Genomic DNA, 391,393 nt, shown 5'->3' on the forward strand with positions numbered 1-391,393 from the left:
CCGGCGAGGTCGTGGCCCGCGATCTCGCGCTCCACCTCGGCCGCCCGGTCGAGGCGATCGCGACGACGGAGATCGTCGCCGATCCGCGTGCCGTGGTCGTGGACGACCGGCCGATCCTCCTGGTGTCCTTCGCGCGCAGCGGCAACAGCCCCGAGTCCGTCGCGGCGGCGGACCTGCTGCAGCGGCTCTCGCCCGGGCTGCGGCACCTGGTGATCACCTGCGACGCCCGGGGAGAGCTGGCGCGGCGGTGGTCCGGCGTGGAAAACGCGGTCGTGGTGGCCCTGCCGGACGAGGTCAACGACCGGGGGTTCGCGATGACGTCCTCGTTCACCGGGATGGCGCTGGCGGCCTTGCTCGCCTTCGGCCTGGACGTCGACGTCGAAGCGCTGGCGCGCGCCGGGGCGGCCGTGCTCGACGCCGCCGCGGAACACGCGCTGTCGATTTCCGGCGCCAAGCCGGGCCGGCTGGTGTTCCTGGGCTCCGGGCCGCTGCACGGGCTGGCCCGGGAGGCCGCGCTCAAGTGCCTCGAGCTGACCCGGGGCGAGGTGGTCGGCATCGCCGATTCGTCGCTGGGCTTCCGGCACGGGCCGAAGTCGGTGCTCGACGAGCGCACCATCGCCGTGGTCTTCCTGTCCACCGACCCGTACGCGCGGCGGTACGACGTGGACATCGCGCGCGAGCTGGTGCAGGCACTCGGCGAGGACCGGGTGGTCGTGGTCGGCGACGGCACCGGCACCGGGGGCGCCCGGGTTTGGCCCGTGCCCTCGCCGCCCGGGCTGCCCGTGGCCGGCTACGCGCTGCTCGCCGTCATCGCGGCGCAGACCACGGCGCTCGCGTGCTCGCTCGCGCTGGGCATCGCCCCGGACAACCCGTTCCCCGGCGGGGAGGTGAACCGCGTCGTGCAGGGCGTGGTCATCCACGATTTCGCGGCTTCGGAGGTGGGCTGAGTGTTCCTCGGTGTCGACGGCGGCGGGACGAAGACGGCGTTCTGCCTGGTGGGTCCGGACGGCCGGGTGGTCGCGGAGGCCAGGACCGCGAGCGTGTACTACCTGAGCGAAGGCCTGCAGATCGTGGAACCGCTGCTGCGTGAAGGGATCGGCGAAGTGTGCCGGGCCGCCGGTGTTGCGGTCTCGGACATCGCGTACGGCTTCTTCGGCCTGCCCGCCTACGGGGAGATCAGCGCCGACGTCCCGGAGCTCGACGCGGTGCCCGCCCGGATCCTCGGTACCCGCAACTACCGCTGCGGCAACGACATGATCTGCGGCTGGGCCGGTTCGCTCGGCGCGGTCGACGGCATCAACGTCGTCGCCGGCACCGGCTCGATCGCCTACGGCGAGCACGACGGCAGGCAGTGGCGCGGCGGTGGCTGGAGCGAGCTGTTCGGTGACGAAGGCTCCGGCTACTGGGTCGCGATCCAGGGCCTGAACGCGTTCAGCCGCATGGTCGACGGGCGGCTGCCCGCCGGGCCGCTCGTCGGGCGGATGCGGGCGGAGCTCGGCCTCGCCGCCGACTTCGACGCGATCGACGTCGTCGTGAACCGGTGGCGGGGCGACCGGGGCCGGATCGCGAACCTGAGCAAGGTCGTGGCGCGGGCCGCGGACGACGGCGACGCGGTCGCGACCGGGGTGCTCCGGGAGGCCGGGCGCGAGCTCGCGCTGCTCGTGGACGTCGGCCGCGTGGCGCTCGAATTCGAAGCGGCGCACCGGGTTCCGGTGTCGTACTCCGGGGGGATGTTCGGTTCGGCGCACGTGCTGGCGTCGTTCCGCGACGCGCTCTCCCTCGAGTACGACCTCCGTGCGCCGCTGCTGGAACCGCACATCGGTGCCGCGCTCTACGCGGCACGCCTGCACGGGCACCCGTTGCGGGCCGACCAAGTCCACGTGTCCGCACCCGTGCCTCGCTGAGGAGCCGAGATGACCGGATCAGGTGTGCCCACCCGCGGCTGGATCCCGTACGCGGGACTGCTGGTGGTGTTCTGGGGCGTCTGGGGAGCCATCTCCAGCCTGCCCACCAAGCTCTACGCCTACCCCGACCCGATGGTGTACGTGGTCTGGGCGCTGACCATGCTCGTGCCCGCGTGGTTCTCGCTGCGGGGCAAGAAGTTCGACCGCGGCCGGGCCGCCGCCGGGTACGGGCTGCTGATCGGGCTCACCGGGGCGGGCGGCCAGCTCGTGTTGTTCAAGGCCCTCACCATCGGGCCGGCCTACGTGATCTTCCCGATCGTCGCGCTTTCGCCCGCGGTCACGGTGCTGCTGGCGTTCGTCGCGCTGCGGGAACGCCTCGGCGGGTGGTCGTGGGCCGGCGTGGTGCTCGCGCTCGTCGCCGTCGTCCTGTTCTCGGTGTCCACAGGGGACGGTGGCGACGGCGGCTGGCTGTACCTGGTGCTGGCCGTCGGCGTCTGCGTGGCGTGGGGCGTCCAGGCGTTCTTCATGCGCAAGGCCGCGCTCGCCGGCGTGGACGACGCTTCGACGTTCGGCTGGATGACGATCAGCGGGCTGCTGCTGGTGCCGGTGGCCGTGCTGATGATGGGCGGGCTGCCGCTGGGGTTCCCGTGGCAGGCACCCGCGCTCACCGCGGGGACCCAGCTGCTCAACGCGGTCGGCGCGCTGTTCCTCGTGATGGCGATGAGCCGGGGGAAGGCGTCGATCGTGGCGCCGGTGACCAACGCGCTCGCCCCCGTGCTGACCATCGTCCTGTCGCTGCTGTTCTTCGGCGCCGCACCCACCGGGTTCCAGCTCGCGGGCATCGTGCTGGCCCTCGCCGGCTCGACGCTGATGGTGTACCGCGCGGAGAAGAGCGGGGAACCGGTGCCGGTCACCGCGGCGGACGCGGCACCGTGAAGCGGATCCTCACGGTCACGCTCAACCCCGCCATCGACGTGACCTACCGGGTCGGCGCGCTGCACCTGGGCGGGACCACCCGGGTGTCGGACGTCCGCTCCCGTGCCGGCGGCAAGGGCGTCAACGTCGCGGCGGTGGTCCGTGAGCTCGGTGGTGAGAGCCTGGTGCTGGCGCTGACCACGACCCGGACGCCCGACGAGTTCCGGATCGGGCTGGACGAGCTGGGCCTCGCGCACCGGCTCGTCCCCGCGCTGCCCGCGGTGCGGCGGACGGTGGCGGTGGTGACGCCCGCCGACGGGACGACGATGGTGCAGGAGGCGGGCCTGCCGGCCGGCGGGACGGCGGAGGCCGGCATCCTCGACGCCCTGCGCGCCGAGCTGCCGGCCGGCGCCGTCGTGATCTCCGGGAGCGTGCCCGAGGGGCTGGGCGCCGACGTCCCCGCGAAACTGGTCCGGCTGTGCGCCCGGAACGGTGTGCCGGTCATCGCCGACGTCTCCGGTGCCGCCCTGCGCGAGGCCGCGGCGGGCGGGGCGGTGCTCATGCCGAACGAGGACGAACTGGCGGAACTGGCCGGCCCCGGCCTCGAAGCCTGCGAAAGCCTGGTCGCCGCGGGAGCGGCGGCGGTGGTGGCCACCTTCGGCCCCGAAGGCGCGATCGCCGTGACACCCCGGGGTGCCTGGCGCGCCCGGCCCGCCGAGGTCGTGACCGGCAACCCGGCCGGCGCCGGGGACGCGGGTGCCGCCGCGCTCGCCGGGCACCTGAGCGAGGAGTCCGAAGTGGACTGGCCGGTGGCGCTCGCGGACGTCGTCGCCACGTCGGCCGCGGCGGTGCTGCGGCCGGTCGCCGGCGAGATCGACGTCACGGCCAGGAACCGCTGGATCCAGGATGTGAAAGTGGAGAGGATTCGATGAACTGGGCCGCTTTGCTGGACGACCTGCGGGCGCAGCGGCGCGCGATCGGGGCGTTCAACGCGATCCTGATCGAGCACGCCGAAGCCGTCGTGGCCGGCGCGGAGCTGTGCGGGCTCCCGGTGGTCCTGCAGATCTCGCAGAACGCCGTCCGCTACCACGGTGCGCTGGCGCCGTTCGCGCTCGCTTGCCTGCGGCTGGCGGAGAACGCGACGGTGCCCGTCCTGGTCCACCTCGACCACGTCGAGGACGAGGAGCTGATCCGCGAGGGCCTCGACCTGGGCATCACGTCGGTGATGTTCGACGCGGCCGCGCTGCCCTACGCCGAGAACGTGGCCAGGACGAGGGCGGTCGTCGAACGCTGCCACGCCGCGAACTGCCGCGTCGAGGCCGAGCTGGGCGAGATCGGCGGCAAGGACGGCGCCCACGCCCCGGGCGTCCGCACGGACCCGGACGAGGCCCGCGAGTTCGTCACGGCGACCGGCGTGGACTCACTGGCGGTGGCCGTCGGCTCGTCCCACGCCATGGCCGACCGCAGCGCGGTGCTCGACGAATCCCTGATCGCCGAGCTGGCCGCCCGCGTCCCGGTGCCCCTGGTGCTGCACGGTTCGTCCGGCGTCCCCGACGACGGCCTGCGCGGGGCGGTGGCGAGCGGGATCGTCAAGGTCAACATCGGAACCCGGTTGAACCAGGTGCTCACGGCGTCGGTGCGCTCGGCGCTCGGGGAGCAGGAGACGCTCACCGACCCGCGCCGCTACCTGGCCCCCGGGCGGGCCGCGGTCCGGGACGAAGTGGCCCGGCTGCTCACGTTGCTGGCGAAATGAGGGCGGTCGAGGCGCGCACCCGCCGCCGACGAAGGGCATGAGACCGGCTTTGCCCGGCAGTTCGTTGGGAAGGTTACGGAGTCCATCGACAAGCCGCTGGAGTACGACGTCCCGGTCGATTCCACTTCGGACGGTTCGGCGCCGATCGACGGGCTCGTGGAACAAGCGCAAGGGCGGCAACGGCTGCGGCACCTCACGTTCCAGTGGTCGGCGTCGGGCAACGTGGTGATCGGCAACGACATCGACCCCGCCTCCGGAACCTCGGCTGACCGGACGTCCCGACGAGCCGCACCGGGCGCGGGCGTTTGCGCCGCACCCGGTGCGGCCCGATGCTGGAGACACACTTCGAGGAGGCAGGATGCCCGCGATCCACCACGTTTCCGTCGTCGTCGACGACCTGGAGCGGTCGGCAGGCTTCTACGAACGAGTGCTGGGGTTCCGGCGCCGCACCGACCGCCCCGGCGACCTCGGGCCGGGTGCCTGGCTCGACGTCGGCGGCCAGCAGCTCCACCTGATCCAGGGCACCCCGCCGACGGCGCGGGGGCAGCACTTCGCGGTGCTCGTCGACGACCTCGACGCCGAGGTCGGGCGGCTGCGCGCGGAGGGGATCGACGTCAGCGACCCGGTACCGATCGGCTCGGCGCGGCAGTCCTTCCTCACCGACCCGTCGGGGAACGCGATCGAACTGCACGGCGAATAACCGCCGGCCGGCAGCCACGGGCCGGGAAGGTCCGGGGTGCGTGCCCGCGCAGGCCGACGGCGGCCAGGTCCATGGGGAAGCCGGCTGATCTCCCGGCTCAGCCGTTGTCCGGCCGGGTCATGGCGGCGCCCACCGGCGCGGTGAGGCGGGTCGTGGTGCGGCGGCCGGCCGCGGCGACCGTCTCGCCCGCCGCCCCGACGGCGGGTTCGATCACCGCGGCGGGCCGCCGCCCACCCGGGACGGGGCCGCATCCGAAACCCCGTCGCCGGGTGGACTGCCCACCCGGGCGCGTTCTCAACCGTCGGGCCGGATGCCGGTCAGGCGGGCCAGTGCGGCGAAGCCGTCTTCGGTGCCGGGCCAGTGGGCGCGGACGGCGTCGATCCCGGCGCGGCGGACGACCCCGCGCAGGACGGCGGTCACGATGATCGCGTCGTCGGCGTAGCCGAGGACGGGGATGAAGTCCGGCACGAGGTCGATCGGAAGGGCGAGGTAGGCCAGCAGCAGCCCGAGCCGGACCCGGACGCCACGGGGGAGCGTCCTGTCGGCGGCCAGGCGCCGGATGAGCCGCAGGACGTCGGGCAGCAGCCGCAGGGCCTCCCGCAGGAGCCCGCCGCGGGGCCGGGCGACGAGCAGCGCGACGACGAGGGCCAGCCAGGCCAGCAGCAGCGCGGCGGCGACGCCGATCAGCAGGTCCCACCAGAACGCGCCGGTCACCGCTCCGGCACCGCTCGCAGCCGGGGTGCGGGCGCTTCGGTGTCGGGCAGCGGGCCCGGTCCGGGAGTCACCCCCGCGATGCTACGGCCGCGCTCCCGGGCTCCCGCATACCTTGGCCGACCGATGTCCCGATCCGCCGACTCCCCGCACCGGAAGCCGGTGCTGCAGAGATCCTGCACGACGAAGAAAGGAGCTTTGCCGACCTAACCCCCCCCGCAGGAGCCCGCCGGGCGGGTGGGCTACGCCGGGGTGCCGCCGCGCTCCCACGGCCGCTCGCCGTCCAGGAAGCCGGCGATCCAGCGGTGCGCGGTCGCGCAGACCTCGGCCTCGGTGCCCCGGCGGTGCTCGACGACCTCGCCGTCGGCCCACAGCATGAGGGCGACCGCGCCGGGGCGGATCGGGGTCAGGCCGACCAGCCGTCGGTGCCCGTTGCGCTCGACGACCCGCTCGGCGGTGAGCCACTGGCCGGTCGTGCCGGTGCGGGTGACCGTCCACGCCGGATCGGCGGCGAGGTCGGCCACGGACCGGGGCACGAGTTCTTCGGATCGCACGCCGGCCAGCTTCGCACGGCAACCGGCCTCCGGTGAGCCACGGGTGAATATCGGATGAACAACAGCCGGCCGGAGATCGACGACCGGCGCGCCGACCTGGCTGTTCCGCGCTCGTCGGCCGGTCGGCCCGGTTTCCGCGGGCCGGCGGCGGTGCCGCTACCGGCAGGTGATCCACTACGGTGGGCCGCAGCTGGGGGCCACGACCGCAGGGAGCCGTCATGCCGACCCTCACCACGGTGGCCGACTGGACGATCACCGCGTCCGGCGACACGGCGACCTTCACCCACGCCACCGACGGTGGCCACTGGGCGCCGCGGGTGTGGAGCGGCCGGGGCCTCGCGATCGCCGAGGGTGACCTCGCGGCCTTCGACAAGGCGCTGGGGGAGGTGCTGAAGCTGCCCGTCTACTGGCTGGCCCGTTCCCGGCGCGGCGACAGCGCGGCGGGGGAGGCGGCCGTCTGGTCGCCGCCGCGGTACGACCCGGCCGACGAGTTCGTCTACCTCACCGGTCCCTGCCGGACGGCCGCGCCCGCTTCCGGCTACCGGCCCGCTCCGGCGTTCGACATCGACCTGGTCCACCTGCGGGGCCTGCGGATCAGGGTCGCCGCGTACCGGGCGGGCTGAGCGCCGGTCAGCCGGGCAGCAGCACCGCCCGGCCCCGCACGTGCCCCTCCCGCAGGCGCCGGAACGCTTCGGCCGCCGCCGTCAGGGGGAACTCCTCGGTTTCCACGCGCAGGTGGCCCGCCCTCGCCAGGGCGATCACCTCCCGCAGCTCCCGGACGCTGCCCCAAAACGGGAGCGACACCGACGCGCCCTGCGGGAGCCGGCCCGGCTTGGCGATCGTCAGCTGTCCGCCGCCGCTGCCGACGAGCACCAGGTCGCCGCCGGGGTGCAGAACGGCGGCGCCGATGGCCAGCGTCGCGTCGCTGCCCACGAAGTCGAGCACCGCGTCGGCGCCGCCGCTCTCGCGCCGGAGGACGGCCGTGGTGTCCGCCCTGGCGAGCAGTGCCCGGTGGGCGCCGGACCGGTGGGCGAGCTCCAGCGCCTCTTCGCGGACGTCGACCGCGAACACCCGGGCCGCGGTGCGGGCCCGCAGGAGCTGGATCGCCACGTGCCCCAGCCCGCCGACGCCGATGACCACGACCGTGGCGTCTTCGGGCAGCGTCAACCGGGCCACCGCGTGGTACGGCGTGAGCCCGGCGTCAGTGAGCGGGGCCGCCTGCGTGGCGGCGAGGTCGCCGATCGTGACCAGGTGCCGCGGGTGCGGGACGAGCACGTGGCCCGCCATGCCGCCGTCACGGCCGAGCCCCGCGCCGGAGAAGGCCAGCTCGGCCCGCCGGTGGCAGTAGTTGTCCTCGTCCGCCGCGCACCGGCGGCACGTGCCGCAGCCCCACGGGCCGTGCACGGCCACGCGGTCACCGGCGGCGACCCCGGTGGCCTCGGGTCCCCAGGCCACGACGTGCCCGGCGATCTCGTGGCCGAGGGTGAACGGCAGCCGGTAGGGGAACGCGCCCGGTGCCGCGTCGAGGACGTGCAGGTCGGAATGGCAGATCCCGGCGGCCTCGACGCGCACGAGCACCTCGGTGCCGCCGGGATCGGGCGCGTCGACGTCGGCGAGGGACGGCGGCTCGCGCCACGCGGCGAACCGGAGGGCGGGGGTCTTGCGCGGCGCACTCACACCACCGACCATACAAAAATGAACTCAGTTCAGGAAGCGGGACGGGCCTGCGAAGTGGCCCTCGTGACGGGCGCGGGATCGGGCATCGGTGCCGCGGTCGCGCGGAAACTGGCCGGTGCGCGGCACCTCGTGCTCGCCGACCTCGACGCCGCGGCCGTCGAGCGTGTCGCCGCGCCGCTGGCGAACGCGCGGGCGGCCGAGGTGGACGTCGCGGACCCGGACCGGGTCGGCTGGCTCGTCGGGGGGATCGAGCGCGACCACGGCCGGCTCGACGTCGTCGTGCACGCGGCCGGCGTCGACGATCCGCAGGCCAAGCAGTGGATCGCGGACGCGTGGGAGGCCGGGCGGCCGCCGGAGGTCACGGCCGGTCTGGACGTCCGGTCGTGGCGGCGCGTCATGAGCGTGAACCTCGACGGGACCTTCCACGTCCTGCGGGCCGCGATCCGGGTGATGGTGCCGCGGCGCACCGGCTCGGTGGTCGTCGTCGGCTCGTCGTCCGCCTTCGACGCGCCGGCCGGCTACCCGCACTACTCCGCGTCGAAGGCCGGGGTGCACGCACTGGCGCAGGCGGTGGCGAAGGAGGTGGTCCCGTTCGGCGTCCGGGTCAACGTGGTGGCGCCGGGGCCGACCGAGACCGGCATGGCCGCGCGGACCCCGGACGCCCTGCGCCGGGCGTTCACCGGGTCCGGCGGCGGTGCGTACGCGACGCCCGAGCAGATCGCCGACGTGGCGGTGTTCCTGGCCGGCGAAGGGGCGGCCAACCTGGCCGGCTCGGTCGTGCTGGCGAACGGCGGCCGCTTCACCGCCTGACGGGGTTGCCAGGCCACGGCCGGGCGGCTACCGTCACCTGAACTGAGTTCACTTCGTCCTCAAGGGAGAGGGTAGACGTGGATCAATTCCTGCTCGTGCTCGTCAGCGGGATCGCCAGTGGCGCGATCTACGGCCTGATGGGCCTCGGCCTGGTGATCGTCTACCGGGCGACGGACGTCGTGAACTTCGCGCTGGCCAGCCTCGCCACGCTGGGTCTCTACGCCGCGATCACGTTCCACGACAACGGCGCCGCGGTGCTCGTCGGCGTGCTCGGCGCCGTCGTGGTGACCGTCGTCGCCGGCCTGCTCGTCCGCGAGGTGGTGATCCGGCCGCTCGGCCAGGGCCGGCTGTTCGCCGCGCTGGTGGTGACGATGGGTGTCGCGCTCATCGCCGAGAGCGTGATCGGCTCGCTCTGGGGTACCCAGCCCAAGTCGTTCCCCAGCATCGTCGACGGCACGGTCCGCGCGGGCGGCCTCGCCGTCCCCGCCCAGAGCCTGCTGACCATCGCGGTGGCCGGGGTGGCGATGGGCCTGGTCGCCTTCCTGTTCGGCCGGACCACCACCGGCTCGGCGATGCGGGCGGTGGCCGAATCCGCCGACACCGCGCAGGTCGTCGGGATCGGCGCGCAGCGGATCGCCCGGCTGGCCTGGGCGCTGGGCCTGGGGCTCGGCGCGCTCGCCGCGTGCCTGTACGCGCCGAAGGCCGGCCTGGCGCCCACCGTGCTGTCCGCGCCGCTGTTCCGCGCGTTCGCCGGGATCTTCCTCGGCGGCCTGAACAGCATGTACGGCGCGGTCGTCGGCGGTCTGGTCGTCGGGGTGCTGGAGAACTTCGGCGCGAGCTACGTCTCGGCGAGCTTCCGCGACACCTTCGTCTTCACCTTCACCGTCCTCGTGCTGCTGATCCGGCCGCAGGGCCTGTTCGGCACGCGCACCTTCCAACGGGTTTGAGGTACGCCATGACCTTCCTCGGCTCCCGGGTGGCGCGAGCCCTCCTCGGGCCCCTCGCCGCGGTCGCGCTGATCGCGGTGCTGAACTCCGGCGTGGTGCCGCCGTACCAGGCGTATTCGGTGGCACTGGCCGCCGTCTACACGATCGTCGTGCTCTCGGTCGGCCTGCTGGCCGGGTGGTCCGGCGTCTGGTCGGTCGGGCACCCGGCTTTCTTCGCGCTCGGCGCGTACTTCGCAGCCTACGGCAGCAGCCACGGCTGGTCCCTGGAAACCGTCGTCGCCGGCACGGTCGCGGCGAGCGCGCTGCTCGGCGGCTTCCTCGGCTACGCCGGCGCCCGGTTCTCGACGCTCTACATCGCCCTGCTCACGTTGGCGTTCAGCCTGGTTTCCCTGGAGGTGATCAACCGCTGGACCGACGTCACCGGCGGCGACCAGGGCGTCCCGGTGTCGCAACTGGACACCCTGGCCGGGGTCCTGCCGAGCGGGGGATCAGAGGCGCAGGCCGTCGCCGTCGCCGCGGCCGGGGTGTGCCTCGCGGCCGCCGTGCTGGCCAAGGGCTCCGCGCTGCGGATGCGGCTGGTGGCCGCGAAGTCGCACCCGCTGGTCGCCCAGTCGATCGGGATCGCGCCGGAGGCCCAGTCGGCCCTCGCCTTCGCCGTGAGCGCGGCGTTCACCGGGTTCGCCGGGGTGCTGCTGGGGCTGCTCAGCGGGTTCGTCAGCCCCGATCCCTTCTCGCTCAACCTGGGCATTTCGCTCATCGCGTCCTGCGTGCTCGGCGGGGTCGGGAGCGTGCTCGGCGCCGTGGTCGGCGGCGGCTACCTCGCCTGGTCGCCCACGCTCGCCTCGTCCGTCGGCCTGCCCCAGCCGGTGGTCCAGGGCCTGGTCCTGATCGCCGCGCTGATCTTCCTGCCGAGCGGGGTGGTGCCGTCGCTCGGCAGGCTCGCCCGGAAGCTGGTCCGGCCGCCGCGCCCTCGTCCGGTGACCGCGCCGGAGGCCGGCGTCGTGCGCCGGATCCCCGAGCAGGCGCCGTTGCTGACCCTGCAGGACGTGTCGGTGCGCTTCGGCGGGCTGAAGGCCTTGGAAGGTGCGTCGCTCTCGGTCCGCCGCGGCGAGGTCCTCGCGGTGATCGGCCCGAACGGCGCCGGCAAGACCACGCTGATGAACGTCCTCTCCGGACTGATCGGCGGCGGCAAGGTCACCGGCACCGCGGAGTACGCCGGTGAACAGCTGCTGAGCAGCCGGGCCACCGCCCGGCGGCGGCTCGGCATCGGCCGCACCTTCCAGCACGCCGAGACGTTCGACGAGCTCACCGTCGCCGAAAACGTGCTCTGCACGCACCGCCGGATCACGGCCCGGCACCGGCGGGTCGCCGGCGAGCTGCTCGCCCGGGTCGGCCTGGCCGACGTCGCCGACCGGTACCCGGCCGAGCTGCCGTTCGGCCTGCAGAAACGCCTCGACCTCGCCCGGGCGATGGCCGAGGAGCCCGCGCTGCTCGTCCTGGACGAGCCGTTCGGCGGCCTCGACGCCGACGAGCGCGCGACCGCGGCGCGGCAGATCGAACGCCTCCGGGACGGCGGCGCCGCGGTGCTGGTCATCGACCACGTGCTGGACGACCTGTTCGCCGTGGCCGACCGGGTCGTCGCCTTCGACTTCGGCAAGCCGATCGGCGAAGGCGCGCCGGACGAGGTGCTCCGCGACAGCGCCGTGCAGGCGTCCTACCTCGGCACCACGACCGCCCGCGCGGCCCTTCCCGCCCGCGTCGAGGACAGCCCGGTCGTGCTCCGGCTGACCGGCGTCGAGCACCACTACGGCGGGGTCGCCGCGCTGCGCGGTATCGACCTGGACGTCCACGAGGGCGCCGTCCTCGGCATCGTCGGTGCGAACGGCGCGGGCAAGAGCACCCTCGGGCGCGTCCTGCACGGCTCGCTGCGGCCGTCCGGCGGGACGCGCGAGGCGAGCGACACCGGCGTCCGGACGATCCGCACCAGCCTGGTCCCGGAGGGCCGGGCCCTGTTCAAAACGCTGTCCCTGCGCGAAAACCTCGAAGTAGCCGCCTACTCCGCGGGGCTCAAGGGGGCGGCTCTGCGGGCGAAGCTGGACGAAACGGCCGAGTGGCTGCCGCCGCGGCTGCGCGATCGCCTGTCGGTGCCCGCCGCCGGGCTCAGCGGCGGCGAGCAGCAGATGCTCGCCATCGCCCGCGCGCTGATGGCCGGACCGGACGTCCTCGTCGTCGACGAACCGGCGCTCGGGCTCGCCCCGGCGCTGGTCGACGAGGTGTACGCCCGGCTCGGCGAGCTGGCCGAGGGCGGCCTGACCGTCGTCCTGCTGGAACAGCTGCTGAGCCGGGCCATGGCGACCTGCCACGACGTGGTCGTGCTGCACGAAGGCGTGGTGGCCGCGCACGGCCCGGCGGCCGACCCCGCCTTCGCCACCCGGGCCGAGTCCGCCTACTTCGGCGGCGAGCACGCCGTCGCGCTGGGCGTGCGTGACGTGACGACGTTGGAGGCGTGATGCCGATCGATCCGGCGTGGGTGACCGAAACCCCGGAACAACGCGAACTCCGGAGCGTGACCAGGGACTTCTTCGCCGCGCACGGCGGAGACCGGAAGCGGATGGCCGCCGAGCTGGGTGTCCAGGGCCTGGCGATCCCCGAGGAGCACGGCGGCGCCGGGTACTCCTTCGCCGAACTGGCGGTGGTGCTGGAGGAGGCGGGCCGCGCGTTGTGCGCGGGCACGCTGCTCCCGACCGTCGTCCTGGCCGCGCACACCCTGCTGCTCAGTGGCGACCAGCGCTACCTGCCCGGCATCGCCGACGGCTCCCTGACCGCGACTGTCGCCTTCGACGGCGACGTCCAGGCCCGCGACGGAACGCTGTCGGGCACGGCGGGCTTCGTCCTCGACGGCGCGGACGCGGACCTGGTCCTCGTGCGGGCGGGGGACCGGCTGTACGCCTGTGAGCCCGTGTCGAGAACCCCGTTGCGGGTGCTCGACGAAACCCGGCCGCAGGCCCGGCTGGAGTTCCGCGACAGCCCGGCCACGCCGATCGGGACCGCGGACATCGTGCCGCGCGTGCTCGACGTCGGCCGGGCGGCGCTCGCCGCCGAGCAGCTCGGCGGCATCGGGCACGCCCTCGACGCGACAGTGTCCTACGTGGAGCAGCGACGGCAGTTCGGCAGGCCGATCGGGTCGTTCCAGGCGGTCAAGCACCGGCTCGCGGCGCTGCTGGTGGAGTACGAAGCCGCGCGCTCGGCCGCGGCGTACGCGATCGCCTGCGTGGCGACCGGTTCTCCGGAACTCCCGGTGGCGGCCGCGGCGGCGGCCACCGTGTGCACCGGCGCCTACCGGCTGGCGGTCGCCGAATACGTCCAGCTGCACGGGGGAACCGGCTTCACCTGGGAGCACCCGGCCCACCGGTACGTGCGGCGCGCCCGCGCGGACGAGGTCCTCTTCGGCACCCCGCAGGACCACCGCGCCCGGATCGCCGTCGCACTGGGACTTTAGCCACCCGGACGCGGGTTGACAGCGGGCCGGCCCGACCTATTCAATCAAACTGAAGTCAGTTCAGTTAGGAGACAACGAGATGGCCGTGGAAGACGAGATCCAGTTCGAGCGCGACGGGAACGTGGCGCGGGTCTGGCTGAACCGCCCGTGGAAGAAGAACTGCGTCACCGTGCCGATCCTGGAGCGGCTCGACGAGATCATCACCGAGGTCGACAAGGACCCGGACCTGCGCGTGCTGGTCCTGCGCGGCCGCGGTGGCACGTTCTGCTCCGGCTTCGACCTCGACAGCCTGCAGGCCGAGTACATCGGCAGCTCGACGGCGATGGAGGTCGCGGTCATCTCCGCGAAGATCTGCGACCGGCTGTACTCGATGAACACGCCGTCGGTCGCGGTGCTCGAGGGGTACGTCACCGCCGGCGGCTTCGAGCTGATGATCTCCTGCGACTTCGCGATCGCCGCGGACGACGCCAAGATCGGCGACTTCCACATGCGCCGCGGGCTCTTCGGCGGCGCGGGCCCGATCTACCGGGTGCCGCGGATGATCGGCATCCGCAAGACCAAGGAGCTGATGCTCACCGGCAAGCTGCTCTCCGGCGTGGAGGCGGCGGACTTCGACCTGATCAACAAGTCCGCGCCGGCCGACAAGCTGGACGAGACGGTCGAAGAGTTCATCGGTCACCTCACCGACAAGAGCCCGTTCCAGATGCGCATCACCAAGATGACCATCGACCGCAGCCTCGACGCCGACACGCAGTCGCTGATGGTCATGGAGCACCTCGCGGTGGGCGTGACGCTGAACTCGGACGACGCGGCCGAAGGTGTCGCGGCGTTCCTGGAGAAGCGCGAACCCAAGTGGACGGGGCGCTGAGCGATGACTCCGACGGGGGTGACCCTGCCCGCCGAGGGCACGTTGTGGACGTGGACGGTTCAGCGGTTCGCACCGAAGTCGCCCCCGTACGTCCCGCCCGCGGACGGCTTCCGGCCGTTCGCGCTCGGGTACGTCGAGCTGGACGGCGGCCAGCGGGTCGCGGCCGTGCTCGACGTGCCCGATCCCGCGAGTGTCCAAATAGGAATGCGCTTCCGCGTCGAGGAGACGACCGGAGTGCCGCACGCGAAACCGGTCGAGGAGGATTCGTGACCGACGTCCTGATCTGCGGCGCTGCCCGCACGGTGTTCGGCCGTTCGGAGCGGTCCGGGCGCGACCACGCCGTCGAAGCGGCGACGGCGGCGCTGGCCGACGCCGGGATCCCGTGGTCCCGGGTCGGTGCCGCGTTCGGCGGCAGCGACGCCGCCGGGCTCGCCGACACCCTGGTTGCCGACCTCGGGCTGACCGGCCTGCCGTTCGTCAACGTCAAGAACGGCTGCGCCACCGGCGGCAGCGCCCTCGTCTCCGCGGTCAACGCGATCCGCGGCGGGATGGCCGACGTCATCCTCGTTGTCGGCTTCGACAAGCACCCGCGCGGCGCGTTCGACCCGCGTCCCGCGGACTGGGGCCTCGACGACGCCTACGGCCGTGACGGTCTGATGGTGACCACGCAGTTCTTCGGCATGAAGATCCAGCGGTACGCCCACGACTTCGGCATCACGCCCCGGACGCTGGCCTCGGTTGCCGAGAAGGCGTACCGCAACGGCAGCCTGACGCCCGAAGCGTGGCGCCGCAAAGAGATCAGCGCCGACGAGATCCTCGCTTCGGGGATGGTCAACGACCCGCTGACCCGGTTCATGTTCTGTTCTCCGGGGGAGGGCGCGGCGGCACTGGTCCTGTGCTCTCCTTCGGTCCCCACCCGCGACGCCGTCACGCTGCGCTCGGCGGTCGTGCGGACGCGCCGCCACGGCTCGTTCGAGGTGTTCAGCCCGGTGCTGGCGGTGGGCGAGCCGACCAGCGTCAGCCGGGACGCGGCCGCGGCGGCGTTCGAGGGGGCCGGCCTCGGACCGTCCGATGTGGACGTCGTTCAGCTGCAGGACACCGAAAGCGGCGCCGAAGTGATGCACCTGGCCGAATGCGGCTTCTGCGCGGACGGCGAGCAGGAGAAGCTGGTCGCGTCCGGGGCCACCGAGATCGGCGGGACGCTGCCGGTCAACACCGACGGCGGCTGCATCGCCAACGGCGAGCCGATCGGCGCGTCCGGGCTGCGTCAGGTCTACGAGGTCGTCCAGCAGCTGCGCGGCCGGGCCGGCGCGCGGCAGGTGCCGGGAGAGCCGCGGATCGGGTTCACCCACGTCTACGGCGCGCCCGGGGTCAGCGCGTGCACGGTGCTGGCCCGATGACCGGCCCGGCGGAGTTCCGCGCGCAGGCCCGGGAATGGCTGTCCACCGTGGCGCGACCGCGCGCCGAGGCCACCTGGGGAACAGGTGACGACTCGGTGGCCGTGTTCGACAACTGGACCGAGGAAGAAGAACGCGAGCACACCGCGCGCGGCCAGGAGTGGGAACGCACCCGCTTCGACGCCGGCTGGGGTGCGCTCGGCCGCGCGCCCGAGTTCGGCGGCCGCGGGCTGCCCGCGTTCTACGAGCAGCTCTACCGCACCGAGGAAGCCGCGTTCGACGTCCCGCGCCGCAGTGAGATCTTCCCGGTCACCCAGCACCTGGTCGCCCCGGCGATCGAGATCTGGGGCACCGGCGAGCAGAAACGGCGCTGGCTGCGGCCGATGCTGCGGACCGACGAACTGGCCTGCCAGCTGTTTTCCGAGACCGAGGCGGGATCCGACCTGGCGGCGGTCCGCACGAAGGCGGTCCGCGACGGCGACCGGTGGATCATCGACGGCCACAAGGTGTGGACGTCCGGGGCCCGGGTCGCCACCTGGGGCGTCGCGGTCTGCCGCACCGACCCGGAGGCGGCCAAGCACGCCGGGATCACGGTGTTCCTGGTGCGGATGGACGCCCCGGGCGTCACCGTGCGCCCGATCCGGCAGATGACCGGTGGGGCGAGCTTCAACGAGGTCTACCTCGACGGCGTCGTCGTGCCCGACACCGACCGGCTCGGCCCGGTCGGCCGGGGCTGGAAGGTCACTTTGAGCGTGCTGGCCGCCGAACGCCTCGACTCGGGCTCGCTCGGCCTGGACAACGCCGACCGTGCGATCGAGCTGGCCCGGCACCGGGGCGACCTGTCCGACGTCGAGCGGCAGCAGGCGGCCGACCTGTACGTGCGGACGCTCGTCCAGCGGCTCATCGGCCTGCGCGTCACCGCGGCCCTCGCGGCGGGGCGGGAACCCGGTGCGGAGGCCTCGGTGGGCAAGCTCTACGCCACCGAGACGATGCGGCGGACCAGCGACCTGGTGGTCCAGCTGCTCGGGCCGCGGCTGGTGGCCGACACGGGGGAGTGGGGCACGTTCGCCTGGACCGAGCACCTGCTCGGCGCCCCCGGCTACCGCATCGCCGGCGGCTCCGACGAGATCCAGCGGACCATCCTCGCCGAGCGCGTCCTCGGCCTGCCGAAGGAGCCGTCCCGATGAGCCTCGCCGACCAGGTCCGCGAACGCCTCGGCGGCGAGCCGGAAGTCCTGCCGGGCGGGCACTCCGGGCTCACGTACGCGGTCGAGGGCAAGTACGTCGTCAAGGCCGTGCCACCGGGGCAGAAACCGGTGGGCCGCAACGACGTCCTGCGGCAGGCGCGGGTGCTGCGGGCGCTCGAAGGCTCCGCCGTGCCGGTGCCGCGCGTGGTCGTGATGGACGAGACGTGGTTCGCCATGGAGTTCGCCGCGGGGGAGGCCGTCGAGCCCGTCCTCGACGAGCACACCCGGTCGCCGGACCTGTGCCGCACGCGAATGCTCGAAGCCGCTCGCCTGCTGCGGCTGCTGCACGACGCCGGGCCGGTGCCCGGCGAGCCACCCACGTCGGCCGCCTCCGAGCTGGAGCGGTGGAGCCGCACGATGCACGCGGTCCCGGCCGAGCTGCGACCCGGCGCCGAGGAGCTCCTCGGCCTGCTCGCCGCCGACGTGCCCGCCGACCTGCCGCCGGTGCTCGTGCACGGGGACTTCCGGCTCGGGAACATCCTCTTCGACGGCACCCGCGCCACCGCCGTCGTCGACTGGGAGATCTGGAGCACCGGTGATCCCCGCACCGACCTCGGCTGGTTCCTGCTCTTCGCCGACCACCGCAACTTCCCCTCCCTCGGCACCGCCGTCGCCGGCCTGCCGAGCGAGGCGGAGCTGCTGGACGGCTACGGCGAACCCCTGCCGGACATGGCGTGGTTCCGGGCTCTCGGCCGGATGAAGATGGCCGCGATCATGGGCCACAACCTCCGCCGGCACCGCGAAGGCAAGCACCACGACCCGGACCAGGAGCGGTTGCCCCCGACCATCGCCGCGATGATCTCCTCCGCCGCGGACATTCTGAGGAGCTAGGCATGGATTTCGCGTTTTCCGCCCGCGCCACCGAACTCCGGGAGCGCGTTCGATCCTTTGTGGACGCCCAGGTGATCCCGGCCGAGCCGGTGTACGACCGCCAGCTCGCCGAGGCCGCCGACCCGCACGCGTTGCCGCCGATCATGGTGGAGCTCAAGGAGAAGGCCCGCGCCGAAGGGCTGTGGAACCTGTTCCTGGCCCACGGCGGCCGGGGCGCCGGGCTGACCAACCTCGAGTACGCCCCGCTGGCCGAGCTGATGGGCCGGTCGATCATCGGCAACGAGGTCTTCAACTGCTCCGCCCCGGACACCGGCAACATGGAACTGCTGGCCCTGTTCGGCACCGCCGAACAGCAGGACCGGTGGCTGGAACCGCTGCTGGACGCGCGGATCCGGTCGTGCTTCGCGATGACCGAGCCGGACGTCGCCAGCTCCGACGCCCGCAACATCCGCACCCGGATCCGCCGCGACGGCGACCACTACGTCGTCGACGGCCGCAAGTGGTACACCTCCGGCATCCTCGACCCGGACTGCGAGCTCATCATCCTGATGGGCGTCAGCGACCCCGCCGCCCCCACCTACCGGCAGCAGAGCATGGTGCTGATCCCGCGGGACACCCCGGGGGTCACCGTGCTGCGCGACCTGCCGATGTTCGGTTACACCGACCGGCTCGGCCACGGCGAAGTCCTGTTCGAGAACGTCCGCGTGCCCGCGTCGAACCTGCTCGGCGGCGAGGGTGCGGGCTTCGCGCTCGCCCAAGGGCGGCTCGGCCCCGGCCGGATGCACTACGCGATGCGCGCGGTCGGGTTCGCCGAACGGGCGCTGCAGCTGATGTGCGAGCGCACGCTCTCGCGGGTGGCGTTCGGCGGGCCGCTCGCCGACCAGGGCGTCGTCCGCGAATGGATCGCGCGCAGCCGGATCGAGATCGAGCAGCTGCGGCTGCTGGTGTTCAAGTCGGCGTGGCTGATGGACACCGTCGGCAACGCGGCCGCCCGGCTGGAGGTCGCCGCGATCAAGGTCGCCGCCCTCGACGTCGCCCACCGCGTCGTCGACCGCGCGGTGCAGGCGCACGGGGCGGCCGGGGTCAGCGACGACACCGTGCTGGCCCGCCTGTTCTCGATCACCCGGGCGCTGAAGATCGCCGACGGCCCCGACGAGGTCCACCTGCGCACGGTCGCCCGCCAGGAACTGGCCCGGTACAAGGAGAAAACGTCATGAAGGTGCTCGACGGACAGGTCGCCGTGATCACCGGCGGCTCGCGCGGCATCGGCCTCGGCATCGCCCGCGCCTTCCGCGCCGCCGGCGCGCACGTCGTCATCGCCGCGCGCAAGGCGGACGGGCTGAAGGACGCCCGCGCGGAGCTGCTGCGCGGCGAAGGCACCGGGGACGTCCTGGACGTCGTCGCCAACGCCGGCGAGCCCGAGCAGGCCCAACGCTGCATCACCGACACGATGGTCCACTTCGGCCGGACCGACATCCTGGTGAACAACGCGGCCACCAACCCGTACCTGGGTGACCTGCTGGAGCTGGACCTGCCGCGCGCGGAGAAGACCGTGCGGGTGAACCAGTACGGCATGATCGCCTGGAGCCGGGCGGCCTGGCACGCCTGGATGAGCGAGCACGGCGGCGTCATCGTCAACATCGCCTCGGTCGGCGGGCTGATCGTCGACCCGCAGATCGGCTACTACAACGCCACCAAGGCCGCCATGCTGCTGATGACCCGCCAGCTCGCCTACGAGCTCGGCCCGAAGGTCCGGGTCAACGCGATCGCCCCGGGCGTGATCAAGACCGAGCTGGCGCGGGTGGTGTGGGAGGCGCGCGAGCCCGTCCTCACCGCCAAGCTGCCGCTGCGCCGGCTCGGCACCACCGAGGACGTCGCCAACGCGGCGCTGTTCCTCGCGAGCGAGGCGTCGTCGTGGATGACCGGCCAGGCCCTCGTGCTGGACGGCGGCGCGACCGCCCTCCCGATCGCCGTGGACGCCTGATGTTCTCCCTGGCCGGGAAGACGGCCGTGGTGACCGGGGCGTCCTCGGGCCTGGGGGCGCGGTTCGCGAAGGTGCTGGCCTCGGCGGGGGCCACCGTGTTCGCCGCGGCGCGCCGGGCCGACCGGCTGGCCGCCCTCGGCCCGGAGATCCACCCGGTGACCTGCGACGTTTCGGTCGCGGGCGATCGGGAACGGCTGGTCGAGGCGGCGGGCCGGGTCGACGTCCTGGTCAACAACGCGGGCGTGCCGGGGGAGCGGCAGGCGGCCAAGGAGAGCGCCCAGGACTTCGCGGACGTCCTGGCGGTGAACCTGGTGGCGCCGTTCCACCTGTCCCGGCTGGTGGCCGAGAGCGGATCCCGCGGCAGCATCGTCAACGTCGCGTCGATCCTGGGGATCGTGTCGGCGGCGCCCCTCGGCGGGGCGAGCTACGCGGCCTCGAAGGCCGGGCTGATCGGGCTGACCCGGGAGCTGGCCGGCCAGTGGGGTGACGCCGGGATCCGGGTCAACGCGCTGGCGCCGGGGTGGTTCCGCTCGGAGATGACCGGCGACCTGTTCGCCGACGAGCGGTCCCGCCGCTGGGTGGAGCGCAACACGATGCTGAACCGCGCCGGCGACCCCGGGGAGCTCGACGGGGCGCTGCTGTTCCTGGCTTCCGACGCGTCCTCGTACTACACGGGCCAGGTCATGGTGGTCGACGGCGGCTGGACCGCGCGATGAGCGTGTCGGTGGCCGTCGAGAACGGTGTTGCCCACGTGCGGCTGGCCCGCGGCCGGGGCAATCCGATCGACCTCGGGACCGCGGAGGCCCTGCGCCAAGCGGCTCGCCGGTGTGAAGGCGCCGGTGCGGTACTGCTCACCGCTGCCGGGCCGGCCTTCTGCGTGGGCGGTGATCTGCGGGAGTTCGCGGCCGCCGGTGACCTGCGGGCCCACCTGGACCGGGTCACCGGAGCCCTGCACGAGGCACTGCGGATCCTCGCCGGGCTCGACGCCCCGGTGGTCGCCGCCGTGCGGGGGGCCGTCGCCGGGGCCGGGCTCGGGCTGCTCGGCGTCGCCGACCTCGTGGTCGCCGCGGAGGACGCCACCTTCACGGCGGCCTACACCGCGATCGGCTACACGCCGGACGCGGGCGTCTCGTGGACGCTGCCCCGGCTGGTCGGCCCGCGGCTGGCCCTCGAGCTCTTGCTGACCAACCGCCGCCTCACCGCCGTGGAGGCCCACGCCGCCGGGCTGGTCACCAGCGTCGCCGAGGATCCGGAACAGGCGGCCGGCGCGCTGGCCGGACGGCTGGCCGCCGCCCGGTTCGGGGTCACCAAACGCCTGGTCCGCGCGGGCGGGGCCGAGTCGTTCGGCCGCCACCTCGACGCCGAGGCCCGTGCCATCGGCGAGGCCGCGGTCTCGCCCGCCGGCCGGGACGGGGTCGCGGCCTTCCTCGAGCGGCGGTTATGACATGAATTCAGGTGAAGACTACGCTCGGGGCTCGCACGGTGACGTGAACGGAAGGACAGGCGATGGCGGGGGCGAGGCTCGTGGAACCGGACGAAGGGCCCCGGTCGAAGCGCGGCGCGATCCTGGCCGCGGCGATCGAGTACTTCGGCGAAGCGGGCTACGAAGCCACCAAGTGGTCGGCGGTGGCCGGTCGCGTCGGGATCGGGCAGACCGCGCTCTACCACTACTTCGAGTCCAAGGCGCACTGCCTGCTCACCATCATGCGGCTGGAGCTGCAGCGCTCCCGCGACCAGTTCGTGGCGGCGACCGAGGGCGAGACCGACCCGGTGGCGGCGCTGCGGGCGGCGGTGCGCGCGGCGTTCGCGGTGTCCGAAGCCGAGATCCTCCAGATGCGCATCCTGCAGAACAACATGGTGCTGCTGGCCGGCCCCCGCGCGTCCAAACGCGAGGAAACCGAGCGCCGCGCGGCCCGCGAACTGGTGCAGAGCATCGAACGCGACTGGACCCGGCTGCTCACCCAGGGCATGTCGCAGGGCGCGTTCCCGGTGCGGGACGCGCACACGCTGGCGCTGGCCCTGCTGGGCATGATCATCAGCGTCTGGCGGTGGTATCGGCCGACCGGTTCGACGCCGCTGGCCGAGGTGCGGGAGCTCATCGAGGGCTGCTGCATCCGCATGGTCACCGAATAGCCGCCGGGCAACGCTTTTCCCGCGACCCTCCTGTTTGGATAGTTCCCGGCGTCCCTTGTCCGCCCCGGGACCGGCGGCTACAGTCAAACTGAACTGAACTCAGGTTGCTAGGAGCAGTCATGCGCCTCCGCTCGACGCCCGTCAAAGTTGCCGCCGTCGCCGCCACCCTGGTTCTCGCCGCCACCGCCTGCGCGAGCGCGAACTCGGCCGGAGCCAACGACAAGGAAATCACGATCGGGGCGTGGTATCCGCTTTCCGGCGCGGTGAGCGCCTCCGGCGTCCCGCAGCGCGCCGGCGCGGACGCCTACTTCAAGATGATCAACGACCGCGGCGGCATCAAGGGCCGCAAGGTCAACTGGATCGTCAAGGACAACGCGTTCGACCCGCAGCAGACCGTCCAGATCGCCCGCGAGCTGATCGGCCAGGACAAGGTCTCCGCCATCGTCGCGGCGAACGGCACTTCGCAGGCCGAAGCCGCGTTCCCGTTCGTGCTCCAGCAGTCGAAGGTACCGATCCTCAACGAGCTCGGCGGCCTCGACTCCTGGTACAACCCCCCGCGCCCGAACCTCTTCGGCACCCAGACCCTCTACGAAGACCAGGCCGCCGCGCTCGGCGACTGGGTGGCCAAGGACGGCCGCAAGAACGTCGTCGTCGTGCACAGCGACCCGGCCGCCTTCGTCAAGGTCGCCCAGGCCGCCCAGAGCGTGGCCAAGAAGTCCGACCCGGCGATGAACGTCGGCCTGCAGCCGGTGAAGTTCCAGTCCACCGACTACAGCCCGGTCGTCAGCCAGGTGAAGGGCAAGGCGCCGGACGCGATCATCCTGATCCTCGCCTCGCCGGAGGCGGCCGCGTTCATGAAGGAAGCCAAGCTGCAGGGCCTGGCCGCGCCGACCTACAGCTACGCCCCGGTCGCCGCGCAGTCCACCCTCACCCTGGCCGGCCCGGCCGCCGAAGGCGCCCGCGCCGTGCAGCTGGTCAAGTCGCCCAACGACGACACCGACCCGGCGGTCAAGGAGTTCCGGGACGCCATGGCGAAGTACGAGCCCGGCCAGCCCGCGGACTTCATCGCGCTCTGGGGCTGGGCCGGCGCCAAGGTCTTCGGCCAGATCGCGCAGACCGTCGACGGGCCGGTGACCTCCGAGTCACTGGCGAAAGCCTACGAACAGGCGAAGAACATCGATCCCGGCGTCGCTCCGGTGATGAGCTTCGGCCCGGACCGGCACATGGGCACGCGCGACGTGCAGCGGGTCGTCGTCAAGAACGGCAAGTGGACCGCCGAAGGGGACTTCTACACCCCGCCCGCCCGCTGAACCACCACTCAAGGGAGAGTGTCCGTGGCGTTGCGAGAATACCTGTCCTGTATGGACGAGGACCCGGCGAAGGCCCTCGAGCTCATGGAACCGGACCTGCGGTTCCTGATCGCGTTGCCCTCCGGCGAGGTCGCCGGAACGTCCAAAGCGGACTTCGCGGCCTACATCGCCGGCCGCAACCCGGTCGACCGGGTGCACGAGATCCTCCGCTACTGCGCCGACGGCGACACCGAGATGGTCTACGGCGTCGTCACCGAAGCGGGTGAACCCGTCGGCGCCTTCCATTCGGCCGCGGTCGTCTCGCCGAACGGCCTCCTGTCCCGCTACCAGTCGTTCTTCAGCACGACCTTCGCGCTCATCGATCGGCCCAGCCGATGACGGACGACTTCGACGCGATCGCTTGGCTGTCTTCGTTCGCGCCGCCGCTCACCGGCGTCGAGCGAGCACAGGCCGGGCGCGGGCACAAGTTCGACATGCGGGTGCTGCCGGCTCACCTGACCCGGGGCCCTGCCCGCGGCCGGCGGCCACCTGCCGGCGCCGACCTGTCCGATGTGTATAACGAGGGTTACGGCGGCGGTCTGTGCCTCGTCGTGGTGTCCGGCCGCCGGGCCGGGCGGCCGGCGGCCCTCCGAACCCGCAAGGAGGCCCAGCGTGGCTGAGGCACCGTTTCTGACCAAGTGGTTCGAGATCATGGACAGCGACACGCCGTCGCGGATCCTGGACCTCATCGACGACGGCTTCACCTTCTCCATCCTGTTCTCCACCGACGGCCGGGCGACCGACTTCGCGGGCGGCCGCGAGGCGATGGAGGGTTACCTGGCCCAGCGCGAAAAGGGCACGCTCACCCACCACCCCCTCGCGGTGAGCTCGACCGGGCGCACCGAGTTCTACCTCGGCGAGGTCCGGCGCGGCGGGGAGGTCGTCGCCAACTACGTGGCCGCCGGGCAGGTCGGCGCGTCCGGCCTGCTGGAACGCCTGATCATCGGCCGCTCGCCCGGCGTCCGGTTCGAAGGAGGTGCGGATGTTTAACCTGGTGCTGCTGGCCGCCAAGCCGCCGGAGTGGACCCACGAGCGGTTCATCACCTGGTGGCGGACCGACCACGCCGAGCTCACCTGCCGGCTGCCGGGCCTGCGCTCGTGGCGGCACACCGAGGTCGAGGCGGCGCTCGAACCGCGCTCGGAGGGCTGGGACGGCGTCTCGATCCTCGGCTTCGACACCGAGGACGACCTGCGCAAGGCACTGGCCAGCCCGGAATGGGCGGCCGCCGTCGCCCAGGTCGGCGACATGCGCGGCCGCCGGATCGCCGTCCTCGGCACCGAACGGGAGATGTTCGCCGGATGAAGGACGCCGTCCAGGATTTCCGCAACCGCGCCGAGGAGGCGGACTTCGTCGCCGTCGTCGACGACGACGGCGAGCACACCGCCCGCGAGCTGCTGGCCGGTGCCGAGGTGCTCGCCGACGTCCTCGGCCCGCGGGCGACCGCGCTGGTCCAGGCCGACAACACCTGGCGCACGGTGGTCGCCGCGCTGGCCACCGGCCTGACCGGTGGGGTGCTCGCCGTGGTCAACCGGCACACGACCCGGGCCGAGTTCGCGGCCGCGTGCGACGACATCCGGCCGGACGTCGTCGTCGCCGAACCGTCCGCGCTGGACGAATGGGCGGTCGCGACCGTGCGGCCCGGCGGCACCCGGCCCGTGCTCGACTGCTGGTCCGCGGTGTCGGCGGCGGGCCGTGAGGATCCGGCGCGGTGGAACGGCGGGGTGTTCATCGGCCTCACCTCCGGGTCGACCGGCCGCGCGAAGGGGGTCGTGCAGTCCGAAGCGGCCCTGCGCTACGCCTGCACCTGCACGATCGAGATCAACGGGCTGCGGCCCGGCGACGCCGTGGCGGCCATCGTGCCGCTGTCGTCCACCGCGGCGTTCTGCTTCGGCGTCTACTGTTCGTTGCTGCTCGGCGGTCCGCTGGTGCTGACGGCCAAGTGGGATCCGCCGGCCGTGGTCGCCCGGCTCGCCGAAACCGACGCCCGCTGGACGATGTGCGTCCCGACGATGGCCCTCCAGCTGGCGGCCGCGGGCGCGCTGCCCGGCCTCCGGTCGATCACGGTCGGTGGCGGGCCGATGGACCGCGTCGCGCTGATGCGGGCAGAAACCGCGCTGGGCACGAAGATCCTGCGCGTGTTCGGGATGTCGGAGTGCCTCGGCCACACCTCGCCCCTGCCGGAGGAGCCCGCGGAGATCCGGCTGGGGTACGACGGACGGCCGTTCCCCGGCACCGAGGTGCGGGCGGTGTCGCCGGAGGGCGCCGTGCTCGGGCCCGGTGAGACCGGCCGGGCGCAGGTCCTCGGGCCGTCGCTGTTCCTCGGGTACGCCCGCGCCGGCCGCGTCGAGCCGCCGTCGCTGACCGAGGACGGGTTCTTCCCGACCGGCGACCTGGTCGTGTCCGGGGCGGACGGGCTGATCACGATCATGGGCCGGGAGAAGGACGTCATCATCCGGGGTGGCCGCAACATCGACGTCACCGAGATCGAGCGGGCCGTCGCCGGCTACGACCGGCTGGAACAGGCCTGCGTGGTGCCGGTCCGCGACGACGTCCTGGGGGAGCGGGTGGCGCTGCTCGCCGTCCCGCGGGACGGCGAGCCGGTCGAGCTCGGCGACGTCACCGGCTACCTGCACGAGGCCGGGCTGTCCAAGACCAAGTGGCCGGAGTTCGTGTACCTGGTGGACGCGCTGCCGCAGACGAAGGTCGGCAAGCTCGACCGCGCGGGCGCGCGCGAGCTCGCCGAGAGCCGGCACACGGGGGTTTCATGAGCCTCGACCGCGGGAAGTGGGCCACCGGCGGGCCGGAGACGGTCGCGCCGGGCGTGCACCGGATCCCGCTGCCACTGCCGAACGACGGCCTGCGGGCGATCAACGTCTACCTGCTGGAGGAACCGGACGGGCTGGTCCTCGTCGACGCGGGCTGGTCGATCCCCGAGTCCCTGTCGGTGCTTTCGGCAGCCCTGGGCGGGCTGGGGCACCGGCTCGAGGAGCTCACCGACGTCTACGTCACCCACAGCCACCGTGACCACTACACGCAGGCCGTCGAGCTCCGGCGCCGGTTCGGGACGCGGGTGCACCTCGGCGCGGGCGAACGGCCCGGGCTGGACCTGTTGCTCGCGCTGCGCACCGACGTCCCGGTGACGTCGCTGGACGTCCTCCGCCGCGGCGGCGCGCCCGAACTGGCCGCGCGGATGGCGGAGGGGTACGGCGAGTTCGACCCGGCCGGCTGGGAGCCGCCGGACCACTGGCTCCACGCGGGCACGGTGGCCCTGCGGCACCCCCTGCGGGTGCTGCCGACGCCGGGCCACACGCGCGGGCACGTCGTGTTCCTCGACGAACACCGCGGGCTGTTGTTCTCCGGCGACCACGTGCTGCCGCACATCACCCCGTCGATCGGCTTCGAGCTGGGGGAGCCGGGCCTGCCGCTGGGCGACTACCTGGACTCGCTCGACCTGATGGCGGCGTTCCCGGACACGCGGCTGCTCCCCGCGCACGGCCCGGTCGCCGCCAGCACGCACACGCGCGTCGAAGAACTCCTGGCGCACCACGACAAGCGGCTGGCCGAGACCGAGGACGCCCTCGGTTCGGGCGCACGGACCGGCTACGCCGTGGCCGGGTGCCTGACGTGGACGCGGCGGGCGGTCCCGTTCGACGACCTGACCGACTTCAACCGGATGCTGGCGGTGAACGAGACCGTCGCGCACCTGGACGTGCTGGTGGCGCGAGGCCGGGCCCGGGTGTCCGAAGTGGAGGGTGTGGCGCGGTACGCGCTCAGCGGATGACGGTCCAGTAGAAGACGTCGGGAACGATGATCAGCAGCGCCACCGCGAGCCAGTAGGGGGCGGCTCTGAGCTGGGGTGCCCGGAACGCGAACAAGGCGTTCAGGCCGAACACCACCAGGGCGGCGAACACGAACAGGACCAGGCCGATCACGATCTTGACGTCCGCTTCGCCGTAGACCGCGACTTCGGCCAAGCCGAGCTCACCCGCGATGATCTGCAGAGCGAACATCCCCAGCAAGACCGGATAGGCGCAGGGGACGGCCAGCAGGAGGTTGAGCGGAACGCCGATCAGCCAGACCTGGTCGGGGCGGAGTTCTCGGCGGGACATCCGATCATCATGCCGGAGAAGTCAGCGGGCGGTCCACCCGCCGTCGACGTACAGCTCGGAACCCGTCACGAAGCTCGCGTCCTCCGAGGCCAGGAAGGCGACCGCGCCGGCAACCTCGTCGGTGCGGCCGAGCCTGCCCAGCGGGGTGCCGTCGACCATCGCCGTGTGGCGGGGCGTGCCTTCCCACAGCTTCCGGGACAGTGGCGTCTCGATGAAGCCGGGGTGGACCGAGTTCACCCGCACGCCGCGCTTGCCCCAGTGCAGGGCCGCGTTCTTGGTCATCAGCCGGACCGCGCCCTTCGCGGCGTGGTAGGAGAAGTGCGTCCCGAAGCCGCCGACCGTGCCGAAGATCGACGCGATGTTGACGATCGAGCCACCGCCGGCGCGTTCGATCGCCGCGCCCGCGTGCTTCATGCCGAGCCAGACGCCGCGCTGGCTGACCGCGATGACCTTCTCCCAGCCGTCGAGGGTTTCCGTCTCGACCGTGGCGGGCTCGCCGATGCCGGCGTTGTTCACCAGGATCGTCAGCCGGTCCAGCCGGGCGACCGCCGACTGCCAGGCCTCCTCCGACGTGACGTCGAGGGCCAGCGGGAGGGCATCGGGCAGCTCGGCGGCCAGGGTCTCGCACCGCGAAGCGTCGACGTCGGTGACGACGACCCGCGCGCCTTCTTCGGCGAGCCGGCGCGTGATGGCCTCGCCGATGCCGCCCGTCGCGCCGGTGACGAGCGCGAGCTTTCCGGACAACCGCATGGAACCTCCTAGGTGAGTGCGTCGAGACCCGCCGCGATCAGGTCGGGCACGGCGGTGCCGACGTCGTCGAAGCCGGTGCCGACCGACTGCCCGGCCCGGTGGCGGGCGTGGATGCCTTCGGCGATGACGGCGAGCTTGAACCAGCCGAGTGCCTGGTAGAACGCCAGTTCCGTGAGGTCGCGGCCGCTGCGCCGGGCGTACCGCTCGGCGAGGTCCGCCGCGGCCGGGAAGCCGGCGACGGTCGGGACGTGCCGGACGCCGAGGACGGGTGCCACCCGCGGGTCCCGGTACACGAGCAGGAGCCCGAGATCGGTGAGCGGATCGCCGAGCGCGGCCATCTCCCAGTCGACGATCGCCGCGATCTCCGCACCCGGGCCGAGGATCGTGTTGTCCCAGCGGTAATCGCCGTGCACGAGCGCGGCCCCGCTCTCCGGCGGCACCGCCTCGACGAGCCGTTCGTGGAGGGTGTCGACCGTGGGCAGGTCACGGGTGGCGACCCGGTCCCACTGGCCGCGCCAGCGCCGGAGCTGGCGGCCGAGGAAGCCTTCGGGGCGTCCGAACGCGCCGAGGCCGACTTCCGCGGGGACGACGGCGTGCAGCTTCACCAGTTCGTCGACGAGCACGTCCGAGTACCGGCGGAAGTCGAGGTCCGGCAGGGCGGCGCCGTCGCGCAGCACCGGTCCGTCCACATGCGACACGACGGTGAAGGGTGCCCCGAGCACCGCCGGGTCTTCGCACGAGACGACCGTGCGGGGGACCGGGACGGCCGTCGGGCCGAGCGCCGCCATCACGCGGAACTCCCGGCCGACGTCGTGCGCGGTCGGCGTGAGGTGCCCGAGCGGTGGCCGGCGCAGCACCCAGCGGTGCGTCCCGTCGGTCACGGCGTAGGTCAGGTTCGACCGGCCGCCGTGGATCAGCTCGACCGCCGGCTCACCGCCGAACCCGGGGACCTCGCGCTCGAAGTAGCGCCGCAAGGCGTCGACGTTCACCGCAGCGCCGCCCGGGCCTTGGAAGCCCGCCGGGCGATCGCCCACCGGTGCGTCTCCGACGGGCCGTCGTAGATGCGGAACGGCCGGACCTCGCGGTAGAGCCGGGACAGCGGCGCGTCCGCGGAGATCCCGAGCGCGCCGCAGATCTGGACCGCGCGGTCGACCACCCGGTGCACCGCCTCGGACACGAACGTCTTGGCGATCGACGTGTGCCGGGCACCGGGGCGCCCCTGGTCGAGTTCCCAGCAGGCCCGCCACAGCAGCGCCCGTGCCGCCTCGATGTCGATTTCCGAGTCGGCGATCAGCTGCTGCACCATCCCGAGCTCCTCGAGCGGGCGGCCGAACGCCGAGCGGCTCGCGGCGCGGTCGAGCGCGACGTCCTGCGCCCGGCGCGCGATCCCGAGCCAGCGCATGCAGTGGGTGAGCCGCGCCGGCCCGAGCCGGACCTGCGCGTATTCGAAGCCGCGGTCGACCTCGCCGAGCACGGCGTCGTCGCCGACCTCGCAGCCGTCGAAGAGCACTTCGCTGTGCCCGCCGAAGAGCCCCTCGTCGAGGGTCGCGATGTTCCGGACGATCTTCATCCCCGGGTGGCCCGCGTCGACCAGGAACATCGTCGCGCCGCCGGGCTCGCCGGGCGCGCCGCCGGTGCGGGCCATGCAGATCGCGAACGCGGCCCCGGCGGCGCCGCTGATGAACCACTTCCGGCCGTCGATCCGCCAGCCGCCGGGCACCCTGGTCGCCGTCGTGGCGAGCGCCCGCGGATCCGAGCCCGCCCCCGGCGCCGGCTCGGTCATGGCGAAGCAGGACCGCACCTCCCCGGCGGCGAGCGGGGCGAGGTAGCGGCGCTGCTGCCGGTCGTCGGCCACCTTCGCCAGCAGGTGCATGTTCCCCTCGTCGGGCGCGGCGATGTTCAGCGCGAGCGGTCCGAGCAGCGAGTACCCGGCCGCCTCGAACACGACGGCCTGGCCGCGCAGGTCCAGGCCGGCGCCGCCCCACTCCGGCGCCACGTGCGGGGCGAAGATCCCCGCCTCGCGCGCGGCCCGCTGCAACCGCCGCCGGAGCTGCTCCGGTCCGTCGTGCAGCACGCCGTCACAGGCCTGCTCCTCGGGGAGGACGACCTCCCGGACGAACTCCCGCACCCGCGCGGCGGCGTCCTCGTCCACGCTGAACTCGATCGGCATCGTCGCCTCCCGTAGCTAACAACTGTTAGCCAGGAGAACGCATGACTTCGGCCGAAGTCAAGACAATGTGGCTAATTAGCGTTAGCCTGTGCGCATGAAGGTGGAACGCCCCCATCGGCCCGGTGACGTCGCGGCCGGGCTCCCGGCCGACCGGGCCGCGGCCATCCGCCTGGCGGCGTTGCGGCTGTTCGCCGCGCAGGGCTACCGGGCGACGACGATGGCCGACATCGGCGCCGCGGTCGGCATCCGCGGGCCCAGCCTGTACAAGCACGTGTCCGGCAAGCAGGTGCTGCTGGCGGAGATCATGCTCGGCACGATGGACACGCTGCTGGCGATGCACGCCGAGGCGGTCGACGGCGTCACCGACGTGACCGAACGCCTCCGCCGCGCGGTCGAGGCGCACGTCCGCTACCACGCCCGGCACCGCCTGGAAGCGTTCGTCGGGAACCGCGAGATCGGCAGCCTCGAGCAGCCCGGCCGGGTGCTGCGGCTGCGCAGCGCCTACGAGCGCGGGTTCCGGGAGCTCATCGAGCGCGGCGTGGCCGACGGCGTCTTCGCGGTCCACTCGGCCCGGCTGGCGTCGTACTCGATCCTCGACATGGGCATGGGCGTGGCGAACTGGTTCCACGACAGCGGCGAGTTTTCCGTCGACCAGCTCGCCTACCAGTACGGCGATCTGGCGCTGCGGATCGTCGGGCGCTGACCGGTTACTCGAACACCCCGTAGCCCGCGACGGCGTGGGCCCGGACCCCGTCCATGTCGAGCTCCACGCCGATCCCGGGAGCGTCCGGAAGCGTGATGTAGCCGTCCTTGACGATCGAGCCGCTCCCGTCGGGGGCGTGGACGTAGCTGTCCCACGCCGCGCGTTCCTCGAGGGCGTGCCATTCCTGGACGAAGAAGTTGGGGATCGCGGCGCACTGGTGCGACGTGGCCATCGTGCCCAGCGGCGTCGACACCAGGTGGGGCGCGAACGGGACGTAGTGCAGCTCCGCGAGGTTGGCGATCTTCTTCGCCTCGGCGAGGCCACCGCACTTGGGCACGTCGGGCTCGATGACGTCCACCGCGCCCCGCTCGAGGAGCTCGCGGAAACCCCAGCGCAGGTAAAGGTTTTCTCCCGCGCAGATCGGGGTGCGGGTCTGCGCGCGCACCCGCACCAGCGCGTCGACGTTCTCCGCCGGCAGCGGCTCCTCGAGCCACATCAGGCGGAACGGCTCGAGCTCCCACGAGATCCGGCACGCGCTCGGCACGTCGTAGCGGGCGTGCAGGTCGATGGCCAGGTCGACGTCCGGCCCGATCGCCTCCCGGACGGCGGCCACGCGCTCGGTCATCGAGCGCAGCTCCGCCGCGTTCACGGTGTGGTTGAAGGCGTCGAACTTGGCCGGGTGGCGCAGGTTGTCGATGTCGAACTTGAGGGCGGTGAAGCCTTCGGCGACCATCCGCTGGGCCCGGTCGACGCACCCGGCGACCGAACCCGCGGGGTCGTCGCCGTCGCCGCAGTCGGCGTAGAGGCGGATCCGGTCGCGGAACTTCCCGCCGAGCAGCCGGTGCACCGGCTGCCCGGCGGCCTTGCCCGCGAGGTCCCACAGCGCGATCTCGATCCCGGACAGGGCGATCACGAACACCCCGCCCTGCGCGCCCGCGAAAACGTTGCTGCGGCGGAGTTTTTCCCAGCACCGCTCGACGTTGCGCGGGTCCTCGCCGAGCAGGAGGGGGGTCAGTGCCTCGATCATCCCCACGACGGCGGCCGCGCCGGCGTCGGGGTTGGCCTCGCCGAACCCGCTGAGGCCTTCGTCGGTGTCGATCCGCACCAGGGTGGCCTGGCCGTGGTAGGCGACCACCGCCGTCGTGACGTTCACGATCCGCATTGCTCTCCTGCCGCTGGGTAGTGCCGAAGAACGGTCTGTCGCGAGGTCCAACTTGTCCTATAAGCTGATGACATGCCAAGGAGACAAGAGTCTCCGGACGCTGTCAAGGTCCGGACTCTCCCGGTGCAGGTGGCGGCCCACCTGACCCGGCGGATCGTCCGCGGCGAAATCGAGGGCGGCCGGGCACCGTCGGAGCTCGAGATTTCCCAGGAGTTCGGCGTTTCCCGCGTGGTGGCGCGAGAAACGCTCAAGATCCTCGCCTCGCTCGACATCGTCGACGTCGCCCAGGGCCGCCGCGTCGTCGTGCGCCCCCGCGCGGAGTGGGACTACCTGAGCCCGTTGCTGATCGAGTGGCTGCCCACGGAGATCGTCGACGAGCTGCTGCAGGAACTGCACCAGATGCGCGCCCTGCTCGAGCCCGAACTCGCCGCGATGGCCGCGGCCAGCATCACCGACGAGACGCTGGCGCGGCTGCGGGACGAGCTCGGCCGCATGGCGGCGCTCGAAGCGGATCCCGACGCCTACCTCGAAGTCGACCACGAATTCCACATGGAGATCTGCCGGGCGGCCGACAACCGCATCCTCGACCGGATCATGTACTCCGCCCGCTGGCTCGGCACGGCCAGCCGTCGCCTCACCAACGAGGCACCGGCCGGGCTGCACCGCGCCACCGCCCAGCACACCGAGATCTACGAGGCGCTCGTGGCACGCGATCCGGCAGCGGCCCGCGCGGCGATGCGCAACCACCTCAGCAACAACTATTCCACGCTCCTCGCGGAGAAGGAGCAGCGAAGCAAGCGGGCCGCCCGGCGGCGTTAGCCAGCCGACCCGGACGGCGCTCGACCGAGGCATCAGCAGTTCGGCGTCCTTCGCCGCATGAACGACCCGCAGCGTGGCACTCGCCTCGCTGTCCCGCCGGTTGCAACGTCGCCCCGTCGGTACGCGTCCGCCCGATCGGACGCGAGAGGAGTTGTCATGGATCAGAAATCCGGCCTGTCGAGACGGACCTTCCTCGGGGCGAGCGCGCTGGGCGTGCTCGGGCTGGCCGGGTGCGGCAGCAGTCCCGCCCCCGCGCCGCAGGTCGACGTCCAAGTGCCCAAGGCGCTGCTCGATCAAGCCGCCAAGCTGCGCGGCGGGTCGGTGGGAATGCTTTCGCAGAAGCTGTACGCGGAGGCGGCCAACAAGGCGCTGGACAAGTCGCTGCAGGTGTTCGCACAGGCCACCGGCACCACGATCCGCAACGACCTGGTGTCCGGCGACGCCGGCGACATGGTCGCCAAGATGGACGCCGAAGTGAAGGCGGGCACCAGCCGGGATCTGGCGTTCGTGAGCGACCGCCGGTTCGTCGGCCAGCTCCACAACCTCGGTGCCCTCACCGACGTCACCGACGTGGTGACGGAGATGAAGGCGCTGTACGGGGAACCGGCGACCGAGGCCGGCAACTACTGCGTGTTCGACGGCCGCTGGTTCGCGATCCCGTACCACTTCATCGCGACCGGGATGTACCTGCGCAAGGACTGGTACCAAGAGAAAGGACTTCCGCTCAAGCCCTACTACACGTGGGAAGAGCTGCGCGACAACGCGTTGGCGGTCTCCGACCCGGCGAAGCGGCGCTTCGGCTGGGGGCTCACGGTGAACCGGTCCGGTGACGCCAACGGCTTCATCGCCAACGTCATCAACTGCTACGGCGGGGCGATCGCCGACAACACCGGCACGAAGGTCGTGTTCAACTCGCCGGAAACCGTCGAAGCCGTCGCGTTCATCGGCGACATCTACACCAACCCGAAGTACGCGCCGATGCTGCCACCGGGGATCGGCAGCTGGACCGACTCGAGCAACAACGAGAACTGGCTGGCGCAGATCCTGGGGCTGACGCTCAACCAGTTCAGCGTCTACGCCGACTCGAAGACCAAGAAGAACCCGGTCTACGGCAACACGCACGTGTTCAACGGCGCCACCGGGCCGGCGCTCGACCGGCCGCTCGCGTTCGGCGAGTCCAACTCGTTCGTCGTGTTCAAGGGCGCGAAGAACCCCGACCTCGCCAAGCTGGTCGCGAAGTTCATGGCGGGCGGGAGCGCCCTGCTCGGCGTCGCCAAGGAAGCACCGTGCCTGGTCAATCCTTCGTGGACGAAGGTGTGGGACTCCGACCCGTACTACACCACCGGTGATCCCGCCTTCGCCGCGCTGCGGGAGCAGACGCGCGCGCCGCTGCCGGTGAAGACCAGGACCGGGTACGCCTTCCCGCAGGCCCCGAGCCCCGGCGAGCAGGCCGCCACCGCCGCCTACCTGCTGACCGACATGATGCAGTCGGTCATCCAGGGCACCCGGCCTGCCGAGGCCGTCGCCGCGACCCACGGCAAGATCGTCCAGATCTTCGAGCAGCAGGGCTACAAGCAATGACGGTCCTGCGTACGCCGGCGACACGGCCGGCGCCCGCCACCCGGGCGCCGGGCGGGTCGTCCTCGCTCACTGGTGCGCAGCGGCTGTTCGGCCGCGACTGGCGGCTGGCCGCGGTGTTCATCGGGCCGACGCTGCTGCTGGTCGCCGGCCTGATCCTGTTCCCGATCGTCAGCTCGGTCTTCACCAGCGCCACCGAGCGCCACGGTAGCGAGACGGTCTTCGTCGGCTTGGACAACTACGCCGCCCTCGCCGACGACGCCGTGTTCCACCACGGTGTGCTCAACTCGTTCGTCTTCACCGCCTACGCCGAGATCTTCAAGGTGACCTTCGGGCTCGTCGCGGCCTTGATCCTGCACCACCTGCGCCGCGGCCGGGCGGTCATCGCCGGGGTGATCCTGCTGCCGTGGGTGATCCCGACGGTCGTCACGGGCTTCACCTGGCGGTCGCTGCTCGACCCGATCTTCGGCAGCGTCAACGTCCTGCTCACCGAATCCGGGGTCGGGCCCGGCCTCGCCGCCATCGGGCTGGTCGACAAGTGGCCCGCGGAGTGGCTGTCCGATCCCGCGCTCGCGATGCCGTCGGTCATCCTGGTCAACGTCTGGAAGGGCATCCCGTTCTTCACCGTGACGTTCCTGGCCGGGCTCAAGGCCATCGACGGCAACCTCCACGAGGCGGCGATGGTGGACGGCGCCTCGCCGTGGCAGCGCTTCGTGCACATCACGCTGCCGGGGCTGCGTCCGGTGATGATCGTGACGGTGCTGCTGTCGTCGATCTGGACGTTCAACAACTTCGACCTGATCTGGCTGATGACCCAGGGCGGGCCGGGGGACGCCACCGCGCCGTACGTGATGGTGGCCTACTCGAAGGCCATCCAGCAGTTGCAGCCGGGCGCGGGCGCGGCGGTCACGCTGGTGATGCTGCCGGTCATCGCCGTCCTGGTGGTGATCCTCGTGCGGCTGATGCGCCGGAGCGACCTGCCGGGCGCGGCCGACCTCGGGCGACGGCGGCTGAGCCCGGCCCAGCGCCGGGCGCTGCCGTGGGTGATCGTCGCGGCCTCGGCGCTCATCCTGGTCTGGGCGTCGCCGCACATCGTCTGGAAGGCCGCACTGGTGCTGGGGGCCTTCGTGGTGCTGGCGGCCATCGTCGGCCGGGTCGTCTCCGGGTTCGCCACCCGGGGCAACCGGCTGGGCGCCCGCCTGGCCGGCGGCACCGGCTTGGGCGTGGCGCTGGTGGCGCTGCTGGCCTTCGTGCTGGCCCCGCTCTACTGGATGACCGTCACGGCCTTCAAGTCCGACGACCAGATCGTCGCGCGCACCGACGACCTCTGGCCGACGCCGTGGACCACCGAGCAGTTCACCAACCTGTTCACCGGGCGGGCGTTCGGCACCTGGTACGTCAACACGATCCTGGTGTCGGTCGCGTCCACGGTGATCGCCCTGGTCTGCGCGGCGCTGGCGGGGTATGCGCTGGCCCGGCTGAAGTTCCGGGGTTCGGAGAGCTTCACGGTGACGATCCTGCTCACCTACGTGATGCCGGGCGCGCTGCTGTTCATCCCGCTGTACCAGCTGATGAGCGGGATCGGGCTCAACGACTCGCTGTGGTCGCTGGTGCTCGCCTACCCGACGTTCACCCTGCCGTTCGCGACCTGGCTGCTGGTCGGCTACTTCAAGTCGATCCCGGCCGACCTCGAGGAAGCCGCGCTGGTCGACGGCTGCACGCGGTTCGGCGCGTTCCGCCGGATCGTGCTGCCGCTGGCCAAGCCGGGTCTGCTCGCGGTCGCGCTGTTCACCCTCACCAACGCGTGGAACGAGTTCCTGTTCGCCTTCGTGTTCATCACCAAGGACGAGAACAAGACCCTGCCCGTCGGCATGCAGTCGATGATCTTCGGCGACGTCGTGCCGCAGGGGCAGCTGGCCGCGGCCTCGCTCCTGGTCAGCGTCCCGGTCGTGCTCATGTACGCGTTCGGGCAGCGGTTCCTGACCGAGGGGTTGACCGCGGGGGCCGTGAAGGGATGATCACGGAGGAGCACGTCCCGACGGCCTCCCGGCCGAGCGACCTGCGGATCACCGACCTGCGGGTGGCCAACCTGGCCGGGGTGCCGTTCCGCTCGTCGATCATCCGGATCGACACCAACCAGGGGCTGGCCGGCTACGGCGAGGTGCGCGACCAGGCCAGTGCCACCTACGCGCTCGTGCTCAAGAGCAGGCTGATCGGGGAGAACCCCTGCAACGTCGACAAGATCTTCCGCAAGATCAAGCAGTTCGGCCACCACGGCCGCCAGGGCGGCGGGGTGTCCGGCGTCGAGATGGCGCTGATGGACCTGGCGGGGAAGGCGTACGGCGTGCCCGCGTACGCGCTGATCGGGGGCCGGTTCCGGGACGAGGTCCGCTGCTACGCGGACACACCGTCGCTGCCGGACCCGCACGCCCTGGGTGCCCGGTTGCTGGAGCGCAAGCAGCGCGGGTTCACGATGCTGAAGATGGACGTGGGCGTCGATCTGCTGTGGGACGTGCCGGGGGCGCTCATCGCGCCCCCGGGCGCCCGCGCGGACGTCACGACGATGCACCCGTTCACCGGCATCCAGGTCACCGCGAAGGGCATCGACCACCTGGTGTCCTATGTGGACATCGTGCGCTCGGTGGTCGGCTACGACGTCGCGCTGGCCGCCGACCACTTCGGTCACATCGCCCTCGACTCCGGCATCCGGATCGGCCGCGCGCTCGAGCCGTTCACCCTGGCGTGGATCGAGGACCTGATCCCGTGGCAGCTGACCGACCAGTGGCGACGGCTCACCGCGGCGGTCGCCGTCCCGACGTGCACGGGCGAGGACATCTACCTGCTCGACGGCTTCCGGCCGCTGCTGGACGCCGGCGCCATCCGCGTCGTGCACCCCGACCCGGCCACGGCGGGCGGGATCGCGGAGACCAAGCGGATCGGCGACCACGCGCAGGAGCGCGGCATCGCGATGGCGCTGCACCTGGCGGCGTCACCGATCGCGACGATGGCGTGCGTGCACCTGGCGGCGGCCACGGAGAACTTCCTCGCCCTCGAACACCACGCGGCGGACGTCGAGTTCTGGAGCGACCTCGTCACCGGCCCCCTGATCGAGGACGGCCACATCACCGTGCCGGACACGCCGGGTCTGGGCTTCGGCGACCTCAACGAGGAACTGCTGCGCCGCCACCTCGACCCCCGCGACCCGGTGTTCTTCGCCGAGACGACGCACTGGGACACCGAGTCGAGCCACGACCGGCTGTGGAGCTAGTACTCGAGCCACGGCCGGAGACGCTTCGAGCAGGGGTAAAACGTTGCGCGGTCGCTTGACGCCGTCCAGCCGCGGCTGACAGGTTCGGCCTGGCGAGAGCGTCTTCGCGGCGCTCTCGGTAACTGGGGTCGGCACCGGGACGGATTTCCTTCGGCGTAGCACAGCTCGCCCGGATTTCCCTGTGCCAGCATGAGAACGGAGTCATACGATGCGTAACAAGATCGCGGCCGTGGCCGCGACGGCCGCGTTGGTCGCCGGCGGGACACTCCTGACCGCGACGTCGGCGTCGGCGCAGGTGGACCCGCCCGGCGGCAGCTGGGACCACACGTGGACCACCACGGACGCCGCCAAGGGTGGCACCATCTACATCGAAGAGAACGGCGACGTCGTCTCCCTCTGCGACACGGCGGCCGACGGGCTCGCGCCGCGGGCCACGATCTCCGTCGAGGAGAGTTCCGTTCCGGGCGCCTACGACATGCGTTACACGCTCACCGCCTCCGGCGGACTGGGATCCTGTGACACGGCCAGGGCGTCCGATGGCGGCACGCACAACCTCCCGGAGAACTGGAACATCGGCGTCGGGATCTACCTGGGCCCGAACTACCAGCACTCGAGCCAGCACTACTACTTCAACGACCACTAGGGGTCTCGCGGTGGGCTTCGCGCGCCGAGCCGAAGCCCACCGCGGTGCCGGACAGGGCCGGGCCCTAGCCCCGGCCCTGTTCGGCACGCCACCGTTCGTACTCGGGCCGGGCCTCGTCGGAGAGCGGGTAGTACCGCCGCAGGTCGCCGCCTTCGGACAGGCGGATCCGGGAGAACTCCTCCCATTCCGCGTGCTCTTGGGCGTGCTCCACCAGAGCGGGCGCGAGCTTGACCGGCACCACGACGGCTCCGTCGTCGTCGGCGACGATGATGTCGCCCGGCTCGACGAGCGTGCCGCCGCAGGCCACCGGTACGTTGACGGCGGCCGGGACGATGCCGGTCTGGGCGTGGAAGTTCGGGGTGGCGCCGCGGATCCACAGCCCCAGGCCGAGTTTCTTGGCTTCACCGGTGTCCCGCAGGCACCCGTCGACGACGACGCCGGCGCCGCCGCGGCCCTTGAAGTAGGTCAGCATCATCTCGCCGAACACGCCGCTGCTCATGTCCCCCCGCGCGTCGACGACGATCATGTCGCCCGGCTGCGTGTGGTACATGACGTGGCGGTGCAGCTGTTTCTCGGGTTCCTCGTACTCGTCGACCGGGTAGAGGTCCTCCCGTTTGGGCAGGAACTGCAGCGTCAGCGCGGGGCCGGCGACGCGCACGCCGGGCGTCACCGACACCGGGCCGCTGATGAATGCGCTGCGGATGCCCATGCGGCTGAGTTCACCGCTGGCGGTCGCGCTGCCGATGGCCGCGAGGGCGGCGCTGAGCTCGGCGGGCGGGCGAACTATGTCGGGCGTCTCGTCCACTTCGGTAGCTCCCTGGGGCCGCTTTGACCGTAACTGCCGGAGAACTCCGAGCCTAGCCCGGCGAACCCGCTTTCGCGATGTTCGGCTCAGCCCGTGAACCCGTTCTCCGGCAACGGCAACGCGAGCCGGAAGCAGGCGCCTGCCCCGGGCGCGGTCTCCAGTTCGACGTCGCCGCCGTGGGCGCGGGCCAGTGAGCGGGCGATGGCGAGGCCCAGGCCGGCGTCGGCGCCGGGGGTGCGCGTCCGTGAGCGGTCGGCCCGGTAGAAGCGGTTGAAGACGCGGCTCGCCTGCCCGGCCGTCATGCCCGGGCCCTCGTCGGCCACCTCGAGCACCGCTCGCCCGGCCACCGTGCCGACGCCGATGCGCACACGCGTGCCCGGGGGCGTGTGGGCGGCGGCGTTGCCCACCAGGTTGGTGACGACCTGCCGCAGCCGGGCCTCGTCGGCGTCGACCGGCGCCGGGCCGGGCGGGCCGTCGCCCCCTGGCCCCGTCAGGGAAACGGGGCGGGTGGGGTCGAGCGCGCGCAGGTCGTGGCGGGCGTCGCCGGCCAGGGTGCGCAGGTCCATCGGGGCCCGGTCGAGCTGCTCGTCGGGTGCCTCGTCGAGCTGGGCGAGCAGCAGCAGGTCTTCGGTCAGCGCGGTGAGCCGGGTGGCTTCCCGGTCGATGCGACGCATCGTTGCGTCCACATCGGACGGTCCGGTCAGCCCTCCCATCCGGTAGAGCTCGGTGGACCCCTTGATGCCGAACAGCGGGGTGCGCAGTTCGTGGCTGACGTCGGAGACGAACGTGCGCATCCGCGCCTCGGACGCGGCCCGGTCGGCGAAGGCCCGTTCGAGCTGGCCGAGCATGGTGTTGAGCGACGCCGCCAGGTGCCCGAGCTCCGTGCCGGGCGACGCGAGGTCCGGGACGCGCCGGGTGAGGTCGCCGCCGGCGATCGCGGCGGCCGTGTGCTCGATCCGGCGCAGTGGCCGCAGGCCCCGGCCGAGGGCGAACCAGCCCGCCGCGGTCAGCGCGACGAGCAGCGCGGCGCCGGTGGCCAGGCTGCTGGTCCGCAGCTGGGCGATCGTGGCGTCGGCTTCGGCGAGCGGGGCGGCCGAAACGACCGTCCCGCCCCAGTGGGCGGCCGGCCGGGCGACGGCTCGCCAGCGCTGCGAGGAGTCGGCGGCGGCCAGGTCCACGGCCGTCCCGTCGGCCGGGACCGTGCGCAGGGCGTCGATCGGCGGCAGGATCGCGCCGTCCACCCGGGACGAGTGCAGGCCGCCGGCCACCGCGCCGCTCGCGTCGAGGTAGACGACGTACGGCGTGCCGAACAGCTCCAGCGCCGGGTCGACGAGGTCGGGCCGCACGGTGGGGCTCACCGCGGGCGGGGGCCCGGCCGCCCGGGAGATGAGCTCGGTCATCGAACGCAGCTGCCCGTCGAGGCGGTCGAGCTGGAACCGCTCGAGCTGCCCGGAAACCAGCGTGCCGATGAGGGTCAGGCCGGCGAGCAGCAGACCCGCGGTGAGCAGCAGCAGCCGGGACCGCAGCGAAAGCCGCTTCACCGGCGGGGCTCCCGCAGCACGTAGCCGACGCCGTGCACGGTGTGGATCAGCTTGGGTTCGCCGGTGTCGACCTTGCGCCGCAGGTAGGAGATGTAGGTGTCGACGATGCCGGCGTCGCCGCCGAAGTCCTCCCGCCACACCCGGTCGAGGACCTGCGCCTTCGACACCACGCGCCCGGCGTTCTCCATCAGGTAGTGCAGCAGCCGGAACTCGGTGGCCGACAAGCGGATCGGCTGCCCCGCGCGCGTCACCTGGTGCCCCTCGGCGTCGAGCGCGAGCGCGCCCACCGTGAGCACGCTCGCCGGGTGGCCCGCGGTCCGGCGGAGGATCGCGCGGATCCGCGCGATCAGCTCCGCCAGGTCGAACGGCTTCGTCACGTAGTCGTCGGCGCCGAGGGACAGGCCGCGGACCTTGTCGGACTGGCGGTCCCGCGCGGTCAGGAACAGCACGGGCACCGGCGCGCCGTGGCCCGGGTGCCGTTCGCGCAGCCGCCGGACCACCTCGAAGCCGTCGGTGTCCGGCAGCATGACGTCCAGCAGCACCAGGTCGGGCGGCTCCGCGGCGGCCGCGGCGACGGCTTCCCCCGCCGTCGCCGCCGACGTCACCTGGAAGCCCGCGAACCGCAGCGCGGCGGAGAGCAGCTCGCGGACGGTCGCCTCGTCGTCCACCACCAGCAGCCGGGACGTCATCGCTTCCATACCCGCGAGGATACGGAGATCCCGTCGGCCAGCAGGGCGCCCGCGAAGCCCGCCACCGCACCGCCCGCGAGCCCGGCCACCGACGCCAGCAGCGGGTTCGCCGCCACCCGCACGGCGGCGACGGGCAGCGAGAAGCCGAACGCGCCGACGGTGACGTCGACGGAAATCCGCGACAGCAGCGTCACGACGGCGAGCACGGCACCGGTCGCCGGAGCGAACCACAGCGCGAAGCCCGCGGCCCGGCGCAGCGGTCCGCCGGGCCGGCGGCTCCGGGCCGCGAACAGGACGCCGCAGCCCAGCAGCAGCACGGCCGACAGCCCGAGCAGCGGGCCGCCCGGCGAAACGGGCACAGCGGGTACCGCGCACGAGAACCCGCCCGAGGAGCTGATCGTCCACGGCACGCCGAGCCCCAGCAGCACGGCCGCGCACACCAGCTGGGGGAGCGCGAGCAGGACACCCCCGGCCGCCGCGGCCCCGCCGAAGGTCCAGGCCGCGGCCAGGCACAGCCCGGCCAGCCCGGCGGCCGGCCACCGGGCGGCACGCAGACTCGTGGCCACCGCCGGCAACCGGGTCGCGAGCCGGCAGAGGCCGACGACCGCGAGCGATCCGGCCACCGCACCGAGCACCGTCGGCCCCACGGGCACGGAGAAACCGGCGGCGAACCCGCCGGAAAGGGGCAGCCGCGGGGCTCGTCCGCAGCCTCCGGCACCGCCCACCGTGCCGCCGCCCGGGATCGTCAAAGCTCCTCGGGCGAACAGCGCGATCACGGCGAGTGCCGCCGCCAGCGCCACCACCGCCGCGGCTCCGCGGACGAGCCACCCGTCCGCACGCCGCCGCAGCAGCAGCGCCCCCAGCACGACCGCACCGACCACGGAGACGCCCAGCGGCACCACGTCGAGGCCGCCCCGCACCGCGACCGGGAGCCCACCGGCCGGGACGGCGCCGACCTCGGCCGAGCCGCCCGCGGCCGCCGCGACGGCCGCGGCCGTCAGCGCGCCGAGGTCCCCGGCGCGGCCGGCACCCAGCAGGACCAGGCCGGCCGCGGCGACCACCGTCATGGCGAGCACCGCGGCGGCCGCCGCCACCAGGCCCCGGCCCACCTCCCGCATCAGACGTCCCGGCGCCGGAAGAGCACGAACGCCACGGCCAGCACGGCGGCGACCCCGGCGCACATCCCGGCCAGGTTCAGCCACGGGTGCGGGAAGTCCGGATCGGGCACCGTCTTGAAGACCGCGGCCGCGCCGAGCGTCGGCCAGTAGAAGAGGAGGCCGTGCAGCCACGCCGGCAGCAGGCCCGCGAAGCCGGGGACCAGGAAGACGATCCCGACCAGGGTGGCGAGCGCGCCCGCGGTCGCGCGCACGATCGTGCCCAGCCCGACCGCGAGCAGCGCGATGGCCGCGAGGTACAGCCCGCCACCGGCCACGGCGGAGAGCACACCGGGATCACCCAGCCGCGCGTGCGGGACGCCGTGGGCGGCGAGGACGGCCTGGCCGAGGAAGAAGGCGGCGAACATCAGCAGCTGGCCCGCGGCCACGGCGACCGCGACCGCCACGACCACCTTGGCCGCCAGCAGCCGGTGCCGCCGGGGCGTCGCGGTCAGCGACGTCCGGATCAGGCCGGTCGCGTGCTCGGAGGTGACCACGAGGATGCCGAGCACCCCGATGACCAGCTGCGCGACGACGTACGACAGCAGGCTGCGGCCGGTCGGGTCCCACGGCTCGTCACCGGGGTACTGCTTCGCCGCGGTGTTCACGGCCAGGGCGGTGATGCCGAGCCCGGCCGCGAACAGGCACGCGAGGGTGTACCAGGTGGAGCGCAGGCTGCGGAACTTGATCCACTCCGCGCGGACGGAGCGGGTGAAGGGCACGCTCATGCGCACACCTCGCTGACGCTCGGTGCGCCCTGAGCGGGAAGCGCTGTGTCGAGTGATTCGCTCGCAAGCTCGCTCATGCGGTGGCTCCCTGGTATTCGACGCTGTCCTTGGTCAGCTCCATGAAGGCGTCCTCCAGCGAGACGCGCTGCGGGGTGAGCTCGGCGAGCGCGACGCCGTGGTAGGCCGCGAGCTTCCCGATCTCGGCGCTCGTCAGGCCGGACACGACGAGCGAGGCCTCGGCCCCGGCCCGCACCGCGGCCCCGGCGGTGGCCAGCAGCCGCCCGAAGCCGGGCTCGGGCGTGCGGACCAGCACGGTGCCCTCGCCGCGCACGAGCTCGCTCACGGCGGTGTCGGCGACGAGCTTCCCCCGGCCGATGACGACCAGGTGGTCGGCGGTCTGCGCCATCTCGCTCATCAGGTGGCTGGACACCAGCACCGCCCGGCCCTCGGCCGCCAGAGCGCGCATGAAGCCCCGGATCCAGCGGATCCCCTCGGGATCGAGCCCGTTCACCGGCTCGTCGAAGATCAGCACCCGCGGGTCGCCGAGCAGCGCCGCCGCGATGCCGAGGCGCTGCCGCATGCCCAGCGAGAACCCGCCCGCCCGCCTGCCCGCCACGCCGGTCAGCCCGGTCCGGGCGAGCACTTCGCCGACCCGGCGCCGGGGGAGACCGTTGCTCGCCGCGAGGACCAGCAGGTGGTCGTGCGCCGTGCGGCCGCCGTGGACGGCCCCGGCGTCGAGCAACGCGCCCACCTCGGTGAGCGGCACGGGCAGGTCCCGGTAGCAGCGGCCGCCGATGGTGACCGAGCCGAGCGTCGGCGCGGCCAGGCCCACGATCATCTTCATGGTCGTGGACTTCCCGGCGCCGTTGGGGCCGAGGAACCCGGTCACCTGTCCGGGTGCGACGGTGAACGACAGGTCGTCCACCACGGTGTCGGGCCCGTACCGTTTGGTCAGGCCCCGGATTTCGATGGTCATGCCGCGAGCGTGGCGCACCCGTCTGGCCGGTTCCTGGGAAGTCCTGGGAGAACCCGGTGAATCCGGCGGCCCCGGGGCGGTGCGGGCCGGGATCCACCCGGGAAATCGCAACCGCGCCGCGCCGGCTGGATTTTCTCCGCGGCGCGTGTCGAGAATGGACGGCCGGCTCCGACTTCAGGGGCAACGGCGGCCGGTGGGGCCGCCACCACGAACGGAGCGTGAAAGATGACCAAGGTGACCGCCCAGATGTCGGTGTCACTCGACGGCTGCTACACCGGCCCGCGGGCCGGCCGGGACACCGACTGGATGCGGAGCCCGGAAGCACCCGGGTTCTTCCGGGTCACCCGGTGGGCCGTCGACGCCGCGGCTTGGCGCGAGCGGCAGGGCTTCGACGGCGGCGAGCCGTCGATCGACTCGGAGATCGTCGCGGAGACGTTCGCCGCGGCCGGCGCCTACGTGATGGGCCGGCGCATGTTCGACGCCGGCGAGGTGCCCTGGGGCGACGAGCCGCCGTTCCGGGCGCCGGTGTTCGTCGTCACCCACCGCCCGCGGGAGGTGCTCGAACGCGCGGGCGGCACCTCCTTCACCTTCGTCACCGAGGGACCCGAGCGGGCCGTCGAGCTGGCCCGGGCCGCCGCCGGTGCCAAGGACGTGGCGATCGCCGGCGGCGGGGAGGTCCTGCGCCAGGTGCTGGCCGCCGGGCTGCTCGACCAGCTCGAGCTGCACGTCGTCCCGGTGCTGCTCGGCGACGGCCAGCACCTGTTCGGTCCCGGCCTCGGCCTCGGCGCCGAGGACGGCATCGAGCTGGTCCCCACCCGGGTGGTCGACACGCCCGGCGTCACCCACCTGCGCTACACGGTCACCGGGCAGGCGAAGCTGGTGCTGGACGACCGGGGCGCGAGCGGCGAACTGGTCGGGCCGGCGCAGGCGCAGCGGTGAGAGAGGACCGACCCGTGAAGTACATGCTGCTGATCTACGGCAACGAGGAAGCGTTCACCTCGGTCGGCGCGGAGACGCTGGCGGAGATCATCCGCGAGACCGACGCGCTCAACCAGGAGCTGTTCGAGTCGGGCGAGCTGATCGGCGCCTGGGGCGTCGCCGACGAGCTGAACACGAAGATGGTCCGGGTCACCGAAGGCGGGACGCCGGTGGTGACCGACGGTCCGTACGCCGAGGCCAAGGAGTTCCTCGGCAGCTTCATGATCATCGACTGCGACGGCATGGACCGGGCGCTGGAGATCGCGGCCCGCACCCCGTCGGCGCGCTACTGGGGGATCGAGGTCCGGCCGCTGATGCACGAGGCGACCGTCCAGCCGTGACCGGCTGGCAGGCCGTCCGGCCGCTGGTCCCGGAGGTGCTCGGCGTGCTGGTGCGCCGCTACGGCCAGTTCGACGCCTGCGAGGACGCCGTCCAGGAGGCGCTGGCGGCGGCCGCGGCCCAGTGGCCGGTGCAGGGGTGGCCGGAGAACCCCCGTGCGTGGCTGGTGACGGTGGCGTCGCGCCGCTTCGCCGACCAGCTGCGCGGCGATGCCGCCCGCCGGCGGCGGGAGGCGGCCGACGCCCTCCGCACCCCGCCCGCCGGTGGCGAGGTCGAAGCCGGTGACGACACGCTGACGCTGCTGTTCCTGTGCTGTCACCCGGCCCTGACGCCCTCGTCGCAGATCGCGCTGACGCTGCGGGCCGTCGGCGGCCTGTCGACCGCCGAGATCGCCCGGGCCTTCCTCGTGCCCGAGGCGACCATGGCCCAGCGCATCAGCCGTGCCAAGCACCGCATCAAGGTGGCCGGGGCCGGCTTCGCGCTCCCGCCACCTGCCGAGCAGGCCGCCCGGCTCGGCGTCGTGCTCCAGGTGGTCTACCTCGTTTTCAACGAGGGTTACACGGCCACGTCGGGGACCCGGCTGGTGCGGGCCGAGCTGACGGCCGAGGCGATCCGCCTGGCCCGCGAGCTCCACCGGCTGGTCCCCGGCGACGGCGAGGTGGCCGGGCTGCTGGCCCTGCTGCTGCTGACCGACGCCCGCCGCCCGGCCCGTACCGCACCGGACGGGTCGCTGGTGCCGCTGAGCGAGCAGGACCGGACGCGCTGGGACGCCGAAGCCATCGCCGAGGGCGTGGCGCTGGTGACCGGCGCCCTGGCGAGGGGCCCGGTCGGCCCGTACCAGCTCCAGGCCGCCATCGCCGCCGTCCACGACGAGGCGTCCACGGCCGGCGCCACGGACTGGCCGCAGATCCTGGCCCTCTACACGGTCCTCGAGCGCGTCGCCCCCAACCCGGCGGTGACGCTCAACCGGGCGGTGGCGCTGGCCGAGGTCCGCGGGCCCGCGGCCGGGCTGGCCCTGCTGGACACCCTCTCGGCCGACGAGCGCATTTCCGCCTCCCACCACCTGGTGTCGGTCCGGGCGCACCTGCTGGAGCTCGCGGGCGACCTCGACGCGGCTCGCGCCGGTTATCGCGAGGCGGCCCGGCGGACGCTCGGTGAGCCGGAGCGGCGGCACCTGCTGATGCGGGCCGCGCGGCTGGGGTGAGCCGGTGGCCTGCCGGAGGCTCGAGGCGAGCCCCCGGCGCTGCCCACCTCAGCAGTTCGGGCCGTCGTAGGGGTTGTAGAACGTCCGGGCACCGCCCAGGTCGGAACCCGCCGCGTAGACGTGGACGGTCACCGCCCAGACGCCGCACCCGCGGGTGTCCTCGCCGGAGAACGCGGCCCACGTCGTCTCCGAGTGGCAACCGCCGCTGTTCGCGCGGTCCTTGCCCCACCAGTTGTACTTGTCGATGTAGGTGGAGATGTGGATGCGCCACGAGACGGATTTCCCGTCGCAGCTGTTGTCGACGAGCTTCGACGACGTGATGGTGAACTTCTGGTAGCTGTCCCACTCCAGGCTGCCGGAGAGGATCGCCGCGGTCTTGGAGATGCCGATGTTCTCGGCGGCCAGTGCCGAGCCCGCCGAGAAGCACATCAGCACCGCGACGAGCGGGACCACGATCAGGGCGTGCAGCTTTCTCATCTGTCTCCTTTGGACAAGGTCGATCACCCGTCATCGCGGCGGCCCCGGCCGGCGTTATCGCGTTCGGGGAACAGCCCGGATGATCAAGGAACGGGGGCGGGAAATCGTTGCCCCGGCGATGATCGGCAGGCGGCTCGCCGCAGGTTCCCGGCCCGTCGCTCGCAACCCGCACGCGGGATGCTCACCGGGCGGCCAGCACGGCCGTGAGCCCTTCCCGCAGGTCCTCGACGAAGTACCCGGGCACCTCCAGCGACGGGAAGTGGCCCCCGCGCTCCGGCGCCCGCCACCGGACGATCCGCCGGTACCGCTCCTGCGCCCACGGACGCGGGCACTTCTCGATGTCGCGGGGGTACATGGTGATCGCCGACGGGACGTCGATCCGGAGTTCCGGGTCGAGCGAGTCGTGGCTCTCGTAGTAGATGCGGGCCGCCGACGCGCCGGTCCGGGTCAGCCAGTACAGCGTGACGTCGTCGAGGACGCGGTCGAGGGAGATCGTCTCGAACGGGCTGTCTTCGGTGTCCGACCACTCGGCGAACTTGTCGAGGATCCAGGCGAGCAGCCCGACCGGTGAGTCGACGAGCGAGTAGCCGATGGTCTGCGGCCGGGTCGCCTGCTGCTTCGCGTACGCCGCACGGCGCTGCCAGAAGTCGCGGGTTTCCTCGGCCCACCGGCGCTCGAGCGGCGTCAGCCCGTCCGTGGTCAGCCCGGGCGGGCCGGACGCGAACGTCGTGTGGATGCCGAGGACGTGCCCGGGGAACCGGCCGCCGAGGACCGTGGTGATGTTGCCGCCCCAGTCGCCGCCGTGGGCGGTGAACTCCGGGTAGCCGAGCCGGCCCATCAGCTCCACCCAGGCGGCCGCGATCTTTTCGGTGCCCCACCCGGTGGTTCCGGGCTTGTCGCTGTAGCCGAAGCCCGGCAGCGAGGGGACCACGACGTGGAACGCCGGCGCGCCCGCGTCCGCCGGATCGGCCAGCTGGTCCACCACGTCGACGAACTCCGCGATGCTGCCGGGCCAGCCGTGCGTCAGGAGCAGGGGAGTGGCGTCCGCACGGGCGGACCGGCGGTGCAGGAAGTGGATGCCCAGCCCGTCGACGGTGGCGCGGAACTGGCCGATCCGGTCGAGGCGGTCTTCGAACGACCGCCAGTCGTACCCGGTGCGCCAGTAGTCCACGACGCCGGCCAGGTCGGCGAGCGGGACACCCTGGTCCCACCGGCGGCGGCCGGGTGCGGCGCCTCGCACGGTCTCGGCCTCCGGCAGCCTCGCCGCGGCCAGCCTCGCGCGCAGCTCGTCGAGGTCGGCGTCCGTGGCGCGGGCTTCGAACGGGTGCACTTCGCTGATGGAACGGGACATGAGACCTCCTCGGCCATCGTTGAACCGGCTAAGACGGTTCTAACACGGCGCCAAGACGACGGCAACCGGCTAAGGTGGTTCCATGCGTGCCGGCTTCCCCGACTTCCGCCTCGGTTCCGAGCTGGCGACCAGCTTCACCGCGACGCTGACCGAACGCCGCGGCGACCCGGTGGAGCGCATTCCGACACCGCAACGGCTGGTCGACTGGCTGGCCGTGAGCGGCCTCGCCGTGGACTCCTGCACGGCCGCCCAGTTCGACCTGGCCAGGGAGCTGCGGGAAGCGATCCACGCGGCCGCGACGGCGGCCGCGATCGGCGACCCGCTGCCCACGGCCGCCGTCCGGGTCATCAACGATCGCAGCGGCCGGGGCCGGGCCGCGGCGGTGCTGACCCCCGAAGGCCGGCGCCGATGGCGGCTCACCGCGTCTTCGGGCGTGGAGGACGCTCTCGGCGTGATCGCCGCCGACGCGATCGCCATCATCGCGGGCGAACGGGACGGGAGGCTGGCGCTGTGCGCATCACCGACCTGTCGGGCCGCGTTCTTCGACACCAGCCAGAGCCGCACCCGCCGGTGGTGCGACATGAACACGTGCGGGAACCGGCAGAAGAAAGCGCGGTTCAACGCCAAGAAACCCGCAGCGGCGGAGTGATCGCCGCCAGCCGGTGGCGCACCTTTTGATGTGATGTATATCACATGTCGTCACAGTAAGATTGTGCGCCGATTCCGCGATAAACCTGCAGATTTGCCAGAAAACGCTCAGCGGCGGGGAGTGTTCGCTGTGTCTGGCCCCAACTGTGTGGCAAAAAAATCGGTGGGGGAGACGGCCGAGGTGGTGGCAATATCCGAGCGTGCGGTGCGAAGACCGGCGGGGCGGGGTCGGGTCCGGCGCGACCGGGTTCGACACTGGTACCTGGTGGGTCTCGCCGTGGCCATCGTGCTGCTCGCGTTCGCCGTGCGTTGGTCGCTGGTCCGGTACGACACTGCCGATTACCGCGACTTCCTTCGCCCGTGGTACGAATTCATCATTCAGCACGGCGGTTTCCGCGCTTTGCGAGAGGATTTCACCGATTACAACGTCCCGTACCGCTATCTCCTGGTGTTGCTGACCTACCTGCCGTTTCCGCCGCAGGGCGGGATCAAGGCGCTGTCGGTGTTGTTCGATCTGGTGGCCGCGTATTTCACCTACCGGATCGTCGCTCTGAAGTACCGCTCGCGCTGGACGCCCGCGGTCGCCGCGTTGCTGGTTTTCATGCTGCCGACCGTGGTGCTCAACGGCGCCATGTGGGCGCAATGCGATTCGATCTACGCCTCGTTCACGCTCGGCGGCGTCTACCACCTCCTCCGGCGGCGGCCGTGGTGGGCGTGCGCGTTCATCGGGCTCGCGGTGTCCTTCAAGCTGCAGGCGATCTTCATTCTGCCGCTGCTGCTGGCGGTGGTCCTGCTCGGCCGGGTGCCCTGGCGCGCCCTGCTGGTCATCCCCGCCGTCTACCTGGCCCTCGACCTCCCGGCGATCGTGCTCGGGGCCGATCCGATCCGGTTGCTGACCATCTACCCGCGTCAGTCCGGCCTCTACTCGGAGATGACGCTCAACGCACCGTCGGTCTGGCAGTTCTTCCGCGGCGTCCGGGACACCGGTGTCATGCACACCGCCGGGCTCCTGGTCACCGTCCTGCTCGTCCTGACCGTCTGCCTGCTGCTCCTGCTCGCCAGGGCCGAACCGACGGGCCCGCGGATCGTGCTCATCGGCACCGTGTTCGTCATCCTGGTGCCGTACGTGCTGCCTTCGATGCACGAGCGGTACTTCTACCTCGCCGACCTCCTCACCGTCGTCCTGGCCTTCTACTTCCCCCGGCGCCTGTGGTACGTGCCCATCGGAGTGCAGTTCGTTTCGCTCCTGAGCTCCATCCCGGGGATCTTCGAATCCCCGGGCGGCGAGCGCGCCGTCGGTCCGGTCGACTTCCGCGTTCTCGCGGCCATCGAGCTCGCCATGCTGATCGCCGTCGGCTACCACGCCATCCGGGAGTTCCGCCGTTCGGACGAGGTCCCCGACGAGGACGGTGATCCCGTCCGGCAGCGCGAGCCGGCGGACCCCCGGCCCGGGTGAGGGTGCCGGAAGTTTCCTCCCGTCGCGACGGCGAACTCCGTACCGACTGGATGGTATGTTGGCGCGCGTGATCGAAGCGGCGCGCCGGACCTGGCGACTCATCGAGCCCTACCACGGCATGATCTACTTCGCCCCGGAAGCCGCGGCCGCCTACCGGGAACTCGGTCTCTCCGGCCGGGCCGGCTACTTCGCGTCGAGGTCGGCGGCGCTCGGCGCGGTTCCGGCCCCGGTCGTGATTGCGACCTTCTACAACTTCAACCCGGAGCTCGTCCGGGAGTCGATCTCCGCGGCCTGGGCCGCCACCGACCCGGAGGCCGTGCTGGCCGCGCGGTACGCGGGGGCCGACCAGGCGTTGCGCGGCGTCCTCGGCGACGCGATCGGCTCGCCGGAGATGCGCCGGGCCGCCGCGCTCCTGCGGGACGCCGCCGAAGCCGTCGCCGACGACGTCACCGGCCGCCCGCTGTTCGCCGGCCACGCGGCCCTGCCGTGGCCCACCGAGCCGCACCTGGTGCTGTGGCACGCACAGACCCTGCTGCGGGAGTACCGCGGCGACGCCCACATCGCCGCCCTGCTGACCGCGGGCCTGAACGGCATCGAAGCCCTCGTCACCCACGCCGCCTCCGGTGCCGTCCCGGCCGAGACCCTGCGCACCTCCCGGTCGTGGTCCGAAGAGGACTGGAACGGGGCCGTCGCGAGCCTCCGCGAGCGGGACTGGCTCACCGGTGACGCCGAGCCGACGTTCACGTCCGAGGGCGCGGCTCGCCGGGCGGAAATCGAGCGGGCGACCGACGAGAACAGCGTGACCCCGTACGCGCACATCGGCGAGCCCGCCTGCGACGAACTGCAGGCACTCGTCCGCCCGTTCAGCCGGGCGCTCGCCGAAAAGCTCATGCCCTGGGTGCTCGCCAGGAAGTAGCCGGTGACGCCGGTGTCCGTGTCTCGCCGGCGAGACACGGACACCGGCGTTTTCCAAAGCGGGCAAGCATTTCCTTGAAGCGGTGCGCGACGCCGGGATATAAAGAACCAGTCTCCGAGATGGGACCTTTCCGACGGGCATATCCGTGAGAGGAAATCCATGCGGGTTCTTTTTGTCACCTATGCGGCGAGGTCGCATTTCTTCCCGATGGTTCCGCTGGCGTGGGCGCTGCGTTCGGCCGGGCACGAGGTGCGCGTCGCCAGCCAGCCCGAGCTGGGCGCGGTCATCGCCGGCGCGGGGTTGACCGCCGTCCCCGTCGGGCGGGACCACCGGTTGTGGCGCAGCGTGAACCGGTTCCTCGGCAAGCGGTTCGCCGAGGTCGACCCGGAAACCCACGAAGCCGTCCGGGGTACCCGGATCCTGCCGTTCGACCTGGCCGAGCACGCGCCGGAACAGCTGGACCGGGAACGCCTCGAAACGATGTACGGCAACCTCGTGCGCACCTGGTACAAGCTCGTCAACAACACCATGGTCGACGACCTGGTGGCGTTCGCCCGCTGGTGGCGGCCGGACCTGGTCGTCTGGGAGCCCAACAGCTACGCGGGTGCCGTCGCGGCGAAGCTGTCCGGTGCCGCGCACGGGCGGCTGCTGTCCGGAATGGACATCTTCGGCGTCACCCGCGAGCGCTACCGGGAACTGCTGGAGACCGCGCCACCCGGCGAGCGCGCCGACCCGCTCGCCGAATGGCTCGACGAGAGGATCGGACGGCACGGCGGCCGGTTCGGCGAAGACCTCGCCGTCGGGCAGTTCACCATCGACCAGCTGCCCGACACCCTGCGGATGACCGCGGGCCTGCACTACCTGCGCATGCGTTTCCTGCCCTACAACGGCCCGGCGGTCGTGCCGGACTGGCTGCGGCGCGAACCGGAACGGCCGCGGGTGGCGCTCACCCTCGGGGTGACCGCGGGCGAGCACTTCGGGGGACACGCGCTCGGCGTGCCGGAGGTCGTCGACGCGCTCGCCGGCCTCGACATCGAGCTGGTCGCGACGGTCGGCGAAGAGGGGCAGCGGAACCTCCGGGTGCCGCCGAACACCAGGGTGGTGCCCTCGGTGCCGCTGCACGCCCTGCTGCCAAGCTGCGCTGCGGCCGTCCACCACGCCGGGTTCGGCACGCTGTGCACCACGCTGTACCACGGCGTTCCGCCGCTGTCGGTTCCCGAGCGGTTCGACGAACCGCCGTTCGCCCGCCGGATCGCCGACCGGGGCGCCGGGCTCGCGCTGCCGATGGCCGAGGCCACCGGCGAGCGGGTGCGTGAGCTGGTGACGAGGCTGCTGGCCGAGCCGTCCTTCCGGCGCGGCGCCCAGCAGGTCCGCGCCGAGATGACCGCGCTGCCCACGCCCGCCGAACTGGTGCCGGACCTGGAAAAGGCCGTCGCCGGGACCTCCTACCGAATGGACTGCCGATGAAGGGCATCGTGCTGGCAGGCGGCAGTGGAACCCGCCTGCACCCGCTCACCCTCGCCACGTCGAAGCAGCTTCTCCCGGTTTACGACAAGCCGATGGCGTACTACCCGCTTTCGGTGCTGATGCTGGCCGGGATCCAGGACATCCTGATCATCTCGACACCGGCGAGCCTGCCGTCGTTGACCGCCCTGTTCGGCGACGGCACGCAGCTCGGGCTCAACGTGAGCTACGCCGAGCAGCCGGAGCCGCGCGGCATCGCCGACGCGTTCCTCGTCGGCGCGGGGCACGTGGACGGCGACGATTGCGCGCTCGTGCTGGGCGACAACATCTTCCACGGCGCGGGGTTCGGGAGCCTGCTGCGGGACACGCGCAAGAACCTCGACGGGTGCACGCTCTTCGGCTATCCGGTTTCCGACCCCGAGCGCTACGGGATCGCCGAAGTCGACGAGCGCGGGAACCTCGTTTCGATCGAGGAGAAACCCCGGCGGCCGCGGTCGAACAACGCGGTCACCGGCCTGTACTTCTACGATTCCGACGTCGTCGAAATCGCGCGGGCGATCCGGCCATCGGCCCGCGGTGAACTGGAGATCACCGACGTCAACCGGGTCTACCTGGAGGCCGGGCGGGCGCGGATGGCCACCCTCGGCCGCGGCTTCACCTGGCTCGACGCGGGCACGCACCAGTCGCTGCTCGAAGCCGGGCAGTACGTGCAGGTGCTGGAAAACCGCCAGGGTGTCCGCGTGGCCTGCATCGAGGAAATCGCGCTGCGCATGGGTTTCATCACCGCCGACGAGTGTCACGAGCTGGGGCGCGGGATGCGGAAGTCCCAGTACGGTCAGTACGTGATGGACGTCGCGCGGTCGTCCGGCGCCCGCGCCTAGCACGCCGTCCCGCCGACGAGACGCCGATTCGCGTTTCCCGGATCATCCCCTCCGCACGAGGAGTGCCACCATGTGGACCGAACTGGCCCCTGCCGAGCTGCTTTCGGCGGACCTGGCCGCGCCGCGGATCGCGGACCGCGCGTGGGTCGTCCGCTGGGACTCCTCCGGCTGCGACGCCGAAGAGCTCGCGCGGCGCGTGTTCCCGGACCCGGTGGACCTGCGCACCTCCGGCACCACCGGTCCCGGCCGCGTCTGGCGGCGCACGTTCGACCAGCTGTGGGCCGAGGCGGGGCTGCTGGCCGACCTGCTGCGGCCGCGGAAGCCGGACGCGGTGCTGTCCTTCGCCCCGCCCCGCCACATCTTCGGCCTGCTGGCGACCGTGCTCGTGCCGGCCCGGCTGGGCGTTCCCGGCTGGTACCGGCCGGACCTGTTCGGGCCGATGCCGGACGAGGGCGCCGCGCGGTGGGCGGTGGTGGCGATCCCGTGGGTGTTTTCCCTGCTGCGCCGGAACCTCTCGTGGGTGCGTTCGAGGGACCACGTGGCCGTCCTGCACAGCACGGCGACGCTGCCCGCCTCCGCCGCCGGCCTGCTCGCCGCGGCGGGCCCGGGCCGGGTCAGCGTCACCGAAGTGTTCGGCTCCACCGAGACGGGTGGCGTCGCGAAACGGGAGTGGACGGGCGGGAACCCGCCGTGGGAACTGTTCGGCGACGTCCGCCTGCTGTCCGAAAAGGACACCGGCGCGGAGGTGCCGCTCCGGATCGCCGGCCCCCGGCTGGCCGCCGTCCCCGGCGAGCCACCGCCGGCGGAGCTGACCATGGACGACTTCGTGCGCCCGGTCGGCGCCCGCGGGTTCACCTTCGTGGGCCGGCGCGGCAGCCTGGTCAAGGTCAACGGCCGCCGGCTGAACCTCGACGAGCTGGAACGGTCCCTGCGCGCCGTCCTGCCGTGCGCGGACCTCGCGCTCGTCCCGGTGGCGGACGACCTGACCGGGGAGCACGTCGACGTGCTCGTCGTGCCGGAAGCCGGGCACGACGTCGACGTCGACGTCCAGGTGGTGCGACGGCACCTCGGGGTGCTGCCGAGGAAGGTGCTCGTGCGCGACCGGATCGACCGCACGGACACCGGCAAGACCCGGCGCGTGTCCCGCGTCCGCACCGACGGCCCGGGTACCGGAAGGTGAGCGCGCTGCGGCTGGCCGAGCTGGTCCGCGGCGTGGCGCTCGAAGCGTGCGACCAGGCCGACGTCGACCGGATGCGGACGAGTTCGGACACCGTCGACGAGGCGCTCGCGGCCGGTCGCCCGATCTACGGCCTCACCCGGGGGTTCGGGCCGCTGGTGTGGTTCGACGCGGAGTCCGAAGCGGAGCAGGGCAGCAGCCTGCTCGCCCACCTCGGCACCAGCCAGGGACGGCCGCTGGCGCCGGAGGCCTGCCGCCTGATCGTCCGGTTGCGGCTGGAAAGCATGCGCAAGGGCTACTCCGCGGTGTCACCGGACTTCTGGCAGCGGCTCGCGGATCTGTGGAACCGGGGATTCGTCCCGGCCATCCCGCGGGAGGGGACCGTGAGCGCGAGTGGTGACCTGCAGCCGCTCGCCTACGCCGCGCAGACCTTCGCGGGCGCCGGCGAGGCCTGGGTACGGGACGGCGACGAGCGGTGGTCGACGAAGCCGGCCGCGCTGGTGCTCGCGGAGCTGGGTGCCGAGCCGGTCGAGTGGCCGGTCCGCGAGGCGCTCGCCTTCGTCAACGGCACCGGGGCCAGTCTCGCCCTCGCGATCCTCAACCAGGACACGACCGTGCGGCTCGTGCGGGCCGTGGCCCTGCTGACCGGCCGCCTGGCGGAGCTGCTCGGGGTGAACCCCGAGCCGTACCACCCCGGTGTCGGGGCGGCCCGCGGCCAGCGAGGTCAGGCGGAGGTGGCCGGCTGGGTGCGTCGCGAGCTCTCCGCCGGCGCGGAGCGGTCCCCGCACCGGCCGCTCCAGGAGCCCTACAGCCTGCGTTGCGTCCCGCAGGTGCTCGGTGCCGCGCTGGACCAGCTCCGGTTCGCCGGGGAGGTGCTGCTGCGCGAAGCCGACGGCTGCACCGACAACCCGCTCACCTTCGAGGGAGAAGTCCTGCACGGCGGCAACTTCCACGCGATGCCGGTCGGCTTCTGCTCCGACCAGACCGGGCTGGTGCTGCACCAGGTGGCCTACCTCGCGGAGCGGCAGCTCGCGATGATCTGCGACCCGGCGACCAACGGCGGGCTGCCGCCGATGCTCACCCCGCGCCCCGGCCGGGGCTGCGGCCTCGCCGGGGTGCAGCTGAGCGCGACTTCGTTCGTCGCCCGGATCCGGCAGCACGTCTACCCGGCCTCGCTGACGAGCCTGCCCACCAACGGCTGGAACCAGGACCACGTGCCGATGGCGCTCAACGGCGCCAACGCCGTCGCGGAAGCGGCCGAGCTGGCCTGGCTGACCGTCGGCTCGCTCGCGGTCGGGGCGGCCCAGCTGACCGCGTCGCTGGGCCGGGAGGCGGCAGCCGCCCCCTGGGCGGCACTGGCGGAGATCTCCCCGCCGCTGGCGGCCGACCGGCCGCTGGCGGCCGAGGTGCGCGCCGCGGCCCGGCTGCTCTCCGAGGCCGCGGCGGACCGGCAAGCGAACCGCGCTACGTCCGCAACACCCAGGCCAGGAGGTGCCAGGTGACAACGAGCAAGACGGCGGAAGGCGAACCGCCGGCGTGGCGGGAGCTGCTCTCCTACATCCGGCCCTACCGCAGGCTGGTGGTGGCGGGCGGGGTGCTCAGCACGATCGGCAGCCTGATCGGGCTGGTCCAGCCGGTGGTGACCAAGGAGCTCATCGACTCGCTCTCCGACGGCAAGGCGGTGACCGGCCCGATCATCCTGCTGACCGGGGCCGTGCTGCTCGGCGCGCTGATCACCACGGTCGGTTCGTACCTGCTCGGGCGCAGTGCCGAGTCGGTGGTGCGCGACTCCCGGCGCCGCCTGGTCGGCCGGATCCTGTGGCTGCGCATCCCGCAGACGGCGAAGTTCCAGCCCGGTGACCTGATGTCCAGGGTCACCGCGGACACGACGCTGCTGCGGGAGGTCGCGAGCCAGGCCCTGGTGGACTCGGGCCGGGGCCTGCTGATGTTCGTCGCCATCCTGACGATGATGTTCCTGATGGACCCGGTGCTGGTGCTGGTGACGCTGGGCGTGCTGGTCTTCGCCGGCATCCTCATCGGACTGGTCGTGCCGTTCTTCTCGCGGTACAACGAGCGCGTCCAGACCGCCGTCGGCGAGATCAGCAGCACCCTGGAACGGTCGCTCGGCGCCTTCCGGATGATCAAGGCGGCCGGGCTGGAGCCACGGGAGGAGGCCAAGGCCGTCGACGCGACGACCACGGCGTGGAAGTACGGCGTGCGGCTCGCCTGGCTGCACGGGCTGGTCGGCGCCTGCGCCACGCTGGCGATCCACGTGTCGTTCCTGGCCGTGCTGGGCATCGGCGGTGCCCGGGTCGCCACCGGGGAGATCCAGATCGGCACGCTCGTGGCGTTCCTGCTGTACCTGTTCTACCTCCTGGAACCGGTCGGGTCCCTGCTCGAAGCGGCGTCGAACCTCAGCGCGGGGCTGGCTTCCACGCGGCGCATCCGTGAGGTGCAGCAACTGGAGGTCGAGCCGAAACCGGAGGCGGAGCTGGCGCGGATCGCCAACGGGAACGGCTTCGCGGGTGGCGGGCCGTCGGACAAGGCCCCGGCGTCGATCAGCTTCCAGGAGGTCGCCTTCCGGTACCCGGGGACCGAGCCGCTGGTGCACCACGAGGTGACCTTCGACGTCCCGGCCGGCGGGATCACCGCGCTGGTGGGGCCGTCGGGGGCGGGCAAGTCCACGGTGTTCGCGCTGCTGGAACGGTTCTACGAGCCGGACGGCGGCCGGATCCTGCTGGACGGCCACGACGTCCGGGACTGGCCCCTGTACCTGCTGCGGGCGTCCATCGGCTACGTCGAGCAGGACGCCCCGGTGCTGGCCGGCACCCTGCGCGAGAACCTGCTGATCGGTGTCCCGCACGCGGAGGAGGCGGACATCGAGCGGGTGCTGCGCCGCACCCGCCTCGACCGGCTGGTCGCCAAGCTCCCGGACGGCGTCGACACGGCGGTCGGCCACCGGGGCAACACCCTGTCCGGCGGCGAGCGGCAGCGGGTCGCGGTGGCCCGGGCGTTGCTGCGGCGCCCGCGCCTGCTCCTGCTCGACGAAGTGACGTCCCAGCTGGACGCGGTCAACGAGCTGGCGCTGCGGGAGACCGTCGCCGAGGCGGCGCGCGAGCTCACCGTCGTGGTGGTGGCCCACCGGCTGTCCACTGTGGTGCAGGCGGACCGGATCGTGGTGCTGGACGCGGGAAAGGTGCGGGCGGTCGGCACCCACCACGAGCTGATCAAGACGGATCCGCTGTACAACGAGCTGGCGACCACCCAGCTGCTGGTGTCCGACGACGCGGAGCAGAGCGCGGTGGGGTGAGCGCCCCGGAACGCACCGAAGCCCACCGGGGCGGAACCCCGGTGGGCTTTCGGTGTGCGGCGGGACTATTCGACGAAGACCGGGGTCAGCGACAGCGGCAGGCGAACGCGGCCCGCGCGGACCTCGACGCCGACCGGCTCGCCCAATGCGTCCGTCGCCGTCGCGGCCGGTGCCGCCCAGGCGCACTCGAACGGGACCGGTGGCTCGTCCTCGCCCGCGAAGTCGTCCCGGCGCAGCCAGGCCACCAGCAGCGGGCCGCGGCCTGCCCGGTCCACCTCGAACAGGAACACCTCCTCCCGGCCCGGCACCTCGGTCCTGACCACCCGCCGGGTGCCGTCGAGGCGCTCGGTCAGCAGGGCGAAGGTCTCGCCGGCCGGGTACCGGGGGCCGAGCGTGTCACCCTCGTAGCCCACCAGGTCGAACTTGCCGAACAGCAGCTCCATCACCTGGTACGGGTTCCGCGGACCGGGCCGGTCCGGGCCCAGCTGCCAGCACACCGTCCGGCGGACGCCGGCGGACAGCGCCAGCAGGTTGCGCACCACCAGGTCGCGGCAGTTCCAGCGGTGGCGCTTCTCTTCCAGCTCCGGGGCGCAGCCGGCCATGAACATCTGCAGCAACGGCGGCATCACCGCCATCCGCCGGTAGAGCGCGACCATCGCCGGCTCGCCTTCGTGGCCGGCAGCGCCGTCCGCCGCCCCGACGCCCGACCAGAGCCCCACCAGGCGGGGCCGCAGCTCGGGGAGCGCGAACGGGAAGGGGCCGTTGTACTCGCCGAGCACGACCGGCTTGGCCAGGCCGTGCTCCGCCAGCACCCGGTGCGCGGCCGCCACGACCGCCGGGACGAGGTAGGGATCGCCGTAGGGATGGACGTCGAACACGTCGAAACAGGCGCCGCCGCCGGAGACGATCGTCTTGAAGCAGGCGACCGCCTCGTCGTCGACCTCCTCGCCCGCCACGTCGAGCGCGTCCGGCGGGACACCGCCGAGGACCACCAGCGCCCGCGGATCGACCTCGCGCACGACCTGGGCGAAGACCTCGAGGTGGCCGAGGTAGTCCTCGGGGGAGCCGTTCCACAGGAACTCCACGCACGGCTCGTTGTCGCACTGCCAGAACCGGACGCGGCCGCGGCACCGGGTGACCAGCGCGCGCAGGAACCGCCGGTACCGGGCCGGGTCGAGGGCGGGCGAGGCGGGCAGGGTGGGGTTCGGGTGCCGCGTCGCCCAGGTCGACGTCGTGTACACGGTGACCCAGAGCTCGTCGGAGTCGGTCAGCTGGGCCAGCATCGCGTCGACGGCATCCCAGGCGAAGCGGCCCGGCTCCGGCTCGAGCTGCGACCAGTACAGGTACATCCGGATGGTGCGGGCCCCCAGCGCCCGCACGACCGGCATGAAGACGTCCGGCTCGGTGTGGATCCCGTAGGTGAGCCCGCGGGACACGCCGAGCCGGACGTCCGGCAGCGCTGCGGTCATCGCGTTCCCACCGCCGTCCGGGTCCGGGCGCGGTGCTCGGACACCAGGCCCTCCAGTTCGCCGACGAAGTCGCTCGGGGCGGGCATGGCCAGCATTTCGTCGCGCAGCCGGGCGCTGCCCTCGCGGAAGGCGGGTTCGGCCAGCAGCCGGACCAGGTGGTCGCGGACCCGGTCGCCGGTCGCTTCGTCCGAATGGATCGTCAGCCCGGCACCCTGCCGGGCGAGCGAGGCCGCCAGTCGCGGCTCGTCGAAGTGGACCGGCAGGGCCAGCTGGGGGACCGCGTTGAGCGCGGTGGTGCACAGCGTGCCGAAGCCGGCGTGGTTGATCACGGCCGAGCAGGTCGGCAGCAGCGCGGGCAGCGGCACGAACGAGACCGTCCGGACGTTGCCCGGCAGGGTGCCCAGCTCGTTCCGCACCCGGTCGGCGATCGTGGCGACGACCTCGATGTCCAGTCCGGACAGGGCGCCGAGGATCTCCTTCAGGTCGACGGTGTAGCCGCTGAACCGCTCGACCGCGCTCAACCCGAGGGTGAGCAGCACGCGCGGCCGCTCCGGCGGCCGCCGGAGCCAGTCCGGCACCGTCGCCGGCCCGCCGTACGGGACGTACCGCAGGTCGACGTAGCGGAGCCCGGGCGCGGGCATCCGCAGGGACGGCGGGATCTGCTCGATGGTGAACTGGCCGGTGACCATGTCTTCGGAGAACTCCGCGCCGAACCGCCCGGCCTGGCCGCCGAGCCAGTTCGCCAGCGGGTCGTCGCGGTGCTCCGCCGGCTGCCGGTGCAGCACCTCGAGGAAGTGGTGCCTGGCCACGCCGAAGACGTCGAGGCCCCAGCTGATCCGGCCGTGCGCGGCGCCGGCGGCCTTGGCCGCGATCGCCCCCGCGAAGCTGGTCGGCTCCCACAGCACCAGGTCCGGCTGCCAGGCCTGGGCGAACTTCACCAGCGGGTTGACCATCGGCACGTTCTCCATCTTGTGCCACCAGGTGACCGCGAAATCGAACCCCTTGTTCAGGTAGGTCCAGGTGCGTTTCCGGGGCACGTCGACCACGTCGTAGGGCCGGGGGAACCCGGCGCGGGCGGCGGCGAGCTTTTCGGGCTGGACGCCGAGGACGCGGTAGAGGCCGTGGTCGCGGCCGACCGGGACCGCCGTCAGCCCGGCCGTGGTGACGACGTCGGTCAGCCCGGGCTGGCTGGCCACCCGCACCTCGTGCCCCGCCGCGCGCAGGGCCCAGGCCAGCGGCACCATGCCCAGGAACATGATCTTCTCCGGATAGGTCACGAAGAGCACGCGCACTGGTTGTGTCCTTTGTGGTCGGGACCGCGGTCAGCCGCGGTACTTCTCGGTGAGCTCGGCGAGGTCGCCGACGATCTCGGCCGGGGTGGGGGTGGCGAGCATCTCCGCGCGCAGCCGTCCGATGCCCTCGCGGTAGGACCGTTCGGTCAGCAGGGCGGCCACGGCGTCGCGCACCGCGGGCCCGGTGGCGTCGCGGGGCTCGATCACCACGCCGCCGCCCAGCTCGGCGAGCCGGCGCGCGGTGTACCACCCGTCCTGCTGGTCCGGCAGGATCAGCTGCGGCACGCCGGAGGCGGTCGCGGTGGCCATGGTGCCCGCGCCGGCGTGGTGCACGATCACCGAGCAGGTGGGGGCGAGCGCGTGCAGCGGCGCGTAGGGAACCACCCGCGCGTTGTCCGGGACACGGGACAGCTTGTGCTGCTCGTTCTCGGCGACGGTGGCCACCACCTCGACGTCGAGGCCGGCCAGTGAGTCCAAAATGGACTGGACGTCGACCATGTAGCCGCCGAAGCTCTCCGACGAGGTCAGGCCGAGCGTGATGGCGACCCGCGGCCGGGTCGGCGGCTCCCACAGCCAGGACGGGACGACGGCGGGACCGCCGTAGGGCAGGTAGCGGACGGAAACCGAGTGCAGGCCGGTCTCCACCCGCTGCGACGGCGGGAGCTGCTCGACGGTGAACTGTCCCGTGGTCATGTCCTCGGAGAACCCGGCGCCGGCCTTCCCGGCTTCCGCGCCGAGCCAGCCGGCCAGCGCGTCGCGGCCCGGCTCGCCCGGGCGCCCGGCCCGTTCCCGCAGGTACCGGGTCCGCCAGCGGCCGTAGAAGTCCAGTCCCCACAGGAACCGGCCGTGGGCGGCCCCGCACGCCTTCGCCGCGATCGCGCCGGCGAAGCTGGCCTGCTCCCACAGGATCAGGTCCGGTTTCCAGTACCGGGCGAAGTCCACCAGGTCGTCGATCATCGAACTGTTGGTGTTCTTGGCCGCCTTGACGATGTCGCGGTCGGCGCTCGCCAGGTACTCCCAGGTGACCTCGGCCGGGTCGTCCGGCATGTCGAAGGGCGGGAAGACGCCGCGGCGGATGCGTTCGTGGACCTCCGGGTTCAGCTCGGCGAACCGCTTGGTCAGGAACCTGCTCGCCGACGACCAGAGGTTGTGGTCGGTGCCGACCGGCACCGCGGTGAGGCCGGCCTGGGTGATCACGTCGGTCAGCTTGGGCTGGCTGGCGACCCGGACCTCGTGGCCCGCCGCGCGCAGCGCCCACGCCGGCGGCACCATGCCGAGGAAGTGGGTCTTCTCCGCGTAGCAGGTGAACAGAACGCGCATGGCTTCCCTCTCTGGACGACCCGGGCGGGCCGGGCTCGGAACCGCCGGTGCGCACCGCTCAGCGCGGTGGCGCGACGGGATCGCGGCTGAGTGCGGCGGCCAGGCCCGCCAACGCCGCGCGCAGCGGGACGCGGGCGGACCAGCCGGTGATCTCGTGGAACGGACCGGGATCGGCGACGAAGTCCACCGCGTCGGTCGGAACCGCGCCGCCGGGATCGCCGACCGGCACGACCTCCACCGGCGGTTTTCCGGTCTGCTCGGCGGTCACCCGCGCGATGAGCGCGAACAGCTCGGCGATGCTGGTCCCGGTGCCGCTGCCGAGGAGCCAGTGCCGCCCGGCGAGCCGGTCCGCGTGCTCCAGCGCCGCCACGAACGCGCGCGCGGCGTCGTCGACGCAGACGAGGTCGCGCCGGGCCGTTCCGCCGAACCAGAGCGTCAGCGGTTCGCCGGCCAGCGCGCGCCGCACCATGGCGGCCGCCACCCCGCGGTCGAGGGCGGGGTCGTCGGTGCCCCGGCTCACCAGCGTGGGCAGCCGGAGGGTGGTGGCGCGCACGACGCCCGCGGCGGTCGCGGCCTCGAGCGCGAGCTCGGCGGCGACCTTGTGGTGGTCGTAGGTGGTCTGCGGTGCGTCCCGCTCGGTGCCGTCCAGCAGGCCGGACCCGCCGGTGCCGACCTGCGAGGTCGAGCCGGCGAAGACCACCACCGGCGGCGGTGCGGGGCGGTGCCGCCGGAACACACCGAGGAGGTCGCGCACGAGGCCCGCGTTCACCCGCTCCGCGGCCTCGTCCTCGTCGGCCGCCCGCCAGGTCCGGGCGCCGGTGATGAAGGCGACCAGGTGCACCACCGCGTCCGCGCCGTCGACGGCCCGGGCCAGCTCGCCGGGGGCGGTGAGGTCGGCGGTCCGCACCTCGACCTCGGCCACCGGGCCGGGCGGCACCGTGGCCGGCCGCCTCGAGACGAGCCGCAGCCGCACCGGCCGTGCGGCCAGTTCCCGGGTCACCGCCGTCCCGAGCAGGCCGGAGGCGCCGAGCACGACCACCAGCGGCCTCGAGTCACCGTCCGTCACGGCCCGCTCCTTCGGCTTTCCGCCGCGGTCGCGCCGGTGTTCTGTTTCGCCGCGATGGTGACGATGATTTCGGCGAATTCCTCGAAATCGCCGTTGCGGTAGCCTTCGCCGGACCGGTACGGCTGCAGGTCCTCGAACAGCTTGACGTTGTAGATGTTCTCCAGTTCCAGCACGATCTGGACCAGGTTGAAAGAGTCGAGATCCCGGATCGAGGCCGGGGCCTTTCCGTCGTCGGCCTGCTCTTCGTAAATCATCCTGGCCGTCTCGATGAGCGTCCTCGTCACATCGTCCTTCTGCAACAACACAGCTCGCCACCCCTTTCTGGTTGCCGATCCGGCTGCGGGTGCGTCCCGCCGGCGGGACAGTGCGCCGCCGGCAACGCAGGTGATTTACGGCGAAGGTAGCACCGTCGCCGAGTCGCGGACAATCGACGAAGACCGGCACCGCGAATGGAAATTGCGGCTTGTTGAAACCGGGGTGAACTTCGTGGAGTATTGCCGAAGAATCGGTGGTCTTCCGCACAGTCCGGGTTCGAGGGCAAGGAGAACGAAATGCCGGCCACGTCCCAGTGCCGTATCTGCGACGGCACCGTCCACGAGTTTTTCGACTTCGGGCGCCAGCCGCTGTCCGACGCGTTCGTCGATCCCGCCCGGCCCGGCGAGGAGTTCTTCTTCCGGCTCGCGACCGGGATCTGCGAGTCGTGCTCGATGGTGCAGCTCATGGCGGAGGTGCCGCGGGACAAGATGTTCCACGAGGATTACCCGTACCTGTCCTCCGGTTCGACGTTCATGCGCGAGCACTTCGGCAAGCTGGCCGAGCGCTTCCGCACCACCGAGCTCACCGGAGCGGACCCGTTCGTGGTCGAGCTCGGCTGCAACGACGGCGTCATGCTGAAGGCGCTGGCCGACGCCGGGATCCGCCACCTCGGCGTCGAGCCGTCCGGCGGCGTGGCCAAGCTGGCCGCGGCGAAGGGGATCAACGTCCGCAACGCCTTCTTCGAGGAGTCGACGGCCGAGGACATCGTCGCCACCGAGGGCCGCGCGGACGTGATCTACGCGGCGAACACCCTGTGCCACATCCCGTACATGGCGTCGATCCTGCGCGGGGTCGCCACGCTGCTCGCGCCGCACGGGGTGTTCGTGTTCGAGGACCCGTACTTCGCCGACATCGTCGAGCGCACCTCGTTCGACCAGATCTACGACGAGCATTTCTTCTTCTTCACCGTGCGGTCGGTGCAGGCGATGGCCGAGCACCACGGGCTGGAGCTGGTCGACGCCGAACGCCTGCCGGTGCACGGCGGCGAAGTGCGCTACACCCTCGCGCTGCCCGGCGCGCGGACCCCGGCTCCCGCCGTGGCCCGGCTGCGGGCCGAGGAAGAGGCGCGGGAACTGGCGGACTTCGAGACGCTCCGGCGGTTCGGCGACCGCGTCCGGCAGAACTGCGCCGACCTGGTCGGGCTGCTGGAAAAGCTGCGCGACGAGGGCAAGCGCGTCGTCGGCTACGGCGCCACGGCGAAGAGCGCCACGGTGCTGAACCACTGCGGGATCGGCCCCGACCTGCTCGCCTTCGTCAGCGACACCAGCCCGACCAAGCAGGGCAGGCTGACGCCGGGCTCGCACATCCCCGTCCGGCCGCCGTCGGAGTTCGCCGACCCGTACCCGGACTACGCGCTCCTGCTCGCGTGGAACCACGCCGAGGAAATCACGGCGAAGGAGCAGCAGTTCCGCGAAGCCGGCGGGAAGTGGATCCACTACGTGCCCGAGGTGCACATTGCCTGACCGGAACCGCACCCGGACGACCGAAAACCCGAAGACGACGCACCGTGGAGGTGGGGCGCGACCATGACGCAATACGTGTGGGGATATGTCCGGGAGTACGAAGACGAGCGCGACGACCTCCTCGACGCGGTCGACTCGGTCTTCCGGTCGGGCCGGCTCGTGCTCGGCCCGAGCGTCGAGGCGTTCGAGCGCGAGTTCGCCGGCTACCACGGCGTGGCGCACGGGGTGGGGGTCGACAACGGCACCAACGCGCTCGTCCTCGCCCTGCGCGCCCTCGGCGTGGGCGCGGGCGACGAGGTGATCACGGTGTCGAACACCGCCGCGCCGACCGTGGTCGCGATCGACGCGGTGGGGGCGACCCCGGTGTTCGTCGACGTCCGCGAAGAGGACTACCTGATGGACGTCTCCCGGGTGGAGGCGGCCGTCACCGAGCGCACGAAGTGCCTGCTGCCGGTGCACCTGTACGGCCAGTGCGTCGAGATGGCCCCGCTGGAGGCGATCGCGGCCCGGCACGGGCTGCCGATCCTCGAAGACTGCGCACAGGCCCACGGCGCCCGGCACCACGGGCGGCTCGCCGGCGCGATGGGCAAGGCGGCCGCGTTCTCGTTCTACCCGACGAAGGTGCTCGGTGCCTACGGGGACGGCGGGGCCGTCGTCACCGCCGACCCGCAGGTCGACGCCGACCTGCGGAGACTGCGGTACTACGGCATGGAAGACGTCTACCACGTCGTGCGGACGCCCGCGTACAACAGCAGGCTCGACGAGGTGCAGGCGGAGATCCTGCGTCGGAAGCTGAAGCGGCTGGACGGCTACCTCGCCCGGCGGCGGGAGATCGCGGCCCGGTACGCCGAGGCGCTCGCGGGCAGCGGCCTGGTGCTGCCCGCGGTCGCCGAGGGCAACGAGCACGTGTACTACGTCTACGTCGTGCGGCACCCGAAGCGCGACGCCGTGCTGGCCACGCTGAAGGAGCACGACGTGGCCCTCAACGTCAGCTACCCCTGGCCGGTGCACACCCAGCGGGGCTTCGCCCACCTCGGCTACGCGAAGGGCTCTTTGCCGGTGACGGAGAAACTGGCCGGCGAGATCTTCTCGCTGCCGATGTACCCGTCCTTCACGCCCGAGGACCAGGACAAGTTCGTCGCCGTGCTGCTCGACGTCCTGGCGCAGCTGTGACGACCGAGGTGTCCCGGCGAACCCCGGTGACGGACGGCGTCCTGTCCACAATCGACGATTTCGACCGGTGGTGGACGGAGCGGCACGAGGCCGGCCGGTTCGAGGTGGACCGGATCCCGCTCACCGAGCTGGACGCGTGGCGGTTCGACCCGGCGACCGGCAACCTCGGGCACGAGAGCGGCCGGTTCTTCACCGTCGAGGGGCTGCAGGTCCGGCACGGCGGGGTCGTCGAGCGGTCGCAGCCGGTCATCCACCAGCCCGAGATCGGCGTGCTCGGCATCCTGGTCAAGGAGATCGACGGCGTCCTGCACTGCTTGATGCAGGCGAAGATGGAGCCGGGGAACGTGAACGTGCTCCAGCTGTCGCCCACCGTGCAGGCGACCCGGAGCAACTACACCCAGGTGCACCGCGGCGCGCAGACCCGGTACCTGGAGTACTTCAACGGCCTCGCCCGCGGCGAGGTCCTGGTCGACGTGCTGCAGTCCGAGCAGGGCGCCTGGTTCTGGCGCAAGCGCAACCGCAACCTGGTCGTCAAGGTCGACGGCGACGTGCCGCCCGCGCCGGACTTCCGGTGGCTGCCGCTGCCGCTGGTGCACCGGCTGCTGCGGGTCGACAACCTGGTCAACATGGACGCCCGCACGGTGCTGGCCTGCCTGCCCCCGGACGGCCCCGACGCCGAGCCGGGGACGGCCCGGCACGCAGTCGCGGACGTCCTCAGCTGGTTCACCGAGGCGAAGACCCGGTGCGACTGGCACGCCCGGCTGATCCCGCTGGCGGAGGTCGGCGGCTGGGGCGTCGACGGCGGCGAGATCGTCGACGACCGGCGGCGGCAGTTCCGGATCACCGGCGTGCGGGTGACCGCGGGGAACCGGGAGGTGACCCGGTGGACGCAGCCGCTGCTGGAGCCGCGCGGGCAGGGGCTCGCCGTGTTCGTCACGAAGCTGATCGGCGGGGTGCGGCACCTGCTCGTGCAGGCGCGGCCGGAGCTCGGCCTGCTCGACCTGGTGGAGATCGGGCCCACCATCCAGCTGTCGCCGGGTGAAGACGTCTCCGGGATCGCGGACCCCCGCATCCGGGACGTGGCCCGCGGGCGGCTGGGCCGGACCCGTTTTTCCACGGTCCTGTCCGAGGAAGGCGGCCGGTTCCTCCACGCCCTCACGCGGTACCGCGTCGTCGAGGTCGACGAGGACTTCGTCACCGAACCCCCGGTGGACCACTGCTGGGTGGCCGGCTGGCAGCTCACCGAACTGCTGCGGCACGGCCACTACGTCAACATCGAGGCGCGCAGCCTGCTCGCTTGCCTGCGCAGCCTGCCGCACTGAGGCTCGCCAGGGAGGAATGCCATGTGGTCGCGTGAACTGGCCGTGGACGGCGCAATCGAGTTCACCGCGCGGAAGTACCCCGACGACCGGGGCTTCTTCGTCTCGCCCTACCAGCGGCCGGCCTTCGTCGAAGCGGTCGGCAAGCCGCTCGCCGCGGTCGCCCAGACCAGCTACAGCTGCTCGCGGCGAGGGGTGATCCGGGGTGTCCACTTCACCAGGACCCCGCCCGGCTGCGCGAAGTACGTGTACTGCCCGAAAGGCGCCATCGTCGACTTCGTGGTCGACCTGAGGGTCGGTTCGCCGACGTTCCGCCGCTGGGACTCGGTCGTGCTGGGGCCGGCGGATTGCCGGTCGGTCTACCTGCCGGTCGGGGTGGGGCACGCGTTCTTCGCGCTGGAAGACGACAGCCTGATGACCTACCTGCTCTCGGAAAGCTACGCCCCGGAACAGGAGCTGGGGCTGGCGGTGCTCGACGCGGAGCTCGGCCTGCCGATCCCGGCCGGGCCGCTGGTCATGTCCGAACGCGACCGGACCGCGCCCACCCTGGCGGAGGCGATGAACGCCGGGATCCTGCCGGACTACCAGGCGTGCCTGGCCCTGGAAAAGCAGCCGGCGGGCGTCCTGGACTCCTGACCGCGACCACCGGCATTCGTGAGGAGAACATGTCCACCATCCTGGTCACCGGCGCCGCCGGGTTCATCGGATCGAACTTCGTGCGCCACTGGCGCGCCGGCCATCCCGGCGACACCGTCGTCGCCTTCGACGCCCTGACCTACGCCGGCACCCGGGAGAGCCTCGCCGACGTGGCGGACGTCCCGTTCGTGCACGGCGACATCCGGAACGGGCAGCTCGTCGAGCACGTGCTGCGCGCGCACGGGGTCGACGTCGTGGTCAACTTCGCCGCCGAGTCGCACAACAGCCTGGCGATCCTGCGGCCGAGCGAGTTCTTCGCCACCAACGTGATCGGCACTCAGCAGCTGCTGGAAGCGTGCCGCAGGACCGGGGTCGCCCGGTTCCACCACGTCTCCACCTGCGAGGTGTACGGGGACATGGCACTCGACGAAACGGCCGCGTTCACCGAGGAATCGCCGTACCGGCCGCGGACGCCGTACAACGCCTCGAAAGCGGGCGCGGACCACGCGGTGCGCGCGTACCACCTGGCCTACGGGCTCCCGGTGACGATCACGAACTGCGCCAACAACTACGGGCCGTACCAGTTCCCCGAGAAGGTCATCCCGCTGTTCGTCACGCGTGCCCTGCGCGGCCGGGAACTGCCGCTGTACGCCTCGACGAAGAACCGGCGCGAATGGCTGCACGTGACCGACCACTGCCGGGCGATCGAGGCGGTGCTCGACCGGGGCCGGGTGGGGGAGACCTACCACGTGGGCAGCGGGTTCGAGGCCGACATCGAGGTGGTCGCCGACCTGATCATCGCCGAGCTCGGGCTGGACGCCTCGATCAAGACGATCGTGCCGGACCGGCCGGCCCACGACCGGCGCTACCTCCTGGACTCGACGAAGCTGCGGACCGAGCTCGGGTGGGCGCCGACGGTCGGCTTCGGACCGGGCCTGCGCGACACGATCTCCTGGTACCGCGAGCACGAACCGTGGTGGGCCCCGCTGCTGGACCGGTCCCCGGTCGACGAAGCCGCCTGGGCCCGCTGACGAACCCGGAACCCGCGTGATCCGGCCCGGATCTCGCGTGATCGAAGCCGTATTCCACGTGATTGGGGCCGGAACTCACGAGTTCCGGCCCCAATCACGCCAGTTCCGGCCCCGATCACGTGGGTTCCGGGCCCAATCACGCCGGTTCCGGGCCCAATCACGCGGGATCCGGGCCCGGTTGCGTGGGTTCCGGGCCCGGTTGCGTGGGGTTGGGTCAGCCGGGCGAGCCGGTGGGGACCGCGGACTCCGCCGCGCCGTCCAGCACCGCGACCACCCAGGCCACGAAATCGGTTTCGGAGGTCGATTCCGCCGCCCGCATCCAGCGTTGTTTCTGGCTCAGCGGCACGGTCATCTGGATCCGCAGCGGGGGATCGGCGGTCTCGGGTGCGCCGGAGCCGAGCCGGCGGCTGGCCCGGACGCGGTTGCGCAGCTCGTTGCGCGACCAGCCGAACCGTTCGGCCCGTTCGAGCCACTGGTCCTGTTCCGCGGGCGCGAGCGCGGCGAGTTCGGCGTGGTGCTGGAAGCTCACCGTCGCCCGTCTCCGGTGCACCGCGAACTGCCGGGCGACCCAGGCGTAGTTGCGCAGCGTCTGGTAATCGAGCGACGTTTCTTCGATGGCTTTCTTGTAGAGGTTGGGATACTTGTCCTGGCCGTAGATCAACCAGTCGCCGAGCCACCACGACGACGACTCGGACAGTGCGTTGATCTGGTGGCCGATCCGGCTCCACTCCTGGATCGGCGTGTCCGGTGGCAGGCTGAAACTGGTCCGCCTGGTCATCGCGGTCGGTGGCAGTGGTGACCGTGGTGGTTGTGCGACGCCGGGTTCCCCGCGCCGGACGCTGCTTTCGGTGAGCTGCTGCCCGCTTGCTGTCCCCATCTGGACTCCCCAGTAGCGAATCGCCCGTGGTTCACGTGAGTTCATGTTCGCTGACTGCAGCATAAACTCAGGCGCGAAGGGGCGTCAACTGAGATGGAGCAATGCCGCGTCCTCGTCGCCACGTCAGCTGGTGGATCAGTTAGACTTGGCGCGGGCAAGAGGAGGAATGGATGCCGCAGTCTTCTCCGGGTGGCGAACGAACCCTTGCCGCGAAGATCGACCACCTGTTCCGCACGGTGCGGCCGCGCAGCGGCAAGGAGTACAGCTTCGAGGAAGTCGCCGAGGCCATCCGCGGCAGTGACGGCGCGACCATCTCGGCCACCTACCTCTGGCAGCTGCGCAAGGGCGTGCGCGACAACCCGACCCGGCGGCACCTGGAAGCCCTCGCGCGCTTTTTCGGCGTTCCCCCCGCCTATTTCTTCGACGAGTCGACAGCCACCCAGGTCGACGCCGAACTGGCGTTGCTCGCGGCCTTGCGCGACGCCTCGGTGCGGCAGATCGCGTTGCGGGCTTCGGGGCTCTCGCCCAAGACGTTGAACGCGATAACCCAGTTGGTCGAGAGCGCGCGGGAAATCGAAGGACTGCCCGACGACGACTGACGAACACGGGTGCCGCCGGGTCACACAGGGCGCCGTGATTCGGGCACTATGGGGGCCAGGACCATTTCGTCCTGGGGGAGGTGTGACGGTGTGGACCCTCCGGCGGCTGCGCCGCAGGTGCGAAGCCATCGCGGCGGAACTGCCGCTGACGAATCCCTTCGACGTCCACGACCTGTGCCGTCAGGTCGCCCAGCGCCGGGGACGGCCGATCCACCTCGTGCCGATCACCGGCATGGGCGAGGCGCACGGCCTGCTGATGGCCACCGATTCGGCGGACCTGATCTTCCACGAAGTCGCGACCTCGTGGCCCCACCAGGAACACATCATCCTGCACGAGCTGAGTCACCTGCTGTGCGGCCACTACTGCGAAGACCTGACCGCGGCCGGCCAGATCCGCGAGCTGATCCCGCACCTCGACGCCAAGATCATCCGCAGCATGCTGGCCCGCACGTCCTACCAGGCCCCGGAGGAGCTCGAGGCCGAGCTGCTCGCTTCGGTCGTGCGGCAGCGGGCGGCACTCGTCGGCCCGGACACGATGAACAGCCGGATCAGAGCCGCGTTCGACTGAGCCGATGGCCCCCTTCACCGATTGGCTCCGCAGCTACGGGCCGGCGCTGCTGGCCTGCCTCGCCGTCGTCGTCCGGATCGCCCGGAGCAGGCACCGGCGCCGGGCCGGCGAGGTGGCGATCTGGGTCGTCTCGCTGTGCATCGCGTCGTCACTGGTGCTGCAGGCACCCTCGGTGTACCGCGCGGTGGGGGAGTTCACCGGCGTCCCCAACATCGCCAGGCTGGCCAACCACGGCTTCATCCTCGTCGCCGCGGTGGCCGGGCAGGACTTTCTGCTGCGGATCAACCGGCCGGAGCTGGCCAAGCGGCGGCTGCTGCCGCACACGATCTGGGCGGTGACCGCCTTCGCCGCGATGTGCCTGTTCTTCCTGATGAGCCGCACGGGGGTGAACGACATCCGGTTCGCGGCCCGGTACGGGCGCACGCCGGGGGTGCTGGAGTACTGGCTCGTGTACGTCGCCGGGCTGGTGCCGGCGCTGCTGGACGTGGCCCGGCTCGCGGCCTGGTACGCGGCGAGGTCGACCGAGACCGTGATCCGGCTGGGCCTGCAGCTGATCGCCGTCGCAATGCTGTCCTTGGTGCTGTACCACGTGCACAAAGCGGCGTTCTTCGCGGCGCGGCGCTTCGGTCTGGACTACCCCCGGTCCCTCGCCGGCCCGCTGGACCGCTACCTGCCGGCCCTGTCCGCCCTGCTCGTGATCGTCGGCATCGTGCTGCCGGCCTGGCGCACCCCGGTCGCGGTCAGCAGCTACCTGACCCACCTGCGGCTGCGCCCGCTCTGGCTCGCGTTCTACACGGTCGTCCCGCGGATCGCCTTCGTGCCACCGAGGTCCCTGCTGCGGGAACTGCTCGACTTCCGCGACACCGGCCTGCGGCTCTACCGCCGGGTGGTGGAGATCCGCGACGGCCGGCTCGCCGTGCTCGCCCACCTGGACCCCGGAATCGCCGCGGCGGCAAGGGAGTCCGCGCTCGGCGCGGGGTTGTCGGGGCAGAAGCTTGACGCGCACGTGGAAGCGGTCACGCTGGCCGCGGCGCTGCGCGCGGTGGCGGACGGCGCGGAGCCGCCGGGCCAGGCCGCCGCGCTGGCCGTGCCCGGCGGCAGTGACCTGGACAGCGACATCGCTTTCCTCAAGGCGGTGGCCACCGCGTACCGCAGGCTCGGTTCCGGCCGCGTAACGGAACCGGACCGGCACCCGATGGACGAACCGGGGACCCGGGGGAACGTGCGCGTCGAGCCGCCGTTGCCGGACCTCGGCCGCGCCCGATCGCAGCGCTTCGACGGGGAGGACGGACCGGGATGAGCAGCCTGCTGGCGGAACTGCGGAAACGGGCCGACGCCAACGCACGGGCGGAGCTCGAAGCCTACGAGCGCGAGCTGCCGGACTACCGGGTCCGCGCCGAGGACCCGCGGTCCCGCGCGGAAACGCTGGACTACGCGGTGTGGTTCCGCCGACACACGGTCGAACTGGTTTCGGAAAGCCGTGGGCTGTCCGACGATGACCTGTCCTTCATCGGCGACATCGGCCGGAAGCGGGCCGAGGACGGGTTTTCCACCGGCGCCGCGCAACGCGTCCTCGCCCTGCACGCCACCTTGATGCTGCGCGAGATCAACGACGTGGCGGACGGCGACGACCTGGCGGAGCTGCTGCACCTCACGGCCTGGTTCGGCGAGCAGGGCGCCCGGGGCAGCGGCCGCTACCTCGAGGGATACCTGACGGCGCAACGGCTCCGGCTTTCGGTCCGCAAGCGCCTGCACGACCTCGTCGACCTGCTGCTGGCCGGGGACCCCTCGGCTCCCGGCCTCGCGCGCGAGCTCGGCGTCTGCCTCCACGACCACTACCTCGCCGTGGTGCTGCGGTTTCCCGGGCGCCCGCCCGGTCGCGACGACGACACCGACGACCTCGTCGAGTCGGTGTTCAAGCTGCACGCGGTGCCGATCGCCTGGCCGCAGCCGGACGAGCTCGTGGCGCTGCTGCCCGCGTGTCCCGCCGGGGAGACGCCCGCGGACGAGGCGCTGCCCGTGGTGCGCGACCTCGCCGGGGCGGTGGCGGCGGCCTGCCGGGTCGGTGTCGCGGCCGGTCCGGCGGAGCGGCTGGCCGAGACGGTGTCCACGGCGCGCCAGGTGGCCGAGGTCGCGCCGGTGCAGCGGATTCCCCGGGCGCTGCCGGGGATCGGGGACGTCTTCGTCGAGCTCGGGGTGGTGCGGGTACCCGAGGTGGACCGGTGGCTGCGCGATGTCGCCCGGCAGCTCGCGAACGGCCCGGACCTGGTGCGGACGCTCGACGTCTACTACCGCAACGACATGAACCGGCTGCCCGCCGCCGTCGCGCTGCACATCCACCCCCGGACCCTCGACTACCGCCTCCGCCGGGTGCGGGAGGTGACCGGGGTCGATCCCGCTTCGACGAAGGGGATCCGCATCCTCACCGCCGCCGTCGCCCGCCTGCTGGCCGGCGCGTGGAGCTGATTGCGCTCCGTGCCAACGCGGTGCGCGGCACGGGGCGCGGTTTTGCGCGCGGTGACAACGATTTTCCCCCGGGGCGGTGGCTACGCTCGCCTGCGTTTGCCGCCCACGGAGAGGGAGTAACCGCAGATGTCGAGATTTCGATCCCGTGCCGCCGCGCTCGCGGGCATCGGCGCAGCCTTTTTCCTGACGCTCACGGGTGTCGCCGCCGCCCAGCCCGCCGCTGCGGCCGCGTTGCCCGCCGCCGCGCTCGCCTCCTGCCCGGCCGGCTCGGTCTGCCTCTACGAACACAAGGACTTCGGGGGGACCATCCTGGTCATCCCGGCCGGCGACGCCTACCCGGACCTCCGCGCCTTCGCCTGCGCGGGGTGCCGCAGCTCCAAGCACAACAACAACAACGGAACCTGGTCCGATCAGCTCAGCTCGTGGGTCAACAACACCGGCCAGGTGTACTGCTGGTACTGGCACGAGGGTTACGTCGGCCGTGACGCCACGCTCATGAACGCCGGCACGGCGCTCGGTTACGTCGGCAAGGACCCGAACGACCAGGCTTCCTCCATCGGTCCCTGCTGAGCCCCTGCCCCGGGGTCACGCCCTGGTGCCGTGCAGGCGTGCCCCCGGGTCCGGCAGGGCGTAGGCGATGTCCGTCCCGGCGCGTTCCCAGACGACGTCGGCGCAGTCCGTGCCCTCGCCGGAAAGCTGCCGCTTGAGGACCTTGAACGTCGAGGTCCGCGGGAGTTCCCCGGCCAGGCGCACGTACCGGGGCACCTGCTTGGGCCCGAGATCCGGCTGGGCGGCGAGGAACCGGCCGAAGCCGGCGGGGTCCAGGGGCGTGCCGCCGGTGACGATCGCGGCCATCACCTGGTCCCCGGTCACCGGGTCGGGCACCGCGTAGACGGCGGCCTCGGTGATCGCGGGATGCCGCAGCAGGATGCGCTCGATCGGGGCGGTGCCGAGGTTCTCGCCGTCGACGCGGAGCCAGTCGCCGAGCCGTCCGGCGAAGTAGCAGAAGCCGTCGGCGTCGGCGTAGGCGAGATCGCCGGTGTGGAACCTGCCGTCGCGCAGCCGTTCCGCGTCGGCCTGCGGGTCCCGGTAGTAGCCGGCGAACCAGCCGGCGCCCGCGGTGTTGACCAGTTCGCCGACGGCCTCGGCGGCGTTGACCAGCCGGCCGGCGGCGTCGAACTCGGCCGGGGGACACGGGCGGCCGGTGTCCGGGTGCAGGATCGCGACGTCACCGGCCGGCCGGCCCAGCGAGCCGGGCGGGGTGTCGTCGGTGCGGGCGAACCCGACGCCGCCTTCGGTGGAGCCGAACGCGTCGACGACCTTGCAGCCGAAGCGGTTCTCGAACGCGGTCAGGTCGGCGCTCGCGCCTTCGTTCCCGTAGACGAGGCGCAGGGGGTTGTCCGCGTCGTCCGGGCGCGGCGGCGTGGCGACCACATAGGACAGTGGCTTGCCGACGTAGCCGGCGTAGGTCGCCCCGAACTTCCGCACGTCGGGCAGGAAGCCGGAAGCGGAGAACCGGCGGCGCAGGGCGATGCCCGCACCCGCCGCGAGCCCGACGGCCCAGCCGGCCATGATCGCGTTGGAGTGGAACATCGGCATCGTGACGTAGACGGTGTCCGAAGCGGACAGCCCGAAGCGCTCGGCGAGCATGGCGCCGGGGAAGGCGATCTTGCCGTGGGTGCAGCGCACGGCCTTCGGGTCGCCGCTGGTGCCGGAGGTGAAGATCAGCATCAGCAGGTCGTCCGGGGCCGCGGGGACCGGCTCGATCGGGTCGTCCGGTGGCGCCCAGGATTCGAGGTCGCGCACGGCGATCCCGCCGAGGTCCAGCCCCGCCAGCAGGGGCCGGTACTTCCGTTCGGCGAGCACGAACTGGCAGTCGGCGAGCCGGGCGTCCCGGGCGAGGGCGGCCCCGCGCCGGGTGGGGTTCAGCCCGACCAGCACCGCCCCGGCGAACGCGCAGGCACCCAGGAGGAAGGAGAACGCCGGCACGTTGTCGGCCAGGACGCCGACGTGGGGCGGATCGTCCGGGCGCAGCGCCGCGCGCAGGCCGCCTGCCCAGCGCGCGGACGTCCGGACGTGCTCGGCCCACGACCACGTTTCGTCCTCGAACCGCAGGCCCGGACGTTCGTCGGCGGCGCGGGCCAGCAGCAGCTCGGTCACCGTCGGGACGCTCATCCGCGCACCTCCAGGCCATGGCGGGCAGAACTGAAACAGGTTCTACTTCTACCACGGTGACGGCCGCGGGGTCCACCGCGCCGATCGGCGGAACACCCGGGCGCCTCCGGGAGTTGACCACGGGCATGAGCCAACTCGTGGACCGCACGATCACCGCCCTCCGCTCCGAGCACGACACCCTCGCCGCCCTCGTCCGCGGCTTCACCGACGAGCAGCTGGCCGCGCCCAGCGGGGCCGCCGAGTGGACCGTTGCCCAGGTCCTTTCCCACCTCGGCAGCGGCGCCGAGATCGGCCGCGCGCCGATCGCCACAGCCACCGGCGAGACCGTCGCCGCCGAAGACAACCGGACGATCTGGGCCCGCTGGGACGGGTCCGCGCCGCGTGCGCAGGCCGAAGGTTTCCTGGAGCACAACGGCCGCTGGCTCGAAACCGTCGAGGCGCTCACGCCCGAGCAGCGTTCGTCGCTGACCGTCGACCTCGGCTTCCTGCCGGAGCCGGTGCCGCTGGTGACCGCGCTCGGCATGCGGCTGAGCGAGGTGGCCAACCACTCATGGGACGTGCGCGTTGCCTTCGACTCCGGTGCCGGCGTCGACGCCGGCTCGGCCGAAGTGCTGGTCGACCTCCTGACCGGGCCGGTCGGGTTCATGCTGAACTTCCTCGCGAAGCCGGCCGAGCTCGCGCACCCGGTGTCGGTCGCCGTGCCCGGGGCCGGGCTGGTGATCGACGACACCGCCACCGTCGTGGACCACCTCGAGGCGCCGTCCGCGACCTTCACCGGGCCGGCGGAGGCGTTCGTCCGGCTCCTCAGCGGCCGCCTCAAGGCGCCGTACGACAAGGACGTCACCGTCGAGGGCGAGGTCACGCTCGACGACCTGCGCCGGGTGTTCCCCGGCTTCTGAGCCGCCGGTGGCTCTCCAGGAGCCCGCCCGGCCGCCGCCGTGGATCACCGCGCAAGTACTCATCGGACTGTCGTGGTCAGGGATTCCGGCGGCGCAGGGCGGGCCCGAGCGCCCGCTGGGCGGTGAACAGCGCGATCCCGCCGAGCGCGCAGGACACGCCGAGGGCGGTCGGGCCGGCCAGTTCGAGCACCGCGGTTCCGGCCAGCGGGCCGAGCACCGCGCCGACGCTCCACGTGGTCGAAGCCAGGCCCAGGTACCCGCCGCGCAGTCCGGCCGGGGCGAGGCCGGCGAAGGTGTCGCCGAACCGGACGGCGATCCCGATCTGGCCGAGCGTCCAGAGCAGGACCGAGCCGGCCACACCCGCGGTGCCGTGGCTCACCGCGCCGAGCCCGGCGCCGAGCCCGGCCAAGAGCATCGAGACGGCGGACACCGTGGGGGCGCCGCGGTCGGCGAGCAGCCGGACCGCCACCGGCTGGAGGGCCACGACGGCGATCCCGTTCAGCGCCAGCACCCCACCGTAGGCCGCCGGGCCGAGGCCGCGCGCCGCCATCAGCAGCGGCAACGTCGTGAACGTCTGCAGGAACAGCGTGAAGTAGCCGACGTGCAGCGCCAGCAGCGCGAGCATCAGCCGGTCGCGCAGGACGACCGGCAGCAGCGCCCGCCGCGTCCGCGCCGGCCCCGCCGGACGGGTTTCCGGCACCTGGAACCAGACGATCAGCGCCGCGGCCAGCGACGCCGTCACGTTGACCCAGAACAGGAGGCCGTAGCCGTCCTTGGCGAGGATCCCCGCGGCGATCGTGGCGACCGAAAACCCGAGGTTGGCCGCCCAGTAGAGCATCCCGAACGCGCGGATCCGCTGTTCCGCGGGCAGATCGGCCACCGCGGCCGACCCGGCCGGGCGGAACAGCTCGAGCGTCAGCCCGGCGCCGGCGGCGGCCGCCCAGATGCCGGGCAGCGTGTCCGCCGAGCCGAGCGCGGTGAGTGCCGCGGCGGCCCCGAGAAACCCGGCCAGCATGGTGTTGCGCCGGCCGATCCGGTCGCCGAGCCAGCCGCCGAGCAGCTGGGAACCGATGTCGCCCAGGCCGACCGCCGCCACCACCGAGCCCGCGGTCGCGGGGGAGAGGTGCTGCGCCTGGGTCAGGTACAGGACCAGGAACGACCGCACGACGCCGCCGGCGCGGCCGACGAAGTGCGTGGCCGCGAGGGCCCAGACGAGTTTGGGGAGCGCCTGCCGGGTGGCGGTGGTGGTGGTCATGGGAATGACGCTAGGTCCGGAAAGACATCACGAAAAGCGATGATTTCCGATGAAGTCGATCGCTATCGGCTATGTTTTCGCCATGGGTGACTTCGAGCTGCGCCACCTGCGGACCATGGCCGCCATCGCCGAGGAGGGCACGTTCGGGCAGGCGGCCGCGCGGCTCGGCTACACGCAGTCCTCGGTGAGCCAGCAGATCGCCGCACTGGAGAAGGCCGTCGGCGGTGCGGTGTTCGACCGGCCCGGCGGCCCGAGGCCGGTCCGGATCACGCGGCTCGGCGAGGTGGTCCTGACCCACGGCCGTGAGCTGCTGGCGAAGGCGGAGACGCTGACCGACGCCGTCGACCGGTTCCGGGCTGGGCACGGCCGCATCGACATCGGCACCTTCCAGAGCGTGTCGAACCTGGTCCTGCCGTCCGTCATCCGCAGGCTGCTGGACGAGCACCCCGGCTGCGACATCAGGCTGTCCGACGTGCCGCCGGAGGACCCGCGCCTCGGGGAGCTCGACCTGCTGTTCCACGACGGCCCGGTCGACGGTGACGTCGAGCACGTGAAGCTGTTCGACGAGCCGTACCTGCTGGTGACGGGGGCGGGCGCGCTGCCGTCGGGGCCGGTGCGGGCCAAGCGGCTCGACGACGTGCCGATGGTCGGCTGGCCGCCCACCCACCACCAGCGGTGGCTGGAGCGCACGCTCGCCCGGGCGGGCGCACAGCCGCGGTTCGTCTTCCGCACGACGGGCCACGAAACGATCCTGTCGATGGTGCGGGCGGGCATCGGCTGGGCGGTGCTGCCGTGGCTGGCGTTGCACGGCCAGGACGCCTGGTCCGACGCCGAGCTGGACATCCACCGGCTGACGCCGTCGCCGGAGCGGGAGCTGTCCCTGTACCGGCCGGCCGGGCGCACCGAATCGCCCCTGGCGATCCGGGTGCGCGAGATCGCCGTCGAGGTGGCGCGGGAGCTGGCCGGACGGATCTGACCGTCAGCCGGTGCGGGCCATGGCTCCGGTGATCAGCAGGGCCAGTCCGTGCTGCAGGGCCGGCGCCAGGTCCAGGCGCAGCGCGGCCAGTGCGGGGTCCGCTTCGTACGCCGCGAGGGCGCTGGGTGACGGGCGGCAGTGCGTCCACAGCCCGCCCGCCAGGATCATCGCCAGCAAACACACCGGCGCCGCTTCGCCGCCGACCTCGGGCACGGCGCCGCGGAGCAGCTCGGCCATCGTGTCCAGTCCGCCGAGGGCGGAGCGCTTGAACCGCACCACCACGTCGGTGGACACGTTGTGCTCCAGCACGCCCGCCTGTGCGCCGATGAGGTCGCACAGCACCGTGCGGCGGGCCAGTGACCGGGACACCACCGCCGCGAACGCCTCGGCCCGCTCGGGTGCGGGGCGGTTCGGGTCGACCCCGTCGGCCACTTCGCCTGCCACTTCGGCCAGCCACTCGCGCAGCGCGCGGTCCAGCAGTTCGAGCAGCACGGCCTCGCGGGATTCGAAGTAGCGCAGGACGTTCGACTTGGCCAGGCCGACCCGGCGGCTGAGCTCGTTCAGGCTGACCTCGGCCACCGGCATCTCGTCGAGCATCTTCAGCGCCGTGTCGAGGATCGTGCGGCGCCGCTCCTCCCGCTGCTCCGCGCTGCGCGCCCGCTGGAACGTCATGAGACCAGCGTAACGCCACTGCGCCGAGATTGGAGACCGGCAGTCTCTTGACAGCAGACCGGCGGTTCCTTAGCGTCGATGACATAACAGACCGACGGTCCGCAAGGGCTGTGATGCAGAAGAGACGCAGGAGGACTGCCATGAGCGACAACTGGACCGAGCGCGAGGTCCCGAGCCAGCGCGGCCGCGTGGCCGTGATCACCGGCGCCAACACCGGCCTCGGGTTCGACACGGCGAAGGTGCTGGCCGAGCGCGGCGCGACGGTGGTGCTCGCCGTCCGCGACGTCGAAAAGGGCAAGCAGGCGGCCGCCCGGCTCGGCGCGGACGCCGATGTCACCGTGCAACAGCTGGACCTGGCGTCCCTGGAGTCCGTCCGGGCCGCCGCGGCCGACCTGCACGCCACGCTGCCGAAGATCGACCTGCTGATCAACAACGCCGGCGTCATGTACCCGCCGCGCCAGACCACCCGGGACGGCTTCGAGCTGCAGTTCGGCACGAACCACCTCGGGCACTTCGCGCTGACCGGCCTGCTGCTGGACCTGCTGCTGCCGGTCGAGGGGTCCCGGGTGGTGACGGTCGCCAGCATTGCCCACCGCGTCCGCGCGAAGATCCGCTTCGACGATCTCCAGTGGGAGAACTCCTACGACCGCGTGGCGGCCTACGGGCAGGCGAAGCTCGCGAACCTGATGTTCGCCTACGAGCTGCAGCGCCGCCTGGCCCCGCACGGCACGACGACGTCGATCGCGGCGCACCCGGGCGTGGCCCGCACGGAGCTGATGCGGAATTCGCCGGCCGTGCTGCGGGCGGTTTTCCCGGTGGTGGCGCCGTTGTTCACCCAGAGCTCGGAGCGCGGGGCGCTGCCGGTCCTGCGCGCGGCAACGGACCCCGCCGCCCTCGGTGGCCAGTACTACGGCCCGGCGGGCCTGGGCGGTTACCGCGGGCGCCCCGAGGTGGTGGCCTCGAGCCCGCAGTCCTACGACGCGTCGGTCCAGCGGCGGCTGTGGGCGGTTTCGGAGGAGCTGACCGAGGTCAAGTTCCCGGTCGGGTGAGCGGGGCTACCGGTTCAGCCGGTGAGGGTGCCCTCGGGACGCGTGATTCCGGAGCCGGCACGTGTGATGGCAACGTCGACACGCGTGATCAGGGCGACGACACGGCGGCCCACCCCGTGTCGACCCTTCAATCACGTGTGCCGACCCTGGAATCACGTGTGCCGGCCTTTCGATCACGCGAGTTCCGCTGCCGGGCGGTGGCCGTTGCCGGAGGCCGGGAGCAGGTGGTAGCCCGCGCGGTCCGGCCGGATGTGGGATCCGCCGGAGGCCGGGTCGGGCAGGCGGTGCGCCGCCGCCGCGATGGCCGCCTCGTCGAGCTGGATGCCCAGGCCGGGGCGGTCGCTGAGGATGAACGCGCCGTCGCCGATCTCGTGGGCCAGGGTGACGCCGACCGGGGGGTGGAGGTCCTGCAGCTCGCTGACCAGGTGGTTGGGCACCGCGGTCGCCGCGTGCACCAGGCCGACCGGGGTCGTGCCGATCGGGCTCACCGGCAGGTCGTGGGCGTGGGCGAGGGCGGCGACCCGCAGGAAGTGGGTGACGCCCCAGCCCGCGGCCGTCTGGACGACGTCGACCGCCCCGGCCGCGATCAGCGGCCGGTGCTGTTCCAGCCCGGTGAGGTTCTCCCCGGTCGCGACCGAGGCGCGGACACCCCGGCCGACCGCCGCGTGGCCGTCCACGTCCCAGCGCCGCACCGGTTCCTCGATCCAGGTCAGGTCGAGGGTCCGTTCGAGCTCGGCGATGTGCCGGACGGCCTGCTTGCGCGTCCAGTTCTCGTTGACGTCCAGCATCAGCCCCGGCCGGCCGCCGCCCGCTTCGGACAGGACGTCGCGGACCAGGGCGAGCCGCCGGTGGTCGCGGTCGATGTCCAGCCCGCCCTTGAGCTTCGCCGCGCGCAGCCCGTGGCCGGCGTAGGTCCGGTACAGCGCCGCCAGCTCGTCGTCGTCCAGTGCGATGTCGAGACCCGAGGCGTAGGCGGGCACGCGGCGGTCCCGCCCGCCGAGCAGCCGCCACAGCGGTTCGCCCGCCAGCTGCGCCTTGATGTCCCACAACGCCGTGTCGAAGCCGCCGATGGTGCCGAACACCGCGCCGGCGTGCCCCGCCTTGAACGTCCGCCGCAGCATCCGGTCGTAGAGCGCGGTCACGCCCCGCGGGTCTTCGCCTTCGATCGCGGCGAAGACGGTCTCCGCCTCCACGTGGGCACCGAGCCCGACGCCGGTGACGCCTTCGTCGGTTTCGACGACGACGAGCGGCATCCGGACGACACCGCCGGCGTGGACGCCGTTGGCGTCACCGATCGGGCGGCCCCAGTCCTGGACGGTCGTGAGGGCCCGGAAGCCAGTGATCCGCATGTCATCCCTTCGTGGACCCGGCGGTGACCCCGTCGGCGATCTGGCGTTGCAGGAACAGGTAGACGAGCAGCACCGGCACCGCGGCGATCAGCACCCCGGCCGCGAAGGTGGGGATGTCGGCGGAGTACTGCCCGCGCAGCGCCGTCACCCCGACCATCAGCGTGCGGTGCTCCGCGGACGGCATCAGCAGCAGCGAGATCAGGACGTCGTTCCAGCAGAAGAGCGCGTTGAGCACGCCGACCGACAGCAGTGCCGGGGCACCCAGCGGCAGCATGATCCGCCAGTAGACGCCGTAGACGGTGGTGCCGTCGACGCGGGCGGCGTCGACGATCTCCGACGGCACCGCCGAGTAGAAGCTGGTCATCAGGAACACCGTGAACGGCAGGAACTGCGCCACGTAGGCGAGCACCAGCCCGGGGTAGGTGTCGATGAGCCCGGTGCCCGCCATGATCCGCGCCAGCGGCACCATGATCACCTGGAACGGCACGAACAGCGCGGCGAGGATGCCCAGGAACACCACCGACGACCCGCGGAAGCGCAGCCGCCCGAGCGCGAAGCCCGCCATCGACCCGAGCAGCAGCAGGATCGCGACCGAGCACACCACGACGACGACCGAGTTGAAGAAGTACCGCGACATCCCCACGCTCGTCCACGCCCGGGCGATGTTGTCCCAGCGCAGCGAGCCGGCCGGGGCGAACCGGTCGAGGGTGTATTCGCGGCGGTCCTTCATGGCGACGTTCGCGGTGAACACCAGCGGGTAGATCGTCGCCAGGGCCAGCGCGGCCATCGGGACGGCGGCGAGCCACTTCGTGAGCCGGGAAGCCGACATCAGTCCTCCCTCCCCGCGCGGCGCAGGATGCCGATCTGGGCCAGGCCGACCACGAGCATGATCAGGAACAGCACGGTGGACGCCGCGGAGGCGAGCGCGGGCTGGTTCAGGTTCCCCTGCTGGAACCAGACGTAGTACTCGGGCAGGTAGGTCGACCCCGCCGGGCCGCCCGCGGTCATCACGTACAGCAGGCCGAACATCGAGGTCAGCATCCCGATCATGGTGGTGACGAAGACGAACTGGATGGTCCGGGACAGGCCGGGGACGATCACGTGCCGGATGGTCTGCAGCAGCGACGCACCGTCCACTTTGGCCGCGTCCAGCAGCGAGGAGTCCAAAGTGGAAAACCCGGCCAGGAAGACGACCAGCGCCATGCCGAACGTCGCCCAGACGTGCACCCCGACGACGGCGAAGATCGCCACCCCCGGGTTCCCGAGCCAGTCCACCGGGCCGAGACCGACCAGGCCGAGCAGGGCGTTGACCGGCCCGTCGAAGGCCAGCAGCAGGTTGAAGATCGCCCCGACGATCACCGGGGAGAGCACGGCCGGGAAGAAGTAGACGCCGCGGTAGACCCGGTGGCCCGGCACCTTCAGGTGGATGAAGGTGGCGAGCAGGCCGGGAACGGCGACGGCGACCGGGAGCAGCAGCACGAGCAGCCCGACGTTGCGCAGGGCCGTGCGGAACAGCGGATCGTGGAACAGCGTCACGTAGTTGTCGAAGCCGACGGCCGTGCCGTTGCGGTCGCCGTCCCCGGTGAAGGAGAAGTTGACGCCGAGCAGCAGCGGCCACAGCCGCAGCAGCAGGACGACCAGCACGGCCGGGGCGACGAGGACGAGCGGGGCGAAGCGCTCGAGCCGCGTTCCGCGGGCGCGGCGGGCCCGCGCGGGCCGGGCGGTGGGCCGGGCCGGAGCCCGGTCCACCGCGGCGGGGGAGTAACCGGTCACGCTCCTCAGCCCTTGTCCGACGCGGCCAGCTGCTGCAGCACCTCGTCGACCCCGATCGACCCGCTCAGCAGCTGCTGCGAGAGCCGGCCCATGAGGTCGAGCGTCTTCGAGGAGAGGGCGACGTGCAGGGCGGGCTTGCCGGTCTTGACCTGCGAGACGATCGTCGCCACGGCCGGGCCGCCCGCCGAGACGTCGATCGAGGTGTCCGCGGCGATCGCGCCGCTGTCGGCGAAGAAGGACTTCAAGGCGTCGGTCGAGCTCAGCGAGCGGACCAGGTCCGCGGCCAGTTTGGGATCCTTCGTCCCCTTCGCGACCGCGTAGCCGATGCCGCCGTCGTAGGGCAGGGTCGGCGTGGCGGCCGGGTTGACCTGCGGTGCGGTCATCACGCCGACCTTGTCCGCGCCGAGGAACTCGGCGAAGTCCTTCCAGTGCCCGACGTCGGACATCAGGCCGATGACGTTGGCGGCCTTGCCGGACTGGAAGAGCGCGAACGCGTCGTTGAACATCGCGGTGGAGTTGGGGCCGTCGGTGTTCAGCCCGGTGTCGCCGGCCTGCTTCCAGAGCTCGAAGATCCGCTTGACGTCCGGCGAGGTCCAGTCGCGCTTGCCGGCGATCCAGTCGGTGTACTCCTGCGGCGTCAGGGTCGCCGTACCCAGTGCCGACAGCCAGAACTGGATCCCGGCGCCCTCCTTGTTGCCCAGCGCGAGGCACTTCGCGCCGGTCTTGGCGGCGATGGTGCCGCAGTCGCGGACGAACTCCTCCCAGGTCCGCGGCGGGGCGGCGGGGTCGAGCCCGGCCTTCTCGTAGAGCCCCTTGTCGTAGTAGACCGGGTGGCCCTGCAGGGTGACCGGCTCGGCGTAGACCTTCCCGTCCTTGGCGAAGGCGTCCCAGCCGGCCAGCCGCGACCGGTCGTCGGCGACGTAGGAGTCCAGCGGCTCGAGGTCGGCGACGCGGTCGCGGATCTGGCCGCCGCCGTTGAAGAGCATGACGTCCGGCCCCCGCTTGGCCTGGATCGCCGCGCCCAGGAGGGTGTAGTACTGGTCGTAGGGCTGGGCCACGAACTCCACGGTGACGCCGGGGTGCTGCTCGGCGAACGCGGCCTTGGCCTTCGCCACGTAGCTCGCGGCCTTCGCGTCGCCGGATTTCCAGTCCCAGACCACGAGCTTGCCGCTCGCGCCGCCGGTCGGGTTGGCCGGGCCGGCGGCGCTTCCGCAGCCCGCGGTCAACGCCAGCGCCGCCACCAGGGCGGCCGAGAACAGTGTGCGCTGCTTCATCGCTGCTCACTTCTCCAGACGGTGGCCGGACGGGGAGTGGCCCGGCACGGTGCGGCAAAACGTAACTCGTATGACGTATGACGTCAACGTTGCCGCTGTGTAAGCTTCTCGCGTGCGTCCGGCGGAGGTCGGGCGCAGTGCGACCGGAGGAACGATGACGGCTTCAGACCGGCAGCCCGCTGCCCCCGAGTGGGCGCGCCGCCCGGCGAACCTGGCGAGCGCGGTCACCGCCGAACTGGTGGAGCGCGTCGTGCGCGGGGTCCACCCGTCCGGGACGTCGCTGCCTGCCGAACCGGTGCTGTGCGAGAGCTTCTCGGTCAGCCGGACCGTGGTCCGCGAGGCGGTGAAACTGCTGCAGGCGAAAGGCCTGGTCCAGGTCCGCCAGGGCGCGGGCACGGTGGTGAACCCGGCGTCGATGTGGAACATGCTCGACGAGCTCGTGCTGGCCGCGGTGATCGCCGAGGACGAGACCTCGGCCGTCCTGGACGACCTGGTGGTGACGCGCCGGCTGCTCGAATCGGACATGGCGCTGGTCGCCGCCCGGACCGCCGGCCCGGAGGTCGTCGAGCGGCTGGGCGAGCTGGTGGACCTGATGGACGAGCTCGTCGACGACCCCGACGCCTACCGCGAGCAGGACCTCGCCTTCCACGACACGATCATGCAGGTCTCGGGCAACCGCCTCGCCCGTGGCGTGGTGCGCGCGCTGGAGAGCCAGGTCGTCAACACCGCCCGGTACGTGGGACCGGGCGAGCGCGCCCTGTGCGTGGCGTCGAACAAGGGGCACCGCCGCGTCTACGAACGGATCGCGGCGGGGGACGGGGAGGGCGCCGCGAAGGCGATGTTCGACCACATCACCGAAGCGTGGCTCGCGCGCCGCCCCGGCTCCGGCGACCCCGGCCGCCTGGACCGCTGACCGCTTTCCCCGTCCCCGAAGGAGTTCCATGGCCCAGCGTTACGGCATGCTGATCCGCTTGCGCCCGGAGAAGCGCGAGGAGTACCTGCGGCTGCACGCCGCGGTCTGGCCCGGCGTCGAGCGGATGCTGCGGGAGGCCAACATCCGCAACTTCAGCATCTTCCTGCACGACGACCTGCTCTTCGGGTACTACGAATACGTTGGCGAAGACCACGACGCCGATCAGGCGCGCATCGCCGCGGACCCCGAAACGCAGCGCTGGTGGGCGTTGACCGACCCCTGTCAGGAGTCGCTCAGCGAGCGCGAAGGGGGTGCCTGGTGGACGCCGATGCCGGAGGTCTGGCACCTCTCGCCGGAGCCCGCCGAGCGCTCCACCGTGGACGATCCGGCCTAGGCGACCCCGGTCCCGAGCGCCCCGATGTGGCCTTGGTTGCGTCAGACGCGCCGAAGGCCACATCGGGTGCGTTGAAGTCGGCTCTGCTCAGCGCAGCTCGTCGAGCAGCAGGCGCGCGGCCGTCTTCGCGCCGTCGGTGCGGATCGCGTCGCCCAGCGCCGCCGCCCGGGCGCGGGTTTCCGGTGCCAGCGCCGTTTCGAAGGCCGCGGTCAGGGAGGCGAACGTGGCGGCCGGGCCGTCGAGGGCGGCGCCGACCCGGTGCGCGGCCACCTGACCGGCCCAGTACGGGTTGTCCGCCAACCGGATCGGGACCACCACCTGCGGCACGCCCGCCCGCGCGGCCGTCTGCGTGGTGCCCGCGCCGCCGTGGTGGACCACTGCGGCGAGCCGGCCGAACAGGCGCTGGTGGTTGACGTCGCCGACGGCGAAGCAGTCGTCCACGGCCAGGTCGGCCCAGCCGCGGGAGACGAGCACCCGGTAACCGCGGGCGCGGGCCGCCGCCACCGACCAGCCGGCGATGTCCGGTGCCGGGGTGATGCTGCCGAAGCCCACGTAGACCGGCGGCGGGCCGTCGTCCAGGAACGCCGTCAGCTCGGCGGGCAGCGGGCGCTCGTCCACCCGGGTCCACTGTCCGGTTTGGACCACGTCGAGCCCCTCGGCTTCCGGCCACGGCCCCAGCACCGGGTCCGCCGCCAGCCACGGCCGAGCGGAGTAGACGTGGTCGCGGACGTTGTCCACCGGTGGCAGGCCGAGCGCGGCCCGGTGGGTGTTGAGCGGTTCCCGGAACTGCGTGTTCACCCGCTCGGCGTCCAGCTCCCACCGCGTCGGGTGGTCCGCTCCCGGCTGCTCCGGCCAGCCCGGCCGCGGCGGTGGCGCGTGGTGCGGCGACGGCAGGTTGACCGCCGCGTAGGTCGCGTAGACGTAGCGGATGCCCGCGGCTTCGGCCACCGACCGGGCGGCGACCTGCGCCAGGCCGGCGGCCACCAGTGCGTCGCACCCGTCGGCCGCCGCGGGGAGGACGGCGAACTGCGCCTCGAGCAGCTCGTCCCGGTACCGGGTCAGTTCCGCCGGCGTCGGGGGTGCGGTCGTGCGCATCAACGCCCGGACCGGCGGCCCGACGGGCACCGAGCCGATGCCGAGCCCGGCCAGCCGGTCCGTGAACTCCTCGTCCGGCGGGGTGCACATCCGCACGTCCGCGCCGAGCGCCCGGAGCTCGGTCGCGAGGGCCACCAGCGGTTCGACGTCCCCGCGCGTCCCGTACGTGGACAGCAGTACCCGCGTCACCGCGGTGCCCCGGCGTAGAAGCCGACCGGCATCGTGACGTCGGCGCTTGACGCCCCGCACTCCAGCATCCACAGCGCCGCGGCCGGGCCCAGCTCCCGGCCCAGCGCCCCGAGCGCGGCCGGATCGGGCGCCACCGCGCGCGCCTGCGCCACCCCGCGGGCGAAGGCCGCCGGGTCCCAGCCCTCCGCGTCGGCGTCGCCCAGGGAGCGCGCGCCGCCGGCCAGCGTCATGGCCGGCAGCGGGCCGGGCACGCCCAGCAGGCCGTGCGTGCGCTCGCCCAGCAGGACACCCATCCAGTGCGAGCTTTCCGGCGTGGGCCGGGGCCCGGTCCACCGGGGCCGCCCGTCCATGTCCGGGAGCTTCGCCGGCGAACCGGACACCGCCCAGCGGCCCGCCCACTCCACGGCCAGCCCCGGTGCGCTGCGCGTCGCGGGGTTGTGGAACCGGGCCATGTCCCACCGGTTGCCCACCGCGACCGCGGCCAGGTCGCGGTGCGGCCAGACCCGCGCTTCCCACCAGAAGCCCCACGGGAACGCCGCGGTGTGCCCCCACCACCAGTCCTCGCCGAGCTCGGGATCGGCGAGTTCGAGGGTCAGGCCGGAGAACGAGCGGACGCCGTGCGGGCTCGGGCGCTCGACCCGCGGGGCCGCCATGGCCGCGAGCGACTCCGGCCGAACCAGCCCGCGGTCGCCACGGGCGGTGCGCAGCAGGGACTGCAGCAGCCGCGCGAAATCCGCCGCGCTGGTGTACATCCCGACGCCCGGGTAGGCCTCGGTCCGCAGGGGCGGGCTCGGCACGCACCAGTCGCCGAACGCGGCGTACCCGGTGGCGCCACCGGGATTCCCGGTGCCGTCGTCGATGCTCGTGCCCGCCATTCCGGCAGGCGCGAACACCTCCCGGTGGACGCGGGCCGCGTACGGCTCGCCCGCCAGGTGCTCGACCACCCCGCCGAGCACGCCGACCCCGAAGCTGGAGTACACATAGGACCCCGGCGCCGTCGTCAGCGGCCGCGCGCCGCCGTACTCGACGGCGCGGCCGGTCTCGTGCCGCCGCCGGACGTAGTCGAGGATCGGCTCGGCCGGCGCCGTCGGCGCGACCGCGGTGACGATGTCGCCGGAGTAGCCGCCCTGGTGGGCGGCCAGCATCGCGGTGGTGACGGGCGCCGCTTCCGGGCCGCGCAGGCCCGCGGGCAGCACCTGGTCGACCGGCGTGTCCAGCCCGGCCAGCCCGGCCTCGACGAGCTGCAGGAACGCCAGGCCGGTGACGGGCTTGGTGAGCGAGCCGGCCGGGGCGACGGTCCCGGCGGTCATCGGCGTGCGCGTGGCCAGGTCCGCGAACCCGGTCGCGGCCGTGCGCAGGTCGTCGCTCGTCGCCACCGCGACGGCGACGCCGGGCGTGCCGGTGACCGCGGCCAGCCGGGGCAGCACGGTGTCCAGCGCCGCCATCACGTCGTCGAGCATGCTCATCCCTCGGTGGTGTTGTAGTTGACGATCCGCGCCACCATCAGGGCACGGGCCCCGGCCAGCGGGCTGGCGGCGTCGCGGCGCGCCACGTCCGGCAGCCGGTGGGCCTGCTCCGCGGTGACGGCCACCATGCCCCAGAGCGCGTTGAAGCCCGCGGGGTCGGCCGGCTTCTCCGCGGCGGCCTGGACAGTCGCGACGCCGTTTTCGCCGGTCACCGCCAGCGCGCCCATCTGCCGCAGCACGCCGGGATCCCGCTCTTCGGCGGCCACCACGCTCCAGCCCGCCACGTCCGTCTGCCGCACCGCCGCGAGCAGGCCGGCCACGTCGCTGACGACGATGTCGGGCAGGACCAGCGCCACCGGGCCCCGCGTCAGCGGCAGGGCGCACCGGATCGCCCCGTCGAGCCCCGGTTCGGCCACGTCGTCCTGGTAGACGAAGACCAGCTGGAAGGTCCCGGCGTAGCGGGCCAGGTACTTCACCGTGTCCAGCTTGTGCGGGCCGATCACGACGACCACGCGCACGCTGAGCCCGCTCTTCACCAGCTCCACCACGGCCTCCAGGCTGCGGTCCAGCACGGTGATCCCGGGCGCGAGGCAGTGCAGCTCCTTCGCGTACGGCGCGCCGAAGCGTGTCCCGAACCCGGCGCAGGGCAGGATGACCGAAACATCGGGGGCGTTCACCGCAGCCGCACCTGGAGGGCGACCCGGTGCCGGGCCCGCGGCAGCGGCACCCACGCCGCCTCGGCCACCGGCGTCACGGCCGGGAACCGCTCGAACAAGCTCCGCAGCGCGACCTCGGCCTCGAGCTTCGCCAGCGCGACCCCGAGGCAGAAGTGCGGCCCCCACCCGAATCCGACACTGCCCTCCCGGCCGCCGTGCTCGGCCTGCCAGCGCACGTCCGCGGTGTGCGGGTGCGCGAACTGCGCCGGGTCGCGGTTGGCCGCGCCGAGGACCGCCTGCACCGGGTCGCCCGCCCGGATGCGCACCCCGCCGACCTCCAGGTCCGTGGCCGCGTACCGCAAGCGGGCCAGCTGGACTGGGCCGTCCGTGCGGACCAGCTCGCGCACCGCGGCCGGCCACAGCTGCGGCTCCGCACGCAGCAGCTCCCGCTGGGCCGGGTCGCGCATCAGCGCCAGCGCCGCGTTGGCCAGCATGTTCGCCATCGTTTCGTGCCCCGCGAGCACCAGGAACACCACGAGCGCCACCGCGTCGACGTCGGTCAGGTCGTCCTGGGCGACGACCTCGCTGAGCAGGTCCTCCCGCGGTTCGGCGCGGCGGCGGTCCACCAGCGCGTGGCAGTAGGCGAACATCTCGCCCAGCGTCGGCGTGATCCGCGCCGGGTCGCCGTCCACGAGTACCTTGCCCCAGCGCCACCAGTCCGCCCAGTCCGCTTCGGGCACGCCGACCAGCTCGCACACCACCGCCATGGCCACCGGGTAGGCGTAGTCGTCGAGCAGGTTCGATGTCTCACCCAGGCCGTCGAGCAGCTCGTCGACGATCTCCTGCACCCGCGGGCGCAGCGTGGCGACCCGCGTCGCGCCGAACGCGTGGCTGATGCTCCGGCGCAGCCGCGCGTGCTCGGCGCCGTCGAGGCTGAGCAGGCTCGCCCGCAGGTAGGGCAGGTGCTCCGGGGGCGTGCCCAGCGCGAGGAACGCCTCTTCCTGCGTCTGCGCGCCCCGGCCGGGCAGGCCGGCGGGGTCGTTGCGCACGGCCGGGTCCGCCAGCACGGCGCGGACTTCGGCGCTGCCGGTGACCAGCCAGCCCTCCTCGCCGCCGGCCAGCCGGGCCCGGCAGACCGGCGCCGTGGCCTGGATGCGGTCGTAGCCGCGCATCGGATCGTCGAGGACGGCCGGATCGCGGACGTCCACCACGGGTTCGGACGACATGGAACTCCTCGGGGAAAGAGGGGTCAGCCCTTGAGCGGGCCGCCGTTGATGGCGACGCGGTGACCGAAGCGGGTGTGCGGGTAGTAGTCGTAGGTCGCGTGGTGCTGGACGCAGCGGTTGTCCCAGAACACCAGCGTGTTCGGCTCCCAGCGCACGCGGCAGGCGAGCATCGGCCGGTTCGGCACGAGCGAGAACAGCAGGTCGAGCACGGCCTGGCTTTCGTCGGCCGACAGCTGCGGGATGCGCGAGGTGTAGGCCGGGTTGACGTACAGCAGCGGCCGGTCGGTTTCCGGGTGCCGCACCACCACCGGGTGCTCGCTGACCGGCGGCTCGTACCCCTCCGGGATCTTGTGGCCGCGGAACGCGTGCGCGCCGTCGTGGATCGCGGTCAGCCCGGCCAGCAGTTCCTTCAGCTTCGGCGACAGCATGTCGTAGGCGAGGTGCATGTTCGCGAAGAGCGTGTCGCCGCCGCTGCCCGGCTCGGGCATCCGCGTGATGTGCAGCATCGAGCCCAGCGACGGCTCGGCGTCGGCGGTGCCGTCGGCGTGCCAGCCGTTGCCGAACACGGTGGCCGACTCCGGCGCGGTCGCGACCTCGAGGATGTACGGGTCGCCGTGCTCGGGCGGCGGGTTCACCGGACGCAGCTCGCCGAAGGCCGCGGCGAGCCGCTTGTGGTCCTCGACCGTGATGTCCTGGTCGCGGAACACCAGCACGTGGTGGTCGAGGAAGGCCGTCTTCAGCTCGGTGAGCTGTTCTTCGGTCAGTTCCCGGGTCAGGTCGAGGCCGGTGACCTCGGCGCCGATCACCGGGGTCAGGCCCCGCACCGCCAGTGTCCGGTAGGCGCGCGCCGGCCGCGTCGTGATCCGCTTGACGGCGTCGAGTTCGTACTGCTCCATGGTTTCCTTTCCTCCGGTGGGTCTCACCGTCCGATGGCGGCGGCCAGTTCGGTGACGTGCGGGGTGCGCACGATGCTGTAGTGGGTGGCGGGCAGTTCGTGCCGGCGGCTCGGCTCGGGCAGCAGCTCCCGCCAGCCGTCGCGGTCGGCCACCGGCAGGCCGGGTTCGGGTTCGGTGGCGAGCCAGAGGTGGCTGGGTGTCGCGGTCAGCCGGGGCAGCGCGTGCCCGGCCATGCTGCGGAGGTTGGCCCGGCACGCGCGGGCCAGCCTCCGCGCGTGCTCGCCCGCCGCGCCGCCCGAAGCACCCAGCTCGCGTTCGAAGACCGTCTCCAGCTGGGCCTCGCTGTAGCCGGCGGCGCTCGCGCCCGGCGGTGGCGGGTCGATGAGGTGCAGCGCCCGCACCGGCTGCCCGGCCGCCTCGGCCTCGGCGGCCATCCCGGCCGCGACCCAGGCGCCGAACGACCACCCGGCCAGCTGCCAGGTCCGGCCCGGGACCTGCTTCCGCAGCGCCGCGTAGTAGCGGCCGGCCCGGTCCTCGACGGACCACCCCGGCGGTTCGGGCCTGCTCAGCGCCGGGTCGGCGATCACGCAGACGCCGAGTTCCGGCGGCAGGGCCTCGACGAGCGGCCGGTAGGCGTGGACGTCCCCGCCGACGGGGTGCACGAGGCAGACGGCCTGGCCGCCGGTGCCTTCGCGCCAGACCTGCACGACCACCTCGTCGGCGTCGGCGGCTTCGCCGAGCTTCGCCAGCAGCGCCGCCATCGTGACCTCGGGGCCCAGCCAGGCCAGGTCCAGATCGACGCGGTACAGGCGTTTCACCGAATCGACGACGTCCAGCAGGGTGAGGGAATCGGCGCCGAGGTCGTAAAGCGGGACGTCCGGGTCGAGTTCGGCGACGCCGAGCAGGGCGCGCACCTCCTCGGTGAGGTCCGCTTCGGCCGGTTTCGCCGCCGGCGTGGTGTCGCGTTCGTGGAACCCGCGGGCGGCGTCGAGGCCGGTGGTCGCGACCAGCAGCTGCGGCAGCCCGGTGCCCAGCGCGCGGGCGAAGGTGCGCCGGCCTTCGTCGTCGGTCAGGCCGACGGCCAGGTGGGCCTGGTGCCGGGCGTCGGTTTCCAGGGCCGTGACGGCCATGCCGCTGTCGCGCCAGACGTCCCAGGCGATCGAGAGGCGGGCCGTCGGGCCGTCGCGGTGGGCGAGCGCGTCGAGGAACCCGTTGGCGGCGGCGTAGTCGAGCTGCCCGGTGCCGCCGAACTGCGCGGACAGCGACGAGCAGTGGACGGCGAACGCCGGCCGGTCGCGGGCGATGAGGTCTTCCACGAGGAGGGCGCCGGCGAGTTTGACGCCCTGGGTGCCTGCCCCGCGGGTGGCGATCAGGCCACCGGCCGGGGTGCCCGCCGCGTGGACGATCCCGGTGAGCGGGCCGGGGATGTCCGCCGCGGACGTCCGCGTGAGGTCGGCGGTGAGCAGCTCGACGCGATCGGCCCACGGTTCGAGGGACTCGGGCAGGTACGGGTGGCGCGCGAGCAGGAGCACGCGGCCGGTGGTGCGGGTGAGCAGTTCTTCGGCGACCGCGGTCCCGATGCCGCCGGTGCCGCCGAGGACGAGGTAGGTCCCGTCGGCCGGGGTCCCGGGTTCCGCGGCGGCGACGGGGGCGCTGTCCTGGGCCCACCAGAACCCGGCCCGCCGGGCGACCCGGGCGGGCGGCGTCGGGCCGGTGAGCAGGTCGGCGACGGCGTCGAGAGCGCTGTCTTCGAGGTCGACCCAGTGGCCGGGGACGCCGCTTTCCTGCGGGCCGACGGCGGTGATGCCGGCCAGCAGCCCGGCCTCCGGGCGGGTGACGGCGGTGTTCGCGGGCGCGGCGCCGGCGGAGACCCACCAGGTCCGGACCGGACGGCCGGTGGCGGCCCGCAGGAGGGCGGCGGGGGTGTCGACACAGGCCCGTTTCGCGCGGTTCAGCGATTCTTCGCCGACGGGTCCGGTGATGCCGAGCGGCAGGGTGTGGAGCCAGTCGATTTCGGCGCCCGGCAGGGAATCCAGTACCTGACGCAGCTGCGCGGTGTCGGCGGGGTCGGCTTCGAAGGCGCCGGGGCCCCGGCGGGCGAAGCGGTCTGCGGCGTGCACGCGGACGACGCGCGAGTAGGCGGCGTCGAGTGCGGGCGCGGTCAACGGGCCTTCACCGGAGATGACGAGGGTGCGCCCGGTCGTGGCGGCGCTCGCCGCCCGGCGGAGGCGGACCCAGGTGGGCTGGTGCAGCCAGCCGGCTTCGGGCAGGCGAGTGGTGGCGGCCCGCCGCGGGAAGTCGAAGTCCCGGGCGTCGAAGGCCGGCGGCGGGAAGTCCCACGGCGCGGGAGCCGGGGCCTGACCCCAGTCGACCGAAGCGCCGTCCGACCAGGCGGCCGCCCGCTCCGCGGCATTTTCGCCGGCCGGCGCCGAGCCCGGGGCCGATGCCTCCCGGGGTTCGGCGGTGCGCAGGTACTCGACCGCGGAGGCCGCGTCTTCGCAGGCCGCCGCGATGCGCCAGCGACCATCCGGCCGGCCGGACTGCAGGTGCCGTAGAACGTCCACATAGGACTCCGGGTGGGCCGACAGGTACGTCGCCACCCGGGCCGCGTCGAGCCGCAGGGCCGCGGCGCTGCGGGCCGAAAGCACCAGACACCGCACCGGTTCCGGGCGCGACGGCGCACCCGGGCGGACCGACTCGAGCACCACGTGCGCGTTCGTCCCGCCGATGCCGAAGCTGCTCACCCCCGCCACCCGCGGGCCCGCGGGCCACGGTTCGGCGGCCGTCGGCACCCGGAACGGGCCCAGGTCCAGCGCCGGGTTGGCCGCCCGGAAGTCCACCGTCGGCGGCACCACCCCGTGGTGCACCGCCAACGTCGCCCGGATCAGGCCCACCACCCCGGCCGCCGCGCCGAGGTGGCCGAGCTGGCTCTTCACCGATGAAAGCGCGCACGTCGAGACGTCGGGCATCGCCTCGCGCAGGGCCGCCACCTCGATCGGGTCGCCGAGGCGGGTGCCCGTTCCGTGCGTCTCCACGTACCCCACGTCGGCGCCCGAGCGCCCGGCCCGCCGCAGCGCGGCCCGGATCGCCGCGCGCTGGCCCGCGGGCGAAGGTGCGCTGTAGCCCTGCTTCACCGCGCCGTCGTTGGTCAGTGCCGAGCCCGTGATCACCGAATACACCGTGTCGCCGTCCCGGCGGGCCGCCGAAAGCGGCTTCAGCACCACCACGCCGACGCCGCTCGCGCCCACCGTGCCGTCCGCGTCGTCGCTGAACGGGCGGCAGTGCCCGTCCGGCGAAAAGATGTGCTGAGGCCGGTACCGGTACCCCTCGGCCAGGGTGACGTCGACGAGCACGCCGCCGGCCAGCATCACCTCCGCCTCGCCACCGCGCAGCATCGCCGCCGCCTGGTGGACCGCGACCAGCGAGCTCGAGCACGCCGTCTGGGTGGTCAGCGCCGGACCGGTCAGGTCGAGGTGGTAGGCGACCTTCGTGGCGAGGAAGTCCTTCTCGTGGTGCAGGGCCAGCTGGAAGCCGTCCGGCAGCGCGGCCGGGTCGGCCTCGCGCAGCAGCTGCTGGAAGTAGGTGTCCTCACCGCAACCCGCGATCAGCCCGACGCCGGCCCCCGAAGTGATCCCGGCGTGCGCCAGCGCCTCCACGCACGCCATCAGCAGCTGCCGCTGCTGCGGGTCCATCAGCGCCGCATCGCGCCGGCTGATCCCGAAGTGCTCCGGGTCGAACGCCAGCGGATCGGCCAGCAGGCTGCGCGCGCCGACCAGGCCGTCCGCCGCCGGAAACTCTTCGATGCCGCGACGGCCCGAGACGACCAGGTCCCAGAACGCCGCCAGGTCCCGCGCACCGGGCAGCCGCACCGCCATGCCGACGACGGCCACCGGCTCGTCGGCCGCGGCACGGGCGGACGAAGCGGCGGCGGCCGGGCCGCTTTCGAGGTGCCGCGTCAGGTCCCGGAGCGTGACGTGCTCGAAGAGGTCCGCCACGGTGAACCGGTACCCGGCTTCGGCGCAGCGCAGGTGGAACTTCATCAGCGACAGCGAACTCGCGCCGGCGGCGAAGAACGTCTCGTCGGGACCGATCGGCGCCCCGGTCACCTCTTCGAACAGCACCGCCAGCTCGCTCGACGGCACCTCCGCCGCCCGGCGGAGGTCCGTCCCCGGTGCCAGGGGAGCGGCGTCCCGGTCCAGCTTCCCGCTGGGCGTGCGCGGCAGGGTGCCGACGACCCGGAAGCGGTCCACCCGCGCGTGCGGCGGCAGCAGCGGCACCAGGAAATCCGCCAGCTCGGCCGCGGACGGCGTCCGGCGGCACTCCAGGAACGCGGCGAGCCGGTCGCCCTGCGGTGCGACGACGGCGTTGACGACGTCCGGGTGCCGCAGCAGCGCCGCCTCGACCTGCCCGAGTTCGAGGCGGTGGCCGCTGAGCTTGACCTGCCGGTCGGCCCGGCCGTCGAAGTGCAGCAGCCCGGCGCGGTCGAAGTGCGCGAGGTCGCCGCTGCGGTAGTACAGCTCCGGCAGCTCGGCGAACTTCTCGGGAGCCGCTTCGCCGAGGTAGCAGCGGTTCGCCGGGAGGCCCCCGATGAGCAGCTCGCCGATCTGCCCCGCCGGCAGGGGCGCACCGGACGCGTCGGCGACCCGCAGGACCACGCCCGCCACCGGACGGCCGATGGCGGGCCGCTCGGGCCACGAAGCCGGATCGCCGTCGAGGGTCAGCGCGCTGACGACGTGCGTTTCGGTCGGCCCGTAGTGGTTGTGCAGCCGCGCGCCGGGCAGCCCGGCGAACCAGCGGCGGATCGCCGGCGTGCACACCAGCTGCTCGCCGGCGGTGATCACGTCTCGCAGGCGCGCCGGGTACCGCCCGAGCCGGACGCCGTGCTCGGCCAGCAGCTGCAACGCGACGTACGGCAGGAAGATCCGCTCGATGCCGGCGGTGTCCAGCTGCGCCAGCAGCGCCGGGACGTCGTGGCGCCAGTCCGGCCGGATCAGGTGCAGCCGTCCGCCGCCGCAGAGGGTCGTGAAGATCTCCTGGAACGACACGTCGAACGACAGCATCGAGAACTGCTGCGTCACCGCGGGCGGCGCGTCCTGCCACTGCAGCAGGTTGGCCAGCGTGCGGTCCGGGACGCGCACGCCCTTCGGCACCCCGGTCGAGCCCGAGGTGAACAGCGTGTAGAGCGGACGTCCGGCGTGCCGGGCCGGGACGTCCGGCACCGGCCCGCCGCCGAGCGTGACGTACCGCTGTTCGACGTCGGTCTCGAACGTTTCGCCCGGGGCGAGCAGGACACAGCGCGGCCGGACGCGCGCGAGCATGGCGTGCAGCAGTTCCGGCGGGTACGCGGGATCCAGCGGCACGGCGGTGATGTTCCGCCGGGCCAGCGCGAGGAGCGCCACGACGTGCTCGGCCGACGGCCGGAAGTACAGCGCGATGTCCGTGGCGTCCTCGGGCAGGGTGGCCGCGAGCCGGGCCGCGTGCGCGTCCAGTTCGGCGTAGGTCAGTGTCGTGTCGCCGCTCAGCGCCGGCGCGCCGGGCGTGCGGGCGACCTGCCGCGCGAAGCCCTCGGCCACGGTTTCCCACGTCAGGACGGCCTCGGCACCACGGCCGTTGTCACGGCGCTCCGGAGTCCGGGCGTCGCCGTGCAGGGCACGGTCGAAGACTTCGCCGAGGGCCGTCGCTTCGGCTTCGGTGAAGTGGCCTTCGCCGTATTCCCAGAGGCAGTCGAAGCCGTCCGGCCGTTCCACCACCGACAGGGTGAGCGCGCACTTCGCCTCGGCCGCTTCGATCCACTGTGGACTGACCAGGCAGCCGGGCAGGCTCAGCGCGCCGAAGTCGGTGTTCTCCAGGACGAACAGGTAGTCGAAGGCCGCGTAGCCGGGGTCGAGGTCGGCGAAGGCGACGTCCTGGCCGTCCAGCGCCGCACCCGAAGCTTCGCCCAGCCGGCGGAGCTGGGCGGCCAGGTCCTCGCCCGGGTCCACGGTGAGCGGCAGCCGGACGGTGTTGGCGAACATCCCGACACTGTCTTCGAACGCCCGCACCGGCCGGTTCGCGACCGGCGCCGCGATCCGGGGCCGCGTCCGCCCGGTCACCGCGTAGAGGCTCCACGCGAACACGCCGAGCAGGAGCTGGAACCGCGTCAGGCCCAGTTCGGCGGCCCACTCGTCGACGCGCGCACGGTCGATGCGGGTCGTGTGCAGGCGCCCGGCCAGTGACGCTTCGCCGAGGGGCTCGGCGTCGTCGACCCGGTCGGTCAGCCGGTCGCGGTAGCCGGGGGAGGCGAACCAGCGGGACTGCCACGCGGCGAAGTCGAACGGCGTGTACGCGTCCGGCCGCGGCTCGGCGCCGGACAGCTCGCGGAACAGGACGTTCAGCGACCAGCCGTCGACCGCGATGTGGTGCAGGCACAGCAAAAGGGTGCCGTCGGGTCGCCAGGCGGCCCGCAGCAGCCGGCCCGAGGCCAGGTCGAAGGGCGCGGTGAAGAAGTCGCCGGAGGGTTCGGTCCACGGGTCGTAGGGCGCCTTTGCCACCTGCCGCAGACCGTCGGCGGTCGCTTCGAACGCGGTGCGCAGCGCGAGGTGCCGCTCCACCAGCGCGCGGACGTCCCGGCGCAGGGTGTCGACGTCCGGGGTGCCGGTGACCTCGAAGGCGAGCGGCACGTGGTAGGCCGTGGAAGCCGGATTCCGTTGCTGCAGCAGCCAAAGCCGCTGCTGTTCGCTGGTGGCCGGGGCCGTCGGCGCGGTCGTCGGCGGCGCCGGGTCCGGGTAGGCCGCCCGCCCGGCGGCCGCCACGGCCGCGGCGAGGTCGGCGAAGGTCCCGCGTTGGACGACCGAAGGCGGCAGGTCCGTGCCCCAGCGCTCCCGGATCGCGAACCGCAGCCGCAGCGCCTTGAGCGAGTCGCCCCCGGACCGCAGCCACGTGTCGCCGGGACGGAGGTCCGGGACGTCGAGAATCTCCGTGACCACGGCCAGGACTTCGCGCTCCCACTCGGTCGCCTCGCCGCCGGTGTCCGGCCGCCACGGCGAAAACGCGCCCGCCAGCAACGCGGCTTCGTCGACCTTCCCGTTCGCGTTCCGGGGCAGCTCGCCGACGCGGAAGACGTGGTGGGGCCGCATGTAGGACGGCACGGTTTCGTCCAGGTGCGCTTCGAACGCGTCGAAGGACAGCTCGCCGGCCACGACGAAGGCGAGCAGCTCGGCCGTGGCCGCGCGGCGCACGGCCACGTGGGCCTGCCGGATCTCCGGGTGCGAAAGCAGCCGCTGCTCCAGCTCGCCGGGCTCGATCCGGAACCCGCGGACCTTCACCTGCCGGTCGGTGCGCCCGACGTAGGCGTACCGCCCGCCCGGCAGCACCCGGACCAGGTCACCGGTGCGGTAGAACCGCGCGCGGCCCTCGTCCAGCCACGGCAGCCGGACGAACCGCTGCCCGGTTTCCGCGGGCAGGCCGCGGTAGCCGAGCGCGACCCCGGCGCCGGAGAGGTACAGCTCGGCGACCTCGCCTTCGGTGGCGACGCGCTCGTCCGGGGTGACGGCGACCGCGCCGGTGCCCGGCAGCGGGCGGCCGATCGGCACGACGTCGCCGTCGAAGCCGCGGGGGATGGTGTAGCTGAGCGCGAAGGTCGTCGTTTCGGTGGGGCCGTAGCCGTTCTGCAGCCGCGTCGGCGACTCCGGGTTGGCCCGGTACCAGCGGCGGATCAGCGGGGCGTTGAGCTGCTCGCCGCCGATGACGACCCGGCGCACGGTCGAGAAGCTGCCCGGCACGGTCTCGGCGACCGCGTTGAACAGCGTCGCGGTGACGAACATCGTGTCGATGCGTTCGCGGACGAGCGCGTCGGCGAACGCCTGCGGGTCGCGGACGGTCTCGTCGTCGAGGACCACGCACGTGCCGCCGGTCAGCAGCGGTACCCAGACCTCGAAGCTGAGCGCGTCGAAGGCGGGGTTGGCCAGGCACGCGAACCGGGTGCCGATGTCGAGCCAGCCGGGCTCGGCCAGGCGCAGGATCCCGGCGTCGCGCACCTCGACGCCCTTCGGCCGGCCCGTGGTGCCCGAGGTGGCGAAGAGGAACGACGCCGGCGCGGGCTCCTCGGGGATCCCGGCCTCGACCGGGATCAGGTCGGGCAGCTCGTCCTCGAGCACCGCGACCGCGCCCGCGTCGGCGAGGATGGCGTCCCGGCGCGCGGGCGGGCTCAGCCGGTCGAGCGGGACGACCTGGCCGCCGAGGCGCAGCACGCCCAGCATGACCTGGACCAGTTCCGCCGAGCGCGGCAGGGCGACGGCGACCGCGTCGCCGGGGCGGACTCCCCGGCGGGCCAGCGAGTCCGCGACGGCGGCGGCGCCCGCGTTGAGCTCGGCGTAGGTGAGGCGGCGGGTGCCGTCGGACACGGCGAGGGCGTCCGGGTGCCGCTGGGCCCGGTCGTGGACGCGGCGGGCGATCGAGGTCATCGGGCCGCCAGCTCGGCCGAGATCAGCTTGGCGACCAGCGGCAGCGCGTCGCTTTCCAGCATGTCCCAGTGCCCGCAGTCCGCGGGGACCACCTCGAACCCGCCGCGGGCCCGGCGGCGCCAGAACTCGGCGGCGCCGGGGACGGTGTCCTCGCCGACGGCCTGCACGAACACCACTCGCGCGGCCGTTTCGCCGGGATCGTGCTCGCGCGCGGTCCGCCGGTTGTGGTTGTACGTGCGGTGGTAGCGCTCGATCTGCGCGTCCTCGATGCCGGGGTACATCCCGTTGAAGCGGACCAGCTTCTCGCGGAACTCGGCCGCGGGCACCGGCTCGATCGCCGCCTTCGCGGCCGGGTCGTCGGTGGCGGTCGTGTCGAGCAGGACGACGCTCACGCGCGGGTGGTGCTCCGCGAGCCGCCGCCCCATCTCGTAGGCGACCAGGCCGCCGTAGGAAAGTCCACAGAGGACCAAGGTCTCCCCGGGGCGCGGGCCGACGAGCCGCAGGTACTCCTCGGCCATCGCCTCGACGCTCGGGAGCGGTTCTTCGCCCGGGTTGAGGCCGGGGGACTGGATGCCGAGCACCCCGGCGTCCTCGGGCAGGGCGGCGCTGAGCGGCAGGTAGCAGAACGCGGTGCCGCCCGCCGGGTGCACGCACACGACCCGGGCGTCGCCGTCGCCGCGGCGGAACTCGATCAGGCTGCCGCTCTCCGGCGGGCGGTCCGCGCGCAGCAGCGCGGCCTGCGCCTCGATGGTGGGGTGCAGGATGACGTCCCGGATCGGCAGCTCGCGGCCGAATTCCGCGCCGATCGCGTGGGCCAGCTTGATCGCCGAGATCGACGTGCCGCCGACGTCGAAGAAGCCGTCCGAGACCCCGATCGCGGGGTGCAGCAGCAGGTCCCGCCAGATCTTCAGCAGCGCCAGCTCGACGTGGTCGCGCGGGGCGGTGGTGTTGACCGCGGCGGGCGCGCTCGAGCGGGCGCGGGCCAGCACGGCGTCGCGGTCGAGCTTGCCGCTGCGGTTCAGGGGCAGCCGGTCGAACCCGGCGAACACCGATGGGATCATGTAGTCCGGCAGCCGCCCGGCCAGCGCGGCCCGCCACTCGTGCGGGGTCCGGCTTTCCCCGGCGACGCCGGCGACGAGCCGGGGCTCGCCTTCGCGGTCCACCAGCACGGCGGCTTCCCGCACGCCGGGGACGGCCAGCAGCGCGGCGGTCACCTCGCCGGGTTCGATGCGGAAGCCGCGCAGCTTGATCTGGTCGTCGCGGCGGCCGGCGTACTCTGCTTCGCCGTCGGGCAGCCACCGGGCCAGGTCGCCGGTGCGGTACATCCGCTCGCCGGGGACGAACGGGTCCGCCACGAACCGCTCGGCCGTGAGCCCCGGCCGGTGCAGGTAGCCGCGGGCCAGGCAGTCGCCGGCCAGGAAGACCTCGCCCGCCACGCCCGGCGGCACCGGGCGCAGCCGGTCGTCCAGCAGGTACAGCCGCGAGCCGGGCAGCGGGCGTCCGATCGGGGCCGGGCGGTCGCGTGGCTGCGGGTCGAAGTGCGCGGTGGCGTAGAGCGTGGCTTCGGTCGGCCCGTAGCCGAAACAGATCCGCAGGCCGGGCAGCGCCGCGGCGAACCGGGCGAGGGCGGCCTCCGGCAATGGTTCGACGCCGGTGAGCAGCTGCCGCAGGGCCAGCCCGTGCAGGCGCGCGGGATCTTCGTCGGCCCACCGGACGTACGCGGGCGGCAGGAACGCCTGCACCACCCGGTGTTCCCGTAGCCACGCCATCAGCGCCGCCGGATCGGGCCGGACGTCCTCGGGCACGACGTGCAGCACGGCGCCGGTGGTCAGGGGCAGCAGTAGTTCGTGCACCGAGGCGTCGAAGCCGATGCTCGACCAGGCCGACGTCGCTTCACCGGGGGTGGCCCCGAAGCGGTCGAGCCATTGGTCGAACAGGGCGAGGACACTGTGGTGGGTGACCTCGACCCCTTTCGGCCGCCCGGTCGAGCCCGACGTGTAGATCACGTAGGCGGTGTCGCCGGGCTCGGTTCCGGCCGGTCTCCGGGTTTCGTCGCCTTCGGCCTCGAGAGCGTCGAGGTTGGTGACGTCGGCGCCGAGGACCAGCACCGGGCACGCGTCCTCGACCATCGCCGCCCGCCGCGCGGCCGGCTGGGCCGGGTCGAGCGGGAGGTAGGCGGCCCCGGTCTTCAGCACGGCCAGCACGGCGGTGACCAGCTCCCTCGACCGTCCACTGAGGACGCCGACGACCCGGCCCCGGCCGGCCCCGCGGGCGCGCAGCGCGTTCGCCAGCTTCGTGCTGCGGCGGTCCAGCTCGCCGTAGGTGTGCGTGCGGCCGTCGCAGACGAGCGCGGGGGCGTCCGGGGTCGTGTCGGCGTGGGCGGTGAACCGGTCGACCAGCCCACCCGGACGCCGGTTCGGCCGCGGCCCGGTGCTCCAGGAGGTGAGGATCTCGCGGCGTTCGGCGTCGTCGAGGAGCTCGTGCTCCGCGATGGGGGCGTCCGGCCGGGCGGCCAGCTGGTCCAGCAGCCGGACGAGGTACCGGGCGTACCGCTCGGCGGTGGCGTGGTCGAAGAGGGCGACGGCGTAGTCGAGGTGCCCGAGAACGTCGCCGTCTTCGTCGGCGAGGCCGAGAGCGAGGTCGAACTTCGCGGGGGCGTGCTCGACGTCGAGGGGTTCGACGGTCACGCCGGGCAGTTCCAGCAGGTCGCGCTGGGTCGGCACCCAGGCGAACATCGTCTGGAACAGCGGCGTGTGCGCCGGGCTGCGTGGCGGGTTCACGAGCTCGACGACCCGTTCGAACGGCAGCTCGACGTGGCCGATGGCGCCCCGCAGGGCCGCGCGGACCTCCTTGAGCAGGGTGGCCCCGGTGCGGGCACCCGAGAGCTCGGCCCGCACGGCGAGGGTGTTGACGAAGAACCCGAGCGTGTCGGGGTGCTCGCCGGCGGCGCCGCGGTTGGCGGCCGGGACGCCGACAACGATGTCAGTTTGCGCGGAAAGTCGGGATAGCAGGATGTACCAGCAGGTCAGGATGGTGGAGTAGAGCGTGACACCATGCTCGCGCGCCACCGTCTTGAGCCGCGCGGTGAGATCGGGCCCGAGGCGCACCGGCACCCGCGCGCCGCGGAAGTCCTGCCGGGGCGGCCGCGGCCGGTCGGCGGGCAGCTCCAGCACCGGTGGGACGCCGTCGAGCCGTTCCCGCCAGTAGGCCTGGTGCGGCGCCGGCCCGTCGCCGGCCAGCCAGTCCTGCTGCGCCCGCGCGTGTTCGCGGTAGGGCCGCGCGGGCGGCAGGCCGGCGTCCGCGCCGCTCGACTCGGCGGCGTAGAGGAGGCCGAGTTCGCGCAGCAGCAGGGTCCGGGACCAGCCGTCGAAGACGACGTGGTGGACGGTGATCAGCAGGACGTGTTCCTCGTCGCCGTCCCGGAACTGTCGGTGCTCCCCGGTAGCGTGGAGACCGGGGGGCGGCGCCCCGACCAGCACCCGCGCCCGCGCCAGCGGCGCCCGCGTCAGGTCGAACGGCTCGAGCGCCTCCCGGCGCCGCAGCTCGGCCGCTTCGGCCGGCCGCCCGGTGACGTCGGTGACGACGCACGGAAACCCGTGGCCGGCGGGTTCGACCACCTGCACCGGGCTCCCGTCCTCGACGACGATCCGGGTGCGCAGGGCTTCGTGGCGGTCGGCGAGGGCGGCGAAGGCCCGTTGCAGCGCTTCGCGGTCAAGCGGCCCCCGCAGGGCGAAGGCCATCGTCTCGTTGTAGGCCGGCCCGGCACCGTCCAACTGGGAAACTGTCCAAAGGCGCTGCTGACCGGACGACAGCGGGGCGGACACACGCATCGGGGACGGCCTTTCCAGGCGGGGCGGGCGAACCGGTACTGCTTTGTGCCGTCGCGGCCGAGTCGGGGAAACGCTCTCTGTCTGTGGCGCAAGTTAACACCACACCATCGGGTGAAGACGAGGGCTGACAAAAGTTTGCCCGGAAGTCCCTGTGTGCTGCCCCGCCCCGGGCTCAGCGGGTCAGGAACCCGCCGTCGACGAACAGGTCGTGGCCGTTGATCCCGCCGTTGCCCAGCAGGAAGTCGGTCGCGTCGGCGATCTCGGCCATGGTGACCAGCCGCCCGATGGGCGTCCGCGAAGCCTGCGCCCCGAGGTCGGCGTCACGCCAGCGGGGGCTGTCGCCCACCAGACCCGGGTGCAGGGCGTTGACCCGGTGCGGCGCGAGCTCGACGGCGAGGGTCTTCACCAGCCCGGTGACGGCGCTGTTGAAGGTGGTGATGACGGTGGAACCGGGGTAGGGCCGCTCCTTGGCCAGGCCGCCGAAGAGGACGACGGAAGCCTCCGGCGTGAAGTGCTCTCGGAGCACTCTGACGGCTTCGGCGTAACCGACCAGCTTCGTCGTCACCGCGGTGATCGCCTCGGCGATGTCGAAGTTCCGCAACGTGTTCGGACGCTGGTGGCTGGCCGTGATGACCAGGTGGTCGAGGGACGGCACGCCGGCGGCCGAGGCGGCGACGGTCTCCGGTCGCGAGAGGTCCAGCCCGAAACCGGTCGCGGTGGGCGAAATCTCCTTGGCGACGGCTTCGGCGCGGCCGGCGTCGCGCCCGGCGAGCACCACGGTGCCGCCCCGGTCCGCGTGCCGCTGGGCGATGAAGCGGCCGAGGCCGTCGGTGCCGCCGATGATCATCGTGGTGCTCATGAGCTCTCCTCCGGGTCTTGTTGACCACTTGGTCATTAAGCAGCATAAGCCGCTTGTTGACCACTTGGTAAATTGGGGCGGTGACCCGACGACCCCATCGCCGCGACCCGGAAGGCCACCGCCAGGCCATCCTGGAAGCGGCCCGCACCTGCTTCGGCGAACGCGGCTTCGCCCGCGCGACGGTGCGGGACATCGCCGCCCGCGCCGGCGTCACCCACGGCCTGGTCCTGCGCCAGTTCGGCTCGAAGGAGCAGCTGTTCCTCGCCGCGGTGCCGGGCCACCGCGAGCTCGACGCGGTGATCGCCGGCGACCCGGAAACGCTGCCCGAGCGGGTCGCGCAGGCCTACGTGACGCGGATGGAGGCCGACGCCGCGGTCGACCCGCTCGTGGTCCTGCTGCGCAGCATCGCCTCCGACCAGCAGGCGGCGGCGAAGCTGTACGGCGCGATGGAAGCGAGCAGCATCCGGGCCTACCGCGAGGTCATCGACGGCGAAGACGTCGCCGCCCGCGTCGCGATGCTCGGCGCGCAGCTCATCGGCGTGACCGTCAACCGGTACATCGCCCGCACCGGGCCGCTGGCCGAGCTGCCGGTGCCGGCGCTGACCGGGCACCTGGCCCGCGTCCTGCGGCACATCCTCTTCGGCCCCTGACACCGGCGCTGAGAACGGCACTGAGAACGGCACTGACACCGGCACTGTCGACGGACTGTCGAAGAGTTGTCGACGGCGGGCCCGATGATGCGCCGGTGAAAGCCGGGGGCAGGGGAGGCTCGCGATGGTGGCTGGTCAGCACCTTCATCCGGTGGCGTCCGGGCGCGGTGCGCCGCTGGGACCGCCGCTGCTGGAGCGCGAGGCCCAGCTGGGGTCGCTGCGCCGGGCGCTGGCGGGCCGCGGGCACGTCGTCCTGGTGCGGGGCGAGGCCGGCGCCGGGAAGTCGGCCCTGGTCCGGCACTTCCTCGGTGAATGCGGCGGCCGGACCGGCACCTGGGTCGGGCTGTGCGATCCGCTGCGGCGGCCGCCGGCCCCGCTGCGCCGCGACACCTCGTCGCCCGCCGGCGGCGAGGTCGCGGACCTGCTCGCCGCCCCGCACGGCGACCCGGCCTGGCCCACGGCGTTGCTCGACGCGGTGTCGCGCGGGCCGGACCGGACGGTCCTGGTCTTCGAGGACCTGCACTGGGGCGACGACGACGCGCTGGACCTCGCGGTGTTCCTCGGCCGGCGGATCGCCGGGCTGCCGCTGGTCCTGGTGCTGACCTACCGGGACGACGAGCTCGGCCCGCTGCACCCGCTGCACCACGCCCTCGCCCAGCTCCCGTCGGAGCACGTCACGACCGTGACGCTGCCGCCGTTGTCCCTCGGCGCCGTCACCGAGCTCGCCCGGCCGTCCGGGCTCGAGGCGGGCCCGGTGTTCGAGCTGTCCGGCGGCAACCCGCTGTGCGCCGCGGAACTGCTCGCGGCAGGCACGCTGGAGGTCCCGCCGCGCATCCGCGCGTTGACGTTCGCGCGGCTGGCCGGGCTGTCCGAGGACGGGCGGGCGGTGGCCCGGCTGGCCGCCGCGCACCCGGACGGCGTCGAACCGTGGCGGCTGGACGAAGCCGCCGGGACGCCGGGGAATGCGCTCGAAGACTGCCTCTCTTCGGGACTGCTCGTGCTGCGGGACGGGCGCTTGGCCTTCCGGCAGGAACTGTCCCGCCGGGTCGTCCGGGAAGCCTGCGGCCCGGTCCACCAGGCCGGTCCGGCTGCGGACGTGGCCTGCTCGGCGATGCGGTACACCGTCTCCCGGGACCGGGCGCGGGCCGGCGCCGCGATCGCCCGCGCGCTGGATTCCGCCGCCGATCCCGGCACCCGCCGCCGCCTTCGTGCCGTGCGGTCGCTGCTGCACCTGCACCACGGGGCGTGGGCGGACGCGGAGGCCGACGCCGTCGCCGTGGCCGGCACCGGTGACCAGGCCGGGGCGCTGGCCGGTTCCGTGCTGCGGCGGATCCGGGCCCGGCGTGGCCTGCCGCCGGAGGGACCGGTCGGGCCGGGCCACGGCGGCGAGCCGGCCGCCGAAGCCGCCGTGGCCGCGGCCGAGCAGAGCTGGTGGCGGGACTTCGCCATCCCCGACCCGGCGCCCCTGCGCCGGGCCTTGGAAACCGCATGGGACCAACGGCATCCTTGGCGCGCCGGAGAGCTCGCGTGGTGGTTGCACCGCGCGGGGGCGGCGCCGCCGGTGGCGGACTGGTACGCCGAGCCGTACCTGCTGATGCTGCACGGGAACTGGCGGCAGGCCGCCGCGGCGTGGGCCGCGCTCGGCTGCCCGTTCGAGGAGGCGGAGGCGCTGGGCGCGGCCGGCGACGGGCGCGCCCTCCGGCTGTTCGACGAGCTGGGCGCGACGGCGGCCGCCGCCCGGCTGCGGCTCGCGAACCCGTCCCGCGCCGGGACTTCCGGCCCGTGCGTGCTCACCGGCCGGCAGCGGGAAGTGCTGAGCCACCTGGCCGACGGCGCGAGCAATGCGGACATCGCCGCCGCGCTCGGCATTTCGGTGCGGACCGTCGACCACCACGTGGCCGCGGTGCTGATGAGGCTTTCGGTCGGGTCGCGGCGGGAGGCCGTCGCCGCGGCCGCGCGGCTGGGCATCGGCCTAGGCAATTCCCCTGTGGACGGTCCGGGAAGTTGGGCAGTCACTACCGATTCCCGGCGCCGCGGCCGCTGGCAGGGTGAACCGCGATCCGGGTCGCACTCCTGACCGGCCCGGTGCCGGAACCCGAGCTGGTGAAGGGAGATGAAATGGAAATCATGGCCAACCTCGAGCTCTCGGACCTCGATCTGGACGAGCTCGACGTGACTTCGCTGCGCGACACCGTGGCGTTGCCGGAGACCGGCGCCTCGTCCAGTGGCGCCTGCCCGCAGAGCGGCTCCTGCCGCCACTGCAACGTGACGTGACGATCGGAACCGGTGGCACCTCCGCACGCGGGGGTGCCACCCCTCGACCGCGGGGGAGGCGGGAATGGCACGAACACTGAGCGAACGGGAACCGGTCCTCGCCGGGAGCGACGTCGTGGTCGCATCCCACGCGCTGGTAAGGGTTTCCGCGCTGCCGTACTGGCCGGCCACCGAAGCGATGCAGACCTTCCGCGACCTCCTCGACGCGCTGACGGCGTGCGAACTCCGCCTGGCGCGGCTGGTTCCCGAGCTCGAACAACAGCTGTACCGGTCCCGGCCGGGGCATTCCGAGCGGTTCCACCGCCAGGTCGTCCTGCCGCTCCGGCGGAACATCCACAATGGACGGACGGTGTCGCGGGCGCTCCAGGACGCCGCCGCCGTGCTGCACCCCCGGGTGCCCGCCCTGCCCGCCTGGCTGGCGGCCGTCGAGGACCGGGACCGGCTGCGGCGGGAGCTGGCCGGCCACGCCGGCCCGGCGCTGGCGGACGAGCGGGCCGCGATGGCCGCGGTGTGCGCCTCCGAACCGCTCCGCCGCGCGGCCGCGTCCTCCGGCGCCGACCTGCTGTACGGGCTGGAGCGAGCGGCGGCCGCCGGGGCGGCGCCGGGAGCCCGGGTGCGCAAGGCCGAACCCAAGATCCTGCGCCAGGCGTTGCGCGCCACCACGAAGACCAGCCCGCGGTCCTGGTACACCGCCGTCGGCTGGGGCGTGTGGGACCACGGCGACCGCACCCTCGGCCGGCTCGACCGGCGGGCGGTCACCCGGCCCGACCAGGGGCTGCTCAGCTGGGTGCTCTGGGCCCTGCTCGCCCGCCCCGACGTCCGCTGGCAGGTACCGCACCGGAGCGCGCCGGGGCTGACCCTCGAACCGGGGCACGTGACGTTCCGGCGGGACCGCCCCGCGGTGTCCGCCCGGTACATCGGCAGCATCGAGCAGCGGGTGCGGCTGCCGCGGACCGCCACCCTCGACGTCGTCGTGGCCCGCCTCCGCGCCGCGGGGACCGGCGGCGTCCGGCTGGGCTCGTTGCTGACCGAGGTCACCGGCCGCCTGCCGGGTGGCGAGGACGCCGCCGCCGCGGTCACCGGCTACCTCGACCGGCTGGCCGACGAGCAGCTGCTGGTGCCGTCGGCCCCGGTGGACCCGCAGGCGCTCGACCCGCTGCCCGCACTGGCGGACTGGGCCGATCGGGCCGGCTGCCCCGAGGAGGCCGCGATCCTGCGGAGCGTCGGCCGGGAAAGCCGGGCGTACGCCGGGGTGGCGGCGCGGGACCGGCACGCGGCCGACGAACGGCTCGAGCGGCTCTGGGCCCGGCTCAGCTCCCTGGTGGGGGCGCCGCCGCTGGGGCGCCCGGTGTCGCCGGTGAAGGAGGACGTCGTGCTCCGGGGCCGGTTCGCGCTCGGCCGGGCGTTCGGCTCGGACGTCCGGCACGACCTGGCCAGGCTGGCGCCGTTGACCGAGCTGTTCGACGGGGCGGTCGTCCTCCGCGCATTGCTGCGCCGGCGGCTGCTCGACGCCGGCGGCCGCTGCCGGCTGATCGACGTGGTCCCGGAGGCCGCGCAGCTGTGGGCGGCCGCGGGCCGGGTCGGTGCCGACGGCACCGTCTCGCCGGGGGAGCAGCCGTTGCCGCCCGAGCTCACCGACCTCGCCGCGCTGCGCGCGGAGGTCACTGCGGCCGTCCGGGCGGGCGCCGTGCGGGACGGCGAGGTCGAAATTCCGGACCCCGTGCTCGCCGAGGTGGCCGCCGCGCTGCCGGCCTGGCTGCGGTGCCGTTCGGCGTCGCACGCCTACTTCGTCCAGCCGGCCGGGCGCGCGCTCCCGGACCCCCGGAAAGCGGTCCAGTGGTGCGTCAACCAGGTCGGCGACGGCTGGGGCCGCTACAGCAGCCGCTTCCTGCACTGGCTCGACCCCGAGCTGGCCGAGCGGATCACCCGCAGCACCCGCGCGGCCCTCGGCGACCGGCGGATCGTGCAGTACCGGCCGGTCGTCGAGTCGAACGTGAACGTGCACCCGCTGCTGTTCGCCGACGAGGTCGGCGAGGACCCGGCCTGGGCCGGGCTGCGGCCCGACGACCTGGACCTGGTGCACGATCCCCGTACCGGTGCCGTGCACCTGCGGGTGCGCGGCACCGGCGAGGCGATCAACGTGCTGTACCTCGGTTTCGTCCTCGCCCCGGTGCTGCCCGACCGGGCGATCCCGCTGTACCTCGACCTCGGCACCAGCCTCGCGACCTTCGGCCACCTCGCGCCCGTGGAGCCGCTCCGGTTCGCCGGGCGGCCGGTGCGGCGGCGGCCCCGGCTGCGCTACCGCGGCCTGGTGCTGGCCCGGCGCTCCTGGACGCTCGAGACCGAAACGGTCGCGGAGTGGGAAACCGAGCTCCGGGCCGAGGGCGACGTCCCGGTGCACGCCGTCGCGCGCTGGTCGGCCGGGCTGGGGCTGCCGGGCACCGCGTTCCTGCGCAGTGCCGACCGGCCGCCGTTCGGCACCGATCCCGAAGTCCTCCGGAAGTACCTCACGGCCACGAAACCGCACTTCGCCGATCTGCGGAGCGCGCTGCACCTGCGGTGCCTGCGCGCGTGGCTGAGCCGGCACGAAGGTCCGGCACGCATCGAAGAAGCCCTCCCGGAGCCGGGCAGCGGACCGGGTGACGGCCGCGCCGTCGAGCTCATCGTCGAAACCTACCGAAGGAGCGGATGACCCGTGTCCGGCTCGCTCGATGTCGTGGTCTACCACTACGACGACGTCAAGGCGCCGCTGCTGCGCGACGCCGTGCTGCCCGCGCTGGCGGACCTGCCGGACGGCGTCACCGCCCACCTGCAGCGCGGCTGGCTGCACGGGCCGCACGTGCGCGTCCGGCTCGACGGACCGCGGGCTTCGGTGGAGTCCGCCGCCGAAGCCCTCACCGGACGGCTGGCCCGCCACGTCTCGGCGTTCCCGTCGACCGCGAAGCTGGACCGGCGGCAGCTGCTCGACCGGTCGGTCGCGGCCGGCCGCGCGGAGCTCGTCCCGCCGCCCTACGAGCCCTTCGTCGCCGACAACACGGTCCGCACGGAAGTCCCGGATCCGGCCGTGCTGGCGCGCGCCCCCGGCTGGCCGGCGACCGCCGTCACCAAGGCGGCGTTGTTGCGCGCGGGCCTGCCGGCCCTGGCGGCGACGCTCGCGGAGGTCGGCGCCGGAGGCGACTCGGCAGGCGCCCGCGTCCGGGCCACGGTGGTCGCGCTGGCGGCGAACGCCGAGGCGTGGCCGCTCGGCATCGCCGACGGTCAGCTGTCGTTCCGCTCGCACCTCGAGCACTACCTGCACCACCACGACCCGGGCGGGGCGAGGCGCGCCAAGCACGCCGAGGTGTGGGCGCGGCACGGGGACCGGATCTGCGACCTGGTCTCGGCGGTCCGCGGCAGCAGGCCGGCCGGTTCGCCTGCCGACGCGTGGTACCGGTGGAGCGTGGCCGCGCGCCGGATGGCGGCGCTGGCCTCGGCGGAGAGCGAAGACGCCGTGCGCAACACCTCACGCGCGGACCTGCTTCGCTTGGCGGCGGCGTTCGCCGACCCGTCGGTGCGGGGGCAGTACGGCGACGACGTCAGCGAGTTCCACCGATCGCTGCGGCACCGCAGGCCGGCCGCCGGCGAGCGGCGGTGGTTCGAGATCGACCGCTTCTGCACCAACATGCTGTACCAGCTGCTGGCGGTCGCGGACGTGACGCCCGCCGAGCGGTACCTGGCCGCCGCCCTGGTCTGCGCGGCCGTGGAAAAGCTGACCGGCGTCACGGCAGAGGAGCTGCTCGGGGCGGAGCCGGTCCGATGAGGACATCCACGGCGTTCCTGCGGCTCCGGCCGCTGGTGCGGGCGACGCCCACGGAAACGGGCATCCACGTCCGCGGCTGGACGACGGCGGTCACGGTCGACGGAGGCCGCGACCTGTGGCGGCTGTGGCAACGTCTCGGCCCGGCCCTGCGAACCGGGATCCCGGCGGAGGCCGTCGCCGGCCTGGCGGCCCGCCCGGGACCGTGGCGAGCGGCGGCCCGGCTGGTGGAAGCGTTGTCGGAACACGGTTTGCTGGCGGAAGGACCGCAGCCGCCGGCGCCCGGCTGGCTCGACGAGGCGGCGGCGCACCCGGAGCAGGCCCGCCACCGCCTCACGGAGGCGGAAGTGACGGTGCTGGGCGAGGGCCCGGTGGCCGCGGCGGCCCACGAGGCATTCGCGATGGCCGGCGTCTCGGCACGGCCGGGCCCGGCGGCGGGAGACCCGCGCTTGGTGACGGTTTGTGCGGCGGGCGCGGAGGGGGCACCGACGGTGGTGGCGGCCGCCGGGCGCGAGCACGGTTTCGTGACCCACCCGGCGATGCACGGGAGCCTGGGCGGTGGGTTCGGGGTCGCGGCGCTGGGGCGGGCGGCTGCTGGGCAGGAGCCTGGATCGGCGGCGGGCGTGAGTGGTGTTGCGGGGCTGGGGTCGGTGGTGGCTGCGGGTCCGGTGGGCAGTGGGAGTGGTGCCGCGGGTGGTGCGGCGGCGGCAGCGGTGCTTGCTGCTGGGCAGGAGCTTGGGTCGGCGGCGGGCGGGAGTGGTGTTGCGGGGCTGCGGCCGGTGGCGGCTGCTGGGCCGGTGGGCAGTGGGAGTGGTGCGGCGGCGGCAGCGGTGCTTGCTGCTGGGCAGGAGCCTGGATCGGCGGCGGGCGGGAGTGTTGCCGCGGGGCTCCGGCCGGTGGCGGCTGCTGGGCCGGTGGGCAGTGGGAGTGGTGCGGCGGCGGCAGCGGTGCTTGCTGCTGGGCAGGAGCTTGGGTCGGCGGCGGGCGGGAGTGGTGTTGCGGGGCTCCGGCCGGTGGCGGCTGCTGGGCCGGTGGGCAGTGGGAGTGGTGCGGCGGCGGCAGCGGTGCTTGCTGCTGGGCAGGAGCTTGGATCGGCGGCGGGTGGGAGTGGTGCCGCGGGGCTGGGGTCGGTGGTGGCTGCGGGGCCGGTGGGCGGTGAGGTCGGCGCTGCGGATGCTGCGGCGCCGGGGCCGCTGGTGGCTGCGGGGGCAGTGGCGGGCGGGAGTGGTGCCGCGGCGCCGGAGTCGGTGGTGGCCGCCGGGTCGGAATGCGGGGCGGTGTCTGTCGGGTTCGATGCCGTGCCTTCGATTCCGGTGGCGGTTGGCGGGCCCGAGCCGATGGGCGCCGCCGGAGCGGACCCTGGCTCGGTGGCCGCTCGGCTTGCCGATCGGCTCCGCATTTCCGGTGGGGCGCCCTCGGCTCTGGTCGCGGCTGCCGTCGGGGCGGCCGCGGCCCAGCGGGTCGTCCATGCCGTTGGCGGGCTTTCGCTCGGCCCGCGCGGTTTCTCCGGGGCCACCTGGCCGACCGTGCTGATCGCGACCGCCGAGCCCGTGTCCGTGCGTCACCACCCGTGGGTGCTCGGCGGGCCGGTGCCCGCCAAAGCCGGTGGGCTGCGGCTCGAGCTGCTCGAGGCACTCTGCGACCGGTACCTCGGCCTGCTGCCCGCCCCGGAAACCCGTGCCCTGCCCCAGATTCCCGCCGGGCTGGCGATCTGCCGCACCTCGCTCGGCGTCGGGCTCTCGCCCGCCGCCGCGCGGCTGGATGCGGCCGTGCGGGCTGCCGAACTGATGCTCGGCGGACGGCCGGCCGTCGGTATCAGCGGACCGCACGCCGACGGTGTGCTCCTGCGCCGCGCGGTCTTCGACACCGTCGGACGGCAGGCCGTCGCCGGGCGCGAGGACGAGCGGGGCTGGCTGGCCGATCCGCGGGCGCGGCGGTGGTGGACGGCCCTCACCGTGCGCTTCGGGGTGCCCGCCCGCTGCGCCGTGATGCGGCTGGCGGACGGCGTGCAGGTGGCCCGGGTCGACGCCGACGGCCACGAACTCGGCTGGGCGGTCGAGGCCGACGTGGGCACCGCGGCGATGGCGGCGCTGTTCCTGGCGACCGCGCGCCACCAAGCGCGCCGCGCGGGGGCACCCGCCGACGACCGGCCGGGCACCGTCTGCGGCGCCACCCCGTGGTTCGAACCCCAGCCGGCCACCGAACTCCGGCAAGCCACCGAAATGCGGCTGCAGCAGGCAATGCGCCGCCTGGTGCCCGCCGGACGGCATCCCGGACCCGCCCGCCTGACCGGCTCCCGCGAGCTGGCCGCCGGGCTGGTGGGCTGCGGGTTCGTGATCCGCGGAGAAGGAGCCGACCATGGTTGAGCACGCAGGACGCTGGCTGTCGCCGGACGAAGAACTGACCGGCGGCACCTTGCTCGTGGTCGCCTTCTCGACGTGGTGCGTGGCCGACCTGCGCCGGCTCGCCCGCCGCGCCGAGGACGCCGGAGCGGTGACGCTGCCGGTGCGCCACGACGGCGCCACCACCGTGCTCGGCCCGCTGGTGGGCCCCGGAGCCGCCGGGTGCGTCGAGTGCGTCGAGACCGCCCGCCTGCACACGCACGCGCTGCCCGGATTCGTGGAGCCGCCGGCCTTCACCGGGGCGTTCACCCCGATGAGCCGGGTGGTGGCCGAAGCGCTGGTGGCGGAGATCGGCCGCGATCCGGTCGCCGCGGCCGGGACGGTCTGGCTGATCGACGGCAGTGACGCGACGGTCTCGGCGCACCGCGTGCCGCCGTGGCCCGGCTGCCCGGCGTGCGCCGAACGCGCCGGAAAAGCCGACGGCGAACCGGCGCCGTTCGTACCGGTGCCCCGGCCGCTTCCCGTGCCGGGCCTGCTGCGCGGCCCCAACGAGCTCGCGACCCTGCCCCGGCTGCGGGCGCACCTGGTCGAGCCGCGGTTCGGCCCGGTCGTCGCGGTGCGGTCGTTCCCCGAGCCGCTGCCGGCGGTGACGGCGTCGGCCGCGATGGCCTTCCACGGCGACTTCGAGTGGGGCTACGGCCGCTCCGACACCGTGGAGGGCGCCGAGCGGATCGCCTTGTTCGAGGCGGTCGAACGCCGGCTCGCGCTGCAGCCGTTCACCCGCAACGGCGAGCTGTCGGCGTCCTTCGCCGAACTCGGCCCCGGCCGCGCGGTCGACCCGGCGAGCCTGGGCCTGCCGGACCCGCGCTACGACCACCACCCGGCGTCCCGGGTGACGCCGTACCGGCCCGACCTGCGGACCCGCTGGGTGCGGGGCTGGTCGATGACCTGGGAATCCGCGGTCGCCGTGCCGGCGAACATCGCGTACTACGGCCTGCCGTCGGCGCCGGACGCACCCCGGTTCGTCGACGAGACCTCCAACGGCTGCGGCCTGGGCAACAGCCTGGAAGAAGCCGTGCTGTACGGCCTGTTCGAAGTGGCGGAACGCGATGCCTTCCTGATGGCCTGGTACGCGCGGACCCCGCTGGAGCGGGTCGAGCTCCCGGAGGACGAGCGGGTCTTCCACCTGACCGACCGGCTCGACGAGGCCGGCTACGACCTTCTCCTGTTCGACGCCACCAACGACCTCGGGGTGCCCACGGTCGTCTCGCTGGCGCTGAGCCGCACCGACGATCCGGCCAAGCCGCACGCCTACTTCGCGGCCGGCGCCCACCACGACCCGCGAACCGCGCTGGCGGCGGCGGCCCAGGAGGCGGCCGTCGGCGTCCTCACGCACGCCGTCGTGGCGCGGCGGAGCCGGAGCCGCGAGCGGCTCCTCGAGATGCTCGCCGAGCCGACCGAGGTCCGGACCCTGGACGACCACGTCGCCCTCCACTCGCTGCCCGAAGCCCGCCCGCGCTACGACTTCCTGCTGCACGACGGCGATCCCGCGCCGTGGCAGGAAGTCTGGCCCGCGCCGCGCAACCGGACGGCGGACCTGACGACCGTGCTGACCGGCACGGTGACCCGGTGGGCCGGCCTCGGCCTGGAGACCGTCGTGGTGGACCAGACCGATCCCTGGACGCGGGAGCACCTGGGACTGCACGCGGCGAAGGTGGTGGTCCCGGGTGCCCTGCCGATGGCCTTCGGCTTCGTCCACCAGCGGACGGTGGGCCTGCCGAGGCTGCTGCGGGTGCCCTTCGAGCTGGGCCGGGCGCCCGCGGTCCGCGAGCACGACGAGCTGACGTTGTACCCCCACCCGTTCGGATGAGATGGACCGACAGCGATGACCGGAACGAAGACCGACGAGCGAGTCGTCCGGCCGCTCCTGCGGCGTGACGCGGTGGTGCACCGCCGGGAGGGCGGGGCGTACCTGGACGCCGGCGACGCGAACGCGTGGTTCGCCGGAGCCGCCGCCTACGACGTGGTCGAACGGCTGCTGCCGTACCTGACCGGACGGTACTCGGTGGCCCAGATCTGCCGCGGCCTGCCGCCCCGGCGGCGGGAGGTGGTGCACGAGGTCGTCGCCGCGCTGCTCGAGCGGGGCGTCCTGCTCGACGCCGCGGCGGGGGAGCGGCCCGACCTGCTGGACCGCCGGGTCGCCCGGCTGTTCCGGCCCCAGCTGCGGTACCTGCTGCACCTGGCGGACCGCCCCGAGGAGCGGTTCCACCGCTTCCGGACGGCCCGGGTCCTGGCCACCGGCCAGGGTGCGGCCCTGTACTCGGCGGTGTCGGTCCTGCTGCGCAACGGAGCGGCCGACATCGCCGTCCACCCCGACGACGGCGGCTGGCCCTACGCCGCCGCTCTCGAGGCCGAGGTGGCCCGGCTGCGCGGCCGGGCTATCGGCTGCGACCTGCGGATCGGGGGCGCCGCACCGGAACCGGGCTACGACGTCGTCCTGCGCTGCGTCGAAGCCGGCGGCCCGGCGGCGCTGACCCGGCCGGCGCGTCCGGCCCGGCCGGGCGACCCGCCGCTGCTCGCCGCCGGCGTCGTCGGGGACTGGGCCGTGCTCGGCCCGGCGTGGCGGCCGGGCGAACCGGGCTGCCCGGGTTGCGCGGCCGCCCGGCTGGGGTACGAGGCGGACGACCCGTCGACCGGGCCGGTGCCGCTGACGCCGCTGGTGGCGCGGATGCTGGGCGGCTCGCTCGGCTACGCCGCCTTCGGCCTGCTCACCGGGATCGGCACCGGGGACGCACCCGGCGTGGCGGTCGCGCAGGAGCTGCGCACCCTGCGGACGGTGCGGCTGCCGGTCTCCGCCGGCTGCCCGGTGTGCACCGGCCGGACGGAGCCGGTCGAGCCGGTGCCGGTCCCGCCGCTGGTGACGATCCGCCGCGAGGTGGTCCCCGACCGGCCGGCCGCGACCGTCCGGGCGTTCGCCGACGCCGCGCGCAACCGCGTCCGGACGCCGATGCCGCCGGCCGCCTACGTTCCCGACTGGGCGGATCGCCCGCTCATCCACTCGACCTACCCGGGAGCGCCGCTCGAACCGCTGCCGTACCCGGCCGCCCCGCCGGAACAGCCGTTCGGGGCCGGCGCGGTGACGCCGACGTCAGGGTTCACCCCGGAGGCGCTCGGCTGGCTGCTCCACCACGCGTACGGGCCCCTGCGGCGGCGGTTCCGCTTCGACTCCAACCGGCTCGCCGGGTCGTACGGCAGTTACGCGGCGGCCGACTGGGCACGCGGGACGGCCAGCGGCGGCGGGCTGTACCCGCTCGAGATCTACTGGCTGTCCGCCGGCGGGATCCGGCACTACGCGGCGTCGCACCACGCCTTCGAGCGCATCGCCGACGACGACGTGACCGGTTTGGTCGCGCGGGCCGTCCCGCACCCCGACGCGCGATCCGCGGCGCACCACCTGGTGATCACCGCGCGCTTCTGGCGCACCCTGTTCAAGTACGCCAACTTCGGCTACCACGTCGGCTCGATGGACCTCGGCGCGCTGCTGGCCAGCATCGCGCACCTGGGCCGGGGGATCGGCTTCCCGCTGCGCAGCCTGCTCTGGTTCGACGACGACGCCCTCAACGGGCTGCTCGGCCTCGACGCCCACGACGAAAGCGTGCTGGCCGTGATCCCGTTGCCGGGCAACGGTGGCGGGCCGGTCCCGGCCGGCTCGCGGCTCGGCGAGCTGCCGTCGGCGGTCGAGGCCTCGCGCACGGTCCGGCACTTCGCGTGGGCCGAACACGTCCACCGGGCGACCATGCTCACCGCGCCGGCCGCGGCCGGCCTCCGCAACCCGGTGCCGGCCGGGGCGGATCCGCCGTCCGGGCCGGTCGTGGCGCTGCCGCCGCTCCCGCCGGAAGGACGGCGGGAGCCGGTGAGCGCGTTGCTCGCGCGCCGCCGGTCGAGCGCCGGCGGGCTCACGGCCACGCCACCGGTGGCACTGGCCGAGCTGGGGCGGGTCCTGAGCGCGGCCGGCGACGCCGGCCCGCGGCGGACCGACGTCCTGCCGGACGACTCGCCGGAGGGCTGGACCCGGCTCTGGGTGCTGGCCACCCACGTCGCCGGGCTGGCCCCCGGCGGGTACCGCTACGACCGGGACCGCCACGCGCTGCGGCCGCACGGTGCGGGAAAGGCGGGCTCGTGGACCGACGCGCTGACGCGGATCGGCTCGAAGCTGCCGAACTACGCCATCCACCAGGTCGCCGCCACGGTCGTCGTCACCGGCAGGCTCGGCGGCGTGCTCGCCCGCTACGGCCGGCGGGGTTACCGGATCCTGACCGCCGAAGCGGGCAGCGTGCTGCAGACCGCTTCCCTGGCCGCGACGGCGGCCGGCCTCGGTTCCGGCGCGGTGCTGGGGCTCGACCACGACGAAATCATCGAGCTGCTCGGTCTTCCGGGTGACGACGAACGCCCCATGGTGTGCCTGCTGATCGGGAGTGAGAACAGTGTCGAAGCCGACTTCGACCAGCCGACCGGCTGACGCCGATCCGCTGGTGTCCGACTGGGTCGGCCTGCACGTCTTCTACCACGGCGACGCCGATCCACTGCTGACCGGCTGGCTGCGGCCCACCGTCGAACGCCTGCGCGCGAGCGGCGCCGCGGCGGGCTACTTCTTCATCCGGTACTGGCTCGAAGGCGACCACGTCCGCGTCCGGGTGCGGCCGGGACCGGGAGTGCGGCGGGACACCGTGGCCGGCCTCCTGGAAGAGGGGATCGCCCGCTACCTCGGCCGGCACCCGTCGGCCGGCCGGGCGCCGGAGCTGCCGGCGGCGGTGCAGCGCGCGTTCTTCCTCGCCGAATACGACCAGTCCACTTGGGACGCCCGGTACGGCTCCGAGGGGACGATTCCGGTGCGCGCCAACAACACCTGGCGCCGGGTCCCGTACGAGCCGGAGTACCGGCGCTACGGCGGGCCGCTCGGCGTCGAGCTGGCCGAATGGCACTTCGAAGTGTCGAGCGACGTCGTGCTGGGCCTGCTGGGTTCGCCGCGGTCGCGCCGGCTGGGCGTGTCGGCCCGGCTGGCCCTCGTCCTCTGCGCGACCTTCCTGGACGACGACGCGGCCATCGCCGGCTTCCTTGCGGGCTACCGGGATTTCTGGCACCGCGGGTACGGCCTCGGCGACGACCCGGACGCGGCCTACGGCGGGGCCTACCGGCGGATGGCGGGCCGGCTCCGGCCCGACGCCGCCGCGATCCTCGCCGCGGCCCGCGGGGGAGGGCCGGACCCGGGGCCGGTCCTCGGCGGCTGGGTGCGGCACTGCCGGCTGCTCCGGGAGCGCGTCACCGAGCTGGCGCGCAGCGGGGGCTACGAGTCGCACGAACGGGACGCGGTGGTCCGCGACGCGAGCGTCGCGCTGCGGGAACTGCTGCCGTCCTTCGTGCACATGACCAACAACCGCCTCGGCATCACCATCGCCGAGGAGGCGTACCTGGCCCACCTGACCCGGTCGGCGGTTTCGAGCCCGCGGCCGGACGCCCGGACGAGCGACGAGGAGACCCCATGATTCACGCCAGCGGACTGGCCAGGACGTTCACCAGCCGCGCCGGCTCGGTCGACGCCGTGCGGGGCGTCGACATCGACGTCGGTGCCGGCGAGCTCGTCGGCTTCCTCGGCCCGAACGGCGCGGGCAAGAGCACGACGCTGCGGATGCTGACGACGCTGCTGCGCCCGACCCGGGGCACCGCGGCGGTGGCCGGGCTCGACCTGCTGGCCGACCCGGCCGGCGTGCGCCGCCGCATCGGCTACGTGGCCCAGGGCGGCGCGACCGCGTCCAACGTCCCGATCGGGGACGAGCTCGTGACGCACGGACGGTTCTACCGCATGCCCAAGGCCGACGCGGTGGCCCGCGCGCAGGCGCTCTACCGGCAGCTCGACCTCGCCGGGCTGGATCGGCGCCCGGCACGGACGCTGTCCGGCGGCCAGCGCCGCCGCGTCGACATCGCGATGGCGCTGATCCACCGGCCCCGGCTGATCTTCCTGGACGAGCCGACGGCCGGGCTCGACCCGCAGAGCCGGAGCAACCTGTGGGAGCACATCCGCGGCCTGCGCGCCGAGCACGGCGTGACGGTGTTCCTCACGACCCACTACCTCGAGGAGGCGGACCAGCTGTGCGACCGCGTGCTGGTGATCGACGCCGGAGCCATCGTCGCCGAAGGGACGCCCGCCGAGCTCAAGCGCAAGGTGTCCGGGGACGCGGTCACGCTCACGATCGCCGACCCCGCCCGGATCGGCGCGGCGACCGGGGTCGTCGCCCGCACCCCGGGTGCCCAGGAGGTGGTGACCGACGGGCCGACCGTGCGCTTCCGCGTCCCCGAGGGCGATGCCGCGCTGCCCGGCCTGCTGCACCACCTCGCCGCCGAGTCGGTTTCGCTGGCCTCGATCGGCGTGCAGCGGCCCACGCTCGACGACGTGTTCTTCGCCCTCACCGGCCGGGCCCTCCGTGAACCGGAGAGCGCCGGAGCCGCCGTTCCCGCCGGAGGTGCCTGATGCTGCTCGACACGTGGCTGGTGTTCGGCCGCGCGGTCCGGCAACTGCGCAGTGTGTTCTGGATCGTCTTCGGCCTCGCGCAACCGGTGCTGTACCTGGGGTTGTTCGCGCCGCTGCTGACGCCGATCGTCAACACCACCCCGGGCCTGCCCGCGGGCAGCGCGTGGCAGATCTTCGTCCCGGCCCTGTTGGTGCAGATGGCCATGGTCGGCGGCCTGTTCGTCGGGTTCGGGCTGCTGGCCGAGTACCGCGAGGGCGTGATCGAGCGGATGCGCGTCACGCCGGTCAGCCGCACCGCCCTGCTGCTGGGCCGGGTGCTGTGCGACAGCGCGGTGACCCTGCTCCAGGGCGGGCTGATGGTGGGCATCGCGGCGGTGTTCGGCCTCCGCGTCCCGCTCGGCGGCGCGGTGGCGGGCCTGCTGCTGATGACGCTGCTGAGCGCGGCGCTGTCCTCGGCGTCCTACGCGGTCGCGATGGCGGTCAAGCGCGAGAACAGGTTCATGCCGCTGCTGAACTCGGCCCTGCTCCCGCTCGTGCTGCTTTCGGGCATCCTGCTGCCGATGCAGCTCGCCCCGGGCTGGCTCCGCTTCCTGTCCCGCGTCAACCCGCTCAGCTACGTCGTGGACGCCGAGCGTGCGGTGTTCCTGGGCGACCTCACCTCGGGCACGGCGGTGCTGGGGAGCGTGATCGCGGTGGTGCTCGCCGTGGTGGCGATCGTGCTGGGGGCGTTGACCTTCCGGCGCCGGAACGAGTGACGGCGCGGCTGTCCGGCCGCGTCGGGGCCGCGCTGTGTTAGCGTTCCCACCGCCCGGCGCGCCCCCAGGCGCCGTCCGATGTGGCCGCTCAGCGGTTCGGGAGGTGCGGTGCCCAGACGCGCGGTGGTGCTTTCGGTCGTGGCCCTGCTCGTGGTGGCCGTGCCGGTCGTCGTCCTGGTGACGACCCGGGCGGACGGCTCGGCGCCGGCCGCCGCGGCGGGCAGATCGGACGCCGCAGCGGCGATCGGGACGACCGTCACCACCCCGCCGTTCACCACGCAGCCGACCCCGGCGAGCACGACGGCCACGTCTTCCGGCGCACCGCCTCCGGCGTCCACGACCGCGTCCGGTGACGCGCCGCTCGCCGGGCGCATCAAGCCGGGCGCGCCCCACTCCGGGGTCGCCACGTTCTACGACACCGACGGCACCGGCGCGTGCGGGTACGACGCGAGCCCGGATCCGTTGAACGCGGCCATGAACGTCGCCGACTTCGAGGGTGCCCAGGCGTGCGGGGCCTACGTCCGGGTCCAGGCGGCCGGCGGCGCGAGCGTGACGGTGCGGATCACCAACCTGTGCCCGGCGCCGTGCCGGGTGGGGCAGCTGGACCTCAACCCCGAGGCGTTCGACCGGCTCGGGGCGCGCGTCCGCGGGGAAATCCCGGTCACCTGGCAGCTGGTGAGCCCGCCGTCGCTGCCGGGCATCTCGCTGCGCTACAAGGAGGGATCGTCCCGGTACTGGTGCGGGATCCAGGTGATCGACCACCGCAACCCGGTGGCAAGACTGGAAGTCCGGGCCGGCGGCAGCTGGAAACGCCTGCAGCGCACCGATTACAACTACTTCCTGTCGGAGAACGGCGCCGGGTGCGGCGGGGCGGTCGCGGTCACCGACGTCTACGGCGAGCGGCTCGTCGTCGACCCGCTGCCGGTCGAGCCGGGTGTCAGCCAGCCGGTGAAGCTGCAGTTCACCCGGCACTGACCGGCGTCAGTCCTCCTCTTCGCCGCTCTTCGACAGGAAGGCCGCGAGGTCGTCGGTGAAGCGCAGGAGCAGGTCGTAGAAGGTCCGGCGGTCCTGCGGGTCCCAGCCGGACAGCGCGTCGCCGAACCAGCCGAGCAGGGTGGTGACGTACCGGTCGGCGATCTCGGCGCCGTCGGCGGTCAGCTCGACCAGCCGGGCGCGCCGGTCGTCGGGGTCGGCCAGGCCGTGGACGAGCCGCCGTCGTTCGAGCACGTGCAGGTGCCGGGTGACGTGCGGCCCGGCGACCCGCATCCGCTCCGCGATCTCGCCGACGCGCATCGCCTTCCCGGTCATGTGCAGGGCGAGGATGATCGACAGGCCGGGGCGGTCGAGGTCGGCTCCGATCCGCTTCATCGCCCGCTCGCCGAAGCCACTGCGGTTCATCAGGTTGCCCAGCTGCAGGAGCCGGGGCAGCACGGCACGCAGGTCGGACACGTCGCCGGCGTCTGTGTCGGCCATCACACCTCTTAGATAGCTAACTTAGGTATATAGTCGGTCGGGTCGGGGGTTGATCCAGCGCATTGTCGCACCTCGAACTTGGATACCTAACTTAGCTATAGGAGCCGTCATGAAGCGAGTTCTGATTTCGGGCGCCAGCATCGCCGGACCGGCCCTGGCCTTCTGGTTGCGGCAGGCCGGGTTCGCGGTGACCGTCGTCGAAAAGGCCGCCGCGCTCCGGGTCGGCGGCTATCCCATCGACATCCGCGGCACGGCGCTGGACGCCGTCGACCGGATGGGGATCCTGCCGCGCCTGCAGGACCTGCACATCTCGACGCGGCGGCTGACGTTCCTCGACGCCGACGGCGGCGAAATCGCGTCGCTGGTCCCGGACGCGGTCATCGGGGGCATCGAAGGGGAAGACCTCGAGATCCGCCGCGGCGACCTGATCCGGACGCTGTACGACCTGGTGCGCGACGACGTCGAGGTCCGCTTCGGCGACACCGTGGAAACCCTCACCGACCACGGCGAAGGGGTCGACGTCACCTTCCGCGGCGGCCGCGCGGAGCGCTACGACCTGGTGATCGGCGCCGACGGCCTGCATTCCCGGACGCGGGAGCTCGCCTTCGGCGACGAAGCACCGTTCCACCACTACCTCGGCTACTGCTTCGCCGGCTTCACCATGCCCAACGACTTCGGGCTGGTCCGCGAGGGGCTCACCTGGAGCACGCCGGGCAAGGGCGCGGCGCTGTACGCCGTGCTCGACAGCGAAGAGGTCCACGGCTTCCTGGTCTCCGCCCGCCCGGAGCCGCCGATGGAGGCGTTCCGGAACCCCGGAGCCCAGCGGGACCTCATCGCCCACACCTTCGAGGGCGAGGGCTGGGAAATCCCGCGCATGGTCGCGGCGATGCGCGAAGCCGACGACCTGTTCTTCGACGTGATCAGCCAGATCCGCATGCCACGCTGGTCGTCCGGCCGGGTCGCGCTCGTCGGCGACGCCGCGCACGCGCCGTCGTTCCTGACCGGCCAGGGCACGAGCCTCGCCCTGGTGGGCGCGTACGTCCTCGGCCACGCGCTGGCGACCATCCCCGACCACACGGCGGCTTTCGCGGCGTACGAGCACCGGGTGCGTGGTTTCGTCGAGGCCAACCAGGCGCTGGTGACCGAAGGCCAGGTGACGCTGTTCCCGGCGACGGCGGAAGCCCTCGAGCGGCGCAACGCCGCGCTGCGGCAGTTCACCGAGGTGCCGCGCGCGCCGAAGCCCGAGCACTCGGCCCTCACCCTGCCGGACTTCCCGGTGCGGGTGCGGTGAGGCGGGCCGGTCCGGTTCGAGGGCAGGCCCCGCCGTCCGCCGGTGGCCTCAGGCGCCCGGGATGATCAGGATCGGGTAGGTCCGGGGGACGACGCACAACGCGGTCGTCGCGAACATCGCGAGCGAGCTGCCGATGCACCTCTCCGCCGGGACGCTTTCCGCCTGGGCCGAGGCGGTGGTCGTCGTGCCGAGCAGGACGCCGGTCGTCAATGCCAGCGCCCCGAGCGCGGCCGTAATCCGTCGCATGGTGGTCCTCCTGTCGTGGAGCCGGTTTCCGATGGCCGGAGGCTGCCCCGGAACCGGGGCGGCCGAACGGCTCCGCGGCCGATCGCACCGGTCCGGGTGACCCCCACAGGGAGCCCGCCACCGCCGGGACGGCCGGGAAAGCACCAGTACGCTGAGGCGAATGAGCACGGTATCCACCCCGGAGCAGTCGATGGTCGAAACCCGGCACCAGACCCGGCTGCTGACCCTGCTGCGGGACGACGGCCCGATGTCGCGGGTCGAGCTGGGGGAGCGGCTGGAGCTGCCGCGCGCCCGGGTGGGTGCCGAGGTGGCGCGGCTCGCGGAGGTCGGGCTCGTCGAGGCCGCCGGGCCCTCGGCCAGCCGGGGCGGCCGCCGGTCGACGCTGGTCCGGCTCGCGGGCGAGCTGCGGGTGCTCGCGGTGGACGTCGGGGCGACGTCGGTCGGCGTGGCGGTCACCGACGCTTCGTGCGAGGTGCTCGCGCACGCGGTCGAGGACTGCGACGTCCGGCAGGGGCCGCACCCGGTGCTGCGGCGGGTCGCCGAGCTCGCGGCGAAGGTCCGCGAAGAGGCGCCCGGCCGGCTGATCGCGGCCGGCATCGGGCTGCCGGGGCCGGTCAGCTTCGCCGAGGGGATGGCCGTCGCGCCGCCGATCATGCCCGGCTGGGACCGGTTCAACGTGCGCGACCACCTGGGCGGGCTGTGGGGCTGCCCGGTCGCGGTGGACAACGACGTCAACACGATGGCGCTCGGGGAGCGGCACGCCGGGGTCGCGCGCTCGACCGACGACCTGATGTTCGTCAAGATCGGCACCGGGATCGGCTGCGGGATCGTGCTCGGCGGCAAGGTCTACCGCGGGGTAGCCGGCACGGCGGGCGACATCGGGCACATCCGGCTCGACGACTTCGGCCCGACCTGCGCGTGCGGCGAGGTCGGCTGCCTGGAGGCCTACTTCGGCGGGGCCGCGCTGGCCCGCGACGGGCTGGCGCTGGCCCGCAGCGGCCGCTCGGCGTTCCTGGCCGAGGCGGCCGCCGAACGCGGCGCGGTCACCGCCCGTGACGTCGGCCGGGCCGCCGCGGCGGGCGACTCCGGCGCGGTCAACCTCATCCGCGACGGCGGACGGCGGCTCGGCCAGGTCATCGCCTCGCTGGTCTGCTTCATCAACCCCGGGATGGTGGTGATCGGCGGCGGGGTGGCCCAGCTCGGGCACCAGCTGCTCGCCGAGGTGCGCAGCGCGGTGTACCGGCGCTCGCTGCCACTGGCCACCGGGAACCTCCCGATCGTGCTGTCCGAGCTGGGCGAGACGGCGGGCGTGATCGGCGCGGCTTGGTCGGCCACCGATCGGGCGTTCACCCTCAGCAGCTGAAGCCGTTCACTGACAGAGCGTTGCTGAACGTGTCCACAGTGTAACGTCAAGATCGGACAGACTTTCGCGTGTTGTGAGCGAAAGTCTGTCTGGTTTCGCACGTCTATCCGGGTGAAAACCCGACTTAACGTCCTGATATCACCTTGACGAGTGATGCCAGTCACCCTACTTTCGCTGCCTGAGCGACAAAGTACGTTCAGGAACAGCGCAAGATGGGGGCATCGTGGCCGTCACCGGAACGAGGCAAGCCGGCTCGGCGAGCCCGCGTACGGCGAACCTGGCCGCGGTCCTGCGGGCGCTGCGCACCGGCCCGCTCTCGCGCACCCAGCTGGCGGCCCGGTGCGGGATCGCGAAGTCCGCGGTGCCCGGCCTGCTCGCCGAGCTCACCGGGCGCGGCCTGGTCCGGCCCGCCGGGGTCCGCTCCGGCGCCGGGCGGCCGAGCCGGCTGGTCGAGCTGCACGGCGAAGACGCGTACGCACTGGCTCTGGGCATCGAGGCCGACCGGCTGTCGGCGCTGGTCACCGATCTGTCCGGCCGGGTGCTGGCCGAGCGGACCGAGGCCGTCGACGTCGCCGCGCTCGGGCTCCCCGCCGGGCTGGACGAACTCGCCCGCCTGGCGCGCCGGGTGCTGCCCGGTCCACCGGTCGGGGTCGCCGTGTCGGTGCCCGGGCTGGTCGACTCGGCCGCCGCCGTGCTGCGGCTCGCCCCGGCGCTGCGCTGGCGGGACGCGGAAATCGCCGGTCTGCTGGCGGCGCGGCTGTCGGTGCCGGCCGATGCCGTCGCCGTGGACAACGACGCCAACCTCGGTGCGCTCGCCGAATCGGCCGCGGGCACCGGGACCGACGTCTTCTACCTCGGCGGCGCGACCGCGGTCGGTGGCGGGTTCGTCTCCCGCGGCACGATCCTCCGTGGTGCGCGCGGCTTCGCGGGCGAGGTCGGGCACCTCGCCGTCGACCCGTCCGGCGAGCGGTGTCCCTGCGGCCGGACGGGCTGCCTGGAAACCAAGGCGAACCCGGCCGCGCTCCTGCGGGCGGCCGCGGCCCCGGGCGACCCGCTGCACGATCCGGCGCCCGGCCTGGACGCCCGGATCGCCCGGCTCACCGACCGCGTCCGGCGCGGCGACCAGCGCGCGCTGACGGCGGTGCACGAACTCGGTGTCGCGCTCGGCGTCGCCCTGTCCACTGTGGTCGACGTGCTCGATCCGGACGTCGTCGTGCTCGGCGGGTACTTCGCCGGGCTGGGGGAGTGGCTGGTCGAGCCGGTCCGCGTCGAGCTCGCGGCCCGGCCGCTCGGCCAGGCCCGGGTGGTGGCCTCCGGTCTCGGCCTGCGGGCCCCGCTGCGGGGCGCCGCGCACCTGGCGGCCGAGCGGCTGTTCGCGAACCCGACGCTCGCCGAGGAGGTCACGGTATGAGAGAGCTTGCGAGCGAACCACTCGACACCGCGCTTCCGGCGCAGGCGGCACCGAGCGCCGGCGAGGTGTGCGCATGAGCCTGCTGTCCGTCCGCGGGATCGTGAAGACGTTCCCCGGGGTCCGCGCCCTCGACGGCGTCGACTTCGACGTCGAACCCGGCGAAGTGCACTGCCTGCTCGGCCAGAACGGCGCCGGGAAGTCGACGCTGATCAAGGTGCTCTCCGGCGCGCACCAGCCCGACACCGGGGAGATCACCTGGCAGGGCGAGCCCGTCACGCTCGGATCGCCGGTCGACGCCCTGCGCCTCGGCATCGCCACCATGTACCAGGAACTCGACCTCGTGCCCGGGCTTTCGGTGGCGGACAACATCTTCCTCGGCCACGAACGCGCCCGGTTCGGCTTCACGCGGATTTCCCAGGCCCGGGCCGAAGCCGCCCGCCTGATGGCCCGGCTCGGCCACCCGGACATCCGGCCGTCGACCGAGGTCGGCAAGCTGCCGGCCGCCGGGCAGCAGCTGGTCTCGATGGCCCGCGCCCTGGCCCACGACGCCCGGCTGCTCGTGATGGACGAACCCACCGCCGCGCTGGCCGGCGAGGAGGTCGACAACCTCTTCCGGATCGTCGGCGAACTGACCGCCGACGGCGTCGCGGTCGTCTACATCTCGCACCGCCTGGAGGAACTGCGCCGGATCGGGCACCGGGTGACCGTGCTCAAGGACGGCCGGACCGTCGGCACCGGCCTCGACGCCCGCACCACGCCGACCGCCGACCTGGTCGCGCTGATGGCCGGACGCCGGGTGGAGACGGTCTTCGGGCCGCGCCACGACGGCCACGGCCGGCCGGAGACGGCGCTCGAAGTCGCGAACCTCACCCGGCACGGCGAGTTCGAGGACGTCAGCTTCACCGTCCACGCCGGCGAGGTCGTCGGCATCGCCGGACTGGTCGGCTCCGGGCGCAGCGAGCTGCTGGAGACGATCTTCGGCGCCCGCAAGGCCGACCGCGGGACCGTGGCGGTGCAGGGAAAGCCGCTCGGCCCCGGGGTCCGGGCGGCGGTCCGGGCGGGCATCGGCCTTGCGCCCGAGGAGCGCAAGAGCCAGGGCCTGCTGCTGGACCTGCCCGTGGTGCACAACGTCACGCTGGCCAGCCTCGGCCGGTACGCGAAGCTCGGCTTCACCGAACGCGCCAAGGAACTGGACGACGCCGGCGCGAGCCTGCGCCGCCTCGACCTGCGGCCCGCCGACCCCCGGCGGATCGTCCGCACGCTCTCCGGCGGCAACCAGCAGAAGGCCGTGCTCGCGCGGTGGCTGGTCCGCGGGTGCCGGGTGCTGCTGCTCGACGAGCCGACGCGCGGCGTCGACGTCGGCGCCCGCGCCGAGCTGTACCGGCTGATCGACGAGCTGGCCGCCACCGGCGTCGCGATCGTGCTGGTGTCCAGCGAAATCCCCGAGGTGCTCGGGTTGTCCGATCGGGTGCTGGTGCTGCGCGAGGGCCGCGTCCTCGCCGACCGGCGCTCCGGCGGGCTGACCGAAGCCGAGGTGCTCGACGTGATTCTCGAGGGGAGCGCGGCATGACCGAAACGCAAGCACCGCCCCAGGAAGCGCTTCCCGCCGAACGGAAGCGGTTCGCCTTCTCCGCCGACCCGCGGCTGCTCGGCCTGGCGGGCGTGCTGGTCGTCCTGTGCCTGGTCGGCCAGTTCACCCGGCCCGAGCTGTTCTTCACCGAAAGCAACATCTCGACGATCCTGCGGCTGGCCGCGGCGATCGGCGTGGTCAGCGTCGGGATGACGTTCGTGATCATCAGCGGCGGCATCGACCTGTCCGTCGGCTCGATGGTCGGCCTGGCCGGCGTCTGGCTGACGACCCTGGCGACCCAGTCGTACGGCCCGTGGGTGATGGTCCTGTGTGGACTGGCCGTCGGGCTCGGCTGCGGGCTGGTCAACGGCGTGCTGGTCGCCTACGGCAAGGTCGTGCCGTTCATCGCGACGCTGGCGATGTACGTCTCGGCGCGCGGGCTGGCCGAGCGGATCAGCGGCCGGCGCACCCAGGTCGTCGCCGACCGGGACTTCCTCGCCTTCTTCCGCGGCGGCTTCCTCGGGATCCCGACGCTGATCTGGCTGTTCGCGCTGGTCTTCGCGGTCGGCTGGGTGGTGCTCAACCGCACCACGTTCGGGCGCCGGACGTACGCGGTCGGCGGCAACGCCGAGGCGTCGCGGCTGGCGGGGATCAACGTCAAGCGCCACCTCGCGCTCGTCTACGGGGTGGCCGGGCTGTGCTGCGGGATCGCGGCGCTCATGGTCGTCGCGCGGACGACCGCGGGCGCGTCGACCAACGGCATGTTCTACGAGCTCGACGCGATCGCGGCGGTGGTCATCGGCGGCACGCTGCTGACCGGCGGCCGCGGCTCGCTCATCGGCACGCTGGTCGGCGTGCTGATCTTCACGGTGCTGTCGAACATCTTCACGCTGAACAACCTGGACACCGACATCCAGAACATCGCCAAGGGCGTGATCATCGTGCTCGCCGTGCTCTTGCAGTTCCGGGCCAGGAAAGCCAGGACCGGTAGTCAGTAACACCGATGGAGGTCAACATGGCCGAACACCCCTTCCTCGGCCGCCGGGGATTCCTGCTGGGCGGGGCCGCGGTCGGCGCCGGTGCGCTGCTGGCCGGCTGCACGTCGAACACGCCGGCGAACTCGGAGTCCAACGCACCGGTCGCCAACGCGGGCAACAACGCCCAGCCGGGCAAGCCGATCACCATCGGCTTCTCCGCGCCGGCCGCCGACCACGGCTGGATCGCGGCGATCACCAAGAACGCCAAGGCCCAGGCGCAGAAGTTCAGCGAGGTGAAGTTCACCGCGACCGAAGGCACCAACGACGTCAACCAGCAGATCTCCCAGGTGGAGACGCTGATCAACGCCAAAGTCGACGTCCTGGTGATCCTGCCCTTCGACGGCAAGGCACTCACCGCGGTCGGCCAGCAGGCGATGGACGCCGGCATCCCGGTGATCAACCTCGACCGCATCTTCGACACCCCGCTGGCCTATAGAACCTGGATCGGCGGCGACAACTACCGGATGGGCGTCAACGCGGGCAACTACATCGCCGCGGAGCTCAAGAAGAAGAACGTCGCCAACCCGATCATCGGCGAGGTCGCCGGGATCGACTCGCTGCCGCTGACCCAGGAACGCAGCAAGGGCTTCAAGGACGCGCTCGGCCGCGCCGGGTTCAAGGTCGGGCCGCGCGTCTCGGCGCAGTTCACGTCGGAGTCGGGCGAGCAGCAGACGGCGAACCTGCTCCAGGGCGCACCGAAGCTGGACGCGCTGTGGAACCACGACGACGACCAGGGCATCGGCGTCAACGCGGCGATCGACACCGCGGGCCGCAAGGAGTTCATCATGGTCGGCGGCGCGGGGTCGAAGAACATGATGAACCTGATCAAGGCCGACTCGTCACCGATCAAGGCGACCGTGCTCTACAGCCCGTCGATGGCCTCGACGGCGATCGCGCTGGCCCGGCTGCTCGGGCAGGGCAAGGGGATCGGCGACCTGGCCGAGCACGACATCCCGGCCGAGATCACCACCTACTCGGCGGTCGTGACCAAGGAGAACGTCGACCAGTACCTCGACGTCGGCTTCGATTCCTGACTTCGCAAGGCACACGACAAAGGAGGGGCATGAGCCGGGAAACCATCGGGATCGGCATGGTGGGCCACGCGTTCATGGGTGCGGTGCACTCGCACGCCTGGCGCAGCGTCCACCGGTTCTTCGACCCACCGCTGGTGCCGCGGCTCGCCGTCCTCGGCGGCCGCGACGAGGACCGGGCCCGCGCGGCGGCGGAGAAGTTCGGCTGGGAAGACGTCGAGACCGACTGGCGGAAGCTCGTCACCCGGGACGACGTCGGCCTGGTCGACGTCTGCACCCCGGGGGACAGCCACGCCGAGATCGCGATCGCCGCGCTGGCCGCCGGGAAGCACGTGCTGTGCGAGAAACCCCTGGCCAACTCGGTTGCCGAGGCCGAAGCGATGGCCGAGGCGGCGCGGCGGGCCCGGGACCGCGGGGTCCGGGCCATGGTCGCGTTCAACTACCGCCGGGTGCCCGCGCTCGCCCACGCCAGGAAGCTGGTGGCGGGCGGGGCGCTCGGCGAGGTCCGGCACGTCCGGGCGGTCTACCTGCAGGACTGGCTGTCCGACCCGCAGGCGCCGATGACCTGGCGGCTGCGGCGCGAAAGTGCCGGGTCGGGCGCGCTCGGCGACCTCGGGGCGCACATCGTCGACGCCGCCCAGTTCGTCACCGGCGAGGTGGTCACCGGCGTTTCGGCGCTGACGAACACCTTCGTCAAGCAACGGCCGGCCGAGAACGGCGGCACCGACGAGGTGACCGTCGACGACACCGCGTTGTTCCTGGCGCGGCTGTCCGGGGGAGCGGTGGCGACCTTCGAAGCGACCCGGTTCGCGCTGGGCCGCAAGAACGCCATGCGGCTGGAGATCAACGGCTCGAAAGCGAGCCTGGCCTTCGACTTCGAGGCCATGAACGAGCTCCAGTGGTACGAGGGCAGCGGCACCGAAGCGGGCTTCCGCCGGATCCTCGTCACCGAGCCGCAGCACCCGTACGTCGGCGCGTGGTGGCCGCCGGGGCACCTGCTCGGCTACGAGCACACGTTCACCCACGAGGTCGCCGACCTCCTGGACGCCATCGGCGCGGGCACCGACCCCGCGCCGGGCTTCGACGACGGCCTGCGTGTCCAGCGGGTGCTGGCCGCCGTCGAGAAAAGCGCCGCCGCACAAGCGCAATGGACACCGGTGGAGGAGAAATGAGCCGTCCCGTCACGTTGTTCACCGGCCAGTGGGCCGACCTGCCGTTCACCGAGGTCTGCAAGCTCGCCTCGGAATGGGGTTACGACGGGCTGGAAATCGCCTGCTCGGGCGACCACTTCGAGGTCGACCGGGCCCTGTCCGAAGAGGACTACGTGCCGGGGCGGCTGCGGCTGCTCGCCGAGCACGGCCTCAAGGTGTGGGCGATCTCGAACCACCTCGTCGGGCAGGCCGTCTGCGACGACCCGATCGACCACCGGCACCAGGCGATCCTGCCGTCCCGCATCTGGGGCGACGGCGAACCCGAGGGCGTCCGGCAGCGCGCGGCGGCCGAGATGGCCGACACCGCGCGGGCGGCGGCGAAGCTCGGCGTCGACACCGTCATCGGCTTCACCGGCTCCAAGACCTGGAAGTACGTGGCGATGTTCCCGCCGGTCTCGAGCGATGACATCGACGACGGCTATGCGGACTTCGCCCGCCGGTGGAACCCGGTCCTGGACGTCTTCGACGAGGTCGGTGTCCGGTTCGCGCACGAGGTCCACCCGTCGGAGATCGCCTACGACTACTGGACGACCAAGCGCGCGCTGGCGGCCGTGGACCACCGGCCCGCGTTCGGGCTGAACTGGGACCCGTCGCACTTCGTCTGGCAGGACCTCGACCCGGTCGGGTTCATCCTCGACTTCGCCGACCGGATCTACCACGTCGACTGCAAGGACACCCGCAAGCGCTTCGACGGCCGCAACGGACGGCTCGGCTCGCACCTGGCCTGGGCGGACCCGCGGCGGGGCTGGGACTTCGTGTCCGTCGGCCACGGCGACGTCCCGTGGGAGGACTGCTTCCGGGCGCTGAACTCGATCGGCTACGCCGGCCCGATCTCGGTGGAGTGGGAGGACGCCGGGATGGACCGGCTCCGGGGCGCGGCGGAGGCGGTGAAGTACGTCCGCGAGCACCTGTTCGACAAGCCGTCGGCGGCTTTCGACGCGGCTTTCAGCAACCAGAGGTGAGGGGAGTTCCCTGTTCCTCGGCTCGCGCGGGCATCGGCGGCGGTTTGGCACCGGCGGGCGGGGGTAAGCGGAAGGCTTCAGCTCGCGCCTAGGGAAAAGAGTGACGGATGCCCGCGTTGACCCGCGTCCTCGGAGCGGTGACCGCCGCCTACAGCGCCACGATCATCGCCGCGCCGCGCGTTTTGGCCAAACCATGCGGCCTGACGACCCCGGCCGGCGGTGTCACCGCGGGTATCCGCACGTTGATCGCGGGCATCGGCGCCCGCGACGCGGCGATCGGCCTGGCGATGGTGTTCGCGCCCGAGGGCAAGCCGCTGAAGGTGGCTCTCGCGGCGCGGGTCGCTTCCGACGCGGCGGACGCGGTGGTGTTCGGCTCGACCTTGCCGGACCGCTCGGCGCGCGTGAAGGTGGCGGCGTTCGCGACCACCTGGGCGGCGTTGTGCGCGGTGTCGGCGGTGGTCCGCTGACGGACCGCCGCGGCCGTCACACCTCCGAAGCCGACGAGTTCTCCGCCGCGAAGCGGGCCAGTTCGGCGCGGTCGCGGACCGAGGTCTTCATCAGCAACGCCGCCACGTGCTTCTCCACCGTGCGGGGGGAAATGTGCAACCGGGCCGCCAGTGCCTTGTTGCTGAGGCGGAACGCCAGCAGCTCGAAGACCTCGTACTCGCGCAACGTGACGCCGATCGCGCGCAGGCTTTCGGGTACCCGCTCGGTGCCCGTGCGGCGTTGCTGGACCGAGGCCCCGGCCCGGCGCAGCAACGCGCGGCAGGCGCTGGCCACCGGGATCACGTCCGCGGCGTGGAAGTGGCTTTCGGCTTCGCGCAGCCATTCCGCGGGCTCGCCCCAGCCGTCGTCGACCGCGGGCTCCGCGGTCAGGCGCAGGCCCAGCGGCCGGGCCACGCCGAACGGTGCCGCCGCCTGCGCCGCGCGCTTCATCGCCGCCGCGGCGGGCTCGTGCGCGTGGTCGCGGCCGTGCAGCACCGCCTCGGCCAGCAGCACGAACTGGCGGTTCCAGCGCATCCCGCCGGTGGCCCCGGCGGCGACCCGCCGGTGGTCGTCCCAGGTCGCGTCGCCGGCGATGACGTCGAGCAGGAGCTTCAGGCCGTGGGTGCCGGCGAGGTGGAACGCGCTCTGCTGCCGGGCCTGGTCGGCGGCCAGGGTCTCCAGCTCGGCGCGCGCGGTCTCGCGGTCCTCCTCCAGCAGCGAGCAGAAGACCTGGGCCAGGCCGCGCGCGAGCGGCGCTTCCGGGCCGGCGTCGCCTCCGCCGCGGCGGAAGTCGCCGAGCGCGGTCTCCATCGCCCGCCGGTCGCCGCGGTGCCCCGCGAGCACCGCCTGCGCCATCTGGACGTACCGGCTGACGGCGTACAGCTTGATCCGCGACGCCTCGGCGTAGCACGCGTCGAGCCGATGCCCGGCCTCGGCGAACCGGCCGCACAGCACGGAATGCAGGCCCAGCACGGCGTCCGCGTTGTAGGCCAGGCTGATCCCGCCGGTGCGCAGCGCTTCGGCGCGCGCGGTCTCCAGCCCGGAGGGGTCCGCGTCGGCCAGCCAGGCGTTGCCGCCGAGGCCGACCAGCGCGTAGTTGCGCCAGTTCGTCAGCCGGTGTTCCGCGGCGCTGTCGAGCATCCGGCGGAAGCACTCGTCGGATTCGGCCATGTCCCGCTCGCGCACCACGAACCCGACCGCGTAGAGCGCCTGGCACGCGGTCGACGCCGAGCCGATCCGCTCGGCGCCGGCGACCGCGCGGCGGCCCAGCTCTTCGCTGCGGCGCACCCGGTCCGGGGCCGGGCCGGACATCGAAAGGTAGGCGTCCACGGCGTCCACCGCCACGGCCTCCTCGTCGAGGCCGGTTTCCGGCAGCAGGGCACGGGCCGCGGCGACCTGCTCGAAGCCCTCCGCCCAGCGGCCGGCGACCTGGGCCGCCCACGCGAGCCGGACGTGCACGCGGATCTGGCGCGCGGGATCGCGGCCGTCGGTGGGCCGCAGCGAGCGCGCGACCTTCACCGCGCGGTCGAACTGCCCGGCCTCCGCCAGCGCGAAGAGCAGCAGCTCCAGCAGGTCCCGGTGCCGGCCGGACCGGTCGTCACCGGCGTCGTCGCCGAGCAGGTTCACGGCGTGTTCGAGCACGGCGATCGCCGACCCCGGGGCACCTTCGCCGAGCGCGCGCTGGGCGGCCTCGCGGTAGAGGTCGGCGGCGGCCCAGCGGTCCCCGGCGCCCAGCCGCAGGGACGCGGCCAGGCTGCAGAGCTCACCCGGCAGGTCGGGGTGCAGCTCGACCACCGCGTCGGCCGCTTTCGCCGAAAGCGCCACGCGTTCGGCCGGGTTGAGCAGGGTGAGCAGCGCTTCGGCGGTCAGCGGGTGGCGGAAGGCGTACCAGTCTTCGCCGCGCTCGTCGGCGGTGAGCAGCTGGGCGGCGACCGCGGACTGGAGGTGGCCGAACAGGCTGTGGTCGTCCAGCTCGCTCACCCGTTGCACGACCGACAGCGGGAACCGGCGGCCGAGCACCGCGGCGATGGCGAGCAGCTGCTTGCCGCGTTCGCCGAGGCGGTCGGCGCGGCGGGTGATGATCGTGACGAGCGTCGAAGGGACGGCGCTGCGGCCGTGACCGGTGAACCGCCAGCCCGCCGCGCCGTTCACCAGCTCGCCCGCGGCCACCATGCTGTGCAGCAGTTCTTCGACGACCAGGGGGTTGCCCGCGCTGTCGGCGAACAGGCGTTCGGCCACGTCGGCGGACACCTGGGCCGGCTCGGCGCCGAGCGAGGAGGCCACCACGTCCCGCACCTCGGCGGGCCCGAGGCTGTCGAGCGGCATGAGGAAACCCTCGCCGCGCCGGGTGGCGGCATGGGCCGCCTCCAGCGCGGGCGAGGGTTCGGCGCGCAGGGTGGCCAGCACGACCACCGGCTGCGTGCGGATGTTGGCGGCCAGGTACTCCACCACGGCGAGGGTTTCCACGTCGGCGTCCTGGAGGTCGTCGACGACGAAGAGGCAGCCCCGGCCCGCGCCGGCCAGGCCGGTGAGCCGCAGCGTGGCTTCGGCGAGCACCACCAGCGACGAATCGCCCGCGGTGTCGGCCCCGGTGGCCCAGTCCGGGATCAGCCTGCCCAGCACCGACCGGTACGGCCCGAGCTGCTCGACCAGCTCGCGGCCGCCGGTGCGGGCCAGCGACAGGAGTGCTTCGGTGAGGGCCCGGAACGGCACGGCGGGGCCGGTGGTGCTGCCGCGGCCCCGCAGCACCACCAAGCCCGCGTCCAGGGCGTGGCCGACCGCCTCGGCGGCGAGCCGGGTCTTGCCGATACCGGGTTCCCCCGTGACGAACACGGCCGATCCGGAAGAGCGGCGAGCGTCGTGCAACACCCGCCCGATCTCTTCGATCTCCGTTCCTCGGCCGACGAGAGCGGGGGCACGGGTGCGCATGCGCCAACCTTAGAGACCGGACTCACGAATTCGGTGGTCTTCCGGTGGAGATTCCACTGTTCGGACGGCAGGATTGGCGTTGTTGTCACGCTTTGTGCCGTGACGAGCACGTCACGCGTGCGTGTGGTTGCTCACGACGGTACTGATGTCCATCGTGACGACCGCGGCGCTGGCCACGCCGAGGGTCAGCCCGGCGAGAATGCCCGCCCGGACACCGATCTTCGTTCTGGCACCAGGCGTGGCGTCGCCGAGCGGGCTGTCCGTCTCCGGAGCGGCGGGGGTCGCGTCGAATTCGCCGGCGTTGGTGTCGTTGCGCATCTGCACTCCCGTGATGTGGTGTGTTTCGCGGTTATTTCCGGTGTCCCGACGGTTCGAGCAGCAGAACCGACGGAACCTGTTCGGCAAAACCGGCCCGCAACAACCCGAAACCGATACCCCCGGTTCCGGTCAGCAGGCCCGGGCTCGCTACGCCGTGCGGAGTACCGCACTGGAGCCCGTGTCCTTCGATGGCGCCCACGAGGCGCGAGGTCGCCCTCCGCAACGCGGAGACCGCCGGTTCGTGGCCCTGCCCGGCGAGCACCACGAGTGCTTCGAGGGTGCCGAGTTCGCCGTGGCAGAGCGATTGGTCGGCCGACGGCGGCCGGGCGGCCACCGCGGCCGAGAACGTGTCCGCCGCCCGTGCGGCGAACCCCGGGCCGGTGGCCGCGGCGAGGACCCGGCCGGCCAGGCCCGAGCACCAGCCCAGATCTCCGTCCAGCCGGTCCGCCGTGGTCCGGCCGCCCCGGCCGAGCGCCCAGTCGACCCCCGCGGCACCCCAGAGGAAGCCGGGGGCGGCGGGACGCGGGGCGCCGGCGAGCCGCCGGGCGAGCGTGGCGGCCAGCGCGGCCGCTTCGGGCAGCCCGCTTTCCGCGTGCACGGCGTGCATCGCCGCGAGGGCACCCGCGGTGCCTTCGCCGACGCCCACCGGCGCGGCCGCGTCGGCGGCGGCGGTCGCGGCGATCGCGGCGGGCAGGCAGGCGGCGAGGGTGCTGTCGCCGAGGAGCGAGGCCAGCCGGGCCAGTGCGTAGCAGATCCCGCCGAGGCCGAAGAACCCGCCGGAGCCGACTTCGCGCGCCAGTTCGGGGTGCTCGGCGAGGACCTCGACGAGCACGGGCAGCGTGCGCACGGCCTTCGCGGCGAGCTCGGAGTAGCGGGCGGTACCGGTCAGCCGGCCCAGCTGGGCCAGGAACAGCGCGGTGCCGCAGTAGCCCTCGGCGAGCCCGGCACCCATCGGCAGCACCAGCCAGTGGCGGCCGTCCAGCAGCTCCAGGCCGACCCAGTTGGCCCGCACGTCGTCGTGGGCGGCGCGGGCGACGAGGTCGTCGCCGATCGCCGACGCCAGCGCGAGCAGGTGCTGGCTGTCGGGCACGACCGCGGCGACGGCGCCGGGCAGTGGCGCACCCGCGCCGTGGCGGACCTCCGGGCGGCGGGTGGCGAGGGTGGCCTCCACGAACCACTCCTGCTCGCGCAGGTCCTCCGCGCACAGCTGGGCGATCTTCGCGCGGGCCTGGTCGAGGCCGCTGGCGGCCAGCAGCCCGGGCAGGACGACACCGGTCCCGGTGGTGACGTCGACCGAGCCCGCGGCGGCGGTGAACACCGGCACGTCGCCCTCGCACAGCTCGGTGACCTCGTGGGCCACCAGCGCGGGCAGGTGGGCCTTCCCCTGGTCCTCGGCGAGCGAGGCGAACGCCGCCGGCCGGTCGGCACCCGCCGTCAGGTGCGCGGGGTGCGTCGAGTCGGTCAGCAGCGTGGCGTAGACCTGCGTCGGCCGCATGACCAGGCGGATCTCCTCGCCCGCGAACCCGTCCAGCGCCCCGCCGAGCAGCTCGGCGCGGCGGTCGACCAGCGATTCGTAGGCGGCGCGGAAGCCGCTCAGCAGGCTCTGCCGGTACATCCCGGCGTCGACCTCGGCCCCGGCGAGCACCGGGCGGTTCGCGCCGCCGGCGTAGGGGCGGGGGCCGCGGGCCAGCCGCATGTCGTCGGTCCCGGCGCCGGTCCAGTGCGGCACCTCGCCGGGGCTCTGCTCGCCGTTGCCGCCGCCGAAGGCCGACACGTCGAGCGCGCCGTGCTCGCCGAGCATCAGCGTGGGCAGCAGGGCGGTGCGCGCCACCGAGCGGTGCAGCGCGGCGGTGGCCGGGTCGGGCCCGTTGCGGGTCAGCGTGGTGAAGGCGGGGTGGAACAGCGTCTCGACGTCCACCAGCATCGGCTGGTCACCGCAGGCGATGAGGTTCTCGCAGTGCATGTCGGTGGCGTCGAGCGCGTAGAGGAGGGCCAGCAGCGCACCCTGGCGGCGGTAGAACAGCTCGACCCCGGCCTGGTCGGCGCACGGCCGCGCGGGCACGTACTCGGCCCAGCCGTAGCCGTCGCGGGCCAGCACGCCCACCGGGCGCGGCGCGAGCCCGGGCCGTTCCTCGGCGAACCACCGCAGCAGCTCGCCCCACCGGGCGAGCAGCCCGAGCGGCCGCGGCTTGTAGACGAGCCGGCGTCCGTCGGCGAAGCCGAGCACGGCCACCGCCCGGCCGCCGGAGTGCACGTCGCCGGCACCGAGGGTCAGCTCGGTCAGCTCGGCCACGCTCCCGGTGAGCAGCCCGTCCCGCAGGGCGGCCCGGTCGGCGGCGAACCGCGCGAGCAGCTCGGCGACGGCGTCGGCGGTGCGCAGGCAGGTCTGGGCGAGCAGCCGGGCCAGCACCGGCCGGCGGCCCAGCACCTCGGTGAGGTGGCCGCGGCTGCCGAGCAGGCGCAGGAAGTCGACGAACCGGTCGCGGCCGGTGGTGCCGCGCAGCAGGCCTGCCTTCTTCGCGGAGTGCAGTTCCAGCACGAAGGTGCGGGCCGCGAGTGCGGTGAGCTGCCCGCAGAGCCAGCTTTCGACACCGGGCCACACCCGTGCGGCGGCGGGTTCGCGCTCGAGGAGCAGCTCGCGGGTGGCGGCGGCGAAGGGCAGCACGGCGTGGCGGAAGACGTGGTCGCCGTCGGCGTCGACGGGAGCGGGCCAGTCGCCCTCGGCGGGCAGGGACGCGAGCACCTCGTCGGCGAGCAGCGCCCAGGCGGGCCGGTCGCCGCCCTCGCCGGGAAGGCGAGCGGCGGTCCACCAGGCCGGTGCCTCGTGGGGGGCCTGCTCGGGGCGCTCTACTGTCTGGCTCACGCCGAAGAGATTCGCACTCCGGGAGATGCGGGTACATGGGTACTCGCTACCCAGATTGGGTATCAGGGGTTGGGGTCTTCCTCCGATGGCGTGGGTACGCGGCTGTGCCGCGAGGCCGGGTGCGGCGAGTTCGGCCAGGTCACGGCACCCTCGCAGCCACCGGCTGGGCAAGCTCCGCCACCGTGCGCCGGCGCACCGCCTCCACCGGCACCGTCGTCGCCAGCGCGGCCACGTGGCCGCCCGGAACCGTCAGCGAACCCAGGTGCACCGGTTCGCGGGGCCAGCCCGGTACGTCCGAACGGGCGAGCGGCCCCCGCACGTCCACTCGGCCCGGAGCCGCCGCCAAGCCCAGCCCGGCCAGCTTCATCGCCGCCTCCTTGCGCGTCCACGCCGTCAGCAACCGGCCCGCCCGCTCCACCGGCGGCGCCGCCGAGAACTCCCGGTGCTCCGCGGCCGACAACACCACCCCGGCCAGCCCCGCCGGGTCGGCGGCCGCGGCCGGGTCCTCGATGTCGGCGCCGATCAGGCCCTCCTCCGCCACCGCCAGCAGCAGCCACCGGTCCGTGTGGGACACCGAAAACCGCGGGGCGCCGGCCAGCCGCGGCCGGCCGTGGCCCGGGTCGCCGCAGTGCTCGCAGGAGCGGTCGATCACCACCTCCCGCGGCGGGATCCCCAGCGCGGCACCGCCCCAAAGGCGTTGCAGCGCACGGGAGGCCACGAACACGTCCCCCGCCGGGCCGGCGGCCAGCCTGGCCAGCCGCGCGCGCTCGGCGTCGTCCAGCAGCCCGAGCCACTCCGGCCGGGGGCGGACCGGCACCAGCCAGACGTCGACCCGGCCGGTCATGGCGCCTGCGGCAGCAGCAGGGCCGCCCGCGGCACGGGCAGCTCGTCCGACGGCGAGCCCAGCTCGGCCAGCAGGTGCGCGACGGCCGCGGCGAGCTGGTCGTCCTCGCCCGGCAGGAGCCGGTCGGGGGCGGGCACCACCGCCAGGTCGGGCTCGACGCCGTGGTTCTCCAGCGAAGCACCCGCGTCGCCGAACCGGTAGCGGAACTCCGGCTGGGTGGTGACGGTCCCGTCCACCAGGCGGTGCCGCGGCCAGGTGGCGATCACCCCGCCCCAGCTGCGCCTGCCGATCAGCGGGCCCAGCCCGAGCGCCCGGAAGACGTGGGCGAAGATCTCGCCGTCGGACCCGGTGTGCTCGTTGAGCAAGGTCGCCATCGGGCCGCGCGGCGACTCCGTGGGGTACGGCGCCATCCCGCTCCAGCGGCCGTGCTCGGTGCCGGTGCGGCGGCGGGCCAGCCGGTCGAGCAGCAGCGGCGACACGTGCCCGCCGGTGTTGAACCGGACGTCCACGATCAGGCCGTCGCGGTCGAGCTCGGTCAGGAACCCGCGGACGAAGTCGGCGTAGCCGCTGCGCGTCATGTCGGGCACGTGCAGGTAGCCCAGCCGGTCGCCCGACACCGCCCGCACGTAGGCCCGGTTGCCCTCGGCCCAGTCCAGGTACCGCGTCCGGGCCTCGCTCGCGCACGCCCGGACGACCACGCGGTGTTCGGCGCCGGCCCGCCGCACGGTCAGCTCGACCTCGCGGTCGGCCTGCCCGACCAGGAGCTCGCCGGGCCCCGGCGGGCCGACCCGGCGGCCGTTGACCGCCACCACGGCGTCACCCGCGCGGATGTCCGCGCCGAGCCGGGCGCACGGCGAACCGGCCTTCGGGTTCCACGGGTCGCCGCGCAGGATCCGCGCGATCCGCCACCGCGAGCCGTCGGGCGCGGTGTCCCAGTCGACACCGAGGAAGCCCTGGGCCTCGTCCGGCCCGGCGCGGTACTCGCCGCCGCGTTCGAACGCGTGCGACGTGCCGAGCTCGCCGTGCAGCTCCCAGATCAGGTCCGACAGCTCCGCGCGGCACGACACCAGCTCCGCGAGCGGCGCGTACCGGTCGTACACCGCGTCCCAGTCGAGCCCGGACATCCGCGCGTCCCAGTAGCCTTCGCGCTGCAGCCGCCACGCCTCGCGGAACATCTGCCGCCACTCCGCCGACGGGTCGAACGGGACCTTCACGCGCCCGAGGTCGACCCAGCCGGTGGCCGGGCCCGGCTCTTCGCCGTCGGGCGGGTCGCCGGCGGCGTCGGCGCGCAGCACCCGCAGCCGGCTGTCGGTGCGGTGCAGCACGACGTCACCCCGGACGTCCAGCTCGTCGACCGCGCCGAGGCAGCCCGCGGTGACCCGGCCCGTGCCGAGGTCCACCAGCGACACCGTGCCTTCGCCACCGGCGTCCGGGTGCGCCGGGTCGGGCGCGGCCAGCGGCACCGACAGCAGCAGCACCCGGCCGGGCAGCGCGCCGATGTCGCTGTAGCGGCCCTCGGGCACCGGGAACGCCGCCACCCGCCGGGAAATCCCGTCGAGGTCGATCTCCACCCGGCCGTCGCCGCGCGGGGCCGGCCGCGCCTGCCCGGGCACGGCGGTCCGGGTCTCGAACGGCGAGGGGTCGCCGGCCCGCAGCGTGATCAGGTACGGCCGCGAGCCGAACGGGAACCCGATGTCGAACTGCACCTGGTCCAGCTCGGGGGTGAGGTCGCGCTGGCCGAGGAAGTACAGGTACCGCCCGGACGGGTCGAACGCCGGGCGCGCGTCGCGCACCACCGGCTCGGTGACCCGGTGGGTGCGCCCGGACGCGGTGTCGGCGAGCTTGATCGACGACGTCCGCGGCGACTCCGGGAACGTGTAGGCCAGCCACCGGCCGTCCGGCGACCACGCGAGGTCCTCGATGCGCTCGTGCCGGCTCGCGTCCAGCAGCCGGGGCCGGGGGAGCACGTCGGCGGTGTCCACGATCCACACGCGCTGGCGGCTGGTCGCGAAGGCGACGAGCCCGGACGCGGGGGAGGCGGTCAGCTCGGTGATGTGCCCGACGCCGCCCGCGACCAGCACCGGGGCGTCTTCGCCGCCCTCGGCGTCCAGCAGCACGATCCGCTCGTCCGGGCTCTCGTCGGCGGCCACGGCGACCAGCTGCCGCCCGCCGGCCAGCCACCGCAGCAGCCGGTAGCGCACGCCGTCGGCGCTGCCGTGGCCGCGGACCGGCCCGGACCAGTGCTCGAAGGTGAACGCCTTGCCGCGGGCGGTCACCGCGAGCCGGGTGCCGTCGGGGGACAGGCGCGCGCCGTCGAGGTACTCGCCCGCGTGGGCGAACCGGCGCCCGCGCTGGGGTGCCGCGCCGCCGAGGTCCACCTCGACCGGCCGGGCGCCGCGGTCGTCGAGCAGGTGCAGCCGGGCGCCCGCGGTGTAGACCAGCCGGGTGCCGTCGGTGGTCAGGCCGCGCGCGTAGTGGTCGTGGTGGTCGGTGTGGCAGCGCAGGTCGGTGCCGTCGGGCAGGCACGAGTAGACGTTGCCGATGCCCTCGTGGTCGCTGATGAAGTGGACGCGGCCGCCGGCCCAGCACGGGTCGGCGACGTTCCCGGGCAGCGCGACGAGCCGGGTGAACGGCCCGGATTCCCGCTCGGCGTACCACAGTTCGCCGGTCCCGCCGCCCCGGTAGCGCTTCCACCGCGCGGGATCCGCGGTGTTGCGGCCGACGACGACCCCGCCGACCTCACCGTCACCGAAAGCGATCGTGTCGGCGGGCCCGAGCCGCAGCGGCCGCGCGGGACCGCCGGCGGGCGGCACCGAGAACAGGCGCGCGCCGAAGCCGGACGGCTGCTCCGCGTCGGTCGCGTAGAGCACCTCGCCGGTGTGCGGGTGCCAGCCGACGGTGACGCAGCGGCCGGCCTGGTAGGTCAGCCGCCGCGGCCGGCCGCCGTCGGCCGGCATGACGTACACCTCGGCCGGGCCGTCGTAGGTGCCGACGAAGGCGATTTCGGTGCCGTCCGGGGAGATCCGCGGGCGCCGGGCTTCGCCGGGGCCCGCGGTGAGGCGGTGGGCCCGGCCGCCGCCGGCGGGCACGGACCAGAGGTCGTCCTCGCACGCGAAGTACAGGGTGCCGCCGGAGATCGCCGGGGTGCGCAGGTACCCGGCCCGCCCGGTCACGACCGGGCCTCGATGCGCTCGCGGATCCGCTCGGCCAGCTCGCGGCGGCGGTTCTCGGCGGACTCCCGGTGCGCCCGGATGTCCTCGTCGGACAGTGTCCAGTAGCACGCCGTCCGCCATTCGCCGACGGTGTAGGAATCCCGTTCGCAGCGGACCTGGTGCTGGGCTTCCAGTGCCTCGGCGGAGAGGAACATGGTGTTGTGCGTGTAGACCTGGTTGACGATCACCCGCATGTTGAGCTCGTCGCGCAGGTGCTTGTGCACGGCGTAGACGGCGAACGCGCCGAGCCCGCGGTCGCGCGGCAGCACGCCGAAGGACAGCTCGCAGCATTGTGCGCGCCAGTCGATCGAGGTGATCCAGGCGAAGCCGAGCACGCGGTCGTGCGGGCCGCAGACGGTGAAGATCCGCTTGGTGCGCTGCTCCTCGGTGATGGTGCGCAGCTGCCGGGCCTGCAGGCCGTCGTCTCCCGCGCCGACGGCGAAGTCGGTGAGGTTGGCCGTGAACCGCGCCTCGCGCAGCAGTTCGGTACGCAGCGGGACGTCCTCTTCGGTGAAGTGCCGGACGGTCACGATCGGCATGACTCCTCCTTCACCAGGACCAGCACGTCGTGGAACGCGTGGCCGGCGTAGTGGTGGCCGGGCAGCACGCCGCCGCGGGTGAACCCGGCCCCGAGGAAGGCGGCGGCGCCCTGTTCCGGGACCAGCGCGACGAACGACGTCCGGCGCTGGTAGGCGGTGAGGTGGCCGAGCAGCGCGCGCACCGGCTCGGGGCCGGCGGACGTGCTCGAGACGTACGCCTGGCGCGGCTGCGCCCGGTTCGGCACGCAGCCGACCAGCGCGCCGCCCGCGGCGTACACCTGGGCCTCGCGGCGGATGAGCTCGCGCACGAGCAGGGCGTCGTTCTGGGTCACCGGATCGGTGCCGAGGAACCCGCGCGCGGCGTCGCCCGCGCGGCGCAGTCCCCGCGCGGCCTCGGCGGGCGAAAGCGGCCTCAGGTCAGTCATGGCGGATCGTCCCCCAGATCTCGCGGGTGGCGGGTGCGCCGTCGAACCAGCCGCCGGCCGGGACGACGGCTTCGCGCCGGAAGCCGGCCGCGGTCAGCACGCCGGTGCCGGGCCGGGCGGCCGGGGTGACCCAGCCGTGCAGGCGCCGCAGGTTCAGCCCGGTGAACCCGTGCGCGACGGCGGCTTCGAGCAGTCCGTCCAGATCGGACAGTCCGGGGTGGACGCCGATCTCGACGCGGGCCCGCCGGTGCACCCAGTCGATGCCGGTGTAGCGGACGAAGGCGCCGTCGGTCACGCACAGTTCCTCGTCGTCGCCGTCGGGCGGCGGGACCTCCGTCGGATCGGCCAGTGCGGGCCAGCCCGCCACCGGCAGCCCGAGCAGCTCGCCGGCGAGCCACGGCCCGCTCAGCAGCCCGCGGTCGGTGCCGCGGTATCCGCGCAGTTTCATGACTCCGCCCAAACCTGCGAAAAGAAGACCGTGCCGCGGCGACGGCCTTCGTGGGTGGTCACGCCGGCGAGCGTGCCCTCTTCGGTGAGCCCCGCCGAGCGGGCGAAGGCGAGGCCCGCGGGGTCGAACTCGGGGAACCGGACCGACAGCCGCACCAGCTCGTGGCGCCACCGCAGGGCCCGCACGATCTCGCGGTAGGCAGCACGCCACCAGTGCGTGGGCACGCCTGAGCGCAGGCGCAGGTGCAGGACGTAGTGGCAGCCGTGCTCGCTGCCTTCGTGCTCCAGCGCGTAGAGGCCGACGGGCTCGCCGTCGGCGCGGAGCACGCGCGTGTCGTCGCCGAGGAGCCGGACGATCTCCCACTCGGGCCGCGTGTCGGGCCGGTCGGTGCGGAAGAAGAAACCGGGGTCGGCGAACAGCGCGAGCACGTCCGCCCGGTCGGCGTCCGCGCAGGCGCGGGCCGACCAGCGCGGCAGTGCGCGCTCCACCGGTGGCGCGACGGGCGCGATCGAGGTCATGGCCCCTCCCGGGCTGATGGGCTGGCGAAAATCGGGGTGGCCCGCAGCTCCCCCCGGGAAAGCACGGACCGGGTGGTGGCGGGGAGCCGCGGGAACGGCACCGCCCGGCGGGTGCCGGGGGCGGTGCCGCGCCCGCGGGGGCCACGAGACCGGAGCTTTCGGGCGAAAGCCCCGGTTCGGCGGGACGGCGGTACGCGGAGCGCCGCCGTCCCGCCGGGTCGTCACGCCTCCTTGGACGCGACCTTCGAGGCCTCCTTGGACGCCTCCTTGGAGGCCTCCTTGCTGGCGACCTTCGACGCGACCTTGCTGGCGACCTTCGAGGCTTCCTTCGACATGAGTGCTCCTCATTCCGTGGTTGGGATTTCCCCCGCAGATCCGGTCGGCAATTCCTGCGTTCCGGCGGGGCCAACCCAGATTCACCGACGAACCGTTGCGGGTCAAGGAAAACTCCGGCCCGCCCGGTGTCAGCTTCGTGCCACGGAGAACGTGCCACCGCCAGGGGCTAACCATTTCCGCCGCCACCGCCCACCATCGGCGTACCACGACGATTCACGGTTGGAGGCCTCGGATGCCTGAGGCGAAAAGCGCGAACCTCTGCTGGGGACAGCACCACCACCTGCTGCGGTACCTGCGGGTGCCGGCGCCGTCCCGGCACGAGGCGCACATCGGCACCAGCTACCCGCTGCCCGCGGGCTGCACGGTCGCGGCCGTCCGCGCCACCCTGACGCACCTGGTGCGCCGGCACGAGATCCTGCGCACCGTCTACGACCTGACCGGCACCGCCGCCGACGGCCGCGCCTGGCCGCGCCAGGTCGTGCAGCCCCCGGCGCCGCAGCCGGTCGTCGAGGCGACCGCGGAGAACGCCGCGGACGTCATCGCGCGGCTCACCCGCACCCCGTTCGACCTGGCCCGCGAGTGGCCCCTGCGGGCCTGCGTGGTCACCGCCGGTGGCCGGCTGGTGCGCCTGCACCTGGTCTTCAACCACCTGGCCTTCGACGACGTCGCCCTCGACCGCCTGGCCGCCGAGCTCGACGAGCTCCTGGCCGCGCGCACCGAGGGCCGCCCCGCGGTGCTGGACCCGGTCGAACACCAGCCGGTCGACCTCGCCCGCTTCGAAGAGAGCCGCACCGACGCCGACATCGAACCCGCGCTGGACCACTGGCGCGAGGTCGTCAAGAAGCTCCCCGCGGACGTCTTCTCGAAGCGCCGCAAGGTTTCCGAAGCCGCCCACAGCGGCTCGCTCACCGTCCCGTCACTGTTGTCGGCCGCCCGGACGATCGCCGCGCGCGAGCACGTGTGGCCCTCGGCCGTGCACCTGGCCGCCTATGCCGTCACGCTCGCCGCCTACACCGGCGAAACGCTGGTCGCGCACCGGATGTACACCAGCCAGCGGGACGCCAGCGGCTTCGGCGGCGCCGTCACCTGCCTGTCCTACCCGACGCCGGTGCTCGCCGACCTCGGCGGCGATCCGCGGTTCTCGGCCGTGGTCAAGGCGTCCGCGACCAGCGTGAGCCAGGCGATGACGCACGCGCACGTGCCCTACGACCGCGTGTACGAGCTGATCGCCGAGGAGGGCGTGCGCGTGGTCGCCGAGCTGAACTTCCTCGACAACGCCCCGCGCTCGTGCCGCACCAAACGTGACCGGTACGCGGTCAACGCCGCACCCGCCGACTGGGCACTCGCCGGTTCGGACAGCTACCTGCGCGTCTACGAGTGGGCCGACGGGATCACCCTCGCCCTGCAGGCCCTGGACGCGGTGATGGACGCCGACGCCGTCGAACAGTTCCTGCGCGGCTACGCCCGGCTCGTCGAGGCCCACCGCGACCCCGGCACCGACCTGCGCGTCAGCGAGGCCGCCGCGCTCATCGGCTTCACCCCGGCCCCGCCGCGGAAAGAGGTCCCCGCCGCACCCGAGCGAACCGGAACCGCGCCCGCCGAACCCGTCCTCACCGAGGTCGTCGCGCAGGTCAACGGCCTGGCCGACGTCGACCCGGCCCGCAGCTACCTCGGCGCGGGCGGGCGCGTGCTGCGCCTGCCCCGCGTGGTGGAAGCCCTGCACGAACGCGGGTGGTCGGCCGGGCTCGTCCCGTTCACCACCGCCCGCCCCCTGTCCGCGCTCGCGCACGAACTCGTGCCGGCCCGCGGCTGAGCCGGACGAAGAGGAGGAAACCATGTCCCTGCTCGAAGCACCCCGCCTGGAACGGGTGGCGTCGTTCGTGCCGGAGACGAGCCTGCCGGTCGCCGACCTGGCCGGCCCGCTCGGCCTCGACGCGACGCAGCTGCGCTTCTTCACCCGCTTCCTCGGCCTCGACCGCGTGGCCGTCGCGGACGGGCTCGACCTGGCCGACATGCTGGCGGGCGCGGGGGAGCGCGTGCTGACCGGCACGGACCGCGACTCGGTCCGGTTCCTGGTCCACGCGCACACCATGCAGCACGTCGCCGTCGCCACGCCCGGGATCCTGGAGGACGTGCGGACGCGGCTGCGGCTGCACCGCGCGACCGCGTTCAGCCTGTCGCACCTCAACTGCGTGATCGGTATCCAGGCCCTGCACATCGCCCGGTCGCTGCTGGCGACCGCGGCCCCCGGCGACCGGGTGCTCGTGCTCACCGGCGACAAGGTGCTGATGCACGAGGCCCGGCTGATCCGCGACACCACGATCCAGGGCGACGGCGCCGCCGCGGTGCTGCTCGGCCCGGACCCGCGCGGCGACCGCGTCCTCGGGCGCGCGCTGACCGTGCTGGGCGAGTTCTACCGCGGCATCGACTGCGACGAGGCCCTGCAGCTGCAGTACAAGCACGTCTACCCGGACGCGCTCGCCCAGGTCATGCAGGACGCCCTCGACGACGCCCGTGCCGAGGCCGCGGACATCGCCGCCATCCTGCCGCACAACGTCAACAAGCTGTCCTGGAAACGCATCTCCGGCGCGCTCGGCGTGCCGCGGGACCGCGTGTTCCTCGACAACGTCGGGAAGTACGCCCACTGCTACAGCTCCGACCCGTTCATCAACCTGGCGGCGGCGCGCGCGGACGGGCGGGTCGATCCGGGGGACCTCGTGCTGCTGGCTTCGGCCGGCCTCGGGGCGACCTTCGCGGCGGCCGTCGTCGAGATCGGAGAAGGGAACCAGGGATGAATTTCGTGGCACGGCTGAAGAAGGACCTCACCGGCGACGCCGGTGCGCGGTTCGTCTTCGTCAACAACTTCGAGGTGGAGCGCAGCTGGGCGGTGGGCGAGCCGAAGCTGCCCGGCGCCGGCATCTCGTTCGCGGGGGCCACGGTCAACCGCATGGAGGAGATGGGCGCGCTGCTCGCCGGCGAGGGCGACCTGGTGGTGCTGAAGGCACCCATGGACGCCGCGTTCGCCGGGTACCTCGCCCGGATCGGCGCGGCCGACGGCTCGACGCTGATCGCCGAGCACAACGACCCGGACGCGATGGTGACCGAGGACGCGCTCGACTCGCCGGAGCTGCTGTCCCGGCTGCGCGAGCTGGCCGACGGCAACACCTACCTGATGCCGCTGGGCATCTCGGCGTCGGAGGAGGCACTGGCCAAGGAAAGTGGCTTGCCGCTGGCCGGGTCGACCGCGCAGATCTGCAAGGCGGTCAACGGCAAGGTGTTCAGCCGCGGCCTGGTCGACTCCCTCGGCCTGCGCCAGGTGCCCGGCCGGGTGGTGCACACCGTCGGCGAACTGCGCGAGGCGCTCACCTCCCAGCTGGCGCTGGGCGGCCGGGTCGTGGTGAAGGAGTCGCTCGGCGTCTCCGGCCGCGGCATGGTCGTGGTCGAGGACGAGCGCGGCGCGAACCGCCTGCTGCGCCTGATCGAGCGCCGCGGTGCCGACGCGCCCGCGAACCTGGTCGTCGAGTCCTGGATCGAGCACGCCCAGGACCTCAACTACCAGTTCGTCGTCTCCCGCACCGGCGGCGTCCGGTTCGAGACGGTCAAGGCGGCCGTGCTGAAGAACGGCGTGCACCAGGGCCACCGCTTCCCGGTGGAGCTGCCGCCGGTCGCGGCCCGCGAGCTCGCCGAGGCCGTCGAGAAGATCGGGCGCGCCCTGCACGACGAGGGCTTCTTCGGGATGGTCGGCGTCGACGCAATGCTCGCCGCCGACGGCACGCTCTACCCGTGCCTGGAGATCAACGCCCGGTTCAACATGTCCACCTACCAGAGCCGGATCGCCGAGAAGTTCATCCCGGAGGGCCGGCACGCGATCGCCGCGACCTTCTCGCTGAAGCTGCAGCGCGAACACACCTTCGCCGAGGTCGAGACCGCGCTCGGCGACCTGTTCTTCACCGGCGCCGGCGACACCGGCGTGCTGGTCAACAACTTCGCGACGCTCAACGCCGCGTTCACCGGCGAGGGGTCCTTCCACGGCCGTCTCTACGCGATCTGCGTCGGGGACTCGCCGGAGGAGGCCCTCGCCGTCCGGACCGAAGCCGAGCGCCGCCTCAGTGCCATGGCAGGGGAAACCGCATGACCGACATCGACTACCAGGACCTGGCCGCGCGCTTCGGCACGCCGCTGTACGTCTACGACGGCGACGTCCTGCACGCCACCATCACCGGCCTGCGCGCGGTGCTGCACCCGGCGATCGAGGTGTTCTACTCGCTGAAGGCGAACCCGAATATCAGCGTCTTCGCCGCCCTGCACCACGGCGGCGCGCGGGCCGAGGTCTCGTCCATCGTGGAACTGCAGACCGTGCTCAAGGCCGGGGCCCGGCCGGACGACATCATCTTCCTCGGCCCGGGCAAGAGCCAGGAGGAACTGCGGGCGTGCCTGGACACCGGCGTCTACGCGATCGTCTGCGAGTCCTTCGACGAGCTGGACGACATCGAGCGGCTCGGCGCCGAGCTCGGGAAGCAGCAGCGGGTGCTGCTGCGGATCAACCCGACCTGCGCGATCAGCGGCTCCCGGCTCACCATGGGCGGCAAGCCGCGGCAGTTCGGCATCGACGAGGCCCAGGTCCTCGCGGCCGGGCCGCGGCTGGCGGAGTACCGCCACGCCGACGTCGCCGGCATCCAGGTCTACATGGGCACGCGCATCCTCGACGCCGAGGTGATCGGCAAGAACACGCGCTACGCCCTCGACCTGGCCGAGCGGGTCGCCGCCGAGACCGGGATCCGCCTGGAGGCCGTCGACATCGGCGGCGGCCTGGGCGTGGCCTACTTCGAGGGCGAGGACGACCTCGACGCCGCCGACGTGGCCGCCGAGATCAACCCGATGCTGGAGGCGTTCCACCGGGCGCACCCGGCGACCCGGCTGATCATGGAGTCCGGCCGGTTCCTGGCCGGCCGCGCCGGGGTCTACGTGCTCGGCGTCCGGTACGTCAAGGAGTCCATGGGGGAGCGGTTCGCGATCGCGGACGGCGGCACCCACCACCACATGGCGGCCGTCGGCATCGGCTCGTTCGTCAAGCGCAACTTCCCGGCCGTGCTGCTCACCCCGCGCGCGGCGGGCGAGGACACCGACGACACCGTGGAGCCCGGCCCGTGGACCGTCACCGGGCCGCTGTGCACGCCCAACGACACCCTGCTCAAGCAGGTGAAACTGCCCGACCTGCGCGCCGGCGACCTGGTCGGCGTCCTGAACTCCGGCGCCTACGGGCCGTCGGCCTCGCCCGGGCTGTTCCTCAGCCACGGGTTCCCCGCCGAGGTGCTCGTGCGCGGGGGAGCGGCCTTCCTGGTCCGCGACCGCGACGAGCCCGCGGACCTGCTGCGCAAGCAGCACCTGCACCAGCCCCTTACCGACAGCATGGGAAGTGAGCCGAGATGAACCGCACCGAGATCGTCGCCCACCTGGAGATCGCCCTGTCCGCCGTGCTCAACAAGGAGATCGGCGGCGTCACCCCGGAGCTGCGCCTGTTCGAGGACCTGGCGCTCGACTCCACCAGCGTCATCGAGCTGCTGATGAGCCTCGAGGACACCATCGGTCTCGAGATCGACCCGGACGAGCTGGGCCCGGAGGTCTTCCGCACGGTCGGCAGCCTGACCGACTACATCGAGTCGGCCTTCGCCAGGGCCGCCGCGGCGGTCTGAGCCATGTCCCTGCAAACTCTTGCGCCCCCGGGCCGGGCCGCGGTACCTCCGCGACCGGCCGGGGTGCACCTGAGCGGTGTCACGCACCGGGTGTTCACCGAGCGCGCCAAGCCGGTGTTCGGGATGCGCCCGGAGCTGGCCCGCCTGATGGTCGAGACCTTCGGCGCCGCCGCGGACCAAGAGGACTTCCTGGCCCGCACCGGCAACGGGTTCATCGAGATGACCGAGGCGCTCCTGGAAGACGTGGGCGCGCCGCTGCCGCCGCTGGACGCCGTGGTGCTCGCCTACCACTCGCCGGACCTCTACCACTCCGAAGTCGCCGGCTGCTACCTGGCCGGACGCCTGCCCGGCAACCCGGAACCGTGCTCGGTCGCGGCCCCGGGCCCGGGGGCGGCGTTCACGGCGCTGCGCCTGCTGGACGGGCTGTGCCGGATCGGCGCGGCGACCCAGGCGGCGCTGCTGGTGTACGACCAGAACGCCGTGCTCTGGGACAGCGGCCACCCGGCCACCCACCGGCCGGACGCGGCGGTGCTGCTGCAGGCCGGCGCGACCGGCGACGTCGCGGTGACGGAGCTGGAGGAGGTGCGGCTCGGCGGGACCGGGCCGCACACGGCGACCCTGGCCCTGGCCGACGTGCTCTACCGGCACCCGGGCGTCCGCGTCCTGGCCGGCGCGGGCCTGGCCAAGCGGCTCGCGGGCACGCCGTACGCGAGCCGCGTCGAAGCGGTGCCGGATCTGTGGTGCACGGGCGTGTGGGCGGGGCTGGCGCGCCTGTGGCCGTTGCCGGAACCGGTGCTGCTGGCCGACTTCGAGCCCGCGAGCGGCACGTTCTGCAGCTGCCTGCTCGTGCCGGGGAGGGAGCACTGATGGGCGCGCGGTCGGCGGCCTTCGCCCGTGCGCGAAGGGTCGACACGCGTGATCCGAGGGTCGACACGCGTGATCAGGAGGTCGACACGCGTCGCCGGGGGAGGGAGCACTGATGGACACGGGGCTGTCCCGGGTCGCCGTGCGGCTGCCCGGCCGGGTCGAGGCCGTCGACGACGTGCTCGTGCGGTCGGGCGCCAAACCCTTGGAGCGGCGCATGTTCGGCCGCATCTACGGCCTGCGCGACAGCCCGGTGCTCGCGCCGGGCGAACGGATGGCGGACCACCTGGCCGAGGCCGGGCGGGCCGCGCTCGGCGGCCGGACGGCGAGCCTGGTCCTCTACGGCCACACCCTGCTCATCGCCGAGCTCGACCTGTGCGGGCAGTTCCCGGACCGGCTGCGCGACGCGCTCGGCCTGCCGGGTGTCCCGTTCTTCGGGGTGTCGCACGTGAACTGCACGTCGGTGCTGCGCTCGGTCGAGCTCGCCCGGCGCTACCTGGGCCGGCCCGGCGCGGCGCCGGACGACCGCGTGCTCGTGCTCGGCGGCGACCAGGGCAGCGCCAGCGACCGCGGCCGCTACATCCCGGGCACGACCGTCGCGGGTGACACCGCGGCCGCGCTCGTGGTGTCCCGCGGCCCGGCCCGCTACCGCTACCTCGGCGGCGCGAGCACCCGCGACACGCGGTTCCACCGCAGCCTGCGGATGACCAAGGAGGAGTTCACCCTCTTCGGCAAGGTCTGCTGCGAGCAGGCGGTGGCCGTCGTGGGCGCCGCGGCCCGCGACGCCGGGCTCGCCCTGTCCGATGTGGACTGGGTGCTGCCGGACCTGTCCAACCGGATGTTCTGGCGCACCTTCAGCGGGCTGTCCGGCTTCCCGTTCGAGAAGATCCCCCTGGACCTGGTCGCCGAGCGCGGGCACAACTTCGGGGTCGACTCGCTGCTCGCCCTGCAGCACGCCGACGCGGCCGGACGGCTGCGTCCCGGGCAGCGCTGCGCCCTCGTCTCGGTGGGTCAGGGCGCCTACTTCCAGTCGGTGATCGTCGAGGTCGTGGAGGAGAAGTGAGCACCAGCCTGCTCGAATGCGAGCGCACCGCACGCAGCGACGGCCTCGCCGCCGGTCTGGCGCGGGCCCTGCCCGCCGGCCCGGCCGACCGGCTGGCCCCCGGCCGGTACGCGGCCGTGCCCGCCGCGGCCGTCCCCGAAGGCGCCGAAGTGCGCACGCACAGCCTGGCCGACCGCGAGGACATCGTCTTCCTCGCCTGCCCGGGCCGTCCCCGCGAGGAGCGGGACGCGCTCGAGCTGGCCGACTTCGGCCGGCACCTGGCCGCGGTCCGCCTCGGCGTGCTGCGCTCGGTGCTCGACCACGTCGTCGAGCACTTGGCCAACCGCACCTCCGGGGACGAACCGCTGATCCGCAAGCAGCTGGTCGCCGGCGCGATCGGCGACGTGATGGCCGCGGTGGAACGGCTGCGCGCCCAGGTGCGCTCGCAGCGGCACCCGGCCGCCGTCGCCGACGTCCACCGCGAACTCGACGAGCTGGGCTGGCGGGTGGCCCAGCACCTCGGCGCCTCGGGCTTCCTGGCCACCTCACCCGCGCGGTCGCTCTACGTCTCGGCCCTGGTGGCCGGCACCTGGGTGGACCGGGAACCGGAAGGAGAACCGGCATGATCGAGCTGAGCGAACGCGTCCGCGCGGTCCGCGACCTGAGCCGGGAGGCGGCGACGGACCTGCGGTCGCGGGCCCTGGCCATCGACGTCGACCCGGACGCGATGGAAGAGCACTACAACTCGCCGGTGTTCGAGATGGTGCGGCAGGCCGACACGCCGCCGCAGTACCGCGAGTCACTGCCGTCGACGCCGCTGCTGCGGGCGATGGAACGCGGCTCGTGCCTGGAGAACGTGGCGGGGCTGATCGAACTGGCCCGCGGCGACGTCGGCGCGATCCTCGCCTGCCCGTCGCCCGGCCTGGCCGGGGTGTTCGTCGAGCTGCTCGGCACGCCCGAGCAGCAGGAGTGGTTCTTCACCCGGATGCACGGCGGCCGCCGCTGGTCGTTCTTCGCGATGACCGAAGAGGGCCGCGGCAACGACGCGACGGCGATGGAGACCCGCTTCGACCGCGACGGCGACGGCTGGCGCCTCAACGGCGGCAAGTGCTACGTCGGCAACGCCGCCCGCGGCAGCGTGGGCGTGGTGTTCGGCCGCACCGGCCGCGGCGCGCTGTCGATCCGCGCGGCGCTGGTCGAGGTCCCGGCGGCCGGCTGGCAGGGCGAGAAGCTCGACATGATCGGCCTGCGCGGCGCGTACATCAGCCGGCTGTCCTTCTCGGACGTCGAGATCCCGGCCGGACGGCTGCTCGGCGACCACCTCCCGGCGACCCGGCGCGGGATCTTCGCCGCGATCACGACGTTCAACCACATGCGGGTGCGGATCGCCGCCTCCGCCGTGGGCACCGCGTTGGCGATGGTCGAGTACGTCCTGGAGCACCGCAAGAACGCCCCCGGCGGCCAGCTCGCCCTCGCCCGCGCCGAAGCGGGCCGCGAGCTGGTGTACGAGGCGGCGGCGCGGATCGACGGCGACCCCGAGCGCGGCTACCTCTCCAGCGCGGCGAAGCTCGGCGCGGTCGGCCTGGCGGTGGGGACGGCGCACTGGGCGTCGGCCGCACTCGGCCCGGCCGGCCTGATCGAGCACCCGCTGCTGGAGAAGTGGACGCGGGACGTGCACGCCTTCGAGTTCATGGAGGGCACCAGCAACATCCACCGCCTGCACGTGGCGCGCGGGTACCAGGCGGGAGACGCCGATGCCTGAGCTGGGGATCGACACGATCGCGTTCGCCGCGGCCCGGCGCGAGGAGTACGTGCCGCTCTCGACGTTGCCCGGCGCGGCCGACCTGGTGCCGCCGGAGCGGCTGGCCGCCGCCGGGATCCCGCTGTCCCGCCTGATGGTCCGGATCCCGGAGGACGACGACGTCGACGTCGCGGCGGAGGTACTGGCCGCGCTGGGCCCGCCGGCCGTGCCGCAGCCGCTGTTCTTCGTGCGGTCGGGCCCGCTGCGCGACCCGAACGTGGCCGCGCTGGCCGGGCTGGTGCACCGCAGCGGCTGGGCGGGCGAGGACGTCGGCCTGTCGCACCTCGACGAGCTCGGCGGCACGGCGGTGTTCGGGCTGCTGGAGTGGGCGGTCGAGAGCGAGGCGACGGCGGTCGTCTGCGACGAGCCGCTGTTCGCCGACTCGGCAGGCGGCCACCCGCGGTTCGCCGCGGTGGGCGTCCGGCTGCGCCGCGGGGTTTCCCCGCTGGCCGTTTCCGGCTGCGGGGAGGGACGGCCGGCGTTGCCGGGCGACCACCGGTTCACCGGCCGCGGCCCGTGCGACGCGTGGCTCGCGTTCTGCGCGGCACTGGCCGAAGGGGTGGTCGCCGACGGCGACCGGGTGCTGCTGCACACGCGCGGGCCACTGCGCGAGGGCTGGCTTTCACTGCTCGCGGTGGACGTCGCCGCCCTGCGGCTGGTGCCCGCGGCCACGGCGAGCCTGCTCGGGGGGCGGAGTGGATGAGAATCGGCGTGGACCTGATGTCGATCCCGCGGTTCGCGGAGGTCGCGGCGCACCAGCGGTACCGGACGCTGGTCTTCACCCCGGTGGAGCTGGAGCAGGCCGCCCGGATGGGTGCCGAACGGTCGCTGGAACGGCTGGCCGGGCGGTTTTCCGTCAAGGAGGCCACGTGCAAGATGCTGGGCCGTGGCTTCGGCCAGGGCCTGCGCTGGCGTGACATCGAGGTCACCAACGACGACTGGGGAGCGCCGTTGGTGACCCTGGGCGGGGGCGCGGCGGAGATCGCGGAAGAGGCGGGCCTGGAGGAGATCGCGGTGACGTTGAGCCACCAGGTGGACTTGGTGGTCGCGGTCGCGGCGGCGGGGTGCGCCCGGCCGCCCCGCCCGTTCCGCCGCGCGGCCGCGCCCGCTCTCGCCGAGCCGGTCCCGGCCCGCTTCGAGGAACTGGCGGCCCTGGCCGCCGACCTGTTCTCGGTACCCGCCACCGAGGTGGCCACCGCGGCGTCGTTCGCGGGCGATCTGGGGGTCACGTCGGTGGTGGTGATCGAGCTGCTCGCCCGGATCGAGCACCGGTACGGCGTCCGGATCCCGGAGGCCGGCCTTTACCGGATGACCGATCTGCGGCGCACCTACGGCGTCGTGGCCGAGGCGGCCGGGTGGTAGGGCGGGCAGAGAAGAGGGGCCTTCCGTGAGCGGAAGGCCCCTCTTCGTGTGGCGCTCGAGCCGGTGGTGCCGGAGCTGGTGTGGTGGGGGAGCAGGCATTGGGTCAATTCGCTGCGGGCCGCCGGCTTCAGCCGGACCGGACTGGGCCGCGGGGCGCCCCCCGTTTTCCATTCTACCGGCGGGCACCGACAATTTCGGCACTGCCGGACTGAGCCGGGCTTCCGGACCGAGCCGGAGCTGGGCCGTCGGGCCGAACCGGGCTGGAGCCGGGCCGCGGCCTCAGGCGAGCGTGAACCGCGAAGCGGCCTGCACTCCCGCCTGGAACCGCGACACCGCGTCCAGGTTCTGCAGCATCGCCGCGATGTGCCGACGGCAGGTCCGCACCGACATGCCCAGCCGCCGCGCCACCACCTCGTCCGTCAGCCCCTGGGCCATCAGCCGCGCGATCGTCTGCTGCAGGTCGTGCGCGATCTCGCCGCTGTAGCCCTGGTCGTCGGCCGAGAACGGCGTCGCGCCGTCCCACAGCTGGTCGAACAGGCCGAGCAGGAAGCGCACCATGCCCTGGTCGCGGACCCGGCGGGCCGACAGGTCGGCGACGTCCAGCGTCACCGCCAGCGACCGGTCGAAGACCACCGCCGCCTCCGGGACGCGGCTGAGCGTGCGGATCTGCGCGCCGCGGCCGGCGAGCTGCGTCAACCGGGCGCGGGCCGCGTAGCCCGCGCGGCTGCGGTGCGGGCACACGACCCGCACGCCGACGCCGTCGCCCAGTACCGAGTAGCACGCGTCGAGCAGCTCGTCGACCAGGTCGTCGGCCGCCTCTCCCGGGTGGAGGACCACCAGCTCGTCGCGGCAGACCTCGGCCGCCAGCTTGACCAGGCCGCGGATCTCGGCGACGCCCTCCAGGCGGTCGAGCGCGCCCGCCGCGCCGGCCGGGGCCCGCGTGATGCCGTCGATGCGCTCGCGCAGGCGGTCGGCCAGTTCGCGCCGCTCGTACATCGCGCGCTCCAGCGGCGTCACGACCAGTTCCGCGGCCGCGGAGGGCTCGCGGGGGACCAGGCCACCGTCGACCGGGCGCAGCAGGTGCAGCTCGACGAGCCGCGCGGCGGCCGCCTGGACCGTGTCGGCGGGCAGGCCGAGGTGCGCCGCGGCGGTGGCCACGGACGCGATCCGGCCGCAGCGCGCCGCGTAGCGGTACAGCTCGGCTTCGGGGTCGGGCTCGGGCACGGAGAACGCCCCGAGCGGCGGGAGAGTGGCCGTCGACATCGTGCCTCCAAAGGTCTGGCTTCTACCCTTTCCACCGTCGCAGCCGGTCTTCTCGGGGCGCTCTCACACCGCTCTCGCCCGGGGAGTGGCGGGATGAGAGCGCGGTGATGGCCCGGTGATTCCGGCCGGTGGTGTCCTCGGGAGGACACGGTTGACCGCGAACGCGAAACAGGGTGACGCAATGCCTGACACACTCCCCATCCCGCCAGGGTTCCTCGAGATCCTGATCGCGCACCTGCCGTACGCGCTCGGGGACCGGATCGCCGAGGACGACGACCTCGCCGCGCTCGGGCTCGACTCGATGGGCGTCGTGCAGCTCGTCACCGACCTGGAGGAGACCTTCGGTTTCGAGCTGCCCGACGAGCTGCTCACCGAGGACACCTTCGCCACCGCGGGCAGCCTGTGGGCCGCCGTCGCGGAGTTCGTCGCCCCGGAGCCCGCCGATGTCTGAGGCCGCCGCCCCGGTGCGGCTCGACCAGCTGCTCACCCGCGGCGCGCCCGGTGACCCGGCCCTGACGTACAAGGACCGGACGCTGACCTACGCCGAGCTCGCCGACCAGGTCACCCGCGTCGCCCACGGCCTGCGCCGGCTCGGCGTGCGCCGCGGCGACCGGGTGGCGGTGTACGCCGAGAAACGGCTCGAGACCGTCGTCGCGCTGTTCGCCGCCGCGGCCGCCGGCGCGGTCCTGGTGCCGCTGAACCCGCTGTTCAAGGCCCGGCACATCGCCCACGTCGCCGCCGACTGCGCCCCGGAGGTGGTGCTCACGACCGCCGAGCGCCGGGCGACGGTCCGCGAGGCCGTGCCCGAGAGCACCCCGGTCGTGGTGTTCGGGCAGCCCGAATGGGACGCGCTGACCGCGGCCGAGCCGGAAGCCGTGCCGGGCGCGGTGATCGACCAGGACCCGGCCGCCATCATGTACACCTCCGGCAGCACCGGCGGTCCCAAGGGCGTCGTGCTGTCCCACCGCAACCTGCTCGCCGGTGCCGCCAGCGTCGCGGAATACCTCGGCCACACGCGGGAAGACGTCGTGCTCGCCGCGTTGCCGCTGAGCTTCGACGCCGGGTTCAGCCAGCTCACCACCGCGTTCGCCGCCGGCGCGCACGTCGTGCTCGTGAACTACCTGCTGCCCAAGGAGATCGTCCGGCTCTGCGCCCGCCACGGCGTCACCGCGCTCACCTGCGTGCCGCCGCTGTGGCTGCAGCTGGTGACCCAGGAGTGGCCCGCCGAGGCGACCGCGCGGCTGCGCTACTTCGCCAACACCGGCGGCCGCATGCCCCGCGCCACGCTGACCCGGCTGCGCGAGATCTTCCCGGCCGCGCAACCGTTCCTGATGTACGGGCTCACCGAGGCGTTCCGCTCCACCTACCTCGACCCGGCCGAAGCGGACCGCCGTCCCGGCTCGATCGGCAAGGCCATCCCCAACGCCGAAGTCCTCGTGCTGCGCGCCGACGGCTCGCCGTGCCTGCCCGGCGAGCACGGCGAACTCGTGCACCGCGGGGCACTCGTGGCGCTCGGCTACTGGAACGACCCCGGGCGCACGGCGGAGCGCTTCCGCCCGGTGCCGGGCCCGGACGGCCTGGTGCGCCCGGAGATCGCCGTGTGGTCGGGCGACACCGTCTACCGCGACGAGGACGGGTTCCTGTACTTCGTCGGCCGGACCGACGAGATGATCAAGACGTCGGGCTACCGCGTCAGCCCCGCCGAGGTCGAAGAAGCCGCCTACGCCACCGGCCTGGTGGGGGAGGCGGCCGCGTTCGGCGTGCCGGATCCCGTGCTGGGGCAGCGGATCGTGCTGGCGGTCGCGCCGGAGGCGGACGCCGAGGCGGTTTCCCGGGCATTGGCCAAGGAACTGCCCGCGTACATGCTGCCGCGGCGGATCGAGGTGCTGCCGAAGCTGCCCCGGTCGGTCAACGGCAAGTTCGACCGCGTCGCGCTGCGCGAGGCGCTCAGTGCGGTGCCCGCCGGCACCGAATGACGGCAGTTTCCTGCCACCGCGGGGGAACGCCGTCCCGGCCGTCCCCGTGCGACATTGCAAGAGCCGTGAACCGCAAGGAGCGATCCCCTATGTTGCAAGCAACCGACCTCCGGAAACGCTACGACGAAGTGCAGGCCCTCGACGGCTTCAGCCTCGAGGTCGCCGCGGGCGAGATCGTCGGGCTCGTCGGCCACAACGGCGCCGGCAAGACCACGTTCGTCGAGATGGTGTCCGGGCTGCTGCGCCCGGACAGCGGCACGGTCCTCGTCGACGGCGAATCGCCGACGCGCGCCCGTGACCGCATCGGCATCTCCCCGCAGCACATCGCGCTCTACCGCCCGCTGACCGTGCGCGAGCACCTGGAGCTGTACGGCCGCCTGGCCGGCCTGCGCCGGGCCGCGCTGCGCTCGGCCATCGACGACCTCACGGCCGCGCTGCGGCTGGAGGGCTTCCTGAACCGCACCTGCGGCCTGCTCTCCGGCGGCCAGCAGCGGCGGGCGCAGGCCGCGACGGCACTGGTGCACCGGCCGGCGCTGCTGCTGCTCGACGAACCGACCGCCGGTGCCGACCCCGAGACCCGTCAGGCGCTGCTCGACGTGGTCAAGCAACGAGCAGGCGAGGGAGCCGCAGTGGTCTACACCACCCACTACCTGACCGAACTGACCGACCTGCAGGCCACCATCGCGGTGGCCGCCGAAGGCCGGGTGATCGCGCGCGGCGGCGCGGACGAGCTGCTTTCGGGCCTGCCCGGCGAGGTCCGCGTGCGCACTGCCGACGACGAGCTGACCGTCCCCACCACCGACCCGACCGGCACGCTGCTGGAGCTGCTGCCCACGGTGACCCGGCCGGTCGAGTCCGTCGAGCTGCGCCACCCCAGCCTGGACGACCTCTACCACTCCCTGGCGGTGACGACCGATGTCGACGCGCACTGACTCCCTCTCGCGGGCCGGCGCCCTCGTCCGCTACAACGCGATCCTGCGCCTGCGCGACCCCTCGCAGCTGATCAGCTACCTGATCACGCCGATGATCTTCATGGTGCTGTTCCAGCCGCTGTACGTGAAGGCGCTGGGCACCGGCGCCGTCGAGGCCGTGACCGGCCAGCTGGTGATGTTCTCCGTGTTCGCCATGGCGATCGTGGGCAACGCGATCTTCGTCGAACGCGAGTGGCGCACCTGGGACCGGCTGCGCGCCAGCCGGGCCGCCCGCGCGGAACTGCTGATCGGCAAGGCGATCCCGGTGTTCGTGGTGCTGCTGATCCAGCAGGGCGTGCTCATCGTCTACGGCTGGCTCGTGGTCGGCATGCCGTTCCCGGTGTCGCCGGGCCTGGTGTTCGGCGCGATGTGCCTGTGGGGCTTCATGCTGCTGGCCATGGGGGCCGCACTGTCCACCGTGGTCCGCAGCCGCGGTGACCTGATCGTGGCCGTCGACCTCGGCGCGATCACCATCAGCTCACTCGGCGGCTCGCTGCTGCCGGTGTCGCTGATGCCGTCGTGGGCGCAGGCGATCGCACCGTTTTCGCCCGGTTACTGGGGGCTGTCGCTGATCCGCTCGGCCATGGCGGGCAACGCCGAGGCCATGCTGCGCCCGGCGCTGATCGTGCTCGGCATCGGGCTCGCGACCGGCGCGTTCGCCACCTACCGGCTCGCCCACGGCTGGGGCCGCAGCCACCTGCTCTGAACCCCTCCCGGAGAAAGGACCTGCCGTGACCGAACCGGCACCCGAACCGGCCGTGGCGCTCGTCGGGATGGCGGGGCGGTTCCCCGGCGCCGCCGACGTCGAGCAGCTGCGCCGCAACCTCGCGGCCGGCATCCCCGGCCTGCGCGAGCTGACCGATTCCGAACTCGCCGCCGCGGGGGTGGACCCGGCCACGCCGGGTCACGTCCGCGTCGGCGGACCGGTGGCGGGCGGCGTCGAGACCTTCGACGCCGCCGCCTTCGGGCTGAGCGCGCGGGAGGCGGAGACCCTGGAGCCGCACCACCGGCTGCTGCTGGAATGCTCGTGGGAAGCGCTGGAGCGGGCGGGCTACCGGCCGACGGACCCCGGCGTGCCCGTCGGGCTCTTCGCCGGCTGCGCGTTCCCCGACTACCTGACCCGCAACCTCGCCGGCCTCGCCGCGGAACCGGGCGGCAGGTCCCTGCTGTCCGCGGGCGTCGAGCGTGACTCGCTGACCTCGCTCGTGTCGTACAAGCTGGGCCTGCGCGGCCCGGCGATCACCGTGCAGACGTACTGCTCGACCTCGCTGGTCGCGGTGCACCTGGCGTGCCAGAGCCTGCTGACCTACGAATGCGACCTGGCCCTGGCCGGTGGCGCGGCGCTGCCGCTGCCGCAGACCGGCGGCCACGTCGCCGAAGAGGGCAGCATCCTCTCGCCCGACGGCCGGGTGCGGGCCCTCGACGCCGGCGCGAACGGGACCGTGATGGGGTCCGGCGCCGCCGTCGTCGCCCTGAAGCGCCTGGAGGACGCCCTCGCCGACGGCGACGTCGTGCACGCGGTCATCCTCGGCTCGGCGGTCAACAACGACGGCCGCGACCGGGCCGGGTACCCCGCGCCCGGGGTGGCCGGGCAGGCGGCGGTGGTGGAAACCGCGCTGGCCGTGGCCGGGGTCAAACCGGAGACGGTGGGGTACGTCGAGTGCCACGCGGTGGGCACGCCCCTGGGCGACTCGATCGAGCTGGCCGCGCTGAACCGCGTCTTCGGGCCCGGGCGCGCGGCACCGTGCGTGCTCAGCTCGGTCAAGCCGAGCATCGGGCACCTCGACCGCGCGTCCGGCGTCACCTCGCTGATCCGGGCGGCGCTGAACCTGCGTGACGGCGTCCTGCCGGGCACCGCGGGGTTCCGCACGCCCAATCCGGCGATGGACGACCGGTTCACCGTGCTGCCCGCGGACGTGCCCTGGCCCGAGGACGGCTCGCCGCGCCGGGCCGGTGTCAGCTCGTTCGGCGTCGGCGGGACGAACGCGCACGTGGTGCTGGAACAGCCGCCGGTGCGGGAGCCCCGGCGGTCCCGTGGGCCGTTCCTGCTGACCTTTTCCGCCGGAGAGCCGGCCGCCCTCGACGAGGTGACCGCGCGGCTGCGGGCCCACCTGGCGGCGCACCCGGACCTGGACCTCGGCGACGTCGCTTTCACACTGCAGGTGTCACGCGGCCACTTCGCGCTGCGGCGGGCCGTCGTGGTCCGGGACCTTCCCGACGCCTTGGCCGCGTTGGCCGATCCGGGCCGGTGGATCGACGGCGAGACTCGCCGGCGTGACCCGCGGTTCCGGTTGGTCGCGGGCGGCGGCCCGGAGTGGGCTGTGACGGCTTCGGCCGCCCACCGCCTGCTGGCCGGGGCCGAGGTGCCCGCGCCGGCCGCCACGCGCGACGGGGCGTTCTCGGCGTTGACCGCCGGTCTGACCCGGCTGGGTGTCCGGCTGGACGAGAGCGCGTCCGACACGCTTCCCGTCGACGGTGGTGCGGGCGAAGAGTGGGTGCTGGCCACCTTGGGACGGCTGTGGATCGCGGGCTGCGCGGTCGACTGGCCCGCCCTGCACCGCGGCGAGGGCCGCCGGGTGGAGCTGCCGACGTATCCGTTCCGGCGCAAGCGGTTCTGGGTCGATTCCGACGTTGCCTCATCCCCGGCTGCGTACGTGCCTTCGTGGCGGCTCGACCCACAGCCCCTGGCCGGCCTGGAGCGCCGGCTGCGGGCGGCGGGGCCGTGGCTGGTGTTCGCCGCCGACGACGTCGGGGAGGCGCTGGCCGCCCGCATCACCCTGGCGGGTGGCGAAGTGACCACGGTGCGGCCGGGCAGCGGGTTCGGGTTCCTGGACACCGGCGACTTCGCCGTCGGCCCGGGCGACCTGCCGCGGCTGCTGCGTTCGCTGGTGGTGGTCCCGCGGACGGTCGTCCACGGCTTCGCCCTGGGTGGCTCGCCGGGGGAGATCGAGGCGGCGGCCGAGCTGTGGCCCGGCATGGTGACCTTGACCGCCGGCGCGGTCGGGGTGCTCGGGCCCGACCTGACCACCCCGTCGCAGGCGGGGCTGACCGCGCTGACCGCACGGCACGTCGACGTGGGTCCCGACGCATCGATCGACCAGGTCCTGGCGGCGGTGCTGCACCGGGAGACCCCGCTCGCGGTGCGCGGCGACCAGTCGTGGCGGCCGCACCACGAGCCGTACGAGCCGACCGGACACGCCGAAGCCGAGGTCCACCGCGACGTGCCGGACTTGGGCGGCCGTCGGGGAATCCTGCTCGTCCCGCCGGATCCCGCCGGCCGCACGCTGGCCGCACGGGCGCGGCTCGCCCGGCTCGCCGGCCGCGGGCACTGGACGACGGTGGTGTCCACTTCGGACCCCGCACCGGAGGTCCTCGCCGCGGTGGCCGCCGCCGATCACCTCACCGAGGTCGTGCTCTCCGGGGTGCCGCTCGCCCGGCCGGTCCAGGCCCACGAGCAGGTCACGTCGACGGCAGCAGTCCGGCCGCGGCCGGCGCTGGGCACGCCGTTCGTGGAGCCGGAGCCGGGTCTCGAACGGGAAGTGGCCGCCCGCTGGGCGGAAGCGCTGGGTTACGAGGAGATCGGCGCGGACGACAACTTCTTCGAGCTGGGCGGCCGATCGGCGGGAGCGGTCCGCATCGCGGCCCAGTGGGACCTCCCGGCGACGGCGGTGGTGGAGCTGCCCACGGTCCGGCTGCTCGCCGCCCGCATCGCCGAACGGCAATGCTGAACACATCCCGGAAGGGGGCTGTCACGTCCGCGCGCTCTCCCGGAAACACGGGGAAAGCGAAAGCCACCACCTCGCCGAGGCACGAATCCGCACCGGGAGGTCCGGTGTGGCCGAGACCTGGTTCAACGCGCTGTCCGCACCCGCCATGCCCATCGCGTAGACCAGGCGATCCAGGACCGAGACCTCCGGCTCTCCCGTCGTCGCGTGGTGGTTCAGGCGAGTGGCGGACAGGGCGTCGGCCCAGAACGCGTCGGGACTCGTCCCGCCGACGTGGCCCAGTGCCGACGCGGCGGTGTCCCGGATCGCGACCGGGAGCGTCCGGTCCACCAGGAGCTGCTCGATGTCGCGACGCTCGGCCGGACCGCCGATGACCCGTAGCGCCTCCACGAGCGGAACGGCCCAGTTCCGGTCGTGCCGCCGACGGCGCAGAGCCGCGCCCAGTTCGCGCGCCACCGGGGCTCGGTAAGGCGTGCTGTAGATCATGAACTGGGCGTACAGGCGCTGGTCGAAGACGTCGGCGAGGACCGATTCACGGATCAGCTGCCGCATGACGGCGTCATCCCATGCCTCGGTGGTGGCAGCCGCCACCGAGGCCGCGATCTCGTCGACCACCGACCACGCCGGCGGTCCGGGCAGCTCGGCCGAGACCAGGTTCCAGATCCGGGCCGGGACGCGCTGCCGCAAGCCCATCGGCAGCTGCCGCAGGATGGCCCCGGCCAACGCCGCGGTGCTCGTCGTGACCGGTTCACCCAGCAGGTCGATGAGGAGATCGGCGACGACGACCAGCTGCCCGCTGTGGAAATGGCCCCGGCCGACTTTGCGGAAGCAGGCCAGCAGCGCGCCGGCGAACGTCCGGTCGGTCAGCGGGGAACGCAGGTGACCGACCACGAGGCCGGCGGCCGCGGGGGCCGCGGTCGAATCGAAGATCGAAACCGTGCCGACCATGCTCTGGACGCCGCGGTCGGCGGACGCGGAGGCCGCGGCCGCGATGGCCGCGGCACCACCGACCGGATGCGCCATCAGCCGCTGAAAGGCTTCGGCGCGGTGCATCCACTTCACGCCGTCGGAAATCGCCATCTCGGTCAGCAGCCGCTCCGACAACGTCTCCCAGGTGCGCTGCGGACTGAGGATCGCGTACGGAGTCCGGCAAAGCAGCGCGGTCAGCTCGTTCCACTCGGGGCCGCTGACGTTCCCGCCCGTCACGGCCAGGTCGATCAGGGTGTCGAGCCGTTGTGCCGCAGCGTCGTCGGCGATTTCGCGCCGGGCGAGACGTGGTGCCGCGGCGGTCGTGCCGCGGTGGTACCGGGCCACCGTGTCGATGATCGCGACCAGCGCTTCATCCCGGAGACCGAGGATGGTCTCATAGCCGCGGACGGCGGCGTGGGGGATGAGCGAGGTGCTGTTTTCCCATCGCGACAAAGTGCTGATCGACGGGGGTACGCCGGGGAAGGTGTCGGCCCACCTCTCCGCGAAACGTCGCAATCGCCGCATTTCCGGTTCGGGCGCGTGAATGCGGTTGGCGCGCAGCAGCCAGCCGATCCGCTGGCCAAGGCGGAGCGTGTCGGCCGACCTTCGCGACGTGGTCACGTTGCTCTGAATACCCTCGTCCGTTCGGTGGCGAAAGCCGCCATTGGAGTCGCGGCTTTTCAGGACGCATTGTGGGTGTGCATCGGAATTCTTCCTCCCTGGACGGGTCACGCCGGACGAAGTCGGACCGGCTGATCCGAATCTAGGAGGTGAAACCGGCGCCGAATCGCGCTGTTCCGCAGGGCTTTTCGAGTGGAACACGCCGCCGCGCACGGGTGATGGGCCCGTCGCCAGGGGTATTGGCGACGGACCCACCACGTTCGGGGGCCTGGTCCCGAGTGCCCCGATGATGGGGCGCTCAGGACCAGGGGCGCAGGGCGGCGGCCAAGTGGGCCAAGGTGACGTCTTCCTGCTCCAGCACCGCGAAGTGCCCGCCCTCCAGGACGTGCCCGCGGAACGGCCGGACCGTCTGCTCCCGCCACGCCAGCACCGACTCCACGCTGGCGCGCACGTCGGCGGTGCTCGCCAGTGCCGTCACCGGGAGCGGCAGCGGGGGCCCGGCGACGTAGCCGTAGGTGTTCTTCACCGTCAGGTCCGCCCGGATCGGCGGCAGGATGAGCCGCAGCACGCGGGGGTCGTTCAGGAACACCTCCGGCGTTCCGCCCAGCGTGCGCAGCAGCGCCACGATCTCCGCGTCACCCATGCCCGCCACGATCGGGTCGTCCGGGGTCGGCCACTGCGGGGCCGGGCAGCCCGACACCACCAGGTGCACCGGCAGCTCGGCGCCGCGGCGGGCGATCTCCCGCACCAGCTCGAACCCGACCAGCGCACCCAGGCTGTGGCCGTAGACCGCGTACGGCCCGTCGGCCGAGAGCACGAAGTCCGCGAGATCGGCCACGTACGCGGACATCGACGTGTGCGGCGTGTCCCGTTGGCGCGTCTCGCGGCCGGGCGGCTGGACCGGGCACACCGTCACCCCGGGCAGCCGGCCGATCCACGAGCGGAACGCCGACGCCGAGCCGCCCGCGTGCGGCAGGCAGTACAGCCGCACGTTCCCCGCGGTCGCGGGGAACGGCAGCCAGCGGCTCGCGACGGCCGTCGTCACGACTCCACCTCGAGCGTCACGTACGCCGGCGGCTCCTGGATCTCGGACAGGTCCGCCGCCAGCACCACGTGCGAGCCCTCGCGCGAGACCTCGCGGAACCCGCTGAACGCGTAGGTGATCTGCATCATCCGGTTGCGCCCGGTCTCGACGAAGTCCGCGCGCAGGCCCGCGCCCGCCGCCCGGGCCAGGCCCAGCACGTGCCCGAGCAGCACCGTGCCGACGCCGCGGGACATCACCCGGCACGACATCAGCATCATGTTGAGCCGCCAGTCCGGCGTGCCCTTCTCCAGCAGCGCCAGGCCGATCTTGCCGTAGGAGCCGAACTTGTCGGTCAGCGACGCGACGAGCAGCACGTGGTCGTCCGACGAGCGCAGGGCGTCCAGCTCGTCGTAGGAGTACGTCCGCCCGGTCGAGTTGAGCTGGTTCGTCCGGACCGTCAGCTCCTCCGCCCGCTGCAGGTCCTCCCGCTTGGCCGGCGCGATGGTGAACCGCAGGTCCAGGCTGGCCAGGAAGTCCTCGCCGGTGCCGGCGAAGTCCGCCTCGACGTCGTCACGGGCGAGCTGGCTGAAGTACATCCCGCGCCGCTGCGCCGACTCGTCGGTGACGAACCGCGGCGCGAACTCCGGGCGCCGCAGCACCTCGTCGGCTTCGAGGATGTCCACTGTAGTCACCTGGGGCAGCGCGAACGCCACCTCGGCCCGCTCGAACTCCTGGTCGTCGACGAACGCGAACGCGTCCAGCCCGAGGTTGAGCTTCTGCGCGATCTGGCCGATCGACGCCGACTTCGCGTTCCACGAAATGCGCGGGAACAGGAAGTACTCGTCCAGCCCGAACTCGCGCAGCTTCGCCATCGCCGCGTCGTGGTCGTTCTTGCTGGCGACCGAGTGCAGCACGCCCATCGCGTCGAGCCGCTTGACGTGCTCGACCACCCACGGCCGCAGCCGGACGTCGCCGTCCTCCAGCAGGACCCCGTCCCAGACGGTGTTGTCGAGGTCCCACACCACGCACTTGATCTTGCCCTGCACCGGCTTCGCCACGGTGGCCGGTTCGATGAGACTGGTCACGGTACCTGCTTCCGGTAGGCCTCGGCGGCGATGGTCATCCGCTGGATCTCGGTGCTGCCCTCGATGATCTCCATGACCTTCGAGTCCCGGTAGAACCGGGCCACGGGGTAGTCCCCGCTGCAGCCGTTGGCGCCGTGCACCTGCACGGCCTCCGACGCGTGCCTGGCGGCCGCGACCGAGGCGAAGTACTTCGCCACCCAGGTGGCCATGATCGTCGCCGAGTCGCCGCGGTCCTTGAGCCGGCCGGCCTCGGCCAGCAGCAGCCGGGCCGCGCGGACGTCGGTGACCATGTCCGACAGCTTCGCCTGGATCAGCGGCAGGTCCTTCAGCGGCTGACCGCCGACGGTCCGCTTGCTCGTGTAGTCCGCGCACGCGTCGGCGCACGCCTGGATGATGCCCACCGACCCGGCCGCGACGCTGTAGCGGCCGAGGTCGAGCGTGCCGGTGAGGACCATGCCGGAGGCGAACCCGCTCGGCCCGAGCAGCGCGTCGGCACCCAGCCGGACGCCGTCGAAACCGATGGACGCCAGCATCGACGAGCGCGTCCCGAGGATGTCGTCGATCGGGGTGACCGTGACGCCCGGTGTGTCGCGCGGCACGAGCAGCGCGATCGTGCTGGCCGGGCCCTTCGCGAAGACCAGGAACAGGTCCGCGCGCTGCCCGTTGGTGGTCCACTTCTTGAGGCCGTCGAGCCGCCAGCCGTCGCCGTCGGGGACCGCGGTCGTGGTGATCGCGGCCGTGTCGCTGCCGGCGCCGGGCTCGGACAGGCAGAACGCGCCGAGGACGCGTCCGCTCGCCAGCTCCGGCCCCCACCGGTGCTGCTGCGCCTCGGTGCCGAAGCGCAGCAACGCCCAGGAGAGCATGGTGTGCACGGTCAGCAGGCTGCGGACCGACGAGCAGCCGCGGCCGACCTCCTCGTGGATCTCGCCGAGGGTGACCATGTCGGTGCCGGAGCCGCCGAGCCCGGGCGGCAGGAACGGCGCCCACAGCCCCGCCTCGGCGATCTTGTCCAGCAGGTCCTCGGGGATCCGCCCGGCCTTGTCCCACGCGTCGGCGAAGGGGACGACGTGCTCGTCCACGAAGGCCCGCGCGGCCTCGCGGCCGGGCGCGCGGACCGCGGTGAGTACCTCCGGCACGGCTCAGCCCACCGTCGCGGCCGGGCGCAGGCGGCCGACCAGCTCGGTCATCGCCGCCGCGGTGCGGAAGTTGTCGATCCGCAGCTCGTCGTTGGGGATGGTGACGGCGAAGGTCTTCTCGAGGTGCATCACCAGCTCCATGGCGAACAGGGAATTGATGTAGCCGAGCGAGAAGATGTCCTCGGTGGCGGTGATCTCGGCCTGCGGGAAGCGGCCGGTGATGAAGGCGAGGATGTCGCCGGTGGTCTCGGACATGGTGGTTCTCCTTCTGGGTAGGGGATCAGCTGTAGGTGTAGAAGCCGCGGCCGGACTTGCGGCCGTGCAGGCCGGCGTCGGTCATCTGCTTGAGCAGCGGGCAGGGGCGGTACTTGGAGTCGGCGTAGTGCTCGTAGAGCACCTCGACGCTGTAGAGGATCGTGTCGACGCCGATCAGGTCGGCGGTCTCCAGCGGGCCCATCGGGTGGCCGAAGCAACCGCGGAACACCTCGTCGACCGACTCGGCGGTGGCGACACCCTCGTGCACCAGGTAGGCGGCCTCGTTGACGGTCAGCATGAGCACGCGGTTGGACACGAAGCCCGAGGCGTCCTTCACGTCGACCCAGCGCTTGCCGATGCTGGTGAGCAGCTCGCGGGTGCGCAGGATGGTTTCCGGCGTGGTGTGGAAGCCGGGGATCAGCTCGACGACCGGCTTCTGCGGCACCGGATTCATGAAGTGGACGCCGATGACGCGGCCCGGGTTCTTGCCGACCGAGGCGATCCGGGTGATCGGCACGGCCGAGGTGTTGGCGATGATCACCGTGTCCGGGCCGCAGACCTCGTCGAGCTCGGCGTGCACCGCGGCCTTGATGTCCCAGTCCTCGGTGACGTTCTCGACGAGGATCTCGGTCTTGTCCAGCGCGGCCAGGCCGACCGCGGTGGTGATCCGGGCGAGGATCTCGTCCGCGTCGAGCGCGGGGCCGCCCATCAGCCGGCTGAGCCGGCAGTTGCGCGTGATCGCGGCGCGGGCCTCATCGAGGATCCGCTCGTCCTTGTCGACCAGCACGACCTCGTGGCCGGCGGCGGCGAAGTCCTGGGCGACGCCGATGCCCATGACGCCGGCGCCCACCACTCCCGTGACTGCCATGACTGTTCCCTTTCTGCTGTGCGGACTGGGTGATTTCAGGCCCGGCGCCGTCGGGCGGCCGCAGCCTTGATGCCGGAGCGGCGCAGCTGTCCCTGCGCGGCGCTGTCGGGTGCGGGCTCGGGGGTCCCGGGGTCACCGGCGGCGATCTTCGCGAGCGCGGCGACGGTCGGGGCCTCGTGGATGATGTGCGGCGGCAGTTCCGCGTCCGGGAAGCTGTTTCGCAGCGTCGCCAGCAGCGAGATGCCGAGCAGGGACGTGCCGCCGAGCTCGAAGAAGTTGTCGGCCGCGCCGACCCGGTCCAGGCGCAGCGCCTCGCACCACGCTTCGGCCACCGCGCGCTCGGCGTCGCCCTCGGGCTCCTGGAACGGTGTGACCAGCTCCGGCCGCGGGTGCCGGTCGGCCGTCGAGCCGCCGTTCGCCGCCGAGGTGACCGCGTCGACGCTGAACCGGGCCGCCACCGCCGTCACCGCGTCCAAGTCCTGGGTGGAGATCACGACGTGGGGTTCGCCCGAGGCCAGTGCCCGCAGCAGCGTGCGCCAGCCCTGCTCGAAGTCGATGCCGAATTTGGCGCGGTGCTCGCGGAAGTAGGTCTGGATGTCCTCCTCGTACCCGGAAAGCCCGTCGTCCCAGGCGTTCCAGGTCCACTCGCCCCACGAGATCGACACCGTGCGGCCGCCGTGGGAGGCGGCGTAGGCGTCGAGCCACGCGTTGCCGGCGCAGTAGTCAACCTGGCCCGGGCCACCGCCGGTGACCGACGTGATCGAGGAGAACAGCGCGACGAAGTCGAGGTCCAGGCCGTCGGTGGCGGCGCTGAGCGCCCGGGAGCCCGGCAGCTTCGGTGCGAGGACCTGGTCGGCGTCACCGGGCTGCTTGAACTGCATCAGCCCGGTGCCCGGCACGCCCGCGGTGTGCAGGATGCCGTGCAGCGCCCCGAACTCCCCGACCGCGACGGCGACCGCGCGCCGGACGTCGGCCTCCTCGGCGACGTCCCCTTCGACGACGACGACTTCACCGCCGAGCGCCTCGATCTCCTGCACCCGGGCGACGCGGTCGCGGATCGTGCCGGGCACCTCGTCGGTCCCGTCGGCGATCCCGGCCCAGCGCTCGCGCGGCGGCAGGCCGCGGCGGCCGAACAGCACCAGCTTCGCGTGGCTGTCGCGGGCCAGCCGCTCGGCCATGGCCAGCCCGATCCCGCCGAGCCCACCCGTGATCAGGTAGACGCCCTGGTCGCGCAGGACGCCCTTCGCCTGGTCGATCGGCTGCGGCGCCAGGACTTCGTAGCCGGGCAGCCAGCGCCGCGACCCGCGCAGCGCGACCGTGCGGCCGGGGGCCGGGCGGTGCAGCTCGGCGACCACCGCGGCGGCACCGGCGGCCGCGTCGACGTCGATCAGTCTCGTTTGGACACCCGGGTACTCCATCGGGATGACCAGGTTGGGTCCGGTGAGCGTGGCCGCGTCGGGCCGCAGCTCGCCGTCGTGCAGGACGCGCTGGGTGCCGGTGGCGGCCAGGTCCAGGGTCCAGCCGCCCAGACCCAGCTCGCCGGCCGCGCGGGCCAGTGCGACGAGCGTGTGCAGGCCGAGCAGCAGGGAGTCGTCGTCCAGGTTCCACAGGTGGACGACCCGGTCGAGGCGGGTGCCGCCGCGCTTGAGGTCGCGCAGCAGCTGCAGCAGGTCGTCGACGTCGCCGGGGCGGACGGTGGCGTCCGGGCCCGGCCGGTACCCCGCGCCCGGCCGGACCACGGTCACCGGGTCGCCGGTGCGGCGGATCCCGTCGAGGACGTCCTCGGCCAGGCCGGGGCGGGCGAACACGAGCCAGGACGCGGGCTGCGGCGCGACGGGCGCGGCCGAGGTCTGGCGCCAGGTGGGCAGGCTGATCCACTGCTCTTCGGGCAGCAGCGGGATCCGGTCGAACTCCTCCAGAGGCCCGTCCGCGGGCGTCTCGACCCGGGCCGTCCCGGTGGCCGGCTTCGCCTCGATCCAGTAGCGCTGCCGCTGGAAGGGGTAGGTCGGCAGCGGCACCCGGCCCGGGGCGGTGCCGCGGTAGACCGGCGTCGCCGTGCCGCGGCCGTGGTAGGCCGACCAGTCGAAGGCCGCGCCGAGCAGCCACAGCCGGGCCAGGCCGTCGGTGAGCACCTCGTCGGCAGGCCGCGGGTCGTCGGCAGCGGGCAGGGTGGCGGTGATCATCGGCCAGCGGCTCGCCGGGCTGAGCCCCCGCAGCAGCGCGCCGAGCGACGGCCCGGGGCCGATCTCGACGACGGCCAGGTGCTCGTCGGCCAGCAGCGCGGTGGCCGCGTCGGCGAACCGGACGGTCTCGCACATGTGCCGCGCCCAGTACCCCGGGTCGGTGACGAGGTCCGCGGTCGCCGGGGCGCCGGTGACGTTGGACAGGTAGGGCAGCTCGGGGGCGTTCAGCGTGACGTTCGCGGCGATCCACGCGGTCAGCCCGGCCGCGGCCGGCGCCAGCATCCGCGAGTGGAACGCGTGGCTGGTGCGCAGCGGACGGCACGGGACGTCCGCGGCCCGCAGGTCCTGCGCGAGCCGCTCGACCGCCGTGGTCTCCCCGGCCACCACGACCAGCTCCGGGCCGTTCACCGCGGCGATGTCGAGGCCCGCCAGGTCGAACCGCGTCTCGAGCTCGGTGACCGACAGCGGCACCGCGGCCATCGCCCCGCCGGGCAGGGCGGCGATCAGCTCCGCGCGCTTGGCGACCAGCGCCAGGGCGTCCGGCAGCGAAAGCACCCCCGCCAGGCAGGCGGCGACGTACTCGCCGAGGCTGTAGCCGAGCATCGCGGCCGGCCGCAGTCCCCAGTCCATCAGCGTCCGGGCCAGCGCGTAGTCGACGGCGAACAGCAGCGGCTGCGCGAGTTCGGTCCGCTGCAGCCGGGCGGCCCGCGGGTCCTCGTCGCCGCCGCGGCCCAGCAGGGCGGCCAGGCTCGGCCCGCCGCCGCGCTCGCCGGTGACGAGGTCGCCGTCGGCGTCGAGGTGCGCCAGGCACTCGTCGAGGTGCGCGCGGAACACCGGCTCGCGCCGGTACAGCTCGCCCACCAGGCCCGGGTACTGCTCGCCGACGCCGGCGAAGAGGAACGCCACCGGCCGGTCCTGCACCGGCTCCACGCGGGTCGCGGGGGCACCGGTCAGCGCGGCGACCGCACCGTCCACATCGGACGCCACGGCGACCCGCCGGTGTTCGAACGTCTTGCGGCCCTCCTGCAGCGTGAACGCGACATCGGCCAGGCGTGCGTCCGGGGTGCCGGCGAGGTGCTCGCCGAGGCGCCGGGCCGCGGCGTCGGCCGCGTCCGCGGTGCGGGCCGAGACCGGCAGCACCTGGTAGCGGCGTTCGGTGTCCGGGTCACCCGGGGGCAGCGCGGGCCGGTCCGGCGGCTGTTCGACGACGACGTGCACGTTGGTGCCTCCCATGCCCAGCGAGTTGAGCCCGGCGATCCGCGGGCGGCCGTCGCCGGTGTTCCACGGCGCGAGCTCGGCGGCCACCCGGAACGGGCTGTGCTCGAAGTCGATCTCCGGGTTCGGCGCGGTGTAGTGCAGCGTCGGCGGGATCAGGCCCTCGCGGACCACCAGCGACGCCTTGATCAGCCCGGCCGTGCCCGCGGCGCGGTCGAGGTGCCCGACGTTCGGCTTCACCGAGCCCAGCGCGCAGTACTGCTTCTCGGCCGTGTCGCCGAACGCCCGGGTGAGCGCGGCGACCTCGATCGGGTCGCCCAGCTCGGTCGCGGTGCCGTGGGCCTCGACGTACCCGACGTCCTCGGCCGCGACGCGGGCGTCGGCCATGGCGTCGGCGATCACCCGCGACTGCCCGCCGACGCTCGGCGCGGTGTAGCCGACCTTGAGGGCGCCGTCGTTGTTCATCGCCGAACCGCGGATCACCGACCAGATGTGGTCGCCGTCGCGCAGGGCCGCGCCGAGCTTCTTGAGGACGACGACGGTGGCGCCGTCGCCGAACATGCTGCCGTGGGCCTGGGCGTCGAAGGTGCGCACGTGCCCGTCCGGCGACTCCTGGCCGCCGGGGGAGTGCAGGTGCCCGATCCGGTCCGGCACCCGCACCGAGACCCCGCCGGCCAGCGCCATCTCGCAGTCACCGGCCCGCAGGCTGCGCATCGCGGTGTGCACCGCGACCAGCGACGTCGAGCAGAACGTCTGCACCGCCATGCTCGGGCCGCGCAGGTCGAACAGGTAGGACACGGTGGTGGTGAGCGCGTCCTTGTCGTTGCCCATCACCAGCTCGTAGATGCTGGCGTCGGCGTCGGAGGTGAACTGCCCGGCGATGCCGAGCAGGTACGTCGAGAGGTTGCAGCCGCCGAACACGCCGACCCGGCCGCGTTCGCCGGGCTTCGCGTACCCGGCCCCCTCCAGTGCTTCCCAGCAGACCTCGAGGAACAGCCGCTGCTGCGGGTCGGTCAGCGCGGCCATGCGGGGGCTGAGGCCGAAGAACGCGGCGTCGAAGCCGGTGACGTCGTCGAGCACCGGCCGCGCCGGAACGTAGGCCGGGTCGCGGACCTGCGCCGGGTCGACGCCGGCGGCGATGAGCTCGTCGGGGCTGAAGAAGGTGATCGACTCGACGCCGTCGCAGAGGTTGCGCCAGAACTCGTCGATCGTGCCCGCGCCGGGGAACCGGCCGGCCATGCCGACGACGGCGATGTGCCGGTCGAGCTCGTCGTCGTCGGCGGCGACGGTGGCGGTGGCGACCGGCGCGGTGGTCGTCACGGCCGGTGCCTGGTCGTCGAGGGTGGCGGCGAGGGCCTGCACGGTGGGCAGCTCGAACAGCGTGACGGTCGGGATGGCGACCCCGAAGCGCTCCTTGACCAGCGCGAGCATCTGCAGCGCGAGCAGCGAGTTGCCGTTGAGGTCGAAGAAGTTGTCCCGGGTACCGACCGGCTCGACGCCGAGCACCGACGACCAGACCTCGGCCAGGCCGCGTTCGGTCGCGGTCATCGGCGGGACGTACGGCTGCGGCAGGTCGGGCCGGGGGAACCGGTCGGCGGCGGGGGTGGCGATCTGCACCGCGCCGGGGAGCCGCTCGTCGAGCCCGCCGGCGGCGACGATCACGGCCGGCCCGGTGAGGCGGTCGAACGCGGCCAGCGCCTGGGCGCGGGTCATCGCGTGCTTGGCCATCGACGCACCGAGCGGTCCAGCCAGGCGTTCGAGGGTGCCGGGCCAGGTGTCCCACGCGGCGGCGAGCCACCCGGGACGGCCGTGGGCCTCGGCCAGCAGGGCCGCGTTGGCGGCGGCGTAGCTGCCGAAGGTGACCCCGCCGAGCAGCGCCGAGGTGGACGAGAAGAGCAGGGTCCACTCGGGACGTTCGGGGAGCTCGTCCAGGACCGCGGCCAGCACGCGGGCGCCGCCGACCTTGGCGCCGAAGTGCCGGGCGATGGCCGGTTCGTCCAGTTCGGACAGGGGCCGGAACCCGGCGGGGTCGGAGTCGGCGGCGGCGTGCACGACGCCGTCGAACCGGTGCTCGGCGAACAGCGCGCGGACGGCGGCGGGGTCGGTGATGTCGACGCGGGGGGTGTGGACCTCGGCGCCCAGCGCCCGCAGCCGGGCGACGGCGGCATCGGTGCCCCCGCGGCGCCCGGCCAGGACGAGCTTGCGCGCGCCGCGGGTGGCGAGGTGTTCGGCGACGGTGAGGCCGACGCCGCCGAGACCGCCGGTGATGAGGTAGCTGCCACCCTCGCGGATCGACGGCGATCCGGCAGGCTCGGCGGGACGGTAGCCGGGAACGAGCCGCCGGTCACCGCGGTAGGCGACGAGCGGGGTGCCGGTCGAGCGCAGCTCGGCCGCCAGCACGGCGGCGGCTTCGGCGGGGGTGTGGGTGGCGTCGAGGTCGACGGTGCCGGCATCGAGGTTGAGGTACTCCTGGTTCGCGACGACCGGCAGCACGGCAACGGCCGCCTGCGCCGGCCGGGGCGCGCCTGCTTCGACGCCATCGGCGGCAGCCGAGCCGTTCCCGGTCGCTTGCCCCGCGCGGGTGGCCACCAGCACCCGGATCGCCCGCGATCCGTCCCCGGCCGCCGTGGCCAGGGTGCGCGAGACCGCGTGCACCGCCGCCACGTCGTCGTCCAGGTCGAGCACCGACAGGTCCACCACCGTGTCCGCCTCGGCCACGTCGACCACCTCGCCGAGCAGCACGGTCAGCGCCGCCGCCACCCCGCCGGTGTCCGGCAGGATCGCGACCCGGCCCGTCGTGCCGGCCGCCGGCGCCGGCGCCGGCCGCCACGACTGCGTCAGCAGCCGCACGTGCTCGTCCGGCTCGGCGGCCAGGCGCGGGACCTCCGGCGTGACCGTCCCCGGCGCGTCGATCCAGTACCGCGAGCGCTGGAACGGGTACCCCGGCAGCCCGACCCGCCGGGCCCCGCGGCCGCCGCGGACACCCGGCCAGTCGAGGTCCACCCCGGCCAGCCACAGCCGGCCGGCCGCCTCGGCCAGGGCGGCCGAAGCCGAGGCCGGGTCGTCCGCGCCGGGCAGGGTCGGGATCACCGACGCCCAGCGCGATGGTGCGCACGCCCGGTGCCCGCGCACCATCGCGCCCAGCGAGCGGCCCGGGCCGAGCTCCAGCAGGACCGTGTCCTCGTCGGCCAGCAAGGTGGCCAGGGCGTCGTCGAACCGGACCGGCGCGCACATGTGCTCGGCCCAGTACCCGGGGTCGGGCGCCTCGGTGACCAGCTCGCCCGTCACGTTGGAGACGTAGGGAATCGTGGGCGCGGAAAGCGTGACGTGAGCGGAGACCCACGCGGTCAGCTCGTCGCGCAGCGAAGCGAGCTGCCGCGAGTGGAAGGCGTGCGTGGTCGCCAGCGGCCGGCACGGGATGTCACCCAGCGACTCGCGGAAGGCCGAGACGGCCTCCGGGGTGCCGGACACGACGGTCAGCTGCGGGCCGTTCAGCGCCGCGACGTCGAGATCGGTCCCCGCGATCCGGGCCCGCACCTCCTCGACGGGCAGCGGCACGGCCGCCATCGCCCCGCCCGGCAGCGCGGCGATCAGCTCGGCCCGGTGCGACACCAGCGCGAGCGCGTGCTCGAGCGAGAGCACCCCGGCCAGGCACGCGGCCACGTACTCGCCGAGGCTGTACCCGACCAGGACACCCGGTGAGACGCCCCACGAGCGCACGAGCTGCGCCAGTGCGTACTCGACGGCGAACAGCGCCGGGTGCAGCACCTCGGTGCGGTCGCCCGCCCGCGAGCCGCCGTCCGCGCGGCCCAGCAGCGCGGCCAGGCCGCCCGAGCCCGAGCGCGAGCCGAGCATCTCGTCCAGAACGGACGGCCCCAGCAACGCGCGGCAGCGGTCCAGCTCGGCCCGGAACACCGGCGCCGTCTCGTACAGCTCCGCGGCCAGGCCGGGGTACTGCTCGCCGGTGCCCGCGATGAGGAACCCGACGCGGCGGCCGGTGCCCGCGTCGCTCGAGGACGACACCGCCCCCGACGCCAGCAGCCGGGCCGCTTCGTCCGCCGAACCGGCGACCAGCATCCGCCGGTGCCCGAACGTCGTGCGTCCGCTTTGGAGCGTGTGGGCGACGTCGGCGAGCGCGTCGCCGGAGTGCGCCAGGTGGGCGGCGAGGTTGGCGGTGGCGGCGTCCGCGGCGGCGGCCGAGCGGGCCGACCACACGAGCAGCTCGGGGCCGGCCGAAGCGGTCGGCACCGGCAGCGGCGCCTCCTCCAGTACGACGTGGGCGTTCGTGCCGCCGATGCCGAACGCGCTGACACCGGCGCGGCGCGGGGTGTCCGTGCGCGGCCACGGCGTGCGTTCGGTGACCACGGTCAGCTCGGCGTCACCGGCGGTGAGCTGCGGGTTCGGGGTGCCGAGGTTGCGCGTCGGCGGGATCTCCTCGTGGTGCAGCGCGAGGGCGGCCTTGATCAGGTTCGTCACGCCGGCGGCGCGGTCGAGGTGCCCGACGTTCGTCTTCACCGAGCCGATCCGCAGCGACCGGCCCGCGAAGACCTGCTGCAGCGCGGCGATCTCGGCGGCGTCGCCGAGCGCGGTGCCGGTGCCGTGGGCCTCGACGTACCCGATGTCCTCGGGCTCCAGCCCGGCCGCGGCCAGCGCCTCGGCGATCACCGTGGCCTGGCCTTCGACGCCGGGTGCGGTGAAGCCGACCTTGCGGCCGGCGTCGTTGTTGACCGCCCAGCCGCGCAGCACCGCATACACCCGGTCGCCGTCGGCGAGCGCGTCCTCCAGCCGGCGCAACGCGACCACGCCGACGCCGCCGCCGAGCGGGGCGCCCAGGCCCGCGGCGTCGAACGCGCGGCACTCGCCGTCCGGCGGCGCGATGCCGCCCTGCTGGTAGAGGTAGCCGACGCGGTGCGGCACGCCGATCGACACACCACCGGCCAGCGCGACGTCGCATTCGAAGTTCGCCAGGCTGCTCGCCGCCACGCACACCGCGACCAGCGACGTCGAGCACGCGCTCTGGATGCTGAACGCGGGCCCGGACAGGCCGAGGGTGTGCGAAACCCGGGTCGCCAGGGTGTCCTTGTCGTTGCCCAGTGCGATCGCGATCTCGCCCATCTCGCCGGCCGCGTTCGCCGGGGTGAGGTTGTGGGTCAGGTAGGTGCTCCACGCGCAGCCCGCGAACACGCCGATCGCGCCGTCGAACCGCGCCGGGTCGCAGGCCGCGTCCTCCAGGGCGTGCTGGCTGTGCTCCAGGAAGAGCCGGTGCTGCGGGTCGAGGATCTGGGCTTCCTTCGGGTTGATCCCGAAGAAGCCCGCGTCGAAGTCCTCGACGCCGCGCACGACCGCGCCGGCCTTGACGTAGGCGGGGTCGCCGAGCCGGTCGGCGGGCACCCCCGCGGCGAGGAGCTCGTCGTCGGTGAAGCGGGTGATGCCGGAGCGGCCGGCGCGGACGGTCTCCCAGAGGGCGCCGACGTCGTCGGCGCCCGGGAAGCGGCCGGCCATGCCGACCACGGCGATGTCCGCAGGGGAGAGGCTGGTGTCGGTCACGGTGTCCCTCATTTCCGGGTGCCGGCCAGGCGGCGGCGACGGCCCCGCGCGGATCCGGTGGTCGCCGCCCGCGGGGCGGAAGAGTCGGTGTCGGTCAGTGCGGCGGCGAACGCGGCCACGGTGGGGTGGCCGAAAAGCACAGCCGGCGCGATCGGGCGGCCGAGCCGCTTCTCCAGCGCCGCCACCATGGCCATGCCGACCAGCGAGTTGCCGCCGAGGTCGAAGAAGGGGTCGTGCACGCCCACGGCGTCGATGCCCAGGAACTCGCCCCAGACCCCGGCGATGTCGGTCTCGAGCTCGCCGCGCGGGGCGGCGTACTCGGTGCGCAACGGCGGCCGCGGGTACCGCGACTTCGGCGTCGGCGCCGCTTCGAGGAGGCCGCCGAGGTCGTTGAGCTCGGCCAGCTCGCGGCGGGCCGACGGCAGGTCCTGGCGCAACGCGACGACCGTGCCGCGGAAGCCGTTGCCGGCCAGTTTGTCGAGGACCGCGCAGCCGGCTTCGGCGCCGAAGCCGTAGCGGCGGCGGTAGGCGAGCCGGGCTTCGCCGGTGGCCTCGTCGGCCCAGGAGTCGTGCTGCCAGTGCCCCCAGGCGACGGTGACGACCTGGGTGTCCGCTGTGGACAGTGCGGCGCCGTGGGCGTCGAGGACGCTGTTGGCCGCGCAGTAGTCGGCTTCGCCGATGCCGCCGACGACCGTGACGATCGAGGAGAACAGGACCAGCCGCCGGGGCCGGGCGGCCAGGAGCGGGCGGACCGCCCGGACCTTCGGGTCGAGCGTGCGGCGCATGTCCTCGGCGGTGCGGCGCTGCGCGAGCCCGCCGCCCGGCAGCCCGGCGGCGTGCACGATCGAGTCGAGCTCGCCGAACCGCAGTTTCGCCTCGACCAGCGCTTCGGTGAGCTGCTCCGGGACGCCTGCGTCGGCCTTGAGCACCAGCACCTCGGCGGGCGCCAACGCGGCGAGGTCGGTCCGGTCCGCGTCGCCGGTGCGGCCGATCAGGGCGAGCCGGCGGGCGCCGTGGCGGACGAGGTGCTTGGCCACGATCATGCCGAGCCCGCGGGTGCCGCCGGTGATCACGTGCGTGCCGCCCCAGTCCGGGGTGCCGTCGTCGAGGGTGATCTCGGTGTACTCCTGGAGGCGACGCCGGCCGCCGCGAAGGCCGGCGAGCACCGGCTCGTTCGCGGCGTCGTCGGGCCACGGCCGGGCCAGCTCCTCCAGGAGGTGCCGGGCCGGGGTGCCCGGTTCGACGTCGACGCCCCGCCACCGCAGGCCCGGGTACTCGGCGCGGACGCCGCGGCCGAGCCCGTGCACTCCGGCGGCGTCCGGGTCGGTCAGGTCGCCGCCGGTGATCTCGGCCGCGCCGGTGGTGACGGTGAGCAGCCGGACGTCGTGGCCGTCGAGGGCCTGGACGGTCCGCAGGAGGTCGTCGAACCCGCCCTCGTGGACGACGTGCAGGGGCTGGGGGAGCGTGGCCGGGTCGGTGCCGACGGTCATCCCCGCCCGCGTCGCCAGCGCGGCGAGTTCGTCGTTGGTGGTGATCAGCGAGCCGTGCGGGGTGGCGGTGGGCCGGGTGGGGTCGAGGCGCCAGACCGGGGCGTAGAGCCGGCCTTCCTCCTCCGCGGGTTCGGTTCGCGTGCGGGTCGCCGGTGGCCAGAACTTCGCGCGCTGGAAGGGGTAGCCGGGCAGGCTCACGGTGCGGCCGCCACTGCGCACCGCGGCGAAGTCCGTGTCCACGCCGAGCTCCCACAGGCGGGCGAGCGTCTCCAGCAGCGCGGTGCCTTCGGCCGGGCGGTGCTCGACGGGCCAGGGCGCGGGGAGGGTGCCGAACACGGCGGGCCGGGCTTCGGTGAGGTTCTGGCGGACCAGGCCGCCGAGGGTCTGGCCCGGGCCGAGCTCGACGTAGGCGTCGACGTCCTGGCCGGCGCAGTACCGGACGCCGTCGGCGAACCGGACCGGGTGGCACAGGTGGCCGGCCCAGTACCGCGGGTCGATCGCCTCGGCGTCGGTGAGGACGGTGCCGGTCGCGTTGGACACGATCGGGATCCGCGGCGCCTGCCGGGGCACCGACGCGACCAGCTCGGCCAGCTCGGCGCGGGCGGGTGCCAGCAGGGAGGAGTGGAACGGGTGGGCCGAGCGCAGTGCCCGCGCGGCGAGTCCGGCGGCTTTCAGCTGCTCCGCCGCGCTTTCGACGTCTTCGGGTGCTCCACTGAGGACGGTCATCTGCGGGCCGTTGAGCGCGGCGACGTCGACCTTCGTTTCGCGGACGGCTTCGGCGACCTGGTCCGCGGATGCGGCGACGGCGAGCATCCGCCCGGCCGGGGCGCGCCCGATCAGCCGGGCCCGCCCGGTGACGACGTACAGGGCGTCGGCGAGGGTGAAGACCCCGGCGAGGCAGGCGGCGACGTACTCGCCGAGGCTGTACCCGACGAGCAGGTCGGGCCGGACGCCCCGGTCGGCGAGCAGCCGGGCGAGGGCGTACTCGACGGTGAAGAGGAGCGGGTGGGCGACCTCGGCGCGGTCGAGGAGCTCGTCCTCCGGGCCGGTTCCGAAGAACGACGGCGCGGAAGCGGCGATCGGTTCCGCGAAGATGGCGGCTTTGAGGTCGACCCCGCAGCGGTCGGCGGCGATGGTGCAGCACTCGTCGACGGCGGCGGCGAAGACGGGCTCGTCCCGGTAGAGCTGCGTGGCCAGGCCGCGGTACTGGTCGCCGACGCCGGGGAGCAGGAAGGCGACCTTCGGGGCGCCGGGCTTGCGGTGGACGCCGGGGCCCTGCGCGGCGGCGGTCAGCTGCCGCGCGGCGTCTTCGAGGCTGGTGGCGACGACGGCCCGGCGGTGGTCGAGGTGCGCGCGGCCCTCGCGGAGGGTGTGGGCGAGGTCGGCCAGGGTCACGGCCGTGCGTGCCGGGGCATCACTCGTGATCAGCGGGGCATCATTCGTGACTGGAGGGGCATCACCCGCGGTCCGGGCGAGCCGGGCGAGCTGCGCGCGCAGCGCGCCTTCCGACGCTGCCGAAACCGGGATCAGTTCGGCGCCGGGTGGTCGTGAGTGGAAAGGCGGGTTAGAACGCTCTTTTCCGCTCACGACCGGGGGTGCGGCCTCCAGGACCAAGTGGGCGTTCGTGCCCGACCAGCCGAACGAACTGACCCCCGCCACCGCCGGTCGGCCGTGGTCCGGCAGCGGCGCCAAGCCGGCCGAAGGGCGCACGGCCGCGTTCGCCAGCACCTGCTCCGCCGGATCGTGCATGTGCAGGTTCGGCGGCACTTCGCCGTTCTCCAGCACCAGCACCGTCTTGATCAGCCCGGCGATGCCCGCCGCCGTGTGGGTGTGGCCGATGTTCGTCTTCACCGCCCCGACCGTCAGCGGCCGGGAAACCGGACGGTCCCCGAACACCTCGCCCAGCGCACCCAGCTCGATCTCGTCACCGAGTGGCGTCCCCGAACCGTGTGCCTCCAGGAAGTCGACGTCGGCGGGCGAAGCACCCGCGTCGGCCAGCGCCCGGCGGATCACCTCGACCTGGGCGCCGCGGTTGGGCGCGGTCAGGCCGTTGCTGCGGCCGTCCTGGTTGACCGCCGAGCCGCGGATCACCGCGCGGATCCGGTGACCGTCGCGCACCGCGTCCGACAGCCGGGCCAGCACGACCATCCCGCCGCCCTCGCCCATCATGTAGCCGTCCGCGCTCGTGTCGAACGTGTGGCAGCGGTCGGTCGGCGACAACAGCGCGTTGCGGCTGCTGTAGACGTACAGGAACGGGTGCAGCGCCAGGAACCCGCCACCGGCCAGGGCGTAGTCGCACTCGCCCGCCCGCAGCGCGCGGGCCGCGAGGTGCACCGCGACCAGCGTCGACGAGCACGCCGTGTCCAGTGAGAACGCCGGGCCGCGCAGGTCGAAGTGGTACGCCAGCCGTCCGGCGACGACGCTGGCGAGGCTGCCCTGACCCATGTACGGGTCCGCATACACGCCGGTGCCTTCGCGCTCGGCCTCCACCTGGCCGTACTGGAAGCTGTCGGAGAACCCGAGGAGCACGCCGGTGCGGCTGCCGGCGAGCCGGGGCGCCGGGGTGCCCGCGTCGTCCATCGCCTCCCACGCCAGCTCCATCAGCAGGCGCTGCTGCGGGTCCATCCGCAGCGCTTCCTGCGGGGCGTAGCCGAAGAAGCCGGCGTCCCAGCCGTCCACTTCGGACAGGAAGGCACCGCGGCGGCCGGTGCTGCCGGGCACGTGGTCGAACCGGCCGTCCGGCACGTCGCCGACCTCGGCGGCCCGGCCTTCGCGAAGCAGGTGCCAATACGATCCGACGTCCGGAGCACCGGGGAACCGGCAGGACATGCCGATCACGGCGATCGGCTCGCTCTCGCGGGCCTCGTACTCGGCCAGCCGGCGACGCGCGCCCGCGAGCTCGACCGTCGCCCGCTTCAGGTAGTCGCGAAGCTTTTCTTCGCCGGTCATAACCGAACCCCTATCCGTTCGCAAAAGTTCACAGCTTGTCGATGAAGGCGAAGAGCTCGTCGTCCGAGGCGAGGTCGAAGCCGGGCTCGGCACCGAGCCCGTCGAGTGCCTCCCGCAGCACGTCCGCCAGCCGGGCGCGTTCCTCGGCGCCGGCACCCGGCAGGACTTCGCCGAGTGCTTCGCGCAGCCGCTGCGCGGGGTCCGGCGGCGGCGGGAGCAGCTCGCCGAGCAGGTGCGCGGCCAGCAGCTCGACGGTCGGGTGGTTGAACAGCAGCGACGCGGGCAGCCGCAGCCCGGTGCCGGCCCCGATGCGGTTGCGCAGCTCCACCGAAGTCAGCGAGTCGATGCCCAGTTCGCTGAACGGCTTCGCCACCTCGACCGAAGCCGGCGACCGGTGGCCGAGCGCCGTGGCGACCTCCGTGCGGACGAAGCCGGTCACCGTCGCGGCGGCGGTTTCCCGGTCCAGCCCGGCGAGCTGCCCGGCCAGCCCGGCCGCGACCGGAGCGGCCGCGGCAGCACGGCGCACCGGCACGAGACTCCGCAGCACGGCGGGGATTTCGTCGGCCGCCCGCAGCGCGGCGGTGTCCCAGGCGGACACCACGACCGGGCCGGACAGCCCGAGCGCGGCGTCGAACGCGGCGAGCCCCTGTGCCTCGCTGATCGGCCGGACGCCGGTCAGCCGCCCGCGGTCCGCGTCGGTCATCGCGGCGGTCATGCCGGTCGCCGTGTCCCACAGGCCCCAGGCGATCGACACGCCCGGCAGCCCGCGCGCCGCCCGGTGCTCGGCCAGCGCGTCGAGGGACGCGTTCGCGGCGGCGTAGTTCGCCTGGCCGCGGTTGCCCAGCACCCCGGCGATCGAGGAGAACAGCACGAACGCGGCGAGGGGCCGGCCTTCGGTGAGCTCGTGCAGCAGCCAGGCGGCGTCGCGCTTGGGCCGCAGCACGTTTTCCAGCTGCGCCTTGGTGAGCCCGGTGATGGTCGAGTCGTCGAGGACACCGGCGGCGTGCACCACCCCGGTGAGCGTCTCGCCGTCCAGCAGCGCGGAGAGCGCGGCGCGGTCGCCGACGTCGGCCGCCGCCACCCGGACCCGGGCGTCCAGGCCGGCCAGCCGCGCCGGGACGTCGCCGCCGCGGCGCGAGACCAGCAGGAGGTCGCGGACGCCGTGCGTGGTCACCAGCCGCTCGGCGACCAGGACCCCGAGCCCGCCCGTGCCACCGGTCACGAGGACGGTGCCGGTGCCGAAGTCCACAGTGGAGGGTCCGGCGGCGTACCGCGCCAGCCGGGGCACGAGCACTTCGCCGTCACGGACGGCGAACTGCGGCTCGTCGGCGTCCAGCGCCGCGGCGAGCGGGGCACCGGGGCGGGCTCCGGCCAGGGCGAAGCGGCCGGGGTGCTCGGCGATCGCCGAGCGCACCAGACCCCACACCGCCGCGCCTTCGGGCGAGCCCGGGTCCTGCAGGAACACCAGCTTCGAGCCGTCACAGCGCTCGTCGAGCAGCCAGCGCTGCACCAGGTCCAGCACGGCGGGCAGCTCGCTCGCGGTGGTGAGCACGACGGGCGGGACGACCTCGGGCAGCTCCGTGCCGATCACCGTCCACCGGCGGTCGCCACCGCCGGGCAGCGACGCCGGTGTCCACTCCACGCGGTAGAGCTCCGCGCTCGTCTTCGGCTCGGTGGCGGGCCGCAGCAGCAGCGATTCCACGCCGCCGAGCGGGGTGCCGGCGGTGTCGTAGAGGGTGACTTCGACGCCGGTGGCCGCCGAGCCGGACAGCCGGGCTCGCACCGAGCCCGGCAGGGGCGAGGTGATCCGCAGGCCGCCGAAGGAGAACGGCAGCAGCAGCTCGGTGCCGTCGAGCACGAGGGCGTGCAGCACCGCGTCGAGCACCGCGGGGTGGGCGGTGAACTCGCCTTCGGTGGGCAGCTCCACCTCGGCGTACCGGTCGTCGCCGTCGCGCCACAGCGCGGTCAGGCCCCGGAACGCCGTCCCGTATTCGTACCCGCGCTCGGCGAGCCGCGCGTAGGCACCGTCGAGGTCGACCGGCTCGGCCCCGGCGGGCGGCCAGCCGGGCAGGGGCGGCACGGGGGCCTGCTCGGGGCCGACCGCGCCGGTCGCGTGCCGGGTCCACGGCCCGTCGCCGAGTCGCGAGTGGACGGTCAGCGGGCGGCGGCCGTGCTCGTCCGCACCGCCGAGGCCGACCTGGACCTCGACGGCACCGGACGCGGGCAGCGCCAGCGGCGCTTCGAGCGTGAGGTCTTCGACGCTCCCGCCGTCCGCCGCTTCGAGGGCGAGTTCGGCGAACCCGGTGCCCGGGAACAGGACCGTGCCGCGGACCGCGTGCCCGGCCAGCCAGGGCAGCGAGGTGAGCGAGAGCCGCCCGGTGGCCACGGAACCGTCGCCGTCGGCGACCGGGGTGGGGGTGCCGAGCAGGCCGGCGGAGCCGTCGGTGAGCCAGTAGCGCTGCCGGTCGAACGCCGAGGTCGGCACGTCCGGGTGGCGGGTGACCGGGCCCAGCAGCCGCGGCCAGTCGACGACGGCGCCTCGGACGTGGGCCGCGGCGATGGCGAGCAGGAACCGCCGCCGGCCGCCTTCCCCGCGGCGCAGCGTGCCCACGGCGGTGCCGTCGATGCCGGCGTCGGCCAGGATCTCCTGCACCGCGCCCGCCAGGATGGGGTGCGGGCTGACCTCGACGAACAGCGGCCGCCGGTAGCCGGCGAAGGCGCGGACGGCGGCGTCGAACCGGACCGGCTCGGCGAGGTTGCGGTACCAGTAGCCGGCGGTCAGCTCCGAGCCCGGCAGGAAACCACCGGTGCATGAAGAGCAGATCGTGGTCGCGGTGTCGGCGGGGGCCGGTTCGCCGATCTCGGCGAGCAGGGCGTCGCGGACCGCCTCGACGTGCGGGGTGTGCGCCGCGTACGCCACCGGCGTGCGCCGGACCTGGACGTCGGCGCAGGCCGCCGCGAACTCCTCGATCGCGGCCAGGTCGCCGCCGACCACGGTGCCGGCCGGGCCGTTGTCGACGGCCGTCCACAGGCGGCCCTCCCACGGCGCGAGCCGCTCCCGCACCTGCGCCACGGGCAGGCCGACGGCGAGGATCCCGCCGGTCCCGTCCAGTTCGGCGGTGAGGAGCCTGCTCCGGACGGCGATGATCCGGGCGGCGTCGGCGAGCGGCAGCGCCCCGGCGACGACGGCCGCGGCCAGCTCGCCCTGGGAGTGGCCGACCACCGCGGCCGGGTCGACCCCGGCGGCCCGCCACAGTCCGGCGAGGGCGACCATGACGGCGAACAGCACGGGCTGCACGACGTCGGTTCCCTCCAGGCCCGGCGCACCGCCGGCGCCGGTGAGCACGTCGAGCACGGACCAGCCGGTGTGCGGCTCGAGTGCGTCGGCGGCATCGGTGAGCAGCCGCGCGAAGTCCGCGTCGGCGGCGAGCAGCTCGGCGGCCATGCCCGCCCATTGGGCGCCCTGGCCGGGGAAGACGAACACGGGCCGGACGTCCCCGGCCGCGGTGCCGGCGACGAGCGCGGGGTGCGGAGCGCCCTCGGCGAGTGCGGTCAGTGCCTCCACCAGCTCGGCCCGGTCCGCGGCGACGACGACCGCGCGGCAGGTGCCGGGCCGGCGCCGGGCGAGCAGCGCGGCGGTGGCGGTGACGTCGTGGTCGGCGGCGGTTTCGGCGTAGGTGCGCAGCCGGGCGGCCTGTGCGCGGAGGGCGGTGTCGGTGTGGGCGTGGAGGAGCCAGACCAGTGGCTGAGCCGGAGCGGCGGTGGGCGTCGCCTCGGGCCGGGCGCGGAGAGCGGTGCCGTGGCGGGCGTGCAGCGGCTCCGCGCCCCGCGCGGCTTCGGTCCCGGCGACCGCCGGCGCGGCTTCTTCGGCGGGCACCGACTCCAGCACCACGTGCGCGTTGGTCCCGCTGATCCCGAAGCTCGACACCGCGGCCCGCCGCGGGCGGCCGTGGTCGGGCCACGCCCGGGCCGCCGAGAGCAGCTCGACCCGCCCGCTTTCCCAGTCCACCTGCGGGCTCGGCACCTCGGCGTGCAGGGTGCGCGGGATCGTCTCGTGCCGGAGCGCCTCGACCATCTTGATCACCCCGGCGACCCCCGCCGCGGCCTGGGTGTGGCCGATGTTGGACTTCAGCGACCCCAGCCACAGCGGCGTTTCCCGGTCCTGGCCGTACGTGGCCAGCAGCGCGTGCGCCTCGATCGGGTCGCCCAAGGCCGTTCCGGTGCCGTGTGCCTCGACGACGTCCACATCCTTTGTGGACAGTCCGGCGGCGCGCAACGCCCGCCGGATCACCTGCTGCTGTGCCTGGCCGTTCGGGGCGGTGAGGCCGTTGCTGGCCCCGTCGGAACCGGTTGCGCCGCCGCGCAGCAGCGCCAGCACCGGGTGGCCGTGGCGGCGGGCGTCCGACAGGCGCTCCAGCACGAGCATCCCCGCGCCCTCGGCGAAGGCGGTGCCGTCGGCGTCGGCCGAGAACGCCTTGGCGCGCCCGTCCGCCGAAAGACCGTTCTGGCGGGTGAAATCCACCAGGTTGCCCGGCGCGGCCATCACCGTGACGCCGCCGGCGAGGGCCAGCGAGCAGTCGCCCCGGTGCAGCGCGTCGGCGGCCAGCTGGATCGCCACCAGCGACGACGAGCACGCCGTGTCGACCGTGAGCGCGGGACCGCGCAGCCCGTAGGTGTAGGCGATCCGGCCCGACGCCACGCTCGGCGACGTGCCGGTGAGGCGGTGCCCGTCGACCGACCCGGTCGGCTCGTGCAGGCGGGGGCCGTAGTCCATGGCCATCGCGCCGACGAACACGCCGGTGTCGCTCCCGGACAGGGCGTCCGGCTCGAGCCCGGCGCGCTCGATCGCTTCATGGCTGATCTCCAGGAGCACCCGCTGCTGCGGGTCCATCGCGAGGGCCTCGCGCGGGCTGAGGCCGAAGAAGGCGGGGTCGAACCGGTCGGCGTCGTGCAGGAAGCCACCGAAGCGGGTGGCGCACGAGCCGGGGCCGGTGTCGCCGAGGAGCGTGTCGAGGTCCCAGCCGCGGTTCGCGGGCAGCTCGGTGACGGCCTCGCCGCCCGCGGCGACGAGGTCCCACAGCTCGGCCGGGGAGGTGATACCGCCGGGGAAGCGGCAGCCCATGGCGACGATCGCGATCGGATCACCCTGCTGCGGCGCGATCTCCTCCGAGGGAGCGGCATCGCCCGGCCGTGCCCGGAGGTGCGAGATGAGGTGCGCGGGAGTCGGGAAGTCGAACAGCAGCGTGGTCGGCAGCTTCCGCCCGGTGGCCGCCTGCAGCCGGGTGCGCAGCTCCACCACGCTCACCGAGTCGAAGCCGAGGTCCTTGAACGTGCGCGCGGGGTCGATGCCGCTCGCGCCGGCGTGGCCGAGGACGGCCGCGGCCGTGGCGAGCACCAGGTCCGCCACCCGCGTGGGGTCGACGGCGACCGGCGCGGCGGCCACCTCCTCGCCGAGCCAGTACCGGGTCCGCTGGAACGCGTACGTCGGCAGGTCCACCAGCCGCGAGCCGGGGACCTCCCACCGCACCGCCGCGCCGGCGACGAACGCCTCGGCGAAGCTGCGCCGGAGCCGCTCGCCGCCGCCGTCGTCCCGCCGCAGCGTGCCGACGACGGCGATCGTGCGGTCGCGGGCTTCGGCGGTCTCCTCGATGCTCCCCAGCAGCACCGGGTGCGGGCTGCACTCGACGAACCGCGCGCCGCCGGCCGCGAGGGCCCCGGCCGTCGCCTCGGCGAAGCGGACCGGGCGGCGCAGGCTTTCGAACCAGTACCCGGCGTCGAGGCCCGCGGTGTCGAACGGCTCGCCGGTGAGCGCGGAGACGAACGTGACCGAAGTGGACACCGGGCGCACCGGTGCCAGCAGCCGCAGGATCTCTTCCCGCAGCGGGTCCACGGCCGCCGAGTGCGACGCGTAGTCGACCGGCAGGACCTTCGCGCGGTACCCGTCGCCGGTGAGCGTGGCGTGCAGCGCCGCCAGTGCCTCGGCCGGCCCGGACAGCACCACGGACCGGGTGCCGTTCACCGCCGCCACCGACACCCCGGCGGGCAGCAGCGGCCGGACGACGTCTTCGGGCGCGCCGGCCGACATCATCCCGCCGCCGCGCGGCATCCCGGCGAGCACGCGGCTGCGCAGGGCGACCACGCGGGCGCCGTCGGACAACGACAACGCGCCGATGGCCGTGGCCGCCGCGATTTCGCCCTGGGAGTGCCCGACCACGATCGACGGCGTGAGCCCGGCGTCGCGCCAGACCGCCGCCAGCGACACCATGACCGCCCAGAGCGCAGGCTGCACGACGTCGACGCGGCCGAGGTCGGCGGTGCCGTCACGCAGGCCGTCCAGCAGGTCGTAGTCGACGAACTCGGCGAGCGCGGCCGAGCACTCGGCCAGCCGGCGGGCGAACACGGGCGAGTCGCGCAGCAGCCCGCGGGCCATGTCCGGCCACTGCGAACCCTGCCCGGGGAACACGAGGACGTCGGCGCCGTCGACGGTCCGCCCGGTCACGACGTTCTCCGACGGCGTGCCGTCGGCCAGCGACGCGAGGTCGCCGAACACGACCGCACGGTGCTCGAAGAGGTCACGGGTGCGCAGCAGCGACCGGGCGACGTCGCCGTGGGCGAGGTCCGGGTGCTCGGCCAGGTGGCCGGCGAGCGCACGGGCCTGGGCGGCCAGTGCGGCGGCCGACCGGGCCGAGAGCACCAGCGGCACGTCGTCGGCCGCGACGTCCGCCGGCGGGGTGGCCGGCGGCGCTTCGGCGAGGACGAGGTGGCAGTTGGTGCCGCCGACGCCGAACGAGCTGACCCCGGCGACGAGCCGGTCCTGCGGCCGCGGCCAGTCCCGGGCCTCGGCGACGACTTCGAGGTTCAGCGCCCCGAACGGGATGGCCGGGTTCGGCGTGCCGAAGTTCAGGCTCGGGCTCAGCCGGCGCTCCGCCAGGCACACCAGGACCTTCAGCAGCCCGGCGATGCCCGCGGCGCCTTCGAGGTGGCCCACCACGGTCTTCACCGAACCCACCTGCAGGGGCGCCGGGCGGTCCCCGGCGAACGCGGCCCCGAGCGCCTCGGCCTCGATCGGGTCGCCGACCGGCGTGCCGGTGCCGTGCAGCTCGACGTACTGGACGTCGGACGGCGTGACTCCGGCGTCGGCGCAGGCCAGCCGGATCACCTCGGTCTGCGCCGACGCCCGCGGCACGGTGAGGCCCGCGCCGCCGCCGTCGTTGTTCACCGCGCCGCCCAGCAGGACCGCGTGGACGCGGTCGCCGTCGGCGACCGCCGCGCTCAGCGGCTTGAGGACGACCAGGCCACCGCCCTCGCCGCGGACGTACCCGTCGGCGCGGCTGTCGAAGGTGTGGCAGCGGCCCTGCGGGGACAGCGCGCCGAAGCGGTCCACCGTCTCGGTCCCCGCCGCCAGGAGGTTGAGGTTCACACCGCCGGCGAGCGCGACGGCCGCGGTGCCGCGGCGCAGCTGCTCGGCGGCCAGGTGCACGGCCACCAGCGAGGAGGACTGCCCCGAGTCGACGGTCAGGCTCGGGCCGCGCAGCCCGAGCGCGTAGGAGACGCGGTTCGCGATGAGGCTGCGGTGGGTGCCGGTGAGCGTGTGCGGGCCGGCGCCGAGGCGGTCGTGCAGCAGCGCGTAGTCGCCGTTGATCGCGCCGACCACGACGGCGGCGCCGCTGTCCCGCAGCGTGCCGGGCGCGATCCGGGCGTCTTCGCAGGCCTCCCACGCGAGTTCCAGCACCAGCCGCTGCTGCGGGTCCATCGCCGCGGCCTCACGCGGGGAGACCCCGAAGAAGGGCGCGTCGAAACCGTCCACATCGGACACGAAACCGCCGCGCCCGGCGCCGTCGCCGTCCGTCCACCGGCCCGGCGGAACCGCGCCGACGGCCTCGCGGCCCTCGGCCAGCAGCCGGCGCAGCCGCGCCGGAGAAGGGGCACCGGGCAGCCGGCAGGACATGCCGACCACCGCGATCGGCTCACCGGGAGCAGGCAGGGAAGACATAGTTCACCCATCGTCGGAAGGGATCGCGGAAATCGGGGAATGCGTGCTGAGTCCGAATTGCGCCGGTCACCGGGAATTCTCGGTGGCGCCGGCGGATTCCGATCGTGCGGGCTGTGCCCCCCGTTCGTCAAGGGGTGTTCCCGGCGGCGGCGGTGGCAGGCAGGCGACGGCAGGAAGCTGCCACCGCGGCGGGCCACCCGGCTGGAGCAGCGGGGGTGGGTGACTGCGCCGAACGGTGTGGTCAATCGCGCTGGCCTGCGGAAACGACTGTCCGGTCCGGTGTGGATGATGTCACCGGCGTGACCGGGTGGACACAGCAGGTACACCTGGGTACCGCCGTCCCCGCCCCGCCGCCGAATCTGGGTGAGGACTACCCATGCCCGGGTGGGTGGGTAGTTGCTTCAGTGGTCCCCGTGCCGCCGGAGAAGTGCCGGTGGTGCTTTTCCGGTTGCTATTTCCCCGTGCTCGAAGAAAAGGAAAGCGATGGCGAACACGACGGAAGCCGCGGCGGCGCCGCACCGCCGCGCCGGCGGTGTGCTCACCGTGGGCGGCGTGCCCGTGGACCGGCTCGCGGCGCGGGTCGGCACCACCCCCTTCTTCGCTTACGACCGCTCGCTCGTCACCACCCGAGTCGAGCGGGTGCGGGCCGCGCTGCCCGACGACGTCGAGCTGAGCTACGCGGTCAAGGCCAACCCGATGCCCGCGCTGCTGCACCACCTCAGCGGCCTGGTCGACGGGCTCGACGTCGCCTCCGCCGGAGAACTGCGGCAGGCGCTCGACACGACCGTCCCGCCCGAGCGGATCAGCTTCGCCGGACCCGGCAAGACCGCGGCCGAACTGGCCCGCGCGGTCGCCGCCGGCGTCACGGTCGAGCTGGAGTCCACCACCGAGCTGGCCCGCGTGCGGGAGGCCGGCGACCGCCTCGGCCTCACCCCGCGCGTGGCGCTGCGGGTGAACCCGGACTTCGCCGTGCGCGGGTCCGGCATGCGCCTGGGCGGCGGCCCGCAGCAGTTCGGCATCGACGCCGAGCGCGTGCCCGCCGTGCTGGCCGAAGTCGGCGCCGCCGGACTCGATTTCCAGGGCTTCCACGTCTTCGCCGGCTCCCAGAACCTGCGCGCGGAAAGCCTGTGCGAGGCCCAGCGCGCGACCGTCGACCTGGTGCTGCAGCTCGCCGAGGCGGCGCCGGGCCCGGTGCGGTCGGTGAACCTCGGCGGCGGCTTCGGCATCCCCTACACCGCCCGCGACACGGCACTGGACCTCGACGAGGTCGGCGAGAACCTGGCGAAGCTCCTGGACGTCTCGCTGCGCCCCGCACTGCCCGACGCGCGCGTGGTGATCGAGCTCGGCCGCTACCTCGTCGGCGAGGCCGGCGTCTACCTCACCCGCGTGGTCGACCGGAAGGTCTCCCGCGGCACGACGTTCCTCGTCGTCGACGGCGGCCTGCACCACCAGCTGGCCGCCTCCGGCAACTTCGGCCAGGCCATCCGCCGCAACTACCCGCTCGCCCTGGCGTCCGCGCCCGGCGGTCCGGAAGAGACGGTGACCGTGGTCGGCTGCCTGTGCACCCCGCTCGACCTCCTCGGCGACAAGGTTTCGCTGCCCGGTGCGGCCATCGGCGACCTGATCGCGATCTTCCAGGCCGGCGCCTACGGCCTGACCGCCAGCCCCACCGCCTTCCTCGGGCACCCGGCGCCGCCCGAAGTCCTCGTCTGACCCCGGAGGGAACACCGTGCAGACCACCGTGCCGACACCCGCGGCCCCCGCGCTCCGCCCCCTGCCCGATCCCGGGCCCGAACCCGGCTTCCGCGTCCTCGGCCTGCTGCAGGTCCGCGGCCGCGAACCGGTCGTCGTGACCGCCCGCCGCCAGCAGGTGGTGCTCGCGCTGCTGCTGCTCAACGGCAACCGCGTGGTGCCGCTGGAAGTCCTGCTCGACGCGCTGTGGGGGCCCGAGCCGCCCGCGACGGCGCGGGCGCAGGTCCAGACCTGCGTGTCGGCGCTGCGCCGGGCGCTGGCGAAAGCCGGCCTGGGGGAACGGATCCGGGCCCGGGGGAGCGGCTACTGCCTCGACCTCGCCCCCGGCGAACTCGACCTGCACGAGTTCGAGGCGCTGGTGGCCCGCGGACGGGCCGCGCGACGGCCGGAGGAGGCGCGCACGGCGTTCCGCGAAGCACTGGCGCTGTGGCGCGGGGAACCGCTCACCGGGATCGACAGCGGCGTCGTGCGGGCCCACCAGGTCCGCATCGCGCAGCGGCGGGTGGAGGTGCTCGAGGACTGCCTCGACGCCGAGCTCGAGCTGGGCCTGCACCGCGAGGTCGTCGGCGAGATCTCGGTGCTGACCGAGGAGTACCCGCTGCGCGAGCGGTTCGTGCTGCAGCTGATGACCGCGCTGCACCGGTGCGGCCGCCGGGTCGAGGCGCTCGCCGCCTACCGGGCCGTGCGCCGCCGCTTCGTCGACGAACTCGGCCTGGAACCTGGCGTCGCGCTGCGCGAACTGCACCAGGACATCCTGGCGGGGTCGAGCGAGGCGCCGGCGAGCGGCCGCGCGGTCCCGCGGATGCTGCCCGCTCGCCTGCCGTACTTCACCGGCCACGAGCGGCTGCTGGCCGGGCTGCGGCGCGGCCTCACCGACGACGGGCCCGGCGCCGCGGTGGTCACCGTCCTCACCGGACGCGGCGGGGCGGGCAAGTCCGCCGTCGCGGCCGAAGCCGCGCACCGCGCCGCCCCGGCGTTCCCCGACGGGGTGCTCTACGCCCGGCTCGCCGACGAGGACGCCGCCGACGTGCTCGCGCGCTTCCTGCACGCGCTCGGCGTGCCCGCCGCGGAAATCCCCGACGACCTCGACGGCGGGGCCGCGCTGTACCGCAGCGTGCTCGCCGGGCGCCGGGTACTGACCGTGCTGGAGGACGCCGCGAGCCTGGCGCGCGTCACGCCGTTCGTCGCCGACGCCCGGGGGTGCCGGCTGCTCGTCACGACCGGTGCCCGCGTGCCGTCGCTGCCCGGCGTGGCGGTGGCCGAACTCGACGTGTTGGACGGCGCGGAGGGGGTCGAGCTGCTGTCCGCGCTGGTCGGCGAGGACCGCGTGACCGCGGAGCTGTCCGACGCGGTGGAGCTGGTCGAGCTGTGCGGCGGCCTGCCGCTGGCCGTGACGGCGGCGGCCACGCACGTCGCGGCCCGGCCGGGGCGCACGCTGGCCCAGGCGGTGGCCCGGCTGCGGGCCGAGGGCGACCGGATCGCCCGGCTCGGCGCGGGCGTCCGCGCGGCCGTCGGGCGCGGGCTGAGGGACCTGCCCGACCCGGTGCGGGACCTGTTCGCCCGGCTGGCGCTGCTGCCCGCGGGCAGCTGGGCGGGCTGGGCCGCGACGGCCCTGGCGGACCTCGGCCCGGCCGATGCGGCCGACGCGCTGGAGACGCTGGTCGACGCGCGCCTGGTCGACGTCGCCGGAGCCCGCTACCGGCTGCCGTCGCTGACCCGGCTGCTCGCACTCGAACTGCTGGCGGCGCAACCACTTCCGGTGCGCGCGACGGCGTCCCGGCGGCTCTTCGGCGCCTGGCTGTCGGTGACGGACGAGGTCCGCGGTACCGCGGACGGCGGCGTGCCGCGGACCCCGGTTTCGGCCGATCTCGGCGACCTGGGCACCTGGTACGACCGCGAGTCCGCCGGCCTGCTGGCCGCGGTGCGCCAAGCCGCGGATCTCGGCGAGCCGGGCTACTGCGCGGAACTGGCGCTGGCGGTGGCCGACCTGGCGGGTTCACGGGGCCGGTACGCGGACTGGCGGGAGAGCGGCGAGACGGCGTTGCGTGCGGTGCTGCGTTCGGGCGACCGGCACGCCGAGGCGGCTCTCGAGCGGTCGCTCGGCGAGCTGGCGGTCCGCGAAAGCCGCTTCGCCGACGCGGCGGGCCGGATCACCCGCGCGCTCACCGCCGGTGCCCAGGCGGGCGGGGTGAGCTGGGACGAGCTGGTCCGGCAGGTCCTGGCCGGCGTCGACCACGCACGCTCCGCGGTGGTGGCGGAGCCGGTCCCGTTCGCGCCGCCGTCCGGCGAGCCGGGGGCGGGCAACCGCACGGCGTCGCCGCGGATCGCGCTGGGGCGCAACCAGTTCGACCTGGCGGCCGACCGCGCCCAGGGGGACGGCGCCGCCCGGTCGTCCGGTCGCGCGGGTCATCGGCGCCTGCCGCGTCCCCGGCCGATTTCGTGGCGGCGGGAGTCCGAGTACCCCGAGGAAGCCTGACCCGATCCGAGAGGAACACCCATGACCATCGGTGCCGCCCTGCCCGCCGGTGACCTGTCCGGGGTCGCCAACAGCGTGGAGACGCTGCTCGCCCAGACCCGCGAGGCCGCGGCCGCCGGCCTGCGCTCGGTCTGGTTCTCCCAGCTCTTCGACCACGACGCCCTCACCCTCGCCGCCCTCGCCGGGCGCGAGGTGCCCGGAATCGTGGTCGGGACCGCCGTCGTCCCGCTCTACCCGCGGCACCCGCTCCACCTCGCCGCCCAGGCGCAGACCGTCCAGGCGGCGACCGGCGGCCGGTTCACGCTCGGTTTGGGGCTTGGTGTGCAGGGTTTGCTGGAGCCGGCCTTCGGCTTCGAGTACCCGCCCCCCATCACGTCGTTGCGCGAATCCCTGCTGGTGCTGCGGGAGGTCTTCGAGGGCCGCCGACCCGCGTTCGACGGCGAAACCTTGACCGCTTGCCCGCCGCTGCCGACGGCGGTGCCGGGCGGCGGAGACATCCCGATCGTGGTGGCCGCGATGGGCCGTCAGGCGCTGCGCGTGGCGGGCGAGCTGGCCGACGGCACCCTGCCGTTCCTGGCCGGTCCCCGGGCGCTGGCCGAGCACATCGTGCCGACGTTGACGAAGGCCGCGGCCGATGCGGGGCGGCCGGCACCGCGGGTGATCGCGGCCGTCCCGGCGGTGGTGACCGACGACGCCGACCCGGTCCGCCAGATCGCCGCGGTCCACCTGGGCTACTACGGCGACATCCCGTCCTACCGCCGGATCCTCGACGCCGAGGGTGCCGCGCACGCGGCCGACCTCGCGTTGATCGGCGACGAGCGCACGGTTGAGACGGGTCTGCGCCGGTACTTCGACGCGGGTGCGACGGAGGTCGTGTTGATCCAGTCCGGAATGCGGTCGCCGCGGGAACGGCTGCGCACCTGGGAACTCGCCGGCTCGCTCAGCTGACCTCGTTCAGCTTGCCCGTCGCCACGTCGAAGACGAACCCCAGGATCGAGTCCTTCTTCGGCACGAACGGGCTGTTCCGGATCCGCGCGATCGACTGGCGGACGTCCTCGTCGAGGTCCGCGAACGCCTCCGCGGCCCACGGCGGCTTGATGCCGACCTCGTCCTGGATGGACCGCTTGAAGCCGTCGTCGGTGAAGGTCAGCATGCCGCAGTCGGTGTGGTGGATGAGGATGATCTCCTCCGTCCCCAGCAGCCGCTGGCTGATCGCGAGCGAACGGATCTCGTCCTCGGTCACCACCCCGCCCGCGTTCCGGATGACGTGGGCCTCGCCCTCCTCGAGACCCAGGACGCCGTAGACGTTGAGCCGCGCGTCCATGCAGGCGAGCACGGCGACGTGCTTGGCGGGCGGCAGCGGCAGCGGTCCGGAAAACCGGGCGGCGTAGGCGGCGTTGTTGGCCAGGAGCTCGTCGGTGACGGACATGACGGTCCTTCCGGTGGGCGAACGGGCTGCGGTCCGAGTGGACCCGCCCGGACACCGCCGCGCAAGCGTGCCCACAGGACGGGAAACGCTTGGCTGTCAAGGGTGTCTCGCCGCGGTGCCAGGGGCTGGGACGGTGGTTCGCAGAGTGGGACGAGTGTCGGCGCATGGCTAGCGTCGCGTTCCGAAAGCTCAACCGCTCCCCGCTGGAGGCCGTCCGGTGTCCCTCCGTTCCTCCGTCCGCAACGCCGCGGCCCTGCTCGCCCTGCCCGTTCTGCTGACCGCCTGCTCCGCCGCCGGCGGGACCCCCGCGGCCGACGCGGGACCGCCCAAGCCCGGCGGGACGCTGCGGCTCGGCATCTCGTCGGCCCCCGACTGCATCGATCCGCAGCAGATCGCCACGAACGCGTCGATCAACGTTGGCCGCCAGCTCGTCGACTCGCTCACCGACCAGGACCCGAAGACCGGCGAGAGCAAGCCGTGGCTGGCCGAGAAGTGGGACGTCAACGCCGATTCGACGGCGTTCACCTTCCACCTGCGATCCGGTGCCACCTTCTCCGACGGCAGCCCGGTCGACGCGGCCGCCGTGAAGACCAGCTTCGACGGCATCAAGGCCCTCGGCACCAAGGCCCAGCTCGGCTACGGCTACCTCGCCGCCTACCGGGGCTCGGTGGTCGTCGACCCGCGGACCGTCCGGATCGAGTTTTCCGCGCCCAGCGCCCAGTTACTGCAGGCCAGCTCGACCGTCTCGCTCGGCGTCCTCGCCCCCGCGGCGTTCAAGCAGACCCCGGAACAGCGCTGCCAGGGCACCGGCCTGATCGGCTCCGGGCCGTTCGTCTTCGAAAGCCTGAAGCAGAACCAGGAAATCGTGCTGGCCAAGCGGAAGGGGTACGCCTGGGGCTCACCGCTGTTCAAGCACCAGGGCGAGGCCTACCTCGACAAGGTCGACTACAAGATCGTGCCCGAACCCGGCGTCCGCACCGGCAGCCTCGCCTCCGGCCAGCTCGACGCGGCCACCGACATCCAGCCGGTCGACGAGCCGCAGTTCAAGGGCAACGGCTTCACCGAGAACATCCGGCCCAACCCCGGCGTCGTGTTCAACCTGCACGCCAACACCACCCGCGGCGTGCTCACCGACGAGAAGGTGCGCCAGGCCGTGCTCAAGGGCGTCGACCGCGCCGAGGTCGTGAACACCGTCCTGACCCCGAGCTACAAAGCCGCCACGAGCATCCTCGGGTCGGCGACCCCGCTGGTGAGCGACCTCTCGCAGCAGCTCGCGTTCGACCGGAAAGGCGCGGCCGCGCTGCTGGACGGCGACGGCTGGGTGCCCGGCCCCGACGGGATCCGCGTCAAGAACGGGCAGAAGCTGAGCGCGTCCGTGGTCTTCTCGCCGGTGTTCAACCAGAACCGCAGCGTGCTGGAGCTGATCCAGCAGCAGCTCCGCAAGATCGGCTTCGACCTGCGGATCGAGCAGCACACCACGGCCGAGACCACGCAGATCCAGCTGAGCGGCGACTACGACTTCCTCTGGTACAACGTCACCCGCGCCGACCCCGACATCCTGCGCGGCCAGTTCTCCACCAAGGCGGGCAACCGCAGCAAGCTCGCGCCGGGCAATCCCCTGGACGCCGCCCTCGACGCCCAGTCGTCCACTGTGGACATCGCGAACCGCAAGCCCGCGGCCGACGAGGCGCAGAAGCTGATCGTCGAGCACGCCTACGCGATCCCGGTGTTCGAGCTGACCCAGGTCGTCGCGCTGAGCTCGAAGGCGCACGCCGTCGACTTCGAGGCGTCGTCACGGCTGCAGCTGTTCGACGCGTGGCTGTCGTGAGGCGCTACCTGCTGCGCCGCGCCGGGCAGGCGGTGTTCGTGCTCTGGGCGGCGTTCACGCTGTCGTTCCTGATCCTCTACCTGCTGCCGGGTGACGCCGTTTCGGCGAAGCTCGCCACCGGCGAGGCGGGCTCGTCGGCGACGCCGGAGCAGCTGGCCGCCGCCCGCGCGGAGTACGGCCTCGACTCGCCGTTGCCCGTCCAGTACCTGAAACGCCTGGTCTCGGCGCTGCACGGCGACTTCGGCCGCAGCATCGCCACCGGCGACGGCGCGACGCACATGGTCGTCACGGCGCTGCCGCCGACCCTGGCGGTGACCGGCCTGGCGCTGGTGTTCGCGATCGTGTTCGGCGGCGGCTCGGCGTTCCTCGGCACCTTCACCCGGTTCCGCTGGCTGCGGCAGGCGCTGCTTTCCCTGCCGTCGCTGGCGATCTCGCTGCCGCCGTTCTGGGGCGGGCTGCTGCTGATCCAGTTCTTCTCGTTCCGGCTGCGGCTGCTGCCGGCGCTGGGCACCCAGGGCTTCGAGACGATCATCCTGCCCGCGATCACCTTGGCCCTGCCGACCGGCGCGATCATCGGGCAGGTGCTGGCGCGCAGCCTCGCCACGCAGCAGGAGGAGCCGTACGCGGAGATCGCGGCGGCCAAGGGCGCGAGCCGCTGGCGCGTCCACTTCGGACACCTGCTGCGCAACGCCGCCGGGCCGGCGCTGACCGTCGCCGGCGTGGTGGCGGGCAACCTGGTCGCCGGTTCGGTGATCACCGAGACGGTGTTCTCGCGCGACGGCGTCGGCCGGATCACCGCGGCCGCCGTCACCGCGCAGGACGTCCCGGTGGTGCAGGCGGTGATCGTGCTCGCTGCGCTCGTGTTCGTGGTGCTCAACCTGGTGGTCGACCTGCTCTACCCGCTGCTCGACCCGCGCATCGCCCGGACACCGGAGGTGGCTCGTGGTTGACCTCGCGCTCCCGAAGCGCCACCTGTCCGCAAAAGTGGCGGCGGGGCTGGTGCTGGCGGTGGCCGTGCTGGCGTTCGTGCTGCTCGCGGCGTTCGTGCCGGGACTGCTGACCGGGTACGACCCGCTCACCGGCGTCCCGGCCGAGCGGCTGCAGGAGCCGTCCCTGCACCACCTGTTCGGCACCGACGAGACCGGCCGGGACGTCTACGCGCGCGTGATCCACGGCGCGTCGCTCTCGCTGCGGGCGACCGCGATCGCTGTGCTCGTGGCGCTGGTGGCCGGCTCGGCTCTCGGCCTGGTCGCCGGCTTCCGCGGCGGCCTGCTCGACACGGTGATCATGCGGTTCGTCGACGTCTTCCTGGCCGTCCCGCCGATCCTGCTGTCGCTCGCCCTGGTCACCGCGCTGGGGTTCGGCACGACGAACGTCGCGATCGCCGTCGGCATCGCGAACCTGGCCTCCTTCGCGCGGGTCATGCGTGCGGAGGTGCTTCGCGTGCGCAACGGCGTTTACGTCGAGGCGGCGCGGGCGTCCGGGGTGCGCTGGTCGGGCGTGCTGCTGCGGCACGTCCTGCCGAACGCGGCCGGCCCGGTGCTCGCGCTGGCGACGCTCACCCTCGGCACGGCCGTGCTCGAGGTCTCCGCGCTGAGCTTCCTCGGCTTCGGCGCGACCCCGCCCACCCCGGAGTGGGGCGCGCTCGTCGCGGGTGGGCGCAGCTTCCTGGCCACGGCCTGGTGGATGACGACGTTCCCGGGCCTGACGGTCGCGGCGGTGGTGCTCGCCGCGAACCGGCTGTCGCGGGCGCTGGACGGAGGAGACCGATGACCCTGCTGCGGATTTCGGACCTGGCCGTGTCGTACCGGAACGTTCCGGCCGTCCGGGACGTCGGGTTCGACGTCGGCGCGGGCGAAGTGGTCGCCGTCGTCGGCGAATCGGGCTCGGGCAAGTCGACGACCGCGCACGCGGCGATCGGGCTGCTGCCGCGCGGCGGCCGCGTCGACGGCGGCTCGATCACCTTCGACGGCCGCGACCTGCTGACCCTGTCGGACAAGCAGTGGCGCCGGGTGCGCGGCCGCGAGATCGCCCTCGTGCCGCAGGACCCGGCGGTGTCGCTGAACCCGGTGCACCGGATCGGCGACCAGGTCGCGGAGGTGCTGAAGATCCACGGCCTCGCGGACCGGCGTTCGGCGTCGGTGCAGGCGATCGAGCTGCTCGAACGCGCGGGCGTGCCGGAGCCGGAACTGCGGGCGCGGCAGTACCCGCACCAGCTCTCGGGCGGCCTGCGGCAGCGCGTGCTGATCGCGGCGGCGTTGGCCGGACGGCCGAAGCTGATCATCGCCGACGAACCGACGTCGGCGCTGGACGTCACGGTCCAGCGGCGGATCCTCGACCACCTGACGGCGCTGGCCGCCGAGTCGGGCACGGCGATCCTGCTGATCACCCACGACCTCGGCGTCGCGGCCGACCGGGCGGCGCGGATCGTGGTGCTCTCGGAGGGTGCGGTCGTCGAGGAGGGTTCGTCGATCGTCACCGCGCCGACGCACCCGTACACGCGGCAGCTGATCGCGGCGGCGCCGAGCCTGTCGAGCACCTTGCGGCCACCCGCGCCTGCCGCCGAGCCGCTCGTGTCGGTGCGGGACCTCGCGAAGACGTTCGACGGCGGGATCCGCGCGGTCGACGGCGTTTCCTTCGACATCCCGCGCGGGCAGACCCTGGCGCTGGTCGGCGAATCCGGCTCGGGCAAGTCGACGACCGCGCGGATGGTGCTGCGGCTGGAAACGCCGTCGGCGGGCACGGTGTCGTTCGACGGCCGGGACATCACGGCTCTCGGTGGTGACGAACTGCGCCGGCTGCGGCGGCGGATGCAGATCGTGTACCAGAACCCGTACGCGTCGCTGAACCCGAAGTTCTCGATCGAGGACGTGGTGGCCGAGCCGCTGCGGGCGTTCCGGCTGCCGCGCACGCGCGTGCCGGAGCTGCTCGACCAGGTGGCGCTGCCGGCGTCGGTGGCCCGCCGGAAGCCCGCGGAGCTGTCCGGCGGGCAACGTCAGCGGGTGGCGATCGCGCGCGCACTGGCGCTGCGACCGGACCTGGTGGTGTGCGACGAGCCGGTGTCGGCGCTGGACGTCTCGGTGCAGGCGCAGATCCTCCGGCTGCTGGCGGACCTGCAGGAGTCGCTGGGGCTGTCGTACCTGTTCATCTCGCACGACCTGGCCGTGGTCCGGCAGCTCGCGGACCACGTCGGCGTCCTGCGCGCGGGACGGCTGGTGGAGCTGGGCCCGGCGGCCCGTGTCTTCGAAGCACCGGAGTCGGAGTACACGAAGGAGCTACTGGCGGCGATTCCCGGGCGGCGGAAATCTTCCCAGCCCGTGGATGCTTTTGCCGAGAGCTGACGCATGCCGCATTCTCCGGTCATGACCCAGCTCCACGAACCACTGAAATTCGCCTATTGGGTGCCGAACGTCAGCGGCGGACTCGTCACCAGCGATATCGAACAGCGCACGGATTGGGGGTACGAATACAACCGGGACCTCGCGGTCATCGCCGAGAACAGCGGGTTCGAATACGCCCTCACGCAGGTCCGGTACACCGCCAGCTACGGTGCCGCCTACCAACACGAATCGACCGGGTTCAGCCTCGCGCTGCTCCTGGCCACGCAGCGGCTGAAGGTGATCGCGGCCGTGCACCCGGGCCTGTGGCAGCCCGGCGTGCTGGCGAAGTTCATCGCCAGTGCGGACGTGCTGTCCGGTGGCCGGGCCGCGGTGAACGTGGTCAGCGGCTGGTTCAAGGACGAGTTCACCGGGCTCGGCGAACCCTGGCTGGAGCACGACGAGCGCTACCGCCGGTCCGAAGAGTTCATCCGGGTGCTCAAGGAACTGTGGACGAACGACCACGCCGAGTTCGCCGGTGACTTCTACCGGATCCACGACTTCGACATCAAGCCCAAACCCCTTTCGGGTGAGGGCCGTCCGCATCCCGAGATCTTCCAGGGCGGGAATTCCACGGCCGCCCGCAAGCTGGCGGGCCGCGTTTCGGACTGGTATTTCAGCAACGGCAAGGACTACGACGGGTTCAGCGAACAGGTGGCCGAGGTCCGCGGGTACGCCGCCGAAACCGGGCACGCCGTCAAATTCGGACTGAACGGTTTCGTGATCGCCCGCGAAACCGAAGCCGAAGCGCGGGACGTGCTGCGGGAGATCGTCGCCAAGGCCAACGTCGAAGCGGTCGAGGGCTTCCGGTCGGCGGTGCAGCAGGCCGGCAACTCGACGGCGGACAAGAAGGGCATGTGGGCGGATTCGGAGTTCGCCGACCTCGTCCAGTACAACGACGGCTTCCGCACCCGGCTGATCGGCACCCCGGAACAGATCGCCGAACGCGCCATCGAGTACAAGCGCCGCGGCGCGAGCCTGCTGCTGCTCGGTTTCCTGCACTTCCAGGAGGAGGTCGAGCACTTCGGCAGGCACGTGCTGCCGATCATCCGGGAACTGGAGAAGGACCTCGAACGCAGCGCCGCGACGCCTGAACCCGTGGGGAGCCGAGCATGACCGACTGGATCGAACGCGCCCGTGAAGCGGCCGCGAAACTCGCCGTCGACGCCGTCGAGCGCGACCGCCGGGGCGAGACCCCGTACCAGGAAGTGCAGCTGCTCAAGGACGCCGGCCTGGTCACCCTGCTCGGCCCGGCCGAGCACGGCGGCGGCGGGCAGACCTGGGAGACCGCGTACCGGGTGATCCGCGAGATAGCCAAGGCCGACGGCTCGATCGGGCAGCTGCTGGGCTACCACTACCTGTGGGCCTGGGCGGCTCGCCTGGTGGCCACGGACGCGCAGGTGGCCGCGGTCGAAGAGCTGTACACGAAGGAGAACCTGTTCTTCGGCGGCGCGGTCAACCCGCGCGACTCCGACCTGACGATCACCGAAGACGGCGACGAACTCGTCTACCACGGGCACAAGTCGTTCTCCACCGGGAGCAAGGTCTCGGACCTGACGGTGCTGGAAGGCGTTCTGGAGGGCACCGAGGACCACATCTTCGCGATCGTCCCGTCGCGGCAGGAGGGCATCGCCTTCCACGACGACTGGGACAACATCGGCCAGCGGCTCACCGAATCCGGCAGCGTCACGATCAGCGGCGTGCGGGTGCCGTGGGAGTCGGCCGCCGGGTACGTCGACCGCCGGTTCCAGCCGCTGGTGTACAACACCCTGAACGTCCCGGCGATCCAGCTCGTGTTCACCAACTTCTACCTCGGCATCGCCCAGGGCGCGGTGGAGACCGCGCTCGCCTACACACGGGAGCGCACCCGGGCGTGGCCCTACGGCGGCGACGACAAGCAGGCCGCGTCCGAAGAGTGGTACATCCTCGACGGCTACGGCGACCTGCAGGCGAAGCTGTGGGCGGCGGAGGCACTGGTGGACAAGGCGGGCGCCGCGATCTCCCGCGTGCTCCACGCCCCGCGCGAAGAGCTGACGCCCGAGGCGCGGGGCGAAGTGGCGGTGCTGATCGCCGCGGCCAAGCAGCGCGCGGTGGATACCGGCCTGGAGATCGGGACGAAGATCTTCGAGCTGACCGGGGCCAGGGCGAGCGCGTCGAAGTACGGCCTGGACCGGTTCTGGCGCAACCTGCGGACGCACTCCCTGCACGACCCGCTGCCGTACAAGCGCCGGGAAGTGGGGGAGTACGCCCTGCTCGGCGCGTACCCGACGCCGACCTGGTACACCTGAGCTCACGCCGGGACGAGCGCCAGCCGTCCGAACACCTCGCCGGTGTCGAGCTGCCGGTGGGCGAGCGTGGCGTGCGCCAGCGGCAGCACGTCGTGGACAACGGCGTCCACCTCGCCCCGTCCCGCCGCGGCCAGCAGCTCGGCGGCCGCGGCTCGGCGGTCCTCTGTGGACACCGTGTCCGCGCTGAACGTCGCGAACGACAGCGACTTCCGGAACGCCGCGAACATTCCCGCGGCCAGCCGTGCCGGTGGCGGCCCCGCGACCGCGCCCACCGCCACCAGCCGGCCGTTCGGGTTGAGCTTGCCCAGGAACGAGGGCAGCTCCTCCCCGGCGACGATGTCGATGACGACGTCGTAGCCGCCGGCGCCCGTGCCGGAGCGGTCCAGCACCTCGGTGGCGCCCAGCGCGCGCAGGCGGGCACCGCGCTCGGCCGACGACGTGGTGACCGCGACCGTGCCGGTGCGGGCCGCCAGCTGGACCGCCAGCACCCCGATCCCGCCCGCCGCGCCGCGGACCAGCACCGACTCGCCGGGCGCGAAGCGGGCGTGCCGGAGCCCGAAATGGGCCACCACCCCGGAACCGGCGACGGTCACCGCGTCGACCGGCGAGACGCCCGCCGGCACGGGCACGAGCGCCGCCACCGAAGCGACCGCCTGTTCGGCGTACCCGCCGCCCAGGCCGGTGGGGGCCCAGACGCGCGTGCCGGTCCACGATGCGTCGACGCCTTCGCCGACCGCGGTGACCACCCCGGCGACCTCTCCGCCGGGAACGTGCCCGGCCTCGAAGCCGTAAGCGGCCAGGGCACCGCGGCGGATGAGGGCGTCGACGCCGCCGACGCCGATCGCCTCGGTGGTGATCACCACCTCCCCGGCGCCCGGCCGCGGGTCGGGGTGCTCGACGACGGCCAGGCCACCGGGATCGCCGAAGGTCTGCACGGCCACTGCTTTCACGATCATCTCCCGGGGTCTCGGTGCGGCCGCGAACGTACCGGACGCCCCCGTCCGCTACGGCTAAAGTGAGACGATGCCAAGCCCTGTGCCTCGGATCCGGCGCTCGGACGCCCGCGACAACCGCGAACGCCTCCTCGAAGCGGCCCGGGCCGTGTTCGCGGCCGAGGGGCCGGCCGCGCCGATGCGCGAAATCGCCCGGCGGGCGGACGTGGGCCCGGCGACGCTGTACCGCCACTTCCCGACCAAGGAGCAGCTGTTCACCGAGGCGTTCGCGGAGCAGCTGCACGCGTGCTACGCGGTCGTCGACGACGCGCTCGCCGACCCGGACCCGTGGCGTGGCCTGCAGACGGTGCTGGTGCGGCTGGGGGAGCTCTACGCCCGCGACCGGGCCGTCACCGCGGCGCTGCTGTCGGCGTTCCCGATGGACTTCACCGCCGAACGGGAGCGGGCGCTGAAGTCGCTCGCGGAGCTGGTGCGCCGCGCGCGGGACGCGGGTGCGGTGCGTCCCGAGACGACGCTCGACGACGTCGTCCTGGTGCTGGCGGCGGCCGGCGGCCTCCCGGCGGCTTCGCCGTCGGCGCGGGTGGCGGCGGCCCGGCGGTTCACCACGATCGCGATCAACGGCCTCCGAGCCGTCCCGGCCCCTCGTGGCTAAGTGGGACAGTGTCCCGGTAAGCTAACCGGGACACTGTCCCACTTGATGAATCGAGTCACCCATGACGATGACGTACGTGCTGGTCCACGGCGCCTGGCACACCGGGCAGTGCTGGGCGCGGGTGGTGCCGCGGCTGGCGGCGAGCGGGCGGCCGGTGTACACCCCGACGCTGACCGGCTACGGCGAGACGCGGCACCTGCTGAGCCCGGACGTCGGGCTTCGCACGCACACCGCCGACGTCGTGCGGCTGCTGACCGAGGCGAACCTGCACGACGTCGTCCTGGTCGGGCACAGCTACGCGGGCATGGTCATCTCCGCGGTGGCCAACGAGGTGCCGGAGCGGATCGCGCGGCTGGTGTACCTCGACGCGATGGTGCCCGCCGACGGGGAGACCGCGATCGACGTCATGCCGATCACCCGCAGCATGCTCGGCACCGGGTGGCGGGTCCCGCCGCTGCCCGAGCAGCCCGCCCCGTTCGGCCTGTTCGGGGTCACCGATCCCGGTGACATCGCCTGGTTGCAGACCATGATGTCGGACCAGTCGCTCCGGTGCCTCGAAGAGCCGGTCGCCCAGGACAACCCGGCGCTGCGCGCGATCCCGCGCACGCACATCCACTGCACGGTGAAGCCGGAGGGGTTCGACCACCGCCCGGTGCCCGCCGTGCAGCCGAACGGCGAGCCCGCGGACGTGCGCGAGCTGGCCGCCGGCCACGACTGCATGATCACCGTGCCGGCGGAGCTGGCCGAGCTGCTGCTGGACGTCGGCGAGCCGGTGGGGGCCGGTAGCATGCGGTCGTGAGCGGGTCCCGGACGGCAGCAGGAAAACCGCCGCAGCGCGCCGACGCGCGGCGCAACGCCGGGAACGTCCTCGAGGCCGCGGCCGCGGTGTTCGTGACCTCCGGCGTCGAAGCGCCGATCCGGGAGATCGCCGCCCGGGCCGGGGTGGGCACGGCGACCATCTACCGCCACTACCCGACCCGGGCCGACCTGATCCTCGCGGTGTACCGGCTGCAGGTCGAAGCCCTGGCCGAAGCCGGTCCCGCCCTGCTCGCCGAGAAGGCGGGACCGCATCAGGCCCTCGTCGAATGGATCGACCGGTTCGTCGACTTCGTCATCACCAAGCAGGGCCTGGCGTCGGTGCTGCAGTCCGACGAACCCTGCTACGACCCGCTGCACGCCTACTTCCTCGAGCGCCTCGGCCCGGTCTGCACGCAGCTGCTGGACGCGGCCGCGGCGGCCGGGGAGATCGTCCCCGGGCAGGACGCCTACGAGCTGATGCGCGGCGTCGGCAGCCTCTGCGCCGGCGCCGGGACGGCGACCTGCTACGACGCGCGGCACCTGGTGAAACTGCTGGTCAACGGCCTGCGCCGAGCCTGAGGCCGGTCACACCCGCTGGAGCTGGAACCGCTGGTTGGCGCCGCTGCCCGCCGCGTACTGGGAAATCCGCGCCCCGTCGGCGGTCGAGGCGCCCCACACGTCCATCGCGAGGCCGCTGGCCCGGTTGACCAGGCTCACCACCCCGCCGCCCTGGTCGGTCACCCGCCACTGCTGTGCCGTCGCGCCGGTGTCGGGTTGCTGGGTGATGTCCGCACCGGAGGCCGAACTCGCGACCTGCAGGACGAGCCCGCTGTGGCGGGCCCGGATGCGGTGGTAGCCGCCGTCCGAGGGGAGGAAGTCGAACTGCTGGTTCAGCCCGCTGCCGGCCGTCCACTGGATCAGCGCGGCCCCCGCGGCGGTCGAGCCGCCGCTGATGTCGGCCGCCTTGCCGCTGTGCTGGGCGACCAGCCGGTAGTTCACCCCGGGTTCGACGACCGGCGGCGGTCCGCCGAGGGAAGTGATCCGGTAGGTGTGCCCCGCCTGGCCGGTGAAGCTCACCAGGTCGGTCTCGACGGAGACCGGCTGGACCTTGGTGCCGCTCGTGGTGTCGAGCACCTCGTACGTCGTGGTGAACAGGCGGCTGCGGACCTTGACGTCCCCGTCCCGGTCCGGCGTGATGGTCAGCTGCGTTGCTGCGCCGCCGCTCCAGGCCGCGCCGACGGTGTAGCCGCCGCGGCCGCGCAGGCCCGTCACGCTGCCGGCGGGCCAGGCGGGCGGCAGCGCGGGGAGCAGGTGCAGCTCGCCGTTGTGGCTGTGCAGCAGCAGCTCCGCGATGCCGGACGTCGCCCCGAAGTTGCCGTCGATCTGGAACGGCGGGTGCAGGTCGAACATGTTGGGCGCCAGCCGGTCGGTCCGCACGAGCAGCCGCAGCAGGTCGTGCGCCTTGGCGCCCTCCTCCATCCGCGCCCAGTAGTTGATCTTCCAGGCCAGTGACCACCCGGTGCCGTCGTCCCCGCGCAGCTGGAGCGTCTTGCGGGCGGCCGTGAACAGCGTCGGCGTGCCGCGCTTCGTGATCTGGTTGCTCGGGTAGAGGCCGTACAGGTGGGAGATGTGCCGGTGGGTCTGCTCGGTCTCCACCCAGTCGTAGAGCCATTCCTGGATGTTGCCGCGCGAGCCGACCTTCATCGGCGCCAGCCGCTGCCGGGCCGCCTTCACCTGGTCGGCGAAGGCGGCGTCCACGCCGAGCACCTGGCACGCGCCCGCGCAGCCGTCGAACAGGTCGCGCAGGATCTGCATGTCCATCGTCGGTCCCGCGCAGACGGACGCGTTCGCGTGGTGGTTCAGCTCGGGGGAGTTCGCCGGGTTGGTGACCAGGTAGCCCAGCGACGGCTCGGTCACCAGGCTGTCGAGGAAGAACTGGGCCGCCCCCTTCATCAGCGGGTAGCGGGCGCGCAGGAAGTCGACGTCGCCGGTGAACCGGTAGTGGTCCCAGATCATGGTGGCGAGCCACGCCCCGCCGGTCTGCCACATGCCGGCCTGCGCGAAGTCCACAATGGAGGATCCACGCCACCCGTCGGTGTTGTGGTGGGTGACCCAGCCGCGGGCACCGTACTCGACCTGGGCGGTGCGGGCCCCGGTGACCGAGAGATCGGCGATCATGGCGAACACCGGCTCGTGGCACTCGGCGAGGTTGGTGACGTCGGCAGGCCAGTAGTTCATCGGCAGGTTGGCGTTGAGCGTGTACTTCGACTCCCACGACGGGCTCATCTGGTCGTTCCAGATGCCCTGCAGGTTGGCCGGCTGGGTGCCCGGCCGCGACGAGGAGATCAGCAGGTACCGGCCGAACTGGAAGAGCAGGGCGGCGAACTGCGGGTCGTTGACGCTGTTGTGCTGGGCGATCCGGACGTCGGTCGGCTGATCGGCCGCCGACGTGCGGCCGAGGTCGAGGGTGGTGCGCGAGAACAGCTTCTGGTAGTCGGCCACGTGCCGGCTGCGCAGAGTGTCGTACGGAATCGCCTGGGCGGCGGCCAGCCTCGACCGGGCGATGCCCTGGTAGTCCCCGTTCACCGTGCGGTAGTCGACGTAACTGGTGCCGACCGAGATCAGCAGCGTCACGGCGTTGGCGCCGGACACCCGCAGCGTGCCGCCCGAGCTGCTGGTGCTCCCGCCCTCGGCGGCGGCGCTGACGAGCGCGAGGAAGCGCACCGAACCGGCGATGCCCCGGCTGTCGCCGGAGACGCCGTCCAGCGCGATCGTGGTTCCGTTCGGGCTGGACGACGTCGCCCGCTGCGGGGTGCCCAGCGACGCCGAGAACGAGATCGAGCCCGGTGTCTCGGCCGTCAACCGCACGGCGATCACCTGGTCCGCGGCGCTGGCGAACACCTCGCGCCGGTACCGCACGTTGTTCACGACGTAGGTGACGACCGTCGTGGCGGTGGTCAGGTCGAGCCAGCGCTGGTACGAGGACGCGGTCCCACCGGGCAGCGCGAGGCTCAGCGTGCCGACGGGCTGGTACGGCTGCTGGGCGGCCGGGGAGCCCAGCATCTTCTGGTCGATCAGCGACTGGGCCTGCGTCCACTGGTTCGAGAAGACCAGCTGCCGGATCTGGGACAGCGCCCCCGCGCCCTGGGTGTTGCTGTAGTCGTGGGGGCCGCCCGCCCAGACGGTGTCTTCGTTGAGCTGCAGGCGTTCGGTGTCGGTGTTGCCGAACACCATGGCACCCAGCCTGCCGTTGCCGATCGGCAGCGCGCGCAGCCACTCGGTGCCGGCCTGCTTGTCGTACCACAGCGCCAGGTCGTTCACCGCGCGGACGTCCGCCGGCGCGGCCGACCCGGCCCGGGCGGTCGCCGTCCACGCGAGGGGCACCAGTGCGGCGCCCAGCCGGATCGCCTGCCTCCGGGTCAGGTCGGGCATCGTCGTCCTCCGCTTTCTCAGGCGCGCTGGAGCTGGAACCGCTGGTTGGCGCCACCGGAGGTGGCGTACTGCGAAATCCGGGCCCCGTCGGCGGTCGAGGCACCCCAGACGTCCATCGCGAGGCCGCTGGCCCGGTTGACCAGGGTGACCGCGCCGCCGCCGGAGTCGGTGACCTGCCACTGCTGGGTCGCCGCGTCGGTGTCGGGCTGCTGGGTGATGTCCGCGCCGGAGGCGGAACTCGCGACCTGCAGCACCAGGCCGCTGTGCCGGGCGCGGATGCGGTAGTACCCGTCGGCGGAGGCGAGGAAGTCGAACTGCTGGTTGGCCGCGGTGTGCGAGGTCCACTGGATGAGGGCGGCGCCCGCCGCGGTGGACGCGCCGCTGATGTCCGCGGACTTGCCGCTGTGCGCGGCGACCAGGGAGTAGTTCACGCCGACCTGCACCGGCGAGGTGGGCGGGTTCGGGTCGGTGCCGCCGCCGAACTGGCTGAAGAACTTCCAGATCTCGGCCTTGTCCCAGCTGCGCGCGCCGCTCTCGCAGCCGGTGCAGCCGTCCACCGGGCCCTGCTGGTGGCCGCCGTCGAAGGGCGCCCAGACCACCGGGTAGCCGGTCCGGCAGCCCGAGTAGACGGTCAGGTAGTGGGTCTTGCTGCCCGCGGCGGGCTCGGGGGCGTTCTGCGGGGTGCAGCCGTTGTTCCGCACGAAGGTGTCCCGCAGCCCCCGCCCGGCGCCGATGTTGTCCGACACGCCGTGGATGCCCATGTACGCGATCGGCTGCGTGCCGCCGCTGCACCCGCTGATCGCGCCGGGCGCGGCGATGGCCACGACCGCGCGGAAGACGTTCGCCCGGGCGCACGCCAGTGCGTAGCTCATCGCGCCGCCGTAGCTGAAGCCGATGGAGAACAGCTGCGTCGTGTCGACGCAGAGGTCGTTCTCGATCAGGCGGACCATGTCGTCGGTGAAGGTCACGTCCTCGCCGCCGGAATTGCCCCAGCCGTTGTTGAGGCCCTGCGGTGCCACGAAGATCGTGCTGTTGCCCGACTGCGACTGCATGCCGTAGTAGGCCCAGGCGTAACCGTCGCTGCCGCCCGAGGCGACCTGCTCGGCGGTGCCGCCCAGCCAGTGGTACCCGAACGCCAGCCGGTGCGGCTGGCTGTTGTCGTAGGTATCCGGGATCTTCAGGATGAAGCTGCGGCTCTTGCCGTTGCTCTGGATCGTGCGTTTTCCGCTGGTGAGCGTGGGGTTCTTGCCGCAGCCGGCACTCGGCGCGGCGGCCAGTGGCGCGGTGGACGCGGCGGCGGCCGGGGGAGAGGCGGCCGCGGACAGCACGAGCAACGCGGCGGCCGCGAAGATCCGGAACGGTGATCCGAGCCTGGGCATGCGGAACCCTTTCGGGCGACGGGAAATTCTCGGGCCCTCGGCGCTGGTCGCCTGCTCAAGGGTATTCGGGTTGTAGCACGGAATTCGAATGGGTGTCCAGCAGGAAATGAAAGTTTCACTTTTGTCGAAAGCGTCGAAAAGGAAATGGTGTAATTTCCGGTGTGGTGGACAAGCTTCCCGCCATGACGTACTCATACGTATGTTGCCCGACCGCGCTCGCCGCCGTCCAGCCGAAGCCCGCAAAGGGGTGCGCTCGTGATCCGCCGTCTGCTCTGCACTCTGCTCGCGGTCGTGGCCGCACTGGCCGGCACCGCGCCGCCGGCCGGGGCCGCCCCGGTGACCGTCACCAACGCCACCCAGTTCCCCGACACCTCCGGCGCGGGCGTGCAGGCCCACGGCGGTGGTGTCCTCGCGGTGGGTGGCTACTACTACTGGTTCGGCGAAGACCGCAACCCCGACAACAGCTTCCGCTACGTCTCGGTCTACCGGTCGGCCGACCTGCGGACGTGGGAGTTCCGGGCCCACGTCCTCGACCAGCGGTCCGCGCCGGAACTGGCGTCGGCCAACATCGAACGGCCGAAGGTGCTCTACAACGCCGCCACGAAGAAGTTCGTGATGTGGATGCACAAGGAAACGGCCGCCGACTACGCGCAGGCCCGCAGCGCGGTCGCGGTGTCGGACACCGTCGACGGCGCCTACTCCTACCTCGGGAGCTTCCGCCCGCTCGGCCTGACCTCCCGGGACATGACGCTGTTCCAGGACACCGACGGCCGCGGGTACCTCGTGTCCTCGACCAACGAGAACGCCGACCTGAGCATCTTCGCGCTCAGCTCGGACTACACGCAGATCGCGAGCCGGGTGGCGAACCCGTGGCCGGGTGCCTACCGGGAGGCGCCCGCGTTGTTCAAGCGCGACGGCGTGTACTTCATGCTCACGTCGGGGACCAGCGGCTGGGCGCCGAACCAGCAGCGCTACGCGACCGCCACGAGCATCACCGGTCCGTGGAGCGCCTACCGGGACGCCGGTGACGCGACGACCTACGGTTCCCAGACCGCCTTCGTGCTGCCCGTGACGGGCACGTCCGGGACGTCGTACCTCTACCTGGGCGACCGCTGGGGGAACTCGTTCGGCAAGACCGTCAACGACTCGCTCTACGTCTGGGCCCCGCTTTCCTTCCCCACGGCCACGACGCTGGTCCTGCCCTACTACCCGCGGCTGACCATCGACACGGGGGCGGGAACTGTGGCCGGGACCGGCGGCGGTCCCTACTCCGGGCTGGTGGCCCGCCACAGCGGCAAGTGCGTCGCCGTCCAGAACAGCCTGTCGGACAACGGAACGCCCGTCGTGCAGTCGACGTGCGGCGGCGGGCTCGACCAGGTCTACACCGCGCGCGACACCGGGAACGGCTACCAGGCACTGCTCTCGCAGGTCAGCGGGAAGTGCCTCGACGTCTCCGGTGCATCCACAGTGGACGGAACGGCGGTGGTCGTGTGGCCCTGCGCCGGCGGTGCGAACCAGCAGTGGCGCCCCGACGACCTGGGCGGCGGGTTCGTGCGCCTGGTCAACCGGAACAGCGGCAAGTGCCTCGACGTCAGTGACGTCTCCACCGCCGACGGCGCCCGGCTGATCCAGTGGACCTGCGGCGGCGGCTCCAACCAGCAGTTCTCGCGGCCCGCTCGGTAAGTTTCACCCGCCCCGGGGCGCCCGGCCCTGCGTGACCTCGTGGTCCGGCTGGCGGGAGAAGAACCTTGCGCCCGACCCGTGACAGGTGGCTTTGTTAGCGCTAACATCCACCCCGGCGTCCTTCCGTTCACTGACGATCGGAGTACCTGGTGACCTCATCCTTCAGCCGGCGGCGACTGCTGCAAGCCGCCGGAGCCACCGCCATCGCGTCCGCGGCCGGGTCCGCCGTCGGCTGGGCGCCCGCCGCCTCGGCGGCCACCGCCGCGGCCGTCGGGCCGGTCCGCCCGGACGCCGGGGTGTCCGCGTTCCCGTTCGAGCTCGGCCAGGTCCGGCTGACCGCGAGCCGGTGGCTGGACAACCAGAACCGCACGCAGAACTACCTGCGCTTCGTCGACGTCAACCGGCTGCTCTACGTCTTCCGCGCCAACCACCGCCTCTCCACGAACGGCGCGGCGGCCAACGGCGGCTGGGACGCGCCGACCTTCCCGTTCCGCAGCCACGTCCAGGGCCACTTCCTGTCCGCGTGGGCCCAGCTGTGGGCGGTCGCCGACGACACCTCGTGCCGGGACAAGGCCACGACCATGGTGGCCGAGCTCGCCAAGTGCCAGGCCAACAACGGCGCCGCCGGGTTCTCCGCCGGCTACCTGTCGGGCTTCCCCGAGTCGGATTTCGACAACCTCGAAGCCGGGCGGCTGACCAACGGCAACGTGCCGTACTACTGCGTCCACAAGACCATGGCCGGCCTGCTCGACGTCTGGCGGTACGTCGGCAGCACCCAGGCCCGCGACGTGCTGCTGAACCTGGCGGGCTGGGTCGACCGGCGAACGGCCCGGCTTTCCGCGAGCCAGCTGCAGTCGGTGCTGAACACCGAGTTCGGCGGGATGAACGCGGTGCTCACCGACCTCTACCAGTACACCGGCGACGCGCGGTGGCTGACCGCCGCGCAGCGGTTCGACCACGCCGCCGTGTTCGACCCGCTGGCCGCCAACCGCGACCAGCTCAACGGCCTGCACGCCAACACCCAGATCCCCAAGTGGATCGGCGCCGCGCGGGAGTACAAGGCCACCGGCACCACCCGCTACCGCGACATCGCCACGAACGCCTGGAACATCACCGTCGGGGCGCACACCTACGCCATCGGCGGCAACAGCCAGGCCGAGCACTTCCGCGCGCCCAACGCCATCGCCGGCTACCTCAACCAGGACACCTGCGAGAGCTGCAACACCTACAACATGCTCAAGCTGACCCGGGAACTGATCGCGCTCTACCCGGACCGCGCCGACCTGGCCGACTACTACGAGCGGGCCCTGCTCAACCAGATGATCGGCCAGCAGAACCCGGCCGACAGCCACGGGCACATCACGTACTTCAGCTCGCTCAACCCGGGTGGCCGCCGCGGCCTCGGCCCGGCGTGGGGCGGCGGCACGTGGAGCACCGACTACAACTCGTTCTGGTGCTGCCAGGGCAGCGGGCTGGAAACCCAGACGAAACTGGCGGACTCCGTCTACTTCTACGCCGACACGACGCTGATCGTGAACCAGTTCCTGCCCTCGGTGCTCACCTGGACCCAGCGCGGCATCACGGTCACGCAGACCACGTCGTTCCCGGCGAGTGACACCAGCACGCTGACGGTGACCGGCAGCGTGAGCGGCACCTGGGCGATGCGCATCCGCATCCCGGGCTGGACGAGCGGGGCGACCATCAGCGTCAACGGCGTCGCGCAGGACGTGACCGCCACCCCCGGCAGCTACGCCACCGTGTCGCGCTCCTGGGCTTCCGGCGACACGGTCACCGTCCGGCTGCCCATGAAGGTCGCCCTGAAGGCGGCCAACGACAACGCGAACGTCTCGGCCGTCACCTACGGCCCGGTCGTCCTGGCGGGCAACTACGGCAGCAGCACGCTCAGCGCGCTGCCGTCCCTCAACCCGAGTTCGGTCACCCGCACCAGCAGCGCCGCGCTGACCTTCACCGCCACCGCGAACGGCGCCGCGGTCAACCTGGTGCCCTTCCACGACGCGCAGGGCTTCAACTACACCGTCTACTGGAACACCGGTGGCGCCGGCGCGACGACCTACCGGCTGGTCAACGCGGGCAGCGGGCTGCTGCTGGGCGTGGAGAACATGTCCACCGCCGACGGCGGCCGCGCGCTGCAGTGGTCGGACAACGGCACCGCCGACCACAACTGGGAGATGATCACCGACGGCAGCGCCGTCCGGTTCCGCAACGCCAACAGCGGCAAGGTGCTCGGCGTCCAGGACATGTCGACGGCGGACGGCGCCCGCGTCCTGCAGTGGTCGGACAACGGCACCGCCGACCACCGCTGGACGCTCGTCGACCAGGGCGACGGGACGTCGAAGATCCGCAACGTCAACAGCGGCAAGCTCCTGACGATCGAGAACGGCTCCACCGCGGCCGGGGCGTACGCGCTGCAGGGCCCCGACAACGGTGCCGCGGCCAACCGGTGGCGGCTCGTGCGCAACGGCTGAGCTCTCCCGTCAGGACCGTTCTTGTCGGTGGTCGCCGATACGCTGGAACCGGGGGGCGCCCCCGCGGGCCGGCTCCCGGTTCGGCCGGCGTTGCGCTGCGGCGCCGGCCCACGGCGGCCATCGTGCCGGCGGCCATGGCGAGGAAGACGGCGGTCACCGGCACCGCGGCGGCGCTGTTGTCGAGCACGTACGGCGCCTGGGACCAGAACACCGGCAGCGTCGAGATGCAGCCGATGCCGCGAGGGTGAAGCCGGTCAGCGCGAGTACCGGGCGCCGTGGGCCAGCGCTGCTTCGCGGCCGATGCCGCCCGCTCCGGTCAAGGCCACCCTCGTTCCGGCCCAGCGGAACAGGGTTGCGTAGTCAGTCATGCGTCTCGCTCATTCCGGCCGGATGACGGCCATGCGCGTGACGGTCAGTTCCTCGATCGCGAAGCGAGGGCCTTCACGGCCGATACCGGAGTCCTTGACCCCGCCGTACGGCATGATGTCCGACCGGAAGCCCGGCGCCTCGTTCACGATCACCCCGCCGACCTCCAGTTCTTCCAGCGCCGCGAACGCGGTGGCCAGGGAGCGCGTGTAGACGCTGGCGTGGAGGCCGTAGTGCGAACGGTTGACCAGCTCGAACGCCGCCGGCACGTCGGGTACCGACCGGATGGCCACCACCGGGGCGAAGATCTCTTCGCACCACGCCTCCGCGTCTTCGGGCACGTCGAGCAGGATCGTCGGCTCGATGGTGCGGCCGGCCAGGCGGCCACCGGCCACGAGCTTTGCGCCCGCCCGCTCCGCCCGCTCGATCCAGCTCAGCGCCCTCCGGGTGGCGGCTTCGTCGATCAAGGGCGCCACCCGGGTGGCCGGGTCGCGGGGGTCCCCGGTGGTGAGCTCGCCGATGCGGGCCGTCAGCCTGCCGACGAACTCCTCGCGCACCGGCTCGCAGACGATCACGCGCTGCACCGCGATGCACGCCTGGCCGTTGAAGTAGAACCCGCCGCGCAGGACGGCGTCGGCCGCCTTGTCCAGGTCGGCGTCGGGCGCCACCACCAGTGCCGCGTTGGACCCCAGCTCCAGGAGGACCTTGCGGGGCGCCGCGTCCTTGGCGATCCGGTGGCCGACCGCGGCCGACCCGGTGAACGACACCGCCGCCACCCGGGGGTCGGTGACCAGCGTGCGCCCGACCTCGGCGTCTCCGGTGACCACCTGGACGAGCTCCGGCGGCGCGCCGTGCCGCTGCGCTGCCTCGCGCACGAGCTCGGCCAGCCACAACGCCGACAGCGGCGTCGCCGGGGCCGGCTTGCAGATCACCGGGCAGCCCGCCGCGATCGACGGGGCGATCTTGTGGCCGGCCAGCAGCAGGGGCGCGTTGAACCCCGCGATGCCCACGACCAGGCCGATCGGCCGCCGCGTCCAGAAACCGACCAGTCCGGCGCCGGACTCCTGGATGTCCAACGGCACGGTTTCGCCGTGGATGTGGGCGACCTCCTCCGCGGTCGCCGACCAGGTGAACAGCGTCCGCGACAGCTCGAGCGCGCAGTCGGCGCGTGTCTTCCCGGTCTCGGCGACCAGCAGCTCGGTGAACCCGGCCGAGCGCGCCCGGACGGCGGCTTCGACGTCCAGCAGGATCGAGCGGCGCGCCGCCGAGGGCAGTGCGCCGACCCGCTTGACGACTGCCGCTCCCGCTTCGAGGGCGGTCACCGCGTCGCCCACCGAACCGACCGGCGCGTGCGCGACCACGGACCCGTCGTAGGGGAACACCACCGGCGCCGATCGGGCCGGGGTGACCCACCCCGGCCCGATCGGCAGCCCGGACCGCAACGCCGGGACGGCGAAGCCCGTCATCGGCAACCCTCCTCGAACAACGCTGTTCAGGTAGTACCGGACGACTCCTGATCAGCTGGGGCCTTCTGTGTCGTTGCCGCCGCACCCCCGAAGCGGGATCGTGTTCCGGCGGCGGATCGGGGGTGCGGGGGCCCGGGCGACGGCGCGGAGGTCAGCCGGGGTTGGTGTCGGCGTACTTCACCGTGATGTTCTTGAAGCCCAGTGACTGCAGCAAGCCCGTCAGCATCGTTCGGGTGTTGCGCTCCGCGTCCGCCACCAGTGAGCTCTTCGCCGCCGCGGCCTGGATCTGCTTCTGGGCCAGCTCGTACAGGGCCTGCTGGGAGTTCGGGTTGCCGCTGAGGAACTCGTTGATGCGGGTGAACAGGCCCTGCTGCTGTGCGTACACGTGGGACTCGTGCACGTCCAGTGTCGCCGGCTCCAGCTGGGCGTGGCCCAACGTGATCGTGGCGGACTGGCGGTCGTCGGAGACCTGGACCGCGTTGCCCTTCAAGCGGGAGAAGTCCACGTACGCGTTGTCCGTGCCCACGCCGATGAACAGGGTGTCGCTGCCCACGAGGAAACTGGGCAGGATGGAACTGGTGGTGATGTCGACGACCACCTGGAACGAACCGCTCGCCGCCTCGTAGCGGGAGAGTTCGACGATCGACTGCAGCAGCACCGGGCCCGAGTGCTCCTCGGTCTTCTCCGCGAACGGGTTGCGCAACTGGGGTAACAGGTGCACCGCCGATGCGACGAGTACCGCTGCGATCAACACCACCACTGCCACGGCCAACGCGACGAGCCGTCTGCCCCAAGCATTCATGCCGCCAGAAATACCCAACGGGCCGAAGGACGAATCGGGCGGTACCGTGTGATCGGCTCCGGCGAGAGGGGAACGCGTGCGCAAGTCCGTGTGGCTGTGGATCCTGCTGGCCATCCTCGTCATCCTGGTGCTCGGGATGATCTTCGGTGGCTACCGGAAGGGTACCAAGATCGGCGCGCCCGCCGGCCCGGTCGCGGTCCGGACCGTGGACCGGGCGGCCTGAGTCACCGCCGCCGCTTGGTCCCGGCCGCCACCGGTGTGTCGCGGTAGTGCAGGATTCCTTCCACGCCACGGAGGAACGTGGCGCAGATCGGGGCCGGGTCGGTGAGGCAGCCCGCGGCCATGGCGCCGTCGCGGAGCATGACGAAGTGCTGGGCCGCCGGCTCGGCGGCCGTCTCGCCCGTGGCCGCGAGCAGCTCGGTGACGGTGTCGAGGAACCACTGCCGGTGGGTGAGAACGGCCTGGTGGACCGGGTGCGCCGGGTCGGGGTATTCGGCCGCGGCGTTGAGGAACGCGCAGCCGCGGAACCCGGGTGAGGCGATGCCGTCGGCGATCGTCGTCGCCACCGCCAGCACGACGTCCGCGGGGGAGCCGCTGTCCGACGCCGTCCGCGCGGCCGCCACCTGGGCCCGGATCGCGTTGTCCGCCGCGGTCAGGTAGGCGACCAGCAGGTCGTCCTTGCTGGGGAAGTGGCGGTAGAGCGTGGCGCGGGTGACGCCCGCGTCGGCGATTACCCGGTCGATGCCGACCGAATGCAGGCCCTCGGTGTAGAACAGCCTGCTCGCCGAACTCAGCAGCCGTGCGCGCGCTTCGGACACTTTCACCTCCCGGTTCGCTGAGCCCAGCTTAGCAGATAGAACGGTCGGTGTCGGCGGTGTCGAGCCTCGGCCCGGTCGGCGGAGGCGGGCAGGCCGGTCACGGCGCTCTGCGTGAACGTCGCGATCAGCCTGCCCGCCGCCGGGCTCAGGAGCAGGAGGTCCCGTTGAGCGCCGGCTGCAGGAACGGCGGCGCGCTGCCGGTGTAGTTGGCGTTGTAGCCGAGCGTGACCGTCGCGTTCGTGCCCAGGTTGCCGTTCCACGACGCGTTGGCGACCGTGACGACGTCGCCGCCGTCGGTCCAGGTCCCGTTCCAGCCGTTGGTGACGGTCACGCCGGGCGCGGAGAACTTCAGCGTCCAGCTGCTGAGGGCGGCACCGCGGTTTTCGACGACGATCTCGCCGGTGTACCCGCCGGGCCAGCTGCTGACCACCCGGTGGGTGACCTTGCAGCCGCCGGTCGGCTGCGGGGTCGTGGTGGTGGGCGTGGTCGGGGTGGTCGGCGTGGTGGGAGTCGTCGGGGTCGTCGGGGTGGTGGTCTCGATCGGCCCGGCGGCGATGGCGAGGTCGTAGGCCCGCTGGGGCACGAACTGGCCGGCCGTGGCGATGCAGCCGTCCGCCTCACCCGGCGGCTTGACCCACAGGAACGCGTCGATCTGGCCGTCGCCGGTCTGGTTGGTGCTCGGCGTGCCGATCGCCCGCCCGCCGGGGTCGCACCACTCGCTGCCCTGCGGGCCGTTGCCGTTGCGGCTCGTGTCGACCACGGCCTTCAGGCGCGAGTCGCCGAGCTGGTTGAGGATCGCCTTGTCGTAGGCGACCTCGTCGGACGTCGAGCGGTAGTTGGACACGTTGGTCGAGATGCCGTCGGCGCTGTTCGAGATGTCGGCGGCCCGCAGCCGCGAGGCGGCCTCGCCGGCGGAGAGCCAGGCGGAATGGCCGATGTCGAAGTACACCTTCGCCTGGGACGAGCCCGCCTTCAGCTTCTTGCCCGCGTACGCCATCGACGCGGAGGTCTGGCGCTGCTGGTCGCTGTTCTGGCAGCTCGTCATCTGCGGGAGCACGTCGGGCTCGAGCACGATGGCCGCGGGGCGGCCGGCCAGCCCGGCCGCCACCTGGTCGATCCAGGCCCGGTAGGCGTCGTGGGACGGCGCGCCGCCGCTGCTGGCGCCGCCGCAGTCGCGGTTCGGGATGTCGTAGACGACCATGATCGGGATCTTCCCCGCGGCGGCCGCGGCGCTGGTGTAGGCGTCCACCTCGCCGCGCACGGTGGACGTGTTCGTGGTGGTGAACCACCGCGCCTGCGGTACCGCCGCGATGCGGTCGCGGATGACCGCGGCGCGGGAGTCGCCGGGGTTCGCCGCGACCCACTTGGCCGCGTTGGTGCCCGGATCGACGTAGTACGCCGAGGCGGCGGCCTGCGCGCCGGCCCACGTGGTCGTGGCGACGACACCGGTCACGGCCACCGCGGCGAGCCCACCGGCGGCCACTGTCCTGCTGCGCATGCACGTTCTCCTTCGAACGACGGGGTGGCTCCGGAAACTGTGCCTGGGAGCGCTCCCAGCAATCGGAGACTGTAGCCGGGGAAGGCGGCCCGGGAAAGGGTTACCCGAGTCGCGCTCGCTCGCCGGCCCGAAAATTACATTTGCGCGATGCGTTGTTTCGTAGCAGCGAAAAGCCGCTGAGCTGCGGTGATGCCTTTCCGGAGTGGGTGGCGATGCGTTGTTTCGCAAAGAGCCGCCGGTGCCGGGGTTCAGTGGTTGTTCAGTGGGCAACGTGGCTGTTAGCGTTAACGCCCGGCGTGTCGCCGCCGGCTGATTGTTTCGCCGGCAGGCTCGAAAGTTTCGCCGCCCCTTCGTCGGAAGTGAGGACAACGATGTTCCGGAGCGTGGGAGCCGTGGCCGCGGCGGTGTTCTTGGCCGTGGCCGGCGGGGTCGTCGCCACGGCGCCGGCCGCCCAGGCCGCCACCTCGATCACGATCAACGGGAGTTCGGGTGGCCGCACCTTCGACGGCGTCGGCGCGGTCAGCGGCGGTGGTGGCAACAGCCGCCTGCTGATCGACTACCCCGAGCCGCAGCGCGGGCAGATCCTCGACTACCTGTTCAAGCCCGGCTACGGGGCCGCCCTGCAGATCCTGAAGGTCGAAATGGGCGGCGACACCAACTCCACCAGCGGCGCGGAGCCCAGTCATTCCCACTTCCGCGGCGATCTCGACTGCAACCGCGGGTACGAGTGGTGGATCATGGAGCAGGCGAAGGCGCGCAACCCCGGCATCAAGCTCGTGGGCCTGCCCTGGGGCGCGCCGGGCTGGATCGGCAACGGGACGTTCTTCTCCAACGACCTGACGGACTACTACCTGTCGTGGCTGGGCTGTGCCAAGCAGCACGGGCTGACCATCGACTACCTCACGAGCGTCCAGAACGAGAAGCAGTGGAGCGCGGACTGGACGGTCACCCTGCGGAACGCGCTCAACGCCAACGGGTACAACGCCGTCAAGATCATCTCCGGTGACTCGTGGCCGGGGGACTGGGGACCGGCGAGCGCGATCTCGACGAACACCGCCTACCGCAACGCGACCGACGTGCTCAGTGCCCACTACACCTGTGGCTACCTCAGCGCGCAGACGTCCTGCAGTGTCCCGGCCAACGTGACGAACACCGGAAAGACGTTGTGGTCCAGCGAAAACGGCTCCCAGGACTACAACGACGGCGCCAAGCCGCTGGCCCGCGGGATCAACCGCGTCTACCTCGACGGCAAGATGACCGCGTACCTCAACTGGGACCTGATCGCCGCCGTCACCCCGAACATCCCGTGGCCGACCGTGGGCCTGATCCTCGCCAACCAGCCCTGGTCCGGCTACTACTCGGTCGGCAAGGACTCGTGGGCGCTGGCGCACACGACGCAGTTCACCGCGCCCGGCTGGAAGTACCTCGACTCCTCCAGCGGCTACCTCGGCGGCAACCGGGCAGGCGGTAGCTACGTTTCGCTGAAGTCGCCGAACAACACCGACTACAGCACGATCATCGAGACGATGGACGCCACCTCGGCCCAGACGCTGAACCTGAACGTCACCGGCGGGCTGTCCACCGGCCAGGTGCACGTGTGGGCGACCAACCTCAACTCGAACAACGGGAACGACCACTTCGTCCACAGCACCGACATCACGCCGTCCGGCGGCGCCTTCACCCTGACCGCCCAGCCCGGCTACCTGTACTCCATCACGACCACCACCGGGCAGGGCAAGGGCACCGCGACCAGCCCGCCGCAGGGGTCGCTCAACCTGCCCTACAGCGACGACTTCGACTCCTACGCCAAGGGCAAGGAAGCCAAGTACCTGATGGACATGGAGGGCGCGTTCGAGACCTCCGCGTGCGGCGCCGGCCGGGCGGGCACCTGCGTGCGCCAGGCCGCGACGCAGAAGACGATCCCGTGGAAGAAGTTCGTCGACCCCTACGCGTTGCTGGGCAACATCGCCTGGAGCAACTACACGCTCAGCACCGACGTGCTGCTCGAGAAGTCCGGGTACGTCGAGCTCCTCGGCCGGGCCGGTTCGCAGGACACCGGCAACCAGGGCGCGCTGAACGCGTACTACTTCCGCGTGAGCGACAACGGATCCTGGTCGATCCGGCGCAACAACACCAGCCAGCAGAACACCACGCTGCGCACCGGCACCACGACCGCGCTCGGCACCGGCAGCTGGCACCAGCTGTCGCTGGGCTTCTCCGGCAGCACCATCACCGCCTCCGTCGACGGGAACGTGGTCGGCACGGTCACCGACGGCACCTTCCCGGCCGGCCAGGTCGGCATCGGCACGGCCGTGGGGGAGACCGCCCAGTTCGACAACCTCTCGGTGGCCGGTTCGGGCGGCGGGTCGACGTCGGTGCTGCGCAACACCGCGGCCGGGCGCTGCCTCGACGTCCCGAACGTGTCGCAGACCAACGGCACGCAGGTGACGCTGTGGGACTGCAACGGCGGCAGCAACCAGCAGTGGACGCTGACGTCGGGCAAGCAGCTCCTGGTGTACGGCAACAAGTGCCTGGACGCCGAAGGCGCGGGCACGACCGCGGGCACCCGGGCGATCATCTGGGACTGCTCGACCGGCGCCAACCAGCAGTGGACGGTGGCCACCGACGGCACGATCACCGGTGTCCAATCAGGACTGTGCCTCACCCCGAGCGGGAACGGCACCGGGAACAGCACACCGGTCACGCTGCAGGCCTGCACCGGGGGCAACGCGCAGAAGTGGACGCGGAGCTAGCGGAACCGCCGTCCGGACAGAGGAGTTCGCGATGAAGAAGCGCTGGACGAGGATGTGGCCCGCCGTGGTGATCGCCGCGGGCGCGGTGACCGGCACGGCGACGACGTCGCAGGCCGCCACCGAGGGGCCGTGTGACATCTACGCGGCGGGCGGCACGCCCTGTGTGGCCGCGCATTCGACCACCCGGGCGCTGTACGGCGCGTACAGCGGCTCGCTGTACCAGGTCCGGCGGGCCTCGGACAACACCACGCGGGACATCGGCGTCCAGGCCGCCGGCGGGGTGGCCGACGCGGCCGCGCAGGACGCGTTCTGCGCGGGGACCACCTGCCTGATCACGGTCATCTACGACCAGTCCGGCCGGAACAACCGGCTCACCCAGGCCCCACCGGGTGGGTTCCAGGGCCCGGCCGCGGGCGGGTACGACAACCTGGCCAACGCGGCGGCGGCCCCGATCACCATCGGCGGCCAGAAGGCGTACGGCGTGTTCGTGGCACCGGGGACGGGCTACCGCAACAACAACGCCACCGGAACCGCGACCGGCGACCAGCCCGAAGGCATGTACGCGATCTTCGACGGCACGCACTACAACGGCGGCTGCTGCTTCGACTACGGCAACGCCGAACGCAACAGCCGCGACAACGGCAACGGCACGATGGAGGCCATCTACTTCGGCAACATCAAGGTCTGGGGCTACGGCTCCGGCAACGGGCCGTGGATCATGGCCGACCTCGAGAACGGCCTGTTCTCCGGCGTGAACCAGCGGTACAACGCCAACGATCCCAGCATCAGCCACCGGTACCTCACCGCGATCATCAAGGGCGGCCCGAACCGCTGGGCGATCCGCGGCGGCAACGCCCAGTCCGGTGGCGTGTCGACCTTCTACGACGGGGTGCGCCCGAACGTGTCCGGCTACAACCCGATGCGCAAGGAAGGCGCCATCATCCTCGGCACCGGCGGCGACAACAGCATCGGTTCGGCCGGCACGTTCTACGAAGGCGTGATGACGTCCGGGTATCCGTCGGACGCCACGGAGAACGCGGTGCAGGCCAACATCGTCGCGGCGGGGTACGGCACCGGCGGCAGCAACACCGGCACCGGCCCGGTGCACGCGGTCGGCGCGGGGAAGTGCCTGTCCGGCGCCGCCCAGGGCACGCAGCTGCAGATCGCCGGGTGCAACGGCCAGGCGAACCAGGCCTGGACGCGCACCTCGGACGGCAGGCTGACGGCCACGATCGGCGGGGCGACGCTGTGCCTGGACGCGTCCGGCCAGGGCACCAGCGCGGGCACGAAGGTGGTGACCTGGCCGTGCAACGGGCAGGGCAACCAGCAGTGGACCGTGAACTCGAACGGCACGGTGACGGGTGCCCAGTCCGGACTGTGCCTCGACGTCACCGGCGCTTCGACGGCCGACGGCGCGCCGGTCGAGCTGTGGACCTGCAACGGCGGCAGCAACCAGCAGTGGACGCTGGGCTGAGACGGATCGAGGGCGTTCGATGACCACCAGTGCACTCCCACGGCGGCCGCGGACCGCCGCCCTCGCGGCGGCCGTCCTGTCGGCGACCGCCCTGGTGCTCTCGCCCGGCGTCGCCGGCGCGGCGGGCACCCTCGGGGCCGCGGCGGCGCAGTCCGGCCGGTACTTCGGCGCCGCGATCTCGACCAGCCACCTGGGCGAGTCCGCGTACGTGAACACGTGGACGGCGGAGTTCACCGGCGTCACGCCGGAGAACGAGATGAAGTGGGACACCGTCGAGCCCAGCCGCAACCAGTTCAACTTCGCGCCCGCGGACCGGATCGTGAGCCAGGCGAAGAGCCAGGGGATGAAGATCCGCGGGCACACGCTGGTGTGGTACCAGCAGCTGGCGAACTGGGTCGGCGGGCTGGACGCGGCCAACCTGCGCTCGGCGATGCTCAACCACATCAGCCAGGTGGCCGGGCACTGGAAGGGCCAGGTCATCGCGTGGGACGTGGTGAACGAGGCGTTCGAGGAGAACGGCACCCGCCGCCAGGCGACCTTCCAGCAGAAGCTCGGTGACGGCTACATCGAGGACGCCTTCCGCGCGGCCCGCACGGCCGACCCGGCCGCCAAGCTCTGCTACAACGACTACAACACCGACGGGATCAACGCGAAGAGCACCGGCATCTACAACATGGTGCGGGACTTCAAGAGCCGGGGCGTGCCGATCGACTGCGTGGGCTTCCAAAGCCACCTGAGCTCGAACTCGAACCTCGGCAGCTACCAGGCGAACCTGCAGCGCTTCGCCGACCTCGGCGTCGACGTGCAGATCACCGAGCTGGACATCGGCGGCTCGGGATCCGGGCAGGCGAACGTCTACCGGCAGGTCACCCAGGCGTGCCTGGCGGTGTCCCGGTGCACCGGCATCACCGTCTGGGGCGTCACGGACAAGTATTCGTGGCGCTCGGGCGACACGCCGCTGCTGTTCGACGGCAACTACGGCAAGAAGCAGGCGTACACGGCGGTCCTCGACACGCTCAACGGCGGCAACCCCGGTGGCGGCGGCACCGGCCCGGTGCGCGCCGCCGCGGCGAACCGCTGCCTGGACGTGCCCGCCTCGTCGACGACCGCGGGCACCCAGGTCCAGATCTGGGACTGCAACAGCGGGGCGAATCAGCAGTGGACCCGCGGCACCGCGGGCGAGCTGAGCGTGTACTCCGGCGGGACCAAGCGCTGCCTGGACACCGCGGGCGGCGGGACCGCGGCGGGCACGGCGGCGGTGATCGCGAACTGCACCGGCGGAACCGGTCAGAAGTGGACGTTCGCCGGGAACGGGACGGTCACGAACGGCCAGTCGGGGCTGTGCCTGGACGTCAGCGGCGCGGCGACCGCCAACGGCACCAAGGTGATCATCTGGACCTGCAACGGCGGCGGCAACCAGCGCTGGACGACGAGCTGACCCTTACGCTGGACCGGTGGACGAGCTTCCAGTGGTGACCGAGCGCCTGGTCGTGCGCCGGTTCGAGGCCGCGGACGTGCCGGTGTTCGAGGCCTACCGCTCGGATCCGGAGGTGGCACGCCACCAGTCCTGGGACGTGCCGGTGACCGACGCCGCGGACCTCGTGGCGGAGTTCGCGGCGGCGCAGGAGGGGGCGCCCGGCTGGTTCCAGTACGCCGTGGCGCTCCGCGACGGCGGCGGCCTGATCGGGGACGTCGGGGTGTGCGTCCACGACAACCGGATGCAGGCCGAGCTGGGGTTCACCCTCGCCCGCGCCCACCAGGGGCGGGGGTATGCGACCGAGGCCGTGCGGGCGGTGCTGGACCGCGTGCTCGCGAGCGGGATCCGCCGCGTCTCGGCGGAGTGCGACGCCCGGAACACGCCGTCGGCGCGGCTGCTGGGGCGGCTCGGGTTCGTCCACGAAGGGTTCCGCCGCCGGCACACCTGGCTCAAGGGCGAGTGGACCGACGACCTGCTGTTCGGGCTGCTCGCCGAAGACCGGGGACCGGACCTCTTCGCCTGCCGGCCCAACCTGCTGGTGCGCGACCTGGCGGCGAGCGTCGCGTTCTACGCGGACGTGCTGGGGTTCCGGGTGGGCTGGCGCTGGTCCGACCGACAGGGCCGGTTCCTCGCGGCGGAGGAGCCGACCGAGCCGGGAACCGCGCTCGTCGGACGTGACCACGTGCAGCTGATGCTCACCGAGCAGGCGGGCCCGCACTCGACCCGGCTGCACCTGGACGTCCCGGCGGCCGCGGGCGTGGACCGGCTGTTCCGGGAGTGGCGCGAGCGCGGGGCGGAGATCGCGGAGCCACCGGTGGTGCGGCCGTGGGGGATGTACGAGATGCGGGTCCACGACCCGGACGGCAACGTGCTCAGGGTGAGCGCACCACCGGCCCGCTGACGGCGCTTCACGAGTCGAGGCCGGCCAGGTCGAGGACGAAGCGGTAGCGGACGTCGCCCCTGGACAGGCGGTCCAGCACTTCGTCGACCCGTGCCGACGGAACCTCGACGTCCGCGGTGACACCGTTCCGGGCGCAGAAGTCGAGCATCGCCGCGGTGGCCGGGTGGCCGCCGCTGCCTGCCGAGGTCGGTTTCTTGCGGCCCACCAGGAGGTCCATGGCATCGACCATCAGCGCACCAAGGTGGACGACGCCGACCGGCTGGACGATCCGACGCTGCGGGCCATCGCCGACGCGCAGGCCGCGGGGCTGGTCCGGGCGGGGGATCCGTTCGACCTGATGGCGATGGCGATGGTGATTGCGATGTCGGTGGCGTGGTCACCGGTCAGCACCGTCTACGCCGCCACGGCCGCGGAACCCGCCGAGGCCCACGACCGGTGGCGCGAGCTGCCGCGGGAGTCCGTGCGGAGCGTCATCGCGCCCGGCGGCTGAGCAGCGGTCGCATTCCGTCGGCCGGCTTTTGTCCCGAACGGAAATCCGCGGTGCCGTATGTTTCCGGGAAGACTTGGTGGATTCCGATCGAGCCGGGCGGAGGAGGACTGAGTGGGCGGCTTCTCGTTCCGATCATGGCGTCTCCTGAAAGTTCGATTCCGTGCCGCGCGTGGGTGGGGACTGCTGAGCGGTGCCGCGGTGCTGGGTGCGCTCATCGGCTGTGTCGTCGCGTTGTGGGTCCCGGGCGTCGCGGCGGTTTCGGTCGGCTCTGCCGTTGCTGTCGCCGTGTTCACGGTGGCGAGTGCCCGGGGCAAGGACGTCCTCGAACGGCAGGCCGAACGGCGTGACGCCCGTCCGCTCCGGATGCTCGCCGCCGGGATCGGCGGGCGGCCGCTGCGGGTACGGGACCTCGATGATCCGATCGTGCTGAGAGTGCACCCGGCGGAGGCGGTCGTCCGGGACGTCGCCGGAGAGCGGACGCTCGACCGGACACCGCCGTACGTTCGCCGGGACCTGCACGACGAGCTGGGCGGTCTGATCCGCCGGGGCGGGTTCGTCCTCGTCGTCGGCGAGTCGACCGCTGGCAAGACGCGCGCGGTCTACGAGGCCGTACGGGCGGTGTGCCCGGATCACGTACTGCTGGTGCCGGCGAGCCGCGAGGCGTTGACCGACGTGATCGGGACCGCCACCGACACGCCTCGATGCGTGCTGTGGCTGGATGACCTCGAGCGGTTCCTCGGGGCAGGGGGACTGACGCCAGTTCTGCTGAACCGGCTCCTCGGCCGCCGGTGGGGCCATTTCGTCGTCGCCGCGACGATGCGCAGTCCCGAGTTCGACCGCTACGGCGCCCGGGAGGAAACCGGGGTGGCCGGCGCGGATCTGGACGCCTGGCGCGATGCGCGCGACATCCTGCGGCTGGCGAGCGTGGTCGGCCTTGCCCGGCGCTGGACGAACGCAGAAATCGAGCGTGCCCGGGGCTGCGACGACGACCCGCGCATCCGGGCGGCGCTGGCGAGCATCGAGAAATTTGGCCTGGCGGAAGTGCTCGCCGCGGGGCCGGAACTGGTCCGCAACTGGCGCAATGCCTGGTCACCATCCGCGCACCCGCAGGGCGCCGCTCTGGTGGCGGCCGGGGTGGACTGCCGCCGGGCGGGGATCGACGACCCGGTGCCGCTGGACCTCCTGGTGGACCTTTCGCGCTACTACCTGCGCGAACACGGCGGCGAGGTGCTGCGCCCGGAGTCACTGGCGGAAGCTCTCGCCTGGGCGACGAAGACCAGCCACGGTGCCAGTAGTCTGTTGCTGCCGTCAGAGAGTCCTGACCACTACATCGCCTTCGACTACCTCGTGGATCTTCCCGGGCTGGATTTGGTCCCGTCGCCGACGTGGCAGACGCTCATCGGCCGTGCCGAACCCTGGCAGGTCTTCCGCATCGGGGAGACGGCGGCGCGGGTCATGCAGCACGACGTCGCCGCTCACGCTTTTCGTGAAGCGGCCGGGCATGGTGTTCCCGGTGCGGACACCGCCGCCGAATTCTATGCCGCCTACGGTGACCAGCTTCGTGTGACAAGCGCTTTCGACGGGTTGCTCGAGGACCGAAGGGCAAGGTTCGGCGACAAACACCCCGAGACGCTGCACGTGAGGCTTTTGTACGCGGAGAGCATCGCCGATTCGCCGCACGCCGCCAAGGCGCTGGAAGTGTTCCCGGAGCTTATCCGGGATCTTGGCGAGATGCTGGGCCGTCACCACCGTGACACGTTGGACGCGCGGCGCTGGTACGCGTACTCGATCGGCATGTGCGGCGACCTCCCGACCGCGATCGGCTTGCTCAACGAGATGCTTCCGGCGCACGAAGAGGTGTTCGGGAGTGAGCACCTGTCCACTCTCCTGGCGAGGCACTACCTGGCTTCCTTCGTCGCGGAAGACGAACCGCAGAGGGCGCTCGGCATGCTGGACGACATACGGGCGAGGTACATCCAGGCCTATGGTCCGGACAGTCCCCGGGTTCTGCAGGTAAGAGACCTCATCGGAGGCACGATGTGGCGTTCGGGGGTGGCGTTCGACGAAGTGCTTCGTCACCGGCAGAGCCTGCTCCGCGACCGGGTCAGGATTCTGGGTGCCGATCACGCACACACGGTGGTCACGAAGTTTAGGGTTGCTTCTCTGCTGTTCGAGACGGGCCAGCTCGAGCAGGCTGACTTGCTGCTTACCGAACTGATCCGGGAATCGGTCGGTGACAGTGTGAGCGAGGAAGACCTCCAGAAGATCGCGCTCCGCCTCACCGAACTGCGCTTGGCCGACGACGGGCGGCAACTGCGGTCGGTTCGCGACAAGGCAACGACGGTGCTGCGGGTCTTCGTGGGGCTGCGCGGTGCGGACGACCCGATCACCCGCAAGATAGCCGAAGTCATGTCGGCGGCCGGTGTCGCACCGCCGGCCCGCTGACGGTTGTCGCGGCACCTTCCGGCACGCCCGGCTGGCAAACTGCCGCTCACCCGCGCCGGGCGTCGTCCAGGCGGCGGGCTTCCGCCGCCTGCTCGAACGGCGTGTCGCCCGCCGGGTGGCGGTCGCCCAGTGCCGCGAACAGCGCCGCCACCTTGGCCGAGTCGTGGTGGGCCGCCAGCTCCGCCAGTGCCGGGTCCGTGTCCGCCAGCACCTGGCGGAAGCGTAACTCCGCGAGCGGGCCGAGGCGGTCGTAGATCTGCAGGAACACCTTCTGGGCCCGGTCGCGCGCCCAGTCCGACGGCAGCAGCTCGGCCGGCAGGTCCGGGTCGGTCTCCGGGAACCGGCGCCAGTCCACGCGCAGCTCGGTGCGGGTGCGCAAAGCCTGCGCCGGGCTGATCAGGCCCGCGTCCAGGCCGGTCAGCACCTCTTCGTAGCGCTCGACGAACTGCTCGTACTCCCGGGCCAGCGGCCCGAGGTCGAAGGCCGTCACCGCCGCGGCCGGGCCCGGGACTTCGGTGGCACGGAACACCGTCGCCGTGCGCAGTTCCAGCTCCCGCAGCGCCGCGAGGGCCGGCTCGGCGAGGTCGTGCGGGCTGATCCAGACCCCGTCGTACAGCGCCGCGAAGCGCAGGACCCGCAGCCGTGACCGCAGCGCCGTGCGCAGGCCGCGGTCCTGCTCCGGCACGGAGAACGTGACCACCGTCCACCGCCCGTCCCACTCCGGCGCGGTCGTGCCGAAGGTCAGCATCCGGTGCGTGCGCTCGACGATCACCTCGGACGTCCGCGCCGGGATGCCGTACGCGGTCGTGCGGCCGCTGCGGGAGACCGTCAGCAGGCCGCGGGCGGCGAGCCGGCGGATCGCCGCCCGGGCGCTGGCCGGGCTGATGTCGAACTCGCCGAGCAGCTGGACCAGCGCGGCCGACGGGATGTGCTCGTCGCGCCAGTACCAGAAGTCGCCCAGCAGCGAGGTGAGCAGGAGCTGCGGCTCGGCTCCCTGTTGTGAGCGGGGCAGTGGCCCCGAGGGCGGCACTGTCATCGCGCTCCTGCCTCTCCTGGCGGCCGGTCCGCCGCGCCGGTCCATGGTGGCAGTTCCGGCGGGACGGCCGAAGCGAGGGGTTGAATCACGCGACACATCATGCGACGATCGGCGCCCAGATAGCAACCAATCGTTCTCCCAGGTTTCCGCGCCGCCCCTTCCGGACGGCCCCCGCAGGAAGAAAACGACATGGGTTCCTCACTTCGTCAATGGCGTCGAAGCGCGCTCGCGGTGGCCGCCGCCGGTCTCGCGGTGGCCGGCTGCACCGTCGACGACGGCGCGGCGGCCGCCCCCTCCGCCGCGGCCCTCACCGCGGTCCCGGCGCTGCACGACCAGCTGCCCCAGGCGGTCAAGGACGCCGGTGTCCTCCGGTTCGCCGGGGACTCGCACCCGCCCTACCGCACCGTCGGCCCGGACGGGAAGACGGTCACCGGCATCGACCACGACTTCCAGCAGGCGCTCGGCCAGATCCTGGGCGTGCGCACGGAAGCCACCATCGTCAGCGGGCTCCCGGCCGCGCTGCAGGGCATGCTCAGCGGCCGGTACGACGCCTTCAACGGGCCGGTGAAGGCCACCGCGGAGCGGGAGAAGCAGTTCGACACGGTCACGTGGATGACCACCCGCACCGCCTACGTCGTCCCCACCGGCTCCACCGCGGGCATCAAGCAGGCCGCCGACCTGTGCGGCAAGCGTGTCGCGGTGGTCACCGCCAGCGTCGTCGAGGACCAGCTCGCCAAGCTGTCCGCGTTCTGTGAGCGCGCACAGAAGCCGGCCGCGCAGGTGGTCGGGCTCGACGACACGAACGCCACCCTGCTGGCCGCCAAGTCCGGCCGCGCCGAGGCCGCCGGGATGACCCAGGCCGCGGCGATCGACGTGACCACCCAGCAGAAGGGGCAGTACGAGTACGTGACGCAGACCGAGGAGCAGGGCGCCACGAAGGACAACCTGGCGCTCTACACGCCGAAGCCGGCGAAGCTCGGCCCGGTGCTGCAGAAGGCGTTCGAAGAGCTGTTCCGCAACGGCACCTACACCCGGATCATGCACCAGTGGGGCCTCGACGACGTCACGGTTCCGCAGCCGATCTTCGACGCGGCGACCGCGAAATGACCACCGTGTCCACAGTGGACAAGCCGACGGCGGCCGACGACGACGTCGCCGGGGCCCGCGGCCGGTTCCGCCCGCTGCGCTGGCTGTTCGTGCTCGTGCTCGTCGTGATGGCCGCGCAGCTGGCCGTCTTCCTGGCCGGCAACGACCGGTTCCAGTGGGACGTCGTGGCGAAGTACCTCTTCGAGAAGAGCGTCCTGGCCGGTCTGGGCACCACGGTGCTGCTCGCCCTCGCCGCGATGGTGCTCGGCTCGCTGGCCGGCGGCGTGGTCGCGGCGATGCAGCTGAGCGGGTTCGCGCCCGCCCGGTGGGTGGCGACGCTGTGGGTCGGCCTGTTCCGCGGGATCCCGCCGCTGGTGCAGCTGATCTTCTGGTTCAACCTCGCCTACCTGCTGCCCAGGCTGTCGATCGGCGTCCCGTTCGGCCCGGTCTTCGGCACCTGGGACGCCAACACCGTCATCACGCCGCTGACCGCCGCGGTGATCGGACTGTCGCTGGTCGAATCGGCGTACCTGGCGGAGATCTTCCGCGCCGGAGTCCTGTCGGTGGACCCCGGCCAGCGCGATGCGGCCCGGGCGATGGGCTACCCGCCGGGCCAGACCCTGCTGCGGATCGTGCTGCCCCAGGCGATGCGGGTGATCATCCCGCCCGCCGGCAGCCAGTTCATCAACGTGCTCAAGGGCACCGCGCTCGTTTCGGTCATCGCGATGTCGGACCTGCTGCACTCGGTGCAGGTGATCTACAACCGCACCTACGAGATCGTGCCGATGCTGCTGGTCGCCTGCTTCTGGTACCTCGTCGTGGTCACCGCGCTGACGGCCGGGCAGCGCCGGCTGGAACGGCACTTCTCCCGCGGCCACCGGAGTGCCCGGTGAGCGCGCCGGTGCTGCGGATCAGCGACGTCCGCAAGGAGTTCGGTGCGGTGACGGCCCTGGCGGGGGTCAGCCTCGACGTGAGCGAAGGCGAGACCGTCGTGGTGATCGGGCCCTCGGGGTCCGGCAAGTCGACCCTCGTCCGCTGCGCCCACCAGCTGGAGCCGATCGACGGCGGCGCGCTGTACCTCGACGGCGAGCTGCTGGGGTACCGGCGTACGCCGGGCGGGCTGCGGGCGCTCACCGAGCGGCGGATCGCCGCCCAGCGGCGGCGGATGAGCATGGTCTTCCAGCAGTTCAACCTGTTCCCGCAGTTCACCGTGCTGCGCAACGTCACCGACGCGGCGATCCGGGTGCACGGCCGCGACCGGTCCACTGTGGAACGGGAAGCGCGGGAGCTGCTGGCGCGCATCAGCCTGGCCGGGCGCGAGGACCACTACCCGCGGCAGCTCTCGGGCGGCCAGCAGCAGCGCGTGGCCATCGCCCGCGCGGTGCTGGTCCGGCCGCGGATCATGCTGTTCGACGAACCCACCAGCGCGCTCGACCCGGAGCTGGTCGACGAGGTGCTGGCCGTGCTGCGGGACCTCGCCGCGGCCGGGACCACGATGGTCGTCGTCACCCATGAGATGGCCTTCGCCCGCGAGGCGGCCGACCGGTGCGTGTTCATGGAGGCGGGCCGGATCGTCGAAGAGGGCCCGCCGGACGAGCTGTTCGCCCGGCCGCGGACCGACCGGCTGCGCGCCTTCCTGTCCCGTCATCTGTCCGAAAAGGAGGGTGTCTCGTGATCACCGTCGGCGCCGTCGGCGACCTCATCCTGGACGAGCCCGACCCCGAGTTCTTCCTCGCCCCGGCCGCGCCGGTGCTGCAGGCGATGGACCTGGCGATCGGGCACGTCGAGGTGCCGCACTCGACCACGGCCGTCCAGCAGAGCACCGACGTCCCGGCGCCGCCCGCGGACCCCGAGGCGCTGAAAGCGGTGGCCGGGGCCGGGTTCGCGGTGGTCACCCTGGCGGGCAACCACGTCCTCGACGCGGGGGCCGGCGGGCTGGCCGACACGATCGCGTACTCCCGCGCGGCGGGGATGGTGACGACGGGTGCCGGGACGAACCTCGCCGAAGCCCGGCGCCCGGCGATCGTCGAACGCGGGGGCCTGCGCATCGGCGTGCTGTCCTACAACTGCGTCGGCCCGCGCGAGTCCTGGGCCGGCTCGCGCAAGCCCGGCTGCGCGTACGTCCACGTGCTCACGCACTACGAGCTGGACCACGCCAGCCCGGGCGGGCCACCGAAGATCTACACCTTCGCCGACCCGGACAGCCTGGACGCGATGGCCGACGACGTGCGCCGCCTGCGTGCCGAGGCCGACGTCGTGCTCGTCGCGCTGCACAAGGGCGTCGGCCACACCCCGGTCGAGGTCGCGATGTACGAGCGCCCGGTCGCCCGCGCGGCGGTCGACGCCGGTGCCGACGCGGTGTTCTCCCACCACCCGCACATCATGCGCGGCATCGAAGTCCACGGAGGACGACCGATCTTCCACGGCCTCGGCAACTTCGTCACGGTCACCCACGCGCTGACCCCAGGCGCGGGCGTCGGCGCGGACGAGCTGCGCGCGTGGGCCGAGCGGCGGACCAAGCTGTACGGCTTCGCCCCGGACCCGGACATGCCGTTCTTCCCGTTCCACCCCGAAAGCCGCAACACCGTCATCGCCTTCTGCCGCTTCGACGGGACCGGGCTGCGGGAAGCCGGGTTCGTCCCGTGCTGGATCGACGACCGGGGCCGCCCGGTCCCGGTCGGCGGCACGCCGGAGGGCGAGGCCGTGACGAAGTACGTCGAGGACATCACCCGCGGCGCCCGGCTGGGCGGCCGGTTCACCACCCGCGGCACCGAAGTGCTCGTCGATCTCACCGAGGGGGTTCCTTCATGACCGACCAGCCACTGGCCGGCCGCACCGTCGTCGACCTGACCACCGCGCTCGCCGGGCCGTACGCGACCCTGCTGCTCGCCGGGCTCGGCGCCACCGTGATCAAGGTCGAAAACCCCGCCACGGGCGGGGATTCCTCACGCAACAACGCGCCCTACGTCGGGCGCGACGGGCTGAACCTCGCCCGGCGGCACGACGACGACCTCTCGGTGTCGATGCTGCTGCGCGGCCGCAACAAGCTCAGCGTCACCCTCGACCTGAAGAACCCGCGGTCGCACGCGGTGTTCACCGACCTCGTCCGCGACGCCGACGTGCTGGTGGAGAACTACAGCCCCGGTGTCACCGACCGGCTCGGCATCTCCTACGACCACGTGCGCGAGATCAACCCGCGGCTGGTCTACACCTCGATCAGCGGGTTCGGCGCCCAGGGCGGCCCGGGATCGGGCAAGGCGATGGACTCGATCATCCAGGCGCTCAGCGGCGTGATGATGACCGCCGGCGAGCCGGACGAAGGCCCGGTGCGGTTCGGCCTGCCGATCGGCGACCTCCTCGCCCCGCTGTTCGCCGTGGTCGGCACGGTGTCGGCGCTGCTGCAGGCCGAACACACCGGCGAGGGCCAGCGCGTGGACGTGTCGATGCTCGGCGCGCTGACCTCGCTGGTCGCCTGCGAGCCGTTCGACGCCTTCGACGCGGTCGGCCTGCCCCAGCGCACCGGGTCGATGGTGCCCCGGCTGGCGCCGTTCGGGATCCTGCCCGCCGCCGACGGCTACCTCGCGCTCTGCGCCCCGACCGACGCGTTCGCGCACGGCGTGCTGCGCGCGATCGGCCGTCCGGAGCTGGCCGAGGACGACCGCTACTGCACGCGCGACCAGCGCGTCCGCGCGGCCGACGAACTGCACGAACTCATCCGCGAGTGGTGCCGGGTGCGGCCACTGGAAGACATCCTCGCCGCGTTCACCGCCGAGGGCGTGCCCGCGGCCGAGGTCCGTGAGCCGCGTGAGGCCGTCCGCGATCCCCTGGTGCTGGCGCGCGAGGAGGTCGTGCCGCTGCGGCACCCGCGCCACGGCGACGTGGCCGACCTGGCCGGCACCGGCGTGCCGATCCGGTTCTCCGCCGCCCGCGTCGCCCTCGACCGGCCCGCGCCCGGGCTGGGGGAGCACAACGAGCACGTCTACCGCGAGCTGCTCGGCTACACCGAAGAGCAGCTCGCAGACCTGGTCGCGGAGGCGGTCATTTGAGCACCGTGGGGTACGTCGGCGCCGACGTCCCGGTCGAGCTGATCACCGCGGCCGGGCTGCGGCCGCTGCGGCTGACCGGCAAGCCCGGCGGCGACAGCTCGCTCGGGGACCGCTACCTCGGCCGCGGCGTCGACCCGGTGGCCCGGTCGATCCTGACCCGGATCCTCACCGGGGACTACGGTCCGCTCGAAGCCATCGTCGTCTCGCGCGACTGCGAAGCGTCGTTGCGCCTGTTCTACGCCCTGCGGGAGCTGCACCGGATCGAGCCGGCGCTCGGGCTGCCGCCGCTGCGGCTGGTGGACGTGCTGCACCTGCCGCACCACACGACCACCCGGTACGTCCACGCGAAGATCGCGCAGCTGCGCGAGTGGCTGGGCCGCTGGCGGCCGATCGGCGACGACGACCTCGCCGCGGCCATCACCGCCCACGACACCCTGCGGCGCTCGCTCGGCCGGCTCGCCGCCCTGCGCCGGGCGAACCGGCTGAGCGGTACGCGGTTCCTCGAAACCGTCGCCGCGACCACCGCGGTGCCGGTCACCGACGCCATCACCCTCGTCGATCGCGCGCTGACCGGCCGGCGCGCGATCGACGGAGTGCGGCTGTTCCTCACCGGGAGTTCCCACGACTCTCCCGAGGTGTACGCCACGTTGGAGCGCAACGGGTTCTTCGTCGTGGGGGAGGACCACGACTGGGGTGAGCTGCTGTTCGCCCGCACCTGCGCGGCGCCGACGGAACTGGCGCTGGCCGAGCGTTACCAGTACAACGGCCCGGCCGCTCCGCGCGCGTCGATCCGGCAGCGGGCCGCGCACACCGCCGCGGCCGCCCGCGCCTGCGGTGCCGAGGTCCTGTTCTCCTACGCCCGCGTCCACGACGACGCCCCGCCGTGGGACTTCCCCGAGCAGCGGGCGGCCACCGGGCTGCCCGCGGTCCTGGCCGAGCGCCAGCCCTACGGCGGGCTGACGGCGGAAGCGCTGGCCGCCCTGGTACCGGCCGGAGCCGCGGCGTGACCGCCCGGCTGGCGTCGGCGACCACCGCGACGACCTACCAGCGCGAGTGGTTCGCCCGGGTGCGTGCCGAGAGCGGCCCCTTGGCGCTGGTCAACGCGGACGCGCCCCAGGAGGTCTTCCGCGCGATGGACATCCCGTACGTGGTCAACCAGTGGTGGGCCTCGATCGTCGCGGCGAAACGCCAGACCCAGCGCTACCTGGGCCTGCTGCGCGAGCGCGGCTACCCGGACTACATCGAGCAGTACAGCGCGACGTCGCTGGCCTCGGCGTTCGAAGACGACCCGGACCAGGCGCCGTGGGGCGGGCTGCCGACGCCGTCGATCGTGCTCGGCGAGACGACCGGCGACGCGGCCCGGAAGATCTTCGACGTCTGGGGCGCGCAACCCGGCGTCACGTACTACCCGCTGGAGAGCGCGGCGGAGGACGAGGTGCCGCCGCGGTGGTGGGAGCTGATGCCGCACCGCTGGGAGGAGGCCATCGGCAGCGACCGCCTCGACCTGCTGACCGGCGAGCTGACCGGGCTGATCCGGTTCCTCGAGCAGACCACCGGCCGGGTGTTCTCCGAGACCCGGTTCCGCGAGGTGCTGGACCTGGTCAACGAGCAGCAGGAGTGGAACCGCCGCACCCGGGACCTGGTCGCGGCCGCCCGGCCGTGCCCGATCGCGGTCACCGACGGCATCCCGAGCGTCATGGTGCCCCAGTGGCACCGCGGCACCGAATGGGCGCGCGACGCCGCGCGCGCGTTCCACGACGAGGTGCGCGACCGGATCGACGCGGGCGTTGCGGTGTGCGCGGACGAGCGGCTGCGGCTGATGTGGATCGGCCGCGGCCTGTGGTTCGACCTGGACTTCTACCGGCGGTTCCAGGAGTCACACGGCGCGGTCTTCGTGTGGTCGATGTACCTGGCCATCGCCGCGGACGGCTACCTGCGCTACGGCGACGACCCGCTGCGCGCGCTGGCCGCCCGCTTCGCCGCGTTCGGCGACCAGCTCTACACGCCGCCGTGGTCGGCCGAGTGGTACGTCAAGGAAGCGCGCCACCACGGCGTCGACGGCGTCGTGCACCTCGTCTCCGACGACGCGCGCGGCAGCTACTTCACCACCCGCGCCCTGCGCGCGGCGGGCATCCCGGTCCTGGAACTGCCCGCGGACAACGTCGACGCGCGCACCGGCGACGACCTGACCGCGCGGATGACCGCCTGGCTCGACGAACTGACCTGACCGTCCGGAAAGGAGTCCCGTGCGATCTTCACTTCGCCGACGTAGCCGGAGTGCGATCCTCGCCGCCCTCGCCCTGACCACCACCACCGGCTGCTCGGTGGGCGCCGGCTCGCCGTCGCTGGCCACCGGCACGAACCTCCCGGTGGTGGCGTCCCTGCACGACGCGCTGCCGCAGGCGATCAAGGAGGCCGGGGTGATCCGGTTCGCCGGCGACTCCCACCCGCCTTACCGCACGGTCGCGGCGGACGGGACGGTCACCGGGATCGACGCCGACTTCCAGGCCGCGATCGGCCAGGTGCTCGGCGTCCGGACCCAGACCATCGTCGTCGCCGGGCTGCCCGCCGCGCTCGACGGGATGCTGAGCCACCGGTACGACGCGTTCAACGGCCCGGTCAAGGCCACCGCCGAGCGCGAGAAGCAGTTCGACACGATCACCTGGATGACCACCCGCACGGCGTACGTGTTCCCCGCTGGCTCCACGGCCGGGATCGCCCGGCCCGAGGACCTCTGCGGCAAGCGGATCGCGGTGGTGACCGCGAGCGTCGTCGCGGCGCAGCTGGAGGCGTTGTCCCGGTCCTGCACGGCGGCCAGGCACCCGGCGGCGCAGGCCGTCGGCCTCGCCGACACCGACGGCACGCTGCAGGCCGTCGGCTCGGGCCAGGCCGACGCCGCGGGGATGACCGAAGCCGCGGCGATCGACGTGACGCAGCGGCAGGGCGCGTACCGGTACGTCACCCAGACCGATGCGCAGGGGGCGACGAAGGACGACCTGGCCCTGTACGTCCCCAAGTCCTCGAAGCTCGGGCCGGTGCTGCAGCGGGTGTTCGAAGAACTGTTCGACAACGGCACGTACGTCGGGATCATGTCGCGCTGGGGGCTGAACCAGGTTTCGGTGCCGAAGCCGGTCTTCAACGCGGCCACGCCGGGATGACGAAAGGACTTCCGATGGGCAAGGCATTCCTCAAGCCGGCGCTCGCCGCCGCGGTGACGGCGCTCGTCGCGGTGGCCGCGGTGCGCGTGCCGGGTCCATCCGATATGGACACTGCGAACACCGTGGACACTGTGGCACCGCCCGCCTCCGCGGTGTTCCACCCGGTCGTGCGCGAAGGCGCGGCGAAAACCGGGGACTACGCGGCCGAGTACACCGTCTACCGGCCCGCCGACCTCGACCGGGTGCGCGGCAGGCTGCCGGTCGTGGTGTTCGGCAACGGCGCCTGCCGGCACACCAGCAACGACGAGCTGCTCACCCTGGAGACGCTGCTGGCCGCGCACGGGTTCGTCGTCCTGGCGGTCGGCGGGTTCGACGAGCCCGCCCTCACCGAGAACGGCTCCCCGGTCCCGGCGGTGATCACCGACGCGATCACCTGGGCCGAGCGGGAGACCGGCCGCCCGGGCAGCGAACTGCGGAACAAGCTCGACCCGCGGCGGATCGGCGTCGCCGGGCACTCGTGCGGCGGCCTCGAAGCCCTCGTCGCCGCGGCGGACCCCCGGGTGAAGTCGGTGCTGTCGCTCGACAGCGGGTTCTTCGCCGACGGCACCCTCGGCTACGGCCGGGAAAACCTGCGGAAGCTGCACACGCCGGTGCTGTTCGCCGACGGCGGCCCGAGCGACGTCGCCTACGCCAACAGCGGCGAGAACTACGACCTGGTCACCGTCCCGGCGGTGCGGGCGACCAACGCGGCCGCGGGCCACACCGGCTTCGTCTACGGCCAGCGCGACGGCAGCCCCGACCCGAGCGTCCGCGAGGAGGCCGTGCGGGTCCTGGTCGCCTGGTTCGACTTCACCCTCACCGGCAACCGCACCGCGCGCGGCTACTTCCTCGGCGCGGGCTGTGGCCTGTGCGCCACCCCGGGCTGGACCGTCACGAGCAAGAACTTCTGAGGAGCTGGGCATGAGCAGGAGATTCTGGGGCGGCCTGGCCGTGGCCACCTTGGTGGCGACGGTCCCGGCGACCGCCCACGCGGCTTCGCCGTGCCCGGCGGCCGCGCAGTGCGCCGAAGGGCAGCTGGCCGACGGGACGCCGTACGCGTTCGCCAAGCCGGCCCGGTGGAACGGCGCGGTGCTGGTGGACCTCGACTTCGCCGCGGGCGGCCTGACCAGCCCGCTCACCGCGAGCCTGGTGAACCGCGGCTACGCCGTCGGCGGCACCACGCGCACGGTCAGCAGCTGGAACATCGCGCGGGCCATCGACAACCAGGCGGAGGCGCTCGGGGCGTTCGAAGCCGCGTTCGGGCGGGCGCGGTACGCGATCGCCGAGGGCCGGTCGATGGGCGGGATGGTCGCCGCCGGGGTGGCGCAGGTGTACCCCGGCCGGTTCGCCGCGGCGATCCCGATGTGCGGCGGCCTCGGCGGCGCGGTGGGGCAGTGGAACCAGAAGCTCGACACGGTGTTCACGCTCAAGACCCTGCTGTTCCCCGAGCTTCCGGCGACCGGTCTCCCCGCCGACGTCCCGGGCACGCAGCAGCGGTGGATCTCCGCGGTGACGTCGGCGCAGGCGACCCCGGCGGGCAAGGCGCGCATCGCCCTCGCGGCGGCGATCGGCCAGCTGCCCGGCTGGGGCGTGGCCCCGGACGGCTCGCCGACCCCGGTGCCGGACGCCCGCGACGCCGACGGCGTCGAGCAGGGGATGTACCTCGCGCTGGCGGGCGGGCCGCTGCCGTACCTCGGGCAGGCGGTCAGCAGCCGCCGGACGATCGAGCAGCTGGCGGGCGGCAACCCGTCGTGGAACACGGGGGTGGACTACGCGCGCCAGTTCGCGCTGGCGGCCCCGGAGCAGCGCACCGCCGTGCGGCGGCTGTACGCCCGCGCGGGCCTCGACCTGCGGGCCGACTTCGCCCGGCTCGCCGCGGCCCCGCGCGTTTCGGCCGACCCGGCGGCGGTCGCGTACCTGCGGCGGGGCATCGTGTTCACCGGCGAGCTGCGGATCCCGGTGCTGACGGTCAACGGCACCGGCGACCAGATCTCGACGGTGGCGCAGCAGTCGTCGTACGAGTCGCTGGCCCACCGGGCGGGCGCCGAGTCCCTGCTGCGCCAGACGTACGTCCGGACGGCGGGCCACTGCACGTACACCACGGGCGAACAGCAGGCGGCGATCGACCGCGTGCTGACCCGCCTGCGCACCGGCCACTGGCCGGACACGTCTCCCCGCACGATGAACACCCTGTCCACCGCCGTGGACGGCGTCCCGGGCCGCTACCTGAGCTACGTCCCGCCCCGCTTCAACCGCCCCTACCCGTGAGCCGGTGCGGGCGGACGTGGAGGTGATCACCACCGCGGCAGCCCGACGAGTGGGCGATTCCGCCCTCTTCCCCGGCCGTGACCCGCTCTTAAAGTCACGGGAAAGATCCCCGACCGGAAGAGGCGCCATGGACGGGCTGATGCAGCCACGGCCGCTCACCATCGCCCATCTCCTGGAGCGTGCCGAGCGGCTCTACGCGCACAAGGAAGTCGTCACGGCCGGAGGTGAACGGCTGACGTACGCCGAGGTCGCCACCGGGACCCGGCGCCTGGCCACCGCGCTGGACGCCCTCGGCGTCCCGGCCGGTGCCCGGGTCGCGACCTTCGCGAGCAACCACCGCCGCCACCTCGAGCTCTACCTGGCGGTTCCGGTCACCAAGCGGGTGCTGCACCCGATCAACATCCGGCTGCCGGCGGACCACCTCGAGTACATCGTCGAGCACGCCGAGGACGACGTCGTGTTCGTCGACCGCGCGCTGCTGCCGCGGATCTGGCCGAGCGCCGTCCGGCTGCCGGGGGTGCGGCACTGGGTGGTGCTGCCGGACGACAGCGACGAGCCGATCCCGGACGACCCCCGCGTCCTGCACTACGACGACCTGGTGTCCGCGGCCGCGCCCGCCACGGGCTCGTTCGAGGAGACGTTCGCGCTCGCGGACGAACACCTGGCGTCCGGGCTCTGCTACACCTCCGGCACGACCGGCCCGCCCAAGGGCGTGCTCTACAGCCACCGGTCGACGGTCCTGCACGGCCTGGGGACGCTCGCCGCGGGCTTCATCGGCCTCACGGAAAGCGACGTCGTGCTGCCGATCGTGCCCATGTTCCACGCCAACGCCTGGGGCCTGCCCTACGGCGCGATGATGACGGGCGCGTCACTGGTCCTGCCCGGCCCGTCCGCGGCGCCGGACCACCTGCTGCGGCTGATGGCGGCCGAGCGGGTCACGGTCGCCGGCGCCGTCCCCACGGTGTGGACGAGCATGGCGCCCGGGCTGCGGGAGCACGACCTGAGCGCGACGCGGTTCCTGCTCGGCGGCGGATCGGCCGTCCCGCCGGCGCTGTCGGAGGCCTTCCACGCCGCGATCGGGGTGCCCATCACGCATTCCTGGGGGATGACCGAGATCAGCCCGGTCGGGGCGATCGGCGGCACGCGCACCCAGCACCGGGACGCGCCCGAGGCGGACCGGGTGGCGGTGCGAGCCGCCCAGGGCCAGCCGCTGCCGCTGGTGAACCTGCGGATCGCCGACGTCGAGACCGGCCGGGAACTGCCGCGCGACGGGGACGCCGTCGGCGAGCTGCAGGTCGCCGGCCCCTGGGTGGCGGGCGGCTACTACCGGGCGGCCGCCGACGCCAGCTTCACCGCCGACGGCTGGCTGCGCACCGGCGACCTGGCCACCATCGACGCCGACGGCTACCTGCGGCTGGTGGACCGGATCAAGGACCTGATCAAGTCCGGCGGCGAGTGGATCTCCTCGGTCGAGCTCGAGAGCGCCATCACCGCCCACCCCGACGTCGTCGAAGCGGCGGTGATCGCCCGCCCGGACCCGCGGTGGATGGAACGCCCGGTGGCGTACGTGGTGCTGCGCGAAGGCAGCCGGACCGACGCCGAAGAGCTCTTGGCGCACCTCACGCCGATGGTCGCGAAGTGGTGGCTGCCCGACGAATTCGTCTTCGTGCCCGCCTTGCCCAAGACGGGCACCGGCAAGATCTCGAAGACCGCCCTGCGCGATTCGGCGAAGGTCGGCTGAGCGGTCTCAGGTCCCGGCTGCCCGCAGCTGGTGCAGCCGGAGCCCGAGCTGCAGCTCCAGGTCGTTCTCGTGGCGCCAGCCGGAGCCGAGCACCGTGGCCGCCCGGTCCAGGCGCTTGAGCAGCGTGTTGACGTGCAGGTGCAGCGCGCGGGCGGTGGCCGCGACGTTGGCGCGGTGCTCGTAGTAGGCCCCGAGGGTGCCGACCAGGTCGGTGCCCCGCCGCCGGTCGTACTCGAGCAGCGCGCCGATCGAACCGGCCAGGAAGCGGTCGAGCTCGCCGGCCCGGTCGGGGTCGAACGCCATGGCGTAGAGGGCATACCGGCGGGTGGTGGCGCCGCCGTCGGTGTGCCCGAGCGCGCGCATGACGGCGCCGCAGCGACCGGCCAGCGAAAACGCCCGGGCCCAGTCGTGGCCGCCGGCCCGTTCGCCGACGACGATGACGGGCGCGCCCAGCGTCCGCCGGAGTCTCGTGTGGACTTCCGCGACGGTCGCCTCGTCGTCGGCGCCGGGCAGGATCATCGTGGCCCGGCCAAGGTGCTCGCCGGCCAGCCCGGCGCGGTCACGGGCGATGTCGTGCAGGTGCCGCGCGAGGTCCCCCGGCGGCACCGCCGGGGAGTCCGCGACCAGCACCAGATCCAGGCGGTCGACGTCGATGGCGCGCGCACGGGCGCGGGCGCGCTGGGCCGGGCCGATGCCGGGACTGCCGACCATCAGCTCGGTCAGCAGCTCGCCGCTGAGCCGCTCACCGGCCTCCGCGACGGCCCGCTCCTTGAGGATGAGCAACCCGAGGATGTGCGTGGCGCGCTCGAGGGTGCGCAGGTCCGTGTCGTCGCCGGTACCCGACGGCCGGCTCCACACGAGCGCGCCGAGGTAGCTGTCGCCCGCCTGGACGGCCGCCACGCTGCGGTCCGTCCCGCCGGGGCCGGACGACGTCGTGCAGCGGCCGGACCGGCGGGCGTCCTCGACGGCTTCGGCCAGCTCCGTCCCCAGTGGACTGCCGGCCCGGTCGAGGAGCGTGACGCTGCCGCCGAGCTGGTCGGCCAGGTGCTGCGCGACGTCGCCGGGGGTGCCGCCGTCGAGCACGACACCGGTCAGGGCTTCGTGGATCGCCTGCGCCCGCTCGATCTTCCCGTACGCGACCCGCAGTTCCCGCAACGCGGTCCGGCTCTCCTCGTAGAGCCGGGCGTTGTCGAGCGCGACCGCGGCGTGGTCGGCGAACGCGTTCAGCAGGGCGATCTCCTCGGCCTGGAACGACCGTGCGGAGCGGTCGGCGGCGAACAGCGCGCCGACGGCCTCGCCGCGGATCACCAGCGGGACGCCGAGCAGCGCCACCAGGTCCTCGGTGACGACCAGGCGGTCGAAGTTCGGGTCGTGCTGGATGAGCGTCGAGGTGGCGTAGTCGCGCACCCAGTGCGGGCTCTTGGAGGCCAGCACCTTGCCGCCGAGGCCCACCGTGGCCGGGATGGTCGCCGCGAGGAACTCCGCGGAGATCGTGCCCTCCGACGCGCGGGCCGACAGCCTGCCGTCCGCGCCGACCAGCGACAGGTAGGTGAAGTCGGTGCCGATCAGGTCGTGGGCGTGGTGGACGATCGACTGCAGCACCTCGTCGAGCTCGCCCAGTGCGGTGAGCGACTTGACGGTGGCGTACAACGACGCCAGTTCGCGCTGCCGACGCGGTTCCGCCGCACTGGTCACCGGGGCTGTCCTCCTTCGGCACCGGGTGGGCGAAGGACCCACCGCCGAGACGGGAGGAGTGGGTGGTCCACACCTCAGCCCGCAGGGTAACCCCGTCTTAACATCACCGCCATCACCTGCCCGGCGCTCCTCGACGAAGGCGGCACCCATGGCCATTCCGCTCACCCAACCCGAAGGGCAGTCCGGCACCGGACTGTCCGCGACCCCGCGCCGGGCCTTCCGCAAACTGCTGGCGGCCGGGCTCATCGGCAGTTCGATCGAGTGGTACGACTTCTTCCTCTACGGTACCGCCGCCGCTTTGGTCTTCCCCAAGGTGTTCTTCCCGCACGCGTCGGCCCTGACCGGGACCCTGCTGGCCTTCAGCACGTTCTGGGCCGGGTTCGTGGCCCGGCCGGTCGGGGGCGTGCTCGCCGGGCACCTCGGGGACAAGTACGGGCGCAAGCCGGTGGTCGTCGGCTGCCTGGCGCTGATGGGGGCCGCGACGTTCCTGATCGGCTGCCTGCCCAGCGCGGCGAGCGTCGGCGCGCTGGCCCCGACGCTGCTCGTGATCCTGCGGTTCGTCCAGGGCATCGCGGCCGGCGGGCAGTGGGGCGGGATCGTGCTGCTGCTGACCGAATCCGCCAGTCCCAAGCGGCGCGGCTTCGCCGGGACCTTCGGGCAGACCAGCGTGCCGGTGGCCGTGGTCCTGTCCAACCTGATCTTCGTCGCGGCCAGCGGCCTGATGCCGGACGCGGCGTTCCTCTCCTGGGGCTGGCGCATCCCGTTCCTGCTCAGCGTCGTGATGTTCGCGGTGGTGCTCTACATCCAGGCCAAAGTGGAGGACACCCCCGAGTTCCGGCAGCTGCAGGAAGCCGTGGCGGACAAGGAAGGCCCGGTGGTCCGGGCGCCGCTCGTGCAGGTGCTGCGCACCAAGTGGCGGACCATCCTGCTCGGCTGCGGGCTGATGTCGGCCACCAACAGCCTGTTCTACGTGAGCATTTCCGGGCTGCTGAGCTACGGCACCGGCACGCTCAAGCTCCAGCGCGACTCGCTGCTCGCGGTGGTGCTGCTCAGTTCCGCGGCGATGCTCGCGACGATCCCGACGTCCGGGTACTTCTCCGACCGGATCGGCCGCCGCCCGCTGATCCTGATCGGCGGGCTGGGCGTGGCCGTCTGGGCGTTCCCGTACTTCGGGCTCGTCGGCACCGCGTCGCTGCCGCTGATCTTCGTCGCGGTGGCGGTGGGGTTCGTGTTCCAGTGCCTCACCTACGGCCCGATCGCGACCTTCCTCGGCGAGCTCTTCGCGCCCAACGTCCGCTACTCGGGTGCGTCGCTGTCCTACCAGCTCTCCGCGATCATCGTCAGCGGCGGGACGCCGTTCCTGATGACCGCGCTGATCGCGGCGGCCGGGAGCACGTGGCCGGTCGCCCTCTACATCACGCTGATGGGGCTGATCACCTTCGCCAGCGCGTGGTTCCTGCCCGAGACGAACCCCGCCGAGGTCCGGGCCGACCCGGACGCCGTCCCGGGGGCGCACCTGCACCAGGTGGCCGGGCGATGAGGAAGACACTCGCGGTCTCGGCCGCTTTGGTGCTGGCGGCGAGCTTCCCCGCACCCGCGCTCGCTTCGCCCGCGGCGCCGGACTGCGCCGGGCTGGCCGGGCTGCGGATTCCCGCGTCGGCGATGAGCCTGCCGACGTCGGGCGGGCTGGTCACGGCGGCGGCCGCCGTCGTGCCCGGCGGCTACTGCCGGGTGGACGCCGAGCTCTACCCGGTCGACCCGGCCGCGCCGTCGATCAAGCTGCGCGTGGCGCTGCCCCAAGCGTGGAACCACCGGGCGCTGATGTTCGGCGGCGGCGGGTTCAACGGCACCATCCCCGACGTGACCGCGAACGTGCCGTTCGGTCCCGCCGATCGGCCGGCGCCGCTGGCGCGGGGCTACGCGACCTTCGCGAGCGACTCCGGCCACCGGCAGAACCCGGCCTCGCCGCCGTCACTGGACGGGTCGTTCGGCGTGAACGACGAAGCCTTGACCAACTTCGCCGCCGGAGACGCGCTCAAGAAGACGCGCGACGCGAGCCTGTTCGTCATCCGCCACGCCTACGCGGCGAAGCCGTCCGAAGTCTTCTTCGCCGGCGGGTCGACCGGCGGCCGCGAGGCGCTCGTCGTCGCCCAGCGGTGGCCGTCCGCGTTCGACGGCGTGATCTCCGCCTACCCGGCGTGGAACAACCTCGCCGAGATCCTGGACCTGGGCTACCTGACGCAGGTGCTGTCGCGTCCGGGCGCTTTCCCGGCGCCGGTCAAGCAGGCGCTCCTCTACGACAGCGTCATCAAGGCCTGCGACGGCCGGGACGGGGTGACCGACGGGGTGGTCTCGAACCCGGGCTGCCGGTTCGACCCGCGCGTGCTGCGCTGCCCGGGCGGGACGGACACCGGCCCGGAGTGCCTCTCGGACGCCCAGCTCGGGGCCGTGACGGCGATGTCCTCGCCGTTCCGGTGGCCGTACCGGATCGCCAGCGGGGAAACGGAGTACCCCGGCTTCCCGTTCCTCTCGGGCGCGGACATGCGGACGCCGTTCCTCGGCTTCGGCACCACCCCGCCGGCCAACCCGATGCCGGTGACCAGCGGCTACGGGATGCAGTACTGGGACCAGTGGGTCAAGTACTTCCTGACCCGGGACCCGGGCCGGAACGCGCTGGACATCGATCCCCGGCACCCCGGCGAGTGGCTCGGCCGGATCAGCGCCCTGTCGCTGATCGAGGACCGCAACAACGCGGACCTGCGCCCGTTCGCCCGTGCCGGCGGCAAGCTGATCCTGCTGCACGGCGCCGCGGACGAACTCGTCTCCCCGTACTCGACGAGCGACTACTACGAGCGGGTGCGCGCGGTGGCGGGCCCGCACGCGACCGACGGGTTCCTGCGCTACTACGTCGTCCCGGGAGCGAACCACGCGAACTTCGGGACCCCGGCGTTCGCGGCGAGCTGGGACTCGCTCACCGCACTCGAGCGGTGGGTCGGAACCGGCCGTGCACCGGTGAACCAGGTCGTCACCGACCTGGCCCACCAGCGCACGCGGCCGCTGTGCGACTACCCGGGCTGGTCCCGGTACCGCTCGGGTGATCCGGACAGCGCCGCGAGCTTCGTCTGCACCCGCTGAAGGGGCGTCCCGCCGGCCGGAGCACCGGCGGGACGCGTCCCCTCGGTCAGCCGATCGCCATCGCGAAGACGTGCATCGCGGCCGTGCCCATGTTCGCTCCGTCGCTCACGTCCGGCAGGGTCACGTACTGCACGGTCTTGCCGGGCTGCAGCGGGATCGGCGCGTAGTACAGGCTCACCCTCTGATCGAGCCGCCCGTTGCTGTTGTTGAGGTACGGCAGGGTGGTGAGGATGTCGCCGCCGGTGGCCGCGTTGGACCACCAGTCCGCGAAGCTCACCGAGTGGGACTCGGTCGTCCCGTCGGTGTAGGTCACCGTGGCCGTGCCGCTCGGGCTGCCGTAGTCGCCCGCCCCGATCAGGCCCAGCGTGGTGCCGGAGCCCGAGATCGCGATCGTCTGCCCGCCGGCCGAGCTGCCCGCGACCACGTTGTCCGGGCTGCCCGTGGGGACGTCCGGCCAGGTGAACGTCAGCCCGTCGTGGGTGAACGTGGCGCCCGGCGTCAGGCTGGGCGTCGCCGCGGCGAGTGCCTGCTTGGAGAAGCTCGCGTTGCCGCCGTCGAAGTTGCCCGCACCCGGCGTGGCGTCGTCGCTGGTACCCACGTTGTTGTACGCCGCCGCGAACGACGGGTACGGCGGGTGGGGCAGCAGCACGGTGGTCGCGTCCACTGCGGTGCCCCGCCCGTTGGCCGACGTGAACGTGGCCTGGGCCGAGACGTCGAACTTGCCGGGCTGCGCCGAGGCCGGCACGCCGATCTCCCACGTGGTGCTCACCGTCTGCCCGGCGGCCACGGTGGCGAACGTCGACGGTGTCGTCGCCTTCGCGGTCCAGCCGGCGGGCACGGCGAGCGTCAACGCCACGTCACGCAGCGGCCGGGCGCCCGCCGGGTTGGGCAGCGTGGTGGTGGCGGTGTACGTCGTCCCCGCCTTCACCTGGGACGGTGCGGTGAGCGTGAACGGCTGCTCGACCACCACCGGCGTGGTGCCGGTGACGCCGTCGACCGTGACGCTGATGGTCGCGACGCCGGGTGCCACCGTGGTCACCTGGCCGGTCCGGCTCACCTGGACCACCCGCGGATCGCTGCTGCGGTAGCCGATCCGGGCCCGCGAGAGGTCGACGAACGACTGGTCGTCGTGCACGGCCTCGACGATGTGGTCGGCGGCCACGTGCTGCGCGGCCTGGGCGGTGTCGTCGGCGATCCACGGGTTCTTCGCGGTCAGGTCGAGGTGCTCGCCCGGCGCGAAGACGACCCGGCCGGGCTGCACGGTCACGTACCGCGTCTTCGGCACCGACGCCCCGGTGACGGCCACCGCGGCGGTGCCGGCGAGGTGCGCGGAGTCGGCACCCACCCCGAACCGGTACTGACCGGGGTACACCACTTCGCGGCGCTTCCCCTCGTCCCAGAAGGACAGGTCGGCGACCCGGACCGGGATGGCCAGGTGCTGGGTCTGGCCCGGGGCGAGCACCTTCGTCTTCTCGAAGCCGGCCAGCCGCCGGCGCGGCAGCTCCACACCGGGGACGGTGAACGCCGTGGCCGCGTACAGCTGGGCGACGGTGGCACCGGGCGTGCTCCCGGTGTTGGTGACGTCGACGTGCACCGTCACCTGCCCGTTCGCGTCGACGGAGGGGGTGTCCGCGTGGATGCGGGAGTAGGCGAACTTCGCGTACGAGAGGCCGTAGCCGAACGGGTACGCCGGCGTGCCGGTGAAGTACTGGTACGTGCGGCCGAGCCCGCCGGTCTGCGACGGCGTCAGCCCGTAGTTCTTCATGTCCGGCAGCTGGGCGTCGTCGGCGTACCAGGTGAAGTTCAGGTGTCCGCTGGGGTTCTGCTTGCCGAACAGCACGTCGGCCAGCGCGGTGCCCTGGCTTTCGCCGTTGTACGAGCTGAACACGATCCCCGGGATGCCCGCGGCGTGGCCGAGGGACACGGCGCCGCCCGCCTGGACGGCCAGCGCGGTCCGCGGGTTGCCGGCCGCCTTGACCTGGTCGATCAGCGAGTCGTAGTTGCCCGGCATGGCGATCGTCGTGCGGTCGCGGCCCTCGGTGGCCACGTTGCCGTCGGTCCCGGCGAACACCACGACCAGGTCCGCCGTCTTGATCGCGGCCGTCGTCTCCGCCGAGCAGCTCGCCGCCGCGGTGGTGCCGGTGGAGGTGCCGCACGCGTCGAACGTGACCGTGGCGCCCGGGTTGGCCGCCTTGACCGCGGACGTGATGCCCTGCACGGCGTTGACCTGCAGCGCGGGGTCACCCGAGTAGCCGCCGAGGGTGACCTTGTTCGCGAGGTCGCCGACGATCACCACGGTGCCGAGCTTCGCCGGATCGGCGGGCAGCAACGGGGCCTGGGTGCCGGCGACCGGGTCGTTCTTCAGCAGCACCAGCGAGTTCGCGGCGACCTTCGCGGCCAGCGCCTGGTGCTCGGCGCTCTGGAGCACGTCCTTGGTGATCTTCGTGTAGGCCACCCGGTCCGGCGGGTCGAACTCGCCGGTCTGCATGCGGATGGTGAACACGTGCACCAGCGCGGTGTCGAGCACGCCTTCGGACAGCACGCCGGCCTTGATGGCCTCCTGGATGTTGGCCACGGTGGCTTCGGTGCCGGTGCAGTTGAGCTGGGTGCCCGCGCGCAGCGCGTACGCCTGGCCGCCCGCGGCACCGGAAACCTGCTGACCGGTGGCGGTGTTCGTCCACTGCGTCCCACCGTTGGAAGTGGCCGTCGTCCAGCCCGGCGGCGCCCAGTTGTGGCTGCCGGGCGCGTAGACGTCGCCGACCGCGCCGCAGTCGGAGGTGATGTAGCCGTCGAAACCGTAGGTGCGCTGGGCGATGGCGTTGGCCGTGTACGTGTCGGCCGGCGACGGCGTGCCGTTGATCGCGTTGTACGACGTCATCAGGCCGGAGACGTGCGCGTCCTGGATCAGGTGCCGGAACTGCCGGGTGTAGTAGTCGCGGATGTTGGTCTCGGTGGTGTCCGAGGAGTCCGCGTGCCGGTCGTTCTCCACGTCGTTGAGCGCGTAGTGCTTGGCGGTGGCCGCGACCTTGAGGTACGGCGTCGTCGGCCGCCCGGACGCGGTCTGGCCCTGGTAGCCGTTGACGAACGCGCCGGCCATCTTCGCGACCAGGTACGGGTCCTCGCCGAAGCCTTCGTCGGTGCGGCCCCAGCGCGGGTCGCGGTCGAGGTTCACCGTCGGCGCCCAGTAGGTCAGTGAGCCGTAGTTGTTCTTGTCCGGGCCGATGTTGTTCTGCGCGACGCCCCACAGCGACTTGTCCAGCATGCCGCGGGCTTCGTCGGAGATCGCGGTGGTCTCCTGCTGGATCAGGTCGGGGTCCCAGGACATCGTGCTCGCGAGGTTCGTCGGGAAGCTGGTGGCGTGCACGCCACCGGTGACGGTGCCCGCGTTGGTGTTCGCGCCGAGGGTGTTGAGTCCGTGCTGGCCCTCGCTCCAGTAGGTGTACTGCTGCACGCCGAGCCGCGGGATGGCCGGCGCGCTGTTGGTGCGCAGCTGCAGCACCTTCTCCGGCAGCGTCATGCGGGCGACGAGGTCGGCCGCCCGCTCGGCGAAGCTGTAGTGCGTGTCGCGGTAGACCGGCAGCGTGGCCGGGGGAGCGGGCGCCGCCGACGCGGCCGGGACGAGCGTGGCCGCGGTGATCGTGACGGCGAGCAGGGGAGCGGCGGTCAGCCGTACCCGTCGCCGGCCGGGGAAGCGCAAGGACATCGGATCTCCGTCGCAGAAGGTCGATGGGCTGGGGGCTCCGGCCGAGCCAGGAGGACTGGCGCGCCGCCGGCCGAGGGGGCCGCCGGTGCACAGGCCGGCCCGTCGCCATCGTTCGCAACGGGGCCCGGTCCTGGCAAGCGGTTCACCGCAGGCCCGGCGTCGCCGCTGGCCGGAGCCCGGCGGCGGCTGAAAGTTTCACGGGTCAGGCGAGCCCCAGCGCGCTGGTCGGCGGGATCGGGGTGGTCGACGTCGCCGCCCGCTCGACTGCCCATCGTGAACCGGTGGGCGTCACGGCCGCCGGAGGATCGTGATGGAATGGCCGACTTCGTCGATCGGGGTGCCGGTGCGGATCAGCGCCGCCAGGCGGGCGTCCGCCTTGGCCATCGCGGAATCCGACACGACGAGCAGGCCGCGCACCGCCTCCGGGGGCTCGGCGAGCGGGTCCGCGGCGTCGATGCCGTAGCACGCGGGCACCCCGCTGCCCTTGTAGACCAGCCACACCCGCTCACCCGGGTAGCGCTGCTTCAGGACCTCGGCCAGCCGGCCGAGGTCCTGGCCCCAGTCGACGTTCGAGTCGTGCAGCTGCCGGTGGGTCTGCGCCGGCCCGCCGAACGCCTCGTTGGAGTACGGCAGGTAGTAGGGGAACGTGCGCAGTGAGCTGACCGCGGTGAAGGCGAGCAGGGCCACCGCGGCGACGCGCGCCCACCGGCGGCGGACGGCGACCACCCCGGCCGCCGCGACGGCCAGGAACATCGGCACGAACACCGCGTACCGGACGCCGAGGTCCCGGCTGCCGGTCATCGCCGAGGCCAGCAACACGGCCGCGGGGACGAGCACGTAGGGCACCGCCGGACGCAGCCGGGGCACCGCCACCATCGCGACGACGCCGGCCGCCCAGAGCGCCAGCGTGCCCAGCGGCGTCTTCACCAGCAACGCGGCCGGGAGGTAGTACCACACCGCACCGACGTGGAGCTCGCCGAACAGGAACGTGGTCCACACCTGGTCTTCGAAGCCGAACTGGACGCGCATGCCGTCGAGGTACGGCTGCGGCAGCGGCAGCAGACCGGCGAGCGATCGCAGGCCTTCGACGGGCGGCAGCCCCGGCGGTGGCACCCAGCGCAGCCGCGGATCGACGACCAGGTAGGCGGCCCACACCACGGCGACCGCGAGCAGCGCGACGCCGAGTGCCGCCGCGGCACCGGTTCCGAGGCGCCGCAGCGTCCTCTGTGGACCATGCCAGACCGCCGGCACGACCAGCAGCAGCACCACCGGAACCGCGGCCAGCGCACTCATCTTCGTGGCCACCGCCGCGCCCAAAGCCAGCCCCGCCAAGGGGAGGTGAAGCGCGGGACGCCGCCGGGCGCGCCAGAGCAGCCACGCCGACGTCACCAGGAAGCCGGCCATCGGCACGTCGAGGGTGGCCAGCGAGCCGTGCGCGATCAGGTCGGGGGAAAACGCGTACAGCGCCAGCGCCACCACCCCGCCGGCCGGGCCGGCCAGCTCGCGGGCGAAGGCGAAGACGACCAGCCCGAACAGCAGCGTCAGCACGATCACCGGCAGCCGGGCCGCCGGCATCAGCCGGCCCGGGTCGTGGCCCGACTCGTAGAGCACGTACCGGCCGAGCTGCGTCTGGTCACCGGCGAAACCGGCGTCGACGTGCACGTCCGTGAAGGCGAGCCCGGTCGCGATGAGCAGCTTGCCCAGCGGCGGGTGCTCGGGGTTGAACCGCAGGGTGTGGTGTTCCAGGGAATAGACCGCCGCACCCACGTAGACCGGCTCATCGATGGTCGGGGACTGCTCGACGGCCGTCGTGATCATCGCGATCGCCATCTGCGCGAGCAGCGCGAACACGGCGAAGGCGTACAGCCACCGCCGCCACCGGCCGGGAGGACGCGCGCCGGCCTGCGGCGGCACGTCCTCCCGGATCGCTTCGATGATCACCTGATCGAAGACGTCCCGCGACGGGAATGGTTGAGCGTGGGCCCCCTACACCTTCCCGGCCAGCAGGAATGCGTCGATGATCGTCTGCTCCACCTTGCTGCCCGCCTGGCCGGTCGCGGTCGCCTTCAGGGATACCGACGCGGCTCCGGCGGGGTGCACGAGCAGCGCGCCCTTGTCCGTGAAGGGCACCGCACGCCAGGTCGCGCCCCGGTCGTAGGAAACGCTGAGCGCGGTCAGCTTGCCGGTGCCGCCGGCGTTGTCGTCCACGGTGATCGGGACGTACGTCGGGACCCGGGCCGGGACCCGGTTCCAGGCGTCGACCGCCGGTGCGTACCGGACGGCCGGCAGGGGCAGGGGCACCGGTGTCGTGCCCGGCGCCGTTTCGGAGGTGAACGTCCAGTCCGCCACCACTTTCGACGACAAGGCGTTGTCCCGCGTCGCGTCGGCGTGCAGGACGTACACCCCGGAACCCGGTGGCACCACGAAGGTGCCCTGCCCGGGGGTGTCCGAAGCGCCGATCTCCCTGCCGTCACGGGACAACGTCGTGTGCGCGGCGGAGAAGGCGGCGCCGTCGGAGATCCGGGTCGCGTGCTGGTCGGTGAACATCGGCACGGCTACCCCGATCGTGTCCCCCTGCCGGATCGCCCGGCTGCGCGGACCGGCGGGGAACGCGGGCCCGAACACCGCCGCGTTCCACCGCTCCAGCACCGGCCGGCCGAGCTGGTAGCTCCGCGGCGCGGTGTCCAGCAGCAGGTTGACCCCTTCTTCGGCGAAGAGCGGGTACCACTGCTCACCCGGGGAGTAGAACTCGTCCAGGCCGAACGGAAGGGGACGGGTGACGATGCTTTCCCGGGTGCCGATCGAGCCGGGTTTCGTGATCGCGGCCTCCGTCCGCACCCGGGCCAGGTCCCGGTCCCGGACGGTGAAGCCCGGGTCGGCGGGGATCGAGCCGCGGAGGTGGTTGCGCACGTTGTACAGGTAGCCGCTGGTGCTGAAGCCGCCCGCGCCGTCGGGCTCGGCCGCCTGCGCCTCGACGGCGAGGTCGAAGCTGCTCGCCGACGTCGTCGAGGGGCGGACGCGGAAGTCGGTGAAGTCCGGGATGTACATCCACGAACTGATGCGTCCCCAGCTCGCGTCCCGCTCGAACCCGTAGGCGGCCCGCCCGATCCGCGCCGACGGCCGGTCGGCGAACCGCACGTCGGCGGACTTCGCCGTGCGTGCGTCGACGGTGAGCTCGGCCGGGCCGGTCACGACGAACTCCGGCTCGACGGCGAACACGTACTTCCGGTCGTCGGTCCACGTCGTGGCCTGGAAGTAGAACCGCCCCTTGGGCACGCGAGCGGTGGTGGAATCGCTGCCGAAGCTGCGTGAGACGTCGAGATCGGTGAAGTCGTAGGAGAAGTTCTCCGTCGGGTTCCCCTGGTCGTCGAGGAAGGACAGCTTGACGTCGTAGCTTTCCGCTTCGCGGGTGACCGCGATCGGCGTGCGCACGTCACCGGCGAGCACCACGCCCTGGTAGCCGCCGTCCGGGCCGGCCACCCGGGTGTCCGCCGTGACCGTCGCCTGCGCGGCCCCGCCCGCGGGGATCGTCAGCGAGGCTGGCGTGACGGTGAACATGCCGGCGGGAGCGGCCACGCCGTCCGGGCCCCGCACGTCGGTGCCGAGGTCCACCGTCACCGGCGCGGTGCCCGCGTTGCGGTAGGTCATCGTGGTCACCAGCGGCCGGTCGTCGTCGTGCGGCCACTGGGCGGTGCCCAGGCTGATACTGGCCGGGCTCGCGACCACCGGCTGGGTGACGGCTTTCGCGACGTCCACCCGGCCCGCACCCTGCTCGAAGACCGACGTCCCCGGCCAGGCCTTGGCGCTCCCCATAAGGGCGGCCTTCAGCTCGGGTGCCTTCCAGTCCGGGTGCTGCTGGGCGAGGATCGCCGCCGCGCCCGCCACGTGCGGGGCCGCCATCGACGTGCCGGACATCCGCACGTGGTACTCGTCGACCGACGGCTCGCTGGTCCCCAGCACGCTGTCGTGCGCCTTCGCGGCCGCGATGCCGACGCCGGGTGCGGTGAGGTCCGGCTTGATCGCCCCGTCGCCGGCGCGGGGGCCGCGGTTGGAGAACGGGGCGAGCTCGTCGCCGGAGTCCACGGCGCCGACCGTCAGCGCGGCGGTCGCCGCGCCGGGGCTGGACACCTGCCGTCCGTCGTTGCCGGCGGCGGCGACGAACAACGTGCCGGTCTGCTCGGTGAGCCGGTCGACGGCCTGCGACAGCGCGTCCGTGCCGTCGCTCGGGAACCGGGTCCCCAGGCTCAGGTTCACCACCTTCGCGCCGTCGCTCGCGGCCCACTCCATCCCGGCGATGATGGCCGACTGCAGGCCGGAGCCGTCGTCGCCGAGCACTTTCCCGTTGAGCAGCCGGACGCCCGGGGCGACCCCGCGGTACTTCGCGTCGCGGCCGGTGACGATGGACGCGACGTGCGTGCCGTGCCCGAAGCGGTCGGCGGTGCCGGTGGCGCTGCCGGAGAAGTCCTTCGCGTCGGCGACCACGCCGGTCAGGTCCGGGTTCGTGGTGTCGACGCCGCTGTCGAGCACGGCGACGGTGACGCCGTCGCCGGTCAGCCCGGCCTGCCACGCCGCGGGCGCGCCGATCTGCGGCACGCTGCGGTCCAGGGTGCCCCGGACCGGGCTGTCCAGCCAGATCCGCGGCGCGGCGGCCTTCGGCGTGCGCGCCAGCAGGTTGGTCCCCTTGGCCGCGCGCACCGCGGTCGCGCCGAGGCTCTTCAGCTCCCGCACCGCCTGCAGGCCGCTCGCGCGGGCCGCGGTCGCGCCGCTGCCGACGATCAGCGGGAGGTCGCCGCGGGCCTGGTCGTCGTAGCCGTACGCGACCAGCCGGGTGACGTCGAACAGCTGCGGGTCGAGCTGCCCGGAGCGGACGCGGGGCAGCGCGTCGTACGACGTGACGTGCACGTCCCCGGTCACGTCCGTGCGTTGCTCGAACGCCACCTCCGCCCGGCCCGCGCCGGGCTGGACGGAGACCACACGGGACCCGGCGAGCACCACCCGGTCGCCGGTCACGAGCGTGACCGTCCGGGCGGGGGCGGCATCCGGTTCCGCGGCCTGCGCCGTGGTCCCGGTGCCGACGCCGCTCGTCGCCAGCGCCGCGGCCAGGACCGCGGCAACAGGATGTCTCCAGCTCAAAGCAAACCTCCCAGTCGGATTCCTACGCCGTACACAGTGCCGAGATCGACATCGGCGTGGCACGAAACTTTCGACGTTTCGGCCAGGACGGGTGGTGTCGGTCCGAAAGTCGATCGAAACTTTTTGCGTGGTGCTCCGGCGGCGTGTTGTCCTGCTGACACGGGGGAACTTTCACGAAGGAGACCACGGAATGGCGGAAAGTTCGTCGGACCTGCGCCGCAGGCGCTGGTGGCGCTCGACCACCACTCGAGTGCTGGCGGGAGTGGCGACCGTGGCCGCGACCGCGACCGTGCTGGTGGTGGCACCGGGCGCGGACGCCGCGGCGAGCACGCTGGGTGCCGCGGCCGCGCAGTCCGGCCGGTACTTCGGCACGGCGATCGCCGCCGGCCGGCTGGGCCAGTCGGCCTACACCACGATCGCGGCGCGCGAGTTCAACATGGTGACGCCCGAGAACGAGATGAAGCCGGACGCGACCGAGCCCAACCAGAACCAGTTCAACTTCTCGTCGGGCGACCAGATCTACAACTGGGCGGTCAGCCACGGCTCGAAGGTCCGTGGCCACACCCTCGCCTGGCACGCGCAGCAACCGGGCTGGATGCAGAACATGGGCGGCAGCAACCTGCGCAACGCCATGATCAACCACATCCAGAAGGTGATGGCCCACTACCAGGGCAAGCTCGCCTACTGGGACGTCGTCAACGAGGCGTTCAACGAAGACGGCAGCCGCCGGTCGTCGAACCTGCAGAGCACCGGCAACGACTGGATCGAGGTCGCCTTCAAGACCGCCCGCGCGGCCGACCCCTCGACCAAGCTCTGCTACAACGACTACAACATCGACAACTGGAGCTACGGCAAGACCCAGGGCGTCTACCGGATGGTCCAGGACTTCAAGTCCCGCGGCGTGCCGATCGACTGCGTCGGCCTGCAGGCCCACTTCACCGGCGGCAGCTCGGTGCCGGGCAACTTCCAGCAGACGATCTCCAGCTTCGCGGCGCTCGGCGTCGACGTGGCGCTCACCGAGGTCGACGTCACGAACGCGAACACCGGGCAGTACTCGGCGCTGACCCAGGCGTGCATGAACGTCGCGCGCTGCGTCGGCATCACCGTGTGGGGCGTGCGGGACAGCGATTCCTGGCGGTCCAGCGAAAGCCCGCTGCTGTTCGACGGCAACGGCAACAAGAAGGCCGCCTACACCTCGGTGCTGAACGCGCTCAACGCGGCCGGCCCCGGCCCGACCACGACCCCGACGACCCCCACGACGGACACCACGACCCCGACGACGACGCCGACCACCACGACCACGACACCGGGCGGGGGCAGTTGCACCGCAACGCTTTCGGCCGGGCAGTCCTGGGGTGACCGGTACAACCTCAACGTCTCGGTCAGCGGCTCGTCCTCGTGGACGGTCACGATGAACGTGCCCAGCCCCGAGCGGATCAGTGCCACCTGGAACATCAACGCCACCTGGCCGAGCAGCCAGGTGCTGATCGCGACACCCAACGGCAGCGGCAACAACTGGGGTGTCACCATCATGACCAACGGGAACCGGACCTGGCCCAGCGTCAGCTGCAGCGCCTCCTGAACCGGCGTGGGTGACTCGTCCGCGGGCTTCCCGCGGGCGAGTCATTCGCGGTTCAGGTGGTCGTGGGCCATCAGGGCCAGGCGGCAGCACAGCTGGTGGCGGTCGTCTTCCAGGGACGCTCCGGTGAGCTGTTCCAGCTTCCGCAGCCGGTTGAGCACGGTGTTCCGGTGGCAGTACAGCAGTTCGCCCGCGCGGCTGGGGGAGCGGTCCGCGCGGAACCAGGCCCGCAGGGTGTCCAGGAGCACCCGGCGCTCCTCGTCGTCGAGGTCGAGGACGCGGCCCAGTGCCCGGGCGGCCAGCCGGTGGGCCAGCCGCGGGCTGGCGACCACCAGCGCCTCGGGCAGCCTGTCGTCCAGCAGAGCGGGCCCCGGCGCGTCCGGGGCCTGCGTGTGCAGCGCGAGTTCCGCCAGCTGGTGGGCGATGCCGATCTCGGCCAGGCCGTCGACCTCGCCGGAGAGGCCCGCGCGGTGCCGCAGGTGCGGCGCCAGCAGGGCGGCCAGCCGCCCGGCGGTGATCCCGCCCAGCTCGACCAGCCAGACCACCCGGTCCCGGTAGGGCGCCACCACCACGCGCACCCCGAGCGCCGCCAGTTCCGGTGCGGGCACCATGTCCTCGGCCGTCAGATCGCAGGCGACGAGGACCACGACGTACCGGCCGTGCCCGGGCAGCCCCAGGTCCGCCTCGGCTTCCGCGGCCACGGCCGGGTCGGCGCCCCGGCCCTCGACGAGCACCCGGACCAGCCGCTCCCGGCGCCGGTTCGCCCGCGCCTGCAGCTGGATCTCCCGCGACCGGTACCCCTCGACCATCGCCGTCGAGACGCGGTCGGTCGCCTGCCACAGCACCATGACGCCGTCGACGAACTCGGTCAGCTCCTCCGGTGACCGGCGGCGGGCCACGGCCAGCAGCATCTCCCACAGCAGCTCGGTGCCCAGCCGGAACAGGTGCAGCACCGCTTCCAGGGGAACGCCCTGTTCGGCGCGGCGGCGGCCGGTGGCCAGCGGCGCCGCGCTCCAGCCGGTCCGCGTGTCGAACCCCTCGGTCATCAGGACCAGCGCGCTGCGGGCGTTGTCCATGAACGACTGCCGCATGTCCGGGGGCGCCACCCAGTCGCCGCGCGCGTAGAACGTCTTCTCCTCGACGGCACCCCGCTCGGTCAGCCGGTCGGCGAACGACGGCAGCTCGGTGAGGACGACGGCGGCCACCTCGCGGATGACCCGCCTGGACGTGTGCGGCTGGCCCGGCATCCGCCGACCATAGCCCCGCGGGCTGGGCGGGTGCCGCGAATCGGCTGTGCACGGCGCACAGCCGGGCCGGATCCGGGTCAACCCGTCAGCTGTCGGTCAGCGCCCGTTGCCAGCCTCCTGCTCGTAGCCCCGAATCCACCGTGAGAGGTAACCCGTGAGCCCTTCCGACGACATCGAGCGCACCCTGGCCCAGCTGATCGCGAAGGTGTCCGGCACCGACCCGGTGGCGATGTCCGCCGAACGCCCGCTGACCGGCCTGTCGCTGCGCGACGAACTCGACATCGACTCCCTCGCCATGGTCGAGCTGACCGACGAGATCGAACTCAGCTACGGCCTGACGATCCCCGAGGACAACCTCCAGCTGTTGCAGACCTTCGGCGACGTCGCCGACTACCTGCGTGCGGCGGCGTGACCGGCCCGGAAGCCGAGGTGGTCGTCACCGGCGTCGGCGCGACCACCCCGCTGGGCGGTGACGCGCCCGCCACCTGGCGGGGGCTGCTCGACGGCCGCGCCGGAGCGTCCACCTTGGACACCGAGTGGACGCGGGAGCACGGGTTCCCGGTGCGCATCGCCGCGCGGCTGGCCGTCGAACCCGGCCGGGAACTGGACCCCGTCGAGCTCAAGCGCATGGACCGGGCCGAGCAGCTGGCCGTGATCGCCGCCCGGCAGGCGTGCCGGGACGCGGGCCTGGGCGGGGACACGGTGGACCCGGTGCGCTGCGGCGTGGTGATCGGCACCGGCATCGGCGGCGCGACGACCCTGGTCGCCCAGCACGACGCCCTGCGGGACCGGGGCCTGCGCGCGGTGTCGCCGCAGCTGATCCCGATGGTCATGCCCAACGGGCCGGCCGCGCTGGTCGGCCTCGCGCTGAAGGCCAGGGCCGGGGTGCACGCCCCGATGTCGGCCTGCGCGTCCGGGGCGGAGGCGATCGCCTGGGCGTGGCGGATGATCGTGGCGGGGGAGGCCGACGTCGTGGTCGCGGGCGGAACGGACGCCTGCATCACGCCCGCCATCATGGCCGGGTTCACCCGGGCGCGTTCGATGAGCACCCGCAACGCCAGTCCCGAGACCGCTTCCCGCCCGTTCGACGCGGGCCGGGACGGCTTCGTGCTGGGGGAGGGCGCCGGCATCCTGGTGCTGGAGCGGGCGGACTTCGCCGCGGCACGCGGCGCGAAGGCGTACGGCCGGCTCGCCGGTGTGGGCATGAGCAACGACGCCCACCACATCACCGCCCCGGACCCGGACGGCGCCGGGCAGTGCGCCGCGATGGGCACTGCGCTGCGGCGGGCGGGGCTGGCGGCCGGGGACATCGGCCACGTGAACGCGCACGCGACCTCGACCCCGCTGGGCGACCTGACCGAGAGCGTCACGATCCGGCGCGTCCTCGGCGACGGCCCGGTGGTCACGGCGCCGAAGGGGGCGCTGGGCCACCTGCTCGGCGGCTCGGGCGCGGTCGAAGCGATCGCGACGGTGCTGTCGGTCCGCGAAAACCTGGTCCCGCCCACGGCCAATCTCGACACGCTCGACACCCGGATCGGCCTCGACGTCGTGTCCGGCGAGCCCCGCCGCGTCACGCTCACCGCGGCGATCAGCAATTCGTTCGGCTTCGGCGGGCACAACGTGACGCTGGTGTTCGCCGGTGTCTAGAAAGGACGGTCCCATGCACGTGGCGATCGGCGGTGTCGCCGTCCACCTGCCACCCACCCTGGTCGCCGACCGCGAGCTCGAGGCCCGCGTCGACCGGGAGAGCCCGGGCTTCACGCCCCGGCCGGGGGCGATCGGCAAGCTCAGCGGGATCCGGACCCGGCACCGGGCCGCGCCGGGTGAGCTCGCCTCCGACCTCGCGGTGGCCGCGGCCGCGAAACTGCTGTCCGGCGCCGGGCTGGACGCGCGCGACCTCGACCTGGTCGTGTTCGCGTCCGCCTCCCAGGACCTGATCGAACCGGCCACCGCGCACGTCGTGGCGGCGAAGCTCGGCGCGTCCTGCCCGGTGTTCGACGTCAAGAACGCCTGCAACAGCTTCCTCAACGGGATGCAGGTCGCCGAGGCGCTCATCCGCTCCGGGCAGTACCGCCGCATCCTGGTGTGCACCGGCGAGACCGGGTCCCGGGTGGTCCGGTGGTCGGTCGCGGACCGCGAGCAGTTCGTGGATTCCCTCGCCGGGTACACCCTGTCCGACGCCGGGGCGGCGATGCTGCTGGAGGCCTCGGCGGTGCCCGGCATCTTCCACCGCGACTTCTCGGCGGATTCGTCGTGCTGGGATGTCGCTTCCGTCCCCGGGCACGGCGGCGCGAACTCCCGCAACCCGGTCACCGACGGCTACCTGCGGGGCGACGGCCGCACACTGATGGAGTCGGTCGTGCGCGGCATCCGGCCGCAGCTGGACGCCGCGCTGACCCGGACCGGACTGACCCGGGACGACTTCGCGCTGTTCTGCGTCCACCAGGTCGGTGTGCCGCACCTGCGGGTGTTCCTCGAATGCAGCGGGGTGCCCGAGGACAAGCTCGTCGTGACGATCACCGACCACGGCAACGTCGCTTCGTGCAGCCTGCCGCTGCAGCTGAACCTGGCGCTGGAGTCGGGCCGGTGCGGCCCGGGCGACAAGGTCGCCTTCATCGGGCTGGCCGGCGGCGTCAGCGTTGGCACAGTATTCGCGGAGCTGACGTCATGACCCGCCGGCTTTGGGTGATCATCCCCGCGTACAACGAGGAAAAGTGGATCGAGGGGCCGCTGTGGTCGCTCGCCGCCCAGCGCTTCCGCGAGTTCACCGTGCTGGTGGTCGACAACGCGAGCACGGACGCCACCGCCGACGTCGTCCGCGCCTTCGCCGCCGCGCACCCCGAGATGGACGTGCGGGTGACCGGCGAACCGCAGAAGGGCACCGGTGCCGCCTGCGACACCGGCATGCGCCAGGCCATCGCGAACGGCGCGACCCACCTCGCCCGGACCGACGCGGACTGCCTCGTCGATCCACAATGGACGGAAGCGGTCATGCGGGGCTTCGCCTCCGGGCTGGAACTCGTCGGCGGCCGGTTCAAGGCCCGCACGGACGACTTCGCCGTGCCCCGGACCGAGCGGGCCGTGCTGGCGTTCCTGGTGGCGTTCGGCGGCTACTGCGCACGGTTCCGCCGCGCGAACCGGGGGCCGGGCTACCTCGGGCCGTACCTGCTCTGCGCGGGCGGGAACACCGCCATCACCGCGAGCCTGTACCAGCGCTGCGGCGGTTACCCCCGGTCGTGCATCGAGGAGGACCACGAGGACCGCACGCTGGTGAACCGCGTCCGGTGCGTCACCCGGGCCTACGGGCGGCGCCGGGACATGGTCGTGTACTGGTCGCAGCGGCGGACCAAGGCGTGGGGCATCCGCAACACCTTCGCCTGGTACACCAGCCACGGCTACCGCGGCGAAACGGTGGACGTCCGGTGAAGGCGGGCGCGCACGAGCTGCGGCTGCAACTGGCGGCGCACCCGCTCGCGTACCCGGTGCTCCGCGTCCTCGGCCGGCTCGGCCCCGTGGTGCGGGTGCCCGGCCTCGGGATCGTGGTGAACGAGGCTTCGGTGGCCAGGGAGGTGCTGACCGACACCGGGACCTTCCGCAGCGGCGGCGGGACCGAAGCGGATCTGTGGACACCGGTTTTCGGCCCTTCGATGCTGGTCAACATGGACGGCCCGGAGCACCGGGCGATGCGGCGGAAGCTGGCCGAGTTCTTCACGCCCGCCTACGTCCGCCGGCTGGTCGAAGCGGCGTGCACCGAGCCGCTCGAGCGGACGGCGGAGGCGCTGCGCGGCGGCCGTCCGGTGGACGTCGTGCGGACGACGAAGATCGTCGCCGGTGCGGTGACCAGCGCGCTGACGGGGTTCGCGGTGACCGGGTCCACGGCGGAGCGGGAGGCGGCGTACCTGCGGATGACCGGCCAGGCCACCGCGCTCATCGGCCTGGTCAAGCTGGGCAAGCTCAGCCTGAGCGCCCAGCAGGTCGCGAAGGCCCGCGCGATCGTCGCGGAGATCGGCCAGGCCACGGCGCTGGCCTGGGAAAAGGGCGACGAGACCACCGCGGTCGGCCGGATGCGCCGGTTCGGGCTCACCGAAGCCGAAGCCCGGGGGCTCGCGTCGGCGTTCCTGATCGCCGGCACCGAGACGATCGCCAGCCTGCTGCCGCGGATGGTCGCGGTGCTCCACGACCACGGCGAGCTGGCCGGTGTCGCCGCCGCGTACCGCCGTGGTGACACGCGGCCGGGGGAGGCCGCGATCCACGAGACGGCCCGCGTGGTCACGCCCGCGCCGATCATCCTGCGCAACGCCGTCCGGTCCGGGCGCGTCGGCGGGGTCGCGGTGCGGGCCGGGGACCGGGTCGTTTTGTCGACGCTCAACTGCGCCCGGGCGCACGGCCGGTTCGACCTCGCCCGCGCGCACCCACCGGAGCTGCGCCGGCTGTGGTTCGGGGCGGGGCCGCACTTCTGCCTCGGCTACCCGCTGGCCATCGCCGAGATCCACGCCGTGCTCGGCACCCTGTCCGGCCCCGGCGCCCTGCGGATCACCGCCCGCCGGGCCGCGCCCGGGGTGCTCTTCCCCGCCTACCGGCGCCTGGAGGTCAGCCGCGCATGAACGATCTCGTGACCCGATTCCTGAGCACCGCCGGCGAGCGGCCGGAAGAGGTCGCCGTCATCGACCCGGACGGCCGCACCACGACCTTCGGCGACCTGCGCCGCCTCGTGCTCGGGGTGAGCGCCGGGCTGCGGGCGGAAGGGCTCGAGCCCGGTGACGGCGTGCTGTTCGCCGTCCGGAACTCGGCCACCGCGATCGGTCTGTTCCTCGGGGCGCTGCAGGCCGGTGCGGTGCTCATTTCGGCGGACACGGCCGTCGGCCCGGCGCTGGTGTCGGCGCGGCTGCGGGCCTGCCGCCCGCGGTGGCTGATCGCGGAGTCGCTGTTCTACACCACCAGCGTCGTCGGACCGGCCCGCACCTTCTGCCGCCGCCGCGGCCGGCCGGTTCCCGATCTGAGGCAGGCGATCGGCGACGACGGCATCCGGCACGTCCACGTCGGCCGCCGCCTGCCCGGCGTGCCGCGCTCGGCACTGGCGCCGGCCGACCTCTTGCGCCGCGCGCCGGGTCTGGCGCCGGTGGCGGCCCGGAACCCCGACGCTCCCGCGCTGGTCGTGTTCACCTCGGGCACCACGGACCGGCCGAAGGGCGTCGTGCACACGCTGCGGTCGCTCACCGCGGCGGTGACGATGCTCGGCGAGCACCTCCCGTTCGCGCCCGGGGACGTGATGCACGCCGACGGCATCGTGGCCGGCCTGCCCGCGTTGCTGGGCGGCGCCCGGCTTTCGCTGCCGAAGCCGTCCGCGCCGCCCGAGCGCTTCGCGCGGGACCTCGCGCGGCGGCGGGTGACCCACGCCTACGGGGTGCCGGTGCACCTGGCCGAGGTGTTCGGCGTCCTCCCGCGGTGGCCGGGGCACGTCCGCCACCTGGTCATGGGGTCGGCGCCCGCGGCACCCGCGGTGCTGCGGCAGGCGATGGCCGCGGTCCCCGGCGGGCAGGTCCTCTCGATCTACGCGATGACCGAAGCGATCCCGCTCGCCGTCGCCCGCGCGGAGGACAAGCTGGCGCACCTCGAGCGGGGGCTCCCGGGTGACCTGCTCGGGACGCCGTCGCCCGGGGTGAGCACCCGGATCGCCGCCGACGGCGAACTGCTGGTGTCCGCGCCCAACGCCTGCCTCGGCTACCTCGGGGCGCCCCCGCTGACCGAGCTGGCCACCGGCGACCTGGCCCGGCTGGACGACGACGGCCGGATCGTCCTGACCGGCCGCAAGAAGGACATGCTCATCCGCGGTTCGTACAACATCTATCCGGGGCTGTACGAGCCGTCGATCGCGCTGCTGGCCGGGGTCCGCGAGGCGGCGATGGTCGGGACGCCCGACCCGGTGACCCAGGACGAGAGCGTGGTGCTCGCGGTGGTGGCCGACGGCGACGACGTGGACCCGGCCCGCCTGGTCCGGCGGCTCCGCCGGCAGCTGCCGGAGCTGATCGACGCCGAAGCCGTGCCGGACCGGATCGTCGTCCTGCCGGAGCTGCCGCGCTCGGGGCGGTCCCGCAAGCTGGACCGGGGCCGCCTGCGCGAGCTGATGACGGCGAGCCGGCCGTGAGACTCGCGGTGACCGGCGCGACCGGGTTCGTCGGCGGCGCGGTCTGCCGGGCCGCGGCGGCGGCGGGCTGGCAGGTGCACGCCTTCGGCAGGCGCGCCGCCGCGGACCCCCGGCACATCGGCGGGGCCGCCTACCGGTCGTGGGACATCGGGGCGGCCAAGCTCTCCGGCCCGCCCGAGGTCGACGCGGTGGTGCACTGCGCGGCGTCCGCGACCGACACCGGCGTGGCCCGCGAGGTGTGGCGGAGCACCCTGCTCGGCACCCACCACGTGCTGGCGTCGTTCCCGGACTGCCGGTTCGTGCACGTCAGCAGCGGCAGCGTGTACGACCCGTTCCGCCCGACCGTGCGCGCGAAGGAGCACGAGGCCCCGGTGGACCGGTACCTCAACGCCTACGCCGCGGCCAAGGCCGCGGCCGAGCAGCTCGTGCTGGCCATCGCCCGCGACCCGATCGTCCTGCGGCCTCACGCGGTTTACGGCGCGGGGGACACGACCCTGCTGCCGAGGCTGCTGGAGAACGTCCGGTGGGGCCGGTTGCTGGTGCCCGGCACCGGAAAGGTGCTGGTCAGCATGACCAATGTGGACAGTCTGGCCCGCGCCTGCCTGCTCGCCGCGACGACCGGACCGGCGTGGCCGGGCGTGTTCAACATCGCCGACCGCACCCCGGTGACGATCGACTGGGCGCTGCGCGGCCTGCTGGCCTCGGCCGGCGTGCCGGTGCGGCCGGCGTACGTGCCGGCCTGCTTGCTGGCCCCCGCGGCCCGGGTGTTCCCGGGCGGGCGGCTCAACCGGTACGTGATCAGCCAGTTCGCGGTGGAACGCACCCTGGACATCACCGCGGCGATCGACCGGCTCGGCTACGAGCCGGTCCCGACGGTGTTCCCCGGGGGGTGAGGGTGGTGGGTGCGGCGCTGGGGTAGTCCGCCGCACCCACCACGGGACCGCGATCGGCGGACGTGGCTGCCGTCGGTGGTCCGGCTGGTGTTCCCCCTCGGCTCAGACGAAGTGGGCCGAGATCGGGCCGCTGAAGTACCCGCTGCCCGCGTAGGCCCACGAAGTGGCCGGGGCGCTGACGACCGGACCGCCGATCGTGCTGCAGCCGCGCTCGTTGCACGCGGTGCCGACCACGTAGTAGCGGCCGGAGTTGCACGACACCCCGACCCATTTGGCGTCGGCGCTGCGGTAGGTGGAGCATTCCACGGCCACCGTGTCCGTGGCCGCGTCGGCGCTCGCCGGTGTCACGCTCCAGCAGATCCCGCTCGCCGCCCCGGCGAGCACGAGCGCGCCGGGCACGACGGTCTTCCATCGGTTCCCCATGTGTTCCCCCCCTCGACGCGGGGCCACCGCCGGTGCGCCGGCCCCGCGTCAACGACCGTAATCCCGGCGACCCGGCCGGAACCGGCACGCGGCCGACGTCCGACCGGAACCGGCTGACCAGGTGGTTCCGGCGGTGGTGAACCACGGTGAGGCAGGTGTCACCGGCACTTTTGCCGGTGCTCACCGCACCGGCGCCACGACCGCCGGGCGGACCGCCACGTCCAGGTACACCCCTTCGAACGCGTCCAAGGTGGCGTCGAGGTCGTGGGCGGCGATCAGCTCGAGACTGGCCCGGCCCATCGCCGTCCGGGCCGGCTCGTCGGCCAGCACGGCGGTCAGCCGCCCGGCCAGTTCCGCGACGTCGCCGGGCGGGTAGAGCCAGCCGTTGCGCCCGGGCCGCACCAGGTGGGGCAGCGCCATCGCGTCCGCGGCGACGACCGGCTTGCCCGCGGCCATCGCCTCCATCGTCACCAGGCTCTGCAGCTCGGCGGTGCCCGGCATGCAGAACACCGTGCACCGCCGGTAGGCCCGGACCAGGTCCGCGTCCGGGACGAACCCGTGGAAGCGCACCCGATCCGCGACGCCCAGCCGGGCGGCGAGCGCTTCCAGCCGGGCGCGTTCGCTGCCGTCCCCGACGAGCTCGACGTGCACGTCGGAAGGCAGCAGGACGGCGGCCTCCAGCAGCTCGTGGACGTTCTTCTCCGCGTCCAGCCGTCCGACGAACAACACGCTCGGCGCGCCGGTGGCTTCGGCCGTCGACCCGGCGTAGTGCGCGCGGTCGACCCCGCAGGAGATGGCCAGCACCGGCCGGTGCAACCCGTTGCGTTCGAGCAGCCCGGCCGCTCTCGGCGTCGGGGTGGTGCACACCGTCGCCCGGCCGAAGACCCGGACGAGGTCGCGCCAGGCGAGCCGGGCCAGCGGGCGGTGGGTCCAGCGCGGCAGCGGGCCGTAGCCCAGCAGGTTCTCCGGCATGAAGTGGTTGGTGGCGACCACCGGGACGCCGGCCGCGGTGGCGGCGCGGACCGCGCCGCGGCCGACGAGGAAGTGCGCCTGGGTGTGCAGGACGTCGGGCTCGATCCCGGCGAGCAGCGCCGGCACGGCCGCGGCCGTCCGCCACGGCGGGCAGATCCGGAACGTCGGGTGGAACGGCGTGCGCACCGAACCGAGCCGGTGGACCGTCACCCCGGCCACCGTCTCGGTGAACGACTCGCCGCGGGGTGACGGGCAGAGGACGTGGACGTCGTGCCCGCGCGCGGCCAGCCCGGACGCCAGCCGGTGGGCGAAGTTCGCCGCGCCGTTGACGTCCGGCGGGTAGGTGTCGGCGGCGATCGCGATCCGCAGCGGGCCCTCGCGGCGCGTCCGGCGGACGGGCGCGGCAGGCACCGGCAGCGCGCGGGCGAGCAGCACGAGCCCGGCCACCGCGACGAACCCGGGCACGGCCAGGCCGGCCAGCTGCCCGGGAGTCAGTTCCCCGTAGGCGAAAACGCCGATGAGGACCGCGCTGAGCGGGTCGGCGACGGTGGTCGCGCCGGCCACGATCGGGGCGGGGCCGCTCGCGTAGGCCTGGTGCAGCAGCCACGCGCCGGCGAGGGTCGCCGCCACGGCCTCGGCGACCACGGCGACGGCCGCGCCGCCGGCGAGCGGCGCGACGGCCGCCGCCCGGATCAGCGCCGAGGTGAACCCGAAGAGGACCGCCGTGCCGAGCGCCGACAGCAAGGCGCGGGCCCGGCCGCGGGCGTACCGGGCGGCCACCGCGAGCGTGGCCGCGACAGGCAGTGCCCACTGCGCGGTCCCGAGAGCGGGGGCAGGCAGGGCGGCGTTCGTGGCGACGGCGGCCAGTGCGACGAACCCGGCCAGCCCCGCGACGCTCAACACGAGCGCGGCGAGGACGCTCCGGGTGAGCGGGGTTCGCGCGAACAGGACTGTGAGCACCAGGGTGAGCACGCCGATCGGCTGCACCACGGCGAGCGGGGCCATGGTGAGCGCGAGGACGTGCAGCGCGGCGCCCAGCCCGGCGAGCCCGATCCCGGCGTACCAGCCGGGCGTCCGCAGGATGGCGCGGATGCCGGACAGCCGCAGCGCCGGACCCGTGTCCGCGCCGCGGACGGCCCGGTGTTGCAAGTGGACGGTGCCGGCGAAGCAGCAGGCACCGGCGGCGGCGAGGCCGATGGCGAGGGTCAGCATGGTTTTCTCCCGGAACGCAGGACGGCGAGGGCAGCCTCGCCGAGCAGGACGAGGTAGACGACGAACACCAGCCGCTCGGTGAGCCCCTGGAACAGCGGCCCGTCGACGCCGCGCGACGGCGCGAGGAGCACGGGCAGCTGGCTCAGCAGGAAGACCGTGAGGGCGGCCCACGCCCAGTCGGTGGACCGCCGCAGCCGAGCGGCGAGCCCGCGGTGCGCCGGGTGGTTCGCGGCCCCCCGGGCGAGGAGCCCGGCCGCGGCGGGCAGGCTGACGAACAGCACCAGGCCCGCGTAGCGGTGGACCTCGGCGGAGAGCGTCATCGGCGCGCCGGTGGGGATGGTGGGGAAGAACGCGCAGAGCGTGAGGCCGGCACCCCAGCAGGCCGTCAGCGCGACGACGGGCCGCGTCACCGGCAGCCCGGCCCGGCTCAGCCCGGTCAGCAGAAAACCGGTGCCCGCGGCCATCATCAGCACGCAGACGGCGAACCCGGCGCCGTCGGACAGGGCGTAATCGCTGATCACCTGACGCACCGGATCGACCTCGGCGGCCAGGGTGACGTGCAACAGCAGGGCGGTGACCACGGACAGGCCGAAGCACGCGACCGCGGCGGCGGCCCACGGGCCACCGCCGCGGCCTTGCCGCGGTTGCGCGGCAGCGGGACGGATCGTTTCGACGGAGGACACGACTCGAACTTCGTGTCACCGGATGAAGAAACCTTAAGAACCGCCGCGGAGGTGATTAAGAAACGCGCTCAGACGCCGGCCGCGCGCGGGTTGGTGCTGCCGCTCGGGGTGAGGGGAGTGGGTGCTCACGGCGGCCGCGCGTGTGGGTTGGTGCTGCCGGCCGGCGCGGTGGCCGGTGGGCGCTTATGGCGGCCGCGCGTGTGGGTTGGTGCTGCCGGCCGGCGCGGTGGCCGGTGGGCGCTTATGGCGGCCGCGCGTGCGGGTCGGTGCCGCCCGAGGCGGTCAGGGCGCCGGCCGCGGCCGGAGGTTGGTGTCGCTGCTTGCGACGGCCGGGAAGCGGGCTTCGATGGCGGCCGCGCGCGGGTCGGTGCCGCCGCCCGGGGCGGTCAGGAACTGCGTTCCAGCGGCAGCCGCACCTGCAGTTCCGCGCCGCCGCCCGGGGCCGCGGCGGCCACCACGGTGCCCGCGTGCGTCCCGACGATCTGCGCCACGATGGCCAGCCCGAGGCCGGAGCCGGGCATCGACCGCGCCGCCGTGGCCCGGTAGAAGCGCTCGAAGACCTTCGGGCGGTCCTGTTCGTCGATGCCCGGTCCTTCGTCGGTGACCCTCAGCTCGGCGTAGCCGTCCCAGGTGGACAGCCGAACGCGCACCGTGCCGCCCGGCGGGCTCCACTTCGCCGCGTTGTCGAGCAGGTTCAGCACGACCCGGGACAGCCCGCCCGCCTGGCCGGTCAGGCTCGCCCGCGTGGCCGAGACCTCGAAGACCACCTGCGGCCAGCGCGCGCGGGCGCGGATGACCGCACCGTGGACCACGTCGGCCAGGTCGAGCGGGCCGGACGGCTCGGGGTCGGTGTTCTCCGCGGCCAGTTCGACCAGTTCGGTGGTGAGGGTGGTCAGCTCTTCGGCCTGGATCCCGAGGTCCCGCAGCAGCCGGGCCCGGTCGTCCGGGGCGAGCGACCGGCCGGAGGCGACCTGCTGCTCGGCGTAGGTGAGCAGTTCGACGTTGGCGCGCAGGCTGGTCAGCGGCGTCCGGAGCTCGTGCCCGGCGTCCTGGACGAGCTGCCGCTGGGCGGCCTTCGACGCGGCGAGCGCGGTCAGCAGGTGGTTGACCGCGGTGGCGAGCCGGGCGATCTCGTCGTGCCCGGCCACCGGGATCGAGCCGTCCAGGTCCTGCGTCTCGGCCACCTCTTCGACGGCCCCGGTGAGCCGGTGGACCGGCCGCAGGCCCGCGCGCGCGACACCCCAGCCCACCAGACCGGCGAGAGCGGCGCCGGCGAGGCCGATCCAGGTGAGCAGGGTCCGGAGGTCGTCGAGGGTTCCTTCGATGCCGACGACGCGGCTGGCCACCTGGACCGCGCCACCGCCGGGCCGAGGCGCGGTGCGCACCCGGTAGACCGTGTGGTCACCCGGGCCGGCGTCGCCGACGTCCTGGCCGCTCCCGCTCTCCGCGATGCGGACGGCGGCGGGAGCGGGTTCCGGCCCCAGCCAACCGGCCCCCGCCGTGGCGGCCACCGGGTGCCCGTGGCCGTCGAGGAACCGGACGACGAAGGGCGGCGGCGCGCCGGCGACCACGATCAGCCGCCGGATCTCGGGCGGCTGGTCGTCGTCCGCCCAGCTGTCCGGCAGCTCGTCGTCCGCCGCCCAGTTGCCCGGCAGCTCGTCGGCGCTGTGCAAGGTGCGAAGCGCTTCCCCGGGCGTCGCCGCCTTGGCGGCTTCGGCGGTGTCGGCGCGCATCCGGAGGTCCAGGTTCTCGTACATCCGGGCGTGCATCAGCCACCAGCCCGCCAGCGACACGACGACGACGGCGAGCGCGACGCCGAGCGTCGAGAGGACCGCGACCCGCGCACGCAGCGTGAGCCTGCGCCGGCCGAGGCCGCGCAGCAGCCTCACAGGGGGTCCTCGCGCAGGACGTAGCCGACGCCGCGGACGGTGTGCAGCAGCCGCCCGTCGCCGCCCGCTTCCAGTTTCCTGCGCAGGTAGCCGAGGTAGACGTCGAGGCTGTTGGAACTGCTGCCGAAGTCGAACCCCCAGACGTGTTCGAACAGGACGGACCGGGTCAGCACCTGCCGCGGGTGGCGCAGGAAGAGTTCGAGGATGGCGAACTCGGTGCGGGTCAGCCGCACCGGACGGCCCGCGCGCTCGACTTCCCGCGTGGCCGGGTTGAGCGCGAGGTCGGCGAAGCGCAGGTCGGCCGGCGCCTCGGGCACGGCTTCGTACCGCGCGCGCCGCAGCAGCGCCCGCACCCGCGCGAGCAGCTCCTGGAGGGAGAAGGGCTTGGCGAGGTAGTCGTCGGCACCGGCGTCCAGCCCCGCCACCCGCGCGGTGACGTCGCCGCGCGCGGTGAGCATCAGCACGGGCACGAGGTTCCCGCCCGCCCGCAGCCGTCGGCAGGTTTCCAGGCCGTCGAGCACCGGCATGGTGACGTCGAGGATGACCCCGTCGGGCTCCCGTTCGCGGATGACGTCGAGGGCGGCTTGGCCGTCTTTGGCGATCTCGACGGCGTAGCCCTCGAACCGCAGCGTGCGCGAGAGGGAGTCGCACACGGCGTCCTCGTCGTCGGCGATCACGATCAGCACCCTGCCGATTGTCCGAGACGGGCGGAGCGGCGGCCAGGCGCGGTCTTAAGAAACGGCTAAGAAGCCCGGCGGCGGGCGCGTCCCCCGACGACGCACCCGCCACCGGTGAGCGCGGGATGCGCCGGGGAGTCCCGGCGGAGGGCGCGACCCCCAACGACGCGCCCGCCACCGGGGCGGCCCCGGCATTCCCCCTCTTTCACCGTGGCCCTAGGGTTTCCGACGCCGTCCTCGTTTCGTCCTCGCGCCGGCATCCGCCGCTTCACCTGCGCGTTCGGCGAGCCGGGCGGCCTTGACGACCAGGGGGGATGCGATGAGGTTCCGGATTCTCGGGACGCTGGAAGTGCAGGCGTACGGGAGCCGGGTGGCCCTGGCGAGCCCGCGGCAGCAGCGCGCGCTCGCCGTCCTGCTGCTCAACGCGGGCGCCGTCGTCCCGGTGGAGCGCATGATCGACGCGCTCTGGGAGGACGATCCGCCGGCGACCGCCGCGAAGCAGGTGCGCAACTGCGTTTCCGCCCTGCGGGGCCGGCTCGGCGAGGCCGGCGCGGTGATCGTCACCGACGGGCCCGGGTACCGCCTGCAGGCCGACGCCGACGACCTCGACTCGCTCCGCTTCCGGCGGCACGTCACCGCCGCCCGCGCCCTTGCCGGGCAAGCCAAACTCGTCGACGCCGTCGACGAAATCCGCGCCGCGCTCGCCCTGTGGCGCGGCCCGGCGCTGGACGGGCTGCGGATCACCACGCTCGCCGGCCGGGCGGCGCTGCTCGACGAACAACGCGCCGACGCCGTCGAACTCTGTGCCGAATGGCGGCTGCGGCTCGGCGAAACGGCGGAAGTCGTCCGCGAGCTGACCGAGTTCTGCGGCGAGCACCCGACGCGCGAGCTGTCCCACCTGCTCCTGATGCGGGCGCTGGCCAAGGAAGGCCGGTACGCCGAGGCTTCGGCGTTGTTCCACGGCCTGCGCCGCCGGCTGGCCGACGAACTCGGCGTCGATCCGAACCCCGACCTGCGGCGGCTGCACGAACAGATCCTCGCCGAAGCCGCGCCCAGCGCCGAGGACGCCGAGGACGTCAAGGACGCCGAGCCGGAAAGCCTGCCGCACCACCGGTTCGACCGGGCGGTCACCGAACTGGCCGAAGCCGTCACGTGGCAGTGGCGCGCCGAGGCCGAACTGCGGTCGCTGCACCGGCCCCAGCCGATCATGCTGCGCTGGTCGGCGGCCGCGCGCGCCGGAAAGCCCGCGCGGCGCGGCGATCTCGACGACATCGCGGAGACGTTCACCGCGTTGCCCGTACGGCAGCTGGTGGTGCTCGGCGAGCCCGGCTCGGGCAAGTCCGTGCTCGCCCTGATGCTGACGCTCGAGCTGCTGCGCACCCGCGCCCCGGACGCCCCGGTGCCGGTCCTGCTGTCGCTGGCTTCGTGGGACCCGCGGCGGGACCACCTCGACCGGTGGCTGGCGGCCCGGCTCGCCGACAACCACCCGGCCCTGCTCAACGCCCGCGAGTACGGGGCGGGCGCCCCGACCCGGCTCGTCCTCGGCGGCCACGTCGTCCCGGTGCTCGACGGCCTCGACGAGATGCCGGCCGACCTGCGCGTCGCCGCGCTCGACGCGCTGGACCAGACCATGGGTGCCGGGCGCTCACTGGTGCTCACCTGCCGCTCGGCGGAGTACGAGCAGGTGCGGAGGGAATCCGGCACGGTGCTGGCCGCCGCCACCGTCGTGCGGCTCGAACCGGTCGCCCGGCAGGAGGCGATCACCTACCTGTCCGCACGCCACGGCGAAGACCGCTGGCGGCCGGTCGCCGAGAGGCTGCGGCGCGATCCGGACACGGCGCTGGCCCGGGTGCTGCGGACGCCGTTGATGGTCGACCTGGCGCGGATCGGCTACGGCCGTCCGCCGGCCGATCCGGCGGAACTGCTCGCCGCCGAGGACGCCGGAACCCTCGAAGGGCGGCTGCTGGACTCGTTCGTCCCCAACGCCTACGCGCAGGTGCCGCAGCCGCTGGGGCGGAACCCGAAGACGAGCCCGTCCGGGCAGTACACCGCGGAGCAGGCGACCCGCTGGCTCGGGTTCCTGGCCCGGCACCTCGAACGGGCGCGCAGCCGCGACCTGGCCTGGTGGCAGCTGTACCGCGCGGTGCCGGCCGGCACCCGGTCGGGCTTGGTCGGCGCGCTGGTCGCGGTGTTCTTCGTCATCACCGGCTGGGTCGACGACGGCCCGGTGCTGGCGGCGATCTACGGCCTGTCGTTCGGGGGCGCCGCATACCTGACCCACCGGTTCGGCAGGCCACCGGAGCCGCTGCGCACGGAGCTGCGCTTCGCCGGCGCGGCCGGGAAGTTCGCCGGCCGCTTCGCGATCGGTGCGGCGGTGGGGGTCCTGCTCGGCCTGGGCTGGTCGCTGGCGGCGGCCCTGGTCGTGCTCCTGGCGCTGGTGTTCGGCCTGGTGTTCGCGGTGCACGTGTGGCTGGCGAAGCCGGTCGACGCCAGCCGCGTGTCGAGCCCGCGGACGATCCTGCGCAACGAACGGACCGGCGCGATCGCGTTGTCCGTGTCGTTCATGGTGTCACTGGGCCTGTTCGACGGGATGGCGTTCGCCTTCACGGCCCAGACCCGGTTCCTCCCGGTGCTGGGCGGCCGCTACGACGTGGCGCTGGCGATCGCCGGCGGAGTCGCCGGGGCGTCGTTCGGGTTCTTCATGGCCCGCGGAACGGCGGCGCTGTGCTACGGCGTGGCGGGCGCGCTGGCGGGCGGCCAGGTGTTCCCGGCGGCGACGAACCCGGTGGCCCCGATCGTGGCGGGCGTGTGCTTCGGGGCGGGGATCGGCTTGGCGGTGCTGGTGACGCGGGCGTGGGGCAACTACTTCGTCCACCACGTGTGGCTGGCGGCGACGGGCCGCCTCCCGTGGCGCCTGATGCACTTCCTCGACGACGCCCACCGGCGCGGGGTGCTGCGGCAGACCGGGGGCGTGTACCAGTTCCGCCACGCGCGAGTGCAGGAAAGGCTGGCCGCCGTCGCCGGCTAGGCCGGACTCCGCAACGCGCTGCGTTCGGCTTCGGCCACCGCGCTTGCGGTCACCTTCGTCGCGCCGAAGGCGGTGGACATGGCGAGCAGGCTCATCACGGCGAACACCGTGGGCAGACCGGAGAACTGCGCGAGCAGGCCGCCCGCGAGCGCGCCGAGGGGCTTCGTGCCGTAGGCGACGAGCCGGTGCGAACTGTTGGTGCGTCCGAGCAGCCGGTCCGGGGTGATCCGCTGGCGCAGGGAGACCGTCGTGACGTTGGAGACGATGAGCCCGACTCCGCCGGCGAAGAAAGCGGCCCCGATGAGCACCGGGTCGGTCGTCACCGCCGGGGCCCCGAGCGACGCGCCGCCGAGGAAGTACGCGACGCCGATCGCGCGGGCCGCGCCCAGCGCACGTTCGACGCGTTCGGCGAAGAACGAACCGGCCAGGCAGCCGGCCGCGAGCAGGCTGAGCAGCCAGCCGTAGGCCGCCTCCGACAGGCCCAGCGCCGAACCCGGCCCGACCGCATACAGCACGAGAACGGCCTGGATCGCGCTGCTCGCGAAGTTGAAGACGCCCGTCATCAGCGTGAACGTGCGCAGGATGCCCGTGCGCCACACGAAGCGCAGCCCCTCGGCGATCTCGGCGCGCAGGACGGGCCGCCGGTCGGTGGCCGCCACCTTGAACGAGCCGCGGACGGACAGCAGGACGGCGACCGCCACCGCCCACAGGACGATCGGTGTGCCCAGCGACAGGGTCGCCGCGGTGGCGACGAGCAGACCGGCCGCCGGGGGACCGGCGAGCTCCAGCGCCGTCGTCTCGGCCGCGTACAGCCGGCTGTTCGCTCTCGGCAGCTCGTCGCGCCCGACCAGCTGCGGCACGATCGCCTGGGAAGCCGTGTCGTAGCAGGTCTCCGCGATGCCCGTGCCGAGCGCGGCGACGTACAGGAGCCAGATGGAGCCGGCGTCGAGCAGCACGGCCCCGAGCAGCCCGGCGAGCAGGGTGGCGCGGGCGGCGTTCGCCAGCAGCATCAGCGAGCGCCGGTCCCGGCGGTCGGCGATCGCGCCGGCCGGCAGGGCGAAGACCAGCCACGGCAGCGTGAAAGCCAGCGTCAGCCCCGCGATCAGGGGCGGCGACCGGGTGTAGCCGATCGCCAGCAGCGGGAGCGCGAACTTGAGGATCCCGTCGGCGAGGTTGGACAGGGCGGCCGACGTCCACAGCCGCCAGTACTTCCCTCCGAGCGTTGTCCCCATTGATAGAGAATTTCACATCGATGGAGAAAAGTCCATCAGTGTGCACTAGGCTTCGCCCATGGCTGATCCCGGAGGTGCTTCCGCGTCGATGCCGCGGCGCGAGGCGACGGTGAGCGAGGCGAAGGCCCTGGCCCACCCGCTGCGGCTGCGCATCCTGCGGCTCTGCTGGCAGGGCGAGCTGACGAACAAGCAGCTGGCCGACCGGCTCGGGCGCGACCCCGGGACGATCCTGTACCACGTGCGGCAGCTGCTGGAGGCGCGCCTGCTCGAACCGGCGCCCGTCCGCACCGGGGAAAGCGGCGCGCTGGAGAAGCCCTACCGCGCCAAGGCGCGGTCGTGGTGGCTCGACGACCCGCCGAACACCGAAGCCGACGCGGCCTTCGCGCCCATCGAAGCGGTGCAGGAGGAGCTGCGCGCGGCCGGCCCCGACTCGGTGCGCACCTTCCTCCGCTTCGCCGTCCACCTGTCCGCCGAGGACGCGGCGGAGCTGGAGCGCGGGATCGTCGCGCTCGTCGAGCAGTACGTGTCCACGGACACCGAGCGGTCGGCCGAGCCCGCGTACGGCGGGATGATCGTGCTGCACCGCCTGGCCGAGTAGGCCTCAGGCGACGGTGAGGTCCTCCGGCGGTGCCCACAGCGGCGCCCCGTCCGCCCGCTCGGGGTGCCGCCAGTGCCGCCGCGCGGCGGTCTCCTCCGCCACGGCCAAGAACGCCAGGACGCTCTCCGCCCGTTCGCCCTCCCGCCAGGCCAGCGACCACGGGTACACCGGCTGCAGCTCCCGCGGCCGGTACGCCGGGATGCCGAGCTCGCCGTACCGCCGGGCGTAGCTGTCGAACTCCAGCAGGTAAGCGCTGTCCGGCGCGCGCGTGAGGGCCGCGTGGCAGGTGTCGAACGTGCCCGGGTTGCCCAGCCAGCGCAGGGCCAGCCCGGTGTGCTGCTCCAGCGAACTCAGGTACCGGCCGTGGACGTTGTACAGCGCCGTGCCGGGTGCGTCCGCGAAGACCTCGAGGGGACGCTCGTGCACCGACACCGACGGCCGGCGTGGGTCGCCCGGGCGGCCGACCAGGCGGAACGGCTCCAGCCGCAGCAGCTTGTGCTGCCAGCCCGCCGGGTTCGCCGCCTGCATCGCCTGGGTGACGCGGATGATCGCGACGTCGAGCTGGTCCTCGAGCAGCGCCGCGAGCTGGCGGGCACTGTCCATCTGGCTCTGGACGAGCCGGACGCCGGGGTGGGCCGTGTGGAAGGCGTCCGCGACCACCCGGCTGGTGTCCAGCTCGAAGATGTGGGCGATCCGCACGTGGTGCGGGGCGGGCTCGCGCAGCATCAGGTCCGCCGTCGCCAGCAGCTGCCGGGCCAGCTGCAGGAACCGTTCGCCGCGCGGGGTGAGGGCCACGTGGCGGCTGTCGCGGACCAGCAGGGCGCCGCCGACGTCGGCTTCGAGCTTGCGGATCTGCTTGGACAGCGTCGGCTGGCTGATGAAGAGCTTGGCCGCGGCCCGGCCGAAGTGCAGTTCGTCGGCGAGGGTGACGAAGTACCGCACCAGCCGGAGGTCGAGGTCCACGCCGACGATGCCACCACGGCTATCGATCCGGGCGCAACAGGTCTTGGACGCCGGCCCGCCGATCGGGTTGGCTACGGGGACCGCGGTTTCGAAGGGAACCGGGCGAACTGGAGGATCCGATGGCCGAGCCGGGCACCCCCGTCGTGTTCATCCACGGGCTGTGGCTGCACGCCACCTCGTGGGAACCCTGGATCGAGCACTTCCGGGCGGCCGGGTACGCGCCCGTCGCGCCGGGCTGGCCGCACGAGCCGGAAACCGTCGAGCTGGCCCGGGCGAACCCGGACGCCGTCGCCGACATCACCATCGACGAGGCGACCGAGCACTACGCGTCGGTCATCGCCGGCCTCGAGCGGCCGCCGGTGCTTATCGGGCACTCCTTCGGCGGGCTGATCACCGAGAAGCTGCTGGGGCAGGGGATCGGCCGCGCCGGCGTCGCCATCGATCCCGCGCAGATCAAGGGCGTCCTGCCGCTGCCGCTGGCCCAGTTGCGCGCGGGCCTGCCGGCACTGGGCAACCCCGCGAACCTCCACCGCGCGGTGTCGCTGACCGAAAAGGAGTTCCGGTTCGGCTTCGGCAACGCGCTGAGCGACGACGAATCGGCGGAGCTGTACCGGCGCTGGACGATCCCGTCGCCGGCCCGGCCGCTGTTCCAGGCCGCCGCCGCGAACTTCGTGCTGCACTCCCAGGCCGCGGTCGACACCGGCCGCGCGGACCGCGGCCCGCTCCTGCTGATCTCCGGCACCGCCGACCACACCGTCCCCGACGTCGTCACCCGCTCGACCTTCAAGCAGTACCGGGACTCCGCGGCGGTCACCGAGCTGAAGCAGTTCGAGGGCCGCGGCCACTCGCTGACCATCGACAGCGGCTGGCGCGAGGTCGCCGACGCCGTGCTCGGCTGGCTGCGCGAGCAGGGGGTCTAGCCGGTGGACCTGGGACTGGACGGCGCGGTCGCGGTCGTCACCGGAGCCAGCCGCGGCATCGGCCTGGCCGTCACCGAAACCCTGGTCGCGGAAGGCGCCCACGTCGTGGCCGGTGCGCGCGTCCCGGGGCCGGACCTGGAAGCCCTCGTCCAGGCGGGCAAGGCGCACGCGCTCGCCGTCGACCTCGGCACCGCCGACGGCCCGGGCCGGCTCGCCGAGCTGGCGCTGGCCGAGTTCGGGCGGATCGACGTCCTGGTCAACAACGTCGGCGCCGTCACCCCGCGGCCGAACGGCTTCCTGCTGGTCACCGACGACGAGTGGACGCGGTCGGTGACGCTGAACCTGCTGAGCGCGGTCCGCGCCACCCGCGCGGTGCTGCCGACGATGGTGACCGCGGGCCGGGGGAGCGTCGTCACGGTCGCCTCGGTCAACGCGGTGCTGCCCGACCCCGGCGTCATCGACTACAGCGCGGCGAAAGCGGCGCTGGTCAACTTCACGAAGTCGCTGTCGAAGGAGTTCGGGCCACGCGGCATCCGCGCCAACGCGATCAATCCGGGCCCGGTCGCGACGGACCTGTGGCTCGGTGCCGGCGGGGTGGCCGAAACGCTCGCGACGGCGACGGGGGCGAACCCGGACGCGGTGGCCGAGGAGGCCGCCGGGCACGCCGCCACCGGCCGGTTCACCCGGCCCGCGGAGGTGGCGAACCTGGTGGCGTTCCTGGCCAGTGACCGGGTGGCGGGCAACATCACCGGCGCGACACTGGCCATCGACGGCGGCTACGCCACGGAAATCCACTGACCGTCCGCCGGAACCGGCCGGTGCGCGGCGCCCGGCACTGTCCTCAATGGACAGCCAGGAGCCGTCCGGCCGGTTTCCGGCGGCGGGTGGGGCCCGATTGCGGGACTTTCCCGCAATTGTGCCGGCCCGCGAGCGCCCCTATGCTCGCCGGCATGCCCGCTTCCTCGCCCGACCGGCCGCGCGCGTTGCTGCGCTCGCCCACCTACGTGATGGGCCAGCTGCACCGCCGCGGCGTCGGCCGGATCGACCCGGTGCTGGCCGGGCACGGGATGGCTCTGCGCGACTACTACGTGCTGGTCTGCATCGGCGAGTCGGGCCCGCTGTCCCAGCAGCGCGTCGCCGACCGGCTCGGCCTCGACCGCAGCGACCTGGTGAAGGTGCTCGACCGGCTGGAGGCCGCCGGCCGGGTGTCGCGGGAGCGGGACACCGAGGACCGCCGCCGGCACGTCCTCACGCTCACCGAGCGCGGCCAGGCCACCGTGGGTGAGGTCGAGGAGGTCTCGAGCGCGGTGACCGGTGAACTGCTCGCCCCGCTGAGCCCGGGGGAGCGGGAGACGTTGCACCGGCTGCTGCTGAAGGCCTTCGGGCAGCCGTCCGTCTGAGCTCGATCGCTCCACAATGGATGGTCCCGCTGGCGCTCCGGCGCGTGGGACGCCGGCCGCCCGCACTCGGCCGATCGGGTGGGCTGCCTGCCCTTGGTCGTACCCGCGGTGACCGGTCCCCGGCACGAGCGCCGCGGCGCTGGCAGAATCGGGTGAGTGGACACGGGCAGGGGAGGCCATCCGCACACCGAGCGCGCCGCCGCGGCCGGGGAGCCGTTCTCGGCGCTGCTCCGGCGGCGCCGGGGTGAACTGGGCATCACGCAGGCCGAACTCGCGCGGCGCGCCGGCGTCAGCGTGCGGGCCGTGCGCTACCTCGAACAAGGCCGGACGCGGAACCCGCGGAAGGCGTCGATCCGCCAGCTGGTCGCCGCGCTCGAACCGCGGCCCGGTGCGCCGGCCGGGGCCACCACCCGGGTCGGGGTGCTCGGGCCGCTGCTCCTCGAGGCCCACGGCCGGCAGCAGCACCTCGGCAACACGCGGTGGGCGCGGCTGCTCGGCCTGCTGGCCCTGCAGCCGAACCGGCCGGTCGCCGTGGACGACATCGTCGAGGTCCTCTGGGGCGGCCGGCCGCCCCGGTCCCACCTCGACCTGATCGGCAGCGCGGTGCGCCGGTTGCGGGCCCTGCTGCACCCGCAGCTGCGGCTGGAGGCCACCGGCCACGGCGGCTACCGGCTCGAAGGGGCGCCCGAGCAGCTCGACGTCCTGCGGTTCGACGCCCGGCTCGACGAGGCCAAGGCCGCGCGGGCCGTCGGCGACGTCGAGGGGGCCTTCCGCGCCCTCGACGAGGCGATGGGCTGCTGGCGCGGCCCGGTGCTCGCCGGGCACGACGCCCTGCAGCAGCACACCACCGTGGCCGCCCTTTCCCGGCGGCGGTTGTCCGCCGCTCTCGCCCACGCCGACGCGGGGATCGCGCTCGGGCGGCACGACGAGGTCGTCGCCCAGCTGGAGACCGTGCGCGACGACGAACCGCTGCACGAGGGCCTGCACGCGCGGCTGATGGTCGCGCTCGCCGGCAGCGGGCAGCAGGCGGCCGCCCTCGCGCTGTTCGACGCCCTGCACGCACGGCTGGCGAGCGAACTCGGCATCGAGCCGGGGCCGGAGGTCCGGGCGGCCCAGCTGCACGTCCTGCGCCAGGAGGTGCCCGCCGCGGCCCGGCCGTTCGGCAGCAGCAACTACCTCCCGCGCGACGTCGACCACTTCGTCGGCCGCGCGGCCGAGACCGTCCGGCTGGCCGGCGCCGCCGGCCGGGCCGCGGTGTACGGCCTCTGCGGGATGGCGGGCGTCGGCAAGACCGCGCTGGCCGTCCACCTCGGCCACCGGTTCGCCGACCGCTTCCCGGACGGCCAGCTGTTCGCCGACCTGCACGCCCACGGCTCGGACGGCCCCCTCGCGCCCGAGGCCGCGCTCGATTCGCTGCTGCGCCAGCTCGGCGTGGACGGCGCCCGGATCCCCGAACGGCTGGACCAGCGCGCCGCGCTCTGGCGGTCGCTGCTGGTGGGCCGCAACGCGCTGGTGGTGCTCGACGACGCGGCCGACGCCGCCCAGGTGCGCCCGCTGCTGCCCGGCGGCCCGGGCTCGCTCGTGCTGATCACCAGCCGGGCCCGGCTGACCAGCATCGACGCCGTCACCACGCTGTCGCTGGACGTCCTCGCCCCGGCCGAAGCCGCGCAGCTGATCACCCGGGTCGCCGGCGAGGACCGCACGGGGAACGACCCGGCGGTCGGCGAGATCGCCCGGCTCTGCGGCTACCTGCCGCTCGCGCTGCGCATCGCCGCCGCCCGGCTCCGCGACCGTCCGCTGTGGACGGTGACGTACCTGGCCTGCCTGCTGCGCGACGAGCACCGGCGGCTGGCCGAGCTCAGCACCGGCGACCGCGGCGTCGGGGCGGCGTTCACCCTCTCCTACCGCCAGCTCACCGAGCCGCAGCAGCGGTTGTTCCGGCTGCTCGGCGAATTCCCCGGAACCGACGTCGACGCCTTCGCCGCCGCGGCGATCACCGGCCGCGAACCGCGCGAAACCGAACGGCTCCTCGAAGAACTGGTCGACGTCCACCTGCTGGCCCAGCCCGCGCTCGGGCGCTACCGGTTCCACGACCTGATCCGCGACCACGCCCGCGCCACCGCACTGGCCGGCCCCGCCGCCGCCCGGGAGGCGGCGGCGAGCCGGATGTTCGACTACTACCTGCACGTCGCCGGGCGCGCGGCCGACGTGCTGGAGCCGACCAGGAAACGGTTCCCGCCGGCCGGCTCCCCGCCGGCGTGCGCGCCGGAGTTCGGCTCCGCCGCGGCGGCGCTCGCCTGGCTGGAGGCCGAGCGGGCCACCCTCGCCGCGGTCGCCGCGGCGGCGGCCGGCCGGGACCGGCCGCACCACTGCTGGCAGCTCGTCCAGACGCTGTGGCGGTTCTACTTCGTCCGCGGGCACGTGCACGACTGGATCCGGACGCACCGGCTCGCCTTGACGGTGGTCCGTGACCTGGGCGACCGGGCGGCGGAAGCGGAGCTGCGCAAGAACCTGGGCCTCGGCCACTGGCGCAGCGGCGACTTCGCGGAGGCGGTCGGCCAGCACCACCTCGCACTGGCGCTCGACCGGGCGAACGAAGACGAGTGGGGCCAGGCCAAGACCCACAACCACCTGGGCTTCATCCACGCCCGCGGCGGCAGCCACGACGAAGCGCTCGCCCACCACCGCCGCGCGGTGGAGCTGTACGCCGCGACCGGCGACCGCTGTGGCGAAGCACGAGCCCTGGTGGGCCTCGGCGACCTGCACTACCACGCGGGCCGCCGGGCGGAGAGCGCGGCGGACTTCCAGCGCGGCCTGGACCTCGCCCACGAGGTGGGCGACCGCTGGGGCGCCGCACTGGCGGCCATCGGCCTGGGCTTCACGGCGTCCCCCCGGCACGCCCGCCGCCACCTCGAACGCGGCCTGGAGGACGCCCGTGCGGCGGGGGACCGGTGGGGCGAAAGCATGGCGCTGACGGGATTGGGCATGGTCCGCCACGCCGAGGGCGACACCCCGGAGGCGGCGAACTGCCTCCGCCAGGCGGTCACCCTGGCCCAGGAGGTCGGCGACCGCTGGTGGGAGCGCATGGCCACCACGGCACTGGGCCGGGTCCACGCGGCGCTCGGGCACACCGCCGAAGCGGTGTCGCACCACGAGCGGGCGGTGAAGCTGGCGCGGGAGCTGGCCGACGAGGCCGCGCTGGCGGAAGCGTCGGCCGCGCTGGCGGAAACGCGCCCGGCGCGCCGGAAGGTGCGCGCCTGAGCGCGGTCAGCCTGCCGTCAGTGCCCGGTCAGCGTGCGCCGCGATTCTTGAGCGGTCCGAGAAAAGCGGTGGCGAACCCCGACAGGAGTTGACGGCGCGATGACTTCGCTGGTTGCGGTGTCCACCTACGTGCCGACGACCGTCCCGATCGAAGCGCTGCAGGACGAGCTGGCGCTCGACTCCGGGCAGGTGCGCCGGTTCCGGCGGATGTACGGGCTGGATCGGGTCTGCCGGTCGGAGGAATCCGAAGCGGACATGGTGCTCGGCGCGGTCAGCAAGCTCGATTCCCTGCGTGGCCGGGAAGAGCGCGTCCGGTACGTCGTGCGGGCCAAGACGATGCCCGCCGCGAACCCGTACCCGGTCGATCCGATGGTCGACGTGCGGGAGGTGCTCGGGCTCACCCACGCGACCCTGTTCACCCTCACCGACCACGCCTGCGCCTCCGGGCTGCTGGCCGTCGACCTGTGCGGCACGCTGCTGGCCGCCGACGGCGATCCCGACGCGCTCGCCCTCGTCCTCACCGGCGAGAAGGCCTTCACCCACTCCGCGCAGGTCATCCCCGACACCGCGATCATGGGCGAGGCCACCGCCGCGGTGCTCGTCGGGCCGGGGGAAGACTCCGACACCCTGCTCGGCTACGCCACCACCACCCTCGGCGGCCCGGGCGGCGAAGTCATCCTCGACGACGAGCAGGCCGCCGAGTTCCGGCAGATCTACCCCGGCGCGGTCGCCGACGTCGCGCGGGAAGCCGTGGCGGCCGCCGGGCTGACCGTCGACGACATCGACCTCGTGCTGCCGCACAACGTCAACAAGATCTCCTGGGTCCGCGCGAGCGCGGCGCTCGGCATCCCGCGTTCGAAGATCTTCCTGCGGAACGTCGGGGTGACCGGGCACTGCTTCTGCGCCGACCCCTTTCTCAACTACCACGCCGCCAACGGCCTCGGGCTGATCGCGCCCGGCGCCTGCTACCTGATGATTTCCGTCGGCCTGGGGTCGACGTTCTCCGCCATGGTCTTCCGGAAATGAGGAGCGCTGCATGAGTGTCGAATTCGAGATCTCCGGGGTCGGCATCGCCGAGCTCGCGGAGCGGTACGGCACCCCGCTCTTCGTCTACGACGGCGACGAACTGGGCGGCCGGCTGCTGGGCCTGCGCGGACAACTGCACCCGCGGCTGGAAATCTTCTATTCGCTGAAGTCCAACCCGAACATCTCGGTGTGCGCGCTGCTGCACGCCCACGGCGCGCGGGCCGAGGTGTCGTCGATGGCCGAGCTGATCACCGCGCGGCGCGCCGGGGTCGCCGGCGAGGACATCATCTTCCTCGGCCCCGGCAAGAGCGCCGCGGAACTGGCCGCCTGCCTGGACGAAGGCGTCTACACCGTCGTCTGTGAATCGTTCGGCGAACTGGCGATGCTCGACGGACTCGCGCGAGAACGCGGCATCGAAGCGCGCGTCGCGTTGCGGGTGAACCCGAGCTTCGCGGTCAAGGGCTCGGGCCTGACCATGGGCGGCAAGCCGCGCCAGTTCGGCATCGACGAAGAGCAGCTGCTCGCCGCGACCGACCTGGTGGAGCGGCACCCGCACCTGCGGCTGATGGGCGTGCAGGTCTACATGGGCACCCGGATCCTCGACGAGGAGCCGATCGTCGAGAACACCCGGCGCATCTTCGAGCTGGCCGAACGGGTTTCGCGGCAGCTGGGGTTCCCGCTCGAGATGGTCGACGTCGGCGGTGGCCTCGGCGTGGCGTACTTCGACGGCGAGAAGGACCTCGACCGCGACCGGCTCGCCTCGATGCTGAACCCGGTGATCGACGAGTTCGCGCGGCGGCACCCGGCGACGCGGCTGGTCATGGAGCTCGGCCGGTACCTGGCCGCCACGGCCGGGACCTACGTCGTCCGCGTCCGCTACACCAAGACTTCGCTGGGCCAGAACTTCGCCGTCGCCGACGGCGGCACGAACCACCACATGGCCGCCGTCGGCATCGGCTCCTACGTCAAGCGCGACTTCCCGATCCGGTTGCTCAACCGCATCGACGAGCCCGCCACCGAAACCTGGCAGATCACCGGGCCGCTGTGCACGCCCAACGACGTGCTCGCCAAGAAGGCCGCGCTGCCGCCGGTCCGCCCCGGCGACCTGATCGGCGTCACGCGGTCCGGTGCCTACGGCCCGACGGCGTCCCCGGTGCTGTTCCTCAGCCACGGCTACCCGGCCGAGGTGATCGTCCACAACGGACAGCACTACCTGGTCAGCGAGCGGGACGAGCCCGCGGACCTGTTGCGCCGCCAGCACCTGCACGAGTTCGCCGCGCCGGTCGCGGTGGGTGCGGAGCGCTAGCCGATGTACCGCGCGTCCGCGACCACCTTGTCCACCGCGCCCGCGCCGGGCCTGCAGCCCCTGCCGCTGCGCCTGGCGCTGGCGACCCGGCGTGAATTCGGGCCGGGCGAACGGGAGATCGACGTCCCCGCGCTGCACCGGTACTTCGCCGACCTCAGCCGCGGGCACGACATCGGCTTCCGGCCCGGCCGGGTGACGCGGGCGCGCGGCAACCCCTTCCTCGCGATGGCTCGCGAGCTGCTCGCCGGGCAGCTGTCCGGCGAGCGGGTCGACCTCGCGATCGTCGCCCACGCGGCGCCCGAATTCGACCCGCGGCTCTCGGCGCCGGTGAACCTCACCGCCGTGCTGCCCGGCAACCCGCTGGTGTTTTCCGTTTCGGGGCAGGGCAGCCTGGCCCCGTTCACCGCGCTGCGGATCGCCGGCTCCTACACCCGGCGCCACGGCTACCGGCGGGTCCTGGTGCTGATCATGGACCAGGGTGTCACGCCGTACGACACCCCGGACCGGATCGGCGACGCCGCGACCGCCCTGCTGTTCGAGACCGGTGGCTCCCGGACGGTCCGCGTCGGCTACGAACCCGAAGCGGTGCCCGGCGCCCTGCCGGGCTTCGAGCCGGCGGACACCGTCGTCGTCGGCCGCGGGCTCGCCGCGCTGGGCTGCCCGCCGGACGCGATCGTGGCACCGCCCGGATTCCCGTGCACCGGGCTCTGGGCGCCGCTCGTGGCCGCTCCGGCCGCCGAATCGGTGCTGCTGGCCGACTACGACCCGCGCCGCGGTGCGCTGGGGATCTGCGTGGTGGCCGCCGGATCCGATTGACGCGGCCCTAAGATGGGTGTCGTCGTAGTCGGGCTCGAAGCGGGGGACGGACAAACGTGCGCGTGGTCATCGGAGAAGACCAGTTCCTGCTCCGGGACGGCCTGGTGCGGCTGCTGGAGGCGCACGAATTCGAGGTCAGCGCGGCCGTGGACAACGGGCCGGACCTGCTGGAAGCCATGCTGCGCGAACGGCCGGACATCGCGATCGTCGACATCCGGCTGCCGCCGTCGTTCACCGACGAAGGCCTGCGCGCCGCGATCGAAGCGCGCCGCCGGATCCAGGGCTTCCCGGTGCTCGTCCTTTCGCAGTACGTGGAACGGCTGTACGCCGACGAACTCCTCGCCGACGGCGAGGGTTCGGTCGGCTACCTGCTCAAGGACCGCGTGTTCCACGGCGACCAGTTCGTGGACGCCGTCCGCCAGGTCGCCCTCGGAGGCACGGTGATGGACCCGGACGTGGTGACCCGGCTGCTGACCCACAACACCCGCGACGACCGCCTGGAGCGGCTGACGGCCCGCGAGCGCGAGGTCCTCAAGCTGATGGCCGAAGGCCGGTCCAACAGCAACATCGCGGGCGTGCTGGTGGTCTCGGAGAAGGCCGTTTCCAAGCACATCAACAACATCCTCGCCAAGCTGAACCTGCCGCAGTCCGAAGACGCCAACCGGCGGGTGCTGGCGGTGCTCGCGTACCTGAAGCACTGATCAAGGCGCCAGACCGCAGGGGATCTCGATCGTCACCATGGTCGGGCCGCCGAGCGGGCTGAGGATGGTGACGAAGCCGTCGAGCGGGGCGAGCCGCTTCTCGATGCCGCGCAGTCCCGAGCCGCCCTCGGTGTTCGCGCCGCCGCGGCCGTTGTCGCTGACGTTGATCACCAGCCGGCCGAACTCGTAGTGGACGTTGATCGCGCCGCTGTCCGCGCCGGAGTGCTTCATCGCGTTGTTCAGCAGTTCGGACACCGAGAAGTACGCGGCGGTCTCCACCGCCAGCGAAGGCCGGCCGGGCAGGTCGATCGTCGTCTCGATGCGCAGCGGGTTTTCGATGGCCAGGGTGCGGATCGCGTCCGCGATCCCGCGGTCGACCAGCACCGGCGGCTGGATGCCGCGGACGAGGTCGCGCAGCTGCTGCAACGCCTTGGCCGAACTGTTCTTCGCCTCGTCCATCAGGGACCGGGCCGCTTCGGGGTGCGAATCGAGCACGCGCATGGCGGCGTCGAGCGTCATCCCCATCGCGACGAGGTGCGTCTGGGCGCCGTCGTGCAGGTCGCGCTCGATGCGGCGCAGCTCGGTCGCCTGCGAACCCACGGCGTCGTCCCGGCTTTCCGCCAGGTGCTGCACGCGGTTCGTCAGCCGGGTCACCTCGGTCGGCGCCAGCAGCGTCGCCGCGAGCCGCGCGTGCAGCTTCAGCAGGTGCGGTGCGCTCCACAGCGCGAGCGGGAAGTGCGCCAGGCCGAGGATGGCGGCGAACCAGGCCGTCGGCCGGTCGTCCACCGGGAGCACGACGTACCAGGTGCCGAGCCACTCCGCCGCTTCGGTCCCGACCAGGAACGGCATCGTGAGCCCGCGGATCCCGTGCAGGATCAGCAGCAGCGGGGTGAGCGTGAGCAGGATGCCGAGTGAGCTGTCGACCAGCAGCCACAGCGCGTCGCGCCAGTTCGCGCGGTCGCCGAGCAGGTGGTGGCAGCGGCGCACCGGGGTGCTCCCGGCCGGCTCCGGCAGGTACGGGGACGGGATCCGCACGCCCGACCACGCGTCGGCCGACGCGCGGACCCGGTCGGTCAGCGACCGCATCAGCAACACCGCCGGGGGCAGCACGAACAGTCCCACGCCCACGCCGATCAGCGAACCGGCGGTGACCACGACGACGAACACCACGAGTTCGGTCACCGCCACCACGGCGAGCGCGCCGCCGCGCAGCGTCGCCAGGCCGCCGTCGCGCAGCAGCGACCGCGTCATCGCCGCGACCGGGCTTCCGCTAGTCATGGCGCCCATTATGCGCAGGCGGGGCCGTTCTCCGCGGTAGTGCTAACCCCCGCAAACTTCCGCTCCCTAGCACCCTCGGAAACGGCGCCCCGGCTTCGTAACGTGGTCGCGGTAAAGAACGAAGGACGCGCAGGGGAGCCGCAGATGTACCAGCAAGGCGACACGGCCGAAGTCGTGCGGCTGCTGTCCGTACGCAAGGCGTACGGCAGGAACGGGGCGCAGGTGCTGGCGCTCGACAACGTGACGGCGGGCTTCACCGCCGGCACGTTCACCGCGGTGATGGGACCGTCGGGGTCGGGCAAGAGCACGCTGCTGCACTGCGCGGCCGGCCTGGACAAGCCGACGTCCGGCTCGGTCGTGCTGGGCGGCACCGACCTCAGCGCGATGCGCGAGGTGGAGCTGACCCGGTTGCGGCGCGACCGGATCGGGTTCGTGTTCCAGGCCTTCAACCTGCTGCCCGCGCTGGACGTCGAGCAGAACGTGACGCTGCCGCTGCGGCTGGCGGGGCGGCGGGCCGACGCGGCCTGGGTGCGCCGGGTCATCGAGCAGGTCGGCCTCGGCAAGCGGCGCCACCACCGGCCCAGCGAGCTCTCCGGCGGGCAGCAGCAGCGGGTGGCGATCGCCCGCGCCCTCGTCACCCACCCCGAAGTGATCTTCGCCGACGAGCCGACCGGCGCGCTGGACACGCGTTCGGCCCAGGAAGTGCTGAACCTGCTGCGGGAGGCGACGAGCGTGGCCCGGCAGACGATCGTGATGGTCACCCACGACCCGGTGGCCGCCTCCTACGCCGACCGCGTGCTCTTCCTCGCCGACGGGCGCGTCGTCGACGAGCTGCGGCAGCCGAACCCCGAAGAGGTGGCCCGCCGGATGACCGGCCTGGTCGCCCGCGCCGAGCGACGGCCGAGCGAGCTGACGCGCTGATGCTGACCCTCGTCCTGCGCACCCTGCGCTACCGCACCGGTGGCTTCATCGCCACCCTCGTCTCGGTGTTCGTCGGCACCGCCGTGATGCTCGCGTGCGGCGGCCTGATGGAGACCGGCATCCGGACCGTCATCCCGCCGCAGCGGCTGGCCGCCGCGCCGATCGTGGTGGCGGGCAACCAGTCCTACGACCTGCCCACGGTCGGCCACGGCGAAGACGCCTACCACGAGACGGCGACGCTGTCCGAGCGCGTCCGGCTCGACGAAGGCCTGGCCGGCACGATCAGCGGCGTGCCCGGTGTCGCCCACGTGGTGCCGGACGTCTCCTTCCACGCCGAGGTGCTCGGCGACTCCGGCGGCCCGTCGGTGCCCGGCACGCAGGCCGGCCACAGCTGGGTTTCCGCGGAGCTGGCGCCGTACCGGCTGACCGAGGGCCAGGCCCCGATCCGCGAAGGCGAAGTCGTGCTCGACTCGGCCACCGCCGGGCGGATCGGCGCGCACGTCGGCGGCAAGGTGGACATCGCCGTCCGCGGCGGCGTCCACTCCTACCAGGTCACCGGGATCGCCGACGCCGGCCGCTTGATGGCTTCCGACGCGGTGTTCTTCTCGCCCGCCGAGGCCGCCGGGCTGCGGTCCGCGGCCGGGCAGGTGGACGCGTTCGGCGTCCAGCTCGCGCCCGGTGCCGACGTCGCCACCGTCAACGCGCAGGTCGCCGCCGCGGTGCGCGACCAGCGCGCGGTGACGCTGACCGGTGACGCCCGCGGCACCGCCGAGTTCGCGAAGGCCGCCGGCGACGGCGAGCTGCTGATCATCCTCGCGGCCGTGTTCGGCGGCCTCGCGGCCCAGGTCGCCATGTTCGTCGTCGCGAGCACCCTGACGCTTTCGGTGCAGCAGCGCCGCCGCGAAGTGGCCATGCTGCGGGCGATCGGCGCGACCCCGCGCCAGCTGAGCCGGATGATCACCGGCGAAGCGATGATCATCGGCGCGCTCGGCACCGCGCTGGCCATCGTCCCCGGCGTGCTGCTCGGCGACTGGCTCTTCGCGCGGCTGACCGGCTTCGGCGTGATCCAGCCGGTGCTCAAGTTCGAGCAGGGCTTCTACCCGGTCGTCGCCGCGGCGATCGTGGGCCTGAGCTCGGCGTGGGGCGCCGCGTTCGTCGCCGCCCGCTACGCCGGCCGCACGCGTCCGGTCGAAGCCATGCGGGAGACGGCGATCCCCACCCGCTGGCTGACCCCGACGCGGCTGTGGCTCGGGGTGTCCAGCCTGATCGGCGCGGTCGCGCTGGCCTACCTGACGATCACCGTCGTCGACGGCCCCTTGGCGGCGAGCACGGCCGGACCGGCCGTCACGCTGGTGGCGACCGCCGTCGCGCTGTTCGCCCCCGGCCTGACCAAGCTGCTGGTCGGGGTGCTGCGCCGGCCGATCCGGGCCTTCGGCGGCCTGCCCGGCTACCTGGCCTCGCTGAACGCCCGAGCCCGCTGGATGCCGATGGCCGGTGCGGTCACGCCCATCATGCTCGCCACCGGGCTGGCGATCTTCATGCTGTACTTCCAGACCACGGAGGTCGCGGTCGCGGAAAAGCAGTACACCGACTCGCTGCTCGCCGACGCCGTCGTGACGTCGGCGACCGGTGACCTGCCGCCCGACCTGATCGCCAAGGTGCAGCAGGCTCCCGGCGTCGGCGGGGCCACGGCGTTCGTGACCAGCAAGGGGTACAACGAAAAGCCGTCGGACGCCACCCAGGACGAAGACGGCGTGGACCTCACCGGCATCACGGCGGACGGCGTCGCGAAGGCGTGGGGGAGCCTCGTCGCGAGCGGGCAGCTGGACGCCCTGCGCGGCAACACCATCGCCCTGCCCGCGGATCTCGCGCAGCGGCTCGGGGTCGGGGTGGGCGCGAAGATCGTCATGCGGCTGGGCGACGGATCCCGGGCCACCTTGGACGTGGTCGCGACGCTGCGGACCACCGCGGCCTCGGCGTCGGCGCTGATGCCGGCCGACACCCTTGCCCCGCACACGGCCGCCGGCGCGGCCGACCGGATCCTGGTCATGGCCCGGCCCGGTACGGCGGAGGGCGATCTGCTCGCGTCGCTGCGCAGCCGCGTCGGGGACGTCGAAGGCGTGCAGGTGGCCGGCCGGGAGGCGCTGACCAAGGCGTTCCTGGCTGAGGTCCAGGCCAACGCCTGGGTCAACTACCTGATCGTCGGGCTGCTGCTGGTGTACGCCGCGATCTCCATGGTGAACACGCTGGTGATGGCGACGGCGGACCGGCGCCGGGAGTTCGGGCTGCAGCGGCTCATCGGGTCGACGCGGGGGCAGGTGATGCGCATGATGGCCGTGGAAGCCGGGATCGTGGCCGCCATCGGTGTCTTCCTCGGCACGCTGGTCGCGGCGTCGATGCTGGTGCCCTTCAGCGCGGCGGTGTCGGACAGCCTCGTCCCGTCCGGTCCGTTGTGGATATATCTGGTGATACTCGGGCTGGCCGTCGTGCTCACGGTGGTGGCCACGTGTGCGCCGACGTGGTTCACGTTGCGCACCAGGCCGTCGCCTTCGACGCTCGCCCCTGAATAGGTGACCTCGGGCGGCCGGGGACCCCAGCCGCGCTGACGAGCCCCTCCCCCGGATTGTCAGCGCGCGGTCAGCCCGAGGTCACCGCCCCGGCATAGCGTCGGGGCGTGAACACCGAAGAGAACGCCGGGCGCTGGGACGCCATCGTGGTCGGCTCCGGGATCGGCGGCCTCGTCTGCGCCGGGTACCTGGTGGCGAGCGGGATGCGCGTCCTCGTGCTCGAGCAGCACGACGTCGCCGGCGGCAACAGCCACGTGTTCCGCCGCCGTCGTGCCTACCAGTTCGACGTCGGGGTGCACTACCTAGGCGACTGCGGGCCGGACGGCCTGCTGCCGAGGGTGCTCTCGGGTCTCGGCCTCGGGGACCGGGTGCGCTTCCACCCGATGGACCCCGACGGGTTCGACCGGATCGTCCTGCCCAGCGTCACGGTGGACGTGCCGACCGGGTGGGACCGCTACGCCGACCGGCTGCGGGCCGCGCTGCCCGCGGAGGCCGATGGCCTCACCCGCTACGTCGAAATCTGCGCCGCCATCGCGCAGGCCTGCCGCCAGTCCGCCTTCGCGGCGGGCCCGGCGGCGAAGGTGCCGGCCGTGATGGTGCGCTGGAGCCGCCGCACGCTGGCGCAGCTGTTCGACCACTGCGGCCTTTCGGCACGGGCGCGCACGGTCCTGGCCGCCCAGTCCGGCAACTACGGGTCCGCGCCGTCCGGCACGCTCGTCGTCGCGCACACGATGATGCTCGACGACTACCTGCGCGGCGCCTACTACCCGGAGGGTGGCGGGCAGGTGATCGCCGCGTCGTTCGTCGAGCTGCTGGAGTCGCACGGCGGCACGCTGCTCACCCGCACCCGGGTCGGGGAGATCCTGGTCGAAGGCGGGAAGGCGGCCGGGGTCCGGCTGGTCGACGGCACGGTCCACCGCGCGCCGATCGTCGTGTCCAATGCGGACTACCGCCGCACGGTCCTGGAACTGTGCGGTGGCCGGGAAAACCTGCCCGAGCCGGTGGTGGCCCGTGCGGAGACGGCGACGATGCGCCTGCCGCTGGCCGTCTGCTACGTCGCGCTCGACCGGGAACTGCCGCTGCCCAGCGCGAACATCTGGTACTGGCCCGGCGAAGACGTCGACGCCGCCTACGCGCGGGTGGAAGCGGGCGACCTCGACGAGCTGCCGTTCGCGTTCCTGTCCTTCGCCTCCCTCAAGGACCCGGTGCCGGGTTCGGCGTGCCCGCCGGGGCACATGAACTTCCAGATCATGACGGCCTGCCCGCCCGGCTACGCGCACTGGGGACTCGCCGACGGCCCGGCGCACGGGGCCCGGTACCGCCGCGAACCCGGCTACCTCGGCGCGAAGAACCGGCTGACCGAACAGATGCTGGACCTCGCCGAGGCGGCGATCGGCCCGTTCCGCAAGCACCTCGTGCACGCCGAGACGTCGACGCCGCTGACCCAGGAGCGCTACACGCTTTCGACCGGGGGCAGCGCCTACGGCCTGCAGACCTGGGGCCGCGTCGGGCAACGGCCGGATATCGATTCCGGCATCGACGGTCTCTACCTGACCGGCCAGAGCATCTTGCACGGGGGCGGGATCGTGGGGGTCGCCACCGGGGGCGCGTTGTGCGCTTCGACGATCCTCGGCCGTCCGGTGCTCGCGGAGGGGGCACTGGGGAACCCCGAGCTGCTCCCGGAGCGCGAGCCCGGCTGGGACCCGCTGCGCACCTCCCGGGGCCTGCGGCGGCGCGAAGCCCGCGGCCTCGCCCTGCTCGACCGGGTCGTCGCCGGGTAAGGACGCGACACACCGGAAAGAAAGAACTCGGGGCCCGGTTCCGGGCCCGTGGGTAATGACTGCTGTCTTCACGAAGGGAATGGTGAGCCAAAGTGACGGAAGCCGTGGCTGAATCGACGGAGGTCCTGGACGACCGCGTGGTCGCGGGGATCTGCGCCGCACTCGAGTCCGTCCTGGAGGCGGAGGTCGCCGACCTCGGCCCGGAGACCCGGCTCGCGGACGCCGGCCTCGACTCCACCGGCGTGCTGGAACTGCTGATGCAGCTGGAAGAGGCGCTGGGCATCGAATTCGACGCCGAGAACCTCGAAATGAGCCACTTCGAGTCGGTCGGGTCGCTGGCCCGGTTCGTCTCGGCGGAAATGGCCGCCTGAGCGATGACCACGATCTCGCCGCCGATCACGGCGACCTGGCTGCGGTGCCACGACACCGCCCGGGCGGAAGGGATGGCCCCGGCACTGGCCGTGCTCCACGCGGCCCTGCCTGCCGGGGCGGAAGCGGCCGGGACCGGCGGTGCCGCGGTGCGGCCGGCCGGACCGGCGGACCGCGACGGCGACGTGCTCGTGGTCCGGACGGCGGAGCTGCCCGGCGGCCCGGTCGTCCTGGTGCGGACGCTCCGGCCCGCCGGCCACCCCGATCCGGTCCTGGCGACCGGGGCGGTGTGGCTGCGGCTGGGCCTGTCCGGTGCCCTGCTCGACACCGGGCTCGCCTACCTGGGCGGGCGGCGCAGCGGCGACACCACCCTGCTGCGCCGCCAGATGGTGCAGGGTGCCGTCGCCGAGGCGCTGACCGGGCAGCTCGAGGTGCGGGCGTTCCTGACCGCGCACGAGCAGGGCCCGCCGCCGGCCGCGTTGGCCTACCTGCACCGGCGGCTCACCGAAACCGACCGGGTCCTGCTGCGCCTGCTGGGCGCGGCGGGGTACGTCCGCAGCGGTGCGGGCGAGGTCGCCGACGTCTCCGAGCTGCTCGCCGGGGCCTACACCCCGGAGGCCGCGGCGTGACGGCGACCGTGCTGGACGACCGCCTGGTGACCCTGCGGGACGCGGCCCGGCAGTGGGGTGCGGAGTTCCGCGCCGCGGGCGCCGGGCTCGACACCGACCCGGACCGCGTCGGCGAGCACCTGGACCTGGCCGGTGTCCGCTGCCTGGCCACCATGCTCGTCCCCGAGGAGTTCGGGGGCGCGGGCCTGCGCCTGGGGGAGCACCGCTTCCACGGCATGACGGCGATCGAGCGGGCGGTGGTGCTCGAAGAGCTCGCCCGGGGCGACGCCGGCCTGATGCTGGCCAGCCCGGGTGCGTCGATGTCCGGTGTGCTCGTCGACGTGCTGGCCGACCGGGAGCAGAAGGAGTGGTTCTACGGCCGGCTCCTCGAGCGGCCGACCTGGACGTTCTTCGCGCTCACCGAACCCGACCGGGGCTCCGACGCCACCGCGCTGGAGACGGCGCTCTCGGCACCGGACGGCGGCACGCACCGCCTCGACGGCCGCAAGAAGTACGTCGGGAACGCCGCCCGGGCCGCGCTCGGGGTCGTGTTCGCCCGCACCGGGCCGGGCCCGCTGGGCGTGACGGCGGTCCTGGTGGACACGGCGGACCCGGGCTTCCACGCCGAGCCGCTGGAGTCGCTGGGCCTGCGTGCCGCGCGGATCTGCGAGCTGACGCTGGACGGCGTCGAGGTGCCCGCCGAGCGCGTGCTCGGCCGGGACCGCTCGCCCGCCCGGCGGGGCATGTGGGCCTGCGTGCAGACGTTCAACCGGCTGCGGCCGGGGGTCGCCGCGATCGCGGTCGGCATCGCCGCGGCCGCCCACGACTACGTGCTGGCCGAGCGCGGCCCGCTCGACCGGGGCGGCCGCGACCGGCTCGAGGAGCTGGGCCGCCGCATCGAGGGCGTGCGTCACCTCGTGCAGCTGTCCGCGATCGAGGTCGACGCCGACGGCTCCCGCGGCCACCTCGCCTCGGCGGCCAAGGCCGAAGCGTGCCGGCTGGCCGAAGACGCCACGCTCGAAGCCTGCGGCTTCTTCGGGCCGCGGGCCCGCTGGGACCACCCGGCGCTGGACAAGCTGGTCCGGGACGCCCGCGGCGTCGAGTTCATGGAGGGCGCGGGAAACATCCAGAAGCTCACCGTCTTCCAGGGCCTGACCACGGGGAAGCTCGGCCGCACCGAGCCGTTTCCCGCCCACGCCGGGAAATCGCCGACCGGAGGTTCGTCGTGCGGGTGATCACGAGGCCGGAGGAGTTCGACGTCACGGACCTCTACGTCGACCTCGAACACATCGTGGGCCGGCGGGTGCTGATGAAGTGCGAAGGCTTCAACTTCGCGCGTTCGAGCAAGCTGAAGCCGGCGCTGGAGATGGTGACGCTGGCCGAGCGCGCGGGCGTGCTGCGGCCGGGCTCGACCATCGTCGAGACGTCGTCGGGCAACCTCGGCGTGGCGCTCAGCCTGGTCGCGGCCAGCCGCGGGTACCGGTTCGTCTGCGTCACCGACCCGCGCAGCACGCTGCTCACCCGGCAGCTGATGCAGAACCTCGGCACCGAGGTGCTGGTCGCCCCCGACCCGGCCGCCGGTCTGCGGCTCGTGCGCCGCCTGTGCGCGGAGAACGACGGCTACACCTGGCTGGACCAGTACGTCAACGCGGGCAACTGGATGGCCCACTTCCGGTCGACCGGCCCGGACATCCTGCGCACGGTGCCGGACCTCGACGTGCTCTTCGTCGGGGTGGGCTCGGCGGGCACCCTGACCGGCTGCGCCCGGTACCTGCGCCAGGTCCGGCCGCAGGTGCGGATCGTGGCCGTCGAGTGCGTCGGTCCCGGGCCGCGGGCCGCGCGGCGCAGCACGGCGGTGCGCACCAGCGTGCGGTTCCCGGTCATCGACATGTCCCTCGTGGACGATCTGGTGCGGGTCGACGAGGCGGCCGCGATCCGCGCGTGCCGCCGGCTCGCGCTGAGCGGGTTCCTGCTCGGCGGCGGCTCCGGCATGGTGCTGGCGGGCGCGCTCGGCTGGCTGGAGGACAACGACGCGGCCACGGCGGTGGTGATCTCGCCCGACCTCGGCGACCGCTACCTGGACACGATCTACCAGGACCAGTGGGTCAAGGACAACTACGGTCCCGAAGCGCTGCTCGACGGCGCCGAACACGAAACCCCGTACGCCAAAACACTCTTCGAGGTGCCCTGATGACCGCGGTCGACGCGTTCCTGCCCCTGTCCACCGCACAGACCGACGTCTGGTACGACGAACAGCTCTCCGGTGGCGGCCTCGCCTACGCGATGGCGGACTACCTGGACATCACCGGCCCGCTGGACGTCGAGGTGTTCCGGACCGCCCTGCGCGCGCTGGCCGACGAAGCCGAGTGCTTCCGGGCCCGGTTCGTCGAGGTCGAGGGTGAACCGCGGCAGCTCATCGAGCCGCTGGACGAGCTCCCGATCCGCTACCCGGACGTGTCCGGGGAGGCCGACCCGGAGGCCGCCGCGCTCGACTGGATGCACGAGGACATGCGTCACCCGTTCTCGTTGGCGGACTTCCCGCTGTTCCGCGGTGCCCTGATCAAGGTGGGGGCGCAGCGGCACTTCTGGTACCTCACCACCCACCACCTCATCGGCGACGGCTTCAGCGCCGCGATCTGCCACCGCCGGCTGGGCGAGCTCTACAACGCGCTGCTGAACGGGGAAGACCCCGGGCGCAGCGCCCTGCCGCCGTTCCGGCTGCTGCTCGACGCCGACCTCGCCTACCAGGACTCCCCGCACCGGCTGCGGGACAAGGAGTTCTGGGGACGGCACTTCGACACCACCCCCGACCTGGTCAGCCTGTCCGGCAAGGAACCCGCCCCGGCCCGCGGGTTCCTGCGGCGCACCATGGTGCTGCCGCCGGAGACGGCGAAGGCCGTGCGCGAGGCGGCCGCGGGCGCGAAGGTGACGCTGCCGACGTTCTTCATCGCCGCGATGGCGGCCTACACGCAACGGCTTTCGGGCATCAAGGACCTGCTGCTGACCGTCCCGGTCGCGGCGCGCGCGGGCGTCCGCTCGCGGGCGACCCCGGGCATGGTCGCGAACTACCTGCCGCTGCGGATGCTCGTCGAGCCGCAGACGTCGATCGCGCAGCTGCTGGCCCAGGCCTCGAGCGAGCTCGCCGCGACCCTGAAGCACCAGCGCTACCACGTCAACCAGATCCGCCGGGACATCGGCGTGCGCAGCGACGAGCGGCGCCCGTTCGGCGGCCCGTTCGTCAACGTGCTGCCGCCCGAGCCGGGGCTGCGGCTCGGCGAGTGCCACACGCGCGTGATGAACCTGTCGACCGGGATCACCAACGACCTTTCGCTGACCGTCCTCGACGTCACCGAGGACATCATCGAGATCCACCTCAACGGCAACCCCGACCTCTACGACGCCGACGGCGTCACCGCGCACCTCGAGCGGCTCGCCGGGTTCGTCGGCCGCCTCGCCGAGGCCGACGCGTCGGCGGTGCTGGGCTCGGTCGACGTCGTGTCGGCCGACGAGCTCGGTGAGCTGCTCGCCGCCGGCGTCGGTGCCACCGGTCCGGTGGGTGCCGACGTGGTGACACGGGTGCGTGACATCGCGCTCGCTTCGCCGGCCGCGCCGGCGGTGGCCGACGGCGGGGACTGGGTTTCCTACGGCGCGCTGGCGGGCCGGGCGAGCGCGCTGTCCCGCCGGCTGACCGGCGGTGGCCTGATCGGTGTGCTGGCCGAGCCCGGCGCCGGGTTCGTGACGGCCGTGCTCGGCGTGCTGTGGTCGGGCGCCGCCTACGTGCCGCTGGACGCCGGGATGCCGGTGGCCCGCCTGGCCGGGCTGCTCGCCGACGCGGGCGCGAACGCCGTGGTGGTGGGCCCCGGGTTCGAGGACCTGGCCGCCGAGATCGCCGGTGGTGACACCGGGATCGTGGTTCTGGACGACGCCGAGGACTCCGAGTGGGCGCCGGTTCCCGGCGGCGATGCGGGTCTGGATCTGGGGTACGTGATTTTCACGTCGGGTTCGACGGGTCGTCCGAAGGGTGCGATGGTGCACCGTCGGGGGATGGTGAACCACCTGCTGGCGAAGGTGGAGGACTTGGGCTTGGCGTCGTCGGACGTGGTGGTGCAGAACGCGCCGGTGACGTTCGATGTTTCGGTGTGGCAGATGCTGGCGCCGTTGCTGGTCGGTGGCCGGGTGCGGGTGGTTTCCCGTTCGGTCGCGGCGGATCCGGACGCGTTGTTCGGCCTGATCCGTTCCGAGGGTGTCTCGGTGCTGGAGGTCGTGCCGTCGCTGTTGCGGGCGGCGCTGGATTCCTGGGACCTGGCCGAACAGCAGCCGGACCTGGCGGGACTGCGCTGGCTGGTCGTGACCGGTGAAGCGCTGCCGCCGGACCTGTGCACGCGCTGGTCCGCGCGGTTCCCCGAGGTGCCGCTGGTGAACGCCTACGGCCCGACCGAGTGCTCGGACGACGTCACGCACGCGGTGATCCGATCCGGTGTCGACGTGGTCCCGATCGGCCATGCCGTGCGGAACTCGCGGCTGTACGTGCTGGGTGACGAGCTGCGTCCGGTGCCCGCGGGGGCGATCGGCGAGCTGTTCGTCGGCGGCCTGGTCGTGGGCCGCGGTTACGTGGGCGACCCGGCGCGGACGGCCGCGGTGTTCGTGGCGGATCCGTTCGGTGGCGCCGGAACGCGGATGTACCGCACCGGCGACCGGGTCCGGATGCGTCCCGACGGGCAGCTGGAGTTCGTGGAACGCCGTGACTTCCAGGTCAAGATCCGCGGTCACCGCATCGAGCTCGGCGAGATCGAAAGCGTGCTGCGATCCGTGCCCGGCGTCCTGGACGCCGTCGTGCGGGTGCTCACCGACGCCGACGGCGGCAAACGCCTCGCCGGCTACCTCGTCGGCGTCGACGCCGACGAGCCGATCGACGCCGGTGCCGTGCGCAGCACCGCCCAGCAGCTGCTGCCGGACTACATGGTGCCCTCGGCGCTGGTCGTGCTCGACGAGCTGCCCCTCACCGAGCACGGCAAGGTCGACCGTGCGGCGCTGCCCGCCCCGGACTTCCGGGCCGAGGTCGTCGGACGCCGTCCCCGCAACACCGTCGAAACGGTCGTCTGCGACATCCTCGCCGAGGTGCTTTCGGTGCCGCGGGTGTACATCGACGACAACTTCTTCGCCCTCGGCGGCGACAGCATCAGCGCGATCCAGGTCGCCGGCCGGGCCCGCACGGCGGGCATCGAACTCACCCCGCGGGACATCCTCGAGCGCCGGACCCCGGCCGCGATCGCCGAGCAGGTCTCCGTTCGCGAGCCGGGCGCCGAAGCCGTCGCCGTGGCCGACGGGCCGCTGGTCGAGCTGACCGGCGAGGAGCTGCGGGAGCTGGTGCCCGAGGGCGGCCGCATCGAGGACGCCTGGCCGCTTTCCGCGCTGCAGCAGGGTTTGCTGTTCCACTCCGAGTTCGACCCGGACGGCGTCGACGTCTACACCGTGCAGGCCACCGCGGACCTCGACGGCCCGCTCGACGTCGAAGCACTGCGCCAAGCGTGCGCCGCGCTGCTGCGCCGGTACGCGACCCTGCGCGCGTACTTCCGGCACCGCCGCGGCGGCGACGCCGTGCAGCTGATCGCCGCCGAGGTCGGCCTGCCCTGGACCGAGCTCGACGTCTCCACGCTGCCCGAGGCCGAGCGCGAGGAGCGGCTGGGCCGGCTGGCGGCCGAGGACCGGGAACGCCGGTTCGACCTCGCACACCCGCCGCTGGTCCGGTTCACCCTGGTCAAGGTCGCGGCCGGGCGGCACCGCTTCCTGTGGACCGCCCACCACATCGCCACCGACGGCTGGTCGGTGCCGATCCTCATCCGCGAGCTGGCCGCGCTGTACGCGCAGGGCCCGGCGGCCGCGCTGCCGGAGGTGGCGCCGTTCCGGAACTACCTCGCCTGGCTCGGCCGCCAGGACGAGCGGGAAGCCCGCCAGGCGTGGCGCGAAGTCCTCGACGGCCTCACCGAGCCCACGAAGGTGGCCCCCGAGGTCGACGGCCACCTGAAGGCGGTGCCGGAGTCGGCCGAGGTGGTGCTGTCCCGCGACGAGACCGCCGAGCTGGTGGCCTGGGCCCGCGGGCACGAGCTCACGCTGAACACCGTCGTGCAGGCCTGCTGGGCGATCCTGATCGGCAGGCTCACCGGGCGGCGGGACGTCGTGTTCGGCTCGGTCACCTCCGGGCGCCCGGCCGAGCTGCCCGGCGTGGAGACCATGGTCGGGATGTTCATCAACACGGTGCCGGTCCGGGCCGATCTCGACCCGGCGGGCACCCTGGACGAGCTGCTGGTCCGCCTGCGCGACCAGCAGGCCCGGATGTCGGCCTACCAGCACGTCGGGCTCGCCGAGGTGCAGAACGACGTCCCCGGCCTGGCCGGCACCGGTGAGCTGTTCGACACCGCCATCGTCTTCGAGAACGTGCCGGCCGACGGCGAGCGGACCGAGGTCGTGCTGGGCGGCGACGTCCGCGTGCTCGACGCGGTCACCGAGGACTCCCGGCACTACCCGCTCAGCCTGGTCGTGAACCCCGGCCCCGAACTGGCCTTCCGCTTCGACTACGCGCCCGAGGCGTTCGACGCGGGGCGGGCCGCCCGGATCACCGGGATGTTCCGGCACCTGCTCGGCACCGCCATCGCCGATTCTTCGGTGGCGCTCGGTGCGATCGACGTGGTGCCGCGGGAGGAACTCGAGCGGGGCGCCGGCGCCACCGGTCCGGTGGGTGCCGACGTGGTGGCGCGGGTGCGCGAATTCGCGCGGTCCGCCCCGGAAGCGCCCGCGGTGTCCGACGGTGACGGGTGGGTGAGCTACGCGTCGCTGGCCGGCCGCGCGAGTGCGTTGTCCCGCCGGTTGGGTGGGGGCGTGGTCGGGATCCTGGCCGACCCCGGGGCCGGGTTCGTGACGGCCGTGCTGGGCGTGTTGTGGTCCGGGTCGGCGTACGTGCCCCTGGACCCGACGCTGCCGGTGGCCCGGCTGGCCGGGCTGCTGGTGGATTCCGGCGCCGCGTCCGTCGTGGTGGGTGCCGGCTTCGCGGACCTGGCGGCCGAGATCGCCGGCGGCGGCACCGAGATCGTGGTCCTGGACGACGCCGAAGACTCCGAGTGGGCGCCCGTCGCGGCCGGTGACGCCGGTCTGGACCTCGGGTACGTGATTTTCACGTCGGGTTCGACGGGCCGTCCGAAGGGTGCGATGGTGCACCGTCGGGGGATGGTGAACCACCTGCTGGCGAAGGTGGAGGACTTGGGCTTGGCGTCGTCGGACGTGGTGGTGCAGAACGCGCCGGTGACGTTCGATGTTTCGGTGTGGCAGATGCTGGCGCCGTTGCTGGTCGGTGGCCGGGTGCGGGTGGTTTCCCGTTCGGTCGCGGCGGATCCGGACGCGTTGTTCGGCCTGATCCGTTCCGAGGGTGTTTCGGTGCTGGAGGTCGTGCCGTCGCTGTTGCGGGCGGCCTTGGATTCCTGGGACCTGGCCGAGCAGCCCGACGTTTCGGGGTTGCGCTGGCTCGTGGTGACGGGGGAGGCGCTGCCGCCGGACCTGTGCGCGCGGTGGTTCGCCCGGTTCCCGGACGTGCCGTTGGTGAACGCCTACGGCCCGACCGAGTGCTCGGACGACGTGACGCACGCGGTGATCCGGTCGGGTGTCGACGTGGTGCCGATCGGCCGTGCGGTGCGGAATTCCCGGCTCTACGTGCTGGGTGACGAGCTGCGTCCGGTGCCCGCGGGGGCGATCGGCGAGCTGTTCGTCGGTGGCCTGGTGGTCGGCCGCGGCTATGTGGGCGATCCGGCGCGGACGTCGGCGGTGTTCGTCGCCGATCCCTTCGGCGAGCCGGGAACGCGGATGTACCGCACCGGCGACCGGGTCCGGATGCGCCCGGACGGGCAGCTGGAGTTCGTGGAACGCAGGGACTTCCAGGTCAAGATCCGCGGTCACCGCATCGAGCTCGGCGAGATCGAAGCCGGCCTCGCCGCGCACGCGGGTGTCGGGGAGGCGGTCGTCACCGTGCACGGCACCGGCAACGACCGGCGGCTCGTCGCCTACGTCACCGGCACCGCCACCGCCGACGAACTGCGTGAACACCTGACCGCGCAGCTGCCGGCGTACATGGTCCCGGGTGCCTACGTCGTCCTCGACCGCTTCCCGCTGACCGCGCACGGCAAGATCGACCGCAAGGCGCTGCCCGCGCCGGACCAGCAGGGCGGCGTCGCCGCCCGCGGGCCGCGCACCCCGGTCGAAGCGACGTTGTGCGAGATCTGGGCCGACGTCCTCGGCGTCCCGGAGGTCGGCATCGACGACGACTTCTTCGTCATCGGCGGGCACTCCCTGCTGGCGAACTCGGTCGTGAGCCGGGTCCGGTCCGCGCTGGCCGCCGAACTGTCCATTCGCGACCTGTTCGAGGCGCGGACGGTCAGCCGGCTCGCCGGGCGGCTCGTCTCCGCGGGCCAGGCGGGCGCCGGGTTCCGGAAGCTCGACCGGCCGGAGCGGATCCCGCTGTCCCACGCGCAGACCCGGATGTGGTTCCTGAACCGGCTGGAAAGCGCCGGGTACAACATCCCGCTGGCCGTCCGGCTCGGCGGCGCGCTGGACCCGGTGGCCCTGGCGGCCGCGCTCGGCGACGTCGTCGAGCGGCACGAGATCCTGCGGACCGTCTTCCCGGACGTCGACGGGGTCCCGTACCAGCGGATTCTGCCGCCTGCCCCGGATTCGCCGCTCGCCACCGCGACGGTCGCCGAGGACGAGCTCACCGCGGCCCTCACCGAAGCCGCCGCCCGCGCGTTCGACCTCGCCACCGACCGCCCGCTGCGGGCCACCCTCTACCGCGCCGGCGACGAGCACGTGCTGCTGCTCGTCCTCCACCACATCGCGGGCGACGGCTGGTCGGTGGACGTCCTGGCGCGCGACCTGGCGACGGCCTACGACGCCCGGGCGCGGGGTGCCGCGCCCGGCTGGGCGGAGCTGCCCGCGCAGTACGCCGACTACGCGGTCTGGCAGCGCGAACTGCTCGACGACCGCCAGGCGGTGGACCGGCCGTGGCAGTACTGGCGCGACGCGCTCGACGGCCTTCCCGAAGAACTGCGGCTGCCCGCGGACTTCCCGCGCCGGGCCGCGACCGCCTTCCGCGGCGGCTCGGTCGGCTTCGAGGTTCCGCCGTCCGTCCACAAGGCACTGACGGCGCTGGCCCGCCGGTCCGGCGCGAGCGTCTTCATGGTGCTCCAGGCGGCGGTGGCCGCGCTGCTGACCAAGCACGGCGCGGGCACGGACATCCCGCTGGGCAGCCTCGTCGCGGGCCGGTCGGAGGAGGTGACGAACGACCTGGTCGGGTTCTTCGTGAACACGCTGGTGCTGCGCACCGACACCGGCCGCAACCCGACGTTCGCCGAGCTGGTCGGCCGGGTGCGCGACACCGACCTCGAGGCGTACGCGCACCAGGACCTGCCGTTCGAGCTCCTGCTGGAGCTGGCCCGCCCGGCGCGGTCGCTGGCGCGGCAGCCGCTGTTCCAGGTGATGCTGTCGTACTACGAAGTCCCGGACCCGCGCTTCACGATCGGCGACCTGTCGGTGCGGCCGGAGATCCTCCCGGCGACCGGCGCGAAGTTCAAGTTCGACCTGACGTTCCAGCTGGGCGAGCGGCCGGGGGAGGGGGGCTTGGAGGGCAGCATCGAGTACTGCGCGGACCTGTTCACCCCGGAGACGGCGGAGCTGCTCGCCACCCGGCTGGGCCGGTTGCTGTCGGTGGTCGCGGAAGACCCGGAACTGCCGTTGAGCGGAATCGAGCTGGCACCGGGCGAGGCGGCGGTGTCCGTGGCCCGGACCGCGGAGCCGGCGGAGCTGCCGGAGCTGCCGGAGCTGTCAACCGGCCGCGGACCGGCCCTGATCTGGGACGGCGGCCGGCTCAGCCACGCCCAGCTGCGCCGCAAGGTGACCGCGGAGGCCCGCAAGCTGAAGGCGCGCGGGGCCGGTCCGGAGTGGACGGTCTCGATCGCGACGGCCGCACCGGCGGACCGCGTGGTCCAGGTCCTGGCGGCACTCGAAGCGGGAGCCGCGTACCGGCTGGCCGGCCCCGCCACGCAGCCGGAGGTGACTGTCGTCGAAGGCGACGCCACCGCCGGACCGGTGTCTCCCGCGCACGCGGCCGCCCACCTGCCCGACGGCACGGTGCTCTCCCGCCGCGCGCTTGCCGAAACCGTTGCCGCCCTTCGCGGTTCCATTCCCGACGGCAGCCGGGTGATCGTCCCCGACCTGCCCGAGGCGACCACCGCCACCCTCGCCGCGCTGGCGGCCGGCGGCTCGGTGCACCTCGTCGAATCCGAAACCGGTGATGCCGCCGCACTGGCCCGGCTCCTCGAAGGCGAGCTGCCCGCCGTCCTCCTCGCCACCTCCCACCAGGTCCGGGCGCTCGTGGCCGGCCACGAACCGGCACTGGCCGGCGTGCGGCTGATCGTCACCGGCGAACCCCTCGCCACCCCGCTCACCGAGCGGCTCCACCGCGCCGGCGCCGAAGTCCACACCCACTACCGGACCCTCACCGGCCCGGCCGAACCCGGCACCCTGCCCCACCCCGCCCGTGCGTACGTCCTCGACGAAACCCTCCGGCCCGTCCCGCCGGGCGCACACGGCGAGCTCTGGCTCGCCGGACCGGCCCTCGCCCGCGGCTACGCGGGACAACCCGGCCGCACCGCCGCGCATTTCGTCGCCGACCCCTTCACCCCGGGCGCCCGCATGGTCCGCACCGGCGACGTGGTCCGCCGCCGGCTCGACGGGCGCCTGGAGCCGGCGGCCGGAGCCGTGCGGGTCCGCGGGTTCGCCGTCCGGCCCGTCGAGGTCGAGGCCGCGCTGCTGCGGCACCCCGGCGTCACCGCGGCCGAGGTCGTGGTCCGCGACGACCAGCTCGTCGCCTGTGTCGTCGGCCGCGGTGAGGACCTGCGTGACCACCTCGCCCGGGAACTGCCGGACTTCGCGGTCCCGTCGGCGATCGTCGAACTCGAGGCCATCCCGCTGACGGCGGACGGCGGCCTCGACCACGCGAAGCTGCCCGCACCCGAACGGAAGACCGGCACCCCGGCCGAGGAGGTCCTGCGGCTGGCGTTCGCCGAGGCGCTCGACCTGCCCGAGGTCGACGCCGACGCGGACTTCTTCGCACTGGGCGGCAACAGCCTGCTGTCCGTCCGGCTGGTCGCGCTGGCCCGCAACGCCGGCCTGCGGCTCACCGTCGCGGACGTCCTCACGCACGGGACGGTCGAGCGCCTGGCCGCCGTGGCCGGCACCGGCGGCGGCGGCGGCGACGTGCTCGACCCGTTCGCCCCGGTGCTGCCGATCCGGCCCGACGGCGACCGGGCGCCGCTGTTCTGCGTGCACGCGGGACTCGGCCTGAGCCTGCCCTACCTCGGGCTCGTCCAGTACCTCGACCCCGGCCGCCCGATGTACGGGCTGCAGTCGCCGAACATCGGCTCGGGCGGCGAGCTGCCGGTCAGCGTCGAGGACGTCGCCGAGGAGTACGCCGCCCGGATCCGCGCGATCCAGCCGTCGGGCCCGTACCACCTGCTCGGCTGGTCGTTCGGCGGGCTGCTGGCGCACGAAATCGCCGTGCAGCTGCAGGAAGCGGGCGAGCGGGTGGAAACGCTGTGCGTGCTGGACAGCTTCCCGGTCGAGGCCGCTGGCCAGGCCCCGCCCACCCGGCAGGAGCTGCTCGTCAGCTTCCTCGAACACCTCGGTCACGACGCCGACGAGGACGCCGAGCTGTCCCCGGCCGCCGTCATCGACGTCCTGCGCCGCGGCGGGTCACGGCTGGCCGGGATCGGCGAGGAGCGGATGACCCGCGTGCTCGACGTGATGAGCAACAACGGTGAGCTCGCCGTCCGGTACGAGCCCGCCCGCTTCTCGGGCCGGCTGCTGCTGTTCCTGGCGGCCGAGGGGCGCTCCGAAGCCGACCTCGCCGAGCGGCCCGGCCGCTGGGCACCGTACGTCGACGGCGCGGTCGAACCGCACCGCATCGGCTGCGGGCACGAATTCATGATGCACCCGCAAGCCCAGGCCGCCATCGGCCGGATCGTCGCCGCCGCTCTGGACGGCTCTTCCGAGGAGGACGAATGACTGTGATTGCCCCGGCGCGGACCGGGCGGGTTTCCGACGCCGTGGTGGAGGTGCTGGCGCTCGCCGGGCGCCGGCTCACCCACCTGCGCAACGTGCCCGCCCGTCTGCTCGCGGTCACGCTGAACCCGCTGATCACCATGCTGGCGATCGGGTACGTGTTCAAGGACGCGGTGATCGTGCCGGGCAGCGGCAGCTACCCGGAGTTCCTGTTCCCCGCCGCGCTGATGCAGGTCGGCCTGGCCGGCATCGCGCCCACCGCGATCGCCGTGGCCACCGACCTCAACGGCGGCCTGACCGACCGGTTCCGCTCGCTGCCGATCGTCCGGCCCGCCGTCCTGATCGGACACTCGCTCGGCGACTTCGTGGTCGGCCTGATCGCCCTCGCCATCACGGTGGCCTCCGGCCTGCTGGTCGGCGGCCGGGTGCACACCGGGTTCCTGCCGCTGCTGGGCGGGCTCGCCCTGCTCGTCGTGTTCCTCTACGCGATGATCTGGGTCGGCATCCTGCTCGGCCTGTCCCTGCGCAACCCCGAGGCGATCGACGGCATCGGCGCGGTGGCGACGCTCGGCCTTTCGTTCCTCTCCAACGCCTTCATGTCGACCGACCGCCTTCCGGCGTGGCTGCGGCCGGTGGCGGAGTGGAACCCGGTCAGCTCGGTGACCACGGCGGTCCGCCGGATGTGGGGCACGCCGGTCGACGAGACCGGCTTCCCGGCCCAGCACCCCGGCGTGGTCGTGGCGATCACCCTCGTCCTCACGCTGGCGCTGACCGGCTTCCTGAGCTTCCGCAAGTACCGCACCATCGCGTAGTCAGGTGGCGGTCAGCGCGCCGTCAGCCCCGCCGAACACCATGACACAAGCCGCCCCGAGACACACGGAGATGTGAAGTGACGAGTCCATTCGACGACGAGAACGGCCGGTTCCTCGTCCTGGTCAACGCCGAGGAAGAACGCAGCATCTGGCCGGTGTTCGCCGCGGTGCCGCCGGGGTGGGACATCGCACTCGGCGAGAGTTCCCGCGCCGACGCGATCGCCCACGTCGAGGCGACCTGGACGGACCTGCGCCCGAAGAGCCTGCGGGACGCCGTCTGATGGCGAGCGACGCGCTCGACCGCGAAGCGGCCATCGAAGTCACCGGGCTGCGCAAGGGGTTCGGCGACCACCAGGCGCTGGGCGGCGTCGACCTGCGGGTGCCCGCGGGCTCGGTGCTGGGCCTGCTCGGCCCCAACGGCGCCGGCAAGACCACCACGGTCCGGATCCTCGCGACGCTGCTGCGCCCGGACGGCGGCACCGCCCGGGTCGCCGGGTTCGACGTGGCCACGCAGGCGAAGGAGGTGCAGCGCCGGATCGGCCTGGTCGGCCAGTACGCCGCGGTCGACGAGCTGCTCACCGGGCGCCAGAACCTCCAGCTGCTCGGCACGCTGCTGCACCTCGGCCGCCGCGGCGCCCGCGAGCGGGCCACCGAGCTGCTGGAGAGGTTCGACCTGACCGACGCGGCCGACCGCGCGGTCGGCACGTACTCGGGCGGCATGCGGCGGCGGCTGGACCTGGCGACCTGCCTGATCGGCCGCCCGTCGGTGCTGTTCCTCGACGAGCCGACGACCGGCCTCGACCCGGCGAGCCGCAGCACGCTGTGGGGGATCGTGCGCGGCCTGGTCGACGAGGGTGTCACGGTCCTGCTCACCACGCAGTACCTCGAGGAGGCGGACTACCTCGCCGACCACATCGTGGTGATCGACCACGGCCGCGTGATCGCCGAGGGAACGGCGGACGAGCTGAAGCGCAAGATCGGCGCGGAGCGGCTCGAGGTCGCCGTCACCGAGCAGAAGTGGCTCCAGCCCGCGGTTTCGGCGCTGTCCGGTGTTTCGGGTTCGCCGGTGACCGTCGACGAACGCAAGCGGAGCATCTCGGTCGAGCTGGCCGACACCGCCGGGGGTGTCGCGGCCGCGGCCGCCGCCCTGCGCGACGCCGGCGTGGAGTACACGGACTTCGCCCTGCGACGCCCGACGCTCGACGAAGTGTTCCTCGACCTCACCGGGCGCCCTTCGGGCACCTGACCCGCCCCGGACCGGAAGTGGTTGCCGCTGCCGGACTTCCGGCAGCGGCTTCGCGCGAGCGCGAGCCGGAACCGGCGGGCCGGGGACCGGAAACTCGTGTCAGCCGGCGTTCTTCGGGCCCCTGACCCGCCACCAGTTCGTCCGGCCTCCGAGCACCGCCAGGCGCGGGAGCAGGAGGAACCGGACGATCAGGGTGTCGGCGACCAGGACCACCGCGGTCGCCAGGGCGAACTCGCGGACGTCCCCGCTTTCCGTCAGGCCCCAGACCAGCCACATCGCCACCGTCACCAGCAGCGCGCCGCCGGATGCCGACCAGGCCCGGCGGCACGCGTGTGCCACCGTGTTGCGGCGGGACATGCCGGCCAGGGTTTCGCTCCGCAGCCGGTGCAGCAGGTAGACCTGCAGGTGGTTGGCCGGCACGAGCAGCACGACCACCAGCACCATCGGCGCCCAGCCGGGCAGCGGGTCGGCGAGCAGGGCCAGCATGCCCAGCCCGGCGAGCACGGCGAGGCCGTTCAGCAGGAACGTCGCCAGCGCCACCACCGGCCGCCGGTAGGCGACGAGCGTGGCCAGGCCGAGCACCACCAGCAGCGTCGTCACCCCGCCGACGTCGAGGTCGGCGGCCAAGGGACGGCAGCCGGGGCAGCCGGGGGCGAACACGCGCAACGCCCCGTAGACCGCGGCGGCGCCGAGGGTGAGCACGCCGGCCGCGACCGCCGTGGTCCGGGTGAACCGGGGCAGGTCGCCGACCTTCAGCCGCGCGGGCGGCTGCGGCGGGAGCTCCTTCGACGAGGTGAGCACGCGATCGTTGAGAGCGGGCAGCAGGCTCAGCGTGGCGACCGTCGCCACCAGCACCGCGACGAGCACCGCGGTGGCCAGCGGCAGCAGCTCCGCCGCGCCGGCGACGGCCACCGCGGCCAGTGCCGCGGCCACCCCGCTGCCGGAGACGAGGGCGGCGTTGCCCGCCGTGCCGGCGACGATCCGCGCGGCCCGCGTCGCGTCGTTGCCGCCGGCCAGTGCCTCCCGCCGCCGGCAGAAGGCGAACAGCAGGTGCTGGACCGAAACCGTGATGACGACCAGCAACGCGGCGTCGCCGGTGCGCGGTGACATCGTGACCGACTCGGAGACGGTGTCGAGCATCGCCGCCGACGCCGCGGTGACGACGCTGATGAACAGCGCGGACACGAGCAGCAGCAGCCGGGAGAACGGCACGCTCATCAGCACCGCGACGGGCGCGGCCACCACCGGCCACCAGTTCGCCGCCACGTCGGGGTCGGAGAGCGAACCGTCGCCCAGCCGGTGCCCGCCGGTGAGACCCGGCAGCTGCGCCAGTGCCACGAAAACCAGCCAGAGGCCGATGACCACCCCGGCGTGGCCGGCGGACCAGCAGGACGCGCGGACGGCCAGTGAAGGCTTCACGATCGTCCCCCTAGACCCGATCGGCGTGGCGCGCTCCCGGTCGGTTTCCCCCCGCGCCTGTGTTCGAGTCTAGTGAACCGTGACCGTTCGTTCACGGGGTGTGAGTCCCGGATCCGCGGTGGTGCTAGGCCGTGTGTGGTGGATCACAGCGCACCGACCCGGCGAGCCCTCACGTCTTCCTCGAGCAGCTCCTCGCCGTAGAGGTCGGCCACCCACTGGTCGTGGTAGACGGTGTCGAGGTAGCGGTCGCCGAGGTCGGGCGCGATCGCGACGGCCGTGCCGACGTCGTCGTGCCGCGCCAGCCAGCTCAGCGCGCCGCTCACGACGGTCCCGGTGGAGCCGCCGAAGCAGAACCCCTCCCTGGTGAGGGCCCGGCAGGTGCGCACGGTGTCGGCTTCTTCCACGTGGAGGACGTCGTCGACGTAGGAGGTGTCGAGCATCGGCGGCCGGATCCCGGTGCCCAGCCCGGGGATCATCCGGCGGGCAGGCGGCGTGCCGAAGGTGACCGAACCGACCGTGTCGATCGCGACCACGCGGGTGCCCGGCCGGTGTTCGCGCAGGTACCGGGCGCACCCCATGAGCGTTCCGGTGGTGCCCGCCCCGATGAAGACGACGTCCGCGTCGGGGAAGGCGCCGGCGATCTGCGGGCCGGTGGTCTCGTAGTGGGCACGCCAGTTCCCGGCGTTTTCGTACTGGTTGAGCCAGACGTGGCCGTGCTCGGCGCACAGCCGCCGCACCAGCTCGATGCGCGCGCCCAGCAGGCCGTGCTCCGGGTGCGGCTCGGTGACGATGCGGACCTCGGCGCCGAGCGTCTCCATCAGCTGCCGGGCCCCGAGCGTGCACCGCGAGTCGGTGACGCAGACGAACCGGTAGCCGGAGCTGGCGGCGACGAGGCTCAGCGCGACGCCGAGGTTGCCGGACGAGCTCTCCACGAGCGTCGAGCCGGGCCGCAGGTCGCCGCGGCGCTCGGCCGCGGCGACCATCGAGCGGGCGGCCTTGATCTTGATCGACCCGGCGAAGTTGAAGCCTTCGCACTTGAGGTACAGCGGCCGGCCCGCGAACCGGCGCAGGTCGACGAACAGGTCGTCGGTGTTGAAGTCCTGAGGGGCGGTGATTATCGGCACGCGAAGCTCCCGCTCACCGCTTGCCGTACCGGTCGAGTTCGAAGAAGAACTCCGGCACGGTCCGCAGGTCGCCCGCCGCGTGCAGCTGGTCGTAGACGTGCTTGCCGACGGCGAGGTCGAGCACCCCGAGCCCGAACGGCGAGAAGACCAGCGGCCGGTCCTTCGGCAGCGACGCCTTCCCGGTCATCACGTCGTACAGCGTCCCGGACAGGAAGTCCCGGTCGCCGGTCCGCTGCTCGGCCAGGTGCACCGAAGTGTTCGCCTTCAGGCAGTGCTCGACGTCGTCGACGACGTTGGTCGAGGCCAGGATCACCTCGGGCGAGAGGTCGCGCAGCGAGACGTGCAGCACCAGCGGGTTGTGGTCGAACCACGCCGGGTCGTGGACGTGCGGCTCCCCGGCGACGGTCGCGAACACGACCAGGTCGCTCGCGCGGATCAGGTCCTCGGCGGACTCGTGCACGGTGACCGACGGCTGCCCGGCCGCGCTCAGGTAGCCGCGGAACCCTTCGGCGTGCGCGGTGCTCAGGTCGAACACACCGACGTCGTCGAAGTCCCAGCCCCCGGCGGCCAGGTAGGTGTGGATGTACCGGGCGATCAGGCCGGTGCCGACGATGCCGAGCCGGGCGGGCCGGGCGCGGTCGCGGGTCAGCCAGTCGGCGGCGAGCGCGGCCGACGCGGCGGTCCGGGTGGCGCTGATGATGGAGCTTTCCAGGCAGGCCAGCGGATAACCGGTCCGCCGGTCGTTGAGGACGAGGATCGCCGAGGCCCGCGGCAACCCGCTCGCCACGTTCTCCGGGAAGCTCGAGATCCACTTCAGCCCGTCGACCGCGATGTCCCCGCCGACCGACGCCGGCAGCGCGATGATCCGCGAGGACGGCCGGTCCGGGAACCGCAGGAAGTACGACGGCGGGTTGACCGTGTCGCCGTCGCCGTGGAGGCGGTAGGCCGACTCGATCAGGTCGATGACGAGCTTCTCCTGTCCACTGAGGACGTCGTTGACCTGCGTCCCGGAGATCACGGCGAACTCCGGGACGGACGTGCTGCTGCTCATGCTGGCGGTCTCCTGAGACTGGTGGTCATTCGGCGGTGAGGGTGGCGAGGCGGTCGGTGATCCGGCGGTCCAGCTCGTCGAGCGTCTCCGCCGACGGGCCGATGAGCACGCCGTAGAGGCGGCCGGCGAACGCTTCGCCCGCGGCGGCGACCCCGGCACCCGCGTTGACCGTCGCGAAGTTGTTGACGAGCAGCCCGCTCCCGGACCCGGCGAACAGCAGATCCCCGAGCGCCGGCCGCAGCCGCGCGAAGGGCAGGGGAGCGGCCAGGCGCACCGGGTAGTGCCGCGCCATCGCGACCGCGCCCTCGGGCACGAACCGCTCCTGCAGCGGCACCTGGTAGGTCGACATGTTGTTGCGGGCGTTGATCTCCAGCACCGGGAAGATCCCGCCGTCCGGCTCGACCAGCGCGTCGACGCCGACGACGCCGTAGTAGCCGTCCTGCGCGAGCCGGGCGCCGAGCGCGTCCGCCGCGTGCCGGATCACGGCGTGCTGGGTCCGGTCGAGGCGCGGCGGCATCCGGTGTCCCTTGTGGACGCCGTTTTCGGTGATCGCCTCCTTGACGAAGTCGAACCGCACCGAGCCGTCCCGGCCCACGGTGAACTGGTAGTTCAGGTCGGCGCGCTTCTCGACCCAGGTCTCGGTCACCAGCGCGATCCGGTCGCGGCCCGCCTTCTCCGCGGACCGTTCGATCATCCGCTGCAGGCGCAGCAGCCGCTGCTCGCTGGTCACGACGGCGATGCCCTTCCCCGACACGCCGAACGCCTCCTTCACCACGACCGTGCCGCCCTCGACGAGCACCTTGGCCGCCTCCGGCACGGCTTCGGCCAGCTGTTCGGGTGTGTCGCAGACCCAGCCGGGCGGCTGCCGCAGGCCGAGCTCGTCGGCCAGCTGCCTGCTGTAGACCTTGCTGTTGACGGCCTTGCACAGCGCGGCGGGCGGGGTGGCGAGCGGCACGCCCGTGCGGGCCGCCAGCTCCTCCTCGACGGCCGAAGCGCCGTGCGGCAGCAGGTGCGCGCCGTCGGTGGCCAGCTCGGTGAGCGCCGCGACGAGCGCGGGATCGGCCAGGGCGTCCTGGCTGACGTTGCGCGCCGGGTCCGGCGTCGCGACGACGTGGACCTCCGGTAGCTCGAAGCCGAGGTCGAGCAGGTAGCGGTGGTAGTCCGGGTCGGGCGCGTGCTTCAGCACGACGTGGTCGCCCTTGCCGCCCAGCAGCAGCGCGAACTCGTCCATGCTGTTGACCACCGCGGTGCTGCCCGCCGCGGACACCCGCGGCAGGCCGAGCTCGTCGGCCGCCCACAGCTGTTCGACTTCGAAGTTGCCGAGGAAGACGAACGGGTGTTCGGCCGAGCCGAGCGCCGCGGTCTTCAGCCGCGCGATGAAGTTCGGGCTATCGGTGTCCACTGTGGATCTCCCCCTCAGACGACCAGGCCGCCGTCGATCTCGAATACGCTTCCGGTGATGTAGGCGGCGCGGTCGGACGCCAGGTAGGCCACCAGGTCGGCGACCTCTCCGGCGGTGCCGAACCGGCCCAGCGGGATGGCCGCGCGCAGCTTCTCGCGCGCCTTGTCCGTCATCTGGGCGGTCATGTCGGTCTCGATCAGGCCGGGCGCGACGGCGTTGACCCGGATGCCGAACCGGCCGACCTCCTTGGCCAGCGCCTTGGCGAAGCCGATCACGCCACTCTTGGACGCCGAGTAGTTGACCTGCGTCGGGTTGCCGTACACCCCGGACACCGAGGACAGCGTGACGACGCTGCCCCGGCGCTGCTTGAGCATGAGGAACACGGCGGGCTGGCACACGTTGTAGACGCCGTCGAGGTTGGTCCGCAGCACGTCCGTCCAGCGGTCCTCGGTCATCGTCACGAACGCGCCGTCGCGGGTGATGCCTGCCGACGTCACCACGGTGTCCGGGACGCCGAGGCCGGCGGCCGTGGCGGCCACCCACTCGCCGGTCGCTTCCCGGTCGGTGACGTCGACCTTCGTCGCGACCGCCCGCCGCCCGAGGTCGTGCACCTCCTTGACGAGCACGTCGGCGGACTGTTCGTCCGAGCGGTAGCAGAAGGCGATGTCGTGGCCGCTCTCGGCGAGGCTCAGCACGACCGCGCGGCCGATGCCGCGCGAGCCGCCGCTGACCAGCGCGACCTTGGGGGCGCTCATGCCGGGTCGCCGAGCCGCAGCAGCGTGCACGCCACCGAGCCGTCGTCGTCGCAGGTGGTGACGACCGTGTGGTCGGCACCGGCCCGCTCGGCGGACTCGGCGACGCTCAGGACGGCGGCGAGCTGGAACATCGCGCTCGCCGAAGCCGTGTCCCCGAGCAGGTCCGCCGACGGCACCCGGTCGACGGCCGGGTCGCCGAAGAGCCCCCGCAGCGCCACCGTCTCGACCGGCTGCCCGCCGGCGTCGGTGAAGCCGCTGCCGGTCGCGGCCCACACCTGATCGGGCGTGACCCCGGCGGAGGCGAGCAGCTTCCGCACCGCGACGGTGACCGTCCCGGCGAGATCGCCGTCGAGGCACACCCGGGATTCGAACCCTTCCAGGGTGCCCAGCACCCGGCGGCCGGGCGGCCGCAGCTCCGCGGGTTCGAGCAGGAACATCGCGCAGCCCTCGCCGATGACGACCGGGTCGCCCCCGCCGCGGCGGTGGTGCTCGACCCAGGCGCGGGCGGGGGAGTACTCCTCGGCGGCACCGCAGAGCACCCGGGTGGCCCGGCCGGTCCGCAGCAGCCGCCGTGCGTAGTTCAGCGCGTGCGGCCCGGTGGTCCGGCCCGCGGCGATCGTCGCGTTCGGGCCCTTGAGCCCGTGCCAGATCGCGGCCTGCCCGGCGGCGCAGTTCATCACGCAGCCGGGTACCGCGGCCGGTTCGACGTGGTCGGGCTTGTCGCCGGTCAGCGAGGCGCGGGTGAGGTCCATCATGCTCTGCACGCTGCCGGTCGTGGTGCCCAGCACGAACCCGATGTCGTCGCGCTCGTCGCCCGGCTCGACGCCGATGTCGGCGAGCAGGTGCTTCGCCGCGGCGACGGCCAGCCCGCTCACCCGGTTCATCGCCCGGGTGCCCTTCGTGCCGAGGAACTCCCGCGGCTCGAAGCCGGGCACGGTGGCCGCCGTTCCCGCCGGTCCCCGCGCCCAGCGCTGTTCATCTATTGTGGACACCGGGGACGTCCGGGTGCGGACGCCGTCGGCGAAGGAGCCGCGGTCGTGCCCGAACGGCGAGATCGCCGTCCACGCCGAGATGACCGGGGCGGCCGGGGTTGCCGTGCTCATGCCACCGCCTCCCGCGGTCCGTCGTAGCGGCCGATCAGCACGACCGAGTTGTTGCCGCCGAAGGCCCAGCCGTTGTTCTGCACGATTCGCAGGTCGGCTTCGACCGCCACGTTGGGCACGCAGTCGACCGCGCACTCCGGGTCGGTCTCGACTTGGTTGATCGTCGGCGGGATGAACCCTTCGGTGATGGCGACCGAGCAGCCGATCGCGGCCAGTGCACTCGCCGCGCCCATCGAGTGGCCGAGCATCGACTTCATCGAGACCACGCGCGGGGTGTCGTCACCGAACAGCTCGCGGATCGCCGCGGCTTCGGTCTTGTCGTTGGCGTGGGTCCCGGTGCCGTGCGCGGAGATCAGGTCGACTTCGGCGGGCTTGACACCCGCGTTGGCCAGCGCCAGCTCCATGCACCGGGCGATGCCGCCCTGGTGCGGGGCCACCGGGTGGTGGGCGTCGCAGGAGAGGCCGTAGCCGAGCACTTCGCCGTAGATCCGGGCGCCGCGCGCGGTGGCCGACTCCAGGCTCTCCAGCATCAGGATGCCTGCCCCCTCGCCGGTCAGGATGCCCAGCCGGTTCTTGTCGAACGGGCGGCAGTAGTCCGGCGCGATGCTCCGCAGCCGGTAGAAGGAGGTGAACGTCTTGCGGCAGACGGCGTCCGCACCACCGCACAACGCGAAGTCGGCTTCCCCGAGCCGGATCGCGTCGAACGAGTGACCGATCGCGTAGTTGCCCGCCGAGCAGGCCGTCGCGATGCTGCCGACCTCCACATTGGACAGCCGCAGCTCGTGGGCGATCGAGGTGGCGAGCCGTCCGGCCGACGTGCGCCGGGCCAGCCGCGGGCTCATCGCCTCCGGCCCGGCCGCGATCTCCAGCGAGACCATGCTGTCGAGCTCGTGCGACTCGCCGTCGGTCGTGCCGACCGACAGCAGGCAGCGTGCCTCCCGGAGCACGTCGAGGTCGATGCCGGAGTCCGCCACCGCCAGCCGGGCGGCGGCGGTGGAGAACCGGCTCGCGCGGCCGAGCGTTTCGATGTCGACGTTCCGGATCCAGCGTTCCGGCTCGAAGCCGACGACCTCGCAGCCGTTGTTGTGCTCGAACCCGGTCGTGTCGAACACGCTGATCGGCCGGACGTTGCTGCGCCCGGCGCGCAGCGCGGCCGTGAACTCGTCGATGCCCGTGCCCAGGCTGGAAACCACCCCGCAACCGGTGATCACCACCCGCCTGCCGGGTGCGGTGGACTGTTCGCTCATCGGATTTCCCCTACCAGCCGGCGGATTCCGCGACGACGTCGTAGGCGCTGTTCAGGTCGGTCATCCGGCGGAACTGCGCCTGGTCGATCGTGACGCCGAACTGCTTCTCCAGCGCGGCGAGGACATCCATCAGCGTGAGCGAGTCGGCTTCGTGGTCCTCGATGAAGTTGCTCGTCTCGGAGAGCTCGCTGTCTTCGAGTTCGAGGTGCTCGCGGACGATCGCGCGGATCTGTTCCCTGCGCTCGGACACTGCCGCTGTCATGACTGCTCCCGTGGGCGTTTTCGGACGAACTTCGGCCTCGCCGGAAACTAGCCAGCGCAGATGACCGCCCGTTGACCGAACGCTGACGAGGATGCGGTCGGCGTTCCGTCAGCCGTCCGTCATCCGGGTGCGCCATGATCACGGTCGTCGATCACGGAAGGAGAGTGGATGAGCCCGGACCGTGTCCGTGACAGGGAAACGACAGCAGGGACGGCGATGATCGCCGTCCCTGCTGTGGAAAGAGGAGCTGGTGTTCAGTCGAGCATGCAGTCCTGGACCAGGATGGCCTGGTAGAGCTGCCGCAGCGCGCGGCCGGGCGAAAGGCCGAGCTCACTGCCGAGCCACTTGCTGGTGTGGTGGAACACCGACAGTGCCTCGCTTTGCTGGCCCGTGCGGTAGAGGGCGAGCATCAGCAGTTCGCTGAGCCGCTCCCGGCCCGGGTTCTCGGTGGCCAGCTGCCGCAGTTCGTGCACGATCTCGTGCTGCTGACCCACCGCCAGCCGCGCGGCGATCAGGTCTTCCTGAACGGCCAGCCGTCGCTCGTTCAGGTGCGTGGCCGCGGCCCGGCAGCGCACCCCCTCCTGGACGTCCATCAGTGCCGGCCCCCGCCACTGCACGAGCGCTTCCCGCAGGATGCCGGTGGCCTCCTGGGGTGCGGAGGCGACCAGGGACGTGCCGCGCCGCGCGAGCTCGAGGAACCGGTGCGAGTCGATCGCTTCGGCGGGCACCTCCAGCTGGTAGCCGCTGTAGGTGGTCCGGACGATCTCCTCCCCGGTGGCGTCGGTGATCGGCTTGAAAAGCCGCCGCAGCCGTGCGATATTTGCTTGCAGAGCGTTGCGGGAGTTGGCAAGTGACCGCGGGCCCCACAGCTCGTCCGCCAGCTGCTCGTAGGACACCGGCCGGCCCGGTGACAGAGCCATCATCGCCAGCAGGGTCCGGACTTTCTTCGCTCGTATCGAGTAAATTCTCCCATTCGATCTTATTTCCATGGTGCCTAGTAGTTCGATTTCCACTTTGATCGACCCCCAGATTCGGGCAGCCCGCTGCTCATGGTCGGACCATCCGAAGATGTATTTTGCGCAAGATAGTGGCAGAGGGCCGGTGGCTTAGGTACCTCCGTTCGGACCAGTGAAAGGCCCAACTCGTCAGTAGTATCACTTCGTGGACAGTTTGGCTCTGGATGTATTCGGACACCCATGGGGATGGTGGTGTTAGCACCACCATTAATGGTGGTGGCAGCACTCCGCCGGGCGCGGGTGATCTTCGCTGGTAGGGGCTCTCGTGAGCGGTCGTGACGGCCTGCCGCTTGCACGAACGGCAAGGGGGCCATTACAGCGGGAAACCCGCGCTGACCGTGCGGTCGTCCGCGTGGGGGCGGGCGGTCCGGGCCGCCGGGGAGCCGGGTGCCGGAGGCGGGCCGCGGCCGGGGCGGCAGGTCCTCCGCAATGGAAACGCAAAGATCATTCGCGTTTCCGCTGCCCTAATAAAATTGGCGGTTTCGGGGCCCGTCCGGGTTTGTCCGGGATCTGCCTCCGGGGTTGGTGAACGGCGTACCCGGATTTTCGAAACAAGGCACGCGCGGGCCGTGTCTGTGGTAACCGGGTTAGTGGCCCGCCTTCGCCTCGCGGCTGCCTTCTCGCCGGGGCGGCGTCCGGTCGTGATTCGAGCGGACCGCACTCACTGGGCCGGTGATGTCGTGATCACACTGCGTGCACGCGCGGCCGGGCGGCTCCGGCGCTCAGGCCGGCCCGGGTCGGCCACAATGGACACTGCGGATCGCGGGACGGTCGTCCGCTCCGATTCCTCCGGCGGCGGGTTCCGATTTCCCGTGATATCCTGCTGGTGATCGGACCACTCGATGACCGACAATCCCGCCCGGCCGGCGAGATCTGCCTCGATCCGACGAACTCTTCCGGTTTCCGAGCCTTCTCTCAGCCCTGTTCCATGTCCGGTGTGACGCACGAGCCCGCTGTTCCACGCGAGCGTGCGCGTGGACCGATGTGAAGGGGAATGTCCATGAGTGACACAGTTCTGGCCCAGGCCGTCAACATCAACCCCGGCCTCGCTGCCATCGGATACGGCCTGGGCGCGATCGGCCCCGGAATCGGCGTCGGCCTGATCTTCGCCGCCGTCATCAACGGTACCGCGCGCCAGCCGGAAGCGCGCGGGAAACTGCAGACGCTCGGGTATTCGACGTTCGTGCTGAGCGAAGTTCTCGCGTTGATCGGGGTCGTGGTGTATTTCATCGCGTCCAACCGGTGAACCCGTCCGCCCGCGCCCGGGCGCTCCCCGGACGCGGGCGGCGGCCCGGCCGGCGGCTGTCCCGCCGGCGGGTGCGGCAGGTGCGCGGGGTGCGGTGGTTGCCCGCCGCGCTCGCCGGGGTGCGGTGGTTGCCCGCCGCGTTCCCCCGGGTGCGGTGGTTGCTTGCCGCGCTCGCTCGGGTGCGGTGGTTGCTCGCCGTGCTCGCTCGGGTGGGGTGGTGGCTCGCCGTGCTTGCCCGGGATCGGTGGTTGCCCGCCGCGGTCACCCACGACTGGCGGCTGCCCGCCGTGCTCGGCAAGGCGAGCCGCCGCGGCACTCCGTCGGCCGCTGCCGCGGTCGTGGTGGGCGTCCGCGCGGTGGTCCTCGTGCTCCCCGCCTTGCCGGGCAGCGCCGTGCGAACATGCCGTGGTGGACAACCTGGCAGGCGCAACCGAAACGGCCGTGATCGTGCCGGTCCCCGCCGCCGACGCGGTGGTGGGGCCCTACCGGCGAGCGCTGGACCACTCGGCCGTGTGGGGCGTCCCGGCGCACGTCACGGTCCTCTACCCGTTCCTCCCGCCGGACAAGATCACGCCGGCGGTGGTCGGCGCCCTCGGCGAGGTCCTGACCGGGCCGTTCGAGTGCGTCTTCTCCCGGGTCGCCTGGTTCGGGCGGGACGTCGTGTGGCTGGCGCCGGACCCGGCCGAGCCGTTCCGGGTGCTGACCGAACGGGTGTGGCGCCGGTTTCCCGAGTGCCTGCCCTACGGCGGGGCCCACCCCGAGGTGATCCCGCACCTGACGGTCGGCAGCACCCGCCTCGGCGATCGGCCCGCCCTGGAACGCGTGGCCGCCGAGGTGCCCGCGAAGCTCCCGGTCCGGGCCCGGATCGGGAGCGTCCGGCTGATCGCCGGGAACACCAGCCCCGGCTCCTGGCGCACGGTGACCGAGTTCGCGCTCTAGCTCGACCGCATCAGGATGAAGTCGCCGTGGCCGCCGTAGCCCAGGACGTCTTCGGCGTACTGCGTTCCGTCGAAGGTCGGCAGCCACCAGCGGTCGCCGATCTTCACCAGCATCGGGTGCGGGATGTTGGTGCCGTAGGGCGCGTTCAACGTCCCGAGCTTCCGCAGGCCCAGGTCGTACACCGGGTATTCGCGGGCGTCGCCGTCGCTGGCGAACAGGTACCAGCGGCCGCCCACCCGCTGCAGGATCGTCCCCTCCGTCTGCTTCACCGACGTGTCCGCGCCCAGCAGCGTCAGCCCCTGGTCGTAGTCCGCGCCGCACGGGGCCGCGGCCAGGGCCGGGTGGAACACGAAAGCCGGTTGCTGGGCCGGGCTTTCGACGAACGCGATGTGCCAGCGGCCGTCGATCTTCGTCAGGGCCGGGTCCCACGAACTGACCGCCGTCGGCAGCGGGAGCCGCGAGGTGGGCAGGACGTGCACGCCCGAAAGCACGTCGTCGCGGGTGACGGCGTGGCGCACGTGGACGCCGTTGAACGAGAAGTCGCCCCAGGAGCTCATCAGCAGGACGAACCGGTCGCCGTCGAGGACGATCTGGCCGGCGTGGTCGCCGAGGACGACGCCGTCGCGCTCGAAGAACAGGGCCGCCACCTGCTCCAGCTTCGCCGGGTCCGCCAGGTCGAGCGTCCACACCGCCCAGTGCGCCTGCTGGAAGAACCCCAGTCCGGCGTTGGTCATGGTCAGGTACAGCTTGCCGTGGCGGATGTACGGCCGGCCGTCGGCGTACTGCACGACGTGCGGGTCGCGGACGCCCGCCTGGCCGTAGTACCCGGCCCGGACCCGGCCCAGCCGGGCCGGCCCGCGGCTGCCGTAGGCGTAGCCCAGGCGGCCCAGCACCGCCGGGTCGCGCAGGTCGATCCGGGCCCGGACCTGGTCGCGCTCGGTCAGCAGCGGCCGCCAGCCCGCACCCCGGTCGGCCAGCACCGTGACCGCGTTTTCGTTGACCACCACGGCGAACCCGAACGGCGCGCGCAGGTCCGCCGGCGCGGTCTTGACCACGGTGGTCCCGGCCGCCGTGGTGATCTCGATGCCCGCCTGGCCGGCGGCGGCGTCGTAGGTGCCGAGCACCGAGACCCCGGCCCCGGCCAGCCCGGCGACGACGGGCGCGCGGTCGTCGAGCACCTGCACGGTCACCGTCCCGTACGGCGCCTTCGGCCGGATCCCGGTCCTGACCAGCGCGCCGGGCCGGGCGGGGGTGTCGAGCTGGACGAACTTCGGGGCGATGAGGTCGAACGGCCGGAACTGCTCGGCGACGGAGAACTCCAGGTCCAGGGGGCTGGTACCGCCGGCCGTCTGTCCGGGGCTCCGGGTTTCGAAGCCCGCGAGCGGCGCGGCCTCGGCGGTGCCGCCGAACAGGCTCGCGGTCACGCCGGTCACGCCCAGCGCGGTGAGGGCACGCAGCACCTCGCGTCGATCGAAGCCGGTCACCTTTGACCTCCGGGGCAGGGAGCGGGGGAGCCCAGTTTGCAACGTGGCATGCAACGTGGCAACCGCCGTCGGTTCACTCCTCGACGAGGGACTCGAGGAGGCGGCCCGCCAGCTCCTCGGCCGGCTGCGCCCACTCCTGCCGCAGGGTGCGGAACAGCGCCGCGGCGCGCGTGCCCGGCCAGTCGGCGGGCAGCAGCGCCGGCGGCAGGACCGGGTCGCGGCGGATCAGCAGGAGCCATTCCGCGCCCAGCCGGATCCGCCGGGACAGTTCGTCGCCGGGTTCGCCCGGCGCGCCACCGGTCCAGCGGCGGAGGAACTGCTGGTAGCCGGCCGCGATCCGCGGGAGGTCCCACGCTTCGCGGGCGATGCGCGCGGGGTCGGTCCACATGAACGGCTCCGCGCGGAACACCTCGGCGTGGTCGAGCAGGTCGAGCTCGGCCAGCGCCGGCCCGATGTCGGCGGCCGACGCCGAGACCCACAGCCCGCTGCGCAGCGGGCCGAACCCGAACCAGCCCAGCCGGGTGCGCAGGGCGTACCGGTCCGCGCGCCGGGTTTCCGGCACCGAGAACGTCAGCAGCGTCCACCGGCCGTCCCAGTGCCGGTCGACGACGTCGCCGTCGAGCTTGCGCTGGCCGTCGCGCAGCACCGCGGTGCCGTGCTCGGTCAGGCTCAGGAACGCCTGGCGGCCCCGGCGGACCGTGCGGAGCAGCTCGCGGCGGCTCATCCGGCTCAGCGTCGCCCGCGTTGCGTGCTCGCCGACGCCGAGGCCGTCGAGCACGGCGATGACGCCGCCGGTCGACACGGCGATCCCGCGGTCCAGCACGTGGTCGCCGAACAGCGTCAGCAACAGGGCCTCCGGCCGCACGCCGGGCGCGGCCTCGTCCTCGCTCCAGCCGGCCGCTTCGAGCATGCGCCACCTCCTGGCCTCGCCGGATTCTTCGCCATTTCTTCGACGATCATCAATCGTTTGTCCGGCATTTCGAGCCTAGCACCGGGTTCGAAAGTTTCGGTGCTGCGGAATAGTTGATGAATTGTTGACGGTCGTCGTGGATCTGCCTAACCTCATGCCCGAGGGGGATCGCCGACCGGAGGTCACCGATGAGTGGATTCAGAACGGCGTTCGTGACCATCGCCAGTGCGCTGCTGCTGGCTGTCACCACGGCGGTGGTGCCGGCCCCGGCCTCGGCCGCGTCACTGGTGGAAGTGACCGGCTTCGGGAACAACCCGGGCGGGATGCGCATGCACGTCTACGTGCCGGACAACCGGCCGGCCAACCCGGCGATCGTGGTCGCCATGCACGGCTGCGGCGGTTCCGGGCCGGGTTTCTACTCCGGCAGCGAATTCGCCTCGCTGGCCAACCGCTACGGCTTCCTCGTCATCTACCCCAGCGCCCAGCAGCAGGCGGGGTTCGGGAACTGCTTCGACACCTGGTCCGACGCGGCGAAGCGGCGGGGCGGCGGCAGCGACCCGGTTTCCATCGTGTCGATGGTGACCTACGCGCAGCAGCACTACGGCGGTGACCCCAACCGCGTCTTCGCCACCGGGTCCTCCTCCGGCGGCATGATGACCAACGAAATGCTCGCCCTCTACCCGGACGTGTTCAAGGCGGGCGCGGCGTTCATGGGCGTCCCGTTCAATTGTTTCGCCAACGCCGCGGACTTCCCGCCGTGGTCGAGCAAGTGCACCGGCAACGGCGGCGCGAACCGCACGCCCCAGCAGTGGGGTGACGCGGTCCGCCAGGCCTACCCCGGCTACACCGGTGCCCGCCCGCGCGTCCAGCTGTGGCACGGCACCGCCGACACGCTCGTGCCGTATGCCTTGCTGCAGGAGGAAATCGAGCAGTGGACCAACGTGTTCGGCCTGAGCCAGACGCCGACCTCGTCGGACACCCCGCAGGGCGGCTGGAACCGCCGCCGGTACGCCGACAAGGTCGAGGCCTACAGCATCCAGGGCGCCGGGCACAGCCTGCCGTCGGCCGGGATGGCCGCCGCCGCGATCGCCTTCTTCGGCCTGTCCTGACGCCGGGGCGGCGCGCTCAGGCGCCGAGGACCTTCAGCGCGGCGGCGTGCACCCCGGGTGCGGCGGCGAGATAACCGGTGCTCGTCAGGTCCCACGGGCCGCCGTCGAGGTCCGTCACGACGCCGCCGGCTTCCTGCACCAGCAGGACGCCGGCGGCGTGGGACCGGACGTTGTCGAACTGCCAGTGCAGGTCCATCCGGCCCGCGGCGACCTGGGCGAGCTGGTGGGTCACCGGCACGGAGATCCGCACGTACAGCGCGGCTTCCGACATCGCTGCGAACGAACTCCCCATCCGCTCGAGGAACCGGTGGCCGGGCTGGGCCTGGCCGGTGCCCGCCAGCGCGCCGTCCAGCGACGTCTTGGCCGAGACCCGCAGCCGTTCGCCGTTGAGGTGGGCGCCGCCGCCTTCGGTGGCGGTGAACAGCTCGCCCAGCACGGGGAAGCAGAGCACGGCCAGCACCGGACGGCCGTCGCGGACGAGGCTCACGCCGATGTTCCAGTCCGGCATGCCGTGCACGGCGTTGACGTTGCCGCCGACGGGGTCGATGAGCCACCACTCGCCCGCGGGCAGCGGCCCGGAGCCGTGTTCGTCGTCGAGCCAGCGCGCTTCCGGCCGGATCGCGGCGAGCGCCGGGTGGAGCACCTCGGCGACGGCGGAGTCGTTGTCCTGCAGGCTTTTCAGCAGTTCGTCCAAGCCGGGCCGGCGGGATGCGGGGGAGTAGCGGGCGAGCATCCGGTCCCCGGCCGCGCGGACGGCGGCGGTGGTGGCGGCGAGCAGGTCCTGGGTCATGGTTCCTCCTGTGGTTGTCTTGCGTTCGTGCAACTCGACTTGAACCTGCTCACGGTGCTCGACGCGCTGCTCGAGGAGGGCAGCGTGATGGGCGCGGCCGAGCGGCTGCACCTGTCGTCACCGGCGGTCAGCCGCACCCTCGGCAGGCTCCGGGCGGTGACCGGCGACGACATCCTGGTCCGCACCGGCCACGCGATGGTGCCGACGCCGTACGCGATGGCCGTCCGGGAAGACGTGCACCGCCTGGTCCGGCAGGCACGCGCGGTCCTGCAGCCGGCCCGCGAGCTGGACCTCGGCGAACTGGACCGCACGTTCACCATCCAGTGCCACGACGCGTTGGCGGCGTCGGTGGTCCCGGTACTGGCCGGCCGGCTCCAGGACCGGGCGCCCGGAGTTCGGCTGCGGGTGCTGGCCGAGCACTCCGCCGACACGGACGACCTGCGGCACGGGCGCGTCGACGTGGAGCTGGGCGGGCCCCGGCCGCAGCAGCCCGAGTTCCGGTCCGAGGTGCTCGGCCACGACCGCCTGGTGGTGGCGATGCGCCCGGGTCACCCGGCGGCCGGGGGACTCGACCTGCCGGCGTTCGCGGCGTACCCGCACGTCCTGGTGTCCCGCCGCGGCCGCCTCACCGCCCCGATCGACGACGTGCTGGCCGCGGAGGGCCTGCACCGCCGGGTGATCGCCTCGGTGGCCACGCTCGCGACGGCGTTGCAGCTGGCGGTGCGCAGCGACGCGCTGGTCAGCTGCACCGAGGTGCTCGGCCGCCCGCTGATCGACGCGTTCGGGCTGATCACCCGCCCGCTCCCGGCGGAGTCCCCGGAGGCGGAGATCTGCTGCACGTGGCACCAGCGCTTCGACTCCGACCTGGCCCACGCCTGGCTCCGCGAACAGGTCCGGGCGGCCCTCGGCGAAATCACCGCCTAGCCCGCCGGGGCGCTCAGCCGGGCAGCGGCAGGGCGATCGCGCCCGGGAAGCGCGGGGTCTCGGCCTCGTCGAGCATCGCGGCGGCGACGGTCGCCCTGCTGATCACCGCCTCGAAGTCCAGCGGTGGCCCGGCTTCCAGGCCCACCGTGCGCCGCTGGGGGCTCTCGGGCCCGTCGGTCAGCAGGCCCGCGTGGAACACCGTGCCGCCGGCGGCGAGGATCGCCGCGTCGGCCTCGACCTTGTCGCCGAGCCGGTCGCCCAGCAGCTTCGCGAGCGCTCCCGCCGCTTCCCCGGCCACCGGCGCCGACCTGCCCGTGCCGTACGCCCCGAGCCAGATGATCCGCGACGGCCCGGCGGCGACCACCGCCTTCGCGCCCGCCAGCAGGACACCCGCCCGGTCCGTGCCGAGTCCGGAAAGGACGATCGAGCCGGCGACCGGGAGGCTCGCCGGTTCCTCGACGTCACCCGCCACCTTGTGCAGGCGAGGCGATGGCGGGACGTCGATCCGGGCGGGATCCCGGGCGATCGCGGTGACGGTGTGCCCGCGCCGCAAGGCTTCCCGGGTGAGTGCGAGTCCGGTCCGGCCGGACGCCGCGAGGACGGTGAGGTTCATGCTCACCACGCTAGGGACACCCGTACTTAACATCAAATGCAAGTTCGGAAAGAATCGATTTACCATGACGCAAGGGGCGGCCGCCGAGGAGTGCGGCCGCCCCTTGCCTCAGCGGCGGTCCGAGCCGGTGAGCGGCGCCGGCGTGTAGCGGAGGTAGCGTCCCGGCGCCCCGAGCTCGGCCGCGGCCGCGTTGAGGCGCTCCGGCCGGAGGTCCGGCCAGTGGCCGGTGGCGATGCGGGATTCCAGGGCGTGCAACGCCGCCAGGGTCTCCGACGGCCGGAACGCGCAGTGCCCGGCCGCGCCGACGTATGCCTGGCGCAGCAACGGTTCCCGCCCCGCCGCGCGGACCCGGTGGGCGTACCGGTTCTCCTGTTCGACCGGGACCAGGTGGTCCGCGGTGGTGTGGATGGCCAGCGACGGGACGCGCAGCCGTCCGGTCACCGTGGACGTGCGGGCGAGCGTGGCGACGGCCTGCCGGTCGGGGGTGACGTCCGCGTGGCGGGTCAGCTCGGCCAGGTCGGCGTCGAGGTCGAGACCCGCGGCGCGGTACAGCGCCCGGACTTGCCGTGCCAGCGGGCTGCCGGAGAGCAGGGCACGGTAGTCGACCCCCCGGTTGACCGCGCTGTTGCCGCCGGCCGCCAGTTCGATCTGGTAGCGGCCCGGCACCACGAACCCGAGCACGAATCCCGCCAGGGCCTGCTGCTGTTGCTGTTCCTGGCCGGCGTAGTCGGCCGGCCCGGGCGGCGCGTCGCCGGTCAGCCACGGCGGCGTGTTCATCAGCGCGGCCCCGAGCGCGATCCGGGCCCGCCCGGCCGCGGTGCCCTGCGCGTCGGTGACGAGCTTCGTCAGTGCCGCGCCCGCCGCGGTCGCTTCCTCGGCGCTCGCGTACCGGACGAGCTTCACCGGCTGTGCCGGCGCCAGCAGGCGGGACAACGCGTACTCGCCGTCGAGCTGGTAGTTGTTCAGGTCCAGCGCGCCCGCGACCAGGCCGCACGTGGTCAGCGCGCCGTCGAGCCCGCCCGCGCCGGACTCGGCTTCCAGCGCGCTGACCAGCCCGCCCATCGACGTGCCCCACGCGATGGTGCGGCGGGGCTCGCCGATCTTGCGGACCAGTTCCCCGAGGGAGGCGAACTGGTCCCGGGGCGCGGAGGCGAGCGCCCACAGCGACGGCCCGCTGTAGGACGAGCCGATCAGCGCGTAGCCCGCCGCGAGCAGGGCCTGGCCGGTCGGCTCGTCGGGGGCGTTGCGCGCCTCCAGGGGGCCGAAGCCGTGGCTGTAGAGGATGACGGTCCCGTTCCAGGCGGCCGGCACGTCCGCCACCCAGCTCGCGCCGTCGGGCAGCTGCCCGGTGTAGTGCGCGGGGGTGGCGGCCTGCGCCGGGCCGCCCGTGGTGAGGCCGAACGCGGTCAGCGTCGTCGCGACGAGGGCGCCGGCCCGCCGGAGCCACCGGCTCATCCGAGGTTCCCTTCGCGTTGGACGGCGGGCGCGGGGACGTCCGGCTCGGGGGTGAGGTCGCGGCGGTGGGTCTCCCGCAGCGCCAGCACGCAGACCGCGGACAGAACGCAGAACGCGGCGATCGTCCACGACACCGGCATGGTCGAGCCGCCGCCGTTGGCGCGCTGGAGCTCGGCGAAGATCAGCGGGGCGAACCCGGCGCCGAGCCCGGCGAGCTGGTAGCCCAGCGACGCGCCGGTGTACCGGCTTTCGGTGTCGAAGAGCTCGGAGTACAGGGCCGCCAGCGGCCCGTACATCATCGGGTGGATCACGCCCTGGCCGATCACCAGGGCCAGCACCAGCAGGAACCCGCTGCCGCTGCGGACCATCGGGAACAGCAGGAAGCCGAACACCGCCATCGCGGCCACGCCGGCCAGCACGACCGGACGGCGCCCGATGCGGTCCGAAAGCGCCGACCACAGCAGGATCCCGGCCACCGCGCACGCCGACGACAAGGTGAGCGCGTTGAGCACCTCCTGCCGCGGGTGTCCGTGCTGGACGCTGTAGGCGAGCACGAAGGTGGTCAGCGTGGCCTGGACGACGAACGCGGCCAGCCCGACGCCGACGCCCAGCGCCAGCACGCGCGGGTGGTCCCGCAGCACGGCCACGAGCGGCAGCCGCCGCCGTTCTTCCTTGCGGGTGGCCAGGAACGCGGGCGTCTCGTCGACGCGGGAGCGCACGAACAGGCCGATCGCGAGCAGGACGATGCTGAGCAGGAACGGGATCCGCCAGCCCCAGGCGAGGAAGTCGGCCTCGGAGGTCAGCCCGGCGGTGGCGGACATGACGAGCGTCGACACGACCATGCCGCTCGGCGCGCCGGCGTTGGTGAAGCCGGCCCACAGGCCGCGGCGCGTCCGCGCGTGTTCGGCGGACATCAGCACCGCGCCGCCCCACTCGCCGCCGACCGCGATGCCCTGCACGACGCGGAGCACGATCAGGCCGATCGGGGCGAGCGGCCCGATCTGGGCAGAGCCGGGGAGCAGGCCGATGAGGAAGCTCGCGACCCCCATCAGGGTCATGGTGAGCACGAGCATCCGCTTGCGGCCCAGCCGGTCCCCGAAGTGGCCGAAGATCAGGCCGCCGAGCGGGCGGGCCAGATAGCCGGTGGCGAACGTGCCGAAGCTGGCCACCGTGGCCAGTGCCGGGTCCAGGTTGGCGAAGAAGACCTTGCCGAAGACCACCGCGCTCGCCGTGGCGTAGAGGAGGAAGTCGTAGTACTCGATGAGGCTGCCGAGGAAGCTGGACGCGACCGCTCTGCGGAGCTGAGTGCTCATGAGGTTCACCCTCGTCTCTGGGGGCGGGTCTTCGGAGCAGGTTCGTCCGGGCGGGACGACGGGGGAGCGGGCCCCAACGTTAGTCACGGGTATGACGGCCGTCAACGATCTGCACAACATCAAGTGGCCGGCCGGGTTACGCTGACGTCCGTGACGAACTCCGCCGAGACCGGCTCCGGGCCCCGCCCGAAGTCCGTCATGCTCACGTTCCTGGGCATCCACCTGCTCGGCCGGGCGAGCGCCATCTACTCGGGCAGCGTGATCGACGTGTTCGGCCGTGTCGGCGTCTCGGAGGAGGCGGTCCGTTCGACGCTGACCCGCATGGCGGGCAGCGGGTTGCTGACCCGCCAGCGCCACGGGCGCAAGGTCTACTTCGGGCTCAGCGAGCGCCTCGCCGCGGTCCTCGAGGACGGCAGGCGGCGGATCTGGGAGACGGGAGCGGTCAACCGCAACGAGGACGGCGCCTGGACGCTGGTCGGCTTCTCCCTCCCGGACACCCGCCGCGGCGACCGCCACGACCTGCGCCGCCAGCTGACCTGGGCGGGATTCGGCCTGCTGCAGAACGGGTTGTGGGTCGCGCCCGGCGTCCGCGACGTCACGGCGATCGTCGATCGGCTCGGCCTCGACGGGCACGTCACGGTCTTCACGGCGCACCCGGCGAAGCCGACCGAAGCGGCCCAGCTCGTCGGCAAAGCCTTCGACACGGCGACGATCGCCTCGCGCTACCACGACTTCATGGAGAAGTGGGACGGCGGGAAGCCGTCGTTCCCGGACGACCTGACGCGGCAGCTGATGCTGCACTCGGACTGGCTGCACGTCGTCCGCCGGGATCCGCACCTGCCGGCCGGGCACCTGCCCCGCGACTGGCCCGCGATCGAGGCCGAGACGCTGTTCCGCAAGCTGGACGCGGACTTCCGCGAAGGTGCGGACCGGCTGGCCGGCGAGACGCTCGAGCTGATGCCGGCCGCCTAGGGTCTGTGGTGAGCGGAGTCTGGCGGGGGAGATGTCGTGCCCGGCCCGGCGGCCCTAGCCGCCGAGATGGCCGAGGGCGTCCTCCGTGACGCGCGCGACGAACGCGGCGTCGAGCGGCTCGCGGGAGAACCAGCGACGGTAGAACAGCGGGCCGGCGACGGCGGCGGTGACGTCGGCCGGCCCCCGGTCCGCGGCGAGCTCGCCGCGAGCTCGCGCGCGCTCGGCCACCACGCCGAACGGAGCCATCAACCGGGCGTGCAGATCCGCGTGGAGCCCGGCCAGCTCGGGCTCGCGCTCGGCGGCGTCCACAATGGAGGGTAAGACCGCCGCCCAGCGGGCGCTCCGCAGCTGCTCGGCCAACGCCTCGGCCAAGGCGACGAGATCCCCGCCGAAGCTGCCCGTGTCGGGGACCGGAGGTGCCGACCCGATCGTCGAGCACGCCTCGATCAGCAGCGCGGCCCGCGACGGCCAGTGGCGGTAGATCGTGGTCTTGGAGACGCCCGAGCGTCGCGACACCTCGTCGATGCTGACACCGCCGATACCGCCCGCCGAGAGCAGCTCGTACGTCTGGGCGAGCACCGCCGCCTTGGACCGCTGGACTCGAGCGTCGACGAAGTCCCCGGATCGGGCCACGTGGTGATCTCCGTTCCTTTCCCGCAGCGAAACAGTACGGTACTGTACCGTACTGTTTCGTGGAGCCGGACGGTCCGGCTCGCCGGGAGCAGCCAGGAGAACGCCGTGAAGCTCGCCTCAGTACGCCTCGTCACCGATGACCTGCCCGCCCTGACCGCTTTCTACTCCACGCTCACGAACAGCGAGCCGGTGACCCCCTTCGGGTCCGGCGACTACGCCGAACTGCACACCGAAGGCGGCATCGTCGCGCTGGCCGACAGCGCGGCGGTCAAGCGGTTCAACAACAACGCCGCCGTGGCCGCCGCCAACCGATCCGCCATCATCGAGTTCGAGGTCGACGACGTCGACGCCGAACGCGCCCGCCTGGACGACCAGGTCACCGCCTGGGTCCAGGAACCCACCAACCAGCCGTGGGGAAACCGGTCGATGCTCCTGCGCGACCCCGACGGCAACCTCATCAACATCTACTCCACCGGCCACTGACGGGCGGCCCTGTCCCGTGATCGATGTTTCCGGCGTTGTCGATCAGTGGGTTCCGGCTCTGTGATCCGAAGGCTGCGGCACCGCCTCAGCTTCGGCCGATCTTGTCCAGCTCGGCCAGGTCGTCGCCGGAGAGCGGGGTCGCCGCGCCCGCGAGGTTTTCGGTCAGGTGCGCGACCGACGAGGTCCCGGGGATGAGCAGGATGTTCGGCGAGCGCTGCAGGAGCCAGGCCAAGGCGACCGACATCGGTGTCGTGCCCAGCCGGTGGGCAACAGCCGACAATGCCGAGGACTGCAGCGGGCTGAACCCGCCGAGCGGGAAGAACGGCACGTAGGCGATGCCGTCGCTCGCGAGGGCGTCGATCAGCTCGTCGTCGTGCCGGTGGGCGAGGTTGTACATGTTCTGCACGCACACGATCGGCGCGATCGCCCGCGCTTCGGCGACCTGCTCCGCCGTGGCGTTGGACACGCCGAGGTGCCGGATCAGTCCGGCGCGCTGGAGCTCGACCAGGGTCTCGAACGCCTCGGCGAGCGAGCCGGGCTGCGGTCCCTGCGCGTTGCCGAGGCGGAGGTTGACCAGGTCGAGCCGCTCGACGCCGAGGGTCTCCAGGTTTTCGTGCACCGCCCGGCGCAGCTCGGCCGGCTGCCGCGCCGGGGGCCAGCCGCCCTGGTCGTCGCGGCGCGCGCCGACCTTGGTCACGATGTGCAGCTCTTCGGGGTAGGGGTGCAGCGCCTCGCGGATCAGCTGGTTGGTGACGTGCGGGCCGTAGGCGTCCGCGGTGTCGATGTGGGTGATGCCGAGGTCGGCGGCCTTGCGCAGGACGGCGAGTGCGCCTTCGCGGTCGGCGGGCGGCCCCATCACCCCGGGGCCGGCCAGCTGCATGGCGCCGTAGCCGAACCGGGTCACGGTCAGCTCGCCCAGGGACCAGGTGCCACCGGGCAGGGAAACTTCGAGTTGATCAGTGCTCATGCCGTCGATCTTCACCCGCTGCCGGGCCGGGCGGCCAACACCGATCCGGTGCACTGTGATACTCGAGAGGTATCACAGCTACGCTGTGGCATGGACACCTTGGAGACCCGCGAGCTGCGGTACTTCATCGCCGTCGCCGACGAACTGCACTTCGGCCGGGCCGCCGAGCGTCTCGGCATCGCCCAGCCTCCGCTGTCCCGCGCGATCCAGCAGCTCGAGCGGCGTCTCGGCGTCACCCTGCTGGAACGCAACCGCCGCGGCGTCTCGCTGACCGGCGCCGGCGAAATCCTGCTCCAGGAAGGCCGGGTGGCTCTCGACGCGACGGCCGCCGCGGTCCGGCGCACCCGCCGCGCCGGCGGCCAGGACGGCGCCCGCGACCGGCTGGTGCTGGCGGTGAAGGCCGGCGCGTTCCACGAACTGCTGAACAAGCTCCTCGACGCCTACGCGGCCGAGCCCGGCGCCGCCGAGATCGAGGTCCTGCCGAGCGGAACGTGCGAACAGGAGGAGATGCTGCGCGACGGCCGCGCCGACGTGGCACTCATGCACACGCCGTTCAACTCACTGACCGGATTCGACAGCGTCGCACTGATGACGGAGGCACAGGTGGCGATCCTGCCCGCCAGGCACCGCTTGGCCAAGCGGAAGACGTTGTCCCTGAACGAGATCGCGGACGTTCCCGACCTTCCGCTCGCCCGCTGGGCCGGCAACGGCACCTACCAGCCCGGCCCGGGCCCCGAGATCCACGACCAGACGCAGCTGGCCCAGCTGATCGCCCTCGGCCGCACCGCGGCGGTTTTTCCCGAATCCGCCCGCACGTGGTTGTGGGAGGAGCACGCTGCCGTCCCCCTGAGTGACGCTCCGCCGGTCACGACCCACATCGTCTGGCCGGCACACAGCCGCTCCCGCGCCCTGGCCGGGTTGATCCGAACGGCCTCGCGGCTCTGACCTCGGGGCGGGCGGCAGGCGCCCGCCCCGAGGTCGTTCACCGGATCAGCGCTTGCAGGGGTTGCCCGCCGGGTGCGCGGCGGTTCCGTGCACGTCGGCCTGGGACTCCGCCAGCACGATCTTCGCCAGCGGGGTTTCCAGCGTGACCGCCTGCTGCTTCACGACGCCGTTCACGATGGTCTGGTCGTTCAGCTTCAGCGAGCCGATCACCAGCGCGATAGTCAGCGGCGCCGAACCCACCGTGACCGAGGCGCCGTTGATCTTCAGCGAGGCGACGTTCGAGCTGCCGGTCAGCACCGGGGCGAGGCCGCCCGGAGCCGGCTGGCAGGTCGCCGCCGCCTGGGACTGGATCACGCCCAGCTCGATGGTCAGCCCGACCGTGCTGATCACCGTCTTGTCGATCTTGGCCGACGCCTGCGCGTGGTCACCGGCCGCCGGGGCCGCCGACTGGTTGTCGGGGGCCAGGTCGGTCGAGGACGTCAGCGCGTGCGTCTGCACCTTGATCAGGCCGGCGTTGAGCGTCGCGTCGAGGACGGTCTTGCTGTCGTCGGCGCAGGGCAGGTTCGCCGGGTTCGCCACGGCCGCGGTGACGCCGATGACGTTCGCGGCGGTGCCGGTGCAGGAGAAGACGCCGTCGCGGTCGTCGTCGACGATGGTGCCGACGCCGGTCGGGTCGATCAGCCCGGCGCCCGACGGGGCCGAGAGCGTGACGGTGAACGTCTCGTCCGGCTCGTCGACGGTGTCCGGGTTGACCGGCACGGTCACCGGCTTGGTCGTCTCGCCGGGCGCGAAGGTCACGTCACCGCTCGCCGCCTGGTAGTCCGCCGGCGCGGTCGCCGTGCCGTTCGCGGTGGCGTAGTGGACCGACACCGGGTTCGGCGAGGCGCCGCCGAGCAGCGACACGGTGAAGGTGGCCGGCACCGGCGCGCCGCCGGAGCCTTCGTGCACCGTGACGTCGTTGATGCTCAAGCCCAGCACGCGCACGGTCGTCGTCTCGACGTACCCGCGGGACATGCCGTCGACCTGGTAGTCGACCGTGCAGTGGTAGGTGCCGGGCGCGGCGTCGGCTGCCGCGGCGACGGTTTCGGTGAACGTCGCGACGTCCCCGCTGGCCACCTTGACGCTCGCCGGGGCGTTGGTGACGGTCAGCTGCGGGTCGCAGCCGGTGACCTTCGGCGTCACCGTGACCTCGATGGACTTGATGCCGTCGAGGATGGCCTTCGACACCTGGTCCGACGGCACGTTGTTCAGCAGCACCCCACCGGTGGCCGTGGCGATGGCACTCGCCTGGCCGTCGGCGTCGAGCGCGCCGACGTTGACCGCGACCACGCGGATCTTCGCCGCCTTGAGCGCGTCGATGGTCTGGGCCAGGGTGTGCCCGCCGCTCGGGTCGTGCGACGGCGCGTCGCCGAACCAGGCGATGATGCGGGTGCCGTCCGGGCGGAAGGTGACCGCGCCGCTCGCCAGTTCGTAGAGGGCGTTGAGGTCGGCCTCCGGGAAGTCCCCGCCGCCGGACGCCGACCACTGGTCGATCCCGGCCTGCACCGCCGAGGTGTTGCCGGTGATGCCCTGGTTGACCTTGAAGGGAACGGAGTCGGTGAAGTCCTTGTACTCCGCGACGCCGAACTGGGCGGTCGGCTGCGCGGCGAGCACGTCCCCGGTGATGGCGCCGGCGTTCGTGCGGACGTTGGCGATGGCGCCGGCCATGCTGCCGGTGGTGTCGGCGAGCAGCACGAGGTCGGGGTTCGGCGGGACGGTGGACGTGGTGACGTGCTTGGTGACGCCTGCGCTCTGCCCGGGGGAGAGCGTGAGATCGACGGAGGCGGGATCGACCCCGGGTGGCGCCGCGGCCGCCACCGAGACCGGGGTGAGCAAGGCACTGACCGTGGTCAGCGCGACGAACAAGGATCTCCGCGACATGGACTTCCCTTCCGAAGGCCGGATTACTGCGGGTTGCCTCGGGAAGACGGAAAATCCGGGAATTCGTTAGCGAGCCGGGAAAACGTCACCCGGAGCGCCCTGTGTCAAGGCGCTCAACGGGGCACGGCGGTGGAGGCGGGCTACGTGAACAATGGTTCGGCTGCGCCGGAACACCGAATTTCGCCGGGCGGATTTCACTCGATCCAGCGACGAAGGGCGGGGTGGCCGGCACGAACGGTGTCGGCCGTTCGGCGGAATCACGGGGCGTTCCGCGGCGCGGGAAGCGAATTTCCGCCCGAATGCCGTAGCGCGAGAGGCCTTCAGCGGTTCGCGGGGCGCGCCACGCCGAGATCGGCGAGCACCGCACGGGCCGCGCGGGTGCCGGACGCCAACGCCCCCTGCAGCGAGCTCGTGTCCCGGTGGTCACCGCACACGTAAAGCCCTTCGCCCAGCCGCACCTCCCGCCGAAGGTCGTGCGGCGGCGGCATCGACGGCAGCGCGCGCCGGATCTCGTACCGGGCCACCAGCGGCCACCGCGTCGCGTCCGTGCGGTACATCCGGCCCAGCGCCGTTCGCACCTCCGGCTCGGGCAACGCCGTCAACGCCGAGGCGCTCACCAGCGCCGACCCCGGCGGGGCGTACCCCGGGCACACCTCGCTGACCACACTCGTGTTGACCACCGGCCCGCCACGGGCGTCGAGCACGATCACCGGTTCGCGCAACGGCGACCGCGGTGGGGCGAAGTACCACGTCGTCCCGCTGTTCCAGTGCGGCTCTTCGGTGCCGGCCAGCCGGGCCGCCGCGGACCCGTCGGTCGCCACGACGACCGCGCGGGCCGGCCACACCACCCCGTCGGCCGTGCGGACCCGGCCCGGCCGGATCTCCTCGGCCGGGGTGCCCAGGTGGACCGCCGACGTCGGCAGCCTCCGGGCCAGCTGCCGGGGCAGCTCGCCCATGCCCAGCGCCGGCAGCGACGGCGCGGACCGCAGGAAGCTGCGCCACACCAGCTGGAAGAACCGGGCCGAGGTGGTCAGCTCGCGTTCGAGGAACACCCCGGAGAGGAACGGCCGCAGCACGGTGTCCACGGCCCGCGCGGACACCCCCGCGCGGCGCAGTTCCTCGGCCGTCGTGCGGTCGGCGCGGTCGATGATCGCCTGGGCCGGTCCCGCCGCGACGCGGGCGGTCAGCGCGCCCATCGCCGCCAGGTCCTTGGCCGAGAGGTAGCGCCGGGCCACGATGTCGCGCAGCGCCTTGGGCGTGTCGACCGGGTTGCCGAGCAGCGAGACGCGGTCGTCGTCGGCCACCCGGACCGCGCGCCAGAACCGGCCGAGCTCCAGGGCGTCGACGTCGACCAGGCGGCGGATGGCGGGGTAGGCCGGGTTGAGGATCTGGAACCCGCGGTCGAGCCGGAACCCGTCGACGACGTCGGTGCGCACCCGGCCGCCGACGTCGTCGGACGCCTCCAGGACCGTGCACGGCACTCCGGCCCGGTGCAGCGTGACGGCGGCGGCCAGCCCGGCGAGCCCGGCACCGACGACGACGACTTCGGCCATCCCCGTCACCCGCCGAAGTACCGGGTGGACGCGAGCCGGTTCAGCAGGCCGATCCGGCCGCGGTTGGGCACCGACCGCACCGGGTGCCCGGCCAGGCCCCACCCCGCCAGCAGCGTGTTGGCCGCGGCCCAGCCGGTGGTCGCCGCGCGTTCCATCAGCGCGACCGGGAGGTCGATCCGCACGCCGTCGCCGGCCAGCACCAGCTGCGGGTCCGGTGTCCCGACCGTCGGGCGGCGGGCGAAGTCGCCCAGCCCGAACAGCGGGCAGTCCTCGCGCCACAGCGAAATCGACGCCGTGACGCGCGCGCCGATGGTTTCGGGGTAGATCGCGTGCAGCCGGTCGTCCACGGCCTTCACCAGCGTCTCGCGGTCGTCGGTCGTGGCCGCGTACGCGTGCAGTTCGACCACCGAGCCACCGGTGCGGGCCGCCCAGCGCCGGGCTTCGCCCTCGTAGCGGTCGAGCAGGCTGATGTTGTCCAGCGGCGGCACGCTCCCGGTGCCCAGGAACGGCGGCCGGGCGGCGTCCACCGGCCGGTCGAGCCAGAGCCGGCGGACCAGGAACGGCGGGGCCGTGCGCAACCCCGCCACGGCCGCCCGCCACTCGGGCGTGCCGAGGCCCGGCGAAGCGGCGACGATCTCGCGCAGCCCCCGCACGTCGCAGGCCAGCACGACGCTGTCGAAGTGCGCGCTCGCGTCGGCCGTCGTGACCGCGAAGCCGTCGGAGGTGCGGTCGAGCGACGCGACCGCGGTGCCGGTCCGGATGGTCACCCGGCGGTCGGTCAGGTAGCCGGCCAGCGGGTCCCACAGCGCCTGCGGGAACGGCTCGGTGGGCACGTCGAAGACCAGGCCTTCGCTGGAACCCAGGAAGTACAGGTGGAACATGGTGGCCAGCTCCGCCGCGGACAGCTCGCGTGGATCGGCGAAGAAGCTGCGCGAGAACACCTCGAACGCCAGGTGCTTGGCCGCGTCGGGGAAGTTGATCGCGTCGAGGAAGCTCGCCGCGTCGGTTTCGTCGAGCCGGCGGTAGGTCTCCGGGACGCTGACCGTCGCCAGCGGCAGGGCGCCCCGGCCGTTGATGCGCACCAGGTCCCGCGGGGTGAACGTCGGGCTGCGCCAGGCGAAGGCCAGCGCGTTCCACGGCGGCGTGCGGGGGAGACCGGCGAAGGTGTCCGTGCGGCCCTGGGCGTCCAGCAGCGGGTAGTCGGCCAGCGGGGTCAGCCGGTCGAGCCGCGGATCGGTGCGCATGAGCAGCGACCGCAGGTTGTAGTACTGGCGGAAGAAGGCGTGGAAGCCCCGGCTCATGGTGACGCCGGTGCCGTCCGGCAGCCGGTCCGCCCAGCCGCCGACCCGCCCGCCCAGGTGGTCGTCCCGTTCGAACAGCGTCACCGTGACACCGCGCTCGGCCAGCCCGGTCGCCGCGGTGAGGCCCGCGATGCCGCCGCCGACGACCGCCGCGGTCGGGCGGCGGCCGAGCAGCCCGGCGTCGGCCAGGCCGGGTGCGGCCGGGTGCGTCTCGATCCGGCGGTCGGTGCCGAGGGGGCGGGTCACGGGTGCTCCTGCGGGTTGGTGCCGAGGACGGTGTGGACGATGCCGTGCTGCCAGCCGGGCACCGTGCCGGTGCGGACGTCGGTGAAGCCGGCGTCGGTGAGCCGGCCGCAGAGCGCCGCGATCCCGTCGAATTCCAGGACGCTGCGGCGCAGGTGGCGGTAGAGGGTCGCGTCGCCGGTGGTGACCTTCCCGAGCGGGATGATCACGCCCGCGCAGACGGCGTTCCACACCCAGCGGGCGCGCGCCGAATCCCGCACGGAGTACTCGTGGATCGCGATGCGGCCGCCGGGCTTCAGCAGCCCGCGCAGCCGCCGCAGCTGCGCGGCCGGGTCGGTCAGGTTGCGCAGCAGGTACGCCGCCAGGATCGCGTCGAACGGGCCGGAAATCCCGTCGAGGTCCTCCACCGGCGTGTGGACGAACGTGACACCGTCCGGCCAGTCCTTCGCCCTGGCCTGCGCGAGCATTTCCCCGGAGGCGTCGAACGCGGTGATCTCCGCGCCGGGGACGACGGACACCAGCGCCGCCGTCGACGCGCCGGTGCCGCAGCCGGCGTCCAGCAGCCGCAGGCCCGTGCCGTCGGACGGCAGCTCGAGCCGCCGGGCCGAGAGCCGCAGGTGTTCGTGGTAGCCCGGGTTGGCGCCGACCAGCTTGTCGTACCACCGCGCTTCGGTGTCGAACGCCGACGGCACCGCGCCGCGCGGCAGCCCGTCCTTCGCCATGGCGCTCATGCTCGCTCCTCCCGGGGGCCGGTCCGTTCCCACACCAGCAGCACCGCGGTCACCAGCGCGTAGCCGAAGAAGAAGTCCTCGACCGGGATGTCCCAGGGGAAGCGCCAGCCGGTGATGTGCTGCGGGGCGTAGCGCACGATCGGGTCGGAAAGCTTGGTCAGCCAGCCGTCCACCGGGATCTGGAACGCCGTGACGATGGCGATCGTGATCCAGTAGGCGGGCCGGCGGAACAGGCCCGTGCGCAGCAGGAAGAGCTCGGCCAGCACGACCGCGGCCACGGCGGCGGCCGCGGGCACGGTGTAGCCCCACGGGATCACCGGCGGGCCTCCTGCCGGACGAGCCGCCGGAGCACCGCGAGGGTGAGCTGGACGATCTCGTAGGTCAGCACCCCGCAGACCGGGATCACCACGAAGAACAGGATTTCCTCCAGCGGCACGGCGAAGGGGGCGCGGATGCCGGAGACGTGCTCGGGCGCGTAGTCCCAGACGCCGCCCGCGATCGCCAGCGCGTCCCAGACGAGGAACACCAGCGCGACCGGCAGCACCGCGCGCGCCAGCCGCCGGGGCTGCCGGTAGACGCGCGCCCCGGCGAGCTCCAGCGGCAGGGTGACCAGGACGCACGCGGCCAGCACGACGAGGTATTCGGCCTTGCCCACCTCAGCCCACCGCCACCGGGAGCGCCGGCGCGGGGTGGCGCCGCCGGGCCCACTGCGTCCGCGCGACCGCCCCGCACGCCACCGCCAGCCGCTGCCCGCGGGACACCGCCGCGCGCCCGGCGAACACGTCGTGGCCGGCGTCCTCGATCCGGTCGAGGATGCCCCCGTACAACCGCGCCGCGGTGGCCACGCACGGGCGGGAGATCGGGTGCAGCATGGCGATGCCCGGCCGGGCTTCGGCGTAGATATCCCGGGTGACGGCGATCTGGTTGCGGATCGCCGCCCGGACCGGCTGGTCGGCCCGGCCCTCCTTGGCGCACCATTCGAGCCGGTCGCGGTCGACGCCGTGCGCGGCCAGCTCGTCGGCGGGCAGGTAGACACGGCCGCGGCCGAGGTCCTCGGCGACGTCACGCAGGAAGTTGGTGAGCTGGAAGGCCTTCCCGAGCGCGGCCGCCCTCGGCTCGGCCTCCTCGCGCGGGGCGACGGTGCCCAGCACCGGCAGCACCTGCAGCCCGATCACCTCGGCGGAGCCGTGCACGTACGTGTCGAGCTCTTCGCGGGTGGCGTAGTCCTCGACGCTGAGGTCCATCCGCATCGAGGTGAAGAACGCCTCGAAGTACGCCTTGGCGAGGGTGTACCGGGCGGCGGTGTCGATCACCGCGGTGAGCAGCGGGTCGTCGCTCGCGCCGGCGTCGAGGTCGGCGAGGAAGCGCTTCTCGACCTCCCGCAGCCGCGTGTCGAGCGTTTCGGGGGTGGCGTCGTCGTCCGGCTCGTCGACGATGTCGTCGAGCCAGCGCGCGAAGCCGTAGAGCGCGTGGATCGCCGGCCGCTGCGCCGGGGTCAGCAGCCGCGTCGCGAGGAAGTACGTGCGGCCGTGCCGGGCGTTGAGTTCGCGGCACCACGTGTAGGCCGCGCGCAGCTGCGGCTCGCGGATGCCGGCGGCGTCGAGTTCACGTCGGGTCATCGGGTCCCTCCGGTGATCCGGTCGGCAGCCAGTCTGCCGGAGATGAGCACGGTCGGCACGCCGACGCCGGGCACGGTGGCGCCGCCGGCCAGGACGGCGTTGTCCGTCCCGCGGGGGAGGTTCCGCGGCCGGAACGGCCCGGTCTGCCCGAAGGAGTGGGCGTAGCTGAACGGCGTCCCGGCGACCAGGCCGCGTTGGGCCCACTCGGCCGGGCCGATGACGTGGGTGAAGTCCGGGGTGAAGCCGGGCAGGAGCCGGGCCCGGGCCACGTCGAGGACCTCTTCCGCGTAGGCGTCCGTTTCCGCGGCCCAGTCGGCCGGGCCGCGGTCGAGGTTGGGCACCGGGGCGAGCACGGAGTAGAGCTCGCGCCCGGGCGGGGCGAGGCCGGGGTCGGACGCGGTCGGCCGGGTGATCAGCAGCGACGGATCGCTCATCCGCTTCCCCTGGGTGATGAGCTCGTCGAAGGTCGAGCGCCAGCCGTGCCCGAAGGAGATCGTGTGGTGCGCTGCCTCCGGCTGCGTGGCGGGGCCACCGGCGTGCACGATCAGCGCGGACGGCGCGGCCCGCAGCGCCACCGGCCGCCGCGGCTGCCTCCCGAGCAGCCGGTAGCTCTCGGGCAGTTCGGTGGTGAGCACGACGGCGTCGCACGGGTACCGCGACCCGGCGGCGGTGCGGACGGCGGTGATCCGGGACCCGGCGCGCTCGAGTTCGCTGACCGCGTCGCCGTATCCGAACTTGACCCCGGCGTCGGCCGCGACGCGGGCGAGCGCCTGCGGCAGGGCCGCGATGCCGCCGGGCGGGAAGTACACCCCGCCGACGGTGTCCATGTAGGAGATGACCGCGTACAGCGCCAGCGCGTGCATCGGGGATTCGCCCGCGTAGAGCGCCTGGAAGGTGAACACGCGTTTCAGGCGCTCGTCGCTCAGGAACCGGCCGACCTGGCCGTCGAGCCGCCGGAAGCCGCCCAGCGCGACGAGCCGGGCCAGCTCGGGCCGGAGCATGCCGAGCGGGGAGTCGATGTTGGCGTCGATGAACCGGCCGAACTCGGCCCGGTAGAGCCGGGTCAGCCAGTCGCGCAGCCGGGTGTAGCCGGCGGCCTCGGCCGGACCGGCGAAGTCCCGGACGGCGTCGGCCATCGCGGCCGCGTCGGTGTGCACGGGCAGGGTGGACCCGTCGGCGAACTGGGCCACGTAGGCGGGATCGAGCCGGGTGAGCGGGAGCTCGGTGGTGACGTCGGCCCCGACGGCGGCGAAGGTGTCGGCCAGGATGGACGGCATGGTCAGCACGGTGGGGCCGGTGTCGAGCAGGTAGCCGTCGCGTTCGACCCGGCCGGCGCGGCCACCGGGGCCCGGGTCGCGTTCCAGGACGGTGACTTCCCGGCCGCGCCCGGCGAGGTGGAGGGCGGCGGCGAGACCGGACAGCCCGGCTCCCACCACGACGACCCGGTTCACCGGCCCGGGAACGGTTTTCATCGGTCGTGCTCCCTGCCTCGGAGGGTGGCCGTCGCGGGGATCGGCCGGCCCGTCATCGGTCGCGCTCCGTGCACCGGGCCGCCAGCGCGGCCAGCAGGTCCCCGGCGTGCTGCGGCACCACCGCCGGGTCGATCGCCGCCAGTGCCTTGTCCGCCCGCTCCCGGATCAGCTCGCCCATCCGCTCGCGCGCGCCGGTGGCCACGATCAGCTCCCGCCAGCGTGCCACCGCCTCGTCGTCCACCGTCTCCAGCTCAAGCAGCTCGGCGAACTCGGTCTGCCGGCGCCGGTCGGCCATCGCCGCGGCCAGCACGACCACGCTGGAGGCCTTGCGCTCGCGCAGGTCCTGGCCCGCCGGCTTGCCGGTGACCACCGGGTCGCCGAACACCCCCAGCAGGTCGTCGCGGAGCTGGAACGCCTCGCCCACCAGGCCGCCGAACTCGCCCAGCGCCGCCAGCACCTCCGGGCCGCAGCCGGCCAGCGCCGCGCCGAACTCCAGCGGCCGCCGGACCGTGTAGTTGCCGGACTTGCGGCGCAGCACGTCGAGCAGGGTGTCCCAGCTGGGCAGGGCCCGCGCGTCGTTCACCAGGTCGGCGAGCTGGCCGACGGCCAGCTCGGCCCGCATCGCGTCGTAGTGCGCCCAGCCCCGCGCGAGCTCCTCCGCCGCCAGGCCGCTTTCGCGCAGCATCTGCTCGGACCACACCAGGAACAGGTCGCCGAACAGGATCGCGGCTGACTCGCCGAACCGCGGTGCCGAGCCCGCCCAGCCCTGCTCTTCGTGCCACCGGGCGAATCGGACGTGTAGCGCGGTGCGGCCGCGCCGCAACGCCGCGCCGTCCATCACGTCGTCCTGGACGAGGGCGAAGCAGTGCAGCAGTTCCAGCGCGGCGGCCGCGCGGATCGCCGCGTCGGACTCCGGCTGGCCGCACCGCCAGCCGACGTACGCGAAAAGCGGGCGGAGGCATTTCCCGCCCGCCACGAACTCCGGCACGGCGGTTTCCGCAAGCGCCCCTTCGCTGCGCCCGGAAAAATGCTCTTTCGCCCGCGCGCTCACGAACCCGTGCGCTTCGGTGAGACAGCGACGGCCCAGGGCGTCCAGCCGCTCGGCGGGCGCGTCGCCCGCCGGGACCACCCCCGTCGTCATGGTCGCGGTCATCCGGCGCCCCTCCCACTCGCAGCCTATTCGATTCGCAACCGTTTCACATGTGGTGTAGCTTGTCTACAGGGACCCGGTGAACACCGGGCCACTCCGCTGAATCCGCTCGGTGTGCCGAGCGGTCGCCGAGGTTTGCGCGGCGAGGTGGATCGGTGCTGAATCGGAAGCGACTTCCCTGTGGACGGGACGGCGATGCCACACGCCGCCCCGGCGGGCCCGCCGTCACACCCCTCGGCCGCGGGCCCCGCACCCGGCGGCGCCCCGCTCACACCTGGGCGTCGCCGGGTGTTCGTCGTGCATTTCTTCGGCCATTCTCCGGCGATTTACCGCGTTTTTCGGTGAAGTCGGAGAAATCGAGGCCGAGTGGTCCGCGGCTCCGGTCGCCGGTCTATTCTTCTTCCGTGATGGCTTCGCGGACTGCCGCATTCACCCGTCTCCACTTCGCCCCGCCCGCACTCACCGCCTGGCTCTGCGCCATGGCGGCGGTGCTCTGCCAGATCCTGTACTCGGTGACCGACCCCGGCGGCCGCACGCCGCTCACCGTGCTCACGGTGCTGTGCTTCGCGGCGGCGTCCCTCGCCGACGCGTGGTCCCGCTGCGGTGCCCGGGCGGCGGTCACGCTGGCGGTCGTCGCCGGCGGCGGCGGGCTGCTGGCCGAGGTTTCGGGCCTGCACACGGGTTTCCCGTTCGGGCGCTACGAATACACGGACCTGCTCGGCTGGCCCGTCGCGGGCGTACCGGGCATCGTCCCGCTGGCCTGGCTGATGATGGCGTGGCCGGCGTTGCTGGCCGGGCGCGCGCTGGCCGTGAAGCCGGCCGGTGTCGTCGCGGTGGCGGCGTGCGCGCTGGCGGCGTGGGACGTCTTCCTCGACCCGCAGATGGTCGACGAGGGCTACTGGATCTGGGCATCGCCCGAACCGTCGCTGCCGCTGGTCGACGGCATCCCGGTGACGAACTTCGCGGGCTGGCTGCTGGTCGCCGTCCTCATCCAGGCCGCGCTGCACCACTGGGTGCCCCGGCCGCCGGACCCGATCCCGGGCCCGGCCGCCGGCCCGGCGCCCGCGCTGTACCTCTGGACGTGGTTTTCGTCGGTGTGGGCGCACTTCGCGTTCTTCGGCCGGCCGTGGGTGGCCGTCGCCGGGGGCGTGCTCATGGGCGCGGTGGCGGTGCCGTTCGCGATCCGGCTGGGGAGGGGATTCCGGTGGGCGCGCGTTTCCGCGTGATCGTGCGGGCGGCCGCCGTGGCCGCGGTCGCGTCGGCCGCGCACGCGGCGTACAACGCGCGGATCGTCCGGGCGCCGCGCGAAGGACCGGCCCGGTGCCGCGAAGCCGTGTCGATCCTGCTGCCGCTGCGCGACGAAGCCGAGCGCGTCACCCCGGCCCTGCGGTCCCTGCTGGCCCAGCGCGGCCTCGACGACGTCGAAATCCTGGTGCTGGACGACTGTTCCACCGACGGGACGGCGGACGTCGTCCGCCGCGTCGCCGGGACGGCGGTCACGCTGCTGACCGGCGCCGAGCCACCGCCGGGAACGCTGGGGAAGCCGCACGCGTGCCACCAGCTGGCCCAGCGGGCGCGGGGGAGCGTGCTCGTCTGCGTCGACGCGGACGTCGTGCTGGCGCCCGACGCCGTCGCCGCCGCGGTTTCCCTGCTGCGCGAAGCGAATCTCGACGCCGTGTCGCCGTTTCCCCGGCAGCGCGCGGAAGGGCTCGGCGCCCGGCTGGTGCAGCCGCTGCTGCAGTGGTCGTGGCTGGTGCTGCTGCCGTTGCGGCTCGCCGAGACGTCGCCGCGCCCGTCGCTGGCCGCGGCCAACGGCCAGTTCTTCGTCATCGATGCGGCGATGCTGCGCAAGTGCGGCGGTTTCGCGGCGGTCGCGGGCGAGGTGCTGGACGACATCGCGTTGATGCGCGCGGTGAAGCGCGCGGGCGGCCGGGGAGTGGTCGCCGACGGCAGCCGTGTCGCGGAGTGCCGGATGTACGCGACGTGGGCGGAACTGCGGGAGGGCTACACGAAGTCGCTGTGGTCGGCGACCGGCTCGGCACCCGCGGCGGCGGCGATCGCCGGGCTGTTGCTGGTGGTGTGGGTGCTCCCGGCGGTGGCGGCCCTGGGCGGTTCGCCGTCCGGGCTGGCCGGCTATGCGGCCGGCGTGGCCGGCCGGGTCGTGGCGGCCCGGCGCACCGGGGCGCGCGTGTGGCCGGACAGCCTGGCCCATCCCGTGTCGGTGCTCGCGCTGGCCGGGTTGATCGGGCGCTCGTGGTGGGCCAGGGCGACCGGCAGGCTGGCGTGGAAGGGGCGGCCGGTATGAGCGACGTCGTCGTGGTCGGTGGCGGGATGGGCGGCCTGGCGTCCGCGGCCCGGCTCGCGGTCGCCGGGCACCGGGTGACCGTGCTCGAACGCTCGGCGGTGTGCGGCGGCAAGCTCGGCACCTTCACCCGGGACGGCTTCACCTTCGACACCGGCCCGTCGCTGCTCACCCTGCCGTCGGTCTACCGCGACCTCTTCAAGGCCACCGGCGCCGACCTGGACGAGCTCGTCGACATCGTCCCGGTCGACCCGGCCTGCCGCTACCGCTTCGCCGACGGCACCGAACTGGCCGTCCCCCACGAACGCGCCGCGGTGCCCGACGCGCTCGAAGCGGCTTTCGGCGGGGGCGCCGGCGAAGAGTGGCGCCGGCTCATGCGTGACGCGGAGCGGCTCTGGGGCCTGGTCGGCGAGCCGGTGCTGCGCCGTCCGCTGAACGGCGCCGCCGACCTCCTCCGGCACGCGACGGGGGTGCGGGACCTGCTGGCGATCGCGCCGTGGCGCACGCTGCGCGGGATGGGGCGCCGCCGGCTGAGCGACCCGCGCGCCCGGATGCTGCTGGACCGCTACGCGACCTACACCGGCTCGGACCCGCGGCGGCTGCCCGCCGTGCTGAGCGTCGTCCCGTTCGTCGAGCAGGAGTTCGGCGCCTGGCACGTCCGCGGCGGCCTGCGCCGGCTCGGGGACGCCCTGGTCGACCGGCTCACCGCCCTGGGCGTCGACGTCCGGACGGGCGCGGAGGTCACCGCGATCGAGACCGGCCCGGCCGGCGTCCGCGGCGTCCGGCTGGCGGACGGCGACCGGCTGGCGGCCTCGGTCGTCGTGGCCAACGCGGACGCGGCCCACGTCTACGGCGACCTGCTGCACGACCCCCGTGCGCGCGGCCCGCGGCGGGCCCTGCGGCGCACACAGCCGTCGCTGGCGGGGTTCGTGCTGCTGCTCGCCCTGCGCGGCACGACCCCGGGGCTGGGCCACCACCGCGTGCTCTTCCCGGCCCGCTACGACGCGGAATTCGACGCGATCTTCGGCCGCGCACCCCGGCCGGTCGACGACCCCACGGTCTACATCTGCGCGCCCGGCGACCCGCACCTGCACCCGCCGGGCTGCGAAGCGTGGTTCGTGCTGGTGAACGCGCCCCGCCACGACCCGCCGGCCGGCCTCGACTGGACGCTGCCGGGGCGCGCGGAGGACTACGCGGACCGGGTGCTCGAAGTCCTCGCCGAGCGCGGCCTGGACGTGCGCAACCGGCTGCTGTGGCGCGAAATCCGCACACCGGCGGACTTGGAACGCGACACGCGCGCGCCCGGGGGAGCGATCTACGGCGCATCGTCGAACGGCCCGCGCGCGGCCCTGCTCCGGCCGGCGAACGCAACGCCGATCCCGGGGCTGTACCTGGCGAGCGGATCGGCGCACCCCGGGGGAGGGCTGCCGTTGGTGGCGATGTCGGCGGAGATCGTGGCGGGTCTGGTCGGGCCGGCCGCGCGGGGTGGTGGGTCCCGCTGACGGGTGAAGGGGCGGCACCTTGCCGGCTCGCCCGGGTGGCCTGCCGCTTGCGGGCCGGTCGAGGGGTGGGAGATAGGCCGCCCGTGGCGCTGGTCGGCCGGCGTTCCGGCCGGGCCTCGGCGAGTGAGGGGGTGGAGGCTGGCTGGCCGTGGCGCTGGTCGGTCGCTGTTCCGGCCGGGCCTCGGCGAGTGTGGGCTCGGTCGGTCGCTTGCGGGCTGGCCGAGGGGGTGGAGGCCGGCTGGCCGTGGCGCTGGTCGGCCGGCGTTCCGGCCGGGCCTCGGCGAGTGTGGGCTCGGCCAGCCGCTTGTGCGCCGGTCGAGGGGTGGGAGGCCGGCCGCCCGTGGAGCCGGTCGATCGCCGTTCCGGCCGGGCGAGCGAGCCCTCGGCCGCCCGCCCGAGGTCAGCCCCGCGCCGCGGCCTTCCCGAACGCCCGCGCGACACCCACCCAAAGATGGGCCAGGCCGATGAGCGACAACCCCGTCCCCAGCACCGCGCAGGTCGTTCCCCACGGCCAGCCCGTCCACGGCGTCCCGGCCGGTGCGAGCGCCGCCCCGGTGACCGCCACCGCCGTCACGACCAGGCGGGTCGGGCGCTCCGCCACCGTGATCGCCCCCGCCCCGCGCATGCCCGCCGCCTGGGCACGGGCGCGGATGTACTCGTGCAGCAGGAGCAGCGCCGCCATTGCCGCGCACCACCCCGCCGGGGCGCCGAGCACCAGCAGCACCGCCACGAAACACAGCTCCGTCACGCGGTCCGAAGCCGCGTCGAGGACCGCGCCCAGCGGGCGGGCGCGGCCGGTGCGCAACGCCACCGCGCCGTCCAAGCCGTCGAACACGCCGGTGGCCACGATCGCCGTCAAGGCGAGCCACAGCGCGTCGCCACCGGACGCCGCCGCCCAGACCGCAGCCAGTGCGCTCAGCACCCCGCACCCCGTCAGCACGTCCGGCGGGACGCCGAGCACCGGCCGGGTCAGCAGGTGGATCGCCCGCAGCCAGCCGACGGCGAGCGCGCTGCCCGACACGTCGTGCTTGTGCACCCGGGACCACCCGGCCACCCCGTCGTCCTCCTCGGCCACCGGCGCGGCGAAGTGAGCGCCCGGGAAGCGGGCCGCCGCGCGCTCGTCGTCCTGCGGGACGCCGGCCGGGAACTGCGCGGCCGGGACCTTTCGCTGTGGGCCGCCGGGGTGACGTTCTTCGCCGTGCTGGCCGTCGTCCCGCTGGCGCTCGTCGCCCTGCGGGGTGCCGCCTTCCTCGGGTCGCCGGAGTTCGTCCGGCACGGTGTCGCCCGCTGGGTCGACGCGCTGCCGCCCGGCCACGGCCCCGGCCCGGCGCTCGAAGCCCTCACCACGGCCGCGCTCGGCACGCCGTGGACCGCGCTGCTCGTCACCCTGCTGCCGGCCACCTTCTACGGCGAAGGCCTGCTGCGCGGGTTGGTCCAGGTCGCCGGGCAGCCCGCCGGGGCGCTCGTCGGGTGGCGCGGGCGGCTGATGTTCGTGCCCGTCCTCGTGCTGAGCCCGACCCTGGCGATCGCGCCACTGGCCACCGCCGACACGGTGGCCGGCTTCTACGCGCGCGGCGGCTGGGCGACGTTCTGGGGCATCACGCTGTCGTTCCACATCGACTGGCTGATCATCGCGGTGGTGACCGCGATCGTGTTCGCCGGCAGCGCCCCGCGCGGTGTGCGCCGCGCGCCGCTGGTGGCCGGCGCGTTCGCCGTGGCCGCCGTGCTCGCGGGGTTCTTCCACGGGTTCCTCCTGTTCCTGGCCATCCCGCTGGACTGGAGCGTGCCGTTCGGCGGCCTCGCGGTGGTCGGGGCGGTGTCGGCGTTGATCCTCTGGCTCTACCTGCTCCACGTGCTGCTCCTGCTCGGGTACCGGCTGACCCTCAGCGCCGAGCGCACCCGGCTGGGGGCTACCCCGGAAATCGATGCAAAAGCGAGCGCGGCTTTCGAGGATTCCCGCAGGTCCAGCTAGGTCTGCTGATTTGAAGACGCCTCATCACCCGTAAAGCGTTGCACAAGCGATGCGAATGAGTCATCATCGGGCCGTGCCGGCGCCGGACCAAAGGGCCGGCGCGCGCGTGAGGCAGTGGTGGGAGCGAGTGACGACCAGACCGGAACCGGAGGTCACCGACCGGGCCTCCTGGTGGACGACGGGGCAGATCGCCACCGCGCTCGGGGTGTCGCCCGTCGTGCTGCGCGCGTGGGACAGCCGCTACGGCCTCGGGCCCGCGCGTCGCGGCCCCGGTGGCCAGCGGCTCTACGGGCCGCGGGAGCTGCAGCGCCTGCGGCGGATGAGCGCACTGGTGAACCAGGGCATCCGGGCCGGGACCGCGGCTGACCTGGTCCTTTCCGAGGCCGTCACCCCGGCGCAGTCCCGCCTCCGGGCCGACGAGATCGACGAAGCCGCCCTGGCCGTCGACCTCCCGGCGCTCAGCGGCCTGCTGGACGAGCTCCTGGCCGGCCACGGCACCATCGCGGCCTGGGCCGACGTGCTGGCGCCCGTGCTGCGCCGCCAGGGGGAGCGGTGGCAGGCCGGGGAAAGCGCCTTCGCGGCCGAATGGGCGCTGGCCGGGGCGATCTCGGCGGCGCTCGAGCGCCACGTCGCGCGCGTCCCGCCGCCCCCGCGCGAACGGCCGGTCCTGCTGGCCTGCTGTGCGGCCGAGCGGCACCCGCTCCCGCTCCAGGTGCTCGCCACGGTGCTGCGCGAAGCCCGCATCCCGGTGGTGTTCCTCGGCGAGATGGTGGCGCCCGACGTGGTCGTGCGGACCGCGGTCCGGCTCGAACCGGTGCTGGTGCTGCTCTGGTCGATGACGCCGTACAGCGCCGACGCCCCGCTGCTGGCCGAGCTCGCCCGCCGCGACCTGCCGGTGCGCGCGGCCGGCCCGGGCTGGTTGCCCGTCGGCGGCCGGATCGGCCCGGTGCTCAACGGCCTGCGGGTCGCGCTGGGGGCGGTTTCCGCGCACACCGGCCGCGTCTGGCCGTGACCGTGCCGCCACGTGGCGGTGGTGCGATAATTCATGCATCGAATAAACTGTGATTTGAGTCACAAAGCCCCCTCTGGGGCGTGCTTCTTGGGCGCCGGGAGTGTCGGACAGGCGTCCGATGCCGTATCCGTTAGAGCGGACATAGCCGGTCGCGGGCTGTTCCGCCGTGACGTCACCGGGCGGTGACCGCACCGGCGGGTGCCCCTGGCGTGTGGGAACGTGGTGTTGATGGACGTCGACGCGGTGAGTGGCCGGGACGGCCCCCGGGCCGGGGGTTCGTGGACCCCCGGCAAGGTCGCCGAACTGCTCGGCGTTTCGCCGGTGACGCTGCGGACCTGGGCCGCGCGCTACGGGGTCGGCCCGACGCTGCGCGACGACGGGCGGCACCGGCGCTACTCCGACGCCGACGTCCGGCGGCTGCAGTACATGCAGCGGCTCATCGATCGCGGGATGCGGGCCAGGGAAGCCGCCGCGGCGGCGTTTTCCCGCGCCGACGAAGCGGTCCCCGAGGTTTCGGTCGACCGGCACATCGAAGAGCTCGAGCGGGCCGCGGAGGGCCTGGACTTCGCGTCGCTGGCCGCGCTGCTCGACGAAACGCTGGACGCGCTCGGGCCCGGCGCGGCCTGGACCGAAGTGCTCATCCCGGTGCTGCGCCACCTCGGCGGCCGCTGGCTGCGCGGCGACGTCTGCTTCGAGTCCGAATGGGCGCTCACCGGCGAGATCTCCCTGGCGCTGCAGCGCTACAGCGCCGGGTTCGCGAACACCCCGCCCGGCCGGGCGGTGCTGCTGGCCTGCTGCCCGGAGGAACGGCACAGCCTGCCGATGGAGGTGCTGCGGGCCGCGATGGTCGAAGTCGGCGTCCCGGCGGTCTACCTGGGGCAGATGGTGCCCGCCGAGACGACGATCGCGATCGCGTCCAAGCTGGACCCGGTCGTGGTGCTCCTGTGGTCGATGTCCGCCAACACCGTCGACGACCTGCTGGTGCAGCGGCTGCGGCGGCGCGGCTTCGAGGTCGCCACGGCGGGCCCCGGGTGGGAGAACCTCAGCGAGCGGGACGTCCCCTGGGTCAACGACCTGGCCGCCGCCCTCGAGCTGGCGGCCGAGCGCCTGAAGGCGTGAACCGTGGCCGGGGGACCCGGGCAAAGCGTTGCGCAATCGCTTCAAATGCCCGAGGATGACTCGCGAGCCGGTCTCTTCGGCCGGTCGTGGCAGGCGGGAGCGAGTCCGGTGGACCTCAAGCGGCGGGTGATCGAGCGCTGGCCGGCGCAGTGGCCGGTGCAGCCGTTCCGGGAACCGGCGTGGGCCCGGCAGGAGCCCACCTACGCCGAGTGCAGCCCCGCCCTGATCGAGGCCGCGGTCAAGCGCGCCGGCGCCCGGCCGTCGGGCAACTGGTTCGTCTTCGCCGCCGGCCGGGAAATCCGCGCCGACCGGCCGTTCGGAGCGCGCGTGGGCGGTCGCGAGCTGGTCGCCTGGCGCGGACCGGACGGCGCGCTGGTCGTCGGCCCGGGCGCCTGCCCCCACCTCGGCGCGCCGCTGGACCAGGCCCGCGTGCACTGCGGCGAGCTGGTCTGCCGGTGGCACGGCCTGCGCGTCGGCGCGGGCCGTCCCGGCTGGACGGCCCTGCCGTCCTACGACGACGGCGTGCTGGCCTGGGTCCGCCTCGACCGGATCGGCGGCGAACCGCCGACGGACCGGCCGATCGTGCCGGTCCGCCCGGCCGGGACCACGGTCGACGCCGTGGCGACGCTGGCCGGGGTCTGCGAGCCCGAGGATGTCGTCGCCAACCGGCTCGACCCGTGGCACGGCGCCTGGTTCCACCCGTATTCGTTCGCGCGGCTGCGCGTGCTGTCGGCTCCGCAGGGCGTCGGTGTCCTCGACGTCGCGGACGCCGAGGACAAGTTCGTCGTCGAGGTGACGTTCCGGCTGGCCGGGCAGATCGGCGTCCCGGTGGTCGCCGAGTTCACCTGCCCGGGCCCCCGCACCGTGCTGATGACCATTGTGGACGGTGAGGGCGCGGGCAGCGTGGTGGAAACCCACGCCACCCCGCTCGGCCCCGGCCCCGACGGCCGGCCCCGCACCGCGGTGATCGAAGCGACGATCGCCGCGTCCGGACGGCCGGGCTTCGCCAAGGCGGCCCGCATGGCGCCGGTGCTGCGGCCGCTCATGCGGCGGGCCGCCGCCCGGTTGTGGCGGGACGATCTCGCGTACGCCGAGCGGCGTTACGCGCTGCGAGGGGATCACCACTGACTCGACGGCGTCGCCTACCGGATCCGGTCGGTGCAGCGCACCGCCAGCAGGGACAGCGCGGCCCGTGGCTCCGCCGGGATGACCAGCCGGTCGAGGGTCTCGTGGGCCGTCGCCACCCGGGCCGTGATCAGCTCTTCGAGCCGCTCCCGCGCTCCCGTCGCCTCGATCAGGGCCTGCTGCCGGCGCACGGCCTCGTCGTCGACGACCCGCAGCCGGTCGAGGTTCGCCAGTTCGCGGCGCTGGGCCGGGGTGGCGAGTTCGCGGGCGAGCACGACGACGCTGGTGGCCTTGTGCTCGCGCAGGTCGTCGCCCACCGGTTTGCCGGTGACGGCCGGGTCGCCGAAGACGCCGAGCAGGTCGTCGCGGAACTGGAAGGCCTCGCCGATGTGCGTGCCGTAGCTGCCCAGCAGGGCCGACACGGCCGGGGGACAACCGGCCAGCGCCGCCCCGAACTCGAGCGGGCGCCGGACGGTGTAGTTGCCGGACTTGCGGCGCAGCACGTCGAGCACCGACGCCCAGCTGGGCACCGACCGCGCGTCGTTGACGAGGTCGCCGAGCTGGCCGACGGCGAGCTCGGCGCGCATCGCGTCGTACACCGGCCAGCCGCGGCCCAGCTCGGCCTCGGCCAGGCCCGATTCGCGCAGGAGCTGTTCGGACCACACGAGGAACAGGTCGCCGGAGAGCACCGCCGCCGACTCGCCGAAGCGGTCGGGCGAGCCCTGCCAGCCTTGTCCGTGGTGCCAGGTGGCGAACTGGGTGTGCAGCGTCGGGGCCCCGCGCCGCAGCGGCGAGCCGTCCATGACGTCGTCCTGCGCGAGCGCGAAGCAGTGCAGCAGTTCGAGGGCGGCCGCGGCCCGCAGGGCGGCGGCCGAGGCGGGCCGGCCGCAGCGCCAGCCGACGAAGGCGAACGCGGAGCGCAGGAACTTGCCGCCGGAGACGTACGACGGCAGGGCGGTGGTGGCCAGCGCGCCTTCGGGGCGGCCGTCGAAGAGCTCGGCGCAGCGGACTTCGACGAAGTCCAGCGCGGCTTCCCGGCTCCGGGCCCGGACATCGGCGAGCCAGCGCGCGGGCGACACCTCGGGGGCGGCGGTGGTGGTCATCCTCATGGTCATCCCTCCCGCCCGGCGGTGGCGGACCGCCCGGACCCGAAATGGGCGGCGACCGGGCGCCCGGGGTCGAAGGTATCAGGATCCTTATAGTTTGGGCAAGGACTTCGCGGCGGTGGCCGGGCGATCGTGGGATACCGGGCGGCGGCTCTCGTCCGGGGCAGGTGGTCGCGGTGGGCGGATGCGGGCGGCTCGCTGCCGCGGTCCGGCCGGCCGCGATGGCTGCGGGAGCACCCCAGGCGAAAGCGGGCGGTTCACGGCCGCCGTCCAGCCGCCGGGATCGCCGCCGCGAGCGCCGCCGCCCCCGCGGCCAGGACCGCGGCCACCAGGAACGCCCGGCCGAACCCCGCCGCTTCGGCCGCCGCCGCGGGCAGGCCCGCCGCCGTCAGCCCGGCCGAACGAGCGTGGGCGAACCAGGCGAGCGCGGCGAGCCCCAGCGCGGCCCCGATCTGCCGGAACGTGCTCAGCAGTCCCGCGGCCAGCCCGGTGTCGCCGTCGGCCGCCGCTCCCGTCGCCAGTGCCGCGAGCGGGCCGAACGACAGTCCCAGTCCGAACGTCACCAGCATCCCGGGCGGCACCACCCCGGTCAGGGGCGTGCTGTCGGCGTCCACTGTGGAATACCACGCCAGCCCGGCGGCGACGAACACCGTGCCCGCCAGCACGATCCGCTTCGGCGGGATCCGGTCCGGCAGCCGGCCGGCGAGCCGCGCGCCGGCGATGATGCACGCCGCCTGGGGGAGGAACGCCAGCCCGGTGTGCCACGCGTCGAGCCCGGCGACCCGCTGCAGGAACAGCGCGCCGAAGTACCACGTCGTGAACGCGATGCAGCCCAGGATCGCCATGGTCAGGTTGATCGTCAGCCCCGGCCGCCGGAGCAGCGTGCCCGGCGGGACCAGCGGGGCCGCCGCCGACCGCTCGGCGAGGACGAAGGCGGTGAACAGCACGGCCGCCAGGGCGAAGGGCCAGTGGACCGTGCCGCCGTCCTGCAGCCGGGTGGCGCCGTACACCAGCGACACCAGGGCGCCGGTGGCCAGTGCCGCGCCCACGACGTCGAGACGCGGCCGCTCCCGGGCGCCGCCGGTGCGCGCGAGGAACGCCGCCGCGATGACGCCGATCGCCAGCGCGATCGGCACGTTGATCAGGAAGATCCACCGCCAGCCCGCCCACCGCACCAGCGCGCCGCCCAGCAGGCCGCCCGCCGCGCCGCCGACCGCGCCGACCGCCGACCACGTCCCCAGTGCGCTGCGCCGGGCGCGCTCGCCGGTGAACGTCGTCGTCACGATGGCCAGCGTCGCCGGGGACAGCACGGCGCCGCCGAGGCCCTGCAGGACGCGGGCCGCCACCAGCCAGCCGGGTCCGGGTGCGGCACCGGCGAGCAGGCTCGCCGCGCCGAACACCGCGACGCCGGCCAGGAACACCCGCCGGTGCCCGAACAGGTCCGCGCAGCGGCCGCCCAGCAGGAGGCAGCCGCCGAAGGCGAGGCTGTAGCCGTTGGCCACCCAGGTCAGGCCGCCGTCGCCGAAGCCGAGAGCGTCCTGGATGGCCGGCAGCGCCACGTTCACGACCGAGACGTCGAGCACCGTCATGAACTGGGCGAGGCAGGCCGCCAGCAGGATCAGGGCACCAGCGTGCCGACCACCTTGCGCAGCAGCTGGACCAGCGTCCGCTGCTCGGCCGCCGTCAGCCCCATCGCCGCCGGGGTGTTGACCTCCAGCACCGCCTTCGTCGCCTTCCGGACGAGCCGGCGGCCGGCGTCGGTGATGTGCACCGGGATCGGGTGGCCGCGGCCCGGGCGCTCGCCGCGCACGATCAGGCCCAGTGCCTCCAGCGGGAGCAGGGCCTCGCCCATGCTCTGCGGCGTCACCAGGCATCGGCGTGCCAGCGCGCCCTGGGCGATCCCGGGGCTGTTGTCGATCTGCACGAGGATCCCGAACTGGGCGGGGGAAAGCTCGGCGGGGCCGAGCGCCTGTGCCATCCGCGGGACGAAGGCGAGGTAGGCGCGGATGATGTTCCAGCCGGCCAGGCCGTCGATGTCGCTGTCGGTCCACACCGGCGCTTTGCCGGTGCGGACCGGATGTTCTGCGTTGGGCACGGCATCACGATATCGTAGCCCCTATCCATAAGGAACCTTACTCTCAGGGAGGGCCGGGGATGACCGGACGCAGCCACGTGATCGTCGCCGGCGCCGGCATCGGCGGGCTCTGCCTGGCGCACGGCCTGCGCCGGCACGGGATCGACGTCACCGTCTACGAACGCGATGCCGATCCCGACGAGCGGTGGTCGGGCTACCGCCTGCACCTCACCGGGCCGGCCAACCGGGCGCTGCACTCCTGCCTGCCGCTCGAGACCTACCTGGCGATCCTCGACAGCGCGTCCCGGCCGCTGGACGCCTTCCGCATCCTCGACGAGCACCTCGAAGAACTCCTGGTGTCGCCGACCACCGCCGATCCGGCCCTGCTGGTGGACGACGACACGCTGATCGGCCGCCGCCCGCTGCGCCGGCTGCTCCTGCGCGGCCTCGAAGACGTGGTCCGGTGGGGCCGGGCCGTCCAGCGGTACCGGCCGCTGCCGGGCAACCGCGTCGCCGTCGACCTCGCCGACGGCACGACCGACGAAGGCACCCTGCTGGTCGGCGCGGACGGCCGGTCGTCGGCGGTCCGGCGCCAGCTGCTGCCGCAGGCCGAACCGCAGGCGTGGGACGTCGCCTGCGTCGCCGGGACGACCCCGCTCGAGGCGGCCGTCGCGGCCGGGGTGCCGACGGCGATGGTCGACGGGGCCGGGTTCGCGATCGGCCCGGCGGGGCACAACATGTTCTACTCCGGCCACGACCCGGCCGGGCGCAGCCGCCCCGACCTCCCGCCGGGCGGCGGGCCACGGGAACCGGACGACGCCTACGTGCTCTGGTCCGTGGGCGCGCCCTCGGCCGAGTGGCCGGAGGACCCCCGGACGAGCGAAGGGGATCTCGGTGCGGCGGCGCGGGGCATGCTGGCGGACTGGCACCCGGCCGCCGGACGGCTGGTCGCCGCCGCGGATCCGCATTCGTTGTCCCCCTTGACGTTCTGGGTGGCGCCGGAGGTCGAGCCCTGGCAGACCCAGGCGACGGTGACCCTGCTCGGCGACGCCGTGCACGCGATGCCGCCGACCGGCGGGATCGGCGCGAGCACGGCCCTGTGCGACGCGGCCGCGCTGGTCGAAACGCTGGCGCTGTGCGAGGAGGGGCTCGGCCGTCCGGTGCCCGCGCTCGCCGCCTACGAACGGGAAATGCTCGAGCGCGGCCAGGAGGCGATCCGGGCGTCGGTGGCGAACCTCCAGTGGGCGCAACGCCTCGACGGACCGGTGTCGTTCCGGCTGGGCAAGTTCGGCCTGAAGTCCGCCGGCGGGATCCGCTCGCTGCTGCGGACCCTCGCCGGCAAGGGGGACGGGTGAGCGTCAGATCATGTACTGCATCGAGTGGTCGCCCAGGTAGCAGACGCGGGCCATCCGGCGCTCGGTGACCAGCCCGAACGCCAGGTGGGCGCCCGCGGCGTGCACGTCCCGCCACAACCGCTGCAACGGGTGCTCGTCGCGCAGGGCCGCCGCTCCGGCCAGCCGGTAGGCGCCGTCGACGACCCGCTCCGCGACCCGCTGCGAGTGCTGGACCGCCCCCGCGAACCGCGCGCGCGTCTCCGGGCGGGCCGAACCCGCCGTCGTGACCTCGTCCCACACCCGGCCCGCGGCCTCGTGCAGCAGGCACCGGGCGGCCAGCCGGTCGTTGTCCAGCCGCCAGAACTCCACCTGGGCGGCGGTGTCCGCCAGGTCGGTACCGGGCAGCTCGCGGAACTCCTCGACCGCGCGCCGCGCCAGCCCGGCCGAGAACCCGCCCATCATCATCATGAGGAAGGCGAAGTACGACAGCCGGTAGAGCGGCCCGTCGTGCTCGCCCGGCTCGAAGAACGGGCTGAACGTCATCGAGTGCGGCACCTCGACGCCGCGGATCTCGACGTCGTCGCTGCCGGACCCCCGCAGCCCCAGCACGTGCCAGGTGTCGAGGACTTTCACCTCGTTCGCGGGCAGGACCGCGAAGCGCACGACGTCCTCGCCCCACTGCGGGGAGTCGACGCCCGGTTCCTTCTTGGCGAAGGCCGCGATGAACCAGTCGGCGTGCCGGCACCCGGAGTTGATCGCCCACCGGCCGTCGAGCCGGTAGACCGGGCCGTCGTCGCCTTCGGCCTCGGTCGCCGGCAGGATCGTGCCTTCGCCCATCGGGGCCAGCGCGCAGGCGATCAGCGGATCCGGGCGGCCGGCCACGACCCGGCGGCCCAGCTCGATCGAGCCCCAGCCGAGGAAGCCGGACGCCTGGCCGATCATCAGCGTCCAGCCCACCGACGGGTCGGCCCAGGAGATTTCCTCGACGACCGAAAGCACGGTGGCGGGGTCGGCCTCCGAGCCGCCGAGCACCCGCGGCAGCGTCAACGAGAAGAGCCCGGCTTCGCGCAACGCCTCCACGGCCGCCCGGCTCGGCGTCCGCGCCCGTTCTGTGGCCGCTTCGCCGCCGATCAGGTCCCCGGCGATCCGGCGGGCCTCGCCGACGAGCTGTGCGGGGGTGCGCACCGTTTCCGTTGCGGTCATGACGCCTTCCTCGGTTCGTCGGAGAACAGCCGGTCCAGGTCGGGTTCGAGGGCGGCCCGCTCGGCGAGCAGCCGCGCGGGCCGGTCGAACCACGGGTGCGCGCCGAGCGCGGCGAGGTGGGCGAAGGTCTCCTGCATCGGGTTGCCGTCGTAGAGCGCGCTCGCCCCGGTCAGCGTCATCACCTGCGTCGTGGCGGCGCGCGCGGCGTCCAGCGCGGCGATGCCGGTGACGACCAGCCGGGCCTGCGCGGCGGGGCCGGCCGCCGGTTTCGCCGTCCGGGCCGTGAGCAGGGCCGCGGCGCCGTCGAGCAGGGCCTCGGCCGACAGCAGGATCGACAGCACCATCGGGTCGTCGATGGTCTTGACCGCGGCCCAGCCCCGGGCACTGCTCGCCGCCTTGCGCAGGAAGGCGTCCCGGAACCGCCCCGCGACGCCGAGTGCGTGGGCGCCCGCCGCGACCACCGCGAGCACACTGGGCGGCAGCGAAAGCAGGCCGTCGCCCGGCGCGGCGGAGTCGTCGACGACGGTCGCGGCGCGGGCGCCGTCCCGCAGCCGCACCAGGTGCCCGCCCCAGACGTCCATCGCCGGCGCGAGCGGTACCTGTTCGGTGCGCACCTGATCGCCCGCGTAGGCGGTCCAAGTCGCGGTGCCGTCGTCCGACCGCCCGGCGAGCACGACGCACCCGCCCGGGCCGACCGGCCGGTCCACCGTCCATTCCGGACCGGCCGAAGCGGTGCCCGCCGGCCAGCCCAGTGCGGCGTCGCGGGGCACGCCACTGTCCCGGGTGGACAGTGCGTGCGTGACCAGCGCCGTGACGCCCAGCCAGCCGGCCCGTGGGTCGAGGTGGCCCTGGGCGGCGATGTCGACGAGGTTCATGCGGGTTCCTTCCGGGCGGCGGTGAGTTCGGCCAGGAGGTTCGGCACGACCTGTTCGGGACCGGGCAGGCCGGCGATCTCGTCGGCGACGTCCCGGGCTGTCTTCGCCGGGCGCGGGTCGTGGAGGACGTGGTCGAGCGCGTCGTCGAGGACCTTGGCGTCGCCGCCCTCCGGCACGGCGAACACCCCCGCGCCGCGGCGGGTGACCGCGTCGCCGTTGAACGCGTGGTCGGCCTCCCGGGAGACGATCACCTGCGGGACGCCGCGGGCGAGCGCGGCCAGGGTCGAGCCCGCGCCGCCGTGGTGGACCAGGACGTCGCAGCCGGGGAGCACGGCCTCCAGCGGCAGCCAGCCGTGGGCGAGCACCGAGCCCGGGTCCGTGCCGGGCGGGAGGTCGCCCGCCACCAGCACGTCGAGGTCGTGGCGGGCCAGCGTCCGCAGCAGGAGCGGGGCCAGCTCGCCGTGTTCGGCGGTCGTGCCCAGGGTGACCAGGGCGCGGCGGCGGCCCGGCCGCGTGGCGAACCCGGCCGGGTCGAGCACCCCGGCGCCGCTGTAGGGCCGGTAGCCGAGCACCAGGCCGGTCGGGCCGCCCGGGTACATGCTCGGCGGGCACACGTCGAGCGCCTCGTCCGGGTCGGCGAGTTCGGCGACGCCGTGCCGCCGGCACGCGCCGGCCAGGTGCGGGGCCATCCGGTCCTGGGTCCGGGCGACACCGGTGAGCTGGAACCCGTGCTCCACCGACGGCACACCGAGGACCGCGGCCACCAGCGGGCCCACCGGCTGCAACGCGGTGTGCAGCACGACGTCCGGCCGCCACGCCCGGCCGAGCGCGACGGCCGCGTCGGCGACCCGGTCGGCCAGCGCGGCGAACAGCTGCATCGCGAGGTCGAACCGCTCGGCCTCCGCGGCACCGGGCATCCGGCGCAGGAACGACGTCCGGATCGCGGCCAGCTCGTCCGTCCCGCCGGGCAGCAGGTCGGCGGCCGGGAGCCCGGCGGACACGGCGCCGGCCACCGCGGGCCCGGTCGCGCCGACGAGCACCGTTGCGCCCGCACAGCGCGCCGCCCAGAGGCTGGGCACCATCGGGAACAGGTGCCCGAGGCCCGAGGAGGTGAAGGCGAGAACGCGGGTCACGGCTTCCTCCTCAGCACGGTGACGTGGAAGGGCAGCCCCGGCACCTGCCGCGTCGCCTCGGCTTCGAGGCCGGCGGCGGCGTACATCCGCTCGTGCGCCGCGGTGGTGTGGACCTCGCCGGCCTCGGTCCAGGCCAGCATCAGCACGGAGAACAGGTGCGGCTCGGGGTCGTCGGCCGGGGCGTCGCCCGCGACGAACCCGACGACGCCGATCCGGCCGCCGGGGGCGAGCTGGGCCGCGGCGTGGGCCAGCAGTTCCGCGGACCGCTGTTCGGAGAAGTGGTGCAGCACGTTGGTGACCAGCACGAGGTCGTGGTCCGGGCCGAGGTCGAGCTCGAACATGTCGCCGGGGACGAACCGGGCGCGGTCGGCCAGGCCCTGGTCCTGCGCGTGCTGCCGGGTGATGGCCAGCACGTTCGGCCAGTCGACGCAGGTGACGGTCGCACCGGGCAGCCGGCGGGTGAGGGTGAACCCGTAGATCCCGTGCCCGCAGGCCAGATCGAGGATGCGCGGGGCCTCCCGGCCCGCCGACCACGGTTCGAGCAGCTCGGCGAGCAGCCCGGCGGTGGGCACGGTGACCGGCCCGACCGAGCGGGCGAAGGTCTCCCAGTAGTGGTAGCCGGGTGTCTCGGCGTTGACGTCGCGGACCGACCCGCCGGCCCGGACGGCGCCGGCGAGGTCGCGCATCGCGTCCCACTCCTCGTCGCTGGCGACGACGTCGACCATGCCGCCGTAGAAGCCCGGTTCGCCGGTCACCAGCAGAGACTTCGCGCCTTCGTCCAAAGTGTACGGTCCTTCGGCGCCACCGTGCACGAGCCCGAGCGCGGTCAAGGCGTTCAGCAGCAACCGGATCCCGCGCGGCTCGGCGCCGGTCGCCTCGGCGACCTCGGCGGCGGTGGCGTGGCCGGCGCCGAGCGCGTCGAACACGCCGACCCGCAGGCCGGCCCGCAGCAGGCTGGTTTCCTTGTAGACCCGCATCATGCGGTACAGCCGCTCGCGGGTCACCGGCGCGGCTTCGAGCGTGGTCATGGGCGTTCCTCCGGGTCGGCGGGCGGGCTGGTGCGGACCTGGCGCATGCCGGTCATCGAGACGGTGCGGCCGAGCGCCTTGAGCGCCTTCGCGAGTTCTTCGTGGGCTTCGCCCGCGGAGAAGGCCCGGAAGTCCTCCGGGGTGTCCCATTCGCTGACGACGAAGTAGCGGCCGGGTTCGCGCGTGTGGGCGTTGAGGGACTGAGCGAGGATGCCGGGCGCCCGGCCGGCGGTGGCGGCCATGCGGTCCCACGCGGCGAAGAAGTCGGACGGCGGGGTGTCGCCGATGTCGATCTCCAGCAGGACGCGGAACACCCCGGTTTCGGTGGTGGTCATGCCGGCCTCCGCCAGTCGTAGAACGGCTCGGCCTGCGCCTGGGCCATCGACGGCTGGTCGGGCCGGTAGGGCAGGAGCAGCTGGGCGAGCTCGCCGTCGATGGTGCGGAAGCGCTGGTCGCGCACGGCGGTGTAGAGCCGCTGCTGGAAGCCGTCCTCGCCTTCGATGAGGTGGAAGTAGAGGTCGTGGAAGCCGAACAGGGTGCGCCGGGTCGCGCCGATCTGCGCGGGCAGCTCGGTGCGGTCGTGCTCGGCGAACAGCTCGGTGATCCGGTCGCGGTCGGCGGGGTTCCACCGGCGGACCATCAGGGCGCGGTGCACGGGTTCTCCTTTCCGTTCTCCGCGGTGGGAGACGTGGTCGCCGGGCCGAGCCGGACCGGCAGCGTGCGCAGGCCGCGGACCAGGGAGCCGCGGCTCCAGGCGAGGTCCGTCCCGGCCGGTTCGGCCCGGGGGTGGCGGTCGAGCACCGCGGTGATGCCTTCGGCCAGCTCGATCCGGGCCAGCGCGGCGCCGAGGCAGAAGTGCGGGCCTGCTCCGAAGGCCAGGTGCGACGGCGGCGTGGCGGCGAACCGGTCCAGCCGCAGCTCGTCCGGGGCGTCGAACGCGGCGGGGTCGCGGTTGGCCGCGTTGAGCGCCGGGATGACGAGGTCGCCGGCCGCCACGGTGACGCCGGACAGCTCCACTGTGGACGTCGCCACCCGCGGGAAGCCGCCGACCGAGCCGAGGGAGATCGCGCGCAGCAGTTCCTCGACGGCGTGGCCGACCTTGACCGGGTCGCCGCGCAGTTCCGCCGCTGCCGCGGGGTCGGAGAGCAGCAGCATCAGCGAGCTGGCGAGGTGGTTGCTGGTGGTCTCGTGCCCGGCGATGAGGATCGCCATGGCCAGCGGGACCAGTTCGCGCGGGCTCACGTCCTGCGCGGCCAGGTGCGAGAGCAGGTCGTCCTCGGGGCGGGCGGCGCGGCGGCCGAGGAGTTCGCCGAAGTAGGCGGCGAGCTCCCCGCGGGCCCGGCCGACCTCCGGGGCGGCCCCGGGCGCGGTGGACAGGAACGCCTGCGCCCAGACGAAGAACCGGTCGTGGTCGGCTTCGGGGATGCCGAGCAGCGCCCCGATGACCCCGGTGGACAGCGGCCGGGTGTAGCCGGCGACGAGATCGGCCGGGTCGTCTTGTGCGCAGACGTCGAGCAGGGCATGTGCGCGGGCCGCGATCCGGGGGCGCAGGGCGGCCATCCGGCGGGCCGAGAACGCGCCGCTGACGAGGCTGCGCACCCGCGTGTGGTCCGGCGGGTCGAGGGCGAGCAGCGACCCGGCGGGCGGGGAGAGGCCGGCGGTGGGGGCGCCGGCGGCTTCGACGGCGGCCGCGCGGGAGAAGCGCGGGTCGGTGTGCACGGTCCGGACGTCGGCCATGGTCGTGGCGAGCCACGCCCAGCGGCCTTCGCCGAGGAAGACGGGCACGGGCGCCCGGGTGGCCCGGGCGGTCGCGTAGCCGGGATCGGGGTCGATGCCGTCGCGGGCGGCGAAGGGGTAGGTGGTGGTGGGGCGGGTTTCGGTGGTCATGACGGCTCCTGGTGGCTTTCGCCGGGAAGCCCCGGGCCGGCGGCGGACGGGCCCGCGAGCCGGATCTCGCGTGTTCGAGCCCGCATCTCGCGTGATCGGGGCCGGATCTCGCGTGACTGGAGGCGGATCTCGCCTGACTGGAGGCGGATCTCGCGTGCCCCAGGCCGGATCTCGCGTGATTGGAGGCGGATCTCGTGTGATTGAGGGGGCATCTCGTGTGATTGAGGGGGCATCTCGTGTGATTGGAGGGGCATCACTCGTGATTGGAGGGGCGACACGGTCATGCCGGCTCCGCGTGCAGGACCGTCCAGCGGCCGGTTTCCGGCTCGCCGACCAGCTGGAACCCGGTGGCGGCGAACAGGTCCCGCCACTGCTCGGTCGTGCGTTCGCGGCCGCCGAAGAGGACCAGCATGTCGATGTCGAGGACCTTGCCGTGGTCGAAGCCGTTGCCCGGCGACACCACCTGCTCGATCACGAACAGCGGGGCCCGCCGGTCGCCGATCGCCGACCGGACCCGGCGCAGCAGGCCTTCCGCCTGCGCGTCGGGCCAGTTGTGCAGCACCGCCTTGAGGAAGTAGGCGTCGGCGTCGGACGGCAGCGGGTCGCCGAAGAAGTCGCCGGGACGCAGCTCGACCCGGTCGGTGACCCCCTCGCCGTCCAGCACCGGCTCAGCGTCCGCCAGCACGCTCGGCCGGTCCACGAGGATGCCCCGGGTTTCCGGCGCCCGCCGCAGGGCCGCGCCGAGGAAGTGCCCGTGCCCGCCGCCGACGTCGGCGATGCGGCCGAACCGCTCGGGCCGGATGGCCGCCAGGTGCCGCTCGGTCTCCCACCGGCCCAGCTCGGTCATCATCGCGTCGAAGAACTGCTCGTCGTCCGGGTGGTCGCGCAGGTAGCCCCAGAAGTCCGTGCCCAGCACCGGCACCGTGGCCGGCCGCCCGGTGCGCAGCGTCTGCACCAGCGCCCCGTACGGCTCGGTGAAGAACCGCTTGCGGCCGTAGGCGATCAGCGGACGCAGGCTGTACGGGACGTCGGCGCGCATCGGCGTCGCCAGCGGGGTGCCGTCGAACACCCCGGGCTCGGTTTCGGTGAACACGCCGAAGGACGCGGCCATCCGCAGCACGCGGTACAGCGCGTCCGGGTCGGCCCCGCACTTCTCGGCCAGCTCGCCGACCGGCCGCGGCCCCTCGGCGAGGATCTCGGCGACCCCCAGCTCGGCCAGCGCCCCGACGACGTGCGCCAGCCGCAGCCCGCAGGTGAGGACAGTCAGCCGTTCGCGGTGGGCGGCGGCGTCGCCCGGGCCCGCGGCGCTCACGCGCGTGTCCCGACGTGCGCTTCGATCACGGACTTGAGGTGCTGCATCTGTTCCCCCGAGGTGCGGTTCAGCCGTTCGGTCATCGCGGCGTCGTCGAAGGGCAGGCCGGGCCGGACCGCGAACTCCTGCCGCCAGCGCAGCTCCACCCCGCCGTCCACCTCGCGGTAGTCCCAGCGCAGGCGCATGTACTCGAACGGGCCGGTTTCGATCCGGTGCGCGGTCACCGTGCGGGCGTCGCGGTCCGGGAACCGCTCGGAGACCCAGGTCCACACGGACCCGTCCGGGTCGGGCACGGTGGTGAGCCGGAACCGCACCGAGGCGGGCGTCTCTTCGAGGATCTCGGCCTTCGCGTATTCGGTGAACAGCGTGGGCCAGGACGCGACGTCGTTGGTCAGGTCCCAGACGGTGGCGAACGGGGCGTCGATGACGACGCGGTTGTCGGTCGTGGCCGGCACGGGTGGCTCCCTCTCTGGCGGTGGTGGTCAGGACGGGTGGCCGACGCGCGGCGGCGGCGCGTCGGGGTGCGGGACGGGCGCGGTGTCGACGTGCCCCTCGGCCGGGCTCGGCGCGAGCGGGCCGAGGAACAGCACGACGCGGGCGGGCACCGGGCCGTGCTGGCGCATGACGTGCCGCGCGCCCCGCCGGACGAAGCTCGCGTCCCCCGCGGCCAGTTCGACGGCGTGGCCGTCCACCTCGAGGGTCACGGCGCCCTCGACGACGAGCAGGTGCTCGTCGGACCACGGGTGGTAGTGCTCGCTGACGGCCTCGCCGACGTCCAGCACCGCTTCGGCCAGGAAACCGGCTCGCGTGCCTGCCGAGGTGGGCGTCAGCAGCGGGCGGATGTGGCCACCCTGGCGGCGGCCGGCGGGGACGTCCGCGGTGCGGATCCGGATCGGTGGGGCGGGTTCGGGCACAGCTCCTCCTGGTGGGGTCGGGTCACGGCTTGACGAGCCGGAGGCCGGGCGCGGGACGGGCGGCGAGCGCGGCGCGCACCACGCCGTCGAGGCCGTCTTCGAGGCGGACCGCCGGGCGCCAGCCCGTGATGTCCACAAAGGACGAAGGGTCGACGTCGACGTCCTCGAAGTCGCCCGGTGCGGCGTAGTCCGGTGGCGGCACGCGCTGCAGCGGCACCGCCGGGACGCCGGTGCGGCGGGCCGCGGCGGCGGCGATCAGCTTCAGGACGTCGCCGAGCGGGACGGCGTGCCCGGAGCCGACCGGCCACGCGCGGCCGTCGAGCGCCTCGGCGTGGCACACCGCGAGCCACAGGGCCGCCGCGACGTCCTCGACGTGCACCAGGTCCCGGCGCACCGACCCGTCGTGCCACAGCGTCAGCGGCAGGCCGGCCACCGCCCGCGCGGCCATCACGGTGACCACGCCGGTCCCGGGCGAGCCGGCACCGGCGCCGTAGACCGTGGGCAGCCGCAGGACGACCCCGCGCACCGTCCCGGCCGCCGCGGCGGCGAGCAGGGCGTCTTCCACGGCTCGCTTGTGCCGGTCGTACCCGGCGTGGCTCGACGAGGGAACGGTGCCGGCGGTCACCACCGTCACCGGGCGGTCGCCGACGATGTCGAGCAGGTCGAGCATCGGCTGCACGGTGGTCCGGTGCGCCTCCGGGTCGTCTTCGGCCACCCGCCAGGAGCGGCCGTCGCTCATCCGCGCCACCAGGTGGACCACGACGTCGGCGTCGTGCACCACCGAGGCCAGCTCGTCCTTGCGCGTGACGTCGGCGCGGACGTGCCCGGGCACCGGCCGCCGGCCCACCGCGCGGGTCCGGACGCCGAGCGCGGCGAGCCGGGCCACCAGCGACGAGCCCAGGTAACCGGTGCCGCCGAGGACGACGACCAGCGGATCGCGGGCACTCACCGGGCACCCAGGGTCCGCCGGAGCGCTTCGATCACGTCGTCCTGGCGGCGCTTGTCCAGGGAGGCGTACATCGGCAGCGAGAAGATCTCGGAGGCGAGGTGCTCGGTCACCGGCAGCGAACCCGGCCCGTAGCCCAGGTGCGCGAACCCGCTCATGGTGTGCACCGGCCAGCGGTAGCTGACGTTCAGCTCGATGCCCTGCGTGGCCAGCTCGGCGAGGATTTCGTCGCGGCGCGGGTGGCGGACGACGTAGAGGTAGTAGACGTGCTCGTTGCCCGGGGTCACCGCGGGCAGGGCCAGCTCGGTGTCGCCGAGTCCTTCGGCGTACCGGTCGGCGATCTCGCGGCGGGCGGCGATGTAGGTGTCGAGGCGGCGCAGCTTGCGGCGCAGGATCTCCGCCTGGACCGCGTCGAGCCGGGAGTTGTGGCCCGGCGTCCGCACGACGTAGTAGCGCTCGGCCATGCCGTAGTAGCGCAGCTTGCGGAGGTTCTCGTCGGTCGCGGCGTCCCGCGTGATCGTCGCGCCGCCGTCGCCGTAGGCGCCCAGGACCTTGGTGGGGTAGAAGGAGAACGCGGCCGCGTCGCCCATCGTCCCGGCGAGCCGGTCGTGCCGGCGGGCGCCGTGCGCCTGCGCGCAGTCCTCGAGCACCCGCAGGCCGTGCCGGCCCGCGATGTCGGTCACCGCGTCCATGTCGGCGCACTGGCCGTAGAGGTGCACCGGGACGATCGCGCGGGTCCGCTCGGTGATCGCGGCTTCCAGCAGCGTGGTGTCCATCAGCTGGTCCTCGGCGCGGACGTCGACGAACCGCGGCACCGCGCCGGTCCCGTCGATCGCGACCACGGTGGGCGCGGCGGTGTTGGCCACCGTGATCACCTCGTCGCCGGGGCCGACGCCGAGGGCCTCCAGACCGAGCTTGATCGCGTTGGTGCCGTTGTCCACGCCGACGCAGTGGGCGACCCCGTGGTAGCCGGCGAACTCCGCTTCGAACCCCTCGACGCTCGGGCCGAGCACGAGCTGCCCGGAGCCGAAGACGGTTTCGACCGCGTCCAGGATGTCTTCGCGCTCGGTGGCGTATTCACTCAGGTAGTCCCAAACCCGGATCGTCATGCGGTCTCCTCAACCGGTCGGGGGAGGCGGCCGCCGAGGGCCGCTTCGAGGGCAGTGCTGGTGGCGAAGTCCGGCAGCAGGCCGGCGGCGTCGAGCTCGGCGAGCGTCGGCGCGTCGCGGTCGCGGGCGGACAGGACCGGGGACCCGTGCCCGAGCGGCCGCGGCAGCCGCAGGCCGATCCGGGGATCGTGGATCGACAGGGCGAGCTCGTCTTCCGGGACGTAGGTGCCGGAGAGCAGGTAGGTCATCGTGGCGTCGTCGGACAGCGCGGCGAAGGCGTGCCCGACCCCGACGGGGAGGTAGACGGCCCGGCCGTGTTCGGCGTCGAGGCGCAGCACGTCCCAGACGCCGAACGTCGGCGAGCCGGTGCGCAGGTCCACGACGTAGTCGAGAACGCTGCCGTGCACGCACGAGACGTACTTGGCGACGCCGGGCGGCGTGCGCGTGAAGTGGATCCCGCGCACCACCCCCGCCCGCGACCGGCTGGTGCTCACCTGGGCGAGCGGGAAGAGCGGCCGCCCGGTGAACGCGCGGTGGTCGCGTTCGTCGTAGGCGGTGCGGAACAGGCCGCGGCCGTCGCGGTGGGTGGGCGGGGTGAACGTCCAGGCCCCGGCGACGGCGAGCGCGCGCCGGGTCCCGGGTGCGTCGGCGGTGGACGCGTCGACCGGCAGGGACAACGGAACTCCCGGGGGATGGGCGGGTCAGCTGACCCGGACGTCGGGCACGTAGGTGATCCAGCGGCCGCCGTGTTCCCGGAAACCGGTTTCCCGGGCCTGGATCTCCGCGGCGTGGTTCCAGGCGAACAGCAGCGCGTAGTCCGGGTAGGGCGCCTCGAACTCCGACGCCGGCGAGACCGGGATGTGGGTGCCCGGCGTGACGCGGCCCTGCTTCTCCGGGGTCGTGTCGTAGACGGTGGAGACCAGTTCGGGGCCGATCCCGCAGAAGTTCGTCACCGTCGCGCTCTTGGCGGTGGCGCCGTAGGCGGCGATCGTGTGCCCCTGCTCGCGCAGCCGGGTGAGCAGGGCGACGAGCTCGCGGGCGTTGTGCCGGACGGCGTCGGCGAACCCGGCCAGGGTGGCGGGGTCGTGCAGCCGTCGTTCCGCCTCTTCGGCGACGAGCTCGGCGACCGCGGGACTCGCGGGCCGTTTTCCTTCGCGCGCCAGGGTGTAGCGGACTTCGCCGCCGTGCACGGCGAGCCGTTCGACGTCGACGAGCGCCAGCCCGTGGCGGCGGGCCAGCTCGGCGACCGTGGTGGCGCTGAAGAGGAAGTAGTGCTCGTCGTAGATCTGGTCGAACGACGTCGCCGCGACGACGTCCCCGAGGTACGGGTCTTCGAAGACGAAGATGCCGTCGTCGGCCAGCAGCTCGCTGACGCCGTCGAACACCGAGCCGAGGTACGGGATGTGGCAGAGGGTGTTGGCCGCGTAGAGGACGTCGGCCGGCCCGTCCTCCGCGGCGATCGCGGCCGCGGTCTCCTTTTCGAAGTAGGCGGCGAGCACCCGCACCCCGCGCTCCTCGGCGGTCCGGGCGATCCCGCTGGAGGGTTCCACGCCGAGGTGCCGGACCCCGGCCTCGGCGATCGTCCCCAGCATCACGCCGTCGTTGCAGCCGAGCTCGACGACGAACGGGTCGGTCCTGCCGTCGAGTTCGGTGGCGAGCAGGTGCTTCGCCCAGTCCGAGAAGTGCGTCCGCATCACCGACGATCCCGATGAGCGGTACGGGTAGTGCTCGCCGAACATCCGCTCGCGCGGGACTTCTTCGAGCAGCTGGACCATCGCGCAGCCGGCGCACCGCCCGAGCCGCAGCCGGTAGAAGAACTCCTCGCCGGGGTCCGGGGGCGCGGGCGGGAAGACGTCGGACAACGGCTGGCTGCCGAGATCGAGCACGAGCTCGACGGAACGGCCGCAGACCCGGCACTGGGACATCGGGTAACCCCCTCGGACGAAGTCGGATGCCGGGCAGCCTGGGGACGCCGGCTCGAGAAGTTCTCGAAGATCTCGAAGCTCGCTCGATGAGCGGCCGCGCAACCGATGGAGCCCCACGTCACCGGCGGCGAGCACCCCCGGAAGACGACACGCGTGCTCGGAACGCCGACACGCGTGATCAGGAGGTCGACACGCGTGATCAGGAGGTCGACACGGCGGGGCCGGGCCGCGGCGCCGTGTCGACCCGTCAATCACGCGTGTCGGCTCGTCGATCACGCGTGTCGACCGGTTGCTTCACGGGGGAGCACCACTGAGTGGCAAATCGTCGCACAGTGTCGTGCAAATCGTTGCAGCGTGTTCACATCTGTCGATCAAAGCCAAGAGCAATGGTATGTGAGATAGGTCACAAAACCGGTTCAATCTGTCAGGGTCCTTATAACCGGAACTAGCATGATTTCGCCACCGGGGGACGGCATTCAAGGTGAAGGACTCTCGATGCCTGCATCTGTCCGCACCCCGGTCCATCCCGGTGCGAAACTATTCGGAGGTGTTGGGTGGATTTCACATTGCTCGGCGGCATGGAGATTCGATCCGACGAACGCGGCGGAATCCCGTCGGCGCCGAAACAACGGCAAGTGCTCGCCATGCTCCTGCTCAACGCCAACAAGGTGACCTACGTCGACGAGCTGTCCGACGAACTGTGGGGCGACCGGCCGCCGGTCAGCAGGCACACCACCCTGCAGACCTACGTCTACCAGCTGCGCCGCCGGCTGGAGAGCCCGTCGCGGCGGACCACGATCGTCACCCGGCCGCTCGGGTACATGCTCCAGGTGCCCGACGGCTCCATCGACGTGCTGGAGTTCCAGGCGAAGATCGAACAGGCCGCCCGGCGGCTGGAGTTCGAACCGGACGTCGCGGCGGAACTGCTCGAGGGGGCGCTCAGCCTGTGGCGAGGCCCGGCGCTGGCCGACGTCGTCTGCGGGTCCGTGCTGACCGGCTACGTCACCCAGCTCGACGAGCTGCGCATCTGCGCCACCGAGCTGCTGATCGAGGCCCGGATGAACACCGGGCACTACCGAGAGCTGGTCGCCGAGCTCAAGCGCCTGGTGCACACCTACCCGTTCCACGAGAACTTCCACGCCCAGCTCGTCCGCGCGCTGTCGATGAGCGGACGGCGGCAGGAGGCGATCGCGGCCTACCGCTCGGTCCGCTCGATGCTGCGTTCCGAACTCGGGATCGATCCTTCGCCGTGCCTGGACGAGGCCCTGCAGCTCGCGCTGAACGGGCCCCGGCCGGCCGACTCCCCGCCGGTGCCGATGGTCCGCCAGGAGCGCTGCGGGTGAGCCGCCGATGCTTCCGGGGCCCGTTCGTGGGTATACGGCTCCTGACACCGACGACACGGAGGCCGTCCCTTGGCGCACACGACGGAGCACAAACCCGCTGAGCGGCAGCGGGCCACGTCGTCCTGGCGGACCATCGCCTGGACCCTGCTGCTGGACGTGGCGTTGCCGTTCGCCTCCTACCTCGTCCTCCTGCTGTGGTTCGGCGTGCCGGAAGCGGCCGCGCTGGCCGCCGCCGGGGGTGTGGCGTTCCTGAGGGCCGTGGTGATCTGGGTGCGCGAGCGGCAGATCGGGGCCCTGTCGATCCTGCTCGTCGTCCGGTTCTTCCTCGGCGTGCTGGCCGCGCTGCTCACCGGGGACGCCCGGTTCGTGCTGGCGAAGGACTCGGTGGTGACGGCGGTGGTCGGGCTGAGCGTGCTGGCCAGCCTGGTGCTCGCCCGGCCCGCGATCTTCTACATCCGGCGCAGCCTGTCGCCGCGCAAGAACGCCTTCGACCGGCAGTGGCGGCAGGCGGCCGAGTTCCGGCGGCTGAACCGGCGGATGACCTGGGTCTGGGGCCTCGGTCTGCTCGGGGAGTCCACCCTGCGGATCGCCGTCATCTACCTGCTGCCCATCGGCGTCGCGGCCTTCCTGTCGCAGGCGATGGCGGCGCTGGCCATCGTGGTCCTCGTCGCGTGGACGCAGTGGCGGGGCAGGCGCAGCCCGGTCGACCCCGAGGAGTGAGCCTCGAGCCTGGCTCGAGCGGGGTAACAGGAACCTGACACTCGCGGCCGATTTTGCCATAGTGGGGCCATGATGACGGCGATCGAGGTCGATGGTCTCGGCAAGCGGTTCGGCGGCACCCGGGCACTCGACGGGACGACGTTCGCCGCGCGGCGGGGGACGGTGCTCGGCGTGCTCGGCCCCAACGGCGCGGGCAAGACGACGGTGGTGCGGATCCTGAGCACGCTCATCCGGCCGGACACGGGCCGGGCCGCGGTGGAGGGGTGTGACGTCGTCGCCGACGCCCACCGCGTCCGCCGGATGATCGGCGTGACGGGCCAGTACGCGGGGGTCGACGAGAAGCTGACGGGGCTCGAGAACCTCGTCCTGATCGGGAAGCTTCTTGGGCTGTCCCGCGCGGCCGCGCGCGAGCGGGGCGGCGCGCTGCTCGACCGGTTCGGGCTGAGCGCCGCCGGCGGCCGGGTCGCGGGCGGCTACTCCGGGGGCATGCGGCGACGGCTGGACCTCGCGGCCAGCCTGGTCGGCCGGCCCCGGGTGCTGTTTCTCGACGAACCGACCACCGGGCTGGACCCCGCGGCCCGCGGCGATCTCTGGCAGGTGGTCCGCGACCTCGTCGCCGACGGCACGACCGTGCTCCTGACGACGCAGTACATCGAGGAAGCCGACCGGCTGGCCGACGACGTCGTGGTCATCGACCGCGGCGTGGTCGTCGCCAGCGGCACCCCCGCGGAGCTCAAGGGCAGGCTCGGGACGTCGACCCTGGTGGTGCGGCCGCGGGATCCGGTCCACACGGGGCGGTTGCGGGAGGTGCTCGCCGCGTTCGGCCACCCGGTCACCGAAGAGGACGGGGCGCTGGCCACGACGGCGGGCGACGACGCGCTGCTGCCGTCGGTGGTCCGGCGGCTCGACGAGCTGGGCATCCCGGTCAGCGAGCTGGCGCTGCGGCGCTCCACGCTGGACGAGGTCTTCCTCGCCATCACCCGCGCCGGGCGCGAGTCCGCTGTGGACGTGGTCCGGTGACCGCCGTGGACGAGGTGAACGGGCCCCGGCACGTCCCGCCGCTCGCGGCCCTGCGCCAGTCGGGCACCTTCGCCTGGCGCAGCATCCTGCAGATCAAGCACAAACCGGCCGAACTGCTCGATCTTTCGGTGCAGCCGATCATGTTCACGCTGTTGTTCACCTACGTCTTCGGCGGCGCCATCGGCGGCACCCCGCGCGATTACCTGCAATTCGCCCTCGGTGGGCTGATCGTGCAGAACGCGCTTTTCCTGTCCATTTACGCCGCCATCGGGCTGTCCACGGATCTCCAAAAGGGACTTTTCGACCGGTTCCGCAGCCTGCCCATCGCCCGCGGCGCCCCGCTCGCCGGGCGCGTGCTGGCCGACGTCGTCCGCCAGCTGTGGTCCCTGATCGTCCTGCTGCTCGTCGGGGTCGCCCTCGGGTTCCGCCTGACCACCGGGTTCCCGGCCCTGCTCGGCGCCTTCGCGGTGCTGACCGTGTTCACCGTCTCCTTCGCCTGGCTGCCGGTGTGGCTCGGGGTCCTGGCGCGCGACCCGGAGAAGGTGCAGGTGTTCGGCTTCGTCGTCGTCCTGCCGCTCACGTTCACCAGCAACGCCCTCGTCCCGACGGCCACCATGCCGGCCTGGCTGCGGTCCTGGGTGGACGTCAACCCGGTCACCCAGGTCAACGACACGCTGCGGGCGCTGCTGTCCGGCGGCCCCGTCGGCGGTCCGCTGGCCGGGGCGGTGGCCTGGTCGGCCCTGCTGGCGGCGGTGTTCGGCACGCTCAGCGTCGTCGCGCTGCGGACCCGCGCCTGAGCAAGCGCTTTCCTCGAGCGAGCCGTCCGAAAAACCTACAGCCGTCGTCGAGGCGGTCCCGGCAGGCTTGGCCGGGAAAGCGTTGCCTAGCAAAGGAGTTCGCATGACGGACGGCCGGGTGTCCGCATGAGCGGACCGTTCACGCTTCCCCGCCCGCCGGAAACCCTGGTCTCCGGGGACCGCGGCGTGCCCGCCGCGGTGGCCGGATCGGCGCTGGCGGCCGGGGCGGCCGGGCCCCTGTGCCACTGGCTCGCCGAGCGCGACCGCCTCTCGGCGATGACGGTGACCCGGGTGGACCTCGCCGGCCTGCGCGGCTGGCACGACGACCGCGTGATCCGGCACCACACCGGCCGGTTCTTCACCGTGGAGGGCCTCGACGTGCGGGTCGAGGGCGCCGCGGTCACCCACTGGCGGCAGCCGATCATCTGCCAGTTCGAGGTCGGGGTGCTCGGCATCCTCGTGGCCCGGATCGACGGCGTGCTGCGGTTCCTCATGCAGGCCAAGATCGAGCCGGGCAACGCGCGCGGCCACCAGCTCTCGCCCACCGTGCAGGCCACGCGCAGCAACTACACCCGCGCCCACGGCGGCCGGTCCGTGCCCTACCTGCGCCACTTCGCCGAGGCCCCCGCCGGCCGGGTCGTCGTCGACGTCCTGCAGTCGGAACAGGGTTCGTGGTTCCTGCGCAAGCGCAACCGCAACATGGTGGTGGAGGTCGACCCGGACACCGAGGTGCTGGACGGGTTCCGCTGGTGCACCCTCGCCGAGGTCCACGCCGCGCTCGCGGTGGAGGACCTGGTGAACATGGACGCCCGGACCGTGCTGTCCTGCCTGCCGCTGCACGGCCCGGGCCTGGCGGACCGGCTGGACGTCACGGCGGGCGGGTTCACCGGCGCACTGGTCCGGTCGATGGCCGGGACGCACGGCGGCGTCCACCACCTGGAGGAGATCCTCGGCGCGGTCACCGCGGCCCGCGCCGAAACCGCGGTGACCGCCCGGCGGGTGCCGCTGGCCGAGGTGTCCGGCTGGCACCGCCGCGACGGCGCGATCGTGCACGAGAGCGGCGCCTTCTTCGAGGTGCTCGGCGTCGACGTCAAGGCCGAGGGCCGCGAGGTCGCCGAGTGGTCGCAGCCGATGTTCGCCGCGCGCGGCACCGGGTTGGTGTGCTTCCTGGTGAAGGACTTCGACGGCGTGCTGCACGTCCTGGTGCAGCTCCGCCGGGAGCCGGGGTTCCTCGACTCCGTGGAGCTCGCCCCGACCGTGCAGTGCACGCCGGCCACGCACGCCCGGAACCCGCCGTCGGCCCGGCCGCCGTTCCTCGACGTCGTGCTGGCCGCCGATCCGGCCGCGTTCCGGTTCGACACGGTGATGTCCGAAGAAGGCGGCCGGTTCCACCACACCCGGACCCGCTACACGGTGCTCGAAGCCCCGGAGGTCACCGAGCGCCCCGGCTTCCGCTGGATGACCGTGGACCAGCTCGCCGGCCTGCTGCGGCACAGCCACTACGTCGACGTCCAGGCCCGGAGCCTGGTGCCCTGCCTGCAGGCGCTCGCCTGCGGACCCGCCGCGCGAGCAGCGTCATGACCGACGAGAGGGAGGAATCCGTGCACCGACGCGTCGCCATCACCGGACTGGGCGTGGTCGCACCCGGGGGGACCGGCACCGCGGCGTTCTGGGACCTGATCACCTCGGGCCGCACCGCCACCCGGACCATCAGCTTCTTCGACCCCGCGCCGTTCCGGTCGCGGGTGGCCGCCGAATGCGACTTCGACCCGCTCACGCACGGGTTCACGCCCGAGGAGGCGGACCGGCTCGACCGGAGCACCCAGCTCGCCCTGGTCGCGGCCCGCGAAGCGGTCGCGGACTCGGGTACCGCGCCGGGGGAGGACGCCCACCGGTGGGGCGTCACCGTCGGCAGCGCCGTCGGCTGCACCATGGGCCTCGACCGCGAGTACGCCGTCGTCAGCGACCGCGGGCGGCACTGGGAGGTCGACGGTGCTCGCGCGGTCGGGCACCTCTTCGACTACTTCGTCCCCAGTTCGATCTCCGCGGAGGTCGCCCGCCGGTTCGGCGTGGGCGGCCCGGTCGCGATGGTCTCGGCCGGGTGCACGTCCGGGCTGGACTCGGTCGGGTACGCGGCGGCGCTCGTCGCGGAGGGCTCGGCCGAGGTGATGCTCGCCGGCGCCACCGACGCCCCGATCTCGCCGATCACCGTGGCCTGCTTCGACGCGATCAAGGCCACCACCGCCCGCAACGACGACCCGGCGACCGCGTCCCGCCCGTTCGACCGCACCCGCGACGGGTTCGTGCTCGGCGAAGGCGCCGCCATGTTCGTGCTCGAAGACCTCGGCGCGGCCCGGCGGCGGGGCGCCCGGATCTACGCCGAGATCGGCGGGTACGCCGCCCGCTGCAACGCCTTCCACATGACCGGCCTGCGTCCGGACGGCCGCGAGATGGCGGCGGCGATCGACGCGGCGCTCGGCGAGGCGAAGCTCGATCCCGGGGACGTCGGCTACGTCAACGCGCACGGCTCCGGCACCCGGCAGAACGACGTGCACGAAACCGCGGCGGTCAAGACGAGCCTCGGGCAGCACGCCCGCCGGACGCCGATGAGCTCGATCAAGTCGATGATCGGGCACTCCCTCGGCGCCATCGGCGCGATCGAACTGGCCGCCTCGGCGCTCGCCGTCGACCGCGGGGTGATCCCGCCGACGGCGAACCTGCGCGAAGCCGACCCGGCGTGCGACCTCGACTACGTGCCGCTCACCGCGCGCGAGGCCCGGGTCGACGTGGTCCTCAGCGTGGGCAGCGGGTTCGGGGGCTTCCAGAGCGCCGTCGTGCTCGGCAAGCCGGAACGGCTGAGCCGGTGAGCGCCGCGATCGTCACCGGCCTGGGCGTGCTCGCCCCGAACGGCGCCGGCACCGAGGAGTACTGGAAGGCGACGCTGGCCGGCTGCGGCGGGATCGGGCCGGTGACCCGGTTCGACGCCTCGGGGTACGCCGGCCGGCTGGCCGGGGAGATCGGCTTCGACCCGGGCGAACTGCTGCCGCGCCGGCTGCTGCCGCAGACCGACCGGATGACGCGCCTGGCGCTGGTCGCCGCGGACTGGGCGCTGGCCGACGCCGGCATCGCCCCGGCGGACCGGCCCGAGTACGCGATGAGCGTCGCCACGGCCAGCTCGTCCGGCGGGTTCGAGTTCGGGCAGCGGGAACTGCAGCGGCTGTGGGCCGACGGCCCCGAGCACGTCAGCGCCTACCAGTCGTTCGCGTGGTTCTACGCGGTCAACACCGGGCAGATCTCGATCCGCCACGGCATGCGCGGCGCGAGCGGCGTGGTGGTCACCGAGCAGGCGGGCGGGCTCGACGTGCTCGGCCAGTCCCGGCGGCTGCTGCGCCGGGGGAGCGAGCTCGTCGTCACCGGCGCGGTCGACGCGTCGCTGTGCCCGTGGGGCTGGGTCGCCCAGCTGGCCAGTGGCCGGATCAGCACCGAGAGCCGGGCCGAGCACGCGTACCTGCCGTTTTCCGCGGACGCCTGCGGTTTCGTGTCCGGCGAGGGCGGGGCGCTGCTGGTCGTCGAGGACGAGGCCGTCGCGCGGGACCGCGGCGCGCCGGGCTACGGCCGGCTCGCCGGCTACTGCGCGACCTTCGACCAGCCCGGACGTCCCGGTCTGGAACGGGCGATCCGCGGCGCCCTCGCCGACGCCGGCCTCGAACCCGGCGACGTCGGGGTCGTCTACGCCGACGCGGCCGGCGTCCCCGAGCTCGACGCGCAGGAAGCCGCGGCCCTGTCGGCGGTGTTCGGGCGGCACGCGGTCCCGGTCACCGCGCCCAAGACGATGACCGGCAGGCTCTCGTCCGGCGGCGGCGCGCTCGACGTCGCGACCGCGCTGCTTGGTCTGCGCGACGCCGTGATCCCGCCGACGGTGAACGTCGCCCGGCCCGATCCCGCGTACGGCCTCGACCTCGTCGCGGGCGAGCCGCGCCCGGCCGCCGTGTCCGCCGCGCTGGTGCTCGCCCGCGGGCAGGGCGGGTTCAACTCGGCCGTCGTCGTCACCCCCGTCCGACCGTCCGAAGAGGAGTGATCATGCTGACCGCAAGTGCACTGAGGGACCTGATCGTGGAAGCGGGCGGCGACGCCGACGGCGCGGCGGACCTGGAGGCGTTCCTGGCAACGGGGTTCGACGACCTCGGCTACGACTCGCTGGCCCTGCTGCAGGCCGAAGCCCTGCTGCGCACGCGGTACGGCGTCGTGCTGCCCGAGGGGACGACCGCGGAGCTCGGCTGTCCCCGCGATCTCCTGGCCGTCGTCAACGACCGGCTCGTGCTCGGCTGAGCTTTTTCCGCGTTCTCAGGATCTTGCCAGCCGGGAGTGGCTAGCGTGGCGTGGCCGGGAACGGAACCGCCGTTCTCCCCGAGCGGGGTGAGGTTCGCGCCATCGACGTCCAGGAACGCGAAGCCGTCCGCCGCCGCCCCGCGCCGGCCGGGTGGCTGACCCGGCCGCTCGCGTCGTTCCACCTCGTGCTGGCGCTGACCGGGATCCTCGCGCTCGTCGGGGTGGTGATGGTGCTGAGCGCGTCGTCGGTCTCGTCCTACGACCCGCGCACCGGCGGCGGCCAGTACGACCTGTTCGGCAAGCACCTCACCTCCCTGGGCCTCGGAGCGGTGGTGTTCTGGCTCGGCCTTCGCCTGCCGCTCAAGCGGATCCGGGCGATGGCGAGCAAGGCGATGGCCGCGGCGCTGGTCATGCTGGTCCTCGTGCTCACCCCGCTGGGTTCGGCGGGCGGCGGGGCCCAGCGCTGGTTCGTCGTCGCCGGGCAGTCGGTCCAGCCGATCGAGTTCGCCAAGCTCGCGCTGGTGCTCTGGGGCGCGCACATCCTGGTGGCCAAGGAGCACCTCCTGCACCGCTGGCGGCACCTGCTGGTGCCGGTGGTCCCGGTGACGCTGCTGATGTTCGCGCTGGTGATGGCCCAGCCGAACCTCAGCGGCACGATCACCCTGGGGGTGATCGTGCTGGGCCTGCTGTGGTTCGCGGGCATTCCCGGGCGGCTGTTCGCGGCCCTGGTGTCCGGGGCGGCCGCCGGGTTCGCGGCGCTGGCGCTGAGCGCGGACTACCGGCTGGCGCGGGTGCTGTCGTTCCTGGCGGACGCGGACGGCTCGTACCAGACGACCCAGGCGCTGTACGCCCTCGCCGACGGCGGGGTGTTCGGGCGGGGGCTCGGCCGGGGCAGCGCGAACTGGGGGTACCTGCCCGGGGTGGAGAACGACTTCATCTTCGCGCTCGTCGGGGAGGAGCTGGGCTTCGTCGGGTGCGTGGGGGTGATCGCGCTGTACGCGGGCGTCGCGATCGTCGGGACGCGGATCGCGCGCCGGGCGGCCGACCCCTGGAACCGGCTCGTCGCGGGCACGCTGACCCTGCTGGTGGTCGCCCAGGCCGCGATCAACATCGGGTACGTCGTCGGCCTGCTGCCGGTCACCGGGGTGACGCTGCCGCTGATCTCCTACGGCGGTTCGTCGTTGCTGGTCACCTCGGGGATGTTCGGGATCATCGCCAACTGCGCGCGCAACGAACCCGAAGCGCGCGCGGCCCTCAGTCCTTGACCGCTCCCGCCGCCAGCCCGGTGCGCCAGAACCGCTGCAGCGCCAGGAACGCCAGGATCAGCGGGATGATCGACAGCAGTGAGCCGGTGACCACGACGGCCTTCAGGTCCGGGTCCCGGGTGATCTGGGTGTTCAGCGTGTACAGCCCGAGCGTCACCGGGTACAGCCGGTCGCTGGTCAGCATCACCAGCGGGAGCAGGAAGTTGTTCCAGATCGCGACGAACTGGAACAGGAAGATCGTGATCAGCGCCGGGGCCATCAGGCGCAGGCTGACGGTGTAGAACATGCGCACGTCACCCGCGCCGTCGATGCGGCCGGCCTCCAGGAGCTCGTCCGGCACCGAGGCCGCCGCGTACACCCGGGCCAGGTAGACCCCGAACGGGCTGATCGTGCTCGGCAGCAGCACCGACCACACCGTGTTCGTCATCCCGGCGCCCGCCAGCATCAGGAACAGCGGCACCGCGAGCGCGGTCGGCGGGACCAGCACCCCGGCGAGGATGGTGGAAAACGTCAGCGAACGCCCGCGGAAGGTGAACTTGGCGAGCGCGTAGCCCGCCATCGCCGACAGCAGCGTGGCCGCCGCCGCACCCACCACGGAGTACAGCGCGCTGTTGGCCAGCCACCGCAGGTAGAGGCCGTCGCCGAAGGTCACCGTGTCGCGCAGGTTCTCGCCGAGGTGGTTGCCGGAGAACCAGAGGCCGAACGTCGTGGACAGGTCGGACGCGGACTTCGTGGCGGAGATCGCCAGCCAGGCCACCGGCAGCAGGAAGTACACCGCGGCGACGAACATCGCCGTGGTCACCACGGCGGAAGAACGAGTGGTCACAGGGCGGCCCTCGCGCGGGTGATCCGGAAGAACAGCCACGAAAGGACCGCGATGAGCAGCGTCACCAACACGCTCATGGCGGCGCCGAGGCCGTAGTTCTGGGCGGAAATCTGGGCGTAGGCGGCCATCGACGGCGTGTAGGACGACGAGACCGCGCTCGACACGCCCGCCATCACCTGGGGTTCGGTGAACAGCTGGAACGTGCCGATGATGGAGAACACCCCGGTCAGCACCAGCGACGGCGCGATGACCGGCACCTTGATCCGCCACGCGATCGTCCAGCCGGACGCGCCGTCGAGCCGGGCGGCTTCGTAGAGCTGGGGCGGGATCGCCTGCAGCGACGAGTAGAGGATCAGCATGTTGTACCCGGTGAACGTCCAGGTGACGATGTTCGCGATCGAGTAGAGGATCACGTTGCCGGACAACAGGTCCGGGTGGATCCCGAGCGGATCGAGCAGCTGGTTGACCGGCGAGAGGTTGGGCGCGTAGAAGAAGCCCCACATCACCGCGGCGATCACGCCGGGCACCGCGTACGGCAGGAAGAACGCGAGCCGGAAGAACCGCCGCAGCCGCACCACCGCCGAGTCCAGGGCCAGCGCCAGGACCAGCGCGAGGCCGAGCATCACCGGGATCTGGATCAGCCCGAACAGCAGGACCCGCCCGACCGAGCCGACGAACCCCGCGTCGCCGAGGGCCGCGGTGTAGTTGCCAAGCCCGGCGAACACCTCGACGGGACGGCCGTAGGTGGAGGTCCGGGTGACGGCGGTGAAGCTCTTCACCACGGCCACGACGATCGGGGCCACGTAGAACACCGCGAACCCGAGCAGGAACGGGGTGAGCAGCAGCCACGCGGCGCGGGCGCTGCCGTGGGCCCGTCGCCGGCGCGCGACCCGGGGGCGGGCGGGCGCGCCGGCGACGGTCTGGGACGCTGCGACAACCATCGCCGTCCCTACTTCGCCACGGGGATGGACTGGCGTTGCAGGTCGGTGATCGTCGCGGCGCCGGCCTCGGTGAGCGCCTTGCCGAGCGTGCCGTTGCCGGCCAGCGCGGCGCCGAACCCGTCACGGACGTGGGCGTAGGTCTGCTCCATCGACGGTCCCCAGGTGAAGTCCTGGCTGACGCCCTTGCCCGCCTCGCGGAACACCGCGTCGACGTCCTGCCCGCCGAAGAACTGCGTGTTCTCCGGGGAGGCCTTCGCCGACTCCTGGGCGGAGACGGTGGCCGGGTAGATGCCGCCCTGGGCGGTCAGGATGGCCAGGGCCTGCGGGTCGCTGTTGAGCCACAGCGCGAACTGCGCCGCTTCGGCCGGGTGCTTGGTCCCGGCGAACACCGCGGTGGTCGAGCCACCCCAGTTGCCGGAGCGCTGCTCGCCCTTCGTCCACTGCGGCAGCGGTGCCACCGCCCACTTCCCGGCGGTCGAAGGGGCGGCCTTGGCGATCGTGCCGACGCCCCAGACGGCCCCGGTCCAGGTGGCGATCTGCCCGGAGTCGAGGGCCTTGTTCCAGGATTCGGAGAAGCCCTGGTAGTTCGAAACCAGGCCCTGGGAAAGCAGGTTCTGCCAGTAGCCGGCGACCTTGGTGGACGCCGGGTCGGTCAGGTTCACCTTCCACTGCTGCCCGTCCTGGGTGAACCAGTGCCCGCCCGCCTGCCACACCAGGCCGGCGAACCAGTTGACGTCCTTCTGCGGGAAGTGCGTGATCGTCAGGTTCGGGTCGGCGGCGTGCAGGGTCTTCGCGGCCTGGGCGTATTCGTCCCAGGTCGTCGGCACCGGCACCTGGTACTTCTCGAACAGGTCCTTGCGGTAGAACAGGCCCATCGGCCCGGTGTCCTGCGGGATGGCGAAGACGCCGTCGCCGCCGACCGAGGCCTGCGCCCAGGTCCAGTCCACGAACTTGGATTTGGCGTCCGCGACACCGGGGCAGGCCGAGATGTCCCGCAGGCCCTGCTGGACGCGGAACCCGGGCAGGGAGTCGAACTCGACCTGCCCGAGGTCCGGCGCCTGGTTCGCCTTCAGCGCGGTGAACATCTTGTTGTAGGTGCCCTGGTTGCCCTGGGGCGTCTGTTCGACGGTGACGTGGATGTCGGGGTGCCCCTGGTTCCACAGGGCGACGGCCTGGTCGATGCCCGGCAGCCAGGACCAGAACGAGAGCTCCACCTTGCCCCCGGCGGGCGCGCAGCCGGAAGCGGCGGCGGGTGCGGCGGAGTCGGCGCTGCCGCAGCCCGCCAGCGCGAGCGACGCGGCGGCCAGGGCGGCGCCCAGCCGGCGGAGCCGGTTCGTCGGGGGAGAGGTACGCGTCATTGCGTTCGGTCCTTTCGCGGGGCGACCTGGCGGGGCCGGTGCCTCGGGAACGTTCCCGGGAATGTTCCCGGCCGCGGCACCCGGGGAGTATGCGCACCTCGGAGCGGCCCCGTCAAGGGCGTCGCTCGAGGGATTCGATTCAGGCGGTGGCGCGGGTGATCAGCGAAACCGGCAGCGAGATCCGGTCGGCGGTGTCCGCGAGCAGGGCCCGGACCAGGGCCTGGCCGTGGTCGTACTTGTCGATCCGGACCGTGCTGAGCGGCGGGTTCAGGTAGGCCGACATCTCCAGGTCGTCGAAGCCGACCACCGCGCAGTCCCGCGGCACCGCGCCGCCGCGCGCGAGCACCGCCTGGACCGCCCCGATGCCCATCAGGTCGTTGAACGCGAAGATCCCGTTGACCCCGGGCCACGCCGACAGCAGCTGCCGGGTCGCGTCCGTGCCGCCCGGGATGGTCGGCGGGCCCTGGACGATCCGCGCCGAGACGTCGCCGAAGCCCAGCGCCGCGCACGCCGTGACGAAGGCCAGCCGCCGCTCGTCGACCGCGACGCCGACCGAGCTGTCCAGCATGCCGAGGCACGCGTCCGGCCGCCGGGCGAGCAGTTCGACGGCCGCCGCGGTGCCGGTGGCGAAGTCGTTGCTCACCGACGCCGCCACCTCCGACGGCAGCTCCCGGTCGGCGACCACCAGCGGGACCGAGCGCGCGTAGTCCGCGAGGACGTCGTCGGGCATGCCGTAGAAGAACCCGATGACTCCGCGCGCGGACCGGGCCAGCGCGTCCTCGATGGCGTCGCGTTCCCGGCCCGGGTCGGCGTCGGTGTTGTACAGCACGACGCTGCACCCGGCCGCCTCCGCCGCGTCGTAGACCCCGCGCGCCACGGCCGGGTAGAACGGGTTCGCGATGTCGGAGACGATCAGCGCGATGACGTCGGACCGCTGGGTGCGCATGCCCTTCGCCAGCGCGCTCGGCCGGTAGCCGAGCCGGGTCGCCGCCGCCAGCACGCGCTCGCGGGTGTCCGGGGCGATCTCCGGCAGGTCGCGCAGGGCGCGCGACACCGTCTGCCGCCCGACGCCCGCCTCCCGGGCCACGTCCTCGATCGTCACGCGCTTGACGCGTGGCAGCCGCCCGCGTTCGCTCACGCCGTCACCTCCCTTCGCGTAAGACGCCGAGCCTAAGGGGTCAGGGCGCGGCGCCACTGAGCGGTGACGCTCCGGCGCAGCGCCTCGGTGTCGACGCTGTCCGGATCGAGCAGCCGCTGCAGCGCGATCCCGCGCAGCTGCCCGACCACCGCGGTCGCGACTTCGCCCGCGCCGGCGTCCGCCGCGATCGTGCCGTCCGCGATACCGGCCTCGACGTCTTCGCGCAGGTCGGCGCGGAAGGCGGCGTCCCGCTCGCGGAAGATCGGGCCCAGCTCCGGCTGGGTGGCGGCTTCCGCCCACAGCAGCAGGAAAGCCTGGTTGAACACGCCGATCCGGCCGAGCTCGCCGAGGTAGCCGTCGATCAGCCGGAGCAGGCGGTCGAGGCCGGGCGGGAGGTCGTCGAGACCCGGGACGAACCCGGCCTGGGTGGCTCGCGCCAGCCGTTCGACCAGCGCCTGCTTCCCGCCGAAGTGGTGGGTGACGATGCCGCGGCTGTACCCGGCGCGCTCGCCGACGCGGGCGAGCGTCAACGAGCGCACGCCCTGCTCGACGACGAGTTCGGCGGCGGCGGTCAGGAGGGCGGCTTCGGCCTGGTCGCGGCGTTCCTGCTGGGTGCGGCGCATGATCGCAGCCTAGCAAACTAACTTGCGTGTTGCCCAACAAGTATGTGTAGGGTGGGCGCCAGGAGGTTCTGATGATCGAAATCGAAGACCGTGCCCTCGACGCCCTGCTCGCCGACGACCCCGGTGGCCCGGTGGTGATGCTCAACCTGCTGCGGTTCCGCCCGGACGGCGGCCGGGAAAGCTACCAGCGCTACGCCGAAGCTCTCCGCGCCGAACTCAACCCCCGCTACGGCCTGCAGGTGGTGTACCTCGGCACCGGTGACCCCGCGGTGGTCGCCGAGGACGGCCAGGCGTGGGACATGGTGGTGCTGGTCCGCTACCCGGACCGCCGGACCTTCGCGGCCATGGTCCGCGACCCCGAGTACCAGGCGATCACCCACCTGCGCACCGAGGCGCTGCTGGAGTCGGTGCTGCAGCCGACCACGCCGGCGGTGGCTTGATGCCCGCGGTGTTCGTCCACGGCAACCCCGAGACGGCGGCGGTCTGGGACCCGCTGCTGGCCGAGCTGGCATGCCCGGACGTGGTTTGCCTGTCCCCGCCCGGTTTCGGTGCGCCCTTGCCCGCCGGGTTCGCGGCCACCCCGGCCGGCTACCGGGACTGGCTGGCCGGCGAACTGGCGGCCTTCGACGGGCCGGTGGACCTGGTGGGCCACGACTTCGGGGGCACGCACGTCCTCAACCTCGTGCTGAGCCACCCGCACCTGGTCCGCAGCTGGGTCAGTGACACCCTCGGAAGCTTCGACCCGGACTACGAGTGGCACGAGCTCGCCCGCCGCTGGCAGACCCCGGGCGTCGGCGAGGCCGACGTCGCGGCGCGGTTCGGGGCCGCGCCCGAAGAGCGCGCCGCGGTGCTGGTGGAACGCGGGATGGGCCGGGCGGTCGCGGCCCGCGTCGCGGCGGGGCAGAACGAGGCGATGGGCCGCGCGGTGCTCTCCCTGTACCGCGCCGCCGCCGCGGCCGGTGCGCCCGGCCTCGGCTTGCCGCTGGAACGGGCGGCGGCCCGGCCGGGGCTCGCCATCCTGGCCACGGCCGACCACGTCGTCGGCACCGAGGAGCAGCGCCGCCGGTCCGCCGCCCGCGCCGGGGCCCGGGTCGCCGTCCTCGACGGCTTGGGCCACTGGTGGATGACCCACGAACCGGCTCGCGGCGCCGCGGCGTTGACCGGGTTCTGGGCGACGCTCGGCTGAGGATCAGCGGGCGGTGCAGGCCAATCCGGTCAGGGACTGCGCCGCGCCGGTCACGACCGCGCCCCAGGTCGTCGACGCACCGGCGGCCAGGGACCCGTTGTAGTTCTGGTTGGCCGCCCGCACCTGCCGGCCGGTCTGGGTGGCCGCGGCGTTCCAGGAACTGGTCAGCTGCTGGCTGCCCGCGAACGAGAACGCCGTGGTCCAGCCGGTCAAGGCGGTGGCGCCGGTGTTCTTCACGGTGAACTCCAGCTGGTACCCGCCGTTCCACGACGACGTGACCGCCGACGTCACCGTGCACGACGAGCCGGCCGGTGTGGTCGTCGTGGTCGTCGTCGTGGGCGTGGTCGTCGGAGTCGTCGGGGTGCTGGTCCCGGTGGTGTAGCTGATCCCGGTGTAGGCGGCCGCGCACCCGGAAAGGCACTGGTCCGGCAGGGAGAATCGGTAGACGCGGCCGTCGTTGACCAGGGCGTCGCTCGCGTCGCGGACCCGGATCGCGTAGGAGGTGCCGGCCGTGGCGGTCGGGCCGATGAGGAAGGCCTGCCCGAGGTCGCTGTCCGGTTGCGCCTGCTGCCAGCTGCCGTCCGCGACCTGGAACTCGACGCCGTGGACGCCGTTGGGCAGGTGCGACACGGCGACGGCCGTCCAATACCGCTGCGAGCCTTGCAGGAAGCCGAGTTTCAGGTCGCCGGTGTAGTTCGGCGCGGGCACGTAGGACCACGAAACCCGCCGGTTGTTCCAGTGCGCCGGGTTCATGTCCCCTACCGGGGCGCCGTTCTTGACGAACCGGTTCAGCGAGGCGGTCGAGAGGTCGAGGTGGCCGGGATCGTCGCGGCACCAGGCGTTCGAGTCGCCGCAGCTGTCGGCCACGACCATGGTCAGCTGGGCGCCGGCGTAGCCGTCGGTCACCCAGGAACCGTTGCGGCAGAACGGTTGCCCGGCCGCGCCGTCGTTGACGCCGGTGCAGTAGTCCCCGATGGTGACCTGCACGAACCGGCCGCAGTTGCGGCCGTTGTCCCACAGGCCGATCTTCGCGGCCTGCGAAGGCGGGATCGGCCGCGGGTAGAAGCTGTAGTCACCGGGGGTGTTGTAGACGTTGAGAGCGACGAAATCCGGCGCGTCGAGCACGTCCTGCGGCAGGCCGCAGCCGCCGTAGGGCGCGCCGAGCGCGTCGAAGTGGGTGGCGTTGCCCGTGATGGGCGCGGCCGGTGCGGCTCCCGACTTCCACGGCCACAGCACGGAAACACCCACGACGAGGACGGCGATCACGGCGAGCACACCCGGGCGCGCGGCCCACCGGCGGGAGGTGGATCCCATCGGCTCTCCTTCCGCGGTTTCAGTACCGCGGCAGGCGGAAAGCGGCCCCGGCGGCGTCGTCTGGAAGCGCTCCCAGAGTCCACCGTGCCCCCGTCGTTTGTCAATCGCCTCCTCACGCCGGGCCGCGGGCGACGACGGTCAGCCGCTCGAGGGCCAGCTGTCCCGAGGTCAGCCGCAGGCCGATCGCGGGGGACCAGCCCGTGCCGATCACCGGACCGCCCGGGATTGTGCGCAGCAGCTGCCACCGGCCCTGGTGGCCGAGCCAGCTGGTGAGCCCGCCGCGGTGGTCGGACACGACCGCGAACCGGTCGCCGGGCGACCACCCGACCGTGGCGCAGCAGCCGCCGGTCACGTCGTCGCCGTAGTCGCGCCCGCCGGCCCGCACGTCCGCGCCGGAGGTCCCGAAGTGGTGGTTGTACCAGGCCAGGGCCAGATCGTCCGGCCCGTCGGCGCGGCCGAGCAGCACGCTGTCCTCCGGTGCGCTCCCGGCGAAGGACCGCGGTTCGAGCAGCACCGCGAAGTCGCCGGCCGGGGCGGCCACCGGCGCCACGAGCACGGCGGCCGACTGCCGGCTCGCGGACGCGACCAGTGCGCCGTTCGCCTGGCTCAGCGCGGGCACCGGCTCCCCGAACCGAGCGGCGACCCGGTAGCCGTTCGGCCGGTCGCCGGTGAAGTCGTCGTCCCACACCGGCGTGCCGAAGTCGGCCGGGTCGAACACGACCTCCGCCCGCAGGAGGTCGGCGGTGCTGCGCGCCGGGACGCCGTGGTCGAGCGTGGTGACCAGCAGCCGCACCGGCGCCCGGGTGCCGACCGGTGTGTCCGCGGGGGCCGTCACGCGCCACCGCAGCGGGACGTCCCTCCCCGGGGTGAGCCGGAGATCGCCGGCCGACCCGACCGGCTGGGCCGTCCAGCCGCGGGGCAGCGTGAGCGCGGGCCGGGCGGTCATCGCCTGCGAGCTGCGGACCGAGCCACTGATTTCGGCGGTCTGCCCGGGCCGCAGCCGCACCGGTTCGTCCTGGAGCCGGACAGCGAGCCGGTCGTCTTCGGCGCGCCACGCCTGCAGCGCGGTGATGCCGGTCGCCCCACCGTCCACTCTGGACGGACGGACGCGCAGCCCGTCGGTGCGGACCCCCGGCTGGACGACGACGCGGTTCGGTCTGCCGCGCACCGGCGTGGCCGGATCCCGGTGCTGTCCGGGAAGATCGGCCCACGACCCGTCGGCGGCGCGGTACTGGAGTGCGAAGGAATCCGGCGTGCGGACGCCGCCACCGTCGTCGTAGAAGGAGATCCGGACGTCGGAGACGTCGGTGGCCGCGCCGAGGTCGACGGCCAGCCAGTCGTCGCGGTTCGGGCTGCCGTAGCTCGTCCACCGGGTCGACGGGACGTCGAGGTCGAAGTCCTGGCCGTCGATCGCGCCGGCCGGGCTGTCCGCGGGCCAGGTGTAGGACGCCGACGCCGCCGGGTAGCCGGTGCGGTCGATGTTCGCGAGGTCGTCGACGACGGGGCCGGCCGCGGCCGGCCGGCCCGGGCGCACCGGCACGTCGACCGCCGTCAGCCCGGCCTGGCGGTGCACGAGCTTGCCGTCCAGCCAGACGCTCAGCCCGGCGCCCTGGCGGTAGACGTGGCCGTCGCGGTCCCAGGCCACGGTCAGGTTGCGCCCGTGGTAGGGCACGTTCTCCACGGCGAAGTGGTCCCAAGTGGACGGGACGAGCGGCGCGAGCCGCACCTGGTCGCCCTGCTGGGGCCGGATGCCGAGCAGCCCGGACAGCACGAGGTCGTCGAACGTCGAGTGGTTGTAGTCCTCGCTGTGCCCGCGGGAGTCGTAGAGCCAGCGGTCTTCGTCGGGGTGGTGCGCCTCGGCGACGTACGGCACGCCGTTCTTGCGCTGGGTGAGGGCGTACCCGCGCAGCAGGCGGTAGTAGTCCTGAGTGGACACGTACGGCTGCGGGGGATAGTCGGTGAGCAGGTTCGCCAGCGCGGTGAGGGTCTGGCTGGTGGCGTAGGGCCAGCTCGGCCCGGACCAGCGGCAGCACCCGGCGGCGGCGTCGTGCATGAACCACGGGCTCCGCCGTTCGACCGTGGTCGGCCCGAACGGGGCCGCGAAGCCCGCCGGATCGGTCAGCTGCGCCCACGCGGCGGCGGCGCCGGCCGGGGCCATGTGGAAGTACCAGGGCACGAAGCCCATCTCTTCCCGGTCGGCGATCCTGGTGCGCGCCGGGTTGCCGTCCCGCATGACGTGCTTGTAGAACGCGTCGCCGCCGTCCCACAGGACGCGGTCCTGGTTCGCCCGCAGGGACCGGGCGTCCCGGTCGTAGGAGTCGGCGAGCTGCCGGTCGCCGGGTGCGCCGCGCCGGCGCAGCAGGTTCGCGATGGCCTGCGCGTCGCCGTACTGGTAGGCGTTGAGGGTCGGGCGGAAGCCGGCGCCGCCGTGGTAGGGATCCGGGCTCTGGTAGGAGCTCGCGGTGTACTCCATGGCGTCCCAGACCGGGACCTGCCAGTACAGGCCGAGCTGCGGATCGAACTGCGGTGCCCAGGCGGCCCACTGCCGCTGCAGCTCGGGGAGCCGGTCGACGGCGAAGTCCCACCGGCCGTCGACCGAGGCCCGCGCGAGCACGGCGTCGGCGGCCCAGAAGGAGTATTCTTGGGCCCAGTCGGTGGTGTTCTCGTTGAGGCCGTCGGTCGCCGGCTTCGGGCCCGCGCCGCTGCCGCGCAGCCAGTAGTCGACGTAGTCGTCGAGGTAGCGGGGGTCGCGCAGCCACCGGCCTTCGTAGAGGTGGTGCCCGGCGGCGGCGTCGATCCCGCCGCCGGGGGCGGAGTAGCCGACCGGGCCGAGGAACTCCGAGACGATCCAGCCGTCGGCGGGCCCGGTGTACTTGAGGGCTTCCTTGAAGGTGCGCCACCGGTAGTAGTAGGTGTCTTCGATCGCCTTGTCGGGCAGGTCGACGAACGGGATGTTGGCTTCGTACCAGCCGGGATCGCTCAGCCCGGAGAGCTTCGCCGGGTGGTCGAGCAGGTGCGTCCCGGGCCCTACGCCGGGATACATCGGCGGTGGGCCGGCCTCCGCGGCCACCGCGGGGACCACGGCGGCCGACAGGGTGACGAGCGTGGTGGTCAGGACCGTGCACAGACGTCGAAACGAGCGCATGCCGACGCTCCTCGTGCTCCTCGGGGACCGGGCAGGGGAGACGGTAGCCGGTCGGATACAACGTTGTAAACACGCATTTACAACGTTGTATCCGCGGGTCGGCGGCGTGGGCCCGGTGGTCGCGCAGCCCCAGCCGGGCGACGATGTCGGTGCGGACCGGCAGCGCCGCGGTCGCCGTCAGCGCGATCACCCGCGGGTGCC

Annotated in this window: 318 protein-coding genes (1 of these 318 cut by a window edge); 186 read left to right on the forward strand and 132 right to left on the reverse strand. The window is 73.3% G+C overall.

Annotated elements, in window-relative coordinates:
* From ACWEGE_RS07270 to ACWEGE_RS07295, 6 genes are all read left to right on the forward strand, one after another.
* Positions 1–947, forward strand: partial view of an SIS domain-containing protein gene (locus ACWEGE_RS07270; RefSeq protein ID WP_449659559.1) — the 3' portion only. It extends 178 nt beyond the left edge of the window; the window shows 947 of its 1,125 coding nt (coding positions 179–1,125); its start codon lies off the left edge, out of view; its stop codon occupies positions 945–947.
* Complete coding sequence (locus tag ACWEGE_RS07275; RefSeq protein ID WP_449659560.1) at positions 948–1,904, forward strand: N-acetylglucosamine kinase; 957 nt, start codon at positions 948–950, stop codon at positions 1,902–1,904. It abuts the gene before it with no gap.
* A gap of 9 nt (positions 1,905–1,913) precedes the next feature.
* A complete protein-coding gene (locus tag ACWEGE_RS07280) occupies positions 1,914–2,840 on the forward strand; it encodes a DMT family transporter (protein WP_449659561.1) in 927 nt (308 codons plus the stop codon).
* Positions 2,837–3,751, forward strand: coding sequence for a 1-phosphofructokinase family hexose kinase (locus ACWEGE_RS07285; protein WP_449659562.1), 915 nt, complete (start codon positions 2,837–2,839; stop codon positions 3,749–3,751). The genes ACWEGE_RS07280 and ACWEGE_RS07285 overlap by 4 nt, the downstream gene beginning before the upstream one ends.
* Entirely contained in the window at positions 3,748–4,572 is an 825-nt protein-coding gene (locus ACWEGE_RS07290; protein ID WP_449659563.1) for a class II fructose-bisphosphate aldolase, read from the forward strand. The genes ACWEGE_RS07285 and ACWEGE_RS07290 overlap by 4 nt, the downstream gene beginning before the upstream one ends.
* Positions 4,573–4,930: 358 nt before the next feature.
* Positions 4,931–5,272, forward strand: coding sequence for a VOC family protein (locus tag ACWEGE_RS07295; protein ID WP_449659564.1), 342 nt, complete (start codon positions 4,931–4,933; stop codon positions 5,270–5,272).
* Positions 5,273–5,566: 294 nt separating this feature from the next.
* Here the strand turns inward: ACWEGE_RS07295 and ACWEGE_RS07300 are convergent, their stop codons facing one another.
* Both ACWEGE_RS07300 and ACWEGE_RS07305 read right to left on the reverse strand, forming a co-directional pair.
* Positions 5,567–5,986 (reverse strand): YkvA family protein, encoded by a 420-nt coding sequence (locus ACWEGE_RS07300; protein ID WP_449659565.1) that lies wholly within the window; start codon positions 5,984–5,986, stop codon positions 5,567–5,569.
* A 239-nt stretch (positions 5,987–6,225) separates the two neighbouring features.
* Positions 6,226–6,537 (reverse strand): hypothetical protein, encoded by a 312-nt coding sequence (locus tag ACWEGE_RS07305; protein WP_449659566.1) that lies wholly within the window; start codon positions 6,535–6,537, stop codon positions 6,226–6,228.
* A gap of 218 nt (positions 6,538–6,755) precedes the next feature.
* Between ACWEGE_RS07305 and ACWEGE_RS07310 the strand changes: the two genes are divergently transcribed.
* Positions 6,756–7,160, forward strand: a complete 405-nt coding sequence (locus ACWEGE_RS07310) for a hypothetical protein (RefSeq protein WP_449659567.1) — start codon at positions 6,756–6,758, stop codon at positions 7,158–7,160.
* 7 nt (positions 7,161–7,167) lie between these two features.
* Here the strand turns inward: ACWEGE_RS07310 and ACWEGE_RS07315 are convergent, their stop codons facing one another.
* Positions 7,168–8,226, reverse strand: coding sequence for an NAD(P)-dependent alcohol dehydrogenase (locus ACWEGE_RS07315; protein ID WP_449659568.1), 1,059 nt, complete (start codon positions 8,224–8,226; stop codon positions 7,168–7,170).
* A 6-nt stretch (positions 8,227–8,232) separates the two neighbouring features.
* Between ACWEGE_RS07315 and ACWEGE_RS07320 the strand changes: the two genes are divergently transcribed.
* The 21 genes from ACWEGE_RS07320 (at position 8,233) to ACWEGE_RS07420 (ending at position 27,060) form a co-directional block, all read left to right on the forward strand.
* Positions 8,233–9,024 (forward strand): SDR family NAD(P)-dependent oxidoreductase, encoded by a 792-nt coding sequence (locus ACWEGE_RS07320; RefSeq protein WP_449659569.1) that lies wholly within the window; start codon positions 8,233–8,235, stop codon positions 9,022–9,024.
* 77 nt (positions 9,025–9,101) lie between these two features.
* Positions 9,102–9,971 carry a branched-chain amino acid ABC transporter permease gene (locus ACWEGE_RS07325; protein WP_449659570.1) on the forward strand — a complete coding sequence of 290 codons (870 nt, stop codon included), beginning with the start codon at positions 9,102–9,104 and terminating at the stop codon, positions 9,969–9,971.
* A gap of 8 nt (positions 9,972–9,979) precedes the next feature.
* Positions 9,980–12,481, forward strand: a complete 2,502-nt coding sequence (locus ACWEGE_RS07330; RefSeq protein ID WP_449659571.1) for an ATP-binding cassette domain-containing protein — start codon at positions 9,980–9,982, stop codon at positions 12,479–12,481.
* Positions 12,481–13,470, forward strand: coding sequence for an acyl-CoA dehydrogenase family protein (locus tag ACWEGE_RS07335; protein WP_449659572.1), 990 nt, complete (start codon positions 12,481–12,483; stop codon positions 13,468–13,470). The genes ACWEGE_RS07330 and ACWEGE_RS07335 overlap by 1 nt, the downstream gene beginning before the upstream one ends.
* Before the next feature lie 79 nt (positions 13,471–13,549).
* On the forward strand, positions 13,550–14,338 hold the full coding sequence (locus ACWEGE_RS07340; RefSeq protein WP_449659573.1) for an enoyl-CoA hydratase/isomerase family protein: 789 nt from the start codon (positions 13,550–13,552) through the stop codon (positions 14,336–14,338).
* A 3-nt stretch (positions 14,339–14,341) separates the two neighbouring features.
* Entirely contained in the window at positions 14,342–14,608 is a 267-nt protein-coding gene (locus tag ACWEGE_RS07345; RefSeq protein WP_449659574.1) for a Zn-ribbon domain-containing OB-fold protein, read from the forward strand.
* Positions 14,605–15,738, forward strand: a complete 1,134-nt coding sequence (locus ACWEGE_RS07350; protein ID WP_449659575.1) for a thiolase family protein — start codon at positions 14,605–14,607, stop codon at positions 15,736–15,738. The genes ACWEGE_RS07345 and ACWEGE_RS07350 overlap by 4 nt, the downstream gene beginning before the upstream one ends.
* The gene (locus ACWEGE_RS07355) at positions 15,735–16,922 is read left to right on the forward strand and encodes an acyl-CoA dehydrogenase family protein (protein ID WP_449659576.1); all 1,188 of its coding nucleotides are present in this window, start codon (positions 15,735–15,737) and stop codon (positions 16,920–16,922) included. The genes ACWEGE_RS07350 and ACWEGE_RS07355 overlap by 4 nt, the downstream gene beginning before the upstream one ends.
* Positions 16,919–17,812: a phosphotransferase family protein gene (locus ACWEGE_RS07360; protein ID WP_449659577.1), complete on the forward strand. Its 894-nt coding sequence runs from the start codon at positions 16,919–16,921 to the stop codon at positions 17,810–17,812. Before ACWEGE_RS07355 ends, ACWEGE_RS07360 begins: the two co-directional genes overlap by 4 nt.
* Positions 17,813–17,814: 2 nt before the next feature.
* Positions 17,815–19,029, forward strand: coding sequence for an acyl-CoA dehydrogenase family protein (locus ACWEGE_RS07365; protein ID WP_449659578.1), 1,215 nt, complete (start codon positions 17,815–17,817; stop codon positions 19,027–19,029).
* On the forward strand, positions 19,026–19,796 hold the full coding sequence (locus ACWEGE_RS07370) for an SDR family oxidoreductase (RefSeq protein ID WP_449659579.1): 771 nt from the start codon (positions 19,026–19,028) through the stop codon (positions 19,794–19,796). Before ACWEGE_RS07365 ends, ACWEGE_RS07370 begins: the two co-directional genes overlap by 4 nt.
* Positions 19,796–20,512 carry an SDR family NAD(P)-dependent oxidoreductase gene (locus tag ACWEGE_RS07375; RefSeq protein WP_449659580.1) on the forward strand — a complete coding sequence of 239 codons (717 nt, stop codon included), beginning with the start codon at positions 19,796–19,798 and terminating at the stop codon, positions 20,510–20,512. The genes ACWEGE_RS07370 and ACWEGE_RS07375 overlap by 1 nt, the downstream gene beginning before the upstream one ends.
* The gene (locus ACWEGE_RS07380) at positions 20,509–21,240 is read left to right on the forward strand and encodes an enoyl-CoA hydratase/isomerase family protein (protein ID WP_449659581.1); all 732 of its coding nucleotides are present in this window, start codon (positions 20,509–20,511) and stop codon (positions 21,238–21,240) included. Before ACWEGE_RS07375 ends, ACWEGE_RS07380 begins: the two co-directional genes overlap by 4 nt.
* A 62-nt stretch (positions 21,241–21,302) precedes the next feature.
* Entirely contained in the window at positions 21,303–21,929 is a 627-nt protein-coding gene (locus ACWEGE_RS07385) for a TetR family transcriptional regulator (RefSeq protein ID WP_449659582.1), read from the forward strand.
* Between the two features lie 119 nt (positions 21,930–22,048).
* Positions 22,049–23,239 carry an ABC transporter substrate-binding protein gene (locus ACWEGE_RS07390; protein WP_449659583.1) on the forward strand — a complete coding sequence of 397 codons (1,191 nt, stop codon included), beginning with the start codon at positions 22,049–22,051 and terminating at the stop codon, positions 23,237–23,239.
* A gap of 24 nt (positions 23,240–23,263) precedes the next feature.
* Positions 23,264–23,617: a nuclear transport factor 2 family protein gene (locus ACWEGE_RS07395; protein WP_449659584.1), complete on the forward strand. Its 354-nt coding sequence runs from the start codon at positions 23,264–23,266 to the stop codon at positions 23,615–23,617.
* Complete coding sequence (locus tag ACWEGE_RS07400; protein WP_449659585.1) at positions 23,614–23,898, forward strand: hypothetical protein; 285 nt, start codon at positions 23,614–23,616, stop codon at positions 23,896–23,898. The genes ACWEGE_RS07395 and ACWEGE_RS07400 overlap by 4 nt, the downstream gene beginning before the upstream one ends.
* Complete coding sequence (locus ACWEGE_RS07405) at positions 23,891–24,268, forward strand: hypothetical protein (RefSeq protein WP_449659586.1); 378 nt, start codon at positions 23,891–23,893, stop codon at positions 24,266–24,268. The genes ACWEGE_RS07400 and ACWEGE_RS07405 overlap by 8 nt, the downstream gene beginning before the upstream one ends.
* Complete coding sequence (locus ACWEGE_RS07410; protein ID WP_449659587.1) at positions 24,261–24,581, forward strand: EthD family reductase; 321 nt, start codon at positions 24,261–24,263, stop codon at positions 24,579–24,581. Before ACWEGE_RS07405 ends, ACWEGE_RS07410 begins: the two co-directional genes overlap by 8 nt.
* Positions 24,578–26,047 carry a class I adenylate-forming enzyme family protein gene (locus ACWEGE_RS07415; RefSeq protein WP_449659588.1) on the forward strand — a complete coding sequence of 490 codons (1,470 nt, stop codon included), beginning with the start codon at positions 24,578–24,580 and terminating at the stop codon, positions 26,045–26,047. Before ACWEGE_RS07410 ends, ACWEGE_RS07415 begins: the two co-directional genes overlap by 4 nt.
* Positions 26,044–27,060, forward strand: a complete 1,017-nt coding sequence (locus tag ACWEGE_RS07420) for an MBL fold metallo-hydrolase (RefSeq protein ID WP_449659589.1) — start codon at positions 26,044–26,046, stop codon at positions 27,058–27,060. The genes ACWEGE_RS07415 and ACWEGE_RS07420 overlap by 4 nt, the downstream gene beginning before the upstream one ends.
* Here the strand turns inward: ACWEGE_RS07420 and ACWEGE_RS07425 are convergent.
* From ACWEGE_RS07425 to ACWEGE_RS07440, 4 genes are read right to left on the reverse strand one after another with little or no spacing between them, the layout of a single operon-like run.
* Positions 27,050–27,388, reverse strand: coding sequence for a hypothetical protein (locus ACWEGE_RS07425; RefSeq protein ID WP_449659590.1), 339 nt, complete (start codon positions 27,386–27,388; stop codon positions 27,050–27,052). The genes ACWEGE_RS07420 and ACWEGE_RS07425 overlap by 11 nt on opposite strands.
* Positions 27,389–27,409: 21 nt before the next feature.
* Positions 27,410–28,138, reverse strand: coding sequence for an SDR family NAD(P)-dependent oxidoreductase (locus ACWEGE_RS07430; RefSeq protein ID WP_449659591.1), 729 nt, complete (start codon positions 28,136–28,138; stop codon positions 27,410–27,412).
* Between the two features lie 8 nt (positions 28,139–28,146).
* Positions 28,147–29,127, reverse strand: coding sequence for a phosphotransferase family protein (locus tag ACWEGE_RS07435; RefSeq protein WP_449659592.1), 981 nt, complete (start codon positions 29,125–29,127; stop codon positions 28,147–28,149).
* Positions 29,124–30,308: an acyl-CoA dehydrogenase family protein gene (locus tag ACWEGE_RS07440; protein ID WP_449659593.1), complete on the reverse strand. Its 1,185-nt coding sequence runs from the start codon at positions 30,306–30,308 to the stop codon at positions 29,124–29,126. Before ACWEGE_RS07440 ends, ACWEGE_RS07435 begins: the two co-directional genes overlap by 4 nt.
* A gap of 94 nt (positions 30,309–30,402) precedes the next feature.
* Between ACWEGE_RS07440 and ACWEGE_RS07445 the strand changes: the two genes are divergently transcribed.
* Positions 30,403–31,011, forward strand: coding sequence for a TetR/AcrR family transcriptional regulator (locus tag ACWEGE_RS07445; protein WP_449659594.1), 609 nt, complete (start codon positions 30,403–30,405; stop codon positions 31,009–31,011).
* Positions 31,012–31,015: 4 nt separating this feature from the next.
* On the opposite strand, the gene ACWEGE_RS07450 is transcribed toward ACWEGE_RS07445, so the two are convergent.
* A complete protein-coding gene (locus ACWEGE_RS07450) occupies positions 31,016–32,173 on the reverse strand; it encodes a mandelate racemase/muconate lactonizing enzyme family protein (protein ID WP_449659595.1) in 1,158 nt (385 codons plus the stop codon).
* Between the two features lie 72 nt (positions 32,174–32,245).
* Here ACWEGE_RS07450 and ACWEGE_RS07455 point away from each other — a divergent pair, with 72 nt between their 5' ends.
* From ACWEGE_RS07455 to ACWEGE_RS07475, 5 genes are all read left to right on the forward strand, one after another.
* Positions 32,246–32,992 (forward strand): FadR/GntR family transcriptional regulator, encoded by a 747-nt coding sequence (locus tag ACWEGE_RS07455; protein ID WP_449659596.1) that lies wholly within the window; start codon positions 32,246–32,248, stop codon positions 32,990–32,992.
* A 156-nt stretch (positions 32,993–33,148) separates the two neighbouring features.
* Positions 33,149–34,573: an ABC transporter substrate-binding protein gene (locus ACWEGE_RS07460; protein ID WP_449659597.1), complete on the forward strand. Its 1,425-nt coding sequence runs from the start codon at positions 33,149–33,151 to the stop codon at positions 34,571–34,573.
* Positions 34,570–36,588, forward strand: coding sequence for an ABC transporter permease (locus ACWEGE_RS07465; protein ID WP_449659598.1), 2,019 nt, complete (start codon positions 34,570–34,572; stop codon positions 36,586–36,588). Before ACWEGE_RS07460 ends, ACWEGE_RS07465 begins: the two co-directional genes overlap by 4 nt.
* Positions 36,585–37,838: a mandelate racemase/muconate lactonizing enzyme family protein gene (locus ACWEGE_RS07470; RefSeq protein WP_449659599.1), complete on the forward strand. Its 1,254-nt coding sequence runs from the start codon at positions 36,585–36,587 to the stop codon at positions 37,836–37,838. The genes ACWEGE_RS07465 and ACWEGE_RS07470 overlap by 4 nt, the downstream gene beginning before the upstream one ends.
* Positions 37,839–38,046: 208 nt before the next feature.
* Entirely contained in the window at positions 38,047–38,481 is a 435-nt protein-coding gene (locus ACWEGE_RS07475) for a hypothetical protein (RefSeq protein WP_449659600.1), read from the forward strand.
* Between the two features lie 64 nt (positions 38,482–38,545).
* Here the strand turns inward: ACWEGE_RS07475 and ACWEGE_RS07480 are convergent, their stop codons facing one another.
* The 6 genes from ACWEGE_RS07480 to ACWEGE_RS07505 form a co-directional block, all read right to left on the reverse strand.
* Positions 38,546–39,286 carry a ribonuclease activity regulator RraA gene (locus ACWEGE_RS07480; protein ID WP_449659601.1) on the reverse strand — a complete coding sequence of 247 codons (741 nt, stop codon included), beginning with the start codon at positions 39,284–39,286 and terminating at the stop codon, positions 38,546–38,548.
* An 86-nt stretch (positions 39,287–39,372) separates the two neighbouring features.
* Positions 39,373–40,827 (reverse strand): sensor histidine kinase, encoded by a 1,455-nt coding sequence (locus ACWEGE_RS07485; protein WP_449659602.1) that lies wholly within the window; start codon positions 40,825–40,827, stop codon positions 39,373–39,375.
* Positions 40,824–41,516, reverse strand: a complete 693-nt coding sequence (locus ACWEGE_RS07490; protein WP_449659864.1) for a response regulator transcription factor — start codon at positions 41,514–41,516, stop codon at positions 40,824–40,826. The genes ACWEGE_RS07485 and ACWEGE_RS07490 overlap by 4 nt, the downstream gene beginning before the upstream one ends.
* Positions 41,513–42,634 carry a streptophobe family protein gene (locus ACWEGE_RS07495; protein WP_449659603.1) on the reverse strand — a complete coding sequence of 374 codons (1,122 nt, stop codon included), beginning with the start codon at positions 42,632–42,634 and terminating at the stop codon, positions 41,513–41,515. The genes ACWEGE_RS07490 and ACWEGE_RS07495 overlap by 4 nt, the downstream gene beginning before the upstream one ends.
* On the reverse strand, positions 42,634–43,398 hold the full coding sequence (locus ACWEGE_RS07500) for an ABC transporter permease (protein ID WP_449659604.1): 765 nt from the start codon (positions 43,396–43,398) through the stop codon (positions 42,634–42,636). The genes ACWEGE_RS07495 and ACWEGE_RS07500 overlap by 1 nt, the downstream gene beginning before the upstream one ends.
* A gap of 73 nt (positions 43,399–43,471) precedes the next feature.
* On the reverse strand, positions 43,472–44,374 hold the full coding sequence (locus ACWEGE_RS07505) for an ABC transporter ATP-binding protein (RefSeq protein WP_449659605.1): 903 nt from the start codon (positions 44,372–44,374) through the stop codon (positions 43,472–43,474).
* Between the two features lie 225 nt (positions 44,375–44,599).
* Between ACWEGE_RS07505 and ACWEGE_RS07510 the strand changes: the two genes are divergently transcribed.
* The 3 genes from ACWEGE_RS07510 to ACWEGE_RS07520 are packed head-to-tail and all read left to right on the forward strand — an operon-like array spanning position 44,600 to position 46,895.
* Entirely contained in the window at positions 44,600–45,313 is a 714-nt protein-coding gene (locus tag ACWEGE_RS07510) for a dihydrofolate reductase family protein (RefSeq protein ID WP_449659606.1), read from the forward strand.
* Between the two features lie 23 nt (positions 45,314–45,336).
* A complete protein-coding gene (locus tag ACWEGE_RS07515; protein WP_449659865.1) occupies positions 45,337–45,693 on the forward strand; it encodes a YciI family protein in 357 nt (118 codons plus the stop codon).
* Positions 45,690–46,895 carry an RNA polymerase sigma factor gene (locus tag ACWEGE_RS07520; protein WP_449659607.1) on the forward strand — a complete coding sequence of 402 codons (1,206 nt, stop codon included), beginning with the start codon at positions 45,690–45,692 and terminating at the stop codon, positions 46,893–46,895. The genes ACWEGE_RS07515 and ACWEGE_RS07520 overlap by 4 nt, the downstream gene beginning before the upstream one ends.
* Before the next feature lie 48 nt (positions 46,896–46,943).
* Here the strand turns inward: ACWEGE_RS07520 and ACWEGE_RS07525 are convergent, their stop codons facing one another.
* Positions 46,944–47,372: a hypothetical protein gene (locus ACWEGE_RS07525; RefSeq protein WP_449659608.1), complete on the reverse strand. Its 429-nt coding sequence runs from the start codon at positions 47,370–47,372 to the stop codon at positions 46,944–46,946.
* A 181-nt stretch (positions 47,373–47,553) separates the two neighbouring features.
* Positions 47,554–48,723, reverse strand: a complete 1,170-nt coding sequence (locus tag ACWEGE_RS07530; RefSeq protein ID WP_449659609.1) for an epoxide hydrolase family protein — start codon at positions 48,721–48,723, stop codon at positions 47,554–47,556.
* An 82-nt stretch (positions 48,724–48,805) separates the two neighbouring features.
* Between ACWEGE_RS07530 and ACWEGE_RS07535 the strand changes: the two genes are divergently transcribed.
* The 8 genes from ACWEGE_RS07535 (at position 48,806) to ACWEGE_RS07570 (ending at position 58,575) form a co-directional block, all read left to right on the forward strand.
* Positions 48,806–49,372 (forward strand): CGNR zinc finger domain-containing protein, encoded by a 567-nt coding sequence (locus tag ACWEGE_RS07535; RefSeq protein ID WP_449659610.1) that lies wholly within the window; start codon positions 48,806–48,808, stop codon positions 49,370–49,372.
* Positions 49,373–49,636: 264 nt separating this feature from the next.
* Positions 49,637–50,827: a glycosyltransferase 87 family protein gene (locus ACWEGE_RS07540; protein WP_449659611.1), complete on the forward strand. Its 1,191-nt coding sequence runs from the start codon at positions 49,637–49,639 to the stop codon at positions 50,825–50,827.
* A 67-nt stretch (positions 50,828–50,894) separates the two neighbouring features.
* Positions 50,895–51,743 carry an SCO6745 family protein gene (locus ACWEGE_RS07545; RefSeq protein ID WP_449659612.1) on the forward strand — a complete coding sequence of 283 codons (849 nt, stop codon included), beginning with the start codon at positions 50,895–50,897 and terminating at the stop codon, positions 51,741–51,743.
* A 159-nt stretch (positions 51,744–51,902) separates the two neighbouring features.
* Positions 51,903–53,210 carry an activator-dependent family glycosyltransferase gene (locus ACWEGE_RS07550; protein ID WP_449659613.1) on the forward strand — a complete coding sequence of 436 codons (1,308 nt, stop codon included), beginning with the start codon at positions 51,903–51,905 and terminating at the stop codon, positions 53,208–53,210.
* Positions 53,207–54,088, forward strand: a complete 882-nt coding sequence (gene rfbA, locus ACWEGE_RS07555) for a glucose-1-phosphate thymidylyltransferase RfbA (RefSeq protein WP_449659614.1) — start codon at positions 53,207–53,209, stop codon at positions 54,086–54,088. Before ACWEGE_RS07550 ends, rfbA begins: the two co-directional genes overlap by 4 nt.
* Before the next feature lie 70 nt (positions 54,089–54,158).
* Positions 54,159–55,268, forward strand: coding sequence for a long-chain fatty acid--CoA ligase (locus ACWEGE_RS07560; protein WP_449659615.1), 1,110 nt, complete (start codon positions 54,159–54,161; stop codon positions 55,266–55,268).
* Positions 55,265–56,767 carry an aromatic amino acid lyase gene (locus ACWEGE_RS07565; RefSeq protein ID WP_449659616.1) on the forward strand — a complete coding sequence of 501 codons (1,503 nt, stop codon included), beginning with the start codon at positions 55,265–55,267 and terminating at the stop codon, positions 56,765–56,767. Before ACWEGE_RS07560 ends, ACWEGE_RS07565 begins: the two co-directional genes overlap by 4 nt.
* Positions 56,764–58,575: an ABC transporter ATP-binding protein gene (locus ACWEGE_RS07570; protein ID WP_449659617.1), complete on the forward strand. Its 1,812-nt coding sequence runs from the start codon at positions 56,764–56,766 to the stop codon at positions 58,573–58,575. Before ACWEGE_RS07565 ends, ACWEGE_RS07570 begins: the two co-directional genes overlap by 4 nt.
* A 65-nt stretch (positions 58,576–58,640) precedes the next feature.
* Here ACWEGE_RS07570 and ACWEGE_RS07575 read toward each other — a convergent pair whose 3' ends face one another.
* The 5 genes from ACWEGE_RS07575 to ACWEGE_RS07595 are packed head-to-tail and all read right to left on the reverse strand — an operon-like array spanning position 58,641 to position 64,027.
* On the reverse strand, positions 58,641–60,044 hold the full coding sequence (locus tag ACWEGE_RS07575) for a hypothetical protein (RefSeq protein WP_449659618.1): 1,404 nt from the start codon (positions 60,042–60,044) through the stop codon (positions 58,641–58,643).
* Positions 60,041–61,336, reverse strand: coding sequence for an activator-dependent family glycosyltransferase (locus tag ACWEGE_RS07580; protein ID WP_449659619.1), 1,296 nt, complete (start codon positions 61,334–61,336; stop codon positions 60,041–60,043). Before ACWEGE_RS07580 ends, ACWEGE_RS07575 begins: the two co-directional genes overlap by 4 nt.
* Before the next feature lie 30 nt (positions 61,337–61,366).
* Positions 61,367–62,656: an activator-dependent family glycosyltransferase gene (locus tag ACWEGE_RS07585; protein WP_449659620.1), complete on the reverse strand. Its 1,290-nt coding sequence runs from the start codon at positions 62,654–62,656 to the stop codon at positions 61,367–61,369.
* Between the two features lie 58 nt (positions 62,657–62,714).
* The gene (locus ACWEGE_RS07590) at positions 62,715–63,722 is read right to left on the reverse strand and encodes an NAD-dependent epimerase/dehydratase family protein (RefSeq protein WP_449659621.1); all 1,008 of its coding nucleotides are present in this window, start codon (positions 63,720–63,722) and stop codon (positions 62,715–62,717) included.
* Positions 63,719–64,027 (reverse strand): hypothetical protein, encoded by a 309-nt coding sequence (locus ACWEGE_RS07595; RefSeq protein WP_449659622.1) that lies wholly within the window; start codon positions 64,025–64,027, stop codon positions 63,719–63,721. Before ACWEGE_RS07595 ends, ACWEGE_RS07590 begins: the two co-directional genes overlap by 4 nt.
* A 246-nt stretch (positions 64,028–64,273) precedes the next feature.
* On the opposite strand from ACWEGE_RS07595, the gene ACWEGE_RS07600 reads away from it, so the two are divergent.
* From ACWEGE_RS07600 to rfbB, 5 genes are all read left to right on the forward strand, one after another.
* The gene (locus ACWEGE_RS07600; protein ID WP_449659623.1) at positions 64,274–65,500 is read left to right on the forward strand and encodes a methyltransferase domain-containing protein; all 1,227 of its coding nucleotides are present in this window, start codon (positions 64,274–64,276) and stop codon (positions 65,498–65,500) included.
* 63 nt (positions 65,501–65,563) lie between these two features.
* A complete protein-coding gene (locus tag ACWEGE_RS07605; RefSeq protein WP_449659624.1) occupies positions 65,564–66,673 on the forward strand; it encodes a DegT/DnrJ/EryC1/StrS family aminotransferase in 1,110 nt (369 codons plus the stop codon).
* Complete coding sequence (locus ACWEGE_RS07610) at positions 66,670–67,995, forward strand: NDP-hexose 2,3-dehydratase family protein (RefSeq protein ID WP_449659625.1); 1,326 nt, start codon at positions 66,670–66,672, stop codon at positions 67,993–67,995. The genes ACWEGE_RS07605 and ACWEGE_RS07610 overlap by 4 nt, the downstream gene beginning before the upstream one ends.
* Positions 67,996–68,016: 21 nt before the next feature.
* Complete coding sequence (locus ACWEGE_RS07615; protein WP_449659626.1) at positions 68,017–68,628, forward strand: dTDP-4-dehydrorhamnose 3,5-epimerase family protein; 612 nt, start codon at positions 68,017–68,019, stop codon at positions 68,626–68,628.
* Positions 68,629–68,657: 29 nt separating this feature from the next.
* On the forward strand, positions 68,658–69,659 hold the full coding sequence (rfbB, locus tag ACWEGE_RS07620; RefSeq protein WP_449659627.1) for a dTDP-glucose 4,6-dehydratase: 1,002 nt from the start codon (positions 68,658–68,660) through the stop codon (positions 69,657–69,659).
* A 214-nt stretch (positions 69,660–69,873) separates the two neighbouring features.
* On the opposite strand, the gene ACWEGE_RS07625 is transcribed toward rfbB, so the two are convergent.
* Positions 69,874–70,536, reverse strand: a complete 663-nt coding sequence (locus ACWEGE_RS07625; RefSeq protein WP_449659628.1) for an LmbU family transcriptional regulator — start codon at positions 70,534–70,536, stop codon at positions 69,874–69,876.
* Between the two features lie 170 nt (positions 70,537–70,706).
* On the opposite strand from ACWEGE_RS07625, the gene ACWEGE_RS07630 reads away from it, so the two are divergent.
* The 5 genes from ACWEGE_RS07630 to ACWEGE_RS07650 all read left to right on the forward strand — a co-directional run bounded on the left by ACWEGE_RS07630 (position 70,707) and on the right by ACWEGE_RS07650 (position 74,739).
* Complete coding sequence (locus ACWEGE_RS07630) at positions 70,707–71,135, forward strand: helix-turn-helix domain-containing protein (RefSeq protein ID WP_449659629.1); 429 nt, start codon at positions 70,707–70,709, stop codon at positions 71,133–71,135.
* Between the two features lie 88 nt (positions 71,136–71,223).
* Positions 71,224–71,703 carry a hypothetical protein gene (locus tag ACWEGE_RS07635; protein ID WP_449659630.1) on the forward strand — a complete coding sequence of 160 codons (480 nt, stop codon included), beginning with the start codon at positions 71,224–71,226 and terminating at the stop codon, positions 71,701–71,703.
* A 4-nt stretch (positions 71,704–71,707) separates the two neighbouring features.
* Complete coding sequence (locus tag ACWEGE_RS07640; protein WP_449659631.1) at positions 71,708–73,003, forward strand: MAB_1171c family putative transporter; 1,296 nt, start codon at positions 71,708–71,710, stop codon at positions 73,001–73,003.
* Positions 73,000–74,169, forward strand: coding sequence for a PucR family transcriptional regulator (locus ACWEGE_RS07645; RefSeq protein WP_449659632.1), 1,170 nt, complete (start codon positions 73,000–73,002; stop codon positions 74,167–74,169). The genes ACWEGE_RS07640 and ACWEGE_RS07645 overlap by 4 nt, the downstream gene beginning before the upstream one ends.
* Before the next feature lie 126 nt (positions 74,170–74,295).
* Positions 74,296–74,739, forward strand: coding sequence for a peptidase inhibitor family I36 protein (locus ACWEGE_RS07650; RefSeq protein WP_449659633.1), 444 nt, complete (start codon positions 74,296–74,298; stop codon positions 74,737–74,739).
* Between the two features lie 15 nt (positions 74,740–74,754).
* Here the strand turns inward: ACWEGE_RS07650 and ACWEGE_RS07655 are convergent, their stop codons facing one another.
* Positions 74,755–76,344, reverse strand: coding sequence for a long-chain-fatty-acid--CoA ligase (locus ACWEGE_RS07655; protein WP_449659634.1), 1,590 nt, complete (start codon positions 76,342–76,344; stop codon positions 74,755–74,757).
* Between the two features lie 125 nt (positions 76,345–76,469).
* On the opposite strand from ACWEGE_RS07655, the gene ACWEGE_RS07660 reads away from it, so the two are divergent.
* The gene (locus ACWEGE_RS07660) at positions 76,470–77,243 is read left to right on the forward strand and encodes a maleylpyruvate isomerase family mycothiol-dependent enzyme (protein ID WP_449659635.1); all 774 of its coding nucleotides are present in this window, start codon (positions 76,470–76,472) and stop codon (positions 77,241–77,243) included.
* Positions 77,244–77,319: 76 nt separating this feature from the next.
* On the opposite strand, the gene ACWEGE_RS07665 is transcribed toward ACWEGE_RS07660, so the two are convergent.
* Positions 77,320–78,498: an MFS transporter gene (locus tag ACWEGE_RS07665; protein WP_449659636.1), complete on the reverse strand. Its 1,179-nt coding sequence runs from the start codon at positions 78,496–78,498 to the stop codon at positions 77,320–77,322.
* Positions 78,499–78,547: 49 nt separating this feature from the next.
* On the opposite strand from ACWEGE_RS07665, the gene ACWEGE_RS07670 reads away from it, so the two are divergent.
* Positions 78,548–79,474 (forward strand): LysR family transcriptional regulator, encoded by a 927-nt coding sequence (locus ACWEGE_RS07670; protein ID WP_449659637.1) that lies wholly within the window; start codon positions 78,548–78,550, stop codon positions 79,472–79,474.
* A 3-nt stretch (positions 79,475–79,477) separates the two neighbouring features.
* Here ACWEGE_RS07670 and ACWEGE_RS07675 read toward each other — a convergent pair whose 3' ends face one another.
* Positions 79,478–80,146 carry a TetR family transcriptional regulator gene (locus ACWEGE_RS07675; RefSeq protein WP_449659638.1) on the reverse strand — a complete coding sequence of 223 codons (669 nt, stop codon included), beginning with the start codon at positions 80,144–80,146 and terminating at the stop codon, positions 79,478–79,480.
* Between the two features lie 140 nt (positions 80,147–80,286).
* Between ACWEGE_RS07675 and ACWEGE_RS07680 the strand changes: the two genes are divergently transcribed.
* Positions 80,287–81,195 (forward strand): SDR family NAD(P)-dependent oxidoreductase, encoded by a 909-nt coding sequence (locus ACWEGE_RS07680; protein ID WP_449659639.1) that lies wholly within the window; start codon positions 80,287–80,289, stop codon positions 81,193–81,195.
* Positions 81,196–81,368: 173 nt separating this feature from the next.
* On the opposite strand, the gene ACWEGE_RS07685 is transcribed toward ACWEGE_RS07680, so the two are convergent.
* From ACWEGE_RS07685 to ACWEGE_RS07700, 4 genes are read right to left on the reverse strand one after another with little or no spacing between them, the layout of a single operon-like run.
* Complete coding sequence (locus tag ACWEGE_RS07685; RefSeq protein WP_449659640.1) at positions 81,369–82,544, reverse strand: mandelate racemase/muconate lactonizing enzyme family protein; 1,176 nt, start codon at positions 82,542–82,544, stop codon at positions 81,369–81,371.
* Between the two features lies 1 nt (position 82,545).
* Positions 82,546–83,373, reverse strand: coding sequence for a carbohydrate ABC transporter permease (locus ACWEGE_RS07690; RefSeq protein WP_449659641.1), 828 nt, complete (start codon positions 83,371–83,373; stop codon positions 82,546–82,548).
* Positions 83,373–84,317, reverse strand: a complete 945-nt coding sequence (locus ACWEGE_RS07695; RefSeq protein ID WP_449659642.1) for a carbohydrate ABC transporter permease — start codon at positions 84,315–84,317, stop codon at positions 83,373–83,375. Before ACWEGE_RS07695 ends, ACWEGE_RS07690 begins: the two co-directional genes overlap by 1 nt.
* A 5-nt stretch (positions 84,318–84,322) precedes the next feature.
* Positions 84,323–85,591 (reverse strand): ABC transporter substrate-binding protein, encoded by a 1,269-nt coding sequence (locus tag ACWEGE_RS07700; RefSeq protein ID WP_449659643.1) that lies wholly within the window; start codon positions 85,589–85,591, stop codon positions 84,323–84,325.
* Positions 85,592–85,745: 154 nt separating this feature from the next.
* Here ACWEGE_RS07700 and ACWEGE_RS07705 point away from each other — a divergent pair, with 154 nt between their 5' ends.
* Both ACWEGE_RS07705 and ACWEGE_RS07710 read left to right on the forward strand, forming a co-directional pair.
* Positions 85,746–86,504 (forward strand): FadR/GntR family transcriptional regulator, encoded by a 759-nt coding sequence (locus ACWEGE_RS07705; RefSeq protein ID WP_449659644.1) that lies wholly within the window; start codon positions 85,746–85,748, stop codon positions 86,502–86,504.
* A gap of 28 nt (positions 86,505–86,532) precedes the next feature.
* Entirely contained in the window at positions 86,533–86,898 is a 366-nt protein-coding gene (locus tag ACWEGE_RS07710) for an L-rhamnose mutarotase (protein WP_449659645.1), read from the forward strand.
* A gap of 87 nt (positions 86,899–86,985) precedes the next feature.
* On the opposite strand, the gene ACWEGE_RS07715 is transcribed toward ACWEGE_RS07710, so the two are convergent.
* The 8 genes from ACWEGE_RS07715 to ACWEGE_RS07750 form a co-directional block, all read right to left on the reverse strand.
* Positions 86,986–88,182: a glycosyltransferase gene (locus ACWEGE_RS07715; protein WP_449659646.1), complete on the reverse strand. Its 1,197-nt coding sequence runs from the start codon at positions 88,180–88,182 to the stop codon at positions 86,986–86,988.
* A complete protein-coding gene (locus tag ACWEGE_RS07720; RefSeq protein ID WP_449659866.1) occupies positions 88,179–89,642 on the reverse strand; it encodes a serine hydrolase in 1,464 nt (487 codons plus the stop codon). Before ACWEGE_RS07720 ends, ACWEGE_RS07715 begins: the two co-directional genes overlap by 4 nt.
* 2 nt (positions 89,643–89,644) lie before the next feature.
* Positions 89,645–90,325, reverse strand: coding sequence for a hypothetical protein (locus tag ACWEGE_RS07725; protein ID WP_449659647.1), 681 nt, complete (start codon positions 90,323–90,325; stop codon positions 89,645–89,647).
* Positions 90,322–91,530: a cytochrome P450 family protein gene (locus tag ACWEGE_RS07730; RefSeq protein WP_449659648.1), complete on the reverse strand. Its 1,209-nt coding sequence runs from the start codon at positions 91,528–91,530 to the stop codon at positions 90,322–90,324. Before ACWEGE_RS07730 ends, ACWEGE_RS07725 begins: the two co-directional genes overlap by 4 nt.
* 23 nt (positions 91,531–91,553) lie before the next feature.
* On the reverse strand, positions 91,554–92,426 hold the full coding sequence (locus ACWEGE_RS07735) for a TauD/TfdA dioxygenase family protein (RefSeq protein WP_449659649.1): 873 nt from the start codon (positions 92,424–92,426) through the stop codon (positions 91,554–91,556).
* A gap of 23 nt (positions 92,427–92,449) precedes the next feature.
* On the reverse strand, positions 92,450–100,867 hold the full coding sequence (locus ACWEGE_RS07740; protein WP_449659650.1) for an AMP-binding protein: 8,418 nt from the start codon (positions 100,865–100,867) through the stop codon (positions 92,450–92,452).
* On the reverse strand, positions 100,864–104,697 hold the full coding sequence (locus ACWEGE_RS07745) for a non-ribosomal peptide synthetase (protein ID WP_449659651.1): 3,834 nt from the start codon (positions 104,695–104,697) through the stop codon (positions 100,864–100,866). The genes ACWEGE_RS07740 and ACWEGE_RS07745 overlap by 4 nt, the downstream gene beginning before the upstream one ends.
* Before the next feature lie 172 nt (positions 104,698–104,869).
* Positions 104,870–105,556 carry an SDR family oxidoreductase gene (locus ACWEGE_RS07750; RefSeq protein ID WP_449659652.1) on the reverse strand — a complete coding sequence of 229 codons (687 nt, stop codon included), beginning with the start codon at positions 105,554–105,556 and terminating at the stop codon, positions 104,870–104,872.
* Between the two features lie 80 nt (positions 105,557–105,636).
* Here ACWEGE_RS07750 and ACWEGE_RS07755 point away from each other — a divergent pair, with 80 nt between their 5' ends.
* The 12 genes from ACWEGE_RS07755 (at position 105,637) to ACWEGE_RS07810 (ending at position 122,874) form a co-directional block, all read left to right on the forward strand.
* A complete protein-coding gene (locus tag ACWEGE_RS07755) occupies positions 105,637–106,206 on the forward strand; it encodes a TetR/AcrR family transcriptional regulator (protein WP_449659653.1) in 570 nt (189 codons plus the stop codon).
* A 151-nt stretch (positions 106,207–106,357) separates the two neighbouring features.
* A complete protein-coding gene (locus tag ACWEGE_RS07760) occupies positions 106,358–108,283 on the forward strand; it encodes a LuxR C-terminal-related transcriptional regulator (protein WP_449659654.1) in 1,926 nt (641 codons plus the stop codon).
* A 41-nt stretch (positions 108,284–108,324) separates the two neighbouring features.
* A complete protein-coding gene (locus ACWEGE_RS07765; protein ID WP_449659655.1) occupies positions 108,325–108,480 on the forward strand; it encodes a thiazolylpeptide-type bacteriocin in 156 nt (51 codons plus the stop codon).
* Positions 108,481–108,544: 64 nt separating this feature from the next.
* Entirely contained in the window at positions 108,545–111,172 is a 2,628-nt protein-coding gene (locus ACWEGE_RS07770) for a lantibiotic dehydratase (protein WP_449659656.1), read from the forward strand.
* Between the two features lie 3 nt (positions 111,173–111,175).
* Positions 111,176–112,279: a hypothetical protein gene (locus ACWEGE_RS07775; RefSeq protein WP_449659657.1), complete on the forward strand. Its 1,104-nt coding sequence runs from the start codon at positions 111,176–111,178 to the stop codon at positions 112,277–112,279.
* A 1,364-nt stretch (positions 112,280–113,643) separates the two neighbouring features.
* Positions 113,644–114,642, forward strand: a complete 999-nt coding sequence (locus ACWEGE_RS07780; RefSeq protein WP_449659658.1) for a hypothetical protein — start codon at positions 113,644–113,646, stop codon at positions 114,640–114,642.
* Positions 114,635–116,488, forward strand: coding sequence for a TOMM precursor leader peptide-binding protein (locus tag ACWEGE_RS07785; protein WP_449659659.1), 1,854 nt, complete (start codon positions 114,635–114,637; stop codon positions 116,486–116,488). The genes ACWEGE_RS07780 and ACWEGE_RS07785 overlap by 8 nt, the downstream gene beginning before the upstream one ends.
* Positions 116,489–116,503: 15 nt before the next feature.
* Positions 116,504–119,137 carry a nitroreductase family protein gene (locus ACWEGE_RS07790; RefSeq protein ID WP_449659660.1) on the forward strand — a complete coding sequence of 878 codons (2,634 nt, stop codon included), beginning with the start codon at positions 116,504–116,506 and terminating at the stop codon, positions 119,135–119,137.
* A 13-nt stretch (positions 119,138–119,150) separates the two neighbouring features.
* The gene (locus tag ACWEGE_RS07795; protein ID WP_449659661.1) at positions 119,151–120,161 is read left to right on the forward strand and encodes a thiopeptide-type bacteriocin biosynthesis protein; all 1,011 of its coding nucleotides are present in this window, start codon (positions 119,151–119,153) and stop codon (positions 120,159–120,161) included.
* Complete coding sequence (locus ACWEGE_RS07800; RefSeq protein ID WP_449659662.1) at positions 120,158–121,144, forward strand: ATP-binding cassette domain-containing protein; 987 nt, start codon at positions 120,158–120,160, stop codon at positions 121,142–121,144. Before ACWEGE_RS07795 ends, ACWEGE_RS07800 begins: the two co-directional genes overlap by 4 nt.
* Complete coding sequence (locus ACWEGE_RS07805; protein ID WP_449659663.1) at positions 121,144–121,899, forward strand: ABC transporter permease; 756 nt, start codon at positions 121,144–121,146, stop codon at positions 121,897–121,899. Before ACWEGE_RS07800 ends, ACWEGE_RS07805 begins: the two co-directional genes overlap by 1 nt.
* Before the next feature lie 108 nt (positions 121,900–122,007).
* Positions 122,008–122,874 (forward strand): expansin EXLX1 family cellulose-binding protein, encoded by an 867-nt coding sequence (locus ACWEGE_RS07810; protein ID WP_449659664.1) that lies wholly within the window; start codon positions 122,008–122,010, stop codon positions 122,872–122,874.
* Between the two features lie 6 nt (positions 122,875–122,880).
* Here ACWEGE_RS07810 and ACWEGE_RS07815 read toward each other — a convergent pair whose 3' ends face one another.
* Positions 122,881–123,372 carry a MarR family winged helix-turn-helix transcriptional regulator gene (locus ACWEGE_RS07815; RefSeq protein ID WP_449659665.1) on the reverse strand — a complete coding sequence of 164 codons (492 nt, stop codon included), beginning with the start codon at positions 123,370–123,372 and terminating at the stop codon, positions 122,881–122,883.
* 109 nt (positions 123,373–123,481) lie between these two features.
* On the opposite strand from ACWEGE_RS07815, the gene ACWEGE_RS07820 reads away from it, so the two are divergent.
* The gene (locus ACWEGE_RS07820; RefSeq protein WP_449659666.1) at positions 123,482–124,663 is read left to right on the forward strand and encodes an FAD-dependent monooxygenase; all 1,182 of its coding nucleotides are present in this window, start codon (positions 123,482–123,484) and stop codon (positions 124,661–124,663) included.
* 48 nt (positions 124,664–124,711) lie between these two features.
* Here ACWEGE_RS07820 and ACWEGE_RS07825 read toward each other — a convergent pair whose 3' ends face one another.
* Positions 124,712–124,909 (reverse strand): hypothetical protein, encoded by a 198-nt coding sequence (locus tag ACWEGE_RS07825; protein WP_449659667.1) that lies wholly within the window; start codon positions 124,907–124,909, stop codon positions 124,712–124,714.
* Between the two features lie 190 nt (positions 124,910–125,099).
* Between ACWEGE_RS07825 and ACWEGE_RS07830 the strand changes: the two genes are divergently transcribed.
* The 8 genes from ACWEGE_RS07830 (at position 125,100) to ACWEGE_RS07865 (ending at position 133,961) form a co-directional block, all read left to right on the forward strand.
* Positions 125,100–126,272 carry an ROK family transcriptional regulator gene (locus ACWEGE_RS07830; RefSeq protein ID WP_449659867.1) on the forward strand — a complete coding sequence of 391 codons (1,173 nt, stop codon included), beginning with the start codon at positions 125,100–125,102 and terminating at the stop codon, positions 126,270–126,272.
* A 223-nt stretch (positions 126,273–126,495) separates the two neighbouring features.
* Positions 126,496–127,683 carry an ROK family protein gene (locus ACWEGE_RS07835; protein ID WP_449659668.1) on the forward strand — a complete coding sequence of 396 codons (1,188 nt, stop codon included), beginning with the start codon at positions 126,496–126,498 and terminating at the stop codon, positions 127,681–127,683.
* Between the two features lie 73 nt (positions 127,684–127,756).
* Positions 127,757–129,253 carry a sugar ABC transporter ATP-binding protein gene (locus tag ACWEGE_RS07840; protein ID WP_449659669.1) on the forward strand — a complete coding sequence of 499 codons (1,497 nt, stop codon included), beginning with the start codon at positions 127,757–127,759 and terminating at the stop codon, positions 129,251–129,253.
* Positions 129,250–130,251 carry an ABC transporter permease gene (locus tag ACWEGE_RS07845; RefSeq protein ID WP_449659670.1) on the forward strand — a complete coding sequence of 334 codons (1,002 nt, stop codon included), beginning with the start codon at positions 129,250–129,252 and terminating at the stop codon, positions 130,249–130,251. The genes ACWEGE_RS07840 and ACWEGE_RS07845 overlap by 4 nt, the downstream gene beginning before the upstream one ends.
* 5 nt (positions 130,252–130,256) lie before the next feature.
* On the forward strand, positions 130,257–131,324 hold the full coding sequence (locus ACWEGE_RS07850) for a substrate-binding domain-containing protein (RefSeq protein WP_449659671.1): 1,068 nt from the start codon (positions 130,257–130,259) through the stop codon (positions 131,322–131,324).
* Positions 131,325–131,353: 29 nt separating this feature from the next.
* Positions 131,354–132,493, forward strand: a complete 1,140-nt coding sequence (locus ACWEGE_RS07855) for a Gfo/Idh/MocA family protein (protein WP_449659672.1) — start codon at positions 131,354–131,356, stop codon at positions 132,491–132,493.
* On the forward strand, positions 132,490–133,494 hold the full coding sequence (locus tag ACWEGE_RS07860; protein ID WP_449659673.1) for a sugar phosphate isomerase/epimerase family protein: 1,005 nt from the start codon (positions 132,490–132,492) through the stop codon (positions 133,492–133,494). The genes ACWEGE_RS07855 and ACWEGE_RS07860 overlap by 4 nt, the downstream gene beginning before the upstream one ends.
* Positions 133,495–133,601: 107 nt before the next feature.
* Positions 133,602–133,961, forward strand: coding sequence for a hypothetical protein (locus ACWEGE_RS07865; protein WP_449659674.1), 360 nt, complete (start codon positions 133,602–133,604; stop codon positions 133,959–133,961).
* 16 nt (positions 133,962–133,977) lie between these two features.
* On the opposite strand, the gene ACWEGE_RS07870 is transcribed toward ACWEGE_RS07865, so the two are convergent.
* The 9 genes from ACWEGE_RS07870 to ACWEGE_RS07910 form a co-directional block, all read right to left on the reverse strand.
* Positions 133,978–136,908 carry a helix-turn-helix transcriptional regulator gene (locus ACWEGE_RS07870; RefSeq protein WP_449659675.1) on the reverse strand — a complete coding sequence of 977 codons (2,931 nt, stop codon included), beginning with the start codon at positions 136,906–136,908 and terminating at the stop codon, positions 133,978–133,980.
* Positions 136,909–137,019: 111 nt separating this feature from the next.
* A complete protein-coding gene (locus ACWEGE_RS07875) occupies positions 137,020–137,226 on the reverse strand; it encodes a hypothetical protein (protein ID WP_449659676.1) in 207 nt (68 codons plus the stop codon).
* Positions 137,227–137,257: 31 nt separating this feature from the next.
* A complete protein-coding gene (locus ACWEGE_RS07880) occupies positions 137,258–140,089 on the reverse strand; it encodes a type 2 lanthipeptide synthetase LanM family protein (RefSeq protein ID WP_449659677.1) in 2,832 nt (943 codons plus the stop codon).
* A 139-nt stretch (positions 140,090–140,228) separates the two neighbouring features.
* Positions 140,229–140,933, reverse strand: a complete 705-nt coding sequence (locus ACWEGE_RS07885) for a 4'-phosphopantetheinyl transferase family protein (protein WP_449659678.1) — start codon at positions 140,931–140,933, stop codon at positions 140,229–140,231.
* Positions 140,930–144,106 (reverse strand): S41 family peptidase, encoded by a 3,177-nt coding sequence (locus tag ACWEGE_RS07890; protein ID WP_449659679.1) that lies wholly within the window; start codon positions 144,104–144,106, stop codon positions 140,930–140,932. The genes ACWEGE_RS07885 and ACWEGE_RS07890 overlap by 4 nt, the downstream gene beginning before the upstream one ends.
* Positions 144,103–144,684 carry a GNAT family N-acetyltransferase gene (locus ACWEGE_RS07895; RefSeq protein ID WP_449659680.1) on the reverse strand — a complete coding sequence of 194 codons (582 nt, stop codon included), beginning with the start codon at positions 144,682–144,684 and terminating at the stop codon, positions 144,103–144,105. Before ACWEGE_RS07895 ends, ACWEGE_RS07890 begins: the two co-directional genes overlap by 4 nt.
* On the reverse strand, positions 144,672–145,109 hold the full coding sequence (locus ACWEGE_RS07900) for a hypothetical protein (RefSeq protein ID WP_449659681.1): 438 nt from the start codon (positions 145,107–145,109) through the stop codon (positions 144,672–144,674). Before ACWEGE_RS07900 ends, ACWEGE_RS07895 begins: the two co-directional genes overlap by 13 nt.
* Positions 145,102–145,557, reverse strand: a complete 456-nt coding sequence (locus tag ACWEGE_RS07905; protein WP_449659682.1) for a GNAT family N-acetyltransferase — start codon at positions 145,555–145,557, stop codon at positions 145,102–145,104. The genes ACWEGE_RS07900 and ACWEGE_RS07905 overlap by 8 nt, the downstream gene beginning before the upstream one ends.
* The gene (locus tag ACWEGE_RS07910) at positions 145,554–146,075 is read right to left on the reverse strand and encodes a hypothetical protein (RefSeq protein ID WP_449659683.1); all 522 of its coding nucleotides are present in this window, start codon (positions 146,073–146,075) and stop codon (positions 145,554–145,556) included. The genes ACWEGE_RS07905 and ACWEGE_RS07910 overlap by 4 nt, the downstream gene beginning before the upstream one ends.
* Before the next feature lie 568 nt (positions 146,076–146,643).
* Between ACWEGE_RS07910 and ACWEGE_RS07915 the strand changes: the two genes are divergently transcribed.
* The 11 genes from ACWEGE_RS07915 (at position 146,644) to acpS (ending at position 157,173) form a co-directional block, all read left to right on the forward strand.
* Positions 146,644–148,224, forward strand: a complete 1,581-nt coding sequence (locus ACWEGE_RS07915; RefSeq protein ID WP_449659684.1) for a condensation domain-containing protein — start codon at positions 146,644–146,646, stop codon at positions 148,222–148,224.
* 22 nt (positions 148,225–148,246) lie between these two features.
* Positions 148,247–149,206 carry a 3-oxoacyl-[acyl-carrier-protein] synthase III C-terminal domain-containing protein gene (locus ACWEGE_RS07920; protein ID WP_449659685.1) on the forward strand — a complete coding sequence of 320 codons (960 nt, stop codon included), beginning with the start codon at positions 148,247–148,249 and terminating at the stop codon, positions 149,204–149,206.
* Complete coding sequence (locus ACWEGE_RS07925; protein WP_449659686.1) at positions 149,203–150,546, forward strand: preATP grasp domain-containing protein; 1,344 nt, start codon at positions 149,203–149,205, stop codon at positions 150,544–150,546. Before ACWEGE_RS07920 ends, ACWEGE_RS07925 begins: the two co-directional genes overlap by 4 nt.
* Positions 150,543–151,841 (forward strand): type III PLP-dependent enzyme, encoded by a 1,299-nt coding sequence (locus tag ACWEGE_RS07930; protein ID WP_449659687.1) that lies wholly within the window; start codon positions 150,543–150,545, stop codon positions 151,839–151,841. The genes ACWEGE_RS07925 and ACWEGE_RS07930 overlap by 4 nt, the downstream gene beginning before the upstream one ends.
* Positions 151,838–152,104 (forward strand): acyl carrier protein, encoded by a 267-nt coding sequence (locus ACWEGE_RS07935; RefSeq protein WP_003100549.1) that lies wholly within the window; start codon positions 151,838–151,840, stop codon positions 152,102–152,104. Before ACWEGE_RS07930 ends, ACWEGE_RS07935 begins: the two co-directional genes overlap by 4 nt.
* A gap of 3 nt (positions 152,105–152,107) precedes the next feature.
* Positions 152,108–152,971 (forward strand): hypothetical protein, encoded by an 864-nt coding sequence (locus ACWEGE_RS07940; RefSeq protein ID WP_449659688.1) that lies wholly within the window; start codon positions 152,108–152,110, stop codon positions 152,969–152,971.
* 112 nt (positions 152,972–153,083) lie between these two features.
* The gene (locus ACWEGE_RS07945; protein WP_449659689.1) at positions 153,084–154,031 is read left to right on the forward strand and encodes a 3-oxoacyl-[acyl-carrier-protein] synthase III C-terminal domain-containing protein; all 948 of its coding nucleotides are present in this window, start codon (positions 153,084–153,086) and stop codon (positions 154,029–154,031) included.
* Positions 154,028–154,636: an acyl-CoA dehydrogenase family protein gene (locus ACWEGE_RS07950; protein WP_449659690.1), complete on the forward strand. Its 609-nt coding sequence runs from the start codon at positions 154,028–154,030 to the stop codon at positions 154,634–154,636. The genes ACWEGE_RS07945 and ACWEGE_RS07950 overlap by 4 nt, the downstream gene beginning before the upstream one ends.
* Positions 154,633–155,772, forward strand: a complete 1,140-nt coding sequence (locus ACWEGE_RS07955) for an acyl-CoA dehydrogenase family protein (RefSeq protein WP_449659691.1) — start codon at positions 154,633–154,635, stop codon at positions 155,770–155,772. The genes ACWEGE_RS07950 and ACWEGE_RS07955 overlap by 4 nt, the downstream gene beginning before the upstream one ends.
* Positions 155,765–156,514: a hypothetical protein gene (locus tag ACWEGE_RS07960; protein WP_449659692.1), complete on the forward strand. Its 750-nt coding sequence runs from the start codon at positions 155,765–155,767 to the stop codon at positions 156,512–156,514. Before ACWEGE_RS07955 ends, ACWEGE_RS07960 begins: the two co-directional genes overlap by 8 nt.
* Positions 156,511–157,173: a holo-ACP synthase gene (gene acpS, locus ACWEGE_RS07965; protein WP_449659693.1), complete on the forward strand. Its 663-nt coding sequence runs from the start codon at positions 156,511–156,513 to the stop codon at positions 157,171–157,173. Before ACWEGE_RS07960 ends, acpS begins: the two co-directional genes overlap by 4 nt.
* Positions 157,174–157,452: 279 nt before the next feature.
* On the opposite strand, the gene ACWEGE_RS07970 is transcribed toward acpS, so the two are convergent.
* Positions 157,453–158,436: a LuxR C-terminal-related transcriptional regulator gene (locus tag ACWEGE_RS07970; protein WP_449659694.1), complete on the reverse strand. Its 984-nt coding sequence runs from the start codon at positions 158,434–158,436 to the stop codon at positions 157,453–157,455.
* A gap of 181 nt (positions 158,437–158,617) precedes the next feature.
* On the opposite strand from ACWEGE_RS07970, the gene ACWEGE_RS07975 reads away from it, so the two are divergent.
* The 5 genes from ACWEGE_RS07975 to ACWEGE_RS07995 all read left to right on the forward strand — a co-directional run bounded on the left by ACWEGE_RS07975 (position 158,618) and on the right by ACWEGE_RS07995 (position 165,111).
* The gene (locus ACWEGE_RS07975) at positions 158,618–158,887 is read left to right on the forward strand and encodes a phosphopantetheine-binding protein (RefSeq protein WP_004559815.1); all 270 of its coding nucleotides are present in this window, start codon (positions 158,618–158,620) and stop codon (positions 158,885–158,887) included.
* The gene (locus tag ACWEGE_RS07980) at positions 158,880–160,412 is read left to right on the forward strand and encodes an acyl-CoA ligase (AMP-forming), exosortase A system-associated (protein WP_449659695.1); all 1,533 of its coding nucleotides are present in this window, start codon (positions 158,880–158,882) and stop codon (positions 160,410–160,412) included. The genes ACWEGE_RS07975 and ACWEGE_RS07980 overlap by 8 nt, the downstream gene beginning before the upstream one ends.
* Positions 160,413–160,501: 89 nt before the next feature.
* Positions 160,502–161,344, forward strand: a complete 843-nt coding sequence (locus ACWEGE_RS07985) for an ABC transporter ATP-binding protein (protein WP_449659696.1) — start codon at positions 160,502–160,504, stop codon at positions 161,342–161,344.
* Complete coding sequence (locus tag ACWEGE_RS07990; protein ID WP_449659697.1) at positions 161,328–162,089, forward strand: ABC transporter permease; 762 nt, start codon at positions 161,328–161,330, stop codon at positions 162,087–162,089. Before ACWEGE_RS07985 ends, ACWEGE_RS07990 begins: the two co-directional genes overlap by 17 nt.
* A gap of 25 nt (positions 162,090–162,114) precedes the next feature.
* Entirely contained in the window at positions 162,115–165,111 is a 2,997-nt protein-coding gene (locus ACWEGE_RS07995; RefSeq protein WP_449659698.1) for a beta-ketoacyl synthase N-terminal-like domain-containing protein, read from the forward strand.
* A gap of 21 nt (positions 165,112–165,132) precedes the next feature.
* Here ACWEGE_RS07995 and ACWEGE_RS08000 read toward each other — a convergent pair whose 3' ends face one another.
* The 9 genes from ACWEGE_RS08000 to ACWEGE_RS08040 all read right to left on the reverse strand — a co-directional run bounded on the left by ACWEGE_RS08000 (position 165,133) and on the right by ACWEGE_RS08040 (position 192,443).
* Complete coding sequence (locus ACWEGE_RS08000; RefSeq protein ID WP_449659699.1) at positions 165,133–166,911, reverse strand: hypothetical protein; 1,779 nt, start codon at positions 166,909–166,911, stop codon at positions 165,133–165,135.
* Between the two features lie 85 nt (positions 166,912–166,996).
* Complete coding sequence (locus ACWEGE_RS08005) at positions 166,997–167,743, reverse strand: thioesterase II family protein (RefSeq protein WP_449659700.1); 747 nt, start codon at positions 167,741–167,743, stop codon at positions 166,997–166,999.
* A complete protein-coding gene (locus ACWEGE_RS08010; RefSeq protein ID WP_449659701.1) occupies positions 167,740–168,807 on the reverse strand; it encodes an HAD-IIIC family phosphatase in 1,068 nt (355 codons plus the stop codon). The genes ACWEGE_RS08005 and ACWEGE_RS08010 overlap by 4 nt, the downstream gene beginning before the upstream one ends.
* Entirely contained in the window at positions 168,804–169,943 is a 1,140-nt protein-coding gene (locus tag ACWEGE_RS08015) for an acyl-CoA dehydrogenase family protein (protein WP_449659702.1), read from the reverse strand. The genes ACWEGE_RS08010 and ACWEGE_RS08015 overlap by 4 nt, the downstream gene beginning before the upstream one ends.
* Positions 169,944–169,946: 3 nt before the next feature.
* The gene (locus ACWEGE_RS08020; RefSeq protein WP_449659703.1) at positions 169,947–170,198 is read right to left on the reverse strand and encodes an acyl carrier protein; all 252 of its coding nucleotides are present in this window, start codon (positions 170,196–170,198) and stop codon (positions 169,947–169,949) included.
* 25 nt (positions 170,199–170,223) lie between these two features.
* Positions 170,224–171,066, reverse strand: a complete 843-nt coding sequence (locus ACWEGE_RS08025; protein WP_364267885.1) for a 3-hydroxyacyl-CoA dehydrogenase family protein — start codon at positions 171,064–171,066, stop codon at positions 170,224–170,226.
* A 35-nt stretch (positions 171,067–171,101) separates the two neighbouring features.
* Positions 171,102–180,011, reverse strand: coding sequence for an SDR family NAD(P)-dependent oxidoreductase (locus tag ACWEGE_RS08030; protein ID WP_449659704.1), 8,910 nt, complete (start codon positions 180,009–180,011; stop codon positions 171,102–171,104).
* 8 nt (positions 180,012–180,019) lie between these two features.
* Positions 180,020–184,450, reverse strand: a complete 4,431-nt coding sequence (locus ACWEGE_RS08035) for a type I polyketide synthase (RefSeq protein ID WP_449659705.1) — start codon at positions 184,448–184,450, stop codon at positions 180,020–180,022.
* Between the two features lie 28 nt (positions 184,451–184,478).
* The gene (locus ACWEGE_RS08040) at positions 184,479–192,443 is read right to left on the reverse strand and encodes a type I polyketide synthase (protein WP_449659706.1); all 7,965 of its coding nucleotides are present in this window, start codon (positions 192,441–192,443) and stop codon (positions 184,479–184,481) included.
* Between the two features lie 483 nt (positions 192,444–192,926).
* On the opposite strand from ACWEGE_RS08040, the gene ACWEGE_RS08045 reads away from it, so the two are divergent.
* From ACWEGE_RS08045 to ACWEGE_RS08055, 3 genes are read left to right on the forward strand one after another with little or no spacing between them, the layout of a single operon-like run.
* Entirely contained in the window at positions 192,927–194,156 is a 1,230-nt protein-coding gene (locus ACWEGE_RS08045) for a pyridoxal-dependent decarboxylase, exosortase A system-associated (RefSeq protein ID WP_449659707.1), read from the forward strand.
* A 16-nt stretch (positions 194,157–194,172) separates the two neighbouring features.
* Entirely contained in the window at positions 194,173–196,671 is a 2,499-nt protein-coding gene (locus tag ACWEGE_RS08050; RefSeq protein WP_449659708.1) for a BTAD domain-containing putative transcriptional regulator, read from the forward strand.
* A gap of 21 nt (positions 196,672–196,692) precedes the next feature.
* On the forward strand, positions 196,693–197,619 hold the full coding sequence (locus ACWEGE_RS08055; RefSeq protein ID WP_449659709.1) for a TIGR03564 family F420-dependent LLM class oxidoreductase: 927 nt from the start codon (positions 196,693–196,695) through the stop codon (positions 197,617–197,619).
* On the opposite strand, the gene ACWEGE_RS08060 is transcribed toward ACWEGE_RS08055, so the two are convergent.
* Positions 197,612–198,100, reverse strand: a complete 489-nt coding sequence (locus ACWEGE_RS08060) for a beta-class carbonic anhydrase (RefSeq protein ID WP_449659710.1) — start codon at positions 198,098–198,100, stop codon at positions 197,612–197,614. The genes ACWEGE_RS08055 and ACWEGE_RS08060 overlap by 8 nt on opposite strands.
* Before the next feature lie 217 nt (positions 198,101–198,317).
* On the opposite strand from ACWEGE_RS08060, the gene ACWEGE_RS08065 reads away from it, so the two are divergent.
* Genes ACWEGE_RS08065 through ACWEGE_RS08090 form a run of 6 tightly spaced genes read left to right on the forward strand, consistent with a single transcriptional unit; the run spans position 198,318 to position 205,593 of the window.
* Positions 198,318–199,928, forward strand: a complete 1,611-nt coding sequence (locus ACWEGE_RS08065) for an ABC transporter substrate-binding protein (RefSeq protein ID WP_449659711.1) — start codon at positions 198,318–198,320, stop codon at positions 199,926–199,928.
* Positions 199,925–200,878, forward strand: a complete 954-nt coding sequence (locus ACWEGE_RS08070; RefSeq protein ID WP_449659868.1) for an ABC transporter permease — start codon at positions 199,925–199,927, stop codon at positions 200,876–200,878. Before ACWEGE_RS08065 ends, ACWEGE_RS08070 begins: the two co-directional genes overlap by 4 nt.
* Positions 200,871–201,701, forward strand: coding sequence for an ABC transporter permease (locus ACWEGE_RS08075; protein ID WP_449659712.1), 831 nt, complete (start codon positions 200,871–200,873; stop codon positions 201,699–201,701). Before ACWEGE_RS08070 ends, ACWEGE_RS08075 begins: the two co-directional genes overlap by 8 nt.
* Positions 201,698–203,269: a dipeptide ABC transporter ATP-binding protein gene (locus ACWEGE_RS08080; RefSeq protein WP_449659713.1), complete on the forward strand. Its 1,572-nt coding sequence runs from the start codon at positions 201,698–201,700 to the stop codon at positions 203,267–203,269. Before ACWEGE_RS08075 ends, ACWEGE_RS08080 begins: the two co-directional genes overlap by 4 nt.
* A gap of 21 nt (positions 203,270–203,290) precedes the next feature.
* Positions 203,291–204,421 (forward strand): dimethylsulfone monooxygenase SfnG, encoded by a 1,131-nt coding sequence (gene sfnG, locus ACWEGE_RS08085; RefSeq protein WP_449659714.1) that lies wholly within the window; start codon positions 203,291–203,293, stop codon positions 204,419–204,421.
* Complete coding sequence (locus tag ACWEGE_RS08090; RefSeq protein ID WP_449659715.1) at positions 204,418–205,593, forward strand: acyl-CoA dehydrogenase family protein; 1,176 nt, start codon at positions 204,418–204,420, stop codon at positions 205,591–205,593. Before sfnG ends, ACWEGE_RS08090 begins: the two co-directional genes overlap by 4 nt.
* Before the next feature lie 2 nt (positions 205,594–205,595).
* On the opposite strand, the gene ACWEGE_RS08095 is transcribed toward ACWEGE_RS08090, so the two are convergent.
* On the reverse strand, positions 205,596–206,534 hold the full coding sequence (locus tag ACWEGE_RS08095; RefSeq protein WP_449659869.1) for a zinc-binding dehydrogenase: 939 nt from the start codon (positions 206,532–206,534) through the stop codon (positions 205,596–205,598).
* An 82-nt stretch (positions 206,535–206,616) separates the two neighbouring features.
* On the opposite strand from ACWEGE_RS08095, the gene ACWEGE_RS08100 reads away from it, so the two are divergent.
* The 3 genes from ACWEGE_RS08100 (at position 206,617) to ACWEGE_RS08110 (ending at position 208,575) form a co-directional block, all read left to right on the forward strand.
* Complete coding sequence (locus ACWEGE_RS08100) at positions 206,617–207,198, forward strand: TetR/AcrR family transcriptional regulator (protein ID WP_449659716.1); 582 nt, start codon at positions 206,617–206,619, stop codon at positions 207,196–207,198.
* A gap of 61 nt (positions 207,199–207,259) precedes the next feature.
* Positions 207,260–207,997: an alpha/beta fold hydrolase gene (locus ACWEGE_RS08105; protein ID WP_449659717.1), complete on the forward strand. Its 738-nt coding sequence runs from the start codon at positions 207,260–207,262 to the stop codon at positions 207,995–207,997.
* Positions 207,994–208,575, forward strand: a complete 582-nt coding sequence (locus ACWEGE_RS08110) for a TetR/AcrR family transcriptional regulator (protein WP_449659718.1) — start codon at positions 207,994–207,996, stop codon at positions 208,573–208,575. Before ACWEGE_RS08105 ends, ACWEGE_RS08110 begins: the two co-directional genes overlap by 4 nt.
* A gap of 6 nt (positions 208,576–208,581) precedes the next feature.
* On the opposite strand, the gene ACWEGE_RS08115 is transcribed toward ACWEGE_RS08110, so the two are convergent.
* Together ACWEGE_RS08115 and ACWEGE_RS08120 are read right to left on the reverse strand one after the other, a co-directional pair.
* Complete coding sequence (locus tag ACWEGE_RS08115; RefSeq protein WP_449659719.1) at positions 208,582–211,428, reverse strand: glycosyl hydrolase family 95 catalytic domain-containing protein; 2,847 nt, start codon at positions 211,426–211,428, stop codon at positions 208,582–208,584.
* A gap of 17 nt (positions 211,429–211,445) precedes the next feature.
* Positions 211,446–212,807, reverse strand: a complete 1,362-nt coding sequence (locus ACWEGE_RS08120; RefSeq protein ID WP_449659720.1) for an RICIN domain-containing protein — start codon at positions 212,805–212,807, stop codon at positions 211,446–211,448.
* Positions 212,808–213,062: 255 nt separating this feature from the next.
* Here ACWEGE_RS08120 and ACWEGE_RS08125 point away from each other — a divergent pair, with 255 nt between their 5' ends.
* Both ACWEGE_RS08125 and ACWEGE_RS08130 read left to right on the forward strand, forming a co-directional pair.
* Positions 213,063–214,490, forward strand: coding sequence for an RICIN domain-containing protein (locus ACWEGE_RS08125; protein ID WP_449659721.1), 1,428 nt, complete (start codon positions 213,063–213,065; stop codon positions 214,488–214,490).
* 149 nt (positions 214,491–214,639) lie between these two features.
* The gene (locus tag ACWEGE_RS08130) at positions 214,640–216,976 is read left to right on the forward strand and encodes a beta-L-arabinofuranosidase domain-containing protein (protein ID WP_449659722.1); all 2,337 of its coding nucleotides are present in this window, start codon (positions 214,640–214,642) and stop codon (positions 216,974–216,976) included.
* 377 nt (positions 216,977–217,353) lie between these two features.
* Here the strand turns inward: ACWEGE_RS08130 and ACWEGE_RS08135 are convergent, their stop codons facing one another.
* Both ACWEGE_RS08135 and ACWEGE_RS08140 read right to left on the reverse strand, forming a co-directional pair.
* Complete coding sequence (locus tag ACWEGE_RS08135) at positions 217,354–218,808, reverse strand: aldehyde dehydrogenase family protein (RefSeq protein ID WP_449659723.1); 1,455 nt, start codon at positions 218,806–218,808, stop codon at positions 217,354–217,356.
* Positions 218,809–218,959: 151 nt separating this feature from the next.
* The gene (locus ACWEGE_RS08140) at positions 218,960–219,529 is read right to left on the reverse strand and encodes a DUF4230 domain-containing protein (protein WP_449659724.1); all 570 of its coding nucleotides are present in this window, start codon (positions 219,527–219,529) and stop codon (positions 218,960–218,962) included.
* Positions 219,530–219,686: 157 nt separating this feature from the next.
* Between ACWEGE_RS08140 and ACWEGE_RS08145 the strand changes: the two genes are divergently transcribed.
* Positions 219,687–219,833, forward strand: a complete 147-nt coding sequence (locus ACWEGE_RS08145) for a hypothetical protein (protein WP_449659725.1) — start codon at positions 219,687–219,689, stop codon at positions 219,831–219,833.
* Position 219,834: 1 nt separating this feature from the next.
* Here ACWEGE_RS08145 and ACWEGE_RS08150 read toward each other — a convergent pair whose 3' ends face one another.
* Positions 219,835–220,428 carry a TetR/AcrR family transcriptional regulator gene (locus tag ACWEGE_RS08150; RefSeq protein WP_449659726.1) on the reverse strand — a complete coding sequence of 198 codons (594 nt, stop codon included), beginning with the start codon at positions 220,426–220,428 and terminating at the stop codon, positions 219,835–219,837.
* 145 nt (positions 220,429–220,573) lie between these two features.
* Positions 220,574–221,911 (reverse strand): glycoside hydrolase family 6 protein, encoded by a 1,338-nt coding sequence (locus ACWEGE_RS08155; protein ID WP_449659870.1) that lies wholly within the window; start codon positions 221,909–221,911, stop codon positions 220,574–220,576.
* Between the two features lie 398 nt (positions 221,912–222,309).
* On the opposite strand from ACWEGE_RS08155, the gene ACWEGE_RS08160 reads away from it, so the two are divergent.
* From ACWEGE_RS08160 to ACWEGE_RS08175, 4 genes are read left to right on the forward strand one after another with little or no spacing between them, the layout of a single operon-like run.
* Complete coding sequence (locus tag ACWEGE_RS08160; RefSeq protein ID WP_449659727.1) at positions 222,310–224,679, forward strand: ricin-type beta-trefoil lectin domain protein; 2,370 nt, start codon at positions 222,310–222,312, stop codon at positions 224,677–224,679.
* A gap of 31 nt (positions 224,680–224,710) precedes the next feature.
* Positions 224,711–226,153, forward strand: coding sequence for an arabinofuranosidase catalytic domain-containing protein (locus tag ACWEGE_RS08165; RefSeq protein WP_449659728.1), 1,443 nt, complete (start codon positions 224,711–224,713; stop codon positions 226,151–226,153).
* 19 nt (positions 226,154–226,172) lie between these two features.
* Positions 226,173–227,591: an endo-1,4-beta-xylanase gene (locus tag ACWEGE_RS08170; protein ID WP_449659729.1), complete on the forward strand. Its 1,419-nt coding sequence runs from the start codon at positions 226,173–226,175 to the stop codon at positions 227,589–227,591.
* Positions 227,592–227,607: 16 nt separating this feature from the next.
* On the forward strand, positions 227,608–228,531 hold the full coding sequence (locus ACWEGE_RS08175) for a GNAT family N-acetyltransferase (protein WP_449659730.1): 924 nt from the start codon (positions 227,608–227,610) through the stop codon (positions 228,529–228,531).
* 7 nt (positions 228,532–228,538) lie between these two features.
* Here ACWEGE_RS08175 and ACWEGE_RS08180 read toward each other — a convergent pair whose 3' ends face one another.
* The gene (locus ACWEGE_RS08180) at positions 228,539–228,748 is read right to left on the reverse strand and encodes a hypothetical protein (RefSeq protein ID WP_449659731.1); all 210 of its coding nucleotides are present in this window, start codon (positions 228,746–228,748) and stop codon (positions 228,539–228,541) included.
* 24 nt (positions 228,749–228,772) lie between these two features.
* On the opposite strand from ACWEGE_RS08180, the gene ACWEGE_RS08185 reads away from it, so the two are divergent.
* Both ACWEGE_RS08185 and ACWEGE_RS08190 read left to right on the forward strand, forming a co-directional pair.
* The gene (locus ACWEGE_RS08185) at positions 228,773–229,021 is read left to right on the forward strand and encodes a hypothetical protein (RefSeq protein ID WP_449659732.1); all 249 of its coding nucleotides are present in this window, start codon (positions 228,773–228,775) and stop codon (positions 229,019–229,021) included.
* Between the two features lie 111 nt (positions 229,022–229,132).
* Positions 229,133–231,466: a hypothetical protein gene (locus ACWEGE_RS08190; RefSeq protein WP_449659733.1), complete on the forward strand. Its 2,334-nt coding sequence runs from the start codon at positions 229,133–229,135 to the stop codon at positions 231,464–231,466.
* A gap of 46 nt (positions 231,467–231,512) precedes the next feature.
* On the opposite strand, the gene ACWEGE_RS08195 is transcribed toward ACWEGE_RS08190, so the two are convergent.
* Complete coding sequence (locus tag ACWEGE_RS08195; RefSeq protein WP_449659734.1) at positions 231,513–232,502, reverse strand: PaaX family transcriptional regulator; 990 nt, start codon at positions 232,500–232,502, stop codon at positions 231,513–231,515.
* Positions 232,503–232,691: 189 nt separating this feature from the next.
* On the opposite strand from ACWEGE_RS08195, the gene ACWEGE_RS08200 reads away from it, so the two are divergent.
* From ACWEGE_RS08200 to ACWEGE_RS08250, 11 genes are all read left to right on the forward strand, one after another.
* On the forward strand, positions 232,692–233,609 hold the full coding sequence (locus ACWEGE_RS08200) for a transporter substrate-binding domain-containing protein (protein ID WP_449659735.1): 918 nt from the start codon (positions 232,692–232,694) through the stop codon (positions 233,607–233,609).
* Positions 233,606–234,481, forward strand: coding sequence for an amino acid ABC transporter permease (locus tag ACWEGE_RS08205; protein WP_449659736.1), 876 nt, complete (start codon positions 233,606–233,608; stop codon positions 234,479–234,481). The genes ACWEGE_RS08200 and ACWEGE_RS08205 overlap by 4 nt, the downstream gene beginning before the upstream one ends.
* Positions 234,478–235,263 (forward strand): amino acid ABC transporter ATP-binding protein, encoded by a 786-nt coding sequence (locus ACWEGE_RS08210; protein ID WP_449659737.1) that lies wholly within the window; start codon positions 234,478–234,480, stop codon positions 235,261–235,263. Before ACWEGE_RS08205 ends, ACWEGE_RS08210 begins: the two co-directional genes overlap by 4 nt.
* On the forward strand, positions 235,260–236,399 hold the full coding sequence (locus ACWEGE_RS08215; protein ID WP_449659738.1) for a CapA family protein: 1,140 nt from the start codon (positions 235,260–235,262) through the stop codon (positions 236,397–236,399). The genes ACWEGE_RS08210 and ACWEGE_RS08215 overlap by 4 nt, the downstream gene beginning before the upstream one ends.
* Entirely contained in the window at positions 236,396–237,634 is a 1,239-nt protein-coding gene (locus tag ACWEGE_RS08220; RefSeq protein WP_449659739.1) for a CaiB/BaiF CoA transferase family protein, read from the forward strand. Before ACWEGE_RS08215 ends, ACWEGE_RS08220 begins: the two co-directional genes overlap by 4 nt.
* Before the next feature lie 5 nt (positions 237,635–237,639).
* A complete protein-coding gene (locus ACWEGE_RS08225) occupies positions 237,640–238,641 on the forward strand; it encodes a 2-hydroxyacyl-CoA dehydratase (RefSeq protein WP_449659871.1) in 1,002 nt (333 codons plus the stop codon).
* Positions 238,638–239,861, forward strand: coding sequence for a 2-hydroxyacyl-CoA dehydratase (locus ACWEGE_RS08230; protein ID WP_449659740.1), 1,224 nt, complete (start codon positions 238,638–238,640; stop codon positions 239,859–239,861). Before ACWEGE_RS08225 ends, ACWEGE_RS08230 begins: the two co-directional genes overlap by 4 nt.
* A gap of 19 nt (positions 239,862–239,880) precedes the next feature.
* Positions 239,881–240,792, forward strand: coding sequence for a transporter substrate-binding domain-containing protein (locus ACWEGE_RS08235; protein ID WP_449659741.1), 912 nt, complete (start codon positions 239,881–239,883; stop codon positions 240,790–240,792).
* Between the two features lie 14 nt (positions 240,793–240,806).
* Complete coding sequence (locus tag ACWEGE_RS08240) at positions 240,807–241,742, forward strand: poly(ethylene terephthalate) hydrolase family protein (RefSeq protein ID WP_449659742.1); 936 nt, start codon at positions 240,807–240,809, stop codon at positions 241,740–241,742.
* A 10-nt stretch (positions 241,743–241,752) separates the two neighbouring features.
* Complete coding sequence (locus tag ACWEGE_RS08245) at positions 241,753–243,099, forward strand: hypothetical protein (RefSeq protein WP_449659743.1); 1,347 nt, start codon at positions 241,753–241,755, stop codon at positions 243,097–243,099.
* A 127-nt stretch (positions 243,100–243,226) separates the two neighbouring features.
* Positions 243,227–244,840, forward strand: a complete 1,614-nt coding sequence (locus tag ACWEGE_RS08250) for a long-chain fatty acid--CoA ligase (protein ID WP_449659744.1) — start codon at positions 243,227–243,229, stop codon at positions 244,838–244,840.
* A 6-nt stretch (positions 244,841–244,846) separates the two neighbouring features.
* On the opposite strand, the gene ACWEGE_RS08255 is transcribed toward ACWEGE_RS08250, so the two are convergent.
* Positions 244,847–246,535 carry a helix-turn-helix domain-containing protein gene (locus ACWEGE_RS08255; RefSeq protein ID WP_449659745.1) on the reverse strand — a complete coding sequence of 563 codons (1,689 nt, stop codon included), beginning with the start codon at positions 246,533–246,535 and terminating at the stop codon, positions 244,847–244,849.
* Positions 246,536–246,683: 148 nt separating this feature from the next.
* Between ACWEGE_RS08255 and ACWEGE_RS08260 the strand changes: the two genes are divergently transcribed.
* Together ACWEGE_RS08260 and ACWEGE_RS08265 are read left to right on the forward strand one after the other, a co-directional pair.
* Complete coding sequence (locus ACWEGE_RS08260; RefSeq protein WP_449659746.1) at positions 246,684–248,075, forward strand: MFS transporter; 1,392 nt, start codon at positions 246,684–246,686, stop codon at positions 248,073–248,075.
* Positions 248,072–249,670, forward strand: coding sequence for a tannase/feruloyl esterase family alpha/beta hydrolase (locus ACWEGE_RS08265; RefSeq protein WP_449659747.1), 1,599 nt, complete (start codon positions 248,072–248,074; stop codon positions 249,668–249,670). The genes ACWEGE_RS08260 and ACWEGE_RS08265 overlap by 4 nt, the downstream gene beginning before the upstream one ends.
* A gap of 46 nt (positions 249,671–249,716) precedes the next feature.
* Here the strand turns inward: ACWEGE_RS08265 and ACWEGE_RS08270 are convergent, their stop codons facing one another.
* The 3 genes from ACWEGE_RS08270 to ACWEGE_RS08280 form a co-directional block, all read right to left on the reverse strand.
* Positions 249,717–253,373 (reverse strand): glycoside hydrolase family 3 C-terminal domain-containing protein, encoded by a 3,657-nt coding sequence (locus ACWEGE_RS08270; protein ID WP_449659748.1) that lies wholly within the window; start codon positions 253,371–253,373, stop codon positions 249,717–249,719.
* A 288-nt stretch (positions 253,374–253,661) separates the two neighbouring features.
* Positions 253,662–255,314, reverse strand: a complete 1,653-nt coding sequence (locus ACWEGE_RS08275; protein WP_449659749.1) for an ArnT family glycosyltransferase — start codon at positions 255,312–255,314, stop codon at positions 253,662–253,664.
* 45 nt (positions 255,315–255,359) lie between these two features.
* Positions 255,360–258,506 carry a S8 family serine peptidase gene (locus ACWEGE_RS08280; RefSeq protein ID WP_449659750.1) on the reverse strand — a complete coding sequence of 1,049 codons (3,147 nt, stop codon included), beginning with the start codon at positions 258,504–258,506 and terminating at the stop codon, positions 255,360–255,362.
* Between the two features lie 190 nt (positions 258,507–258,696).
* On the opposite strand from ACWEGE_RS08280, the gene ACWEGE_RS08285 reads away from it, so the two are divergent.
* The gene (locus ACWEGE_RS08285) at positions 258,697–260,088 is read left to right on the forward strand and encodes an endo-1,4-beta-xylanase (protein ID WP_449659751.1); all 1,392 of its coding nucleotides are present in this window, start codon (positions 258,697–258,699) and stop codon (positions 260,086–260,088) included.
* 41 nt (positions 260,089–260,129) lie between these two features.
* Here the strand turns inward: ACWEGE_RS08285 and ACWEGE_RS08290 are convergent, their stop codons facing one another.
* Positions 260,130–261,332: a PucR family transcriptional regulator gene (locus ACWEGE_RS08290; protein WP_449659752.1), complete on the reverse strand. Its 1,203-nt coding sequence runs from the start codon at positions 261,330–261,332 to the stop codon at positions 260,130–260,132.
* 154 nt (positions 261,333–261,486) lie between these two features.
* On the opposite strand from ACWEGE_RS08290, the gene ACWEGE_RS08295 reads away from it, so the two are divergent.
* Genes ACWEGE_RS08295 through ACWEGE_RS08325 form a run of 7 tightly spaced genes read left to right on the forward strand, consistent with a single transcriptional unit; the run spans position 261,487 to position 268,370 of the window.
* Positions 261,487–261,744 (forward strand): phosphopantetheine-binding protein, encoded by a 258-nt coding sequence (locus tag ACWEGE_RS08295; RefSeq protein ID WP_449659753.1) that lies wholly within the window; start codon positions 261,487–261,489, stop codon positions 261,742–261,744.
* Positions 261,741–262,979 (forward strand): beta-ketoacyl-[acyl-carrier-protein] synthase family protein, encoded by a 1,239-nt coding sequence (locus ACWEGE_RS08300; RefSeq protein WP_449659754.1) that lies wholly within the window; start codon positions 261,741–261,743, stop codon positions 262,977–262,979. Before ACWEGE_RS08295 ends, ACWEGE_RS08300 begins: the two co-directional genes overlap by 4 nt.
* A gap of 13 nt (positions 262,980–262,992) precedes the next feature.
* Positions 262,993–264,003 carry a 3-oxoacyl-ACP synthase III family protein gene (locus tag ACWEGE_RS08305; protein WP_449659755.1) on the forward strand — a complete coding sequence of 337 codons (1,011 nt, stop codon included), beginning with the start codon at positions 262,993–262,995 and terminating at the stop codon, positions 264,001–264,003.
* A complete protein-coding gene (locus tag ACWEGE_RS08310; protein WP_449659756.1) occupies positions 264,000–264,758 on the forward strand; it encodes a glycosyltransferase family 2 protein in 759 nt (252 codons plus the stop codon). The genes ACWEGE_RS08305 and ACWEGE_RS08310 overlap by 4 nt, the downstream gene beginning before the upstream one ends.
* A complete protein-coding gene (locus ACWEGE_RS08315; RefSeq protein ID WP_449659757.1) occupies positions 264,755–265,936 on the forward strand; it encodes a cytochrome P450 in 1,182 nt (393 codons plus the stop codon). Before ACWEGE_RS08310 ends, ACWEGE_RS08315 begins: the two co-directional genes overlap by 4 nt.
* Positions 265,933–267,477 (forward strand): class I adenylate-forming enzyme family protein, encoded by a 1,545-nt coding sequence (locus ACWEGE_RS08320; protein ID WP_449659758.1) that lies wholly within the window; start codon positions 265,933–265,935, stop codon positions 267,475–267,477. The genes ACWEGE_RS08315 and ACWEGE_RS08320 overlap by 4 nt, the downstream gene beginning before the upstream one ends.
* The gene (locus ACWEGE_RS08325; protein ID WP_449659759.1) at positions 267,474–268,370 is read left to right on the forward strand and encodes an NAD-dependent epimerase/dehydratase family protein; all 897 of its coding nucleotides are present in this window, start codon (positions 267,474–267,476) and stop codon (positions 268,368–268,370) included. Before ACWEGE_RS08320 ends, ACWEGE_RS08325 begins: the two co-directional genes overlap by 4 nt.
* 102 nt (positions 268,371–268,472) lie before the next feature.
* Here ACWEGE_RS08325 and ACWEGE_RS08330 read toward each other — a convergent pair whose 3' ends face one another.
* From ACWEGE_RS08330 to ACWEGE_RS08350, 5 genes are all read right to left on the reverse strand, one after another.
* Complete coding sequence (locus ACWEGE_RS08330) at positions 268,473–268,793, reverse strand: hypothetical protein (protein WP_449659760.1); 321 nt, start codon at positions 268,791–268,793, stop codon at positions 268,473–268,475.
* Positions 268,794–268,973: 180 nt separating this feature from the next.
* The gene (locus ACWEGE_RS08335) at positions 268,974–270,977 is read right to left on the reverse strand and encodes a glycosyltransferase (RefSeq protein ID WP_449659761.1); all 2,004 of its coding nucleotides are present in this window, start codon (positions 270,975–270,977) and stop codon (positions 268,974–268,976) included.
* On the reverse strand, positions 270,971–271,660 hold the full coding sequence (locus tag ACWEGE_RS08340) for a DUF998 domain-containing protein (protein WP_449659762.1): 690 nt from the start codon (positions 271,658–271,660) through the stop codon (positions 270,971–270,973). Before ACWEGE_RS08340 ends, ACWEGE_RS08335 begins: the two co-directional genes overlap by 7 nt.
* 386 nt (positions 271,661–272,046) lie before the next feature.
* Positions 272,047–273,549 carry a HAMP domain-containing sensor histidine kinase gene (locus ACWEGE_RS08345; protein WP_449659763.1) on the reverse strand — a complete coding sequence of 501 codons (1,503 nt, stop codon included), beginning with the start codon at positions 273,547–273,549 and terminating at the stop codon, positions 272,047–272,049.
* Entirely contained in the window at positions 273,546–274,235 is a 690-nt protein-coding gene (locus tag ACWEGE_RS08350) for a response regulator transcription factor (protein WP_449659764.1), read from the reverse strand. The genes ACWEGE_RS08345 and ACWEGE_RS08350 overlap by 4 nt, the downstream gene beginning before the upstream one ends.
* A 310-nt stretch (positions 274,236–274,545) precedes the next feature.
* On the opposite strand from ACWEGE_RS08350, the gene ACWEGE_RS08355 reads away from it, so the two are divergent.
* Positions 274,546–277,254, forward strand: coding sequence for a BTAD domain-containing putative transcriptional regulator (locus ACWEGE_RS08355; RefSeq protein ID WP_449659765.1), 2,709 nt, complete (start codon positions 274,546–274,548; stop codon positions 277,252–277,254).
* Here the strand turns inward: ACWEGE_RS08355 and ACWEGE_RS08360 are convergent.
* Positions 277,251–278,486, reverse strand: coding sequence for an MFS transporter (locus tag ACWEGE_RS08360; RefSeq protein WP_449659766.1), 1,236 nt, complete (start codon positions 278,484–278,486; stop codon positions 277,251–277,253). The two genes, ACWEGE_RS08355 and ACWEGE_RS08360, sit on opposite strands and share 4 nt — an antisense overlap.
* A 58-nt stretch (positions 278,487–278,544) precedes the next feature.
* Between ACWEGE_RS08360 and ACWEGE_RS08365 the strand changes: the two genes are divergently transcribed.
* Complete coding sequence (locus ACWEGE_RS08365) at positions 278,545–279,084, forward strand: ArsR/SmtB family transcription factor (RefSeq protein WP_449659767.1); 540 nt, start codon at positions 278,545–278,547, stop codon at positions 279,082–279,084.
* 3 nt (positions 279,085–279,087) lie between these two features.
* Here ACWEGE_RS08365 and ACWEGE_RS08370 read toward each other — a convergent pair whose 3' ends face one another.
* Positions 279,088–280,047, reverse strand: a complete 960-nt coding sequence (locus ACWEGE_RS08370; protein ID WP_449659768.1) for a LysR family transcriptional regulator — start codon at positions 280,045–280,047, stop codon at positions 279,088–279,090.
* A 119-nt stretch (positions 280,048–280,166) separates the two neighbouring features.
* Between ACWEGE_RS08370 and ACWEGE_RS08375 the strand changes: the two genes are divergently transcribed.
* From ACWEGE_RS08375 to ACWEGE_RS08410, 8 genes are all read left to right on the forward strand, one after another.
* Positions 280,167–280,967 (forward strand): alpha/beta hydrolase, encoded by an 801-nt coding sequence (locus tag ACWEGE_RS08375; protein ID WP_449659769.1) that lies wholly within the window; start codon positions 280,167–280,169, stop codon positions 280,965–280,967.
* Positions 280,968–280,970: 3 nt separating this feature from the next.
* Positions 280,971–281,765, forward strand: coding sequence for an SDR family NAD(P)-dependent oxidoreductase (locus tag ACWEGE_RS08380; protein ID WP_449659770.1), 795 nt, complete (start codon positions 280,971–280,973; stop codon positions 281,763–281,765).
* 152 nt (positions 281,766–281,917) lie between these two features.
* Positions 281,918–282,367, forward strand: coding sequence for a MarR family winged helix-turn-helix transcriptional regulator (locus tag ACWEGE_RS08385; RefSeq protein WP_449659771.1), 450 nt, complete (start codon positions 281,918–281,920; stop codon positions 282,365–282,367).
* Between the two features lie 156 nt (positions 282,368–282,523).
* The gene (locus tag ACWEGE_RS08390) at positions 282,524–285,628 is read left to right on the forward strand and encodes a BTAD domain-containing putative transcriptional regulator (protein WP_449659772.1); all 3,105 of its coding nucleotides are present in this window, start codon (positions 282,524–282,526) and stop codon (positions 285,626–285,628) included.
* A gap of 99 nt (positions 285,629–285,727) precedes the next feature.
* On the forward strand, positions 285,728–286,654 hold the full coding sequence (locus tag ACWEGE_RS08395; protein ID WP_449659773.1) for a 3-oxoacyl-[acyl-carrier-protein] synthase III C-terminal domain-containing protein: 927 nt from the start codon (positions 285,728–285,730) through the stop codon (positions 286,652–286,654).
* Positions 286,655–286,664: 10 nt separating this feature from the next.
* Positions 286,665–287,960: a diaminopimelate decarboxylase gene (gene lysA, locus ACWEGE_RS08400; RefSeq protein WP_449659774.1), complete on the forward strand. Its 1,296-nt coding sequence runs from the start codon at positions 286,665–286,667 to the stop codon at positions 287,958–287,960.
* A 3-nt stretch (positions 287,961–287,963) separates the two neighbouring features.
* A complete protein-coding gene (locus ACWEGE_RS08405; RefSeq protein ID WP_449659775.1) occupies positions 287,964–288,776 on the forward strand; it encodes a hypothetical protein in 813 nt (270 codons plus the stop codon).
* A gap of 56 nt (positions 288,777–288,832) precedes the next feature.
* Positions 288,833–289,477: a LuxR C-terminal-related transcriptional regulator gene (locus tag ACWEGE_RS08410; RefSeq protein WP_176176690.1), complete on the forward strand. Its 645-nt coding sequence runs from the start codon at positions 288,833–288,835 to the stop codon at positions 289,475–289,477.
* Here ACWEGE_RS08410 and ACWEGE_RS08415 read toward each other — a convergent pair whose 3' ends face one another.
* A complete protein-coding gene (locus ACWEGE_RS08415) occupies positions 289,478–290,755 on the reverse strand; it encodes a sensor histidine kinase (protein ID WP_449659776.1) in 1,278 nt (425 codons plus the stop codon).
* Between the two features lie 144 nt (positions 290,756–290,899).
* Here ACWEGE_RS08415 and ACWEGE_RS08420 point away from each other — a divergent pair, with 144 nt between their 5' ends.
* The 11 genes from ACWEGE_RS08420 to ACWEGE_RS08470 all read left to right on the forward strand — a co-directional run bounded on the left by ACWEGE_RS08420 (position 290,900) and on the right by ACWEGE_RS08470 (position 311,158).
* A complete protein-coding gene (locus tag ACWEGE_RS08420; RefSeq protein WP_449659777.1) occupies positions 290,900–291,676 on the forward strand; it encodes an ABC transporter ATP-binding protein in 777 nt (258 codons plus the stop codon).
* Positions 291,676–294,246, forward strand: a complete 2,571-nt coding sequence (locus ACWEGE_RS08425; RefSeq protein ID WP_449659778.1) for an FtsX-like permease family protein — start codon at positions 291,676–291,678, stop codon at positions 294,244–294,246. Before ACWEGE_RS08420 ends, ACWEGE_RS08425 begins: the two co-directional genes overlap by 1 nt.
* A gap of 104 nt (positions 294,247–294,350) precedes the next feature.
* On the forward strand, positions 294,351–296,024 hold the full coding sequence (locus ACWEGE_RS08430; protein WP_449659779.1) for a phytoene desaturase family protein: 1,674 nt from the start codon (positions 294,351–294,353) through the stop codon (positions 296,022–296,024).
* Positions 296,025–296,128: 104 nt separating this feature from the next.
* Positions 296,129–296,395 (forward strand): acyl carrier protein, encoded by a 267-nt coding sequence (locus ACWEGE_RS08435; protein WP_244210627.1) that lies wholly within the window; start codon positions 296,129–296,131, stop codon positions 296,393–296,395.
* Positions 296,396–296,398: 3 nt separating this feature from the next.
* Positions 296,399–297,022: a DUF2786 domain-containing protein gene (locus tag ACWEGE_RS08440; protein ID WP_449659780.1), complete on the forward strand. Its 624-nt coding sequence runs from the start codon at positions 296,399–296,401 to the stop codon at positions 297,020–297,022.
* On the forward strand, positions 297,019–298,236 hold the full coding sequence (locus ACWEGE_RS08445) for an acyl-CoA dehydrogenase family protein (RefSeq protein WP_449659781.1): 1,218 nt from the start codon (positions 297,019–297,021) through the stop codon (positions 298,234–298,236). The genes ACWEGE_RS08440 and ACWEGE_RS08445 overlap by 4 nt, the downstream gene beginning before the upstream one ends.
* Positions 298,227–299,192 carry a pyridoxal-phosphate dependent enzyme gene (locus ACWEGE_RS08450; protein ID WP_449659782.1) on the forward strand — a complete coding sequence of 322 codons (966 nt, stop codon included), beginning with the start codon at positions 298,227–298,229 and terminating at the stop codon, positions 299,190–299,192. The genes ACWEGE_RS08445 and ACWEGE_RS08450 overlap by 10 nt, the downstream gene beginning before the upstream one ends.
* Positions 299,192–309,103: an amino acid adenylation domain-containing protein gene (locus ACWEGE_RS08455; RefSeq protein WP_449659783.1), complete on the forward strand. Its 9,912-nt coding sequence runs from the start codon at positions 299,192–299,194 to the stop codon at positions 309,101–309,103. The genes ACWEGE_RS08450 and ACWEGE_RS08455 overlap by 1 nt, the downstream gene beginning before the upstream one ends.
* Complete coding sequence (locus ACWEGE_RS08460) at positions 309,100–309,912, forward strand: ABC transporter permease (RefSeq protein WP_449659784.1); 813 nt, start codon at positions 309,100–309,102, stop codon at positions 309,910–309,912. The genes ACWEGE_RS08455 and ACWEGE_RS08460 overlap by 4 nt, the downstream gene beginning before the upstream one ends.
* A 77-nt stretch (positions 309,913–309,989) precedes the next feature.
* Entirely contained in the window at positions 309,990–310,193 is a 204-nt protein-coding gene (locus ACWEGE_RS08465) for an MbtH family protein (protein ID WP_449659785.1), read from the forward strand.
* Positions 310,193–311,158 carry an ATP-binding cassette domain-containing protein gene (locus ACWEGE_RS08470; protein ID WP_449659786.1) on the forward strand — a complete coding sequence of 322 codons (966 nt, stop codon included), beginning with the start codon at positions 310,193–310,195 and terminating at the stop codon, positions 311,156–311,158. Before ACWEGE_RS08465 ends, ACWEGE_RS08470 begins: the two co-directional genes overlap by 1 nt.
* A gap of 99 nt (positions 311,159–311,257) precedes the next feature.
* Here the strand turns inward: ACWEGE_RS08470 and ACWEGE_RS08475 are convergent, their stop codons facing one another.
* The 9 genes from ACWEGE_RS08475 to ACWEGE_RS08515 form a co-directional block, all read right to left on the reverse strand.
* Positions 311,258–312,577 carry an MMPL family transporter gene (locus tag ACWEGE_RS08475; RefSeq protein WP_449659787.1) on the reverse strand — a complete coding sequence of 440 codons (1,320 nt, stop codon included), beginning with the start codon at positions 312,575–312,577 and terminating at the stop codon, positions 311,258–311,260.
* A gap of 143 nt (positions 312,578–312,720) precedes the next feature.
* The gene (gene sbnA / locus ACWEGE_RS08480; RefSeq protein WP_449659788.1) at positions 312,721–313,701 is read right to left on the reverse strand and encodes a 2,3-diaminopropionate biosynthesis protein SbnA; all 981 of its coding nucleotides are present in this window, start codon (positions 313,699–313,701) and stop codon (positions 312,721–312,723) included.
* Between the two features lie 13 nt (positions 313,702–313,714).
* On the reverse strand, positions 313,715–314,752 hold the full coding sequence (sbnB, locus tag ACWEGE_RS08485; protein ID WP_449659789.1) for a 2,3-diaminopropionate biosynthesis protein SbnB: 1,038 nt from the start codon (positions 314,750–314,752) through the stop codon (positions 313,715–313,717).
* 25 nt (positions 314,753–314,777) lie between these two features.
* Positions 314,778–316,154, reverse strand: coding sequence for a preATP grasp domain-containing protein (locus ACWEGE_RS08490; RefSeq protein ID WP_449659790.1), 1,377 nt, complete (start codon positions 316,152–316,154; stop codon positions 314,778–314,780).
* 14 nt (positions 316,155–316,168) lie between these two features.
* A complete protein-coding gene (gene fabG / locus ACWEGE_RS08495; RefSeq protein ID WP_449659791.1) occupies positions 316,169–316,909 on the reverse strand; it encodes a 3-oxoacyl-[acyl-carrier-protein] reductase in 741 nt (246 codons plus the stop codon).
* A complete protein-coding gene (locus ACWEGE_RS08500) occupies positions 316,906–318,012 on the reverse strand; it encodes a beta-ketoacyl synthase N-terminal-like domain-containing protein (protein ID WP_449659792.1) in 1,107 nt (368 codons plus the stop codon). The genes fabG and ACWEGE_RS08500 overlap by 4 nt, the downstream gene beginning before the upstream one ends.
* Positions 318,009–319,259, reverse strand: coding sequence for a beta-ketoacyl-[acyl-carrier-protein] synthase family protein (locus tag ACWEGE_RS08505; RefSeq protein ID WP_449659793.1), 1,251 nt, complete (start codon positions 319,257–319,259; stop codon positions 318,009–318,011). Before ACWEGE_RS08505 ends, ACWEGE_RS08500 begins: the two co-directional genes overlap by 4 nt.
* Before the next feature lie 10 nt (positions 319,260–319,269).
* Positions 319,270–319,521: an acyl carrier protein gene (locus ACWEGE_RS08510; RefSeq protein WP_449659794.1), complete on the reverse strand. Its 252-nt coding sequence runs from the start codon at positions 319,519–319,521 to the stop codon at positions 319,270–319,272.
* A 254-nt stretch (positions 319,522–319,775) separates the two neighbouring features.
* Positions 319,776–320,510 carry an AfsR/SARP family transcriptional regulator gene (locus tag ACWEGE_RS08515; protein ID WP_449659872.1) on the reverse strand — a complete coding sequence of 245 codons (735 nt, stop codon included), beginning with the start codon at positions 320,508–320,510 and terminating at the stop codon, positions 319,776–319,778.
* A gap of 1,027 nt (positions 320,511–321,537) precedes the next feature.
* Here ACWEGE_RS08515 and ACWEGE_RS08520 point away from each other — a divergent pair.
* Together ACWEGE_RS08520 and ACWEGE_RS08525 are read left to right on the forward strand one after the other, a co-directional pair.
* Positions 321,538–321,783, forward strand: a complete 246-nt coding sequence (locus ACWEGE_RS08520; protein WP_086849931.1) for an ATP synthase subunit c family protein — start codon at positions 321,538–321,540, stop codon at positions 321,781–321,783.
* Positions 321,784–322,191: 408 nt separating this feature from the next.
* Entirely contained in the window at positions 322,192–322,722 is a 531-nt protein-coding gene (locus ACWEGE_RS08525; RefSeq protein ID WP_449659795.1) for a 2'-5' RNA ligase family protein, read from the forward strand.
* Here ACWEGE_RS08525 and ACWEGE_RS08530 read toward each other — a convergent pair.
* Positions 322,719–324,206 (reverse strand): hypothetical protein, encoded by a 1,488-nt coding sequence (locus tag ACWEGE_RS08530; RefSeq protein WP_449659796.1) that lies wholly within the window; start codon positions 324,204–324,206, stop codon positions 322,719–322,721. The genes ACWEGE_RS08525 and ACWEGE_RS08530 overlap by 4 nt on opposite strands.
* 73 nt (positions 324,207–324,279) lie before the next feature.
* Positions 324,280–325,116, reverse strand: coding sequence for a PaaX family transcriptional regulator (locus tag ACWEGE_RS08535; protein ID WP_449659797.1), 837 nt, complete (start codon positions 325,114–325,116; stop codon positions 324,280–324,282).
* A 188-nt stretch (positions 325,117–325,304) separates the two neighbouring features.
* On the opposite strand from ACWEGE_RS08535, the gene ACWEGE_RS08540 reads away from it, so the two are divergent.
* Complete coding sequence (locus tag ACWEGE_RS08540) at positions 325,305–326,225, forward strand: extracellular catalytic domain type 1 short-chain-length polyhydroxyalkanoate depolymerase (RefSeq protein ID WP_449659798.1); 921 nt, start codon at positions 325,305–325,307, stop codon at positions 326,223–326,225.
* A 16-nt stretch (positions 326,226–326,241) separates the two neighbouring features.
* On the opposite strand, the gene ACWEGE_RS08545 is transcribed toward ACWEGE_RS08540, so the two are convergent.
* Entirely contained in the window at positions 326,242–327,015 is a 774-nt protein-coding gene (locus ACWEGE_RS08545) for an inositol monophosphatase family protein (protein ID WP_449659799.1), read from the reverse strand.
* Between the two features lie 27 nt (positions 327,016–327,042).
* On the opposite strand from ACWEGE_RS08545, the gene ACWEGE_RS08550 reads away from it, so the two are divergent.
* Positions 327,043–327,939, forward strand: a complete 897-nt coding sequence (locus ACWEGE_RS08550; RefSeq protein WP_449659800.1) for a LysR family transcriptional regulator — start codon at positions 327,043–327,045, stop codon at positions 327,937–327,939.
* Between the two features lie 13 nt (positions 327,940–327,952).
* Here the strand turns inward: ACWEGE_RS08550 and ACWEGE_RS08555 are convergent, their stop codons facing one another.
* The 3 genes from ACWEGE_RS08555 to ACWEGE_RS08565 all read right to left on the reverse strand — a co-directional run bounded on the left by ACWEGE_RS08555 (position 327,953) and on the right by ACWEGE_RS08565 (position 331,320).
* Positions 327,953–328,552, reverse strand: a complete 600-nt coding sequence (locus ACWEGE_RS08555) for an NAD(P)-dependent oxidoreductase (protein ID WP_449659801.1) — start codon at positions 328,550–328,552, stop codon at positions 327,953–327,955.
* Between the two features lie 108 nt (positions 328,553–328,660).
* Positions 328,661–330,007 carry an alpha/beta hydrolase gene (locus ACWEGE_RS08560; RefSeq protein ID WP_449659802.1) on the reverse strand — a complete coding sequence of 449 codons (1,347 nt, stop codon included), beginning with the start codon at positions 330,005–330,007 and terminating at the stop codon, positions 328,661–328,663.
* Positions 330,004–331,320 (reverse strand): MFS transporter, encoded by a 1,317-nt coding sequence (locus ACWEGE_RS08565; protein WP_449659803.1) that lies wholly within the window; start codon positions 331,318–331,320, stop codon positions 330,004–330,006. The genes ACWEGE_RS08560 and ACWEGE_RS08565 overlap by 4 nt, the downstream gene beginning before the upstream one ends.
* 150 nt (positions 331,321–331,470) lie before the next feature.
* On the opposite strand from ACWEGE_RS08565, the gene ACWEGE_RS08570 reads away from it, so the two are divergent.
* Positions 331,471–332,292: a PaaX family transcriptional regulator gene (locus ACWEGE_RS08570; RefSeq protein WP_449659804.1), complete on the forward strand. Its 822-nt coding sequence runs from the start codon at positions 331,471–331,473 to the stop codon at positions 332,290–332,292.
* Positions 332,293–332,346: 54 nt separating this feature from the next.
* Here the strand turns inward: ACWEGE_RS08570 and ACWEGE_RS08575 are convergent, their stop codons facing one another.
* On the reverse strand, positions 332,347–332,925 hold the full coding sequence (locus ACWEGE_RS08575; RefSeq protein ID WP_449659805.1) for a TetR/AcrR family transcriptional regulator: 579 nt from the start codon (positions 332,923–332,925) through the stop codon (positions 332,347–332,349).
* 105 nt (positions 332,926–333,030) lie between these two features.
* On the opposite strand from ACWEGE_RS08575, the gene ACWEGE_RS08580 reads away from it, so the two are divergent.
* Complete coding sequence (locus tag ACWEGE_RS08580) at positions 333,031–333,408, forward strand: VOC family protein (protein WP_449659806.1); 378 nt, start codon at positions 333,031–333,033, stop codon at positions 333,406–333,408.
* A gap of 85 nt (positions 333,409–333,493) precedes the next feature.
* On the opposite strand, the gene ACWEGE_RS08585 is transcribed toward ACWEGE_RS08580, so the two are convergent.
* A complete protein-coding gene (locus ACWEGE_RS08585; protein ID WP_449659807.1) occupies positions 333,494–334,375 on the reverse strand; it encodes an aldo/keto reductase family oxidoreductase in 882 nt (293 codons plus the stop codon).
* A 90-nt stretch (positions 334,376–334,465) separates the two neighbouring features.
* Between ACWEGE_RS08585 and ACWEGE_RS08590 the strand changes: the two genes are divergently transcribed.
* Positions 334,466–335,320, forward strand: a complete 855-nt coding sequence (locus ACWEGE_RS08590) for a LysR family transcriptional regulator (protein WP_449659808.1) — start codon at positions 334,466–334,468, stop codon at positions 335,318–335,320.
* A gap of 45 nt (positions 335,321–335,365) precedes the next feature.
* Here the strand turns inward: ACWEGE_RS08590 and ACWEGE_RS08595 are convergent, their stop codons facing one another.
* From ACWEGE_RS08595 to ACWEGE_RS08635, 9 genes are all read right to left on the reverse strand, one after another.
* On the reverse strand, positions 335,366–337,240 hold the full coding sequence (locus ACWEGE_RS08595) for a Calx-beta domain-containing protein (protein WP_449659809.1): 1,875 nt from the start codon (positions 337,238–337,240) through the stop codon (positions 335,366–335,368).
* 320 nt (positions 337,241–337,560) lie between these two features.
* Positions 337,561–338,793, reverse strand: a complete 1,233-nt coding sequence (locus ACWEGE_RS08600; RefSeq protein WP_449659810.1) for an NAD(P)/FAD-dependent oxidoreductase — start codon at positions 338,791–338,793, stop codon at positions 337,561–337,563.
* A 5-nt stretch (positions 338,794–338,798) separates the two neighbouring features.
* A complete protein-coding gene (locus tag ACWEGE_RS08605; protein WP_449659811.1) occupies positions 338,799–340,340 on the reverse strand; it encodes an FAD-dependent oxidoreductase in 1,542 nt (513 codons plus the stop codon).
* Positions 340,337–341,068 (reverse strand): class I SAM-dependent methyltransferase, encoded by a 732-nt coding sequence (locus tag ACWEGE_RS08610; protein WP_449659812.1) that lies wholly within the window; start codon positions 341,066–341,068, stop codon positions 340,337–340,339. The genes ACWEGE_RS08605 and ACWEGE_RS08610 overlap by 4 nt, the downstream gene beginning before the upstream one ends.
* The gene (locus tag ACWEGE_RS08615) at positions 341,065–341,385 is read right to left on the reverse strand and encodes a lycopene cyclase domain-containing protein (protein ID WP_449659813.1); all 321 of its coding nucleotides are present in this window, start codon (positions 341,383–341,385) and stop codon (positions 341,065–341,067) included. The genes ACWEGE_RS08610 and ACWEGE_RS08615 overlap by 4 nt, the downstream gene beginning before the upstream one ends.
* Positions 341,382–341,723, reverse strand: coding sequence for a lycopene cyclase domain-containing protein (locus tag ACWEGE_RS08620; protein WP_449659814.1), 342 nt, complete (start codon positions 341,721–341,723; stop codon positions 341,382–341,384). The genes ACWEGE_RS08615 and ACWEGE_RS08620 overlap by 4 nt, the downstream gene beginning before the upstream one ends.
* A gap of 1 nt (position 341,724) precedes the next feature.
* Positions 341,725–342,687, reverse strand: coding sequence for a phytoene/squalene synthase family protein (locus tag ACWEGE_RS08625; protein WP_449659815.1), 963 nt, complete (start codon positions 342,685–342,687; stop codon positions 341,725–341,727).
* Positions 342,684–344,159, reverse strand: coding sequence for a phytoene desaturase family protein (gene crtI / locus ACWEGE_RS08630; RefSeq protein ID WP_449659816.1), 1,476 nt, complete (start codon positions 344,157–344,159; stop codon positions 342,684–342,686). Before crtI ends, ACWEGE_RS08625 begins: the two co-directional genes overlap by 4 nt.
* A 52-nt stretch (positions 344,160–344,211) precedes the next feature.
* On the reverse strand, positions 344,212–345,312 hold the full coding sequence (locus ACWEGE_RS08635; RefSeq protein WP_449659817.1) for a polyprenyl synthetase family protein: 1,101 nt from the start codon (positions 345,310–345,312) through the stop codon (positions 344,212–344,214).
* Positions 345,313–345,716: 404 nt separating this feature from the next.
* Here ACWEGE_RS08635 and ACWEGE_RS08640 point away from each other — a divergent pair, with 404 nt between their 5' ends.
* From ACWEGE_RS08640 to ACWEGE_RS08650, 3 genes are read left to right on the forward strand one after another with little or no spacing between them, the layout of a single operon-like run.
* Entirely contained in the window at positions 345,717–346,535 is an 819-nt protein-coding gene (locus ACWEGE_RS08640; protein WP_449659818.1) for a carotenoid biosynthesis protein, read from the forward strand.
* Positions 346,514–347,614 (forward strand): glycosyltransferase, encoded by a 1,101-nt coding sequence (locus ACWEGE_RS08645; RefSeq protein ID WP_449659819.1) that lies wholly within the window; start codon positions 346,514–346,516, stop codon positions 347,612–347,614. The genes ACWEGE_RS08640 and ACWEGE_RS08645 overlap by 22 nt, the downstream gene beginning before the upstream one ends.
* Positions 347,611–349,113: a phytoene desaturase family protein gene (locus ACWEGE_RS08650; RefSeq protein WP_449659820.1), complete on the forward strand. Its 1,503-nt coding sequence runs from the start codon at positions 347,611–347,613 to the stop codon at positions 349,111–349,113. Before ACWEGE_RS08645 ends, ACWEGE_RS08650 begins: the two co-directional genes overlap by 4 nt.
* A 400-nt stretch (positions 349,114–349,513) precedes the next feature.
* On the opposite strand, the gene ACWEGE_RS08655 is transcribed toward ACWEGE_RS08650, so the two are convergent.
* The gene (locus ACWEGE_RS08655) at positions 349,514–350,188 is read right to left on the reverse strand and encodes a CDP-alcohol phosphatidyltransferase family protein (protein ID WP_449659821.1); all 675 of its coding nucleotides are present in this window, start codon (positions 350,186–350,188) and stop codon (positions 349,514–349,516) included.
* A gap of 12 nt (positions 350,189–350,200) precedes the next feature.
* Here ACWEGE_RS08655 and ACWEGE_RS08660 point away from each other — a divergent pair, with 12 nt between their 5' ends.
* The 4 genes from ACWEGE_RS08660 (at position 350,201) to ACWEGE_RS08675 (ending at position 354,344) form a co-directional block, all read left to right on the forward strand.
* On the forward strand, positions 350,201–351,085 hold the full coding sequence (locus ACWEGE_RS08660) for a YhjD/YihY/BrkB family envelope integrity protein (protein WP_449659822.1): 885 nt from the start codon (positions 350,201–350,203) through the stop codon (positions 351,083–351,085).
* 127 nt (positions 351,086–351,212) lie between these two features.
* Entirely contained in the window at positions 351,213–352,097 is an 885-nt protein-coding gene (locus ACWEGE_RS08665; protein ID WP_449659823.1) for a MerR family transcriptional regulator, read from the forward strand.
* A gap of 228 nt (positions 352,098–352,325) precedes the next feature.
* The gene (locus tag ACWEGE_RS08670; RefSeq protein WP_449659824.1) at positions 352,326–353,216 is read left to right on the forward strand and encodes a MerR family transcriptional regulator; all 891 of its coding nucleotides are present in this window, start codon (positions 352,326–352,328) and stop codon (positions 353,214–353,216) included.
* A gap of 108 nt (positions 353,217–353,324) precedes the next feature.
* A complete protein-coding gene (locus ACWEGE_RS08675) occupies positions 353,325–354,344 on the forward strand; it encodes a DUF5914 domain-containing protein (RefSeq protein ID WP_449659825.1) in 1,020 nt (339 codons plus the stop codon).
* A 14-nt stretch (positions 354,345–354,358) separates the two neighbouring features.
* Here the strand turns inward: ACWEGE_RS08675 and ACWEGE_RS08680 are convergent, their stop codons facing one another.
* The 3 genes from ACWEGE_RS08680 to ACWEGE_RS08690 form a co-directional block, all read right to left on the reverse strand.
* On the reverse strand, positions 354,359–355,444 hold the full coding sequence (locus tag ACWEGE_RS08680) for a polyprenyl synthetase family protein (protein ID WP_449659826.1): 1,086 nt from the start codon (positions 355,442–355,444) through the stop codon (positions 354,359–354,361).
* 260 nt (positions 355,445–355,704) lie between these two features.
* Positions 355,705–357,069, reverse strand: coding sequence for an MFS transporter (locus tag ACWEGE_RS08685; RefSeq protein ID WP_449659873.1), 1,365 nt, complete (start codon positions 357,067–357,069; stop codon positions 355,705–355,707).
* Complete coding sequence (locus ACWEGE_RS08690) at positions 357,066–357,542, reverse strand: MarR family winged helix-turn-helix transcriptional regulator (RefSeq protein WP_449659827.1); 477 nt, start codon at positions 357,540–357,542, stop codon at positions 357,066–357,068. The genes ACWEGE_RS08685 and ACWEGE_RS08690 overlap by 4 nt, the downstream gene beginning before the upstream one ends.
* Positions 357,543–357,601: 59 nt before the next feature.
* On the opposite strand from ACWEGE_RS08690, the gene ACWEGE_RS08695 reads away from it, so the two are divergent.
* Positions 357,602–358,876, forward strand: coding sequence for an FAD-dependent oxidoreductase (locus ACWEGE_RS08695; protein WP_449659828.1), 1,275 nt, complete (start codon positions 357,602–357,604; stop codon positions 358,874–358,876).
* Positions 358,877–358,879: 3 nt separating this feature from the next.
* On the opposite strand, the gene ACWEGE_RS08700 is transcribed toward ACWEGE_RS08695, so the two are convergent.
* The 14 genes from ACWEGE_RS08700 to ACWEGE_RS08765 all read right to left on the reverse strand — a co-directional run bounded on the left by ACWEGE_RS08700 (position 358,880) and on the right by ACWEGE_RS08765 (position 371,187).
* Positions 358,880–360,058, reverse strand: a complete 1,179-nt coding sequence (locus ACWEGE_RS08700; RefSeq protein ID WP_449659829.1) for an acyl-CoA dehydrogenase family protein — start codon at positions 360,056–360,058, stop codon at positions 358,880–358,882.
* Positions 360,055–360,933: a hypothetical protein gene (locus tag ACWEGE_RS08705; RefSeq protein ID WP_449659830.1), complete on the reverse strand. Its 879-nt coding sequence runs from the start codon at positions 360,931–360,933 to the stop codon at positions 360,055–360,057. The genes ACWEGE_RS08700 and ACWEGE_RS08705 overlap by 4 nt, the downstream gene beginning before the upstream one ends.
* Positions 360,930–362,066 carry a glycosyltransferase gene (locus ACWEGE_RS08710; protein WP_449659831.1) on the reverse strand — a complete coding sequence of 379 codons (1,137 nt, stop codon included), beginning with the start codon at positions 362,064–362,066 and terminating at the stop codon, positions 360,930–360,932. Before ACWEGE_RS08710 ends, ACWEGE_RS08705 begins: the two co-directional genes overlap by 4 nt.
* A complete protein-coding gene (locus tag ACWEGE_RS08715) occupies positions 362,063–363,094 on the reverse strand; it encodes a class I SAM-dependent methyltransferase (protein ID WP_449659832.1) in 1,032 nt (343 codons plus the stop codon). The genes ACWEGE_RS08710 and ACWEGE_RS08715 overlap by 4 nt, the downstream gene beginning before the upstream one ends.
* On the reverse strand, positions 363,091–363,429 hold the full coding sequence (locus tag ACWEGE_RS08720) for an antibiotic biosynthesis monooxygenase family protein (RefSeq protein WP_449659833.1): 339 nt from the start codon (positions 363,427–363,429) through the stop codon (positions 363,091–363,093). Before ACWEGE_RS08720 ends, ACWEGE_RS08715 begins: the two co-directional genes overlap by 4 nt.
* Positions 363,426–363,749, reverse strand: a complete 324-nt coding sequence (locus tag ACWEGE_RS08725) for a TcmI family type II polyketide cyclase (RefSeq protein WP_449659834.1) — start codon at positions 363,747–363,749, stop codon at positions 363,426–363,428. Before ACWEGE_RS08725 ends, ACWEGE_RS08720 begins: the two co-directional genes overlap by 4 nt.
* Positions 363,734–364,981, reverse strand: coding sequence for a cytochrome P450 (locus tag ACWEGE_RS08730; RefSeq protein WP_449659835.1), 1,248 nt, complete (start codon positions 364,979–364,981; stop codon positions 363,734–363,736). The genes ACWEGE_RS08725 and ACWEGE_RS08730 overlap by 16 nt, the downstream gene beginning before the upstream one ends.
* Before the next feature lie 280 nt (positions 364,982–365,261).
* Positions 365,262–366,293 carry a methyltransferase gene (locus tag ACWEGE_RS08735; protein WP_449659836.1) on the reverse strand — a complete coding sequence of 344 codons (1,032 nt, stop codon included), beginning with the start codon at positions 366,291–366,293 and terminating at the stop codon, positions 365,262–365,264.
* Positions 366,290–366,748 (reverse strand): SRPBCC family protein, encoded by a 459-nt coding sequence (locus ACWEGE_RS08740; protein WP_449659837.1) that lies wholly within the window; start codon positions 366,746–366,748, stop codon positions 366,290–366,292. Before ACWEGE_RS08740 ends, ACWEGE_RS08735 begins: the two co-directional genes overlap by 4 nt.
* A 27-nt stretch (positions 366,749–366,775) precedes the next feature.
* Positions 366,776–367,207: a cupin domain-containing protein gene (locus ACWEGE_RS08745; RefSeq protein ID WP_449659838.1), complete on the reverse strand. Its 432-nt coding sequence runs from the start codon at positions 367,205–367,207 to the stop codon at positions 366,776–366,778.
* A 22-nt stretch (positions 367,208–367,229) separates the two neighbouring features.
* Positions 367,230–368,156, reverse strand: coding sequence for an NAD-dependent epimerase/dehydratase family protein (locus ACWEGE_RS08750; RefSeq protein ID WP_449659839.1), 927 nt, complete (start codon positions 368,154–368,156; stop codon positions 367,230–367,232).
* Complete coding sequence (locus ACWEGE_RS08755) at positions 368,153–369,262, reverse strand: DegT/DnrJ/EryC1/StrS family aminotransferase (protein WP_449659840.1); 1,110 nt, start codon at positions 369,260–369,262, stop codon at positions 368,153–368,155. Before ACWEGE_RS08755 ends, ACWEGE_RS08750 begins: the two co-directional genes overlap by 4 nt.
* The gene (locus ACWEGE_RS08760) at positions 369,259–369,939 is read right to left on the reverse strand and encodes a dTDP-4-dehydrorhamnose 3,5-epimerase family protein (RefSeq protein ID WP_449659841.1); all 681 of its coding nucleotides are present in this window, start codon (positions 369,937–369,939) and stop codon (positions 369,259–369,261) included. The genes ACWEGE_RS08755 and ACWEGE_RS08760 overlap by 4 nt, the downstream gene beginning before the upstream one ends.
* A 24-nt stretch (positions 369,940–369,963) precedes the next feature.
* Entirely contained in the window at positions 369,964–371,187 is a 1,224-nt protein-coding gene (locus tag ACWEGE_RS08765) for a methyltransferase domain-containing protein (protein WP_449659842.1), read from the reverse strand.
* A gap of 554 nt (positions 371,188–371,741) precedes the next feature.
* Between ACWEGE_RS08765 and ACWEGE_RS08770 the strand changes: the two genes are divergently transcribed.
* The 9 genes from ACWEGE_RS08770 (at position 371,742) to ACWEGE_RS08810 (ending at position 380,661) form a co-directional block, all read left to right on the forward strand.
* The gene (locus ACWEGE_RS08770) at positions 371,742–372,530 is read left to right on the forward strand and encodes an AfsR/SARP family transcriptional regulator (protein WP_449659843.1); all 789 of its coding nucleotides are present in this window, start codon (positions 371,742–371,744) and stop codon (positions 372,528–372,530) included.
* Between the two features lie 69 nt (positions 372,531–372,599).
* Positions 372,600–373,250 carry a VC0807 family protein gene (locus ACWEGE_RS08775; RefSeq protein ID WP_449659844.1) on the forward strand — a complete coding sequence of 217 codons (651 nt, stop codon included), beginning with the start codon at positions 372,600–372,602 and terminating at the stop codon, positions 373,248–373,250.
* 69 nt (positions 373,251–373,319) lie between these two features.
* Positions 373,320–374,270 carry an ATP-binding cassette domain-containing protein gene (locus ACWEGE_RS08780; protein WP_449659845.1) on the forward strand — a complete coding sequence of 317 codons (951 nt, stop codon included), beginning with the start codon at positions 373,320–373,322 and terminating at the stop codon, positions 374,268–374,270.
* Positions 374,267–375,067 (forward strand): ABC transporter permease, encoded by an 801-nt coding sequence (locus ACWEGE_RS08785; protein WP_449659846.1) that lies wholly within the window; start codon positions 374,267–374,269, stop codon positions 375,065–375,067. Before ACWEGE_RS08780 ends, ACWEGE_RS08785 begins: the two co-directional genes overlap by 4 nt.
* A gap of 126 nt (positions 375,068–375,193) precedes the next feature.
* Complete coding sequence (locus ACWEGE_RS08790; protein ID WP_449659847.1) at positions 375,194–376,648, forward strand: NDP-hexose 2,3-dehydratase family protein; 1,455 nt, start codon at positions 375,194–375,196, stop codon at positions 376,646–376,648.
* Positions 376,645–377,934 carry a beta-ketoacyl-[acyl-carrier-protein] synthase family protein gene (locus ACWEGE_RS08795; protein ID WP_449659848.1) on the forward strand — a complete coding sequence of 430 codons (1,290 nt, stop codon included), beginning with the start codon at positions 376,645–376,647 and terminating at the stop codon, positions 377,932–377,934. Before ACWEGE_RS08790 ends, ACWEGE_RS08795 begins: the two co-directional genes overlap by 4 nt.
* Positions 377,931–379,145: a ketosynthase chain-length factor gene (locus ACWEGE_RS08800; RefSeq protein WP_449659849.1), complete on the forward strand. Its 1,215-nt coding sequence runs from the start codon at positions 377,931–377,933 to the stop codon at positions 379,143–379,145. Before ACWEGE_RS08795 ends, ACWEGE_RS08800 begins: the two co-directional genes overlap by 4 nt.
* Positions 379,146–379,147: 2 nt before the next feature.
* On the forward strand, positions 379,148–379,396 hold the full coding sequence (locus ACWEGE_RS08805) for a phosphopantetheine-binding protein (RefSeq protein WP_449659850.1): 249 nt from the start codon (positions 379,148–379,150) through the stop codon (positions 379,394–379,396).
* Between the two features lie 50 nt (positions 379,397–379,446).
* Positions 379,447–380,661 carry an FtsW/RodA/SpoVE family cell cycle protein gene (locus tag ACWEGE_RS08810; protein ID WP_449659851.1) on the forward strand — a complete coding sequence of 405 codons (1,215 nt, stop codon included), beginning with the start codon at positions 379,447–379,449 and terminating at the stop codon, positions 380,659–380,661.
* Here the strand turns inward: ACWEGE_RS08810 and ACWEGE_RS08815 are convergent.
* From ACWEGE_RS08815 to ACWEGE_RS08835, 5 genes are all read right to left on the reverse strand, one after another.
* Positions 380,651–381,466 (reverse strand): carbohydrate ABC transporter permease, encoded by an 816-nt coding sequence (locus ACWEGE_RS08815; protein ID WP_449659874.1) that lies wholly within the window; start codon positions 381,464–381,466, stop codon positions 380,651–380,653. The genes ACWEGE_RS08810 and ACWEGE_RS08815 overlap by 11 nt on opposite strands.
* 17 nt (positions 381,467–381,483) lie before the next feature.
* Positions 381,484–382,428, reverse strand: a complete 945-nt coding sequence (locus ACWEGE_RS08820; RefSeq protein ID WP_449659852.1) for a carbohydrate ABC transporter permease — start codon at positions 382,426–382,428, stop codon at positions 381,484–381,486.
* Positions 382,429–382,436: 8 nt separating this feature from the next.
* Entirely contained in the window at positions 382,437–383,786 is a 1,350-nt protein-coding gene (locus ACWEGE_RS08825; RefSeq protein ID WP_449659853.1) for an ABC transporter substrate-binding protein, read from the reverse strand.
* 139 nt (positions 383,787–383,925) lie between these two features.
* Positions 383,926–384,924 carry a LacI family DNA-binding transcriptional regulator gene (locus ACWEGE_RS08830; RefSeq protein ID WP_449659854.1) on the reverse strand — a complete coding sequence of 333 codons (999 nt, stop codon included), beginning with the start codon at positions 384,922–384,924 and terminating at the stop codon, positions 383,926–383,928.
* A 32-nt stretch (positions 384,925–384,956) separates the two neighbouring features.
* Positions 384,957–385,547: a TetR/AcrR family transcriptional regulator gene (locus ACWEGE_RS08835; protein WP_449659855.1), complete on the reverse strand. Its 591-nt coding sequence runs from the start codon at positions 385,545–385,547 to the stop codon at positions 384,957–384,959.
* Between the two features lie 71 nt (positions 385,548–385,618).
* Here ACWEGE_RS08835 and ACWEGE_RS08840 point away from each other — a divergent pair, with 71 nt between their 5' ends.
* Positions 385,619–385,987, forward strand: coding sequence for a DUF1330 domain-containing protein (locus tag ACWEGE_RS08840; protein ID WP_449659856.1), 369 nt, complete (start codon positions 385,619–385,621; stop codon positions 385,985–385,987).
* A complete protein-coding gene (locus ACWEGE_RS08845) occupies positions 385,987–386,733 on the forward strand; it encodes an alpha/beta fold hydrolase (protein WP_449659857.1) in 747 nt (248 codons plus the stop codon). The genes ACWEGE_RS08840 and ACWEGE_RS08845 overlap by 1 nt, the downstream gene beginning before the upstream one ends.
* Before the next feature lie 3 nt (positions 386,734–386,736).
* On the opposite strand, the gene ACWEGE_RS08850 is transcribed toward ACWEGE_RS08845, so the two are convergent.
* Together ACWEGE_RS08850 and ACWEGE_RS08855 are read right to left on the reverse strand one after the other, a co-directional pair.
* The gene (locus ACWEGE_RS08850) at positions 386,737–388,047 is read right to left on the reverse strand and encodes a cellulose binding domain-containing protein (RefSeq protein ID WP_449659858.1); all 1,311 of its coding nucleotides are present in this window, start codon (positions 388,045–388,047) and stop codon (positions 386,737–386,739) included.
* Positions 388,048–388,159: 112 nt separating this feature from the next.
* Positions 388,160–391,192, reverse strand: coding sequence for an MGH1-like glycoside hydrolase domain-containing protein (locus ACWEGE_RS08855; RefSeq protein WP_449659859.1), 3,033 nt, complete (start codon positions 391,190–391,192; stop codon positions 388,160–388,162).
* Positions 391,193–391,393 lie beyond the last annotated feature (201 nt).

The sequence above is a fragment of the Amycolatopsis sp. NPDC004747 genome (genome assembly GCF_053601335.1).

Excerpts from the sequence above, each read along its gene's own strand:
- ACWEGE_RS07280 (WP_449659561.1), top strand. The coding sequence starts at position 1,914 with ATGACCGGATCAGGTGTGCCCACCCGCGGCTGGATCCCGTACGCGGGA.
- ACWEGE_RS07290 (WP_449659563.1), top strand. The coding sequence starts at position 3,748 with ATGAACTGGGCCGCTTTGCTGGACGACCTGCGGGCGCAGCGGCGCGCG.
- ACWEGE_RS07295 (WP_449659564.1), top strand. The coding sequence starts at position 4,931 with ATGCCCGCGATCCACCACGTTTCCGTCGTCGTCGACGACCTGGAGCGG.
- ACWEGE_RS07310 (WP_449659567.1), top strand. The coding sequence starts at position 6,756 with ATGCCGACCCTCACCACGGTGGCCGACTGGACGATCACCGCGTCCGGC.
- ACWEGE_RS07315 (WP_449659568.1), bottom strand. The coding sequence starts at position 8,226 with ATGGTCGGTGGTGTGAGTGCGCCGCGCAAGACCCCCGCCCTCCGGTTC.
- ACWEGE_RS07320 (WP_449659569.1), top strand. The coding sequence starts at position 8,233 with ATGAACTCAGTTCAGGAAGCGGGACGGGCCTGCGAAGTGGCCCTCGTG.
- ACWEGE_RS07330 (WP_449659571.1), top strand. The coding sequence starts at position 9,980 with ATGACCTTCCTCGGCTCCCGGGTGGCGCGAGCCCTCCTCGGGCCCCTC.
- ACWEGE_RS07335 (WP_449659572.1), top strand. The coding sequence starts at position 12,481 with ATGCCGATCGATCCGGCGTGGGTGACCGAAACCCCGGAACAACGCGAA.
- ACWEGE_RS07340 (WP_449659573.1), top strand. The coding sequence starts at position 13,550 with ATGGCCGTGGAAGACGAGATCCAGTTCGAGCGCGACGGGAACGTGGCG.
- ACWEGE_RS07345 (WP_449659574.1), top strand. The coding sequence starts at position 14,342 with ATGACTCCGACGGGGGTGACCCTGCCCGCCGAGGGCACGTTGTGGACG.
- ACWEGE_RS07355 (WP_449659576.1), top strand. The coding sequence starts at position 15,735 with ATGACCGGCCCGGCGGAGTTCCGCGCGCAGGCCCGGGAATGGCTGTCC.
- ACWEGE_RS07360 (WP_449659577.1), top strand. The coding sequence starts at position 16,919 with ATGAGCCTCGCCGACCAGGTCCGCGAACGCCTCGGCGGCGAGCCGGAA.
- ACWEGE_RS07365 (WP_449659578.1), top strand. The coding sequence starts at position 17,815 with ATGGATTTCGCGTTTTCCGCCCGCGCCACCGAACTCCGGGAGCGCGTT.
- ACWEGE_RS07370 (WP_449659579.1), top strand. The coding sequence starts at position 19,026 with ATGAAGGTGCTCGACGGACAGGTCGCCGTGATCACCGGCGGCTCGCGC.
- ACWEGE_RS07375 (WP_449659580.1), top strand. The coding sequence starts at position 19,796 with ATGTTCTCCCTGGCCGGGAAGACGGCCGTGGTGACCGGGGCGTCCTCG.
- ACWEGE_RS07380 (WP_449659581.1), top strand. The coding sequence starts at position 20,509 with ATGAGCGTGTCGGTGGCCGTCGAGAACGGTGTTGCCCACGTGCGGCTG.
- ACWEGE_RS07385 (WP_449659582.1), top strand. The coding sequence starts at position 21,303 with ATGGCGGGGGCGAGGCTCGTGGAACCGGACGAAGGGCCCCGGTCGAAG.
- ACWEGE_RS07390 (WP_449659583.1), top strand. The coding sequence starts at position 22,049 with ATGCGCCTCCGCTCGACGCCCGTCAAAGTTGCCGCCGTCGCCGCCACC.
- ACWEGE_RS07400 (WP_449659585.1), top strand. The coding sequence starts at position 23,614 with ATGACGGACGACTTCGACGCGATCGCTTGGCTGTCTTCGTTCGCGCCG.
- ACWEGE_RS07410 (WP_449659587.1), top strand. The coding sequence starts at position 24,261 with ATGTTTAACCTGGTGCTGCTGGCCGCCAAGCCGCCGGAGTGGACCCAC.
- ACWEGE_RS07415 (WP_449659588.1), top strand. The coding sequence starts at position 24,578 with ATGAAGGACGCCGTCCAGGATTTCCGCAACCGCGCCGAGGAGGCGGAC.
- ACWEGE_RS07420 (WP_449659589.1), top strand. The coding sequence starts at position 26,044 with ATGAGCCTCGACCGCGGGAAGTGGGCCACCGGCGGGCCGGAGACGGTC.
- ACWEGE_RS07425 (WP_449659590.1), bottom strand. The coding sequence starts at position 27,388 with ATGTCCCGCCGAGAACTCCGCCCCGACCAGGTCTGGCTGATCGGCGTT.
- ACWEGE_RS07430 (WP_449659591.1), bottom strand. The coding sequence starts at position 28,138 with ATGCGGTTGTCCGGAAAGCTCGCGCTCGTCACCGGCGCGACGGGCGGC.
- ACWEGE_RS07440 (WP_449659593.1), bottom strand. The coding sequence starts at position 30,308 with ATGCCGATCGAGTTCAGCGTGGACGAGGACGCCGCCGCGCGGGTGCGG.
- ACWEGE_RS07445 (WP_449659594.1), top strand. The coding sequence starts at position 30,403 with ATGAAGGTGGAACGCCCCCATCGGCCCGGTGACGTCGCGGCCGGGCTC.
- ACWEGE_RS07450 (WP_449659595.1), bottom strand. The coding sequence starts at position 32,173 with ATGCGGATCGTGAACGTCACGACGGCGGTGGTCGCCTACCACGGCCAG.
- ACWEGE_RS07455 (WP_449659596.1), top strand. The coding sequence starts at position 32,246 with ATGCCAAGGAGACAAGAGTCTCCGGACGCTGTCAAGGTCCGGACTCTC.
- ACWEGE_RS07460 (WP_449659597.1), top strand. The coding sequence starts at position 33,149 with ATGGATCAGAAATCCGGCCTGTCGAGACGGACCTTCCTCGGGGCGAGC.
- ACWEGE_RS07465 (WP_449659598.1), top strand. The coding sequence starts at position 34,570 with ATGACGGTCCTGCGTACGCCGGCGACACGGCCGGCGCCCGCCACCCGG.
- ACWEGE_RS07470 (WP_449659599.1), top strand. The coding sequence starts at position 36,585 with ATGATCACGGAGGAGCACGTCCCGACGGCCTCCCGGCCGAGCGACCTG.
- ACWEGE_RS07475 (WP_449659600.1), top strand. The coding sequence starts at position 38,047 with ATGCGTAACAAGATCGCGGCCGTGGCCGCGACGGCCGCGTTGGTCGCC.
- ACWEGE_RS07490 (WP_449659864.1), bottom strand. The coding sequence starts at position 41,516 with ATGACGTCCCGGCTGCTGGTGGTGGACGACGAGGCGACCGTCCGCGAG.
- ACWEGE_RS07495 (WP_449659603.1), bottom strand. The coding sequence starts at position 42,634 with ATGCGGGAGGTGGGCCGGGGCCTGGTGGCGGCGGCCGCCGCGGTGCTC.
- ACWEGE_RS07500 (WP_449659604.1), bottom strand. The coding sequence starts at position 43,398 with ATGAGCGTGCCCTTCACCCGCTCCGTCCGCGCGGAGTGGATCAAGTTC.
- ACWEGE_RS07505 (WP_449659605.1), bottom strand. The coding sequence starts at position 44,374 with ATGACCATCGAAATCCGGGGCCTGACCAAACGGTACGGGCCCGACACC.
- ACWEGE_RS07510 (WP_449659606.1), top strand. The coding sequence starts at position 44,600 with ATGACCAAGGTGACCGCCCAGATGTCGGTGTCACTCGACGGCTGCTAC.
- ACWEGE_RS07515 (WP_449659865.1), top strand. The coding sequence starts at position 45,337 with ATGCTGCTGATCTACGGCAACGAGGAAGCGTTCACCTCGGTCGGCGCG.
- ACWEGE_RS07525 (WP_449659608.1), bottom strand. The coding sequence starts at position 47,372 with ATGAGAAAGCTGCACGCCCTGATCGTGGTCCCGCTCGTCGCGGTGCTG.
- ACWEGE_RS07530 (WP_449659609.1), bottom strand. The coding sequence starts at position 48,723 with ATGTCCCGTTCCATCAGCGAAGTGCACCCGTTCGAAGCCCGCGCCACG.
- ACWEGE_RS07535 (WP_449659610.1), top strand. The coding sequence starts at position 48,806 with ATGCGTGCCGGCTTCCCCGACTTCCGCCTCGGTTCCGAGCTGGCGACC.
- ACWEGE_RS07550 (WP_449659613.1), top strand. The coding sequence starts at position 51,903 with ATGCGGGTTCTTTTTGTCACCTATGCGGCGAGGTCGCATTTCTTCCCG.
- rfbA (WP_449659614.1), top strand. The coding sequence starts at position 53,207 with ATGAAGGGCATCGTGCTGGCAGGCGGCAGTGGAACCCGCCTGCACCCG.
- ACWEGE_RS07560 (WP_449659615.1), top strand. The coding sequence starts at position 54,159 with ATGTGGACCGAACTGGCCCCTGCCGAGCTGCTTTCGGCGGACCTGGCC.
- ACWEGE_RS07575 (WP_449659618.1), bottom strand. The coding sequence starts at position 60,044 with ATGACCGCAGCGCTGCCGGACGTCCGGCTCGGCGTGTCCCGCGGGCTC.
- ACWEGE_RS07585 (WP_449659620.1), bottom strand. The coding sequence starts at position 62,656 with ATGCGCGTTCTGTTCACCTGCTACGCGGAGAAGACCCACTTCCTCGGC.
- ACWEGE_RS07600 (WP_449659623.1), top strand. The coding sequence starts at position 64,274 with ATGCCGGCCACGTCCCAGTGCCGTATCTGCGACGGCACCGTCCACGAG.
- ACWEGE_RS07605 (WP_449659624.1), top strand. The coding sequence starts at position 65,564 with ATGACGCAATACGTGTGGGGATATGTCCGGGAGTACGAAGACGAGCGC.
- ACWEGE_RS07615 (WP_449659626.1), top strand. The coding sequence starts at position 68,017 with ATGTGGTCGCGTGAACTGGCCGTGGACGGCGCAATCGAGTTCACCGCG.
- rfbB (WP_449659627.1), top strand. The coding sequence starts at position 68,658 with ATGTCCACCATCCTGGTCACCGGCGCCGCCGGGTTCATCGGATCGAAC.
- ACWEGE_RS07625 (WP_449659628.1), bottom strand. The coding sequence starts at position 70,536 with ATGGGGACAGCAAGCGGGCAGCAGCTCACCGAAAGCAGCGTCCGGCGC.
- ACWEGE_RS07630 (WP_449659629.1), top strand. The coding sequence starts at position 70,707 with ATGCCGCAGTCTTCTCCGGGTGGCGAACGAACCCTTGCCGCGAAGATC.
- ACWEGE_RS07640 (WP_449659631.1), top strand. The coding sequence starts at position 71,708 with ATGGCCCCCTTCACCGATTGGCTCCGCAGCTACGGGCCGGCGCTGCTG.
- ACWEGE_RS07645 (WP_449659632.1), top strand. The coding sequence starts at position 73,000 with ATGAGCAGCCTGCTGGCGGAACTGCGGAAACGGGCCGACGCCAACGCA.
- ACWEGE_RS07650 (WP_449659633.1), top strand. The coding sequence starts at position 74,296 with ATGTCGAGATTTCGATCCCGTGCCGCCGCGCTCGCGGGCATCGGCGCA.
- ACWEGE_RS07655 (WP_449659634.1), bottom strand. The coding sequence starts at position 76,344 with ATGAGCGTCCCGACGGTGACCGAGCTGCTGCTGGCCCGCGCCGCCGAC.
- ACWEGE_RS07660 (WP_449659635.1), top strand. The coding sequence starts at position 76,470 with ATGAGCCAACTCGTGGACCGCACGATCACCGCCCTCCGCTCCGAGCAC.
- ACWEGE_RS07665 (WP_449659636.1), bottom strand. The coding sequence starts at position 78,498 with ATGACCACCACCACCGCCACCCGGCAGGCGCTCCCCAAACTCGTCTGG.
- ACWEGE_RS07670 (WP_449659637.1), top strand. The coding sequence starts at position 78,548 with ATGAAGTCGATCGCTATCGGCTATGTTTTCGCCATGGGTGACTTCGAG.
- ACWEGE_RS07675 (WP_449659638.1), bottom strand. The coding sequence starts at position 80,146 with ATGACGTTCCAGCGGGCGCGCAGCGCGGAGCAGCGGGAGGAGCGGCGC.
- ACWEGE_RS07680 (WP_449659639.1), top strand. The coding sequence starts at position 80,287 with ATGAGCGACAACTGGACCGAGCGCGAGGTCCCGAGCCAGCGCGGCCGC.
- ACWEGE_RS07685 (WP_449659640.1), bottom strand. The coding sequence starts at position 82,544 with ATGCGGATCACTGGCTTCCGGGCCCTCACGACCGTCCAGGACTGGGGC.
- ACWEGE_RS07690 (WP_449659641.1), bottom strand. The coding sequence starts at position 83,373 with ATGTCGGCTTCCCGGCTCACGAAGTGGCTCGCCGCCGTCCCGATGGCC.
- ACWEGE_RS07700 (WP_449659643.1), bottom strand. The coding sequence starts at position 85,591 with ATGAAGCAGCGCACACTGTTCTCGGCCGCCCTGGTGGCGGCGCTGGCG.
- ACWEGE_RS07705 (WP_449659644.1), top strand. The coding sequence starts at position 85,746 with ATGACGGCTTCAGACCGGCAGCCCGCTGCCCCCGAGTGGGCGCGCCGC.
- ACWEGE_RS07710 (WP_449659645.1), top strand. The coding sequence starts at position 86,533 with ATGGCCCAGCGTTACGGCATGCTGATCCGCTTGCGCCCGGAGAAGCGC.
- ACWEGE_RS07720 (WP_449659866.1), bottom strand. The coding sequence starts at position 89,642 with ATGCTCGACGACGTGATGGCGGCGCTGGACACCGTGCTGCCCCGGCTG.
- ACWEGE_RS07730 (WP_449659648.1), bottom strand. The coding sequence starts at position 91,530 with ATGTCGTCCGAACCCGTGGTGGACGTCCGCGATCCGGCCGTCCTCGAC.
- ACWEGE_RS07735 (WP_449659649.1), bottom strand. The coding sequence starts at position 92,426 with ATGGAGCAGTACGAACTCGACGCCGTCAAGCGGATCACGACGCGGCCG.
- ACWEGE_RS07740 (WP_449659650.1), bottom strand. The coding sequence starts at position 100,867 with ATGACCTCGATCGCCCGCCGCGTCCACGACCGGGCCCAGCGGCACCCG.
- ACWEGE_RS07745 (WP_449659651.1), bottom strand. The coding sequence starts at position 104,697 with ATGCGTGTGTCCGCCCCGCTGTCGTCCGGTCAGCAGCGCCTTTGGACA.
- ACWEGE_RS07750 (WP_449659652.1), bottom strand. The coding sequence starts at position 105,556 with ATGAGCACCACGATGATCATCGGCGGCACCGACGGCCTCGGCCGCTTC.
- ACWEGE_RS07765 (WP_449659655.1), top strand. The coding sequence starts at position 108,325 with ATGGAAATCATGGCCAACCTCGAGCTCTCGGACCTCGATCTGGACGAG.
- ACWEGE_RS07770 (WP_449659656.1), top strand. The coding sequence starts at position 108,545 with ATGGCACGAACACTGAGCGAACGGGAACCGGTCCTCGCCGGGAGCGAC.
- ACWEGE_RS07785 (WP_449659659.1), top strand. The coding sequence starts at position 114,635 with ATGGTTGAGCACGCAGGACGCTGGCTGTCGCCGGACGAAGAACTGACC.
- ACWEGE_RS07790 (WP_449659660.1), top strand. The coding sequence starts at position 116,504 with ATGACCGGAACGAAGACCGACGAGCGAGTCGTCCGGCCGCTCCTGCGG.
- ACWEGE_RS07800 (WP_449659662.1), top strand. The coding sequence starts at position 120,158 with ATGATTCACGCCAGCGGACTGGCCAGGACGTTCACCAGCCGCGCCGGC.
- ACWEGE_RS07805 (WP_449659663.1), top strand. The coding sequence starts at position 121,144 with ATGCTGCTCGACACGTGGCTGGTGTTCGGCCGCGCGGTCCGGCAACTG.
- ACWEGE_RS07815 (WP_449659665.1), bottom strand. The coding sequence starts at position 123,372 with ATGGCCGACACAGACGCCGGCGACGTGTCCGACCTGCGTGCCGTGCTG.
- ACWEGE_RS07820 (WP_449659666.1), top strand. The coding sequence starts at position 123,482 with ATGAAGCGAGTTCTGATTTCGGGCGCCAGCATCGCCGGACCGGCCCTG.
- ACWEGE_RS07825 (WP_449659667.1), bottom strand. The coding sequence starts at position 124,909 with ATGCGACGGATTACGGCCGCGCTCGGGGCGCTGGCATTGACGACCGGC.
- ACWEGE_RS07830 (WP_449659867.1), top strand. The coding sequence starts at position 125,100 with ATGGTCGAAACCCGGCACCAGACCCGGCTGCTGACCCTGCTGCGGGAC.
- ACWEGE_RS07840 (WP_449659669.1), top strand. The coding sequence starts at position 127,757 with ATGAGCCTGCTGTCCGTCCGCGGGATCGTGAAGACGTTCCCCGGGGTC.
- ACWEGE_RS07845 (WP_449659670.1), top strand. The coding sequence starts at position 129,250 with ATGACCGAAACGCAAGCACCGCCCCAGGAAGCGCTTCCCGCCGAACGG.
- ACWEGE_RS07850 (WP_449659671.1), top strand. The coding sequence starts at position 130,257 with ATGGAGGTCAACATGGCCGAACACCCCTTCCTCGGCCGCCGGGGATTC.
- ACWEGE_RS07855 (WP_449659672.1), top strand. The coding sequence starts at position 131,354 with ATGAGCCGGGAAACCATCGGGATCGGCATGGTGGGCCACGCGTTCATG.
- ACWEGE_RS07860 (WP_449659673.1), top strand. The coding sequence starts at position 132,490 with ATGAGCCGTCCCGTCACGTTGTTCACCGGCCAGTGGGCCGACCTGCCG.
- ACWEGE_RS07865 (WP_449659674.1), top strand. The coding sequence starts at position 133,602 with ATGCCCGCGTTGACCCGCGTCCTCGGAGCGGTGACCGCCGCCTACAGC.
- ACWEGE_RS07870 (WP_449659675.1), bottom strand. The coding sequence starts at position 136,908 with ATGCGCACCCGTGCCCCCGCTCTCGTCGGCCGAGGAACGGAGATCGAA.
- ACWEGE_RS07875 (WP_449659676.1), bottom strand. The coding sequence starts at position 137,226 with ATGCGCAACGACACCAACGCCGGCGAATTCGACGCGACCCCCGCCGCT.
- ACWEGE_RS07885 (WP_449659678.1), bottom strand. The coding sequence starts at position 140,933 with ATGACCGGCCGGGTCGACGTCTGGCTGGTGCCGGTCCGCCCCCGGCCG.
- ACWEGE_RS07895 (WP_449659680.1), bottom strand. The coding sequence starts at position 144,684 with ATGCCGATCGTGACCGTCCGGCACTTCACCGAAGAGGACGTCCCGCTG.
- ACWEGE_RS07900 (WP_449659681.1), bottom strand. The coding sequence starts at position 145,109 with ATGACTGACCTGAGGCCGCTTTCGCCCGCCGAGGCCGCGCGGGGACTG.
- ACWEGE_RS07905 (WP_449659682.1), bottom strand. The coding sequence starts at position 145,557 with ATGAAACTGCGCGGATACCGCGGCACCGACCGCGGGCTGCTGAGCGGG.
- ACWEGE_RS07910 (WP_449659683.1), bottom strand. The coding sequence starts at position 146,075 with ATGACCTCGATCGCGCCCGTCGCGCCACCGGTGGAGCGCGCACTGCCG.
- ACWEGE_RS07915 (WP_449659684.1), top strand. The coding sequence starts at position 146,644 with ATGCCTGAGGCGAAAAGCGCGAACCTCTGCTGGGGACAGCACCACCAC.
- ACWEGE_RS07920 (WP_449659685.1), top strand. The coding sequence starts at position 148,247 with ATGTCCCTGCTCGAAGCACCCCGCCTGGAACGGGTGGCGTCGTTCGTG.
- ACWEGE_RS07925 (WP_449659686.1), top strand. The coding sequence starts at position 149,203 with ATGAATTTCGTGGCACGGCTGAAGAAGGACCTCACCGGCGACGCCGGT.
- ACWEGE_RS07930 (WP_449659687.1), top strand. The coding sequence starts at position 150,543 with ATGACCGACATCGACTACCAGGACCTGGCCGCGCGCTTCGGCACGCCG.
- ACWEGE_RS07935 (WP_003100549.1), top strand. The coding sequence starts at position 151,838 with ATGAACCGCACCGAGATCGTCGCCCACCTGGAGATCGCCCTGTCCGCC.
- ACWEGE_RS07940 (WP_449659688.1), top strand. The coding sequence starts at position 152,108 with ATGTCCCTGCAAACTCTTGCGCCCCCGGGCCGGGCCGCGGTACCTCCG.
- ACWEGE_RS07945 (WP_449659689.1), top strand. The coding sequence starts at position 153,084 with ATGGACACGGGGCTGTCCCGGGTCGCCGTGCGGCTGCCCGGCCGGGTC.
- ACWEGE_RS07955 (WP_449659691.1), top strand. The coding sequence starts at position 154,633 with ATGATCGAGCTGAGCGAACGCGTCCGCGCGGTCCGCGACCTGAGCCGG.
- ACWEGE_RS07960 (WP_449659692.1), top strand. The coding sequence starts at position 155,765 with ATGCCTGAGCTGGGGATCGACACGATCGCGTTCGCCGCGGCCCGGCGC.
- acpS (WP_449659693.1), top strand. The coding sequence starts at position 156,511 with ATGAGAATCGGCGTGGACCTGATGTCGATCCCGCGGTTCGCGGAGGTC.
- ACWEGE_RS07970 (WP_449659694.1), bottom strand. The coding sequence starts at position 158,436 with ATGTCGACGGCCACTCTCCCGCCGCTCGGGGCGTTCTCCGTGCCCGAG.
- ACWEGE_RS07975 (WP_004559815.1), top strand. The coding sequence starts at position 158,618 with ATGCCTGACACACTCCCCATCCCGCCAGGGTTCCTCGAGATCCTGATC.
- ACWEGE_RS07980 (WP_449659695.1), top strand. The coding sequence starts at position 158,880 with ATGTCTGAGGCCGCCGCCCCGGTGCGGCTCGACCAGCTGCTCACCCGC.
- ACWEGE_RS07985 (WP_449659696.1), top strand. The coding sequence starts at position 160,502 with ATGTTGCAAGCAACCGACCTCCGGAAACGCTACGACGAAGTGCAGGCC.
- ACWEGE_RS07990 (WP_449659697.1), top strand. The coding sequence starts at position 161,328 with ATGTCGACGCGCACTGACTCCCTCTCGCGGGCCGGCGCCCTCGTCCGC.
- ACWEGE_RS08020 (WP_449659703.1), bottom strand. The coding sequence starts at position 170,198 with ATGTCCGAGACCACCGGCGACATCCTCGCCTTCATCACCGGCCGCTTC.
- ACWEGE_RS08025 (WP_364267885.1), bottom strand. The coding sequence starts at position 171,066 with ATGGCAGTCACGGGAGTGGTGGGCGCCGGCGTCATGGGCATCGGCGTC.
- ACWEGE_RS08035 (WP_449659705.1), bottom strand. The coding sequence starts at position 184,450 with ATGACCGGCGAAGAAAAGCTTCGCGACTACCTGAAGCGGGCGACGGTC.
- ACWEGE_RS08040 (WP_449659706.1), bottom strand. The coding sequence starts at position 192,443 with ATGTCTTCCCTGCCTGCTCCCGGTGAGCCGATCGCGGTGGTCGGCATG.
- ACWEGE_RS08045 (WP_449659707.1), top strand. The coding sequence starts at position 192,927 with ATGGCGAACACGACGGAAGCCGCGGCGGCGCCGCACCGCCGCGCCGGC.
- ACWEGE_RS08055 (WP_449659709.1), top strand. The coding sequence starts at position 196,693 with ATGACCATCGGTGCCGCCCTGCCCGCCGGTGACCTGTCCGGGGTCGCC.
- ACWEGE_RS08060 (WP_449659710.1), bottom strand. The coding sequence starts at position 198,100 with ATGTCCGTCACCGACGAGCTCCTGGCCAACAACGCCGCCTACGCCGCC.
- ACWEGE_RS08080 (WP_449659713.1), top strand. The coding sequence starts at position 201,698 with ATGACCCTGCTGCGGATTTCGGACCTGGCCGTGTCGTACCGGAACGTT.
- sfnG (WP_449659714.1), top strand. The coding sequence starts at position 203,291 with ATGACCCAGCTCCACGAACCACTGAAATTCGCCTATTGGGTGCCGAAC.
- ACWEGE_RS08090 (WP_449659715.1), top strand. The coding sequence starts at position 204,418 with ATGACCGACTGGATCGAACGCGCCCGTGAAGCGGCCGCGAAACTCGCC.
- ACWEGE_RS08100 (WP_449659716.1), top strand. The coding sequence starts at position 206,617 with ATGCCAAGCCCTGTGCCTCGGATCCGGCGCTCGGACGCCCGCGACAAC.
- ACWEGE_RS08105 (WP_449659717.1), top strand. The coding sequence starts at position 207,260 with ATGACGATGACGTACGTGCTGGTCCACGGCGCCTGGCACACCGGGCAG.
- ACWEGE_RS08115 (WP_449659719.1), bottom strand. The coding sequence starts at position 211,428 with ATGCCCGACCTGACCCGGAGGCAGGCGATCCGGCTGGGCGCCGCACTG.
- ACWEGE_RS08120 (WP_449659720.1), bottom strand. The coding sequence starts at position 212,807 with ATGCCCAGGCTCGGATCACCGTTCCGGATCTTCGCGGCCGCCGCGTTG.
- ACWEGE_RS08135 (WP_449659723.1), bottom strand. The coding sequence starts at position 218,808 with ATGACGGGCTTCGCCGTCCCGGCGTTGCGGTCCGGGCTGCCGATCGGG.
- ACWEGE_RS08165 (WP_449659728.1), top strand. The coding sequence starts at position 224,711 with ATGAAGAAGCGCTGGACGAGGATGTGGCCCGCCGTGGTGATCGCCGCG.
- ACWEGE_RS08170 (WP_449659729.1), top strand. The coding sequence starts at position 226,173 with ATGACCACCAGTGCACTCCCACGGCGGCCGCGGACCGCCGCCCTCGCG.
- ACWEGE_RS08180 (WP_449659731.1), bottom strand. The coding sequence starts at position 228,748 with ATGGACCTCCTGGTGGGCCGCAAGAAACCGACCTCGGCAGGCAGCGGC.
- ACWEGE_RS08195 (WP_449659734.1), bottom strand. The coding sequence starts at position 232,502 with ATGACAGTGCCGCCCTCGGGGCCACTGCCCCGCTCACAACAGGGAGCC.
- ACWEGE_RS08200 (WP_449659735.1), top strand. The coding sequence starts at position 232,692 with ATGGGTTCCTCACTTCGTCAATGGCGTCGAAGCGCGCTCGCGGTGGCC.
- ACWEGE_RS08205 (WP_449659736.1), top strand. The coding sequence starts at position 233,606 with ATGACCACCGTGTCCACAGTGGACAAGCCGACGGCGGCCGACGACGAC.
- ACWEGE_RS08220 (WP_449659739.1), top strand. The coding sequence starts at position 236,396 with ATGACCGACCAGCCACTGGCCGGCCGCACCGTCGTCGACCTGACCACC.
- ACWEGE_RS08240 (WP_449659742.1), top strand. The coding sequence starts at position 240,807 with ATGGGCAAGGCATTCCTCAAGCCGGCGCTCGCCGCCGCGGTGACGGCG.
- ACWEGE_RS08245 (WP_449659743.1), top strand. The coding sequence starts at position 241,753 with ATGAGCAGGAGATTCTGGGGCGGCCTGGCCGTGGCCACCTTGGTGGCG.
- ACWEGE_RS08250 (WP_449659744.1), top strand. The coding sequence starts at position 243,227 with ATGGACGGGCTGATGCAGCCACGGCCGCTCACCATCGCCCATCTCCTG.
- ACWEGE_RS08260 (WP_449659746.1), top strand. The coding sequence starts at position 246,684 with ATGGCCATTCCGCTCACCCAACCCGAAGGGCAGTCCGGCACCGGACTG.
- ACWEGE_RS08265 (WP_449659747.1), top strand. The coding sequence starts at position 248,072 with ATGAGGAAGACACTCGCGGTCTCGGCCGCTTTGGTGCTGGCGGCGAGC.
- ACWEGE_RS08270 (WP_449659748.1), bottom strand. The coding sequence starts at position 253,373 with ATGTCCTTGCGCTTCCCCGGCCGGCGACGGGTACGGCTGACCGCCGCT.
- ACWEGE_RS08285 (WP_449659751.1), top strand. The coding sequence starts at position 258,697 with ATGGCGGAAAGTTCGTCGGACCTGCGCCGCAGGCGCTGGTGGCGCTCG.
- ACWEGE_RS08290 (WP_449659752.1), bottom strand. The coding sequence starts at position 261,332 with ATGCCGGGCCAGCCGCACACGTCCAGGCGGGTCATCCGCGAGGTGGCC.
- ACWEGE_RS08305 (WP_449659755.1), top strand. The coding sequence starts at position 262,993 with ATGCACGTGGCGATCGGCGGTGTCGCCGTCCACCTGCCACCCACCCTG.
- ACWEGE_RS08310 (WP_449659756.1), top strand. The coding sequence starts at position 264,000 with ATGACCCGCCGGCTTTGGGTGATCATCCCCGCGTACAACGAGGAAAAG.
- ACWEGE_RS08320 (WP_449659758.1), top strand. The coding sequence starts at position 265,933 with ATGAACGATCTCGTGACCCGATTCCTGAGCACCGCCGGCGAGCGGCCG.
- ACWEGE_RS08330 (WP_449659760.1), bottom strand. The coding sequence starts at position 268,793 with ATGGGGAACCGATGGAAGACCGTCGTGCCCGGCGCGCTCGTGCTCGCC.
- ACWEGE_RS08335 (WP_449659761.1), bottom strand. The coding sequence starts at position 270,977 with ATGCTGACCCTCGCCATCGGCCTCGCCGCCGCCGGTGCCTGCTGCTTC.
- ACWEGE_RS08355 (WP_449659765.1), top strand. The coding sequence starts at position 274,546 with ATGAGGTTCCGGATTCTCGGGACGCTGGAAGTGCAGGCGTACGGGAGC.
- ACWEGE_RS08360 (WP_449659766.1), bottom strand. The coding sequence starts at position 278,486 with ATGGGGACAACGCTCGGAGGGAAGTACTGGCGGCTGTGGACGTCGGCC.
- ACWEGE_RS08365 (WP_449659767.1), top strand. The coding sequence starts at position 278,545 with ATGGCTGATCCCGGAGGTGCTTCCGCGTCGATGCCGCGGCGCGAGGCG.
- ACWEGE_RS08375 (WP_449659769.1), top strand. The coding sequence starts at position 280,167 with ATGGCCGAGCCGGGCACCCCCGTCGTGTTCATCCACGGGCTGTGGCTG.
- ACWEGE_RS08385 (WP_449659771.1), top strand. The coding sequence starts at position 281,918 with ATGCCCGCTTCCTCGCCCGACCGGCCGCGCGCGTTGCTGCGCTCGCCC.
- ACWEGE_RS08395 (WP_449659773.1), top strand. The coding sequence starts at position 285,728 with ATGACTTCGCTGGTTGCGGTGTCCACCTACGTGCCGACGACCGTCCCG.
- lysA (WP_449659774.1), top strand. The coding sequence starts at position 286,665 with ATGAGTGTCGAATTCGAGATCTCCGGGGTCGGCATCGCCGAGCTCGCG.
- ACWEGE_RS08405 (WP_449659775.1), top strand. The coding sequence starts at position 287,964 with ATGTACCGCGCGTCCGCGACCACCTTGTCCACCGCGCCCGCGCCGGGC.
- ACWEGE_RS08415 (WP_449659776.1), bottom strand. The coding sequence starts at position 290,755 with ATGACTAGCGGAAGCCCGGTCGCGGCGATGACGCGGTCGCTGCTGCGC.
- ACWEGE_RS08420 (WP_449659777.1), top strand. The coding sequence starts at position 290,900 with ATGTACCAGCAAGGCGACACGGCCGAAGTCGTGCGGCTGCTGTCCGTA.
- ACWEGE_RS08425 (WP_449659778.1), top strand. The coding sequence starts at position 291,676 with ATGCTGACCCTCGTCCTGCGCACCCTGCGCTACCGCACCGGTGGCTTC.
- ACWEGE_RS08440 (WP_449659780.1), top strand. The coding sequence starts at position 296,399 with ATGACCACGATCTCGCCGCCGATCACGGCGACCTGGCTGCGGTGCCAC.
- ACWEGE_RS08455 (WP_449659783.1), top strand. The coding sequence starts at position 299,192 with ATGACCGCGGTCGACGCGTTCCTGCCCCTGTCCACCGCACAGACCGAC.
- ACWEGE_RS08460 (WP_449659784.1), top strand. The coding sequence starts at position 309,100 with ATGACTGTGATTGCCCCGGCGCGGACCGGGCGGGTTTCCGACGCCGTG.
- ACWEGE_RS08470 (WP_449659786.1), top strand. The coding sequence starts at position 310,193 with ATGGCGAGCGACGCGCTCGACCGCGAAGCGGCCATCGAAGTCACCGGG.
- sbnB (WP_449659789.1), bottom strand. The coding sequence starts at position 314,752 with ATGAGCAGCAGCACGTCCGTCCCGGAGTTCGCCGTGATCTCCGGGACG.
- fabG (WP_449659791.1), bottom strand. The coding sequence starts at position 316,909 with ATGAGCGCCCCCAAGGTCGCGCTGGTCAGCGGCGGCTCGCGCGGCATC.
- ACWEGE_RS08500 (WP_449659792.1), bottom strand. The coding sequence starts at position 318,012 with ATGAGCACGGCAACCCCGGCCGCCCCGGTCATCTCGGCGTGGACGGCG.
- ACWEGE_RS08505 (WP_449659793.1), bottom strand. The coding sequence starts at position 319,259 with ATGAGCGAACAGTCCACCGCACCCGGCAGGCGGGTGGTGATCACCGGT.
- ACWEGE_RS08510 (WP_449659794.1), bottom strand. The coding sequence starts at position 319,521 with ATGACAGCGGCAGTGTCCGAGCGCAGGGAACAGATCCGCGCGATCGTC.
- ACWEGE_RS08515 (WP_449659872.1), bottom strand. The coding sequence starts at position 320,510 with ATGGAAATAAGATCGAATGGGAGAATTTACTCGATACGAGCGAAGAAA.
- ACWEGE_RS08520 (WP_086849931.1), top strand. The coding sequence starts at position 321,538 with ATGAGTGACACAGTTCTGGCCCAGGCCGTCAACATCAACCCCGGCCTC.
- ACWEGE_RS08535 (WP_449659797.1), bottom strand. The coding sequence starts at position 325,116 with ATGCTCGAAGCGGCCGGCTGGAGCGAGGACGAGGCCGCGCCCGGCGTG.
- ACWEGE_RS08540 (WP_449659798.1), top strand. The coding sequence starts at position 325,305 with ATGAGTGGATTCAGAACGGCGTTCGTGACCATCGCCAGTGCGCTGCTG.
- ACWEGE_RS08545 (WP_449659799.1), bottom strand. The coding sequence starts at position 327,015 with ATGACCCAGGACCTGCTCGCCGCCACCACCGCCGCCGTCCGCGCGGCC.
- ACWEGE_RS08555 (WP_449659801.1), bottom strand. The coding sequence starts at position 328,552 with ATGAACCTCACCGTCCTCGCGGCGTCCGGCCGGACCGGACTCGCACTC.
- ACWEGE_RS08560 (WP_449659802.1), bottom strand. The coding sequence starts at position 330,007 with ATGAGCCGGTGGCTCCGGCGGGCCGGCGCCCTCGTCGCGACGACGCTG.
- ACWEGE_RS08565 (WP_449659803.1), bottom strand. The coding sequence starts at position 331,320 with ATGAGCACTCAGCTCCGCAGAGCGGTCGCGTCCAGCTTCCTCGGCAGC.
- ACWEGE_RS08585 (WP_449659807.1), bottom strand. The coding sequence starts at position 334,375 with ATGAGCACTGATCAACTCGAAGTTTCCCTGCCCGGTGGCACCTGGTCC.
- ACWEGE_RS08590 (WP_449659808.1), top strand. The coding sequence starts at position 334,466 with ATGGACACCTTGGAGACCCGCGAGCTGCGGTACTTCATCGCCGTCGCC.
- ACWEGE_RS08595 (WP_449659809.1), bottom strand. The coding sequence starts at position 337,240 with ATGTCGCGGAGATCCTTGTTCGTCGCGCTGACCACGGTCAGTGCCTTG.
- ACWEGE_RS08600 (WP_449659810.1), bottom strand. The coding sequence starts at position 338,793 with ATGGCCGAAGTCGTCGTCGTCGGTGCCGGGCTCGCCGGGCTGGCCGCC.
- ACWEGE_RS08610 (WP_449659812.1), bottom strand. The coding sequence starts at position 341,068 with ATGAGCGCCATGGCGAAGGACGGGCTGCCGCGCGGCGCGGTGCCGTCG.
- ACWEGE_RS08625 (WP_449659815.1), bottom strand. The coding sequence starts at position 342,687 with ATGACCCGACGTGAACTCGACGCCGCCGGCATCCGCGAGCCGCAGCTG.
- crtI (WP_449659816.1), bottom strand. The coding sequence starts at position 344,159 with ATGAAAACCGTTCCCGGGCCGGTGAACCGGGTCGTCGTGGTGGGAGCC.
- ACWEGE_RS08635 (WP_449659817.1), bottom strand. The coding sequence starts at position 345,312 with ATGACCGCGACCATGACGACGGGGGTGGTCCCGGCGGGCGACGCGCCC.
- ACWEGE_RS08640 (WP_449659818.1), top strand. The coding sequence starts at position 345,717 with ATGGCTTCGCGGACTGCCGCATTCACCCGTCTCCACTTCGCCCCGCCC.
- ACWEGE_RS08650 (WP_449659820.1), top strand. The coding sequence starts at position 347,611 with ATGAGCGACGTCGTCGTGGTCGGTGGCGGGATGGGCGGCCTGGCGTCC.
- ACWEGE_RS08670 (WP_449659824.1), top strand. The coding sequence starts at position 352,326 with ATGGACGTCGACGCGGTGAGTGGCCGGGACGGCCCCCGGGCCGGGGGT.
- ACWEGE_RS08680 (WP_449659826.1), bottom strand. The coding sequence starts at position 355,444 with ATGACCACCACCGCCGCCCCCGAGGTGTCGCCCGCGCGCTGGCTCGCC.
- ACWEGE_RS08695 (WP_449659828.1), top strand. The coding sequence starts at position 357,602 with ATGACCGGACGCAGCCACGTGATCGTCGCCGGCGCCGGCATCGGCGGG.
- ACWEGE_RS08700 (WP_449659829.1), bottom strand. The coding sequence starts at position 360,058 with ATGACCGCAACGGAAACGGTGCGCACCCCCGCACAGCTCGTCGGCGAG.
- ACWEGE_RS08705 (WP_449659830.1), bottom strand. The coding sequence starts at position 360,933 with ATGAACCTCGTCGACATCGCCGCCCAGGGCCACCTCGACCCACGGGCC.
- ACWEGE_RS08715 (WP_449659832.1), bottom strand. The coding sequence starts at position 363,094 with ATGACCACGCTCGAAGCCGCGCCGGTGACCCGCGAGCGGCTGTACCGC.
- ACWEGE_RS08720 (WP_449659833.1), bottom strand. The coding sequence starts at position 363,429 with ATGACCACCACCGAAACCGGGGTGTTCCGCGTCCTGCTGGAGATCGAC.
- ACWEGE_RS08730 (WP_449659835.1), bottom strand. The coding sequence starts at position 364,981 with ATGACCACCGAAACCCGCCCCACCACCACCTACCCCTTCGCCGCCCGC.
- ACWEGE_RS08755 (WP_449659840.1), bottom strand. The coding sequence starts at position 369,262 with ATGACGATCCGGGTTTGGGACTACCTGAGTGAATACGCCACCGAGCGC.
- ACWEGE_RS08765 (WP_449659842.1), bottom strand. The coding sequence starts at position 371,187 with ATGTCCCAGTGCCGGGTCTGCGGCCGTTCCGTCGAGCTCGTGCTCGAT.
- ACWEGE_RS08780 (WP_449659845.1), top strand. The coding sequence starts at position 373,320 with ATGATGACGGCGATCGAGGTCGATGGTCTCGGCAAGCGGTTCGGCGGC.
- ACWEGE_RS08790 (WP_449659847.1), top strand. The coding sequence starts at position 375,194 with ATGAGCGGACCGTTCACGCTTCCCCGCCCGCCGGAAACCCTGGTCTCC.
- ACWEGE_RS08795 (WP_449659848.1), top strand. The coding sequence starts at position 376,645 with ATGACCGACGAGAGGGAGGAATCCGTGCACCGACGCGTCGCCATCACC.
- ACWEGE_RS08805 (WP_449659850.1), top strand. The coding sequence starts at position 379,148 with ATGCTGACCGCAAGTGCACTGAGGGACCTGATCGTGGAAGCGGGCGGC.
- ACWEGE_RS08820 (WP_449659852.1), bottom strand. The coding sequence starts at position 382,428 with ATGGTTGTCGCAGCGTCCCAGACCGTCGCCGGCGCGCCCGCCCGCCCC.
- ACWEGE_RS08825 (WP_449659853.1), bottom strand. The coding sequence starts at position 383,786 with ATGACGCGTACCTCTCCCCCGACGAACCGGCTCCGCCGGCTGGGCGCC.
- ACWEGE_RS08835 (WP_449659855.1), bottom strand. The coding sequence starts at position 385,547 with ATGCGCCGCACCCAGCAGGAACGCCGCGACCAGGCCGAAGCCGCCCTC.
- ACWEGE_RS08840 (WP_449659856.1), top strand. The coding sequence starts at position 385,619 with ATGATCGAAATCGAAGACCGTGCCCTCGACGCCCTGCTCGCCGACGAC.
- ACWEGE_RS08845 (WP_449659857.1), top strand. The coding sequence starts at position 385,987 with ATGCCCGCGGTGTTCGTCCACGGCAACCCCGAGACGGCGGCGGTCTGG.
- ACWEGE_RS08850 (WP_449659858.1), bottom strand. The coding sequence starts at position 388,047 with ATGGGATCCACCTCCCGCCGGTGGGCCGCGCGCCCGGGTGTGCTCGCC.
- ACWEGE_RS08855 (WP_449659859.1), bottom strand. The coding sequence starts at position 391,192 with ATGCGCTCGTTTCGACGTCTGTGCACGGTCCTGACCACCACGCTCGTC.